General features: G+C 57.2%; 437 protein-coding genes, 19 pseudogenes, 1 riboswitch and 1 other annotated feature (2 of these 458 running past the window's edge). Of the genes and pseudogenes, 260 read left to right on the plus strand and 196 right to left on the minus strand.

What is annotated here, in order from left to right:
• Positions 1-1311, minus strand: the 5' portion of a protein-coding gene (locus LGL98_RS11920) for an MFS transporter (protein ID WP_136034471.1). 96 nt of this gene lie to the left of the window's left edge; only the first 1311 of its 1407 coding nucleotides appear in the window; its start codon is at positions 1309-1311; the stop codon falls past the left edge of the window.
• Positions 1312-1573: 262 nt separating this feature from the next.
• On the opposite strand from LGL98_RS11920, the gene zapE reads away from it, so the two are divergent.
• Complete coding sequence (zapE, locus tag LGL98_RS11925; protein ID WP_136034469.1) at positions 1574-2635, plus strand: cell division protein ZapE; 1062 nt, start codon at positions 1574-1576, stop codon at positions 2633-2635.
• Between the two features lie 34 nt (positions 2636-2669).
• Here zapE and katG read toward each other — a convergent pair whose 3' ends face one another.
• Together katG and LGL98_RS11935 are read right to left on the minus strand one after the other, a co-directional pair.
• On the minus strand, positions 2670-4847 hold the full coding sequence (gene katG / locus LGL98_RS11930) for a catalase/peroxidase HPI (protein WP_136034467.1): 2178 nt from the start codon (positions 4845-4847) through the stop codon (positions 2670-2672).
• Between the two features lie 268 nt (positions 4848-5115).
• Positions 5116-6048 carry a LysR family transcriptional regulator gene (locus tag LGL98_RS11935; RefSeq protein ID WP_023287675.1) on the minus strand — a complete coding sequence of 311 codons (933 nt, stop codon included), beginning with the start codon at positions 6046-6048 and terminating at the stop codon, positions 5116-5118.
• Between the two features lie 99 nt (positions 6049-6147).
• Between LGL98_RS11935 and LGL98_RS11940 the strand changes: the two genes are divergently transcribed.
• From LGL98_RS11940 to LGL98_RS11955, 4 genes are all read left to right on the plus strand, one after another.
• Positions 6148-6582: a DMT family transporter gene (locus tag LGL98_RS11940; protein ID WP_117091410.1), complete on the plus strand. Its 435-nt coding sequence runs from the start codon at positions 6148-6150 to the stop codon at positions 6580-6582.
• 9 nt (positions 6583-6591) lie between these two features.
• The gene (locus LGL98_RS11945) at positions 6592-7068 is read left to right on the plus strand and encodes a DMT family transporter (RefSeq protein ID WP_025711512.1); all 477 of its coding nucleotides are present in this window, start codon (positions 6592-6594) and stop codon (positions 7066-7068) included.
• Positions 7069-7266: 198 nt separating this feature from the next.
• The gene (gene mrdA, locus LGL98_RS11950; RefSeq protein WP_168435413.1) at positions 7267-9177 is read left to right on the plus strand and encodes a penicillin-binding protein 2; all 1911 of its coding nucleotides are present in this window, start codon (positions 7267-7269) and stop codon (positions 9175-9177) included.
• 111 nt (positions 9178-9288) lie between these two features.
• Positions 9289-10026, plus strand: coding sequence for a glutamine amidotransferase (locus tag LGL98_RS11955; RefSeq protein WP_136034465.1), 738 nt, complete (start codon positions 9289-9291; stop codon positions 10024-10026).
• Here LGL98_RS11955 and pqqF read toward each other — a convergent pair.
• From pqqF to LGL98_RS11990, 7 genes are all read right to left on the minus strand, one after another.
• Positions 9989-12307, minus strand: a complete 2319-nt coding sequence (pqqF, locus tag LGL98_RS11960) for a pyrroloquinoline quinone biosynthesis protein PqqF (RefSeq protein ID WP_136034463.1) — start codon at positions 12305-12307, stop codon at positions 9989-9991. The two genes, LGL98_RS11955 and pqqF, sit on opposite strands and share 38 nt — an antisense overlap.
• Positions 12307-13449: a pyrroloquinoline quinone biosynthesis protein PqqE gene (gene pqqE, locus LGL98_RS11965; RefSeq protein WP_136034461.1), complete on the minus strand. Its 1143-nt coding sequence runs from the start codon at positions 13447-13449 to the stop codon at positions 12307-12309. The genes pqqF and pqqE overlap by 1 nt, the downstream gene beginning before the upstream one ends.
• Positions 13436-13714 carry a pyrroloquinoline quinone biosynthesis peptide chaperone PqqD gene (gene pqqD / locus LGL98_RS11970; protein ID WP_136034459.1) on the minus strand — a complete coding sequence of 93 codons (279 nt, stop codon included), beginning with the start codon at positions 13712-13714 and terminating at the stop codon, positions 13436-13438. Before pqqD ends, pqqE begins: the two co-directional genes overlap by 14 nt.
• A gap of 2 nt (positions 13715-13716) precedes the next feature.
• Positions 13717-14472 carry a pyrroloquinoline-quinone synthase PqqC gene (gene pqqC / locus LGL98_RS11975; RefSeq protein WP_004143685.1) on the minus strand — a complete coding sequence of 252 codons (756 nt, stop codon included), beginning with the start codon at positions 14470-14472 and terminating at the stop codon, positions 13717-13719.
• A complete protein-coding gene (pqqB, locus tag LGL98_RS11980) occupies positions 14466-15392 on the minus strand; it encodes a pyrroloquinoline quinone biosynthesis protein PqqB (RefSeq protein ID WP_136034457.1) in 927 nt (308 codons plus the stop codon). Before pqqB ends, pqqC begins: the two co-directional genes overlap by 7 nt.
• Before the next feature lie 54 nt (positions 15393-15446).
• A complete protein-coding gene (gene pqqA, locus LGL98_RS11985) occupies positions 15447-15518 on the minus strand; it encodes a pyrroloquinoline quinone precursor peptide PqqA (protein WP_002905689.1) in 72 nt (23 codons plus the stop codon).
• 136 nt (positions 15519-15654) lie between these two features.
• Positions 15655-16674 carry a dipeptidase gene (locus LGL98_RS11990; protein WP_136034455.1) on the minus strand — a complete coding sequence of 340 codons (1020 nt, stop codon included), beginning with the start codon at positions 16672-16674 and terminating at the stop codon, positions 15655-15657.
• A 243-nt stretch (positions 16675-16917) separates the two neighbouring features.
• On the opposite strand from LGL98_RS11990, the gene LGL98_RS11995 reads away from it, so the two are divergent.
• From LGL98_RS11995 to LGL98_RS12010, 4 genes are all read left to right on the plus strand, one after another.
• Positions 16918-17910 (plus strand): alpha/beta fold hydrolase, encoded by a 993-nt coding sequence (locus tag LGL98_RS11995; protein ID WP_136034453.1) that lies wholly within the window; start codon positions 16918-16920, stop codon positions 17908-17910.
• Between the two features lie 86 nt (positions 17911-17996).
• A complete protein-coding gene (locus tag LGL98_RS12000) occupies positions 17997-18737 on the plus strand; it encodes a response regulator (RefSeq protein WP_136034452.1) in 741 nt (246 codons plus the stop codon).
• Positions 18734-20077, plus strand: coding sequence for a sensor histidine kinase (locus LGL98_RS12005; RefSeq protein WP_136034450.1), 1344 nt, complete (start codon positions 18734-18736; stop codon positions 20075-20077). Before LGL98_RS12000 ends, LGL98_RS12005 begins: the two co-directional genes overlap by 4 nt.
• 102 nt (positions 20078-20179) lie before the next feature.
• Entirely contained in the window at positions 20180-21370 is a 1191-nt protein-coding gene (locus LGL98_RS12010) for a cytochrome c biogenesis protein/redoxin (RefSeq protein WP_136034448.1), read from the plus strand.
• Positions 21371-22580: 1210 nt separating this feature from the next.
• Here LGL98_RS12010 and LGL98_RS12015 read toward each other — a convergent pair.
• From LGL98_RS12015 to tenA, 7 genes are all read right to left on the minus strand, one after another.
• Entirely contained in the window at positions 22581-23474 is an 894-nt protein-coding gene (locus LGL98_RS12015) for a LysR substrate-binding domain-containing protein (RefSeq protein ID WP_136034509.1), read from the minus strand.
• A gap of 193 nt (positions 23475-23667) precedes the next feature.
• Positions 23668-25149: a pyridoxal phosphate-dependent decarboxylase family protein gene (locus tag LGL98_RS12020; protein WP_168435412.1), complete on the minus strand. Its 1482-nt coding sequence runs from the start codon at positions 25147-25149 to the stop codon at positions 23668-23670.
• 9 nt (positions 25150-25158) lie between these two features.
• The gene (locus tag LGL98_RS12025; RefSeq protein ID WP_117125208.1) at positions 25159-26544 is read right to left on the minus strand and encodes a diaminobutyrate--2-oxoglutarate transaminase; all 1386 of its coding nucleotides are present in this window, start codon (positions 26542-26544) and stop codon (positions 25159-25161) included.
• Positions 26545-26850: 306 nt separating this feature from the next.
• A complete protein-coding gene (locus LGL98_RS12030; protein ID WP_136034444.1) occupies positions 26851-27786 on the minus strand; it encodes an ABC transporter substrate-binding protein in 936 nt (311 codons plus the stop codon).
• A 24-nt stretch (positions 27787-27810) separates the two neighbouring features.
• Positions 27811-28551 (minus strand): ABC transporter permease, encoded by a 741-nt coding sequence (locus LGL98_RS12035; protein ID WP_136034443.1) that lies wholly within the window; start codon positions 28549-28551, stop codon positions 27811-27813.
• On the minus strand, positions 28548-29276 hold the full coding sequence (locus LGL98_RS12040; RefSeq protein WP_136034441.1) for an ABC transporter ATP-binding protein: 729 nt from the start codon (positions 29274-29276) through the stop codon (positions 28548-28550). The genes LGL98_RS12035 and LGL98_RS12040 overlap by 4 nt, the downstream gene beginning before the upstream one ends.
• Positions 29273-29968: a thiaminase II gene (gene tenA / locus LGL98_RS12045; RefSeq protein ID WP_136034439.1), complete on the minus strand. Its 696-nt coding sequence runs from the start codon at positions 29966-29968 to the stop codon at positions 29273-29275. Before tenA ends, LGL98_RS12040 begins: the two co-directional genes overlap by 4 nt.
• 68 nt (positions 29969-30036) lie before the next feature.
• Positions 30037-30138, minus strand: a riboswitch (TPP riboswitch).
• Between the two features lie 220 nt (positions 30139-30358).
• Between tenA and LGL98_RS12050 the strand changes: the two are divergent.
• The 3 genes and pseudogenes from LGL98_RS12050 to LGL98_RS12060 all read left to right on the plus strand — a co-directional run bounded on the left by LGL98_RS12050 (position 30359) and on the right by LGL98_RS12060 (position 33598).
• Positions 30359-31463 (plus strand): annotated as a pseudogene (locus LGL98_RS12050) (BamA/TamA family outer membrane protein).
• A gap of 18 nt (positions 31464-31481) precedes the next feature.
• A complete protein-coding gene (locus LGL98_RS12055; RefSeq protein WP_136034437.1) occupies positions 31482-32426 on the plus strand; it encodes a putative outer membrane beta-barrel protein in 945 nt (314 codons plus the stop codon).
• 65 nt (positions 32427-32491) lie between these two features.
• Positions 32492-33598 (plus strand): DUF4056 domain-containing protein, encoded by a 1107-nt coding sequence (locus tag LGL98_RS12060; RefSeq protein ID WP_136034508.1) that lies wholly within the window; start codon positions 32492-32494, stop codon positions 33596-33598.
• Positions 33599-33635: 37 nt separating this feature from the next.
• Here the strand turns inward: LGL98_RS12060 and LGL98_RS12065 are convergent, their stop codons facing one another.
• The 3 genes from LGL98_RS12065 to LGL98_RS12075 form a co-directional block, all read right to left on the minus strand.
• Positions 33636-34808 carry a Gfo/Idh/MocA family protein gene (locus LGL98_RS12065; RefSeq protein ID WP_136034435.1) on the minus strand — a complete coding sequence of 391 codons (1173 nt, stop codon included), beginning with the start codon at positions 34806-34808 and terminating at the stop codon, positions 33636-33638.
• Between the two features lie 13 nt (positions 34809-34821).
• Positions 34822-35745 carry a TIM barrel protein gene (locus LGL98_RS12070; protein ID WP_136034433.1) on the minus strand — a complete coding sequence of 308 codons (924 nt, stop codon included), beginning with the start codon at positions 35743-35745 and terminating at the stop codon, positions 34822-34824.
• Between the two features lie 191 nt (positions 35746-35936).
• On the minus strand, positions 35937-36977 hold the full coding sequence (locus tag LGL98_RS12075; protein WP_136034431.1) for a LacI family DNA-binding transcriptional regulator: 1041 nt from the start codon (positions 36975-36977) through the stop codon (positions 35937-35939).
• Positions 36978-37372: 395 nt separating this feature from the next.
• On the opposite strand from LGL98_RS12075, the gene LGL98_RS12080 reads away from it, so the two are divergent.
• Entirely contained in the window at positions 37373-38629 is a 1257-nt protein-coding gene (locus LGL98_RS12080) for a sensor domain-containing diguanylate cyclase (protein ID WP_136034429.1), read from the plus strand.
• 122 nt (positions 38630-38751) lie between these two features.
• On the plus strand, positions 38752-39693 hold the full coding sequence (locus tag LGL98_RS12085; protein ID WP_136034427.1) for a hypothetical protein: 942 nt from the start codon (positions 38752-38754) through the stop codon (positions 39691-39693).
• Positions 39694-39753: 60 nt separating this feature from the next.
• Here LGL98_RS12085 and guaD read toward each other — a convergent pair whose 3' ends face one another.
• Positions 39754-41064, minus strand: coding sequence for a guanine deaminase (guaD, locus tag LGL98_RS12090; protein WP_136034425.1), 1311 nt, complete (start codon positions 41062-41064; stop codon positions 39754-39756).
• Positions 41065-41164: 100 nt separating this feature from the next.
• A complete protein-coding gene (locus tag LGL98_RS12095; protein WP_136034423.1) occupies positions 41165-42661 on the minus strand; it encodes an NCS1 family nucleobase:cation symporter-1 in 1497 nt (498 codons plus the stop codon).
• Positions 42662-42805: 144 nt separating this feature from the next.
• Between LGL98_RS12095 and LGL98_RS12100 the strand changes: the two genes are divergently transcribed.
• From LGL98_RS12100 to puuE, 3 genes and pseudogenes are all read left to right on the plus strand, one after another.
• Entirely contained in the window at positions 42806-43522 is a 717-nt protein-coding gene (locus tag LGL98_RS12100; RefSeq protein WP_136034421.1) for a GntR family transcriptional regulator, read from the plus strand.
• Positions 43522-44393, plus strand: a pseudogene (gene hpxA, locus LGL98_RS12105) (allantoin racemase). Before LGL98_RS12100 ends, hpxA begins: the two are co-directional and overlap by 1 nt.
• Positions 44278-45210 (plus strand): allantoinase PuuE, encoded by a 933-nt coding sequence (puuE, locus tag LGL98_RS12110; protein ID WP_136034417.1) that lies wholly within the window; start codon positions 44278-44280, stop codon positions 45208-45210. The pseudogene hpxA and the gene puuE overlap by 116 nt, the downstream one beginning before the upstream one ends.
• Positions 45211-45287: 77 nt before the next feature.
• Here puuE and LGL98_RS12115 read toward each other — a convergent pair whose 3' ends face one another.
• Entirely contained in the window at positions 45288-46079 is a 792-nt protein-coding gene (locus tag LGL98_RS12115; protein WP_136034415.1) for a sulfite exporter TauE/SafE family protein, read from the minus strand.
• Positions 46080-46188: 109 nt separating this feature from the next.
• On the opposite strand from LGL98_RS12115, the gene LGL98_RS12120 reads away from it, so the two are divergent.
• From LGL98_RS12120 to LGL98_RS12135, 4 genes and pseudogenes are all read left to right on the plus strand, one after another.
• Positions 46189-46956: an AraC family transcriptional regulator gene (locus tag LGL98_RS12120; RefSeq protein WP_136034413.1), complete on the plus strand. Its 768-nt coding sequence runs from the start codon at positions 46189-46191 to the stop codon at positions 46954-46956.
• Positions 46957-47148: 192 nt separating this feature from the next.
• Complete coding sequence (locus tag LGL98_RS12125) at positions 47149-47373, plus strand: hypothetical protein (RefSeq protein WP_080897823.1); 225 nt, start codon at positions 47149-47151, stop codon at positions 47371-47373.
• A gap of 219 nt (positions 47374-47592) precedes the next feature.
• Positions 47593-48213: a histidine phosphatase family protein gene (locus LGL98_RS12130; RefSeq protein WP_136034411.1), complete on the plus strand. Its 621-nt coding sequence runs from the start codon at positions 47593-47595 to the stop codon at positions 48211-48213.
• A gap of 110 nt (positions 48214-48323) precedes the next feature.
• Positions 48324-48428: pseudogene (locus tag LGL98_RS12135) on the plus strand (LysE family translocator); the annotation flags it as partial.
• A gap of 45 nt (positions 48429-48473) precedes the next feature.
• On the opposite strand, the pseudogene LGL98_RS12140 reads toward LGL98_RS12135, so the two are convergent.
• Positions 48474-49080 (minus strand): annotated as a pseudogene (locus LGL98_RS12140) (cysteine hydrolase family protein).
• A 40-nt stretch (positions 49081-49120) separates the two neighbouring features.
• On the minus strand, positions 49121-50323 hold the full coding sequence (locus tag LGL98_RS12145) for an MFS transporter (protein WP_136034408.1): 1203 nt from the start codon (positions 50321-50323) through the stop codon (positions 49121-49123).
• An 84-nt stretch (positions 50324-50407) separates the two neighbouring features.
• On the opposite strand from LGL98_RS12145, the gene LGL98_RS12150 reads away from it, so the two are divergent.
• From LGL98_RS12150 to LGL98_RS12160, 4 genes and pseudogenes are all read left to right on the plus strand, one after another.
• Positions 50408-51058: a GntR family transcriptional regulator gene (locus tag LGL98_RS12150; RefSeq protein ID WP_136034406.1), complete on the plus strand. Its 651-nt coding sequence runs from the start codon at positions 50408-50410 to the stop codon at positions 51056-51058.
• A 268-nt stretch (positions 51059-51326) separates the two neighbouring features.
• A pseudogene (locus tag LGL98_RS12155) lies at positions 51327-51851 on the plus strand (SDR family NAD(P)-dependent oxidoreductase); the annotation flags it as partial.
• A 15-nt stretch (positions 51852-51866) separates the two neighbouring features.
• Positions 51867-52064 (plus strand): hypothetical protein, encoded by a 198-nt coding sequence (locus LGL98_RS26225; protein WP_244609891.1) that lies wholly within the window; start codon positions 51867-51869, stop codon positions 52062-52064.
• Between the two features lie 165 nt (positions 52065-52229).
• Entirely contained in the window at positions 52230-52883 is a 654-nt protein-coding gene (locus LGL98_RS12160; RefSeq protein WP_136034402.1) for a LysE family translocator, read from the plus strand.
• A gap of 117 nt (positions 52884-53000) precedes the next feature.
• Here LGL98_RS12160 and LGL98_RS12165 read toward each other — a convergent pair whose 3' ends face one another.
• Positions 53001-53741 carry a type 1 glutamine amidotransferase gene (locus tag LGL98_RS12165; protein ID WP_136034400.1) on the minus strand — a complete coding sequence of 247 codons (741 nt, stop codon included), beginning with the start codon at positions 53739-53741 and terminating at the stop codon, positions 53001-53003.
• A gap of 119 nt (positions 53742-53860) precedes the next feature.
• On the opposite strand from LGL98_RS12165, the gene LGL98_RS12170 reads away from it, so the two are divergent.
• Together LGL98_RS12170 and LGL98_RS12175 are read left to right on the plus strand one after the other, a co-directional pair.
• On the plus strand, positions 53861-54634 hold the full coding sequence (locus tag LGL98_RS12170) for an AraC family transcriptional regulator (RefSeq protein ID WP_136034398.1): 774 nt from the start codon (positions 53861-53863) through the stop codon (positions 54632-54634).
• Positions 54635-54937: 303 nt separating this feature from the next.
• Positions 54938-55417, plus strand: a complete 480-nt coding sequence (locus LGL98_RS12175; RefSeq protein ID WP_136034396.1) for a hypothetical protein — start codon at positions 54938-54940, stop codon at positions 55415-55417.
• Positions 55418-55606: 189 nt separating this feature from the next.
• Here the strand turns inward: LGL98_RS12175 and LGL98_RS12180 are convergent, their stop codons facing one another.
• Positions 55607-55963: an ASCH domain-containing protein gene (locus tag LGL98_RS12180; protein ID WP_168435411.1), complete on the minus strand. Its 357-nt coding sequence runs from the start codon at positions 55961-55963 to the stop codon at positions 55607-55609.
• 177 nt (positions 55964-56140) lie between these two features.
• On the opposite strand from LGL98_RS12180, the pseudogene LGL98_RS12185 reads away from it, so the two are divergent.
• Positions 56141-56347: pseudogene (locus LGL98_RS12185) on the plus strand (DMT family transporter); the annotation flags it as partial.
• On the opposite strand, the pseudogene fabF reads toward LGL98_RS12185, so the two are convergent.
• The 4 genes and pseudogenes from fabF to LGL98_RS12205 form a co-directional block, all read right to left on the minus strand.
• Positions 56313-57587: pseudogene (gene fabF / locus LGL98_RS12190) on the minus strand (beta-ketoacyl-ACP synthase II). The pseudogenes LGL98_RS12185 and fabF sit on opposite strands and share 35 nt — an antisense overlap.
• 19 nt (positions 57588-57606) lie before the next feature.
• Positions 57607-59169, minus strand: a complete 1563-nt coding sequence (locus LGL98_RS12195) for a DHA2 family efflux MFS transporter permease subunit (protein ID WP_136034391.1) — start codon at positions 59167-59169, stop codon at positions 57607-57609.
• A complete protein-coding gene (locus tag LGL98_RS12200) occupies positions 59166-60206 on the minus strand; it encodes an HlyD family secretion protein (protein ID WP_136034506.1) in 1041 nt (346 codons plus the stop codon). The genes LGL98_RS12195 and LGL98_RS12200 overlap by 4 nt, the downstream gene beginning before the upstream one ends.
• On the minus strand, positions 60190-60747 hold the full coding sequence (locus tag LGL98_RS12205; protein ID WP_136034389.1) for a winged helix-turn-helix transcriptional regulator: 558 nt from the start codon (positions 60745-60747) through the stop codon (positions 60190-60192). Before LGL98_RS12205 ends, LGL98_RS12200 begins: the two co-directional genes overlap by 17 nt.
• 318 nt (positions 60748-61065) lie before the next feature.
• Here LGL98_RS12205 and asd point away from each other — a divergent pair, with 318 nt between their 5' ends.
• Positions 61066-62184 (plus strand): aspartate-semialdehyde dehydrogenase, encoded by a 1119-nt coding sequence (gene asd / locus LGL98_RS12210; protein WP_136034385.1) that lies wholly within the window; start codon positions 61066-61068, stop codon positions 62182-62184.
• Positions 62185-62220: 36 nt separating this feature from the next.
• On the opposite strand, the gene LGL98_RS12215 is transcribed toward asd, so the two are convergent.
• From LGL98_RS12215 to hpxW, 5 genes are all read right to left on the minus strand, one after another.
• Positions 62221-62643, minus strand: coding sequence for a GNAT family N-acetyltransferase (locus tag LGL98_RS12215; RefSeq protein WP_136034504.1), 423 nt, complete (start codon positions 62641-62643; stop codon positions 62221-62223).
• Between the two features lie 71 nt (positions 62644-62714).
• Positions 62715-63101: an oxalurate catabolism protein HpxZ gene (gene hpxZ, locus LGL98_RS12220; protein ID WP_136034384.1), complete on the minus strand. Its 387-nt coding sequence runs from the start codon at positions 63099-63101 to the stop codon at positions 62715-62717.
• A complete protein-coding gene (locus tag LGL98_RS12225) occupies positions 63098-64495 on the minus strand; it encodes an AtzE family amidohydrolase (protein ID WP_136034382.1) in 1398 nt (465 codons plus the stop codon). The genes hpxZ and LGL98_RS12225 overlap by 4 nt, the downstream gene beginning before the upstream one ends.
• The gene (hpxX, locus tag LGL98_RS12230) at positions 64492-64677 is read right to left on the minus strand and encodes an oxalurate catabolism protein HpxX (RefSeq protein WP_136034380.1); all 186 of its coding nucleotides are present in this window, start codon (positions 64675-64677) and stop codon (positions 64492-64494) included. The genes LGL98_RS12225 and hpxX overlap by 4 nt, the downstream gene beginning before the upstream one ends.
• Before the next feature lie 10 nt (positions 64678-64687).
• Entirely contained in the window at positions 64688-66274 is a 1587-nt protein-coding gene (gene hpxW, locus LGL98_RS12235) for an oxamate amidohydrolase (RefSeq protein WP_136034378.1), read from the minus strand.
• 179 nt (positions 66275-66453) lie between these two features.
• On the opposite strand from hpxW, the gene hpxU reads away from it, so the two are divergent.
• From hpxU to hpxK, 7 genes are all read left to right on the plus strand, one after another.
• Positions 66454-67293, plus strand: coding sequence for a MurR/RpiR family transcriptional regulator HpxU (gene hpxU, locus LGL98_RS12240; protein ID WP_004176115.1), 840 nt, complete (start codon positions 66454-66456; stop codon positions 67291-67293).
• Positions 67294-67507: 214 nt separating this feature from the next.
• Positions 67508-68293 (plus strand): transporter substrate-binding domain-containing protein, encoded by a 786-nt coding sequence (locus LGL98_RS12245; protein ID WP_136034376.1) that lies wholly within the window; start codon positions 67508-67510, stop codon positions 68291-68293.
• Between the two features lie 9 nt (positions 68294-68302).
• A complete protein-coding gene (locus tag LGL98_RS12250; RefSeq protein WP_004176117.1) occupies positions 68303-68968 on the plus strand; it encodes an amino acid ABC transporter permease in 666 nt (221 codons plus the stop codon).
• Complete coding sequence (locus tag LGL98_RS12255; protein ID WP_004176118.1) at positions 68968-69624, plus strand: amino acid ABC transporter permease; 657 nt, start codon at positions 68968-68970, stop codon at positions 69622-69624. The genes LGL98_RS12250 and LGL98_RS12255 overlap by 1 nt, the downstream gene beginning before the upstream one ends.
• Positions 69605-70342: an amino acid ABC transporter ATP-binding protein gene (locus LGL98_RS12260; RefSeq protein ID WP_136034374.1), complete on the plus strand. Its 738-nt coding sequence runs from the start codon at positions 69605-69607 to the stop codon at positions 70340-70342. Before LGL98_RS12255 ends, LGL98_RS12260 begins: the two co-directional genes overlap by 20 nt.
• Positions 70343-70357: 15 nt before the next feature.
• The gene (locus LGL98_RS12265; RefSeq protein ID WP_136034372.1) at positions 70358-71599 is read left to right on the plus strand and encodes a pyridoxal-phosphate-dependent aminotransferase family protein; all 1242 of its coding nucleotides are present in this window, start codon (positions 70358-70360) and stop codon (positions 71597-71599) included.
• The gene (gene hpxK / locus LGL98_RS12270; RefSeq protein ID WP_136034370.1) at positions 71596-72855 is read left to right on the plus strand and encodes an allantoate amidohydrolase; all 1260 of its coding nucleotides are present in this window, start codon (positions 71596-71598) and stop codon (positions 72853-72855) included. The genes LGL98_RS12265 and hpxK overlap by 4 nt, the downstream gene beginning before the upstream one ends.
• Before the next feature lie 32 nt (positions 72856-72887).
• On the opposite strand, the pseudogene LGL98_RS12275 reads toward hpxK, so the two are convergent.
• Together LGL98_RS12275 and LGL98_RS12280 are read right to left on the minus strand one after the other, a co-directional pair.
• Positions 72888-72968, minus strand: a pseudogene (locus LGL98_RS12275) (NAD(P)H-dependent flavin oxidoreductase); the annotation flags it as partial.
• 306 nt (positions 72969-73274) lie between these two features.
• Complete coding sequence (locus LGL98_RS12280; protein WP_029602123.1) at positions 73275-74192, minus strand: MBL fold metallo-hydrolase; 918 nt, start codon at positions 74190-74192, stop codon at positions 73275-73277.
• A 373-nt stretch (positions 74193-74565) separates the two neighbouring features.
• On the opposite strand from LGL98_RS12280, the gene LGL98_RS12285 reads away from it, so the two are divergent.
• From LGL98_RS12285 to LGL98_RS12330, 10 genes and pseudogenes are all read left to right on the plus strand, one after another.
• The gene (locus LGL98_RS12285; RefSeq protein WP_136034368.1) at positions 74566-75474 is read left to right on the plus strand and encodes a LysR family transcriptional regulator; all 909 of its coding nucleotides are present in this window, start codon (positions 74566-74568) and stop codon (positions 75472-75474) included.
• A gap of 429 nt (positions 75475-75903) precedes the next feature.
• A complete protein-coding gene (locus tag LGL98_RS12290) occupies positions 75904-76836 on the plus strand; it encodes a nucleoside recognition domain-containing protein (RefSeq protein ID WP_136034366.1) in 933 nt (310 codons plus the stop codon).
• 111 nt (positions 76837-76947) lie between these two features.
• Positions 76948-78093: an NADH-dependent flavin oxidoreductase gene (locus LGL98_RS12295; RefSeq protein WP_136034365.1), complete on the plus strand. Its 1146-nt coding sequence runs from the start codon at positions 76948-76950 to the stop codon at positions 78091-78093.
• A gap of 87 nt (positions 78094-78180) precedes the next feature.
• Positions 78181-79053 carry an alpha/beta hydrolase gene (locus LGL98_RS12300; protein ID WP_136034363.1) on the plus strand — a complete coding sequence of 291 codons (873 nt, stop codon included), beginning with the start codon at positions 78181-78183 and terminating at the stop codon, positions 79051-79053.
• A 4-nt stretch (positions 79054-79057) separates the two neighbouring features.
• Positions 79058-79426, plus strand: a complete 369-nt coding sequence (locus tag LGL98_RS12305) for a phenylpyruvate tautomerase MIF-related protein (RefSeq protein WP_136034361.1) — start codon at positions 79058-79060, stop codon at positions 79424-79426.
• Complete coding sequence (locus tag LGL98_RS12310) at positions 79423-80298, plus strand: DsbA family protein (RefSeq protein WP_136034359.1); 876 nt, start codon at positions 79423-79425, stop codon at positions 80296-80298. The genes LGL98_RS12305 and LGL98_RS12310 overlap by 4 nt, the downstream gene beginning before the upstream one ends.
• A gap of 216 nt (positions 80299-80514) precedes the next feature.
• On the plus strand, positions 80515-81495 hold the full coding sequence (locus LGL98_RS12315) for an NAD(P)H-dependent flavin oxidoreductase (RefSeq protein ID WP_136034357.1): 981 nt from the start codon (positions 80515-80517) through the stop codon (positions 81493-81495).
• 23 nt (positions 81496-81518) lie between these two features.
• Positions 81519-81683: pseudogene (locus LGL98_RS12320) on the plus strand (Tn3 family transposase); the annotation flags it as partial.
• Positions 81684-81687: 4 nt separating this feature from the next.
• A pseudogene (locus LGL98_RS12325) lies at positions 81688-81801 on the plus strand (LysR family transcriptional regulator); the annotation flags it as partial.
• 88 nt (positions 81802-81889) lie between these two features.
• Entirely contained in the window at positions 81890-82378 is a 489-nt protein-coding gene (locus LGL98_RS12330; RefSeq protein WP_168435409.1) for an E3 ubiquitin--protein ligase, read from the plus strand.
• 225 nt (positions 82379-82603) lie between these two features.
• Here the strand turns inward: LGL98_RS12330 and LGL98_RS12335 are convergent, their stop codons facing one another.
• Both LGL98_RS12335 and LGL98_RS12340 read right to left on the minus strand, forming a co-directional pair.
• Positions 82604-83704 carry an NADH:flavin oxidoreductase/NADH oxidase gene (locus LGL98_RS12335; RefSeq protein WP_136034354.1) on the minus strand — a complete coding sequence of 367 codons (1101 nt, stop codon included), beginning with the start codon at positions 83702-83704 and terminating at the stop codon, positions 82604-82606.
• Positions 83705-83812: 108 nt separating this feature from the next.
• Entirely contained in the window at positions 83813-85420 is a 1608-nt protein-coding gene (locus tag LGL98_RS12340) for an FAD-NAD(P)-binding protein (RefSeq protein WP_136034352.1), read from the minus strand.
• A 274-nt stretch (positions 85421-85694) separates the two neighbouring features.
• Here LGL98_RS12340 and LGL98_RS12345 point away from each other — a divergent pair, with 274 nt between their 5' ends.
• Positions 85695-86927, plus strand: coding sequence for an MFS transporter (locus LGL98_RS12345; RefSeq protein ID WP_136034350.1), 1233 nt, complete (start codon positions 85695-85697; stop codon positions 86925-86927).
• Between the two features lie 40 nt (positions 86928-86967).
• Here the strand turns inward: LGL98_RS12345 and LGL98_RS12350 are convergent, their stop codons facing one another.
• The gene (locus LGL98_RS12350) at positions 86968-87882 is read right to left on the minus strand and encodes a DMT family transporter (RefSeq protein ID WP_136034348.1); all 915 of its coding nucleotides are present in this window, start codon (positions 87880-87882) and stop codon (positions 86968-86970) included.
• 201 nt (positions 87883-88083) lie between these two features.
• Here LGL98_RS12350 and LGL98_RS12355 point away from each other — a divergent pair, with 201 nt between their 5' ends.
• Entirely contained in the window at positions 88084-89184 is a 1101-nt protein-coding gene (locus LGL98_RS12355) for an iron-containing redox enzyme family protein (protein ID WP_136034346.1), read from the plus strand.
• On the opposite strand, the gene LGL98_RS12360 is transcribed toward LGL98_RS12355, so the two are convergent.
• On the minus strand, positions 89160-89738 hold the full coding sequence (locus tag LGL98_RS12360; RefSeq protein WP_136034344.1) for a TetR/AcrR family transcriptional regulator: 579 nt from the start codon (positions 89736-89738) through the stop codon (positions 89160-89162). The genes LGL98_RS12355 and LGL98_RS12360 overlap by 25 nt on opposite strands.
• A 340-nt stretch (positions 89739-90078) precedes the next feature.
• Here LGL98_RS12360 and LGL98_RS12365 point away from each other — a divergent pair, with 340 nt between their 5' ends.
• The 5 genes from LGL98_RS12365 to LGL98_RS12385 are packed head-to-tail and all read left to right on the plus strand — an operon-like array spanning position 90079 to position 92209.
• On the plus strand, positions 90079-90771 hold the full coding sequence (locus LGL98_RS12365) for a hypothetical protein (RefSeq protein ID WP_136034342.1): 693 nt from the start codon (positions 90079-90081) through the stop codon (positions 90769-90771).
• 2 nt (positions 90772-90773) lie between these two features.
• Positions 90774-90962: a hypothetical protein gene (locus LGL98_RS12370; protein ID WP_032411087.1), complete on the plus strand. Its 189-nt coding sequence runs from the start codon at positions 90774-90776 to the stop codon at positions 90960-90962.
• A gap of 42 nt (positions 90963-91004) precedes the next feature.
• A complete protein-coding gene (locus LGL98_RS12375) occupies positions 91005-91484 on the plus strand; it encodes an Hcp family type VI secretion system effector (protein ID WP_136034340.1) in 480 nt (159 codons plus the stop codon).
• The gene (locus LGL98_RS12380; protein ID WP_136034338.1) at positions 91472-91600 is read left to right on the plus strand and encodes a phosphoserine phosphatase; all 129 of its coding nucleotides are present in this window, start codon (positions 91472-91474) and stop codon (positions 91598-91600) included. Before LGL98_RS12375 ends, LGL98_RS12380 begins: the two co-directional genes overlap by 13 nt.
• Positions 91601-91630: 30 nt before the next feature.
• Positions 91631-92209, plus strand: a complete 579-nt coding sequence (locus LGL98_RS12385) for a GNAT family N-acetyltransferase (protein ID WP_168435408.1) — start codon at positions 91631-91633, stop codon at positions 92207-92209.
• Positions 92210-92246: 37 nt separating this feature from the next.
• Here LGL98_RS12385 and oxlT read toward each other — a convergent pair whose 3' ends face one another.
• A complete protein-coding gene (oxlT, locus tag LGL98_RS12390; RefSeq protein WP_136034334.1) occupies positions 92247-93545 on the minus strand; it encodes an oxalate/formate MFS antiporter in 1299 nt (432 codons plus the stop codon).
• Between the two features lie 506 nt (positions 93546-94051).
• Positions 94052-95104, minus strand: coding sequence for a LacI family DNA-binding transcriptional regulator (locus tag LGL98_RS12395; protein ID WP_136034332.1), 1053 nt, complete (start codon positions 95102-95104; stop codon positions 94052-94054).
• A 217-nt stretch (positions 95105-95321) separates the two neighbouring features.
• On the opposite strand from LGL98_RS12395, the gene LGL98_RS12400 reads away from it, so the two are divergent.
• The 9 genes from LGL98_RS12400 (at position 95322) to lysM (ending at position 101675) form a co-directional block, all read left to right on the plus strand.
• Positions 95322-95759 carry a PTS sugar transporter subunit IIA gene (locus LGL98_RS12400; protein WP_136034330.1) on the plus strand — a complete coding sequence of 146 codons (438 nt, stop codon included), beginning with the start codon at positions 95322-95324 and terminating at the stop codon, positions 95757-95759.
• Positions 95760-95770: 11 nt separating this feature from the next.
• Positions 95771-96037: a PTS sugar transporter subunit IIB gene (locus tag LGL98_RS12405; RefSeq protein ID WP_136034328.1), complete on the plus strand. Its 267-nt coding sequence runs from the start codon at positions 95771-95773 to the stop codon at positions 96035-96037.
• 30 nt (positions 96038-96067) lie between these two features.
• A complete protein-coding gene (gene ulaA / locus LGL98_RS12410; protein ID WP_136034326.1) occupies positions 96068-97330 on the plus strand; it encodes a PTS ascorbate transporter subunit IIC in 1263 nt (420 codons plus the stop codon).
• Positions 97331-97353: 23 nt separating this feature from the next.
• Positions 97354-98034 (plus strand): D-allulose 6-phosphate 3-epimerase, encoded by a 681-nt coding sequence (gene alsE / locus LGL98_RS12415; protein ID WP_136034324.1) that lies wholly within the window; start codon positions 97354-97356, stop codon positions 98032-98034.
• Between the two features lie 128 nt (positions 98035-98162).
• Complete coding sequence (locus tag LGL98_RS12420; protein ID WP_136034322.1) at positions 98163-98633, plus strand: PTS sugar transporter subunit IIA; 471 nt, start codon at positions 98163-98165, stop codon at positions 98631-98633.
• A gap of 56 nt (positions 98634-98689) precedes the next feature.
• Complete coding sequence (locus LGL98_RS12425) at positions 98690-99001, plus strand: PTS fructose transporter subunit IIB (protein ID WP_136034320.1); 312 nt, start codon at positions 98690-98692, stop codon at positions 98999-99001.
• Between the two features lie 42 nt (positions 99002-99043).
• On the plus strand, positions 99044-100150 hold the full coding sequence (locus LGL98_RS12430) for a PTS fructose transporter subunit IIC (protein WP_136034318.1): 1107 nt from the start codon (positions 99044-99046) through the stop codon (positions 100148-100150).
• A gap of 206 nt (positions 100151-100356) precedes the next feature.
• A complete protein-coding gene (locus LGL98_RS12435) occupies positions 100357-100977 on the plus strand; it encodes a LysE family translocator (protein ID WP_136034316.1) in 621 nt (206 codons plus the stop codon).
• 248 nt (positions 100978-101225) lie between these two features.
• Complete coding sequence (gene lysM / locus LGL98_RS12440; RefSeq protein WP_136034314.1) at positions 101226-101675, plus strand: peptidoglycan-binding protein LysM; 450 nt, start codon at positions 101226-101228, stop codon at positions 101673-101675.
• Positions 101676-101816: 141 nt separating this feature from the next.
• Here the strand turns inward: lysM and pgtP are convergent, their stop codons facing one another.
• Positions 101817-103208, minus strand: a complete 1392-nt coding sequence (pgtP, locus tag LGL98_RS12445; RefSeq protein WP_136034312.1) for a phosphoglycerate transporter PgtP — start codon at positions 103206-103208, stop codon at positions 101817-101819.
• Between the two features lie 405 nt (positions 103209-103613).
• On the opposite strand from pgtP, the gene pgtC reads away from it, so the two are divergent.
• Genes pgtC through pgtA form a run of 3 tightly spaced genes read left to right on the plus strand, consistent with a single transcriptional unit; the run spans position 103614 to position 108080 of the window.
• A complete protein-coding gene (pgtC, locus tag LGL98_RS12450; RefSeq protein ID WP_136034502.1) occupies positions 103614-104834 on the plus strand; it encodes a phosphoglycerate transport regulator PgtC in 1221 nt (406 codons plus the stop codon).
• Between the two features lie 11 nt (positions 104835-104845).
• Positions 104846-106840 carry a two-component system sensor histidine kinase PgtB gene (pgtB, locus tag LGL98_RS12455; RefSeq protein ID WP_168435415.1) on the plus strand — a complete coding sequence of 665 codons (1995 nt, stop codon included), beginning with the start codon at positions 104846-104848 and terminating at the stop codon, positions 106838-106840.
• Positions 106830-108080: a two-component system response regulator PgtA gene (gene pgtA / locus LGL98_RS12460; protein ID WP_136034307.1), complete on the plus strand. Its 1251-nt coding sequence runs from the start codon at positions 106830-106832 to the stop codon at positions 108078-108080. Before pgtB ends, pgtA begins: the two co-directional genes overlap by 11 nt.
• 126 nt (positions 108081-108206) lie before the next feature.
• Here pgtA and LGL98_RS12465 read toward each other — a convergent pair whose 3' ends face one another.
• Positions 108207-109115, minus strand: a complete 909-nt coding sequence (locus tag LGL98_RS12465; protein WP_136034501.1) for a LysR family transcriptional regulator — start codon at positions 109113-109115, stop codon at positions 108207-108209.
• A 211-nt stretch (positions 109116-109326) separates the two neighbouring features.
• On the opposite strand from LGL98_RS12465, the gene LGL98_RS12470 reads away from it, so the two are divergent.
• On the plus strand, positions 109327-110313 hold the full coding sequence (locus LGL98_RS12470) for an aldo/keto reductase (RefSeq protein ID WP_136034306.1): 987 nt from the start codon (positions 109327-109329) through the stop codon (positions 110311-110313).
• Between the two features lie 46 nt (positions 110314-110359).
• Positions 110360-110518, plus strand: a pseudogene (locus tag LGL98_RS26270) (aldo/keto reductase); the annotation flags it as partial.
• Positions 110519-110687: 169 nt separating this feature from the next.
• Here LGL98_RS26270 and LGL98_RS12475 read toward each other — a convergent pair.
• From LGL98_RS12475 to trpB, 8 genes are all read right to left on the minus strand, one after another.
• Complete coding sequence (locus LGL98_RS12475; protein WP_136034304.1) at positions 110688-111719, minus strand: phosphotriesterase family protein; 1032 nt, start codon at positions 111717-111719, stop codon at positions 110688-110690.
• Positions 111719-112684, minus strand: coding sequence for a DMT family transporter (locus LGL98_RS12480; protein WP_125345755.1), 966 nt, complete (start codon positions 112682-112684; stop codon positions 111719-111721). The genes LGL98_RS12475 and LGL98_RS12480 overlap by 1 nt, the downstream gene beginning before the upstream one ends.
• 66 nt (positions 112685-112750) lie before the next feature.
• A complete protein-coding gene (locus LGL98_RS12485; protein ID WP_136034302.1) occupies positions 112751-113512 on the minus strand; it encodes a glutamine amidotransferase in 762 nt (253 codons plus the stop codon).
• A gap of 22 nt (positions 113513-113534) precedes the next feature.
• The gene (locus tag LGL98_RS12490) at positions 113535-114743 is read right to left on the minus strand and encodes a PfkB family carbohydrate kinase (protein WP_136034299.1); all 1209 of its coding nucleotides are present in this window, start codon (positions 114741-114743) and stop codon (positions 113535-113537) included.
• A 395-nt stretch (positions 114744-115138) separates the two neighbouring features.
• On the minus strand, positions 115139-115957 hold the full coding sequence (locus LGL98_RS12495) for a GNAT family N-acetyltransferase (protein WP_136034297.1): 819 nt from the start codon (positions 115955-115957) through the stop codon (positions 115139-115141).
• Positions 115958-116004: 47 nt separating this feature from the next.
• Positions 116005-116439 carry a VOC family protein gene (locus tag LGL98_RS12500; RefSeq protein ID WP_136034295.1) on the minus strand — a complete coding sequence of 145 codons (435 nt, stop codon included), beginning with the start codon at positions 116437-116439 and terminating at the stop codon, positions 116005-116007.
• Positions 116440-117406: 967 nt separating this feature from the next.
• Complete coding sequence (trpA, locus tag LGL98_RS12505) at positions 117407-118216, minus strand: tryptophan synthase subunit alpha (RefSeq protein WP_136034293.1); 810 nt, start codon at positions 118214-118216, stop codon at positions 117407-117409.
• Positions 118216-119409, minus strand: a complete 1194-nt coding sequence (gene trpB, locus LGL98_RS12510; protein WP_136034291.1) for a tryptophan synthase subunit beta — start codon at positions 119407-119409, stop codon at positions 118216-118218. Before trpB ends, trpA begins: the two co-directional genes overlap by 1 nt.
• Positions 119410-119557: 148 nt before the next feature.
• Positions 119558-119651: a sequence feature (Trp leader region), on the minus strand.
• 278 nt (positions 119652-119929) lie between these two features.
• Here trpB and LGL98_RS12515 point away from each other — a divergent pair.
• From LGL98_RS12515 to LGL98_RS12605, 19 genes are all read left to right on the plus strand, one after another.
• Positions 119930-120739: a MerR family transcriptional regulator gene (locus LGL98_RS12515; RefSeq protein WP_136034289.1), complete on the plus strand. Its 810-nt coding sequence runs from the start codon at positions 119930-119932 to the stop codon at positions 120737-120739.
• 353 nt (positions 120740-121092) lie between these two features.
• The gene (locus LGL98_RS12520) at positions 121093-121899 is read left to right on the plus strand and encodes a SphA family protein (protein ID WP_168435407.1); all 807 of its coding nucleotides are present in this window, start codon (positions 121093-121095) and stop codon (positions 121897-121899) included.
• A gap of 181 nt (positions 121900-122080) precedes the next feature.
• On the plus strand, positions 122081-122764 hold the full coding sequence (locus LGL98_RS12525) for a Crp/Fnr family transcriptional regulator (RefSeq protein ID WP_125345772.1): 684 nt from the start codon (positions 122081-122083) through the stop codon (positions 122762-122764).
• Positions 122765-122864: 100 nt separating this feature from the next.
• Positions 122865-123863: a LysR family transcriptional regulator gene (locus LGL98_RS12530; RefSeq protein WP_136034287.1), complete on the plus strand. Its 999-nt coding sequence runs from the start codon at positions 122865-122867 to the stop codon at positions 123861-123863.
• A gap of 206 nt (positions 123864-124069) precedes the next feature.
• Positions 124070-125380, plus strand: a complete 1311-nt coding sequence (locus tag LGL98_RS12535) for an MFS transporter (protein ID WP_136034286.1) — start codon at positions 124070-124072, stop codon at positions 125378-125380.
• A 90-nt stretch (positions 125381-125470) separates the two neighbouring features.
• On the plus strand, positions 125471-126136 hold the full coding sequence (locus LGL98_RS12540; RefSeq protein WP_269808342.1) for a CoA transferase subunit A: 666 nt from the start codon (positions 125471-125473) through the stop codon (positions 126134-126136).
• Complete coding sequence (locus LGL98_RS12545) at positions 126129-126785, plus strand: 3-oxoacid CoA-transferase subunit B (protein ID WP_125345780.1); 657 nt, start codon at positions 126129-126131, stop codon at positions 126783-126785. The genes LGL98_RS12540 and LGL98_RS12545 overlap by 8 nt, the downstream gene beginning before the upstream one ends.
• 15 nt (positions 126786-126800) lie before the next feature.
• The gene (locus LGL98_RS12550) at positions 126801-127142 is read left to right on the plus strand and encodes a cupin domain-containing protein (RefSeq protein ID WP_125345782.1); all 342 of its coding nucleotides are present in this window, start codon (positions 126801-126803) and stop codon (positions 127140-127142) included.
• Between the two features lie 16 nt (positions 127143-127158).
• A complete protein-coding gene (locus LGL98_RS12555) occupies positions 127159-127947 on the plus strand; it encodes an SDR family NAD(P)-dependent oxidoreductase (RefSeq protein WP_136034284.1) in 789 nt (262 codons plus the stop codon).
• A 10-nt stretch (positions 127948-127957) separates the two neighbouring features.
• A complete protein-coding gene (locus LGL98_RS12560; RefSeq protein WP_136034282.1) occupies positions 127958-128884 on the plus strand; it encodes a 3-hydroxyacyl-CoA dehydrogenase family protein in 927 nt (308 codons plus the stop codon).
• A 4-nt stretch (positions 128885-128888) separates the two neighbouring features.
• Entirely contained in the window at positions 128889-129827 is a 939-nt protein-coding gene (locus LGL98_RS12565; RefSeq protein WP_131077041.1) for a cyclase family protein, read from the plus strand.
• 196 nt (positions 129828-130023) lie between these two features.
• Complete coding sequence (locus LGL98_RS12570) at positions 130024-131208, plus strand: acetyl-CoA C-acetyltransferase (RefSeq protein WP_136034280.1); 1185 nt, start codon at positions 130024-130026, stop codon at positions 131206-131208.
• A gap of 17 nt (positions 131209-131225) precedes the next feature.
• Positions 131226-132086: a beta-keto acid cleavage family enzyme gene (locus LGL98_RS12575; RefSeq protein ID WP_208431241.1), complete on the plus strand. Its 861-nt coding sequence runs from the start codon at positions 131226-131228 to the stop codon at positions 132084-132086.
• 85 nt (positions 132087-132171) lie between these two features.
• Positions 132172-133698, plus strand: a complete 1527-nt coding sequence (gene pntA, locus LGL98_RS12580) for a Re/Si-specific NAD(P)(+) transhydrogenase subunit alpha (RefSeq protein WP_136034278.1) — start codon at positions 132172-132174, stop codon at positions 133696-133698.
• Between the two features lie 9 nt (positions 133699-133707).
• The gene (gene pntB / locus LGL98_RS12585) at positions 133708-135096 is read left to right on the plus strand and encodes a Re/Si-specific NAD(P)(+) transhydrogenase subunit beta (protein ID WP_136034276.1); all 1389 of its coding nucleotides are present in this window, start codon (positions 133708-133710) and stop codon (positions 135094-135096) included.
• Between the two features lie 427 nt (positions 135097-135523).
• Complete coding sequence (locus tag LGL98_RS12590; protein WP_136034274.1) at positions 135524-136087, plus strand: DUF2975 domain-containing protein; 564 nt, start codon at positions 135524-135526, stop codon at positions 136085-136087.
• Between the two features lie 13 nt (positions 136088-136100).
• Positions 136101-136319 (plus strand): helix-turn-helix domain-containing protein, encoded by a 219-nt coding sequence (locus LGL98_RS12595; RefSeq protein ID WP_025712469.1) that lies wholly within the window; start codon positions 136101-136103, stop codon positions 136317-136319.
• Positions 136320-136441: 122 nt separating this feature from the next.
• On the plus strand, positions 136442-136852 hold the full coding sequence (locus LGL98_RS12600) for a hypothetical protein (RefSeq protein WP_136034272.1): 411 nt from the start codon (positions 136442-136444) through the stop codon (positions 136850-136852).
• A 135-nt stretch (positions 136853-136987) separates the two neighbouring features.
• On the plus strand, positions 136988-138418 hold the full coding sequence (locus LGL98_RS12605; RefSeq protein WP_136034270.1) for an aspartyl protease family protein: 1431 nt from the start codon (positions 136988-136990) through the stop codon (positions 138416-138418).
• 172 nt (positions 138419-138590) lie between these two features.
• Here LGL98_RS12605 and LGL98_RS12610 read toward each other — a convergent pair whose 3' ends face one another.
• Complete coding sequence (locus tag LGL98_RS12610) at positions 138591-138800, minus strand: zinc ribbon domain-containing protein (RefSeq protein ID WP_230362612.1); 210 nt, start codon at positions 138798-138800, stop codon at positions 138591-138593.
• A gap of 731 nt (positions 138801-139531) precedes the next feature.
• Between LGL98_RS12610 and LGL98_RS12615 the strand changes: the two genes are divergently transcribed.
• Both LGL98_RS12615 and LGL98_RS12620 read left to right on the plus strand, forming a co-directional pair.
• Positions 139532-140902, plus strand: coding sequence for a tyrosine phenol-lyase (locus tag LGL98_RS12615; RefSeq protein WP_136034269.1), 1371 nt, complete (start codon positions 139532-139534; stop codon positions 140900-140902).
• 185 nt (positions 140903-141087) lie between these two features.
• The gene (locus LGL98_RS12620; RefSeq protein ID WP_136034267.1) at positions 141088-142353 is read left to right on the plus strand and encodes an aromatic amino acid transporter; all 1266 of its coding nucleotides are present in this window, start codon (positions 141088-141090) and stop codon (positions 142351-142353) included.
• A gap of 565 nt (positions 142354-142918) precedes the next feature.
• On the opposite strand, the pseudogene LGL98_RS12625 reads toward LGL98_RS12620, so the two are convergent.
• Positions 142919-143533: pseudogene (locus LGL98_RS12625) on the minus strand (helix-turn-helix domain-containing protein); the annotation flags it as partial.
• A gap of 189 nt (positions 143534-143722) precedes the next feature.
• Between LGL98_RS12625 and LGL98_RS12630 the strand changes: the two are divergent.
• Positions 143723-143888 (plus strand): annotated as a pseudogene (locus LGL98_RS12630) (hypothetical protein).
• 420 nt (positions 143889-144308) lie between these two features.
• Here LGL98_RS12630 and gap (LGL98_RS12635) read toward each other — a convergent pair.
• The 7 genes and pseudogenes from gap (LGL98_RS12635) to deoC form a co-directional block, all read right to left on the minus strand.
• Positions 144309-145319: a type I glyceraldehyde-3-phosphate dehydrogenase gene (gap, locus tag LGL98_RS12635; protein WP_023313181.1), complete on the minus strand. Its 1011-nt coding sequence runs from the start codon at positions 145317-145319 to the stop codon at positions 144309-144311.
• 78 nt (positions 145320-145397) lie between these two features.
• Positions 145398-146378, minus strand: coding sequence for a GlxA family transcriptional regulator (locus tag LGL98_RS12640; protein ID WP_136034265.1), 981 nt, complete (start codon positions 146376-146378; stop codon positions 145398-145400).
• A gap of 208 nt (positions 146379-146586) precedes the next feature.
• Complete coding sequence (locus tag LGL98_RS12645) at positions 146587-146958, minus strand: DUF2255 family protein (protein ID WP_023313179.1); 372 nt, start codon at positions 146956-146958, stop codon at positions 146587-146589.
• Positions 146959-147157: 199 nt separating this feature from the next.
• Positions 147158-147547, minus strand: a pseudogene (locus tag LGL98_RS12650) (alpha/beta hydrolase); the annotation flags it as partial.
• Between the two features lie 229 nt (positions 147548-147776).
• Entirely contained in the window at positions 147777-148550 is a 774-nt protein-coding gene (locus LGL98_RS12655; protein WP_032423508.1) for a DeoR/GlpR family DNA-binding transcription regulator, read from the minus strand.
• A gap of 61 nt (positions 148551-148611) precedes the next feature.
• The gene (locus LGL98_RS12660) at positions 148612-150117 is read right to left on the minus strand and encodes a xylulokinase (RefSeq protein ID WP_136034263.1); all 1506 of its coding nucleotides are present in this window, start codon (positions 150115-150117) and stop codon (positions 148612-148614) included.
• A 53-nt stretch (positions 150118-150170) separates the two neighbouring features.
• Positions 150171-150920: a deoxyribose-phosphate aldolase gene (gene deoC, locus LGL98_RS12665; RefSeq protein WP_136034261.1), complete on the minus strand. Its 750-nt coding sequence runs from the start codon at positions 150918-150920 to the stop codon at positions 150171-150173.
• 363 nt (positions 150921-151283) lie between these two features.
• On the opposite strand from deoC, the gene LGL98_RS12670 reads away from it, so the two are divergent.
• The 14 genes from LGL98_RS12670 (at position 151284) to LGL98_RS12735 (ending at position 167068) form a co-directional block, all read left to right on the plus strand.
• Positions 151284-152084: a DeoR/GlpR family DNA-binding transcription regulator gene (locus LGL98_RS12670; protein WP_136034259.1), complete on the plus strand. Its 801-nt coding sequence runs from the start codon at positions 151284-151286 to the stop codon at positions 152082-152084.
• A gap of 109 nt (positions 152085-152193) precedes the next feature.
• Entirely contained in the window at positions 152194-152883 is a 690-nt protein-coding gene (gene alsE / locus LGL98_RS12675; protein ID WP_136034257.1) for a D-allulose 6-phosphate 3-epimerase, read from the plus strand.
• A gap of 11 nt (positions 152884-152894) precedes the next feature.
• A complete protein-coding gene (locus LGL98_RS12680) occupies positions 152895-153836 on the plus strand; it encodes a ribokinase (protein WP_136034495.1) in 942 nt (313 codons plus the stop codon).
• A 36-nt stretch (positions 153837-153872) separates the two neighbouring features.
• Complete coding sequence (fucP, locus tag LGL98_RS12685) at positions 153873-155207, plus strand: L-fucose:H+ symporter permease (RefSeq protein ID WP_136034256.1); 1335 nt, start codon at positions 153873-153875, stop codon at positions 155205-155207.
• 1 nt (position 155208) lies between these two features.
• Positions 155209-155598 carry a VOC family protein gene (locus LGL98_RS12690; protein ID WP_023313173.1) on the plus strand — a complete coding sequence of 130 codons (390 nt, stop codon included), beginning with the start codon at positions 155209-155211 and terminating at the stop codon, positions 155596-155598.
• A 222-nt stretch (positions 155599-155820) separates the two neighbouring features.
• Positions 155821-157377: a class I adenylate-forming enzyme family protein gene (locus tag LGL98_RS12695; protein ID WP_023313172.1), complete on the plus strand. Its 1557-nt coding sequence runs from the start codon at positions 155821-155823 to the stop codon at positions 157375-157377.
• Complete coding sequence (locus LGL98_RS12700) at positions 157374-158966, plus strand: acyl CoA:acetate/3-ketoacid CoA transferase (protein ID WP_136034254.1); 1593 nt, start codon at positions 157374-157376, stop codon at positions 158964-158966. Before LGL98_RS12695 ends, LGL98_RS12700 begins: the two co-directional genes overlap by 4 nt.
• A gap of 11 nt (positions 158967-158977) precedes the next feature.
• On the plus strand, positions 158978-159712 hold the full coding sequence (gene fabG, locus LGL98_RS12705; RefSeq protein WP_136034252.1) for a 3-oxoacyl-ACP reductase FabG: 735 nt from the start codon (positions 158978-158980) through the stop codon (positions 159710-159712).
• 11 nt (positions 159713-159723) lie between these two features.
• The gene (locus LGL98_RS12710; protein ID WP_136034250.1) at positions 159724-160914 is read left to right on the plus strand and encodes a thiolase family protein; all 1191 of its coding nucleotides are present in this window, start codon (positions 159724-159726) and stop codon (positions 160912-160914) included.
• A gap of 135 nt (positions 160915-161049) precedes the next feature.
• Positions 161050-162387 (plus strand): MFS transporter, encoded by a 1338-nt coding sequence (locus tag LGL98_RS12715; RefSeq protein ID WP_136034248.1) that lies wholly within the window; start codon positions 161050-161052, stop codon positions 162385-162387.
• A gap of 13 nt (positions 162388-162400) precedes the next feature.
• On the plus strand, positions 162401-163279 hold the full coding sequence (locus LGL98_RS12720) for an SMP-30/gluconolactonase/LRE family protein (protein WP_136034246.1): 879 nt from the start codon (positions 162401-162403) through the stop codon (positions 163277-163279).
• 75 nt (positions 163280-163354) lie between these two features.
• Positions 163355-164725, plus strand: a complete 1371-nt coding sequence (locus LGL98_RS12725; protein WP_168435406.1) for an MFS transporter — start codon at positions 163355-163357, stop codon at positions 164723-164725.
• A 13-nt stretch (positions 164726-164738) separates the two neighbouring features.
• A complete protein-coding gene (locus LGL98_RS12730) occupies positions 164739-165914 on the plus strand; it encodes a glycerate kinase (protein WP_136034242.1) in 1176 nt (391 codons plus the stop codon).
• The gene (locus tag LGL98_RS12735; RefSeq protein ID WP_136034241.1) at positions 165911-167068 is read left to right on the plus strand and encodes a CdaR family transcriptional regulator; all 1158 of its coding nucleotides are present in this window, start codon (positions 165911-165913) and stop codon (positions 167066-167068) included. The genes LGL98_RS12730 and LGL98_RS12735 overlap by 4 nt, the downstream gene beginning before the upstream one ends.
• A gap of 80 nt (positions 167069-167148) precedes the next feature.
• Here the strand turns inward: LGL98_RS12735 and LGL98_RS12740 are convergent, their stop codons facing one another.
• Together LGL98_RS12740 and LGL98_RS12745 are read right to left on the minus strand one after the other, a co-directional pair.
• Positions 167149-168024, minus strand: coding sequence for an NAD(P)-dependent oxidoreductase (locus tag LGL98_RS12740; protein WP_136034239.1), 876 nt, complete (start codon positions 168022-168024; stop codon positions 167149-167151).
• 111 nt (positions 168025-168135) lie between these two features.
• Positions 168136-169020: a LysR family transcriptional regulator gene (locus LGL98_RS12745; protein WP_136034493.1), complete on the minus strand. Its 885-nt coding sequence runs from the start codon at positions 169018-169020 to the stop codon at positions 168136-168138.
• Between the two features lie 112 nt (positions 169021-169132).
• Here LGL98_RS12745 and LGL98_RS12750 point away from each other — a divergent pair, with 112 nt between their 5' ends.
• Positions 169133-169876 carry a sulfite exporter TauE/SafE family protein gene (locus LGL98_RS12750; protein WP_136034237.1) on the plus strand — a complete coding sequence of 248 codons (744 nt, stop codon included), beginning with the start codon at positions 169133-169135 and terminating at the stop codon, positions 169874-169876.
• A gap of 5 nt (positions 169877-169881) precedes the next feature.
• Here LGL98_RS12750 and LGL98_RS12755 read toward each other — a convergent pair whose 3' ends face one another.
• A complete protein-coding gene (locus LGL98_RS12755; RefSeq protein WP_136034235.1) occupies positions 169882-170580 on the minus strand; it encodes a GntR family transcriptional regulator in 699 nt (232 codons plus the stop codon).
• 255 nt (positions 170581-170835) lie between these two features.
• Here LGL98_RS12755 and LGL98_RS12760 point away from each other — a divergent pair, with 255 nt between their 5' ends.
• The 7 genes from LGL98_RS12760 (at position 170836) to LGL98_RS12790 (ending at position 178276) form a co-directional block, all read left to right on the plus strand.
• Positions 170836-172368: a PTS transporter subunit EIIC gene (locus LGL98_RS12760; protein ID WP_136034233.1), complete on the plus strand. Its 1533-nt coding sequence runs from the start codon at positions 170836-170838 to the stop codon at positions 172366-172368.
• A gap of 11 nt (positions 172369-172379) precedes the next feature.
• Positions 172380-173708: a 6-phospho-alpha-glucosidase gene (locus LGL98_RS12765; protein ID WP_136034231.1), complete on the plus strand. Its 1329-nt coding sequence runs from the start codon at positions 172380-172382 to the stop codon at positions 173706-173708.
• Positions 173709-174439: 731 nt separating this feature from the next.
• On the plus strand, positions 174440-175885 hold the full coding sequence (locus LGL98_RS12770) for a sugar porter family MFS transporter (RefSeq protein WP_004143440.1): 1446 nt from the start codon (positions 174440-174442) through the stop codon (positions 175883-175885).
• Positions 175875-176318 carry a PTS mannitol transporter subunit IIA gene (locus LGL98_RS12775; protein ID WP_136034229.1) on the plus strand — a complete coding sequence of 148 codons (444 nt, stop codon included), beginning with the start codon at positions 175875-175877 and terminating at the stop codon, positions 176316-176318. Before LGL98_RS12770 ends, LGL98_RS12775 begins: the two co-directional genes overlap by 11 nt.
• Before the next feature lie 430 nt (positions 176319-176748).
• The gene (locus LGL98_RS12780) at positions 176749-176988 is read left to right on the plus strand and encodes a hypothetical protein (protein WP_136034225.1); all 240 of its coding nucleotides are present in this window, start codon (positions 176749-176751) and stop codon (positions 176986-176988) included.
• A 24-nt stretch (positions 176989-177012) separates the two neighbouring features.
• On the plus strand, positions 177013-177153 hold the full coding sequence (locus LGL98_RS12785; RefSeq protein WP_168435405.1) for a hypothetical protein: 141 nt from the start codon (positions 177013-177015) through the stop codon (positions 177151-177153).
• A gap of 187 nt (positions 177154-177340) precedes the next feature.
• Complete coding sequence (locus LGL98_RS12790; protein ID WP_136034223.1) at positions 177341-178276, plus strand: alpha/beta hydrolase; 936 nt, start codon at positions 177341-177343, stop codon at positions 178274-178276.
• A gap of 33 nt (positions 178277-178309) precedes the next feature.
• Here LGL98_RS12790 and LGL98_RS12795 read toward each other — a convergent pair whose 3' ends face one another.
• Positions 178310-179965: a putative bifunctional diguanylate cyclase/phosphodiesterase gene (locus LGL98_RS12795; protein ID WP_136034222.1), complete on the minus strand. Its 1656-nt coding sequence runs from the start codon at positions 179963-179965 to the stop codon at positions 178310-178312.
• Between the two features lie 298 nt (positions 179966-180263).
• Between LGL98_RS12795 and LGL98_RS12800 the strand changes: the two genes are divergently transcribed.
• From LGL98_RS12800 to map, 3 genes are all read left to right on the plus strand, one after another.
• On the plus strand, positions 180264-180512 hold the full coding sequence (locus LGL98_RS12800) for a hypothetical protein (protein WP_008804908.1): 249 nt from the start codon (positions 180264-180266) through the stop codon (positions 180510-180512).
• Positions 180513-180801: 289 nt separating this feature from the next.
• Positions 180802-181020 carry a ParD-like family protein gene (locus LGL98_RS12805; RefSeq protein ID WP_002904808.1) on the plus strand — a complete coding sequence of 73 codons (219 nt, stop codon included), beginning with the start codon at positions 180802-180804 and terminating at the stop codon, positions 181018-181020.
• The gene (gene map / locus LGL98_RS12810) at positions 181001-181783 is read left to right on the plus strand and encodes a type I methionyl aminopeptidase (RefSeq protein ID WP_136034219.1); all 783 of its coding nucleotides are present in this window, start codon (positions 181001-181003) and stop codon (positions 181781-181783) included. The genes LGL98_RS12805 and map overlap by 20 nt, the downstream gene beginning before the upstream one ends.
• Positions 181784-182008: 225 nt before the next feature.
• Here the strand turns inward: map and LGL98_RS12815 are convergent, their stop codons facing one another.
• Entirely contained in the window at positions 182009-182296 is a 288-nt protein-coding gene (locus tag LGL98_RS12815) for a YmdA family protein (RefSeq protein ID WP_136034217.1), read from the minus strand.
• A 445-nt stretch (positions 182297-182741) separates the two neighbouring features.
• On the opposite strand from LGL98_RS12815, the gene LGL98_RS12820 reads away from it, so the two are divergent.
• The 5 genes from LGL98_RS12820 to LGL98_RS12840 all read left to right on the plus strand — a co-directional run bounded on the left by LGL98_RS12820 (position 182742) and on the right by LGL98_RS12840 (position 189021).
• Positions 182742-183305 carry a fimbrial protein gene (locus LGL98_RS12820; RefSeq protein ID WP_136034215.1) on the plus strand — a complete coding sequence of 188 codons (564 nt, stop codon included), beginning with the start codon at positions 182742-182744 and terminating at the stop codon, positions 183303-183305.
• Between the two features lie 77 nt (positions 183306-183382).
• A complete protein-coding gene (locus LGL98_RS12825; protein WP_136034213.1) occupies positions 183383-184078 on the plus strand; it encodes a fimbrial biogenesis chaperone in 696 nt (231 codons plus the stop codon).
• Between the two features lie 15 nt (positions 184079-184093).
• A complete protein-coding gene (locus tag LGL98_RS12830; protein WP_136034212.1) occupies positions 184094-186595 on the plus strand; it encodes a fimbria/pilus outer membrane usher protein in 2502 nt (833 codons plus the stop codon).
• Positions 186583-187587 carry a fimbrial protein gene (locus tag LGL98_RS12835; protein ID WP_136034210.1) on the plus strand — a complete coding sequence of 335 codons (1005 nt, stop codon included), beginning with the start codon at positions 186583-186585 and terminating at the stop codon, positions 187585-187587. Before LGL98_RS12830 ends, LGL98_RS12835 begins: the two co-directional genes overlap by 13 nt.
• A gap of 141 nt (positions 187588-187728) precedes the next feature.
• On the plus strand, positions 187729-189021 hold the full coding sequence (locus tag LGL98_RS12840) for a glycoside hydrolase family 10-like protein (protein WP_136034206.1): 1293 nt from the start codon (positions 187729-187731) through the stop codon (positions 189019-189021).
• 16 nt (positions 189022-189037) lie between these two features.
• Here LGL98_RS12840 and LGL98_RS12845 read toward each other — a convergent pair whose 3' ends face one another.
• The 5 genes from LGL98_RS12845 to LGL98_RS12865 all read right to left on the minus strand — a co-directional run bounded on the left by LGL98_RS12845 (position 189038) and on the right by LGL98_RS12865 (position 193072).
• Positions 189038-190360, minus strand: a complete 1323-nt coding sequence (locus tag LGL98_RS12845) for a type II toxin-antitoxin system HipA family toxin (RefSeq protein WP_136034204.1) — start codon at positions 190358-190360, stop codon at positions 189038-189040.
• On the minus strand, positions 190360-190626 hold the full coding sequence (hipB, locus tag LGL98_RS12850) for a type II toxin-antitoxin system antitoxin HipB (protein ID WP_136034491.1): 267 nt from the start codon (positions 190624-190626) through the stop codon (positions 190360-190362). The genes LGL98_RS12845 and hipB overlap by 1 nt, the downstream gene beginning before the upstream one ends.
• 265 nt (positions 190627-190891) lie before the next feature.
• Positions 190892-191218, minus strand: a complete 327-nt coding sequence (gene uraH / locus LGL98_RS12855) for a hydroxyisourate hydrolase (RefSeq protein ID WP_136034202.1) — start codon at positions 191216-191218, stop codon at positions 190892-190894.
• A complete protein-coding gene (gene uraD, locus LGL98_RS12860; RefSeq protein WP_136034200.1) occupies positions 191215-191715 on the minus strand; it encodes a 2-oxo-4-hydroxy-4-carboxy-5-ureidoimidazoline decarboxylase in 501 nt (166 codons plus the stop codon). Before uraD ends, uraH begins: the two co-directional genes overlap by 4 nt.
• Positions 191693-193072, minus strand: coding sequence for a nucleobase:cation symporter-2 family protein (locus LGL98_RS12865; RefSeq protein ID WP_136034198.1), 1380 nt, complete (start codon positions 193070-193072; stop codon positions 191693-191695). The genes uraD and LGL98_RS12865 overlap by 23 nt, the downstream gene beginning before the upstream one ends.
• 345 nt (positions 193073-193417) lie before the next feature.
• Between LGL98_RS12865 and hpxO the strand changes: the two genes are divergently transcribed.
• Positions 193418-194572: an FAD-dependent urate hydroxylase HpxO gene (hpxO, locus tag LGL98_RS12870; RefSeq protein WP_136034196.1), complete on the plus strand. Its 1155-nt coding sequence runs from the start codon at positions 193418-193420 to the stop codon at positions 194570-194572.
• On the opposite strand, the gene hpxR is transcribed toward hpxO, so the two are convergent.
• Positions 194553-195476 (minus strand): LysR family hpxDE operon transcriptional regulator HpxR, encoded by a 924-nt coding sequence (gene hpxR / locus LGL98_RS12875; protein WP_136034194.1) that lies wholly within the window; start codon positions 195474-195476, stop codon positions 194553-194555. The genes hpxO and hpxR overlap by 20 nt on opposite strands.
• Before the next feature lie 125 nt (positions 195477-195601).
• Between hpxR and hpxD the strand changes: the two genes are divergently transcribed.
• The gene (gene hpxD, locus LGL98_RS12880; protein ID WP_032103218.1) at positions 195602-196639 is read left to right on the plus strand and encodes a molybdenum cofactor-independent xanthine hydroxylase subunit HpxD; all 1038 of its coding nucleotides are present in this window, start codon (positions 195602-195604) and stop codon (positions 196637-196639) included.
• A gap of 11 nt (positions 196640-196650) precedes the next feature.
• Positions 196651-197625, plus strand: coding sequence for a molybdenum cofactor-independent xanthine hydroxylase subunit HpxE (gene hpxE / locus LGL98_RS12885; protein WP_168435404.1), 975 nt, complete (start codon positions 196651-196653; stop codon positions 197623-197625).
• On the opposite strand, the gene LGL98_RS12890 is transcribed toward hpxE, so the two are convergent.
• Positions 197602-198840 (minus strand): MFS transporter, encoded by a 1239-nt coding sequence (locus LGL98_RS12890; protein WP_136034189.1) that lies wholly within the window; start codon positions 198838-198840, stop codon positions 197602-197604. The genes hpxE and LGL98_RS12890 overlap by 24 nt on opposite strands.
• 105 nt (positions 198841-198945) lie before the next feature.
• Between LGL98_RS12890 and LGL98_RS12895 the strand changes: the two genes are divergently transcribed.
• Positions 198946-199890, plus strand: a complete 945-nt coding sequence (locus LGL98_RS12895) for an AraC family transcriptional regulator (protein ID WP_136034187.1) — start codon at positions 198946-198948, stop codon at positions 199888-199890.
• A gap of 9 nt (positions 199891-199899) precedes the next feature.
• Here the strand turns inward: LGL98_RS12895 and LGL98_RS12900 are convergent, their stop codons facing one another.
• The 3 genes from LGL98_RS12900 to LGL98_RS12910 form a co-directional block, all read right to left on the minus strand.
• The gene (locus LGL98_RS12900; RefSeq protein WP_136034185.1) at positions 199900-200655 is read right to left on the minus strand and encodes a VOC family protein; all 756 of its coding nucleotides are present in this window, start codon (positions 200653-200655) and stop codon (positions 199900-199902) included.
• A gap of 177 nt (positions 200656-200832) precedes the next feature.
• Positions 200833-201144, minus strand: coding sequence for a cupin domain-containing protein (locus LGL98_RS12905; protein WP_004205936.1), 312 nt, complete (start codon positions 201142-201144; stop codon positions 200833-200835).
• Between the two features lie 21 nt (positions 201145-201165).
• The gene (locus LGL98_RS12910; protein ID WP_002904643.1) at positions 201166-201429 is read right to left on the minus strand and encodes a VF530 family protein; all 264 of its coding nucleotides are present in this window, start codon (positions 201427-201429) and stop codon (positions 201166-201168) included.
• A gap of 283 nt (positions 201430-201712) precedes the next feature.
• Here LGL98_RS12910 and LGL98_RS12915 point away from each other — a divergent pair, with 283 nt between their 5' ends.
• Genes LGL98_RS12915 through LGL98_RS12930 form a run of 4 tightly spaced genes read left to right on the plus strand, consistent with a single transcriptional unit; the run spans position 201713 to position 205015 of the window.
• Positions 201713-202741 (plus strand): isopenicillin N synthase family dioxygenase, encoded by a 1029-nt coding sequence (locus LGL98_RS12915; protein ID WP_049014130.1) that lies wholly within the window; start codon positions 201713-201715, stop codon positions 202739-202741.
• Between the two features lie 23 nt (positions 202742-202764).
• Positions 202765-203571, plus strand: a complete 807-nt coding sequence (locus LGL98_RS12920; protein ID WP_002904638.1) for a MetQ/NlpA family ABC transporter substrate-binding protein — start codon at positions 202765-202767, stop codon at positions 203569-203571.
• Positions 203568-204359 (plus strand): methionine ABC transporter ATP-binding protein, encoded by a 792-nt coding sequence (locus LGL98_RS12925; protein WP_136034183.1) that lies wholly within the window; start codon positions 203568-203570, stop codon positions 204357-204359. The genes LGL98_RS12920 and LGL98_RS12925 overlap by 4 nt, the downstream gene beginning before the upstream one ends.
• A complete protein-coding gene (locus LGL98_RS12930; RefSeq protein WP_168435414.1) occupies positions 204356-205015 on the plus strand; it encodes a methionine ABC transporter permease in 660 nt (219 codons plus the stop codon). Before LGL98_RS12925 ends, LGL98_RS12930 begins: the two co-directional genes overlap by 4 nt.
• A 10-nt stretch (positions 205016-205025) precedes the next feature.
• Here LGL98_RS12930 and LGL98_RS12935 read toward each other — a convergent pair whose 3' ends face one another.
• Complete coding sequence (locus tag LGL98_RS12935) at positions 205026-206084, minus strand: NAD(P)H-dependent flavin oxidoreductase (protein ID WP_226651741.1); 1059 nt, start codon at positions 206082-206084, stop codon at positions 205026-205028.
• 89 nt (positions 206085-206173) lie between these two features.
• On the opposite strand from LGL98_RS12935, the gene LGL98_RS12940 reads away from it, so the two are divergent.
• The 7 genes from LGL98_RS12940 to LGL98_RS12970 all read left to right on the plus strand — a co-directional run bounded on the left by LGL98_RS12940 (position 206174) and on the right by LGL98_RS12970 (position 211452).
• The gene (locus tag LGL98_RS12940; protein WP_136034178.1) at positions 206174-207019 is read left to right on the plus strand and encodes a LysR family transcriptional regulator; all 846 of its coding nucleotides are present in this window, start codon (positions 206174-206176) and stop codon (positions 207017-207019) included.
• Positions 207020-207363: 344 nt separating this feature from the next.
• On the plus strand, positions 207364-207786 hold the full coding sequence (locus tag LGL98_RS12945; protein WP_136034177.1) for a VOC family protein: 423 nt from the start codon (positions 207364-207366) through the stop codon (positions 207784-207786).
• A 155-nt stretch (positions 207787-207941) separates the two neighbouring features.
• On the plus strand, positions 207942-209129 hold the full coding sequence (locus tag LGL98_RS12950) for an MFS transporter (protein ID WP_136034175.1): 1188 nt from the start codon (positions 207942-207944) through the stop codon (positions 209127-209129).
• Positions 209130-209339: 210 nt separating this feature from the next.
• The gene (locus LGL98_RS12955) at positions 209340-209630 is read left to right on the plus strand and encodes a hypothetical protein (RefSeq protein ID WP_004205945.1); all 291 of its coding nucleotides are present in this window, start codon (positions 209340-209342) and stop codon (positions 209628-209630) included.
• A 208-nt stretch (positions 209631-209838) separates the two neighbouring features.
• Entirely contained in the window at positions 209839-210600 is a 762-nt protein-coding gene (gene tam, locus LGL98_RS12960; RefSeq protein WP_136034173.1) for a trans-aconitate 2-methyltransferase, read from the plus strand.
• Positions 210601-210760: 160 nt separating this feature from the next.
• Positions 210761-211081 carry a carboxymuconolactone decarboxylase family protein gene (locus LGL98_RS12965; RefSeq protein WP_136034171.1) on the plus strand — a complete coding sequence of 107 codons (321 nt, stop codon included), beginning with the start codon at positions 210761-210763 and terminating at the stop codon, positions 211079-211081.
• Positions 211072-211452 (plus strand): tautomerase family protein, encoded by a 381-nt coding sequence (locus LGL98_RS12970; RefSeq protein ID WP_136034169.1) that lies wholly within the window; start codon positions 211072-211074, stop codon positions 211450-211452. Before LGL98_RS12965 ends, LGL98_RS12970 begins: the two co-directional genes overlap by 10 nt.
• A 211-nt stretch (positions 211453-211663) precedes the next feature.
• Here the strand turns inward: LGL98_RS12970 and LGL98_RS12975 are convergent, their stop codons facing one another.
• From LGL98_RS12975 to sad, 7 genes are all read right to left on the minus strand, one after another.
• The gene (locus tag LGL98_RS12975; protein WP_136034167.1) at positions 211664-212110 is read right to left on the minus strand and encodes a GNAT family N-acetyltransferase; all 447 of its coding nucleotides are present in this window, start codon (positions 212108-212110) and stop codon (positions 211664-211666) included.
• Between the two features lie 253 nt (positions 212111-212363).
• The gene (locus LGL98_RS12980) at positions 212364-213815 is read right to left on the minus strand and encodes a tagaturonate reductase (RefSeq protein WP_136034166.1); all 1452 of its coding nucleotides are present in this window, start codon (positions 213813-213815) and stop codon (positions 212364-212366) included.
• Positions 213816-213928: 113 nt separating this feature from the next.
• Positions 213929-214459 (minus strand): GNAT family N-acetyltransferase, encoded by a 531-nt coding sequence (locus LGL98_RS12985; RefSeq protein WP_136034164.1) that lies wholly within the window; start codon positions 214457-214459, stop codon positions 213929-213931.
• Between the two features lie 77 nt (positions 214460-214536).
• Positions 214537-215961 (minus strand): GGDEF domain-containing protein, encoded by a 1425-nt coding sequence (locus LGL98_RS12990; protein ID WP_168435401.1) that lies wholly within the window; start codon positions 215959-215961, stop codon positions 214537-214539.
• A gap of 114 nt (positions 215962-216075) precedes the next feature.
• Positions 216076-216444, minus strand: coding sequence for a DUF4186 domain-containing protein (locus LGL98_RS12995; RefSeq protein ID WP_136034162.1), 369 nt, complete (start codon positions 216442-216444; stop codon positions 216076-216078).
• Complete coding sequence (gene glsB / locus LGL98_RS13000; protein ID WP_227673413.1) at positions 216444-217346, minus strand: glutaminase B; 903 nt, start codon at positions 217344-217346, stop codon at positions 216444-216446. The genes LGL98_RS12995 and glsB overlap by 1 nt, the downstream gene beginning before the upstream one ends.
• Before the next feature lie 106 nt (positions 217347-217452).
• On the minus strand, positions 217453-218838 hold the full coding sequence (sad, locus tag LGL98_RS13005; RefSeq protein WP_136034161.1) for a succinate-semialdehyde dehydrogenase: 1386 nt from the start codon (positions 218836-218838) through the stop codon (positions 217453-217455).
• A gap of 106 nt (positions 218839-218944) precedes the next feature.
• On the opposite strand from sad, the gene ptrR reads away from it, so the two are divergent.
• Complete coding sequence (gene ptrR / locus LGL98_RS13010; RefSeq protein WP_136034159.1) at positions 218945-219823, plus strand: putrescine utilization regulator PtrR; 879 nt, start codon at positions 218945-218947, stop codon at positions 219821-219823.
• Here ptrR and LGL98_RS13015 read toward each other — a convergent pair.
• Complete coding sequence (locus LGL98_RS13015; RefSeq protein ID WP_136034157.1) at positions 219777-220259, minus strand: GNAT family N-acetyltransferase; 483 nt, start codon at positions 220257-220259, stop codon at positions 219777-219779. The genes ptrR and LGL98_RS13015 overlap by 47 nt on opposite strands.
• Before the next feature lie 145 nt (positions 220260-220404).
• On the opposite strand from LGL98_RS13015, the gene LGL98_RS13020 reads away from it, so the two are divergent.
• Positions 220405-221349 (plus strand): L-lactate dehydrogenase, encoded by a 945-nt coding sequence (locus LGL98_RS13020; protein WP_136034155.1) that lies wholly within the window; start codon positions 220405-220407, stop codon positions 221347-221349.
• A 14-nt stretch (positions 221350-221363) separates the two neighbouring features.
• On the opposite strand, the gene LGL98_RS13025 is transcribed toward LGL98_RS13020, so the two are convergent.
• From LGL98_RS13025 to dtnK, 3 genes are read right to left on the minus strand one after another with little or no spacing between them, the layout of a single operon-like run.
• A complete protein-coding gene (locus LGL98_RS13025; protein WP_136034153.1) occupies positions 221364-222125 on the minus strand; it encodes a DeoR/GlpR family DNA-binding transcription regulator in 762 nt (253 codons plus the stop codon).
• Position 222126: 1 nt separating this feature from the next.
• Entirely contained in the window at positions 222127-223113 is a 987-nt protein-coding gene (locus tag LGL98_RS13030; RefSeq protein WP_136034151.1) for a D-threonate 4-phosphate dehydrogenase, read from the minus strand.
• Entirely contained in the window at positions 223106-224341 is a 1236-nt protein-coding gene (gene dtnK, locus LGL98_RS13035) for a D-threonate kinase (protein ID WP_136034149.1), read from the minus strand. Before dtnK ends, LGL98_RS13030 begins: the two co-directional genes overlap by 8 nt.
• 174 nt (positions 224342-224515) lie before the next feature.
• Between dtnK and LGL98_RS13040 the strand changes: the two genes are divergently transcribed.
• The 4 genes from LGL98_RS13040 to LGL98_RS13055 all read left to right on the plus strand — a co-directional run bounded on the left by LGL98_RS13040 (position 224516) and on the right by LGL98_RS13055 (position 228982).
• Positions 224516-225664 carry an iron-containing alcohol dehydrogenase gene (locus LGL98_RS13040; RefSeq protein WP_136034147.1) on the plus strand — a complete coding sequence of 383 codons (1149 nt, stop codon included), beginning with the start codon at positions 224516-224518 and terminating at the stop codon, positions 225662-225664.
• A 14-nt stretch (positions 225665-225678) separates the two neighbouring features.
• Positions 225679-226563 carry a dihydrodipicolinate synthase family protein gene (locus LGL98_RS13045; RefSeq protein WP_136034145.1) on the plus strand — a complete coding sequence of 295 codons (885 nt, stop codon included), beginning with the start codon at positions 225679-225681 and terminating at the stop codon, positions 226561-226563.
• An 85-nt stretch (positions 226564-226648) separates the two neighbouring features.
• Complete coding sequence (locus LGL98_RS13050; RefSeq protein ID WP_136034143.1) at positions 226649-227599, plus strand: phosphoglycerate dehydrogenase; 951 nt, start codon at positions 226649-226651, stop codon at positions 227597-227599.
• A 63-nt stretch (positions 227600-227662) separates the two neighbouring features.
• A complete protein-coding gene (locus tag LGL98_RS13055) occupies positions 227663-228982 on the plus strand; it encodes an MFS transporter (RefSeq protein ID WP_099441791.1) in 1320 nt (439 codons plus the stop codon).
• Between the two features lie 45 nt (positions 228983-229027).
• Here LGL98_RS13055 and LGL98_RS13060 read toward each other — a convergent pair whose 3' ends face one another.
• Complete coding sequence (locus LGL98_RS13060) at positions 229028-229822, minus strand: PhzF family phenazine biosynthesis protein (RefSeq protein WP_136034140.1); 795 nt, start codon at positions 229820-229822, stop codon at positions 229028-229030.
• Positions 229823-230023: 201 nt separating this feature from the next.
• Here LGL98_RS13060 and LGL98_RS13065 point away from each other — a divergent pair, with 201 nt between their 5' ends.
• Entirely contained in the window at positions 230024-231223 is a 1200-nt protein-coding gene (locus LGL98_RS13065) for a sugar transporter (RefSeq protein ID WP_136034138.1), read from the plus strand.
• A gap of 68 nt (positions 231224-231291) precedes the next feature.
• On the opposite strand, the gene LGL98_RS13070 is transcribed toward LGL98_RS13065, so the two are convergent.
• A complete protein-coding gene (locus tag LGL98_RS13070; RefSeq protein ID WP_002904403.1) occupies positions 231292-231960 on the minus strand; it encodes a MarC family NAAT transporter in 669 nt (222 codons plus the stop codon).
• Between the two features lie 262 nt (positions 231961-232222).
• On the opposite strand from LGL98_RS13070, the gene marR reads away from it, so the two are divergent.
• The 3 genes from marR to marB are packed head-to-tail and all read left to right on the plus strand — an operon-like array spanning position 232223 to position 233311.
• Positions 232223-232657 carry a multiple antibiotic resistance transcriptional regulator MarR gene (gene marR / locus LGL98_RS13075; protein WP_004143563.1) on the plus strand — a complete coding sequence of 145 codons (435 nt, stop codon included), beginning with the start codon at positions 232223-232225 and terminating at the stop codon, positions 232655-232657.
• Positions 232658-232677: 20 nt separating this feature from the next.
• Positions 232678-233052, plus strand: a complete 375-nt coding sequence (gene marA, locus LGL98_RS13080) for an MDR efflux pump AcrAB transcriptional activator MarA (RefSeq protein ID WP_002904397.1) — start codon at positions 232678-232680, stop codon at positions 233050-233052.
• Positions 233053-233092: 40 nt separating this feature from the next.
• Positions 233093-233311: a multiple antibiotic resistance protein MarB gene (gene marB / locus LGL98_RS13085; RefSeq protein WP_002904394.1), complete on the plus strand. Its 219-nt coding sequence runs from the start codon at positions 233093-233095 to the stop codon at positions 233309-233311.
• Between the two features lie 48 nt (positions 233312-233359).
• On the opposite strand, the gene eamA is transcribed toward marB, so the two are convergent.
• Positions 233360-234259 carry an O-acetylserine/cysteine exporter gene (gene eamA / locus LGL98_RS13090; protein ID WP_136034137.1) on the minus strand — a complete coding sequence of 300 codons (900 nt, stop codon included), beginning with the start codon at positions 234257-234259 and terminating at the stop codon, positions 233360-233362.
• 194 nt (positions 234260-234453) lie between these two features.
• On the opposite strand from eamA, the gene ydeE reads away from it, so the two are divergent.
• Both ydeE and LGL98_RS13100 read left to right on the plus strand, forming a co-directional pair.
• Positions 234454-235650 (plus strand): efflux MFS transporter YdeE, encoded by a 1197-nt coding sequence (ydeE, locus tag LGL98_RS13095; RefSeq protein WP_136034135.1) that lies wholly within the window; start codon positions 234454-234456, stop codon positions 235648-235650.
• A 129-nt stretch (positions 235651-235779) separates the two neighbouring features.
• Complete coding sequence (locus LGL98_RS13100) at positions 235780-236262, plus strand: helix-turn-helix domain-containing protein (RefSeq protein ID WP_080924585.1); 483 nt, start codon at positions 235780-235782, stop codon at positions 236260-236262.
• Between the two features lie 35 nt (positions 236263-236297).
• On the opposite strand, the gene urtE is transcribed toward LGL98_RS13100, so the two are convergent.
• From urtE to LGL98_RS13135, 7 genes are all read right to left on the minus strand, one after another.
• Complete coding sequence (gene urtE, locus LGL98_RS13105; protein WP_136034133.1) at positions 236298-236996, minus strand: urea ABC transporter ATP-binding subunit UrtE; 699 nt, start codon at positions 236994-236996, stop codon at positions 236298-236300.
• Between the two features lie 9 nt (positions 236997-237005).
• Positions 237006-237803: an urea ABC transporter ATP-binding protein UrtD gene (gene urtD, locus LGL98_RS13110; protein ID WP_136034131.1), complete on the minus strand. Its 798-nt coding sequence runs from the start codon at positions 237801-237803 to the stop codon at positions 237006-237008.
• Complete coding sequence (gene urtC, locus LGL98_RS13115; RefSeq protein WP_136034129.1) at positions 237803-238876, minus strand: urea ABC transporter permease subunit UrtC; 1074 nt, start codon at positions 238874-238876, stop codon at positions 237803-237805. Before urtC ends, urtD begins: the two co-directional genes overlap by 1 nt.
• Positions 238876-240450 (minus strand): urea ABC transporter permease subunit UrtB, encoded by a 1575-nt coding sequence (gene urtB / locus LGL98_RS13120; RefSeq protein WP_136034127.1) that lies wholly within the window; start codon positions 240448-240450, stop codon positions 238876-238878. The genes urtC and urtB overlap by 1 nt, the downstream gene beginning before the upstream one ends.
• A gap of 61 nt (positions 240451-240511) precedes the next feature.
• Positions 240512-241783, minus strand: a complete 1272-nt coding sequence (gene urtA / locus LGL98_RS13125; RefSeq protein WP_136034125.1) for an urea ABC transporter substrate-binding protein — start codon at positions 241781-241783, stop codon at positions 240512-240514.
• 171 nt (positions 241784-241954) lie between these two features.
• Complete coding sequence (locus tag LGL98_RS13130) at positions 241955-243058, minus strand: cobalamin-independent methionine synthase II family protein (protein ID WP_136034124.1); 1104 nt, start codon at positions 243056-243058, stop codon at positions 241955-241957.
• Between the two features lie 148 nt (positions 243059-243206).
• A complete protein-coding gene (locus LGL98_RS13135) occupies positions 243207-243605 on the minus strand; it encodes a rhodanese-like domain-containing protein (protein WP_136034122.1) in 399 nt (132 codons plus the stop codon).
• Between the two features lie 67 nt (positions 243606-243672).
• Between LGL98_RS13135 and ftrA the strand changes: the two genes are divergently transcribed.
• Positions 243673-244770, plus strand: a complete 1098-nt coding sequence (gene ftrA / locus LGL98_RS13140) for a transcriptional regulator FtrA (RefSeq protein WP_136034120.1) — start codon at positions 243673-243675, stop codon at positions 244768-244770.
• A complete protein-coding gene (locus tag LGL98_RS13145) occupies positions 244739-244954 on the plus strand; it encodes a DUF4177 domain-containing protein (protein ID WP_136034487.1) in 216 nt (71 codons plus the stop codon). Before ftrA ends, LGL98_RS13145 begins: the two co-directional genes overlap by 32 nt.
• A 52-nt stretch (positions 244955-245006) precedes the next feature.
• Here the strand turns inward: LGL98_RS13145 and LGL98_RS13150 are convergent, their stop codons facing one another.
• Together LGL98_RS13150 and LGL98_RS13155 are read right to left on the minus strand one after the other, a co-directional pair.
• Positions 245007-245447, minus strand: coding sequence for a GNAT family N-acetyltransferase (locus tag LGL98_RS13150; protein WP_136034118.1), 441 nt, complete (start codon positions 245445-245447; stop codon positions 245007-245009).
• A gap of 252 nt (positions 245448-245699) precedes the next feature.
• Positions 245700-246764, minus strand: coding sequence for a LacI family DNA-binding transcriptional regulator (locus LGL98_RS13155; protein WP_136034113.1), 1065 nt, complete (start codon positions 246762-246764; stop codon positions 245700-245702).
• A 198-nt stretch (positions 246765-246962) separates the two neighbouring features.
• Here LGL98_RS13155 and LGL98_RS13160 point away from each other — a divergent pair, with 198 nt between their 5' ends.
• Together LGL98_RS13160 and LGL98_RS13165 are read left to right on the plus strand one after the other, a co-directional pair.
• Positions 246963-250070, plus strand: a complete 3108-nt coding sequence (locus LGL98_RS13160; protein ID WP_136034112.1) for a beta-galactosidase — start codon at positions 246963-246965, stop codon at positions 250068-250070.
• Between the two features lie 55 nt (positions 250071-250125).
• Entirely contained in the window at positions 250126-251391 is a 1266-nt protein-coding gene (locus LGL98_RS13165) for an MFS transporter (protein ID WP_117044036.1), read from the plus strand.
• A gap of 30 nt (positions 251392-251421) precedes the next feature.
• Here the strand turns inward: LGL98_RS13165 and LGL98_RS13170 are convergent, their stop codons facing one another.
• Entirely contained in the window at positions 251422-252510 is a 1089-nt protein-coding gene (locus tag LGL98_RS13170) for an AAA family ATPase (protein WP_136034110.1), read from the minus strand.
• 86 nt (positions 252511-252596) lie between these two features.
• Positions 252597-252857 carry a hypothetical protein gene (locus tag LGL98_RS13175; RefSeq protein WP_136034108.1) on the minus strand — a complete coding sequence of 87 codons (261 nt, stop codon included), beginning with the start codon at positions 252855-252857 and terminating at the stop codon, positions 252597-252599.
• A gap of 294 nt (positions 252858-253151) precedes the next feature.
• On the opposite strand from LGL98_RS13175, the gene LGL98_RS13180 reads away from it, so the two are divergent.
• Entirely contained in the window at positions 253152-254012 is an 861-nt protein-coding gene (locus tag LGL98_RS13180) for a broad-spectrum class A beta-lactamase OKP-C-1 (protein WP_136034107.1), read from the plus strand.
• 17 nt (positions 254013-254029) lie between these two features.
• Here LGL98_RS13180 and LGL98_RS13185 read toward each other — a convergent pair whose 3' ends face one another.
• Positions 254030-254791, minus strand: a complete 762-nt coding sequence (locus tag LGL98_RS13185; RefSeq protein WP_136034105.1) for a DeoR/GlpR family DNA-binding transcription regulator — start codon at positions 254789-254791, stop codon at positions 254030-254032.
• Positions 254792-255051: 260 nt separating this feature from the next.
• Here LGL98_RS13185 and ltnD point away from each other — a divergent pair, with 260 nt between their 5' ends.
• Genes ltnD through LGL98_RS13210 form a run of 5 tightly spaced genes read left to right on the plus strand, consistent with a single transcriptional unit; the run spans position 255052 to position 260053 of the window.
• On the plus strand, positions 255052-255954 hold the full coding sequence (ltnD, locus tag LGL98_RS13190; protein ID WP_136034101.1) for an L-threonate dehydrogenase: 903 nt from the start codon (positions 255052-255054) through the stop codon (positions 255952-255954).
• A gap of 11 nt (positions 255955-255965) precedes the next feature.
• On the plus strand, positions 255966-257231 hold the full coding sequence (gene otnK / locus LGL98_RS13195) for a 3-oxo-tetronate kinase (protein ID WP_136034099.1): 1266 nt from the start codon (positions 255966-255968) through the stop codon (positions 257229-257231).
• Positions 257224-257844, plus strand: coding sequence for a 3-oxo-tetronate 4-phosphate decarboxylase (gene otnC / locus LGL98_RS13200; protein WP_136034097.1), 621 nt, complete (start codon positions 257224-257226; stop codon positions 257842-257844). The genes otnK and otnC overlap by 8 nt, the downstream gene beginning before the upstream one ends.
• Positions 257845-257848: 4 nt before the next feature.
• Complete coding sequence (locus LGL98_RS13205; protein ID WP_136034095.1) at positions 257849-258631, plus strand: HPr family phosphocarrier protein; 783 nt, start codon at positions 257849-257851, stop codon at positions 258629-258631.
• Between the two features lie 57 nt (positions 258632-258688).
• A complete protein-coding gene (locus tag LGL98_RS13210; protein ID WP_136034093.1) occupies positions 258689-260053 on the plus strand; it encodes a GntP family transporter in 1365 nt (454 codons plus the stop codon).
• A 29-nt stretch (positions 260054-260082) separates the two neighbouring features.
• Here LGL98_RS13210 and LGL98_RS13215 read toward each other — a convergent pair whose 3' ends face one another.
• Positions 260083-260997, minus strand: a complete 915-nt coding sequence (locus tag LGL98_RS13215; protein ID WP_136034091.1) for a helix-turn-helix domain-containing protein — start codon at positions 260995-260997, stop codon at positions 260083-260085.
• A 310-nt stretch (positions 260998-261307) separates the two neighbouring features.
• On the opposite strand from LGL98_RS13215, the gene kbvR reads away from it, so the two are divergent.
• Positions 261308-261919 carry a LuxR family transcriptional regulator KbvR gene (gene kbvR, locus LGL98_RS13220; protein ID WP_136034089.1) on the plus strand — a complete coding sequence of 204 codons (612 nt, stop codon included), beginning with the start codon at positions 261308-261310 and terminating at the stop codon, positions 261917-261919.
• 30 nt (positions 261920-261949) lie between these two features.
• Here the strand turns inward: kbvR and LGL98_RS26325 are convergent, their stop codons facing one another.
• Positions 261950-262069 (minus strand): small membrane protein, encoded by a 120-nt coding sequence (locus LGL98_RS26325; protein WP_168435400.1) that lies wholly within the window; start codon positions 262067-262069, stop codon positions 261950-261952.
• A 398-nt stretch (positions 262070-262467) separates the two neighbouring features.
• On the opposite strand from LGL98_RS26325, the gene LGL98_RS13230 reads away from it, so the two are divergent.
• A complete protein-coding gene (locus tag LGL98_RS13230; protein WP_136034086.1) occupies positions 262468-263685 on the plus strand; it encodes a diguanylate phosphodiesterase in 1218 nt (405 codons plus the stop codon).
• A 20-nt stretch (positions 263686-263705) separates the two neighbouring features.
• Here the strand turns inward: LGL98_RS13230 and LGL98_RS13235 are convergent, their stop codons facing one another.
• Positions 263706-264218, minus strand: coding sequence for a 2-oxo-tetronate isomerase (locus tag LGL98_RS13235; RefSeq protein ID WP_136034084.1), 513 nt, complete (start codon positions 264216-264218; stop codon positions 263706-263708).
• A gap of 168 nt (positions 264219-264386) precedes the next feature.
• On the minus strand, positions 264387-264860 hold the full coding sequence (locus tag LGL98_RS13240; protein ID WP_136034082.1) for an Hsp20 family protein: 474 nt from the start codon (positions 264858-264860) through the stop codon (positions 264387-264389).
• A 536-nt stretch (positions 264861-265396) separates the two neighbouring features.
• On the opposite strand from LGL98_RS13240, the gene LGL98_RS26330 reads away from it, so the two are divergent.
• Both LGL98_RS26330 and LGL98_RS13245 read left to right on the plus strand, forming a co-directional pair.
• A complete protein-coding gene (locus LGL98_RS26330; RefSeq protein WP_376787352.1) occupies positions 265397-265453 on the plus strand; it encodes a YnaM/YnfT family protein in 57 nt (18 codons plus the stop codon).
• 422 nt (positions 265454-265875) lie between these two features.
• On the plus strand, positions 265876-266505 hold the full coding sequence (locus LGL98_RS13245) for a helix-turn-helix transcriptional regulator (protein ID WP_136034080.1): 630 nt from the start codon (positions 265876-265878) through the stop codon (positions 266503-266505).
• Here LGL98_RS13245 and LGL98_RS26275 read toward each other — a convergent pair.
• Positions 266502-266624 (minus strand): small membrane protein, encoded by a 123-nt coding sequence (locus LGL98_RS26275; protein ID WP_168435399.1) that lies wholly within the window; start codon positions 266622-266624, stop codon positions 266502-266504. The two genes, LGL98_RS13245 and LGL98_RS26275, sit on opposite strands and share 4 nt — an antisense overlap.
• Positions 266625-266952: 328 nt before the next feature.
• Positions 266953-268998: a peptidyl-dipeptidase Dcp gene (gene dcp, locus LGL98_RS13255; protein WP_136034078.1), complete on the minus strand. Its 2046-nt coding sequence runs from the start codon at positions 268996-268998 to the stop codon at positions 266953-266955.
• A gap of 130 nt (positions 268999-269128) precedes the next feature.
• Here dcp and ydfG point away from each other — a divergent pair, with 130 nt between their 5' ends.
• A complete protein-coding gene (gene ydfG, locus LGL98_RS13260) occupies positions 269129-269878 on the plus strand; it encodes a bifunctional NADP-dependent 3-hydroxy acid dehydrogenase/3-hydroxypropionate dehydrogenase YdfG (RefSeq protein WP_136034076.1) in 750 nt (249 codons plus the stop codon).
• A gap of 91 nt (positions 269879-269969) precedes the next feature.
• A complete protein-coding gene (locus LGL98_RS13265; protein ID WP_136034074.1) occupies positions 269970-270656 on the plus strand; it encodes a GntR family transcriptional regulator in 687 nt (228 codons plus the stop codon).
• Positions 270657-270707: 51 nt separating this feature from the next.
• Here LGL98_RS13265 and LGL98_RS13270 read toward each other — a convergent pair whose 3' ends face one another.
• The 4 genes and pseudogenes from LGL98_RS13270 to LGL98_RS13285 form a co-directional block, all read right to left on the minus strand.
• On the minus strand, positions 270708-271139 hold the full coding sequence (locus tag LGL98_RS13270; RefSeq protein ID WP_136034073.1) for a universal stress protein: 432 nt from the start codon (positions 271137-271139) through the stop codon (positions 270708-270710).
• Between the two features lie 267 nt (positions 271140-271406).
• Positions 271407-272870 carry a mannitol dehydrogenase family protein gene (locus tag LGL98_RS13275; RefSeq protein WP_136034071.1) on the minus strand — a complete coding sequence of 488 codons (1464 nt, stop codon included), beginning with the start codon at positions 272868-272870 and terminating at the stop codon, positions 271407-271409.
• A 265-nt stretch (positions 272871-273135) separates the two neighbouring features.
• Positions 273136-274419: an MFS transporter gene (locus tag LGL98_RS13280; RefSeq protein ID WP_136034069.1), complete on the minus strand. Its 1284-nt coding sequence runs from the start codon at positions 274417-274419 to the stop codon at positions 273136-273138.
• A 114-nt stretch (positions 274420-274533) separates the two neighbouring features.
• Positions 274534-274897: pseudogene (locus LGL98_RS13285) on the minus strand (YnfA family protein).
• A 109-nt stretch (positions 274898-275006) separates the two neighbouring features.
• On the opposite strand from LGL98_RS13285, the gene LGL98_RS13290 reads away from it, so the two are divergent.
• Positions 275007-275348: a DUF1283 family protein gene (locus tag LGL98_RS13290; RefSeq protein WP_004206035.1), complete on the plus strand. Its 342-nt coding sequence runs from the start codon at positions 275007-275009 to the stop codon at positions 275346-275348.
• Positions 275349-275427: 79 nt separating this feature from the next.
• Entirely contained in the window at positions 275428-275988 is a 561-nt protein-coding gene (speG, locus tag LGL98_RS13295; RefSeq protein WP_136034065.1) for a spermidine N1-acetyltransferase, read from the plus strand.
• On the opposite strand, the gene LGL98_RS13300 is transcribed toward speG, so the two are convergent.
• Positions 275982-276692, minus strand: coding sequence for a YnfC family lipoprotein (locus LGL98_RS13300; RefSeq protein WP_136034063.1), 711 nt, complete (start codon positions 276690-276692; stop codon positions 275982-275984). The two genes, speG and LGL98_RS13300, sit on opposite strands and share 7 nt — an antisense overlap.
• A gap of 101 nt (positions 276693-276793) precedes the next feature.
• On the opposite strand from LGL98_RS13300, the gene LGL98_RS13305 reads away from it, so the two are divergent.
• From LGL98_RS13305 to clcB, 6 genes are all read left to right on the plus strand, one after another.
• The gene (locus LGL98_RS13305) at positions 276794-277063 is read left to right on the plus strand and encodes a DUF1161 domain-containing protein (RefSeq protein WP_136034061.1); all 270 of its coding nucleotides are present in this window, start codon (positions 276794-276796) and stop codon (positions 277061-277063) included.
• Between the two features lie 150 nt (positions 277064-277213).
• Positions 277214-279649 (plus strand): selenate/tellurate reductase subunit YnfE, encoded by a 2436-nt coding sequence (gene ynfE, locus LGL98_RS13310; protein ID WP_136034059.1) that lies wholly within the window; start codon positions 277214-277216, stop codon positions 279647-279649.
• A gap of 10 nt (positions 279650-279659) precedes the next feature.
• The gene (locus tag LGL98_RS13315) at positions 279660-280277 is read left to right on the plus strand and encodes a DMSO/selenate family reductase complex B subunit (RefSeq protein ID WP_080897404.1); all 618 of its coding nucleotides are present in this window, start codon (positions 279660-279662) and stop codon (positions 280275-280277) included.
• Between the two features lies 1 nt (position 280278).
• Positions 280279-281136 carry a DmsC/YnfH family molybdoenzyme membrane anchor subunit gene (locus tag LGL98_RS13320; RefSeq protein ID WP_136034056.1) on the plus strand — a complete coding sequence of 286 codons (858 nt, stop codon included), beginning with the start codon at positions 280279-280281 and terminating at the stop codon, positions 281134-281136.
• Between the two features lie 42 nt (positions 281137-281178).
• On the plus strand, positions 281179-281787 hold the full coding sequence (gene dmsD / locus LGL98_RS13325) for a Tat proofreading chaperone DmsD (RefSeq protein ID WP_136034054.1): 609 nt from the start codon (positions 281179-281181) through the stop codon (positions 281785-281787).
• A 134-nt stretch (positions 281788-281921) separates the two neighbouring features.
• Positions 281922-283217, plus strand: coding sequence for a voltage-gated ClC-type chloride channel ClcB (gene clcB, locus LGL98_RS13330; protein ID WP_136034052.1), 1296 nt, complete (start codon positions 281922-281924; stop codon positions 283215-283217).
• Here clcB and bioD read toward each other — a convergent pair.
• From bioD to LGL98_RS13345, 3 genes are all read right to left on the minus strand, one after another.
• Positions 283170-283865 carry a dethiobiotin synthase gene (gene bioD, locus LGL98_RS13335; RefSeq protein ID WP_136034050.1) on the minus strand — a complete coding sequence of 232 codons (696 nt, stop codon included), beginning with the start codon at positions 283863-283865 and terminating at the stop codon, positions 283170-283172. The two genes, clcB and bioD, sit on opposite strands and share 48 nt — an antisense overlap.
• Before the next feature lie 127 nt (positions 283866-283992).
• Positions 283993-285213: a sugar metabolism global transcriptional regulator Mlc gene (mlc, locus tag LGL98_RS13340; RefSeq protein WP_136034485.1), complete on the minus strand. Its 1221-nt coding sequence runs from the start codon at positions 285211-285213 to the stop codon at positions 283993-283995.
• A gap of 123 nt (positions 285214-285336) precedes the next feature.
• Positions 285337-286239, minus strand: a complete 903-nt coding sequence (locus LGL98_RS13345) for a multidrug efflux transcriptional activator YnfL/SxtR(Kp) (RefSeq protein WP_136034048.1) — start codon at positions 286237-286239, stop codon at positions 285337-285339.
• Positions 286240-286369: 130 nt separating this feature from the next.
• Here LGL98_RS13345 and LGL98_RS13350 point away from each other — a divergent pair, with 130 nt between their 5' ends.
• Positions 286370-287620 (plus strand): multidrug efflux MFS transporter YnfM/SxtP(Kp), encoded by a 1251-nt coding sequence (locus tag LGL98_RS13350; RefSeq protein ID WP_136034046.1) that lies wholly within the window; start codon positions 286370-286372, stop codon positions 287618-287620.
• A gap of 30 nt (positions 287621-287650) precedes the next feature.
• On the opposite strand, the gene LGL98_RS13355 is transcribed toward LGL98_RS13350, so the two are convergent.
• Entirely contained in the window at positions 287651-287743 is a 93-nt protein-coding gene (locus LGL98_RS13355; RefSeq protein ID WP_210235180.1) for a KPN_01571 family protein, read from the minus strand.
• Positions 287744-287959: 216 nt separating this feature from the next.
• On the opposite strand from LGL98_RS13355, the gene LGL98_RS13360 reads away from it, so the two are divergent.
• From LGL98_RS13360 to LGL98_RS13370, 4 genes are all read left to right on the plus strand, one after another.
• Positions 287960-289447, plus strand: coding sequence for a carboxypeptidase M32 (locus LGL98_RS13360; protein WP_136034044.1), 1488 nt, complete (start codon positions 287960-287962; stop codon positions 289445-289447).
• A gap of 163 nt (positions 289448-289610) precedes the next feature.
• Positions 289611-290030, plus strand: a complete 420-nt coding sequence (asr, locus tag LGL98_RS13365) for an acid resistance repetitive basic protein Asr (RefSeq protein ID WP_226651861.1) — start codon at positions 289611-289613, stop codon at positions 290028-290030.
• 69 nt (positions 290031-290099) lie between these two features.
• The gene (gene ydgU / locus LGL98_RS26405) at positions 290100-290183 is read left to right on the plus strand and encodes a small membrane protein YdgU (protein WP_049245797.1); all 84 of its coding nucleotides are present in this window, start codon (positions 290100-290102) and stop codon (positions 290181-290183) included.
• Between the two features lie 783 nt (positions 290184-290966).
• Positions 290967-291779 carry a trypsin-like serine peptidase gene (locus tag LGL98_RS13370; protein ID WP_168435398.1) on the plus strand — a complete coding sequence of 271 codons (813 nt, stop codon included), beginning with the start codon at positions 290967-290969 and terminating at the stop codon, positions 291777-291779.
• A gap of 179 nt (positions 291780-291958) precedes the next feature.
• Here LGL98_RS13370 and kpnF read toward each other — a convergent pair whose 3' ends face one another.
• The 3 genes from kpnF to LGL98_RS26445 all read right to left on the minus strand — a co-directional run bounded on the left by kpnF (position 291959) and on the right by LGL98_RS26445 (position 292855).
• Positions 291959-292288: a multidrug efflux SMR transporter subunit KpnF gene (gene kpnF, locus LGL98_RS13380; RefSeq protein ID WP_136034040.1), complete on the minus strand. Its 330-nt coding sequence runs from the start codon at positions 292286-292288 to the stop codon at positions 291959-291961.
• Entirely contained in the window at positions 292275-292637 is a 363-nt protein-coding gene (gene kpnE / locus LGL98_RS13385; protein WP_136034038.1) for a multidrug efflux SMR transporter subunit KpnE, read from the minus strand. The genes kpnF and kpnE overlap by 14 nt, the downstream gene beginning before the upstream one ends.
• Before the next feature lie 119 nt (positions 292638-292756).
• Positions 292757-292855, minus strand: coding sequence for a protein YdgV (locus tag LGL98_RS26445; RefSeq protein WP_475702803.1), 99 nt, complete (start codon positions 292853-292855; stop codon positions 292757-292759).
• A 225-nt stretch (positions 292856-293080) separates the two neighbouring features.
• Between LGL98_RS26445 and LGL98_RS13390 the strand changes: the two genes are divergently transcribed.
• From LGL98_RS13390 to mdcH, 9 genes are all read left to right on the plus strand, one after another.
• Positions 293081-294115 carry an AI-2E family transporter gene (locus LGL98_RS13390; protein WP_136034036.1) on the plus strand — a complete coding sequence of 345 codons (1035 nt, stop codon included), beginning with the start codon at positions 293081-293083 and terminating at the stop codon, positions 294113-294115.
• 223 nt (positions 294116-294338) lie between these two features.
• Positions 294339-295994 carry a malonate decarboxylase subunit alpha gene (gene mdcA, locus LGL98_RS13395; protein ID WP_136034034.1) on the plus strand — a complete coding sequence of 552 codons (1656 nt, stop codon included), beginning with the start codon at positions 294339-294341 and terminating at the stop codon, positions 295992-295994.
• Positions 295994-296836 carry a triphosphoribosyl-dephospho-CoA synthase gene (locus tag LGL98_RS13400; RefSeq protein ID WP_136034033.1) on the plus strand — a complete coding sequence of 281 codons (843 nt, stop codon included), beginning with the start codon at positions 295994-295996 and terminating at the stop codon, positions 296834-296836. Before mdcA ends, LGL98_RS13400 begins: the two co-directional genes overlap by 1 nt.
• A 17-nt stretch (positions 296837-296853) precedes the next feature.
• Positions 296854-297153: a malonate decarboxylase acyl carrier protein gene (gene mdcC, locus LGL98_RS13405; protein ID WP_136034031.1), complete on the plus strand. Its 300-nt coding sequence runs from the start codon at positions 296854-296856 to the stop codon at positions 297151-297153.
• Positions 297146-297979, plus strand: coding sequence for a biotin-independent malonate decarboxylase subunit beta (locus LGL98_RS13410; protein WP_012541866.1), 834 nt, complete (start codon positions 297146-297148; stop codon positions 297977-297979). Before mdcC ends, LGL98_RS13410 begins: the two co-directional genes overlap by 8 nt.
• Complete coding sequence (gene mdcE, locus LGL98_RS13415) at positions 297979-298779, plus strand: biotin-independent malonate decarboxylase subunit gamma (protein WP_136034029.1); 801 nt, start codon at positions 297979-297981, stop codon at positions 298777-298779. The genes LGL98_RS13410 and mdcE overlap by 1 nt, the downstream gene beginning before the upstream one ends.
• A 135-nt stretch (positions 298780-298914) precedes the next feature.
• The gene (locus tag LGL98_RS13420) at positions 298915-299874 is read left to right on the plus strand and encodes an AEC family transporter (protein ID WP_080897414.1); all 960 of its coding nucleotides are present in this window, start codon (positions 298915-298917) and stop codon (positions 299872-299874) included.
• Positions 299875-299877: 3 nt separating this feature from the next.
• The gene (locus tag LGL98_RS13425) at positions 299878-300495 is read left to right on the plus strand and encodes a malonate decarboxylase holo-ACP synthase (protein WP_136034027.1); all 618 of its coding nucleotides are present in this window, start codon (positions 299878-299880) and stop codon (positions 300493-300495) included.
• Complete coding sequence (mdcH, locus tag LGL98_RS13430) at positions 300495-301397, plus strand: malonate decarboxylase subunit epsilon (protein WP_136034479.1); 903 nt, start codon at positions 300495-300497, stop codon at positions 301395-301397. Before LGL98_RS13425 ends, mdcH begins: the two co-directional genes overlap by 1 nt.
• On the opposite strand, the gene LGL98_RS13435 is transcribed toward mdcH, so the two are convergent.
• The 5 genes from LGL98_RS13435 to LGL98_RS13455 form a co-directional block, all read right to left on the minus strand.
• Positions 301387-302313, minus strand: a complete 927-nt coding sequence (locus LGL98_RS13435) for a LysR family transcriptional regulator (RefSeq protein ID WP_136034026.1) — start codon at positions 302311-302313, stop codon at positions 301387-301389. The two genes, mdcH and LGL98_RS13435, sit on opposite strands and share 11 nt — an antisense overlap.
• An 87-nt stretch (positions 302314-302400) precedes the next feature.
• Positions 302401-303594: a multidrug effflux MFS transporter gene (locus LGL98_RS13440; protein ID WP_136034024.1), complete on the minus strand. Its 1194-nt coding sequence runs from the start codon at positions 303592-303594 to the stop codon at positions 302401-302403.
• A gap of 264 nt (positions 303595-303858) precedes the next feature.
• Positions 303859-305469 carry a malate dehydrogenase (quinone) gene (gene mqo / locus LGL98_RS13445; RefSeq protein ID WP_244609889.1) on the minus strand — a complete coding sequence of 537 codons (1611 nt, stop codon included), beginning with the start codon at positions 305467-305469 and terminating at the stop codon, positions 303859-303861.
• 310 nt (positions 305470-305779) lie between these two features.
• Complete coding sequence (locus tag LGL98_RS13450; protein WP_136034020.1) at positions 305780-306700, minus strand: N-acetylmuramic acid 6-phosphate etherase; 921 nt, start codon at positions 306698-306700, stop codon at positions 305780-305782.
• A gap of 163 nt (positions 306701-306863) precedes the next feature.
• Entirely contained in the window at positions 306864-307220 is a 357-nt protein-coding gene (locus tag LGL98_RS13455; RefSeq protein ID WP_136034018.1) for a hypothetical protein, read from the minus strand.
• Between the two features lie 155 nt (positions 307221-307375).
• Here LGL98_RS13455 and LGL98_RS13460 point away from each other — a divergent pair, with 155 nt between their 5' ends.
• Both LGL98_RS13460 and dcuR read left to right on the plus strand, forming a co-directional pair.
• Positions 307376-308992, plus strand: a complete 1617-nt coding sequence (locus tag LGL98_RS13460; protein WP_136034016.1) for a sensor histidine kinase — start codon at positions 307376-307378, stop codon at positions 308990-308992.
• The gene (gene dcuR / locus LGL98_RS13465) at positions 308989-309708 is read left to right on the plus strand and encodes a two-component system response regulator DcuR (protein ID WP_004176303.1); all 720 of its coding nucleotides are present in this window, start codon (positions 308989-308991) and stop codon (positions 309706-309708) included. The genes LGL98_RS13460 and dcuR overlap by 4 nt, the downstream gene beginning before the upstream one ends.
• On the opposite strand, the gene LGL98_RS13470 is transcribed toward dcuR, so the two are convergent.
• Entirely contained in the window at positions 309689-310639 is a 951-nt protein-coding gene (locus LGL98_RS13470; RefSeq protein ID WP_136034014.1) for an FAD:protein FMN transferase, read from the minus strand. The two genes, dcuR and LGL98_RS13470, sit on opposite strands and share 20 nt — an antisense overlap.
• A gap of 67 nt (positions 310640-310706) precedes the next feature.
• Complete coding sequence (locus tag LGL98_RS13475; protein WP_136034012.1) at positions 310707-313484, minus strand: flavocytochrome c; 2778 nt, start codon at positions 313482-313484, stop codon at positions 310707-310709.
• Positions 313485-314124: 640 nt separating this feature from the next.
• On the opposite strand from LGL98_RS13475, the gene LGL98_RS13480 reads away from it, so the two are divergent.
• The 3 genes from LGL98_RS13480 (at position 314125) to LGL98_RS13490 (ending at position 319120) form a co-directional block, all read left to right on the plus strand.
• Positions 314125-315636, plus strand: coding sequence for an anion permease (locus LGL98_RS13480; protein WP_136033095.1), 1512 nt, complete (start codon positions 314125-314127; stop codon positions 315634-315636).
• Between the two features lie 54 nt (positions 315637-315690).
• A complete protein-coding gene (gene fumA, locus LGL98_RS13485; protein ID WP_136033096.1) occupies positions 315691-317343 on the plus strand; it encodes a class I fumarate hydratase FumA in 1653 nt (550 codons plus the stop codon).
• A 160-nt stretch (positions 317344-317503) separates the two neighbouring features.
• On the plus strand, positions 317504-319120 hold the full coding sequence (locus LGL98_RS13490) for a mechanosensitive ion channel family protein (RefSeq protein ID WP_136033098.1): 1617 nt from the start codon (positions 317504-317506) through the stop codon (positions 319118-319120).
• Positions 319121-320574: 1454 nt separating this feature from the next.
• Here the strand turns inward: LGL98_RS13490 and pcaC are convergent.
• The 6 genes from pcaC to LGL98_RS13520 are packed head-to-tail and all read right to left on the minus strand — an operon-like array spanning position 320575 to position 325639.
• Positions 320575-320964: a 4-carboxymuconolactone decarboxylase gene (gene pcaC, locus LGL98_RS13495; RefSeq protein WP_136033115.1), complete on the minus strand. Its 390-nt coding sequence runs from the start codon at positions 320962-320964 to the stop codon at positions 320575-320577.
• Positions 320957-321721 (minus strand): 3-oxoadipate enol-lactonase, encoded by a 765-nt coding sequence (gene pcaD, locus LGL98_RS13500; RefSeq protein WP_136033117.1) that lies wholly within the window; start codon positions 321719-321721, stop codon positions 320957-320959. Before pcaD ends, pcaC begins: the two co-directional genes overlap by 8 nt.
• Positions 321711-323063: a 3-carboxy-cis,cis-muconate cycloisomerase gene (locus tag LGL98_RS13505; protein WP_136033119.1), complete on the minus strand. Its 1353-nt coding sequence runs from the start codon at positions 323061-323063 to the stop codon at positions 321711-321713. The genes pcaD and LGL98_RS13505 overlap by 11 nt, the downstream gene beginning before the upstream one ends.
• A 9-nt stretch (positions 323064-323072) precedes the next feature.
• Positions 323073-324275, minus strand: a complete 1203-nt coding sequence (gene pcaF, locus LGL98_RS13510; RefSeq protein ID WP_136033145.1) for a 3-oxoadipyl-CoA thiolase — start codon at positions 324273-324275, stop codon at positions 323073-323075.
• 10 nt (positions 324276-324285) lie between these two features.
• On the minus strand, positions 324286-324942 hold the full coding sequence (locus tag LGL98_RS13515; protein WP_012541879.1) for a 3-oxoacid CoA-transferase subunit B: 657 nt from the start codon (positions 324940-324942) through the stop codon (positions 324286-324288).
• 10 nt (positions 324943-324952) lie between these two features.
• Complete coding sequence (locus LGL98_RS13520; RefSeq protein ID WP_002903522.1) at positions 324953-325639, minus strand: 3-oxoacid CoA-transferase subunit A; 687 nt, start codon at positions 325637-325639, stop codon at positions 324953-324955.
• Between the two features lie 169 nt (positions 325640-325808).
• Here LGL98_RS13520 and LGL98_RS13525 point away from each other — a divergent pair, with 169 nt between their 5' ends.
• Positions 325809-326615: an IclR family transcriptional regulator domain-containing protein gene (locus LGL98_RS13525; protein ID WP_004151560.1), complete on the plus strand. Its 807-nt coding sequence runs from the start codon at positions 325809-325811 to the stop codon at positions 326613-326615.
• Here LGL98_RS13525 and smrA read toward each other — a convergent pair.
• Together smrA and LGL98_RS13535 are read right to left on the minus strand one after the other, a co-directional pair.
• Complete coding sequence (gene smrA, locus LGL98_RS13530) at positions 326612-327175, minus strand: DNA endonuclease SmrA (RefSeq protein ID WP_117126212.1); 564 nt, start codon at positions 327173-327175, stop codon at positions 326612-326614. The genes LGL98_RS13525 and smrA overlap by 4 nt on opposite strands.
• Positions 327176-327276: 101 nt before the next feature.
• Positions 327277-328185 carry a LysR family transcriptional regulator gene (locus tag LGL98_RS13535; protein ID WP_136033121.1) on the minus strand — a complete coding sequence of 303 codons (909 nt, stop codon included), beginning with the start codon at positions 328183-328185 and terminating at the stop codon, positions 327277-327279.
• A 166-nt stretch (positions 328186-328351) separates the two neighbouring features.
• Between LGL98_RS13535 and LGL98_RS13540 the strand changes: the two genes are divergently transcribed.
• From LGL98_RS13540 to abgT, 3 genes and pseudogenes are all read left to right on the plus strand, one after another.
• Positions 328352-329662, plus strand: coding sequence for a M20 family metallo-hydrolase (locus LGL98_RS13540; protein WP_136033123.1), 1311 nt, complete (start codon positions 328352-328354; stop codon positions 329660-329662).
• Positions 329662-331106 (plus strand): annotated as a pseudogene (locus LGL98_RS13545) (M20 family metallopeptidase). Before LGL98_RS13540 ends, LGL98_RS13545 begins: the two are co-directional and overlap by 1 nt.
• Positions 331107-331229: 123 nt before the next feature.
• Positions 331230-332756, plus strand: coding sequence for a p-aminobenzoyl-glutamate transporter (gene abgT / locus LGL98_RS13550; protein ID WP_136033125.1), 1527 nt, complete (start codon positions 331230-331232; stop codon positions 332754-332756).
• Positions 332757-332788: 32 nt separating this feature from the next.
• Here the strand turns inward: abgT and LGL98_RS13555 are convergent, their stop codons facing one another.
• Positions 332789-332941, minus strand: coding sequence for a phosphatidate cytidylyltransferase (locus tag LGL98_RS13555; RefSeq protein ID WP_136033127.1), 153 nt, complete (start codon positions 332939-332941; stop codon positions 332789-332791).
• 245 nt (positions 332942-333186) lie between these two features.
• Here LGL98_RS13555 and ogt point away from each other — a divergent pair, with 245 nt between their 5' ends.
• The 18 genes from ogt (at position 333187) to uspE (ending at position 345859) form a co-directional block, all read left to right on the plus strand.
• Positions 333187-333702 (plus strand): methylated-DNA--[protein]-cysteine S-methyltransferase, encoded by a 516-nt coding sequence (ogt, locus tag LGL98_RS13560; protein ID WP_136033146.1) that lies wholly within the window; start codon positions 333187-333189, stop codon positions 333700-333702.
• Positions 333703-333896: 194 nt separating this feature from the next.
• The gene (fnr, locus tag LGL98_RS13565) at positions 333897-334649 is read left to right on the plus strand and encodes a fumarate/nitrate reduction transcriptional regulator Fnr (protein WP_002903394.1); all 753 of its coding nucleotides are present in this window, start codon (positions 333897-333899) and stop codon (positions 334647-334649) included.
• Positions 334650-334882: 233 nt separating this feature from the next.
• Positions 334883-335257, plus strand: coding sequence for a hypothetical protein (locus LGL98_RS13570; protein ID WP_136033129.1), 375 nt, complete (start codon positions 334883-334885; stop codon positions 335255-335257).
• Positions 335258-336199: 942 nt separating this feature from the next.
• Positions 336200-336781 carry a hypothetical protein gene (locus LGL98_RS13575; RefSeq protein WP_136033131.1) on the plus strand — a complete coding sequence of 194 codons (582 nt, stop codon included), beginning with the start codon at positions 336200-336202 and terminating at the stop codon, positions 336779-336781.
• Positions 336782-336841: 60 nt separating this feature from the next.
• Positions 336842-337762 carry a hypothetical protein gene (locus LGL98_RS13580; RefSeq protein WP_136033133.1) on the plus strand — a complete coding sequence of 307 codons (921 nt, stop codon included), beginning with the start codon at positions 336842-336844 and terminating at the stop codon, positions 337760-337762.
• A 388-nt stretch (positions 337763-338150) separates the two neighbouring features.
• On the plus strand, positions 338151-338792 hold the full coding sequence (locus tag LGL98_RS13585) for a hypothetical protein (RefSeq protein WP_136033135.1): 642 nt from the start codon (positions 338151-338153) through the stop codon (positions 338790-338792).
• The gene (locus LGL98_RS13590; RefSeq protein ID WP_136033137.1) at positions 338792-339322 is read left to right on the plus strand and encodes a hypothetical protein; all 531 of its coding nucleotides are present in this window, start codon (positions 338792-338794) and stop codon (positions 339320-339322) included. Before LGL98_RS13585 ends, LGL98_RS13590 begins: the two co-directional genes overlap by 1 nt.
• 2 nt (positions 339323-339324) lie before the next feature.
• Positions 339325-339888 (plus strand): hypothetical protein, encoded by a 564-nt coding sequence (locus tag LGL98_RS13595; protein ID WP_136033139.1) that lies wholly within the window; start codon positions 339325-339327, stop codon positions 339886-339888.
• 563 nt (positions 339889-340451) lie between these two features.
• Positions 340452-340844 carry a hypothetical protein gene (locus LGL98_RS13600; RefSeq protein ID WP_136033141.1) on the plus strand — a complete coding sequence of 131 codons (393 nt, stop codon included), beginning with the start codon at positions 340452-340454 and terminating at the stop codon, positions 340842-340844.
• On the plus strand, positions 340823-341158 hold the full coding sequence (locus LGL98_RS13605) for a hypothetical protein (protein ID WP_136033143.1): 336 nt from the start codon (positions 340823-340825) through the stop codon (positions 341156-341158). Before LGL98_RS13600 ends, LGL98_RS13605 begins: the two co-directional genes overlap by 22 nt.
• Before the next feature lie 318 nt (positions 341159-341476).
• The gene (locus LGL98_RS13610; protein ID WP_226651744.1) at positions 341477-341743 is read left to right on the plus strand and encodes a MarR family transcriptional regulator; all 267 of its coding nucleotides are present in this window, start codon (positions 341477-341479) and stop codon (positions 341741-341743) included.
• On the plus strand, positions 341743-342498 hold the full coding sequence (locus LGL98_RS13615) for a hypothetical protein (protein WP_136031700.1): 756 nt from the start codon (positions 341743-341745) through the stop codon (positions 342496-342498). Before LGL98_RS13610 ends, LGL98_RS13615 begins: the two co-directional genes overlap by 1 nt.
• 3 nt (positions 342499-342501) lie before the next feature.
• Entirely contained in the window at positions 342502-342795 is a 294-nt protein-coding gene (locus tag LGL98_RS13620; RefSeq protein WP_136031702.1) for a hypothetical protein, read from the plus strand.
• A 173-nt stretch (positions 342796-342968) separates the two neighbouring features.
• Complete coding sequence (locus tag LGL98_RS13625; RefSeq protein WP_136031704.1) at positions 342969-343325, plus strand: hypothetical protein; 357 nt, start codon at positions 342969-342971, stop codon at positions 343323-343325.
• On the plus strand, positions 343291-343752 hold the full coding sequence (locus LGL98_RS13630; RefSeq protein ID WP_136031706.1) for a hypothetical protein: 462 nt from the start codon (positions 343291-343293) through the stop codon (positions 343750-343752). Before LGL98_RS13625 ends, LGL98_RS13630 begins: the two co-directional genes overlap by 35 nt.
• Positions 343694-344167, plus strand: coding sequence for a hypothetical protein (locus tag LGL98_RS13635; protein WP_136031708.1), 474 nt, complete (start codon positions 343694-343696; stop codon positions 344165-344167). The genes LGL98_RS13630 and LGL98_RS13635 overlap by 59 nt, the downstream gene beginning before the upstream one ends.
• 312 nt (positions 344168-344479) lie before the next feature.
• A complete protein-coding gene (locus LGL98_RS13640) occupies positions 344480-344722 on the plus strand; it encodes a helix-turn-helix domain-containing protein (protein WP_407660528.1) in 243 nt (80 codons plus the stop codon).
• Between the two features lie 186 nt (positions 344723-344908).
• Entirely contained in the window at positions 344909-345859 is a 951-nt protein-coding gene (gene uspE, locus LGL98_RS13645) for a universal stress protein UspE (protein ID WP_136031710.1), read from the plus strand.
• A gap of 116 nt (positions 345860-345975) precedes the next feature.
• Here the strand turns inward: uspE and LGL98_RS13650 are convergent, their stop codons facing one another.
• The 3 genes from LGL98_RS13650 to pntA (LGL98_RS13660) form a co-directional block, all read right to left on the minus strand.
• Entirely contained in the window at positions 345976-346164 is a 189-nt protein-coding gene (locus tag LGL98_RS13650) for a YdiH family protein (RefSeq protein WP_061156371.1), read from the minus strand.
• Positions 346165-346312: 148 nt separating this feature from the next.
• Positions 346313-347701, minus strand: coding sequence for a Re/Si-specific NAD(P)(+) transhydrogenase subunit beta (gene pntB, locus LGL98_RS13655; protein ID WP_136031712.1), 1389 nt, complete (start codon positions 347699-347701; stop codon positions 346313-346315).
• Positions 347702-347711: 10 nt separating this feature from the next.
• The gene (gene pntA / locus LGL98_RS13660) at positions 347712-349241 is read right to left on the minus strand and encodes a Re/Si-specific NAD(P)(+) transhydrogenase subunit alpha (RefSeq protein WP_136031714.1); all 1530 of its coding nucleotides are present in this window, start codon (positions 349239-349241) and stop codon (positions 347712-347714) included.
• A 521-nt stretch (positions 349242-349762) separates the two neighbouring features.
• Here pntA (LGL98_RS13660) and ydgH point away from each other — a divergent pair.
• From ydgH to folM, 3 genes are all read left to right on the plus strand, one after another.
• Complete coding sequence (gene ydgH / locus LGL98_RS13670) at positions 349763-350713, plus strand: DUF1471 family protein YdgH (RefSeq protein ID WP_136031718.1); 951 nt, start codon at positions 349763-349765, stop codon at positions 350711-350713.
• Positions 350714-350890: 177 nt separating this feature from the next.
• Positions 350891-352273, plus strand: a complete 1383-nt coding sequence (locus LGL98_RS13675) for an amino acid permease (protein ID WP_136031722.1) — start codon at positions 350891-350893, stop codon at positions 352271-352273.
• A gap of 36 nt (positions 352274-352309) precedes the next feature.
• On the plus strand, positions 352310-353032 hold the full coding sequence (folM, locus tag LGL98_RS13680) for a dihydromonapterin reductase (RefSeq protein ID WP_136031724.1): 723 nt from the start codon (positions 352310-352312) through the stop codon (positions 353030-353032).
• Here the strand turns inward: folM and LGL98_RS13685 are convergent.
• Positions 353029-353364: a GlpM family protein gene (locus LGL98_RS13685; RefSeq protein ID WP_136031726.1), complete on the minus strand. Its 336-nt coding sequence runs from the start codon at positions 353362-353364 to the stop codon at positions 353029-353031. The genes folM and LGL98_RS13685 overlap by 4 nt on opposite strands.
• A gap of 128 nt (positions 353365-353492) precedes the next feature.
• On the opposite strand from LGL98_RS13685, the gene rstA reads away from it, so the two are divergent.
• The 4 genes from rstA to tus all read left to right on the plus strand — a co-directional run bounded on the left by rstA (position 353493) and on the right by tus (position 357386).
• Complete coding sequence (gene rstA / locus LGL98_RS13690; protein WP_136031728.1) at positions 353493-354212, plus strand: two-component system response regulator RstA; 720 nt, start codon at positions 353493-353495, stop codon at positions 354210-354212.
• Positions 354213-354455: 243 nt separating this feature from the next.
• A complete protein-coding gene (locus tag LGL98_RS13695) occupies positions 354456-354818 on the plus strand; it encodes a hypothetical protein (RefSeq protein ID WP_002903374.1) in 363 nt (120 codons plus the stop codon).
• 258 nt (positions 354819-355076) lie between these two features.
• Positions 355077-356378, plus strand: coding sequence for a two-component system sensor histidine kinase RstB (gene rstB / locus LGL98_RS13700; protein ID WP_136031730.1), 1302 nt, complete (start codon positions 355077-355079; stop codon positions 356376-356378).
• 75 nt (positions 356379-356453) lie between these two features.
• The gene (tus, locus tag LGL98_RS13705) at positions 356454-357386 is read left to right on the plus strand and encodes a DNA replication terminus site-binding protein (RefSeq protein WP_136031831.1); all 933 of its coding nucleotides are present in this window, start codon (positions 356454-356456) and stop codon (positions 357384-357386) included.
• Here the strand turns inward: tus and fumC are convergent.
• Positions 357376-358776, minus strand: coding sequence for a class II fumarate hydratase (fumC, locus tag LGL98_RS13710; RefSeq protein WP_136031732.1), 1401 nt, complete (start codon positions 358774-358776; stop codon positions 357376-357378). The two genes, tus and fumC, sit on opposite strands and share 11 nt — an antisense overlap.
• A gap of 338 nt (positions 358777-359114) precedes the next feature.
• Positions 359115-360761, minus strand: coding sequence for a class I fumarate hydratase FumA (fumA, locus tag LGL98_RS13715; RefSeq protein ID WP_025713052.1), 1647 nt, complete (start codon positions 360759-360761; stop codon positions 359115-359117).
• A 201-nt stretch (positions 360762-360962) separates the two neighbouring features.
• Between fumA (LGL98_RS13715) and manA the strand changes: the two genes are divergently transcribed.
• Both manA and LGL98_RS13725 read left to right on the plus strand, forming a co-directional pair.
• Positions 360963-362141 carry a mannose-6-phosphate isomerase gene (gene manA / locus LGL98_RS13720; protein ID WP_136031734.1) on the plus strand — a complete coding sequence of 393 codons (1179 nt, stop codon included), beginning with the start codon at positions 360963-360965 and terminating at the stop codon, positions 362139-362141.
• An 86-nt stretch (positions 362142-362227) separates the two neighbouring features.
• Positions 362228-363787, plus strand: a complete 1560-nt coding sequence (locus LGL98_RS13725) for a YdgA family protein (RefSeq protein WP_136031736.1) — start codon at positions 362228-362230, stop codon at positions 363785-363787.
• Between the two features lie 39 nt (positions 363788-363826).
• Here the strand turns inward: LGL98_RS13725 and LGL98_RS13730 are convergent, their stop codons facing one another.
• Entirely contained in the window at positions 363827-364855 is a 1029-nt protein-coding gene (locus LGL98_RS13730) for a Mal regulon transcriptional regulator MalI (RefSeq protein WP_136031738.1), read from the minus strand.
• A gap of 174 nt (positions 364856-365029) precedes the next feature.
• Here LGL98_RS13730 and malX point away from each other — a divergent pair, with 174 nt between their 5' ends.
• Both malX and LGL98_RS13740 read left to right on the plus strand, forming a co-directional pair.
• Positions 365030-366622 (plus strand): maltose/glucose-specific PTS transporter subunit IIBC, encoded by a 1593-nt coding sequence (gene malX / locus LGL98_RS13735; RefSeq protein WP_136031740.1) that lies wholly within the window; start codon positions 365030-365032, stop codon positions 366620-366622.
• A 52-nt stretch (positions 366623-366674) separates the two neighbouring features.
• Positions 366675-367847: a MalY/PatB family protein gene (locus LGL98_RS13740; protein WP_136031741.1), complete on the plus strand. Its 1173-nt coding sequence runs from the start codon at positions 366675-366677 to the stop codon at positions 367845-367847.
• 13 nt (positions 367848-367860) lie between these two features.
• On the opposite strand, the gene LGL98_RS13745 is transcribed toward LGL98_RS13740, so the two are convergent.
• Positions 367861-368889, minus strand: coding sequence for a CorA family divalent cation transporter (locus LGL98_RS13745; protein WP_136031743.1), 1029 nt, complete (start codon positions 368887-368889; stop codon positions 367861-367863).
• Between the two features lie 279 nt (positions 368890-369168).
• Here LGL98_RS13745 and ydfZ point away from each other — a divergent pair, with 279 nt between their 5' ends.
• Positions 369169-369372, plus strand: a complete 204-nt coding sequence (gene ydfZ, locus LGL98_RS13750; RefSeq protein WP_025713046.1) for a putative selenium delivery protein YdfZ — start codon at positions 369169-369171, stop codon at positions 369370-369372.
• A 99-nt stretch (positions 369373-369471) separates the two neighbouring features.
• Here the strand turns inward: ydfZ and LGL98_RS13755 are convergent, their stop codons facing one another.
• Positions 369472-369951 (minus strand): hypothetical protein, encoded by a 480-nt coding sequence (locus LGL98_RS13755; RefSeq protein WP_168435304.1) that lies wholly within the window; start codon positions 369949-369951, stop codon positions 369472-369474.
• Positions 369952-370220: 269 nt separating this feature from the next.
• Here LGL98_RS13755 and yedE point away from each other — a divergent pair, with 269 nt between their 5' ends.
• The 3 genes from yedE to LGL98_RS13770 all read left to right on the plus strand — a co-directional run bounded on the left by yedE (position 370221) and on the right by LGL98_RS13770 (position 372315).
• Positions 370221-371432, plus strand: coding sequence for a selenium metabolism membrane protein YedE/FdhT (gene yedE / locus LGL98_RS13760; RefSeq protein WP_136031747.1), 1212 nt, complete (start codon positions 370221-370223; stop codon positions 371430-371432).
• Entirely contained in the window at positions 371429-371662 is a 234-nt protein-coding gene (gene yedF, locus LGL98_RS13765; protein WP_136031749.1) for a sulfurtransferase-like selenium metabolism protein YedF, read from the plus strand. The genes yedE and yedF overlap by 4 nt, the downstream gene beginning before the upstream one ends.
• A 260-nt stretch (positions 371663-371922) precedes the next feature.
• A complete protein-coding gene (locus tag LGL98_RS13770; RefSeq protein ID WP_136031751.1) occupies positions 371923-372315 on the plus strand; it encodes a DUF1398 domain-containing protein in 393 nt (130 codons plus the stop codon).
• A gap of 35 nt (positions 372316-372350) precedes the next feature.
• On the opposite strand, the gene LGL98_RS13775 is transcribed toward LGL98_RS13770, so the two are convergent.
• Complete coding sequence (locus LGL98_RS13775; protein ID WP_002903230.1) at positions 372351-372509, minus strand: YqaE/Pmp3 family membrane protein; 159 nt, start codon at positions 372507-372509, stop codon at positions 372351-372353.
• A gap of 282 nt (positions 372510-372791) precedes the next feature.
• Between LGL98_RS13775 and gap (LGL98_RS13780) the strand changes: the two genes are divergently transcribed.
• Positions 372792-373790, plus strand: a complete 999-nt coding sequence (gap, locus tag LGL98_RS13780; protein ID WP_136031753.1) for a type I glyceraldehyde-3-phosphate dehydrogenase — start codon at positions 372792-372794, stop codon at positions 373788-373790.
• Positions 373791-373838: 48 nt separating this feature from the next.
• On the opposite strand, the gene aldA is transcribed toward gap (LGL98_RS13780), so the two are convergent.
• Complete coding sequence (gene aldA, locus LGL98_RS13785) at positions 373839-375278, minus strand: aldehyde dehydrogenase (protein ID WP_136031755.1); 1440 nt, start codon at positions 375276-375278, stop codon at positions 373839-373841.
• Between aldA and LGL98_RS13790 the strand changes: the two genes are divergently transcribed.
• Positions 375277-375414 carry a hypothetical protein gene (locus LGL98_RS13790; protein WP_168435299.1) on the plus strand — a complete coding sequence of 46 codons (138 nt, stop codon included), beginning with the start codon at positions 375277-375279 and terminating at the stop codon, positions 375412-375414. The two genes, aldA and LGL98_RS13790, sit on opposite strands and share 2 nt — an antisense overlap.
• 61 nt (positions 375415-375475) lie before the next feature.
• Here the strand turns inward: LGL98_RS13790 and LGL98_RS13795 are convergent, their stop codons facing one another.
• Positions 375476-376276, minus strand: a complete 801-nt coding sequence (locus tag LGL98_RS13795; protein WP_136031757.1) for a YdcF family protein — start codon at positions 376274-376276, stop codon at positions 375476-375478.
• 20 nt (positions 376277-376296) lie between these two features.
• Positions 376297-376677 carry a hypothetical protein gene (locus LGL98_RS13800; RefSeq protein WP_136031759.1) on the minus strand — a complete coding sequence of 127 codons (381 nt, stop codon included), beginning with the start codon at positions 376675-376677 and terminating at the stop codon, positions 376297-376299.
• On the opposite strand from LGL98_RS13800, the gene LGL98_RS13805 reads away from it, so the two are divergent.
• Positions 376658-377983: an MFS transporter gene (locus LGL98_RS13805; RefSeq protein WP_136031760.1), complete on the plus strand. Its 1326-nt coding sequence runs from the start codon at positions 376658-376660 to the stop codon at positions 377981-377983. The genes LGL98_RS13800 and LGL98_RS13805 overlap by 20 nt on opposite strands.
• 329 nt (positions 377984-378312) lie before the next feature.
• Here the strand turns inward: LGL98_RS13805 and LGL98_RS13810 are convergent, their stop codons facing one another.
• From LGL98_RS13810 to LGL98_RS13835, 6 genes are read right to left on the minus strand one after another with little or no spacing between them, the layout of a single operon-like run.
• On the minus strand, positions 378313-379743 hold the full coding sequence (locus LGL98_RS13810) for an amino acid permease (RefSeq protein ID WP_136031763.1): 1431 nt from the start codon (positions 379741-379743) through the stop codon (positions 378313-378315).
• 9 nt (positions 379744-379752) lie between these two features.
• Positions 379753-380748 (minus strand): succinylglutamate desuccinylase, encoded by a 996-nt coding sequence (gene astE / locus LGL98_RS13815; RefSeq protein WP_136031765.1) that lies wholly within the window; start codon positions 380746-380748, stop codon positions 379753-379755.
• Positions 380749-380758: 10 nt separating this feature from the next.
• A complete protein-coding gene (gene astB / locus LGL98_RS13820) occupies positions 380759-382099 on the minus strand; it encodes an N-succinylarginine dihydrolase (protein WP_136031767.1) in 1341 nt (446 codons plus the stop codon).
• Between the two features lie 21 nt (positions 382100-382120).
• Positions 382121-383587 carry a succinylglutamate-semialdehyde dehydrogenase gene (astD, locus tag LGL98_RS13825; RefSeq protein WP_136031768.1) on the minus strand — a complete coding sequence of 489 codons (1467 nt, stop codon included), beginning with the start codon at positions 383585-383587 and terminating at the stop codon, positions 382121-382123.
• Entirely contained in the window at positions 383578-384600 is a 1023-nt protein-coding gene (astA, locus tag LGL98_RS13830) for an arginine N-succinyltransferase (protein WP_168435300.1), read from the minus strand. Before astA ends, astD begins: the two co-directional genes overlap by 10 nt.
• 18 nt (positions 384601-384618) lie before the next feature.
• Positions 384619-385824, minus strand: a complete 1206-nt coding sequence (locus LGL98_RS13835; protein WP_136031771.1) for an aspartate aminotransferase family protein — start codon at positions 385822-385824, stop codon at positions 384619-384621.
• A 169-nt stretch (positions 385825-385993) separates the two neighbouring features.
• Between LGL98_RS13835 and LGL98_RS13840 the strand changes: the two genes are divergently transcribed.
• Both LGL98_RS13840 and LGL98_RS13845 read left to right on the plus strand, forming a co-directional pair.
• Complete coding sequence (locus LGL98_RS13840; protein ID WP_168435301.1) at positions 385994-386140, plus strand: hypothetical protein; 147 nt, start codon at positions 385994-385996, stop codon at positions 386138-386140.
• Between the two features lie 212 nt (positions 386141-386352).
• Complete coding sequence (locus LGL98_RS13845) at positions 386353-387627, plus strand: Glu/Leu/Phe/Val family dehydrogenase (RefSeq protein WP_136031773.1); 1275 nt, start codon at positions 386353-386355, stop codon at positions 387625-387627.
• Between the two features lie 155 nt (positions 387628-387782).
• On the opposite strand, the gene LGL98_RS13850 is transcribed toward LGL98_RS13845, so the two are convergent.
• Positions 387783-388781 carry an aldo/keto reductase gene (locus tag LGL98_RS13850; RefSeq protein ID WP_136031775.1) on the minus strand — a complete coding sequence of 333 codons (999 nt, stop codon included), beginning with the start codon at positions 388779-388781 and terminating at the stop codon, positions 387783-387785.
• Positions 388782-388881: 100 nt separating this feature from the next.
• Between LGL98_RS13850 and LGL98_RS13855 the strand changes: the two genes are divergently transcribed.
• The 6 genes and pseudogenes from LGL98_RS13855 (at position 388882) to LGL98_RS13880 (ending at position 395253) form a co-directional block, all read left to right on the plus strand.
• Positions 388882-389796 carry a LysR family transcriptional regulator gene (locus LGL98_RS13855; RefSeq protein ID WP_136031777.1) on the plus strand — a complete coding sequence of 305 codons (915 nt, stop codon included), beginning with the start codon at positions 388882-388884 and terminating at the stop codon, positions 389794-389796.
• 134 nt (positions 389797-389930) lie between these two features.
• Complete coding sequence (locus LGL98_RS13860) at positions 389931-390362, plus strand: MarR family winged helix-turn-helix transcriptional regulator (RefSeq protein WP_136031779.1); 432 nt, start codon at positions 389931-389933, stop codon at positions 390360-390362.
• Positions 390362-392014: pseudogene (locus tag LGL98_RS13865) on the plus strand (efflux MFS transporter permease). The gene LGL98_RS13860 and the pseudogene LGL98_RS13865 overlap by 1 nt, the downstream one beginning before the upstream one ends.
• Positions 392015-392042: 28 nt before the next feature.
• Complete coding sequence (locus LGL98_RS13870; RefSeq protein WP_136031782.1) at positions 392043-393128, plus strand: HlyD family secretion protein; 1086 nt, start codon at positions 392043-392045, stop codon at positions 393126-393128.
• Entirely contained in the window at positions 393125-394495 is a 1371-nt protein-coding gene (locus tag LGL98_RS13875) for an efflux transporter outer membrane subunit (RefSeq protein ID WP_136031784.1), read from the plus strand. Before LGL98_RS13870 ends, LGL98_RS13875 begins: the two co-directional genes overlap by 4 nt.
• A 98-nt stretch (positions 394496-394593) precedes the next feature.
• Complete coding sequence (locus tag LGL98_RS13880; RefSeq protein ID WP_136031786.1) at positions 394594-395253, plus strand: O-methyltransferase; 660 nt, start codon at positions 394594-394596, stop codon at positions 395251-395253.
• Between the two features lie 103 nt (positions 395254-395356).
• On the opposite strand, the gene LGL98_RS13885 is transcribed toward LGL98_RS13880, so the two are convergent.
• Complete coding sequence (locus tag LGL98_RS13885; protein WP_226651746.1) at positions 395357-396145, minus strand: hypothetical protein; 789 nt, start codon at positions 396143-396145, stop codon at positions 395357-395359.
• 250 nt (positions 396146-396395) lie between these two features.
• Positions 396396-400241 carry an ATP-dependent RNA helicase HrpA gene (gene hrpA, locus LGL98_RS13890; RefSeq protein ID WP_244609884.1) on the minus strand — a complete coding sequence of 1282 codons (3846 nt, stop codon included), beginning with the start codon at positions 400239-400241 and terminating at the stop codon, positions 396396-396398.
• 261 nt (positions 400242-400502) lie between these two features.
• Here hrpA and azoR point away from each other — a divergent pair, with 261 nt between their 5' ends.
• Positions 400503-401108, plus strand: a complete 606-nt coding sequence (azoR, locus tag LGL98_RS13895) for an FMN-dependent NADH-azoreductase (RefSeq protein WP_136031790.1) — start codon at positions 400503-400505, stop codon at positions 401106-401108.
• Positions 401109-401145: 37 nt separating this feature from the next.
• Here azoR and LGL98_RS13900 read toward each other — a convergent pair whose 3' ends face one another.
• From LGL98_RS13900 to paaA, 14 genes are all read right to left on the minus strand, one after another.
• Positions 401146-401556 (minus strand): GFA family protein, encoded by a 411-nt coding sequence (locus LGL98_RS13900; protein ID WP_136031791.1) that lies wholly within the window; start codon positions 401554-401556, stop codon positions 401146-401148.
• A gap of 8 nt (positions 401557-401564) precedes the next feature.
• The gene (paaY, locus tag LGL98_RS13905; protein WP_136031792.1) at positions 401565-402161 is read right to left on the minus strand and encodes a phenylacetic acid degradation protein PaaY; all 597 of its coding nucleotides are present in this window, start codon (positions 402159-402161) and stop codon (positions 401565-401567) included.
• 9 nt (positions 402162-402170) lie between these two features.
• Positions 402171-403097, minus strand: coding sequence for a phenylacetic acid degradation operon negative regulatory protein PaaX (paaX, locus tag LGL98_RS13910; protein ID WP_168435302.1), 927 nt, complete (start codon positions 403095-403097; stop codon positions 402171-402173).
• 99 nt (positions 403098-403196) lie between these two features.
• A complete protein-coding gene (gene paaK, locus LGL98_RS13915) occupies positions 403197-404513 on the minus strand; it encodes a phenylacetate--CoA ligase PaaK (protein ID WP_004148224.1) in 1317 nt (438 codons plus the stop codon).
• Between the two features lie 26 nt (positions 404514-404539).
• A complete protein-coding gene (gene pcaF, locus LGL98_RS13920; protein ID WP_136031794.1) occupies positions 404540-405745 on the minus strand; it encodes a 3-oxoadipyl-CoA thiolase in 1206 nt (401 codons plus the stop codon).
• On the minus strand, positions 405745-406167 hold the full coding sequence (paaI, locus tag LGL98_RS13925; RefSeq protein WP_136031795.1) for a hydroxyphenylacetyl-CoA thioesterase PaaI: 423 nt from the start codon (positions 406165-406167) through the stop codon (positions 405745-405747). Before paaI ends, pcaF (LGL98_RS13920) begins: the two co-directional genes overlap by 1 nt.
• On the minus strand, positions 406157-407578 hold the full coding sequence (locus tag LGL98_RS13930; RefSeq protein WP_136031796.1) for a 3-hydroxyacyl-CoA dehydrogenase: 1422 nt from the start codon (positions 407576-407578) through the stop codon (positions 406157-406159). The genes paaI and LGL98_RS13930 overlap by 11 nt, the downstream gene beginning before the upstream one ends.
• A 3-nt stretch (positions 407579-407581) precedes the next feature.
• Positions 407582-408370 (minus strand): 2-(1,2-epoxy-1,2-dihydrophenyl)acetyl-CoA isomerase PaaG, encoded by a 789-nt coding sequence (gene paaG, locus LGL98_RS13935; RefSeq protein ID WP_023322516.1) that lies wholly within the window; start codon positions 408368-408370, stop codon positions 407582-407584.
• Between the two features lie 2 nt (positions 408371-408372).
• On the minus strand, positions 408373-409140 hold the full coding sequence (paaF, locus tag LGL98_RS13940; RefSeq protein WP_136031797.1) for a 2,3-dehydroadipyl-CoA hydratase PaaF: 768 nt from the start codon (positions 409138-409140) through the stop codon (positions 408373-408375).
• Complete coding sequence (gene paaE / locus LGL98_RS13945; protein ID WP_136031798.1) at positions 409137-410207, minus strand: 1,2-phenylacetyl-CoA epoxidase subunit PaaE; 1071 nt, start codon at positions 410205-410207, stop codon at positions 409137-409139. Before paaE ends, paaF begins: the two co-directional genes overlap by 4 nt.
• A 7-nt stretch (positions 410208-410214) precedes the next feature.
• Positions 410215-410712, minus strand: a complete 498-nt coding sequence (gene paaD, locus LGL98_RS13950; protein WP_100630862.1) for a 1,2-phenylacetyl-CoA epoxidase subunit PaaD — start codon at positions 410710-410712, stop codon at positions 410215-410217.
• A gap of 11 nt (positions 410713-410723) precedes the next feature.
• A complete protein-coding gene (gene paaC, locus LGL98_RS13955) occupies positions 410724-411479 on the minus strand; it encodes a 1,2-phenylacetyl-CoA epoxidase subunit PaaC (protein WP_136031799.1) in 756 nt (251 codons plus the stop codon).
• A gap of 7 nt (positions 411480-411486) precedes the next feature.
• Complete coding sequence (gene paaB / locus LGL98_RS13960) at positions 411487-411774, minus strand: 1,2-phenylacetyl-CoA epoxidase subunit PaaB (protein WP_004224492.1); 288 nt, start codon at positions 411772-411774, stop codon at positions 411487-411489.
• Positions 411775-411785: 11 nt separating this feature from the next.
• Entirely contained in the window at positions 411786-412715 is a 930-nt protein-coding gene (gene paaA / locus LGL98_RS13965) for a 1,2-phenylacetyl-CoA epoxidase subunit PaaA (protein ID WP_136031801.1), read from the minus strand.
• Positions 412716-413002: 287 nt separating this feature from the next.
• On the opposite strand from paaA, the gene paaZ reads away from it, so the two are divergent.
• On the plus strand, positions 413003-415048 hold the full coding sequence (gene paaZ / locus LGL98_RS13970) for a phenylacetic acid degradation bifunctional protein PaaZ (protein ID WP_136031803.1): 2046 nt from the start codon (positions 413003-413005) through the stop codon (positions 415046-415048).
• A 279-nt stretch (positions 415049-415327) separates the two neighbouring features.
• The gene (tynA, locus tag LGL98_RS13975; protein WP_136031805.1) at positions 415328-417595 is read left to right on the plus strand and encodes a primary-amine oxidase; all 2268 of its coding nucleotides are present in this window, start codon (positions 415328-415330) and stop codon (positions 417593-417595) included.
• Between the two features lie 2 nt (positions 417596-417597).
• Here the strand turns inward: tynA and LGL98_RS13980 are convergent, their stop codons facing one another.
• From LGL98_RS13980 to LGL98_RS13990, 3 genes are all read right to left on the minus strand, one after another.
• Positions 417598-418581, minus strand: coding sequence for a zinc-dependent alcohol dehydrogenase family protein (locus LGL98_RS13980; protein WP_226651747.1), 984 nt, complete (start codon positions 418579-418581; stop codon positions 417598-417600).
• Positions 418582-418746: 165 nt separating this feature from the next.
• A complete protein-coding gene (locus tag LGL98_RS13985; protein ID WP_136031811.1) occupies positions 418747-419637 on the minus strand; it encodes an oxidoreductase in 891 nt (296 codons plus the stop codon).
• Positions 419638-419761: 124 nt separating this feature from the next.
• Positions 419762-421261: an aldehyde dehydrogenase family protein gene (locus tag LGL98_RS13990; RefSeq protein ID WP_136031813.1), complete on the minus strand. Its 1500-nt coding sequence runs from the start codon at positions 421259-421261 to the stop codon at positions 419762-419764.
• Positions 421262-421496: 235 nt separating this feature from the next.
• On the opposite strand from LGL98_RS13990, the gene feaR reads away from it, so the two are divergent.
• The gene (gene feaR / locus LGL98_RS13995; protein ID WP_136031815.1) at positions 421497-422399 is read left to right on the plus strand and encodes a transcriptional regulator FeaR; all 903 of its coding nucleotides are present in this window, start codon (positions 421497-421499) and stop codon (positions 422397-422399) included.
• Here feaR and LGL98_RS14000 read toward each other — a convergent pair whose 3' ends face one another.
• Genes LGL98_RS14000 through LGL98_RS14010 form a run of 3 tightly spaced genes read right to left on the minus strand, consistent with a single transcriptional unit; the run spans position 422400 to position 425552 of the window.
• Positions 422400-422723: a YdbL family probable chaperone protein gene (locus LGL98_RS14000; RefSeq protein ID WP_002902522.1), complete on the minus strand. Its 324-nt coding sequence runs from the start codon at positions 422721-422723 to the stop codon at positions 422400-422402.
• A gap of 7 nt (positions 422724-422730) precedes the next feature.
• Positions 422731-422916, minus strand: a complete 186-nt coding sequence (locus LGL98_RS14005) for a YnbE family lipoprotein (RefSeq protein ID WP_004140145.1) — start codon at positions 422914-422916, stop codon at positions 422731-422733.
• Positions 422913-425552 carry a YdbH family protein gene (locus LGL98_RS14010; RefSeq protein WP_136031816.1) on the minus strand — a complete coding sequence of 880 codons (2640 nt, stop codon included), beginning with the start codon at positions 425550-425552 and terminating at the stop codon, positions 422913-422915. The genes LGL98_RS14005 and LGL98_RS14010 overlap by 4 nt, the downstream gene beginning before the upstream one ends.
• Before the next feature lie 206 nt (positions 425553-425758).
• Here LGL98_RS14010 and LGL98_RS14015 point away from each other — a divergent pair, with 206 nt between their 5' ends.
• The 3 genes from LGL98_RS14015 to hslJ all read left to right on the plus strand — a co-directional run bounded on the left by LGL98_RS14015 (position 425759) and on the right by hslJ (position 427959).
• Positions 425759-426259 (plus strand): DedA family protein, encoded by a 501-nt coding sequence (locus LGL98_RS14015; RefSeq protein ID WP_136031820.1) that lies wholly within the window; start codon positions 425759-425761, stop codon positions 426257-426259.
• Between the two features lie 147 nt (positions 426260-426406).
• A complete protein-coding gene (locus LGL98_RS14020; RefSeq protein ID WP_136031822.1) occupies positions 426407-427396 on the plus strand; it encodes a 2-hydroxyacid dehydrogenase in 990 nt (329 codons plus the stop codon).
• 122 nt (positions 427397-427518) lie between these two features.
• Positions 427519-427959, plus strand: a complete 441-nt coding sequence (gene hslJ / locus LGL98_RS14025) for a heat shock protein HslJ (protein WP_136031824.1) — start codon at positions 427519-427521, stop codon at positions 427957-427959.
• A 45-nt stretch (positions 427960-428004) separates the two neighbouring features.
• Here hslJ and LGL98_RS14030 read toward each other — a convergent pair whose 3' ends face one another.
• Together LGL98_RS14030 and LGL98_RS14035 are read right to left on the minus strand one after the other, a co-directional pair.
• On the minus strand, positions 428005-428268 hold the full coding sequence (locus LGL98_RS14030) for a putative hemolysin (protein WP_004140155.1): 264 nt from the start codon (positions 428266-428268) through the stop codon (positions 428005-428007).
• A gap of 11 nt (positions 428269-428279) precedes the next feature.
• Entirely contained in the window at positions 428280-428495 is a 216-nt protein-coding gene (locus LGL98_RS14035) for a hypothetical protein (protein WP_136031826.1), read from the minus strand.
• 135 nt (positions 428496-428630) lie between these two features.
• On the opposite strand from LGL98_RS14035, the gene nifJ reads away from it, so the two are divergent.
• The 5 genes from nifJ to LGL98_RS14060 all read left to right on the plus strand — a co-directional run bounded on the left by nifJ (position 428631) and on the right by LGL98_RS14060 (position 435724).
• Positions 428631-432158 (plus strand): pyruvate:ferredoxin (flavodoxin) oxidoreductase, encoded by a 3528-nt coding sequence (gene nifJ / locus LGL98_RS14040; protein WP_136031827.1) that lies wholly within the window; start codon positions 428631-428633, stop codon positions 432156-432158.
• Positions 432159-432514: 356 nt separating this feature from the next.
• Complete coding sequence (gene ompC / locus LGL98_RS14045) at positions 432515-433669, plus strand: porin OmpC (RefSeq protein WP_136032999.1); 1155 nt, start codon at positions 432515-432517, stop codon at positions 433667-433669.
• Positions 433670-433812: 143 nt separating this feature from the next.
• Entirely contained in the window at positions 433813-434025 is a 213-nt protein-coding gene (locus LGL98_RS14050) for a KTSC domain-containing protein (RefSeq protein WP_136033004.1), read from the plus strand.
• A gap of 81 nt (positions 434026-434106) precedes the next feature.
• A complete protein-coding gene (gene uspF, locus LGL98_RS14055) occupies positions 434107-434541 on the plus strand; it encodes a universal stress protein UspF (protein ID WP_168435354.1) in 435 nt (144 codons plus the stop codon).
• A 514-nt stretch (positions 434542-435055) separates the two neighbouring features.
• Positions 435056-435724, plus strand: coding sequence for an SOS response-associated peptidase (locus LGL98_RS14060; RefSeq protein ID WP_136032997.1), 669 nt, complete (start codon positions 435056-435058; stop codon positions 435722-435724).
• Positions 435725-436029: 305 nt separating this feature from the next.
• On the opposite strand, the gene LGL98_RS14065 is transcribed toward LGL98_RS14060, so the two are convergent.
• Complete coding sequence (locus LGL98_RS14065; protein ID WP_168435353.1) at positions 436030-436293, minus strand: bacteriocin immunity protein; 264 nt, start codon at positions 436291-436293, stop codon at positions 436030-436032.
• 306 nt (positions 436294-436599) lie between these two features.
• Here LGL98_RS14065 and LGL98_RS14070 point away from each other — a divergent pair.
• Positions 436600-437033 (plus strand): annotated as a pseudogene (locus LGL98_RS14070) (tyrosine-type recombinase/integrase); the annotation flags it as partial.
• Between the two features lie 48 nt (positions 437034-437081).
• Positions 437082-438017: a tRNA 2-thiocytidine(32) synthetase TtcA gene (gene ttcA / locus LGL98_RS14075; protein WP_023282471.1), complete on the plus strand. Its 936-nt coding sequence runs from the start codon at positions 437082-437084 to the stop codon at positions 438015-438017.
• 45 nt (positions 438018-438062) lie between these two features.
• Here the strand turns inward: ttcA and dbpA are convergent, their stop codons facing one another.
• From dbpA to zntB, 3 genes are all read right to left on the minus strand, one after another.
• Positions 438063-439436 (minus strand): ATP-dependent RNA helicase DbpA, encoded by a 1374-nt coding sequence (gene dbpA / locus LGL98_RS14080; RefSeq protein ID WP_136032995.1) that lies wholly within the window; start codon positions 439434-439436, stop codon positions 438063-438065.
• A gap of 14 nt (positions 439437-439450) precedes the next feature.
• Positions 439451-439645, minus strand: coding sequence for a proline-rich small protein YnaL (ynaL, locus tag LGL98_RS26280; RefSeq protein ID WP_080897168.1), 195 nt, complete (start codon positions 439643-439645; stop codon positions 439451-439453).
• A 317-nt stretch (positions 439646-439962) separates the two neighbouring features.
• On the minus strand, positions 439963-440946 hold the full coding sequence (gene zntB / locus LGL98_RS14085) for a zinc transporter ZntB (RefSeq protein WP_136032994.1): 984 nt from the start codon (positions 440944-440946) through the stop codon (positions 439963-439965).
• Between the two features lie 278 nt (positions 440947-441224).
• Between zntB and LGL98_RS14090 the strand changes: the two genes are divergently transcribed.
• The 3 genes from LGL98_RS14090 to LGL98_RS14100 all read left to right on the plus strand — a co-directional run bounded on the left by LGL98_RS14090 (position 441225) and on the right by LGL98_RS14100 (position 443482).
• Positions 441225-441968, plus strand: a complete 744-nt coding sequence (locus LGL98_RS14090) for a DeoR/GlpR family DNA-binding transcription regulator (RefSeq protein WP_025713229.1) — start codon at positions 441225-441227, stop codon at positions 441966-441968.
• Positions 441931-443049, plus strand: coding sequence for an oxidoreductase (locus LGL98_RS14095; RefSeq protein ID WP_136032992.1), 1119 nt, complete (start codon positions 441931-441933; stop codon positions 443047-443049). The genes LGL98_RS14090 and LGL98_RS14095 overlap by 38 nt, the downstream gene beginning before the upstream one ends.
• A gap of 238 nt (positions 443050-443287) precedes the next feature.
• On the plus strand, positions 443288-443482 hold the full coding sequence (locus LGL98_RS14100) for a hypothetical protein (protein ID WP_004176404.1): 195 nt from the start codon (positions 443288-443290) through the stop codon (positions 443480-443482).
• A gap of 112 nt (positions 443483-443594) precedes the next feature.
• On the opposite strand, the gene LGL98_RS14105 is transcribed toward LGL98_RS14100, so the two are convergent.
• From LGL98_RS14105 to LGL98_RS14120, 4 genes are all read right to left on the minus strand, one after another.
• Complete coding sequence (locus LGL98_RS14105; protein ID WP_136032990.1) at positions 443595-444338, minus strand: hypothetical protein; 744 nt, start codon at positions 444336-444338, stop codon at positions 443595-443597.
• A 290-nt stretch (positions 444339-444628) separates the two neighbouring features.
• The gene (locus LGL98_RS14110; protein WP_064159577.1) at positions 444629-445297 is read right to left on the minus strand and encodes a methionine ABC transporter permease; all 669 of its coding nucleotides are present in this window, start codon (positions 445295-445297) and stop codon (positions 444629-444631) included.
• Positions 445290-446303, minus strand: a complete 1014-nt coding sequence (locus tag LGL98_RS14115; protein WP_136032988.1) for a methionine ABC transporter ATP-binding protein — start codon at positions 446301-446303, stop codon at positions 445290-445292. The genes LGL98_RS14110 and LGL98_RS14115 overlap by 8 nt, the downstream gene beginning before the upstream one ends.
• Positions 446304-446311: 8 nt before the next feature.
• Positions 446312-447118, minus strand: coding sequence for a MetQ/NlpA family ABC transporter substrate-binding protein (locus tag LGL98_RS14120; protein ID WP_136032987.1), 807 nt, complete (start codon positions 447116-447118; stop codon positions 446312-446314).
• A gap of 220 nt (positions 447119-447338) precedes the next feature.
• Between LGL98_RS14120 and LGL98_RS14125 the strand changes: the two are divergent.
• Positions 447339-448513, plus strand: a pseudogene (locus LGL98_RS14125) (aminotransferase class I/II-fold pyridoxal phosphate-dependent enzyme).
• A 45-nt stretch (positions 448514-448558) separates the two neighbouring features.
• Here the strand turns inward: LGL98_RS14125 and LGL98_RS14130 are convergent.
• Complete coding sequence (locus LGL98_RS14130) at positions 448559-449593, minus strand: NADP-dependent oxidoreductase (protein ID WP_136032985.1); 1035 nt, start codon at positions 449591-449593, stop codon at positions 448559-448561.
• 88 nt (positions 449594-449681) lie between these two features.
• Here LGL98_RS14130 and LGL98_RS14135 point away from each other — a divergent pair, with 88 nt between their 5' ends.
• Positions 449682-450230, plus strand: coding sequence for a TetR/AcrR family transcriptional regulator (locus tag LGL98_RS14135; RefSeq protein ID WP_136032983.1), 549 nt, complete (start codon positions 449682-449684; stop codon positions 450228-450230).
• Positions 450231-450284: 54 nt separating this feature from the next.
• Here the strand turns inward: LGL98_RS14135 and LGL98_RS14140 are convergent, their stop codons facing one another.
• Both LGL98_RS14140 and LGL98_RS14145 read right to left on the minus strand, forming a co-directional pair.
• On the minus strand, positions 450285-451196 hold the full coding sequence (locus LGL98_RS14140; protein WP_136032981.1) for an NmrA/HSCARG family protein: 912 nt from the start codon (positions 451194-451196) through the stop codon (positions 450285-450287).
• Positions 451196-452059 carry an MBL fold metallo-hydrolase gene (locus tag LGL98_RS14145; protein ID WP_168435352.1) on the minus strand — a complete coding sequence of 288 codons (864 nt, stop codon included), beginning with the start codon at positions 452057-452059 and terminating at the stop codon, positions 451196-451198. Before LGL98_RS14145 ends, LGL98_RS14140 begins: the two co-directional genes overlap by 1 nt.
• Positions 452060-452146: 87 nt before the next feature.
• Here LGL98_RS14145 and LGL98_RS14150 point away from each other — a divergent pair, with 87 nt between their 5' ends.
• Complete coding sequence (locus tag LGL98_RS14150; RefSeq protein WP_136032977.1) at positions 452147-453070, plus strand: LysR family transcriptional regulator; 924 nt, start codon at positions 452147-452149, stop codon at positions 453068-453070.
• A 19-nt stretch (positions 453071-453089) separates the two neighbouring features.
• Here the strand turns inward: LGL98_RS14150 and LGL98_RS14155 are convergent, their stop codons facing one another.
• Positions 453090-453995: a LysR family transcriptional regulator gene (locus LGL98_RS14155; protein ID WP_136032975.1), complete on the minus strand. Its 906-nt coding sequence runs from the start codon at positions 453993-453995 to the stop codon at positions 453090-453092.
• A 138-nt stretch (positions 453996-454133) separates the two neighbouring features.
• On the opposite strand from LGL98_RS14155, the gene LGL98_RS14160 reads away from it, so the two are divergent.
• Both LGL98_RS14160 and LGL98_RS14165 read left to right on the plus strand, forming a co-directional pair.
• Positions 454134-455063, plus strand: a complete 930-nt coding sequence (locus LGL98_RS14160; protein ID WP_136032973.1) for an aromatic alcohol reductase — start codon at positions 454134-454136, stop codon at positions 455061-455063.
• A 25-nt stretch (positions 455064-455088) separates the two neighbouring features.
• Positions 455089-455295, plus strand: a complete 207-nt coding sequence (locus LGL98_RS14165) for a YdgH/BhsA/McbA family protein (RefSeq protein ID WP_012968391.1) — start codon at positions 455089-455091, stop codon at positions 455293-455295.
• 50 nt (positions 455296-455345) lie between these two features.
• Here LGL98_RS14165 and LGL98_RS14170 read toward each other — a convergent pair whose 3' ends face one another.
• Positions 455346-456224 (minus strand): AraC family transcriptional regulator, encoded by an 879-nt coding sequence (locus LGL98_RS14170; RefSeq protein ID WP_136032971.1) that lies wholly within the window; start codon positions 456222-456224, stop codon positions 455346-455348.
• A 158-nt stretch (positions 456225-456382) separates the two neighbouring features.
• On the opposite strand from LGL98_RS14170, the gene LGL98_RS14175 reads away from it, so the two are divergent.
• Positions 456383-456952, plus strand: the 5' portion of a protein-coding gene (locus LGL98_RS14175; RefSeq protein WP_136032969.1) for an SDR family NAD(P)-dependent oxidoreductase. Its footprint extends 186 nt past the window's final position; the window shows 570 of its 756 coding nt (coding positions 1-570); its start codon is at positions 456383-456385; its stop codon lies beyond the right edge, outside the window.

Genomic DNA, 456952 nt, shown 5'->3' on the forward strand with positions numbered 1-456952 from the left:
GCCCGGCGTGCCGGCGTATTGCAGAATAATGCCGATCAGGATGCTGGTCACCGCCGTGGAAAGCCGGCTGAAGGAGTAGCAGAAGCCAACGGCGCGGGCGCGAATGTGGGTCGGGAAGACCTCGGCCTGGTAGGCGTGGTAGCTGATGGTCAGCCAGGCGTTGGACCAGGTGATCATAAATCCGCAGATCACCAACAGGATCGGACTGTTTTGCAGAGCGAACAGGGTGCCGAAGATAACGGTCATCAGCGCGGAGAGGACAATCTGCCACTTGTTTTCAAAGCGATGCACGAAGCGGGTGCAGAACAGACAGCCCAGCGGATAGGCGAGGGTGATAAAGAAGGCGTACAGCAGGCTATGGGTGATGCTGGCGCCCTGACCGGAGAGCAGTGCCGGCAGCCAGTTGCCGAAGCCGAAGAAACCGATCGCCTGGAAGAAATTCATCACCATCAGCATCAGGGTGCGCTGCCGATACTGCGGCGCCCAGATCTCGCGAAAGGTGCCGCGTTTGACGACGCTCTGTGCCGCCTGCGCATGCTTCGGCGACGGCGTCAGGCCGCAGCGGGCTTCCATCTCACACATCACCGTATGCGCTTCATCATGCCGCCCTTTGGTTTCCAGCCAGCGGGCTGACTCCGGTAGCTTTTTACGGATAAACCAGATCGCCAGCGAAAACAGTGCGCCAAAGATGATCACCCAGCGCCAGCCGCTGAGGCCGAACAGGGTGGTCGGCACCAGCATCCAGGACATCAGCGCCACCGCCGGAACCGAAAGGAACTGGATGAAGAAGGCAAAGGCAAAGGCTTTATTGCGCAGATGGGTTGGCACCCATTCGCTGAGGTAGGTATCAATGGTCACCAGCTCAATGCCGAGACCGATCCCCACCAGAAAGCGGAAGAAGATCACCCCTTCTGCGCTACTTTGCGTCGCCATCAACAGCGAAAAAAGACCGTACCAGGCGAGCGCCACCATAAAGGTCAGGCGGCGGCCCAGTTTGTCCGCCAGTGGCGCCAGCAGACTGGCGCCGATAAACAGCCCCATAAAGGTGGCGGAGGCGAAGGCCGCCTGGTCGGCGATGCCGAAGATGCCCGCCTGCCCGGTGTGGAAAATGCCCTCCGCCAGCAGGCCCGCGCTGATATACCCGGTCTGGAAGAGATCGTAGAGCTCAAAGAAGCCGCCAAGGGAGAGCAGGGTAATAAACGACCATAACCCAAATGAGGCGGGCAGCGCATCAATGCGTCCGGTTAAGCTGGCGTGCGGTTGTCCTGGCGAAGCATAGGGCGTTTCGCCGAGAACCTGGGTGGTAGACATGGTGTTGTGTTCCTCAGGAAGAATGGTTTGCCTGCTAATGTTAATTGATTGTTAATAGTTTTAAATTTTTAATCCTTAGCCTTAGCGACATTCTTTAGCGCAAGATCGCGCTGGGGAGACATAAAGATGATATTCATGCTGGTTTTCGCCGCATCCCAGCGACGGAATTGAAGTAAATCACCGCTGACGGCATTTCCGGTTGTGCGAGTCGCCAACCTGTGGGAAAGCGGCTAGAATGGCCTCCTCGCAGGAGGTTATAAGAATGTTAAAAGATGGATGTGCGCCGTCGGGGTCTGGCTCGTCCGAGGCGACGGCCGATTTTTATTTTAGCCACGTGATGGCCGAACAGGCGGCGCGGGCGCGCCTGACGCTGGACGACGATCAGCTGTCGCTTATCGCCCGCCTTGACGCCCTGGGCCAGCAGCTGATGTCCGCGTCCGGCACGCCGCAGGGGCTGTACGTCTGGGGACGTACCGGGCGAGGGAAAAGCTTTATCCTCGACCACTTTTTCGCCAGCCTGCCGCTCGCCGCCAGGCGGCGGGTTCATTTTCATCACTTCTTCCGCGAACTGCACCAGCGGCTGAATGCCCCTGGGGCGCCCGGCCTGCAGACGGTGATGAGGCAGATGACCTCCGGATGCCGCCTGCTATGCTTTGACGAATTTCATCTGCACGACCCCGGCGATGCCATGCTGATCAAAGCCTTGCTGGAACACCTCTTTCAACGCGGTATCGTGTTGCTGGCCACCTCAAACTATCCGCCGGAGATGCTGCTGCCCAACCCGCTGTATCACGATCGCTTTTTACCGTCGATCGCGCTGATCCGCGCCCATCTAACGGTGGTGGCGCTGAACGGCGAGGAGGATTATCGCGAGCGGCATCTGAGCCAGGATAACGCCTTCTGTAGCGGGCGGCGGTGGGTGAACCCAAGCGTGCAACAGCGCCAGCTGTACGATCTACCGTCGCTGCCTGGCGAACCCATCTCGCTGGAGGTTGGTTACCGCACCCTCCAGGCGGTCGCGGCGTCACCTGACTTGCTGCACTTCACCTTTACCCAGCTCTGTCAGGCCGCCACGGCGGTGATGGACTATCTGACGCTCTGCGAAAACTATGCCGTCTGGTTACTGGATGAGGTGCCGCCGTTGTCTACGGTGGGGCCGGCGGCCCAGCAGCGCTTTATCAACGTGATTGATGTGCTGTATGAAAAGCAGATCCGCCTGCTGCTGGTGACCCGCTGCGATCTGCAGACGCTGGTGGCCGGGGTGGAACTAGAGGATATTCAACGAACGCGGAGTCGCCTGCAACAGCTACCGCTGGCGGTGTGAGAAAAACGCCCCGGCGGGAGCCGGGGCGATGGGATTACAGATCGAAACGGTCGAGGTTCATCACCTTGGTCCAGGCGGCGACGAAGTCATGCACCAGCTTCTGCTGCCCGTCGGCGCAGGCGTACACTTCCGCCAGGGCACGCAGTACCGAGTTGGAGCCAAACACCAGATCCACGCGGGTGGCGCTGTACTTCGCTTCGCCGGTTTTACGGTCGCTGCCGGTAAACAGCTCCGCGTTATCATCGGCCGCTTTCCAGACGGTGGCCATATCCAGCAGATTGACGAAGAAGTCATTGCTGAGCACGCCGACGCGGTCGGTAAATACCCCGTGTTTGCTGCCGTCGTAGTTCGCGCCCAGTACGCGCAAGCCACCGACCAGCACGGTCATTTCCGGGGCGGTTAACGTCAGCTGCTGCGCTTTATCGATCAGCAGGGTTTCCGTCGACACTCCGCCTTCGATACGGCGATAGTTGCGGAAGCCATCCGCCAGCGGCTGCAGCAGGTCAAACGACTCGACGTCGGTCTGCTCAGGCAGGGCGTCGACGCGGCCTGGGGTAAACGGCACATTGACGCTGACGCCGGCGGCAGCGGCAGCCTGCTCAACGCCGACCACGCCGGCCAGCACGATAATATCGGCCAGCGACGCTTTGCCGGAGGCGCGCTGGATCGCCTGCAGGGTCGGCAGCACCCGGCTGGCGATGGCGTTAACCGGCCAGTCTTTCTGCGGGGCCAGCGCCAGACGCGCGCCGTTGGCGCCACCGCGCTTATCGCCGCCGCGGAAGGTGGAGGCAGACGCCCAGGCGACCGAGACCAGCTCACTGACCGACAGGCCGGCGCCGGCGATGGCGGTTTTCAGGCTGGCGATATCTTCCGCGCTCGGCTGGTGGGTCGCTGCCGGCAGCGGATCCTGCCAAATCAGATCTTCTTTCGGCACTTCCGGCCCGAGGTAACGGGATTTTGGCCCCATATCACGGTGGGTCAGCTTGAACCACGCCCGGGCGAACGCCTCGTTAAAGGCCTGCGGATCGTTGAGGAAGCGGCGAGAGATTTTTTCAAACTCCGGGTCGAAGCGCAGGGTCAGATCGGTGACCAGCATGGTCGGTTTGCGCTTTTTCTCCGAGTTAAACGGATCCGGGATAATCTCCGGCGCGTCTTTGGCTTCGAACTGGATCGCGCCAGCCGGGCTGCGGGTCTGCACCCATTCGTATTTGAACAGGTTTTCGAAAAAGTAGTTGCTCCACTGGGTCGGCGTCTGCGTCCAGACCACTTCCAGACCGGAGGTAATGGCGTCTGCGCCTGCGCCGCTGCCGTAGCTGGAGTGCCAGCCCAGACCTTGCGCTTCCAGCGGTGCGGCCTCGGGCTCGGCGCCGACGTGGCTGGTTTCGGCAGCGCCGTGGGTTTTACCCAGCGTATGGCCGCCGGCGATCAGCGCGACAATCTCTTCATCATCCATCGCCATATTGCCGAAGGTGGCGCGAATGGCCGCCGCGGCGGACAGCGGCTCGCCGCTGGCGTTTGGTCCCTCCGGGTTGACGTAAATCAGACCCATCTCGGTGGCGCCGATGGCCTGTTTCGCCAGGCTTTCCGGGTGACGGTGGGCCAGCCACTCTTTCTCATCGCCCCAGTCGACGTCGAGATCCGGTTCCCAGACGTCTTCACGACCGGCGCCAAAGCCAAAGGTGCGGAAGCCGGCGTTTTCCAGGGCGACGTTACCCGCCAGCATGTAAAGGTCAGCCCAGGAGATTTTCTGGCCATATTTCTGTTTCACTGGCCACAGCAGACGGCGGGCTTTATCGAGGCTGACGTTGTCAGGCCAGGAGTTCAGGGGGGCAAAGCGCTGTTGTCCACGACCTGCGCCGCCGCGACCGTCAACGGTGCGGTAGGTGCCGGCGCCGTGCCAGGCCATACGAATAAACAAGCCAATATAGCTACCCCAGTCTGCCGGCCACCACTCTTGCGAATCGGTCAGCAGCGCTCTGAGATCAGCCTTCAGCGCGGAGTAATCGAGCTTTTTAAACTCTTCCCTGTAGTTAAAATCCTCACCCAACGGGTTGGAACGATTGGAGTGCTGGTTTAGCAGATCGACACGCAGCTGGTTTGGCCACCAGTCGCGGTTGGCGGTGCCGCTGCCGGCGCTCTGTTTTGGCGTCTCGGCGTGGAAAGGGCACTTTCCGGCGGATGCGTTGTTGGATGGGTCGTTAGACGTGCTCATATCAGGCTCCGTTTGCTTTTGTGAATGCCGTTACGATATACACTGCTACCAATAAGCGATATTTGAATGAGTCTACGGATTTAATAGCTAATTCCGTTCAACGAAGGGTTAGGCAACCCCCTGGTGGGACCGCAACGGTCCGGAGATTGAGATTAACCTCATTAGTAACCATAGCCGTAACGAGACGGCAAAGGAAACGATCTCGGAGAATCCTGTTGGCGGAATGCTAATTATTTGAGATATGACAATTTTTACTACGAATTACGCATTAGCGCTGCCAGTAGGGCGGCGAGCCATACACCGCGGAAAAATAGTCAATGACCGTCCGCACGTTGAGAGAGGGATGGCGGGTATAAGGATAAATCGCCGCGATATACGATGGCGTGTGGCTGATGGCCGCCGAGAAGCGATCCATCAGCGTGACTAATGTCCCGTTGTGCAGCGCTTCGCTAACCATCCAGTCGGGAAATAACACCACTCCCATACCGCCAATCGCCGCAGTGAGCAGGGCATCGGCATTGTTCGAGGTCATGAGCGGCGTTTGCGGAAAATGCACCCATGCCTCTTCACCCTGGCGAAACAGCCAGCGGTTGGCTCCCTGCGAACCGCCATACACCAGCGTGCGATGTTGACGCAATGCCTCCGGTGAGGCCGGGCTGCCGTACCGTGAGACATACTCCGGGGAGGCGGTCAGGTAATAGCGCTGGCTGCCAAACACCCTGGCGTGATAGCCCGCGTCCGGCAGGCTGCTGATGCGAAACAGGATATCCGTCGCGTCGCGATGGGGATCGATAAAATCGTCGGTCAGCGTCAGATCAAACTGCAGTTTGGGATGCCGGGCCGCCAGTTCCGCAAGCCAGGGGGCGATATGCCGCTGACCAAAATAGACCGGCGCATTGATCCGCACCAGCCCGCCGGGGGCCTGTGCCCGATCCTGTAACGCCCGTTGCGCGTCGGCGTACTGTCCCAGCAGTTCCCGAGCGGACGCTGCAAAAAGGCGTCCTGCCTCGGTCGGTACTACGGCACGGGTGTTGCGGTAGAACAACTGCTGCCCAAGGGCATCTTCCAGCTGCTGGATGGTCCGCGAGATCAGCGAAGGAGAGACCCCTTCGCGGCGGGCCACTACGGAAAAACTCTGGTTATCGTAAACCGCGATGAAAAGCTGAAGGGCGCGAAAATCGACGCTGCTGGCATCGGCCATCTGTGCAATTCCTGCAAAAGTGTTTCCTTCATTATACCGTTTATTACATCGCCACGCTGCTTTATGCTCTGCCGCCTGTTGTTCAGAGGAGGCGCAGTAATGGCGTTATTATTCATTTTATTAGTGATAGCCGGCGGCATGGGATTATCGGTCGAGGCGGGCCTGCTGGGGCCGCTGGCGAGCCAGGTAGGGGATCTGTGGGCAACCATGAGCATCTTTGGGATTGGCGCAGTGTTAACCTTTTTTCTGATGCTGTTTTTCAGCCCACGCAGCAGCCCGTCCTTCTTTTCGCTGCCCGGCTGGCAACTCACCGGCGGCCTGCTGGGCGCGGGGTACGTGGTGATCTTGACCGTGGCGACGCCGGTGATTGGTATTGCCATGACCATGATCGGCATTCTGGCGGGTCAGGTGGCGAAAAGCCTGGCGATCGACCATTTCGGGCTGTTCGGCAGCCCACGGCGCAAAATCGATCCGCGACGCGCCGTAGCGCTGGGGTTGATTATGGCGGCGTTACTGCTGGTGGCCCTGGGTTAAGGAGTAAAAATGAGTACGCTGATAATTATTCTGGCGCTGTGCGGCGGCGCATTGCTTAGCATTCAGGCGGCGATAAACGGCCGTCTTGGCAGCCAGGTGGGGGTGTTTCGCAGCGCCTTTTTAACCTTTGCCACCGGCGCGCTGGTGACCGGATTACTGATCCTGTTTTTTGCTCCGGCGACGTCGGTAACGCTACTACAGGTGCCTAAGTGGCAGCTGCTGGGCGCTTTTTGCGGTGTGCCCTACATCGTCATTATGGTGCTGGCGGTGCAGCGGATAGGCACCGCGACGGCCACCGTGGCGGTGATCTTTGGCCAGCTGACGATGAGCTTGCTAATCGACAACTTTGGCTGGCTGGGCAACAGCACGATGGCGTTCTCGCCTGCGCGACTGGCGGCGGTGATATGCCTGGCCCTGGCGCTGTACTTAATCTATACCTCAGGGAAGTCGGCTGCCTCCGACAAGGCGGCCCGCGCAGAACAGTGAGCCGCGCCGACGCGTCGGGCAACGTGAATACAGTCTGACGCGTCACGGGCAAGGTTAAGAATAACGATCCCTCTAACATGCTGAAACATTTCTGCCAGATCATTAGCAACCTTTCAGTAGGGCTGACGCTGCGATAAGGCTATGCTTCCCGGCCGTTACGCCGTTGGCTTTTCCAGTGATTCAGGTGATGTACCGCTAATGCCCCTTTTGAGAGATGAAATTCGCGACCACTCCGCGGAAGAGATGCTGTTTATCCGCCGGGCCGCAATTGCTTTTCTGCTGGTGGTGGTCTGCTTTGGCGTGCTGATCGTTAACCTCTACCATCTGCAGGTGGAGCAGCATGATTTCTACCAGACCCGGTCAAACCAGAACGACATCAAAATGCTGCCTATCGCCCCCAGCCGCGGGCTGATATTCGATCGCAACGGCATTCCGCTGGTGCAGAATATTACCCTGTATCGCCTGCAGGTGATCCCGAGCAAAATTCCCGATATGGCCGCGCTGTTGCAGCAGCTGACGCCTATCGTCGACCTGACGCCGGACGACATCGCCAGCTTTCGCGACGATATGCACCACACCAGCCGCTATAAAGCGGTCACCCTTAAGTCAGACCTCAGCGATGTGGAGGTGGCCCGCTTCGCGGTCAACGAATTCCGTTTTCCCGGCGTGACGGTGGAGAGCTATCAGCAACGGGAATACCCCTATGGCGCAGAGCTGGCGCACGTGGTGGGTTATGTGTCGAAAATTAACGACAGCGATCTGCAGCGGCTGGCGAAAAACGGCGAAGAGGAGAACTATGCCGCCGACCGCAACATCGGTAAGCAGGGCATCGAGGGCTATTACGAAAAAGCGCTGCACGGCACCACCGGCTATCAGGAAGTGGAGGTGGATAACCACGGCCGGGTAGTGCGTCTGCTGAAAGAGGTGCCGCCGGTGGCCGGAAAAAACCTCTATCTGACTCTCGACCTTCATCTCCAGCAGTACATTGAGTCGGTGCTGAAGGGACAGCGGGCGGCAGTAGTGGTGGTCGACCCGCGGGATGGCGGCGTGCTGGCAATGGTCTCCAGTCCCAGCTACGATCCTAATCCGTTCGTCAAAGGTATCGGTTATCAGGCCTATAAATCGCTGCTGGAGAATCCGGACCGGCCGCTGATCAACCGCGTCACCCAGGGGCTGTATCCCCCGGCCTCGACGGTCAAACCCTATATGGCGCTGTCGGCGCTGTCTGCAGGTGTGATCACGCCGAACACCACCTTCTTCGGGGCGCCGACGTGGACGCTGCCGGGTACGCAACGCCGCTACCGCGACTGGCTGAAAACCGGCCACGGCATGCTCAACGTGACTAAAGCCATCGAAGAGTCAGCTGACACCTTTTTCTATCAGGTCGCCTTCGAGATGGGCATTGACCGGATCCATGAGTGGCTGAGCAAATTCGGTTACGGTCAGTCCACCGGTATCGACCTTAATGAGGAGTACGCCGGGGTACTGCCGAGCCGGGAGTGGAAACAGCGGGTGCATAAAAAGCCATGGTATCAGGGGGACACCATCTCGGTCGGCATCGGCCAGGGGTACTGGATCGCGACCCCGATCCAGATGGTGAAGGCGCTTACCACCCTGCTGAACAACGGTAAGGTGCAGGATCCGCACCTACTCTATTCGATGAAGCAGGGCAACCATGTGGAACGCTATCAGCAGCCGGCGGACCTGCCGCAGGTGGGCGATCCGAAATCCCCGTACTGGGGCATTGTGCGCAACGGCATGTACGGCATGGCGAATCTGCCCAACGGCACTGGCTATAAGCTGTTCCATACCGCGCCGTATCAGATTGCGGCGAAGTCCGGGACCTCGCAGGTCTTCAGCCTGAAGCAAAACCAGACCTATAACGCCAAAATGATCCCGGTACGTTTGCGCGACCATATCTTCTACACCCTGTTTGCCCCTTACCAGCATCCGAAGGTGGCGATGGCGCTGATTCTGGAGAACGGCGGCGGGGATGGGGTGGTGGCCGGACCGACGGCGCGCGCCATCCTGGATCATATTTTCGTCCCGCAGCAGGCATCGTCGGCGGCAGCTGATGTACCGCAGCGTGACAGCGCGGACGCCCAGTAAGCGGCTGGACTTATTCCGGACGCGCATCGTTCATAGATATTGGTTATTTGTCCCGCGGCTTTCCGGGCGGCATAGTGATGGCAGGAACATGACCCGGAGTGAGGAGGAAGAGTGACACGTAACCGATTACTGCTGGTCCAGACCGGCACGCCGCCGACGGCCATTCGCCAGGCGCATGGCGATCTGCCGCACTGGTTCCGTACGCTGCTGGCGCCGTGGCAGACACAGCTCACCGCGGTGCGGGTATTTGAAGATGAACCGCTGCCGGTGCCGGATAACCAGACCATAGCGGTGCTGACCGGCTCGTGGGCGATGGTGACCGATCGTCTGGCGTGGAGCGAACGGACCGCCGACTGGATCCGTCAGGCAGTGGCTATCGATATGCCGCTGTTTGGCGTGTGCTATGGCCATCAACTGATGGCCCATGCTCTGGGGGGCGAGGTGGCGTATCATCCTGCCGGGCGGGAAAGCGGCAGCCAAACCATTACGCTGTCGCCATGGGGTGTCGATGACCCGCTGCTGAGCGGCCTGCCGGCCACATTTCCTGCGCATCTGAGCCATTTGCAAACCGTGACCCGTTTGCCGGAAGGGGCCACGGTGCTGGCCGCGTCCTCCCACGATCCGCATCAGATTGTGCGCTACGGGCCGCACGCGGTCTCCACGCAGTTTCACCCGGAGTTCACCGCGCCGATAGCCCGCTCGCTGATCCGCCACCGGGAGGCGGTACTGAAGACAGAGGGCATTGACGCGCAGCGGTTACACGACGAGGTGCAGGAGAGCCCGCAGGGCGCGGCGATCCTTACGCGCTTCGTCAGCGCTTTTCTGACCCCGGATGCCCCCGGCCATTAATCCCTGTCGTGAACAGCACCTGCCAGCGGCGACGCCGGCGGGCCATTTCGCGGGCCAGGTCGGCCATCTCTTCCACGCGCAGCGCGTCAACCGCCTGCGGCGTTAGCTCTGGTAAACCATACTCCTGACGCAGGGCGGCCAACGCCCGCGCCTCTGGCGGCCTCCTGGCGCGGATCTGAGCGGCCAGGCGCTGCTGTAGCGGTCTGAAGGTCGCCTCATCCATGGGGGCCAGCTGGCGCAGAAAGTCTTTACCACAGCGCAGCAATTCCCCGGCGCGGCGATCCGGGGACTGGAGCGCCATCAGCAGCCCGTCGCGATCGGCGACCCGCTGATAGCGGCAGCTCACCACATAGCCAATCTGCTGCTCCACCCGCAGGCGCTGGAAAAATAGCGGCTCACAATGCTGCGCCAGCAGCCGCAGGGCCGCCAGCGAGGCGCCATCCGGCAGCGGAATAAAGACCAGCAGCGCCGTATCGCCTCCTGGATAAACCAACCGTTCGACGCCATGGCGGCAGGACGCCGCGGGATTGGGGGAGGGATTTACCGGGCCGCTAAGCAGGCTCAGCTGGCGCGCTACCCACTGCGCATCTTCCGTGCTGCCGCCGGCCAGGGCCGCCAGCCAACCTTTCTGATGTCCGGTGGCACCCAGCCGTTCGGGGAGTTGAGCCATGAGATGACGAATAGCGATACTTTCCGGCGGTGGGGTCAGCGAGGCGACCGGGAGTGCGAGCTGATGCAGGATGGCCTGCAGGATTGCGTTCGGCCGTCGGCCGGGCTCTGGCAGCTGGAGGGTCAACTGCCAGCTGCCGTCGAACAGATGCCACTCGCCGTGTCCCCCGGCGTGGCGCAGGGCGGCAAGCAGTGGGCGCAGCGGTTCCCCACGCGCCAGCCCCTCGGCCTGAGCGGGCGAGCAGTAGAAGGGCGGTCGCAGCAGGAGCGTCGGCGGTTCTCCTGGTGACGGGAGGTGGAGCAGCGGCGCGGCTTTCTCCGGGCATTCGGCAACGAGGTCGCCAGCGGCCTGCGGATAAAAAGCGAACGCCAGTGCCGGGTCAGACACCGGGTGGCGGCGCCAGCGGCTAAGCGGCAGGCTAAAGCCTTGGGTGGCAACAGGCTCCCCTGGGGAAACGGTCTGACAGGCCAGGCTAACCGACGGGGCGGCCAGCAGGGCGGCGCAAAAATTGGCGAACCCGGCGGGCGACGCGCCGGGGGCAAAGCCGAATGCCCGCTGGCGCAGCTGGTCGAGGGGCGACAGCGCCTGAAAACGGCGCCGGGATAGCTGATAGTAGTGTTGCTGCTGCTCAGGCGTCGTTTGCTGTAGCGCCTGCAGCCAGTGGGTTATCTGCCGGTCGACCTCTTCCTGGCGGTCGCTGGTGAAAATCAGCGCCAGCCAGCCGAGGTGCCGATCCTGATACAGCCAGTTCAGCGCCACGTCCTCGGCCAGCCGGCGCTGGCGCAGGCCGGCCATCAGGCTGCCGGGGGCTTCATCGAGCAAAAACTCGCGTAATAAAGTGACGTTGTCACTTAAGGCGATCAGCGGACAGCGCCACAGGGCGGGGCGAGAGGCGACCGCCAGCTGCAGTTCAGTGGTCTCGCCCAGGTGTAGCGGCGGCGCCGACTGCGGCGCCTCGCCCGTGGCAAGGCCGGCGGCGAAACGGGCCGCCAGCTCGCCGAGCGCCTCCAGCGACTGCGGCCCCTGCAGCCAGAGCTGCATCCGGCGGGCGACGTAATGGGTGCGGTGAAAATCGCCTAAGGCAGCCTGCAACGCAGAGAGATCGCCCGTCAGCGCGTCGGCGCTGCCTACCTGAAAGCGGCGAAAGGCCGTGGGCGCGCTGGCGACATGACGCACCGCGGCTTCCCGGCGCGACGGCTCATGCTGCTGGATCAGGCGGTACTCGGCGTCAATCACCGCCACTTCGCGCTGAATATCTTCCCTGAGCAGCCGCGGCGCCTGCAGCATCTCCTGCAGACGCGCAACACCCTCCGCCAGCTCCCCGGCGGCGACCTCGAAAAAGAACGCGCTGTGGCGGGCCAGGGTGGTGGCATTCACGCTTCCGCCCTGGCGCTGCACCCAGCCCATCAGCCGGTCATCATCCTTGTAGCGCTCACCGCCGTAAAACAGCAGGTGTTCCAGCAGGTGCGCCAGCCCAGGGAAGCGCGACGGTTCGTGGTGGCTGCCGGCGGCGACCCGCGCCAGGGCAGCCGCGCGATCCGCTTGCGGGTGATGCACCAGGGTGGCCTGCAGGCCGCCCGGCAAAGTGACGGTGCGGGTCGCCAGCGTCATTACAAGTCCCGGGTTTGGTAGATCAGCTGCGAGCGGGTACGGTTGCGGAACTGCAGCTGGCTGACTTTTATGTCGCTGCAGGCCGCTTCGCGCCGGGCCTCGAGGATTTTGTGATGATGCGGGGATTTGCTGCACACCGGGTCGGCGTTATCGGCGCTGCCGGTCAGCATAAAGGCCTGGCAGCGGCAGCCGCCGAAGTCCTTCTCTTTTTCATCACAGGAGCGGCACGGCTCCGGCATCCAGTCATACCCGCGGTAGCGGTTGAAGCCGAACGAGTCATACCAGATCGATTCCAGACTCTGCTCCAGCACCGACGGGAACGCCACCGGCAGCTGGCGCGCGCTATGGCACGGTAGGGCGGTGCCTTCCGGGGTGACGCTGAGGAAAATCGATCCCCAGCCGCCCATACAGCCTTTCGGGCGTTCCTCGTAATAGTCCGGGGTGACGAACAGCAGGTTGGTGAGGTTGCCGCTGGCGGCCATTTTCTGCCGGTAGTCGGCGACCACCTGCTCGGCACGAGCGATCTGTTCCCGGGTCGGCAGCAGCCCTTCGCGATTAAGAAACGCCCAGCCGTAGAACTGGCAGGTGGCCAGCTCGACATCATCGGCTTCCAGCTCAATGCACAACTCGATAATTTTATCGAGCTGGTCGATGTTGTGCCGGTGAAGAACGAAGTTGAGCACCATCGGGTAGTCGCGCGCTTTTACCGCTTTGGCCATCGCCAGCTTCTGCTGGAAGGCTTTTTGGTTGCCGGCCAGCGCGGCGTTGAGCACTTCATCGCTGGCCTGGAAGCTAATCTGGATATGGTCCAGCCCGGCCTCGCTGAAGGCATCCAGTTTGCTCTCCGTCAGCCCTATCCCGGAGGTGATCAGGTTGGTATAGAACCCGAGGTCGCGCGCGGCGCGGATCAGCTCCGGCAGATCTTTACGGGTCAGCGGCTCGCCGCCGGAAAAGCCCAGCTGTACGCTGCCCATCGCCCGCGCCTGGCGAAAGACCTCGATCCATTGTTCGGTGGTCAGCTCCTTATCCTGCCGGGCGAAGTCCAGCGGATTGGAACAATAGGGACACTGCAGCGGGCAGCGATAGGTCAGCTCCGCCAGCAGCCACAGCGGCGGATTGACGGTGGGTTTACTCTGGCTCACGGCAGGTGATCCACTTCTGTTGATAGGCGATCTGCAGGAACTCGATGACGTCGTCATCGACGCCACCGGCTTCCGGGAAGCGTTCGTTGAGCACGGCGATAATTGCCGCGACGTCGCGCCGGCCGTCAACCAGCTCGAGGATCGCCGCGGCGGTCTCATTGAGTTTGGCCATTCCTTCCGGATAGAGGATCACATGGCTCTCCTGGGCAGCTTCCCACTGCAGGCGGTAGCCGCGACGAAAGGCAACGATGGAGGTTTCTTGCATGATTACACCAGTCGGGTCGTGTGCCAGGCCGCCTTGTCGGTGACCGTATGATAGGGCGGGCGCTGCAGGGCATAGGCCATGGTCATGGCGTCGAGCATCGACCATAAAATGTCGAGCTTAAACTGCAGGATCTCCAGCATCCGGTTCTGTTTTTCAGCGCTGTCGCAGTAGGCCTTCGCCAGCGCCAGACCATGCTCAACGTCGCGGTTGGCCTGGCTCAAACGGCTGCGGAAGTAAAAATAGCCTTCCTCTTTGATCCACGGATAGTGCTGCGGCCAGCTGTCGAGACGCGACTGATGGATCTGCGGAGCGAACAGCTCGGTCAGGGAGCTGCAGGCCGCCTCCTGCCAGCAGGCGCGACGGGCGAAATTAAGATAGGCATCCACCGCGAAGCGCACGCCGGGCAGCACGTGACGCTCGCTGAGCAGATCGTCGCGGCTCAGACCGACCGCTTCCCCCAGCCGCAGCCAGGCTTCTATCCCACCGTCCTCGCCGTGGCTGCCGTCGTGGTCGAGGATCCGCTGCACCCATTTGCGCCGGGTCTGTGCGTCCGGGCAGTTGGCCATAATCGCTGCGTCTTTCAGCGGAATGGTGGTCTGGTAATAAAACCGGTTCGCCACCCAGCCCTGAATTTGCTCGCGGGTCGCGTCGCCGTTATGCATGGCGATGTGGTAAGGGTGGTGAATATGGTAGAAGGCGCCTTTGGCCCGCAGAGCCTCTTCAAAGGCCTGCGGCGACAGCGTGTCGGTGATCAGCATGCGGTATCCTGAAGGGTGATTGCCATCCCGTCCCAGCTCACTTCAATCCCCTGTTGCGTTAGCGCCTGGCGCTGGGGAGAGTGCTCGTTAAGGATCGGGTTGGTGTTATTGATATGAATGAGAATTTTGCGTTTTGCCGGCAGGGAGGCCAGCAGGGCCATCATCCCGTGCTCATCGCCGAGCGCCAGGTGGCCCATATCGCGCCCGGTATTGCGTCCGACGCCGGCGGCCTGCAGCTCGTCATCCTGCCAGACGGTGCCGTCGATCAGCAGACCGTCCGCTTTTTGCAGCCACGGCAGAAGGGTTTCATCCGGCTCACCCAGCCCCGGGGCATAGAACAGCGTCTGCCCGTTGCGGCGGTTTTCGATAAACAGCGCCACGTTATGGCCCGGCAGCGGCCGGTCGCGATACGGCGAATAGGGCGGCGCGTTGCTGGCGATAGGCACCGCGGTAAACTGCAAATCAGGACAGGCGTCAACGGTAAAAGGCTGCTGCGGGGCGATAGGGTGATGCACCAGGCCGCCGTTCCAGTGTCGCAGCATGGTAAACACCGGGAAGCCGGTGGAGAGATCCTCATGCACCTCCGGCGTGCACCACACCTGGTGCGGGCAGCCTTCGCGCAGGCTCAACAGTCCGGTGGTGTGGTCGATCTGGCTGTCGGTGAGAATAATGCCGCCGATATGCGTCCCGCGCAGCACGCCGGGGTTATTTAACTCGGGGGTATGGGCAATCTGCTGGCTGATATCCGGCGAGGCGTTGCACAGCACCCACTCTTTGCCGTTATCGCTGACGATAATCGACGACTGGGTGCGGGCGGTTGCCTGAATGGTGCCATCGCGCAGACCCTGACAGTTGGCGCAGTTGCAGTTCCATTGCGGGAAACCGCCGCCGGCGGCGGAGCCGAGGACTTTAATGAACATGAAGACGGACCGGGTAATGAATGAAGGTGCCCGCGCGAACGGCGGGCGGGGCGATTAACGGTTAGAAATGTACAGCGTCACTTCCAGACCGAGACGTAAATCGATAAAAGCAGGTTTCTTCCACATGTTTTGTTCCTCTTAAAAATGACGACAACCCTCACGGATAAGGGTGAATCTGTGACGGCCGCCGCATATTGCGCTTCACCGGGAGAGAGATCAACCCGGAATATGTAAGGAATTAACTTTATGTTTACAATATAACCTATTGTTGCCAAACATTTTTTAATACCCGCAGCCAGTTACGCCACAGCAGCTTATCCAGCACCAATTGATCATAGCCATTGTCCCGCAAGGTGTTGATAAGCCGCGGTAAGCCGGCCACATCGCCCAGCTCGTCCGGCAGGGTGATGCCGTCAAAATCCGAGCCGAGGGCCACATGATCCTCACCCATTATGTTAATAAGATAGTCGATATGCCGGACAATGGTGGTTAAGGGCGTGTCGCTATCGCGTCGGCCGTCGGCGCGCAGGAAAGCATTGCCGAAATTGACGCCCACCACGCCGCCGGTGTCGCGGATCGCCCGCAGTTGCTGGTCGGTCAGATTGCGCGGCTGCGGGCACAGGGCGTGGGCATTGGAGTGGGTGGCCACCAGCGGGGCGGTGGAGTGGCGGGCGGTATCCCAGAACGCTTTTTCATTCATATGAGATACGTCAATCTGCATCTTCAAGGCATTGGCCTGCTTAATCAGATCGATACCTGCCGCTGTCAGTCCAGGCCCAGTGTCCGGGCTACCGGGAAACGAACCGTTAACGCCGCTGCCGAAGCGGTTCGCAATATTCCAGAACGGACCGATGCTGCGCACTCCGGCGCAATAAAAAGCCTGCAGATCTTCGCCTTGCGCGTCGAACCCGCCGGCGCCTTCAATGTGCGCCACCATCGCCAGTACCTTATCCTGCCGGCAGCGTTCGATATCCGCCGCGCTCAGGCACAGGCGTGCGCGGTCGCTATCGTGGGCGCATATTTCCTTGAGAATAGCCAGCTGCTGCCAGAGGATCGCCAGCGGATCCCATGCCTGACTGGCGTGCTGCGGCGCCACGCGGGCAATATACTCCTGCGGCGGCACAAAGAGGGCGAACAGGCCGCCGGCCAGCCCGCCCTGGCAGATACGCGGATAGTCAAGATGACCGTTCTCTATCCCGGTAAAGAAGGCGCTCACCGGATCCTCACGATGGTGAAGCCAGAGATTTAGCAGCAGGTCATTGTGACCATCAAAAATCGCCATAGCGGGTTCCTGCGTTCTTAAATGGTGAAAAATGCCTAGCACGGTAACGGATTTATGCCCCGGGGCAAGCAGAAATTCACATGTCCGCAACAATTGCCAACCTCGACTTTGTATCACACTGTATCTCGCGGCGCAGCGCTGACATTAAGAGATAAAAACGGCCCCAGTCGGGCACATGGCGGATACAAATTTCCGCTTTACTGGTCACGTACTCTCTTGATGACGATAAAAGGTGAGAAAGTGATGAACAGATTATCCCTGATCCGCTATACCAGCGCCGTGGCGCTGGGGTTATCCACCCTGTGGTCCGCCGCTGTTTGCGCCGCTGAAGACGCGGGGGCGTTCAACAAGATCCAGCAGATCCGCGCCGGCGACCTGAATATTGGCTACGTGGATATCGGCCCGCGCGACGGCCAGCCGGTGATCCTGTTGCACGGCTGGCCCTATGATATTCAGAGCTATGCCCAGGTGGCGCCGGCTCTAGCGCAGAAGGGTTACCGGGTGATCGTGCCGTATCTGCGCGGCTACGGCACGACGCGTTTCCTTTCCGCCAGCACGCCGCGTAACGGTCAACCGTCGGCGATGGCGGCCGATATTGTCCATCTGATGGACGCCCTGCACATCAGGCAGGCGGATCTGGCCGGTTTTGACTGGGGCGCGCGCACGGCGGATATCGTCGCCGCGCTGTGGCCACAGCGGGTGAAATCCCTGGTCTCGGTGAGCGGATATCTGATCAGCAGTCAGCAGATTGGCGAAAAACCGCTGCCGCCGCAGGCGGAGCTGTCGTGGTGGTATCAGTTCTATTTTGCCACCCCGCGCGGTGAAGCCGGTTACCGGCAGAATACCCACGACTTTGCGAAATTTATCTGGCATCAGGCATCGCCGCAGTGGCAATTCAGCGACGCGACCTTTGCCAAAACCGCCCGGGCGCTGGATAACCCGGACCACGTGGCGATCACCATCAGCAACTACCGCTGGCGCCTGGGGCTGGAGAAGGGGGAAGCAAAGTATGCCAGCTATGAACAACGGCTGGCGGCACTGCCGCCGATAACCGTGCCGACCATCACCCTTGAAGGGGCGAATAACGGCGCGCCGCATCCAGCTCCCGCCAGCTACCGGGCTAAATTTACCGGGAAATATGAACACCGGGATCTGCAGGGGGCGGTGGGCCATAATCCACCCCAGGAGGACCCGGCAGACTTTGTCCAGGCGGTGGTGGACGCCGATCGTTTGTGACCCGCGCCTTGCCGGCGGCGCGACGTTGCGCTTCCGGCAACACAGCTTATGCTTGTGAAGAGTTTATTTTGCCGCAGGAGCAGCCTTTGGAGCGTATTGACCACATCTTGGTTGTCGATGACGACCGCGATATTCGGGAACTGATTGTCGACTATCTGGAAAAATCGGGATATCGCGCCAGCGGCGCGGCGAACGGCAAAGCCATGTGGTCGGTGCTCAAAAATCATCAAATTGATCTGATTGTGTTGGATATCATGATGCCGGGCGAGGATGGCTTAACGCTCTGTCGCCAGCTGCGCGCCAATCCGCAGCAGGATATTCCGGTGCTGATGCTCACCGCCCGCACCGATGACAGCGACCGGATCCTCGGCCTGGAAATGGGGGCTGACGATTATCTGATAAAGCCCTTTGTGGCCCGCGAACTGCTGGCCCGCATCAAAGCCATTTTACGCCGCACCCGGGCGCTGCCGCCCAACCTGCAGATCACCGAGGCGGGCAGGCTGATCGCCTTTGGCGACTGGCTGCTCGATACCGCCGCTCGTCATCTGCTGGACGGCAGCGGGGCCATCGTCGCCCTCAGCGGGGCGGAGTATCGGCTGCTGCGGGTATTTCTCGACCATCCCCAGCGGGTGCTGAACCGCGATCAGCTGCTCAATCTGACGCAGGGACGCGACGCGGAACTGTTTGAGCGGTCGATTGACCTGCTGGTGAGCCGACTGCGCCAGCGGCTGCGGGAGGATGCCCGCGAGCCGGCCTACATTAAAACGGTGCGCAGCGAAGGCTATGTGCTGTCGGTCCCGGTCTCCATTCGCGAGAGGCATGAATGAGGTTCTGGCCCACCTCGCTGCAGTCGAGGCTGATGGCGCTGCTGTTTCTGGCGCTGCTGCTGGCGAATACCTTAACCCTGTCGCTGCTGTTTTATGAGCGTATGAGCAGCGCCCGCAGCGTGATGCTGGGCAATCTGGCTTCCGATGTCGCCACCAGCGTGGCGATCCTTGACCGTCTGCCGGCCGCTGAGCGCCCGCAGTGGCTGCCGAAGCTGGCGCGCGGCAATTATCGCTATCTGCTGGACGCCGGGGAGCGCGGCGATTACCCGGACAGCTGGCGCGCCCGGGACGCGGCTCGCTCCCTGCAGGAGGCGCTGAGCGCGCAGTATCCGGTAAGTATTGTGACGATCCCCGGCCCGCGGCAGCATATTCAGGCCCATATTACCCTGCACGACGGCGCGCCGTTGACGCTCGATCTGTGGCCGAAGCTACCGGCCATCGCCCGCTGGCTGCCGGTGGTGCTGATCGCTCAGTTTGTTCTCCTGCTGGCCTGCGCCTGGTATGCCGTTCGCCAGGTGTTGCTGCCCATCACCCGCTTTACCCGGGCAGTGGATGCCCTTGAACCGGCCAGCGACACGGCGGGAACTATGGCCGAGCAGGGGCCGGAGGAGGTCCGCCGTGCTGCTCGCGCGTTTAACGCGATGCAGGCGCGCATCCACGACCATCTGCAGGAGCGAGCGCGGATCCTTGCCGCCATCTCCCACGATCTGCAAACCCCGATTACCCGAATGAAGCTGCGGGTGGAGATGGCCGACCAGCCAGAATTGCGCGATAAGCTACTGCAGGATCTCGACAATATGACCCGTCTGGTGCGGGAGGGCATCGCCTTCGCCCGCACCTCGCAGCCGCTGGAGGAGGCGCGACAGCGGCTGAACCTCGACGCCTTTCTTGACACCATCGTCTGCGATTATGCCGATGTTGGCCGGCCGGTGCGCTTTTGCCCCGAGGAGAGCGCCGGGGTGGTGTGGATCCCGCCGCAGGCTCTGCGCCGGGTGATGACTAACCTTATCGATAACGGGCTGAAATTCGGTACGACGGTCACGGTAACCCTGACCCGCGACGCCGCCGGGGATATCACTCTCCATGTGCTGGATGAGGGGCCGGGGATCCCTGAGGCCTCGCTGCAGGCGGTGCTGCAGCCGTTTTATCGCCTGGAGGACTCGCGCAATCGCGATACCGGCGGCACCGGTCTGGGGCTGGCGATCGCCGCGCAGCTGGTCAGCCAGATGAACGGCACGCTGCGCCTGGCCAACCGCCCGCAGGGCGGCCTGGACGCCAGCGTTCGCCTTGCCGCGGCGGGATTGTATCCTGCTGTATCTCCGGGGAAGACGGATAACTAAACCGACAATTCTCCCCCTTTCCCGACACATTCGCCTTACATGGCCTTGCTGTAATGTCGTGGCTGCCACTCTCGGCAGCGACGGCATAATGAGGAGAAGGCGATGTCGATATTAATTGCATTTTTGGGCGGGATGTTAACTCTGCTGAGCCCCTGTACGCTGCCGGTGATCCCGCTGCTGTTCGCCAGCGTCCGGGGCCGCCGGGGGCAACTGGCGATCATGCTGGCAGGAATGGCGCTGATGTTCGGCGCTGTCTCCTGGCTGGTGACGGTCGCCAGCGGCTGGGTGGTGAATCTGACCCTCGCAGGCCGCGGTCTGGCGCTGGCGTTCTTCGCCCTGGTCGGGCTGAGCCTGCTTTCGCAGCGCGTCGCGCAGCGGCTAACCTCACCCCTGGTAGCGTTGGGGAATCAGCTTAACGACGCCAGCTCACGCCAGCGCGGCTGGATCGGTTCGCTGCTGGCCGGGCTGGCGGTGGGCCTGCTGTGGGCCCCGTGCGCCGGGCCGGTATTGGGGGCGATACTCAGCCTGGGCTTTGTTCATCCGGGCCAGGCGACCACTGGCGGGTTACTGCTGGCCTACGGCAGTGGCGGGGCGCTGATGTTATTCCTGCTCGGGTGGTGCGGGGCGGCGTTGATTGCCCGCCTGCGTCGCGGACTGGCGTTCGGCGAACGGCTGCGCCGGCTGGCGGGGGTGGCGATGCTGGCCTCGGTGGCGCTGATCGCCAGCGGCGGCGACCGCTATCTGCAGAGCGCGGGAGGATGGAGCCAGACGCTGGAGCAGCGGCTGGCCGCCCGTCTGCCGCAGCCGGAGCAAAAGACCATCCTCCAGCCCATCGCCGCGCCGCAGCCCAGCAGCGCGATGCCCCCTCTGACGGGGGGCAGCGCATGGATCAACAGCCCGTCATTAACTCCGCAGAGTCTGAAGGGCAAAGTGGTGCTGGTGGATTTCTGGACCCGGGAGTGTATCAACTGTCAGCATACCTTGCCTTACGTGCGCGACTGGGCAAACAAATACCGCGCGGCGGGCCTGGTGGTGATTGGCGTTCATACCCCGGAATATCCCTGGGAGCGTTCGTTGCCCCTGCTGCGCCAGGCGGTGAAGGACTGGCGAATAACCTACCCGGTGGTGGCGGATAATGAGTACGCCATCTGGAACGCCTTCGGCAATCAATACTGGCCAGCGCATTACATTTTCGACGCTCGTGGGCAACTGCGCTATACCGCATTCGGCGAAGGGGATTATGCCCGTCAGGAGCAGGTGATCCAGCAGCTGCTGCAGGAGAGCAAAGCCTGACCCGCGGCGTAGGCGTCGGGCGGACGGATCCCTTCATCCCTTGTGCCCATTGCCGGGCGGCGCTGCGCTTGCCCGGCCTACACGAGCGCGCAGGAAGAATATAGGCCCGGTAAGGCGCCGCCGCCACCGGGCATGGAAGCGGGAACGGTGCAGAATGCCCATCGCCGGTGACTGGCGGACGGACCCCTTCATCCCTTGTGCCCATTGCCGGGCGGTGCTGCGCTTGCCCGGCCTACATGAGCGCGCAGGGAGAATGTAGGCCCGGTAAGGCGCCGCCGCCACCGGGCATGGAAGCGGGAACGGTGCAGAATGCCCATTACCGGTGACTGGCGGACGGACCCCTTCATCCCTTGTGCCCATTGCCGGGCGGTGCTGCGCTTGCCCGGCCTACATGAGCGCGCAGGGAGAATGTAGGCCCGGTAAGGCGCCGCCGCCACCGGGCATGGAAGCGGGAACGGTGCAGAATGCCCATTACCGGTGACTGGCGGACGGACCCCTTCATCCCTTGTGCCCATTGCCGGGCGGTGCTGCGCTTGCCCGGCCTACATGAGCGCGCAGGGAGAATGTAGGCCCGGTAAGGCGCCGCCGCCACCGGGCATGGAAGCGGGAACGGTGCAGAATGCCCATTACCGGTGACTGGCGGACGGTTCCCTTCATCCCTTGAGCCCATTGCCGGGCGGCGCTGCGCTTGCCCGGCCTACATGAGCGCGCAGGGAGAATGTCGGCCCGGTAAGGCGCCGCCGCCACCGGGCATGGAAGCGGGAACGGTGCAGAATGCCCATCGCTGGTGACTGGCGGACGGACCCCTTCATCCCTTGTGCCCATTGCCGGGCGGTGCTGCGCTTGCCCGGCCTACATGAGCGCGCAGGGAGAATGTAGGCCCGGTAAGGCGCCACCGCCACCGGGCATGGAAGCGGGAACGGTGCAGAATGCCCATTACCGGTGACTGGCGGACGGTTCCCTTCATCCCTTGAGCCCATTGCCGGGCGGCGCTGCGCTTGCCCGGCCTACATGAGCGCGCAGGAAGAATGTCGGCCCGGTAAGGCGAAGCCGCCACCGGGCATGGAAGCGGGAGAGGCGCTGGGCGGCTGGAGGGTTACGGAACGGGTGGAGACAGAATGTTGACCGAGGTGACAGGCGCTGCCGAACGGTTCCCTCTCCCTGTAGGGAGAGGGTTAGGGTGAGGGTAAATGGAAGTGGCGTGACACTGTCACCTGCTGAACCACCCCTGCAGGGCCTCGGTCATCAGTTCGCCGAGCAGCGCCACGGCGGCGGAATGGTGCTCTTCACGCGGGGTTTGTCGCAGGCTGACGGCCAGGCTACCTGGCGCTGGCAGCAGCCCGCCGGCGGTGCGCAGGTTGCCGGGCATGCCGATGCGGGTGCGTATCGTCAGCCCCAGGCCAGCTTGCACCGCCGCCCAGATGCCGCTCAGGCTGTGGCTGACAAACACCACCTGCCAGGGGATCCCCGCGGCATCGAGACAGGCGATAGCGCGGGATCGCATCAGACAGGGGCTATCGAACATCACCAGCGGCAGCGGCTCGCCGGAGGCCAGCAGAGCGCGAATATCCAGGTCAGGATGCGCAATCCACGCCAGCGGGCAGTGACCCAGCGCGGGACTCTGATCTTCGGTTTGCCACAGCAGCGCCAGGTCAAGTGTCTCCTCCGCCAGCGCCTGGCGCAGCGGACCATTGCGATCCACTCTGGCCACTATCCGCACCTGCGGATGGTGGCGGGTAAACTGCCCAAGGATCCCCGGCATTAGCGATTCGCCAAAATCTTCCTGCATGCCAAGGTGAATTTCGCCGGTGAGCCGCTCGCCCTGCAGCGCGCGCAGGGTTTCATCATTGAGCGCCAGCAGCCGTCTGGCGTAGCTCATTAGCTTTTCGCCTTCTGCCGTCAGCGCAAGATGTCGGCCTTGCTTAACCACCAGCGCGGCTCCGCACTGGATCTCCAGCTTTTTTAGCTGGGCGCTGACGGCGGAGGTGGAACGCGACAGGCGCAGCGCTGCCTGGGCGAAGCTGCCGCACTCCATGCCGGTCACAAAGCTGCGCAGCGCGTCGAGATCCAGCCCTGGTAAGCGTTTCTCCATCATCATCCTCATTTTCAGGATATTTATCCTGAACATTGTTATTTTCGGGATAGTACTGTGGCATCGCGAGAGGCAGGGGTCAACGGGCCTTGCGAAGTGAGCGTCTGTGGCGCGAAAAGAAATAAAAAAAGCCGATAAGGATATTATCGGCTTGTTGCAGGCATAGCTGGCAGCAGGGCGGCAGGCGCCGCCTCGCTAAGGCAGATTATTGCGCCAGCAGCTCCTGAGCGGTGCGATCCACCAGGTTCAGCAGAACCTTCACGTCATCCAGGGTTACCACTGGGTTCAGCAGGGTCAGCTTCAGGCAGGTGACACCGTTGTGCTCGGTCACGCCAACGTTAGCGCGACCGGACGCCAGCAGGGCGTCGCCAACGCGCTGGTTGAGCAGGGCGATAGCCGCCGCGTCGCTCCCGGCCATCTGTGCCGGACGGGAACGGAACAGCACGCTCGCCAGCTGCGGCTGCATGACCAGCTCCAGCGTCGGCTGCGACTTCACGTACTCCGCCACGTTTTTCGCCATCGTGACGCCGTGATCGATGATCGCCGCATACTGTTTCTGGCCCAGCGCTTCCAGACCCATCCACAGCTTCAGCGCATCGAAGCGGCGGGTGGTCTGCAGCGACTTAGACACCAGGTTCGGTACGCCGTGCTCTTCATCGAACTCGGAGTTCAGATAGGCCGCCTGATAACGCATCAGCTCGTAATGGCGCGCGTCCTTCAGCAGGAAGGCGCCGCAGCTGATGGTCTGGAAGAACTGCTTGTGGAAGTCCAGGGTGACGGAATCCACCAGCTCCAGACCGTCAAGGTAGCCGCGATACTGCTCAGACAGCAGCAGTGCGCCACCCCAGGCCGCGTCAACGTGCAGCCAGATCTGATGTTCCTTGGCGATACCGGCGATGTCACGCAGCGGGTCGATAGCGCCCGCGTCGGTGGTGCCGGCGGTGGCGACGATCGCCATGATCTGCTCGCCGTTAGCCTGGGCTTGCGCAATCTTCGCTTTCAGATCGGAGACGTCCATCCGCGCGAATTCGTCGGTTTTCACCAGCGTGACTGAGCGGTAGCCGAGGCCCATCAGCGCCATGTTCTTCTGCACCGAGAAGTGGGCGTTTTCCGAGCACAACACTTTGTACTTGCGGATATCTCCCGGCAGCCCATCCTGCTGGATGGAGTGTCCCTGACGGGCGAAGAAGGCGTCGCGCGCCAGCATCAGTCCCATCAGGTTGCTCTGGGTGCCGCCGCTGGTGAAGACGCCGGCGTCGCCAGCCGGATAACCGACCCGGGCGCGCAGCCATTCGATCAGCTTCATCTCAATGATGGTTGCCGATGGGCTCTGATCCCAGGAGTCCATGCTCTGGTTGGTGGCGTTGATCAACACTTCCGCCGCCTGGCTAATCACCAGGCTCGGACAGTGCAGGTGCGCCACGCACTGCGGGTGATGCACCGACAGGCTGTCTTTCAGAAAGTACTCAATCGCACGGTCAATCGCCGCCTGGTTACCCAGACCCTGTTCGTTAAATTCAAGGGAGATACGTTCACGCAGCTCGTCAACGCTTTTCCCCTGATACATTTCAGGCTGCTTCAACCACTGCACAACGGCCTGGCTGGTCTGGTCGATAACCTGCTGATAGGCCTCAACGCTCTGCGCCGAACCAGCAAGAATCGGATTTAATGTGGACATGGCGGTCACTTACTCCACTCAGACCGGTTTTACGCCGGCGGCCAGCAGGGCCTGTTCAAATTTGTCGAGGAACACGTCCAGTTCCGCGTTGCTGATCAGCAGGGACGGCAGCAGGCGCAGCACGCAGCCGTGACGACCACCGCGCTCCAGAATCAGGCCCGCTTCGAAGCATTTCTTCTGCAGCAGGGCAGAGAGTTCGCCATCAGCCGGGTAGCAGCCCATGTGATCCTGCGCTTCGTTCGGCTTGACGATTTCGATACCGATCATCAGACCAAGACCGCGAACGTGGCCAATTACCGGGTAACGCTTCTGCAGCTCGGCCAGTTTGCCTTTCAGCCACTCACCCTGGGCAGCGACTTTGTCAGCAATCTTGTTGTCGCGCAGATGACGCAGGGTGGTCAGGCCGGTAGCCATCGCCAGCTGGTTGCCGCGGAAGGTGCCGGTGTGGTGACCCGGTTCCCAGGCGTCGAACTGCTTTTTAATGCCCAGCACGGCCATCGGCAGACCGCCGCCAACCGCTTTCGACATCACGATGATATCCGGCTGAATGCCGGCGTGTTCGAAGGCGAAGAATTTACCGGTACGGGCAAAGCCGGCCTGCACTTCATCAACGATCAGCAGAATGCCATGCTCTTCGGTCACTTTGCGGATGCGCTGCAGCCACTCGACCGGCGCCGGGTTCACGCCGCCTTCACCCTGCACGGCTTCGAGGATCACCGCCGCCGGTTTACGGACGCCGCTTTCCACGTCGTTGATCAGGTTTTCGAAGTAGTAGGTCAGGGCTTTCACGCCGGCTTCGCCGCCGATGCCCAGCGGGCAACGATACAGGTGCGGGTAAGGCATGAACTGGACTTCCGGCATCATGCCGTTAACCGCTGCTTTCGGCGACAGGTTGCCGGTGACGGACAGCGCGCCGTGGGTCATCCCGTGATAGCCGCCGGAGAAGCTGATCACCGCAGTACGGCCGGTGTATTTTTTCGCCAGTTTCAGCGCAGCTTCCACGGCGTCAGCGCCGGACGGGCCGGTGAACTGCAGGCAATACTCTTTCCCTTCGCCCGGCAGGCAAGAGAGCAGGTATTCGGAGAAGCGATCTTTTAACGGGGTAGTCAGATCGAGGGTATGTAACGGCAAGCCGCTGGTAATGACACTTTGGATGCTCTGCAATACATCAGGGTGGTTGTGGCCCAGAGCGAGAGTACCGGCGCCCGCGAGGCAGTCCAGGTACTGTTTGTTATCCGCATCCGTCAGCCACACGCCTTCGGCTTTAGTGATAGCCAGCGGCAGCTTACGCGGGTAACTCCTGACATTCGATTCGAATTCGGCCTGACGGGCCAAAAAGGTTTCGTTGTTTGCGTCTAATAAATCGGCACGTAAAGTATCAATACGGACTTTATCCGTCATCATATCACTCCCACAACCAGCATTGCGGTTGAACGCTGGTTGAATAATTGGTGTAAGAAATTGAATTGGCATTCATAAAGCGCGCACAATATATGGCTTTTTAAATCTGCATTCAACGTTTTATTGATTGCGCTATTTTGACGTTATTCTTACTGGGGTAATAATTAACGTAACCTGCTGAATTATAATAGAACAACTCCGCGTCACGATAACCCTTAAAAGTGTAATTATTAGTGAGAAAGTCTCTATATTTTTATTGCCGTTGGGTTAAAGCGCTGACGGAATGCCTTCCGTCAGCGATAGCAAGACTCAATGCAGTTCCACCGCATAATTTGTTAAAGGTGTAACTTTTTTCACCAACTTATTGTTATATAAAAACTGTTCGTAAGCGTCGTAGCGCGCTTTATCCAGCGCCGCCGGATCGGTGGCGAACAGCGGCACGGTTTGCAGCCACGCCTGGTGGTTAAGCTCGGTCTTCAGCTCCGGGTGGGCGGCGGCAAACGCCTCCCAGCTCTCCTGCGGATGGGCGCGCAGATAGCTCACTCCCGCCTGCAGGGCGATGAGGAACTTACGGATCTTCGCCTCATGAATCGCGTCGCGATGGGCGACAATCACCAGTTCGTCATAGGCCGGCACGCCGTAATCTTCGACGTTCATCACCACCGGCGTTTTGCCCTGCAGCTTCAGCTCCTGCGCTTCTATATTACGATAGCCGCCAATGACTGCGTCCACCTGGCCCGCCAGCAGGGCGCTGGTCAGCTGGAAATTGACGTTAACCAGTTTGATACTGGCCGGATCGATACCGGCATGTTGCGCCATGGTCGCCAGAGTGGCCTGCTCAATGCCGCTGACCGAGTAGCCCACCTTCTTACCTTGTAGATCTGCCGGAGTTTTGATCTGCTTATTGAGAGCGATCACCGTGTTCAGCGGCGAGCTAATCAGCGTTCCGACACGCACCAGCGGTAACCCTTCGTCAGCGAAGAAGTGCACCTGAGGCTGGTAGGTGATGGCCAGATCCGCCTGACGGGCGGCCACCATGCGGGGAGGCAGCGCGGGATCGGACGGAGGAACAATCTTGACGTCCAGCCCCTGGGCCTTAAAGGCGCCGATCTGCTCAGCCACCATAATCGGCGCATGGTCAGGGTTAATGTACCAGTCCAGCACCAGCGTCAGCGGTTCATTGGCCAGCGCGTGGCCGCTGAACAGGGCCGTCAGGGTTACCCCGGCGAATAGCGACTTGTTCATTTGTTTTCCTTTATTACTTCATTTTTATTCCGGCGACCAGTCGATCAGCCGGTGCAGCAGGATATCTACCGCCAGCCATAGCAGGAGGGTCAGTAGTACTAAAATAAACAGCGCAGCGAAGCAGATATCGGTTTGCAGCCGCGCGTTGGCATTAAGCATGACGTAGCCCAGGCCCTCGGCTGAGCCGACCCATTCGCCGATAATCGCGCCGATGGGTGCCACCGCCGCCGCCATGCGCAGACCGGAGCCCAGCGCCGGCAGGGCGGCCATCAGCCGGACATGGCGCAGCTGAGCGCCGAAGGAGGCGTTCATGCTGCGCGCCAGATCGAGATACTCCTGGTTGACCCGTCGCAAGCCATCAAAGAAGGCAGATGTCACTGGAAAGAAAATCACCAGCACCGCCATCGCCACTTTGGCGCTCATACCAAACCCCAACCACAGCACCAGCAGCGGGGCGAGGGCAAAGACCGGGATCGCCTGGCTGGTGAGCACCAGCGGCATCAGCCAGCGCTGTAGGCGGGGGGAGAGGATCATGCCCAGCGCCAGGGTGACGCCGAGCGTTACGCCCAGCGCCAGGCCGCTCAGGATCTCACTGAGCGTGATAAGCGTATGCCAGCCGAGATAGGCGCGATTAACCCACAGCGCCTCAGCGACCGCCATCGGGGAGGGTAAAAGAAAGTGAGGAATGCCGCTGCGGCTGGCCAGCTCCCAGAGGATCATCAGCCCGCAGAACACCATACCCCCGCGCCAGAGACGTCCGGTCATGGATGGGCCCTCATCAGTTGCTGCAGCAGGGCGGCCTGGCTGATCAAGAGATCGGGCGCGTCTGGCGCGCGCGGAGGCGTGCCGGCAAGGTGATGGCTGTCATCGATGTCGCCGTGAGCCGTCGACAGCACCAGTAGGCGGTGGCTTAGCCGGCAGGCCTCCAGCGGATCGTGGGTGATCAGCACCACCGTGCGACCAGCCAGCAGGGTGGCTGCCAGGGTCTGAATGCGCGTGCGGGTGAGGGTGTCCAGCGCCGAGAACGGTTCATCCATCAGCACGATGGGGCGATCCTCATACAGGGTGCGCGCCAGCGCGGCGCGCTGACGCATACCGCCGGAAAGGGTTGCCGGTCGGGCGTCGGCGCAGGATGAAAGCTCAACCTGTTCAAGCAGGGCGGCGACCCGGTCATGGTCCACTTTTTCACCGCGCAGCCGCGCGCCGAGGGCGACGTTGTCCCGGACGCTCAGCCAGGGATAGAGCAGATCCTTCTGCCCCATCCACGCCAGACGGCCCTGAATCGGCTGCCCATCGCTGGCGACCACTGCTCCGCGGGTGGCGGGCGCCAGGCCAGCTATCACCCGCAGTAGACTGGTTTTTCCCGCTCCGCTGGCACCGAGCAGCGACACCCACTGCCCGCCGGGGATCGTCAATGACAGGTTATCGAACAGCCGACGGTCGCCGAAATGCAGGCTCAGGCCGCGAACCTCGATACCCGGCGCCGTCACGCCCGGGCCTCCGCCGCCGCGTTCAGGCCCATCTGCCAGAACTGCGCCTCAAGGCGGGTGGCGGTGGTGAAAATCTCGCTCAGCGCAGTGATCCGGGCCTCGCTCCCGCGCTGCTGCCACACCGTTTCCAGCAGCGCCAGCGCGGCGTTGACGCCCTGCAGATAACCTTCATCACCATAGTTGTGGATCCATGAGGCGTAGGGGTTATCGGTCAGCCGGGTGGCGGGATGATGCAGCAGGCCGAGACCGATCTCCGCATAACCGGCCACGCAGGGCATCAGGGCAACCAGCAGATCCAGGGCGTCACCTGAATGGCCAATATCCAGTACATAGCGGGTGTAGTTCAGGGTTTCCGGCGCTTCAGGCTCAGCGGCCATCTCCTGCTCGCTAATCCCCCACTGGGCGCAATAGCCGACATGCAGCGGCAGTTCGTTGAGGATGGCCGTCATTGAGGCTGCCGCGGCCCGCATTTCCGGCAGCGTGCGCAGTTTACTTACCAGCAGCGCGTAGCTGCGGGCAAAGTGAATTAGAAACAGATAATCCTGGGTCAGGTAGCGACGAAACGCGCTTTTCGCCAGCGTCCCATCGGCGAGCTGTTGGACAAAAGGATGCGCCACATAGTGCTGCCAGTCAGTGGCGGCCAACTGGCGTAAACGGCCATATAGGCCATGGCTAAAAGCGGGAACGATCACAGGACCTCCATTTATTCAGGGGAGATCCGGGCGTGCAGGGGTGTGAACAGGCAATGGCGGTAATGCTGGCAAAATTGCCGACCCGTCCCTTCGCTGGCATGACCCAGATCAGGTTCAAAGGGTTCGGCTTGCGCCATCTCAGCCCTCACGGGACACCCCTCGGTAGCGTTATGTTATACGACATTCACCTTTTGAATACAATCACCGCGCCAGCCGGCAAAGCGAAAGCGGTTTTCTGTGATAGCCAGCACTTTTTCATTTAAAAATAGCTGAAAAACAGGCGGCTACGCGTTGGTGGCTATTATCCGGTTACGTTATATTTTCACTATCCTGTTGCGTTAATCCTGTTCGCCACGCGTGTCGTGCGTGCCCCAAAGCCCCGGAGTGAGCATGAAATTCCCGCTGTCCACGCTGGCGCTTGTGTTCCTGTTGTGCCCGCCAGGCGATGCCGCCGGTCTCTTCGATGTGGAAGATGGCATGCTCGATATGAGTCAGTATCTGGCTGAGAACCGTTACGGTTTTCTGCCGGTGCCGCTGGCGATAACCGAGCCGGCCATCGGCTATGGCGGCGGACTGTTTGGCCTGTTTTTACACGGGAAAGGCAGCCGGGAGGGCGGGCAGTTTATTCCTCCACCGCTCACCGCTTTTGGCGGGGCCGCCACGCAGAACGGGACCTGGTTTATTGGCGGCGGCCATCGCCACACCTGGCAGCATGACCATATTCGTTACCTGGCAGGAGCCGGCTACGCTAACGTGAATCTGGATATTTATTCCGGCGACACGGGCGTATTCAGCCATGCTAAACCGGTGCAGACGCAGACCAAAGGCGTCGCCGCGCTGCAAAAACTGCTGTTCCGCGTGGGCGACACGCCGGTATTCCTTGGGGCCTCCCAGGTGTATACCCGGGCGGATGTCTCAAGCAACAACCCGGTGGTCAACCGGGTGTGGCAACACGTTCTCGGTCAGAACAGCAGCTCTTCGGCGCTGGGGGTGGTGGCGGAATATGACACTACCGATAATATTTTCTATCCTCAGAAGGGGTTAGCGCTGAAGGGAGAATATCGCTTTTTCCGTTCGCTGCTTGGGGGCGATTATCACTACAACACATTCTCGCTGGATGGGAAGGTGTTTATTCCGCTCAGTCACACGCTGACCCTGGCGGTCGCGGGCAATTATCAGTCATTAACCCATCATGATAGCCATCTGATGCCGATGGCCCGTCCCTCTATCGCGCTATCGCTACCAGGGCGACTACGTGGCCACGGCGCAAACCCAGCTGGCCTGGGCAGTCACTCCGCGCTGGATCCTGCAGGGATTTGTGGGGGCGGGGAGCGCCGCGGAGGCGGCGGATACCCTATGGGAACAGTCAGAGGTGGCGTGGGGGGCCGGTTTTCGCTACCTGATTGCCCGGCAGTACGGTTTACGTACCGGGATTGACGTGGCGTTCAGTGAGCATGAGCAGGCGGTCTATTTCAATGTCGGTTCGGGTTTATAACTACCTATGAGAATAAAAATGAGAGCATCCGGCGCGGTGTTAACGCTGTTGTTAGCGGCCTGGGGCACGTCGGCTGCGGAGCCGGACGAGAACGACAGTTATTTTCCGATATGGGGCGATGAGGCACGCGCCAGGGGATATTCCCTTCCGTTACCCTACGGCGTCAACCTCAGCTATATGAATATCCGTCAGGATATCATGGTCGACAGTATTACCTTTTCCGGGCTTAAGCTCGGTAACCATCCTATCCCCAGCGATATGTTCGCCATCGATGCCGGACATACCCGTGAGAAGAGCAAAACGGAAAACCTGCGTCTCGACATGTGGGTCTTTCCGTTTCTCAACGTTTACGGGCTGGTGGGGCATACCCGCGGATCGTCCGTCTCTCAGGTCTCTGTGGATTCAGATCCCTCGCAGTTTCGTGGCCTGGACCGGGCGATCGCCGGCGCGGTTCATCAGCTTTATCAGAGCGGAAAACTGCAGGACATTGATTTCACGCTTGATTTTAAAGGCACCACCTGGGGTACCGGCTTTACCCTTGCCGGGGGATACGGCAACTGGTTTGGGTTAGTAGACACTAACTACACCCGTACCGATTTCGATATTCTCGACGGCAGTATCTCGGCGGTCACCGTTTCGCCGCGCGTCGGCTATCGTTTCAGTTTTCAGGGGATCGACGGGCCATCCCACCTCAGCCTGTGGGTCGGAAGCATGTATCAGGACGTGCAGCAGGAGTTCAAAGGCGATCTCGCCGATCTACACATGCCGCCAGAACTTCAGCCGCTTATCGCCGCAGTCAACAAAGACGGCGAGGGCAAATTTGACGTTAAGCAAAAGCTGACCTCGCCGTGGAATATGCTGATTGGCGCCCAGTATGAAGTCACCAAAAACTTTAACGTGCTGACAGAATTTGGTTTTAACGAGCGCAATAGCTTCTTTGTCTCCGGTGAATACCGTTTTTAACTAAAACCGCAGGCGCCATCTGCCGGTAAGATGCGCGCTCTTTTCTTGCTGTGGAGAGGCTGTTGATGCGTAAAGCCTTCTGGCTGTTATTCGCGCTGGCGCTGCCGGCGCTGGCACAGGACCCGGTGCTGCCCGCCGTGACGACGATCCATCCGGCGCCTACCCTGAGTGAGCTGCCGCCGCCTGAGTCGCTGCGGCCGTGCTGCGCGTTTGGTTATGACCTGCACGTGCGCGCGGTGGGCATCCCCATCCCGGTGTACCAGATCGGTAATGTGCTGACCCTGGACACCCTGGGCAAGCATCATTACAACGACAGCGCGCTCGGGGCGGTGAAAAACTTGCTGGGGCTGAGCGAAGAACAGAACGGGCTTATCTATACCCGGCGCGGCGGGTTTATTGATATTGCCCATGTGCGCGATACAGCGGACTACACCTTCTATCTGTTTAATCGTATTGCGCCGACGCTGGGTCAGGCGGGGCGGATCTTCTACAGTGAAGAACTTGGCGTGCGCCGCGTGCAGTTGAATGCTTTTACCCCGCCGGCGGGCGTCAGGCAGCGCTATCAACTGGCGGCCTGGCTCGCCGGGCATCTGGCCTTCCAAATCGCGCAATGGCACGAGATCGCCCAGTGGTATGGTTTCCAGTCGGTCCCCGGGTTTTCTGAGGAGATCTCCGCTTTTTCGCCGGAAGATCTCTACTCCAATTTATTGGGCGCCAGGCTGGCAATAAACGTGGTCCTTAGCGGCCACGGTGGTTCAGTGGAAGAGTATAACCAGGCCATGGATGTGGCGCTGAAACAGGCGTTAACCCGGCTGCTGGTGGCCACGCGCGGGGAGACAGAAGCGATGTTTCAGCGGATCGATGGCGACTGGTGGAACAGCCACCGGCGGGTGCCGGATAAGTTTCTGGTGCTGAAGCGTAACTATGATCTGCAGGAAAATCGGCTGCCGACGCCGATCCCGTTCGAAACCCTGCCGCCGTATCGCCTGACCATGCCGGCGCAGGTGGGGGGATTCCGCTTACGCGATCTCGGCGAACTGCAGATCTACCCAGGGCACGATATGCAGGCGCTGCCGGTTCCGGCGCAATACTATGGCGCTGCCGCGTTTCAGGGGCTGGCGGATCGCGCCCGCGAGGCGGATAAGACCCAGCTGTCACGCATTGAAAAGTAGCGAGAAAGGCTCAGGGCGAGCGCCCTGAGCCGACGAGTTAGCGGAAGTCGACCCAGCAGGCGCCGTTGTCGGCAGACCGTACGCAGTTTTCCACCCAGCGCACGCCGTACGCGCCGGCGCGGGCGTCCGGGTACCAGAAGTCGGCCAGCAGCGCCTCGTCGCGACGGTCAATGGCGTCCATGGCGATAGCGAAGCGGCGATAGAGATTTGACCAGGCCTCAAATAGCCCCTCCGGATGGCCGCCGCCGATGCGGTCATCCTGACGCGCCAGCGGATCAAGATAGTCCATGCCGCGCTCCAGAATACGCACCGGTTCGCCCTGAACCTCGTAGCGCAGCTGGTTGGGTTGCTCATCCCACCATTCGAGACTGGCTTTTTCACCCACGATACGCACCTTTTGCCCGTGCATGGAGCCGCAGTTAACGGCGGAGCTCCACAGCGAGCCGACGGCTCCGTTGTCATATTCCATCAGCACATAGGCGTTGTCTTCCAGCGGGGCGCGGCTTTTGACAAAGCTTTGTCTGGCGCACATCAGCCGGGCAATGTTCAGCTGTGGGGCCATGGTTTCGACCAGAAACAGCGGGTGAGTGGCCAGGTCGCCCAATACATAGCTAGGGCCGACGAAGCGGGGGTCGACCCGCCAGCGGGTACTGGCGTTTTCCAGCTCCACCGGCTGGGCGTGAAAACCGTGGGCAAACTGCATATTGACGATACGAATATCGCCCAGCAGCCCGTCGGCGATCATCTGCCTGGCCTGCAGGATCAACTGGTGCCCGGCATAGCCGTAGGTCACCCCGATGATCTTGCGCTGCCGCTGGCTGAGCGCCACCAGCTCGTCAGCTTCTTCGCTGCTGAAGCACAGCGGCTTTTCGCACACCACGTGCAGCCCGGCCTCCAGCGCCGCCCGGCAGATGGCATAGTGGGTATTATTTGGCGTGGCAATCGAGACCGCCTGAATGCCGTCCGGCCGGGCGGCTTCACCGCGGAACAGGCTTTGATAGTCGGTGTAACAGCGGTCGGGATCCACCCCCAGCTGTTGGCCGAACTGGCGTCCGCGCTCGGCATCAATATCAAAAGCGCCAGCCAGCAGCGCAAACGTGTTGTCACGCAGGGCCGCTGAGCGGTGAATATAGCCGATCTGGCTGCTGCCGCCGCCGCCAACCATGCCCCAGCGCAGGGTGCGGTCGAGAGGTTTTAAACCGTTAATCATCTCGTGTCTCCTGTCAGAATCCAACGCCGCGCAGATAGCGCAGGCTCTCCGTGACTGCCTGCAGACTGCCTGCGGCATGGCGCGGGTCACGCTCTTGTTCAATGGTTATCCAGCCCTGATAGCCCCGGCGGGCAAGAAAGTCTTTGATGGCCGGATAGTCAATGGCGCCTGTGCCGAGCGGGCACATTACCCCTTCGGCACAGGCGGTGAAGAAGTCGATCCCCTCGTGGATGGCGCGCTGATAAACCTGCGGGTCGACATCCTTAAAGTGCAAATAGTCCAGGCGGTCGTAATAACGATCCAGCCAGTTAAGCGGATCCATTCCGGCGTAATAGAGATGCCCGGTGTCGAGACACAACCCGGCGACATCGTGCGGGATATCGTTGGCCAGCCGCGCGATCTCATCGGCAAACTCAATGCAGCCCCCGGCGTGGGGATGGATAACCGCGCGCACACCGTACTCCTGCCAGGCGAGGGTACTGAGGGCGGTAATGTGCTCTATCATGCGTTGCCAGTCGTTGTCATTGAGGCGCGGGGCCAGCGCGCCGCGCCCGGCGAAGCGCGCCCGCTCGGGGTTGCCGAAGTCGATAATCACCAGATAGGGCGGTTGGTAAGTGTGGCCCGGGATCGGTTCGGCGGCCGGTACCTGCGCCAGATTACGGCAGATTTGATGGGTCAGCGCCACCAGCATGGGGAAATGGCTCTCGCTCACCAGATCGTCAAAGATCGTCCCGGCAACCAGCGACAGCTGATGCTGTTCCAGCGCCGCGCGCAGGCTCGGCGGATCGGTGGGGAGATAGCCCCACGGGCCGAGCTCAATGCTGCGATAGCCAGCCTGCGCTGCCTCCTTCAGCACGGTGCGCCAGGCGGGCAGATTAGGGTTTTTGGGGTCATCGACGCCCCAGCTGCAGGGGGCGTTGGCGATAGGATGTATCATGTCGGCTTCCTTTTTCTCACAAGGGATGCCGCTGAGTATTGAATGAAAATTTCATTATCAACAACGATGGAATATTGATTTTATGATAATCGTCATGGTTTTATTTGATGGCTTTTTTGATAGTTTTTTATCAAAACAAGCAGGCGCGCGGCCCGGACGCCAACAGGCCCCCGCGGCCGCGGAGCGGGGATTCACATATTTTCTTTGGTGATGATATCGAAAGGCTGAGGCAGAGAAATCACTTCACTGCGCGGACGCGCAACGGCCTCGGTCATCGCGCGTAGCGTTGCCGCGGCAAACCCATCCAGCCGGTGGTTGAGAATGATATCAATGGTGCCGTCGATCAGAGCCAGCTCACTGTCGCTGAGCGGGCCGTGACAGACGAGGGTGACTTCCTGCTGACGGCCGCTGTCGCGCAGCGCGTCGACGATGCCTTCGACGCCGCCGCAGGGGGCGTAGATCGCCTGCAGGGTCGGGTATTGACTCAGCATCTGTTCTGTCACGGTCCTGGCGATATCCGCCCGTTCATGGCTGCGAACCGGCTCAAGGATTTGCTGCCCCATGCCTTGTTCTCGCAGGCAGGAACGGAAGCTGATCTCACAGCTTTCCTGACAGCTAAAACGATTATCGCCAATGATAATGCCAATTTCGCCATCTCCGCGGCATAAGCGCTCGATAAACCAGGCAGCGGTGCGCCCGGCTTTTTGATTATCGAGGCCGATATACCCGCTGCGCTGGGGGACTGCCAGATCGGAAAGCAGGGTGAACACGCGAACGCCGCGGGCGACGGCCCGGGCCACGGCGTGGCGAATCAGCGGGTGGTCCAGCGCCACCAGGCCTAATACTTCCACCTCGTCGCTGAGCCGGTGAATAGCCTGGGCCATCGCTTCCACCGCATCAATGGCAAAATGTAGTATCACCGGGCGCTGATCCGCCGGCAGCCACGGGGCGGCCTGCTGGGTCAACGCCCGGGCCAGCGGCAGGTAAAAAGAATGGCTCTCCTGCAGCAGAATAAAACCCATTCTGACCGTGACCGGCGCCTTGCCGGCGGCCAGGCGATAGTGGGGCTGCTCGAGGCTGAACCCCAGACGTTGGGCGGCCTCCCGCACGCGGTATGCTGTGGATTCCTTCACCGCAGCGCGCTTGTTGAGCACCCGGTCAACGGTGGCAATACCGACGTTGGCTTCGCGCGCAATGTCGGCAAGGGTAATTTTGCTGGCAGATTTTTTCACCGTGATGGCCACTGAAAATGAGAGGGATGATAGAAACTATCACGATTATTCTGCATGCAACAGCGATAGCCGCTGCGGCAGCGATAAAACGCAGGCGCAGCCAGCCTGAAATAGGTTGGGATCACAATCTGTGATCAAAAGCGACTACCAGTTCTGGCATTGCAGCTATGCTGTTGAAATAAAATTAATATTAAAGAGATTATCGTACCCGGGTGGTTAAAGCGCGTGCAAAGTCACCCTCACGGGCCTCCGCTGGGCGTATAACCGACTATACTTGCCGCGCAAGTGTGTGATGAAAGTTATTCGGTTTCTTTTTGTTTTCACTTTATGCCAGCGTCAGGGGGAGCACAGGGAAGGTGTTGTTCCGGCGGGGGATTGGTCGGTTTGGGGCCCGTATGTTATTCAAAGAGCTGGCTGTTTTTGATGTATTAAGTACTCCGATATGGGTAGTCCATCCTTTTAACGAAAGTGTGGTCTATGCCAATCAGGCTTCGCGGGCGTTGAGCGGCGAGATGTCGCTCACTGAGATGCGTAACGGTATCTATTCCACCTGCCCGGAAACACAGCTACAGCATTATCTTCGCTATCTTGACACCATGACCGAGATATTTGAAGTTTGGACGCTACCCACCGCCAATGGATTGCAATCGGTATATTGCAAAACCACCCTGATTGATACCGAGGACTGTGGTTGCTTGTTGCTGTTTGAGGCGGTGAAGCTGCTTGCGCAAAATCAGTCTATTCATACTGGCTCTCGCCGCTACCAGCGGCGCAATAATGGCTTTTTTGCCCGCTTTTTTATGACCAACACCGCGCCGATGCTGTTAATCGATCCGCAGAAAGATGGCCGGATTGTTGATGCTAATATTGCGGCACTGCGTTTTTATCATTATTCCGATGAGGAAATGCGCAATAAACATACCTGGCAAATTAATACCCTGGGCCGGGACGTTATTCCCATTATGAATAATATTGCCAATATGCCCGGCGGACATAAGCCGCTTAATTTTACTCATATTCTGGCTGACGGCTCACTGCGTCATGTCCAGACCTATGCTGGACCGGTGGTGTTGTATAATATTCGTCTGATGCTATGCATTATTCACGATATCACCGAAGAAGTGCATCTTAAAAAAGAGCTGGAATTTTCCGCCGCCCACGATCCGTTAACGGGGTTGCTTAATCGCCGGGAGTTTTATCGTCTGGTTGAGGCGCCAACCTTTATAGCCCGGGGTTACTGTTTGCTGTTAATCGATATCGATCATTTCAAGAATATTAATGATATTCATGGTCATCAAAAAGGCGATGAAGTCCTGCTGGTGCTCTCTCGTATTCTTGAAACGTCGGTCGACCGCGAAGATAAAATTTATCGCTGGGGTGGAGAAGAGTTTCTGCTCTTTTTACCCCATTCACCGATCGCCCGCGCGCTGATACTGGCGGAGGGGATCCGTCAGGCGGTCAGCGAATATCAAACGCTGTCGGTGACTGTCAGTATCGGCGTGGCTGAGCATCATGACGGCGAAACGGTTGATCAACTGTTTTCCCGCGTCGATAAAGCGCTGTATGCGGCAAAAAATGACGGGCGTAATCGGGTGACGCGTATGCCGTTTGAAAGCGTGGAGCTGCTGCACAGTCGAGGCGGCGCGGCCTGACCAGCCCAATGCTGTTTCTCCCGCCGGACGCGCAGGCTGACCACCGACTATACTAGGTGAACACCAGCCAGCTGACTTGGGTGGTTATCGTGTTAGCCTGTCGCTGAGGTGGCAAACGACTTATGGTGCGTCTTCTCGTTCTCCTGTCGGTACTTTCGCTTTCCGCACCAGCGACGCTGGCGGCGAACGGTCACGCCATCAAGCAGCGTGCCGATGCTGTGTTGACCCTGATGAGCTATACCGTCGTCCCCGACGTAACGGCCAGCGATCTCAACATCGGTTCGGGGAGCAATGACAAACATAACCTGACCATGACCCAGTTTGGTGGCGGGGCAACGCTGAGCGATGCTTTTCCACTCTATCTCGAAGGCACCCTGGGCTACAGCCGTTACGACCCGCGCTTTGTGGTCAGCAATGGCGAACAGACGCGGAATGTGCCGACCAAATGGAACAGTCTGACCACCACCGGCGGCGTCGGTTGGGATTTTTCGCTGCACCGGGACAGCCTCGGCGGTAATCTGGTGCTGCGGCCGATTGTCAATGTGATGCTGGGCACCCTGGCCAGTGATGCGCGACTCGGCAGCTGGGCGATTGAGCGAAAAACCAACGCCGATCTGCAATTCCTCGACGGCGGACGGTTTAACGCCTGGGGGCTCGGCGGGGCGTTGATGCTGGATTACGAACGTTTCTCCGCCACCCAGGATATTGATGCCGAACTGCGTTACTCCTATATGCATTTGCAAAGTTTCGGCAGTAGCGCTGAGGTGGTGCAGGGAGAGGCCAGCGCGGAGAATCTCGGCCTGTATCTGCGTCGTCGCGCGCCCATAGCCGACTGGACGCTGCTGGGCAACCCGCTGCGCTATGTCCTGGAGGGGGCGCATACCGAATTTCTCGGCGACCAGCGAGGGGCGCTGGGCTTTACCGGGTTGACCTCCCTGGGGATTGGCCTCGAGCTGGACAGCAGTAAATACCCGGTCTTTATCACCCGCACCCGGCTGGTGGCGCGCTATATGTTCGGCAATAACACCACAGGCTATGGCGTAGGCCTGGCAATGAGTTTTTGATTACTCAAATTCTGCTGCCGGACGGTTCCCTCTCCCTTTGGGAGAGGGCCGGGGTGGGGGTCAATCCTGACACCACACCCGCTCGCCGTTCACCCACGTCTCGCTGATATTGCGTTCATCACCCAGGGTCATCAGCACGAACAGCTGCTCATAGATGTCATGGCAGCGGCCCATGCGCAGGCGCTGCAACGGGGTGACCGCCGGATCGATCACCACAAAATCCGCCTCTTTGCCCGGCTGAAAATTGCCAATGTTCTCCTCCAGGCGCAGGGCGCGTGCGCCACCAAGGGTGGCGTGATAGAAGGCCTCGCTGGCGCGCAGGCGATAGCTTTGCAGTTGACCTACCTTGTAGGCCTCGCCCAGCGTCCGCAGCATGCTGAAGGTGGTGCCAGCCCCAACATCGCTGCCGATGCCCATCCGTACCTGGTGCTGCCAGCAGGCGGGCAGGCGGAACAGTCCGCTGCCGAGGAACAGATTCGACGTCGGACAGAAGGCAACGGCGGACCCGGTGTCATGCAGGCACTGCCACTCGGCATCATCGAGATGGATCCCGTGAGCAAATACGCTGCGTTCGCCGGTGAGCTGATAGTGATGATAGACATCCAGATAGTGCGCATGCTCAGGCCACAGCTGTTTAACCCAGGCGATTTCCTCGCGGTTTTCACTGAGATGTGTCTGCAGCCAGGTGTCGGGAAACTCAGTGCGCAGACGCTGCACGGCCTCCAGCAACGCCGGGGTTGAGGTGGGGGCAAAGCGCGGGGTGATAGCATAGCCCAGCCTCCCGCGCTGATGCCAGCGGCGGATTAACTCCCGGGTCTGCTCGTAGCTCTCCCCGGCGGTTTCGCACAGATAATCCGGCACATGGCGATCCATCATTACTTTCCCGGCGATCAGCCGCATATTCAGGCGCAGCGCCTCGCTGAACAGCGCCTCCACCGAGGCCGGATGCAGGGTACAAAACACCAGCGCGGTGGTGGTGCCATGGCTAATCAACTGGTTAACAAAAAACTGCGCGATCTCCTGCGCGTAATCCGCATCGGCAAACTGGCTCTCCACCGGGAAGGTGTAGGTGGTGAGCCACTCCAGCAGTTGTTCGCCAAAGGCGCCGATCATCTCGGTCTGCGGATAATGAACGTGAGCATCGACAAAGCCCGGCAGCAGCAGCTTGCCTCGTTGGTCAACATAGCCCTTCAGCGGATGCAGAAAGGCTTCGCCCTCCTGCCATGGCAGCAGCGCGATAATTTTCCCGTCCCGCAAGAACAACAGGCCATCATCGAGATAACGGGCCTGAGCGGCCACCTCATCCGGGGTCTCTGCTACGCCGGCAATATCAAAAAATGCACCGCGCACCGCGGTCTGGTAATCCATCATCGAACCTGCCTTCTCTTAACGCCTGGGAATAGTGATAAACAGCAAGATTGGTGCCAGTTTGCAGACTGCCGCGGCCAGACGCCGCGGCAGGTGGGGAGGGTTACTCTTTTTGCGCTACCGCGCCGGAATGAAAGGCTGCGGTCGCCTGTACTTCGCGCTCATCGCGAGCCAGCCAGCGGTAGGTCGTCGCGCCAAGGAATACCCCGATAAACCAGCTAAAGTTCGCCACTTCATGCAGGGACGGAATAAAGCTGATGATCAGCCCCAGGCCCACCGACGGCAGCAGGGCGGCAATGGCTTTAGGGTTAAAGCCGTTACGGTACCAGTATTTACCCTTTGGCGTATCGTCAAACAGATCGTCCACCGACACCCGGCCGCGTTTGATCAGGTAGAAGTCGGCGATCAGGATGCCAAACAACGGGCCAATAAAGGCGCCCAGTACGTCGAGGGTATAGTGGATCAGCTCCGGCGAGTTAAACAGGTTCCACGGCGTCAGGAGTATCGAGCCCACCGCGGCAATCATCCCGCCGGTACGGAAGCTGATTTTCTGCGGCGCGCAGTTGGAAAAATCGAAGGCCGGAGAGACGAAGTTAGCCACGATATTAATGCCGATGGTAGCGGTAATCATGGTCAGCAGGCCAATGGCCACCGCCAGATCGTTACCCACGCGGCTGACGGTTTCGATCGGGTCAGTGATCATTTTGCCGAACAGCGACTGGGTGCCGGAGACAATCACCACGGTCACCACCGAGAACAGCAGGAAGTTAAACGGCAGACCCCAGCGGTTACCGCGGCGGATCTCGCCCATGCTTTTGCCGTAGCGGGAAAAATCACCGAAGTTAAGCAGCGGCCCGGAGAAGTAGGAGACCACCAGCGCCGTGGCGGTGATCATCTGCCAGGTCTGCTCTCCAGCGCTCAGGGATTTGCTGGCGAGGGTAAAGGAGATCCCATCCAGACCGGTCTTGTATACAATCCAGCCGGCCAGTGCCAGCATCACCACATAAACCGCCGGACCGGCGATATCGATAAAGCGTTTGATGGCGTTCATGCCATGCCAGAACACCATCGCCTGCAGCAGCCACATGGTGGCGAAGCACAGCCAGCCGAGCGTCGACAGTCCGAGAAAGTTGCTGCTGGTCAGCGAGGCAAGGGAGGGCCAGAACTTGAGCAGAACCAGCATCAGGGCATTCGCCGCCAGATAGGTCTGAATACCGTACCAGGCGAACGCGATCAGCCCGCGGATCACCGCCGGGATATTGGCGCCGAAGACGCCAAACGCCTGACGGCAGATAACGGCGTATGGCACCCCGGCCATCTGGCTCGGCTTCGCCACCAGGTTAGCGCACAGCTGCACAATACAGATGCCGACCAGCAGGCAGAGCAGAACCTGCCAGCTGGCCAGTCCAAGCGTAAAGAAGCTCGCCGCCACAACATAGCCGCCCATGCTGTGCACGTCCGACATCCAGAATGAAAAGATATTGTACCAGCTCCAGTTCTGGTCGCGGGTCGGTGCCAGATCGTCATTACATAGCCGCGGACTGTAGCCGGCGGCTGCCTCGTGAGTCTTCTTCTGCTGCGTGTGGGATGAATGTGGCATGAAACCTGCTCCTCTGAATGAAAACCCTTTGATATGGATTGCTGAGGCTATTGCAGGATCCAGGCCAGAATGATGAATCTTGTATACAAAAAATAAAAATTATGTATACGATCTGCTATCGATAAGTGAAACCGGAGTGGGTTAATGAATAATGAACATCGTCTCCAGGCCGCGCCAGCGCTGCAGGACAAGGACGAAAGCATTTACCAGGCGCTGATGACGGCTATCGTCGAACATCAGCTACCGCCGGGCAGCAAACTGCCGGAAGAGGCACTGGCGGAGGTCTTCGCCGTGAGCCGCACCGGCATCAGAAAGGTGCTGCAACGACTCGCCGCTGTGCAACTGGTCACGTTGACGCCCAAACGTGGTGCACACGTTACCAGCCCGAGTGTGGAAGAGTCCCAGGCGATCTTTCGCACCCGGGCGCTGCTTGAGGTCGCCAATCTGCCGGATGTGATCGCGCGCTGTCAGCCGCCGCATCTGGCGGCGCTGGAGAATATTATTCAGCGTGAACAGCAGGCCCATGAGGCGCACGACGGCCCGGCGGCGATCCGCCACTCCGCTGACTTTCATATTCAGCTGCAGGCTATCTCCGGCAACCCGGTGCTCACCGAGATGGTGACCCGCCTCAGCCAGCGATCTTCGTTAGTGATTGCCGCCTGGGGGGCCCCCTGGCGTCAGGGCTGCCGCTGCGACGATCACCAGCAGCTGGTCGGTTTGCTGCGCGATAAAGCCCTGCAGCCGCTCAGCGAGGCGCTGATGCACCATTTTGATCATATTGTCGCCAGCCTGTGCTTCGAGCGCGATGGCGTCAGTCTGCCCGATTTTTCCCGGCTGTTCGCCAGCCACAAGGAGTCGTGATGTCTTCCGTTTGTATACAAGTGATTAACCCCAACACCAGCCTGGCGATGACAGAAACGATAGGCGCCGCCGCGCGTGCGGTCGCCGCGCCGGGCACCGAGATCCTTGCGGTCTGTCCCCGCGCCGGGGTGCCGTCTATTGAGGGCCACTTTGATGAAGCCATCGCGGCGGTCGGCGTGCTGGAACAGATTAGGGCCGGACGCGAGCAGGGGGTGGATGGGCATGTGATCGCCTGCTTCGGCGACCCGGGGCTGCTGGCGGCGCGGGAACTGGCCCAGGGGCCGGTGATCGGCATTGCGGAGGCGGCGATGCATATGGCAACGATGGTCGCCACCCGTTTCTCCATTGTGACCACGCTGCCGCGCACGCTGATCATCGCCCGTCATTTGCTGCACCAGTACGGATTTCATCAACACTGCGCGGCGCTGCACGCCATAGATTTGCCGGTGCTGGCGCTGGAAGATGGCAGCGGTCTGGCGCAGGAGAAAGTGCGTGAGCGCTGCATTCGCGCGCTGAAAGAGGATGGCAGCGGGGCGATTGTCCTTGGCTGCGGCGGGATGGCGACCCTGGCGCAGGAGCTGACCCGTGAGCTGCAGGTGCCGGTGATCGATGGCGTCAGCGCGGCGGTGAAGATAGTGGAGTCGCTGGTCGCGCTGGGCCTGGCGACCAGCAAGCATGGGGACTTAGCGTTCCCGGAGAAAAAAGCGTTAAGCGGACAGTTTCAGTCGTTAAATCCATTTTAAAAGGGGCAGGAGATGGGAGAGAACCAGGAACACTATCCTCGCGATCTGCGAGGTTATGCAGGGCAGCCGCCGCACGCGCGCTGGCCGGGTGGGGCGAGGATCGCGGTGCAGTTCGTCCTCAACTATGAGGAAGGCGCGGAGAATCACGTCCTGCATGGCGATGAGGGTTCGGAACAGTTCCTGTCCGATATTATCGGCGCCGCCAGCTACCCGGCACGCCATATGTCGATGGATTCACTCTATGAGTACGGCAGCCGGGCAGGTTTCTGGCGCATCCATCGCGAGTTCAGCCAGCGCGGGCTGCCGCTGACCGTTTTCGGCGTGGCGATGGCGCTGGCGCGGCATCCGGAGATTGTGGCGGCGATCAAAGCCGCGGATTACGATGTGGTCAGCCACGGCTGGCGCTGGATCCACTATCAGCACATGGATATCGCCGAGGAGCGCGAGCATCTGCACAAAGCGGTGCAGGTGCTGACCGACCTGTTCGGCAAGCCACCCACCGGCTGGTATACCGGTCGCGACAGCCCCAACACCCGCCAGCTGGTGGTGGAGCACGGCGGCTTTGACTACGACAGTGATTATTACGGTGATGATTTACCTTTCTGGAGCGAAGTAACCTGCAGCGACGGCAGCCAGCGACCGCACCTGATCGTGCCTTATACTCTTGACGCCAACGACATGCGCTTTGCCACTGCTCAAGGGTTCAATACCGCGGAACAGTTTTATACCTATCTGAAAGACAGCTTTGACGTGCTGTACGCCGAGGGAGAAACCGCGCCGAAGATGATGTCCGTGGGGATGCACTGCCGGCTGCTGGGGCGCCCGGGGCGTTTCCGCGCGCTGCAGCGTTTTCTTGACTATATCCAGCAGCACGACAAGGTGTGGGTCTGCACCCGGCAGCAGATCGCCGACCACTGGCGCGATGTTCATCCGTATCGCGGGTAGCTTACCTGGCCCTTTCCCCAGGGAGAGGGCTCCGCCCGGTCGCGTCTCTTGCACCAGTTCACCATGATGTATTGTGATTACGGGATGAGCATGGCGAGGAGCACCAGGCACAGCAGCAGCACATAGATGCGCGCATACCATACATCAGGTACCGCAGGGATAGCCCGGCGGCTAAACACTATCCCGGCCCAGCCGGTCAGGACAAGCAGGCCTAAAATTTTCAGGCTGATAAACCCCAGAAACCCACTCAACGGAATGCTGTGCCAGCCAATGACGGCATAGGTCACAGCGCCACATAGCGCCACGGGTAAAGAAAGCGGGTTGGATGCGCTAACGCACTCCTGCATCGCATAGCCATGCCGCCGTAGCAGGGGCACCGTCATGACGCTGCCGCCCACGCCTAACAATGCGGCGATCGTACCGATAATCACACCGCCGCCGGTGACCACAGGCAGGGACAGCCGACGTCGAGCGCTGCCGGTGAAAAAACCCTTACGCAACAAACAATCGCTGATGGTTGCCAGCATATAGAAAATAAACAGCGCGCGAACGATATTCTCGCTCAATATCCCCGCCAGACAGGAGCCCACCACCGCCCCAATGGCAATAAACCATAACAACGGAAACAGTGTCTGTGCGGCAAGCTTGCCCGCCCGCCAGTTGCGATAGCTGACCCAGCCGGCGTTAAATATCATCACCGCCGTTGAGGTGGCCACCGCGATATGCATGGCGTTGCCCGCGATCGCCGGCTGCCGGAGTATCAGTTGATAAACAAAGGGCACCACCACAAAGCCGCCCCCGAAGCCGAACAGCACCGTGGTAATGCCGGTAGTAAAGCCTGCCAGCGCAATAATAACGATATCATTCAAGAGAGTATCCCCGACCTGAAAATGAGCGAGCAGCTTATACCGGTCGCGTACGGCTTCCCATTTGCGCAGCGCTCGATTACCTTTGTAAATCGGTCAGAGGGAGGCAGGTGTGCGCAACGTAAAAATTGACGAGGTCGATCGACTCGATCGTGAAGTGGTGGCGTTAGGTAATGACTATGCGCAGGGATTTATCCTGCCACCGCACCGGCATCGTCGCGCACAGCTGCTGTATGGCGCGACCGGATTAATGTATGTCACTACGCAGGACGGAGAATGGGTGGTTCCTCCGCAACACGCTGTCTGGATCCCCCCTGAAACCGTGCACGCTGTCAGATTTGCGGGGGTGACCACGCGCAGCTTGTATATTGAGCCAGATTGTGTCGCCGCTTTAATTAAACATCGTCGTTGCGAAGTGATCAGCGTTTCGCCGCTGTTGCGCCAGTTACTGCTTGACGCTGTGGATTTGCCACCGTTGTACGACAGTCCACGCGATCGTATGCTGATCCAGTTGATGTTGCTGGAGCTGGCCGCTATGCCGGTCCGCGAATTTGACATTCCGTTGCCGCAGCATCCGGCACTGCTGGCGCTTTGTCAGGCTTTTTTGCTTAACCCGTCTATCCATGATCCTGCGGCGCGTTGGGCCAGGGCGCTGTTTATGAGTCCTAGTACTTTTCGCCGTCATTTCCTGAAGCAGCTGGGCCTGTCATTTTCCGCCTGGCGTCAGCGAGCCTGCGTGGTGCGCGCCCTGGCATGGTTGATAGCCGGCAAACCGGTGAATGACGTGGCTTTATCTCTTGGATACGACAATGCGTCCTCTTTCGCCACCATGTTTCGTCGCGTGACCGGGCAGCCGCCGTCGTTTTATCATCCAGCCTGATGCCTCGGAGAAGGGGACCTACCGGAAATGAATGTCGTTTTTATGGCGTTGCTTTGCGTTAACGCAGTCATAAGACAGACAATCCTGGAATGCCTGGCTTGCGTTTTCAGGTCCCCCTACATTTAGTGGTGGCTACCTCAAGGCGGTTTATCTATTCTGCCTGTAACCGTGAGAAGACTGGAGTCTCTCTTTGTGAACCATCTTATCGTTGAAAAAATTATCATCATCTTTCTTCTCGTCCTGTGGGGATTCGATACATTCAGGACCAGGAAAAGAAAACGTTCCGAGCCCGCTATTGAAGCAGCTGATGCCAGAGAACGTTATCAATGGCGCTATCTGAGATGGGGGTTCCGGGTCATACAGGTGGTAGCGGCAGTGTATATCGTCGTGCAACTGATACAGGTATTACTGAGATAGAGGCTTGGGCAGAGTTGCTTTTCGCGTCGACAAGGGGAAGCGTTCGCTCTGTGCCAGAGCAGACGTTAACGTCGATAACTGCGTCACTTCTGAAGCTGAACATAACCATTATCAGCTACACTTGTTCCTGTTTTTCGTCGAGAGCTGAGAACTTGCCTGCATATCAAAGGGGGGTTTTTAGATGATAACATTTCAAATAACGGCTTATGTGACCCTGCAATGATGCAAGTGATACTGGTTCGACACGCGGAAACAGAATGGAATGTAAAAGGTATTATTCAGGGACACAGTGATAGCGCATTGACGCTTCGTGGGGAGCGTCAAACATCAGCTTTATTGGCAGCGTTTGCAGAGAGTGATTACCGGGTAGAATGTGTTTACGCGTCTCCACTTGGCCGGGCCTGGCAAATGGGACAGCGCCTGGCTGAGCGTTTTTATTGTTCACTGATAGCTGAACCGGCTCTGAAAGAACAGGCTTTTGGTCAGTTTGAAGGCATGACAACCGTAGCGCTGCTGCAAAATAATCCGGACGCCGCAGAAGCATTATTCACCCTGGATGCAGAGTATTGTCCGCCAGGGGGTGAGTCTCTCTCAGATGCTTCGCAGCGAATGATACATTTTTTATCCAGTCTGGAAAAAAAACATCATCATCGAACAATATGTATTGTGTCTCATGGGCAGGTCATTCAGGGCGTGCTTGCGACGTTAAAAAGTGGATCTGTGGATGATTTTCAACGCTATGCACAACCCAATGCGAGTTACGCCGTTTTCGAGCTGATTAATGGAAGCTGTACCGTTCTAAGCTGGGGGATCGCGACACATTTACGCCACCTGGATTAGCCGTTACCTTGCTGTCATTCAAATCGATGATGATTGAAGTACAACGTCCGCTTCTTGCCCGCATCGAACGGAGGTAACGTAGCGGAAATATGTTTTCGGGCTCTACCAGGATGCCTTCCATCGAAACGTTTATGACTTTCCTTCTCGCACTGACGCTTCTGGAGATTTCTCCTGGGCCAGACATGATGCTGACTATCGCCACCAGGAGCGGACGTTCAGATGACTGGGGATCCCCGGTTATATCCTCCCGTTTTTTGACGTCAGAAATTCATAGTTTTATGCCCAGGCTTTTGATATTTCAGAGGAACTGGTAACAAAAGCATGTTGAGGTAGCACTTTTTCAAGTAAAAATATATTGGTGTCAGGGTCTGGGTCTGCGCAACAATCATTCACAACGATAAGGCGGTAATCCAGATCAAAAGCTTGCCCGACTGTGGAAAGCACCACACCACTGGTAGTCACACCCGTAAGGATCAGGTTTTCGATGCCTTGAGCACGAAGGATCATCTCAAGTTCAGTAAACGAGAAAGCTCCAACTCTGCGTTTGACGATGACGACTTCATTTTCTGCCGGAGCAACATCAGGATGAATTGCCGTGCTCTCGTTATCAGCCATAAAAATTCCATTCTCCTTAATCGAAGCGAAGATAGTGTTGTTCTTGCTGACCTCTGGATACTCCTTGCGGAATCCGACGCTGACATAAATGACCGGTACGCCTGCCGTGCGCGCAGCGGCAATCAGCGATGCGGTATTGCGGATAACGTTTCCAGCGCTTTCGTGCGGGAGGAAATTGTTCAGGATGATCGTCTGAAAATCCATAACCAACAGCGCGCTGTTTTTACTGATGTTACTGAGTTGATTTGGCATAAAATTTCCCAAATTTGCAGATGAAAAGTAATGAAGTCAGTCAGCGTGTTGCTGACTGGCGATGTATTTTAAAGTTCCAGGCAGCGCCGGCTAGCAGGATGCCGCTGGTTGCCAGGAAGACGGCTCGCATACCGATATGCCCTCCGACAAAGCCGCCCATCAGTGGCCCGATGAACTGGCCAGCGAACTGCGCTGCGACGGAATAGCCAAGAATGCTGCCCACCATCCCTTCTGGTACACGATGACGTATCACTGCTGCAATACAAGGCAATAAGCCGCCGAGCGCCAGTCCCATAAGGAAACGCAGGGCAATCAGTTGCCACCCGGAAGTGACAAATGCCTGAGGGATCAGCAGTAAACCGGCCGTAGTCAGCGCCAGCGTGATAATGCGTAAATGTCCTATCCTGTCCGCCAGTTTTCCAAGCCATGAGGCGGAAATAATGCTGCCCAGCGCCGCTGCTGCCATCACATATCCCGCCACTTTCGTTATCTGAGAAGCCTCGCTGACGAGAGTGCGCACATAGACTGTGATAATGGGCTCTATCGACATATTGGCCAGCATCAGTAGCAGACCGGTGCAAAGCATGCAGATAATTACAGTACGGGCAGGCAACTGCGACCAGCTCACTCCTGCTTTTGCCACTGTATCCGCAGGCTTTTGCACTTCTTCGCGAATGAGAGTAAGGGTCATGAGAAATGACAGAAATATCAGTACGCCTGCACAGAAAAACGTGGTTCGAATACCGATCAAACCAGGGAGCCATCCTCCGGCAAGTGGACCGACAAGATTGCCAGCCATTACACCCGATGAAACAATCCCCAGCGCCCAGGCTGCACGCTCTCTGGGAGCCTGAACTGCGATAAGAATTGTCGCGCCGGATGAGTATCCTCCCGCCAGGCCAACTAACAACCTGAGTCCGACCAGCTGCCATATATTTGTCACCAGCCCCATAAGCGAAACAGTAACCGCCATGCCAAGGCTGGCTCTCACGAGCATCGATTTGCGTCCATATCTGTCACCGAGTTTTCCCCAGACTGGGGCGATCAAACCGGCAGTGATAAACGTTGCGCTGAATGCCACGCCAGACCATTGAACGACCGCTGTATGCCCGCTAACACCCAGTTCTTCGACATACAAAGGCAGAAAGGGCAGCATCAGGGTCATTGCAAAGACGGTTGAGAACGAGCCAATGAAGCAAACAATCAGGTTTCGCCGCCAGAAGCTGTTATAGAATTGGGTCATAGAACACTCTTTCTTGGTATACCAAATTGGGATACCATATCGATTACGCATCTTACTGTCAATTTGCGGGAGAACATTGTCGTTATGAGCCAGGCATCAGAAGTTGAAAACCAATTAAGAAAACTGATACTTAACATGGAGCTGGGGCCGGGAGAACGGTTAACGGAGCGCTGGGCCGAAGCAACGTTTAACGCGTCACGTACGCCTGTGCGTGCCGCATTACAAAAGCTGGAGTCAGAAGGGCTGGTCTGTCGTGATGGGCTACGCTGGTTAGTGGCACCGATCGATGTCAGTGAAGTTGAACAGCTGTGTATTTACCGGGAAGTACTGGAAGTGGCGGCATTAAAACTTTCTGCCAGCCAGATGACAGAAGAACAACTTAACGTTCTGGAAAACCTGCTGAAAACGAATACCGTGGATGCGTCAGAAGATGTGATGGACGATGTTGGGACACAATTTCATCTCCAGTTGGCCGGTCTTTGTCAGAATGCGTTTATTTTCCAGGGGGTAAGCGATGCCCTGCGCCGGCTTTCACGGGCACGATGGCTCGACAAAGCACCGTCAAATCCCGCGTGGGATGATCATCGAGAAATAATTGCTGCGCTTCGGTCGCGGGATACTGATAAGGCAGCAGAATTACTCGCCATTCATCTGTGCGAAAGCCGCCTCCGCCTTCTTGAGGCAATCAATTCAAGCAGACGTAGCCTGAGGGCGAGGGGTATTGCGGTATCCTGATATAAGTCGCCAGTTTTGATGACAGAACGACAAAAATCCGCTTTTCGCTCACCGCGGATCTTCACCTTCGTTAGCTCGTCCGCTCCTCGCTGCCCTTTACGGCAGACTAGTGCCAGGAGCGGATGTTGCTTGCCCACAGGAGCGCGATGGAAATATAGCAGTACAACTTATCCCTACCGTCAAAAAATGGCACTAACTGAAAGATGTCAATCTGCTTCCTCATATATATCTACATTCCCCCCTATTCATTAATAAAGGATGGATGAAGATGCTGAGAGGTAAAAGAGCTGTAATTACCGGTGGTGGCACGGGATTTGGTCAGGCGCTGAGCGTATGGTTAGCGCGAGAAGGCGTCGAGGTGGATTTTTGCGCGAGGCGCGCTGATGATATTCAAAAAACCTGCAGTATCATCACGGCTGAAGGCGGAATGGCGAAAGGGCATCTCTGTGATTTAACCCTACCTGAATCCCTTTCTCAGTTTTCTTCACAGTTGTTAACTTTAGACAAGCCCATAGACATTTTAATCCTCAATGCTGCTCAGTGGCTTTCAGGAACGTTAGACGATCAATCAGACACAGAAATTATCAATACCATCAGTTCAGGACTGACAGGTTCTATTCTGCTGACTCAGGCATTGCTACCTGGGTTAAGACGTTCAGAAAGTGCTGATATCGTCTCAATTATATCTTCATGTGGGATTCCTAATTTTACAGATTCAATTGCGCACCCCGCTTTTTTTGCCAGTAAACACGGGCTTAGCGGGTTTACAACTAAACTCTCGCACCAGTTGTCCGAAGAAAATATACGTGTGACCGGTTTGTATCCACCGGATTTCGAGCTGACAGGGTTAGACTCTTTTGCCGATAGCCAGACCAAAATGGGGGAACGGCTGATGAATGGGCGTTCAGTCTGGGAAACAATTCGCTTTGTGCTGACCCAACCGCGTAGTTGCCATATCAAGAGCATCTACTTTGAAGGCCCAACGCGCGAGAAACTGGGAGCCTGAAGCTGAATCTGGCGACCTTTAACAGTGTAGCCGACGTCCGCTCCTCGCTCACTGCATACCTTCAGCCCCCTGAACCAGCAGGAGCGGATGTTGCAGTACATTCCGCTATCGACTCCAATCGAACTGAGGTAATGTAGCGGAAATATGTTTTCGGACGCTACCTGAATGCCTCCCATCGAAACGTTTATGACTTTCCTTCTCGCCCTGACGCTTCTGGAGATTTCTCCGGGGCCAGACATGTTGCTGACCATTGCCAGAGGAGTGGGGCAGGGAAGACGTATTGCCTTGCTTACGGTACTGGGTAATGTATTTGTAGCTGGTTTTGTGCAAGTTTCTTTTCTTGTCCTGGGGCTGGTGACCATTGTTCATGCGTGGCCGGTGGCGCTGGATCTGCTTAGGTGGGTCGGTGCGGCTTATCTGATGTGGTTGGGTATAAAAATGATTGCGACTTCAGGCACAGATACGCGGCTGCGGAAAACGGCAAAAATTTCTGACTGGAATGCCGTTAAGGAAGGTGCCCTGAACAGCCTGACTAACCCAAAATCCCTGCTGTTCATGTTTGCTTTTCTTCCTCAGTTTGTCGATCCTGCCGCCGGTCCTGTCTGGCTGCAATTACTTGTCCTGGGCAGTATCCAAAAGCTGGCTGGAATCGTTTCCCTGGGGTCAGTTGCGATGGCATCAGGAACATTTGGAAACTGGCTAGGTAAACACCCAGGTATTATCAAATGGCAGGAACGATTCACAGGCGTTGTCATGATAGGCCTCGGTATCCGCATGTTGTTTAGCGGGTCTGGCATAGTATCGAAAACTGCCCGTTAAGTTATACCGAACCGGTAAACCCGGTATCCGCTTCTCGCTCAGCCTGGCTCTTAACCACAGTTGATTCGTCCGCTCTGCGTCAGGAGCGGACATTAAAATCTAAACCCGTTGGCAAGTTCATCGAGCATGACAATATGCTTGTGCTACTTTGTAATGCGCCTCCAGCTTATCCAGGAAAGTAAAGAGCTTCTGATTCATCTCGCTGTAATCGTGGGCCCGAAGCGCTTCAGGCCTGTCAACGAAACGGTAGTCTGCTGCATGGCTGAAGTCTTTCTCAGAATGAGCGATCAGCCGTTCTACAACGTCCAATGTGAGCTCCATGTGGCACTGGAAACCAAAGACGCGGTCTGAATAGGCAACGATCTGCCGCGGACACCCTTCGCTGTAAGCAATAATTTTGGCCTCTGGCGTCAAACCTGGCATATCGTTATGCCAGTGACCCACTTCCAGTGTTTTCCCAAAGTGAGAGAACATCTCATCCTTCCTGCCGTCTTCGGTCAATGTGATCGGGAATTTACCAATCTCTTTTTCCGGGCTATGAGAGAACGGCGCTCCCAGCGCTTCACCAATGAGCTGTGAACCCAGGCAGATACCGATCACCGCCTTACCGGTTTTAACCGCGGAAGCAATCAGCGCCTGTTCCGCTTTAGCATTAAAGTGCGGGCACTCTTCAAGCGTGGTGTCCGGATCTTGCGGACCGCCCATAACGATAAGAAAATCGATGCCTACGGCGTCATCAGGTAGCCGATCGCCAGCATAGACGCGTGAGTAAGTTACATCATGACCCTGGTTTATTGCCCAGGTTTCATATGCGCCCGGGGCTTCAAAACTTTCATGTACGATAAAGTGTACACGCATGAGGTTAAGCTCCTGTAATATCTTTGATGATCAGGATGATAAGTCACGCACCCATTGCCTAAGGCTCTACTCCGGGTGGTTCCAGTTTCGATATGATAATGGCAGGGGCTAAATCTGAAATGCCAGGTAGTATAGATAAAGCGCCAAGACATGATGAAGCCACAGGCTGGTCCAGTACTGCGATAAGCTATCAACGTGGTGAGGTAGATCCTCCCCATCATCATGTTGAGGGGCAGCTACTCTTCGCCACCAGAGGGGTTATGCTGGTGCAAACAGAGAGTGACCGTTGGGTGATCCCTCCTCAGCGGGCATTATGGCTACCGCCTTTGCATATCCATAGTTATCATCTGCTTTCACAAACCGATCTCAGGGCGATCTATTTCAGCAGTAGCCTTATCGCAGAATGTACGAGCTTTACGAAGAGTCAACAGGTGCATGTGATCACGGCTACGCCCTTAGTCAAAGAGCTTATCGCAGGGCTGTTCAGTGAGGACTACGCCAGACCGAGTCAACGGAAGATAGCTTTGTTGCTTCTGGAAATTCTCAGCGAGGCTCCACCTTTAACGATCGCGCTACCCATGCCGAATGATGAGCGATTATTTAGCGCGGCCAGATCGCTACTGGTCAATCAGCGCTGGGAAGCATCGCTGAGCGAGCTGGCTTTTATGTCGGCCATGTCGGAACGGACCTTTTCCCGATTGTTTATGAAGGATACAGGCTTTAGTTTTAGAACATGGAAGCAGCGAGCCAGAATTTGCGCTTCGTTGGATCTTCTCGCGAACGGCGTTCCAATCAAACAGGTCGCTTACCAGCTTGGTTTCTCATGCCCGGCGGCCTTTACCGCTGCTTTTCGCTGCATTCTGGGGTCAACGCCACGCGATTTTGTGCCTTAAACCGGGAAACCATGTCCGCTTTTTGCTCATCGCTGCTGATCGGATATTTTGCGCGACAAAGAGGGTATGGCAGGGGAGCCATCTGCAAGGAACAGAATCTCCGTAAAATCCCTGGGGAAGATAATGATATTTACCCCAGTATTTAGTGATAGTTATGGGAAGGCGGTTCAACTATGCTGACATTATATGAGCAGAATGAGACAGCCTTTAAGCATGGCTGCTTTTTATACAACCACACGTTATTGAATCCAGGTCCGAAAATGGCTACTAACCCACAAAAGAAAGGATGCACGAGATCGCGCTATGCGTATTCATCAACAGAATAAGTCCAGTAAACTATATCGCAGCATCAACACGACGACGCGTCACTCTTCTAATAATCCAGGTGCTGAGTATCGCTGGGAACGCAATCGCAAAAAAGTCGGCGATGAGCTACTGGCAAAGCGCGAGACAATGCATGGCCGACAGAAACGTGGGCGAGACTACACGCCATTGTTTTATTTTCTGATCAAACAGATTGGCAAACCGTGGAATGAAATATTCAGCGAAGTATGTGGACGTCTTGATACCACCGAGCCGGTATTCTGGTTGGTCGCGCTACATGAGCATCAGCGAAGGGATTTAGTCTGCATTGGCGAAAGCAGTTTTTACCCGGGTCTGTTTGTTGATGAGAATGGAATTCTTCAACAGGTCAACCCTTCAATTACGAGAAATGACGTCAAGGTGACTTGCCGTTGCTGCACACACACTTATATTGGTGAACCTGTACCTTGGATAGATTGAGTGACAATGCCTACTTTCCTGCCACGGATGCGACTGTCATCGGCAATGAGTCATCAGCAATGAGAGCGATTGCAAACTTCCGCTTTTCGCTCAATGCGGACCTTTAGCTCGATAGCTTGTCCGCTCCGCGCCAGAAGCGAACAGTGTTATGAGTGGCCAGTGATAAAACGTCAGCCCGTTGACCTTGCCTTACAGCACCTCAACCACTTCAAATTCTTCTGCGATCAACTCCATATCTTCAGAAAAATGACCTTCAGAGCTGAAAAATCTCTGATGCTCTTTCTTCCAGTATTGAAGGCTTAAATCGCCTTCACCTTCTTTGCGGGCGAACGCTTCAGTGACATCACAAAAACGAACCAGCTGCATCGAAATCAGTCTGATCACGCAAACTGGAACATTCTGACCATCAAGAATAATGTTATAACTCCCAACTCTCGGGGCGGATTTTTCCTGCTGGTAAGAGGCATAAGATCCACAAGAGGCCGTTTTGATCCCTTTTTTGATCAGGTCAGCAAGCTCGTTAGCCAGTTCCGCACTGTCACCCATTTGCCAGGCATCTGCGCCGGGATACTTCTTTTTTATTTCCTCAACCTCAACCATGAAAATTCCTTCGTTATCGTCAATGAAAAGAAAAGCTATCCCTTTTTTAACATGAGCGGTCCCAACATAATAGGCGATATCATTCTTTAGATAGCGTGGTCCGTTCTTCGCTCAAAACTGACCTTGATCGATAACTTCGGCTGGCTGAACAATGCGTCGATCCCATTCTCGATGAGCCGAATCGGCGCCATTGTCTCCCTGGGTATCGCGCTGTACTTGATTTACTCCAGCAGCAGGGTAAAAGCCGCAACGGTGGAAATCCCCCGCCGGCCAGTGCCCGCGGGGGTGCGAACGATTATTGCCAACGTTTCAGCAGCAGGCTGGCGTTAACGCCGCCAAAGCCAAAACCGTTCGACAGCGCATAGCGCATCTTCTGTGGGCGGGCTTGCAGCGCCACCAGGTTCATGCCTGCCGCCTCTTCATCGGGGTGGTGCAGGTTCAGCGTCGGCGGCACTACCTGGTCACGTAGCGCCTGAATGGTGAAGATGGCCTCGATCCCGCCGGCTGCGCCTAGCAGATGGCCGGTGGCGGATTTCGTCGAGGTAATGGCGACCGGATGTGAGCCAAATAGCGTTTTAATCGCCGCCAGTTCACCTTTATCACCGACTTGCGTTGAAGTGGCGTGGGCATTGATATGGTCAATCTCGTCGACGGTCACCCCGGCCTGGCGAATTGCGGTCTCCATGGCCCGACGTGCGCCGTTCCCGTCTTCCGGGCCCGCGGTCAGGTGATAAGCATCTGCGCTGGTGCCGTAGCCGACCAGCTCGGCCAGCGGCGTGGCGCCGCGCGCCAGCGCGTGCTCCAGCGACTCGATCACGATAAGCCCGGCGCCTTCTCCCATCACAAATCCATCGCGGTCGCGGTCAAAGGGACGGGAAGCGGCTTCCGGCTGGTCGCTGTAGGCGCTGGACAGTGCCCTTGCCGCGGCAAACCCGGCCAGGCTAACGCGATGAATTGCCGCTTCCGCGCCGCCGCAGAGGGCTATATCCGCCTCGCCGCTGCGGATCATCCGCGCTGCATCGCCGATGGCCTGGGCGCCTGCTGCGCAGGCGGTGACCGGTGCGCCGATGGGGCCCCGGAAACCGTGGGCGATAGACACATGCCCGGCGGCCAGGTTGGCCAGAAAAGAGGGAATGGTGAACGGCGAGAGGCGACGTGGCCCGCGCTCATCGGTGGTATGTACCGCATTGGCGATCTCGCTGAAGCCACCGATCCCGGTGGCGATCACCGTGGCGGTACGTTCCTGTTCGGCCGCGGATGCCGGCGCCCAACCGGCCTGGGTCAGTGCTTCGCGCGCGGCGACCAGCGCAAACTCGATAAAGCGATCCATCTTTTTGCGCTCTTTCGCCGGGATCGTCGCCAGCGGGTCGAAGCCGTGCAGCGGATCGCTGTCAATGGACGGCACCTGGCCGGCCACTTTGCAGGGAATATCCGCGACCAGCTGCTCGCTGAGCCGGGTGATCCCTGACTTTCCTGCCAGCAGCGACTACCAGACGTGCGGTACGCCGCAGCCCAGCGGGCTGACAATCCCCATCCCGGTGACGACAATGCGTTTAACGGAAACGCCCATAGTTAACTCTCCTGTAGTATCAGTGTGCTGGTGGCTTTTTCATCAAGGGAACCAGCAGCGCGGCAAGTAAAAAACCTATCATGATGAGGTAGAAAGCATCGGAAAATGCCTGGGTTCGCGCCTCCCGTAGCGCCAGCGCGGAAAGATTTTTCAGCGCCGCCGTCTGCGCGACATCCGGCGAGATCCCCAGCACGGTGAAGTTTGCTGCGCTGCGCTGAACAAAATCGCTCATTGCCAGGTTGGCGTTATTCAGATGGTCTGCCAGGCGGCTGTAGTGCAGATTGGTTCTGTCGTTAAGCACCGTGCCGCACAGGGCGATGCCGATGGCGCCCCCGAGGTTGCGCATGAGATTAAACAGCCCGGAGGCCAGCTTCAGGCGCGCGGGTGGCAGGCTGCCCAGCGTCAGGGTCACCGTTGGCGCGACGGCAAACTGCTGCGCCAGTCCGCGAAACGCCTGTGGGAGCAGCAGCTGATCCGCCCCCCATTCGTGGGTTATTGGAACAAAGCTGTACATCGACACTGCGAAGCCGATCAGCCCGGCCATCAGCAGCCAGCGCAGATCGACGCGGTTGGCGAGCCACGAATAAAAGGGAATCGACATCACCTGGAACAGGCCGGTGGAAAATACCGCCAGGCCAATTTCCAGCGCGCTGAAACCGCGCACGCTGCCGAGATACAGCGGGGTCAAATAGATAGTGGCGAAAATGCCGACACCGGCCATAAACGAGAAATAGCAGCCGAGGCTGAAGGTGCGATCTTGCAGGGCCCGGAGATCCATCACCGGCTGCGGATGGCGCAGGGTGCGGATAACAAAGGCCACGCCGCAGAGCAGGGCGACCCAGGCGGTGGTCGTCAGGGTCGCGTCATCAAACCAGCCCCAGCGCGGACCTTCTTCGAGGGTATATTCCAGGCAGCCGAGGGACAAGGCCAGCAGCAGAATACTCAGATAGTCGGCGCCGCGCAGCAGCGAAGGGTCGGCGCTATCGACTTTCACCAGCAGCGGCACTGCCACCGCGATGTAAATCCCCGGAATAACGTTGATAAAGAACAGCCAGTGCCAGTTGTAGTTTTCGGTGATCCAGCCGCCCACTGTTGGACCCAGCGTAGGGGCGAGGGAGGCCAGGCCGCCGATCGTCGCCGCGGCAATAACCCGCTGTTTGCCCTGGAAAAAGGCGAAAGCGGTGGTGAACACCAGGGGGATCATCGACCCGCCCGCCAGTCCCTGCAGGGCGCGAAAGGCGATCATACTCTGGATGTTCCACGCCCAGCCGCACAACAGGCTCATCAGCGTGAAGCCCGCCGCGGAAGCGGCGAACAGCCAGCGGGTCGACATGACCCGGGCCAGCCAGCCGGAAAGCGGAATAATAATGATCTCGGCGATCAGGTAGCTGGTTTGTACCCAGACGGTTTCATCGTCGCCCGCCGACAGGCCGCCGCCAATATCCCGCAGCGAGGCGGAGACGATCTGGATATCGATAAGGGCGATAAACATCCCCACGCACATGCTGGCGAACGCGAGGATCTTCTTCGCCGTCGGCATCGACAGACCCTGCGGGGGGGACAGCGCCTGAGCGGTGCTCATCGCTGGCTCTTTTCATTGACGGTGACGATCACCGACAGTCCCGGGCGCAGGACGTCAAGCTTTGCCCCGTCACCTTCCAGCGCGATGCGGACCGGCACGCGCTGCACGATTTTAGTGAAATTACCCGTCGCGTTCTCCGCCGGCAGAATGCTGAAGCGTGAGCCGGTCGCCGGCGCCAGGCTGGCGACATGGCCCTTAAAGGTATGGTTCGGCAGCACATCGGCGACGATGGTCACCGGCTGGCCGGCACGCATATGCGCCAGCTGGTTTTCCTTGAAGTTGGCGTCAATCCACAGGCCGTGCGCGGGCACCAGGGAGAGCAGCTGCGTACCGCTGCTGACGAAGGAGCCGGACCACGCGCGGCGGTTGCCAATCACCCCATCAAACGGCGCGCGAATGTCGGTATAGCTGAGGTTCAGCCTGGCCATCTCGAGGTTAGCCTGCGCCTGCGCCAGGGCGGCCAGGGTTTGTTGCTGGCGGGCATCCAGCACCGCCAGCTGACGTTCGGCCACGGTTTTATCCGCTTTGGCTTTCTCCTGCTCGGCGTGTGCCCGACGGTAATCAGCGGCGGCGTTATCGCGGATCTGTGCGGAAATCGCGCTCGACGCGGCCAGGGCGCTATAGCGTCGGTTGTCGTTAGCCAGTTTTTCGGTGGCCGCCGTGGCGGCCAGCAACGAGGCCGTAGAGCCGGCAATGGTCGCCTGCTGTAGCTGGCGGGTAGCCTGGATATCGGCCAGCGCGGCCTGTTGCGCCGCCACTTCTCCGGCCGCTTTAGCGAGGGCGGCGCGATAATCGCGGTCGTCAATGCGGATCAACAGGTCGCCTTTTTTCACCGCCATATTGTCCTGCACCGCCAGCTGCTGGATATAGCCGGAGACTTTGCTGGAAATGGCGCTAATGTCGCCGCCAACATACGCATCATCGGTGGTCTGCATAAAGCGCCCGGTATGCCACCAGTAAGCGCCGTAGCTCGCTGCCGCCAGGGCGGCGGCGAGGGCCGCCAGGGTGAAGAGGCTTTTCTTACTGGTCGGATTCATTGCTGGCATCTCTGTAAGGTTCCGGCTGGAATTTTTGCCCGTTATCGCCTTCGCGTTTGCGCAGCAGATATTGATGACGATATTTCATTAGCGGTGAGGCGGCGGGGCCCGGCACCATGGCGTATTTACCCGGGATAATCTCTTCCCCGGTCGCTTTATCCACCATGACTGGCTCCACGTGGCGCTGGGTTGCCATTTCCACCAGCTGCATCTGACGGCCTTCGGGGGCGAAGTGGCGATTACCCCATTCCGCCAGCGCCAGCAGCACCATGCGGAAATCGCGGCCGCGCGGCGTGAGGTGGTATTCGTAGCGCGGCGGGGTGCTGCTATAGCAAACCTTCTCCAGCAGTCCGTCATCGACCAGTTCCTTCAGGCGACGTGACAGAATATTGGGCGCGACGTTGCTGCTTTTCTGGAACTCGTCAAAGCGGGTAAAGCCCGCGAAGGCGTCGCGCAGGATCATGATGCTCCAGCTGTCACCTATGCGGCCAAGGCTGCGGGCGATGGGGCAGGGAGCGTGGCAAAGCGGTTCATTTTTCATGGGCTGTCCAGTAATCAGATGGCTCTTGTCAGCAAATTGACATAGTCACTATCAAAATGCAAGTTACTCTTTATGGTACTCAGGCAAGAAGCCGCTCCCGTTTCGATACGCCGTTTCTCCTTTGAATGCCGAAAGCGGGACAGTCGCCGCCGCCTTATTCCTGCTTTACCGTAATAAGAGATAAAAATCGCTGATGGCGGATGAAACATTTTAATAATGATAGAAATCGATGTGGTGGGTAATGACCTTTATTGGGGGATGCGATATAAGTATGAGGAATGCAAATTAACATTCTCATAACTTATAAAGGTTAAATAAATGAAGCAGGTGGGTATTGTTGGCTGGCGGGGAATGGTAGGCTCTGTACTACTGCAAAGAATGATCGAAGAAAATGATTTCGACGATATTTCAGCGCATTTTTTTAGCACTTCCAGTGTGGGTGGTGTGGGCCCGGTTATTAATGGTAAAAGCGACATCCTTAAAGATGCGAATTCCCTTAGCGCCCTCGCCGAAATGGATATCATCATCACCTGTCAGGGCGGGGATTATACCAAAGCCATCTATCCGGCGTTAATTAACCATGGCTGGCAAGGTTACTGGATTGATGCGGCTTCGGCGCTGCGGATGGATGAAAAAGCCTGCATTATTCTCGACCCCGTCAACCGCGAAAATATTGATCGGGCGGTAAAAGCGGGAATTAAACTGTTTGTCGGCGGCAACTGCTCCATTACGCTGAGCCTGATGGGGTTGGCCGGGCTGATAAAAGCCGATCTTATCGAATGGATGAGCGTGATGACCTATCAGTCTGCCTCCGGGGCGGGCGCTAAACAGGTGCGGGAATTAATCGCGCAAAGCGCTTATATCAGCCAGCACTTATCCGCTGATGAACTGACGTCATCAGGTTCCGTGCTGCCATTGGTGAATAAAGTGAGTGCGCTGATTAACAGCGCGGGTATGCCGGCGGAGAATTTTGGCGTGCCATTAATGGGTAGCATCATTCCGTGGATCGACAGCGATTTAGGCGATGGAAACAGCCGCGAAGAATGGAAGGGCGAGGCGGAAACTAACAAAATTCTTGGCCTTGCGCCGGGTACCATCCCGGTCAATGGTTTATGCATCCGCGTCGGGGTGATCCGCTGTCACAGCGCGGCGATTACGCTGAAACTTAAACGTGAGGTCAGCGAAGCAGAATTTGCTGAGTTAGTCACCCATTCCCATCCGTGGGTAAGCTATGTCCGCAATAATAAGCAAGAGAGTGTCAGTAAATTGACCCCGGCGGCTATTAGTGGTTCGCTGCAGGTAGGTATTGGCCGCTATAAGAAAATGGCGCTAAATAATGAACCCATCTACTCGGTGTTAACGGTTGGCGATCAGCTATTGTGGGGCGCGGCGGAACCCCTGCGCCGCATGTTAAATATCCTGCTGGGCAAAATATAATTACAGTTATCCGGGGACGCCTTCGCGCGCTGGCGGTTAAGACAAATGTTTAACGAAGCGCTTGCGGACCTCCTTGTAGCCGTTACTTTCATAAAATTGATGCGCTCTGATTCTTTTTTCACTGCTTGAAAGCTCGATCTGAGCGCATTGTTTATCGCGGGCGAGGCGCTCTGCGGCATTGAGAAGTTGCTGGCCTATACCTGAACCCCGTGACGATTCCTCGATGACCAGCGCTGAAATTAATGCCCACAACCTGGTTTCATGTACCGGTAAAATAAAATTGATAACGAGCACGCCACACATAGCGTTTTCTTTTTCCGCCACCAGCGCACTCATCATACTTTGCGGGGCAGTGATGCGTTGTTCTAAGATCGCCGTCTCCGTCTGATAGCCCAGCTGCAGAAATAGCGTTTGCAGCGAGGGGATATCTTTTGATTCCGCTGTTCTGATTAACACCATGATCATCGACTCCAAACAGAGTATTACCGGACCGGAGACTTTATTCTCCGGTCCGCTCCCGTATACGCCACTCAGTCCATCAAACTGACCTGGGCGGCAACGATCCGCCAGCCGTAGGGGAAGCGTACCCAGGTCTGCTGCTGGCGGCCCAGGCGGGTACTGCCCTCGCGGGTGAACTCGGTGCTGCACACCGCCATATCCGCGCCAAAGGTGGTGATGGTAGTCTGGTGCAGATCGCGGGCCAGACCGGCGGCGGGACGGGCGGCACGAAAGGCGCGGATCGCTTCGATGCCATACAGATTCTCGCCGGCTCCCAGCCGTACGGTGCGCGGGTCGTGCCAGAACAGCGCGTCCAGCGCCTCGATGTTATTGCTGACCAGCGCCTCTTCATACTGATAAAACGCCGCCGTCACCTCGGCGAGGATCGCCGGGCGGTCTACATTATCCAGATTGATCATGCTGCACTCTCCGCCACTCGGGCATCGGTAATGCCCATCGCTTCCAGCGCCTGCGCGGCGCGAAGACAGGCTTGTTCGTTAAACGGCGCGGCAATCAGCTGCAGGCCAATCGGCGTGCCGCTGGCGGTACGCAGGGGGACAGTTACTACCGGCAGCCCGAGGAAGGAGATCGGCTGCGTCAGCATGCCCATGCTGGCGCGCACCGGCAGTGGCTGGCCGTTAATCACCATCTCCTCCGCGCCTATTGGCGTGGCGCTGCATGGGGTAGCCGGGGCGATCAGCACGTCGGCCTGGCTGAACAGGGATTTCATCGCCTGGCGAGCATGACGACGAAAACGCTGGGCCTGCAGATACCATGCGGAGGGGATCATCGCTCCGGCCAGCAGCCGCTCGCGGGAGTGGGGTTCAAAACGCTCGGGCGAGTGGCGCAGATCCGCCAGGTACTGATTGCCGCCTTCGCTGGCGCTAATGATAAAGGCCGCCGAGCGGGCCAGCGCGGCATCCGCGAACTGCAGCTCGTTGTCGGCGCCCAGCGCGTGGGCGACCCGATCCACGGCCGCCCGGGCGTCGTCATCGCACCAGGTGGTGAAATAGCCCCCCAGCCGCGCGCAGCGCAGCCCCTCCAGTCCTCGCTCCAGCAGATTGCCGGTGTGCTCGCTGGCTTTATCAGCCTGAAAGTCATCGGCCGGGTCGCGCCCCTGCAGGGCGTCATACACCGCGGCGAGGTCGGCCACCCGGCGGGCAAAAGGACCAATATGATCCAGACTGGCGACAAACGGATGGCTGCCAGAGCGCGAAAGGCGGCCAAAGGTAGGCTTCAGGCCAAAGATCCCGCACAGCGACGCGGGGACGCGGATCGAGCCGTTGGTGTCGCTGCCGAGGCTGAAATGAACCAGCCCGGCCGCCACCGCCGCGGCCGAACCGCCGGAAGAACCGCCGGCGATCCGCGACAGATCGTGCGGGTTGCGCGTCGCGCCATAGTGGCTGTTTTCGGTGGTGAAGCCGTAGGCGTAGGCGTCCATATTGAGCATCCCGCTGAGCAGGGCGCCGGCGCTGTGCAGCTGGCGCACCGCCCAGCTGTCGCTGGCTGCCGGCGGTCGGTCGCTCAGCAGCTCCGCCCCGGCGAGGGTGGTGTGCCCGGCGACATCAAACAGATTTTTCACCGCGTAAGGAATGCCTGCCAGCGGCGGCAGGGGGCGCTTTTCCCGGCGCAGGGCGTCGATGCTGTCGGCCTCCGCCAGCATGCGCTGGGCGGTGACCTCGGTCCAGGCGTTGATCTGCGGATTCACGCGGGCGATATCGTCCAGCGTCTGGCGGGCGATCTCCCGGGCGCTCAGTTCGCCCTCGTGCAGCGCACGCTGGAGATCGGCAATGGTGAAGTGTTGAAGAGTCATGCTTTATACACCCCCGCAATCTCCTCGCGCGGCCCGAGGGGATAGTCCATCAGCGGCTGCGCCATGGCGGCGATGCGGGCAAACTGGCGCTCCAGCTCCTCACGGCGCGGCGCATCCAGCTCCATATTCAGCAGGTGAGTCATCTGCGTCAGATACTCGCTCCAGTCTGGCTGTGTGGTCATGGTCTGCTCCTTAGTAGCCGGCGGCGGCGCCGTTGCTGCGTGGATCGGTCGCCCCTTCAAGCAAGCCGTTGGGATGGCGGACAATGGCCCCGGCGTGGCCCATCGCTTCACTGAAATCGGCCAGCACTTCTACGTCATGCCCCAGCTCGCGCAGGCGAGCGATACAGGCGGGGGCAAAACGTCCCTCCAGCTTCAGTGAGTCGGAGGACTGGCCCCAGGTGCGGCCCAGCAGCCAGCGTGGACGGGAGATGCTCTCCTGCAACGGCACCCCCTGCAGGATATAGCGGGTAAACAGCGCCGCCTGCGTTTGCGGCTGACCGTCGCCGCCCATCGAGCCATAGACCATCACCCGGCCATCCTTCAGGCGCGAGGCGGCAGGGTTGAGGGTGTGGAATGGCTGTTTGCCAGGGGCCAGCGCCAGGAGATGCTGCGGGTCGAGGCTGAAGGCCGCCCCGCGGTTTTGCCAGACGATCCCGGTGTCCGGAAGCACCACGCCGCTGCCGAACTCGTGATAAATACTCTGAATAAACGACACTGCCAGTCCGCTGTTATCCACGACGCCCATCCAGACGGTATCGCCCGGGCCTTTACCACCGCCCCAGGGTGAAGCGCAGGCGTCGTCGATGCTGTCGGCCAGCGGTTGCAGGGCTTCCGGGATGAGCAACGCCTGAACATCGACATCCAGATGGCGTGGATCGGTGATATGCGCATCGCGCAGGGCGAATGCCCGTTTGGTGGCTTCGACGATACGGTGCACCGTTTGCGCGTCGTCGGCATCGGCCATCTTCAGACGGTCGGTGATGCCAAGGATCGCCAGCGATACCAGCCCCTGCGTCGGCGGGGCAAGGTTCCACAGCGTGCCCTGCTGGTGCTGGAGCGTCAGCGGCGCCGGACGCCGGGCGCGGTGGGCCTGCAGGTCGCCGAGGGTGATCGGCATCCCCAGCGCGGCCATGCCCTGCGCCAGACGCTCGGCCAGTGGCCCGCGATAGAAACTGTCGAGACCGTCGCTGGCCAGCATACGCAGGGTACCGGCGAGGGCGGGCTGGCAGAAGCGGCTGCCGGGCCGCGGGGCCTCGCCCGACACCAGCCAGGTTTCGCTGAATCCCGGCTGATGGCGCAGCTCTTCCAGTTTGCTGGCGGTAGCGTGGGCCTGCGAGGCGGTGACCGGAATGCCGTCTTCGGCATAGCCGATCGCATCGGCCAGCAGGCGGGCCACCGGCAGCGCGCTGCCGGTTAAGTCCCGAGAAATACGCAGCGCCTCGTCCCAGCCGCTGACGGTGCCGGCGACGGTCAGCGCGGCCTGCGGTCCCCGGTGGGGAATATGCCGCTGGCCAGCGTAGGCCTCGAGGGTCGCCAGCGACCCGGCCACCCCGCTGGCGTCAATGGCGATGGGGTCTCCCTCAGGCGGTACGATCAGCCAGAAGCCATCGCCGCCGAGGCCATTCATATGGGGATAAACGACGGCGATGGCCGCGGCGGCAGCCACCATCGCTTCAATGGCGCTGCCGCCCTCGCGCAGGATCGCCAGCGCGCTCTGACTGGCGAGGTGGTGGGGGGCCACCGCCATCCCGTGGGTCGAAACGTTGCTACTGTGCATAAATTATCCTTTCTGAACGAATCACCCGCAGAACACTGCAAAAGCTGTTCCATCTCTGAACGTTTCGTTTCATTGATAAAAACGATGACCAGAATTTTCCCACTGGCACACTATGTGTAAGGCATAGCAGATACAGTATGATGAGGAATGGATGATGAAACGAAAGTTACAGGGGCGCTATGCAACAACTCGATGAACGACTGAAAGGGCAATACGCCTCGCTGTCCCCGCAGGAGCAGCGGGTGGCGGATTTCATCTTTGACCACTTTGACGACCTGATAAGCTACAACAGCGCCGAGCTGGCGCAACTGAGCGGCGTGTCGAAAGCCACCGTCAGCCGGCTGTTTAAGCGCCTCGGTTACGACAAATATAAGGATATGCGCGATGAACTGCGCACCCTGCGCCAGAGCGGGATGCCGCTCACCGACCAGCGCGACGCGGTGCAGGGTAACACGCTGCTGGCGCGCCATTATAAGCAGGAGATGGCAAACCTCACCCAGTGGGTCAACGCCCTCGACGCCCGTCAGTTCGCTGAGGCGCTGACGGCGATGGTGGCCGCACGCCGCATTGTGGTGATTGGCATGCGTAACGCCTATCCGGCGGCGCTGCACCTGCGCCAGCAGCTGCTGCAGGCCCGCGGACAGGTGCTGGTGCTGCCCCAGCCGGGTCAAAGCCTCAGCGAAGAGCTGGTCGATCTGACCGCCGATGATCTGGTGGTAATGATGGCGTTTCGCCGCCGGCCGCGAATAGTACGCCCGCTGCTGCAGCAGCTGCAGCGCGACGGGGTGCCGGTCCTGTTAATGTGCGAGCCGCAGGCCCACAGCCTGTTTCCGCTCTCCCGCTGGCAGCTCTGCGCGCCGCTGGACAGCGTCTCGGCCTACGACAGCTATGCCTCAGTCAACAGCCTGATTAATCTGCTGGCTAATGCCTTTCTCCATGAAACGCTCGACAGCGGTCGTCCGCGCATCCACGATATCGCCACGCTTTATCAGCAACTGGACGAGCTGGAACAACGCTAATGGGGCGCCAGCGTGGTGCTGTGCATTATAATGGTGCATGAAATACCACGTCATGGCGCCACCGCTCTCTGAACACTTTCCCGTTAACGCTTGTCCTTTCACACTTTTTGTTTTAATTCCTCGCCAACCCTCGCCTCGTCTGTATCTGGCACATTAGTTGCAAAAACAGATTCAAAGAATCTTTTGTTTCATGCTAACGTAACGGGTAAACATCATGAAGAAACTGTTGATCGCGCTGGCCGGGGCCGCTTGTCTCCTTTCGTCTGTTTCTGCCGCGCAGGCTGACCAGCTCCAGGATATTGAAAAACGCGGCGTCATTCGTATTGCCGTACCGCAGGATTTTCCGCCGTTCGGCTCGGTGGGCACCGACCTGCAGCCGCAGGGATATGACATCGATATGGCGCGCTATCTGGCGAAATCGATGAAGCTCAAGCTGCAGCTGGTTCCGGTGACCAGCGCCAACCGCGTGCCGTATCTGCAGACCGATAAGGTGGACCTGGTGATCTCCAGCCTTGGCAAGAACGCCGAGCGCGAGAAGGTGATCGACTTCAGCCGCGCCTACGCCCCGTTCTTCCTCGGCGTGTTTGGCCCGAAAGGGGCGGAGCTGAAGGACGCGGCCGCGCTGAGCGGCAAAAGCATCGGTGTAACCCGCGGGGCGGTGGAGGATATGGTGCTGACCAGCGTGGCGCCGCAGGCGGCGCAGATTAAGCGCTACGAGGACAATAACACCACGTTGTCGGCTTACCTGTCCGGTCAGGTGCAGTATGTCGCGACCGGCAATCTGGTGGTGGCAGCCATCTCCCGGCAGAACGCCGACAAAGCGCCGGTCCCGAGCTTTATGCTGAAAGATTCGCCGTGCTTTATCGGTCTGAAAAAGAACGAACCGGCGCTGAAGGCGAAAGTGGATACCCTGATCGAGCAAGGCATTAAGGACGGCACCCTCAACGGTCTGTCTGAGAAGTGGCTGAAAGCGCCGCTGCCTGCCAGCCTCAGCGCGTAAGGTCTGTGGATGACGGAGCAACTTCATTTCTCTGAGCTCTGGCCGCACTGGCCGGAGCTGCTGGCCGGCCTGTGGGTGACGGTGCAGTTGACGGTGCTGGCGACGATAGGCGGCCTGGCGATCGGCATCCTCGGGGCGGCGATCCGCAGCGGGCGCCCGGGAATGCTCAGCCGGGTATGGGGCGGATATGTGGAAATCATCCGTAACACGCCGTTTGTGGTGCAGCTCTTTTTTATCGTCTTTGGTTTACCGAACCTGGGACTGAAGATGACCGCCGGTGAAGCGGCGCTGCTCGCGATGGTGGTTAACCTCGGCGCCTATAGTACTGAGATCGTCCGCGCCGGCATCCAGGTGACGCCGAAGGGCCAGTGGGAAGCCGGTCGCGTGCTCGGGCTCAGCCGGACGCAAACCTTCGTTCGCGTCGTATTGCCCCCGGCGCTGCAGCGGATTTACCCGGCGCTGGTCAGCCAGTGCATCATCGTGATGCTCGGCTCGTCAGTGGTGTCGCAGGTCTCCTATGAGGAGCTGACCTTCGCCGCCAACCTGATCCAGTCGCGGACATTTTTGAGCTTTGAGGTCTATCTGGTAACCACCGGGATCTACTTAGCGTTATCGATAGCGATGCGCCAGCTGCTGATGGCGGCGGGGCGTAAATGGCTGGGGGTACAGGCCTGATGACCACTTTTACTGACTGGGACATTATCCGCAACCTGCTGCTGGCCGGTCGCTGGACGGTGCTGCTGTCGCTGGTCGCGTTCACCGGCGGGGCGCTGGTGACCTTACCGTTACTGCTGCTGCGCCTCACCGGCGGACGCCAGGTGAAACGGCTGATCCGCGGGTACATTGAGCTGTTCCAGGGCACGCCGCTGCTGATGCAGCTGTTTCTGGCATTCTTTGGCGTGGCGCTGTTCGGCGTCGACGTCTCGGCGTGGACCGCCGCCTCGGTCGCCCTGACGCTCTACACCAGCGCCTTTCTGCTGGATATCTGGTTCGGCAGCATTCGCGCGCTGCCGAAAGGCCAGTGGGAGGCCTCGCGCTGTCTCGGGCTGAGCTTCGGCCAGACCCTGTACCGGGTGGTGGCGCCGCAGGCGCTGCGCATTGCCATCGCGCCGACGGTGGGCTTTGCCGTACAGGTGATCAAAGGCACGGCGCTGGCATCGATTATCGGCTTTGTGGAGCTGACCAAGGCCGGGACGATGCTGACCAACGTCACTTATCAGCCGTTTAAAGTGTTTGCCCTGGTGGCGCTGGGCTATTTCATTCTGTGCTATCCGCTGTCCCGCTACAGCCGCTATCTGGAGAACAAATTCAATGCCTCTCATCACCATTAATCAGATGCAGAAGTACTACGGCGACAACCATGTGTTGAAGGGCGTCGATCTGGATATCGACATGGGGGAAGTGATCTCGATCATCGGCCGCAGCGGCTCGGGCAAAAGCACCCTGCTGCGCTGCATCAATGGTCTGGAGGGCTACCAGGAGGGGAGCATCAAGCTCGGGGGCATGACTATCACCGACCGCGATTCCCAGGCGCGGGAGATCAGCCGCTCTATCGGTATGGTGTTCCAGAACTTCAATCTCTTTCCGCATATGACGGCGCTGGAGAACGTCATGCTGGCCCCGCGGCGGGTGCTGAAGAAGTCTCAGGCCGAATGCCGGGAGCTGGCGCGGCGGATGCTGGAGAAGGTCGGTCTTGGCGACCGTCTGGATTACTACCCGGCCAACCTCTCCGGTGGCCAGCAGCAGCGTGTGGCCATTGCCCGGGCGCTGGCCATGTCGCCGAAAGTTTTACTCTGTGACGAAATCACTTCGGCGCTCGACCCGGAACTGGTGGGCGAAGTGCTGAAGGTGCTGGAGCAGCTGGCGGCGGAAGGTATGACGCTGATCCTCGTCACCCATGAAATGAATTTTGCCCGCGAAGTGGGCGACCGCGTGGTGTTTATGCATCAGGGACGCGTCTGGGAGCAGGGCGACAGCAAAACGCTGTTTGCCAGTCCGCAGACCAGCGAACTGAAACAGTTTATCTCCTCGGTGCGCGGTCTTAACTAACGTAAGGAATGGCAGATGGATATCACTCAGTTTTCACAAATTAACCCGCCGCAGCGCCTGCTGATGGGCCCGGGGCCGATCAATGCCGACCCGCGCGTGCTGCGCGCCATGTCGAGCCAGCTGGTTGGCCAGTACGATCCGGCGATGACCCACTACATGAATGAAGTCATGGCGCTCTACCGCGGCGTGTTTCGCACCGAAAATCGCTGGACGATGCTGGTCGACGGCACCTCGCGCGCCGGAATCGAAGCGATTCTGGTGTCGGCGATCCGTCCCGGTGACAAGGTGCTGGTACCGGTGTTCGGCCGGTTTGGTCATCTGCTGTGCGAGATTGCGCGCCGCTGCCGGGCAGAGGTGCACACCATCGAAGTGCCGTGGGGCGAGGTCTTTACGCCGGATCAGGTTGAGGACGCGATCAAGCGCGTGCGCCCGCGCCTGCTGCTCACCGTGCAGGGCGATACCTCGACCACCATGCTGCAGCCGCTGGCGGAGCTGGGGGAGATTTGCCGTCGTCACGATGTGCTGTTCTATACCGACGCCACCGCGTCGCTCGGCGGCAACCCGCTGGAAACCGACGCCTGGCAGCTGGACGCGGTGTCCGCCGGGATGCAGAAGTGCCTGGGCGGCCCCTCCGGCACGTCGCCCATCACCCTCAGCCCGCGGATGGAAGACGTCATCCGCCGCCGCCGCTGCATTGAGCAGGGGATCCGCACCGATGCGCATCACGACGGCGTCGACGAGATGATCTACTCCAACTATTTCGATCTCGGCATGGTGATGGATTACTGGGGGCCGGAGCGCCTTAACCACCATACCGAAGCGACCTCGGCGCTGTTCGCCGCCCGGGAGTGCGCGCGCCTGATCCTCCAGGAGGGACTCGACAACGGCATCGCCCGCCACAAACTGCACGGCGATGCGCTGCTGAAGGGCGTCCAGGCGATGGGGCTCGAGACCTTTGGCGACCTGCGGCATAAAATGAATAACGTGCTGGGGGTGGTGATCCCCAACGGGGTCAACGGCGATCAGGTACGCAAACTGATGCTGGACGATTTCGGCATTGAAATTGGCACCTCGTTTGGGCCGTTGCACGGTAAAGTCTGGCGCATTGGCACCATGGGCTATAACGCGCGTAAAGACTGCGTGATGCAGACGCTCAGTGCGCTGGAAGCGGTCCTGAACTACCTCAAGTTCACCACCACTCAGGGTGCGGCGATGCAGGCAGCCTGGGATCACTACCGCACCGAGGCCACCCTATGAGTGACACCGCCCGCCAGCAGGCGGAGAGAGAGGCGGCCGCCAGCCGGGTGATGGCGCGTGCCGATCGGCTGGCCGCCCTCAGCGAAAGCGCTGATGCCCTGACCCGGGTCTATCTGTCGCCCGAGCATCTGCAGGCCAACCAGCTGGTGGGCCAGTGGATGCAGGCTGCCGGCATGATGGTGTGGCAGGACAGCGTCGGCAACATCTGCGGACGTTATGAAGGACAGCAGGAGGGGGCGCCAGCGGTGCTGCTGGGCTCTCATCTTGACACCGTGCGCAACGCCGGGCGCTACGACGGCATGCTCGGCGTGCTGACGGCGATTGAGGTGGTCCAGCGTCTGCACCAGCAGGGGCGACGGCTGGCGAAGGCAATCGAGATCGTCGGCTTTGGCGATGAAGAGGGCACCCGCTTCGGCATCACCCTGCTCGGCAGCCGCGGCGTTACCGGCACCTGGCCTGAAAGCTGGCTGTCACAGTGCGATGCTGACGGGGTGAGCGTCGCCCAGGCGCTGGTGAATGCCGGACTCGATCCGGCGCGCATCGGCGACGCGGCCCGTCACTCGCAGGATATCGCTGCCTATCTGGAACTGCATATCGAGCAGGGGCCGTGCCTGGAGCAGGCGGGGCTGGCGCTGGGCGTGGTGGAGGCGATTAACGGCGCCCGCCGCCTGACCTGCCGTTTTACCGGCGAAGCTGGCCATGCCGGCACGGTGCCGATGCTTCATCGCAAGGACGCCCTCGCCGCGGCGGCAGAATGGATGGTGCAGGTGGAATACCTGACCCGGCAGCGCGGCGGTAACCTGGTGGCGACGGTCGGCACCCTGCGCTGTGCGCCGGGCGCGGTGAACGTGATACCGGGCGAGGTGCAGTTGACGCTGGATATTCGCGGCCCGCAGGATGCGCCGCTGACGGCGCTGCTGGATGAGCTGCTGGGCGAGGCGCAGGCCATTGCCGGGCGTCGCCAGCTGAGTTTCGCCGCCGAGGAGTATTATCGCATCGCCGCCACCGCCTGCGACAGTCACCTGCAGGCGGTGCTGAGCGAGGCGGTGGCGGCGGTACAGGGGCGTTCGCTGACGCTGCCGAGCGGCGCAGGGCATGACGCCATTGCCATCGCCGAGCGCTGGCCATCGGCCATGCTGTTTGTGCGCTGCCTGGGGGGCGTCAGCCATCACCCGGCGGAGTCGGTTACCGCCGCCGACGTCGGGCTGGCTATCGACGCTTTCTCCCGGGCGGTAGAGAAGGTAGCTGACGCCTGACCGCGCCGGTTACCGTGCCCCGGCTGGCGGCTTCATACCGCCAGCTGGTTGACCACCTCGGCCACAGAGGTGATGGCACGGATGTTGCCGATCCCCGCGCCCACCGAGATATACCTCTTATATTGTGTGCTCGTTAATTTTTCCTGAAGCGAAGCTATGTAAGCTGACATTTATACAGCGCATATTCAGATATTGAAAGTTGAACATCATATCAATGTCTTTTCAAAAAGTTGTCGGGTTTATTATCGGTAGGTATATATAATAAATAATAACGCCAGACACGTTGAATCTGGCGTTATTATTACATCTCAATAAGGGACATTTTACAGAAAGAATTTATCTGCTTTTAACAGTAAATTGATGTGTAAAAACTTCAATGCAAAAGTATGGGATTTGCTTACTTTCTACATTACTAGCACTCAAAGTGCTGGCAGCGCAGCGTACTCAACTGATACCCATGCATAACCGGTAGCGGTATCTTTACGTACGCGACCAATGCCCGGGAACGGTAAATGAGCGGCACCAATGACATAACCTTCCTCTGCTGACGCAGCCAGCACGCGTTCACGTGAAGCAATCGCCATTTCCGGATACACATCCAGTTCAATCGTTGCCCCCGGATGCGGTAGTTGAATGGATGGCAGGTGAGAAATATCACCCCAAAACAGCATTTTGTCACCCGCAGATGTCACCATAAAAGCAGTGTGACCCGGAGTATGGCCTCGAGCGTCAACAACGCTGACCAGATCAGGAATAAGGTCATCGCCTTGAATAAAAGTTTTAAAGCGATCGCTTGCGATATAAGGTGCTGCTGCGTCCTGAGCAATGGTAAAGAAAGGACGCTGATCTTCTGCAAGCGTGGCTGCGAGGTCGTTATCCAGCCAGAAATCAGCATCATCTTTATGTGCCCAGACGGTTGCGTTCACAAATAAAGCCTCACCTTTATCATTGGTGATGCCACCGATATGATCAGGATGCATATGCGTCAGCAGAATGGTGTCTACATCTTCTGGCTTGTAACCGGCAGCAGCAATGTTGTCCAGTAAGCGCCCCATACTTGGCCCTGCGAAGTGGGCTGAACCTGCATCAATAAGGATGAGGCGCTCACCATTATGAATGAGGAAAGCATTCACTGAGGTATCCAGCGCACCGCTGGTTGGCAATAGTTGCCTTGCCAGATCGGATTTACGTTCTTCGTCAGTAATCCCGGATAGTGACATGGGGTCCAGAGTAACGTATCCGTCATAGAGGGCAGTAACCACCAGGTTACCTAAAGCATAGCGGAAAAAGCCTGGAGCCTGGTTGCGAAGAATGGGTAGCGATTTTAAAGATGACATATCTTACCTCGATTAATAAACTTTCATGATGTTTGTGCTGCGATCTGTAACAATAAAATGAGATGTTATTAATGTTTTCTTTCACAGAGTGTTTCGTGAATTACTGGCAATAATAAGTGTTGTAATGGGGAGTAACTTACTCACCGCATAAAACCAACATGTTTCCCCTTAATGCTGTAACAAGTGCGGCAAGCATAAAGACCGGAACCACCACGAAAAAGCCACAGATTGATAGCAGAGTGTTACTACAGATGAAACAATCAGGGCAGAAAGAGATATTATCCGTGTGAAAGGAATGCTATAAGGGGGCATATCGTAACGGAGAACCCCGTTTTCTCCTTCAAAACCAATAACGGTTGAGGTCAGAGAACAGATGCAGTTGAATATGCTGGAAGCCATGAATATTTACGTAAATGTGGTAGAGCAAGGGAGCTTTACCCGCGCGGCAGATGCGCTTGAGTTGCATCGTCCTGCAGTTACCCGCGCCATTCAGAACCTGGAGCATGATCTGGGCGTTAAGCTTCTGCATCGCACCACACGGCAGGTCAGCATGACAGATGAAGGGGAAGAGTTTTACCAACGCTGCCTCTCTCTGTTGAGCGAGCTGGATGACGTCCGTCGATTATTTTCGAGCACGCAACCTCCGAAAGGACGCCTGCGTCTTGACATTCCTATCGCCCTCGCTCGGGCGGTAATCATCCCGGCTCTAAGAGATTTTCAAAACCGTTATCCGGATATCGAGATTATTCTTGGTACGTCGGATCGCAAGATTGATTTAATTGCCGAGCGCGTAGACTGCGTTATCCGTCTTGGTGAGCTTGATGACTCCAGCTTCGTTGCCAAACGACTGGGAACAGCAGGCATGGTGACCTGTGCTGCGCCGTCTTATCTGGCGAAGTTCGGCACACCACAGACGATCGAAGAGCTGATGACGTCCCACCGCGCGGTGAATTTTTTCAGTAACCATAGTCTGCAGATAATGGAGTGGAAGTTCACCGTAGACGGTAATATCACGTCAATAAAAATACCTTCCAGCATACTGGTGGACAATTCAGAGGCGTTTCTATCATGCGGGCTGGCGGGACTCGGCATTCTGCATGGATTGCGGCCCTCTCTGGCACCCTTTATTGCGAGCGGCGAGCTGACAGAAATCCTCACAGATTTTCCTCCTCCACCAAAACCAGTCTCACTGCTTTATCCGGATCGCCGCTATCTGGCCCCAAAGGTTCGCGTATTCATCGACTGGCTGTCCGAAGTGTTTGGCCCGGATGTACAACTCTGACGCATCTCTTTTTTGTCAGAATCCCTTCCTGTAACACTCCTTCGCGATGCTATTTCTGGATATAAGGCAGACAGGACGCCGATCCTGCCTGCCGTGACACTGTATGTATTTGCCAGCATTGTTACTGATTATGAAACTGTGAAGTAAGGAAAGAACCGTTTATTCCTCCTGACATAACTGGTTTAATTTACGTCGTAAGGAAACGAAGTAAATATTATTTAACGAGTACGCAATAAATGAAATTTCATAAGGCGTAAGCGATGCCGAGCAGATATGAAATTCCTGCTGCTAAAGTTTTCTGTCATTTTTTAAATAAGTCAACACAGACATTTTAAAAACGCAATAAAGCGTCACTGGTACGGGGTCGTTAACCCGTAATGCCAGCGTTCTGAATAACATAATAGCTATGCATAAGTCTGGAATATTAATGTGAATATAATCGAGATAATTATGTCCGCCGGACGTTCGTCAGTGGATATTGCGCTTTACACCCTGATACCCGTCATGGTCGTGATGATGGTGATGATGAAGTATCTCGAATCAGTGGGCGCGCTGGCGAAGCTCGTAAATGTGGTGGCACCGGTATTGAAGCCATTTGGCCTCACCGGGCTCAGTCTTTTTGCCCTGATACAGCTCAACTTTGTGAGTTTCGCCGCCCCCGTTGCGACGCTTGCCATGATGGAAAAAAAAGGCGCGTCAGATCGACATCTGGCCGCAACGCTGGCCATGTTGTTTGCCATGGGGCAGGCCAACGCGCTTTATCCGCTGGCCCCATTGGGACTGCACTGGCTTACAACGGTCCTGCTGTCCATCGTGGGGGGCTTGGCCGCTGGGGCGGTAACGTGGTATCTGCCTGGCCGCCGTCTTGCTTCGAAAGAGGTGATTTCCACAGAAGATGCGCAGGTGCACGCCCCGCAAAAAGCCGGTTTGCTCAGCATCATCAGCGGCGCAGGGGGGGAATCCATCCGTCTGTCGCTGGGAGCCGTGCCCATGTTGATTCTCTCATTGACCATAGTGGGCATTATCAAATCAGTGGGGGGTATTTCGCTGCTGGAACAGGCCCTGTCTCCCGTAATGCAAACGCTGAACATTCCGGCCGTGCTGATTATGCCAGCACTGGTCAAATGTCTGGCAGGAGGCACGGCCTATCTGGGTGTGACGACTGAACTGCTTAAGAACGGCCACATGAGCGTGGAAACGCTGAATGCGTCAGCTGGCTGGCTGCTGCAGACCTTTGACCTGCCGGGTGTGGGAATAATGCTCGGCGCCGGTTTTCGCGTGGCTCGGATTGCCCACTTTGCTATTCCCGGCGCGCTGCTTGGCATTGCGCTGAGAGGGATTTTACACGCGATTGTTTACTGATGAGTCCGGTGGACGCCGCCATTTATTCAACACACGCTGACCTGATTAAACGTCCTGACAGCAGGTGGGTGTGCAGAGACTGACATTTTTGTACTGATTAAGGAGCCAGCAATGATGAATCCTAAATATGCACCTCTTTTTGAACCCTACACGCTGAATAACGGCGTTGAAATTAAAAACCGCCTGACGGTCGCGCCGCTGACGATTTATGACTCAGGTCCGGAAGGCGAGATGACAGAAACCGGACGTCGCTTCTGGAAAGACCGATTTAAAGGCTTTGGCCTGTTTATTATGCCGTTTACCAACGTTCATCCCAGCGCAATTGGCTTTGAATCGCCTCAGGCCATCACCGACGCGGATCTGCCAACGCTGACTGAATACGCAGAGATCGCGCATGAACAGGGAGCGAAAGCCGTTGTCCAGCTTGCGCATTCCGGTTATCGCGCCGATAAGTCAATGACCAAAGGCCATGACGTGATTGCACCTACCGGCGACTTATACGGCCGCTTTCGAGCGATGACTGATGCAGAAGTGCGCGAGATGATCGCCTGCTTCGCAAACGCGGCAGAGCTGGTGATGCGTGCAGGTTTTGATGGTGTTGAAATTCATGGGGCCAACGGCTGGCTTATTCAGCAGTTCGTTTCGGCGGCCAGCAATCTGCGAGATGATCACTGGGGCGGAACATTGGAGAAACGGTTTAACTTTTCGCTCGGAATTGTTGATGCCATTGATGCGGTGCGCCGCAAGCATAATCGCCCGGACTTTATTATTGGCTACCGTTTCTCGCCAGAAGAACCGGGTGAAAACGGCATTACCATGAAAGAAACGCTGGCCCTGGTGGATGCGTTGCTTACGCGTCCGCTCCAGTATCTGCATATCTCCCTGTGGGATTTTTATAAGAAAGCCCGCCGTGGCGCTGACAGCAACCTGACGCGCATGCAGATCGTTCACGACCATATCAATGGCCGGGTGCCATTCATTGGCGCAGGTAACTTATATACCGCCGATGACATGCTGGAGGCCTATAAGACGGGCTGGGCGGAGTCTGTCGCCATCGGTAAGAGCGTAATGCTGAATCCAAACCTGGTAGAGCTTATCCGCACAGGTCGCGAATCAGAAATTGAAACCACATTTGACTGGGATAAAGCCGACTATTACCGCTACACCCCTGCCATGCTGCAGGGCACGATGGCTGGTACAGATTTTTATCCACCATCAAAGCAGAAAGGTGTGCGCTACAAGACTAACCATTACTGATACCTGATAAACAAAGCTTAAATACCTGCACACGGCCACGTCATTTTGCCGTGTGCAGGTAGCGGACTTTCAGAGAAATAAAAGATCATGAAACCACTCAATGTTGCCACTAAAAGCGGAACGGTTTTGAACGGCGTAATTTTTCCGGCACCTGATTCCGATACCGTTGTCATTGCCATTACTGGTGTTCACGGCAATTTCTATTCGAACCCCTTTTATTACACTCTCGGGGATACGCTGAGTACCGCTGGTATTGATTTTATTTATGCCCAGACGCGTGATGCTTTTGGGCAGATGGAAATCGTCAACGCAAAAACCGGAAAGACCGAAGTCATCGGTTCATGGAATGAAGATTTGACGAAGTCTGACGACGATGTCGGTGCCTGGATCGATTATGCGGCTCAGGCTGGTTACAAAAATATCATTCTGGCGGGCCATTCTCTTGGCGCTAATAAGGTCATCTACTATCTGTCTAAGCATGCCGATCCGAGGGTAAGTAAGTTTATTCTGCTCAGCCCGGCAAATATCCGCCATCTGACCTCTCAGGTGTCAGAAAAAGAAAAAAACCTCATCGCGGAATTCAGAGAGAGCGGTCGCGGCCAGACGCTGCTGCCATTCGACTTTATTGGCTGGCTTCCCTGCGTCGCGGATACCGCCTGGCAGTGGCTGTATACCGATACGCTCAATAACGTACATGTTGAAGCGAACGGCGATTTCTCGCAGGTAGAAAAGATAAGGCACAGCGGTGCCCTGATTATCGGTACCTATGATCGCTTTACCTACGGCAATCCGTGCGGTTTTCTCTGCAATATCAACGATCATTTTCCAACGCCGGCTGACAATGCGTTAATTTTCATTGATCGCACGGGACATACCTACCAACAGAAAGAAAAAGAACTGGCAGAAGCCATGCTGAAACTGGCCAGTGGCTGGCGTACTGAAAGCACAGTAAGAGGATAAAACGATGCCATTTATTATATCCCGGGTAAACATCCCGCTTTCACACGAACAGGAAATGGCACTTAAGGCCGGGCTGGGCCAGGCCATTTCGCTTGTGCCGGGTAAATCTGAAGCATCACTGATGCTGGGGTTTGAAGACGCGTATCACCTGTATCTTAACGGTGACAATGCTCAACCTATGGCTTATATCACTGTGGCTGTCTTCAGCAATCGTTGCCACCGTGGTTATGAGCAACTGAGTATGGCCATTTGCCAGATTTTCCACCGGGTTCTGGAGATAGACCCTGACAGGATCTTTATCAATTATGAGGATATACCTGCGTGGAGCGTGGCAGGCAGGGCATTCATTGACAAGCGGAGCAGTGCTGAATGACTGCAGAAAAAAAGCTGACTCTCACCATCTTTACGGACCCAATGATGGGCTTATCTTACGAAAGTGAGCCCTTTTTCCGTAAACTGGAAACGCACTTTCAACAGCAGATTCAGTTCAGGTACGTCATGTCCGGGCTGGTGCGAAATGTCTATGATTTTGTCGATCCTGAAGACTTGAAGGTGAGTCAGGAATACGCTCTTGAAAAATACATGTTGCAACTGGCAGCGATATATAAAAGCGAAGAAAACATTACCGGCATGCCTATAAATATGACGGATTTTCAGCTTTTTACGACGGAATTTAACTCCTCCATCCCGCTGAATCTGGCCTATAAGGCGGCGCAATTAGCGGACAGCAATAAAGCCGACCATTTTTTATATCGCCTGCGCTTCGCCACCGTTGCTGAATGCAGACCGACAACGCGTCTGAAGGAAATACTGGCAGTAGTGGCTGATACCGGTATCAACGTTAATGAATTCCTTAAGCACTATCAGGACGGCAGTGCACAAGCGGCGCTGGATGATGATTTCAACCTGCGCCAGTCGCTGGATGTGAGGGGGCTACCGGCTTACCTTTTTGAATATGACGGCAAACAAGTCATGATTAACGGCGTGATAGGGTATGAACAGTTTTATAACATCATTAAAAATCTGTCCGATGGAAAAGTCTCTGCACATCAGCCAGAAGTCTCTACGAATAGCATTCGGGATTTAATTAATCTGCATCCGTTAATATCGTCAATTGAAATTAAAGACGCTTTTTCCCTGCGAGATCTCTCGGCAGTTAAGGCACTGATCCAGCCCCTACTGGATTCAGACGAGATATCGATAAAGCCGGTTCATAACGGGTGGTTCATTCAGCAGAAAAAATAAACCGTGCAGGTATTCAGTCTCTTCAATATTTGCAGAGGAGCAGACAATGCGCACGATCATTAAAATACTCGTTATTATTACTAAATAAGTAATTCTGTTTTAAAGATCGGGTGCTTTTTCGTAACAATAATGACGTTTAGGATCTTCTCCAGAGCAATTTACTACTGTACCCGCTTAAACAGCTTGGCTGAACAACACTTTTGAGGAGATCTTGACATGAAAAACAATCGTATCTGTCAAATATTAGGGATCGAAAAACCCGTTATTCAGGGGCCATTATCGTGGCTTACCGACGCGCGTCTGGTTGCCGCCGTGAGTAACGCTGGTGGTCTGGGTGTACTCGGGCCAAACGCAGGTTTAACGGCAGAAACCGCTGTTTCGACACCCGAAGAAACTGCCGAAAAGATGCGTGAAGAAATCCGTAAAACCAAGCGACTGACAGAAAAGCCATTCGGGGTAAACCTTATTCCTACCCCGGAAAATGATATTTGGACACCGCCTATCATGCAGGTGATCAAGGAAGAGGGCGTCAGGGCTGTGGTTTATACCGGTTACGGTGAAGGTGCCGTTATTCCGGGCCTCTTTAACGAATTAAAGGAAGCGGGCATTGCAATCATTTACCGCGATATCAACCCGACACCTGAAAACACCCGTCTGGCGGAAGAGGCTGGTGCCGATATTATCGTCGCAACCGGTTTTGACGAGGGGGGGACTTTACCTGCAACCGCGCTGGGAACCTTTTCGATCGTGCCGTTGATTGCTGATTCCGTAAAAAACATTCCGATCATGGCTGCAGGAGGTATTACTGACAATCGCACTGCAAAAGCGGCACACGCACTTGGTGCTGAAGGTGTGTTTGCCGGTTCGGTCTTCATCGGTACGGAAGAAAGCCGCGTGCCGCAGTCTGTCAAAGATAAAATCATTGAAGCCAATGGTCTTGATTTGCTCCTTTTCCGTACCCTGCCTGATTACTATCGCTCACTCCCGGGTAAACTTGCCGAGAAGCTTGTTGCGATGGACAAAGCAGGCGCAAGTAATGAAGAGTTGGGTAAAACAATGGGGGGGTTACGTGGCTTGCGTATCGGCATGCTTGAGGGAAATACAGATGAAGGCTACATCGCGCTCGGTACGGGAATAGGGAACATTCGCTGCATTAAAAGCGTCGCTGAGGTTGTGAATGAGTTAACCGTGAGCTAATCGTAAGTCATGGCCGCTAGGCGGGTCAGGTCAATCTGAAATACGGTCTTGAGCCAGGCGTGCAGATTTACACGCATATTTCGGATCAGTACAGCCCTTTTTACGCTAAAGTCATCAGCCGCGTACGGGACTCAACGTACGTACTTGATGGTCTGTTGTACCACGAATACGATCTGGAAGTTACAGAGCAGGCAGCGACCGTTGTCGCTGCTCTATCCGCACCGGCATCTCTCGCATAAGGTTCGAGTCTTTGCCGACTGGCTGCAGCGGCTGGTAACGAATCTGGATCGAACGGTATCGCCTTGACTCTGCTGGCTGAGCGTTTATATATAAAATGTGAATGCTATTAAGGCAATGAATCACATAGCTGGATAATGACTTAACCTGTAAGGGAATGCTGATGAAACTCTGGAATAAAACACTGCTTGCTTCCGCCCTGTGCCTGACCCTGTTTGGCTGCGACGATGCGTCGAAAGTCGATAACAAACTGGATAAAGCCAAAGATAATGCGGAGCAGATGAAGGATGCGGCGGCGGATAAAGCGCAGGCGATTAAGCAGGATGCGGATAAGCAAATTGATACGCTGAAAAGCCAGGCCGACGCCGAGGCCGATCGCCTGAAGGATCAGGCCAGCGCCATCAAGGCGGAGGCGGACAAGAAAGCGGATGCCATCGCCCAGCAGGCGAAAGCCCAGGCCGATGCCGTGAAGCAGAACGCGCAGCAGGAAAGTGATCGCATTGTCAAAGAGGCGGGTCAGATCAAAGACAACGCTATCGGCGATGCCAATCAGCTCTCGGCGGAGGCAGCGAGCAAAACCAAGGCCATTCAGGACAGTATCGCCAAGGATAAACAAAACACTGCGCCGCCGGCGGCCCAGCAGTAACTTGCGGTGTTTGCCAGGCCGCCGCCCGGCGCAAAAGCGGCTTAGCCCCCGCAGCCTTGCCTGGCGGCGCTGCGCTTGCACAGGCCTACGGAGGGTGCCAGTTGGGTGCCAAATCACCTGATATTCCAGACCGGGCAAGGCGTCGCCACCGCCCGGCACGTGGGTCGAAAGCACATCATGCTCAGGGGTATCTTACGATACCCCTTTTTTATGCCTGGCGCGGGATCAGCGGTTCGGGATCAGGGTGCCTTTCAGGCCGTGCGGCTCTGAGCGCAAATACTGCGACGGCACGCGGACCTGGGCGCCAAGGCTGGCGGCAGCGTGCCATGGCCAGTGCGGATCGTAGAGCACCGCGCGGGCAAGAGCGATCAGGTCGGCATCACCTTCTTCCAGCGCCATTTCCGCCTGCTGCGGTTCGGTGATCAGCCCCACGCCAATCACCGGGATAGCTACCTGCTCGCGAATATCGCGGGCGAAAGGCAACTGATACCCCGGCCCAACGGCGATCGACTGCTGCGGCGACAAACCGCCGCTGGAGACGTGAATATAGTCACTGCCCAGCGCTTCTAGCTGCTGGCTAAACTGAATGGACTGCTCGCAGTCCCAGCCGCCTTCGACCCAGTCGGTCGCCGACAACCTGACCCCCACCGCCATGGTGTTGCCCACCGCTTCGCGGATCGCTTTAAAGACTTCCAGTGGATAGCGCATCCGGTTCTCCAGCGAACCGCCGTACTCGTCGCGACGGTGATTACTGAGCGGGGAGAGAAACTGGTGCAGCAGATAGCCGTGGGCGGCGTGCAGTTCAATCAGCTCAAAGCCCAATCGCTGGGCGCGCAGCGCGCTGGCGACGAAGGCCGCTTTGATGCGCGCCAGATCGGCATGGCTCAGCTCAACGGGGGCGCGATCGCCATCGTGAAACGCCACGGCGGAAGGGGCGACGGTCTGCCAGCCACCATCGTTGAGCGCCAGCTGATGGCCTCCCTGCCACGGCGCTGCGCAGGAAGCCTTGCGCCCCGCGTGCCCTAGCTGGATCCCAAGGCGGATCGGCGACCAGGCCCGGACATCCTCTACCACCGCGCGCAGGGCGTTTTCGGTTTCATCATCCCACAACCCCAGATCCCCTGGGGAAATACGTCCCGCAGGCTCTACCGCCGTGGCTTCGAGAATTAACAGGCCAGCGCCGGAGAAGGCCAGCTGTCCGAGGTGGATCCGATGCCAGGAGGACGCTTTTCCCTCGTCGGCAGAGTACTGACACATTGGGGCGATAACGATACGGTTATCCAACGTCAACTGACCAATACGCGTCGCGCTAAAAAGATGACTCATGAGTACCTCGTAAATGTTAAGCGTGGTCTTGCAGAGGGGCAGACAGTCACTGTTTATAGCATGCCTGCCTGCGTCTCCCGTATTCGGTTATTGCGCTTAAGCGCTCCGTTATTCAATAAACCAGAGGCGACGCCGACGACCGGTTGCCTGCTGCGACACGGCGCGAGCCATTGCGCTGCCAATCTCGGCGCTGGCGGTCAGCCCCTGCACAAAGGGACGATCGTGCATCAGCCAGGGAAGGGCGCCGAAGGCGATCCGACCGCGCAACGTCTCCGGGGCCTGCAGAGTGTAGTCCTCGCCCACATCCGGAATGTCATCGCCACAGGCCAGCAGTTGCTGGCGCAGTGAAGGGAAGGGCAGATCCCGGGTTTTCAGCGCTTTTTGTCCGCGAGCATCGATAAAGACATCAAATTCTCTGCGTCTCTGGTGATGAACAATGACGGTCCGGCTGGCCTCACGCTGCAAATCATAATCCTCGCCGAGCGCCACAATACGCAGAATGCCCGCCTGGTGCAGGGCCAGCAGCCGACGAATGGATTCCGGCGGAATGGCGGCGTAGTTATCGATAAATACCCGGGCGAGACCCTGGCGGAAGCGTCGGCTGTCCTCGTCGTTGAGCTGAGGCACCACAGTTTCAATCGCCTCATGCAGGCGCAAAATGGCATAGCGCCAGGGCACCGTGTGGTGTTCGCGCTTATTGCGCTCTACCTCCTGCAGATTGCGCTGCGCCCACTGGAACGGGTCATGGGTGAGGCGGTCGGCAAACCAGGCGTCGGCGATACTGTCAGCCGTCAGCTGACGAAGCCCGATCGCCGCGCACCAGTCCGGGGCGGCATATTCCAGCTCCTGGACGATCAGCTCGAACACGCGTTCCAGCAGACCGTCTCTACCCTGAGCAACGGCCGCTTCGAGGGCGGCGGGTGTGGCAATTTCCAGCGGCTCCCACGGGATCGGGCAGTAAAAATCGGCTTCCGGCAGCACGCCGTGGCGTGACATCAGAGTGATCTCCAGCGCCTCGCTGCCGGGATGGCGGGAAAAATGGGTCGTTTTGTCGTGTTTGGTATGGAAAACACCGTGGCGGGCCACTACCGCCACGGCGGCATCAATCGCGCTTAAGGAGGTTCCCAGGATCCCCACCCGGCAGGGGGCAATGCGGGCCTCCATCAGGCCGGTCCACGGACTGGGGAAGTACTGTCGGCTGGCGCGCTCTTCTTCAGGCCACAGATGGCCGGTGGCAATCGCCACCAGGTCGACAATGACCGGATCTGCTGCACTATCGGTGTGGATGACGATCCCGGTGGGCTGAACCGCAATATCCGTGACTTCACAGGATTCACAGACCCTAATCACAAAGCCGACGTCCCGGGCCCGCTCAACGAGGTACAGAAAACGGTCGCGATAGTACTCGCCGAGGATCACCCGCGGCAAAAACTGGCGCTCATGCAGAGCGTGCCGTTCAAGCCCACGCGCCGTCAGCCAGTCATCGCTGTGCTGCTGCAACCATTGCAGGTAGGTCAGGTCGATGGGGGGGATCTCAATACTGGCGATATTGGCCAGCATCTGTGCCGCGGTATTATCGTCGCTGTAGGGCATACCGACCCCGGCCTGCGCCTCTTTTTCAAACAGGGTGATGGCCAGCGGCTCACCACGCTTCACCAGTTCATACAAGGTGTAAATTCCCGTCGGCCCCACGCCGACAATGGCAATTCTCTTCATGATTCTCTCCCTTCCTGTGGGCAGATACGGCATTGATGACGCTTCGCTTCAGCGAACCTGATTTTAATTCTGGTCGAAAATTGCCGATCCGGTGGACCGCTGCACGCAATTTGAAACAAATTAGCATGCTAATAAACTTGCCGACTGCCGTAAAAGGGGTGTAATTAACAAAAGAGCAACTTTCTATACAAACAATTTACAAAGCGGTGACACCAGCTTGCTCTGCCGGACGCCGCGCAAGCTTCCGGCAATGCGCCGGAATAGGGATGACAACATGCACGGCTGGACTTCACGACAGCGCAATGCGGCGATTGCCAGTTTTTTAAGCTGGACGCTCGACGCTTTCGACTTTTTCCTGTTGGTTTTTTTACTGAGCGATATCGCCCATTCATTTCACGTCGACCTCGAAGAGGTCACCCTGGCGATTCTCCTGACGCTGGCCGTGCGGCCGGTAGGCGCACTGATTTTCGGCAGAGCGGCGGAGAAGTTTGGTCGCAAACCCATCCTGATGCTGAACATTGTGTTCTTCTCGGCTTTTGAGCTGCTCTCCGCCGCCGCGCCGTCGTTGATGCTGTTCTTCCTGCTGCGAGTGCTGTATGGCGTGGCGATGGGGGGGATCTGGGGTGTGGCCTCGTCATTGGCCATGGAGACGATCCCCGACCGTTCGCGCGGCCTGATGTCCGGCCTGTTTCAGGCGGGATATCCCTTCGGCTATCTGCTGGCGGCAGTGGCTTATGGGCTGTTGTTTGAGCAGCTCGGCTGGCGCGGGATGTTTGTGATTGGCGCGGCCCCGGTACTGCTACTGCCATTTATCTATTTCTGTGTCGAAGAGTCACCGGTTTGGCTGGCGGCCCGGCAGAATAAAGAGAGTACAGCCCTGTTGCCGGTACTACGTAGTCACTGGAAGCTGTGCCTGTATCTGGTGGTGTTGATGGCCGCCTTTAACTTTTTTTCCCATGGGACGCAGGATCTTTACCCGGTCTTTTTGAAAGTTCAGCACGGCTTTGAGCCTAAAACGGTCAGCATCATCGCGGTTTGCTATAACATCGCCTCGATCATTGGCGGGGTGTTTTTCGGCTCGCTGTCGGAGAAAATAGGCCGGCGCAAAGCGATTATGATCGCTGCCCTGCTGGCGCTGCCAGTTATCCCGTTGTGGGCTTTCGCCAGCGGCTCGCTGGCGCTGGGGGCGGGGGCATTTTTGATGCAGTTTATGGTGCAGGGGGCCTGGGGGGTGATCCCCACCTGGCTCAACGAGCTGGTGCCGGCCAATACCCGGGCGGTGCTGCCCGGCTTTGTCTATCAGTTGGGTAATCTGCTGGCTTCGGTGAATGCCACACTGCAGGCCGCCATTGCTCAACATCACGGGCATAACTATGGCCTGGCGATGGCGCTGGTGGCCGGGACGGTGGCCATTGTCATTACCGTGCTGACCTTCTTTGGTCGCGAGGGACGGGTGTCTCAGCCTGCAGGGGCGGTGCGCCACCAGCCGCTCTCCACCAGCCGTTAACTTCTGTGAACGGGCGTGGCCATGCGCCCGGTCACGTACATTAGCCACGCAAACGAATAGACGCCGCCTGGCGTTTTTCCAGGGAGCAGATCCCAATCCCCACCATGATGAACAGCGCACTGAACAGATGCCAGGCCTGCGGTTGGGTATGCAGGAACAGGATACTCAACACCCCGCCGGAGAGGGGGATGATGTGGGTGTAAATTTCGCCCCGGGTAGCGCCAATCGCGGCGATACCTTTGTTCCAGAACAGATAGGCCAGCCACGAGGGAAAAATCACCAGATACGCCAGGCCGATGAGGAAAAGCGGCTCGCGCCAGGCCATCCAGTCCTGCGCCGGGTGGCGCATCAGCCAGAAGATGACGATTGGCAGCAGGATCAGGGCGCCGAGCAGCGAGCTGACGGCGACAAAGCCATTCGCCGGGATCCGGCGGTCCTTCAGACGTAACAGCGAACAGTAGAGCGCCCAGCTCAGCGCCGAGCCCATGGCCCACAGATCGCCGACGGAAAAGCGATGCAGCGATGTGGCATGCAGTGGGTTTCCCTGGAATAACAGGATCATCACGCCAAGGGTGCTGAAGATGACCCCCAGCCAGTTGCGGGCCGAAACCGGGTCGCGAAAAATTAGCCGGTTAATCAGCAGCACCATGCTTGGCGTGGCGGACATATAGATGGCGGCGTTAAGGGCGGAGGTGGTTTGCAGGCCAATATAGAGCGTGAGCGGGAAACTGACCTGGCCGCAAAGGGTTAGCACCAGCACCGCTGGCGCGTTTTCCCGTAACAGGTGGCGACTGGCGGCGATTTGCCGACGGTAAAGCAGGCCCAGCAGCAGCGCCGTCAGCGTCCAGCGCGCTTCGGTCATCAGGATCGGATCTACGCCCTGAACCAGCACGTGACCGACCACGTAATTTCCCCCCCAGAACAGGGCGGCCAGCGTCAGTAACAGATAGGGCATGGTGATTCCTTGCGTCGCTAATCATTGTACTGAATGGTAACTTTATCAATTTTATAATATCAACAATTTTTCAATGGTTTTTGTTTAATTCATTAAATATTTTTTATATACAATAAGATAGGGTATGTTGTGAAATTTTCATTGCCGCCATTTAAACGGTACTATACCGTATAGTCGCCATGTATTTCATAGGGATAAATCATGCGTAACATAGATAATGGGGTGATTGGAAGCGACCAGACCGCGGTGATGGCCAGGCTGGCGCTGGATGAGTTAATCGACCAGCTTCTGCACAGCAACGCGCTGTCGCTGAAGCTCACGGCTAACCCGCTGGTGGCCGACAGAGCCTGGCATCTCACTGAGAATACCTGCATCCGCGCCTTCTCCGCTGACGATCCACAGGCCAAAAAACGTGCGCACCACGCGCTGTTCATTCTCTATCAGTCCTGGCTTGCCGACCCGCTCTCGCCAGCGGCAGCCAATCAGTTTCATCCGCTGCTCTCCGGGATCAGAAATTATATTGAGTCTGAGTGGCTGCGGGCGGAAAGCAAACGTTTCCATCGCCAGAGACCGGTGCTTAACGCCGGCAATATCGTCGACGAACTGCGCGCCTTATGCCAGCAGCACCCGGCGTCTCATCATCCGCTGTTCGATTTCCTTGCCAGCGAGGCCTCTGCGGCGCAGATCGACTATTTCTTCAAAAGCGACAGCGCGCTGAATCTGCTGTTCTTCGATCTTGTGGCAATGGGGCTGGTCGGTTCGCTGCCGGAAACCCGCGCTGAGATTGCGCAAAATCTGTGGGATGAGATAGGTCAGGGCAGCACTGAGATCACCCACGTCAATCTGTATAAGGATTTACTGAAGCGGCGGAATATCGCGTTGCCGGATAATCATTTTGCCCACCTGTACGACTGGCAGGGCCTGGCCGGGTATAACGCCTTTATGCTGGGCGGCGTAAACCGTCAGCATTACTATAAATCACTGGGTGTGATGGCGATGACCGAGCTGCTCGACCCACCACAGTATGAAAAACTGGTGGCGGGCTGTCGGCGAATTGGCCTTTCCGAGCGTGACGTGCATTACTATGCCGAACACATCACCGTCGATATCGGTCATGCGGATGGCTGGCTGAACAATGTGATTGTGCCGATTGGCAAAAAACATCCGGCGGCGATGGAGGAGGTCTACTTTGGCGCCGCGCTGCGTCTGCAAACCTGCAACGATTATTATGATGGTCTGCTGGCGGCTCTGCAGTCGCTGGACGGCAGCTCACCATCTCACAGCGTACCGCCTTCTGAGTAAATAAGCGCTTTGGCCGCACTCCAGGCGGTGACCCCCGGCGGGATCTCCCGGCATTCCACGGATTCGGCCTGCTGGGCGGCGATAGCGCCATCGATGAGCATCACCATCATCATGGCGACCCGCTCGGCAGGCTCTGGTTTTAACACCAGCAGGAGAATATCGCGGAAGAACTGCCAGAGGAGCGACTTGAAGCGGGAACACTGCTCCCGGATCGCCGGCGATGACGCACCATATTCAAACAGCGCGCGGGTAAACATGCAGCCGTGGAACGTTTCGCAGGTAAACCAGCAATGATAGTAGTCGAACACGGCAAACAGCCTCTCCCGCGCGGTGGTTTTATCCGCGGTGATCTGCGCCAGATCCTGCATAAACTCACTCTCTTTCTGCCTGAGAATATCCAGAATAAGCGCCTCTTTATCGGCGTAGTAGCGATAGAAAGTCATTTTGGAGATGCCGGCATGTTCAGCAATCCGCTCGATGCTGGGCGACTGATATCCTTCGCGATTAAACAACGCGCTGGCGTGGCGGAGAATGTCCGCTTGTTTTGGCTTCATGCGTTTTCCTGTCGAATGGTTTGCTGTCACGACTGCCGGTGACATGGACGTCCTGCAGCAGCGGTGCATTATGCCGGATCTTGCCGCCAGACGGGTAAAAAGTAAATCAGCCGCGGTTTATACGCCGTCAGTTCCCTCAATAAAACAAGATTGCGTTGACATGCACAAGTCACCATACTTGTCTGCGATAAATCGCTTTGCATAAGTACGGAGGAGTCGCGTTAATAATCAGTATTCTGACCAGGAAATACCATCTTTCATAGTCAGCGATTGACTCAGGGCTTGCTCATGAAGAGCGATGACAACACCTGGGAAAATAAATAATTAACAAGGAATGGTTATGTACTACAAGAATGAAATTGTCCGTTATTTACAGGCTAACAATATTCTTGCGTTAAAACTCGAACATGCCGTAGCGGGAGCAGAAAAGGCCGTAGCAAACCAAATTGAAACCATAGGCGCAGGTGCAAAGCGTGCGCTTTATTATTCGTCCTGTTTTACCGATGAGTACCAGGATGTGTGCCTGCAACAAAAAACCGAAGACATACGATTTAAAAACGGTGTGATTTATCTCCTTAAACATGGAAATATTGCATACGATATGCTCAAGCTATATTTTGAACAAATATTCAAAGACAAAACTTCAGAGGAACTGGAGCGTATAAAGCGAATACTTATGGCTGTTAACATTCATATTGCCGCAAGCTCACTGACCAACGCTGGATTTGCTTTGGCAACAGCCTCATTTGTCGCTACAGGTATAAACCTCAATCTTGAACTTAGTGCATTGGCTGGACGCCGGGCAGGGGGAGTGGTAGGCGCTATCGGAATATATGGTATTGTGCAGAAAGCAGCAGAGAGTGCGCATCGTCTTTGCGTTTCCGAACCTGCGTATTATTCGGTACTTTACGCACATGAGCTGGAAATGATGTACTTTCTGATAGAACCATTGTTTCTAAAATCTGAGGCGTTTACAGCACAACAGGCATCGAATGAGGGGATTGCAAACATCATTACCAGGATGATCCGATAGCTATGATGAATCTTATTAAAAGATTGCTGCGAAGAATATTCAGATCGTTAATTTCATATTATGGCCCTGCTGTATTGACAATCCTCTTCGCCATGGCACAAGGGCTCTTTTTTCCAGAGACGCCTCTCTGGCTTGTTCCCCTGTTTTTCGTATTTGTAATTGTAATGTTTTATCGATTTGTAAAATTTTGACATTGAAAACTTAACTTTATATTAAATTTATAAGGAAATAATATGTCTACACCCGCACACTTATGGCTGGAAGATGAAAATGGTTCCCCAATTCTCGGCAGTTGTTTGATGCCACTGCGCCTGGGTTCTATCGAGTTAAAATCCTTTTCTCATGGGGTAACTATTCCGGTAGATCAACACTGGGGAAAACTAACCGGTACGCGGATCCATCAACCTGTAACGATCGTAAAGGAGTTCGATCAAACAACACCGCTGTTGTACAGAGCAGTCTGCGAAGGCCGAACCATGAAGAAGGCGACAATCAAGATGTACCGCATTCTGGAAACAGGTATCGAAGCCGAATATTTCAATATCATTCTGGAAAACGTCAAATTTACCACGGTTGCACCATTTCTTTCTCCGGGTGGGATGAGTAGTACCCATCTCGAAACACTCGAATTGCGTTATGAGGCGATCACCTGGAAGTATACCGAAGGGAATATTATCTATCGTGGCTCATGGAATGACCGGTGTTGCGCCTGAACTCCCCGCTGACCGATTACGATGAGATCTTAGCCTACGGCGGTACTCCGGAAGAATCCGCCATGCTGGTGCTGGCCACTACCAAAATCTATCGCTGGGATGAGGCTCCGCCATGAGCCTGGCAGCGCCAGGCTGCGCAGGTTAAGATGGCCCTGCGATTGCCAGTCTCATTAAGAAGAAGAGAAGAGATGATGTTACCCCTGACCACGCCCCGGCTGCTGCTGCGCCGGTTCAGAACGGAAGATCTACCGTCTTTCAGCCATTATCGCAATCTGCCGGAGGTGGCCCGCTTTCAGAGCTGGACCCACTACAGCATGACAGAGGCGACAGCCTTCTATGAACAACAGCGTTCGCTGGCCTTTGCTGAGGATGAGAGCTGGTTCCAGCTTGCCGTAGAGATCCAGGCCAACGGTGCGCTGGCGGGAGACGTGGGGATCCACTTTTTCGATCAGGGCAGACAGGCCGAGCTGGGCATGACCTTTTCCCCGGCATATCAGCACCAGGGGTATGCCCGGGAAGCGATGCGGGCGGTGATGGCCTTACTCTTTGAGCAATTAGCCCATCACCGGCTGATGGCGGTGGTTGATACCCGCAATGCCGGCGCGATCAAACTCCTGGAAGGGCTGGGCTTTCGTCGCGAGGCGCATTACCGGCAGAATATCTTTTTTAAAGGCGAGTGGGGCGACGAGTACCTGTATGCGCTGCTACGTAGCGAATATCAGTGAAGTGACGGGCGAGCCGTCACTTCTGTCAGGACTGCAGTTAGCTGTGCTGACGGATAAAGCGCGCGCGCCACGGTTTTAGCACCCACAGCGCGAGGGCGGCGGTGACAAAATCAAGGCTAATCGCGCAGCTGAAGACCATATGCCAGCCGTGGGTGTACTGATAGAGCAGGGCCGCCAGCGGGCCGCCGAAGATTGACCCAATCCCCTGCGAAATATACAGCCAGCCATAGTTGGTGGCGGCATATTCGCTGCCGAACGTATCGGTGAGCGTCGACGGGAAGAGGGAGAAGATCTCTCCCCAGCCAAAGAACACCACCCCGGAGAGCAGGACAAACAGCAGCGGATCTTCCCGGCATGCCAGCCAGAGCATCATCGCCACGCCTTCCAGCGCAAAGGCGATAAACATGGTTTGTTCGCGGCCGAAGCGGTCGGAAATAAAACCAAACAGCGGCCGGGTTAAGCCGTTGGTGAAGCGGTCTATCGTGAGCGCCAGCGGCAGCGCCGCCATGCCAAACACTACCGCCTGGCTAATGCCGAAATCTTCGGCGAACACCGCCATTTGCGAAGTGACCATCAGCCCGGAAGTCGACATCATCGCCATCATGGCAAACATCAGCCAGAACAGCGGCTGGCGCAGCATTTCCCGGGAAGTAAACGATCTGCTGCTCTGCACCACCGTCTGGCTGACGGGCTGGGAGACCGCGGGTGGCGGCAGCTTCAGCCCCTGACTGGCGAAGAAGCCGACGAGAGCGAAAAGGATGCCGAAAGTCGTCATCGTGTGTTCAAGGCCGTTAGTGGCCAGCGACAGGGAGACAGGGAAGGTGGTTATAATTGCCCCCATCCCGTAGCCCGCCGCCACCGCGCCGGCGGCAAATCCGCGCTGCTGCGGGAACCATTTGACCATCAGGCCGACAACGCCGATGTAGACAATCCCGGTCCCGAGGCCGCCCATGCAGCCATATACCAGCCAGAGCGTTGCCAGGCCGTTTACCTGCGCGGAAAGCACCCAGCTCATTCCCGCCATCACCGTGCCAATAGCGATCAGCCGCCGTGGACCAAATTTTTCCACTAACCGCCCCTGAAAAGGTGAAAAGAAGGTCTGCAGGATGATCAGCAGCGAGAAGGTGACCTGCAACTCTGGCAGACCGACGCCAAGTTTAGCGGCCAGGGGTTTTGTCAACAGCGTCCAGACATATTGCGGACTGGAAATGGCGGCCATGCAGATCAAGCCCAGCACCAGCTGGCGCCATTTGCCATATTTCGGGGTAACCAACGGTTCGCTGAGTGTCGTCATGTTGTTCTCCGTTTTCAGTAAACTGGCTTCCGTGAAACGCATCCACCCTGGATGCTTCACAGAAAGGGGAAGGTGGCGACCGCAGAGTGACGACTTGTTGTGGCCATACGGCATACCATCTTGTCCACATCGCGGTATACAAGCGCACAGCATTAAACGTGCCATATAAAATAATTTTTTATATTCAGGTGGTTAATGTAATGAGGGCATGTCTGATGGGGGGCGGCATGGTGAATGTGCGGCACCAGAGCGGTGCAAATGGGTTATCGCGGTGCGCTTCGCGTGCTAACTGGCGTAAGACACATCATGTATCCTTGACTGGCGTGAGACAGACTTCCGGGCAAAGCCGCCAAGGTAAACCGGAAATAAGGATGGCGGTTTACCTGCTTAGCACCAAATAAACGCTGCTGTCCCCACTGTTTTTTCTTTATGAGCTGGGCATGTATTGTATGGACTTTCGCAGAGAAACATTCTTCCTGGTAGAAATACTGGCTACCACACTCGATATGGGAAGCCGCCCGCTGACGCCTTATCGCCCCACATTAAGCTCACGCAGCGGTACTGGCCCGGACTTTGAGCACTGACGGAATTTCAATAAACTTTTCACACGGATTATCGTTAAGCAGATCGAGAAGGGCTTTACCGGCTTTCACCCCAATGTCATGCCAGGGAAACTCAACGGTTGTCAGGGCAGGGGAACAGACTGTCGATAACACCCCGCCGCCTAAACTCGCAATCGAAACGGTATTAGGCACTTTTATGCCGGCACTGTGGCAGGCCATCATGCATCCGCAGGCCATTTCATCCGATGTGCAAATTAACGCATCGAGATCGCCCCAGGTAATCATCATATCCTTAAATATATTGACGCCTGTGGCGATGGTGGATGGCAAATGCGTGGTCACCACCCGGTGTGGGGAGCGGTTCAGGGAAAGCATCGCAGTATTCCAGCCGCTGAGTAACTGGCGAAACATTGTGTTATTGGCTGGGGTACAGAGCAGCGCGATGTTTTTTAATGAGGCGTCGGCCAGATGAGTGACGATCTGTTTTACGGCCTTACCGTAATCCACGCCGATGCACATGCCCACGGGGTGGGTATTTAGCGCGCCAATTTCCAGGATAGGGACATCCACATTGGCCAGCAGCTGGGTGCAGCTCTCAATGGTATCGATATTGAACTGAATAATGGCCGCCGGGTTATAGGCGAGCATTTTTTCAAACGTCTTTTGTTCACTTTGACCGTCATGCCCGGACTCCATAAACATCATGGTATATCCGCGTTCAGTCAGCACTTTTTGCAGCGCTTCAGAGACCGGCAAAAAACCCGGCGAAGAGAAGGTGGGGACGACGGCGAGAATAAGATCGGAATGGACTGACGCCAGATTACGTGCCTGCAGATTTGGGACATAACCGAGTTGACTGACGGCCGCATCGATGCGATCGCGAAGCTCAGGGTTCACTTTTTCCGGCATTCTCAGCGCACGCGAGACGGTCATGGCGCTCACACCGACAAACTCAGCCACTTCAGTCAGGGTTATCTTACCCGTTCCTTTACGTCGTTTTTCTTTCGGGCTACCGTCCGCGTCTAAGCTCTTCACCAAAATCACCAACCGTTTGAAAAATAAAATATATCGAAAGTATATCTGCGAGTTGCATTATAACTTACCACAGCGAAGGGGAAAGCACATTATAGGCGGTGTTAGCGGTAACGCACTTTTTAACATTTTTACTTGTTAGCGCTAACTTTGGGAGGTGTATCACAGTTGCATTTTAGTTAGCTGTTTATAGTGCAGCACATAAACCCTCTCGGGAGAGCATATGATCAGAGACTGGTTAACGCCGGATAAAATTAAAGTCATTAACTCAATAGATAGCTGGAAAAATGCCGTTCGTCTTGCGGCAGAACCCTTGCTAACGCAAGGGTATATGACCGAGCAATATATTGAGGCGATTTTAAAAAACCATGAACAACTTGGGCCCTATTATGTATTAGCTCCGGGGTTGGCGATGCCTCATGCCCGTCCTGAACAGGGTGTGTTAAGAAATGGATTATCGCTTCTTCATATTAAAGAAGGGGTGTCATTCGGTTCGGCAGAGAATGATCCAGTGTACGTGGTTATAATGCTTTGTGCGCGTTCCGGAGATGAACATATTACGATGATCGGTGAACTGGCTGAAATCTTTAGCGATCCGCAAAAGTTAGACCGATTGTTAAATGCCGATGATGTCAAAGCCATTCAGGCCGTTATTGACTGAAGGAAGAGAGAATGAAAAAAGTGCTTATCGTGTGCGGTAATGGTTTAGGCAGCAGCTTCATCGTTGAAATGAATGTCAAAAAAATCCTTGCCGAAATGAATAAAGAAGCTGAAGTCGCGCATACCGATCTGACGTCGGCGAAAAGCGAAACTGCCGATCTTATTCTCAGCGCCAAAGACATTGCAGAACATCTTAGCAATCACTCTGCAAAGGTAGTTGGATTAAGTAATTTACTGGATAACAATAAAATTAAAGAAATTTTAGCAGAAAACATTTAAGCAACGGCTATCTGATTCGTGGAGTTTAATATGCTTCATTTTCTTATTTATGATGTGCTAGGGACCCCGGCGATTCTGGTTGGTTTATTTTCACTGATCGGTCTCCTGTTGCAAAAAAAAGGAATTTCAGACGTTATTTCAGGTACCCTGAAAACCATTATGGGTTTTGTCATTTTAACCGCTGGCGCTGGTATTATTGCTTATACGTTAACGATTTTTAGCCAGTTATTTGAGCATTCTTTCCATATTCAGGGCGTGGTACCCAACACTGATGCTATGGCTGCTCTGGCGCAGAAGAATTATGGCACGGAAACCGCCACCATTATGGTATTGGGTATGCTGATCAATATCGCGCTGGCACGCCTCACGCCATTGAAGTACATCTTTCTGACCGGACACCATACGCTTTATATGGCAGCGATGCTGGCGGTGATTTTGTCAGTAGGGGGGTTGTCAGGAATTTGGGTTGTGACTATTGGCGCGATTATCCTCGGTGCCATGATGGTGATCTCCCCGGCCATCTTGCAGCCATTTACCCGCAAAATTACCAACACCGACGATCTGGCGCTCGGGCATTTTGGCTCTATCGGCTATCTGCTGTCCGCGCTGGTGGGCAAAGTTGTTGGTAAAGATAGTCCCTCGATAGAAGAGATCAAAGTACCTAAGTCGCTTAATTTCCTTCGCGACTCCTCGGTAGCCATCTCTCTTACTATGATGATTCTGTTCCTTGTGCTGGTGGTCGTCGCAGGCAAATCCTTTGTCGAGGAGACCCTGAGCGCCGGTCAGAACTTTATTATCTTCGCCATTATCCAGTCCCTCACTTTCGCCGCGGGGGTTTATATCATCCTTGCCGGAGTGCGGATGGTGATTGCTGAGATCGTCCCGGCGTTTAAAGGGATTGCGGACAAGCTCGTTAAAGACGCTAAGCCGGCGCTGGACTGTCCGACGGTGTTTCCCTTTGCTCCGAATGCCGTCATCGTCGGCTTTCTCGCAAGCTTTGTCGCGGGGCTGGTCAGTATGTTCCTCTGCCCACTGTTCGGCTTAAGTGTCATTGTCCCGGGTCTGGTTCCTCACTTTTTCTGCGGGGCCACGGCGGGGGTTTACGGCAACATAACCGGCGGACGTCGCGGGGCGGTGGTAGGGGCTTTTGCCCACGGCCTGCTCATTTCGTTCCTGCCTGCCATTCTGTTGCCCATGATGGGAAATATGGGGCTGGGCTCCACGACCTTTGGAGACGCCGACTTTGGCGTTGTCGGGATCGTGCTGGGGCATATCATCGCAATTTTTAACTAACTATTGACTCTCGGAGGTGGTTTATGAGCGCTAAATTTTCACCCTCATTAATGTGCATGGATTTAACACAGTTCAAAGAGCAGATCACGGCATTGAATAAAAAGGCGGATTTTTACCATGTTGATATAATGGATGGCAACTATGTCCGCAATATCACACTGTCTCCTTTTTTTATTGCGAATCTGAAAAAAATTACTACTGTCCCCATTGATGTTCATCTGATGGTGAATCATCCGGAAGATATCATTCCCATGTGTCTCGATGCCGGCGCCGATATCATCAGCTTTCATCCCGAAACGGCGAATAACAAAATTTTCCGCCTGCTCAATCAGATCAGGGATGCGGGTAAAAAGTGCGGGGTGGTGCTGAACCCGGCGACACCCGCAGAAAGCATTGCCGAATATGCGCATCTGCTGGATAAAGTGACGGTCATGTCGGTTGACCCTGGTTTTGCCGGACAAAAGTTTATTCCTGAATCGCTGAACAAGATAAGAAAACTCATCAGTATGCGCAAAAATAATGGCTATCATTATCTAACGGAAATTGATGGTTCTTGCAATGAAAAAACCTTTAGCCAGATTGCTGAATCCGGGGTGGATGTGTTTATCGTTGGCACATCGGGTCTGTTTTCACTCCATGAGGATGTTGGCCAGGCTTGGGACAGAATGATCGAGATCTTCCAGCGGGAAACCGTCGCTGCATAACAGGTCATTACTGTATTATTTTTCTTTGAACCACAGCATTTATTTAAATAAGGCTTAAAAGATCTGCATCACACCAGCGATGCCAGCTCTGTTATTCAACGACCACTTTATATTAATGCGGATGAATTATGGATATTTCTACAGTACTTAATGTGAATAACATCAAGTTAAATATGACCGCCAGAACCAAAGAAGAGGTAATAGAAGAACTCACCGATTTACTGATCCAGGATGGCGCCGTAACCAATAAGGAAGACTTTATTCGTGATGTCTGGTTACGCGAGGAGCTAGGCTCTACGGGCTTTGAAAACCATATCGCTATTCCACATGGCAAATCTTCCGGTGTTTCCCGTACCGCATTAGCCATCGGACGCACGCAACATGCCATTCCCTGGGAGACCATGGATGGCAGCGATGTTCGTTGTGTTATTTTATTTGCGGTTTGCCTGGTGGACCAAAATGCCACTCATATTCGCCTGTTAGCACAAGTGTCCGGGTCACTGGCAGACGAAGACATTATCGCTAAATTACTGGTTGAATCTGATCCACATAAAATCATTGCGCTTTTCAATTCAGAAACTGAAAACGCCGATGCTTAATACTAACTTACTAATATCGTTTTATAATTTATTAAATTAATTAACGGAGAAACATCATGAATATTGTCGGCGTTACCGCCTGCACGGTGGGGATTGCACACACCTATATTGCGCAAAAGAAAATTGAAACGGCGGCTAAAAAAGCCGGACATAACGTTAAAATCGAGACGCAAGGAACCATCGGCATTGAAAACCCGTTAACCGCTGATGAGATTGCCGCGGCAGATATTGTCCTGCTTGCTGCTGATGTCAAAGTGACGGGCGAAGAAAGATTTTCCGGCAAGAAAGTCGTTAAAGTCGCGACGGAAACGGCAGTCAAATCCCCCAATAAGTTGATTGAAAAACTCAGTGAAATAGTCAATTCATAATTTTATTTCGGCCTGGCGACTCTACATTAAAGGGCGTGACTTATGTCTCTAAAACAAATATGGCAAGCAGCAAACCCTAAAGGACATCTGCTGACCGCTATCTCGTTTCTGATCCCCATTGTCTGTGGTTCTGGGTTTATTATCGCCATCGGCATGGGGCTTGGCGGGACGGTGCAGGACACGTTAACTGCGGGACAATTTGATGTATGGCAGGCGATGGCCACCCTGGGCGCCAAGGCGCTTGGGCTGTTGCCGGTGGTGATTGCCGTGGGAATATCTGGCTCGATAGCCGGCAAGCCAGGCATCGCGCCAGGATTTGTCGTCGGGCTGGCGGCGAATACCATAAGCGCAGGCTTTATCGGTGGGATGATTGGTGGCTATATTGCGGGGTATATTGCGCTGGCGATCATTAAAAACGTCAAGGTCCCTGACTGGGCCCGCGGGTTGATGCCGACGCTGATCGTACCGTTTTTTGCCTCCATTATCAGCTGTCTGATTATGGTCTATATCATCGGTACGCCTATCGGGATCTTCACGGATGCGCTTACATCTTTCCTGAGAAGCATGGGCACGTCGTCGAATTTGGTGTTAGGCGCAGTCATTGGCGCATTGTGTATCGTTGACTTTGGCGGCCCGCTGAATAAGACATGCTTTGCTTTCGTGCTGACCCTGCAGGCACAGGGGATAAATGAACCCATTACCGCACTTCAGTTAGTAAACACCGCTACGCCTATCGGATTTGGCCTGGCTTTCTTTATGGCCAAACTGCTGCGTAAAAATATCTATAACCGTGAAGAAGTGGAAACCTTAAAATCAGCGGTTCCGATGGGGATTGTGAATATCGTTGAAGGTTCTATCCCGATCGTCATGAATGATATTGTGCGTGGTATTGCGGCGGCGGCTATCGGCGGGGCATGCGGCGGGGCGGTCACCATGGTCTATGGTGCGGATGCGACGGTTCCTTTTGGCGGAGTACTGATGATCCCCACGATGTCACATCCGATGGCAGGCATCATGGCCTTGCTGGTAAATATCGTTGTTACCGCGACGGTCTATGCCGTCATCAAAAAAGATATCCCTCGCGACGTGATTGTTGATAATGATTACGAAGAAGAGGATATCGACCTGGATGATATTAAAGTGAGCTAACGTATCCCAGGGGTATTTTAAATCAACATTAAGCTGTTCCTGTAAGAACATCAGCCCATGACTAAGCGTTCCTGAGTCATGGGCTACTCTTTGCACCTGTCATCCCAGAAGAAAAGTGGCGCAGGGGGAAGCCGAGGATCTGGGGAAATAATCTTGTTGCAAAAATGTGATCATTTCAGTAGCGTTATCTCTTTCGGAGACTGGAAATGCTCGTCACTGATTCACTTCTTGCATACACCCTCGCTGCCACACTGCTTACTCTTACACCAGGTCTCGATACCGCGCTCATCCTGCGCACGGCGACCGCTGAAGGTGGACGCAAAGCCTTGCATGCCGCGTTAGGCATTGATCTCGGATGCTTTATTTGGGGCGCCGTGGTGGCCTTTGGCTTAGGGGCGCTGCTGGCGGTTTCTGAGTTTGCTTATACCGTGTTGAAATGGTGCGGAGCGGGCTACCTTTGCTGGCTGGGCATCCAGTTGCTTCTGCGCCCGCGCCAGCAGTTTAACACCACTCCGACAGAATCTACTACCACGAGTAACTGGTTCCTGCGTGGGATGTTGGGGAATGTGCTTAACCCCAAAATGGGCGTCTTCTACGTTTCATTTTTGCCCCAGTTTATCCCCGCCGGGCATTCACCCGTGAGCTGGACTTTTCTCCTGGTCGCTATCCATGTATTGATTGGTACGCTGTGGTCGTTAACGCTGATTACCGCCACTCGCTATGCCGCGGGTATCCTGAAAAAACCAGCCGTGGTGAAATGGATGGATCGGACAACCGGCTGCCTGTTTCTGTTATTTGCCGCAAAACTGGCAATGAGCCGCCGGTAATCTCCGGTTTCGTCCTCCGGGGGGGCAATACCCGCTTTCATCAGGTGTCGCCTTGCCGGAATACAGACATTCCTGCCGTGTCGGGGCAAATTTCCTGCACTTTGACGCTTATTGATTATACTTTGATGGCAGCTTGTGCTGCCTCAAGCCGTTGTCGCGATGGTGGATATCAAAACCAATATCGGCGGACATTGGGTCAACGGGGCCGATGAATATGTGTTCATGTAACAGTTGTGAGGTATGGAAAGATGGGATTATTGAATTTTGTGAAAGAAGCGGGCGAGAAAATATGGGACGCTGTCTCCGGCGACAGTAAAGAAGATCGGGCCGATAAGCTGAAAAAGCATATCGATGGACTTAATCTGCCTGGCGCCGAAAAGGTCAATATTGATGTTGCGGACGATGGCACCGCAACGGTCACTGGCGATGTTGCGTCGCAGGAAGATAAAGAAAAAATTCTGGTCGCAGTGGGTAATGTCACTGGCGTAGGCCAGGTCAGTGACGGCGTTAAAGTGACGCAAAGCGGGGCGGAAAGTCGTTTTTACACGGTCAAATCCGGTGACACCTTGAGCGCTATCTCAAAAGCGATGTATGGCTCGGCCAATGATTATCAACGTATTTTTGAAGCCAATAAACCGATGCTGACCCATCCCGACAAAATCTATCCGGGGCAGGTGCTGATTATCCCGGCGAAGTAGGCAGTTTATTCCTCTCAGCAGCAACATCAGCGATGACAGGAATACTACCTTTATACCGCCGTCGGGAGCAATCACAGACATCAGCTCCTCTCTCAACGGTAAAAGAGCCAGCTTGCTGGCTCTTTTACCAGGGTCTGGCGCTTACTGTGCGTCAGCCAGTGCCAGCCGGGCCTCTTCCTGCTCGGTGATTTTACGCTGTTGCTCAAGTTCCAGCGCGCCGCGATGAGAGAGGTAGCAGAACAGGATGCAGCAGACGATCCCGCCCATCAGCAGATAGAACCCGCCGTGCCAGCCCATTTTATCGACCATTACGCCGAACAGGCTCGTGCCTAACGATGCGCCAAAGATATAGCTCATAAATCCGCGCAGACCCACGGCTGAACCGACGGCAAAACTGGGGACGATTTCCATGGTCTGGACCGAGGCCAGAAACTGCGGGACGTAAATAAGACAGCCCACAATCGCCGCGAATACCGTGACCATCAGCAGAGATTCGCTTTTCCAGTAACCAATCAGACAGATGAAGATTAGCGTCATGCAGATTATGGCTAACGGCATCCGGCGCCCTTTAAACAGCTTGTCTGAGAGCCAGCCGGCCAGCAGGGTAGACGGAATTGCGGCCCACTCAAAAAACAGGAAAGCGACGCTCATTTGTTCTTTGGAAAAATGTTTCACCGTCAGCAGATAAATTGGCAGCCAGCTGATCATGCCGAAACGCACCATGTAGACAAACACATCCACAAAGGAGACATACCAGGCGTTTTTGTTACGCAGTACGTAGGTGCAGAAGATCTGAAATGCGCTCATATTCTCCGGCGCTTTCTGGCCGTGTTTGGTCTTCAGCACCACTTTCTCTTCCGGCATCATCTCTGCCAGCGAAGGCAGACCTTCCTCGCGCGGCGAACCCTTACCCAGCACCAGTACGCTAATGGCGAATACCACCGCCACACAGGCCGGCACAATGTAGCTGGCGCTCTGCCAGTGCTCGGTGCCGAGAATGGCGAACGCGGCGCCGACGATCGGGGCGACAATTCCGCCGCCGACGTTATGGGAAATGTTCCAGAACGCCCCTACGCGGCCACGCTCCCGACGCGGGAACCAGTTCGCAATAGTAATAAAAGAGGGGCCGACCCCCATACCCTGAAACAGGCCGTTCAGGACAACCAGCGCAGCGAAGATCCAGAATGCGGTACTGAAACCTAACCCGACGTTGACGATGGCGCAGAGTACCAGGCCACAGGCCATAAAGACTTTCGGGCTGGCTTTATCCGCGAGGCTGCTCATTACGCCTTTACTGATCCCGTAGGCGATGAGCATACAGCTGCTGAGTAAACCGATCTGCGTGGCGCTGAGGTCTAACTGTTCTTTCAGATAGGGCGTGGATAAGGTGAAGTTATTGCGCACGATATAGTACGCCAGATATCCCAGAAATACGCTTAGCAGCGCCTGCATACGGTATCGACCATAGGTTGCCTGAATTTTCTCAGCAGGAACTTTATTCGCCGACGGGCCTTTTTTTAATAATGATAACATGTCGTCACCTGTATTTATGTTGATACGAACATCAGGAGTAATCGTTCCGAAGGGTGAAATAAGCGGCTAAAAAATTCAAATCGTCGAAATGAGTCAAAATTGACTCAAAATAATAAAAGGAAGGGGTATTTTTGACCCATAGAGCATGGGTGAGATTCTGCGCAATTAATTTTGCGCTAATTTTATGTCTGGCTTGTGCGGACACTAACAAATTCCCCAGTCATTATCTGGTAATCTTTCCCGATATTCCCGAACGCTCGTTTGACTATTTTTTCGCTCGCGGCGATTAATTCACCAGATGTCATAAACGGGTAAGTTTTGTCTCAATGCGATTTTTACGGTATTTCAATATTTATGAACGGGATCACAAACATATTTCTTCGTGGGGTCGGGATAGTGAGCAAAATGCTCGCGCTGGTGCTGCTGACCGCATGGCTGAGACCCTGTGTGGCGCAAAGCAATGAGCTGGTGATGGCGACGACATTTTCTCCCAGCGCCACCGTGTGGATTATCGATCGCTGGCAGAAAGAGCCGGGGTCGGTGATGATAAGGACGCTCAACCGCACCAGCGCCTCGCTGGAACAACTGCTTGATACGGCAAATGCCGAAAATGTCGATCTGATCCTGACCTCGTCGCCGATGCTGCTGCAGCATCTTCAGGAGCATCAAAAACTGGCGCCGTTCAGCGGTGCGCCGGCAGTTAGCCAACATCTGGTGCCAGAATCCATTCGCTCCACCTCCGTGGCCGTGGCGATTTCCGGGTTCGGTTTGCTGATGAATCGCTCGGCGCTGATGACCCGGCATCTGCCTGCGCCAACGGACTGGGATGGCCTGACCGATCCCCGTTATCAGGGGGCGCTGCTGATGAGCAGTCCGTCGCGTTCGGATACCAACCATCTGATGGTGGAGTCGCTGCTGCAACAAAAAGGCTGGATTAAGGGATGGGAAACGCTGTTGACGACGGCGGGAAACCTCGTGACCATTTCATCCCGCAGCTTTGGGGTAGCAGATAAGATTAAAAGCGGCCTGGGCGTGGCTGGTCCGGTGATTGATAATTACGCCAATCTGCTGTTGAACGATCCGCACCTGGCTTTTACCTATTTCCCGCAGTCGGCGGTTTCGCCGACCTATGTCGCAGTGCTTAAAAACAGCCAGCACGCCAGCGAAGCGCGGCGGTTTATTCGCTATCTGTTAAGTCCGGAGGGCCAGACGATCCTCGCCGACGCTAATACCGGGAAGTACCCGGTAACACCGCTGGCGCCAGGCAATCCACGGGCGGCGCAGCAGGCGATGCTGATGAATCAACCGCCATTAAACTATCGACTGATCCTCAAACGTCAGCGTTTGGTTCAGCGGATGTTTGATACGGCGATTAGCTTTCGTCTTGCCCAACTCAAAGATGCCTGGCGAGCGCTGCATAGCGCGGAGGTCCGTCTCAAGCGTCCGCTGCCCGAGATACGCGCGCTGCTGACCCGTGTCCCGGTGGATCCGGCTAGCAGCGAGGATGAAGCCTGGCTGGCTCAGTTCGACAACAAGAGTTTTGCGGAACAGCAGATGATGGAGTGGCAGCTCTGGTTTCTCAATAATCAGCGGCAGGCGATTACTAAACTGGAAGAACTGAAATGATGGGCAGGTCCATGCTGCAACGTCTGCGGCAAATCAGTATCAGTAGTAGCCTACGCGGGGCTTTTCTGATGGGGGCGCTGCTGACGCTGATTGTCAGCAGCGTCAGCCTCTATTCCTGGCATGAACAAAGTTCGCAGATCCGCTATTCGCTGGATGAGTACTTTCCGCGCATCCACTCGGCTTTTCTGATTGAAGGGAATCTTAACCTGGTGGTCGATCAGCTCAATGAATTTCTACTGGCGCCGAATACCATGGTACGACTGCAGCTGCGCAACCAGATTATCCAGCATCTGGACAAAATAGAACGGCTAAGTCAGGGGTTGTCGCCAGCGGAACGCCAGCAGCTGGGGGTGATATTGCAGGACAGCCGCGCGCTGTTGGCGGAACTGGATCGCGTGCTCTACAACATGTTTCTGGTTCGTGAAAAGGTGGGGGAGCTTTCGGCGCGGATCGATTGGTTGCACGACGATTTCACTACCGAGCTGAATTCGCTGGTGCAGGATTTTACCTGGCAACAGGGAACGCTGCTCGATCAGATTGAAGCCCGACAGGGAGATGCGGCGCAGTACCTGAAACGCGCCCGGGAAGTGCAGAATGAACAGCAGCAGGTCTATACCCTGGCTCGTATTGAAAATCAGATCGTTGACGACCTGCGCGACAGGCTCAATGAACTCAAATCCGGGAATGATGACGGCATGCTGGTGGAGACGCATATCCGCTATCTTGAAAATCTGAAAAAAACGGCGGATGAAAATATCCGTACGCTGGATGACTGGCCGAGCACCATTACCCTGCGACAAACAATTGATGAGCTGCTGGAAATTGGCATGATGAAAAATAAGATGCCGGATACCATGCGCGACTATGTTAGCGCGCAAAAAGCGCTCGTGGAAGCCAGCCGGTCCAGAGAAGCGACGCTGGGGCGCTTCAGAACGCTGCTGGAAGCCCAGCTTGGCAGCAGTCACCAGCAGATGCAGATGTTTAATCAGCGTATGGCGCAGATTGTCCGGGTCAGCGGCGGGTTAATCCTGGTGGCGACGTTGCTGGCGCTGCTGCTGGCATGGGGGCTGAACCATTATTTTATTCGCTCGCGGCTGGTGAAACGCTTTACCGCACTGAATCAGGCGGTGGTGCAGATTGGTTTAGGCCAGACCGGGGCGACCATTCCGGTTTACGGGCGCGACGAGCTGGGACGTATTGCCGGTTTGCTTCGTCATACCCTGGGTCAGCTTAATGCGCAAAAACAGCAGCTGGAACAGGAGATTGGCGAGCGAAAAGCGATTGAGGCCGATCTGCGCGCCACACAGGACGAGCTGATCCAGACCGCTAAACTGGCAGTGGTGGGGCAGACGATGACCACTCTGGCGCATGAGATTAATCAGCCGCTGAACGCGCTGTCGATGTATCTTTTTACGGCGGGAAGGGCGATCGAACAGGGACAGGCGGAACAGGCGCGGACGACGTTAAGCAAAGCGGAAGGGCTGATCAACCGCATTGACGCGATTATCCGCTCCCTGCGCCAGTTTACCCGCCGTGCAGAATTGGAAACACCGCTGCATCCGGTCGATTTGCGTCAGACATTTACCGTGGCGTGGGAACTGCTGGCGATGCGTCATAAGCCTCAGCAGGGGACGCTGGTGATACCGGATGACACCGTCTGGATCCGGGGGGACGAAGTGCGTGTCCATCAGGTGCTGGTGAACGTGCTGTCCAATGCCCTCGATGCCTGCCCGCACGCCGCGCAAATCACCGTGAGCTGGCAAATCCACGGCGACAGGCTGTGTGTGTTGATTGCCGATAACGGCCCTGGCTGGCCTGCGGCCTTACTCCCTTCGCTGTTAAAGCCGTTCACTACCAGTAAAACTGTGGGACTGGGAATAGGGCTTTCGATATGTGTTTCGCTGATGACGCAAATGGAAGGGGCGTTGCGCCTGGCGTCGACGTGTACGTGCAGTGCCTGCGTGGTGCTGGAATTCAATGTGACGGATGTAAAAGATGTTGAGTAATAACTGTTCGATTCTGCTGATTGACGATGATGCCGATGTGCTGGATGCCTATACGCAGCTGCTTGAGCAAGCGGGGTATCATGTCAGTGCCTGTAATAATCCGTTTGATGCGCGGGAGCAGGTGCCGAAGGACTGGCCCGGCATCGTTTTAAGCGATGTCTGCATGCCCGGCTGCTCCGGTATCGATTTAATGACGTTGTTTCATCAGGAGGACGATCTGCTGCCGATTCTGCTTATCACCGGTCACGGCGATGTGCCGATGGCGGTGGAGGCGGTGAAAAAAGGGGCCTGGGATTTCCTGCAAAAGCCGATCGACCCGGGCAAGCTGCTCACGCTGGTGGACGCCGCGCTGCGTCAGAGGCAATCGGTGATCGCCCGTCGCCAGTATTGTCAGCAAAAATTACAGGTTGAGCTTATTGGCCGCAGCCAGTGGACGGTTCGGTATCGCCAGCGCCTTCAGCAGCTGGCAGAAACGGATATTGCGGTATGGCTTTACGGCGAACCGGGAACTGGTCGCATGACCGGCGCGCGTTACCTGCACCAGTTAGGACGTCACGCTGAAGGTCCGTTTATCGCCTGCGAGCTGACTCCGGCTAACGCCCACACGCTTAATGAACTGATCGCCCAGGCCCAGGGTGGAACGCTGATCTTAAGTCACCTGGAGCATCTGACTTACGAACAACAGCATCAGCTGGTACAGCTGCAGAGTCATGAAAAGCGGCCTTTTCGCCTGATTGCTATCGGTAGCGCTTCGCTGGTGGAGTTGGCCGCCAGCAGCCAGATAGTGGCGGAACTCTATTACTGCTTCGCGATGACGCAAATTGGCTGCCAGCCTCTGTCAAAGCGACCGGATGATATCGAGCCGCTGTTTCATCACTATTTGCAAAAAACCTGTCAACGGCTGAATCATCCCGTCCCGGAGGTGGATGCGGGTCTGTTGAAGGGGATGATGCGCCGGGTGTGGCCAAATAACGTTCGCGAACTGGCGAACGCCGCCGAGCTGTTTGCTGTGGGCGTATTACCGCTCGCAGAAACGGTTAATCCGCTGATGCACGTTGGCGAGCCGACGCCGCTGGATCAGCGGGTTGAGGACGTTGAGCGGCAGATCATCACCGAAGCGCTGAATATCCACCAGGGACGTATTAATGAGGTGGCGGAGTATCTGCTGATACCGCGTAAAAAACTTTATCTCAGAATGAAGAAGTATGGCCTGAATAAAGATCACTACAAAGGGGTTTAGGCCATATTGTCAGGTTTCCTCAGCATTAGCAAATGTCACGCCTTCCTGACTCCCTGCGGTTTCCTGCAACTGAGTATTCTGAATAAGCGACGGCGCGATAAACGCGACAATACAGCGTTCAGTATTTCATAACCCCAGCGGCCTGACTTCCCGTATGAACTCAATCAGAAGGCGAAGACCGGTAGGAAGTTGCCGGCGGCTTGAATAATAGATATGAAAACCTTCCTCCAGCGGGGACCATTCCGTAAGCACCAGACGGAGCCGTCCATCCTTGACATAGGGAGTAACAAGAGGCTCCGGAAAATACATCAGGCCAGCCCCGCCCAGTACGGCCACCAGGCCCGTTTCGGCATGATTGACCGTCACTGAGCCTGGCACTGTCATTTCGTATGTTTCGCCGTCTCGCTCAAGTTCCCAGCGATAAACCCGATCGTCGCCGAGACGATTGCTGATGCAGCGATGGTGTAATAAATCATCCGGATGTTCAGGTGTTCCGTAGCGTTTCAGGTAGTCGGGGGAGGCGGCGATGACCCAGCGAATATCGGCAGATAAACGTCGGGCAACCATGTCCTCCGGAACGGTGCCGCCATAGCGGATGCCGGCATCGAAACCTGCATCAGTGACGTCAACCATACGGTTGCTGGCCACAATATCGATTTCAATATCGGGATAGCGATCCATAAAAGCGGGCATAACCGGCGCAAGCAGAAGATTTGCCGCTTCAACGGCAGCATTGATGCGAATACGTCCGCTAGGGGTATTGCGATAGCGGTTAAGCGATTCAAGCGCGCTTTCTATGGTGCCGAAAGGCTGAAGAACAGACTGAACCAGTTCCTCACCAGCCGCCGTCGGGGTGACGCTCTTGGTCGTGCGATTAAGCAGGCGAACCCCAAGCCGGGTTTCCAGCCCCTTCAGGGCATGGCTGAGCGCTGATGCACTGACGCCTAACTCAATCGCCGCGCGGCTGAAGCTGCGATGACGTGCAATCGCCATGAAATAAATGAGATCGGCAATATCAGCTCTGTTTATTTGCATACAGAATAGTTTTCCTTGTGCGGCGTTAAGACCCGAATGCGTTGATAAAGAAATGATATACACCTTAGACCGATTAGGGCTCATCCATTGCTGAATTTTTTTCACAAGTCCATCCACTCACGTCCTCTCACTGAACACGTTGTGCTTCGTTATTCTTGAAAATCATGCGCTCTGCCGGTCAGGGCGGAACATTCACCTAACGGAGCCGTTTATGAACTATACGCATCTTGGCCGCACCGGCCTGAAAGTCAGCCGCCTTTGCCTCGGAACCATGAATTTTGGTGACGTCACCGACGAGAAAACCAGCGCCCGCATTCTGGATGAGGCGCTTGAGGCGGGTATCAATTTCATTGATACAGCAGACGTGTATGGCACTGAACAATCTCCCGATATCCAGCAAGGCTCGGGGCTGTCCGAGGAAATTATTGGTCGCTGGCTTCAGCAGGGTGGCCGCCGTGACCGCATCGTTCTGGCGACAAAAGTCTATCAGCCTATGGGACCTGGCCCGAACGATCGCCGGCTTTCTGCGTATCATATTCGCAAGGCCTGCGAGGATAGTTTGCGACGGCTTAAGACCGACCATATTGACGTCTATCAGATGCATCACATCGATCGCCATACGCCGTGGGAAGAGATCTGGCAGGCCATGGAACTACTTGTTCAGCAGGGCAAAGTGCTTTATATCGGTAGCAGCAATTTCGCGGGGTGGGACATTGCGACTGCGCAGTCAGTCGCCACAGCCCGTCATTTGCTGGGCCTGGTCGCCGAGCAAAGTCTCTATAATCTGACAGCCCGCACCATTGAGCTGGAGGTCATTCCCGCATGCCGCCATTTTGGCCTGGGGTTGATCCCCTGGAGCCCGCTTGCCGGAGGGTTGCTTGGCGGCGTACTGAAAAAGGTGGCAAGCGGGCGCCGTGCCAGGCCCGCGTTTGCCCGCCAAATTGAACAGTATCGTCCGCAGCTGGAAGCCTATGAAGGATTATGTGATGACCTCGGCGAAACCCCTTCCGATGTGGCGCTGGCCTGGCTCCTGCAGAACCCTGTCGTTACCGCTCCACTGATTGGGCCTCGTACGGTCGCACAACTCCAGCAGGCGCTTCACGCAACGACCATCACGCTATCAGACGACACCATGAGCTGTCTCGACGAAATCTGGCCCGGCCCCGGGGGAGAAGCGCCTCAGGCTTATGCCTGGTAATGACCAAATTGATGAATCCTTTTTGCGTTAGGGGGAGTTCCAGTTTATGAGCAAGATGATGCATGACCAGCCTTCTGCTGCCGTACCTACTTCCCGGGACCGGCGCAATTTTCTGATCACCGGCGCCGGTCTGGCGTTGGCTGCAACCACTCTTGGCAGGAGCGGCGCCGTGATGGCGAAACCGGCTGGTCAGGACACGCCTAACCGATGCGGCGCTTGCCAAAATTCCATTGCAGGGCGGTCGCGCAGATCCGTTTACCGAAAGTCAGTTGGATAAAAGTTAATACCTACTGTCACAGGAGGGTACGGTTTTATGGCTTACGTATCCGTTAGGGAGATGCAGCCCGTACGTCGTTCGGGCTGCCGGATTATTGTCAGGCCAGGAGATTTGCCGGGTTATCAATACATAGTTTTTTAATTGACTTCTCATCGACCCCGCGGCTCGACAGGTATCCCAGGAAGATGTTAGGCACAAATCCCCATCCGTTCCCTCCGTTTTTAGCCCACATTTGTTTCAGGAAAACATCGTGACTTAATACGAGCTGATCTCCATACCCTAGCTCAATGAGCTTGCTGACGGCATCGGCTGTCTCCTGTACCCCAGGAGCCACGCCTTCTTTCGGAAACGTAATGTCGAGCCCGATCATATCAAACTCCAGCCAGACACCCCTGTCGAGCATACGACGTTGATAATCAAGATCCTTTCCGGATGGATCTGAATGAGCCAGGGAAACTTTCTTCGGAGAGACACCCATTTCTCGCAGAACGATATCCAGAACGTCATCCCCAAGCCTTAGCCAACCAGGCATGTGGATATTGATTGAAACGTCAGGATTGTCTTTCCAGGCAAGTGAGGCGGCTCGCAGGCCGTTTTTCTCCGCGTCAGTGAATTCCGGAGAAACCCCGATTTCGCCAATCATTCCTGCCCGAATATCTGTTCCATCAATTCCGATGTTCAACTCACGATCAATGTCCCTGGCAAGGGTCTCTACTTGTTGATGAAGTTTGTCTCCTTCAAATTTTTCAAGGTACGGGCCAGAGGAGGCGACAATATTGATGCCTGTACGGCGGGCGACTTCACGTAACGATATAGGGTCGCGGCCAATCGACGCAGAGCCTGTGGCGTCAACGATGGTTTTTCCGCCCAGCGCCATGAAGTTTTTTATCTCCTGAATGACATCTTCAATTTCCTTTTTACCCATGTTGTCAGCACAGCAATAAGGATCGTGTTTAAGCCCCCATTGCTTCTCAGCGCACACGTGGCAGCTGACAAGCTGCTCAGACCAGTTATAAAAGGGCTTATCAACCACAGAAGACAGGTCATTAAAAAGGTGTTCATGCGGTAAAGTTAAGCCCATGTCTTCTTTACGTATCGGGCCAGTAACGGTCTGAAGATAACCTTTCATTATTGTGCCTCCGCCTTAGCCAGCTTTGCGCTCTTAAAATCAGGAATGGTGGTGACAATTGCTCCCACAAGAGCAAATACCGTACCGACCAGTGTGACAAAATAAACGGTGTTGCCCAGAGACGGAATCAGCACATCGATTAGCACTGAACCCAGTAGCTGTCCGGCAGTGGATGCCACGCCCAGCATCAATAATCCCAGTCCACGAACCAGGATCGCCATCAACCCTATGGACATGAGACCCAGCGGGCCACCAAGGTACATCCACCATGTATCAGGTAACTGGAAGCTGACGTGCCCAAGTGAGATTCTAACGAGAAGGGCGATACCCAGGACGGTAAAACCGACGATGAAATTCCAGGTGATTGATACCAGCATCGATCCAGTAGCTTCCGCGACTTTCGCGTTACCTGCAGGTTGCCATCCTGCGAGTAAACCCGCCATAAAGGGCAGAATGGCCAGAAGGATGAATGAGGTGGAACGCCACTGAGGAGAAACCACAAATATCGTGGCGACAATGGCGAAAATGGCGCCGATAATTCTATAAGAGGTGAAATATTTTTTCTCACTGACACCAATACCAAATCGATCACACAGTAAACCAGAAAGAATGAGTGCCGAGATTAACGCTGTTTGAAAAGTTGCTACGCCGAGCGCACTGGCGGATGCACCTTCAGAAAAGACTACCATTGCCCCACACAGACCAGCAAACCAGTTCCATAGCGGTATTTTCCGCTGTGTTATCAGCGAAGGAATAGAGGCAAATTGTTGACGTGTCTCTTTTTTAGCCATAATTATAAAGAACATAACGACTAAACCACTGGCGAAAGAAATAACTGCGCAGGCATTTCCATCGTTGAGCCAGTGACCGAGTTCGCCATTAACAGCAGACTGCATTGGAGATAGTGTACCTGCAAGAATTGTTGCAAGCATCAGCAAAGGAACAGAATATTTGCTTTTTTTCATAAATCCATCCTGTATATTAATCAGTCAGGAATGGGTCCGAAGATTTAAACTTCTGACCCGTTATTATTAACTGCTGGCGATATAACGCAGAATGTTTAACCACATCGGGGTATAATATTTCCAGTTTAGAAACTCATGACTACCCCAGTGCGGTGAACAGTCACTCATAAAACAGGCTGTCCTGCCTTTTTCATAACGTCCATAAACAAGGAGTGGGTCATTATTGATAGTTAATGCAATGGTTGCGTTTTCTTTTGCCACTGCTTTGTTATAGCCCAGAAACATGGGCCAGTCGGAGAAACCTAAGACTGTTTCATGCTCATGCTCAACCGGAGAGGCATACACACCAGCGGGTTTTTCGATACGATCATCGCCATCTGGCATAATTACCGGAAGAACTTCAGCTAATACAGTATTTTTATAATTAGCTTTGGCTTCAATCCCCATAAACGAAAGGTATCCACCTATCATTAATAATCCTCCGCCATTTTTGACATATTCTTTTATCATGGCCAGCGCGTCAGGTTTGATTCTGGAATGATAAAAAGTATCATTTTGCAGAAGGAACGTGTTACTGCCGATGTCGCTAATGACGATGGCATCATATTGCTCCAGTTCTGCCTGCTCTTGCGGAAAAGAAATCTGTACCTGATGAGCTGGCATATAAGTAACGGAGACGTTATTTTGGCGTAAGTTTTCCAGTAAAAATTTAGCGCCTTCTTCATATTTACTTGATGTAAAACTGTCGTATCCTTTTGAGTGAATCATATGGATATGCCATGATTCACCGATAAAAAGGATTTTTAAGGAGGAAGTATCAGCGTTCATAATCGATTCCTTTTCTGCTTGTTTAAGAAATTATCTGCCGGTACTGCGTTGTTTTTATTCTATGCAGTACTGCCTGGTTATCAGGCATATCCGAGGCATTAGCAGTTTCAACGGCCAGTGATGAAAATGCGGTAGCGTAGATTAATGCATTCGCCAGAGAGCAGCCTCTTGCAAGCTCTGATGCAAGAGCTCCATTGAATGCATCACCGGCGCCAGCTGTGTTCTTTACCACAGCAGGAAAAGCCGGAGACACAATGAACCTTTTTCCGTCATAGGCCACGGAACCCTTTTTGCCAAGAGTAATAACGACATTTTTAACTCCTTTTTTATTAATTGCTCTTGCTGCTTCCATTGCCGATTTATCATCAATTACAGAAATGCCTGTGAGTAAACCCGCTTCAGTTTCATTGGGAGTCAGGTAGTCAAGGTCATCAAGAAAATAATTAATGCATGAATCATAAGGTGCCGGATTTATAATGACAGGTATGTTATTTTTCTTTGCTAATTCAACAGCTCTGGCTAATGCCTCTGGATTAGTCTCGAGCTGTAATAGCAAAATGTTTGATTCAGCTATAGCGTCTTGCTGAAGGGAAACCTCATCATCTGAAAATGTCATGTTGGCCCCAGGGAAAATAGCTATTATGTTTTCGCCTGTAGTCTCATCGACAAGAATGGAGGCGGTGCCGGTCTGAACCTCTTCTGATTTATAAATGACAGGTTTTTTAATGACTGATGCATTTATAAACGAACTAGCATACTCACTAAAATGATCGGAGCCTATTTTAGTGATAAAGGTTACATTAGCATCTGCATAGCTAGCTGCAAGCGCCTGGTTACACCCTTTCCCTCCCGGAGAGAAGATTAATTTACCAGAAAGTAATGATTCACCTGTATCTGGAAGCCTGGGAAGATAATTGATAATATCAACATTAAATGAACCCAAAACACAAACGTTATTTATCATGACAGGAGGGCCCTTTGTTATTGTGTCCAGTGAATCAACTGATTCAAGGACATGTATGATTTCGTTTTTGGTGACGCTATCAAGAGAACTAATATCGATATAAGCACCACCATGACAGCGATTTAATAATCCTCTCTGGGAAAGCTCATTCAGATCTGCACGAATTGTTTCTTTCGTCACTTTTAAGTGTTCAGAAAGGGCACTAACACGAACAAATCCTGCTGAGCTGATCAGCTTAATTATTTTATGATGGCGTTCTGTTTTCATACGTCACCTCACTGAGATCAAATATAATGCACCTGTTATTTAGGGTTGTGATAGTATTCGTAAATTTGTTCGTAAAACCAAAAAAAAGCAAAAAAAAGTAAAGGTTATTCACCTTATCTTGGTGGTTATAGAAATCTTGACTTGATTTGTTAGTTACGGCGGGTTGGCTGGCGTATATTGTTGCAATTGTGAAAATAAACAGATGGCGTTGTTAGAGATTGCCCCAGGTTTTAGCAACGCTTAGCAATCGCGGTATGTTTTGCTCTCTGGCAGTGGTATTTCAGCGAAGGGCTCATAAGCAATCATAGATTGAAATTTTCAGGTAGAGCGTGAAACATATTCAAATGCTAATCATCATTATTCTCTAGTCATCCGGAACGCAGCATAACGATATTTTAAAATGTCAGTGCCATCTCAAACTGGCCTAACGGTTCAGCCTGATAACCCGCTGCAGTAAATAATGGCGCCAGCGTTTCTGGGACCGCGGCTGATGTACCTATGCCAGGCCATCTGGCATTGATTTTCTTCAACATTGTTTTAGCCCGCCCCTGGTAACGATACGCCGGTTCCACAAACAGACCGCGGAGCTGAGGTTGTCCCATGCACTCAGCGACAGCACACCATGCATGTTCGTTATCCCTGAGGATATGGCAGGGAATGGTGAGGAGCGGCAGGGGACTGGCCAGCCAGGGAAGATCATCTTCTGATGCAGACGAGACGGTACGCAGGAAATCATCTGTAGTCATGTACTCCATATCCCCCGAACTTTTTTCAGGGTGGGATTGTGGATTTCCCCGGTATTTGCGCAGGTGTCGGCGAACCTGAAAGCCGAGTGCGTGATAGAGAGCGACGGCGCGGGTGTTTTCGCGCAACACTTCCAGCCTCACGCTGGATAATTTTTTATTTTTTAAAGAGATAAACAGAGGAGTAAGCATCTGTTTTGCCAGTCCCTGGCTCCGGTACTCGGGCAGCACACCAAATGCGGCCAGACGCGCTTTGTCCATTCTGCGGGTTACGATGGCTATTGCCGCCGGATTACCATTGACCAGCCAGACACACGAGTCTTCAAGGCTGAGTCCTTCGGAGATGAAACGTGAGGCAAACATGTCCGATGGCAACGCAAACGGGGTCGATGATTCATTAAAGCTGTCTGCAAGAATACGGCACAGTTCCGCCATGCTGTATTCAAGGGCTGATACCGGAATAACGGTCATAGATAAAGCTCTCCATTGCGGTTCCCGGGAGTGACAGGGGTGTTTTCTCAGACAGTGAAGCTGATTTCTACAGAGCGGGCGCTGCGGTCGCCTTCACCATGGTAAACAGCCTCAATGTTGTTACCGTCCGGATCCAGAACAAAAGCGGCATAGTATCCGGGATGGTAGGTTCGTTCGGCAGGTGCGCCGTTATCACGTCCGCCATGATTGAGGGCTGCGCGGTAAAACGCGTCTACCGATTCACGATCTGTGGCCTGAAAGGCCAGATGGTGCCGTCCTGTAGGCACCCCTCCAGATCCGGAACTTTTTACCGACGAAATGACCAGTTCGTCAGCCCAGATATATTCGTCATCGGTGATAACCACGGGGATCTTAAGTTCCGCCAGCACAGCAGTGTAAAACGCTTTGCTGGCGTCAAAGTTGTTTACCACGAGCTGGATATGGTCGATAAGTCTGCCACGATGTAGCGTAAATTTTTCCATGGTTCATTTCCTTATTCAGATTCTGTCAGTCAGGTTGACACCTGCGAAATTCAACAGACGCACAACTCCAGGTAATGCTTGTGTTGTTGAAAAATAATACATTAAGTTTTGTGCGTTGTAGCCGCCTGGTATCAGAAAATCATTCCCGATTTGGTCTTTGAACAGAAACTGCTATTGCGCTATTCGCTTATGATCAGGCTCTCAATGACCAGTTGTAAAAAAAAGAGCAGGGATGAGATGAGAGCAAGCCATTTTACGGGGCGCAGTTTACGTTCAGGTATAGAGAGGGTGTGGAGTATGGCATGACGTTTTATTTTATTTAGTGGCATGCAGCCTCCTGAAAAAGAGCCGCCTGCACCGGCGGCTAAGCAATGAAAAAAGAATCATTCCACAAACAAGGCACGTATGAGCAAGGTTAGTTGCCCTGGAGCTAACATAACGATCATGCCGGTAAGAACCAGCCACGAATGGCTAAACGTTTATCAGCCGGGTTGACAGTGTCCTCATGGAGATCTGTTCGTTTGTTAGCCAGGACAGGTTAACGGATAAAATAAGTATATCCACATTAAATAAAAGGGTCGTTTAGCATTTGTTTAGATAATGCCGCTCAAATAATACGCACTCAAATAATAAACGTGGCATAACTATCCAGACCTGCTAATTAATATGTGCTCTCGAGAACGGGAGAGATAATTACTTCTCAGGCGCCATCAATGCAATTATATTACGGGTTTAAATAACTTGATTAAACGGTATTGTATTCGCAGGTTATCATTTAACGAATGACGGCGATTTTTTTAAGCCATGGCGATAGCTATTTATTGTTTGAGAGTAAAAAGCAGTCTGGTCGCCGGATGTTAGCGGGCTAGATGGATAAGTTCAGGCAGCACAGATATGCTCTGAAATAAGAATGCCTGGCATCTGTCCTCATAAGAGATTGCCTGTCGATACAGGCAATCTCATAGCATTACACCCGACGCGTTGCCGCCTTCATGCTTATCACAAACGCCCTCAGCTCATTCAGCATTGCAACATCATCCTCACGATGTTTCTCAATGATTTTGACGATGGCAGAACCTGAAATGGCGCCTATTGCACCAGCCTGAATAGCATCCGCAACCTGATCGGGAGTGGAAATACCAAATCCCTGAAGTGCAGGAGGGGCCTGAAGATTTGCCAGTGTTTCAACCAAATGTTGCAGCGGCTTTGATGCTCCCTGTTCGGTCCCCGTGACCCCTGCGCGGGACAGCAGATAGGTATAGCCCTCACCGTGACGGGCTATCTCCATAAGCAATTTATTTTCCGCATTCGGAGGGCAGATAAAAATGGGCGCAATATGATAACGCCTTGCTGCCTGACGGAACGGCTGGGATTCTTCGAAGGGGACATCCGCTACCAGCACCGAATCTATCCCGACCCGCGCGCATTCGGCGTAAAATGCATCAATGCCTCGGTTGAATACAAGGTTGGCATATACCAGCAGGCCAATGGGAATGTTCGGGTGTTTTTGTCGAACATTGGCCAGCATCTCAAAGCACAGCGTTGGTGTGACGTTTGCGGCGAAGGCTCGTAGTGCGGCAGTCTGAATGGTCGGGCCATCTGCCAGCGGATCCGAAAACGGGATCCCCAGTTCCAGCGCGTCTGCGCCTGCTGCGATCAGGGTATCAATAATTCGCAGCGACTGTACCGGGCCTGGATCGCCAGTCATCACGAAAGGAACAAAAGCACCTTCTCTGCGGGCTTTTAGCGCAGTAAACCTATTTTTATAGCGTTCCATCAGATTTCTCCTCGTGCCTGCAGAATGTCGTGTACGGTAAAAATGTCCTTATCCCCTCGACCAGAAAGGTTAACCACCAGCAACTGCTCCCTGTCGGGATGTTCACGCATCATTCTCAGGGCATGCGCCAGCGCATGAGAGGACTCCAGGGCGGGAATGATGCCTTCTTCGCGGCTGAGGGTTTTAAAGGCGTCCAGCGCTTCATCATCGGTCGCGGAGACATAGTCGGCACGTCCGATGCTGTTCAGGTACGCATGCTGTGGCCCAACAGAGGGGAAGTCCAGGCCGGCGGAAATGGAACAGGACTCAATGATCTGCCCCTCATCGGTCTGCATCATCGGCGATTTCATACCGAAATAGATGCCCGTGCGACCGTGCTTGAGTGGTGCGCCATGCTCGCCGGTTGCAATGCCGTGACCAGCGGGCTCCACGCCGATCAGACCGACACGTGGTTCATCAATAAAATCGGCAAACATTCCAATCGCGTTGGATCCCCCGCCCACGCAGGCGATAACCGCATCCGGCAGACGGCCTTCTCTTTCCAGAATCTGCTCCCGGGTCTCTTCTCCAATCATGCGCTGGAATTCACGAACAAGGGTCGGGAAGGGATGTGGACCCGCGGCTGTCCCGAGCATGAAATGCGCCTTTTCATAGCTACCGGACCAGTCGCGAAGCGCCTCGTTGGAGGCATCTTTCAGGGTCGCGGAACCGCTGTGTACCGGGATCACCTCCGCCCCCATCAGGCGCATCCTGAAGACGTTCGGCGACTGACGCTCGATATCCTTTGCGCCCATATAAATGCGGCATTTCAGGCCAAGCAGTGCGCTGGCGAGCGCCGAGGCGACGCCGTGCTGCCCGGCCCCGGTTTCGGCAATGATTTCAGTTTTCCCCATGCGCTTTGCCAGCAGCGCCTGCCCCAGAACCTGGTTGGTTTTGTGCGCCCCGCCGTGGAGCAGATCTTCACGTTTGAGGTATAAGGTGGTACGGGTTCCTCTGGTGAGGTTGCGACACAGGGTTAACGCTGTTGGACGCCCGGCATAGTTTTTCAGCAGCCCGGTAAATTCGGTATGAAATGCCGGATCTTTCTGTGCGTTAACAAAGGCCTCTTCCAGTTGAAGCAGGGCGGGCATAAGGATTTGCGGGACGTACATTCCGCCGTATTCGCCGAAGCGTGGATTAAGTAGGGTGCTCATTATTGCTCCTTAAGGTCTGCGCAGTGCCTGGAAACCGTGCCTGGTGCGGCGGTCTGGACTCTGCACGTGAAGTGAAATCAGTGACTACGCAGTGCTTCCTGGCTGCGTTAATACGCGATGGACTTATCGCGTATGACAAAATTTGGGCAATAAAAAGCCCGCTCATGGCGGGCAGGGTATCGGTGTGCGGATTGCAGACGTGACGATACTGCCCGTTAACGGGAAGTGCGCCACCAGCCATGCAACGTCATCATTGAGAATGTCATCGTTCGATACCTGTCTATTTAAAGTTTGTATCAGTAAACTAGTTCAATGGTGTGGTGTCAATCTTTTTTGCTTAAAAAAAGTACTGGTTACTTTTCTGCTTTATCCCTCCAGGCGGGCATTACTGTCAGATAGTCCCCTGTAATTCACTTTCTTGAAGCCTTTGCTCGTGGTGATTAAGAGGCGTCAGTTTGTTGTTGACTCTCCTGTAAGGTAAGACTGTAAGGTCCGCATACTCATTCAGGGAGAGGGTTGCATGTATCAAATAGGGCTGTTTTCAAAGATCTGTCGTGTGACGATAAAAACGCTTCATTACTATAATGAAATCGGTTTGCTTGTTCCTGCCTATATTAACCCTGAGAATGGTTATCGTTTCTATACTTCTGACCAGTTAATGAAATTTCATCAGATAGCGAGTTTACGCCAGCTTGGTTTTACAATAACTGAAATAGTTACGCTGACTCAGGATGAAAATTCCTGCCACATAATTGAACAGCGACGCCTTGAAATACAGCAACAAATTCAAGACATGGAGGATATGCTCTCCCGAATTAACCACTATCTGCAACATAAAAAAAAGGAAAGAATTATGCCATATCAAGCTGTTTTGAAAAAAATCCCGGAATGTATTGTTTACTCCAGGCGTTTCAATGTTCCTGATTTCTCCTCATATATCAACTTAATTCCGCCAACAGGGCAAGAGGTTATGAAGGCAAATCCAGGTTTAACGTTAGCGACCCCGGCTTATTGCTTCACTCTTTATCATGATAAAGAATACAAAGAGAAAAATATGGACGTGGAGTTCTGTGAAGCTGTTGATCATTTTGGTAAAAACGAAGGGGATATTATTTTCCAGGTTATCCCCGCCGTTACCGCTGTAACGGTCCTACACAAGGGACCCTATGATTCATTAAGAAATGCGTACATCTATCTTATGCAATGGGTCGAAGATAATGGTTACCTGTTAACAAATCCCCCCAGGGAAAGCTACATCGACGGCATCTGGAACAAAAAAGACGCCACGGAGTGGATGACGGAAATACAGTTCCCTGTAGAGAAAGTTTAACCGGGATGCAGGCTGGCCCGTTTAAGGGCCGCCTGCTGAGCGCTGATAAAATGCAGAGAGGGGGGAAGGCAGGGCAGATTTACGGCGTTACGATGAAGATGCTCAATACGTTTGCATATTCCGAAAAGACGTTCTTATTTATGCTATTCCGGATAGTCCCATTTTTGATTTTAATCGTTCTGGCACTGGTCATAAAACGGACGATTAAAATGAAAATCAGAACGCTACCTCTTACCCTTATCTCTTCTCTGGCTTTTTGTTACCCACTCTTTGCTGCCGAAGGACTGACGCCGTTACAGCCTGGAGCGACAACAGGTACCCATACCGGCGCGCTTCCGCCCGACGGAATTTATATGGCGATGACATCCACCTATGAAACCGGTGTCGTACGAAACGGCAGTGGTGATACGGCGAAAATCGCCGGGGGAAAAAATAAGCTTTCTAATGTCGGGCTGGTGATGGCTGCCACATGGGTTCCCGGCGTAGAATTCCTCGGTGCCCGCTATGCGGCGATGATCGTACAGCCCTATAAATTTATTCAGGTAAAAAACACCGGCCAACATACCACCGACCACACAAACGGATTGCTGGGGACCAGCATTACGCCGCTCGCGCTTTCCTGGGATTTACACAATAACTTCCACATTGGCGCCGGGTTAGCCATCTATTTACCGGATGGCAAAACGGCCTATACCCGCAATGCGGCAACCGGGCGTAAAGAGATCTCCGGGGATAACGTCTCGTGGGATTATTGGTCGTTTGAACCCAATATCGCCGTCAGCTATCTGACCGACGACTGGGGGATTACGTTTAATAATATTTTTGACTTCAATACGAAAAATAGCGAAACCGACTACCGCTCCGGTAGCACCTGGTATCTGGATGTGACTGCCACCCATCGTATCAACAATAGCCTTACCGCAGGGCTTATCGGTAACTGGACTAAGCAGGTGACTGACGACAAGATTAACGGTAGAACGGTGCAGGGGGTAGAGGGTATTTATTCTACCGGTAAACGCGTTGAACATATCAAAGCTGGTCCGATGATGAGCTATAGCGTCAGCGGAGCTACCGTTACCGGCCGACTATTGTTTAATTTGCACAGCGAAAATGATGCCGGAATGACCTTTTTCCATGTTGGGGTATCGATGCCGCTGTAGTCATGCAATACCTCTTTTATTACCCGGGCGTAATACGTCACGTTATCAGGAGCAGGAAGAAGCCACGTTTTCTGCTCCTGACGGTTCTCTTTGATAGTTATCACATGTTGGGGATTCCCGGCTTAAAAACGCCATCCCATTTGCTGACAATAACGCCTCCCCCTCACGGACAGGAGCGTGTATGTTCGCCGAAGAAGCTATCATGATGATCCCCGGCTGGAACGCATTTCCACAGGCACTTCAGCAGGCTTTACTGCGTCAGTCGCGCGTTCGCAGCGAAAAAGCCGGCAGTATTGTCTTTCATCAGGGCGCCGAAGTTGAGGCAATTGCCTGGACGCTGAAAGGCCATCTCTTTGCTAATGTTCATCATGCAAACGGTAATCAGACGCTGCTCACTCACGTGCCCGTCGGACGTATGATCTTGTTTAACTTTGTCTGGAAGCGCACCCCCTTAGACCGCAACTTCATCGCCATGACCGATGTCGAATTACTTATTCTCCCCCGGGGCAGTGCGACGCAGCTGTTGGCCCAGTTTGATGAATTCAAAATGCAGGTAATAGATTCACTCACCGAGAGGCTTAACGATCTGGATCGGGTGCTCTACACCCATAAAGTGTCCTCAAGGGAAGCCTGCGTGGCGGCTTTTCTGGTGGATTGTGAAGAAGGCCAAAAAGGATCGCGTCGCGAGCGCCACATTCCCTTTACGATGCAGTTTATGGCCGAATGCCTGCGGCTCTCGCGTCCTTTTGTTGCCAAAACGCTCAGGCATTTCGCCGATCGCCAGATGGTGGCGCTCAACTACGGCAATATCGAAGTGCTCGATCTTGATGGACTGAGGCAGGTCGCCAGCCGTGAGATGATGTGAATTGTGAACTACGGCGCGCGGCAAATGTTAATTCTTTCCATTTGCTAATCAGGTTACCTGCCAGGATAAATACAGGCAAATCTGAAGCGAGACACCGACCATGTACTGTGAAGATTATCGTTATGAGGAGTCAGTTCCCACCTTGTCGCAGGATGTCGCTCTTTCCGATCCGCATATCATGACCAGAATGATGTTCTTCGTAAACCTGGTCACGACTGGTTCAATATCATCTGCGGCGGAGCGTATGGGAATATCCATTTCATCAGGCTCACGCTGGCTGTCCGACCTGGAAAAAGAGATCGGCTGTCCTCTTTATCGACGCAACAATAAAGCCATGCCGCTGACCGATGCAGGTGATTATCTGTATCGCAATTTTTGTTTAATCGGCGAGAAGGTCGGCCAGTTAAAAAATGAGCTGACCCATTTTTCCACCGAGCGTCGGGGAACAATCCGCATATGCTGTACGCCGGTGTATGCCGAACACTATCTGATGCCCATCGTCGCCAACTACCTGGCCGGTAACCGCCAGGTGAATATCGCCGTCCACGTCTCAGCCTTCGGTATTCAAAGCTGGAAAGATCACGATATCATCATCGGGGCTGTTAATGCTTTAAGCCACCAGCAGGATCAGGAACTCCCGCTGGTGAAACGTAATCTGATCGCTGAACCTTTCGTGACCGTTGCCTCGCCCCAGTATCTGTTGATGAACGGCACGCCGCAGCACCCGTCCGAACTGGTGCATCATCGCTGCCTGTTTGCCAGCTCTCTAACCGGCAGCAACGACTGGGCCTATGAGATTAATAGCGAAAGTCATTTTTTCAAAATTGCCAAATCTCTTGAGGTGTGCGACAGCACCCTGTTGCGAAAATCGGTGCTTTCAGGGGCCGGAATAGCCTACCTGCCGGAATATGTTGTTAGACGAGATATTCGCAATGGCAAACTGACCTGCTTGTTTAAAGAGATGAAAACATCGGAATGGTTATTAAATCTCTATTATCCAGCACGGAGCCAGATAACCGAATGCGTATCCTCCTTTAAACATTTTTTGATTGAGCAACACACCAGCACCTATGGGCAAATACGTGCGGAGAATCATTAAAAATACGCAAACAAGCCTTTTCATATTTGCAAATGCACTTTTTATTTTTAGTCTTCAATCTCTTTAGTTGTATTGTTAATCTTATTTCAGTTAGTTTTCTTCACAATAAAAATATTCCCCGTCGCAGATGTTTTATGACGCATCACCCCTTATGACGTATATCGGTTGGTGAGGGGGTAATTAATTTTATTAACTGGGTGAGAGTTATGCAAAATACCAATAATATTACCGATAAAACGGCTAATCATTCCAGCACCCGGAGTAATTTCGGTGGCTGGGGCTGGAGTATGGTTGGCTTCAGCATGCTGATGTACTACAACTTCGCCGCCTGGACTGCCGACGGGCTGAACGTTATTGTCCAAAGCTTTGTCGATCTCCACGGCTGGGATTTCGCCACGCTTCTCTCTTTCTCCACTCCCGCCGGCTGGATTGGCGTTATCGGCGCGCTGGTGATCGCTGAAATGATCAAGCGCAAAGGGGCGAAAATCGTTGCTATTTTTGGTCTGCTGGCACTGGGATTAACGATGATCTGGTTTGGCCGGGTGACCTCCTACGCCGAATACGCAATCGGCCTGGCTCTGATGAATTTGTTGGCCACCGGGTGCTGTTTCAACGTTCCCGCCACACTACTTAATAGCTGGTTTCCAAGAAAAAAAGGGCTGGCGCTCGGCTGGGCAACCATGGGGATGTCGTTCTGTACCGCGACGCTGATCCCAATTATGTTCTTCCTCTTTGACCGCTTCGGCGTGCCTGGCGCTTATGCGGTTGTCGGTGGGACGTTAATTACCCTCGGCATCATCTCCATACTCTGGATCCGTAATACGCCGGAAGAACTGGGCTTGTACCCGGACAATGAACCGATTTCTCGTGAACAGCAGGCGGCAAATCTCGCAGCCCAGACTGATTACCAGAGCCCCTTTACCTACCGCGTACTGTTCCGCGACCGCGAAATGTGGCTGATCTCCGTCGGCTTCGGCCTGCTGTGGCTGGTGGATATTGGCGTCGTCAGCCAGTTGATCCCGCGGCTGATATCGGTTGGCTATGATAAAGAAACCGCCGTCTGGATGTTCACCTCCGCCGCGCTAATTTGCGCTATTTTCAGTTACTTCTGGGGCTGGGTCGATGTGAAAGTCGGCACCCGAAAAGCCAGTATCGCTTACGCCTTTTTCTTTGCTGTGACCCATGCCTGCCTGCTGGTTCGCGGTAACGACTACTTCACCTACTTCACGCTGTTAATGGTTGGCGCCAGTATCGCCGGTATTAAAGAGCTATGTACCTCAATGGTTGGGACCGTGTATGGCCGCTACGACTTTTCCGCCGCTAACCGCCTGGTTTCAACTATTGCCTGTTTATTCCGGGTTAGCTGTTTTGCAGTTGTTGCCGTCAGTCTGAAATATACCGGTGATTATGATGGCGCTTATATCTCTTTTATCATCCTGGATATTATTGCGGCCCTGTTAATTTTCATGATTAACGATAAATGCAAAGGCAAAACAGATTCGGTGGTCACCGGGTAAATATTTTTCAGTGCCACATCAGGATTTAACGTCTTCGTAAACTGCCGGTTTACGAGTATTAACGTCACTTATTCAGGAAGTTATACCATGCTGGAAAAAGAGATTATTTCGCCGCAACGCGCTGCCGCCATGGTGGAAGAAGGAATGACCATTATGATTGGCGGATTTATGGCAGTCGGCACGCCAGAAAAAATTATCGATGCGCTGGTAGAAAAGGGCGTGGGTAATTTAACGATTATCGCCAATGACACCGGTTTTATCGACCGGGGGATCGGCAAGCTGGTGGTCAATAAACAGGTCCGCAAGATCATCGCCTCGCATATTGGCCTTAACCCGGAAACCGGACGCCAGATGTCCACTGGCGAGCTTGAAGCAGAGCTGGTTCCTCAGGGAACGCTGGTTGAGCGTATCCGCGCCGGTGGCGCCGGACTGGGTGGTGTACTCACCCGCACCGGGCTTGGCACGGTCGTGGAAGAGGGTAAACAGCAGGTGATAATTGAAGGCCAGCCCTGGCTGCTGGAACACCCCCTGCAGGCCGATATCGCCTTGATTCACTGCTCCATTGCCGATACCGCTGGTAACGCAATGTTCAATAAAACCACCAAAAACTTTAACCCGGTGATGGCTACCGCCGCACGCCTGGTCATCGCCGAGTGTGAATCCATTGTGCCGATGGATTGTGCCGCCGCCGACCGTTACAACACGCCCGGCATTTTTATCGACTACCTGGTTAAGGGGGAAGATCACCATGGATAAAAACGCCGTAAGAGAACGCATTGCACGCCGGGTTGCCAAAGAGCTTCGCAAAGGGGATCTGGTGAACCTGGGGATTGGTCTGCCGACGCAGGTCGCCAACTACGTCGCCGACGATCTTGGCGTCATTTTCCAGTCTGAAAATGGTCTGGTGGGGCTCGGTCCGATGCCGGATAGCGACAGCATCGATGCCGATTTAACTAACGCCGGCGGTCAACCAGTCACTGCCGTACCCGGAGCGGCGTTCTTCGACAGCGCACTGTCGTTCGCCATTATACGCGGTGGTCACGTCGATGTGACCGTTCTGGGGGCGCTGGAGGTGGATCAGGAGGGCAACCTCGCCAACTGGATCATCCCGGGCAAGATGGTTCCCGGAATGGGCGGGGCTATGGACCTGGTGAACGGTGCCCGCCGCGTCATCATCGCCATGGAGCACTGCGATAAAAAAGGCCAGTCAAAAATTTTGCCTCGCTGCCAGCTGCCGCTGACCGCCGTCGGCCAGGTCAATCTGATCGTGACGGAAAAAGCGGTCATTGAAGTCAATAACGGTCTGATTTTGCGCGAAATCGCCGCGGATACCCGCGTGGAGGACGTGGTTGCGCAGACCGCTGCGCCGCTACGCATCTCTGAATCATTAATCCAGTTTGCCTAAAAAAGGACGCCATCAATGAAAGTGATACCGATTAGTGAAGCTAGTCCCTACAACCCACCACTGCATCACGCCATGGTGGCGCTGAAGCTGTGTGATGGTGCGTTATGCGACGCCCGCCAGTTCTGGTGCGGACTGTCGCATTTTTTACCCGGAGGCGGCGCCGAGTGGGCTTACGACGATTCGCCGACGGAAAAACTCTACGTGGTACTGGAGGGCGCTATCACCATCCGTACCAGAGAGGAAACGCGTGTAGTCAGCAAAGGGGAAGCGGTTTTCCTCGCACCGTTTGAGGGGCGTGAAGTGGTTAACCACACCAATTATCCGACCAGCATGCTGGTCATCGCCAGCAATACGTAACCAGTAAGGGATCATTATGGACACAACATGGGATAACAAAGTCAAAGCGCTGTTCAACCTTGAAGGCAAAGTTGCGGTTATCACCGGCGGTGCAGGTGCGCTCGGTGAAGGTGTAGCCCGTGGCCTGGCGAACTACGGTGTTAAAGTCGCGGTAACCGGCCGTACCATCGCCACCCTGGAAAAAACGGTTCAGCAGGTGCAGGAGGCGGGCGGCGAGGCCCTCGCTATCGCTGGCGACATGACCGACGAAGCGGCGGTAAAAGCCCTGGCCGATCGCGTGGTCGCCGCCTGGGGGAAAGTTGATTTTCTGATCAATATTGCCGGCATTGCTATCCGCCATCCAGCGGAGGCCTTTGACATTAATGATTTCCGCAAAGTAATGGACGTCAACATCACGGGTACCTTTCTTCCCTGCAAAGTATTTGGCCAACTGTTTATCCAGCAGGGATTCGGGAAAATCGTCAATACCTCATCGGTACGCGCTTTTGCCGGACACCCGGGCGGCTACGCGGCTTACGGCACATCGAAAGGGGCTATCAACTTATTAACCAAACAGCTGGCTACTGAATGGGCGAAATACAATATCAACGTTAACGCCGTCGCGCCGACTATCTTCTGGACGCCGCTGACCCAGGAAGTTCTGGAAGACGAAAAACTGAAAAAGATCTTCCTCGATCGCATCCCGATGGGCCGGGCTGCCGTTGTGGAAGATATGGTCGGCACCGTCGTATACCTTTGCTCACCTGCTGCAAATTTTATCACCGGCCAGGTCATTTACATCGACGGCGGCTGTACGGCGGGTTAAGGAGATGGCAATGAACAATCCGGTCACACGTATCACGATCCTCGGCGGCGGCCTGATGGGCAGCGGTATCGCGCAGATCTTCGCCGCCCGCGGAGTGGACGTCACGATTTATGATATCGATGCTGGCGCCTGGACCGCACCTGACATCATCCGCAGCAATCTGCAACGTATGCAGGCGGACGAGGCCACCATCGATGACGTTGTACGCCGCGTCGTTTTTTGCGACCGGCTGGCGGAGAGCGTGAAGGGGGCGCAAATCGTCTTCGAATGCGTACCTGAAAAGCTGGACCTCAAGCAGCGGCTGTTTCACGAACTGGACGCGCTTTGTCCACCAGAAACCATTCTCGCCTCCAATACGTCGGTCATCAGCATCAGCGAGATCGCCCGCGACGTGACCCACAAACAGCGCGTACTGGGCACCCATTTCTGGAATCCGGCCTTCCTGATCCCGCTGGTGGAGGTCATTCGCACGCCCTGGACCAACGATGGGCTATTCGAACGCACATTCGACATCCTCGCCTGGGCAGGAAAACGCCCGGTGCGGGTCAATAAAGATGTGCCGGGGTTCCTTGTAAACCGGCTACAGCACGCCCTGTGGCGCGAAGCGATTTATCTTGTGGAGCAGGGCATCGCCGACGCGCGCACCGTGGACGAAGGCATCCGCTATGGTTTTGGTATCCGACTGCCGGCCCTCGGCCCGCTGGAAAACGCCGATATGGTGGGGACGGACCTGACCCTGGCGATTCATGAATATATTTTCCCGCATCTGAATAACGCGACAACGCCCTCACCGCTGCTGCGCCAGCTGGTGAGCGAAGGCAAGCTGGGCTTCAAATCCGGTGGCGGATTTCAGACCTGGAACGAGACATCAATTAACGAAAGCCGTGAGCGCCTGCTGAACTATCTGCAGCGTGTCACTCAGCAACCTGAGGAGTAACACTATGGGTAAGAAAGTTTTTGTCGATTTAACGCATCCCTTTAGCGCCGACACGCCGCGCTGGCCCTATTTCGATAAGCCGCTGATCGACAGTGCGCATACCATGGCAAAAGGCGGCGTGTTAACCCAGCGTATTTCCTGCACCATGCACACCGGCACCCACTGCGATGCCCCGCGTCATGTGATGGAAATAGAATTCGACGGTAAAAGAGCGCGCTATACGCATGAAATGCCGGTCGATGCTTATACTGGTGAGGCGGTATGCCTGGAAATTAATGTCGGGCGCTGGGAATTAATTCAGCCACATCATCTGGAAGATGCCTGCCGCCGTGCAAATATCAAACCGGAGGAGTTAGCCGGAATGGTGGTATGCCTGAATACCGGCATGCATCGTAAATTTGATGACTCAAAAGAGTATTATCACTACTCCTGCGGTACGGGCGTGGAAGCCGGGAAATGGTTTGTTAAAAATAAAGTCAAATGCGTCGCCATGGATATGCAGGCATTAGACCATCCGCTACATACGGCGATGGGGAATAATGGTGCCACGCGTATGAATTTACTCGGTGCATCCGGACGCCCGCTCACCGAAGAATATATTGAACAGTTTGGTGAAGACGCCTATGCCGAGTTTGATAAAGAGCTGTATATCAAACTTCACGGCCAGGCCGCCTATGATGAAAAGTTCGGCGATCTGGAGGCTATTGGCTGCTGGGGGACCTGGGAACCCTGCCATAAGCAGATGCTCGGCCACGGGATTGTCGGCGTTGAAAACCTCGGCGGTAATCTGGATAAAGTTTCCGGCAAGCGCTTTCGTTTCTTCTGTTTCCCACTGCGCTGGTATTTAGGCGATGGCTCAATGGTGCGCTGCGTGGCGGAAATTGATGAAGATGATATGAATAATGTTCCGGAAAGAACTTATAGCTATGGAGGCTGCATTTAATTAAACAATAAATTCCTGAGCGAACAAATATCAATAACACAGCGGATTAACTCGCTATTTAGCGAAAGGTTACCTGCGCCCGAAATAATAGTTTCATTCATTTCGGGCGTATCGCACCGTTACGCCAAAATAATCTTATAGCGATATTTTTACATTATTAACTATCACTGCCGCTCTGCATTGGAGGAGCAACCATATGAGTACAAAAGATGTTGTCATTGTCAGCGCCGCCCGTACGCCCATCGGCTGCTTTGGCGGCGCGCTCAAGGATCTCTCGGCTATCCAACTGGGTGAATATGCAACTAGCGCCGCTATCGCCCGCGCCGCTATCAAACCGGACGATGTTGACGAAGTGATCATGGGCAACGTGCTGGGGGCCGGGCTGGGTCAGAACGTCGCCCGTCAGGTCGCTATCGCCGCCGGGATCCCGGTCGAGAAAAGCGCCTTTAACGTCAGCAAAGTATGCGGTTCCGGGCTCAAGGCGACCATTCTTGGCGCCCAGGCCATCGCGCTGGGCGATGCGGAAATCGTGGTGGCTGGCGGCACGGAAAGCATGAGCAACGCCATGTACTTATCCGCCGCGGCCCGCTGGGGACAGCGCATGGGCGACAGCGCGCTGATTGACAGCCTGATTAGCGACGGTCTGACCGATGCCTTTTCCGGCGAGCATATGGGGATCACCGCTGAAAACCTGGCACAAAAATACCAGCTCACACGGGAAGCGCTGGACGCCTATGCGGCGGAAAGCCAGCAACGCACTGAATGGGCACAGAAAAACGGTCGTTTCGACAATGAAATTGTGCCGATAAAAATCGTCACGCGTAAAGAAGAGCGTTACATCAAGGTCGATGAATTCCCCCGCCACGGCACCACGCGTGAAACCCTCGCCAGGCTACGCCCGGCGTTCCGGCCTGACGGTGTGGTCACGGCAGGGAACGCTTCTGGCATTAACGACGGCGCTGCCGCGCTGGTGCTGATGAGCCGCGAAAAAGCCGCCGCCCTCCAGCTTCAGCCGCTGGCAACGATCCGCGCCTGGGGCAGCGGCGGCGTCGATCCCAACATTATGGGTTACGGGCCGGTACCCGCAACGCGCAGGGCCTTATCCCGCGCGGGCTTACAGGTGGAAGACCTCGACGTCATCGAGGCCAACGAAGCCTTTGCCTCCCAGTGCCTGAGCGTCATGAAAGGGTTGGGGCTGGATCCGCAGAAAACCAACGTCAACGGCGGCGCAATTGCTCTCGGTCACCCGATCGGCGCGTCCGGCGCACGCATTCTGGTCTCGCTGGTTCATGAAATGCATCGCCGCCACGCTCGTTACGGCCTCGCGACGCTGTGCATCGGCGGTGGGATGGGATTGGCCATGGTGGTCGAAAAAGAATAAGGAACAAGGAGCTAATTATGTCAGCACAAAACCACGTTATTCTCACCGTCGCCTGCACCGGGGCCTGGCCGCAGAAGAGCGACACCCCCTATATTCCGCTTACTCCGCAGGAGCAGGCCGACGAAATCGTCCGCTGCTGCGAGGCCGGCGCCTCCATTGCCCACATTCACGTGCGTGATGAGGAGAGTCAGGCGTCGATGGATTTTGAACAATTCGCCGAGACCGTGCGCCTGGTGCGGGCGCGCTGCGATATTGTCATTAATCTGACGACCTCCGGCGGACTTGGCCTGAGCGACGAAATTCGCATGAAACCATTCCAGTTATTGCGACCCGAAATGGCCTCTTTCGATGCCGGAACTATGAACTGGGCCCACACAACAATCTTCGAAAATAGCCCGCGCTTTCTGGAGAAACTCGCCGTCAGCATGAACGAGTGCCAGGTGAAGCCGGAGTTTGAAATCTTCGATGCCGGGATGATTTACAACGTCCTGTACTACATGAAGAAAGGACTGATCGTGGGAAATCCACACTTTCAGTTTGTCCTCGGTGCGCCGGGCGGAATGACGGCGGAGGTGCGTAACCTGATGTTCTTGCTCGATACCTGTAAACAGCATCTGGGAGATAATTTCACCTGGTCGGCGTTGGGCATTGGTCGCGGTCACCTGCCGATTGTCCTCGCCGCGCTGGCGCTGGGGGGCAACGTTCGGGTTGGCATGGAAGACAACATTCTCTATCGCAAAGGTGAACTGGCGCAATCCAATACCTGGTTCGTTGAGCGCGTTAAGCGGCTGGCTGCAGAGGTGGATAAAAGCATCGCTACCCCTGATGAAACTCGCGCCATCCTTGGTCTGATACGCCAGCAGCCGGTTCGCGCCTGATTGTGAGCTTCCTTCCTGAATGCCGATCGCCTCTCTGTATGGGCGGGCGATCGCTGTCGATCGATATCTGAACGAGAACCGTTATATGAACATTTCTATTCCCCGGGAATCGCTGGCGGGTGAGACGCGGGTCGCCGCCACGCCCGCGACCGTTGAACAGATGCTGAAGCTGGGCTTTACGATCTCCGTCGCCCGCGGTGCGGGCGCAGCGGCCAATATTACTGATGACGCATGGCAGACCGCAGGTGCAACGCTGTGTTCGCAGGATGAGGTCTGGCAGAGCGATATTATCCTGAAAGTTAATGCGCCTCTTGCGGATGAAATCCCGCTTTTGCGCCCAGGCTGCACATTAATCAGTTTCATCTGGCCGGCACAGAACGCCGAGCTAATGGCGGAACTCGCCGCCCGCGGCGTGACGGTGTTGGCAATGGATGCCGTACCGCGCATTTCTCGCGCCCAGTCGCTGGACGCCTTAAGCTCAATGGCTAATATTGCCGGGTACAGGGCAGTGGTGGAAGCTGCCCACCAGTTTGGCCGTTTCTTTACCGGGCAGATCACCGCCGCCGGTAAAGTTCCACCGGCGAAAGTGCTGGTGATTGGCGCAGGTGTTGCCGGGCTGGCGGCAATTGGCGCCGCCAGCAGCCTCGGCGCCATTGTGCGCGCCTTCGACACCCGCCCGGAAGTCAAAGAACAGATCCAAAGCATGGGCGCGGAGTTTCTGGAACTTAATTTTGCAGAACAGAGCGGCAGCGGAGATGGTTATGCCCGTCAGATGTCTGCTGAGTTTATTGAGGCGGAAATGGCCCTGTTCGCCGCTCAGGCCAGAGAGGTCGATATTATTATCACAACCGCGCTCATTCCCGGGAAGCCTGCGCCGCGGCTTATTACCCGCGACATGGTCGCCTGCATGAAACCCGGCAGCGTTATCGTCGACCTGGCCGCCCAGACCGGCGGCAACTGCGAACTGACGGCGCCGGGCACATGCATCATCAGCGATAATGGCGTCAAAATCATTGGCTATACCGACCTGCCTGGCCGGCTGGCGGCCCAGGCATCCCAGCTTTACGGCACCAATCTGGTCAATCTGCTGAAGCTTTTGTGTAAAGAAAAAGACGGTAATATCGTCATCGATTTTGATGATGTCGTTATCCGCGGCGTTACCGTGGTGCGCGAGGGGGATATCACCTGGCCCGCGCCGCCAATTCAGGTTTCGGCTCAGCCGCAGCAGCCAAAGCCTGTACCAACCGGGACGGTAAAAAGCGCACCCGCTTCACCATGGCGTCCATACCTCTTTCTGGCGCTGCTGATTGCACTATTTGGCTGGCTTGCGCATTACGCACCGGCGGACTTTCTTGCCCATTTTACCGTCTTTTCCCTCTCGTGCGTTGTGGGCTATTACGTGGTGTGGAACGTCAATCATGCTCTGCATACGCCGTTGATGTCGGTCACCAATGCGGTATCGGGGATCATTATCGTCGGCGCAGTCCTGCAAATCGGCCTTGGGGGGTGGATCTCCGTACTGGCTTTTATCGCCGTTTTTATCGCCAGCATTAATATCTTCGGCGGTTTTTACGTCACCCGTCGCATGCTGAAAATGTTCCGCAGAAACTAAGGAGTTGTTATGTCTGGAGGTCTTGTTACTGCGGCTTACATTATTGCCGCGCTGTTGTTTATTTTTAGCCTGGCTGGCTTATCGAAGCATGAGACGTCGCGAGCAGGGATCGTATTCGGCATCGCCGGGATGGCGATTGCGCTGGCGGCGACTGTTCTTGGTCACCAGGCGGCCAATCTCGCATGGATCCTGGTAGCGATGATGGCAGGGGGTGGCATCGGTATCTTTCTCGCGCAGCGGGTGGAGATGACCGAAATGCCGGAGCTGGTGGCGATTCTGCACAGCTTTGTCGGCCTTGCGGCTGTGCTGGTGGGGATTAATAGTTACCTTGACCACGCGCCGCTCGATGACACGGCCATGACGGCTATCCATCTGGTGGAGGTCTTTCTGGGGATCTTTATTGGCGCCATAACCTTTACCGGTTCGGTAGTGGCGTTCGGTAAGTTGCGCGGGATCTTCGCGTCAAAACCGTTAATGTTGCCAGGCCGACACGGTATGAACCTCGCGGCTCTGCTGGTCTCTTTTGCCTTAATGATCGTATTTGTGCGCAGCGATAACCTGCTGTGGCAGAGTCTGGCATTAATTGTTATGACGCTGATTGCACTGGCGTTTGGCTGGCATCTTGTTGCTTCAATCGGCGGCGCAGATATGCCGGTGGTGGTCTCAATGCTCAACTCCTATTCTGGCTGGGCAGCGGCGGCGGCCGGTTTTATGCTCAGTAACGACCTGCTAATCGTGACCGGCGCGCTGGTTGGCTCTTCCGGAGCCATCCTTTCTTACATTATGTGTAAGGCCATGAATCGCGCGTTCATCAGCGTCATTGCCGGCGGCTTCGGCAGCGAAGGAATGGCACCTGACGGTAGCGCCCTGCAGGGCGAACATCGCGAATGCAGCGCGGTGGAGGTAGCGGAAGCGCTGAAAAACGCCCGTTCAGTCATTATTACCCCCGGCTACGGTCTGGCGGTAGCCCAGGCGCAATATCCGGTACAGGAATTGACCAGCCGGCTGATGGCGCGAGGCGTGAAGGTACGATTCGGTATCCATCCCGTTGCCGGGCGTTTACCAGGACATATGAACGTACTGCTGGCGGAAGCCAAAGTCTCCTACGATCTCGTGCTGGAGATGGAAGAGATTAATGACGACTTCAGTGATACCGACGTGGTGCTGGTCATCGGCGCCAACGACACCGTTAACCCTGCTGCACAGGAAGATCCCGGGAGCCCCATCGCAGGCATGCCAGTACTGGAAGTGTGGAAAGCACAGCAGGTGGTGGTGTTCAAACGTTCGATGAATACTGGCTACGCAGGCGTACAGAACCCGCTGTTCTTTAAAGAAAACACCACCATGCTGTTTGGTGATGCAAAAGCGAGCGTAGAGGCGATACTTGCGCAGCTCTGATTAATTGATTAGATGCACTGGATGCATTGCAGAGGGTGATGGAAAAGTACGTCACCCCCTGAAATTTTGCCGCCGCAGAATCAGAGAATTACATTAAGTATCAATACTGTTCGCTCAGCGCAGGAACGTTTTGACACATTGTTAAAAAATATGAAGCTCACCGCTGTATGACAGAATAATGGCCAGGGCAGAAGATAATGTTCACTAGTATTTCAGCGACGTGTGCTATTGACCAAAACGTCATCGCTGATTTCTGAACAGAGAAAGGGATACGTGCGTAAAAAACTTAATCAATAACCAACTGAAATATAACAATAAATTTCTATTTTTTTGATTTTTATTAAAGCAAAACGATAAAAAATTATCGTTTTATTTTAATTTTGTGTATTCTTTGAACTGTACCCTAATGCAGACTTACTGAGGTTTTATGTCCACTGATGCACTGGCGCAACTCAGCCAAAGAATGGTCTCATTCACCATGATGCTGTTGATTGCTGTTGTTCTATTGAATTCGCTTGTTCTGTTTTTCCCTACATTATCCTTTTCGGATGAGTTGTACGGGATAAGACTGTCGCTTGATGATCGGCGGCTTTCTGCTCTCGATGTCAATCTGCGCGCGTTGCCATGGGGGCAGGCCGCAGGAGTCGGCGTGATAAGTCTGCTGGTTATGGCTCCTCTCTGTTACAGCCTGTATCAGCTACGCTCTTTGTTTAAAGCTTATGCTCGCCGGAACTATTTTTCTGCCCGTTCGGCACAGCATATGAGCAGAGTTGGAGCCTCACTGGGTCTCTGGACGGTGATGGATCTGCTTGCCGGTCCTGTTCTCAGTTACTGGTTGTCTCTGCTTAACCCCACTGGCGAGCGTGAAATAGTATTTGGATTTGAGCTACATCATATCGTCTGGATTTTTATTTCGCTGTGCGTGATGGCAGTGGCGAAAATACTGGAAAAGGCAAGCGTTCTGTACGAAGAAAATAAACTCTTCCTGTAAGGCGGGAACATTTATGGCAATCATTGTAAAACTGGATGTATTACTCGCCGCAAGGAAAGTGAAGTCAAAGGAGCTTGCTGATGCTATTGGTATTACCGAGCAGAATCTTTCGTTAATAAAACAAGGTAAAATTAAAGGTTTTCGATTTTCAACCCTTGATGCACTGTGCAAATATCTTGATTGTCAGCCTGGCGATCTCTTTAGTTATATTCCATCGAAAGAGGATGAGTGAGATAAACAGGTTGTATTAACCCAGCCGCCATAGCTCATTTCTTTCCTAAACACACCGCTGTTTGCAGCGGTGTTGCCTGGAGTCATGCTCCTTATGACGTTATACGTAAAAGGTAAATATTTATGAAAGGAGAAGTACTGAGTATATTGTTTTTTATTTTTTTCCTAAACAGCGTTGGCATAGCAGCACCACGAGAAGACCGTTCGGGAAAACTTAATCAACATTCTGACATTCAGAAAGAGCGTAAAGGCTCTTCCCGACCGGGACATAAGAACGACAAAAATAAATCGACTCACAGACCGACGGCTGTCAAACGGAAGCCCAGCGATCGCTCTCCTGTTTACTATTCTGTATCAGAACCGCCTGGAGGCAAACGCATTTACATGTTACCTGGTGGCACCAGAAAAATGAAGTCAGGAGAGGAGGGCGTGTATATTGTCGATGATACTTACATTCGCCGCTATAACGACGGATATGACCAGATCTTATCTCCTTTTGATGGCATTGAGATACTGGACTATAAGGGACGATGAAGTTTAGTCCGGGCTGGTGCCAGTCTTGATAATAAATATATTGAGATCCCATAATCTTTTTTCTGATAACACTTAAAAAATCTTCTTTGTTCTCATCTACAGTGTGACTAGATTTTTCCGAAGGGAGTTTCAACCATGTTTAAAAGGCTATTGGCGTTATCATTTGTTTTCTCTTTCATTCCTTTAATCACCGTTGCTGCTGAGAAGGGTACCAATACGGAACTGACTGCAAGCACCTCGATGAAAAGTCACGATGAGAGGCTAGATCGTGGTGAATATTTAAATCGTATCGCTTTAAAGGAGAGACGTCTTTCCGCGGATCCTTCTAATAAGGCCCTGATCTGGGATATTATGCAAGATGAACTAATAGCAGGCAATTTAGATAAAGCAGAAAAATATCTCAAACCATTATTAAGCGACCCGCATTATGCGAACAATGCACTTTATACGCAGGGAGTGGTTCATTATTTAAAGGGGGATTACGTCCAGGCGGAGGCTCTTTTTCGAAAGGGCGCCAGAGACCTGAAAAGTCGCATCAAGTTGCTCTATATCTATTATCAGACCGGTCAGTATTCGAAGGCGAGAGAATTGTTCGATGATGATCAACTGAAATCTCTCAGTAAAAATGACATAGCCCTGTTGACTTTAATGAGTTCCTTCGGCACTGCCCAGCCTTACAGACTGGACTGGAAAGCTGATAAGGCTGTTCTTCCGTTCATCTCGATGAATAATCTACCCGTAGTCTCCGTCATGGTGAACGGACAACCCGTCAATGTCTTCATAGATACTGGAGCCGATTTGTTTGTTATCAAATCTGAAATGGCGAAGACGCTGGGACTTACATCACAGGCAAGTTTCACGGGGACATATGCCGGCGGAAAGACAGCAGAAATCAATCATTCCAGGCTGCAGACATTGGGTCTGGGAGACGTCACATTACATGATGTTCCTGTTGATATTGCAGATTTTCCTGAGTCATGGGTTTTCACCGATGAAAGAACGGGTAAAAAAATAGATATCGACGGTATTTTATCCACGGGTGTATTTCATCAGTTTCTCACCACGATGGATTATCCAGAGCGGCAGTTGGTGCTGATGCCCAGAAGGAAAATCAGTCAGCGTGAGGTTTCCGAACGGGATGGCTCGCATATACCCTTCATTCTTGAAGGAACGCATTTTATGATAGTCAAAGGTGCAGTCAACGGTAAGGAGGGTATGACGTTCTTCCTTGATTCAGGCCTTGACGATTCAGACGCTTCAATTTTGTTGCAGAAAGAAGCACTAAATTATGCTGGGTTGAAACTGCAGGAAGGGGAGCGCTATGCGCCGGATGACAACAAAGGAGGGCTTGGCGGAGGCGGTTTTGCTGTAACCCGGCTGCCCATCGACAGTGTTTCTGTCGGCGCTTTACATCAGAAGGGGTTAACCGGCCTTTATGGCGTGTTACCGGAACAACTCTATTTCACTGAATCCGGTATGATTCTGGATGGTTTTCTCAGTCACCAGTTTTTAAGGCACTACAAATGGACCATTGATTTTGACGCAATGATGATGACATTTCAGTAACCGAATACGTAACGTTTCGTGCCTGCGTTTGTGCGCCTGTAACACGTGTCAGATAAAAAAAGCCCGCTTGTTGCGGGCTGTTGCACGGTATGCCGATTTCAGAAATCTCGATACAAAGCAAACACGTTCAGGGGAGGGGATCCGCCTTCAGCAAAGATAAAGAAGAAACGGCTTACTCGTCTGCTTTATGTGCCCAGGCGGGCATTGCTGTCAGATAGCGTATTGCCCGCTTGCGCGATTCTTCTTTGCCAACTTTTTGCCATGAATCGAGAAACCCCGCCAGGCTGGATACCGCCTCTTCCCAGGACTTCAGATTACCGTCGCTGTCGCTGCAGTAGGCGCAATATTTTTCGCTGGCACCCTGCGCATCAGGTGCGGACATCGGTATTCCGCAGGCCTGACAAAACTGTTCGTGCTGTGTCATAAAGCGCTCCTTCTTTTAATTGATTATTAGCTAAACATACCGTGTTTCAGCTCAGCATATAGCGTTCCCGATCAAAACATTCTGCAGCACAAGTTCGTCGCACAACGCTGCCGGGCCGGCATGTTTATCGCAGATTTGTAGGGCGGGAGTGGCTGACAATAAATGCTATTTCCAAAAACAGTCCAGAATTTGTAATGAAATTCACGGAAGCAAATCACAATCTGTGAAACAACGCTTAAGTGTACACTTTTCTTTACGATGCTAGTGATTTCAGTCACAAAAATAAGCCCATAGAGTGATCATTCTCGCACAAACTGTATGGGTACTCATTTGCCAGGGCATGAGTTACTTAGGCTGGAAAGTAAAGTTTTCAGAGCGGCGACACATCAATTGTCGAGAACCTCAAACTCTAAATAAAAGTGAAAAAAATAACTCATTGAATATGAATGGTTAAAAAGAAACCATGTGATTTATATCACTCACTTTTACAGCTTATTAAATTAAGACCGTCATTGAATGTCGCTCTAAGTATTCCCTTCATCAATAAATTCTTGCATAGTGCCCTTAAATTACATCCGCCCCCGGCTACCGGAGACGGTAAATAATATTTCATCAGCGTTCACTGATGAAACGGGCATGTTTTACCTCACATTAATACGAACATAAACACTGTTAACTGGAGAAATAACATGAATTATCCGGCAGAACCCTTCCGTATTAAAAGCGTTGAAACTGTATCGATGATTTCTCGTGATGCACGCATTCAGAAAATGCAGGAAGCGGGTTACAATACTTTCCTGTTAAATTCCAAAGATATTTATATTGATCTGCTGACAGATAGCGGCACCAACGCGATGAGCGATAAGCAGTGGGCCGGGATGATGATCGGTGACGAGGCTTATGCTGGCAGCGAAAACTTTTATCATCTGGAAAAAACCGTTCAGGAACTTTTTGGCTTTAAGCATATTGTTCCTACTCACCAGGGACGTGGTGCAGAAAACTTGTTGTCTCAGTTGGCTATTAAACCTGGACAATATGTTGCTGGTAATATGTACTTTACTACGACGCGTTATCATCAGGAAAAGAATGGTGCGACGTTTGTCGATATCGTTCGTGACGAAGCGCACGATGCGGGTTTAAATATCCCTTTTAAAGGTGACATTGATCTTAAAAAATTACAGAAGTTGATTGACGAAAAGGGTGCTGAAAATATTGCCTATATCTGTCTGGCCGTCACCGTGAACCTGGCAGGGGGGCAACCCGTTTCCATGGCCAACATGCGTGCAGTCCGTGAAATCACTCACGCACACGGTATTAAAATTTTCTATGATGCGACCCGCTGCGTTGAAAACGCGTACTTCATTAAAGAGCAGGAAGAAGGGTACGAAAACAAGAGCATCAAAGATATCGTTCATGAGATGTTTAGCTATGCTGATGGTTGCACCATGAGCGGCAAAAAAGATTGCCTGGTTAACATCGGCGGATTCCTGTGCATGAACGATGATGAGATGTTCTCTGCGGCAAAAGAACTGGTGGTCGTTTACGAAGGGATGCCGTCTTATGGCGGTCTGGCTGGGCGTGATATGGAAGCTATGGCGATCGGTTTGCGCGAAGCGATGCAGTTTGAGTACATTGAGCATCGTGTGAAGCAGGTTCGCTACCTGGGCGATAAATTGAAAGCGGCTGGCGTGCCGATCGTTGAACCGATTGGCGGCCATGCTGTATTCCTGGATGCCCGACGCTTCTGCGCACATCTGACACAGGACCAGTTCCCGGCGCAGAGTCTTGCGGCAAGTATCTACATGGAAACCGGCGTTCGTAGCATGGAGCGCGGCATTATCTCTGCGGGTCGAAACAAAGAGACGGGCGATCACCACCGTCCGAAACTGGAAACGGTCCGGCTGACCATCCCACGTCGTGTCTATACTTATGCGCATATGGATATAGTGGCGGACGGTATTATTAAACTCTACCAGCACAAAGAAGATATCCGTGGGCTGAAGTTTATTTATGAACCTAAGCAGCTTCGTTTCTTTACTGCTCGTTTTGATTATATCTAAATGTTCTGACTGGCCCCATCAATAGATGGGGCTTTTTGGTCTTTATTCTCCGCTACAGAAAGTCATTTCACTTTCTGTAATCGTGGTATATATAAAAAATACAAACCTGACTTCAATATCTTATTATCCGAAGATGTATACATGACAGCCGTAACTATAAATATTAGTCAACAGGAACATTTATTATGGATATTAATACCATTGAACGACAGAGTGGTACTCCCGGTCTAACCAGCGGTACGATGCTCGTCATTGCTACCGTGGTTGGTGGTGGGATGTTCTCTCTACCGATTGCCATGTCTGGGGTATGGTTCCCCGGTGCCACTGTTATTCTTTTTGCTGTTGCCGTTATGATGTTATTAACTGGACTGATGCTGGTTGAAGTGAATCTTCACTACGGCGCGGGTGCCAGTTTCAATACTTTTACTCAGGATTTGCTGGGTCAAAAATGGAACGTGGTTGTCGGTATCGCTTTTGGTTTCGTTCTATATATATTGACCTATGCCTATATTTCCGGATCGTCCGCGGTAATGGCTCAAACGGTGTTTAAATACAGCAATTTTCGTTTGCCTGCCAGTATTTCCGTGATTGTTGTAAGTATCCTGGTCGGCGCGATCGCGTGGTATAGCTCACTGTTAGTCGGTCGGATCACCACTATTCTCATTATTGGTAAGTTTGTTGCTTTTTTTGCCACCTTTTCTGGACTGGTTGGGCACATTGAAGTGGCGAAGTTGGTGGACAGCGTGGCGTTTGCATTACCCAATGCGCAATATGCGCCGTATATCCTGATGACGTTACCATTTTGCATCATTTCATTTGGTTTTCACGGCAATGTACCCAGCTTGGTTAAACTATATGGCACGGACGGCATTCAAAATATTACGCGGTCTATTATTATAGGAACACTGTTCGCCGTCCTGCTATATGTCTTCTGGCTGGCGGTGACCATGGGCAATATCAGTCGCGCAGAATTTCCGCCGATCATTGCTAAAGGGGGTAATATTGATGTTTTTGTCGAGGCGATCAGCGGCCTGTTTTCCAGCCGTTATATGGATCTGATCCTCACTTTTTTCGGTAACTTCGCCGTGGCCAGCTCTCTACTGGCGGCAACGCTTGGCCTGTTTGATTACATTGCCGATTTATTCCACTTCCAGGATAACGGCATGGGGCGCTTGAAAACCGCACTAGTGACTTACTTTCCACCGGCCGCCGTCTGTGTCTTTTTCCCGAATGGCTTTGTCCATGCGATTGGCTACGCTGGACTGGCGTTTACTATCTGGAGCGTGATCCTGCCGCCGTTCCTGGTGAAGGCCGCGCGTCGACGTTTCGCCACTGCGATATATACCGCGCCATGCAGTAATGTCGTTCTCAATCTGATTATCGTCTGTGGAGGCATTGTTTACTTGACGGTGGTGCTGGATGTTTTTGGTTTACTGCCAACGTTTCGTTAGCATTGGCCTGAGATATACAAGACAGGAGGCCCTATGTTTCTGACCTTACTCCGCTGGCAATCTCCTCTGGTTCACCGGTTTACCTTGCTGCGCATGTGGGGGGAAATATTACATATATGCAGGTTGCGCCGAAAAAGATCCTGCCAACGTTAAGCTGGTATCTGTGCCCGATAGCGCCGTACTTATCGGGCTCATTAGGTTTACACCCGGAAGTAGCGTGGTGCGAGCAACGCAGCAAAAACGTCGATTCTCTGCACCATCTTTTTCCAGAACAACATACTATTTTCCTCTGTTAAGACCGTAGCGCTATTGTAAAACGTTGAGTTTTTCCTTAAAAGGGCCGGCGCGTTTTCACCTTTCTTCTGCGGTGTAAATCTTTTTGGTCATCTGACAGCTTACCGGTATACAGCATTTATAAAGCAGATTTCATTCTATGGCACTTATGCTCTTTGGTCGACTTCCGACAGCGATCATAAGTGGAGTAGGGAAGAGCAACGCCGTTAAGCCTGAGTTAGTACTTTTCGTCCATCCGGATAGTGCCAGACCTCTATGTATTTCCCGATGGCCTTGCAACTCTCAAATAGGTGAATGATGATTCCGATTTCACAAATCGAAGCTGCATCAGGCGGCTCGTCGCATCGTCGATATAGACCAGTGCGGTACAGGCGGGCGCAAGTTTTTCGAACCAGTGATGGTCGCAGCCAACAATCTGGATCAGTTCGCCACAGCAAGCCCGGCGATAACGTGGCTACTGAATTTTCGGCGCACGTTGTTTGCGAGGGAGCCAGGGACCGGCTTTGTCCATGAGTGAACGGACAATCTCTTTGGACAGGTGAACATCATGCAGTTCTGCGAGTTTCTCACACGCCAGCGTCGGCCCGAAGTCGGTATAGCGTTCTCGTATAATATTGAGCGCGTACTGTGCAAGGCCATCAGGCAGCTGGTTATTGCTGGGTTTTTCACGACGGCGGTTAGCCATACCAGGCGGGCCAGATTCACGGTAACGCAACAGAAGGCGTCGGCACTGGCGGTCGGAAATACCCTGAAGCTGCGCGGCCATCTGAGTAGTCAGCCGCCGGTCAACAACGTCTTGAATGATTTTGAGTCGGTTGACTTCATCTAAAGTAAAAATGCCGCTGCATGATCCGTCATCAGAATCCTTTGATGGGGACTTATCCATGCCCAGACGTCACAACTTAACTAGTACGACATTAGTGCGCATAATGTATATTATGTTAAATGGAATGTCGTACTCAATAACGTCATCTTTGATAGCTGCCTCTTCCCACATCAACACTATGACCGTCATTCCTTTCATGCACGTGAATGCTGCGCTATAAGGCAAAATGTTCGAGGTGATAAATCAAGCATGGCTTTTAACAATCACTTCGCCCACTACAGCCTGTTCTCCTACAGTAACAGCCAGGGAAATTCATTCAGCCACACCTGCTGCTTGTACTGTCCGGCATATCTTACTGCCTGTTGCATTTTCTAACCGAACGCGTCACGGGATGCCAGATGAAATACTCATTTGATAGCGCGCCGCCTGCAGTGTGTATCAACCGGGCTTGATCAGCCACAGACGTGATTCTCAAAAAGACGCCAGCTTCGTTTCCGCACTCAAATGGCGAGTGCCATCGCGACCATAAACAGAACCGCCAGCTGAAGTTGAATAGTGTACTGAAGCCCTACGCAGCCGGCTTCTATGTTGACAGGCTCTGCCTCACCTCCCCCTTTCCTTGTATCTGGTGATTAGCTACCACCAGGAAGTACCTGGCCACAACATATCGCAATTCCGTTCATCGCCGAAAAAGCATAAATGCTCTCTCGGACATTTATGCTTTTATATCGCGGTCAGAAAGATTTGTTATGTTTCATCTATGAATGATACTCGAGCCACTTTTCATCCAGCTGAACTGCTTATACTTTTACAGATGAATACAACACACAGTGGATTAGCTTTCACGCTTTGCCATCATCAATGCCAGATCAACGAGACGATTAGAGAATCCCCATTCATTGTCGTACCACGCCAGAATTTTGACCATATTACCGCCAATCACCAGCGTTGATAGGCCGTCGATAATCGACGAGCGTGGGTCTCCCTGGTAATCGCTGGAGACGAGCGGTTCATCGCTATAACCCAGGATCCCTTTCAGCGGTCCTGTTGCGGCGGCTTCGCGAAAAGCATTGTTCACCTCTTCGACCGTCACATCTCGCTCAAGCGTGACGGTCAGGTCAACAATGGACACTACTGGCACAGGGACGCGTAGTGAGTATCCCGTTAAACGGCCATCCAGCTCAGGAATAACTTTACCCAGAGCCTTTGCTGCACCGCTGGAATAAGGAACAATCGACAATGCGGCGGCGCGAGCCCCGCGCAGATCTTTTTCCGGCTGATCGTGCAGCGCCTGGCTGTTGGTATAGGCATGGGTGGTGTTCATCAGACCATGTTTAATACCGAAATGCTGGTGCAGAACCTGCGCAGCAGGTGCAAGACCATTGGTGGTGCAGCTTCCGTTGCTTATCACGTAGTGTTTATCCGGTGAGTAGAGGCTCTCATTAACGCCCATTACAATGGTTAAATCTTCGTTTTTACCAGGAGCAGAGATAATCACGCGCTTCGCGCCACCGCTGTGGATATGTACAGCTGCCTTTTCACGGTCAGTGAATAATCCTGTAGCCTCAATAACGATGTCGACTTCACACTGACGCCACGGAATACTGGCCGGGTTGCGTTCACTGAATACGGTAATGGGTTTACCATCAACAACAAGCCCCCCTTCATCAGCGGTGACCTCTGCATCCAGTTTACCGAGCAGTGAGTCATATTTCAGCAGATGCGCCAGCGTTTTGCTGTCCGTCAAATCGTTGATTGCCACAATTTGAATATCCGGATTATCCAGTGCTGCGCGCAGTACATTGCGTCCGATCCGGCCAAAACCGTTAATACCGACCTTTACCATAATTAACTCCTTATCGATTATCGCTGGAGTCAGAGTAGGACGGACGGGTTATGGCGTAAATGACAAAAAAGGATCACTTTACGCCATTTTGCGACAGTGAAATCGTTGACGATATTCACCTGGAGTGAGGTTAAGCTGTTTCTCAAACAAGCGTCGCAGGTTAATACTGCTGCCAAATCCCGTTTGCTCGGCGATACGATCCAGCGTCTCGTGAGTCTGCTCCAAACGCTGCCGCGCGGCGGCCAGGCGGGCTTCCGCGACGTACCGCGCTGGCGAAGCGCCGGTTTCCCGGGTAAAGACGCGGGTGAAATTTCGCGGACTCATGGCGACTTTTTCCGCCAGCTTATCTACGCTGAGGTCGGCGGTGAGATTTTCGAGCAACCACGCCAGCAGATCGTTAATCGGGCCCTGGGAGGTGGTTTGCTGAAGGTTATAGCGGCTAAACTGTAGCTGGCCTCCGGGGCGACGCAGATACATGACGAAGTCCTGGGAGATATCGCGCGCCAGGCTGAAGCCGTAATCTTCTTCAACCATCGCCAGCGTAAGATCAAAGCCGGAACTGACCCCGCCAGAGGTCCAGATATGTTCGTCCTGAATATAGAGCGGCCCGCCCTCGACGCGGATCTGCGGGAATTCCGCCTGCATGGTTTCCAGCAGCTTCCAGTGGGTAGTGGCCCGTCTGCCGTCAAGCAGTCCAGTTTGCGCCAGCAGCATCGCACCGCCGCAAATGGAGGCTATGCGGCGGGCATGGGGAGCGGCAAGGCGCAACCAGTCAACCACCGCCATACCCTCCTGCGGGTTTTGACCTCTGCCGGTAATCATGATGGTATCGAGGGGCTCGCGAGGGTCAATCTCATGCAGACGATGGTCGGCCAGCAGATTTAAACCGGACTGACCATGGATAACCTGATGCGGTTGAGTTGTCGCTAGCTTGACCTGGTAGCAGATTTCCCGGGTACCTTCCGGGTGCAGGCGGTTGGCCTGCATCAGAATGTCAGCAATACCGGCGGATTCAAACAGCATGCCGCCATCGGGTACAATAATAAGTATCTTTTTCATGTCCTGAAAAGTAATCTTTTTACAGAATAAGTCAACAAAACACACTCAAAGAATAAATATTTACTGTCGAAAGCACTGGATTCTGATGGATGTAAAAACCTGAAGGCTCGGAAAGAGTGGTTTCATACGTGCCTTCAGTTTCAGGGAGATGAACGTTAAACAGGTAGATTTTGCCTCACAGTACAGGCAGCATCACTTTGACAGGACATCACGAAGGTAGAATCTCAATCGTGGCTGCCCTGGCGCGTATCCCTGTCATTGCGGAAACATAGCTGCTGCCGGAGTACTTTTTCAGGTAAGCCTGATCAATTTTACTTTCAAGCTCAGGGTCCGAGGGTTTTGCGAACAGTACGTCGAATTCCTGTCCGATAGCCAGTATCTTACCTGCCTGCTGGGACAATGCAGCCTGATACCATTTTGAACGGGTACCACTATAGGCTCGGACGAAAAGTCGGTTGTCCACCTTCACTTCCCAAATCCATGTCGGCGTACCGGTCGTATTCATATCGGGATGATACGGAGCGATTTTCAGGTCGTCGGCCGCATCTATTCTTGTTAATACTTCAGGACTCCAGTACATCTACCTCTCCTCTTTCATATGCGGTTGCTTTTTTCTGTCGCAGGATTAACTCGATAATATTCGGAAATTAACATCGCATCAGAAGTTATTGCCCGGTTTACCAGTAACAATAGAATACTTCACACCCTATGCTCAGAGAGCAGTATCTGTCGTTTGTCGCACAGATACTGCATCTGAAAACACCGGATGGTGCTATGGCTTACTTATTAAGATTTTTGTTGAAAAATGCAGTGATGTTATCGAACGGGATCTTGTCCATACGATCATATAAATCGACATGGGTAGCATTATTTACAATCAGCAGCTCTTTTGGCTGATTTGCCGCTTCATAAGCCGTTTTGGAGAAGTAAAGCGAATGCGCCTTTTCACCATGGATGAACAGGATCGGGCGCGGAGAAATTTCCTTAATATAGGTCATGAGCGGGAAATTCATAAAGGCCATCGGCGTTGTCACGGACCATGAATTGCCAGAGTTGACGGCTCGGGGATGATAGCCGCGTTTAGTCATGTAGTAGTCCGCATAGTCCACGAGGAACTGTGCTTCACCGCCCTTCAGTTTATTATAGGCTGGCTGGTATGCCGGTATGCCGGTATGCCGGTTTGCCGGTTTGCCGCAGCTTCCCTGCGCTGAAGACTCTTCTTCTCCTACGCCTGCTCGCGTTGTTCCGATGATACGGCCTTTTAACATTACGCGGCTCATACCATGCATGATCTTTGCTATCCTCCCGCTACGAGAGTGGAATAGCCGAACCTTTATCCAAGCCCTGAACCACGAGGTTTTACGGCGCGCTGGTTAGTGACAACGTCACAGCAGCGCACTAAAGATGCTCCTCTTCATCCAGAGAAATCACCTGAATGCCAGCATTACGATACGCCTGAACGTCATCAGGCAGACGATCCACCACTACGGTGTCAATGCGATCTGCTGCGGTAAATTGGGCAAGCGAGGTGTTATTCAGCTTGCTGTAGTCGCAGACAATAATCACCTGACTGGCGTGTTCCACCATGCCGCGTTTCGTTTCTGCCAGCATGATATCGGCCACGCAGGCGCCGTGTTTCAGCGACAGCGAATTGGTGCCCATAAATGCTTTATCGACGTTTAGTGTGTCGAGAATGGAACGTCCGTTGATCGCCACCACGCAGTGGTATCCCTTCTTAACGATCCCCCCCAGCAGAATCGTTTGAATCGAGGCACTGGCCTCAAGCTCCCGGGCGATTTGGTAATCATTGGTAACCACCGTGACGTTCTGTCTGTCACGAATATTGCGCGCAATATGCAGCGTCGTGGTACCGGTATCCAGCACGATAATATCGCCATCCTCAACCAGCGCCGCCGCGCGCTGGCCGATCCGTTCTTTCGCGCTGAGGTTAACAATTTCGCGGGCGTCCGACGCCTGTTCGAAGCTCGCCCGGGTACGAAGAACGGCTCCGCCGTGGGTTCGGGTCAGCAACCCCTCCTCTTCCAGCTGGCGGAGATCGGCACGAATGGTAGCACCAGATACATTAAAGACGTCACACATCTCAGAAACAGCAACTTTGCGTTTTTCCCTGAGAATACCGAGTAACTTCTCCTGTCTTTCTTCTGCAAACATTCTGCCTCTCTCTTGTTTACTACACGTTACGCGCGTCGCGGCGCTGGCTTACCTTTGCGTATCAATCGGGTCCTACGCTGAGCGCATCCAGCCTGTCGTATAAGGCGGCGGATTGCCGGTACAGCGTATCAAAAAGCTCGCAGCAGGCCTGGTAATAATCCCGCAGACAGGGATCCGGCGAGATCAGTTTGTCGAACTGCACCGTTTGCCGCACGCCGCTGGCAAAATCGGCGTACAACCCTACGCCAACCCCGGCGATAATACCGCATCCGGTGACGCCATTCTCCTGATTACGCGTAGATAATATTGGGAGATTGTACGCTGCGGCTTTGATTTCAAGCCACAACGGGCTGCGCGCGCCGCCGCCGGAAGCGATCATTTGTTGCGGATACTGCCCGCACTTCTGCAACTGTCGAAGATTGCGCCAGGACGCGAAGGCCACCCCTTCCAGAACGGCGCGGAATAAATGACCGCGGCAATGCTTGCGCTGCAGGCCAAAAAACTGTGCCCGCGAGTTCGTGTGTTCGGCCAGACGTTCTCCCGTCAGATAGGGAAGAAACAGCAGCCCTTCTGCCCCCGCCGGCACCGCCGCCGCTTCCTGTAAAAGCTGTGGATGCGTAATCTGGTTATCGGCAAGCGCCAGCCGCGCCCAGCGGACGGCATCGCCGCCGGCATCGAGGATGGTAAATCCGCCCCAGGCGGCGTTGGCAAGATGAAGATTATTAACCAGCGGATGGTGTAACGGCCGCGGCGACACCACCGTTATCAGCGTCGACGTGCCGGTTGAATCAGACGCCATCCCCGGTTCATACACACCCGAGCCCAGCAGAGAGGCCGCCATATCCGACGTCCCGGCAACCACCGGGATACCCGCCGGCAGGCCCGTCAGGTCGGCTGCACGCGGCGTCACCTGGCCGATTACGTCGCTGGAAAGTTTAATCTCCGGGAGCTGGTCGACCCGTAGACCAAACGTTTCGCAGGCTTGCGAAGACCAGCTACGGGTTTCGCTGTCCATCAGGAAATAGCACGACGCTTCGCTATAATCGGTCGCCATGGCACCGGTCAGCATGAAATTAATATAGTCCTTCGGCATTAATACGTTGGCGAGCTGTGACCAGCGTTCCGGATAATGTTCGCGCCACCAGGCTAACTTGAAAGCGGGCCAGGCTGCCGCGGGCGGATTATTCAAATGCGCCAGCCACTTTTCCCAACCTTCGCGCGCGTTAAAGGCGTCAACCTGCGGCTGGCTGCGCTTATCATTCCACAGCAGCGCCCTATCCTCCACCAGCTCGCCACGGTCGTCCAGCAGGACGGTGCCGTGCATCTGTCCGCAGGCACCAATAACCGCAATCTGCGCTGCCGTTTCAGGATAGCGGTAAAGCACTTCGCGTATACAGTCGCAGGCGGCCTGCCACCATAAAGACGGGGCCTGTTCTGACCAACCCGCACGCGGCGTGGTTTGCTCATACTCTCTTTGCGCAAAGCCGATCATCGCGCCGTCAATGCGCACAATAGCGGCGCGGGTACTGCCAGTGCCAACATCAATCGTGAGTATTTTATCTTTCATCACTAACTCCGGTGACGTCTTAAGGCGGGCCATCAGGCCCGCGGTCTCTCAGTTTAATCGGCGTTCAGCTCGGGAAAACGTTCCGGGTGCTGCTCCAGTTCAGCCAGCACCTTGGTTACCGCGCCATGGCTCATACCAAAGCGGCGCACGCCAAGCTGGTACAGCGCGCGCACCGTGGCCAAATCGCGAATGCCTCCGGCGCCTTTGATATCGATTCGGCCTTTAAGCTGGTCGGCGATGATGCTGACTTTTTCCACCGTAGCGCCGGTGGGCGCCCAGCCGGTAGAGGTTTTGACCCACTTCATCCCCACCTCTACGGCAATTTCACACACGCGGCGAATCTGCTCCTCATTGAGATAGTGCGTTTCAAGTATCACTTTGGCCGGTACCGGGGCAGCGGCTTCCACCACGCGGCGCAAATCTTCGCGGACATAGTCATAATCGCCAGAGAGCACTTTGCCGATATTCACGACCATATCCACTTCACGGGCGCCGTCGGCAATCAGCTGCCGCACTTCCTGAACCTTGGTATCGGTGGCATGCCCGCCGCCGGGAAAGCCGACCGGCCCGCCAATCATCACCTCTCCCGTCCCCTGCTGCGGCAGCAACGTACTCAGAAAACGCGTCCAGCAAGGTAGAACGTGGACGGAAATAATGTTGTAGCGGGTAGCCAGCTCGGCGCAGGCGCGAACGTCCGCTTCGGTACTGGTGGCCTGGACTGCGCTCAGATCAACTAAACGTGCAAAACGACGGGTTGTTTCATTCATGGTTTTATCCTGCTCTTTGTTTTTAATTGCTTTCATTTAATGCTCTTATCTGGCCTTAATCCATTTAAAAACGCATCAAATGAAAATAACGTGATCAAATTAGCATTTTTTTATTTTCATTTGTTTTTAATTAGCAGGCATGAAATGAACGCTACCCTTGCAGAGTGGGCGTAATCGGGCATAAACGGGCGCAAAGACACTATTGCATTTATTTTTGTTTGTTTTTGTTTATGCCTGAATAACGGACGAAATAGCGAAAACCGCTGGCGAAAGTGATGCGAAATGCGGGCGCTATCACAGTGTTCGGCTGCGGAAAGCTTGCCTTCGTGGGACATTCCCGAGGTCTCAACGCCCTGCGTAAGGGAACGTTAATCTGATTATGTACTTCAGGAGAGAGCTATGTTGCCGCTGGAACGTCATCGTTTGATTGTTGAACTGCTGGGCCAACGCGGCGTCATGCGCGTGAATGAGATTGCGCAAGCGACTCGGGTCTCCAGGGAAACGATTCGCCGAGATCTGAGCGAGCTGGAACGCAAAGGCATCTTAACCCGGAGCCACGGCGGAGCGCTGGCGGCGGAAAATCCGCTGCCGGCGTCCCGGGCGGCGGCATCCGCCCTGCCAGTCGAAGATAGCCAGGGCAGCTTTCAGCACAGAACGCTGCTGCACAGCGAAGGCAAAATGCGCGTGGCCCGTAAAGCACTGCAGTTTCTCCAGCCGGGACAGACCATTGTCCTGGACGGCAGCAGCACCAGCTGGTTTTTGGCCCGGCAGATGCCGGAGATGGCGTTAACGGTGATTACGCCCTCCATTCGCATCTTACAGACCCTGATGAGCCGACGCTCGTTGCATCTCATCGGGCTGGGGGGCGATTTCTCCCCGACCGAAGAGTCGTTCTTCGGGGAAACCGCCTCACGAACGCTGCGCGAGTATGCCATCGATACGCTCTTTTTCTCCTGCCAGGGGCTGGAGCGCGATAGCGGCTTGTATGCGGGTACGCAAGCCCATGCCGCCCTGCTGAAACAGATGCTGCTCGCCGCCCGTCAGACCGTGGCATTGGTCGACGGCAGCAAGCTGGGGCGAACAGGCGTCGCGCGCGTCGGCGGGCTGGGCGAGCTGGACTGTCTGGTGACCGAAAAGTTTGTTGACCCGCTGCTGGAAAAAGAGATGACCTGGCATAACGTCAGCCTGCACATCGCCTGAGTACACCGTCATGACGTGACGGTTAATACGCGCAATGTCGAAACGCTGCTTACCGCGGCAGGGCCAGACTTTGCCTGAAATCAGCCACTACCGGAATAAATGAGGCCTTATGCGTTATTACCTTTCTCCCTCGCTGATGTGTATGGACATGATGAAGCTAACGGAACAGCTGCACTTTTTAAACAGCAAAGCCGACAGGCTGCATGTCGACATCATGGACGGGCACTATGTCAAAAATCTGGCGCTGTCGGCCAGCTTTGTAGCGCAGATCCGTCCCTACACCTCGCTTCCCATCGATGTCCACCTGATGGTCGAAGAGCCCGCCTCGTTTATCCCGGCGCTGATAGACGCCGGCGCAGACGCCATTTCACTGCATCCGGAAACCATCTGCCGCGAAGCCTTCCGGATCATCAATCTGCTTCGTCAGGCAGGGAAAAAGGTGGGCATGGTGCTTAATCCCGCCACGCCGGTTGAGAGCATCCAGCACTATCTGCATCTGCTCGATAAGGTCACGGTGATGACCGTCGACCCAGGCTATGCCGGTCAGCCGTTTATTCCTGAAATGCTCGCCAAAATCACGCAGCTTCATCAGCTCAAAGAGACCGGCAGCCTCCGCTTCTTGCTGGAAGTCGACGGCTCCTGTAACCGCAACACCTACCGCGCGCTGCTGAGCGCCGGGGCGCAGATATTGGTGATGGGCAGTAGCGGTTTATTCCGCCCGGACATGCCCATCGAGCAGGCCTGGGAAACCATGTCCCGCGATCTGTCCGCCGCGCTGCGCGCCCCCGAACTGGTATAGAGGAGCGAATGATGTCAGGAAAAGTCTGTGTTTTTGGGTCATTCAATTTCGACATGGTCGCCCGGGTGGATCGCTTTCCGGTACCCGGCGAGTCGTTAGTGGCCTGCGGAAGTATAACCAGCGCCGGGGGTAAAGGGGCGAACCAGGCCACCGCCGCGCTGAAAGCGGGGGCAAACGTCCACTATATCGGCAAGATCGGCAATGACACCTTCGGCCATTTTGCCCGCCGTCATCTGAAAGGCGTGGGCTTCAATGCCGTGACGCTGCTGGTTGCCGAAGAGGTCCCCACCGGCAATGCGCTGATTTATGTTGCCGGCAACGATGCCGAAAACATGATTGCTGTCGATCCCGGCGCGAATATGACGGTGACCGAGGATGAAATCGCCAGCTGTATTCCCGCTATCGGCTGCGCGGATGTGGTTCTGGTTCAGCTGGAGAACAATCTTTCCGCCATTGAACAGGTCGTAGACGCCGGCAAACAAGCCGGGGCCCTGGTGATGCTCAATCCCGCGCCCTGGCAGCCCGTTGAGCGCGCCCTTCTTAGCAAAGTGGATTTACTTACACCGAACGCCACGGAGGCCGGGTTAATGACCGGACGCCGGGTTGACAGTCTGGCGGCCGCGGCTGAGGCCGCCGACGTGTTGCATGCTCAGGGCGCGCGCAACGTCATTATCACTCTCGGCGCCAGCGGCGCCCTGCTGAGCGAGCAGGGGGTGAAATCCCCTATTCCCTGCTTTCCTTCTCACCCCCGAGACACTACCGGTGCGGGCGATGCCTTCAACGGCGCCCTGGCGGCGCGGCTGGCCTGCGGGGAACCGCTGCAGGCCGCAGCTCGATTCGCCGCGGCCTATGCCGCCGTCAGTGTCGAAAAGCAAGGCGCTTCATCTTTACCTGAGTACCTGGAGGCACAGGAACGGCTTCTCCGTGCCACCGCTGATTATGAAATGGCATAAACCCTACTGTATAAAAACCATTAAGAGGATAGCTCAATGAGTACGCTAATTACGGATAAGGTTGATACCGCAGCGGTCCAGAAAGAAAAACTGGACACCAGTGCGTATTTACCCCATACCCCCTGGCTGCAATTTTTACTGGTCTGTTGCCTGTTTGCGCTATGGGGGATGGCGGGCAACCTGAATGATATTTTGATCGCCCAGTTTAAAAAGGGCTTCGATTTAACGGATACCCAGACGGCGCTGGTGCAGTCGATATTTTTCCTCGGCTACTTTTTTGTCGCCCTGCCTGCGGCGGCGCTGATTAAGCGTTATTCCTATAAAGCGGCGATTATTATCGGGTTGTGCCTGTACGCCCTCGGCTGCTTCCTGTTCGTTCCCGCCGCACAGATCATGACCTACGGCGCGTTCCTCGCCTGCCTGGGGGTGATCGCCTGCGGACTCTCTTTTCTGGAAACGTCGGCAAATACCTACTCCAGCCTGCTGGGCCCGATTCAGTCCTCCACCCAGCGCATTAACTTTTCGCAGATCTTCAACTCGCTGGGCGTGATTTCCGGCGTGCTGATTGGCCAGGTGATGGTCTTTGGCGAAAACGATCCGAGCCATGAACAACTGCTGGCGATGCCCGCCGCCGCCGCAGATGTGGCACGCCATCAGATGGTCGGTCAGGTGGTCGGGCCCTATCTAATTATCGGCTCCGTACTGGTGGTGCTGGCGCTGGTGTTCGTGTTTATTAAATTTCCGTCGTGCAAGGGCACGCTCTCTCAACAACAGCAACTCCCGACGGAAAGCATGGGGCCGACGCTGAAACGCCTGTTTGCTATCCCGCGCTTTCGCCTCGGGATCCTATCGCAGTTTTTGTACGTCGGCGCCCAGGTTGGCGTATGGAGCTTCACGATTCGCTTTGTGCAGCTCGTGCAGCAGGGCACCAGCGAGCATTCCGCGACTTACTGGCTGCTGGCTTCGCTGGTGATTTATGCCGTGGGTAAAACCGTAGCCACCTGGTTGATGAACCGCCTGAATCCGGCAATGCTGCTCGGTACCTTTGCCCTGGCCGCCACCGCCCTTTTACTGATTGCCGTATTCAGCAGTTCAATGCTGGCGGTCTATGCGCTCATTCTGGTCAGCTTCTGTATGGCGCCATGCTGGCCGACGAACTTTGGTCTGGTGATCAAAGGAATGGGGAAAGATACCCAGACCGCAGGCTCGATCGTGGTGATGTCGATTATCGGCGGGGCCGTTATTCCGCTGGTGATGGGCATTATTTCGGATATGAATGGCGGCAATATGCAAATCGCCTTTGTCGCTCCGCTTCTGTGCTTTGTGTATGTCGCTTTCTACGGCTTCTGGTGCGTGCGTAAGGGGGTATAACATGCGCGAACTTATCAACACGATTGCTCATATTGGCTATCAGGTCAGTGACTTAACGCGTTCGCTTGCCTTCTATGAACCGCTGGGATTTCAGCGCCAGCAGCGGTTCAGCAAACCCTCACCGCAGGGCACAATAGAAGTCGCGTTCCTGGAAATGGCGGGCGCCGTGCTCGAGCTGTACCAGCTTCCCGCTGGAACGCCCTTTGATGCCCCTCGCTGCGGTATCGATCATCTGGCGCTGGAAGTCAGCGATCTGGATGCGGTGCAACAGCGGCTGGCAGAGCTCGGTTATCCGATCGACGAAGGGCCAACAGAAGAAGACAACGTGCGCTTTCTGCTTATTCGCGGCCCCGATGGCGAACGGCTTGAGTTCGATGCCTGTCAACACTAAGCGGCAGAGCTGATCCCCCTTCTCTCTTTTAGACCCGGTTACCACGGGTCTAAAAGATAACTTCCTATGACTATATCGCCGCCGCCGGCCTCTCCAGCCCATTGTGCAATGTTACAAAATTGCTTCTGTTTTGTTGATTTTCTATTGTGAGCCATTCGGCAATTTCCTCTCCTGAATTTCCCCAGACTACTCCTACTCAATACGCGTTATCAGGAGAGACACATGAACAGCACCTCCGCCGACTTCCAGAATCTGTACCAGGCCCTGAGCCACAGCGCCGCCCGCAGCCCGGATGCCCTGGCGCTGGCGTTTGAGGATCAGCGCTATCTGTACCGCGATTTTCATCTGCGGGTTCAGCGGGCGATGGCGCAGCTTGATCGCGGCTGGTCGCTGCGCAAAGGCGACCGTATTCTGCTGGCCTGGGGGAATCATCCCGCTTTTTGCGAAGTCCTTTTTGCCGCGCTGGGTCTGGGCATCGAAGTCGTGCCTTTCAGCACCAAGCTTAAGCAGGCCGAAAGCGAGGCGCTGGTAGGTCATATCGCTCCCCGGGTTGTTCTGTTCGATGGGACCGTGCAGGACTGGCTGAAACACACCCCCGACGCGCGCGCGGTTTCACTCAGCGAATGGCAGGCGCTCTGTCTTCCCGAACCGCTGACCCACCCGCCGGTCCCGGTGAATCGTGACGATACAGCGGTGATGATGTTCACCTCCGGCACCACCGGAGAGCCTAAAGGGGCGATTATCACGCACAATAACCTGCTCTGCGCGATTGACGCCTATACGCAAAAACTGAATCTCAGCGCCGCGGATAGCACCATTCTGGCGGTGCCTATCTACCACATCACCGGCCTGTCGGCGCTGCTGGCGCTGTTTATTAGCCTCGGCGCGAGCATCTGGCTACAGCATCGGTTCAACGCCCCGCAGGTGATCACCACCCTGCGCGAGCAAAACATTACCTTTCTGCACGGCTCGCCCACCATTTTTATCCTCCTTTGCCAGGCTGCTCGCGAGCAGAGCGCCAGCCATCCCGGCGATTTTCCAGCATTGCGCACGATTGCCTGCGGCGCGGGCCACCTGAGCGATGGACTGATCAAGGAGTTAAAAACCCTGTTCCCGCATACCGCGATTCAGCCAATCTACGGCCTCACTGAAACGACCTCGCCTGCGACGATTTTTCCGGGCGACGTCTGGGGCAGCGATAAATGCGGCAGTTCAGGTCAGGCGATCCCGGGTCTCGCCATTACCATCCGCAACGATCGTCAGGAGCCCCTGCCCGCCGGGCAAATCGGACATATCTGGTTAAAAGGCGATGTGGTGATCCGCGAATACTGGCAGCACAGCGAACGACGCCCGAGCTGCGATGCGCAGGGCTGGTTTTGTACCGGCGATCTGGGCTATCTCGACGACGAAGGCTGGCTGTACATCAAAGACCGCAGCAAGGACATGATCAATCGCGGCGGCGAGAAAATTTATTCGCTGGAGCTGGAAAACATTCTTTCTACCTACCGGGGAGTACGGGAAGTGGCCGTCATCCCGACCCCCAGCCCGGTCTACGGCGAAGAGCCCGTGGCGTTTATCGTGCCGGACGGCCAGCATCACCTGACCAGCGAAGAGATCCTCGACTGGCTGAAGGTCAAAATCGCCCGCTTTAAGCTGCCGGCGCGGATTATTTTCACCCGTGTTTTACCGCGTACCCACAACGGCAAAGTAAGTAAACAGCAGCTCAAAACGCGTCTCGCAGAATCCATCATCACGCTATCAACGGAGGATAAAAAGTGAGCAGCAAATTTATCGACGCCCATGAGGCGGCGCGGTGGGTCGCCAGCGGCGACACCGTCTGTACCGTCGGGATGACGCTTATCGGCGCGGCGGAGTCCATTTTAAGCGCCATCGAAGCGCGCTTTCTAACCGCAGGCGAACCGCGTGACCTGACGCTGCTGCATGCCGCGGGGCAAAGCGATCGCCAGCGCGGCATCCAGCACTTCGCCCATCCGGGTATGGTGACCCGCCTTATCGGTTCGCACTGGGGGCTGGCGCCGCGCTGGATGGCGATGATCAACAACAACGAAGTGGAAGCCTGGTGTCTGCCGCAGGGACAGATCGTCCATCTCTATAGCGCGATGGCCGCCGGACTGCCGGGGCGGCTTTCCCCCGTCGGTCTCGGTACCTTTGTCGATCCGCGCATAGAGGGCGGAAGGATGAACGCCCGCACCCGCGAACAGCCCAATCTGATCGAGCATGTCACGTTTCGCGGCGACGAATATCTGTTTTATCCAGCCCTTCCTCTGGACGTGGTCATTGTGCGCGGCACCCATGCTGATGAAGACGGCAACCTCACGACCGATGAAGAGGTGATGAAGCTGGAAGTGTTGCACGCCGTTCTCGCCGCCAGACGCTATGGGGCGAAGGTGCTGGCGCAGGTGAAATATCGCGTAGCGAAAGGCTCGCTGCATCCGAAAAGCATCACCGTTCCCGGCAACCTGATCGACGCCATTGTGGTGTGCGAAGATCCGCAGACGGATCACCGCCAGACTTCAAGCTGGGCCTTCGACCCCGCGCTGTGCGGCGATATCCAGCTGCCCGCCGCGCAGAATGCACCGCTGCCGCTGGACCTGCGCAAGCTTATCGGGCGGATTGCCTGCCGCTATCTGACCCCCGGCTGCGTCATCAATCTCGGCACCGGTATTCCCAATGACGTGATTGGCGCCATCATTCACGAGGAACAGCTCGGCGAGCAGGTCACCATCACCGTCGAGTCAGGGATCTACGGCGGGCAGCAGGCGGGTGGCGTGGATTTCGGTATCGGCCGTAATCTGAGCGCGATGATTAGCCACCAGGATCAAATGCTCTACTACAACGGCGCAGGGGTCGATATCACCTTTATGGGCGCTGGCGAGATGGACCCGCACGGGCACGTCAATGCCACACGGCTCGGCGCATCCTGCCCCGGCGCGGGCGGTTTTATCGATATCACCCAGAATGCCCGCCACGTCGTGTTCTGCTCCTCGTTTACCGCCAAAGGGCTGGAGATCGCCTGTGAACACGGGGCGCTGCACATCCGCCGCGAAGGCGAGGTGCGTAAATTCGTCGCCGGGGTAAACCAGATTTCTTACAACGGCGAACTGGCCCGCGCCAAAGGACAAACCATGCATTACGTCACCGAACGGGCGGTTTTCGAACTGCGCCCGGAAGGACCGGTGCTGACGGAAATCGCCCCTGGTATCGATCTTGAGCGCGACATCCTGGCGCATATGGATTTTCGTCCGGCGATCGCCGCAGATCTTCAGGTTTTGGACAGTCGTTTGTTCGCCCCGCCGCCCTGCGGCCTCGCGCAACATCTGTCCCGAAATTCATCCTCTGACTCATAAGGAACGTTGCTATGAAACTTGCCAGTAAAACCGCCATTGTCACCGGCGCCGCACGCGGCATCGGCTTTGGCATTGCCCAGGTACTTGCGCGGGAAGGCGCGCGAGTGATTATCGCCGATCGTGATGCGCATGGCGAAGCCGCCGCCGCTTCCCTGCGCGAATCGGGCGCAAAGGCGCAGTTTATCAGCTGCAATATCGCAGAAAAAACGCAGGTCGAAGCGCTGTTTTCCCAGGCCGAAGAGGCGTTTGGCCCGGTAGATATTCTGGTGAATAACGCCGGAATTAACCGCGACGCCATGCTGCATAAACTCACCGAAGCGGACTGGGACACGGTAATTGACGTCAATCTGAAAGGCACTTTTCTTTGTATGCAGCAGGCCGCTATCCGCATGCGCGAGCGTGGTGCGGGCCGCATTATCAATATCGCTTCCGCCAGCTGGCTTGGCAACGTCGGGCAAACCAACTATTCGGCGTCAAAAGCCGGCGTGGTGGGAATGACCAAAACCGCCTGCCGCGAACTGGCGAAAAAAGGTGTCACGGTGAATGCCATCTGCCCGGGCTTTATCGATACCGACATGACGCGCGGCGTTCCGGAAAACGTCTGGCAAATCATGATCGGTAAAATCCCTGCGGGTTTCGCCGGCGAGGCGAAAGACGTCGGCGAGTGCGTGGCGTTTCTGGCGTCCGATGGCGCGCGCTATATCAATGGTGAAGTGATTAACGTCGGCGGCGGCATGGTGCTGTAAGGAGAAAAACAATGACCCAGGCTAATGATATTGTAATTGTCAGCGGCGTCCGTACCGCTATTGGCACATTTAACGGCAGTCTTAAACATACCCATCAGCATGACCTTGGGGCCGCCGTCATTCGCGAAGCCATTGCCCGCGCCGGGATTGCGCCGCAGGATATCGACGAAACTATCGTCGGTAACGTCGGGCAAATCGCCGAAAGCGGTTTTATCGCGCGCATCTGTCAGCTGCGCGCGGGGATCCCGCAGGAGAGCACTGCCTATTCCGTTAACCGCCAGTGCGGCTCCGGACTTCAGGCCCTGGCGGACGGCATGATGCAGCTGCAAAGCGGCCAGGCCGAGGTGGTCGTCGCCTGCGGCACTGAAAATATGACCCAGTTGCCCTACTACCTGCGTAAAGCGCGCGATGGCTATCGCATGGGCCATGGCGAGCTGGAAGATGGCCTGATCTCCATTCTTACCTGGCCGGAAGGCCCTTATCACAACGGCATCACCGCGGAAAACGTCGCGCAACGCTTCGGTATTACCCGCGAAGCGATGGACGATTTTGCCTGGTCGAGCCAGCAGAAGGCACTAAAGGCGATCGCGGAGGGTCGCTTTCGCGAGCAGATCCTGGCCCTTGAGGTGCCGGACGGCAAAAAAGCGACCCGCCTGTTTGCGACCGATGAACATCCGCGCGATACCCCGCGCGAAAAGCTCGCCACGCTGCGTCCGGCGTTTAAAGCCGACGGCGTAGTGACGGCGGCCAATTCATCGGGCATTAACGACGGCGCAGCGGCGCTGGTGATGATGACCCGCCAGCAGGCGGAAAAACGCGGCTTAACCCCGCGCATGCGCATTCGCGGCTGGGCTGTCGCCGGCTGCGGGGCAGAGATTATGGGGTTTGGCCCCGCTCCCGCGACCCGACGCCTGATGGACCGTCTCAATATAGACGTGCAGTCCATCGATTTAATAGAACTCAATGAAGCTTTCGCCGCTCAGGCGCTGGCGGTGATGAACGATCTGCGTCTCGACCCGGCCCGCGTTAACGTCAACGGCGGCGCGATCGCCCTCGGCCACCCGGTAGGTGCCAGCGGTGCGATCCTGCCGGTCAAACTGATGTATGAAATGGCGCGCAGCGGCGCACGCACTGGTCTGGTCACCATGTGCATCGGCGGTGGCCAGGGGATTTCTATGCTGTTCGAGCGCGAAGGCGCTTAGGGAAAGACGGCCCGAAGTGGGGCTTCGGGCCGGGCGTCGTTCGGGTCAGCACCCGGCGACAACCTGTGAGCTGACGAACGGGATCGACGCGATCCCGGCAAGGCTTCTGACCACGAATACGGGGAAATAATAACCATGTCCGCAATAAATGAAAAGGCGGTAAACGGGACGCAGCTGCAACGCACCCATAAAAAAATCTACCGCCATTTGATGCCACTGCTTATCGTGGCGTACATCATCAGCTTTATTGATCGTACCAATATTGGCATGGCGAAAGCGACCATGTCGGTGGATATTGGCCTTTCCGCAACCGCATTCGGCCTCGGGGCCGGGTTGTTCTTTCTCACCTATGCGGTGCTGGAGATCCCCAGCAATCTGTTTTTAACCCGCGTTGGCGCACGGCGCTGGATAGCGCGCATTATGATTACCTGGGGGATCATCTCCTGCGGTATGGCGTTTGTCACCGGGCCTACCTCCTTTTACGTGATGCGCCTTTTGCTCGGCGCCGCCGAAGCAGGGCTCTATCCGGGCATTATTTACTACCTGACCCTCTGGTTTGGCCGCGAAGAGCGCGCAAAAGCCACCGGCCTGTTCCTGCTGGGGGTCTGCCTGGCCAATATTATCGGCGCGCCGCTGGGCGGATTGTTATTAAGCCTTGATGGCATGTCCGGCTGGCACGGCTGGCAGTGGATGTTCTTTATCGAAGGGCTGCCTGCGATAGCGCTGGCGTTCGTCGTCTGGCGCAGGCTGCCGGATAAACCTGCCGACGCCCGCTGGCTGAACCGCGACGACGTACAGGCCATCACTGCGGTGCTGGAGAAAGAAGCCGAGGAGACGCGCCATACGCCGAGCCGTTTTTCCCTGAAAACCGCGCTGACCACCCGGGTGTTTTTGTTGCTGGTGCTGATTTACTTTACCCACCAGTTTTCGGTTTACGGCCTGAGTTATTTCCTGCCGGGGATCATCGGTAGCTGGGGCCAGCTTACCCCGCTGCAGATCGGTCTGCTGACCGCCATTCCGTGGATTGCCGCCGCCGCCGGCGGGATACTGCTGCCGCGATTCGCCCGCACGGAACAGCGTTCCCGCAGCATGCTGATGGCCGGATATCTGGTCATGGCGACCGGTATGGCGATTGGCGCCATTGCCGGCCACGGCGTGGCGCTGCTTGGCTTCTCGCTGGCCGCTTTCATGTTCTTCGCTATGCAATCCATCATCTTTAACTGGCTCCCGTCCATCATGAGCGGGCATATGCTGGCGGGCAGCTTCGGCCTGCTCAACTGCCTCGGGCTGTGCGGGGGCTTTCTCGGGCCGTTTATTCTCGGCGCGTTTGAGGACCGCACCGGTGCGGCAACGTCCGGCTTATGGTTCGCTGTCGCGCTACTGATTATCGGCGCGCTGGTGTCCCTGTTTCTCAAAAGTTCCTCATCCCCAGGCGCCGTATCGGTGAAACAGGCCCACGGCGAAAAAGTGTAATCAGGAGGCCATTATGCGCATTGAAGTGTTACTGGATTTAAAAACCCGACTCGGCGAAAGCCCGGTCTGGGATGTCGAACAGCAGCGTCTTTGGTGGGTGGACAGCCTCGACGGGCGCCTGTTCGCCTGCAACGCACAGGGCGGCGCGATCAAGAGCTGGGACGTGCGACAGAAAATTGGCTCTTTCGCCCTGCGCCAGAACGGCGAAGGCGCGGTGGTGGCGCTGCAGAATGGCGTTCATCTGCTCGACTTCGCCAGCGGCGAGCTGACGCTGTTGCACCATCCGGAAGCGGACCGACCCTTTAACCGGCTCAACGACGGCAAAGTCGATCGTCAGGGACGCTTTCTGTTCGGGTCAATGGATATGCGCGAAGAGGAACCGAGCGGCGCGCTATATCGCCTGGACGCCGATCTGTCCCTGCACGTGCTGAAGAAAGACATTATCGTCTCTAACGCCCCCTGCTGGAGCCCCTCCGGCGAGACGTTCTATTTTGCCGATACCTGGACGGGCGAAATCTGCGCCTGGGACTACAACACCGCGACCGGCGAGCTTTCCGGCGAACGGATCTTTTGCCATGTCGATCGCAGCGAAGGCGGCGCGGCGGATGGCGCCACCGTGGACAGCGAAGGCTATCTGTGGAACGCGCTGGTCTACGCGGGCAAGCTGGTGCGCTATACCCCGGAAGGCAAGGTTGATCGCATCATTGAGATGCCGGTGAAAAAAGTGACCAGCGTGATGTTCGGCGGCGAAAACCTTGATGTGCTGTACGTCACCTCCATGGCGCAGCCGCCCCTCCCGCGCTTCCCGGAAGATAATCAGCTGCGCGGCAGCCTGTTCGCCATTTACGACCTGGGCGTGACCGGCGTAGCGGAACGGCGCTTTGCCGGCTAAGCAAACCTCCGGCTCGCCGCGATAACAATAATACCCGGCGAATAACTCTGACCCTGACATCAGGCGGCGCGCATCATGCTGTCGCGACGCCGCGGAGTAAACACGACTATGACAACAATCAATCACACACCTGCCGGCGAACAACGTGGCAAGAAACGGCTGATACATCGTTTCTCCTGGGTTTCGCTACTGGTTTGCTGGCTAATCTGGGTGCTCAACGCCTACGATCGCGAGATGATCCTGCGCCTTGGCCCGGTCATCTCTAAGGAGTTCTCACTCTCGCCGGAACAGTGGGGCAACATCGTCGCCCTGATCATGGTTGCTCTTGCGGTGCTGGATATTCCCGGCTCCATCTGGAGCGATCGCTACGGGTCTGGCTGGAAGCGAGCACGCTTTCAGGTTCCGCTGGTGCTGGGCTATACCGCCCTGTCGTTTATTTCCGGGATTAAAGCGATCAGCCATGGACTGACGGCCTTCGTACTGCTGCGCGTGGGCGTTAACCTCGGGGCCGGCTGGGGCGAGCCCGTCGGCGTCAGCAACACCGCGGAGTGGTGGCCGAAAGAGAAGCGCGGCTTCGCGCTGGGAGTGCATCATACCGGCTATCCGATTGGCGCCCTGCTGAGCGGCGTGGTGGCAAGCCTGGTGCTTGCCACGTTTGGCGAAGGCAGCTGGCGCTACTGCTTCCTGCTGGCGCTGATCGTTGCCATCCCGCTGATGATCTTCTGGGCGAAATATTCCACCGCCGATCGCATCAATACGCTGTATCAGCATATCGACAGCCAGGGGATGACGCGCCCGGCGACGCAGGAAAGCAGCCATGTCGCCAAAGGCGAAGGGATGAAAACCTTTTTACGCACCCTGCGCAACCGCAATATTTCGCTGACAGCGGGCAATACCCTGCTGACGCAAATCGTCTATATGGGCATTAACGTTGTCCTGCCCCCGTACCTTTATCACGTCTCCGGCCTGTCGCTGGCGGCCTCCGCCGGGCTGAGTATTATCTTCACACTTACCGGTACCCTGGGTCAGATAATCTGGCCCTGGCTGTCGGACAGCTTTGGCCGCAAACGAACCCTGATCGTCTGCGGTCTGTGGATGAGTATCGGCATTGCGCTGTTCTATTTCGCCACCAATATGCCGCGCCTTATCGCCATTCAGCTATTTTTTGGCCTGGTAGCCAACGCCGTGTGGCCTATCTACTACGCCATGGCATCGGACTCCGCCGAAGAACGCGCCACCTCTACCGCTAACGGAATCATCACCACGGCGATGTTTATCGGCGGCGGCATTTCGCCATTGCTGATGGGCTGGCTCATTCAGTTTGGCGGCGGCTGGGAAAATCCAGCGGGTTATATCTACGCCTTCTTTACCATGGCGGGATGTGCGCTGCTGGGGATGTTATTACAGCTCATGACCACCGATAAAACGCCGCGCAAAGCGCATTAACACAGGAGAACGTATGAAGATTGTTATCGCGCTGGATTCGTTTAAAGGTAGCTGTAGCGCGCAGGCCGCTTGCGCAGCGGTAGCCCAGGGATTGCGCCGGGTTGACCAGGCGCTGGAGCTGGTCGAAATGCCCGTGTCCGACGGCGGAGAGGGACTGCTGTCGACTCTGGCGGATAGTCCGTTGCTTAAGGGGGCGGTGTGGCAACAGCAGCGCTGTACCTCGCCTTATGGCCTCTTCGTGCAGGCGGATTTCCTGATCCTGCCCGGCGAGCGGGCCATTATCGAGATGGCGCAAAGCTGTGGGCTCGAACTCACGCCGCCAGCGCAGCGGGATGTGCGTCAGGCCAGCAGCTACGGGCTGGGTGAACAGGTAAAAGCGGCGCTGGATGCCGGGTGTCGGCATTTGATTATCGGCCTGGGCGGCAGCGCGACCAACGATGGCGGCATCGGTTTTGCCCAGGCGCTCGGCGCACGATTCTGGCGTAAGGACGGCACCCTGCTGCCGGCGCCCGCGGCAGGCCAGGACCTGGCGCATATTCAGCGCATCGATTTGAGCGGTCTGGACCCCCGTCTACAGCAAAGCGAAATACAGGCCTCCTGCGATGTCACTAACCCTCTGCTTGGTGAGCATGGCGCCACCTGGGTGTATGGCGCGCAGAAAGGCGCGGACGAGGCGGCGCTCAGCGAGCTGGAGGCGGGAATGGCGCATTATAGCCAGCTGCTTACGCAAACCCTCGGATTCGACGTCAGCGGACGGCCCGGCGCCGGGGCCGCGGGCGGTATGGGGGCTGCGCTTATCGCCTACACCGGCGCCACGCTGCGGCCGGGCATTGACCTGGTGCTGGAACTGCTTAACGCCGACGGCCATCTTCGCGATGCCGCGCTGACGATCGTGGGTGAAGGCTGGCTTGACAGGCAGAGCGCCTTTGGTAAAGCCCCGGTGGGCGTGGCAGGCAAAGCCGCACGCCATGGCGTGCCGGTTGTGGCCCTTTGCGGCGGGCGCGATGAGAGCAGCCGGCAATTATATCAACACCATATTGACGCAATGTGGTCTATTTGTCAGCGCCCTATGGCGCTCGCAGAGTCGATGAACACATGCGAACAGCTCCTCGCCGACGCCGCGGAGAATGTTCTACGAACCTTTCTGAGCGGGTGGCGCGGAGAGGCACATAAGCGGATAACTGTATGATTATTACAACAGCGCTGGCTAATGAAATTGTCGCCCGGGCAATGGCGATAATTCATCATAACGTGAATGTGATTGACCATCATGGACAGATCATTGCCTCAGGTGAACGGCATCGTATCGGCGAACAGCATGAAGTCGCCCGAGAGGTAATACGCACCGGTAAACGCATTTGTATTAACAACGCCGTGGAAGCCGCGCGTTTTCACAACGTGCATCCTGGTATTAATCATCCCATTATCTATGACGATCGCGTGGTGATGGTGGTAGGCATCAGCGGCGATCCCGCGGCGATAAGCCGCTATGCTGAACTGGCGGTGCTCACCGCCGAACTGCTGGTCCGCCAGGCCATAGAGATGCGGGAAACCAACTGGCGGCAACGTCTGCGCGACACCTTGTTTTGCCAGTATCTGGAACAGGGATCTGCGCCCGCCGGGCAAGAAGCGCTTCATCGCCTGCTGGAACTTGGCTTCGATTTTGATACACCGCGGGTTCCGATCGTGGTGACCGTGCAGGTCGAACAGCATCAGTTAAGCGACATACTGAGTACGCTGTTGCGGGAATTCTCGCAGCTCTCCGGCGTAACAGACGTTATTTTGCTGGGCAGCCATGAAATATTGATCCTCAATGCGCTAAGCGAAGCCCAGGAAACTCTGTTGCGGGGCATCGAGTTTGTACTGAGTAATCAGATAAGCCATTACCATATCGGGATTGGCGTGCAGGCGGACAGCGCCCCGGACATTCGCGAGGCCATTCGGTTCGCCCGCTCGGTGATCGAAGTGGGCAGCAAAGTGCAGCCGCAGCGGCAGATCTACTACTTTCGCGAAATGGCGATGCTCTGCCTGTTCCGGGTGCTGGAAGACAGCTATATGGTCAATTTTTTTATCAATAATGTACGCCAGCTGCTGGAGCATGATTCCGGCGAAGTGCTGCTGGATACCCTGAGCAGCTTTATTGCCAATAACGCCGAACCGGGCAAAACGTCGCTGCTGTTGGGGATTCATCGTAATACGCTCACCTACCGGCTGCAGCAGATTAAAAAGCATATTCAGCTCGATCCGATGGTCTTCACCGACCTGACGCAGCTGGCGGTGTCGGTACACTGCTATCGTCGGCAGAACCCGCGCCAGAGCGAATGGATTGATAGCTTAAGCTAACGTACTCCAGAAGTGAATGATGCCCTATCCGCCAGGAAAAGTGGCCGCCATGGCCACTTTTTCCAGCCGTGGGTAGGAAACTACGCTTTTGACGACGGCGATAGCCACTGATATACCGCTGACAAATCCTCTCCCGCATATCCCGCGTCCTCCGCCTGCTGCCACAGTTCGGCGATGTTTTCCAGCCCCGGCATGGTGTGCGGCTCGGCCAGGGAAAGCGCCAGCCGGGCATCTTTCAGGGCATGCGCCAGCTGCATCTGCGGGGTGAATTGCTCACTGGCGATGGCGTCCAGTTTCACTTTGACATAGGGCGCCGCCAGCGGGCCGCCTTCCAGGGCGCTCCACAACTGGTCGGGGGTGAAGCCCAGCGTCTTCGCCAGCTGGGCGCTTTCCGCGATGCCCTGCATCATCGAAATCAGCCAGGCATTGAGAACCAGCTTCATTTTCTGGCTGTTGCCCGCCTCGCCAAACCACTGCGTCCCGCGGGAGATGGCCGCAAACACCGGCTCGACGGCGGCGCCCTTTTCACGATCTCCGCTGGCGAGTACCAGGATCTGCGCTTTCTCCGCCGGGGCTTTGGTCCCCGACACCGGGGCATCGATATAGGTCATCGCCGGCTGACGTTCCCGCAACAACGCCATGGCCTGCTGCGTCTCCGCCAGACCGATGGTGCCCATCTGGCAGTAAATCGCCTGCGGCTGGCAGGCGGGTGCGATTTGCGCCAGTACCTCGAGGGTAGCCTCGCCGTCGGCGAGCATACTGATGACCACCTCGGCATCGGCCACCGCCTGCTGCGGCGTGGCATGCAGAGATAACCCCTGCACCTGTAAATCCTCGCCGCGGGCTGGCGAACGGTTCCAGCCGGCAACGGTAAAGCCGTTTTTCAGCAGGTTACTGGCAAAAGCGTGTCCCATGGCGCCTAGTCCCAGCACCGCGACCTTTGGTAATGTACTCATCTTGTCTGTCCTGATTAGCGTCTTAAAAAATGGCGGACCTCTACTATCGCATCTCTGGCGCGCATGTCAGTAGCAATAGCGGGCATAAAAAGTGACACTGTCACATAAACCTTAAGGCTGCCGGAGCCATTCCAGCAGCCGGCGCATCGCTGGCGACAGGCTGGCGTCATCCTGATAGCACAGGCACAAACGGCGCTGCGCCCAGCGGTCCTGTAACCCGATGACGGCAAACGAATAGCGCTGTCGATATCGTTCGGCAATAACGCGCGGCAGGATCGCCCCGCCGGCGCCGTGGGCGACCATCTCGCAAAGCCCTGCAAAATCGCTCATTCGTACCCGGATATTCAGTGTCTGACCGAACCCTACGGCCTGCTGTTCAATATGCTGCTGTAGCGCGCTGGTCTGATAAAGGGCGACCAGCGGTTCATTGATGACCGCCGCAAACGCCACTTCCTGTTTTTCGGCCAGAGGGTGAGCTGGCGGCACGATCAGCACCAGCGGGTCGTCAGCGACGGGGTCGAGGCGCAGCGGCCCCGGGTCGACCGCATCGGACACCACTCCGGCCTGCGCCACGCCCGCCAGGATACAGCTGACGATATCCGCGCTGGTGCGTTCTTCGGTGTCGATCTGCACCGCCGGGTGCGCTGCCATCCAGGCGGCGAGCTTCCCCGGCAGAAAGGCCGACATCGCCGAGGTGTTGGCGAACAGACGCAGCGTCCCCCGCTGACCGCGGGCGAAGGCGTGCATCGCCTGGCGCAGACGCTGGTGCTGTTCAAGAAGCGGGCGGGCATGGCGCGCCAGTACCTCCCCGGCCTCTGTCATCGTCACCCCGCGGGCATGACGCTGCAACAGGGGAACACCGACCTCTGCCTCCAGCTTGCGCACTCTTTCGCTGGCGGAGGCCAGGGCCAGATGGGCCATGGCCGCTCCGCCGGTAATACTACCGGTATCCACGATGGCGATAAACAGCCGCAGATCGGCCAGATCCAGTCGCATCATGCCCTCCTTTCCCTTCGGATTTTCCGTAGTCTTTGGCCAACATACCGCATTGTGCCCCCTCCCGACCAGCTGTTTCAATGCCCCTTTCAACTCTGAAAAGTGAGCCATAATGTTTGATTTACACACGATCTCTTTCCTGTTGATCTTTATTGCCGCCGGGCTGGTCAAAGGGGTGACCGGCATGGGATTGCCCACCGTGGCGATGGGCCTGCTTGGCCTGTTGATGCCGCCGCAGGCCGCAGCGGCGCTGCTGGTGCTCCCCTCGCTACTCACCAATCTCTGGCAGTTACTGGCAGGCCCGGCGCTGGGGCAGATTGTGCGCCGCCTCTGGCTTATGATGACCGGGATTATTATTGGCACGCTGGCGGGGTCTTCACTGCTGATCGGCCTTAATCCTCGCTGGTCAGCGCTGGCGCTTGGCGCCGCATTGATAGTCTATGCCGCTTATGCGCTCTGCAGTCCGGTGTTTCAGGTTTCCGCCCGCGTGGAGAAGTGGCTGTCGCCGCTCATGGGCGGGCTGACCGGCGTGATCACCGGGGCGACCGGGGTATTTGTTATTCCGGCCGTTCCCTGGCTGCAGGCGCTGGGCTTTCGTCGCGACGAGCTGGTGCAGGCCCTGGGGTTGTCGTTCACCCTTTCCACCCTGGCGTTGGCGGCTGGCCTCGCCCTGCACGATGGCTGGCATGTTGATGCATGGCTAATGTCGGGGCTGGCGCTGTTACCGGCGCTGCTCGGCATGTGGCTGGGACAACGGATCCGCACCCGTCTCAGCCCGCAACGCTTTCGGCAGGGCTTTCTGCTGTTCCTGCTGGCGCTGGGAGTGGAGCTGATCTGCCGGGGATGGCTGGTCTGAATCCACTAGCGGCGGGTAATGTGTTTCACATTGTATTTACTGGTGTTCTGGTAGATCTCTGAGAAATCGACGATCGCCCGGTTCTGGGCGTAACTGATCGACTGTACCCGCAGCAGGAGGCTGTTTGGCGCCACCTGCAGCAGCTCCGACTGCTCACGGGTCGCCAGCACCGGGGTATAGCTGCGGTGGCTCTCGATGATGGTGATATGGCACTCTTTTTTGAAATAGTTGAACTTAGACTGCTCGAGGTTACCCACGCTGAGCCAGGGAAAAGTGGCGAATGGGATATAGCTGTTCTCCACCAGGATCGGCACCTCATCGATCAGCCGCAGCCGTCTGACGTAATACACTTTCTCCCCCGGCTGGATCTTTAACTGCTGGGCAATGGCTGGCGGGGCATCGAGCAGCGTAAATTCAATGACTTTATTACGGTAGTTGGTGACGCCTACCACCTGCATCTGGTAGTTAAAGCCCTCCAGTTCTCCGCCATGATAGTTACTTTTACGCACAATGCAGGTTCCGCTGCCGTGCCGCCGCGCAATCAATTTTTCCTCCTCCAGGAGCGCCAACGCTTTGCGCAGCGTCATCACCGAGACCTGCAGCTCCGCGGCGAGCGCTTTTTCGCTGGGCAGCATATCGCCCACGGCATAGTCGTCGCTGTTGATGCGGGCCTTCAGTTCAGTGGCAATCTTTTTATATATCACTTTTAGATGTCTCACTAAGGTGGCGCTCGTCAAACAGGAAAGCAAATATCTAAATGTAAATAAAGGATTATTTTTACGTTACAGCGAAAATTTCAACACTGACTCATCTATAAATTGCGCCATATTTATATATCTGTCCAATAACAATATATATGACTTTCGTCACAGTTGGCCCTTTTCCTGCTCGGGATACCGATAGTCAGCTCCTAGTCTGTTAAGCCTATTCATCAGGTCTGCGAGGACGAGAGGACAACCATGATTGGGGTGAAAAAGCTTCAGGACTTTTCCAAGGCGATGATCGGGCCGGTGCTGTATCTGCCAGCTATCGGCCTGTTGATCGCCCTGTTCAGCATGACGACCAACCGACTGTGGGTGGATGAAAGCAGCGGGATCTACCTGGTGGGGAAATTTGTCTCCAGCATGCTCTGGGCGCTGATGAACCATCTCGGGTTTCTGTTCTGCCTGGGGCTGGCCAGCGGTCTGGCGAAAACCCGCAAGGCTGAAGCGACCTTCGTGGCGGCGATGACCTGGCTTATCTACCTGGCGGCGAACAACAGCTGGCTGACCCTAACCCATCGCCTGGCGGCCGGGGCCACTAACGCGCAACTGTACGGCAGCGGACAAACCTTTATCTTCGGTTTTCAGGTTATCGATATGGGCGTGTTCCTCGGTATCATCCTTGGCTGCGCTGTCGCCTTTGTCCATAATCGCGTGGTTGGGATTGAGTTTCGCGGCGCGCTGTCGATCTACGGCAACAGTAAGCTGGTGCTGCTCGTGATGCTGCCGCTGGTTGGCCTGTTCGCCATCGCCACCGTCTATCTCTGGCCGGTGGTGGAGCTGGGCATCTCGGCGTTGACCGGCTTTATGAAATCCTTTGGCGCCATCGGGGTCTTTCTGTACGGCTTTCTCAACCGGTTCCTGATCCCGACCGGGCTGCATCACCTGATCTGGTCGCCGTTTGTCTTTACCTCTATCGGCGGCCAGCTGCTGATTGATGGTCAGACGGTAATGGGCGCCAAGCCCATTTTTCTTGCCGAAATCGCCCGCCATCCCATTGGCGCGCTGAGTGATTCCGCCCGTTTCCTCACCTATGGGATGGTGAAGATTTTCGGCACCGCCGGTATGGCGCTCGCCTTCTACCGTACAGCGAAACCGGAGAATAAGCAGCGGCTGAAAGTCACGCTGATCCCCTTGATTGTTACCTCCGTCCTGGTGGGGATCACCGAACCTTTTGAGTTTCTCTTTATCTTCACTGCCCCATTGCTGTGGCTTATCTACTCCCTGCTGGACGGTTTTTTCCAGATGCTGGCCTGGCTGCTTCACGTCAGGGTCTGCGCCACCAACGGCCTTATCGATTTTGTCGTCTATAACCTCCCGGCGGGAGTCAGCGCGACACGCTGGCCGGTGTTTGTCGTCCTCGGTCTTCTGGAAACCGCGACCATGTACCTGGTCGGCACCTTCTGTATTACCCGTCTGCGGCTGCTCACCCCGGGGCGCGAAACCGCAGCCGACGATGAACATTCGCAACAGGCTAATCGCGAGCATCCGGATAAAGGCGCGCTGGTGATTGCCGGGCTGGGAGGGAAAGAGAATGTCTGTGCGGTGGAAAACTGCTTTACCCGTCTGCGGGTTGATGTGCGGGACCCCGCCCTTATCCAGCAGACGCTGTTGAAAGAGAGCGGCGGGAGCAACGTGCTGATCAAAGGAAACCATGTTCAGGTGATCTATGGCCTGGGGGTTAACAAAATTCGAACGGCGGTCAACGCCAGTCTGGGTGTTACTGAATAACGAGGTGGTAAATGAAAGATAATTTTGTGGTCACTATTGCCGGCGGCGGCAGTACTTATACCCCTGGGATTGTGATGATGTTACTGGAAAATATGTCGCGCTTTCCCCTGCGGGAGATCCGTCTGTACGACAACCATCACCAGCGTCAGAAGACTATCGGCGACGCCTGCGCCATCCTGGTGGCTGAACGCTTCCCGCAGGTAAAGTTCAGCTATACCACCGATCCGCAGGCGGCCTTTACCGACGTCGATTTCGTGATGGCGCATATTCGCGTTGGCCTGTATGAGATGCGGGAAAAAGATGAAAAGATCCCGCTGAAATATGGCGTGCCGGGCCAGGAGACCTGTGGTCCGGGGGGCATCGCCTACGGTATGCGCTCCATTGCCGGGGTGCTGGAGCTGGTCGATTATATGCAGCAGTACGCGCCAGGGGCCTGGATGCTCAACTACTCCAACCCGGCGGCTATCGTCGCGGAAGCGACGCGTCGTCTGCGGCCCGATGCGCGCATCATCAACATCTGCGATATGCCGGTGGCTATCGAGGGGCTGTTTGCCGACATTCTCGGCCTGCCGTCGCGCAAGGCGTTGAACGTTCGTTACTATGGCCTCAACCACTTCGGCTGGTGGACCAGCATCACCGATAAAGCTGGTAACGATTTGATGCCGGCGCTGAAGCATCACGTGGCGGAGCAGGGATACAGCAGCCCAAAAGAAGACTTTCAGCATAAGGCGCCGAGCTGGATCGAGACCTTTAAAAAGGTGAAGGATGTGTTTGCCCTCGATCCGTCGACGCTGCCTAACACCTATCTGAAATACTATCTCTACCCGGACTATGAGGTGGCGCACGCCGATCCAGACTTTACCCGGGCCAACGAGGTGATGGCCGGGCGTGAAAAAGAGGTGTTTGATATGGCCCGGGAGATCACCCGTCGCGGCACCGCTGAAGGCGCGCATTTCCATGCCGGGGCCCATGCCACTTTTATTGTCGACCTCGCCTGCGCCATCGCCTTTAACACCCAGGAGCGGATGCTGCTGATCGTCGAGAACAACGGAGCCATCGCCAACTTTGATGAAACGGCGATGGTGGAAGTTCCCTGTCTGGTGGGCGTCAACGGTCCGGAACCGCTGGCGATGGGGAAAATCCCGTCGTTCCAGAAAGGATTGATGGAGCAGCAGGTGGCGGTCGAGAAGCTGGTGGTTGACGCCTGGATTGAGGGCAGTTACCAGAAACTGTGGCAGGCTATCGCCCTGTCAAAAACGGTGCCCAGCGCCGCGGTGGCGAAAGCCATCCTCGATGAACTGATCGTCGCCAACGCAGGCTACTGGCCCGAACTGCACTGATCTTTTTCGTGATGGGTAAAATGCAGAGGATCCCCCTTCTCTGCATTTTTACCCAGCGTTCCCGCTGGCCACACATTCATCCTATAACCTCCTCCACGGACTTTCTTCCCCGGCAGACCGCTGCCAGAAGGCCGCCATCCTCGTTTTACCCCGATCACAGTAATGAAATATAAATTCTATTCCTTGTTTTTTTGGCGTAAAAATGTGATCTGCGTAGTATTCTTTGATTTACATTAACCCACTGAAAACAACATCGTTATTACCTCACCGTAAATTCAACCTGCTTTTCATGGGGATATATCCTCTGCGGCCTTTGTGATTGGCTTCATGCATTTACCATTCTGTAACACTGATTTGAAATTAAATTTTCATAATGTGATCTTGTTGCATGTTCATTCCATTTTTTTTGTGCCATATTCTTATCACGATAAATCGTCGAAGCGACAGCAACGTGCCACACCAGAGCGCGGTTCATCGGCAAATGTCGTCGCGACCTACGCACCGAAGACCGCTAACCCAAAAAGGAGAACGGATATCGACTACATCCATGTCAACACCAAGCCGTAAACCTCTTTGACCGCCATTGCTTAGCGTACCCTGCCTTGTGCTGAGCAATTACACAAAGAAGAAAATCATTTAATTCAGTTAGATACGACAACACAGGCGTGATAAATCCTGACTGGGGAGATGTATTTTTATCTTGTGTCGTTCAACAAAATAAAGGGACTACCATGTCATTTATAACAAACCTGAACCAGCAACAGAGAAAACGACTTCATCAGATCACCTTAGTGGCCACCTTCGGCGGCCTGCTTTTCGGTTACGACACCGGCGTAATTAACGGCGCCTTTTCCTCACTGAAGCAGTACATGGCGCTGACCCCGACCACCGAAGGGCTGGTAATGAGCGTTCTGCTGGTCGGCGCCGCGCTGGGCAGTGTGTTTGGCGGCAAATTTGCCGATTACTTCGGCCGGCGAAAATACTTACTCTTCCTCTCCTTTGTTTTTCTCATCGGCGCGTTGCTCTCCGCCGCGGCCCCCGATATCACGACTCTGCTGATTGCCCGCGCCCTGCTGGGCTATGCCGTCGGCGGCGCTTCGGTTACCGCCCCCACATTTATTTCAGAAGTAGCGCCTACCGAGATGCGCGGCAAGCTCACCGGCCTGAATGAAGTCGCCATCGTCATTGGCCAGCTGGCGGCGTTTGCCATCAACGCGATCATCGGCATCATCTGGGGCCACCTGCCGGACGTCTGGCGCTATATGCTGTTGGTGCAAGCGATTCCGGCCATCTGTCTGTTCGTTGGCATGTGGCGCGCGCCGGAAAGCCCGCGCTGGCTGATTAGCAAAAATCGTCATGATGAAGCGCTGCATATTCTTAAACAGATTCGCCCGGCGGAACGCGCGCAGAAAGAGTACGATGACATCTCTACCTTAATCAAAATTGAAGCTGGTAATAAGTACAGCGCCCAGAGCACCTTTGCGACGATCGTCAAAACACCCTGGATCCTCAAAATTTTACTGGTCGGCATTACCTGGGCCGCACTGCAGCAAACCACCGGCGTTAACGTCATTATGTATTACGGTACGGAAATCCTGAGTGCCGCCGGTTTCTCCGAACGAACCTCGCTGATCTGCAACGTACTGAACGGTGTTTTCTCCGTGGGCGGTATGCTGATTGGGGTACTGTTCCTTGTCGACCGCTTCAAACGTAAGACGATCATCATCTATGGCTTCGCCATTATGGCCACCCTGCACCTGATTATCGCCGCTGTTGATTACACTCTGGTGGGTGACCTGAAAGCTACCGCCATCTGGCTGCTGGGCGCGCTGTTCGTCGGCGTGATGCAGGGCTCGATGGGCTTTATTACCTGGGTGGTATTAGCCGAGCTGTTCCCGCTGAAATTCCGTGGGCTGTCGATGGGGATCTCGGTATTTTTCATGTGGATCATGAACGCGGTGGTCAGCTATCTGTTCCCGCTGCTGCAGGCAAAACTGGGGCTTGGGCCGGTCTTCTTTATCTTCGCCGCCATTAACTATTTAGCCATTCTTTTCGTGGTCTTCGCCCTGCCCGAAACGTCCAATAAGTCGCTTGAGCAGTTAGAAGCGGAACTGTCAGCGAACCATGAGGATAAAAAATCCACTCGTCTCACCAGGGAGGTTGGTTATGATCGATAACATCACGCTCGATAATCTGCACATCGGCTGCAAGGCCAGTAACAAAGCGGAAGTCATCGCCATGATTGGCGCGGAGTTTAAAGCCAAAGGTTATGTCAATCAGGAGTGTGTTCACTTTCTGCTGGAGCGCGAAGATCAGGTCTCGACCTTTTTGGGCAATGGCATCACCCTGCCGCATTTGCCGAAATCCGCGACGGATATCATCCTTAAAACCGGGATTGAGATCTATCAGTTTCCTGATGGTGTTATCTGGGATCGCAGCAACGTGATGTTTATTGCCATCGGCGTGATCGCGAAAGAGAAAGAGCATATTGATGTACTCAAAGAAATTGCCTCGATATTTAGCGATGAGCTAATTGCTAATGCACTGTCATTAATTTCAGACAAGAATGACTTCCTGAAAATTCTGCAGCATAACGCACTGCCCCATTAAGTGCGTCCCCGTCCGGGGCAGTAGTCCCGGGCGGCTTCTTTACCACCTCTCCTGCCAGCACGAAGGCCCTACGAATCATCTAATTTTCTCCGTTATAGCGTTAATGCCAATAATCACAGTGGAAATTAACGCACATTAAATGGCTTAAAAATTTAACGGTTATAGCGATCGCCATAACAAACATAAATTTAACCATAAAAACAAAAAGTTAGATATTAAATTTGCATTTAAATCGCTCTCTTTTATTGGGGATTCTTGACGCGTCTCGCCAGGAATAATCTCGTCATCCCATTAATTTTGATTTACATCAATACCTTTTCAACATTTAAACTGCATTTTACTGCGCGATTATTATGGCGAGGTGTATACGACATTGGTTTTACGACTTGGGTATTTTTTTCGCCGTCCTGCCAGTTTGTGGGGATGGTTGATGTGCAACGCACTTAATGGCATTGCGATTGTGCTCTGCTTTCGCGGGATAAGCCGCGTCACTGGTTACAGCGAAGCGGTCTGGCAGACTATCATCACGCTGGCTATTATTATATCAACCTGGTATAGCGCGAATTATTTCGCTGCGCTGGAATCACGACATGACAGACGACGCTTTTTGCTGCTGGCCTGGGTGGTAATGACTATTTTATTGAATTTCATTCACCTCAATGACGGTTAACGCAGTCATAAAAGGAACCTGTTAATGACGCTGGCGATGTTGTGGGTGCTTATCAGTCACCATAAAGGGCTCGCGCTCTTGCTGGTCGTGATTATTGCGCTGGTCTTTATCGCGCTCGCCCCGCTGATAAAGAGGCTGTTGCACAACATCCATCGCGACCCCTGATCGTTCTTAGCAGGTCGCCGACAGGCGGCCTGTTCTCTTATCTGTACCGTTTCCGCCACCCGCCGCCCAGGCATTCTGCCTGAATGTTCGCGCCCAAAAAGAAATGAGAACCATTATCAATGTAGCTGTGCTAACGTGTCTGCCCAACAAAAACGTCAGAAGATAAAAAACAGGGGGAACAGACGACGTGAAGCAGAGTTCAGGGAGCATCACCACAGGCCGGACCGGCGGGCTACTGACGCTGGCGGTTGGGGCACTCTTCTATAGCAGCGGCAGCTGCGCCCGGCCCGATCTTCAGCCGCTGGGGCCGAACATCGCGGATAAAGGATCAGCTTTCTACCACTTTACGCAGCGCCAGTATGATTCTGTCGATGGCGAACGCCACTATCGGGTGTGGACCGCAGTGCCCAATAAAGCGCCACCCGCCACGGGTTATCCGGTGCTGTATATGCTGGACGGTAACGCGGTGATGGATAAGCTCAGCGACGCATTTTTGCAGCAGCTTTCCGCCGGCTCCCCGCCGGTGATCGTCGCTATCGGCTACCAGACCGCGCTGCCCTTCGACACCGCCGCCCGGGCCTGGGATTACACCCCACCGCTAAAGGCGCATGCACTTCGCGCGGGTAAACCCGCGCTACCGCCGCGTAAAACCGGCGGCAATGATGTTTTTCGCCAGCTACTGACCGAAACGATGGTGCCCCAGGCGGAAGCTAACCTGAAAATAGATCCGCGCCAGCGAGCCCTCTGGGGCCACTCCTACGGCGGACTGTTTGTACTCGACGCGTGGCGCAACCACTCCCTGTTCAGGATCTACTATTCTGCCAGCCCGTCGCTTGGTCAGGCGCAGACGTCTCCCCTGCAGGACAGCCAGGCCCTTGATGGCACCGCGTTTACCGGTACGTCATTGTATCTGCTGGAAGGCGACGGCAAAGCCGCTGGCGAACCCTCCGGACATGAAGCCTCCCTGGGCGTACTGCGTCAGACCCAGCAGCAGCTGGCCAGTAACGGTCTGACGGTGCAATTCTGGCGCTACCCCGGCCTGACGCATGGGCAGATGTTCGATGTCTCGTTGCGCTCCGCGCTGCTCCATCTTTCCGGGCAGCCTACGTTAGCGCATCAGTAACGATCCCGCGCCCACCAGCCAACGGCGGGCGCGTTAATTCTGCTGTGGCAGATGTTTAACATCGACCGGCTCGCCGAACAGAAAGCCCTGCATTTCGTCGCATCCCTCTTCTTCGAGGATCTGCCGTTGCCCCTCGGTTTCCACCCCTTCGGCGATAAGCGGGGTATTGATTGAGTTACCCAGCGAGATAATCGCCCGCACGAACGAGCGAACCTGAGGATTGCTTTCCACATCCTGCATAAAGCTACGGTCGAGTTTGATGACGTCGAAATGAAAATCGCGCAGCATGCTCAGGGAGGAGTAACCGGTGCCGAAGTCATCCAGCGCAATACTGATGCCCATTTTTTGCAGATGATGCAGCACGCTGAACGCCAGCTGTTTATTGATGATAAACGCCGTCTCCGTCACTTCAAATTCCAGCAGACTAACCGGATAAGCGGTTCGCATCAGGATCTCGCGAACTTTTTCGATAAAGCTGCGGTGACGCAACTGTACCGGTGAGATATTGACTGAGATTTTTTTATTCAGCCGATTATCCAGCGATTCGCTGCACACCTGCTCCAGTACCCAGTAGCCTAATGGCACAATAGCGCCACTCTCCTCAGCGATGGGAATAAACACCTCTGGCGGGATCGCCCCCAGCTGCGGATGCTGCCAGCGCAGCAGCGCTTCATAGCCAGTGATCCGCCGATCTTTAATATTGCGGATCGCCTGATAGTGAAGCGAAAACTCGCCGGCGTGAATTCCACGGCGGATGTCGGCGGCCATCATATTTCGCTGCCGCGTTTTGTCATCCATTTCACGCTCGTACCAGCATATTTTGGTATCGTGACTGCTTTTCGCCCGGTACATGGCCAGGTCGGAATTACTCAGTACGGTGTTAATGTCCGTACCGTCCACGGGATAGACCGAAATGCCAATGCTGGCGGAAAGGATCACTTCCGTGGCGGCGAAGGTCTGTTTGCCGCTAAAACAGTGCCACAGGCGGGCGGCAAAGGCATTCACTTCGCTCTCATCCTCGAAAGGCTTGAGCGCAACAAACTCATCGCCGCCAAAGCGCGCCACCACCTCTTCTTTCTGCAGCGTTTTCAGCACCGCCCCCGCCACGCGCTGCAGCAGTTGATCGCCAATAAGATGGCCTTCCAGATCGTTAATCTCTTTAAACTTATCCAGGTCGATCGTGAAAACAGCAAAGCGGCGGGCATCATTAGTGGTGATCAGTTTTTCCGCCCGCTCAAAGAATTCCACGCGGTTAGGTAACCCGGTCAGCGCATCGTATCGCGCCATCCACGCGATACGATCGTTAATCGCCTTTTGTTCACTGATGTCGCGGGTAATTTTGGCAAAGCCCAGCAGCGTATTCTGCTCATCGCGGATAGTATCGATCATCACGTGCGCCCAGAATCGGGAGCCGTCTTTGCGATAGCGCCATCCCTCGCCCTCAAACTGCCCGGTACGGACCGCAACCTCCAGATTTTTCGCTGGCACGCCGGAACGCTGCTCGGCCTCGCTATAGAAGAGACCAAAATAGCGACCGATAATCTCTTCGCTCAGATACCCCTTTGCCCGGCGGGCGCCTTCATTCCAGCTGATGACCGCGCCGTCGGTGCTCAGTATATATATGGCATAATCTTTAACACTTTCAATAAAGTGGCGATAGGCAATGTCAGTCAGATGATCGTTACTCATGTTACAGTGCTCTCTGTGGCTCGGTCGTGGCAAAACGCACTAGATATAGCAGAACAACGCCCATGAAGAATACAAGGTTAACGCGTTATGTTGCCGTCTCTTCGGCTCTGGCAGCCGCAGGCCGTGCAGCGAACAGCCTGGTTAAAGCGTAGTGGAATCCCCTGTCCATAATGGTGATCGCTTCACCCTTTTTGACGCTTAGCTCGTCCACTAATAGTCACTTTTATTGATTAAAAAGTTTGATTGAAAGAATAAATAAAAGGAGTAATGTTAATAATACTTTCTATGGAGGTTAAATATGTTGCGTGATTATTTAAAAGTGGAAAAAGAAGACCAGCTTGTTGAACAACAAAGTCGTCATGACAATAGCCAGCATTATTCGGCAGTCACTGAATGGGTTATTCTGAGTAAAGACGGTCAGCGCAAAGGCCGGGTGTCGCTTTTCGACCGCTTTACGACCCGCCGCTCCTGGAGCGACAGCTTCCGCATTACGCAGTTCGATAATGCGGGTAAAGTGGTGGTGGATAAACTCACTGACGCGCTGTAAATCCCCTGGATTCCCGGCCTGACGGGAGAATATTAATACGCAAAATTAACACCTGCATAAAATATATTGATGCGTTGCCATCATGTTATTTTCTTTCTGCATACCGATAATTTAATGGGTAATTTTCGCCATGGTGAACAGCGCGAATTTCTAACCCGAAAAAATGCTGAATATAAGCCCGCTGGTCGGGCTTTTTTGCATACTGCTCGCCTTCCACGCCACAAAATGCCAAGGACATCCCGCGCTGGATTGTATACGATACATATACGAATCATTACGGTATATATCTATGGGAATCGTTAAAATCTCCGATCTGCTGCACGATGATATTCGTGATGCCAGCAAAGCCATGTCCCGCTCCGTCAATGCGCAGGCGGAATACTGGATCCGTCTGGGCATGATGAGCGAACTCTACCCCGAGCTTAACCACCAGCAGATTAAACTGCTGATGCTGAAATCCGGCTCTGACCGTCTGCTGGAGGTGATCAATGCCATCAATAATCATTAAAACCGCCGATGAACTCGCGCGGCAACGCCATGCCGGCCAGCTGCTGGCGTCGGTGTTTACTATGCTGGATACTTTTATTGCTCCCGGCGTAACGACGATGGCGATTAACGATCGAGTGGAAGATTTTATCGTCAACCAGCTGCACGCCCGCCCGGCCAGCAAGGGACAATATGATTTTCCCTATGTGTTGAACACCTCCATTAACGATGTGGTGTGCCACGGGATCCCCAAAGCGACCGAACATCTGCGGTCCGGGATGATTGTTAACGTCGATATCACCCTCGAGAAAGCGGGCATGATCGCTGACTCCAGTAAGATGTACCTGATAGGCGATGTCTCCCCGCTGGCCCGCCGGCTGGTCAAGACTACCTACGAAGCGATGTGGAAAGGCATTGAGGTAGTGAAACCTGGCGCAACGCTGGGCGACATTGGCCACGCTATTCAGCGCTGGGTCGAGGACCATGGTTACAGCGTGGTCAGAGAATATTGCGGTCATGGCGTCGGTCAGGAAATGCATGAGGAGCCGCAGGTGCTGCATTACGGCAGGCCCGGGGAAGGCGCCGTGCTGCGGGAAGGCATGGTGTTCACCATTGAGCCGATGGTCAACCAGGGCGACAGCCGCATTAAGACCAAAAAAGATGGCTGGACGGTGGTTACCCGCGATAAAAAACTCTCCGCGCAATGGGAGCACACCGTGGCCGTCACTGCCAACGGCTTTGAGGTGCTGACATTACGCGACGATGAGCAATCGCGGATCCGCTGAGTTTCTTCCCTTTCTGGATGACAGTGGGCCGCTTTCCGATCCCGGTGATCCCCGGGAGCCAGACAACACCTGATTCTGCCGTCGGATGACGGCAATAATTGTTTTCATGAATGATTTTCTGCGCGCGCGTCTTCCTGCTGGTTACGGCTGATGCGCGCATAAACCACACAACGGTTTATCCTTTACCTTCTGCATCCGCTTATCCTTCATTGCCTTTATCCCGCCTCAGCGATAGCGAATAATGACATCCGCTTCACTATGCTGTGCATTTCGCCAGTGAATACTGACCTCGCCGCGATTATCCGGCATGGCATAACGAGGGGGGGAGTCGGTCAAGGCAACCTGTTCAGGTGAACGGTGCTGGCACGAAACATCGATACGATCGCGCTGCGGCGCGATCAAACAGGCCGGATTGATGACACGTCCCGAAAAATGAACCTGACCGGAGAGTGCCGCAGACGACGCCAGCGGCGCCAGACATAGACATAACAGAGCGAGACGGAGCGGAGACATAGCAATCTTCCTTGATAACGGGTGACACTGCGCGGCACAGCATCGTTACTGTGCCCTACAACCTGCGGCTTCCTGCCGTCGTTCCACGCTACTGCAAAATAGCGGCAGCGTAAATAATTATTCCGGGCTGTCCGTTCAACTGCCGGGAATAACAGCAACTTTTCACCCAAAATATGCCGGAATAGTTATTTACTGGAAATAATGCATTATATGTATGGAACCATTTTTAATATCAAATGAGATTATACTTACACTAAAAAATAAATAATGTTACAGCTTAACACATCTTATCATTGGGCCTTTACGATGTTCTCCGTATAATCCCGCCCCCGACGGCAGTATACATTAGCGATGCTTACCGTTCTTTTGTGAACAGAAATAAAAAACATGCTTTAAAAATGTTAAACGCTTTTATTAACTTGTGATTATTTAATAAGGTTTGAGTATGAAAGAAAAAGGCACCCTGCTGGTTGTTGGTTCACTGCTGGCCTTAAGTCTGGCTACTGTGACCACCGCCCGCGCAGCGGGAACACTGAATTTCACCGGTAAAATTATTAACGAGTCCTGCCAGATCGCTAACAATGGTGGCGATGTGAATGTCGATTTTGGCAACGTCGATATGTCGGCGCTGAAATCACATGAAGCGAAAACCGCAGAAACACCGTTTACCATTAACCTGACCGGCTGTCCGCTGGCACAGAACATCAGTATCAGCCTGGAAGGTACCCCGGACACCAACGCTAACGGTACCAGCGCCGCCGTGCTGGCGCTCTCCGATGCCGCGGATACCGCCAAAGGCGTGGGCATTGAAGTCTTCTCTTCCCCTGACGGCTCAACGGAAGGCACTCAGTTAACCTTTGACAAGCAGCGCAAAACGGCGGTTTCGCAAGCCGACGAAAACGGTGATATTGCATTTAACTTTATTGCCGATCTGAAAAGCGATTCCTCACAGGATGTGACTGCCGGCAATATTAATGCCACAGCCAATATTGATATTGTTTATGAATAGAATGTTCTGATTTCCGTCGTTATCAAGGGCAGATCCCCCTGCCCTTATTTTCATTCCTCGTGACCGGATCCTCAATTATGCAGTGTTATAAAGTGGCTTTTATCCTGAGCCTTCTCTTTTGCCCGTTCCTGGCGTCTGCCGCCGGGGTTGCCATTGCCGGCACACGTGTTATTTATAATGAACAAAGTCATGAGGCCGACATCACGGTTAAAAACACCAATCCTCACGATCCGGTGCTTATTCAGAGCTGGGTGGACGATCTGGCTGATAATAATAAATCACCCTTTATCGTCACCCCGCCATTGTTCCGTCTGGATGCCGGGGACAGCAACGATCTGCGCGTACTATTAACCTCGCCGCAGCTGCCCCATGACCGGGAGAGTTTGTTCACCCTGAACATCAAAGAGATCCCTGCCAATACCGCACCGGCTGGCGAGAACATTCTGCAATTTGCCATTAAGAATCAACTTAAGTTAATTTATCGCCCGGCAGGGCTCCCCGGCTCGGCGCTCGACGCGGCGCAGCACCTGCGCTGGCACGTCAGTGGCAACCACCTGCAGGCGGAAAACGCCTCTCCCTATTATGTGACTATCACCACGCTCACCTGCGCGGGCCAGAACCAGAAAACGCCGCTTGAGCACAGCGTAATTGCGCCTCACAGCCGTGAAGAGTATGCACTCCCCGGCGAGGCCTGCGCCCGCGAGGTGAGCTGGCGCATTCTGGATGACTTTGGCGCTGTGCAGACGTTTAGCGCCTCCGTTTCGGCGCACTAAGCGTCTGATGTCGCGATGCGCCACGGCCCGGTTCATACCGTTACCGTCGTTAGCCTCTCCATCCTGCTGGGCGGACAGAGCGCGCCCTTGCACGCCCAGGCGACCTTTAATATGGATCTGCTGGAAAAAAACGACCATTTGCCTGCCGTGGATCTGCAACGCTTCAATCAGCAAACGAGTCAGCCACCTGGCGACTATCCGGTGAACTGGCGGGTCAACGGCGTCACGCTGGACACCCGTAAGATCATCACATTTCGCCAGAACGATCGTGGGCAGTTGACGCCCTGCCTTAAGCCGGCAGATCTGGTGCAGGCGGGGGTGAATCCGGCCGTGCTGGCACAGGCGCCCGGCGCAACGCCCCGCTCATGCCTCGAACTCACCACGCTGCTGCCGGGCAGTACGGTTAATTTCGATTTTGCCCATCAACGGCTGTTAATGACCATTCCCCAGGCGCTGATGACGCACCAGGCGAGGGATAATGTTCCTTCTGCGCTGTGGGATGAAGGTATCAGCGCCTTTCAGAGCAATTACCGCTATTCAGGCGCCAGCCAGCGCACCCTCGAGGGCAACACCGAGCGCGATAACTATCTGATGTTGAAAAGTGGCGTGAACGCCGGCGCCTGGCGCCTGCGCGCCAGCAACAGCCTGACCGCCAACAGCGACGATAAGCCCCACTGGACCACCAGCGGCGCCTGGCTTGAGCGCGATCTGACGCGCTGGCGGAGTGAACTGACGCTCGGGGATACCTTCACGTCGGGCGATGTGTTCGACGCGGTCCAGTTTCAGGGAATTGCCCTCGCCTCCAGTGATGCGATGCTCCCGGACTCGCAGAAAGGTTTTGCCCCGACCATCCGCGGGATAGCCAGAACCAACGCCCAGGTCACGGTTCGGCAAAATGGCTACGTGCTGTATCAAACCTACGTCACCCCCGGGGCGTTCGTGATTGACGATCTTTATCCCACCGCCAGCAGCGGCAATCTTGAGGTTGCCGTCAAAGAGTCGGATGGCGAAATCCGCCGTTTCACCCAGCCGTATGCTTCGGTGACCAGCATGCAACGCGAAGGCAACCTGAAATACAACCTGGTCGCCGGGCGCTATCATAGCGACGATGCCAGCCAGCAGCCGTTGATGATGCAGCTGTCGCTGATGCGCGGGTTCGCCCACAACCTGACGCTGTTTGGCGGACTGCAGAGCGCGGCGCAATACCATAACCTCTCGCTCGGCGCGGGACAGGGGCTGGGAGAAGCCGGGGCGCTCTCGCTGCAGCTGTTAAACGCCCGCGACCGGCACCTGCAAGATCGGATCGATGGCCGGGCCTGGCAGCTCCAGTACAGCAAAGGTTTTGACCGTCTTGGCACACAGTTCACCTTCACCGGCTGGCGTTATTCGCATCAGCGCTATGCCACGCTGAGCGAGGCGTATTCCAGCCCGGATCCCGACGCCGACTCGCAGGATAACGACAACAAAAAAGCAACCCTGCAAATCACCGCCAGCCAGAGCTTGCCGTACGATATCACCCTCTATCTGAGCCTCGACCAGGACAGCTACTGGTCAGGGGGCGCCACACAGCGTACCGCCAATATGGGGATCAGCAGCCAGTTTCACGGTATCGCGTGGTCGCTCAGCTACAGCGATTCTCACAGTAGCGACAGTAACGAGGATGACGACGAGCCACAGTCCGATAAAATAGTGACATTGTCACTTTCTGTGCCGTTGAGCCATCTGCTGCCAGGCAGCTATGCCGGCTATACCCTAACCTCCTCCCGCCACAGTGCCGACAGTCAGATGGTCAGTCTCAACGGCACCGTGCTGGATAATCATGCGCTTAGCTACGCCGTCAGCCAAACGCTTGACCAGCAAAACGGACACAGCGGCAGCCTGACGGCCGGCTACAGCAGTGGAATGGGCGACCTGAATATCGGCTACAGCCGCGACTCGCAGGCCACTCGCCTGAACTACGGCGCCAGCGGGGGTATCCTGATTCACCGCCACGGGGTGGTCTTTACGCCGGAAATGAATGGTTCGGTTGTACTGATTGACGCCGGTGGTGCCAGCGGTGTGACCCTCGCCAACCAGAAAACCATCACCACCAATGGAGACGGGTACGCCGTGTTGCCCTTCGCCACCGCCTATCACCGCAACGACGTCTCCCTCGACAGCCACTCGCTGCCGGAGAATGTGGATCTGGCCAACAGCACCGTGACGCTGGTGCCTACCAAAGACGCGGTGGTGCTGGCACGCTTTCACACCCACGTTGGTTATAAAGCGCTGTTTACACTGCAGTCGCAGGGACAACCGCTGCCCTTTGGCAGCGAAGTGCGCGCCAAAGACACCAGCAGCATCGTTGCCAGCGAGGGTCAGGTGTACCTCGCCGGCCTGGCGCCGAAAGGCACCCTGTATGCGCAATGGGGGCCAGGCCCTCAGCAGCACTGTACTGCCCGCTACGATCTCACCCCGACGCTGGCGCAGACACCCCATCCACTCATTTTACAGCAGACGTTAACATGTCATTTTTAACTCTCCTGCGTCGGGCCGCTCTGACGCTGTTACTCGCCCTGTTACCGGCCGTCAGCGGATGGGCCTGCACGCCAGTGTTTGTCCGCGGCCAGGCCTCCACCCTTCGGCTGAACGTGGGGCAGCTCACGGTTCCGGCTGATGCCAGACCGGGCACCCCGCTGTATCACAAAAGTTTCGCCTGGAACCGCCTTAGCGACGGCGGCGAACAGTGGATCCGCTGCGCGGACGACCCGCATGGGCTGTCGCCGCTGCTGCTGGATAGTCTGCTGTCCGGCGGGGCGACGCGACCGACGGTTTATCAAACCAACCTCGCCGGCATTGGCGTTCGCGTATCGCTGCGCGCTATCGGCGGCTATGGCGGCTTTCCTGACCGGCCGACGCCCTCGCCGTTTAGCCAACGGGTGAACAATCCCGCTACCTTGCCTGATGCAGTGTGGAAACTGGGCTATTTCCGCTTGACGATTGAGCTCATTAAAACCGGCCCCGCGGCGACACCGGGCGAGCTTGAGTATCACAGCGAGCGCTTTTTAATGGCGGATCATACCTCGCTGGCCGCGTTAGACTTAACCGGCAGGGTCAACACCGCAGGGTGTTCAGTGAATGACGCCACGCCCGCGCTGATTAAGCTCCCTGCGGCGATGCTTGACCACTTCGGCGGCGTCGGCAAAACCACCGGCGACACGCCTTTCGCGCTGCAACTGGATTGCAACAGCGCGGTCACGGTTTCTCTGCGTGTTGACGGCGCGGAGCCCCTTACCACCCGGGGGCATGGCGTTCTGCGCAATGACGCCACCGACGATCGGGCGCAGGGTATTGGCGTGCAGTTGCTTTACCATCGTCAGCCGGTCGCACTAAATCATGAGATGACGCTGGGCAGCGCGAGCGCGGGCCGGTTTACCCTGCCGCTCACTGCCCGCTACTACCAGACTCGTTCCCGGATCACCGCCGGCCAGGTGTCGGCCGTCGCGACCTATACCTTGCATTATGACTAGGCGATGGCGAACCGACGGACGAAGAGGACGAAGGAATTGCTCTGACCGGCGAATCGTAAGAGAATAGCTCTTACACGCGACGATCTGAGTACACGGGAGTTCATCATCAGCCATTCTCGTCGATTCCCCTTAGCCAGCAAAGTGGCGCTGGCCGGTGCGGCGCTCATCGCCGCTGGCATGCTGTTTAGCTGCACCAGTAAAGCCCCTAAATCCCTTGTCACGCCGCCGAACACTGCTGCCGTCAAAGCCGGTCAGACGCACCGGGAGCCTGTGCGCGGCGTGTGGCTCACCACCGTTTCGCGCCTTGACTGGCCGCCGGTCGGGTCGATTATCGCCAGTACGCCGGAAAGCCGCATCACCCAGCAAAAGCTGGCGCTGATCGCCAAACTCGATAACCTGCAGCGTCTGGGGATCAACACCGTCTTTTTCCAGGTGAAACCGGACGGTACCGCGCTCTGGCGGTCGGACATCCTGCCGTGGTCAGATATGCTGACCGGCAAAATCGGCGAATACCCCGGCTACGATCCGCTGCAGTTTATGCTGGATGAAGCGCACAAACGCGGTATGAAGGTTCACGCATGGTTTAACCCCTATCGTGTCTCGGTCAACACCAAACCGTCGACCGTTGCCGAGCTGAATAACACCCTCACGCAGGTGCCGGCCAGCGTGTTCGTCCTGCACCGTAACTGGATCCGCACCGCCAGCGATCGCTTTGTTCTCGACCCGGGCATTCCCGAAGTGCGTGACTGGATCACCAGCATCGTCGCTGAAGTGGTGCAGAACTACCCGATTGACGGCGTGCAGTTCGATGACTATTTCTACACCGAAACCGCCGCTTCCCCGCTTAACGACAATGAAACCTTCCGCCGTTACGGGCAGGGTTACGCTTCGAAGGGCGACTGGCGCCGGCATAACACCCAGCAGCTCATAGCCCAGGTCTCCACCACCATCAAAAAGCTCAATCCGAACGTCGAGTTTGGCGTGAGCCCGGCTGGGGTGTGGCGCAACCGCTCGCACGATCCGGCGGGGTCCGATACCCGGGGCGCCGCCGCCTATGATGAGTCCTATGCCGATACCCGCAGCTGGGTGCAGCAGGGACTGCTCGACTACATCGCCCCGCAGATCTACTGGCCGTTTGCCCGCGATGCCGCGCGCTACGATGTGCTGGCCAACTGGTGGGCCGAGGTGGTTAAGCCGACGCATACCCGGCTGTATATCGGCGTGGCGCTGTACAAAGTGGGTGAGCCGTCCAAAAATGAGCCTGACTGGACGGTGGATGGCGGCGTGCCGGAGCTGAAAAAGCAGCTCGACCTTAATGAAACCCTGCCGCAGATCCATGGCACGATCCTGTTCCGCGAAAATAACCTCAATCAGCCGCAAACCCGACAGGCGGTCAACTATCTGCGCAGCCGCTGGGGGCAACCGCAGAGCTAACCACCAGCCGGCTTCGCTATAACGCCTGCAGCCCTTGCTGCAGGCGGGCGTGCAGCTTCAGCACATTCTCTGTAATGGCCTGCCAGACGTGGGTGGAAAAGTCCGCCGGCAGCGTCCGGCGAGCGCTTTCAATAGTCTGCGGCACGCGCTCAGCAAACTCCTGGAGGATGGCCAGCATCTGCTCCCGAGGAAAATTCACCGCTTTGGCGGTCGCCATAAAATGACGCGGATAGATGGCGTTAATCTCTGTTTTCCGCCCTTTTGTGGCATTGAGCCCCATCGACAGCTTCAGATCGCGCAGATGCAGTCCCGTGCCGCCCAGCACCGGAAACGCCGAAATAATGTCGTAGAACGGTGTTAAGCGGTAGCTGCCGCCGGGCAACAGGTAAATTGAGAAGTTTTTTGCGTGACCGTCCGTCGCCCCCGTCAGCCACTGGAAGACCATGAACTTCATAAAGTCATTGCGGTCTTTCAGGGCTTCACTGGAGCCCAGCAGAAAAGACATCATCGCGGCGATCCCCGGCCCGCCGTCAGATTCATATTTCATCGCTGAAGGAAGACCAAAGGCCTGACACAGATCCTCCTGCGGCAGACGCAGCAGCACCCGCCCCTCCTGCGCCCAGCGCCGGTCGAAGCGGGTCACCGCCAGCGCGCGGATCCGCGGGGTGGTGATGATCTCCGCCTCCGGCACCGCCAGGCCAAGTTCTCTGGCCAGCGTCAGGCACAGATACTCGTTATCCACGCTTTCACGCAGATCCAGCGTCGCATTCGGCTGCTTTATCTCGCCGATCGGCAGCTTAATGATATGCGTGGTCGGCGTGGTGCCCTGCGGAATACACCAGTGATCGCCCATTCGCAGCAGCGCCGTTTTCTCCTGGGCGCCAGCCACCGAGATACGGAAATCATCCTGGCCGGTAATCATCCCGAGGGGAATATCCGACTGGTAGGCGGTCAGCAGAGAGGTGAGCTGCGCCTCGTCCAGCGTCTGCCAGCGCAACGCCTCCAGATGCGCCTCTTCCCCCGGCGGCAGGAGGGTTACCGCCCCTACGCTATCGCGCCCAACTTCGGCCAGTAGATCGAACGGCTGCTTTGAGCGCGCCTGATAGCGCCTGACGATCCGGTCGCGGACCTGCGGGCTGTCGGGCAGCAGGTTATCAAAATAGTGATACACCGCATCGGCAGTGATATTGCCATACTGCAGCGGCAGCGAGAGCGAGAGCGGTCTGGCGCGCGGGCTGCGCAGCCACTCTTCGTCATAGCGAAAACTGTGCGCCCCGTTAGCCTGGCGGGTTAAGGTTCCCACGCGCACATTGTTCATCCAGGTGGTAAGCGTCGCCATTACCAGTCAAGGTCCGTGTTGTTATCAGGAGCCGGGGCCGTCTCTGTGGCTTTGGCGTTCAGCGTCATCACCACCCCCAGCGACTGGAGGATCTTAAACAGCGTGGTTAAGGTGGTTTTGTCGGGGTGATTTTCAAAATTGGACAGCGTGGCCTGCTTAATGCCGATCCGCCTGGCCAGCGCATCCTGGGTCCAGTGATTCTGCTGGCGCAGCAGCTTCAGGTAGCTGGCCAGCTGCACGGGACTGTATATCTGCGGGGAATTCATCGCCTTGTTCCTCACCATCATTTATCCCCCTGTCGGGATAAACTTGGTTTTATACCCTGATGGGGATAATGTCAAGATTATCCCCTGGTGGGGATAGGAGAATAATTATCCTTGTGTGGGGATAAAACAGGAAGGATGGTGGCCGGAGACACCTGTACATGCCCGGTGGCGGCTGCGCCTTACCGGGCCTACGAGCTGTCTCTGCCTGCTCCGTAACGATCCAGGCCGGGCAAGCGCAGCGCCGCCCGGCAACGGGCAGCCGGATTTAGCTGCCGCGGTAGGTCGACCACCCGCCCGGGGCGATGAGAAACGGCAGATGGAAATGGTCATCTGCCGCCTCGCCGATAACAAAATCAATCTGCGCCCGGGTAAAGACGCTCTCGCGCCCGGCGTGGGCAAACCACGCCCCGGTTTCCGCCGTTAAGCAATAGCGCCCCGCCGGCAGCGGCGCGGCGCTAAAGGTGGCGATACGCCCCTGGGCGTTGGTCACCAGGGTCACCAGCGTCTCGCCCTCTCGACTCAGGCTGACCGTCACGCCTTCCGCCGGCGTGCCGGTGGAAATATCCAGAATATGGGTGCTCAGGGTACTCATTCGCCAATCACTCCTTCCAGTCTTAACATCGTAATTTCCCGCAGCTGAACAAGCGTCTCAGCCACTTCTTCATCGGCGGTATGCTGCAGCCGACGCGTCAGCGCCTGCAAAATCGCTTCGCCGCTGCGCCCTTTGGCACGGATTAAAAACACCCGGCCAAAACGGGCCTCGTAGCGGGCATTGCCCTCCCGCAGGGCCTGCGCGAGCCGCTCATTCTCGCTGTCCACCGCCGACTGTTCCTGGCGCGACAGCGCCGCATGCGCCTGGTCGCCGGTCGGCTTTTCACCGATCCGCGGATGGGCGCTGAGCGCTGCGTTCAGCTCATCCTCTCTCCAGTTATCCATCGCCTCACGGGCGGCCTGCAGCAGCGAGTGACGGCTGGCGAAAGGTCGCAAGCTCACCAGCGTCTCGCCCCAGGCCGGGATCGCCACGCAGGGGGCCAGCAGCCCCACTGCCTCATTTTTACTCAGGCTGTTAAACTGACTCAGCGCGATCATCCTGACTCCTTATCGTTTTCGTCGCCGCCTGCTCCTGCGGCAGAATAAGGTTCAGCGCTATCGCTACCAGCCCACCGCTGGTGGCTGCTGAACCGAACAGATCGCCGACCATCGGCGGAAAATGGCTTAGAAACGCCGGCACTGACTCCACGCCAAGGCCAGCGCCAAACGCCAGACCCACAATCAGCACATCGCGACGAGTCAGCGGAGTCTGGGTAATAATTCGGATCCCGGCCGCCACCACGCAGCCAAACATCACCATCGTGGCGCCCCCCAGCACCGGCGCCGGGATCTGCCGCAGCAGTTCGCCTACCGGGGGAAACAGTCCAAGCAGGATCAGAATCACGCCAATGTAGCGCCCGACATAGCGACTGGCCACCCCGGTCATCTGGATCACGCCGTTGTTCTGCGCGAAGGTGGTGTTCGGAAAAGCACAGAGCATGGCCGCCACCATACAGCTGACGCCGTCCGCCAGGATACCGCCCTTCAGCCGGTTACGAAAAGCGCGATCGTCAATAGACTGTTGCGAAATCAGCGAGTTGGCCGTCAGATCCCCTACCGCCTCCAGAATACAGACCAGCGACACCAGGGCGACCGGCAGAAATATCGCGCTGTTAAACTGAAAGCCGAACGGAAACAGCGTCGGCAGGCGAAACAGAGTGTCGCCAAGGCTGTGAAGATGGAACTGACCGCTCAGCCCTGCCGCCACACAGCCCACGGCAATGCCCACCACCACCGAGGAGAGCCGCAGCCAGCGGTTTTTGGCGCAGCTCAGCAGGACGATAACCCCAAGAGTACCCGCCCCGAGCGCGATGTTGCTCATGCTGGCGAAATCCTCTGCCTTTTCCCCACCGCACCAGTTGATGACGCTGACCTTGATCAGACTGATGCCGATCAGCGCAATCACGCTGCCGGTAATGATGGGAGTAAAGATTTTCTTCAGCGGTTCGATAAAGCGGCTGACAATCACCGGCACCAGAGCGGCGACAAAGTTAACGCCAAACAGCATCGCCATCATATCCTGCGGCCCGCCGCCCTGCGCTTTTACCCACATCCCTCCGGCCACCGTCACGCCGAGGAAGGCGAAGCTGGTGCCCTGCATGCAGATCATCCCGGCGCCAACGCCCCATACCCGATTGGACTGCAGAAAGGTGCCAATGCCCGAGGCCAGCAACGACATACTGATAAGATACGGCAGCCAGTCGCCAAGCCCGAGGGTAGCGCCGATGATCAGCGGCGGCGTGATGATCCCCACCAGGCCCGCCAGCACATGCTGGAGGGCGCTGAAAAAGGCCGGAAGCGGTGGGATCCGCTGTTCAAGGCCGTAAAGCAGGCCGCTGTGATGTTCGTCAGACATGGTGTTATCCCGTAGCAAAGAGAAGTGCATGGGCTAGTGCACAAAGCAGGCCAGAGGCGACAAAAACGATCGGAAAATTTTATTAACCCTTCATAATCATTAACTTAAATCACTCTCTTTACCTATATCTTCCCGCCGCTGCTGAACCAGACCGTTGAAACAATAGATTCTTAACGCAACATTGAGAAACTTTTGATTCATAAAAAGGCAACCAATTCGTCACATTGCACCGATGCGGTGCGTCACGACCTCTCTCTGTGTCTAGAGCAGGCGGTTTTCCTCCCTCCGGCGAACTGGTACGCAAATTGCTGTAGTCAGTCACAACATCGGGAGAAGGAGAAAAAAATGAAAGCAATCGTGATTGGCGCCGGCATCGGCGGCTTAAGTGCGGCAGTGGCGCTCAAACAGTCGGGGATCGACTGCGATGTCTATGAAGCGGTGAAAGAGATCAAGCCGGTCGGCGCGGCGATTTCCGTGTGGCCCAACGGCGTGAAGTGCATGACCCACCTCGGCATGGGCGACATCATGGAGACCTTCGGCGGGCCGCTGCGTCGGATGGCGTATCGCGATTTCCGCAGCGGCGAGAACATGACCCAGTTCAGCCTCACGCCATTGATCGAACGCACCGGCAGCCGCCCCTGCCCGGTCTCCCGGGCAGAGCTGCAGCGAGAAATGCTGGATTACTGGGGACGGGACAGCGTGCAGTTCGGCAAACGCGTCACCCGCTGTGAAGAAGACGCCGACGGCGTGACGGTGTGGTTTACCGATGGCAGCCGCGCCAGCGGCGATCTACTGATTGCCGCCGACGGCAGCCATTCCGCACTGCGTCCGTGGGTGCTGGGCTTTACCCCGCAGCGCCGCTACGCCGGCTACGTCAACTGGAACGGTCTGGTGGAGATAGATGAAGCGCTGGCTCCCGGCGACCAGTGGACGACCTTTGTCGGCGAAGGCAAGCGTGTCTCGCTGATGCCGGTCTCCGCCGGCCGGTTCTATTTTTTCTTTGATGTGCCGCTGCCGGCGGGTCTGGCGGAGGATCGCGACACTCTGCGCGCCGACCTCAGCCGCTATTTTGCCGGCTGGGCGCCGCCGGTGCAGCAGCTTATCGCCACCCTCGACCCGCAGACCACCAACCGTATTGAAATTCACGATATCGAACCGTTCAGCCGCCTGGTGCGCGGCCGCGTCGCGCTGCTCGGCGACGCCGGACACAGCACCACCCCGGATATTGGCCAGGGGGGCTGCGCGGCGATGGAAGATGCGGTGGTGCTGGGCGCCGTTTTCCGCCAGACCCACGATATTGCGGCCGCCCTGCGCGAGTACGAGACCCAGCGCTGCGACCGGGTTCGTGACCTGGTGCTGAAGGCGCGCAAGCGCTGCGATATCACCCACGGGAAGGATATGCAGCTCACCGAAGCCTGGTACCAGGAGCTGCGCGAGGAGACCGGGGAGCGCATTATCAACGGCATGTGCGACACCATCCTCAGCGGGCCGCTGGGCTGACCGTCGCCATGGATTCAATCACCGCACTCAGCGTCTGAATGGCCATTTGCGCGGGCCGCGAAAGCTGACGCGAGGGCGCAGTACACAGCGCCAGGGTCAGCGGTCGCAGCAGCGTACTGCGCAGCGGGATAAAGGCCAGCTGTCCGCGCTGGACCTCGTCCAGCACGTCGAGCAGACTGAGGAGCGTCACGCCGCTGCCGCGCAGCACCAGCGACTTGATGAGCCGGATATCATTGCAGCTGATGGTATTCTCCGGCGCAAAGTCATGGTGGCGATAGAGGAGCGCCACCCGCTCATGGACGATCAGCGGCGCGCCGGGCACGATATGCCGCTCGAGGCTGAGCTCGCCCAACGACAGCGCTTTCGCCCCCGCCAGGGGATGGTCCGGACGCATTACAATCCCCACCTCCAGTTCGGCGAAGGCCAACACGCTGAGTCCGGCCTGGCCCTGCGGATCGAGGATCAGGCCGACGTCCAGGTCCGCCTGACGCACTTTCTGGCTGACGGTGTGGCTGTCGGCCACCTGCAGATCCAGCTCCAGCCACGGCCAGCTGGTGATGATCTCCGCCAGCGCGGCGGCGAAGCCCCCTTCCGCCAGCGCCTGCACCATGCCAACGCTGACGCTTCCGCGCTTCATCCCCTGCAGCTCATCAAATTTCTGCCGGGTCTGGCGAAACTCCTTTTGCCAGCGCAGCAGATTGTCATACAGCAGTTCACCGGCGGTGGTCATCCGCAGTCCCTCCGGCAGACGCTCGAACAACGGGGTGCCGAAGGCCTCCTCGGCCTGCAGGATCTGACGGTTAATTGCCGAGGCGGAGATATGCAGCTGCTCGGCGGCCCGGCGCAAGCTGCCGCAGCGGGCTACGGCGATAAAATAGTGCGCGAAACGGGAAAATGGACTCATGGCACCCCTGTACTCTTTTTTGCAACAGCAGAGTGAATTAATGGTGATGGATGTGAACACCCTAATATGACAACAATAATCTCACAACAATAAAACAATCACCGATGTGAGCAGGAAGAGAAATCATGAAGACAACCACCCCCACGCCCCCCGCCCATTGCACCTTTGACCCGGAAGACTGGCTGCGGCTGGCCCGCTGCTGGCACCCGGTGGCCCGCGCCTGCGATATTGCCGGCGCCCCGGTGAAAGCTACCCTGCTGGACGAGCAGCTGGTTATCTATCGTATTAAAGGCCAGGTGGTAGTCGCCCGCGACGTCTGCCCGCACCGCGGGGTGCCGCTGACCCTGGGGTTTCATGAAGAGGAAGGCATCGTCTGCCCCTATCATGGCCTGCGCTTTGGCGAGGATGGCCGCTGCAACCGCATCCCCTCCAGTCCGGGGCAACCCATTCCGGCCAAACTGCATCTCACCAGCTTCGCCGTGGAGGAGCGCTACGGGCTGATCTGGACCTGCCTGGCCTGCGATCCGGACAATCCGCCGCCGTTACCGACCATGCCGCACTGGGACGACGCCGGCTTTCAGCAAATCAACTGCCCGGCCTTCGAGGTAAAGGGCTTTGCCGGCCGCCAGGTCGAAGGCTTTCTCGATGTCGCCCACTTCGCATGGATCCACACCGATACGTTTGCCGACCCGGACAACCAGCAGGTGCCGGACTACACCCCGCAGGAGACGCCGTTCGGCTTTGTTGCCGACTACTGGAGCTCGGTGGGCAATTACCCGGCCAGCTCCGATTTCCGCGCGCCGGATGGGTTCCAGTGGCTGCGTCACTTTGAAATGCATCTGCCGTTCACCGCCACGCTGACCATCCATTTCCCTGCCGATGCGAAGCTGGTGATCATGAACGCCGCCTCGCCGGTGTCGTCCCGGGTGACGCGGATGTTTGCCCCTATTGCCCGCAATTTCGACCTGCACGTGCCGGTGGAAGACGTACATGCGTTCAACCTGCGGGTGTTTGAAGAGGACCGCCTGATGGTCGAGACCCAGCGTCCGGAGCGGCTGCCGCTGGATCTGACCCTGGAGGCGCATATTCCGGCAGACCGCAGCTCCATCGCCTACCGGCGCGGGCTGAAGAAGATGGGTTTTGGCGATTTCTTTCTGGTATGAGTGGAGGTCATATGCGCGACATATTCCCCGTAGTGGTCGATGGCCTGTGGCGCCAGGGCGCGAAAAACCTGGCCGTTCGTCTGGTGAGCGCCGAGGGGCAACCGCTGCCGGCGTGGACACCCGGCGCCCATATCGATCTCCATCTTCCCTGCGGGCTGATCCGTCAGTACTCCCTGACCGGCAGCCCGGCCGAACGGGATCGCTATCTGCTCTGCATCGCCCGCGAGTCGCAGTCTCGCGGTGGCTCCCGTTATATTCACGACACCCTGCGCCCTGGACAACCGCTGATGATCTCTGCCCCGCGCAACCACTTTCCGCTGCACGAGGGCGGCCATGTGGTGCTTCTCGCCGCCGGGATCGGCATTACGCCGCTGCTGGCGATGGCCCACGCCCGGGCGGCGTCCGGCGCCAGCTTTACGCTGCACTATTACGTTAGCCGTGCGCAGGAGGCCGCCTTCGCCACCGAGATCGCCCGCCAGCTAACCGGTGGAATCTGCCAGATCCACTGCTCAGACGAGGGGCAGAGTCCGCGCCAGCGGCTGGCGCAGGATCTGGGGGCGCCGGACGCCGACACCCGGGTCTACTTCTGCGGTCCGGCCGGATTTATGGCCCGGGTACGCGATACCGCGCGGGCGGCCGGATGGGGAGAGGAACAATTGCACAGCGAAGCGTTCCAGCTGACCGCCCCAACGGTAGCCTCGGCGGCGGACGGTACCTTCACCATCACCCTCGCCTCAACCGGGGAGCGCTGGCCGGTGCCAGGGGACAAAACCATCGCCCAGGTGCTACAGGAGCATGGCGTCGATGTGCCGCTCTCCTGTGAGATGGGGATCTGCGGCGCCTGCCTGACGCCGGTGCGCGAGGGAACCGTCGACCACCGGGATACCGTGCAGTCGGCGGCGGAAAAACAGGCCGCGGAGCAGCATATTGCGCTGTGCTGCTCCCGCAGCCTGTCGGCCAATTTAGTTATCGATCTCGCGGGATAATCGGCCCGTCACCGGCTGGTCAGCGCTGGCGACCGGTTTCACCCGCACGGCGGTGAAGACAATCACCATCGCGCTCAATAGCAGCAGACCGCTGCCGGTGAAGACGCCGCTGGCGCCGTGCAAATCAAACACCGCCCCGCCGCCGGCAGCCCCGGCGCTGATGGCCAGCTGAATAGAGGCGACCAGCAGACCCCCCGCGCTTTCTGCTTCATCCGGCACGGTGGTAGCCAGCCAGGTGGACCAGGCCACCGGCACCAGACCGAAGGCAAATCCCCACAGGGCGACCAGCAGCCCGTCCAGCACGGTCAGATGGCCGAACGTCACCATCAGCAGCGCCAGAACGCTCATCATCAACGGCACCAGCGCCAGGGTCAGACGCAGGCTACGGCTCAGCAGATAGCTCGCCACCGAGGTGCCGATAAAGTTAGCGATACCGAAGCCGAGCAATATCAGCGAAACCCCTTCGACACTGGCCTGCGCCACGGTCTCAAGGAACGGCCGCAGGTAGGTAAAGAAGGCGAAATGGCCGCTAAAAATGAGGATTGTCGCCAGCATGCCGCCCAGCATACCGGGACGGCGCAGCACCCTGAACAGCGTGGAGAAGGTCCCGACGCTCTCCGGGCGCATGGAGGGCAGCACCCACAGCTGCCAGAGCAGCGCCAGCAGGCTGGGTATCGCACAGAGAATAAACACGTTGCGCCAGCCGATCAGCTCCCCGAGGTAGCTGCCGAGCGGCGCGGCCACCACCGTGGCGACAGACACCGCGGAAAAGATGATCGCCAGCGCCTTCGGCACATGGGCCGCCGGCACCAGACGCATCGCCGTGGCAGTGGACATCGCCCAGAAGCCGCCGATGGCGACCCCCAGCAGCAGACGGCCCAGCAGGAGAAACGCCAGCGAACCGGCAAAAGCGACCATCAGGCTGGAGACTATCTGCAGCACGGAAAAGAACATCAGCACCCAGCGGCGATCGATATTGCGGGTGGCGGTGGCGATCAGCAGGCCGGTGACTAACGCCACCAGCGCCGTCGCGGTGACCGCCTGCCCGGCCATCCCTTCGCTGACGCCGAGGCTGCTGGCCATCGGCGTTAACAGGCTGGCGGGCAGAAACTCGGCCACGATCAGGCCGAACACCCCGAGGGCCAGGGCATAGACGGCGCGCCAGGCCGGTTTGGCGGGAGACAGGCTCGCGTCAGCAGCTATGCAGGAACTCATATACATCTCTCCAGTTTTATTAACATCCCGGTCATCTTAGGGACTTACCTTTGGACGATATATGATGCATACTCTCCAGTTATTGATTATTCGTCCGGAATTGCTATGAGCCAGCCGACCATCGACCTGACAAGCGAACTGTTACGCGGGATGCGCCTCTCCGGCGTTAACTACCGACGCATCGAAACCGCCCGCCCGTTCGGCGTCGGCTTTAGCGCCGTGGCGGGTAAAGCCCAGTTCCATTTCATCAGCCGCGGGCCGGTGCTGCTGCGCATGGCCAGCGGAGAACAGTTCACCCTCGAGAGCGGCGATGCGCTGTTTATTCCCAACGGCGACGGGCACGCCTTGCTCTCAGATCCGCAGGCCACGGTGGTCAATGTGGCGCAGCTGCCCAGCGAAACGGTGTGCAGCACGGTAAGCTGTATCAACGCCGGCGGCCGCCCGGACTGCCCGGAGCGCGCCGTCATTTTCAGCGGTTGTATGGATTTTGAGCTCGGCGGTATGCAGCCGCTGGTGAAGGCCATGCCCGAGGTGATGCGGGTCAGCAGCCTGCTTAACACCTGGCCGGAGATCCAGCCGTTGCTCTCGGCGATGGAACGGGAATCCCTCACCCGTCAGGCAGGCTATGCCGGGATCCTCGCCCGGCTGGCAGACGTGGTGGCCGCGCTGATTGTCCGTGGCTGGGTCGCGTGCGGATGTGGCAACGCCACCGGTTGGGTACAGGTCCTGCGCGATCCCCGGCTGGCAAAAGCCATCTATGCCATGCATCAGCGCCCGGGGGTCAACTGGAAAGTGGAAGATCTGGCGCGGGAGGCGGGGCTGTCGCGCTCGCTGTTCGCCGAGCGTTTTCTCGCCGCCACCGGCACCACCCCCGCCCGCTATCTCACCGAGCTGCGCATGCGGCTGGCGGTGCAGTACATCACCCACGAAGGCCAGGCGCTGGAAAAAGTCGCCTTCAGCCTCGGGTATCAGTCGCTGGCGGCCTTCAGCCGGGCTTTCAAACGCATCACCGGCCAGCCGCCGGGGGCCCTGCGCGCCACGGCACGCTAAAGTCAACCTTTATGTAAAGCGATACACGCCGTTGCCGACACGAAAGCGCTGCCCCTTAAGCGCCGGGTTGGCGACGCGAAACACCAGCTCGGTCAACTGGTTGGCGGGTCCTTCACGGAAAGTAAACCACTGGCCGCCCACGTCCAGCCCCTGCTCACCCTGTGGCGGGAAGCCCAGCAGCGCCTGCCAGCGGTCGCGCACCGCCTGCGGATTGACCACCTCGAATACCGCCTGCTCAAGCACAATGTCGCCCAGCGGGTGCGGCACGTCCAGCGCCTGGGCGCGCAGCCGCGCCAGCCGGGTGGCATCGTCTTCTCCCCACTGCAGCACAAAGGGATAGACCAGCCCGTCAGTGTCGCCATCGATGGTGAAGATCCGCCAGCGGATGATATTGCCCTGCGGATCGTTGCGCTGGCCATCGACAATCGGTGACACTGTCACCCCTGTGCGACGCAACTGGTCGTGAGTGGCGTCGATGTCGTCGCTGCGCAGCGCCACCCGAAACAGCGCTTCGTTCTCCGGCAGCAACCGCTCGGCATCCCGCGAAAGCAGGAACCTGTCCGTCGCGGCGCGCAGTTCGTCCGGGTCAGAAATGGCGAGAAATTCGATATAGGTCAGGCCAAAATAGCTCAGCGCATTACGGGTTCCCCACCCCGGATGTCGCCCTCCGGCCACCGCCCGCAGCTGCTGGTCGGCAAAGATTTCAATCGCTGCTTCCGGCTGATTCACAAACTGTACTGCGTGGTCCCACTGCAAAGTGGCCATAATCTCTCCCGCGATTGTGCCTGGTCAGGCGCCTGCGATAAAAGATAGTGCTGGGATGAAGGGAATGGCAAACAAGAATTAAATATATCGAAAGCTGGATAAGTGATTTATATCAACGCGGTATGTTGAGTCTGACCGGTCATGAAAGGGCGGGCTAAGAATCGCCCGCCGGAGGGATCAGACTGACCCTTCTTTCTCGATCACCAGAATACGCGCCGCCCCCTGCGGATGAGCGACATGCTCGCATCCCACCTCGGCGTAAAAGATATCGCCGGCGTTCAGCATGATCACCTGCTCCTCGCCGTCGACCTTCACATGCATCGCCACCTGACCATCCATCACGGCAAACACCTCCTGACCGTCGTTGATGTGCCAGATATAGGGTTGGTCGGTCCAGTGCAGACGCACGGTGGTGCCGGAAAAATTGGCAATATCCAGCGCGCCCCACGCGCGGTCGGCGGTGAAATCTTTACTGCTCCAGCTCTGCATGATGGTGTCCTGTGGTAAGGGTTATTTTTTCTGCCAGTTTGCCCAGGGATCCGCTTTCTCCACCGGCGCGTCATCATCAAGGGAGGCGAGATACATAGCCTCCACCTCTTTGCGCGCCCACGGCGTCCGGCGGAGGAATTTCAGGCTGGACTTAATGCTGGGATCACTTTTAAAGCAGTTAATGTTGACCTGGCGGGCCATTTCCGCCCAACCATAGCGCGCCACCAGGGCATTGAGCAGCGCTTCCAGCGTCACGCCGTGCAGGGGATCTTTCGAGCTGTGCATTACGATACGTCCGTTCCGCATTTAAAAAGTGCGCCTACCTTACTGGCTCTAAACGACGGGCGCAACTGGCTTCATTACGCGCTTCGCGCCTATATCTATTTAACGCAAAAGCACTGAACCCCGCGCGGTCATAAATTAGAAAATAACGTTATTGGTTGCTTATTTGGCCTTGAGGCAAGCTGTGTTCAGCCCCGGACAGAGGAAATCACCATGCGCTGCTGTTGTGCCCGAACCCTGAACCTGAATCAACCCATAACTTATTACCCCGTTTTCGGAGAACACAATGAACGCGACCACCCTGCCGATTCTCGACCTGGCCCGCTACGCGGACCCCGCGGATAAAGCGGCCTTCCTGGCCGACCTGCGTCATGCCGCCCGCGACATCGGCTTCTTCTATTTGATCAACCACGGCGTCGACGACGCGCTTCAATATGAAGTTCAGCGCCAGTCCCAGCGCTTTTTTGCCCTCGATGAGGCGCAAAAACAGCAGGTGGCGATGATCCACTCCCCCCATTTTCGCGGCTATAACCGCGCGGCCTCAGAGCTGACGCGCGGCCAGCCTGACTGGCGAGAGCAGTTTGATATCGGCGCCGAACGTCCGGCGCTGACCCTCAGCGACGACGCCCCGCGCTGGCAGCGCCTGCAGGGTCCGAATCTGTGGCCTGCCGCCCTGCCGTCGCTTAAACCGGTATTACTTCACTGGCAACAGCAAATGACCCAGGTGGGCATCCGCCTGCTGCGCGCCTTTGCCGAAGCCCTGCAGCTCCCGGAGAATGCCTTTGACCGGCTCTATGGCGACAAACCCAACGAGCATATCAAACTGATCCGCTATCCCGGCCAGCAGGAAACCCAAAGCAGCCAGGGCGTCGGCGCCCATAAAGATTCGGGTTTTCTCAGCTTCCTGCTGCAGGACGAGCAGAAAGGACTGCAGGTAGAGGTCGCGCCAGGACAATGGATCGACGCCGTGCCGCTGGCCGGCAGCTTTGTGGTCAATATTGGCGAACTGCTGGAGCTGGCGACCAACGGGTATTTGCGCGCCACCGTCCATCGCGTGGTGTCGCCACCGGCGCAGCAGCAGCGCCTCTCCATCGCTTTCTTCCTCGGCGCCCAGCTTGACGCGGTGGTGCCGGTTTACACCCTGCCGCCCGAGCTGGCGCGTGAAGCGCGAGGTCCGGACAGCGACCCGCACAATCCGCTGCTGCGCGATGTCGGCTGGAATTATCTCAAGGGCCGTCTGCGTTCCCATCCGGACGTGGCGGAACGCTACTATCAGGACGTGTTTCGCGAACGCGCCGAGCAATTGATCGTTTAACCATAACTAAAAAGGAACACACCATGAAATATGCCGCTTTTAAACTGGCAGGGGTCGCACTGTCTCTTTCTCTGGCATGGACGTCTGCCCAGGCTGCCGCGCTGCGCGTTGCCGCGGACCCGGTTCCCCACGCGGAGATCCTCAACTACATCAAAAAAATCGATCCCAGCCTCGATCTGAAGGTGGTGGAACTGACCAGCGGGGTCAACGCCAATGAACTGCTGGCCAGTGGCGATGTGGATGCCAACTACTTCCAGCATGTGCCCTATCTGAAGGATCAGGAGAAAGCGCTGGGTAAAACCTTCGCCGTCGCGGCCACCGTGCATATTGAGCCGCTGGGGATCTATTCGCATAAACATAAAGATTTCTCATCACTGCCGGAAAACGCCACCGTGGCGGTGCCGAATAACACCACCAACCTGAGCCGGGCGCTGTTCCTGCTGCAGGCGCAGAAGCTTATTAAGCTGGACCCCAAATTTACCGACCCGGCCACCACCCTGGCGACGCCGAAGGATATTGTCGAGAACCCGAAACACCTGAAGATTCTGGAGATTGAATCACCGCAGATCCCGCGTTCCCTCGACGATGTCGACCTGGCGGTGATTAATGGTAACTACGCGCTGGAAGCCGGCCTGGTGCCAGCGAAAGACGCCCTGGGACTGGAAAGCGCCGAGCATAACCCGTACGCCAATATTCTGGTAACCACCCCAGCCCTGGCGAATGACCCGCGCATTAAGGCGCTGGCGAAAGATCTGACCTCGCCGCAGGTGGCGGAGTTTATCCGTAAAACCTACAACGGCTCGGTGATCCCGGTGGCCCCTCAGTCATGATAACCATCGAAGGGCTGAGCAAAACCTACGCCGGAACCGGCCGACCGGCGCTGAACGATATCGCGTTGCAGATACCGAAAGGGGCAATATACGGCATTCTCGGGCGCAGTGGCGCCGGCAAAAGTACGCTCATCCGCTGTCTCAATTTACTGGAGCGGCCCACCTCGGGCCGCATTCTGGTGAACGGACAGGATATTACCCAGTTGAACAAGGCGGCGCTGCGGGATTATCGCCTGCGCACCGGGATGATTTTCCAGCACTTCAATCTGCTGCATGCCCGCACCGTCGCCGACAACATCGCGGTGCCGCTGGAGATTGCCGGGGTGCCGAGGGCCGCTCGCGAGGCCCGGGTGCGCGAACTGCTGGAACTGGTGGATCTCAGCGAAAAGGCCGCCGCTTTCCCGTCGCAGCTTTCCGGCGGGCAAAAGCAGCGCGTCGGCATCGCCCGGGCGCTGGCCGCCCGGCCGGAGGTGCTGCTCTGCGATGAGGCGACCAGTGCGCTGGATCCCGAGACCACCTCCTCGGTGCTGGCCCTGCTGGCGGATATTAACCAGCGCCTTAATCTGACCATTGTGCTGATTACGCACCAGCTTGAGGTGGTGAAAACCATTTGTGACCACGCGGCGCTGCTGGAACAGGGCGAGATTGTCGAGAGCGGAAAACTCGCCGACCTGCTGGTGACCCCATGGTCGCGGCTGCGCCAGTCGCTGCTGCACGACCCGCAGGCTGAACAGGATTTTCTTACCCGTCACGGCGTTCAGGGGAGGCCATTATGCGGAGTAGCATGAGCTGGGAAGATTTGTGGCCGTTATTACTCGACGGCACGCTGGATACGCTTTATATGGTGGGCCTGGCGGCCCTGTTTACCGTGCCGATCGGGCTGCCCACCGGCGTGCTGTTGTTTATTTCCCGCGCCAACGGGCTGGCGCCAATGCCGAAACTGAACGCGCTGTTAGGCGCAGTGATCAACATCGGCAGGTCGCTGCCGTTTATCGTGCTGCTGATCGCCCTGATCCCCTTTACCCGCCTGATCGTCGGCACCACGCTGGGCAGCACCGCCGCCATCGTACCGGTGACCATCGGCGCCTTTCCGTTCTTTGCCCGTCTGACGGAAAACGCGCTCGACGAGGTGGACTACGGGAGAATCGAAGCCATTCTGTCGATGGGCGGCAACGTCTGGCACGTGATTTTTAAATCTCTGCTGCCGGAGGCCCTGCCAACGCTGCTGGCCGGGATCACGCTGACCATCGTGATGCTGATTGGTTTCTCCTCCATGGCCGGCGTGATCGGCGGCGGCGGACTCGGCGACCTCGCCATCCGCTACGGCTATCAGCGGTTTAATAATGAAGTGATGTTTGGCACGGTGCTGATCCTGGTGGCGATGGTCCAGGGCGTGCAAATGGCCGGCGATCGGCTGGTGCGCAGCCTCGCCCACCGTCGCTAAACGTCAGACATTAATTCCAGCCGCACTCTGCCGCCAGCTGACGAACCAGGCTGGCGGCGTCGCACTCGCGGATCAACCCCACCCCCTGCCCGGCCCAGTGGGCGCCATACTCATGGACGCCCTGGGCTTTCGCGGCGGCGGCCAGCGCTTTGCCGATATCATACGCCAGCGGATAATCCGGCACGGCGCTCGCCGGACAGGCTTCCCCCAGCGCACAGAAGGCATTCGCCAGACAGCGTGCCGGACGCCCGGATATCGCGGAGGTCAGCACCGTACGTCCATCGATGCTGTTGGCGATCGCCGCGCGATAACCGGCGTCGGCCGCCGATTCCGGACAGAGTAAAAATGCCGTGCCAAGCTGAACGCCCTGCGCACCTAACTGCATCATGCTGGTGATCCCCGCCCCGTCCATAATACCCCCGGCGGCCACCACCGGGATGGTCAGCCGTTGCCGCAGAAGTTGCACCAGGGTGAAGGTGCTCAGCTGCGCGTCAGGCTCCTGCGGGGCAAAGATCCCCCGGTGTCCGCCCGCCTCATAGCCCTGAGCGACCACCACGTCAATTCCCTCGCGCTCGATGACCAGCGCCTCCTGCAGCGAGGTTGCTGTCGCCAGGGTGACGATCCCCTGCTGTTGCAGGCGCTGGATCGTCTCGCGCGCAGGCAGGCCAAAATGAAAGCTCACCACCGCCGGCGACAGGTCGAGAAGCAGCTCCAGCATCGGCGTATGACCGATGAATGTCTGATAGATTTCTTTTAACGAATCCGGGGGCGTACTGCCATAGCGGGCAAAATGGGGGCGTAATGTTGTTGCCCAGTCGGCTTCCCGCCGGGCGTCGCGCCGGGGCGGCGCATGACAGAACAGATTGACATTGAACGGACGGTCCGTCAGCTGGCGGGTAGCCGCTATCATCGTTTCCGCCTGGGCAACGGTTGAAGCGCCTAGCCCCAGCGAGCCCAGCGCGCCGGCATTACTTACCGCGGCAGCCAGCGCGGGGGTGGAGACGCCCGCCATCGGGGCCTGAATCAGGGGATAATCAATATCAAGAAGCGAAAGCAGCGGGTTGCTCATGGTTTCCTCATGCATTAACGATGCCGGAGGCTTACCATCTCCTTTAAAGATGATAAGATCAACATCATTATCATATTGAGAAGAAAAATATGAACCACAGCACACTCGAGATCTTCATTCAGGTGGCAGAAACGCAGAGCGTCACCCAGGCAGCAAAACGGCTGGGCCGCGTACAGTCCAATATCACGACCCGCATTCAGCAGCTGGAAGAAGAGCTTGCCGTTGAGCTCTTCGTTCGCGGCAACAAAAAAATGGTGTTGTCCCCGGCAGGCGTGCAGTTTCTCAGCTATGCCCGGCGGATCCTGAGCCTGGCGGAAGAGGCAAAGCAGGCTCTGCATCCAACAACCCCAGGCGGCAGCCTGCGTCTGGGCGCGATGGAGGCGACCGCCGCCAGCCGGCTGCCGCCGCTGCTTACTCGCTTCCAACAGCAGTGCCCGCAGGTGGATATCACCCTCATCACCCAACCGACCCGCCAGTTAACCGAGGGGGTGTTAACCGCCGCCCTCGATGCCGCACTGGTCTGCCTGCCGCCTGGGGCCGATGGTCAACCGGCCTGTCCTGCCGAGCTGGCATTTATCCCGGTGTTTCATGAAACCCTGATGCTGGTCCGTCCGCAGACCCCGGGTCCGCTGCGGTTCGCGGCATTTGCCAATGGATGCAGCTACCGCGCGCTGGGAGAACGCTGGCTGGCGGAACAGCAGGCAGCCGTCGAGGTGCATGAGGTCAACTCCTATCACAGCATGCTCGCCTGCATGGCGTCCGGGCGCTACGCCGGCCTGCTGCCGCAGAGCGTGCTGTCGCTGATGACGCTTCCCGCAAACTGCCTTAGCGAACCGCTGTGCGAGGCGACCACCCAGCTCATCTGGCGCAGTGGCTTGAGCGCCCCCGCCCTGAGCGAGTGGCGCAAGCTGTTGCAAAGTGTGGCGAACGACTAAGCTGAAAAAGGAAACCGCGATGCACTGGCATGAGGCACACCAGAGCTCTTCCCGACAAACGCAGCGGCGTTTTGCCGCTACAGTATCAAACCGAGTGACAAAATCGCTTTTCGCCATGTCGCGCCATGACGTCGCTTTTTTGCCGGGTGGCGGCTGCGCCTGACCCGGCCTACAGAGCTGCGCTTTCAGGCTAATGGGATCCTGCGGTCCGTAGGCCCGCGCAAGCGCAGCGCCGCCGGGCGCCAGGTCGGCAGGTTGGCAGGTTGGCAGGTCGCGGCTATGATGCCGCTTTTTTGCCGGGTGGGGGCTGCGCCTGACCCGGCCTACGCCTTACAGGAGTCATTATGTCGTTCTGTCATCTGCGCATTGCCAGACCGGTCAGCGAACTGGGCACCACCGCCAGCATGTACTGCGCCGGGCTGGGACTCGAGCAGCTCGGTAGCTTTACCGATCATGAAGGATTCAGCGGGATAATGCTCGGCGCGCCCGACGCGGGCTGGCATCTGGAATTCACCCACTGCCGCCACCATCCCGTCACTCCCTCGCCAGGAGATGAAGATTTGCTGGTGCTGTATTACCCACAGCAGGCGGAATGGCAAGCACAGTGCGCCGCCATGGACGCCGCCGGGTTTCTGCGGGTCACGGCGTTTAACCCTTACTGGGAGATGAATGGCGTCACTTTCGTCGACCGCGACGGCTATCGCACCGTGTTGCAAAACCGCGCCTGGGGGATGGTGCGCGATTCGTCGCAGGTGGCGGCGAACTAACGATGATCGGGACGGGCATCATCCGCTGTAAAAGCAGTTATTTACATTCGGACAGACATCGTTCCCGTCGGTTACCGATAAAACGCGGTCGCGACTCGCCAGCGTCCTCGCGGCGCGCTATGCTACACATCCCGTTGTATTAACCCCTTATCCCTATGAGCACTTCCGTCAGCACTACACAACTCAATTTGCGCATTATTTCGATCGTTGTTTTTACCTGTATCTGCTATCTCTCCATTGGTCTGCCGCTGGCCGTTCTGCCGGGTTATATTCACTATCAGCTGGGCTACAGCACCTTTGTGGCCGGAATTGTGATCAGTCTGCAGTACATCTCAACACTGATAAGCCGGCCCCACGCCGGGCGCTATACCGATATCTGGGGGCCGAAAAAAGTGGTCAGCCTCGGGATCGTCTGCTGTCTGCTCAGTGGCGCCTTCACGCTACTGGCCGTCGTCCTGCAGGCAACGCCGATGCTGGCCATTGCCGCACTGCTTGCGGGGCGGGTGTTTCTCGGCGTCGGCGAGAGCTTTACCGCCACCGGCGCCACCCTGTGGGGGATCAAAACCGTCGGCGCGATCCACACGTCACGGGTTATCTCCTGGAACGGCGTGGCGACCTATGTGGCGATGGCGGTCGGGGCGCCGCTGGGAGTTACCCTTAATCACTATTTTGGCATCAGCGGCTTTGCTACGGTGGTAGTGCTGGTTGCGGCCATCGGTCTGCTGTTCGCTCGTACCCGCCAGGACGTCAGGGTGACCGCCGGCGCCAGAGCGCCCTTTCACGCGGTGGTGCGAAAAATCTGGCCTTATGGTCTGGGTTTGGCCTTTGGCACCGTTGGTTTCGGCGTTATCGCCACCTTTATCACCCTCTACTTCGCCGCGCACAGCTGGCAGGGCGCCGCGTTTACCCTTTCGCTGTTCAGCGTCGGCTTTATCTGCGTTCGCCTGGTGCTGGGAAATACCATTACCCGCTTTGGCGGAGTCCCGGTCTCCCTGGCCTGCTTCATCATCGAAAGTCTCGGCCTGCTGCTTATCTGGCTGGCGCCGTCAGCCTGGATGGCCGGCGTCGGCGCTTTTCTCACCGGTTCGGGTTTCTCGCTGGTCTTTCCGGCCTTAGGGGTTGAGGCGGTAAAACAGGTTGAAGAGCAAAATCAGGGAACCGCCCTCGGCACCTACTCGGCGTTTCTTGATCTGGCGCTGGGGCTGACCGGGCCGCTGGCCGGCTGGGTCGCCGGGTTCTACGATCTCGCCACGCTGTATCTGCTGGCGGCGATCGTGGTGGCGTTCGCATTCCTGCTAATTTTCCGCATACATCGGCAACAGCGGATGATGTCACAAGCCTAGTTTGACCAGGCCCCGCTCCTGGTCAAAAAATGAATCGGTAATTGACGACGATTCGGCTTCCATGCCAACATTCCTTCAGCGTCTGGCAACAGATGCATGGACGGTACCGGTAGACAACAGAGTTCGCGCAACGATCCAGCCCGGTACCGTAGTCCAATCCGAATCACTGACCCACACGGTGAATTCCTGATTCTGGCGGGAAACACAGACATGCACCAAAGTTTTAATCAGCGCGTTCATTTCTATTACTGCGTCCTGGTCGCGCTGAAGATGCACGGAAAATCGAAAAAATCGGGCGGTATCAGAGGAAAGAATAACTTTCTGCTGAAATGGCTGCGCCGGGCGCAGGATAACAACATTTTTCATCCCGATATCACCAGTGAAATCGAATGGCTGCGAGGCAAAATTATTCAGGCTGGCTATGACACCGATCTCGAGCCGATGCTGGATTTTGTCTACGCCACCGCCAGCCGCGCCGAAGCGCTTAAGAACGCTGAATAGGCGTCTGCGCCCGCCACGGGCGCAGAAGCATTGCCTGCAACGTCTCAATCCCAGGATCCGCTAACAGCTCAGATGCAATCCAGCCACGCTCTATTTTGTGACACTGTCACGTACAAAAGTGACCGCTGAGGTTCATTAATCGCTGACATGCCGCCTGACGCGTTCTATGCTTTTCCCTGTCTCCCTCCTCATACAGGAACTGCACCCGATGGCCGACTGGAATCCTTCGTTGTATCTGCAATTTGATGCTGAACGTACCCGCCCCGCGGCCGATCTGCTCTCGCGTATCGCCCATCTGCAGGTCGAGCACGCCGTCGACCTCGGCTGCGGGCCGGGAAACAGTACCCGCCTGCTGCGCGCCGCCTGGCCGTTGGCGACGATTGTCGGTATCGATAACTCCCCGGCCATGTTAATCCAGGCGGCGCAGGCTTTACCCGACTGCGAGTTTATTAACGCCGATATTGCCCGCTGGCAGCCCGCGCAACCGGTAGACGTGATCTATGCCAACGCCTCGCTGCAGTGGCTTACGGATCATGAGACGCTCTTTCCCCATCTGGTGAACCAGCTGGCGGACAACGGGACGCTTGCCGTGCAAATGCCCGATAACTGGCAGGAACCCTCCCATACCCTGATGCGTCAGGTTGCCAGCGAAATGGGGTTGCCGGACCGCGGCCGCCAGCCCTTACTCCCGCCGGACGCCTGGTACGATATGCTGACCCGCCAGGGTTGTGAAGTTGATATCTGGCGCACCACCTATTTCCATCCTCTCGCTTCTCATCAGGCGATTGTCGACTGGCTGCAGGGTACCGGGTTACGCCCCTATCTGGCAGGCCTGGACGAGCAGGCCAGACGCGCCTTTCTGACACGTTATCTCGAATTGCTGGCCGCACACTATCCGTTACAGTGTAACGGAAAGGTGCTCCTGCGGTTCCCACGGCTGTTTATCGTGGCGCGAAAGATCGCCGCCTGACCGTTGCCCTGGGTGTGTAGAAAAACCTGGCGATGAACGGTGTAAAGGATCTGCTATACTATCCTGATTTTCAGGATTGATAATCCTGAATGTTGCGATATTCAATATGTTAGTCAGCGTGCGACAGTGATGACTCCTTCAACCTGCAAAGAGAATCATTATGAGTACTCCTCCTGTCGATCGCCGAACGCTGGCTGCTATCGCGCCAAAGCTAGCCGAGCTGACCGAAACGGTGTTGTTTGGTGATATCTGGGCACGCAGCGAGCTGTCGCCCCGCGAACGCAGCCTGATTACGCTATCCACCCTGACGGCGCTGGGCAAAACTGAACAGCTGCCGTGGCACATCGCGCTCGGCTATCAAAATGGCCTGAGCCGGGAAGAAATTGTCGAATTATTTACCCATCTGGCGTTCTATGCCGGTTGGCCGGCGGCAGCCAGCGCACTAACCTGCCTGAACGCACAGGAGGCGCCATGCCCCTGACCCGAATTTCACTTGGTACCGCCTGGCGTCCCGCGGAGTGTGCTCAGCTGTCGGCGCTCTTTCATGAGTGTCTGGTGGCGGAGTTTGACGTGCCGTCAGCAGATAAATTTCAGTTTATCGAACAGACCGCTGACGAACAGCGTATTTTTGACCCGCACTACCTCAGCGCCGGACGCAGCGCCCGCTTCGTGCTGTTTCATATATTTGCCGGAAAACCGCGCAGCCGGGCGCAGAAACAGAGTCTTTATCGTCGGCTTTGTGCGCGATTAAGCAATGAGATGGCGGTCAGCCCGCAGGACGTGATGGTGGTTGTCCAGTTTAACCAACTGGAGGACTGGAGTTTTAGTGCAGGGAAAATGGCGGATGAATAAGACAGGCGGCGCCGCAAAAGGCGCCGCGTTTCAGCACTATATCATTTGCTACCAGGCGAGATGATGCACCAGCGAGAGATCCCAGGCCGTAGCCAATAGCGAAAGAAACATAATCAGATTGACCACTGTTTCCAGACGTTTTTCCATCGTTGCTTCTCCTGAGCCTGTTTCCCCTGTTATAGCGGGAAAAGCTTAACAACCTCTTACCGCTTCAGGACGTAAGCGTGATCCTGTAGCGTACGTAATCGTCAGCCGGGGTAAACTCATCATACAGATGACGGGCGGGATTATCACGACGCGTATGCCAGTACAGGCGCGACCAGCCTTTGTCCGTCCCTTCGCTTTGTAGTGCCTTAATCATGGTTCTGGCGATGCCTTGTCCCCGGAAAACGGGATCGACGAACAAATCTTCAAGATAACAGATCGGTGCGGTGACCCAGGTTCCCTCGTGAAGAACGCAGATAGCAAACCCTACTACCGCATCATCTACCACCGCGACCCTTCCCAATACAGGCGAGTTAACATCCAGCATCCGCTGCCAGGTGTATTCGGTCACCTCTTCCGGCTGCGGGCTGCCGTAGAAACGGGTATAGCCTTCCCAAAGCTGAAGCCACCCGGCTTTGTCGTGCGGCCGTATTTCCCGGATATCGATGACCATGCGAGTTTCCTTACAGATGAATGAATTAGCCTGCGAACATTGGCAGGAAATATGTGTTCAGGCCATTATTTTCCTGCGCTGATATTTGTTCAAGCGACTTAACGGCAATTCTCCCCTTAGGAAGCGCGATATGGCACTAAAAAGCCCTTTGTAGAGGAGTTACCGACCGGCGGTAACGGGTTAATATAAAAGTATGTTGTAACTAAAGAAGATCCTGCAAAACCCGGCCGCAGCCGGGTGTATAGATGGACTATCAGCACAGAGGTTTGACGGCGTCGCGCATACCGTGGGTCAGGATAGCGTCAAGATCGGCGGTGACGTGTTCCACCAGACCTGGGATCTGGCTCAGATCCTGCTGCCAGTGATCCGCCACGCTGAGCACGGTGGTGACCAGCTCGCGGGTACTCATCTGGCCATCGCGATGGCGGGTCCACAGCGTTTGATAGCGCGTCATCCAGTCGGCATCATCTTGTACCGGATAGCTTTCACCCTGCCGCTCTCCCCGATAAAAGGCGATCAGCGCCGCCAGGGCAAACGTCAGGCGCGGCGGCAGTGTGCCATGCGCTTTCTGCCCTGCCAGCAGTTGCGGCAGAATACGGGTGCGGTACTTGGTCATGCCGTTGAGGGCGATAGAGAGCAACTGATGTTTAATATAGGGATTACGGAAGCGCCCGGTCACGGCACTGGCGAAGGATGCCAGCTCATCGCGCGGCAGATCCAGCACCGGAATAATCTCCTCATAAATCGCCTTTTCGACAAACGCGCAAATCTCCGCATCGTTCATCGCCTCACCGACAGTGTCGATCCCGGCCTGGAAGGCCACCGGCACCAGGGCGGTGTGCGCCCCGTTAAGGATCGCCACTTTGCGTTCCTTATACGGCTTGATATCGTCCACGATGCGCACATTGAGCGCCAGTTTATCGAGACGCAGCTCGCTGGCCAGCGAAGCAGGCCCCTGGATTACAAACAGATAGAAATGCTCGGCGGTATCAAGGAAGGCATCTTTATAGCCGGTCTGTGCCTCGATAGCCGCCACTTCATCGCGCGGGTACCCGGTTACTATGCGATCCACAAGCGTCGAACAGAAGGTGTTCGCTGAGGTCAGCCAGGCGATAAATGCCTGTGGCAGTTCCCATTCGGTGGCATAGCGCAGAACCAGCGCCTGCAGCGCCTCGCCGTTATAATCGATCAGCTCGCAGGGAATAATCACCCATCCCTTGTCGGCCGCACCGGCGAAATGCTGGTAACGCTCAAACAGCAGGCGGGTCAGTTTCGCCGGATAACTGACCGGCGGCGCGTCGTCAAAACGATCCCCGGCATGGTAGCTGATGCCCGCCTCGGTGGTGTTGGAGAAGACAAACCGCATCTCCGGGTTATGCGCCAGGCGTAGAAAAGCGTCGAAGTCTGCGTAAGCGCTGATCTCCCGGTTGACCGAGCGGATCAGACGCGCATCGCTGACCGCTTCGCCCTTCTCGTTCAGACCGCGAATAATGGTGGTGTAAAGGCCGTCCTGGGTGTTCAGCGACGGCGGAAAATCTGTGGCGATAGGCCGCACGACCACGATGCCCGCATTAAGGTCGGTATGCTCGTTGAGCAGATCAATCTGCCAGTCAACGAATGCGCGCAGGAAGTTACCTTCTCCAAACTGAATGATACGGTCAGGGTACTGCGCGCCGGGGAAATCACGACGGTTTAAAGTTTTCACAATGGGTTCCCTCTAATAGTAGTCATACAACCTGAGTAATTGGTCCAATAAGTTATCAGGTTTTGCTACCAGTGAAACCCTGTTTTGATCAAAGCAATCTGCAAAAGTGGCCGTCAGGGAAGAAACTTATAAAATAGTGAGGTGGCGGTCATCTCGCCGTCAGGCATCAAAGCATAGCGCGGAATTTCCCCTGCTTTTTCCCAGCCGCAGCGGACGTAGAACTGTTCTGCCCCGCTGCCGGTCGCCGTGTCCAGCACCAGCACCGTCTTCCCTTCGTGCCGGGCAATACGCTCCAGCTCGCTCATCAACGCCTGGGCAATTCCCTGTCGGCGGACATTTTGGTGAACCAATAATTTGGCGACATCCGCTCGATGGGGCTGGTTTTCCGGTTGGCTGGTGATAAGTTGCACAGTGCCGACGGGACATTCATCAGCGTCAAGGGCGGCCAGCACGATGCGCTCCCCGGCTGCCACGCTGTCGGCCGTGCGTTGCCAGAACGTTATCGCCGTTTGCGGCGCGAAAGGCAGCATAAAGCTCACCGAGGCACCGCCGTTGACGCAGCTTGCCAGGATCTCGCTTAGTGCCGGGAGGTGATGGAGAATATCGTCACGCGAGAGCGTGCGCAGTGAAAAGGATGTGGTCATAAAAGCTCCCTGTTATCGACCACATCACTATGTTTTTAACCAATAATTAACACAAGCAGAATGCGTATAGGATTTTCTTATGGCGCGCTTTCCGTCAGTGCTGGCATACAGATACGGTTGCGACCGGTCTGTTTGGCTTTCACCATCTCGTCGTCCGCCGCCAGCAGCAACTGATTAAACAGCTCGGTGATGCGGGTATGCCCCACCTCGCGCGTCTCCAGTCCCATACTGATGGTCAAGTGGATCGGATTCTGGCCCAGACCGAAAGGCTGCGTTTCCACTCCTTGACGGATCTTCTCCGCCAGTAAATAGCCCTGCTGGGTGCTGTCGACGACGGTGGCGACCGCAAACTCTTCGCCGCCAATACGGGCCACCATCCCCTGCTCACCCACCAGCTGCCGAACCTGCTGGGCAAACTGGGTCAGCACGCAGTCGCCGCCCTCGTGGCCCAGAGCGTCATTCACCCGCTTAAAGCCATCGATATCCAGGACCATCACCGTCAGCAGCTTATCGGCTGGCAACGCGTGACGCTTCAGCGCTTCGCTCAGCCCGGAACGGGAATAGACGCGGGTCTGGAAATCAAAATCGGCGCGCAGAGCCAGCTGTTTGACCAGCATGTTAATCGCCTCGACGCTGGAAGCGACAATCACCGGGCTAATCAGCATGGCCGCAATTCCCAGCCGAGTGGAAAACAGCTGCCACGGCTGCATTCGCGCATCTGGCGAAAAATGAATTAACGAGTTAGCGACCAGCAGTATTTCGCCGATGCCGGTGAGAAAAGTCAGCAGGCAGGTCAGTGGCAGCGGATAGCGAACGGCGCACCAGATCAGCGCCGGTAACGGGAAGGTAATGCTGCCCGCGCCGCCCACCGCCACGCCAAGCGCAATTGACAGGACCAGCGCCAGCACCGGCAACAGCTGGCGAAAGCGAAAACCGCTTAATGCCGAAGGCAAGGTCAGCGTCAGAATAAACGGCAGGATCAGCACCGCTGTCGAGAACTGTTCGCTGAACCAGTCCGCCAGCTGGGGAATAAACATTGCGCGCTCGACATCTACCGACCCCAGTGCGCCAACAGCCGCACACAACAAAGCGGCCAGCAGGCAGAAACAGAATAAATTAAGCGCATTTATCGGTCCGGGCATGGAATCGGCGCGGCGTTTATCCCACAGCACCAGCTGCGCCAGCGTCACAATAAAAACAATATTGGAGAAGTTAATCAGCAATGAGGCAAAGCCCATCCCCCAGCGCGAGGTTAATCCGTCATAAACCAGCATTGCCGCAAAACAGACGGCATAAAAATAACTGCGGTTAAGCCATACATAGCGCGCAAAAATCCCGGCCATCACAGCATTGAGCGGCCAGAAGAAAGAGAGCTCCTGCACCAGACGCAGCATGGCGCCCAGAAAATGCAGCAGTAGCGTTAACGTAAATAAGACCAGTGCGTCGCGCACGGGTTGTTCTTCACGAAACAGCGTAAATGACCGAATCGACAGTGAAGACATTCAGTAATTATCCGTCTAATTGTTTCAGGCAATTATTATGTTAATAGTAAGTTAGCGGATTATCATAACATGAGATTATTTATCAGGCATACTCTGGCGCCGATCAAATGCAGATTACCGCACAGACGGGCCGTTCATTTGCAGTACCAGCCAGTGGTGGATCACCTGCACAATATAGTGTTGTTCTTCTTCGCTTAGCGCACGGCCCTGGGGAATGGCGTGCCATTTTTCCAGACAGCCGCGACAGCAGGTGGCGGTCGCATGCTGGGCGATAAACACCGGATGGCCGCGCATCGGCGTTTGCTTGCCATCATTGGCCGGCATTGCAGGCGCCAGCCGCTGGCGGATAAAATCGCCCGCATGCCGATCAATCACTTCTGGCCCCTTATCGAGACAGTATTGCCGCTCTTTTGTGCCCAGCCGAAAACGTGAACGAAACGTCGAGCGCGCGAGGCGGGCAAACAAGCGATCCTGATCGTTCATCAGAACACTGACCTCCCCATGCGCTGGGTTAGTTTCTCCAGCAGCGCCACGCCGGCCAGCGAGTTCCCGGCGTCGTCAAGTTCCGGACTCCACACCGCGATCGCCATCTCCTGCGGCACAATCGCCACAATCCCGCCGCCAACGCCTGATTTCGCCGGCAGGCCAACGCGCCAGGCGAATTCCCCGGCGTTCTGGTACATGCCGCTGGTCATCATCAGGGCATTCACCTGGCGGGACTGAATGGGCGCAATAACCGGCGCGTCGAGATGCGGGGCAATGCCGCGGTCGGCAAGGAACAGAAAAGTGCGTGCCAGCTCAACGCAGCTCATCTCCAGCGAACAGTAGTGGAAATAATTCTGCAGCACGGTGGCGACGTCATTATGGAAATTGCCGAAGGATTTCATCAGCCAGGCAATGGCGGCGTTGCGTGCCGAATGCTCAAACTCAGAGCGAGCCACCACCGGATCGTAGGCGATATCAGCCACACCGCTCAGACGGCGGACAATCTCCAGCATCCGCTGGCGCGGCGCGCTGAGCCGGCTCTGCAGCATGTCGCAAACCACCAGCGCCCCGGCGTTAATAAACGGGTTGCGCGGTTTGCCCTGCTCGATCTCCAGCTGCAAAAGGGAGTTAAAGGGCTGCCCGGAAGGATCTTTTCCCACCCGCTGCCAGATCTCCTCTTCCTGATAGTGGTTCATGGCCACCACCAGGCTCAATACCTTGGAGATAGACTGGATGGAAAAACGCTCATGGGCATCGCCAGCGGCAAAGTGCTGACCGTCCACCGTACTGATCGCGATACCAAGCTTGTCGCCGCTGACGCTGGCCAGCGCCGGAATATAATCCGCCACTTTTCCGCGGCCAATCAGCGGCCTGATTTCTGCCAGAATGGCTTCCAGCATTGCATTATTGATCACCGTCGCCACACGCGGCTCCTTGCCCACCATCTAAATTCGGTGGGCGAGTATAGCAGACGAGAACGACGGTCGTCAGGGGGCGAACGATGTATTAGTGACGGTCTTTCCAGACGGTCTGCGCATTACAGAACTCGTGCAAACCAAAATGCGACAGTTCGCGACCAAACCCGCTCTTCTTCACGCCGCCGAAGGCCACGCGGGCGTCACTGGCGCAGTAGCCGTTGAGGAAGACGCCGCCGCACTCCAGCTCGCGGGCAAAGCGCTGGGCTTGCGTTTCGTCGGTGGTATAGACCGTAGCGGACAGGCCAAACTCGCTGTCGTTGGCGAGCGCCAGCGCGTGGTCAGCGTCGCGAGCGGTGGTCAGGGTCGCTACCGGGCCAAACAGCTCCTGGCGAAAGCCGGTCATTCCGGCGGTGACGTTGCCCAGCACCGTTGGCGCATAGTAGTTGCCTGCCCCTTCGATTTTTTCCGCGCCCAGCAGCAGCGTCGCCCCTTCATCAAGGGTCGCCGTTACCTGCTGGTGCAGTTCGTCGCGTAGATCGAACCGCGCCATCGGTCCGACGTAGTTTTGCTCATCGCGCGGGTCGCCCATCTTCAGCGCCGCGACAGCGTCGACAAATTTGCGGGTGAAGGCGTCGGCAATGCCGGCTTCGAGAATAAAGCGTTTCGACGCCGCACATACCTGGCCGCTGTTTTGATAGCGGCCGGTGACGGCAGCTTTCACCGCCTCATCCAGGTCGGCATCGTTGAGCACGATAAAGGGATCGGAGCCACCCAGCTCAAGTACGCATTTCTTCAGCGCTGCGCCCGCCTGGGCGCCAATCGCTTTCCCGGCGCGGACGCTGCCGGTGACGGTCACCGCCGCAATGCGGTCATCGTTAATGATCTGCGAGACGCCGTCATTGGTGGCGTTCACCCAGCCGAACACCCCCTCCGGCAGACCGGCGGCGGCAAAAATCTCGCCCAGCAGTTGGGCGCTGCCCATCACGTTCGGGGCGTGCTTCAGCAAGTAGCTGTTGCCGGCCAGCAGGATCGGTACCGCGCCGCGCAGCACCTGCCAGACCGGGAAGTTCCACGGCATGACCGCCAGAATGGCGCCCAGCGGACGATACTCAATCACCGCCTGATTATTTTCCACCAGGGTGGCTTCCGTCGCCAGCATCGCCGGGCCGTGTTCAGCGTACCAGTCGCAGAGGTTGGCCGATTTCGCCACCTCGCCGCGCGCCTGAGCGATCGGTTTGCCCATCTCAAGAGTGATCATCTGGGCCACCTCTTCACCGCGGGCGCGCAGCGCGGCACCAATGCGGCGCAGGGCGTCGGCGCGGTCGACGAGCGGCGTTTGACGCCACTGGCGATAGCCTGCGGCGGCGAGCGCTATCGCCGCATCGACCTCACTTTCGCTGGCCCAGGGCAGCGAGGAGACCACCTCACCGGTAGTCGGATTGACGGAGACGGCGTGCGTTGCAGATAAATTCATCGTGATTCTCTCTCTCGTTGCTTGCGAAGTAACCATATTCTGGCTTACCTTTCCATTCATTGAAAATGAATAATATTAAGCAACGCATTCACAAAAGAAGAATACCATGGACCTGACTCAGCTAGAGATGTTTAACGCTGTCGCCAGCACCGGCAGCATTACCCAGGCGGCGCAGAAAGTGCATCGCGTGCCGTCCAACCTCACCACCCGCATCCGCCAGCTGGAGGCCGACCTCGGCGTTGAGCTGTTTATCCGCGAGAACCAGCGCCTGCGCCTGTCGCCTGCGGGACACAGCTTTTTGCGTTACAGTCAGCAGATCCTCGCCCTGGTGGACGAGGCGCGAATGGTGGTGGCGGGCGACGAACCCCAGGGGCTGTTTTCTCTTGGTTCGCTGGAGAGCACCGCGGCGGTACGGATCCCCAGCACTCTGGCCCACTTTAACCAGCGCTACCCGAAAATTCATCTGGCGCTCTCCACTGGCCCTTCCGGGACGATGATCGACGGCGTACTGGAAGGCGCCCTGAGCGCCGCGTTTGTTGACGGCCCTCTGGTGCATCCGGGCCTGGAGGGGCTGCCGGTGTTCCCTGAAGAGATGATGATCGTCGCACCCTACGGCCACGCACCCATCGCCCGCGCCAGCGAAGTGAACGGGGCCAACGTCTACGCCTTTCGCGCCAACTGTTCCTATCGCCGGCATTTTGAGAGCTGGTTTCATGCCGACAGAGCGACCCCGGGCAGGATCCACGAGATGGAGTCTTACCACGGGATGCTGGCCTGCGTCATCGCCGGCGCTGGCCTGGCGTTGATCCCGCGCAGCATGCTGGAGAGCATGCCCGGCCATCAGCAGGTTTCCGCCTGGCCGCTGGCCGAAGAGTGGCGCTGGCTCACCACCTGGCTGGTGTGGCGCCGGGGCGCCAAAACCCGCCAGCTGGAGGCGTTTATAGCGCTGCTGAACGAAGATCGGCAAATAGCGGTTTCTCCATAAACACGCTGAGCGGATCGGGCTGATACGGCGCAAACGCGCAGCGGGTCTGGTAGCCGTTGCGCGTATAGAGGGCGATCGCCGCATGCTGATGGATACCAGTCTCCAGGCGCAGCGTATGGCAGTCGCGCTGACGCGCTTTCGCTTCCAGCGCCGCCAGCAGCTTTTCTCCCAGCTGCTGGCCACGGTGCTGCGGATCGATATAGACCCGCTTCATCTCGCCAAAACCTTCCTCACTAAGGACGATAGCCCCGCAGCCAACCGCCTCGCCCTGCGGGCTGCGGATCGCCAGGGCGATCACCGTCTGCGGCGGCAGCTGGCTAAGGTCCAGCAGGTGGTTGCTCTCTGCCGGATAGAGTGTCTCCTGCCAGGCGTCGAGGGCGGCAATCAGGGCGGTAAATTCCGCGTCGTTGGCGGCGATGTCGGTGATGGTGTACATAGGCGGGCTCCTTTTTTTACACCACTGTAGCGCGGCCGGCGGCTTTTCCCGGCATAGCATTAACTTATATTGCCGCCCGCCTCTTGCGCTAACTTGCTGAAACACAGTAATTTTATTGTCTGTCGTTCGTTTTTGAGACCTCAATATGCACACCAAAGCCCGTAAAGTAATGATTATTGGCGCCGGCAACGTCGGCGCGTCGGCGGCCTACGCCCTGCTCAACCAGAGCATTTGCGAGGAGCTGATCCTCGTCGACCTTAACAAACAGCGCGCTGAGGCCCACGCTCAGGACCTGAGCGATGCCGCGGCCTACCTGCCAGGGATGATGACCATCTACACCCGCGAGGCCAGCGACTGCGCCGATGTCGATATCGCGGTGATCACTGTCTCCGGCGGCGCGCTGCGCCCAGGCCAGAGCCGGCTGGATGAACTAACCGCCACCGCGAAGATTGTGAAGAGCATTGTGCCGACGATGATGGCCAACGGGTTTAACGGCATCTTTCTGGTGGCCACCAACCCGTGCGACATCATCACCTGGCAGGTATGGCAGCTGTCCGGCCTGCCGCGCAGCCAGGTGCTGGGCACCGGCGTGTGGCTGGATACCACTCGCCTGCGTCGCCTGCTGGCGCAGGAACTGGAGATTGGCGCCCAGAGCATCGACGCCTTTATCCTCGGCGAGCATGGCGATACCCAGTTTCCGGTGTGGTCGCACTCCTCGGTGTACGGCTCGCCGATCGCCGACCTCTACCAGCAGCGCACCGGGCTGCCGCTCGATCGCGAGGCGATGGCTGACAAAGTGCGCAAGCTGGGATTTGAGATCTACGCCGGAAAAGGCTGCACCGAATATGGCGTCGCAGGCACCATCGCCGAGATCTGCCGCAATATCTTCACCGGCAGTCACCGCGCGCTGGCGGTCTCCTGTATTCTTGACGGCGAGTACGGGGTCAGCGGCGCAGCGGCTGGGGTGCCGGCGGTGTTGGCCCAGGGCGGCGTGGAGCAGATTATTGAACTGCAGCTGGCCGGCGAGGAGCAGGCGAAGTTCAGCCAGTCGATAGAGGTGATCAAAGCCAATATCGCCCGTCTGCCCTGACGGCAGCCTGCGAGTCAGTCGGCAATGATCAGCTGCGGGGACAGGGTCTCCAGCGCCTCGCGAGTCTTTTCCGGAAGATGGGCGTCGGTGACGATATCGGTCAACGACGCCAGCGGAGCGATATTGAACAGTGACCAGGCACCGTATTTCGAGCTGTCCGCCAGCAGGATGCGCCGCCGGGCATTGGCCATCAGATCGCGCTTCAGGGCAGCCTTCTCCTCCGTCGGGGCGGTGATCCCCTTCTCAAGGTCCCAGCCGTTGCAGCTGACGAAGGCGAGATCGGGCCAGATAGTCTGTAGCAGGCGGCGGCCGTGATCGCCGATGCACGACTGGCTGCTGTCGTCGATGCGCCCGCCGATAATCGTCACTTCAATCTGCTTAAATTCCGACAAAAACAGCGCGATATGTAAATCGCTGGTGATCACCCGCAGCGGCAGATGGGTGATCTGCCGCGCCAGCTCAATCATGGTGGTGCCAGCATCAAGCACGATAGCGTCGCCGGCTTTCACCAGCGCTGCCGCCGCACTGGCGATCGCCTGCTTCTCCAGCGGGCTGCGCTGGGCTTTCTCCAGCGTCGTCGGCTGGGAAGGAATAAACCGGTTTAGCGTCACCCCGCCGTGCGTGCGGCTGATTACCCCTTCCTGATCGAGTTTGATCAGGTCGCGGCGAATGGTGGCCGGTGAGGCGTTGGTCGCCGCCACCAGTTGGTCGACTGTCACCAGATTATGGCTTTTCAGGAAGTCCATAATCTGCTCTAACCGGTTATATCCCTTCATGTTATTCCTGCGCGATGTGCATGGCGAGCTCAATGGAGGTTGCCATGCTCTCAGACTTCGCTTTACCTGTCCAGGCAATATCAAACGCGGTGCCGTGATCCGCTGAGGTGCGGATGAACGGCAGTCCGGCGGTGATATTCACTCCATCATAGAACCCGAGCAACTTCAGCGGGATATGCCCCTGATCGTGGTACATCGCCACCACCATGTCGTACATCCCTTCATGACACTGCATAAACACGGTGTCCGGCGGGCAGGGTCCGGTGACCGCTATCCCCTGCGCCTGCATGGCGGCGACCGCCGGGGCGACGATGCGGATCTCTTCATCGCCAAACAGGCCGTTCTCCCCGGCGTGCGGGTTGACGCCGGCGACCGCAATACGCGGACGCGGATAGCCGACGCGGCGCAAAAACCGATCCGCCACGCCAATCACCGTCTCAATCCGCGGCTGGTTGAGGGTATCGAGGAACTGGCGCAAGGAAATATGGGTAGTGATATGGATAACTTTAAGTTTCTCGGTATACAGCACCATGGCGTAATCGGTAGTCTGCGTCAGGTGGGCCAGCAGTTCGGTATGGCCGGGATAAGCGTGCCCGGCGAGATGCAGCGCCTCTTTATTCAGCGGTGCGGTAGCGATGGCCGCGACCGCGCCCTCCAGTGCGAGGGCGGTCGCCCGTCTGATGCAACGAAATGCCAGATCGCCCGCCTGAGCCTGGACTTCGCCAGGACGCAGCCCCAGCGGATCGCTGAGCGGTTCATCGATAACGTTAATCGTCGCCGGGGTAAATACTGCTTCGGCGGGATGGTCGATGATGCGCAGCTCTACCCGCGGCGTGATATTCAGCGCCAGGATCCGCCGCAGCGTCTGCGCGCAGCCCACCACCACCACCGGCGCGCCGCTCAGCGCCCCCTCGGCGAGGGATTTAATAATAATCTCCGGACCAATACCTGCCGGGTCGCCCATTGTGACTGCAATCATTTTAGACACTCAGTTTCTCCTCAATAAAATTCACAACATGTAACAGCGTGGTGTCGGTGCCGAATCCTCCGGCTTTGGTCATCACCGGCCGCGACCAGCGGCAACCGAGAAAATGCCCGTAAGGAACGCAGGCCGCCACCCGGCCACGGATCTGGAAACCGCTGGCACCCAGCGCGTGCGCGACGGCGATGGCTACATCGCCACCGGAAAGATACAGCGCGCCCGGAGGGCACTGCGCCACCGCCTGCGCCGTGACGTCGGCAAGCCAGGCGCAGATGTGCTCGCCGTATGCGGCACGGCTAAGGCCCTGTTCACGGCACCGGGCTTCTATCCCCTGCCGGGCAGCGCTGTCCGGGCGGGTAGTCACCACGCAGTGCTGCCCCTCACGCAGCACCCCGGCGATCCGCCGGGCCTCATCCTCAGGCGAGCCGCTAAAGACCCGCGCCACGTCAATCTCAATCTGCCTCACCCGGGGGTGGGCCTGCAGCGCAGCGACCTGGCGCTGCGCCATCTCGCTCATCGAACCAACCACCGCCAGCAGCGGCCCCTGCTCGCTGCGGCGAAGGCGGCGGGCCAGCGCCTCGCAAAGTCCCGCCGAGCCGACCAGCAGCGTCTCCCGCGCATGGGGCGCGACCGCGTCGATCACCTGATCCAGGTGGCCGTCTTCCCAGGCGTCGACAATCAATACTCGCTTCTCCTCGCCCGCCATCGCTAATGCCGCCGGGAGTTGGGTAGCGTTCAAGGTCAGACAGGGAAGACGGCTCTGCATGGCGATAATTTCGCTAATCTCCGCCCGGCTCACCGGCGTTTTCGGGTCGCTGGCAAATTCGGTCTGATCGAGGGCCACCCCGTACACATAGCAGCGTCCGTCACGGGTATGCCGCCCGGCCGCCGGATACGCCGGGGCCACCACCGCCACCCGGCAGTTCTGCACCGCCATCATGGCCTCCAGCTCGGCACCGGGGTTCCCGCGCAGCGTGGAGTCGATCTTCTTTACCTGCCAGTGTGGGACGAATGTCGCTGCGTCGCGCAGCAGAGCGGTGACCTTATCCGCCGCCTCGGCGGCGGTCATCGCCCGGCTGTCGCTGTTGAGAATTAATGCCCGCACGGATGACGTCTGCCCGGCGGTGAATGCCACTTCCACCGCCATTCCCGCCTCTGCGAGGCTGACCCCGGCGTCATTGGCCCCGGTAAAGTCATCCGCCAACACCAGCACGTTGTTATTGCCGTCGTTCATTGTCCTGCCTTGTGGTCGATGAAATCATGAATTGATTATATTCAATCATATTTGATTAAATGTGAGCAAGCTCAAGTTATTAACCCGCCGTATAAATTATAACTTTTCCCCACCAGACGAGTTCCATAACTCACGAATGATTGAAAATAATCAATTGCTACCAAGGAGAAACGCGTGGCGACGATACACAGCACGATTATTAGCGGGGCGGGTGCCTCATCGGCTCTGCTCCCGTTATTGGCCGGTAAAACCTCTATCCTGCTGGTGACCGACAAGAACGTCGGGGCGCTGGAAGCAACCCAGGCGATCCATCGCCTGCTGGCGGCTGAGGGACGTGAAGTTGAGGTCATTGACACGGTACCGGCCGAGCCCAGCCATCACGATGTGGCGCAGATCGTCAGCCAGCTGGGCGCCAGCCAGCCACAGTTGGTTGTTGGCATCGGCGGGGGGAGCGTGCTGGATGTAGCAAAATTGCTGTCCGTACTTCTGCACCCTGAGGCGCCCGCTCTGACGGCCCTGCTGGCAGGCGAGCAGCCGCAACGGCGGATCGGCTCATTGTTGATCCCGGCCACCGCCGGGACCGGCTCCGAAGCGACGCCGAACGCCATTCTGGCAATCCCCGAGCAGCAGACCAAAGTGGGGGTCATCTCCCCGGTGCTCCTGCCGGACTATGTCGCCCTGCTACCGGAGCTGACCACCAGCATGCCGGCCAGCATCGCGGCGTCGACCGGCATCGATGCCCTGTGCCATCTGCTGGAGTGCTTTACCTCCACCGTCGCCAACCCGGTAAGCGATAACGCCGCGTTAATCGGTTTGCACAAGCTGGTGCGCCATATCGAACGCTCGGTGAATCAGCCGCAGGATCTGACGGCGAAGCTGGAGATGCTCTGGGCCTCGTGGTACGGCGGCGCGGCGATTAACCATGCGGGCACCCACCTGGTGCATGCGCTCTCCTATCCGCTCGGCGGCACCTGGTACCTGCCGCACGGAGTGGCCAACGCCATTCTTCTGGCGCCCTGTATGCGGGTGATCCGCCCCCACGCGGTGGCGAAATTTGCTCAGGTCTGGGATCTGATCCCCGACGCGGATCGCACGCTCAGCGAGGAAGAGAAATCCCATGCGCTGGTCGCGTGGCTGGCGGCGCTGGTAAAACGACTGCCCCTGCCGGACAACCTGGCCGCGCTCGGCGTGCCGCAGGAGAGCATTCCCGCCCTCAGCGCGGCGGCGCAAAACGTTAAACGCCTGATGAACAATGCCCCCTGCAGCGTCAGCCGCGAAGAGATCGCGGCCATCTACCAGACGCTGTTTCCAGAACATGCCTAACAGGAGAAAGTAAAATGAGGAAAGCTATCAGCGGCGTACTGACCGCCATCGTCACCCCCTTTACCGCCGAGGGCGCGCTTAACCTGCCAGCGCTACGCCAGCAGGTGCAGCGCCAGATCGCCGCGGGCAACGGTATTTTCTGCGGCGGCACCAACGGCGAGTTTTTTGTCCTCAATGAGGAAGAGAAGATCGCCGTCGCCAGAACCTGTGTGGAAGAAGCGGCCGGTCGCGTCCCGGTGGTGGCCCATATCGGGGAGGTTTCCACCCGCGAGACTCTCCGGCTGGGCCAGCAGATCGCCCGCCTCGGGGTTGACGCGGTATCGGCCATTACCCCGTGGTTCGTGCCCTTGAAGCAGGAAGAGCTGATTAACCACTATACGGCGATCGCCGACGCGCTGAGCGTCCCGCTTTTTCTTTACAACATTCCCGCCCGCACCGGGAACACCATTGCCCCGGAGACCGCGCGTCAGCTGGCCAGGCACGAGAATATTGTCGGCATTAAGGATAGCGCCGGCAGCTACGACAGCCTGAAAGGTTTTCTCGACGCGGTGCGCGATATCGACGGTTTCGACGTTCTGAACGGACCGGACTCGCTAATCCATCAGGGATTTGTCGACGGCTGTTCGGCGTGCATCTCGGGGCTTGCCAACGTCGCGCCCGCGGAAATTAACGCCATCTGGTCGCGCTTTCACGCCGGGGATATCGTCGGATCGCGCCAGGCCCAGGAGCAGGTAACGGGCCTGCGCACCGATCTGTATAAAGTGGCGTTCTCGCCTGCGGCGGTGAAGAAAGCTCTGCAGCTAATGGGTCATGAGGTGGGCGACAGCCGCTACGCGGTGCAGTTCAGTGACCAACAGCTGCAGCAGATTAAAAATATCATTAACACCTACCTTCACTAATTTACGTATCCGCCCCGGCCTTCACTGGCTGGGGCAAGACCTTGTATTTGCGACGCTACGCGTCGCCAGTAAACAGGAAACGGTTATGAAAGTAATTTGCACCTCGCCCTCATTCGCCAAATACAACGATGCGCCCATTTCAGCGCTGAAAGAGGCCGATCTGGAACTGGTCATGTTGCCTGCCGATGCCTCGACAGAAATGCTGGCTCAGCATCTGCCTGATGCCATAGCGATGATTGTCGCCTTTACCGACATCAATGAATCTCTGCTGGAAAAAGCTCCCAGGCTTAAAATTGTCTGCAAACATGGCGTTGGTGTGGATAACATCGATCTTAACGCTACGCGTCAGCGCAAAATTTTTGTCACTAACGTTCCTGATGCCAACAAGCATGCGGTGGCCGATTTTGCTTTTGGCTTAATTCTCAATACTGCCCGCCAGATTTCTCAGGCCATCAGTGAAACGAAAGCAGGCAACTGGCCTCGTATTTTTGCCACTGATGTGTATGGCAAAACGCTGGGGATCGTCGGTTTAGGCCATATTGGTAAGGAAGTGGCGCGACGTGCGCGCGGATTCAATATGCGAGTGCTCGCCACCGACGCCTGGCCAGACAGAGAATTTGCACAAGAACACCAGATTGAATATGTCTCACTGGATACTCTGACGGCGCAAAGTGATTTTATTAGCCTGCATACCCCTTTAACCCCGGAAACTGAAAATATGTTTAATGCCGCCCGGCTGCAACAGATGAAATCAGGGGCATTCCTGATTAATGTTTCCAGAGGCGGCATTGTTGATGAACACGCTTTGTATGAAGCACTGAAATCAGGACACCTCGCCGGAGCCGCAGCTGACGTTTTTCTCGAGGAGCCTTGCGCTACGCACCCTTTATTTACGCTTGCGAATTTTGCGCCAACATCTCATATTGCTGGATATACGGATGGCGCAATTAGCAATATTAGCGCGCGCTGCGTCAACAATATTATTAGCTGCGTCTGTCGCGGTGAACGACCTGAAAACATTATGAATTCGCTGTAAATAACGAGGTGGGAAGCATGCCATTCCCACCAATATAACGAACATCTACTCAGAGCCGAATATATGAACACGACAGCTAACACTACTCGTATTCGCTGGTGGATAGCCGGATTAATGTGGTTGGCTATTGCCATTAACTATATCGACCGGACAGTATTATCTGCCGCAGCCCCACATCTAATAGATGAACTGAAACTCGACCCCGAAATGATGGGGTTTATCATGGCGGCTTTTTTTTGGTCATACTCGTTATTACAGATCCCCGCAGGATGGTTCGCCGATCGTTTTGGTCAGAAAAAAGGTCTTGGTTTAGCCGTCGCCTGGTGGTCAATTGCCACCTCAATGATGGGCGTTGCCACGGGTTTTAAATCACTTCTGGCATTGCGACTGGCTTTAGGTGTTGGCGAGGCCGCCGCCTACCCCAGCAACGCCGGGATCGCCGCACGCTGGTTTCCGGATAAAGAGCGCGCCACCGTATCCGGACTCTTCGATAGTGCGTCAAAATTTGGCGGGGCGATTGCCATGCCGCTTATCGTCTGGATGATCTACACCTTTGACTGGCGACTGACCTTTTTGATCATCGGCAGTGTGGGCATTTTATGGGTTATCGCCTGGTATTTTATCTATGCTGAAAACCCAGAAGAACACAAACGCATCAGTCCTTCAGAAGTGCGTATTATTCGCGATGGCCAAAAACAACATCACGGCGACAAAACCGTATTGCCAATGAAATGGTATAAGCTCTTGCGTTATCGTAACATTTGGGCAATGTGCATCGGTTTTTTTACCATCAATTATACGTCCTATTTTTTCATTACCTGGCTTCCCACTTACCTGGTAAAAGAGAAAGGTATGGATTTTATTAAAATGGGAATGGTAGCCGCTCTGCCTTTATTATGCGGGATGGTGATTGAGGTTTTTGCTGGCTGGGCCTCAGATCGTCTGGTACATAAGAAAATACTGTCTCTCACAGCGACCCGTAAACTGTTTTTGACTATCGGCTTGCTTATGGCACTTTGTATCGGCTTTGCACCATTTACCGACTCTGTGTTTATGACCGTCTTTCTCTTGTGTGTCGCCAAATCAGGCACGACGGTCGCCGCATCACAGGTTTGGGCCTTACCGGGTGATGTTGCCCCCAAAAATAGCGTCTCAATTGTCGCTGGGCTGCAAAATACGGTTTCGAATATGGGAGGCGCAGTCGGTCCTATCATTACGGGTGCGATCGTTGCTGCGACAGGCTCATTCAACTGGGCACTGATTTTCTCGGCCATTCTGGTCGTTATCGGGATAATCAACTACCTGTTCCTGATGGGTAAAATTGAACCTATCAATGACAAGGGTGAAAAATCACCCGTCCTTAATGCTGCTGAACAACATTAAGTCCAATCCGCCCGGTAGGGGATGCCACCGGGCGTAAACACATTGTTACCCTCGCAGGTAAATCGTTCCGCGCAGATAGGTGGTCGCCTGGCCGCCGATCAGCACCCGGTCGCCCTGCCACTGGCAGCGCAGGTCGCCGCCGCGGGTGGAACCCTGGCGCGCCATCATGGTGGTTTTCCCTAGTTTTTCGCCCCACCAGGGGATCAGCATGCTATGGGCGGAACCGGTGACCGGATCTTCCGGCACCCCTTCCCCCGGGCAGAAGAAGCGGCTGACAAAGTCATACTCCTCATCCGCCGCGCTGACGCAGATCATTTTGCCCAGCGTTCGCAGCCGCGCCATATCCGGTTGCACCGCTTCAACCTGCTGGCGATCCGCCAGCACCACCAGATAATCGCGCCCTTCCCGCACTTCAACGGCGGCCTCGAGTCCCAGCCCGGCCAGCAAATCTGCCGGTGGGTTATCCACCGGGGTTGTCGACCACGCCGGAAAATCGAGCGTCAGCCAGTCGCCGTTCCGGGTGACCCGCAGTTCACCAACAAAGCGGGTGCTAAAGAGAATCGTCGCCGAAGGATGGTCGAGATATTCGAAAATAACGTGCGCTGCGGCGAGGGTCGCGTGGCCGCAGAGGTTGATCTCGGCGAGTGTGGTAAACCAGCGTAGCTCATAACCCTCGTCGGTACGGACAAAGAAAGCCGTTTCGGACTGGTTATGCTGTTGGGCCATTTTCAGCAGCACATCGTCGGCTAACCACTCGCTGAGGGGGCATACGGCAGCGGCATTGCCACCGAAGTTTTTATCGCTGAAAGCATCGACCAGATAAAATTGAATTTCCTGCATACACTGTCCTTACTTTTTTTACTTTCCTTCAACATGACATAAAAGCGTCTTCCTGACACTATCCATAGCAAAATTAATTGCTTAACCGCAGCCAGCCCCTTGCGATGAAATGAGACTCAGATCACAAAATGATTGTCTTTTCGCCAGCAATCGTTTTAAGATCAGCGTCACATCTTCCCCTGAATCACCAGTCCAGAGCTTATGACTACGAATACGGTCTCACGCAAGGTAGCGTGGCTACGTGTCGTGACGTTGGCCATTGCCGCGTTTATTTTTAACACTACAGAATTTGCCCCTGTCGGGCTGCTGTCGGATATTGCCGACAGCTTCGGCATGGAAACCGCGCAGGTGGGCATGATGCTGACCATCTACGCATGGGTGGTGGCGCTGATGTCGCTGCCGTTTATGCTGCTAACCAGCAAAGTGGAGCGCCGGCGCCTGCTTATCGGCCTGTTTATTCTGTTTATCGCCAGCCACGTCCTGTCGTTTTTTGCCTGGAGTTTTGACGTGCTGGTGATCAGCCGCATTGGCATCGCTTTTGCGCATGCGGTGTTCTGGTCGATAACCTCGGCGCTGGCTATCCGCATGGCGCCGCCGGGTAAACGGGCGCAGGCGCTGAGCCTGATCGCCACCGGTACCGCGCTGGCGATGGTATTTGGTATTCCGATTGGCCGCATTATCGGCCAGTACTTTGGCTGGCGAATGACTTTCCTGGCGATCGGCCTCGGCGCGTTAGCCACCCTGGCCTGTCTGGTGAAACTGCTGCCGACCCTGCCGAGCGAACATTCTGGCTCGCTGAAAAGCCTGCCGGTGCTGTTCCGCCGCCCGGCGCTGGTCAGCGTATATATTCTGACCGTGGTGGTGGTGACCGCCCATTATACCGCCTACAGCTATATCGAGCCCTTTGTCCAGACCGTGGCAGGCCTGAGCGGCAACTTTGCCACCGTGCTGCTGCTGATCCTTGGCGGGGCCGGTATTATCGGCAGTATTCTGTTCGGCAAGCTCGGTAACCAGCATGCGTCAGGGCTGATAAGCCTGGCAATCGGCCTGCTGCTGGCCTGCCTGCTGCTGCTTCTGCCGGCCTCGCATAACCCGCACCACCTGATGCTGCTTAGCATCTTCTGGGGGGTGGCAATCATGATTATTGGCCTCGGTATGCAGGTGAAAGTGCTGGCCTCCGCGCCGGATGCCACCGACGTCGCCATGTCCCTGTTCTCGGGCATCTTTAATATCGGCATTGGCGCCGGGGCGCTGGTCGGCAGCCAGGTGAGTCTGCATCTGTCGATGGCCTCTGTCGGCTATGTCGGCGCCATTCCGGCACTGGTGGCGCTGGTCTGGTCGCTGATGATTTTCCGCCGCTGGCCGGTATCGCTGGAAGACCATCAGCCGCACCACTCCTGAATCCGTCGCACAAAAAAGCCCGCCGGTATCGCGCCGGCGGGCTTTGTCTCTCTGCGCATCGCGGGCGGTCAGGGATGCCAGGTCGAAATGATCTCCAGCACACCGTTAATAATAAACTGCACGCCCATGCAGACCAGCAGGAAGCCCATCAGTCGGGAAATCGCTTCGATCCCACCCTTGCCAACCAGACGCATAATCGCGCCGGAACTGCGCAGACAAGCCCACAGAATCACCCCTAACAGTAAAAAGATGATCGGCGGTGCCGCCAGCACCACCCACTCCGGGAAGTCCACGCCGTGTTTAACGGTCGAGGCGGAGCTAATAATCATCGCGATGGTACCCGGGCCGGCGGTACTGGGCATTGCCAGCGGCACAAAGGCGATATTGGCGGTCGGTTCATCCTGCAATTCTTCCGATTTGATCTTCGCTTCCATCGAATCGTGGGCTTTTTGCTGGGGGAACAGCATGCGGAAACCGATAAAGGCCACAATCAATCCCCCGGCGATACGCAGCCCAGGTATTGATATGCCGAATGTATTCATCACCACCTGACCGGCATACCACGACACCATCAGAATGGCGAAGACATACACCGATGCCATTAACGCCTGCTTGTTACGCTCGGCGTTGTTCATATTGCCCGCCAGGCCGAGGAACAGCGCCACGGTTGTAAGTGGGTTAGCCAGCGGCAAAAGCACCGCCAGGCCGAGCCCTATTGCTTTAAACAAATCGAACATAGTTAATTAAAGTCCCATTTAAATTCATTTTTTCAGGATGATTTCGTTCCGTGAGTATACCGGCTTCGTTGGATTCGACACCAGCTCGGGTGATAAACCATTTCCGCTAAAAATTAACAAGCGTTAGAAAAACCGCAAACAGTGACCCACGTCAGATATTTTTCTTTTAGCAAATCGTGGCATCGGCGAATTCATAATGTTGACTTATGATTGCCTGGGCAATAGTATCACCTGCAACTAATTACTTGCCTGGGCAACCATCATGAAAAGTACCAGCGACCTGTTTAATGAAATGATCCCGCTGGGTCGCTTGATCCAGATGGTTAACCAGAAAAAAGATCGCCTGCTCAACGACTACCTCTCACCTATGGATATTACCGCGACCCAGTTTCGCGTGCTCTGCTCCATTCGTTGCGAAGTATGTATTACCCCCGTTGAGCTGAAAACCGTGCTTTCCGTCGACCCGGGCGCGATGACGCGTATGCTTGACCGCCTGGCGTGCAAAGGCTGGATTGAACGGTTACCCAACCCCGCTGACAAGCGCGGCGTGCTGGTGCAGTTGACGCCGGACGGTGCAGCCCTTTGCGAGCAGTGTCATCAGGTTGTGGGTCAGAAGTTACACCAGGAGTTAACGAAAAATCTGTCGGCGGACGAAGTCGCCATGCTTGAGCAACTGCTCAAGAAGGTCCTGCCGTAAAAATAAGAAGAGGTAAGATGATGTCCAGACGTAATAATGACGCCATCACTATCCATAGTATTTTGTCGTGGATCGAGGATAACCTGGAATCGCCCCTGTCGCTGGAAAAAGTGTCTGAGCGCTCAGGTTACTCCAAGTGGCACCTGCAACGTATGTTTAAGAAAGAGACCGGCCATTCTCTCGGCCAGTACATCCGCAGCCGCAAGCTGACGGAGATTGCGCAAAAGCTCAAGCAGAGCAATGAGCCAATCCTGTACCTGGCGGAGCGCTACGGTTTCGAGTCGCAGCAGACCCTGACGCGAACGTTCAAGAACTATTTCGATGTTCCGCCCCACAAGTATCGCATAACGAATGTACCTGGCGAGTCCCGCTATCTACATCCGCTAAATAACTGATGTTAATCGCCTGCACTATAAAAGACGTATTGAGGAAATCATGAAACTATTCGCTGCCGCAGCTATCGTACTCCTGTCGCTGGCCTCCAGCCTCAGCTATGCGGAGCAAAACACCACGCCGGTGCGTCAAAACCAGCGTGATACAATGATTATCCCTTCCGAACATAATGATTCGCCATTTGATTTCAATCATATGGCGGCTGGTAATGATAAATCTGACGAACTTGGCGTGCCGTACTACCAGCAGCACGACCTGTGATGCCATTACACGCATAATTGTGTATAGCCCCGTCTCCGGGGCTTTTTTTTATCCGCGGGCCATACCCGGCCGCACCAGACGTAAGCCGAAGACGTTAATGTAGAGCCCGGCCATAATCAGCACCGCCCCGGTGAGCTGCAGTCCGCTGAGCGTCTCCCCCAACAGCAGTGCGGCGCTGGCCATTCCCACCACCGGCACCAGCAGCGACAGCGGCGCCACCCGCCAGGTTTCATAGCGCCCCAGCAGCGATCCCCAGATGCCATAGCCGACGATAGTGGCGATAAACGCCAGATAGAGCAGCGACAGTATCGTCAGCAGATCGATGTGTTGCAGACTCGCCAGCATGGTCTGCGGGCCATCAATCAACCATGAGGCCAGCATAAACGGCAGCACCGGGATCAACGCGCTCCACACTACCAGCGACATAATGGGCGGCCGGGCGGTATGCGACATGATTTTCTTGTTGAAGATATTACCGCAGGCCCAGCTGAGCGCCGCCGCCAGGGTCAGCATAAAGCCCACCAGCGGCACGTGCTCCCCGCCAAGGCTGCCCTCCACCAGCACCAGCACGCCAAAGATCGCCAGGGCGATCCCCGCCAGCTGCTTGCCCTGCAGCCGTTCGCCAAAGACGAAGGCGCCGAGGATGATGGTGAAGAAGGCTTGCGCCTGCAGCACCAGCGAAGCCAGACCGGCCGGCATCCCCAGGCCGATAGCGCAGAACAGAAAGGCAAACTGACCAAAGCTAATGGTCAGGCCATAGCCCAGCAGCAGACGCAGCGGAATGGCCGGGCGGGACACAAACAGCAGCGCCGGGAAGGCCACCAGCATAAAGCGCAACCCCGCCAGCATCAGCGGCGGCATATTGTGCAATCCCAGCTTAATCACCACAAAGTTAAGCCCCCACACCACCACTACCAGCAGCGCCAGCAGTCCATCTTTCCTCGTCATACCCTGCCTCTGTCGTTATTGGAATTTTTGTGAACAAAATCAAAGTAGCGAAAAAGCGGCCGCCGGGATAGATCATTATTTTTGGCAGGCCCGGAAGTGCGCCCGGCGGCCGGGGCGACCTGTACAAGGCGTAATGGCCGTGTTATTTGTGATCGAAGACATAAAATGATAACAACATGACAGGCAAGGAAATCATGATCACCACTCTCCGGCGCTCCACCATTGCGCTGCTGGCATCGTCGTTGCTATTAACTATTGGCCGCGGCGCCACACTGCCGTTTATGACTATCTACCTCACCCGACGCTTTCAGCTGGAGGTGGATGTGATTGGCTACGCCCTGTCGTTGGCGCTGGTGGTCGGCGTGTTGTTCAGCATGGGCTTTGGCATCCTCGCGGACAAGTTCGACAAAAAGCGCTATATGGTATGGTCAGTGCTGGTGTTCATTCTCGGCTTCAGCGCAATACCCCTGGTCAATAACGCCCCCCTGGTGGTGATCTTCTTTGCGCTGATCAACTGCGCCTACTCGGTGTTTTCCACCGTGCTAAAAGCCTGGTTTGCCGACCGGCTGACGGCAGAGAAAAAAGCGCGCATCTTCTCGCTGAACTACACCATCCTCAATATCGGCTGGACCGTCGGGCCGCCCATCGGCACCCTGCTGGTGATGCACAGCATCAATTTGCCGTTCTGGCTGGCGGCCGCCTGCGCCGCTTTTCCTCTGGTGTTTATTCAGCTGTTTCTCCAGCGGGATGGTGCCGCCGCGGTCCAGCAGGGCGCCGTGCCCTGGTCACCGTCGGTGTTGCTGCGCGACCGGGCGCTGCTGTGGTTTACCTGTTCCGGGTTGTTGGCCTCCTTCGTCGGCGGCGCCTTCGCCTCCTGCCTCTCGCAATATGTGCTGGTGGTCGCCAGCAGCGACTTCGCCGAGAAAGTGGTGGCCGTGGTGCTGCCGGTCAACGCCGCGGTGGTGGTCGCTCTGCAGTACGCGGTTGGCCGACGGCTGAGCGCGAGAAATATCCGCCCGCTGATGACCTTCGGCACCGTCTGCTTTGTGATCGGCCTTGTGGGCTTTATGTTCTCTGGCGCCAGCCTGTGGGCGTGGGGGATCTCGGCGGCGATCTTCACCCTCGGGGAAGTGATTTATGCCCCCGGGGAGTATATGCTGATTGACCATATTGCCCCGCCGGGGATGAAGGCCAGCTACTTCTCCGCCCAGTCGCTGGGGTGGCTGGGGGCGGCATTCAACCCGATGCTGACGGGGTTGATCCTCACTCATCTGCCGCACTGGTCGCTTTTTGCCATTCTTATCGTGGCGATTGTCGCCGCCTGGCTGATGATTTTCCGCGGGATCAATGCCCGCCCCTGGCAACCGGATTCTCCGATGGCCAACGCCTGACGCCAGCTGGCATGCGGCTGTCGGGTTGATGTCGGGCCGTTGTCGGGTCGCTGTCGTGGTGGCTGGCGGCCCGGTTCACCATACTCCATCACAGGTTTACATCCGCAGAACGTTATGGAGCATACGAATATGAACAGCACCAATCAGGTCAAACAATTACGGCTGCAGCGCGCCTGGTCCCAGGAGCAGCTGGCCGAAATGGCGGGTCTCAGCGTCCGCACCATCCAGCGTATTGAGAATGGCGAACGCCCGGGGCTGGAGACCCTCAGCGCCCTCGCCGCGGTCTTTGAGGTGACGGTGGCCGAGATCGGCGGCGAATCCAGGCGGGAAGACGCGCCGGGCCCGGAAGCCTCGCTCGATCTGCGCATCGAGGAAGCCAAAGCGCGGGTGCATCAGGAGAGCCGCTTTTTCCGTTCGTTGTCGGTAGCGCTGGTGGTCTGCGTGCTGCTGGCGGTGCTCAACCACTTCACAAACCCGCAGTACGCCTGGTCCGGCTGGGTGGCCCTGATCTGGGGCGCCCTGCTGGTGGTGAGAGGATTACGCCTGTTCGTGTTCGGGGAATGGATCAAAAACTGGCGCCAGGCGCGCCTGCAGCGGCTGCTGCGCAAATAGCCTGCAAACCGGCGGCGCGACCGCCGCCGGCCTGGTCAGATGGTCACCATAGCGCGCACGCCGTCGCGCTCCATATCACCACCCTTGCCCTGCTGGACGATGGCGCCGCGCGACATCACCAGGTAGTGGTCCGCCAGCCCGGCGGCAAAGTCATAGAACTGTTCCACCAGCAGGATCGCCATATCTCCGCGGCTCGCCAGCTGGCGGATCACCTCGCCAATCTCTTTGATGACCGAGGGCTGGATCCCCTCGGTGGGTTCATCAAGGATCAGCAGCTGCGGACGGCTGGCCAGCGCGCGGCCGATCGCCAGCTGCTGCTGTTGACCGCCGGACAAGTCACCGCCCCGCCGCTGCTTCATGGTCCTGAGCACCGGAAAAAGCTGGTAGATCTCCTCCGGCACCTGCTGCGCTTCGCGAGCGGAAAAGCGCGACAGCCCCATCAGCAGGTTTTCTTCCACCGTCAGGCGCGGAAAAATCTCGCGTCCCTGCGGGACGTAGGCGACCCCGGCCTGCACCCGCTGGTGCGGTTTGCGATGGGTAATGTTCTGATCCTGCCAGCGCACTTCACCGCTGCGCGCCGGGATCAGCCCCATCAGACATTTCAGCAGCGTGGTCTTACCGACGCCATTGCGCCCCAGCAGGCAGGTGACTTCGCCCTGGCGGGCGGAAAAATCCACCCCGCGTAAAATATGGCTGCCGCCGTAGTATTGATGTAACTGACTCACCTGTAACATTGGCGCTCCTTAACGTCCCAGATAGACTTCAATGACCTGCTCATTGGCCTGCACCTCGCGCAGCGATCCCTCCGCCAGCACCTGGCCCTGATGCAGGACCGTCACCCGGTCGGCGATGGTCTCGACAAATCCCATGTCGTGCTCCACCACCATCAGGGAGTGCTGTCCGGCCAGGGTACGAAATAGCTCCGCCGTATACTCCGTTTCCGCATCGGTCATGCCGGCCGCCGGCTCGTCAAGCAGCAGCAGATGCGGCTCCTGCACCAGCAGCATGCCGATCTCAAGAAACTGTTTCTGACCATGGGACAGCAGACCGGCCTGGCGGTAGCGCTCGCCGTCAAGACGCAACAGGCGCAGCACCTCATTCAGCCGATCGTCCTGTTCGCTGCTCAGCCGGGCGCGCAGGCTGGCCCACACCGATTTATCCCCCTTCATCGCCAGGGCGAGATTTTCCGCCACCGTCAGCGCTTCGAAGACCGTCGGCTTCTGAAACTTGCGCCCGATGCCGTGACGCGCGATGGCCACCGGGTCGAGTGTGGTCAGATCCACCGACTGGTCATAGAGCGCTTTGCCGCTTTGTGGCCGGGTCTTGCCGGTGATCACGTCCATCAGGGTGGTCTTGCCCGCCCCGTTGGGGCCGATCACACAGCGCAGTTCGCCGACGCCTATCGCCAGCGACAGATCCGTCAGCGCCCGGAAACCGTCAAAGCTGACATTGATGTTCTCCAGCTGCAGCACCGGATCGGTTTGTTCGCGAAAGCGATCGCCGGGTAGCTGGCGGGTAAACAGTCCTTCATCCGGTTGCATTAGCGGTCTCCTCGACGCAGCAGACCCATCACCCCACGGGGTAAAAACAGGGTCACGATAATGAAGATGAGGCCCAGAAACAGCTGCCAGTACTCTGGCATCGCCACGGTGAAAATGCTTTTCGCGCCGTTGACCAGCCCGGCGCCAAGCACCGGGCCGATCAGGGTGCCGCGGCCGCCAAGCGCCACCCAGATGGCGGCCTCGATGGAGTTGGTCGGCGACATTTCGCTGGGGTTGATGATCCCCACCTGCGGGACATATAACGCCCCCGCCAGACCGCAGAGCACCGCCGACAGCGTCCATACCAGCAGCTTGAAGCCGCGCGGGTCGTACCCGCAGAACATCAGCCGGTTTTCGGCGTCACGTACCGCGGTGAGGATCCGGCCAAACTTACTCTGCGCCAGCGCCGCGCCCAGCCACAGGGTCAGCAACAGCAGCAGGACGGTCGCCATAAACAGAGCGGCGCGGGTGGCGGTGGCGGTGACCGGAAAGCCCAGGAGCGTGGTAAAACCGGTGAAGCCGTTATTGCCGCCAAACCCGGTCTCATTGCGAAAGAACAGCAGCATACCGGCATAGGTCAGGGCCTGGGTCATGATCGAGAAATAGACCCCTTTGATCTTCGAGCGAAAGGCAAACCAGCCGAAAACCAGGGCCAGCAGACCGGGAACCAGCACCACCAGCGCCATCGCCCAGGCGAAATGCTGCGTGCCCCACCAGAACCAGGGCAGCTCGCTCCAGGAGAGAAAAGACATAAACGCCGGCAGACCATCGCCCGCCGCCTGGCGCATCAGGTACATCCCCATGGCGTACCCGCCGAGGGCAAAGAAAATCCCATGCCCCAGCGACAGCATGCCCGCATAGCCCCAGACCAGATCCAGCGCCACCGCCACGATGGCGTAGCAGAGGATTTTGCCGCTCAGCGTCAGCAGCCAGCTCGGCACCGCCAGCGGATGCGAGGCCGGCAGCAGCGCCAGGAATGGCATACACAGCAGCCCCAGCACCAGCAGGATCCCCAGCCAGCGCAGAGGCCGCGGCGCGCGCTGCGCCAGCGTTAAGGTGATTGGTTGGCTCATCAGTCAATAACCCTCCCTTTCAGCGCGAACAGACCCTGTGGGCGTTTCTGAATAAACAGAATAATCATCACCAGGATCAGGATTTTGCCCAGCACCGCGCCCATTTGGGGTTCGAGAATTTTGTTGAATATGCCCAGCCCAAAGGCCGCCGCCACGCTGCCGGCCAGCTGGCCGACGCCGCCGAGCACCACCACCAGAAACGAGTCAATGATGTAGCCCTGACCCAGCTCCGGCCCGACGTTGCCAAGCTGCGACAGCGCCACGCCGCCCAGCCCGGCAATACCGGAGCCGAGGCCAAAAGCCAGCATATCCACCCGCCCGGTTGGCACGCCGCAGCAGGCGGCCATCGCCCGGTTCTGCGTCACGGCGCGGACGTTCATCCCCAGACGGGTGCGGTTCAGGATGAGCCAGGTAAAACACAGCACCAGCAGGACGAACGCCAGCACCGCCAGCCGGTTCCATGGCAGGATCAGGTTCGGGAGAACCTGCACGCCGCCGGAGAGCCAGGCGGGATTCGCCACCTCGACGTTCTGTGCGCCAAACAGCATCCGCACCAGCTGGATAAGCATCAGGCTGATCCCCCAGGTGGCGAGCAGCGTTTCCAGCGGTCGACCATACAGATGGCGAATAATGGTGCGCTCCAGCGCCATACCGATCCCGGCGGTCACCAGAAACGCCACCGGCAGCGCGATCAGCGGATAAAAGGACAGCCACTGCGGCGCGAGCTGCGCCAGCGCCTGCTGGACCAGCCAGCAGCTGTAGGCGCCGATCATTAACATCTCGCCGTGGGCCATGTTAATCACCCCCAGCAGGCCGTAGGTGATCGCCAGCCCCAGCGCCGCCAGCAGCAGCACCGAGCCCAGCGACAGCCCCATAAAGGCCTGGCCCAGCAGATCGCCGAGCAGCAGACGATGTTTGATCTTCTGCAAGCTGTCGCTGGCCGCCTCGCGCACCGTCGCATCCGGCTCATGCTGGGCATCGGTAAAGGGGATCAGCAGCGCCTGGGTCTCCGGATCCGCCGAATGACCGAGCAGCGTCACGGCGGCCAGCCGCGCGCTGGCCTCAGGCTGAGTGAGCTGCAGGCGCGCCAGCGCCACCTCCAGCAGGCCCCGCACATTATCATCGGTTTCCGCCTGCAGCCGCTGTTGCAGCAGCGCGGCCATGGCCGGGGTCGCTTCCCGCTGTAGCGTACGCGCGGCGGAAGTTCGCTCTGTGACGTTGTCACTTAAAATAAGGTGGCTGGCCAACGCGCCGGCAGCCAGATTACGCAGCCGGTTGGTCAGACGGACCGGCCGGGTTTCGCCCTGCGGCGCGGCGGCAGCGCCCAATGGCTGTAATCCGCCCTGCCGGGTACGGAAAGCATGTTTTCCGTCATCCATCACCAGGCTTTCGGTGGTTAACGCCCGCAGCAATGGCAGGCGATTCGCCTGCGGCGCTGCCGCCCACTGGATCAACAGCTGCGCCTGCTGGCTGCGGCTGGCGGCAACGAAGTCGTCCGCCTCCGCGGCCTGCGCCCGCCATGGCAGCAAGGTCAGCAGTAGCGCCAACACACTCATGAGACGCAATGCGTTCATGTCGTTCTCCTCTGGTCAGCGGCCGACGGTCCCTATGCTTCAGCCCCGCCGGCCCTGGCGCTTACTGGCTGACGGTTTTCACCGGATGGTCAGGTTTCTTATCATTACCAGGGATCCACGGGCTCCACGGCTGCGCGCGGACGGGTTTATCGGTCTGCCAGACCACGTTGAACTGACCGTTACCTTCAATTTCACCGATCATCACCGGCTTATGCAGATGATGGTTAGTCGCGTCCATGGTCAGGGTAAAGCCGGACGGCGCGTTGAAGGTCTGCCCGGCCATCGCCTCGCGCACTTTGTCGACATCGGTGGTGCCCGCTTTGGTCACCGCCTGCGCCCACATATGCAGACCCACCCAGGTCGCCTCCATCGGATCGTTGGTCACCACCGTATCGGCATTCGGCAGCTTGTGCGCTTTGGCATACGCGCGATAGTCGGCGACGAAGGCTTGGTTGGTCGGATTATCGACAGACTCAAAGTAGTTCCATGCCGCGAGGTTGCCGACCAGCGGTTTGGTATCGATGCCGCGCAGCTCCTCTTCCCCCACCGAGAAGGCCACCACCGGCACATCGGTCGCTTTCAGACCCTGGTTAGCCAGCTCTTTGTAGAACGGTACGTTGGAATCGCCATTAATGGTGGAGACCACTGCCGTTTTGCCACCGGCGGCGAATTTTTTGATATTGGCGACGATGGTCTGGTAATCGCTGTAGCCGAACGGGGTGTAGACCTCCTCGATATCTTTGTCCTGGATCCCTTTGGCATGCAGGAAGGCGCGGAGGATCTTATTGGTGGTGCGCGGATAGACGTAGTCCGTCCCCAACAGGAAGAAACGTTTAGCGCCGCCGCCGTCCTCACTCAGCAGGTATTCCACCGCCGGGATAGCCTGCTGGTTAGGCGCCGCGCCGGTATAGAAGACGTTGGGGGACATCTCTTCCCCTTCGTATTGCACCGGGTAGAACAGCAGACCGTTCAGCTCCTCAAACACCGGAAGGACCGATTTACGCGAGACCGAGGTCCAGCAGCCAAACACCACCGCCACTTTATCCTGGGCCAGCAGCTGGCGCGCCTTCTCGGCAAACAGCGGCCAGTTGGAGGCCGGGTCGACCACCACCGGCTCCAGCTTTTTGCCCAGCACCCCGCCTTTGGCGTTGATGTCGTCGATGGCCATCAACGCGACGTCCTTCAGCGGCGTTTCGGAAATCGCCATCGTCCCGGAGAGCGAATGCATGATCCCGACTTTGATGGTGTCGGCGGCATAGGCCTGGAATGAGAGACCCATAGCCATCACAGAGGCGGAGAGTGCAAAAGCTTTTAATAACGTTCTACGTTGCATGATTCACTCCTGAGTAGCGCAAAAAATAAAGAATTAACAGCTAACCAGAGGTGATAAGGCAAAAACGGTGCCAGGTTGTGAAAACCGCAGGATGCGGAACAGGAGGGCGATGGAGGCGAAGAAGATGGCAGCGTTGCTTCATTACGGTGCAACGCTGCGCTAAGAAAGCAATTACCAGATGTCGGCGGCGATGGCGGTCACCAGACGGACTTTTTGCCACTGCTGGTCTTCGCTGAGGGCATTGCCCTCTTCGGTGGAGGCGAAACCGCACTGCGGGCTCAGGCAGATCTGCTCGAGCGGCACGTACTGCGCGGCCTCGACGAGACGCGCTTTCACCCCCTGCGGGTTCTCCAGCTCACCGTTTTTGGTGGTGATCAGCCCAAGGACCACCTGCTGATGGCCGGGACGAATAAAGCGCAGCGGCGCGAAATCCCCGGAGCGGTCGTTGTCGTACTCCAGGAAGAAGGCATCGACATTGACGCCGCCAAACAGCACCTCGGCAACCGGCTCGTAACCACCTTCCGAGATCCAGGTTGAACGGAAGTTACCCCGGCAGACGTGCAGGCCCACCGTCAGATCGGCCGGCTTACCCTCCAGCGCCTGGTTCAGCACCCGGGCATAAATACGCGCCAGCGCATCCGGATCCTCGCCGCGCTCACGTACCTGCTGGCGCTGGGCATCGGAGCACAGATAGGCCCACACGGTATCGTCCAGCTGCAGATAGCGGCAGCCAGCGTCATAAAACGCGCGGATGGCGTCGCGCCAGGTAGTGGCCAGATCGTCAAAGTAGTCGCTAAGATCCGGGTAAACAGTGGCATCAATATCTTTCCGCCCGCCGCGGAAGTGCAGCACGCTCGGGCTGGGAATGGTCATCTTCGGCTGCGCGTCGCCGCTGATGCTTTTCAGATAGCGGAAGTCCTCCAGCATCGGGTGGTCGCCAAACGCCAGCTTGCCGGTGACGCGAACGCCGTGCGCTTTGGTCTGTACGCCGTTGAACTGGATCCCCTGCTCGGCATCGTAACGCTCAACGCCCTGCAGGCCATCGAAGAAATCGAAATGCCACCATGCGCGACGAAACTCACCGTCGGTGACCACGTGCAGGCCGCAGTCGCATTGCTGCTGGACCAGATGACGAATGGCGTTATTCTCAATCTCACGTAACTGACCGGCGTCGATAATCCCCTCAGCCAACTGCTGACGCGCCTGTTTAATGCTGTCCGGGCGCAAAAAACTGCCGACGATGTCTGCGCGGAACGGGGCCTGTTGACGTTGCATGCTGTCTCCTTAGCGGTGGGCGTGTTAGTTGCCCACCGTGATAGTTCATTATTTGAATTTTTAGACTTCTGGATGGCTATATGTCCAGATACTGGCATGCAGACTGGCGGGTCGCAAACGAGAATATTTCATGGTACATGAAAAATTTTCATTCACCGGAAGCAAACGCATAGCCCTCATCTTCCCAGCCGGTGAGTCCGCCGAGCATCATTTTCACCGGCCGCCCCAGCTCGGCCAGCTTCAGCGCGGCAACGTCGGCGCCGTTGCAGTGCGGCCCGGCGCAGTAGACCACAAAGAGGGTATCCGCCGGCCAGGCCGCCATTCGCTTGGCGGTGATCTGGCTGTGCGGGAGATGCTGCGCACCGGGCAGGTGACGTCTGGCGAAAGCTTCCTCGCTGCCGACCACGTGCAGCAGGACAAAGTCGACCTCGCCGACACGCTGGGCGCTGTGCACATCGGCGCAGTCGGTCTCCAGATGCAGCTTGTGGCGGAACCAGCGAATAGCCTCAGCGGAAGTGGCGGGGGTAAATTGGGTTACTACACTCATGGCGTCTTCTCCTTGTCTGTGATAACACTACTTTACTGACGCCCATCACCCTTATCTGCCGGCTACCATGACAGAAAACGTTAACATTCTGACAACCCCTTCTGTGACACCGTCACGTCATCAGGTGGTCGCCCTCGCCTACGATGGCCTGTGCACCTTTGAGTTTGGCGTAGCGGTGGAGATCTTCGGCCTGTCGCGCCCGGAAATGGGCGACAACTGGTACCAGTTCGCTGTCGCCGCCGTCGATGAAGGCCCTCTGCGAGCCACCGGCGGCATCCGCCTGATGACCGATGGCGGCCCAGAACTTCTCGCCCAGGCAGATACGATTGTAGTCCCCGGCTGGCGCGGCATCGACGCCCCGGTCCCCGAGGCGCTGTGCGCCGCGCTGGCCGCCGCCCACGCCCGCGGATGCCGGATTATTTCCATCTGTTCCGGGGTGTTCGTTCTCGCCGCCGCCGGGCTGCTCAATGGCCGCCAGGCGACCACCCACTGGCGCTACACCGCTGCGCTGCAGTCGCGTTTTCCGCAGATCCAGGTGGTGGAAGATGTGCTTTACGTGGGCGATGCTTTGCTGATGACTTCCGCCGGCAGCGCGGCGGGAATTGACCTTTGTCTGTACCTGGTGCGCGAAGATTTCGGCAGCGAAGCGGCCAACGTCGTCGCCCGCCGCCTGGTGGTCTCTCCCCATCGCGACGGCGGTCAGGCGCAGCAGGTCCTGCGCCCGGTAGCCCGCAGCCGGGAGAGCCTGCGCCTCGGTCAGTTGTTTGACTATCTGCACCAGCATCTTGCCGCCAGCCATACCGTCGCTTCCCTCGCGCAGCGCGCCGGCATGGGGACGCGCACCTTTTTGCGCCGCTTTGAGGAGGCCACCGGTAAAACGCCCGCCCGCTGGCTGCTGGAGGAACGACTGCTGCGCGCCCGCCAGCATCTGACAGAGAGCACGATGGGCGTCGATCAGATCGCTGAGCGCTGCGGGTTTGCCAGCGCCGGCACCCTGCGCCACCATTTTCGCCAGCACTTCGCGCTCAGCCCGCTGCAGTACCGTAAACAGTTTACGCCTTCTCCGATTGCAAAATCGTCGCGGCCACGGACAATAGACGGCCACGGTAAACCGGTCGCCAGGAGGGTCGATGATGAAGAAAGAGTGTCGGGTAGTGATCTATAAAGAGGGGCTGCTGGGCAGCCTGTTTTTTGGCGAAGCCAAGGCTGACCCTGACAAGATGAGCCAGTTTCTCAGCAGCTATACCCGTGAGGAATGGGAAGTGAAAACCATGTCGGTGGAGCGCCGCCGTACCGCCCTGTTCTGGTCGCGGGAAGCGTATCTGTTCGTACTCGAACGCCCCCTCTGACAGCCTGCGCCTGGTTTACACGTTTAAGCCAGGCGTTCCTGAGCGTCAGCTTTCAGAGCTGGCGGATATAGCCCTGCTCCTGCATTTTCTGCATGCTTTCCTCGCTGGCGCAGACCATCCCGGTAGTCAACATGGCAAAGCCAAAGCGCTGATAGAATGGGATTTTATCGGCCACCGCATAGATAAAAATTTTGCCAAAGGGTAGCAGCTGCTCCCGGATGGCCAGCATCAGCTGTTGCCCGTAACCCTGCCCCTGACGATCGGGGACGATCGCCACATCCGCCAGATAGCTGCTCCAGGTGCAGTCGCTGATGGCTCGCGCCACGGCAATCAACTGCCCGTTGTCATAGCCAAACCAGCAGAAGGTGCTCTGGCGGAACGCCTGCTCTAGTTGCTGAACATCGCGCTCATTCAACCCGGCCTCGGCGATAATGGTTCGCACCCGCTGCCAGTCCACCCGCGCGATCGCCTCTTTACCCGCTATCACCATCATAACCTTGCCTTCCGTCGTCTCCCGAAAGCAAGATCTAGCATGCCGCGGCAGGATATGCCAGACGGAAAGCCGGGCTGAAGCAGTCGGTACAGGGTGGAAGCGGCAAAAAAAACCGCCATATGACTGGCGGTAAATCAATGCTTGCATGGATAGATTGTGTTTTGCATTTTTCGCAGAGAGATAATCCTGACCTCTCTACGTTTAGTGACGACGTTAACATGGTCAACCTCAATAAAGCCTCAACGGCCAGCGCTAAAGCCTCTCCACCAGCGCTTTCAGATGCGCGAGGGTCTCCTGCCGGTCCTCCGCAGCGGCGACAGGCCAGGCGGACTGGCGCACAATGAGCCGGGTCGGCAACAGCTCGCGGATCCGCAGCTGCGGGGCCGCCATCAGGGCAATCAGCCGCTCCACCGCTCGCTTGCCCAGCAGATCGAAGTCCTGTGCCACGGTGGTGAGCGGCGGCTGGAAGTAGAGACTATCGGCGGTATCATCGTATCCAGTCACCGATACCGCCTGGCTGCCGCTGCGATGGAGCTGGGCCAGCGCGCTGAGCACGCCGAGCGCCATCTGATCGTTCGCCACCACTATGGCGCTGATCCGCGGCTGCAGGTGCAGCAGTTCAAAGGTTTTCTGCCAGCCGCTGGCGGCGCTCCAGTCGCCAAACACCGTGGTAGAGCGGGCAATATTCAGACTGTGCAGCGCCTCGCGCCAGCTGGCGAGACGCAGACGGGCGGAAACCGAACTTTCCGGGCCCGCCAGCAGGCCAAATTCGCGATGCCCCAGCTCCCACAGGTGGCGCACGCAGGCCCCACAGCCGTCACGGTGGTCGAAACGCACGCAGCAAACATCGGCCTCCGGAGAGACATCAAGAAACAGGCAGGCCATATCCGGGTTCTCTTGCACCAGCCGCTCGGCGGTGGCGCTCTCCAGTGGCAGACTGACGATCACCCCGCGAATATGCTGGGCGCGCAGCTCATCCAGCCGCGCCTGCAGCGCGGCAAAATCGGCCTGCGCCGGCATCGCTATCGCCACTTCCAACTGATGCAGGCTGGCATGGCTCTTTATCGCGGCGGCGATCTGCGAGGGGGCATGCAGCGTCAGCGAGGCGGTAATCAGCCCGATGGAGGGCGCCGCTTTGCCGGCGAGCAGCTGCGCCGAGCGGTTAGGCACATAGTGCAGCGTCTGCATCGCGCGGATCACCTGCTCGCGGGTGCGAGCTGACACCACCTCAGGACGGTTCAGCACTCTGGATACCGTCTGTTGGGACACGCCCGCCGCGCGGGCGACGTCCTCCAGGGTTGCGGTACGACGCGGCATATTTTCTCCTCAGTAATAACAATGTCGTGCGCTAACATTTTATGTTTAATATGCGACAAAAAAACAGCGCTTTGCCCCCGCTTTCGTGATCGTCTGTTAATTTCAATTTCCCCGTGATTGCTGGATAAACCAAATTACCCGATAACGTTAATCATCCTGTTTAGCGAATGACATTTTTCTGATTTATTGGGTATTCACATGCAAATCCACAATACCGAGCACCGCCAGGCCCCCGACTTTCACGCCGTCCTCGCCCGTGAGGACTGGCAGAACCAGACCATTACCCACCTTAACCGCCTGCCCGCGCATCCCGCTTTCGCCAGCTGGCGCGATGAGCTTGCCGCCCGCGATAACCTGCCTTCATCCCACCGCCGTCAACTGGATGGCGAGTGGCAGTTTGCTTACGCCCGCAGCCCGTTTGCCGTCGATGCTCAGTGGCTGACGCAGGATCTGCCGGGCAGTCGCGGCACGCCGGTGCCTTCCAACTGGCAAATGGAGGGCTATGACGCGCCGATCTACACCAACGTCCGCTATCCTATCGATACCACGCCACCGCGGGTGCCGGAGGATAACCCGACCGGCTGCTACTCGCTGCACTTTAAGGTTGAGGATACATGGCGCGAGAACGGGCAAACGCAGATTATTTTCGATGGCGTCAACTCGGCGTTTCATCTGTGGTGCAATGGCGTGTGGGTCGGCTATTCGCAGGACAGTCGCCTGCCGGCGGCGTTCGATCTTAGCCCCTTCCTGCGCCCGGGCGACAACCGCCTGTGCGTAATGGTCATGCGCTGGAGCGCCGGCAGCTGGCTGGAAGACCAGGATATGTGGCGGATGAGCGGCATTTTCCGCTCGGTGTGGCTGCTGAATAAGCCGCAGCAACGGCTATGCGACGTGCAGTTGACGCCAGCCCTTGACGCCCTCTACCGCGACGGCACTGTGCAGGTCCAGGCGACCGTCGAAGCAACAGAGTCGGCGCTTGCCGGGCTCAGCGTCAGGGTTAGCCTGTGGCGCGGCGAGGAGCAGATCGCCGCCGGGCGGCAGCCGTTAGGCACTCCGACGGTGGATGAGCGCGGTCACTACGCGGAACGGGTCGATTTCTCCCTGGCGGTGGCGACGCCAGCGCACTGGAGCGCGGAAACCCCGAACTGTTATCGCGCCGTGGTCACCCTGTGGCGCGGCAACGAACTGCTGGAGGCCGAAGCGTGGGACATCGGTTTTCGCCGCATCGAGATTGTCGATGGCCTGCTGCGTCTTAATGGCAAACCGCTGCTGATCCGCGGTGTTAACCGCCATGAGCATCATCATTTGCGCGGTCAGGTGGTCACCGAGGCGGATATGGTGCAGGACATTCTGTTGATGAAGCAGAACAACTTTAACGCCGTGCGCTGCTCGCACTACCCCAACGCCCCGCGCTGGTATGAACTCTGCAACCGCTACGGTCTGTACGTGGTCGATGAAGCCAATATTGAAACCCACGGCATGGTGCCGATGAATCGGCTGTCCGACGATCCGGCGTGGCTGCCAGCCTTCAGCGCCCGCGTCACCCGGATGGTACAGAGCAACCGCAACCATCCGTGCATTATCATCTGGTCGCTGGGCAATGAATCCGGCGGCGGCGGCAACCACGAAGCGCTGTACCATTGGCTGAAACGCAACGACCCGAGCCGTCCGGTGCAGTACGAGGGCGGCGGCGCAGATACCACCGCCACCGATATTATCTGTCCGATGTACGCCCGCGTCGAACGCGACCAGCCGATCCCGGCGGTACCCAAATGGGGCATCAAAAAATGGATCAGCCTGCCCGGTGAGCAGCGGCCGCTGATCCTTTGCGAGTACGCCCATGCGATGGGCAACAGCCTCGGCAACTTCGCCGATTACTGGCAGGCCTTCCGCGAGTATCCTCGGTTGCAGGGCGGTTTTATCTGGGACTGGGCCGACCAGGCGATCCGCAAAATCTTTGACGACGGCAGCGTCGGCTGGGCCTACGGCGGTGATTTTGGCGATAAGCCTAACGACCGCCAGTTCTGTATGAATGGACTGGTGTTCCCCGATCGCACACCGCATCCGTCACTGGTAGAGGCGAAGCACGCCCAGCAGTATTTTCAGTTCACGCTGCTGTCGACCTCACCGCTGCGGGTGCGCATTACCAGCGAATACCTGTTCCGCCCAACCGATAACGAAGTGCTGCGCTGGCAGGTGCAGTCGGCCGGTGAAACCTTACACCACGGCAACCTGACCCTGGCGCTGCCCCCTGAGGGCAGCGACGAGATAACGCTGCTCGACAGCCTGAGCCTGCCGGAAGGCGCCCGCGCGGTGTGGCTGACGCTGGAGGTGGCCCAGCCGCGGGCGACCGCCTGGTCAGAAGCGGAGCACCGCGTGGCCTGGCAACAGTTTCTCCTGCCCGCTCCGCTGGCGCTGCCGGCGCCCACGGTGTCTGCCGGCGCTCCGGATCTTATCGTCAGCGATGAAGCCTGGCAGATCCGTGCCGGTTCGCAATGCTGGACCATCGACCGCCGGACGGGTCTGCTGAGCCGCTGGTCAGTTGGCGGTCAGGAGCAGCTGTTAACCCCGCTGCGTGACCAGTTTATTCGCGCGCCGCTCGACAACGACATCGGGGTCAGCGAAGTGGAGCGCATCGACCCCAACGCCTGGGTGGAGCGCTGGAAAAGCGCCGGTCTGTACGATCTTGAGGCGCACTGCGTCCAGTGCGATGCGCAGCGCCTGGCAAATGAAACCCTCGTCGACTGCCGCTGGCACTATCTGCGCGGCGAAGAAGTAGTGATTGTCAGCCACTGGCGCATGCGCTTCACCGCGGACGGTACGCTGCAGCTGGCGGTGGACGGCGAACGGGCGGAAACCCTGCCGCCGCTGCCGCGGATCGGGCTGCACTTCCAGGTGGTGGATCAGCAGGCGCCGGTAAGCTGGCTGGGGCTGGGGCCGCATGAGAACTATCCCGACCGGCGGAGCAGCGCCTGCTTCGCCCGCTGGGAGCAGCCGCTGGCGGCGATGACCACCCCCTACATCTTCCCGACGGAAAACGGCCTGCGCTGTGATACCCAGGCGCTGGACTGGGGACGCTGGCATGTTAGCGGTCATTTCCACTTCTCCGTTCAGCCATGGAGCACCCGTCAGCTGATGGAGACCGACCACTGGCACAAGATGCAGGCCGAAGACGGCGTGTGGATCACCCTCGACGGCCTGCATATGGGGGTGGGAGGCGATGACTCCTGGACCCCAAGCGTGCTGCCGCAGTGGCTGTTGACCCAAACACGCTGGCAGTACGAGGTCTCATTGCGTTGCCTTTAAATCCGTGGGGGCGACAGCCCCCACCCTACAAACAGAATAACAAGGGATCATGGTGATGAAATTCTCAGAACTGGCGCCTCGAGAACGGCATAATTTTGTCTATTTCCTGCTGTTCTTTTTCTTTTACTATTTCATTATGTCGGCCTACTTCCCGTTTTTTCCGGTGTGGCTGGCGGACGTTAACCATTTAACTAAAACGGAAACCGGGATCGTTTTCTCGTCTATCTCGTTATTCGCCATTATTTTTCAGCCGGTGTTTGGCCTGATGTCGGATAAGCTCGGCCTGCGCAAACATCTGCTGTGGACCATTACGGTGCTGTTAATTCTGTTCGCTCCGTTCTTTATTTTCGTTTTCTCCCCACTGCTGCAGATGAATATTATCGCTGGTTCGCTGGTAGGCGGGATCTACCTGGGGATTGTTTTCTCCAGCGGCTCCGGGGCGGTGGAAGCCTATATCGAACGCGTCAGCCGGGCCAACCGCTTTGAATATGGCAAAGTGCGGGTTGCCGGCTGCGTCGGCTGGGCGCTATGCGCCTCGATAACCGGCGTACTGTTCGGCATCGATCCCAATATCACCTTCTGGATCGCCTCCGGCTTTGCGCTGGTACTCGGTCTGCTGCTCTGGCTGTCGCGGCCGGAAAGCAGCAACAGCGCCCAGGTTATCGAGGCGCTGGGCGCCAACCACCAGGCCTTTTCGCTGCGCACGGCGGCAGAGCTGCTGCGTATGCCGCGCTTCTGGGGCTTTATCGTCTATGTGGTGGGTGTCGCCAGCGTCTACGATGTGTTTGACCAGCAGTTCGCGAACTTTTTCAAAAGCTTTTTCGCCAGCCCGCAGCGCGGTACCGAAGTGTTTGGCTTTGTTACCACCGGCGGCGAGCTGCTCAACGCGCTAATTATGTTCTGTGCCCCGGCCATCGTGAACCGCATCGGCGCCAAAAACGCCCTGCTGACCGCGGGGATGATCATGTCGGTGCGTATTCTCGGGTCGTCCTTCGCCTCATCGGCAGTGGAGGTGGTGATCCTCAAGATGCTGCATATGTTTGAGATCCCCTTCCTGCTGGTGGGAACCTTTAAATATATCTCTTCCGCCTTTAACCCGCGCCTCTCGGCCACCTTGTTCCTGATCGGTTTTAATCTGTCAAAACAGCTGTCCGGGGTGGTGCTTTCCGCCTGGGTGGGCCGGATGTACGACACCGTCGGCTTCCATCAGGCCTATCTGATCCTCGGGTGTATCACCCTGAGCTTCACTCTGCTCTCGTTCGTCACCCTACGCGGTGGCAACCGTCTGCTGCCGACTGCAGAGACGCAGAGCCCCGCCTGACTCCAGCGCCCCCGTCAGGGATGACGGGGCTCACTCGACAATCCGCGTCTCCCCGCCGCGATTCTCCAGCGCATAGCGCTGACAGGGCGCCCCGGCGGCAATCAGTTCCGCCAGCTCTGCCGAGTGGCTGGTCAGCCAGATCTGGCTGTAGCGCGAGGCCTCGATAATCAGCCGGGCCAGCGCGGGCAACATGTCGCGATGCAGGCTGTTCTCCGGTTCATTGATCGCCAGAAAGGCCGGCGGGCGTGGGCTGAGCAGCGCAACGGCGAGACACAAAAAGCGCAGCGTGCCATCGGACATCTCCGCCGCCAGCAGCGGGCGGCGGATCCCTTCGCGGCGCATTTTCAGAGCGAAACGCGAGTGCTCGTTTTCACAATAAAACTGGCAGCCGGGAAAGGCGTCGGCAAGGATCTCGTGCAAAATCTCCTCCGCGCCGATCTCGACAATGGTCTGAAAGGCGGCGGCGAGATTCTGGCCGTCGCTGTCGAGGACTGGCGAACGGTACCCCACGGCCGGCTGGCGCAGCGGCGAGTGGCGGCCGATGGCGAACTCATGATAAAAACGCCAGCGGCGCAGAGTCTCCCGCACCCGCGACACTTCGGGAAAACGGTGCGGCTCGCCAAGCTGACCGAACACCGACTCGTTTTCATAGATGCTCTCGGTGAAAGTACTTTTCTCCCCGGTGACATCGACGAGGAACGCCGCCTGATTCTTGCGCTGCAGTACGCGGGAGGAAGGCCGGCGGGAGTAGCCGGCCAGCCAGATGTTCTCTTCTTTAACGATGGGATCGAGCATGAACTGCGTCGGATAGGGCAATTTTTCCGGGAAGCCTATCTGCAGCTCATAATCGAAGCTGTCGGTCCGGCAGGCGATCTGCAGCCGCCGGGGATGACGATCGAGGGGCGAACGCTCCCCGGACCACATCATATTCTCCAGACCGCCCTCTTCACTGATAAACCCCGACAATCTGCCGTCAGCGGCAGCCGTCAGCAGGTGGATAGCGTTGTAGATATTGGATTTGCCGCAGCCGTTAGGGCCGAAAACGATGTTCAACGGCCCAAGCTCCAGCGCGATATCCTTCACTGAGCGAAAATTTTGAATACGAATGTACTGAATCATTATGCGTCCGGCCCCGGAAATAGAAGGCTGCCACAGTAGCACAGCGGCGCCCGGCATACCCTCTTACGCCCTCTTTCGGGCAGGGTTTAACAGAACATTTTTTTCATTCCACGAGTCAGAGCGACCCGCGTCAGCTTATCGCTATCCTGATGGGCGTCGCTGAAAACGCCAAAAAAATAGCGTTCATCGTCAATGGTTTGGCTTACAATACGGTAGCTCAGCGGTTGCCCGGACAGCGCACCGTACTGCGCAGGCGTCACCGAGATCTCGGTCGCGTCACCAGCGACGCTGACCAACAGCCCGTCCGCTTTACCCCCCACCAGCATGACCTTAATTATCGGGTGCACCAGTTCCTCCCGGGATGGCATATAGCGTTGGCGAACCGCAGGGACCGGCGGGCGTGGTCGTCAACACACGGCGCCAGCCAGAGTGCGGCATTACGTACTTTCTTATCGTTCATTACGGCCTTGAGTCAAAAAATAGCGTGCTTAGGCAGGACTAGATATTGATTATTCGAAATAAAAGATGACAAATGATGAAGGAAAAAAGAGGAATTGTGAATCAGCAAAACGCCGGGTTATTCTTATTTGTCGCTCCTTTACGCGCCTTTATCAGCCCTCACTCAAGGAAGTATTGCAATTATGCGTTATGTTCGCCTGTGTGTTATCTCCCTGTTAGCCTCCCTGCCGCTGGCGGTACACGCCAGCCCGCAGCCGCTTGAGCAAATTAAACTAAGCGAAAGCCAGCTGTCGGGCCGCGTGGGCATGATAGAAATGGATCTGGCCAGCGGCCGCACGCTGACCGCCTGGCGCGCCGATGAACGCTTTCCCATGATGAGCACCTTTAAAGTACTGCTCTGCGGCGCGGTGCTGGCGCGGGTGGATGCCGGTGACGAACAGCTGGAGCGACGGATCCATTACCGCCAGCAGGATCTGGTGGCTTACTCGCCGGTCAGCGAAAAACACCTTGCCGACGGGATGACGGTCGGCGAACTCTGCACCGCCGCCATCACTATGAGCGATAATAGCGCCGCCAATCTGCTGCTGGGCACCGTCGGCGGCCCTGCGGGATTGACTGCCTTTCTGCGCCAGATCGGTGACAACGTCACGCGCCTTGACCGCTGGGAAACAGAACTGAATGAGGCGCTTCCCGGCGACGCGCGCGACACCACCACCCCGGCCAGCATGGCCGCCACGCTGCGTAAACTACTGACCGCACAACATCTGAGCGCCCGTTCGCAACAGCAGCTTCTGCAGTGGATGGTAGACGATCGGGTTGCCGGCCCGCTGATCCGCGCCGTAGTGCCGCCGGGCTGGTTTATCGCCGATAAGACCGGGGCTGGCGAACGGGGTGCGCGCGGCATTGTCGCCCTGCTCGGCCCGGACGGCAAACCGGAGCGCATTGTGGTGATCTATCTGCGGGATACCCCGGCGAGTATGGCCGAGCGTAACCAGCAGATCGCCGGGATAGGTGCCGCGCTGATCGAGCACTGGCAACGCTAACCCGGCGGTGCCGCGCGTTATCCGGCCCGCAGCACTTCGCAGGCGTGCCGGGCGATATGACTGGCGGCAGCATCGGAGAGATGCCGGTCGGTAATGATGGTGCTGAATCGGGTCAAGGGTAACGCCATAAAGGTGGCCACCTGATTGTATTTCGAACTGTCGCACAGCAGGATGCTTCTCGCGCTGACCTGGCTGACGGTCTCCTTGACGGTAACCTTGTTCTCATCAGGGGTGAATATTCCGCGACTGTCCCAGCCGCTGGCGGAGATAAAAGCCGTATCGATAGCCAGGTGGCGTAACGTACGCGCCGCCGATTCGCCCACACAAGATCGGTTCTCCCGGCACAGCGTGCCGCCGGTGTGGATCACACCGCACTGGCTGGCATCGATCAGCAGTTGGGTTATCTCAAAATCATTGGTGACCACCTGGAGATCATCCCGGTCAAGGATCGCCCGCGCCAGCGCCAGGGTGGTGGTCCCGGCATCCAGATAGATACAGCTGTTTTTGGCGATATGACTCGCCGCCAGCGCGCCAATCGCCTGTTTCTCCTCGCTCTGCAGCGTGCTTTTCACCAGATGGCTGGGTTCCGTGGCCAGCCGGCTGACGGCGCGTACGCCGCCCGAGACGCTGACCAGAAGCCCCTGTTCCTCCAGTTTACTGACGTCCCGACGGATGGTCATATGGGACACGCCGAGGATCTCCGTCAGCTCATTAATGCTTACCGCCCCACGCTGCTCCACGAGGGCTAAAATACGCTGATGTCGTTCTACTGGAATCACCACTCTCCCCTTACCATTTTTTCACACCCGACGTCACAACTTGCGCTGTGCATCTGGCGACACCCTATGTTGTTATCGCGCTTTACCGCTGTTTTTACGCTATTTTAGGGCAAGAATCGCCGTTGCGCAGCCTCTTTCCGCCTGTGAATTTTTTATATTCATGTGGGTTATTCGTGATAGTTCTCACATAAATTCACATTATAACGCTTTATTCTATCATTAAATCACATTAATTAACGAATATTCACAAGGAGACCATCATGGCTGTACACACTAACGTCTGCGTGATTGGACTGGGTTCAATGGGCATGGGCGCCGCCCGCGCCTGCCTGCAGGCGGGCCTGAACACCTGGGGCGTTGACATCAACCCCGACAACTGTCGCGCACTGCTGGCGGCAGGCGCCAAAGACGCGGGCCCCAGCGCGGTGCCTTTCGCCACTGAACTGGATGCGGTCGTGCTGCTGGTGGTCAATGCCGCCCAGGTGCGAGGGATCCTGTTCGGCGAGAACGGCCTCGCCGCCCACCTGAAGCCGGGCACCGTCGTCATGGTGTCGTCCACTATCGCCTCCGCCGATGCCCAGGCCATTGCCACGGCGCTGGCGGAGTACCAGCTATTGATGCTCGATGCGCCGGTATCGGGCGGCGCAGTGAAAGCAGCCGCCGGCGACATGACGGTGATGGCTTCCGGGAGCGATGCCGCCTTTGACCGCCTGGCGCCGGTGCTGGACGCGGTGGCCGGCAAAGTCTATCGCATCGGCAGCGACATTGGCCTTGGCTCAACGGTAAAAATTATCCACCAGCTGCTGGCCGGGGTGCATATCGCCGTTGCCGCCGAAGCGATGGCGCTTGCCGCCCGCGCCGGGATCCCGCTGGAGACGATGTACGACGTGGTAACGCACGCGGCGGGTAATTCCTGGATGTTTGAGAATCGCATGCAGCACGTCCTGGATGGCGATTACTCGCCAAAATCCGCCGTGGATATTTTTGTCAAAGATCTCGGTTTGGTGAATGACACCGCCCGGGCGCTGACCTTCCCGCTGCCGCTCGCCACCACCGCGCTGAATATGTTCACCTCCGCCAGCAATGCCGGATTCGGCCGGGAAGATGACAGCGCGGTGATCAAGATTTTCAACGGCATCACCCTGCCGGGCCACAAACAGTGAGGAGAGACAACATGCAGCTTGGTGTCATTGCCGATGACTTCACCGGCGCCACGGATATTGCCAGCTTCCTCGTGCGCAACGGCATGCCGACGGTGCAACTGAATGGCGTGCCGACCCGCGATCTTCCGCTGACCAGCGAGGCAGTGGTCATCAGCCTGAAAACCCGCTCCTGCCCGGCGGAAATGGCCGTCAGCCAGTCGCTGGCGGCCCTGCGCTGGCTGCAGGCCCAGGGCTGTCAGCAGTTTTATTTCAAGTACTGTTCCACGTTCGACAGCACCGCGCAGGGCAACATTGGTCCGGTGCTGGATGCCCTGCTGGCCGAGCTGGGTGAGATGCGGACGGTGATTTCCCCGGCGCTGCCGGTGAACGGCCGCACGGTCTATCAGGGATACCTGTTCGTCGGCGAGCAACTGCTGAATGAGTCCGGGATGCGCCACCATCCGGTGACGCCGATGGAGGATGCGCACCTGGGGCGCTTAGTTGAGCGCCAGGGGCGCGGAAAAGCCGCGCTGATTGCCTGGCCAATTGTCGCCCGGGGGCCGGAGGCGGTCGCCGCCGCGCTGGCGGTAGTCAACGATCCGGCGGTGCGCTATGTGGTGCTCGACGCCCTCAGTGAACAGGATCTGCTCACCCAGGGCGTGGCGCTGCGCGAGATGAAGCTGGTCTCCGGCGGTTCCGGGCTCGCCATCGGCCTCGCCCGCGACTGGGCGCAGCGCCATGGTGCCCGCGGTGAAAGCGCTCAGGCGGGCATGCCGCTGGCCGGCCCGGCGGTGGTGCTCTCAGGCTCCTGCTCGGTGATGACCAACAGCCAGGTGGCGGCGTATCGTGAACAGGCCCCCGCCCGCGCCGTCGACTTAAGCGCCTGCTTTACCGATCTGGAGAGCTACGTCAGGACGCTGACTGACTGGGTGGACGCGCAGCGCGATGCGCCACTGGCGCCGATGATCTATGCCACCACCGAGCCGCAAACGCTGCAGCAGATCCAGGCGCAGTATGGCGACAAAGCCAGCAGCGAACGGGTGGAACAGCTGTTTGCCGCTCTTGCCGCCGCCTTGAAGGCGAAAGGATTTACCCGCTTTATTGTTGCCGGAGGGGAAACGTCGAGCATTGTGGCGCAGACGCTGGGGGTCGAGGCGTTCCATATTGGGCCGACCATCTCCCCCGGCGTTCCCTGGGTGCGTGACACCCGCCAGCCGCTCTCCCTGGCGCTGAAATCAGGTAATTTCGGCGATATCCAGTTCTTTTCCCGTGCCCAGCAGGAGTTTCGTCATGACTGAGCAACAACTGCGAGAGGAAATGGTGCAGATTGGCGCCTCGCTGTTTAGCCGCGGCTATGCCACCGGCTCCGCCGGTAATCTGTCGCTGCTGCTGCCGGATGGCAACCTGCTGGCGACGCCGACCGGCTCCTGCCTCGGGGAACTGCAGGCTCAGCAGTTGTCGGTGGTGACGTTGCAAGGGGAATGGATCTCCGGCGACAAACCATCGAAAGAGGTCACGTTTCACCGGGCGGTCTATTTGCACAACCCGGCCTGCAAGGCGATTGTCCACTTGCACAGCCACTACCTGACCGCGCTCTCCTGCCTGCAGGGGCTCGATCCGCACAACTGTATCCGCCCCTTTACCCCCTACGTGGTGATGCGCGTCGGCGACGTCCCGGTGGTTCCCTACTACCGACCGGGCGATGACCGTATTGCCGAGGCGCTGGCCGGGTTGGCGCCGCGCTATAACGCCTTTTTGCTGGCCAACCACGGTCCTGTGGTCACCGGCTCATCGCTGCGCGAAGCCACCAACAATACCGAAGAGCTGGAAGAAACCGCGCGGCTGATGTTTACCCTCGGCAATCGCGAGATCCGCTACCTGACCGCTGACGAAGTGAATGAACTGAGATAAAACCATGCCAAAATTCGCTGCAAATTTATCCATGCTGTTTACCGAACTGCCGTTCCTGGACCGCTTTGCCGCCGCTGCCCAGGCGGGATTTGAGGCCGTGGAGTTTCTGTTTCCCTATGAGTATGCCGCCGGGGAAATCAGACAGCGCCTGCAGGAGAACCAGCTGCAGCTGGTGCTGTTCAATACCCCGCCCGGCGACGTCAACGCCGGAGAATGGGGTCTCGCCGCCGTCCCCGGGAGACGCGCGGAGGCCCGGCGCAATATTGAGCTGGCGCTGGAGTATGCCTGCCAGCTCGGTTGCCCGCAGGTGCATATCATGGCCGGCGTGGTGCCGCCAGGAGCGGATCGCGCAGCCTGCGAGTCCGTACTGATCGATAACCTGCGCTACGCCGCAGAGAGCTTTGCCCGTCACGACAAGCGGATACTCATCGAAGCGCTGAATCCGCAGACCAAACCGGGCTATTTCTACCACAGCCAATATCAAACGCTGGCGATGGTGAAACGGGTCGACAGGCCAAACCTGGCGGTGCAGTTAGATCTGTTTCACGCGCAGAAAGTGGACGGTAATTTAAGCCATCTTATTACCGAATACGCCGGCCAATATCGCCATATTCAGATTGCCTCTCTGCCCGACCGTCATGAACCGGATGAAGGCGAAATAAACTATCCGTGGCTTTACGCGCTTCTGGATAAAACCGGTTATGACGGCTGGATCGGCTGCGAATATATCCCCCGGGCAGACACGCTTTCCGGGCTGGGGTGGTTCTCGCCCTACCGAAAAAAATAAACACCGTTTTCTAAAAAAAAAACTCTCTGTACACCTGTTAATACCCGAGGCAAACCTATGTCGACATCGGCGCTGTTACTTATTGCGTTAGCCAGCGTAGTGCTGTTGCTCTTGCTGGTGATCAAAGCGAAAGCGCATCCTTTTGTGGCGCTCCTGATCGTCAGTCTGCTGGTGGCATTCGCCACCGGCATTCCGGCAGATAAAATTATTACGACCATCGAAAAAGGCATGGGCGGCCTGCTCGGCCACATCGCCAGCATTATTATTCTGGGCTCAATGCTGGGGGTGCTGATTGAAATATCCGGCGGCGCCGAATCGCTGGCGAAAACGTTGACCGGCGTGCTGGGTTCTAAACGGACTATTGCCGCCTTAACCATCGTGGCTTTTATTCTCGGCACCCCGGTCTTTTTTGAAGTCGGCTTTATCATCATCATTCCGTTAATCTACGGTTTCAGCAAAGTCGCCCACGTGTCGCCGCTGAAGTTTGGCCTGCCGATGGCCGGCGTGATGCTAACCGTCCACGTGGCGCTGCCCACCCACCCTGGCGCAGCGGCCGCGGCAGGCATTCTGCATAGCGATGTCGGCTGGCTGATGCTGGCGGGAATTGGGGTGTCGGTGGTCGTCGGTATCGTGGGCTATTTTGTCGCCCGCTTTATCAATCGACGCCATTATCATCTGTCGATTAACGTGCTGGAGCAGCAGCAAACGGCGGAAGTACCGGACCTCTCCGTTAACGCGCAACAGACTCGTCTGCCGCCGCCGAATGCGCTGGTTATCGGTGGGCTGATCGTGGTGCCCATCATGCTGATTGTGTCCGGGACGCTGTGTCAGGCGCTGCTGCTACCGGAAAGCGCGGTTCGCCAGCTGATGACCGTCATTGGTACCCCGCCGGTCGCCCTGCTGATCTCCCTGGGGCTGGCCAGCTGGACGCTGGGCATCCGTCGGCGCATGAGCCTGAAAAAGCTGGGCGAAGTCACTGGCAGCGCGATCCCCTCTTCGGCGGACGTGATCCTCGTCGCCGGGGCTGGCGGTGCCTTTGGCGGCGTACTGGTCGCCTCCGGCATCGGCAATGCCTTAGCCGAGGCGCTGGAGACCATTCATCTGCCGCTGATGCCCGCCGCTTTTCTGCTGTCGCTGGTGCTCAGGGCCTCGCAGGGTTCGGCCACTGTGGCGATCCTCACCACCTCCGGTCTGCTGTCTCAGGCGGTTATCGGGCTGGATCCGATTCAACTGGTGCTGGTGACGCTGGCGACCTGCTTCGGCTCGCTCGGGTTGTCGCACGTCAATGACGCCGGATTCTGGGTCGTCACCCGCTACCTCGGGCTCTCAGTGCCGGACGGGTTAAAAACCTGGACCGTGCTGACGACCATTATGGGAGTAACGGGCTTTCTCATCACCTGGCTGCTGTGGTTTGTGCTGTGATATTCGCGAAGGTGGCCCCTGGGCCACCTTTATCTATTTTGGTAGTTACCGGGGCGCTGACAGGCAGTCACCTCGCCAGAAAGCGTTACCGGAATGAAATAGCGTACGTGATAGCGCCTTTCCGCCGCTGGCCCACCTTCCGTATGACGCTCCACAAAACATTCAATATCGACCCCCTCTCGTCGGCTTGCTCCCAGCGCTGGCAACAACTCCATATACAGATCGCTGGATAAACGAGCGTAGCGCGCCCAACTACCGTAGAATTCGACGCCAACATATAGCCCGGGCCTTGTCGTCAGCGTGCTGTTCATCTTCAGCGCGGGCAGTGCCGCTCGCTGCAGATGACAACCGACAAAGGCGTTAACCTCGACGTTAAGCTCATTGTTTCTCGCCGCATAATAATCGGATAACACAGAGAGGCTGTCGCCGCCGGCGGTGAAAAAGCGGTCTACCTTTTGTCTGATAGCCGTCTTCGCGGGGCTTTGCAATACCATATCCGACAGGCACAGTTCATACTTCATTGAAGAGCCACGATAGACCCTTTCAGGCAGCGAACAGAAACGGGCCAGAGGCAGGCTCTCTCCCTCGGGGTCAAATTTCTTTAACAGCAAAGCCGTGTCCCAATGCACAGCGCATCGGTATTCCCGAGGCGAGAGCGAGAAGCGCTTCTTAAACTCCCGGGAAAAGGTTTGCGGCGAGTCATAGCTTAACTGCCAGGCAATAGCGGCGATCGGCTGCCGGGTTAATCGCAAACTTACCGCCGCGATAGTCAACCGCCGCAGTCGGATATACTGTCCGATGGGTAACTGGCCATACTGATAAAACACTTCATAGACAAACCGACGCGAATAGCCCATATACTGCGCCAGGTCATCGATAGCTGGGTTGCAGTAGATATTATCCTCCAGCCACGCCAGCATTTTTAAATAGAGCATCTGCTTCATAAGTACCGCATACTTCCTGTATTCTTGTCCTCCGCTAATTTTAGCAACAAGTAATGGCCCTCACTAAGCTTTTTATGCATCGCAAAAATAAAAAAACAAGAAACCACTTAAGATACCGGCATATATATACTTAACGTTTTGTTTATTAGGAACTTTCGCATAACAATATACCGTTATCTCACTTTTCTTACCAGATATTGCATTAATGAAAAACATCCCTTAGATTACCTCGGCTAAAAATAGTCTTTGCATCATCATTATATTCTTTAATTTATCCTGACATGTTATTTAATGCCCACAGGGAAGTTATATGACTCATTTTTTGTTCAATATAAAAAATCACTATTTGCGGGTCGCTATTGCGGAACTAATTGATGAAGCGATGAAGGCCGCCGGGCGGCAAGACTATCAGTTTTCTCAACAATGGGATGCAGGATCGATGGCGCAAGCTGATGTGGTATTCACGGAAATGGTCGCGGGTGAATGGTACCTGTGTCATGATCTTTTTCAGCATGCCCCAGAACAATACTCGCTTTTTATTTTCCCGGACAATGACCACACTACCGTCGAAGAGGGTTTACCCAACTGTCTACGGCATGCGGTTTTTATGCCCCCTCACGCTTGCGTTCAGCGTCTAAAAGATGAGATAGCTCACGCCATTGAGCGTCCTCTGCTATCGCGGCAAGACCAGCCGTTCAATCGCCTGCGGCGTTGCATTAATTGCGCATGTAAGTCGGTCAGCGATGCGCAAACCAAAGTTATTTACGCGTTTAGTATTGGCCTAAGTCCGCATGAAGTCGCCGCTGCGCTAAAAATTAGTCACAAAACGATTCATTCGCATAAAAAAAATATTATGAGTAAGTTTAAGTTGAATAGCCGCCAGCAATTTAACAATCTTGTACAATTACTCGCCAGACGCTGATGTGAATCGTTAGTTCACCCCATTCACAGGTCATCGTCTGGAACGGAAGACGTATCGTCTTTTGCGTCTTTCCTTTATATAAGAAATACCACTCCATAAAGAAATAATGGGACATAAAACAAGGCACAAAATAATAAACAGATCGCTCATATCAATCCTGATAAAATAATTTAATTTAGACTGATAATATTCACTCAATTTTATTCAGGCAAGACCAACACCACTTTTTGAGAGCGAGAAATACTATGGTAGGATAATTCCTGGTGGCGAATTTTAAGTAGTAAATTTAAACGCTGCACCAGTACCTCAGAAGGGGAATGAGAGGCCTGTGAGGGCCTTTTTCCATTGAGGATGAGAAAAAGATAGCTAAATATATAATTCCCTGTAGAGTGAGGGGAATCACAAAGTGAAGCTCCCGTTCCGCGTAGCGGACATCACGGTTGGTTGAATGTCGGAAAATACAGGCTTCCCTCTCCGAGGTCAGGCCATACCTCCCTGTTTACGCGCTGCGCAGACCATCTCACTCTGCCACAGCGACTGGAATGACTATGTTAACCACCCTGATTTACCGCAGCCAAGTCGATCCTGCTCACCCGCATATCGATCTTAACGCCCTTCGCTATCATGCCAGCGACAAAAACTTACCCCTTGGGATCACCGGCATTTTACTGTTTAACGGCTTGCAGTTCTTCCAGGTACTGGAAGGGCACGAGGAGAGCCTTGAGGCGTTATTCAGTGAAATACAAAACGACCCCCGCCATCGTGACGTGGTGGAGCTCATGCGCGACTACTCGGCCTACCGCCGTTTCCTGAACGTTGGGATGCATATGCTGGATCTTCGCGATTACGCAAACGACGCGGCGCTGGAGGAAATCCTGCTCTTTAGCTCGTTCGGTGAATCCGAGCCGATCAATGACCGAATGTTCAGGCTGATAAGTGCCTTCATCGTTGACGGCGGACGTTATTGTCTGCCCGACGCTTTGCAGCCCTCTCGCTGGACGATGGTGCCCTCCTCTGCTACCGTGCCGCCGCGCAATCTGCCGGGTCAACCCTGCCAGTTTGCTCTGCAGGCGATTGTCGAGCCGGCTAAAAAGCGGGTCTCTTCCTTTGAGGCACTGATCCGCAGCCCAACCGGCGGTTCTCCTGTAGAAATGTTTGCCGCCATCCCTGCCGAGGATCGTTACCGATTTGATCTGGAAAGCAAAGCCTTTGCTTTTTCTCTCGCCGGCCAGTTGCCGCTTGGCAAACAGCAGCTGGCGATCAACCTGCTGCCCGGGTCGCTATATAACCATCCTGACGCAGTAGGGTGGCTAATGGAGAGTCTGCAGGTGGCAGGTCTCAGACCGAATCAGGTGCTGATTGAGGTTACCGAGACAGAGGTTATCTCCTGCTTCGACCAGTTCAGTAAGGTGCTTAAAGCGCTGCGCGTTGCTGGCATGAGAGTCGCCATCGATGACTTTGGCGCCGGCTATTCCGGATTGTCGCTACTGACCCGCTTTCAGCCTGATAAAATCAAAGTAGATGCAGAGCTGGTGCGCAATATTCATATCAGTGGCACTAAACAGGCGATTGTCGCCTCGGTGGTCCGCTGCTGCGAGGATCTGGGCATTACGGTCGTCGCCGAGGGCGTCGAAACCCTCGAAGAGTGGTGCTGGCTGCAGTCGGTAGGCATTCGCCTGTTTCAGGGGTTTCTCTTTTCGCGACCCTGTCTTAACGGGATCGGTGACATCCACTGGCCGGTGGTGCGCCAGACAACAGACCTGTAAGGTCGCGGTGCGTGGAAGCCTCACAGCCAGTGGGAAAGTTTTTCACCCAGTGCCTCCAGGGCGTAACGCACCGCTTTCGCCACCACCGCCTCACAATCGCCGCTAAAACGCATCCGCTGGGTTTCAATCTCGCCGCGGAAATTCCAGGCAAACCATACCGTGCCGGCAGGGGTGCCGTCTTCCCCGCCCTCTGGTCCCGCATAGCCGCTGATGGCGATGGCAATATCGGCACCGGCTAGCGCCAGAATACCAGTGGACATCTCCTTAACGCAGGCCTCGCTGACCGCGCTGTGTACTGCCAGGGTTTCCGCGCGAACCCGCAGTATGTTGCGCTTGGCCTCATCGCTAAAGGTAACTACGCCGGTATCATAAAAGGCCGCCGTATCCGCCTGTGCACAGAGCGCTGCCGCCAGATTCCCCCCGGTGCAGGATTCCGCCGTAGTCAGTCGCCAACCGCGCGCGATCAGTACCCGAGCCACATCAGCGGTCAATTCATGGGTATTTTGTGCGTCTTTATCGATTTCGTCAGTCATTCTGACTCCTCGTCGAATTTAAAAGGATCACAGCCTCGCAGGCCCTGTTTACAGGATAGCATATCGATTTATCTGGTTGCCGGGAGGCCCTTAACACCGCCTCGAGCGGATAAAATAAAGGCCCGCTGCGCGGGCCTTGAAATGAACAACCTTAGGGCAGAGGCGAAATCAAACTTTGTGTTCGATAACCCGGCCTTGATTCTCAATAGCAATTTTGCGCGGTTTTTCGCTCTCGGGTATTTCCTGATGGATAGCAATTTTTAAGATCCCGCTATCCAGCTGCGCCTGATTAATCTGGGCGTGTTCAGGAAGCGAGAAACTGAGCTGGAAATCAGCCCGGCGAATGCCTTTATAAATCCAGCCCTGGCTGCTGTCGGACTGATTTTCGCTTTGCGCGCGTTTACCAGTAATATGTAAATTACCGCCCACGGTTTCTATTTCCAGCTCCTCATCTTTCCAGCCAGGCACGCTGACGCTGAGCAGAAAATTACTGTCATCCACTTTCTGTAAATCGTAGGCCGGTAATGTGCCCACCGGCGTATCGCCAGTTAACTGGCTGAAAAGACGGTCAATACGATTAAAGCGATCGGCAAAAAGGGAATCAGCAAATACCGGGAGTGCTGACAAGGTTTTGAGTGCCATAATTAACCTCCTGAATATCCATTCAAAAGCTCAACATAAAGGCAAGCATTGCTTGTCCGCTATATAAAATAATATCCATTGGGCGTTTTTCAAGGGGGGGGGTAAAAATTTTTCTTTCTGTGGGCCGCACTATATATATGCCCCGCCCTGATAATTACCCCCGCCGGACGGCGGGGGCGATAGCGCTTCTGCATCCCATAACTGATGCTGTTTAACATTCAATAAACAGAAGCGACATGTATATATAACCTACCGGGGGCATTGTCAACACCCCGAGCGCCACACTCTACAGGCGCTCTAGCGCCACGGTGTCATTTCCTGAGCCGGGTCGTGCAAATGCCGGCCACCCGCGTCGCCGCTCAGAGTCGCAGCGAACCTGGTGACCAGGGAGCGGGCCAGTGACGGAAATATACCCGCGAGAGGAAGGAACCTTTCGTGCGAGCCCATGCCTAACAGAATGCATACGCATCTTTTGAGGCATCATCATGATCGGCATTTATATCTCCACCAGCCTTTTCACCCTCCTCCTCGCGTCGATGCTAATCGGCCTGGGAATGGTGTGGAAAGGCGTCTCGAACAACCCTGATAACTGATCTTTTAGCCCGCCGTTGCCACCTTCTTCTGCAGCGGCGAAACATCCTCTCTTCCCGCGATCACCACCGTACGCCTCGTTCTGGCTTTGTTGACGCAGAAAGCGCGAGGCTGTGCCCTCTTATTTTGAAAAACCTATTCACATAGTGAATGCATAACTTAAATTAATATATCATGACTCGAAATAAATGTTCGCTGGATAAACAATTTAAGCAGTTTGTGCCAAATCGTTGTAAACCCACGAAATAACATAATGCACAACTCCTTGATATAAAAGAAATAATACAGAACTCAGAACATCAAGTCCAAAATTGGACTTATTGATTTTATTGTTTATTAGAAATATCCTAATCCCATATCTATAAAGCAACCCTGCTTTACAAATGATTCATTAACATTTATCAACTTTGTGTTTAACATCACTATGCCTGATTTTTTAATTAACACTGAGAATATTTTCCTGCAGCGCGGGATTTGCGAACTTCTTATCGAAATCGCGAATGAAGAGAATATCTTTACCCCCTTTTTACTGCACACCTGTAGCCCCGACACCATTAATCTGGCGGATATATTTTTTACTGAAATGGAAACCGGCGAGCATTACCTATGCCATCCATTATTCAAGAAAACCCCTCGTCAGTGTCGTATTTTCGTGTTCGTTGCCAAAACCGAGCTTATACGCACTGACCGGCTACCGCTTTGCCTGCAGGAGGCGATGTTCATCAGTAAAAATAGCGATCTGCAGAGCATTAAAAAGCTAATAGCTCATCGTCTGAAGGAGTTATGCAGGCCAGGAGTTGTCAAACCGGAGCAAGACAGCCGTCGCTGTCTTAAATGCCCGAGATTAACATTGACAAAGTCACAGTTATTTATTATCGATGCGATAAATGCGGGAATGAACAACCAGCAGATAGCGCAAGAGCTGGGTATCAGCCACAAGACGGTCTTTTCACATAAAATAAATATAATGAAAAAATTCCAAATTGATACAAAGCAAGAGCTGGCGATATTTTCATCCGTAGCCCATGCGCTATCCTCCGGTATAACCCGTTAACGACGCGGTTTGTTAAAGCGCATTTTGACTTTCCTTCGGTCCTTAACATATGAAAGACCAAAAAATAATGACATTAATAACAAGCCCACTGCGAGAACTAATAATAAAAAATTACTCATATACGACCTTTCCAAAGATAAAGATGTTGAGCAGATAATACGGGTTATAACTTTTCAAAGACAACCCAACATCAACCCTTTCAGATAAAGGTAAAGCCTTATGCGATAATTCCGAAAAGCAACCAAAAAGCTGACATTATTATGATTTATTGGTGGATGATTGAGGTTTTAAAAATTAATCGTAAAAAGGGTTAAACCAGGCATAACAATAAACGATAAAGCCATCGTCACATGACTGATATCACCACATTAGCGCAAATACCGCTGCCGATGATGAACCTCTCGGCGAGCGGTTTTGCCGCAGAATATATTTAAGGCGAAAAACCCGCTACGCACTCAAGCCGCGATTTTTCAGCATCGGCTCAATCTGTGGATCGTGCCCGCGCCACTGGCGATAAAGTTCCGCTAAATCAGTGCTGTTCCCGCGTGACAAAATCGCGTCGCGGAAGCGCTGCCCGTTCTCGCGGGTCAAGCCCCCCTGCTCCACGAACCACTGATAGCCGTCATCAGCCAGCATCTGCGTCCACAGATAGGCGTAATAGCCTGCCGCATAGCCGCCGCCGAAGATGTGAGAGAAATAACTGCTGCGATAGCGCGGGGGCACTGCCGCCAGATCCAGCTGTTCATCCCGCAATATCGTCTGCTCAAATGTATCGACGTTTTCCGGTAACGCCGAGGTCGACAGGCTATGCCAGTGCATATCAAGCAGCGCGGCGGCCAACAGCTCGCTCATGTCGTAACCCTTATTAAATGTAGCGGCACGCAACATATTATCGCGTAGCGCCTCCGGCATCGGCTCACCGGACTGATAGTGCTTCGCATAATGAGCAAACACCTGCGGCTGGCTGGCCCAGTGCTCGAAAATCTGTGACGGGAACTCGACAAAATCCCGCGGGGTATTGGTTCCGGAAAGGCTGGCGTAACGCTGGCTGGCGAACAGCCCATGCAGGGTATGGCCAAACTCATGGAACAGCGTGATCACCTCATCCCACGACAACAGTGCGCTCTGCCCTGCCTGCGGCCGGGCGTAATTGCACACATTATAGATCACCGGGCGCTGCTCACGCAGGGTCGACTGCTCGACAAACACATCCATCCAGGCGCCGCCGCTCTTTGAGTCGCGTGAGTAGTAGTCACCGTAAAACAGCGCCATCCCTTCGCCGTTGTCATCAAAGATTTCCCAGACCCGAACATCCGGGTGATAGACGGGGATATCGAAGCGCTCGACAAAGCGCAGGCCAAAGAGCTGTGTGGCCGTCCAGAATACGCCGTCGTGCAGCACCCGCTCGAGGGAAAAATAGGGTTTAAGCTGCGCGTCGTCGATGGCGTAGGCGGCCCGCCGTACCTGCTCGCTGTAATAGAGCCAGTCCCATGCCGTCGCGCGAAAATCCCCACCTTCGTTATCGATAACCTGCTGAATGTCCGCCAGCTCTCGTTCTGCCCGCGCCCGCGCTGCCGGCGCGATCCGGCGCATGAAGGTCAAGGCCTCCGCTGGGGAAGCCGCCATTTGATCGGTCAGCGCCCAGCTGGCGTAATCGGCCGCGCCCAGCAGCTCCGCCTGGCGCGCGCGGATCGCCGCCAGCCGCAGCACCAGGTCACACGTATCATGCTCATCGCCCTGCTGATTGCGGGTCCAGGCGGCGGCAAAGAGATTCTCCCGCGTCTGTCGGTCACGCAAAGAGAGCAGCGGCGGCTGCTGGGTGGTGTTGGTCAGCGTCAGCAACCAACGGTCGCTGAGCCCTCTGTCACGCGCTGCGTCTGCCGCCGCCGCAATCTCCTCATCGGTCAGACCATCCAGTTGATGCCGGTAATCAACCACCAGGCCGCCGCTTTTAGCCGCTCCCAGCAGTCGCTGCTGGAACTGACTTTGCAGCGTGGCCGCTTCGGTGTTCAGTGTGCGCAGCACCGCTTGCTGCTCGGGAGCCAGCGTCGCCCCGGCGTGAACAAAACGTTGCCACGTCAGGGTCAGGAGACGATGGGACTCGCCGTCCAGCGCCAACGCGTCACGCTGCTGGTAGACGGTATTTACCCGTTGAAATAAAGCCTCGTTGAGCCAAATGTCATTACCCAGCTCAGCAAGCTCGGCGGAAAATTGTTCATCCAGTGATTGAATATAAGGATTGGTATGGGCGCCGGCCATGGCGAAAAATACCCGCGTGACCCGCGCCAGCAGCTGTCCACTTTGCTCCAGGGCCTCAAGAGTGTTGGTAAAATTCGCCGGCTGCGGGTTGTCGATTATCGCGCGGATCTCCGCACGCTGCTGCTGGACGCCCTCATCAAATGCCGGGCGATAGTGGTGTTCCTGAATGAGATCAAACGGCGGGGCCTGGTAAGGCAACAAACTGACGCTAAAAAAGGGATTTTGTTCAGACATCTTTCTCTCCTGCACAGGCTTATCCTGTAAGATTAGGCTTCTCCTTACGGGGTCGCAATGATTTCCGTTACCGGTCACCGTCTGTGCGTGCTATGGTATGAAAACACAAAAAGCGTTGAGGAACAGTAAGATGATTATCATGGTCACCGGCGCCACCGCCGGTTTTGGTGAAAGTATTACTCGCCGTTTCGTCGCCAACGGCCATAAAGTGATTGCTACCGGACGTCGTGAAGAGCGCCTGAAGACGCTGAAAGACGAGCTCGGGGATAACCTTTATATCGCCCAGCTTGATGTCCGCAATCGCGCCGCCATTGAGACGCTGATTGCCGACCTGCCCGCTGAGTGGCAGGCTATTGACGTGCTGGTGAACAACGCCGGCCTGGCGCTTGGTCTGGAGCCGGCGCACCGCGCCAGCGTGGAAGACTGGGAAGATATGATCGACACCAATAATAAAGGGTTGGTGTATATGACCCGCGCGGTCCTGCCGGGTATGGTGGAGCGCAATCGCGGCCATATCATTAACATTGGCTCCACGGCAGGCAGTTGGCCTTACGCTGGCGGCAACGTCTATGGCGCGACCAAAGCCTTCGTCCGTCAGTTCAGCCTCAATCTTCGTACCGACCTGCACGGCACCGCGGTGCGCGTGACCGACATTGAGCCAGGTCTGGTTGGGGGCACCGAGTTTTCAAATGTTCGCTTTAAAGGTGATGATGCCAAAGCCGGAAAAACCTACGAGAATACCGAAGCGCTGACCCCGGAAGATGTGACTGAAGCGGTCTGGTGGGTCGCCACCCTGCCAAAACACGTGAACATCAACACTCTGGAAATGATGCCGGTCAGCCAGAGCTTTGCCGGACTCAGCGTCCACCGCCAGGGCTAATCGCCTGCCACCCGGCCTGCGGGCCGGGTATGGGCGGAACCGCAAAAAACGCGTAAAATAGTGCGCATAATCCCTTAAAAAGTAACCATCAATGGCCGCAGAATCGCAACTGAATCCGACACAACCCGTCAATCAGCAAATCTATCGCATCCTTCGTCGGGATATCGTTCACTGCCTGATCCCGCCAGGCACGCCGCTGTCGGAGAAAGAAGTCTCCGTGCGTTTTGATGTGTCACGTCAGCCAGTACGCGAGGCCTTCATCAAGCTGGCGGAAAACGGACTTATCCAGATACGTCCCCAGCGCGGCAGCTACGTCAACAAAATTTCGTTGTCGCAGGTACGTAATGGTTGCTTTATACGCCAGGCGATTGAGTGCGCGGTGGTTCGCCGTGCCGCCGGCATGATTAACGATGAACAACTTTATCAGCTGGAACAGAATCTCCATCAGCAGCGGATTGCCGTCGACCGGCAGCAACTAAACGATTTTTTTCTGCTCGATGACGAATTTCACCAGAAGCTGTCCATCATTGCCGACTGCCAGCTGGCGTGGGACACGGTGGAAAATATTAAAGCCGCCATTGACCGTGTGCGCTACATGAGCCTGGACCATATCACCTCCCCGGAGATGCTTTTGCGTCAGCATCATGAGATTTTCAGCGCGCTGGAAAAACGCGACGCGGTAACTGTTGAACAGGCGATGAATGTCCATTTGCATGAAATCAGCGAATCCGTACTGCTGATCCGCCAGGAAAACCGCGACTGGTTTAGCGAAGAGTAATGGTCAGACGGCTGCCAGGTAAGATTCGCGCAGCCGTCGTGACTGAGAGGATTATCTGACCACCAACACCGGCGTTTTGGCGTAGCGCAGAATGGATTCGGCGTTGGAGCCTAAGAGATGAGTGGAAATGCCCGGTTTGCGCGAGCCAATCACAATCACATCGAAGTCTTCGTTGTTACTGATGGCCAGAATCTCATCACGCACGTTACCAAACACCACTCGGGTATGGATCCGCGACATGGGAATAGCGAACAGTCGCGCCACCTCACGCATCTTTTTCTCCGATTCTTCTTTCATATACGCTTCAAATTTACGGATATCCGCCGCAAAGCCGCGTAATAGCGAACGACTACTGTTCGGCAGGACGTTAAGCAAGGTAATTTCGCCATTTTCTGCGGAGGCAAGAAATTCGGCGTGACGCACAGCTTTGTCACTTAAATCCATTTCAAAGACATCAACAGGCAATAAAATTTTTTTATACATGGCCCGTACTCCTTTTCCAGAGAAAGTTCTTTTTCAATGACTTAACTATGCCATTCTGAGGGCTAAATACCAGCCATTACTCGGAAAAATAATAACTAATTATCTCTAGTAAATCAGGGAAATATAGAGTTATGTATAGACATTGCGCTCGATCATATTTTTCTCACACCAAAAACGATCGATAGCAAAAAAAAGGAAATATCAGCGGAAAGGGTTAGAAATAACCGAAGAGTCGGTGCCGCCCCCCTGGCCGGCACCGGACAATAATTATTGTGCCTCAGCCCAGGCGGCAACAGTGGCTTTGGCCCCCTGCTGCTGCAGCGCGAGGTAGGCGCGGGTTACCGCCGCGACAAAGCGTGACTCCTGCGGCAGTTCCACGCCGAAAATCGCCTCAATACCCAGCAGCGCTTTGACTCGCGCTTCGCCATCGGCGCTGGCAGCCACCGCTTGCTGGATAACCGGCAACAACGGGTCGCATATCTCGATTGCCTGGCCCGCATCGTCAACGCCGCCAACGTAGCGCATCCACCCTGCCACGCCCAGCGCCAGCAGTGTAAAATCACGCTGGTGCACCAGATGCCAGCGCACCGAGTCAAGCATCCTTTGCGGTAGTTTCTGGCTACCGTCCATGGCAATCTGCCAGGTGCGGTGCTTCAGCGCCGGATTGCTGTAACGGTCAATCAGCAAACTGGCATAGCGTGACAGATCCACCCCTTGCACCTTCAGCGTTGGCGCCTGTTCGTCCAGCATCAGCGACAGCGCCGCACGGCGGTAGTTATCGTCCTGCATACAGTCGTTGATATGCTGATAACCGGCCAGATAGCCGAGATAAGCGAGGAACGAATGGCTACCATTGAGCATTCTCAGCTTCATCTCTTCGAAAGGCACCACGTCGGCGACCAGTTCCGCCCCCGCTTTTTCCCACTGTGGGCGTCCGGCAACGAAGTTATCCTCAATGACCCACTGACGGAAAGGTTCGCAGGCCACCCCGGCCGGGTCGCGCACGCCGGTCAGTTGTGCAATTTTATCGAGGGTTTCCGGTGTAACGGCCGGGACAATCCGGTCCACCATCGTCGACGGAAAGGTCACGTTCTGTTCAATCCACGCGGCGAGGTCCTCGTCTAATGCCCGGGCGTAGGCGCAGACGACGTTGCGCATCACGTGGCCATTTTCCGGCATGTTATCGCAGGACATCACGGTAAAAGCAGGCAGCCCCGCCTTTTTGCGGCGAGATAAAGCCTCCACCACCACGCCCGGCGCCGATTTCGGCTGGTGCGGGTTTTGCAGATCGGTGACAATCAGCGGGTGATCGAGCTGTAGCTGACCGCTGGCCGGAGAGTGGCAATAACCTTTCTCGGTAATGGTCAGGGAGACAATGGCCACCTGCGGCTCACACATCGCCGCCAGCACCGTTTCAAGGCCGTCGACATGTGCATGCAGCGCCTGTTTCACGACCCCGACCACGCGTGCCGTCCACGCGTCGGCAGACATTTCAGCCACGGTATACAGCAGGTCCTGCTGTTGAAGATCGGCGATCTGTTGTTCGCCGCCAATCAAATTCACTTCGGTGTAGCCCCAGTCGCTACCGTGGTCGTTGGCCAGCATATCGGCGTAGACTGCCTGGTGGGCACGATGAAACGCGCCGAAGCCAAGGTGGACAATACGGGGGATCAGTGCGCTGCGATCGTAGCCAGGCAGCGTGGCGTGGGCGGTTAAGAGGGTGTTTTCCATGATGACTCTCATTGTTATGTGTCTCATCAACCATTCTCGGGGAGAACTCTCGAGGAGAATGCCTTTGCGCCACCCACCTTCTCACGCAATTGGTATAACATCTTTGATTTCTGTCAACTACCATACAAGAAGATCTCAACGGGTAATATCAGCGTATGGTTGGTTGCCATTACCGCAGTGAGGGATAGCGCAGGGCAACGAGAAGAGAAGAACATGGCGGCCGCGCGTCCCTGCGGGCCTGCTGTTGATGGCTCGACGAGTGTCGTTAATCAATGCGGGTTTTGACGATAAAGAAGTAGCACAGTGCCCCGGCAAAGGTCACCCCGGCGGCGATGACCAACGCCAGGTTGAAAGAATGGGTGGTATCCACTACCCATCCGGTGACGATCGGCGCGAACGAGGCAAACACAAAACTGCCAAAGTTCTGAATAGCCGCCACCGAAGCTACTTTATGTTCCGCCACCAGCACTTGTACCAGCCCCCAGGCCGAAGTCCCGGCGAAATGAACGCAGAATAGCGCCATGGAGATGAAAGCGACCGCCTGGGTCGGCGTGGAGGATTGAACCACCAGCAGAGTGCCCAGGGCCGACAGCACCAGACCGATAACGATCGCCGTTTTGCGGGTTTTTGCCAGATCGTAACCTCTGCGCGCCAGGGCATCGACCACCAGGCCGTTGACCCACATCCCCACCGCCGCGGCAAGAAACGGGATCGCCGCCACCCAGCCGGTCCGGGCCAGACTTAACCCCTGCTGCGCCTGCAAATAGCCGGGAAGCCAGGCGATATACAGCCAGCCGGTGTAGTTCACACCGGAGAAGCCCAGGATCATCCCCCAGGTGGTGCGCCGTTTGAACAACGCCAGCCATTCGCTAAACTTCAGCGCCGGGCGGGCCAGCTCCTCGCTGGCCAGATAGCGCTGCTCCTCTTCCTGCAAAGTAAATTGCCGACGGTTACGATAGCCTATATACCAGCACAGGCCGACCGCGATCCCGGCTAAGCCAATGACCACAAACATCGTCCGCCAGCCCCAGGCCAGCTGCATGATGACCAGGGCCGGCGGCGCAATGGCCTGCCCCAGCACCGTCGAGGAGTTAAATATCCCGACCGCCGTGCCGCGCTCTCTTTGCGCATACCAGTCATTGATCGATTTCACGCCTGCGGGCATAAAGGGTGCTTCGCCGATCCCAAGCCCAATGCGCAGCAAAATGAAATGTGAGAACGAATTAACCATCCCGGTCAGGGCCTGCATCGCGGACCAGAAAATCAGTCCGGCGCCCAGCACAATCCGCGGCCCAACGCGATCGAGCAATATACCGGACGGCAGTTGCGCAAAGCCGTAGGAGAGCGAGAAGGCGGAGAGCAGTACTCCGAACTCGGTAGCATTCAGCCCCAGGTCGGCGCGTATCGCCTCCCCGGCGACACTGAGCGAAGAGCGATCAAGAAAGTTAACGATACCGGCGATAAATAACAGCGTTAATGTGATCTTCTGCACCCGACGGATGCGCACAGGCGTCGCGCCCGGATGGGCGGCAAGTGTTTCGATGGCCATCATTGTTCCTTACAGAGTCATAACCAAATATGATGTCTGATAAGTAAGGCAACAGGTCGACTACCATACAAGAATCAGGGTTAAAAAAGGTGGCCGGGATCACATAGGGTTGGTTCAAGCCCTTCCCCAGCCCGCCACAATGATTAGCATGCCGCACAGGGCAATGGCCGCACCCGCCCAGTCGTAATGGCTGAGCTTGACGCCATCCACCACCCGCAGCCAGAGCAACGCGGTACAGACATATACCCCACCATAAGCGGCATACACCCGTCCGCTGGCGGCAGGATGGAGCGTCAGGAGCCAAACAAACAGCGCCAGGGCCAGAGCGGTGGGGATCAGCAAGAGCGGCGTGGCCCCGCGTTTTAACCATAACCATGGCAGATAACAGCCGATGATTTCACACAGGGCGGTGGCAAAGAACAGCAGCGTTGTTTTGAGCATTAAAAGATTCGTAAATAGAGACCGGCCGTTGAACTATTGTACGCGATAATAGCCTCTGCCCCACGCTGTTTTGTCGGCTATGCCCGGTAAAAGAGCTGTAGTAAACTTAACCTGAGGGGTTTACCCATCACTTAAAGGAAATCGTGATGAACATGACACTGAATAAACGCTGGTGCCTGACCGCCATTCTGGCGTTAAGCGCCGTGGTCTATACCTCCAGCTCATTCGCCGCCACCGACCGGCTGGTGATTGAATCTGGCGACAGCGCGCAAAGCCGTCAGCAGGCGTCGATGGAAAAAGAGCAATGGAACGACACCCGCAGCCTGCGCCAGAAGGTCAATAAACGGGCGGAAAAAGAGTGGGACAAAACCGATGTCGCTTTCGACGCGCAGGATAACTGCCAGAAGAGTGCCAACGTCAATGCCTACTGGGAGCCGAACACCCTGCGCTGCCTTGATCGTCGCACCGGCCGGGCTATCAATCCCTGAATCAGCCTCCTGACAACGCTGGCGCCTGCGGGCGCCGCCTTTCATATCGTTTTTTTCAGCGTTAACCACAGGATCACTCATGAACGACGCGCTACACGTCAGACTCCGCCCCCTTGAGCGCGAAGATTTGCGCTTTGTCCATCAGCTCGATAACAACGCCAGCGTAATGCGCTACTGGTTTGAAGAGCCGTACGAAGCCTTCGTTGAGCTTTCCGATCTCTACGACAAACATATTCACGATCAAAGCGAGCGCCGCTTTGTCATCGAATGCAATGGTGATAAAGCCGGACTGGTGGAGCTGGTTGAAATCAACCATGTGCACCGCCGGGCCGAGTTCCAGATCATCATCTCCCCCGACTTCCAGGGAAAAGGCCTCGCCACACGCGCCGCGCGGCTGGCTATGGACTATGGCTTTACCGTGCTCAATCTGTATAAGCTGTATCTGATCGTCGATAAAGAGAATGAAAAAGCGATCCACATTTACCGTAAGCTCGGCTTTATGGTCGAGGGTGAATTGATCCATGAATTTTTCATTAACGGCGAGTACCGTAATACCATCCGCATGTGCCTGTTCCAGCATCAGTATCTGGCGGAGCACAAAACGCCCGGACCATCCCTGCTGAAGCCGACAGCTCAGTAATAGTTGATGCGGTTTTTAATCGTGTAGTGGCGGGTCAGCGGCGGCTGCACGCTTTCATCAATAACCTGCAATTCACAGCTCAGCGGATTATCATGGCGATCATAGTCGCAGGTCTGGCGCACCGTGCCCAGCGTGCGATCGTTGAAGGTACTGATAGCGGTATAGTCCATTTTCTTGCGCGGATCCTTTGACGGCGTAGAGGCGACAGTAAATCGCTCCTCTTTGGCGGTGGTGGTTTTGCCCAACGGATAGCCATCACTGTCGTAGCGGTAAGTAGCCGTGGTTTCTTTGCCCCGAGCGCTAATGATAAAGCCGTTATCATCGGTTTCCCAGCTGACCCCGGTGGCGGGCATCTCTGCCAGCTGACACTTGCCCTGCAGGCGCAGTCGCTTCTCGTGGGTGCGCCCGTCGACGTAATAGTTGGCATCCAGCAGCAGCGTGGCGCCGGTTTTGTTCTCCACATCTTCCAGGGTCAGCAGATCGAAACACCCTTCCCTGGAGAGCTGAGCGCTCACCTTCTTGACCACCACATCGTGTTCATCCAGTAGCGTCTGGCTAAAATCTTTCACTGGCCCACGAAGCGGATCGAACTCAAATTCATTGGAAAAACTCGCCATCTCGGGGGTGAAGGCTTCCGGGGCGCTTTTACCGTCGCACGCCGTCAGCAGCAGCGCTACCGGGATAAGCCAATACAATCTTTTCACAGGCGATTCCTTTTGTGTACATCCGATCATATTAGCAAATACAATTGTTTACACCAGTTCTGCTATGCTTAAATCTGGATAACATCGATAAGGAGCGTAAGATGAAACTATCCCTCTGGACCGGCGCCGCACTGCTGCTGTGCTCCACTGCCGTGCTGGCCGCGCCCGATTCCTGTGAACGGGTAAAGAACGACATTCAGCAAAAGATCATTAACAATGGCGTACCAGAATCGGCATTTAGCCTGGCCATTGTGCCCAACGACCAGGCAGACCAGCCCGGCGTTCAGGTGGTCGGTCATTGCGCCAACGACACCTTCAAAATCACCTATACGCGTAACAGCGATACCCCTGCCGAAAGCGACGCGCAGTAAACCGCTTGTGACTTTCAAATGAAAGATCTTATCTCTGGTTGACCAGGGATAAGATCTGCCAATTACCCATAACGTATTATCGCTCACCCCTGCGTCTGTTAATGGCACAGAGGCCCTTCTCCGTACAACATAACGATCATGGAGTGAGCAATGTCGAATCAGGAATCTCCCGGCGGCGTCACCCGACGCGCGCTACTCAAATCCACAGCCCTCGGTTCCCTCGCGCTGGCCGCCGGCGGGCTTACCCTGCCCTTTACGCTGCACCGCGCCGCGGCGGCGGTACAACAGGCTACCGGCGACAACACCCGCATTGTCTGGGGCGCCTGTTCGGTCAACTGTGGTAGCCGCTGCGCCCTGCGGCTGCACGTGCGTGATGATGAAGTGGTCTACGTCGAAACGGATAACACCGGCGATGACCGCTACGGCGATCATCAGGTGCGCGCGTGCCTGCGCGGGCGTTCGATTCGCCGACGCATCAATCACCCGGATCGCCTTAACTATCCCATGAAGCGCGTTGGCAAGCGCGGAGAAGGCAAATTCGAGCGTATCAGCTGGCAGGAAGCGCTGGATACTCTCGCCGACCGACTGAAAAGCGTGGTAGCGCAGTATGGCAATGAAGCCGTCTACATTAACTACTCTTCAGGGATTGTCGGCGGCAACATCACCCGCTCGTCGCCATCCGCTTCGCCGGTGGCGCGGCTGATGAACTGCTACGGCGGCTCGCTTAACCAGTACGGTACCTACAGCACCGCCCAGATTGCCTGCGCCATGCCCTACACCTACGGCAGTAACGACGGCAACAGCACCTCGGATATTGAAAATAGCAAGCTGGTGGTGATGTTCGGCAACAACCCGGCGGAGACCCGGATGAGCGGCGGCGGCATTACCTGGTATCTGGAACAGGCCCGCGAGCGCTCCAACGCGCGGATGATCGTTATCGACCCACGCTACACCGATACCGCCGCCGGTCGGGAAGATGAGTGGATCCCCATTCGCCCCGGCACCGACGCCGCGCTGGTGGCCGGTATCGCCTGGGTGTTGATTAACGAAAATCTGGTTGACCAGCCTTTCCTTGATAAATACTGCGTTGGCTACGACGAGAAAACGCTGCCGGAAGGCGCCCCGGCCAACGGCCATTATAAGGCCTATATTCTCGGCGAAGGTGATGACGGGGTCGCCAAAACGCCACAGTGGGCAGCGCGTATTACCGGCATCCCCGCCGATCGCATCATCAAACTGGCGCGCGAAATCGGTATGACCAAACCGGCCTACATCTGCCAGGGCTGGGGACCGCAGCGCCAGGCCAACGGTGAGCTTTCCGCCCGGGCGATCGCCATGCTGCCAATCTTAACCGGCAATGTCGGCATCAACGGCGGCAACAGCGGCGCCCGCGAGTCAACCTACACCATCACCATTGAGCGCCTGCCGGTGTTGGAAAACCCGGTCAAGACCGCCATCTCCTGCTTCACCTGGACCGATGCCATCGCCCGTGGCCCGGAGATGACCGCCACCCGCGACGGCGTGCGCGGCAAAGAGAAACTGGATGTGCCGATCAAGTTCCTGTGGAACTACGCGGGCAACACCATTATTAACCAGCACTCCGACATCAATAAGACTCACGATATCTTGCAGGATGAGAGTAAATGCGAAACCATCGTGGTTATCGACAACTTTATGACCTCCTCGGCGAAATACGCCGACCTGCTGCTGCCTGATCTGATGACCGTCGAGCAGGAAGATATCATCCCCAATGATTACGCTGGCAATATGGGCTATCTGATTTTTATCCAGCCCGCCACCTCGGCGAAGTTCGAACGCAAACCTATTTACTGGATCTTAAGTGAAGTCGCGAAACGACTCGGCGATGACGTATACCAGCGCTTTACCGAGGGGCGCACCCAGGAACAGTGGTTGCAATATCTGTATGCCAAAATGGTGGCGAAAGATCCGGCGCTGCCGGCCTACGACGATCTGAAGCAGATGGGCATCTACAAGCGTAAAGATCCGAACGGCCACTTCGTCGCTTATCAGGACTTCCGCCGCGATCCGGACGCACATCCGCTCAAAACGCCGTCCGGCAAAATTGAGATTTACTCCAGTCGGCTCGCCGAGATTGCCGCCCGCTGGCAGCTGGAGAAAGACGAAGTCATCAGCCCGCTGCCGGTCTACGCCTCCACATTTGAAGGCTGGGACGATCCGCTGCGCAGCCAGTACCCGCTGCAGCTGTTTGGTTTTCATTATAAAGCACGCACCCATTCCAGCTACGGCAATGTAGACGTGTTGCAGGCCGCCTGCCGTCAGGAGGTGTGGATCAACCCGCTTGACGCGGAAAAACGCGGGATTAAAAACGGTGATCTGGTGCGAGTGTTCAACCAGCGCGGCGAAGTCCGTCTTCCGGCAAAAGTAACACCACGCATCATGCCGGGGGTCTCGGCGATGGGCCAGGGCGCCTGGCACGACGCTAATATGGCCGGAGACCGGGTCGACCATGGCGCCTGCATGAATACCCTGACTACCCACCGCCCGTCGCCGCTGGCGAAAGGGAATCCGCAGCACACCAACCTGGTCGACATCGAGAAGGTGTAAGGAGTAAACCATGAGCACGCAATATGGATTCTTTATCGACTCCGCTCGCTGTACCGGGTGCAAGACCTGCGAGCTGGCCTGTAAGGACTACAAGAATCTTACCCCCGAGGTCAGCTTTCGCCGCATCTATGAGTATGCCGGCGGCGACTGGCAGGAGGACAACGGTGTCTGGCAGCAAAACGTGTTTGCTTATTACCTCTCTATCGCCTGTAACCACTGCGAAGATCCGGCCTGTACCAAGGTCTGTCCGAGCGGCGCAATGCATAAGCGCGAAGATGGGTTTGTGGTGGTCAACGAAGATGTCTGTATTGGCTGCCGCTACTGCCATATGGCCTGCCCGTACGGCGCGCCGCAGTACAACGCCGACAAAGGCCATATGACCAAGTGCGACGGCTGTCACGAGCGCGTCGCCGAGGGGAAAAAACCGATCTGCGTCGAGTCCTGCCCGCTGCGGGCGCTCGATTTCGGGCCGATTGCCGAGCTGCGCGCAAAGCACGGCCAGCTGGCCGCGGTGGCCCCGCTGCCGTCGGCGCACTTCACCCGGCCGAGCATAGTGATCAAACCTAACGCCAATGCCCGGCCGTGTGGCGATACCACCGGTTACCTGGCGAACCCAAAGGAGGTGTGAGATGGGAAGCGGATGGCATGAATGGCCACTGGTGCTGTTTACGGTACTGGGGCAATGCGTGGTCGGCGCGATCATCGTTAGCGGCCTCGGCTGGCTGTCACTGGCGGATCAGCACGCCGCAAGACAGCGACTGGTACGCTGCATGTTTTTTATCTGGCTGCTGATGGGCATCGGGTTTCTTGCTTCGGTGATGCATCTCGGTTCGCCACTGCGCGCGTTCAACTCGCTGAACCGCGTCGGCGCCTCGGCGCTGAGCAACGAAATCGCCAGCGGCGCTCTGTTCTTCGCCGTGGGCGGACTCTGGTGGTTGCTGGCGGTGCTGGGGAAAATGCCGGTGGTACTGGGAAAAGTCTGGCTGATCGTCACTCTGCTGTTGGGTCTGCTGTTTGTGCTGGCGATGACCCGGGTTTACCAAATCGATACCGTGCCAACATGGTACAATGGCTATACCACCAGCGCCTTTTTCCTGACGGTGCTGCTCAGCGGGCCGCTGTTCGCCGCCCTGCTGCTGCGGCTGGCGAAAGTGCAGTTTAACGGTTGGTTTTTTGCCGGACTGAGCGTGGCCGCGCTGGTCATCAGCGCCGCAGTTATCGTTATGCAAAGCGCCGGGCTCGGCGCCATTCATAGCTCAGTCCAGCAGGCCGCCGCTCTGCTGCCAGATTACGGCAAGCTGCAGGCGCTACGCCTGATACTGCTGGCCCTGGGTCTTGGCTGTTGGCTATGCCCGCTGATCCGTCGCCAGTCGCCGCGCGCCATGGGGCTGCTGGTTGGTCTGCTGCTGGTGTTGATCGCCGAATGTATTGGCCGCGGCCTGTTTTATGGTCTGCATATGACCGTTGGTATGGCGGTTGCCGGTTAATGAGACGGCGCGCCCGAGCGCGCCGCAGTAAGGAATAAAGTGATGATGCCGATCCCAAACCGCGACGCCGTCGCGTTAAGCGCCCGCACCCTGGGCGCGCTGTTCTCTTATGCGCCGAATAGCGCGGAAATTGCGCCGCTGGTCGCCGCCTTCCAGGACGGGAGCTGGCAGCAGCAGTGGCCCTTCCCGGTAGCGGCCCCGCTGGCGTCAGGATTTACCGCTTCAGCTGAAGAGACGTTGCCTGAAGCCTGGCAGCGCCTGTTTATCGGGCCGTGGGCCTTGCCGGCGCCGCCGTGGGGCTCTGTTTGGCTGGATAAGGAGTCGGTACTGTTTGGCGATTCCACGCTGGCTCTGCGCCAGTGGATGCGCGAGAACGGCATCGCGCTGGCGGCCGATGACAACGAACCGGAAGATCATTTCGGCACCTTGCTACTCCTGGCGGCATGGCTGTGCGAAACAGAGCAGGATGCGTTATTCGCTCAGCTGCTGGCCTGGCATCTGTTGCCGTGGTCGGGGCGCTTCCTGCGCGTTTTTGTCGACCACGCCGCCCACCCCTTTTACCAGGCGCTGGGTCAGCTGGCGCAGGCGACCCTGGCGCAGTGGCAGGAGAATCTGCCGATCGCCGTGGCGGAGAAACCGCTTTATCGTTAATCCTGTCACCGCGCCGGTATCCGGCGCGGTGTTAAAGTGCCCCTTTTCGGTCGCTCACCCGCACTTATCGCTTTTGCATCTAAGGTTATTCCCTATCACAATAAGGCCATGTTTTCCGAACCTTGCCGTGACTGATGCACCGTCTCCATCCCTATCCTGATGTGCAGGTGATGTTTCGCCGCCTGCTGATCGCCACCCTGATTGGTCTTCTCGCCGCGCTGGCGGTGGCGCTGTTTCGCCACGCCATGGTCGTGCTGGAAACGCTGTTTCTCAGTAACAACAGCGGGAGTCTGGTCAACGCCGCACAGTCGCTGCCGGCATGGCGCCGACTGATTACCCCGGCGCTGGGCGGCCTGGCGGCAGGAACGTTACTCTGGCTCTGGCAAAGGCGCAGCGTCGCCCGTCCGCATGCCGCCACCGATTATATGGAAGCCCTGGAGACCGGCGATGGCTGTTTCGATACGCCAGCAAGCCTGGTGAAATCGCTGGCGTCATTGCTGGTCGTGGTGACCGGCAGCGCCATTGGCCGGGAAGGCGCCATGATCCTACTGGCCGCGCTGGCGGCCTCGCTGTTTGCCCGCCGCTTCACGCCGCAGAGTGAATGGAAGCTATGGGTCGCCTGCGGCGCTGCCGCCGGGATGGCCAGCGCCTATCATGCCCCGCTGGCCGGTAGCCTGTTTATCGCTGAAATTCTCTTTGGCACGCTGATGCTGGCCTCGCTTGGGCCGGTGGTGATCTCGGCGGTGATCGCCCTGCTGTTGACGCAGTTTCTCAATGGCGGCGCCGCGCCGCTGTATCACGTCGTGTTGCAGCAGAATCTCAGCGCCCTGCACTATGGCTTAATGCTGGCGACTGGCCTGCTGGCCGGGCTGTGCGGGCCGCTGTTTATCTGGCTGATGGACTACAGCCATCGCGGATTCGTTAAACTGAAACTGGCGCCGCCGTGGCAGCTGGCGCTGGGAGGGCTGATTGTCGGTGGCTTATCGCTCATCACCCCGGCTGTGTGGGGCAACGGCTACAGCGTAGTGCAAAGCTATTTGCTGCTGCCGCCGTCCGGTGCGCTACTGGTGGGCATCTTCATCTGCAAACTGCTGGCGGTGCTGGCCAGCAGCGGCTCCGGCGCGCCTGGCGGGGTCTTTACCCCCACGCTGTTTGTCGGCCTGGCGATGGGCATGCTGTTTGCCTGCTTCAGCAGGCTGTGGCTACCGGGGAGTGAAGAGATGACCATCATGATGGGTCTGACCGGCATGGCGGCGTTTCTGGCTGCCACGACTCATGCGCCAATCATGTCTACTTTGATGATTTGTGAGATGACCGGGCAGTATACGCTGCTGCCCGGCCTGCTGATAACCTGCGTCGTGTCGTCTGTGCTGTCGCGGACGTTACGCCGGGATTCGATCTATCGCCATCACGTTGCCGAGCATGTCTAAATCGACGTAGCGGCTTAGCTCGCGCTGTTCGGCGCGCGGCAGGTACGGCAGTTCGCCAACCAGCGGTGCCGGCAGCTTTTTGCTGAGCACATCGATGATTTCAGCGTAGTGCGCCAGACCGGGGTTGATCCGGTTGGCCACCCAGCCGATCAGCGGCAGCCCGTCATTGGCGATTGCCTGGGCGGTAAGCAGCGCATGGTTGATGCACCCTTCCTGGATCCCCACCACCATCAGTACCGGGAGCTGCTCCTGCACCACCCACTCGGAAAGGGGCCGCAGGTCGTTCATCAGGCTGCGCCAGCCGCCGGTGCCTTCAACCACCACGTGTTCGACCTGCCCGCTAAGCCGCTGCAAACCATCCGACAGCAGACCATAGTTAATCGGACAGCTGTGCGCCACGCTGCTTTCGTCTTCACTTAAGGCGATGGGATTGACCGCCTCATAGGGTAACGCCAGCGTTGAGACGCTCTGCAGTACCAGCGCGTCTTTATTGCGTAAACCGTCCGGCGTCTCTTTGCTGCCCTTCGCCACAGGCTTGTACCCGGCCACGCTTTTGCCTCTGGCAGCAAGTGCCTGCAACAGCGCACGGGAAACCACTGTCTTCCCGACAGAGGTGTCTGTACCTGTAATAAAGAAACGCTTAAACATCACTAACCCCACAGTTTTGTCGATGAAATATACGGGAAAGAAATAATCAACAGTGGGCAAAGTCTACGTGATGCCGTTGGGGGTCGGCTTGAGATAGCGCAATTTTTGGTGCGACTATGAAAAAATGTTAACCCTGTAACAGTCGTATGAGTAAGGATCCGTTATAGAGCGCATCCTTGACCAGCGCCGCACCAGCCATCGTTCCACGGTTGGAGAACTGGGTGCTTTCGACAGCAATATGCTGGCTGTAGGCGGGCAACGATTGTTGCCGAATGCAGCTGGAAATTGCCGGAAAAAGGATGTCTGCCGCCAGATTAAACGGCGAGCCAATGAGGATTTTCTGTGGGTTAAACAGGTTGACCATGATCGCCAGAATGCGACCGACGTGGTTACCCACGCCGCTAATAATGTCTCTGGCCAGCAGATCGCCCTGCAGCGCCGCCTGGCACAGCCACTCAACGCTCAGCGGACGCTGGTGCAGCAGCGAGCTCATCGACTGCGCCATGCGCATCTGCGCCAGCTCCAGCACGCTCTCCACGCTGGCGATGGTTTCCAGACAGCCATGGTTGCCGCAGTAGCAGCGTTTGCCGTAGGGATCGACCTGAGTATGGCCGATCTCCACCAGGCTGCTGCTGCCAGCATGCAGCAGGCGACCATCGGTGATAACCCCGGCGCCCACGTTATGGTCGATCACCACCTGAATGACGTCCCGCGCGCCGCGCGAGGCGCCAAACAACGATTCCGCCATGGTCCAGGCGCTGATGTCATGCTGAATATAGACCGGCACGCCGGTATGATTAGCCAGTGCTTCGCCCAGCGGAACGTCTTTGACATCCTCATAAAACGGCATGCGATGAATAATGCCATTTTCGGTATCGATAATTCCTGGCATCGTCATGGCGATGGAGGTAAGGCGTTCCAGCTTCTTTTGATGGCGAATAAAGAACCGATCAATGTGGTCGATAACGCGGGTGAGAAACGGCGTACTGTCGGTGAGCGCCAGCTCCAGCTGATCTTCAACCACCAGCTGGCTGCTTAAATCCCGCAGCGAAAGGTGGATCTCGCCGCGGCTGATGCGCACCGCCAGATAGTGCCAGGCTTCGGTTTCCACCATCAGTCCTACCGCCGGGCGGCCACGGCTACCGGGCTCCTGGATCTCCGTCTCCTGCACCAGATGCGCTTCCAGCATTTCGCGGACGATTTTGGTGATACTGGCAGGCGCCAGTTGCGCAAATCGGGAGAGGTCGATACGCGAAACCGGGCCGAGCTGATCAATCAGGCGATATACAGCGCCCGCATTGGTCTGCTTAATTTGATCGATATGGCCTGGTTGACTATCCGCTACCACCATTGACTCCCTTATTTTCGCGCTTCGAAATAAACTTTCGGCTATGGTGAAGCACTTCGATGGTGAACGTCAAATTTTTACTTAGCCTTGTGATTTACTGCACATTTCCAGCCCGTTTTCGTCTCAATTCTGCTCGGTTTTCCAGGCCAGCAGCGCATCGCGAAAGCGTTTTGCCAGCGCCCCCTGTTCATGATGCTTCGACCACACCAGCCACATCTCCGACACCGCATCCTGTTCGTCAATCGGCAGCCAACGCATTTCACTGAGCTGCACGCGCTGAAAGGAGGCCGGCAGAATCGACACTCCCAGCCCGGCCGCCACCAGGCCGATAATGGTCATCGCCTCCCCCACCTCCTGGGCAATCACCGGCGTATGCCCGTAGCGGCGCAGCAAGCCGAGGATATCGTCATACAGGCCGGTGCCGACATGTGGGTCGAAAAAGACGAAAGGTTCACGCGCCAGCGCCGCCAGGCTGACCGAGGGCTGACGGGCCAGCGGATGGTTGGCCGGCACCATCGCCAGCAGCGGTTCGCGCAGCACCCGCTCCCATGCCAGGGTGTCCGGTAACTGAGTATTGCGCAACAGTCCCAGGTCGAGGGCTCCCTCGCTTAAGGGCACGATCTGTTCGCGAGTGTTGGTCTCCCGCGTCAGAATATGCACATCCGGATAGCGCTGGCGAAACATCGACAGCGTATCCGACACCGCCTTAATAAAAGGCGCCGACGAAGTAAAACCAATACGCAGCTCGCCAGTTTCCCCATGATGCAAACGCGCGGCGCGGGCGGCCGCGTCATCCACCTGGGCGAGGATTTGACGGCTGTCAGCGAGAAACTGCTTTCCGGCCGCCGTCAGGCTAACGCTACGGTTGGTACGGGCGAACAGGCGCGCCCCGGTCTGCTGCTCGAGGATCTGAATTTGCTGGCTTAACGGCGGTTGCGAGATGTTCAGTCGCGCTGCGGCGCGGCCAAAATGCAGCTCTTCGGCGACAGCGATAAAGTAGCGCAGATGACGCAACTCGATATTCATATTTAAAACGTCTTATTTGAGATTATTAATATATTAGACAGAATATTTACATTTTCATACCCTAAAAATGTGAGCTGAATGGTCACAACACTCTGTTGGTAAGCAGCAACTTCTACGCAAGGAATTCTCTGTGAGTCGTACAACAACCGTTGACACCGTGCCGGCGGGCGAGGTCAGCGTCGCTGGTGCATCCCGCCCGGATCAGTTTATTAAACGCGGCACCCCGCAGTTTATGCGCGTCACCCTCGCGCTGTTCTCCGCCGGGCTGGCCACCTTCGCCCTGCTCTACTGCGTGCAGCCGATCCTGCCAGTACTGTCGAACGAGTTCGGCGTATCGCCGGCCAGCAGCAGTATCTCACTCTCCATTGCCACGGCGATGCTGGCGGTAGGCCTGTTGTTTACCGGCCCGCTCTCCGATGCCATTGGCCGCAAACCGGTGATGGTCACCGCCCTGCTGCTGGCCGCCTGCTGCTCGCTGCTGTCGACGATGATGTCCAGCTGGCACGGCATTCTGATTATGCGCGCGCTGATTGGCCTGTCGCTGAGCGGCGTAGCGGCGGTCGGCATGACCTACCTGAGCGAGGAGATTCATCCCAGCTTTGTCGCCTTTTCCATGGGGCTCTATATCAGCGGCAACTCCATCGGCGGCATGAGCGGCCGCTTGCTCACTGGGGTATTCACCGATTTCTTCGGCTGGCGCGTGGCGCTGGCGGTAATCAGCGGCTTCGCGCTGGCTGCAGCCGTTATGTTCTGGCGCATCCTGCCTGAGTCTCGGCATTTCCGTCCCACCTCGCTGCGACCAAAAACATTACTGATTAACTTTCGCCTGCACTGGCGCGACCGCGGCCTGCCGCTGCTGTTCGTCGAGGGTTTTCTGCTGATGGGGGCCTTTGTCACCCTGTTTAACTACATTGGCTACCGGCTGATGATGTCGCCATGGTCGTTAAGCCAGGCTGTGGTGGGACTACTGTCGGTGGCCTATCTCACCGGTACCTGGAGTTCACCGAAGGCGGGCGCCATGACGGTACGCTATGGCCGCGGGCCGGTAATGCTCGGCTTTACGACGGTGATGCTCTGCGGTCTGCTGCTGACGCTCTTTTCTTCACTGTGGCTCATTTTCATCGGCATGCTGTTGTTTTCGGCGGGATTTTTCGCCGCGCACTCGGTTGCCAGCAGCTGGATTGGCCCCCGCGCCCGCCGCGCCCGCGGCCAGGCGTCATCGCTGTATTTGTTCAGCTATTATTTAGGCTCCAGTCTGGCGGGGACGTTAGGCGGGGTGTTCTGGCACCACTACGGTTGGAACGGCGTCGGAGGCTTTATCGCGCTACTGCTCCTTGCCGCGCTTCTGACCGGCACGTGCTTGCATCGGCGACTGAAATAGTCGTTTGTTACGTGGCCTGCGGGCCACGTTTCACCACATGCCCATGATGGATGACAAACCCATCAACTCTCTCAAGGCATCAATGGACAATAAAGCAATAAACAGCCAGGTGAACGGATTCATAAACCACCCCCGAACCTCCAGACCTGTGTAATCGATCACAGTTTAGTACCGATATGTTACCGTTTTCTGTCACACCGATCACAGAGGTGAGCTTATTCTCCCGCCATGTGTCTTTCCCTTCCCCTGTGCGCAACGCTCGACCCGCGGGGCGTATCAGGATAGTGTAGAACCAGACCGATAATCTCTTTATTCACCTGTCACGGACCGCACGCTACTATGACTGAAAATACGCCTTATCAGCAGCTTACCCGCACCTTTCAGCGCCTGTCGCGCTTTTCACATCTCTCCGCCATCGCCGGCTGGGATATGTTCGCGATGATGCCCCCGGGCGGGAGCGTCGCCCGCAGCGAAGCGCTGGCCGAACTCGGCGTGCTGCAGCATCAGATCCTGACCGATAAAAAAGTGGGACAATGGCTACAGGAGGCCCGCCAGCAGGATCTTAATGATGTTGAACAGGCCAACCTGCGCGAAATGCAGCGTCAGTACGATCAGGCGGCGCTGCTGCCGGAGAGCCTGGTGGAAGCAAAATCGCTGGCCGGCAGCCGCTGCGAGCATGCCTGGCGCAGCCAGCGTCCCGCCAATGACTGGACGGGCTTTGCCGACAATCTTCGCGAGGTGGTCAAACTGAGCCGTCAGGAAGCGCAGATCCGCGCCGATGCCAGGGGAGGCTCACGCTACGACGCGTTGCTGGATATTTTCGAACCGGATATGACCAGCGCCCGGCTGGACAGCCTGTTCGCCGATCTCAAATCGTGGCTACCTTCCCTGCTTAGTCAGGCGGTGGAGAAGCAGGCGAAGCGGACGCTGATCGCCCCGCAGGGGCCTTTCCCGATTGCTGAACAACGGGAGTTGGGCCTGCAGGCAATGCGTATCCTCGGCTTTGACTTCGACGGCGGCCGCCTCGATATCAGCGCCCACCCGTTCTGCGGTGGCGTCCCCCAGGACGTGCGCATTACCACTCGCTACAATGAAAACGATCTGCTCAGCGCCCTGTTCGGCGTGATCCACGAAACCGGCCACGCCCGCTATGAACAGAACCTGCCCCGGCCATGGATCGACCAGCCGGTTGGACTCGCCCGCTCCACCGCCATTCACGAATCGCAGAGCCTGTTCTTTGAAATGCAGCTGGGGCGCAACGAGCGCTTCCTCAACCGCCTGTTGCCGGCGGTGCGCGAGCGCTTTGGCGACCAGCCGGCCTTCAGCCCGGATAATTTTGTCGCCTGGAATCAGCGAGTGAAACCGGGCTTTATTCGCGTCGATGCCGACGAGGTCAGCTACCCGGCACATGTGATCCTGCGCTATGAAATTGAACGCGCGCTGATCGACGGCGACATTGAGGTGGAAGATATCCCATCGCTGTGGGATGAGAAAATGCAGCACTGGCTGGGGCTGTCGACCACCGGCAATTATCGCGATGGCTGCATGCAGGATATTCACTGGACCGACGGCGGCTTTGGCTACTTCCCTTCCTACACCCTGGGCGCAATGTATGCCGCGCAGCTGATGGCCGCCGCCCGCCGCGCACTGCCGACCTTAGACCGCGATATCGCCGAAGGGGATTTCAGCGCCCTGTTCGACTGGCTGCGGCAGAATATCTGGCAGCATGGCAGCCGCTTCACCACCTCGCAGCTGATCCAGCAGGCCACCGGCGAAGAACTTAGCAGCCGCTATTTCCGCGACCATCTTACCGCCCGTTATCTATGATCGTGCGCGCCGGGCTGCCCGGCGCGTCCTTCCCTTCTGGCTTGTACATTCGGTTACACGCCGATACCAAACACTCACGGAAAGCCCGAAAAGACAAGCATATAGTGATTTCACCGGCCCCGCAGTGGGGTTGAAATTAAGAAAACTTTTCGAGGATATCAGAATGAAAAAAGTATTAGCTCTGGTCGTTGCCGCTGCTATGGGTCTCTCTTCCGCCGCTTTCGCTGCTGATGCAGCAAGCACCACTCAGGCGCTAGCTGCTACCCACAGCACGGCTGCCAAGACCACCCATCACAAAAAACAGCACAAAGCTGCGGCAAAACCGGCTGCAGAGCAGAAAGCGCAGGCTGCCAAAAAACACAAAAAAGCAGACGCTAAACCCGCTGCAGCCCAGAAAGCCCAGGCCGCTAAAAAACACAAAAAAGCAGAAGCTAAACCAGCCGCTGCGCAGAAAGCCCAGGCCGCGAAAAAGCACCACAAAGCTGCGGCTAAACCGGTAGCTCAGAAAGCCCAGGCGGCGAAAAAACACCACAAAACCACTAAACACCAGGCCGCTAAACCGGCTGCACAGCCGGCAGCATAATTCTTCCCGGTGAACCAACCTTCTTAAATAATCGGCGCTGTTTCAGCGCCGTTTTTTCTGGAGAGCACTATGCTGCGGCGCTATCGTTTTGAGCTCATCCTGATCCTGCTAATCATTTGCGCAGTGGTTGCTACCCGCTTTTTCCTCTATTAATCCTATCCATCCCGCTCTAATTTTGCTGCATCTGCAGGCCTTGCAGAAAATGAATGCCGTGCAGCTGTCACCGTACGCCTTCCCACGTCTGCTTACCCTGAAAATTTCCACAGCGCAAAAATATGCCCGGCGCCCGAAGACGCCCGACATTTAAGTCATGAACTATCGCGCGCCAGCCATCTCACGGTGACCAGACGCTTATAGTGCGCGCACCGCTTCCATCACCAGATAGCCAGTCGCGCCCCAGATAGCGACCGAGACCAGGGAAACATAAACCAATGCGCGAATACCTTTTTTAGACATATACCCTCCGAACCACGGGGAAATAGAATTGAGGTATCATCGCCGGTATTACCTCTCTATTTACTCAACGGCAGGTTGACCGTAACAACGTTTTCGGTGAGAAAATGTTTCGCATTGAAAATAATTGCGAGAGGCGTAAAGAAGTGCGAATTCCGGTGAAGTTTTAGCGGTTAAGCACTTTATTTTTCAGCTAACCACCGGCATTTCAGGAATAATCTCAGTACACGATTGATGAATTATTCGCCGGATTCAGTACGTTCTGATACACGAATTCAGTTGCGCCGCACGCCGCTTTCTGCGGAAATAATCAGTGAAGCCTGTTAGCATTAACTGTTTGAAATCAGACGGTTTAGCCGGCAGTCTTCCTGGTCGCGCTCCGGTAAAGATTGCCGTTTGGGCTGACTGGAATTAGTGTTTACTTTCAAAAACTTAAATCTCCTGCTACTGTCAATAGACATCATAGCCTCCCCAGAGAGTGATATGCGTAGAGACGTTCTGTTATTACTGTGTGCATTTTATCTGTTGCCTCTGGGCGCCCATGCCGATGAGAGCGGTTTGAGCGCCAAAGATATTAAAACGCTCTTTTTCGGCCACGATGACCGTAAAGCCGTCAGCCATCCTGAAGAGAGCCCATGGGATGCGATTGGCCAACTGGAAACCGCCAGCGGCAATCTGTGTACGGCCACCCTCATCTCTCCGCATCTGGCGCTGACCGCGGGGCACTGTCTGTTAACCCCCCCGCGCGGCAAGCCGGACAAAGCGGTTGCTCTGCGCTTTATTTCTCGCAACGGCAACTGGGTGTATGAGATTCACGGTATTGATGGGCGGGTGGAGCCGGGTTTAGGCAAGCGTCTGAAGGCCGATGGCGATGGCTGGATTGTCCCGTCCGCCGCGGCGCCGTCAGATTTTGGCTTGATCGTACTGCGCTATGCCCCTTCGGGTATCACCCCGATCCCACTTTTCCCGGGCAGTAAGGCCGATTTAACCGCCGCGTTGAAAGCGGCAGACCGTAAAGTGACCCAGTCAGGTTATCCTGAAGATCATCTGGATAATCTTTACAGCCATCAGGATTGCATTGTCACTGGCTGGGCGCAAAGCAGCGTGCTGTCGCACCAGTGCGACACCCTGCCTGGCGACAGCGGCTCGCCGCTGCTCCTGAAGACCGAGGATGGCTGGCAGGTGATCGCCGTGCAAAGCTCCGCTCCTGGTCCGCAGGATCGCTGGCGGGCCGACAACCGCGCCATTTCCGTCACCGGCTTTCGTGATAAGCTCGAGGCGCTGGCCGGGGAGTAATGGACCGAGGTCGGCGAAGAATAGCAGTATTGACCACGTCCTGGCGGAAGATATTGTCCGAAAGCCGTGAACCTGCGCTGCCCTCATCGTCACCTGACGCAATAACAGCGGGGCCGGGCGTGAGGGCAGCTTACAGCATAGAGTCTGTGTTGCCGCCTGGCTTTGCAGGCGGCAAGACGTCAGGCGAGCTTAATGAGCACCATGCCGGCCACCAGCAGGATGACTCCCGCCCAGCCTTTGTTGTTCAGGCGCTGGCCAAACAATACCCAACCGGCGGCGATGGTCGCTGCGATACCGAAGCCGCCCCACAGCGCATAGGCGACTGAGAGATCGATCCCTTTGACCGCCTGTGACAGGGCGCTGAACGCCCCCAACACCGCCGCCAGGGACAGGATGCCGTAAATCTTGCGGCGGAAACCGTCGGAAAATTTCAAAAAAACGTTGGCGATGATTTCAAGCACAATGGCGATCGCCAGCCAGGCGGCATGAACCCACTCAAACTGCTGCATGGGTCACCTCCTGCGGTTTCGACGCCTTTTTCTGCGTGCCTGACTTAATTAAAACGATCCCCACCACCAGGGTGGTCAGGCCGGCTATTTTCAGCAGCGACAGACTCTCATCAAACAACAGCACGCTAAACAGGGTAATCAGCAAAATGCCAATCCCTTCCCACAGTGCATAGGCCACGCCAAGGGCAATTTTTTTAACTGCAAAGGCAAGAAAAATATATGACAGGGCTATCATCGCCAGCATTAAAATATAGCCGGTGTGGCCGCCACTCACGCTTGCCCATTTCATAGACAAGGTGCCGGTAATTTCAGCGACAATCGCTAAAGCTAATAAAATCCAATAAAACATGTTCCCTTCTCCTGCTTGAGAATATAATCCATTACCGTTTACGCAAGGCGTAAACAGGAAAATTTCTGACGTAGATTTCGCTGTGCGCTTGGCGCCAGCTCAGGCAGTAAGAAAGGTGACTATAGCGCCGAATGCCAGTGCTGCTCGCCGGCGAAACGGGAAAAAGAAAGGGATACTGCGGGGTGATTTAAAATATACATCCTGAACTGATTGTCCATAGAATTACAATTATCCGCGGTGTTGCTTCTCGTCCAGTGCGGATGAAAATTGTCCTCAGTAGTTATACACAGCTAAATTTGTAGCACAGTGCTACATTTAATTCAAAGACTTTGCAATTCTTTACGCCACCGTTTTGCTTCAATGCGTTTATTCTGCAAAAAAGCGTCATTATGCTAATGTAACGCAACCTGTTAATAGGCAAGGAAGATTGAGGTCGGGACCCTATGGCTAAACCCATTATTACACTTAACGGATTAAAGATGGTCATCATGCTGGGCATGCTGGTGATCATCCTTACCGGCATTCGCTTTGCGGCGGACATTATTGTGCCTTTTATTCTTGCCCTCTTTCTGGCGGTGATCATCAATCCGCTGGTACAACTACTGGTCCGCTGCCGGGTGCCGCGCGTACTGGCGATTTCGCTGCTGATTGGTCTCATTGTCATGCTGGCCGTGGTGCTGCTGGCCTCGCTGGGGACCTCGCTGAACGAGCTGGCGCGCACCCTGCCGCAGTATCGCAACTATCTCTATGAGCCGATGCAAACCATCGCCCCGTGGCTGCAGCGCATGGGGTTCACCGTTTCGGTGGTGGAGTTGAATAAATACATTGACCCTAACGCGGTGATGACCCTGGTGACCAGCCTGCTCACGCAGTTGTCGAACGCCATGTCCTCGATTTTTCTGTTACTGCTGACGGTGGTATTTATGCTGCTGGAAGTTCCCCAGCTTCCTGCCAAGCTGCAGCAGTTGATGTCCCGCCCGGTTGAAGGCATGGGCGCCATCCAGCGGGCCATCGACAGCGTGTCGCATTATCTGGTGCTGAAAACCGCGATTAGCCTGGTCACCGGCCTGGTGGTCTGGGGCATGCTGGTGCTGCTGGATGTACGCTTCGCCTTTATGTGGGGACTGCTGGCATTCGCGCTTAACTATATTCCCAATATCGGTTCCGTGCTGGCGGCTATCCCGCCTATTCTGCAAGTCCTGGTGTTTGGCGGCCTGTACGAGTCGCTGGTGGTGCTGGCTGGCTACCTGATCGTTAACCTGGTGTTCGGTAATATTCTGGAGCCGCGGATTATGGGACGCGGCCTGGGACTCTCGACGCTGGTGGTGTTCCTGTCCTTGATCTTCTGGGGCTGGCTGCTGGGTCCGGTCGGCATGTTGCTGTCGGTGCCATTGACAATCATCGTCAAAATTGCCCTGGAGCAGACCAGCGGCGGACAGAGTATTGCCTTCTTACTCAGTGATGTAAGTAAAGAATAATCTTTCTCCGGGCTGGCATCAGGCCGGCCCACGCCCTCACCTTTATGCCCGCAGTAGACCACTACACCTTTTGTATTAGTGATCCTCATCACAAAGGGCGACTCGAAATTATTACTCTCAAGCTAACGATCTTCCTCTACGCTTAATTGATGCCCAGCGCCACGCGACGCACACTAACTACCACCAGGACAAACAAACGATTTGTCGAATCAGGAGGTTAATAATGAATGCCGAACAAACGACGGGGCGGGTCTGGAACCGTCGCCGGACGGAAAAACAACGGCGACTGGCCGAAGTGAAGATCGCCGGCAAGGTCATCCCCACTGACCAGCTGGTCAGCGTACTGGAAAATCTGATCGCCCCCGGCGACCGGGTAGTACTGGAAGGCAACAACCAGAAACAAGCTGATTTCCTCTCCCGCATGCTGGCGGAAGTCAATCCGCAAAAAATCCACGACCTGCATATGATTATGCCCAGCGTCGGGCGCAGCGAGCACCTCGACCTGTTTGAAAAAGGCATTGCCCGTAAGCTGGATTTCTCCTTTTCCGGCACGCAGAGCCTGCGTATTTCACAACTGCTGGAAGATGGCCTGCTGGAAATCGGCGCCATTCACACCTATATCGAACTCTATTCCCGCCTGTACGTTGACCTGTCGCCGAATGTGGCGCTGATCGCCGGCTACAAAGCTGACCGTAAAGGTAATCTGTATACCGGGCCCAGTACTGAAGATACCCCGGCACTGGTGGAAGCCGCTGCGTTCCATGATGGGATTGTTATCGCCCAGGTTAACGAACTGGTGGACGACGAATGCGACCTGCCGCGCGTTGATATTCCCGGCTCGTGGATCGATTACGTGGTGGTTGCCGACAAACCGTTCTTTATTGAGCCGCTGTTCACCCGCGATCCGCGCCTGATTAAGCAAGAACACATTCTGATGGCGATGATGGCGATCAAAGGCATCTACGCAGAACATCAGGTGCAGTCGCTTAACCACGGTATCGGCTTTAATACCGCCGCCATTGAACTGCTGCTGCCCACTTACGGCGAACAGCTCGGACTGAAAGGAAAAATCTGTAAACACTGGACGCTGAACCCGCATCCGACCTTAATCCCGGCGATTGAAAGCGGCTGGGTGGAGAGTGTGCACTGTTTCGGCGGCGAACTGGGGATGGAAGAGTATATCCGCGCCCGACCGGATATCTTCTTTACCGGCCCGGATGGTTCGATGCGCTCTAACCGCGCCTTCTGCCAGCTGGCAGGCCAGTACGCGGTAGATATGTTTATCGGTTCGACCCTGCAGGTGGATGGTCTGGCTAACTCCTCAACCGTCACCCGCGGCCGGCTTTCCGGCTTCGGCGGCGCGCCGAACATGGGCCACGACCCGCACGGGCGCCGCCACGCCACCCCAGCCTGGCTCAATATGATCACCGAGCCAGATCCAATGCAGCGCGGTAAAAAACTGGTGGTGCAGATGGTCGAAACATTCCAGGCCGGCGTGAAACCGACCTTCGTTGAAACGCTCGATGCGGTCGACGTCGCCAAAACCTCCGGCATGCCGCTGGCGCCGGTGATGATTTACGGCGATGACGTCACCCACGTGCTGACCGAAGAAGGTATCGCCTACCTGTATCGCGCGGAAAGCCTTGAAGAGCGCCGGGCAATGGTCGCCGCGGTGGCCGGGATCACCGATATCGGTCTTGGGGTGGACGCCAAACGCGTCGCCGCGCTGCGCCAGAGTGGCAAAGTGGTCTACCCGGAAGATCTCGGGATCCGCCGCAGCGATGCTACCCGCTCCCTGCTGGCCGCTGGCAGCGTCGCCGACCTGGTGGAATGGTCCGACGGACTGTACAACCCACCGGCTAAATTCCGGAGCTGGTAATGAAAATACTCTCCCCCCAACTCGCCGAAAGTCGCGTCAGCTGGCTGGCCGATACCGCCAGCGCCTGTCTGATTGACGAAGCGCGTCTGAGCCCGAAACCGGGTCTGGTGGATAGCCGCGGCAACGGCGCGCATCAGGACCTGAATCTGGCGCTGATGGAGCGATCCGCCCGCAGCCTGCAGCCGACCTTTCACGCGCTGGCCGAGCAAAGCTGGCGTCGCCCGGCGGACATCGCGCTGCGCGAAACCGTCGGCCGCCTTGGCCGCGAAGGCGAAGCGCAGATGATGCTGGCGACGGGTGGGGTTAACACCCACCGTGGCGCTATCTGGGCGCTGGGCCTGCTGGTCAGCGCGGTGGCGATGTTGGGTGGAGAGGGTCAGTCACAGGCGATCGCCGACACCGCCGCCGCCCTCGCCCGCCTGCCCGATGGACAGGCGCCGAAAAGCTTCAGTAAAGGGCTACGCGCCAGCCGCCGCTGGCAGGTGCCAGGCGCCCGCGAAGAGGCGCAGCGCGGTTTTCCACATATCACCACCCTGGCGCTGCCGCAGTTACTAAAAAGCCGTGCGCAGGGCGCCAGCGAGCCGCAGGCGCGGCTTGATGCGCTGATGGCCATCATGACCTCGCTGAGCGATACCTGCGTGCTGTCGCGCGCCGGCATGTCCGGCCTGCACACCATGCAGCAAGGTGCCCGCGACGTGCTGGCCGCTGGCGGTTGCGCCAGCGTCGCTGGTCGCGCCGCGCTGGCGCGTCTTGATACGCAAATGCTGGCGCACAACGCCTCGCCGGGTGGCGCGGCCGATCTCCTTGCCGCCACCCTGTTTCTCGACCGGGTTGCCGGCTAACGCATTCAGAGGATGTTATGGAACAGATTACATTGTCATTTCCTGCCAACCGCGCCCTCAGCGGCAAAGCATTGGCAGGGGTTGTAGGTTCAGGCGATATGGAAGTGCTTTATACCGCCGCACAGAGCGACACGCTCAACGTACAAATCACCACCTCAGTAGATAACAGCCAGGCGCGCTGGCAGGCGCTGTTCGACAGGCTGAATCTGATCAACGGCCTGCCTGCCGGACAACTGATTATTCACGACTTCGGCGCTACGCCGGGCGTCGCCCGCATTCGTATTGAACAAGTCTTTGAGGAGGCCGCTCATGCGTAACGATCGCAGCTTTATCGAACTGCGCGCTCGCGAACGCGCCCACGCCCTGCTGGACGACGGCAGCTACCGCGAACTGCTGGATCCGTTTGAAGGCATTATGTCTCCGTGGCTCGGCGCACAGGGCATCGTCCCGCAGTCCGACGACGGAATGGTAGTCGCCAAAGGCACTATCAACGGTCAACCTGCGGTGGTGATCGCCATCGAAGGCACCTTCCAGGGCGGCAGTATGGGCGAAGTCTCCGGCGCCAAAATGGCCGCCGCGCTGGAGCTGGCGGCGGAAGATAACCGCAACGGTATCCCGACCCAGGCGGTACTGTGTCTCGAAACCGGCGGCGTCCGTCTGCAGGAGGCCAACCTCGGTCTGGCCGCCATCGCCGATATTCACGCCGCGATTGTCGACCTGCGCCGCTACACCCCGGTAGTCGGCATTATTACCGGTACCGTCGGCTGCTTCGGCGGCATGTCCATCGCCGCGGCGCTGTGCAGCTACCTTATCGTCACCCGTGAAGCCCGTCTCGGCCTCAACGGCCCGCAGGTTATCGAACAGGAAGCCGGCATTGAAGAGTACGACTCCCGCAACCGGCCGTTTATCTGGAGCATGACCGGCGGGGAAATTCGCGCCGCCAGCGGCCTGGTCGACGCGCTGGTTAACGATGGCGTTAACGCTGTTAAAACCGCAATGAACGAGGCGATAGCCAAAGGCGTACCGGCACAGCACCGCAGCGATAATTATGACGATTATCTGCGTCGCTTGAGCCAGTTCGATACCCGCCAGCAGGCGGATACCGCGCAGATTAAACAGCTTTTTGCCCGGGAGGATAAATAATGAGTCAGTTCCCAAACCGCGCCGCGCTATGGCTGAACAAACTGGCGCCCGACGCGCCGCTGATGAGTGGTCTGTGCCCTTCGGTGCAGGTCGCCGATGGCCAGATTGATGGCGAAAGCGTGCGTTTTATCGCCGTGGTGCCTGACGCTAACAACCACTACCCACGCGCCGCCGGCGGCGAAGTCGGCCTACTGGAAGGCTGGACGCTGGCGAAAGTGGTCAACGAAACCATTGCCGCCGACGCCGACCAGCCTGTCAAACGGCCAATCGTCGCGGTCATTGATGTCCCGAGCCAGGCCTATGGCCGCCGCGAAGAAGCCTTCGGCATCCACCAGGCGCTGGCCGGGGCGGCAGGCGCTTACGCTAAAGCCCGTCTGGCCGGCCACCCGGTAATTGGTCTAATCGTCGGCAAAGCCATGTCCGGCGCGTTTCTGGCCCATGGCTACCAGGCCAACCGCCTGATCGCTTTTAACGATAGCGGCGTGCTGGTCCACGCCATGGGTAAAGAATCGGCAGCGCGCATTACGCTGCGCAGCGTGGAAGCGCTGGAGAAACTGGCGGCGACGATCCCGCCGATGGCCTACGACGTCAGCAACTACGCGACCCTTGGCCTGCTCTCCGCCCTGCTCGATATCAGCAATCCGGATGCGCCAGACGAAGGCGATCTGTCGCTGGTCAGCCGCACCCTGCGCGACGCCATCGCTGACGCCCGCCAGGATCCTTCGTTGAAATGCCGCCTGGGCGCCGAAAATCGCCGCAGCTCACAGCTGGTTCGCGATCGCATGCGCGCCAGCTGGTAAGACGTTCGTACGTAATTAGTAGAAGAAAACCTGCCGGAAGCCGTCCCCGGAGCGCGTAATAAACGCTCCGGGCAAGGGCGGCTTTTAGAAAAAATAACAATCGCGCCAGTACTCTATCTTATTTACAGGTGATTTATGACTTATGTGATTATTCATGCCCTCGCGCCCATTTTCGTGATTATGCTGCTGGGCTTCTGGGCCGGTAAGGCCGGGATGGTAGATAACAAAAACGTCTCGCTGCTCAATATTTTTGTAATGGATTTTGCGTTACCCGCCACGCTGTTCAGCGCCACGGTACAAACCCCATGGGCCGGTATCGTCGCCCAGTCGCCGCTGGTGCTGGTCCTGACCGGCGCGATGTGGATCACTTATGCCGCGATCTACTTCCTCGCCACCAGCGTGTTCAAGCGCACGCCGCAGGATGCCGCAGTGCTGACTCTCACCGTCGCCCTGCCAAACTATGCCGCGCTGGGTCTGCCGATCCTCGGCAGCGTGCTGGGTGAAGGCGCGTCAACCTCGCTGTCGGTGGCGGTTTCTATCGCCTGCGGCTCGGTACTGATGACCCCGTTCTGCCTGCTGATTCTGGAACGTGAAAAAGCCCGCGCCGCCGGTGAAAACACCGGTTCCACGCTGGCGATGCTGCCGGTGCTGATGTGGCGTTCGGTGAAAAAGCCGATCGTCTGGGGCCCGCTGCTCGGGGTGGTGCTATCCGCTATCGGCATTAAAATGCCGGATCTGCTGCTGGCCTCCATTAAACCGCTGGGCCTGGCCGCCACCGCCGCCGCGCTGTTCCTCACCGGGGTGATCCTGTCGGCGCGTAAACTGCAGCTCAATGCGCTGATCGCCACCTCCACTATCGTCAAACTGCTGGTGCAGCCGTTTATTGCCTGGGGTCTGGTGATGGTGCTGGGCCTGCACGGCTCTATCGCCATTACCGCGATCCTGATGATTGCCCTCGCCGCCGGCTTCTTCGGCGTGGTCTTCGGCAACCGCTTTGGCGTACAGTCTCCGGATGCTGAAGCCGTGCTGCTGTTGAGCTCGGTTCTGTGTATCCTGTCGCTACCGCTGTTTATCTCTTTGACTTCAGGACTGTAAACCATGTCAGCAACGCCGCGTCCCCACGATTTAATCTGGTTAAACCACGCCAGCGCCCTGGAAGCTATTGCCGAGCCGTGGGTGGCTCAGCAGTGGCGAGCCACGCTGCCGGTGGTGGTAAGGCGCGACGTTGACGACCAGGCCCGCATCCCGGTGGGGGTGCGAGGCATGAAGCGCGAGCAGCGCGCCGCCGGCTGGGTCCAGGCGCAGCATATCGTGCGCTGCGTGACGCCGGAAATGCTGGTGGAGCGCGAGCGTCTGCTGGGCTCCCCTTTTGTTTCACAGCCGCCGGTTCAGGCGGCTATCTCCCTTACCTTACACCCCTGGTCCTGGCGCTGGGGCGTCACCGGCAGCACCGGCTATGCGCTGGCCACTGAGATCCCGGTACTCCATGCGGCAAGCGATCTGGATCTGCTGATCCGCGCACCGCAGCCACTGGATGACGAGGCGCTACGGGAGTGGCAGGCCCGTGTGGCCCAACTCCCATGCCGCGCCGATACCCAGGTCGAAACACCGTACGGCGCTTTTGCCCTTAATGAATGGCTGCGCGATGGCCGCGCGCTATTGAAAACATCCCGCGGCGCGCGCGTAACCGCGACGCCGTGGCACAGGGAGGAATGATGAAGATTTTGTTTACCTTTCCCGGCCAGGGCGGCCAGCGTCCCGGCATGCTGGCGGCGATCCCCGATCGCGAAGCGATCCTCACCCAGGCGCGCGCCGTACTGGGGGATGAAGTCAATACTCTCGATAGCGCCGACGCGCTACAACACACCCGTGCGGTCCAGCTCTGTCTGCTGATCGCCGGGGTGGCCTGGGCGCGTGAACTACAGCGCCAGGGCGTCAATCCGCAGATGGTCAGCGGCCTGTCCATCGGCGCGTTTCCCGCCGCGGTGATTGCCGGCGCGCTCGATTTCGCCTGCGCGCTGCGTCTGGTGGCCCTGCGTGGGGACTTAATGGAGCAGGCCTATCCCGATGGTTACGGGCTGACGGCGATTATGGGTCTGACCCGCTCGCGGATTGAGGCTCTGCTGCAGGGCCACGAGGTTTATCTCGCCAACCTGAACGCCGAAACGCAGTTCGTGATCGCGGGCCGTGATGAGGCCATGGCCGAGGTGGCGCAGCAGGCGCTGCAGGCGGGGGCCAGTAAGGCCCAGCGGCTGGCGGTCAGCGTTCCGTCGCACTGCGCGCTGCTGGATAAACCCGCCGCTGAGCTGGCAAAAGCCTTTGCCGGCGTCAGCTTAAAGCGCCCACGGTGCGCCTATTTAAGCGGCTCAACCGCGCGCGTACTGTGGGACCCACAGCGGATCGCTGACGATCTGGCGATGAATATGGCGCGCCCGGTCCACTGGCAGGAGGCGATGATTGCCGCCGATGAGCGCGACGCGCGCTTAGCCATTGAAATGCCCCCCGGCGGGGTACTCACTTGCCTGACGCGCCAGGCGGGCTGGCGCGGTGAGACACTTTCGCTGGAACGCAGCGGTGTGGACGTCGCCCGCCATCTGGCGCAGCGACTTAGTGACTAAGACTGCGGGCGTACATTCGCCCCTCCGCGGCCAGCGCCAGCAGATCGGCGTCGCGCTCACGGTGGTGAGAATAAACAATCGAGATCAGCTGGCGCATCTGGTACGGCTCCGCCAGCTTCAACAGCTGCACATCCTTCTCGTAGACTTTCTTCATCCGTCCCGGCAGTAGCGCAAAACCGACGCCCGCCTGCACCAGGCTAATCATCGAGAAAATATCATTTACCCGAGTGACAATTTCTGGCTCAAAACCGGCAATATGAAACGCCTCCCGAAACCCGGCATAGGTGGCAAACCCTTCCGCCAGCGAGACAAATTTCCGGTCGGCGTAATCACGCAGGTCGGCAAGCTGAGTGGCATCCAGCCGCTCTGTCGCCGGCGCGGCGAGAAAGATATCATCTTCAAACAGCGGCACCACGTCGAAAGCGGTCTGGTTGAACTCCCCTTCATTGGTGGCGATTAAGATAGCGTCCAGCGCATCGTCTTCCAGCATATCGAGCAGCATCTGGTTGGAACCCATGGTCAGATCCAGCTCCAGTTCCGGACGACGCAGCTTCATTCCCATGATGATGCGCGGAACAGTTTCCAGCGTCAGGGAATAGAGGGTACCGATACGCAACCGTCCCTGACCGACGCCGGCGACCTTGCGCGTCGCCTCAAGGCCGCGGCTCATCAGGCTCATCACATCCTGACAGTATTCCAGCAGCGTCCACGCCGCCTGCAGCGGCAGCAGATTACGCCCTTTGTGAACGAACAGGGGGCAACCGACGCCCTCTTCGAGCGTATGCAGCGCGCGGTGGACGCTGACACTGCTGAGCTTCATCGCTTCGGCGGTTCTGGCGATATTGCCCTTCGCCATAAACGTCATAAAGACCGACAGCTTGCGGAAGGTGATCTCCTGGTTAATATCGTCTTGCATGGCCCTTCCACACTCCTGGTTAGCGTTTTCTTATACAAATTCGGGCCAGTATAACAATAACCACTCAAACTGTGTTGATGGCGACCGCTATTGTCTGCCGCTGCCACGGCGATGAATCCATGCCAGAAACAGGCTGGCAAGAGTAAACGCCGCCATAATCCATGCCATGGTCCAGGGCGTACCGTCATGCAGCCATGCCAGCAGCAGCGAGGAGACAATACCACTACCGTACTGCAGCGATCCAATTAGCGCCGAAGCAGAACCGGCATATTCCCCGGCCTCATCCAGTGCTGCGGCGGTGGAGGTGGCAGCAATCACCCCATTCATTGAGAAATAGAGGAATATACTCACCACGATCAGCGGCAGGCCGCCGACCTGAAAACGCACGCCGGCAGCCAGTACGCTAACGGCAATTGCCGATACCGCCAGCGCCGCTTTCAGCAAAGTGCCCAGCGCATGACGCTGAACCAGCCGGCGGTTCACCACGCTCATCAGCATGACGCCGACAATATTGACCGCGAACAGCCAGCCGTAATGCTGCGGGGCGACGCCAAAATAGCGAATATAGACATCCGGCGAACCGGTGATAAACGCGTAAGCAGCCACGTAAAAACAGGTCAGACTGAGGGTATAGCGCATGAACGTGCGGTTTCTCACCAGCGCGGCGTAGTTGCGAAAAGCGCCCAGCGGCGACCCTTGCTGACGCCGCGCCGGCGGCAGGGTTTCCGGCAGCCAGCACAGCGCAACCAGCATCAGCCCGCCAATCGCCACCAGCAACCAAAAAATCGCGTGCCAGCTGGTGAATTTAATCAGCTGTCCGCCGATGAGCGGGCCGGCAATCGGCGCAATCGCCATCACGATAGTCAGCGTCGAAAGCATCTGCGCCGCGCGGGTACGGGCAAAAAGATCGCGGACCATCGCCCGCGCCAGCATCGGCCCGGTACAGGCGCCCAGGGCCTGAAATACGCGCCAGAAAACAATCTGATCGATAGTGGTCGATAGCGCACAGCCTGCGGAGCCGATAATAAATAGCACCATGCCGATAAACAGCGGTATGCGACGCCCGAGTCGATCGCTTATCGGCCCCCATACCAGTTGCGCCAGCGCAAAGCCAATCAGAAAGCCAGTGATGGTCAGTTCCGCGTCGCCCTGCAACTGTGCGGCCATCATTGGCATGGCCGGCAGGTAAATGTCGGTGGAGAGTGAGGTGAAGGCCATCAGGCCGCTCAGAATCAAAATAAAAAGCGCCCCACTGGTGGCGCGCTGATGCGATGACGTCATTTAGGCTATCCGTTAAGGAGAGAAAGGCGGAAAAACGGCCCGCAATGGTAGCTGTTTCAGGGACACGGACAATCCCCGCCAGGCCAATCAAGGCTATGAATAAAATTCATAAATGGGCTCGATACACCGGGGACACAACATGCAAAATCGTCAGGTTGCGAGGCCATCCACCAGGGCTGCTAAGCGAAACGTCATCAGACACTGATTTTAATCATCAGGGAAAGACCGTGGTCTTCCCCTGATGTTCACCGCACGAATGTGGCGTTACAGCGCCATATCATGCTGCGGCGAGGCCTCGCGCTGCGGCTCAGCCGGTTTGGCGGTCGCCATGGGCGCCGCCGCTGGCATCTGGATCACCGGCGGCTTCGTCAGCTGCAGCGCCGCAGCGGTGTCATCCCATACCTGCTGGGTCAGCGCCACGTTGCCGTTCAGCTTCTGGCCGTAGCTCGGCACAATAGCGTGAATGCGGCTCTGCCACTCCGGCGAGTTAAACTGCTGCGGGAACATCTGCTTGAGCACGTTCAGGGTGATCGGCGCGGCGGTGGAAGCCCCCGGCGACGCGCCGAGCAGCGCGGAAATGGTTTTCTGCTGATCGACCACCACTTCGGTACCGAGCTTCAGTACGCCACCCTTCTCTGCGTCTTTCTTGATGATCTGTACGCGCTGGCCGGCCTGGATCAGTTTCCAGTCTTCTTTACGCGCGTCCGGGTAGTACTCTTTCAGCGCAGCGAAACGGTCATCATCGCTGAGCATCACCTGGCTAACCAGGTATTTCACCAGATCGAAGTTGTCGAGACCGACGTGGGTCATCGGCAACACGTTATCGGTAGTGGTGGTGCTGAGCAGATCAAAGAACGAACCATTTTTCAGGAACTTGGTCGAGAAAGTGGCGAATGGTCCAAACAGTACCACGCGCTTACCGTCAAGATAACGAGCGTCAAGGTGCGGCACCGACATCGGCGGTGCGCCGACCGAAGCCTGACCGTAGACTTTCTCCAGATGCTGCGCAGTAACCGCCGGGTTCTCGGTCATCAGGAACGAGCCGCCCACCGGGAAGCCAGCATAGTTGTCCGCTTCCGGAATACCGGTTTTTTGCAGTAGCTTCAGCGCGCCGCCGCCGGCGCCGATAAAGACGTACTTGGCGTCAATAGTCTGCGCTTCCCCGCTCTGCACGTTCTTAATCGTCACGTGCCAGGAGTTATCGGCATTGCGTTTGAAATCCGTTACCTCAGAGGAGGTCTGCAGGCTGAAATGGCTGTTTTTCTTCAGGCTGCCGATCAGCTGGCGGGTGATTTCGCCGTAGTTAACATCGGTGCCCACCGGCGTCCAGGTGGCAGCCACTTTCTGCTGCGGATCGCGCCCTTCCATCACCAGCGGCGCCCACTGTTTAATTTGCGCGTGATCGGTGGAGAATTTCATTCCCTGGAATAAGGTGGTCTGCTGCAGCGCGTTATAACGCTTCTGCAGATAATCGACATTATCGCCCCACACAAAACTCATATGCGGTGTGGAATTAATAAAGGAATGCGGATCGTGCAAAATACCGCGCTTCACCTGGGCCGACCAGAACTGACGGGAAATCATAAACTGTTCGTTAATATCCAGCGCTTTACTGACGTCAATCGAACCATCGGCCCGCTCCGGCGTATAGTTCAGCTCCATATTCGCCGAGTGACCAGTACCGGCATTATTCCAGCCGTTGGAAGATTCCAGGGCCACGCCGTCCAGTTTCTCCACCATGGTCAGATCCCAGTCCGGCTGCAGCGCTTGCAGCCAGGTGCCGAGCGAGGCGCTCATGATCCCGCCGCCAATCAGCAGGAAGTCGGTTTTTTTAGAGGTATCCGCTTCAGCGTGCGTCGCCGCGCTGACAAACATGGCTAATGCGGTAAAGGAAATAATCGTTTTTTTCATTGCAGGCATAATAGAATTATCACGTAGCACACGGTCATAAGAGGTAGCATATTAACGCACTTTTACTTTATTTTAAAATATCACTTACACTCTCACACTTTTAATCAAACGATTATTTAACTTAAAAAAGTAAATTTAAAAATAAAATAGCACGGCATAAAACAATAACGTTGAAAATTCAGCGCCATTGCTCGATAAAATAAAAGATAAGCATTTCTTTAATTACTAAAGTCCAGGCGCGCATGTTCATTGCGCGCGCCTGGCAGAGGAGGGATTACTGGGCGGAGGTGACAGCGCTGCGCTGGGCTTCGCGCAGGGCGAGACGCAGATGATCGTGGTGTTTCGTCAGCAATTCACGCGCGTGCCAGGCGTCCAGCCCGCTGAGCAGCATCAGGATCGCGGTGCGGCAGTGCTGATGACAGCTGGCCAGCGCGGCTTTGGCTTCGCTGCGGGTGCAGTCAGTAGCCGCCATCACAATCGCTATCTGCCGCTCTGCCCAGTGCGGGCCGTTAGCCTGCAGATCGACCCGCAGATTGCTGTACACCCTGCCATCACGGATCGCGAGTCCGGTCGTCAGCATATTGACAATCTGCCGCTGGGCCAGCTGAGCCTTCGGATTGGCTAACCCCGCTACCGCCTCCGGCCCGGTCTGTGGAGCAATAATGATATCCGCCAGCTGCGCTGCCTCGCTGGTCGGCTGCTGGGTGACGACCGCAATCGGGGCGCCCAGCGACCAGGCGTGGCGCATCGCCCCCCACACCCACGGCGTTTTGCCGCTAACGGTCAGCGCCAGCAGCATATCGCGGTTGCTAAAATCCAACGACTGCAGTTCAAAGGCGCCAAGATCATAATTATGTGCTGCGGTTTCCATCTCGGCCATCGCCGCTGCCGGCCCGCCGGCAATGAGCCCGACCAGCGCGTGTTTACCTTCCGGCGAATAGTCGCTGACCGCCTCGATGGCCGTCCGGCCCGAGGCGCCCGCGCCGATAACGATCAGACGCCCTCCCCGGCCCATCGTCGCGGTGGCGATATCAATCAGCCGGGCGATCTCCGGCAGGCAGGCGCCGACCGCCTCCGATATCTGCTTATCATCCTGATGCAGCATCGCCAGCATGTCAGCCGTGGCGAGACGATCGATGTGGGTGGTATCGGGGTGACGGCGTGCCTGCATTGACGCGGTTAGCGAACTGCTCATAACAACCTCCATTTACGACAGAAAAAGCGCATCTCGGCAAAATCAGCGGCCTGATGCATATCCTTATATTCATCAGGACTATTTAACCTCTGTCGCCACTATACGGGGAATGTTCTGCGCTTTACCGCCGTCGGGGTCACAGTTTACCGTCCCCAACGCCCGTTCACGGGTGATTGTCGGTTATCTGAGCAATGCTGTCTGAAGTCTCATCTTCACCACCCGCCTGCATGGCCAACCAAAAGGATTGCTGGCAAAGGTTATAAAACTGTTTGCGCATCGGGTTGACCTCCTCGCCGGCAGCGTCGATAACCTGCCAGTCAATCCAGCATTCCGGGCAGGATGCGCTATCCTGCTGCGCGATCTCAAGCTCATAGCGGTGCTGGATCACCACCCCGCTGCGGTGCCGCCAGCGGGCGATCTCCCACTCGGCTTCCGCTTCGTAATCCCGTTCACGATGCTGCGCCAAGCGTTCAACGTGCTGCTGCCGGAGAATATCCCGGACCAGAGAAGCCAGTTCCATAGTGTCTGCCTTAAGCCTGTGGCGAAAAGCGCCAGTTTACCCTGCGCAGGCGGCGTCTGCCGTAGCAAAAGCGGCCTTTTGCTTTGATTACACGGCTTTATGAATGCCGCGCTATCGGCGATAATACTCTTTCACTGAATCTATCCGGGGTTGTCATGAAGGCATCTGAGCACCCGCCTCGCGTGCGCCAACGCACCTTACCGTTAAAGCTGAGCACCGCCGTGTCCTTGATGATCGGCAGCGTCATCGGCGCCGTGCTGCTGTTGGTGTATGCCCTGTGGTATATGCAGATCAGCAATGCCACGCGCGATGGCCTAAAAGAGACCGCGCTGGCGGTAGCGCGTACCATGGCCGATATGCCGCAGGTGAAGCGCGGGCTGGAGGCGCCCCCGCAGCAGCAGATCATCCAGCCGCTGGCCCAGACCATTACCCGGCGCAACGACCTGCTGTATGCGATCGTCACCGATATGCAAGGCATTCGCTATTCGCATCCGGATAGCTCGATCATCGGGAAGCCGTTCATCGGCCAGGATATTCTGCCGACGCTGCAGGGCAAAGAGAACGTTGCTATTAACCACGGCGTGCTGGCCCCGGCGCTGCGGGTATTTACCCCGGTATTCAATGACCAGCATCAGCAAATCGGCGTGGTGGTGGTCGGCATTTCGCTGAGTAAAGTGGACGAACAGATCGCCAACAGCCGCTGGGACGTGCTGCTGACCATCCTGTTCAGCGCGCTGGTGTGCGCGCTGGGCACCTGGAGCCTGGTGCGCGGCCTCAAGCGCGTGCTGCTGGGGCTGGAGCCGCAGGAGATTTCCACCCAGTTTCAACAGCGTCAGGCCATGCTTCACGCTCTCAAGGAGGGGGTGGTGGCCGTCGATGCCCATGGCCAGGTAAATCTCATCAACCCCGCGGCGCAGGAGATCCTTTTTTCCGGCCCGGACAAGACCCTCGCCTCAAGCCCACTGCTCGCCGACCTGCTGACCGTTTTGCAAAGTGGCGAGCCGATGTATGACCGCGAACTGGGGTGCAATGGCCTGCTGCTGATTAGCAATACGGTGCCCATCCGCAGCCAGGAGGCGGTGGTCGGCGCGATCTGTACCTTCCGCGATAAGACCGAGGTTAGCCAGCTGCTGCAACGGCTGGACGGCATGATGAGCTATGTGGATGCCCTGCGCACCACCTCCCATGAATTTATGAATAAACTGCACGTGATCCTCGGCCTGCTGAATATGAAAAGCTATGGCAAACTTGAGGAATACGTGCTGCAAACCGCCCACCGCTACCAGGCGGATATCGGTGATATTCAGCACCGCATTAAATCCCCGGTGGTGGCCGGCTTTCTGATAAGTAAAATTCAGCGCGCCACCGAGTGCGGCTTTACCCTGACGCTGGCGGAAGAGAGCCTGGTACCGGATTGTCCGAATGAGAAGCAGGTCACCGTGCTGGTAACGGTGCTGGGCAATCTTATCGAGAATGCGCTGGACGCCATGGCCGGCCAGGCGGAGGGAGAGATCGGCCTGCTGCTGCACTACCAGGACGGTTGGCTGAGCGGTGAAGTGAGCGACGACGGGCCGGGGATCCCGGAAAACAACATCGACGCTATCTTTAACAAAGGCTTCTCCACCAAAGGCGAGAATCGGGGCGTCGGGCTGTTTCTCGCCAACCAGCAGCTGCGCGAACTGGGCGGCACCCTTGCCGTCGAATCGGAACCTGGCGTATTTACCCAATTTTTTGTTCATCTCCCCTGGGATAGTAAAAGGAAACGTGCGTGATAAATGTGTTGATTGTTGACGATGATGCGATGGTGGCCGAACTCAATCGCCTGTATGTGGCAAGGGTTCCCGGTTTTCGTTGCAGCGGGAGCGCTTCGACGCTCAGTCAGGCTCAGGAGATGATTAACGATCCGCAGCAGGAGATCGATCTGGTGCTACTGGATGTCTACATGCAGCAGGACAGCGGGCTCGATCTGCTGCCGACCATCCGCGAGTCGGGGCGCGCTATCGATGTCATCATGATCACCTCGGCAGCGGATGCCGCCACGGTGCAGACAGCCATGCATTACGGGGTGGTCGATTACCTGATCAAACCTTTCCAGTTTCCGCGCTTTGAAGAGGCGCTCACCACCTGGCGGGAGAAGCGCAAGCTGATAACCGGCCAGCCCTATTACGAACAGGCCGACGTTGACCGCCTGCTGCACGGCGGCGCGCCAGAGGCCAGCGACGCGCGCAAGCTGCCTAAGGGATTAACCGCGCAAACCCTGCGCACACTCTGCCAGTGGATTGACGCCCATCCGGATGTCGAATTCTCTACCGATGAGCTGGCGGCGGCGGTGAATATCTCCCGCGTTTCATGCCGCAAGTATCTGATTTGGCTGGCGCAGATCAATATTCTCTATACCACTATTCACTACGGCGCTACCGGGCGGCCGGTCTATCGCTACCGCCTGGTCGCTGAGCAGTACAGTTTGCTTAAGCAGTACAGTCAGTAACACGATAGCCGCTGTCCAGCGGCGAAAAACGCAGCCGCTGCCGCGATGAGAGAATGATGTCGCGATTTTTGGTGACGAAAATCGCGTCGATATCCTCACGCTGACGCAGCGCTGCGCAGCCCTTCTCTACGCCGAGGCCGAACAGCAGCGTAGTCCAGATATCGCCGTCTAAAGAATCCGCGGAAATAACCGTCACGCTATCGAGTTCGTTATCCAGCGGATAACCGCTGCGCGGGTCGAGAATATGGTGCCAACGTTTGCCATCCTGTTCGAAATAGCGCTCGTAGGTCCCCGAGGTGACCACCGATTGCCCGTTGATCGTCAGGGAACCGATCAGCGCCTGCGCGTCGGCAAATGGTTTTTTCAGGCCAATGGCCCATTCGCCGAGGGTATGCACATTGCCGCCGAGGTTAATCAGCGCCTTCTCGACCTGCTGCTGACGGAGATAATCGCGCACGCGGTCAGCGATATAACCTTTGGCAATCGCCCCGAGATCCAGCTCCATCCCCGGCTGCTGGAGAAACACGCTGCAGGTCGCCTCATCAAGGATCACCTCCTGTGGGCGGGTCAGCGCCAGTCGGGCTTTGATATCAGCCGCGACAGGCACGCTGTGCCCGTGAAAACCAATTCGCCACAGCTTCACCAGCGGGCCGATGGCGAGGTTAAAGGCGCTGTCGCGCACCATGCTGGCGGCTTTGGCGCACTGGATCAGCTGAAAGACCGGCCGGCTGACGGTGACCGGATGACGCCCGGCGGCGTGGTTGATGTCCATCACCTGCGACTCGGCGCGGTTAACGGTGAGCAGGTCTTCGTAGCGCTTGATAAGCTGGAAAACGCGGGAGGCCATCGCCTCATCGTGGGAACAGAGTTTGAGCAGGATGGGCGAGCCCATCAACACGGCGGAGTAGCTATAGACGCGGTTATCGGACATCGGGCTCTCCTTAGAAGGGGCAAGCCGGGCGGCGAAAGCGCCAGCCCGGCAGGAGCAAGGTTACAGGTTATCCTCTGGCACGTTTCGCCGCCTGATGGCCCGCGAGGGTACCGAAGATGATGATATCCGCGACCGCGTTACCGCCGATACGGTTGCCGCCGTGGATCCCGCCCACCACTTCACCGGCGGCGTAGGCGCCGCGGATCGGCTGCTGCGCCACATTCAGCACTTCGCCATCGGTATTAATGGTCACGCCACCCATGGTGTGGTGCACCCCGGGGGCGATACGAATAGCGTGGAACGGACCTTCGTTGATCGGCGCGCGCAGCGCGGTGGTGCGGCCAAACTGTTCATCATGCTGTTTTTCCACCGCCCCGTTGTAGCACTCGAGGGTGGCGAGGAAAGCATGGTAATCCATCCCCAGTTTCTCCGCCAGTTCCCGCGGTGAGCTGGCGCTGGTGACGAAGCCTTTGGCGATGTACTCGTCGGCAGCTTTGTTTTTCGCCCGTACATGCTCGTCAAAGACGATGTACGCATAGTGTTCCGGCAGAGCGATAATCGCCGCCGAGACTTTATCGCGGGTCTCCATCTCATTGAAGAAGCGGTTACCCTGCTGGTTGACGAGGATCGCCCCGCCGCCGCGAATCGACTCGGAAATCAGGTACGAGGTCTGCTGCTCAACGGTCGGGTGAATCTGAATTTCGCCCATGTCCACGGTGCCGGCGCCGATGCGCTCCAGCAGCGCGATACCGCTCCCGGTAGCCCCTTTGTGGTTAGTGGTGACAAAGCCTTCGAGGTCCGGACGATACTTCACGACCATCGCGCTGTTGGCGCTGAAGCCGCCGGTGGCCACTACGATGCTTTTGGTCTGTACTTCAATAACTTCTTTCTCGTCGTTGACCAGACGTACACCGCTAACCTCATTCCCGCTCATCAGGATCTCTTCCACCGAGGTATCCAGCAGGACGTCAATACCGCGTTTGGTGATGTTGCGCACCAGGCCGCTAATCAGATAGCCGCCGACCGCTGACCCGTCGCGCGGACGGTGGGTACGGTCAATGCTCATCCCACCGGTGGTGGTGATATCGTTGAGCATAATGCCGCGGTCCGCCAGCCACTCAATGGCTTGCGGCGCATTCTCCACAAAGCGACGCAGTAGCTGCGGGTTGTTTTTGTTGTGGCCGCCTTTCAGGGTTTCCTGATAGAACAGCTCTTTACTGTCCTGAATCCCTTTCACGCGCTGGAAGCGAGTTTCCGCGGCGTTCATCCCGGCAGAAGCCTTAATGGTGTTCCCGCCGATGGTCGGCATTTTTTCGACGATCAGCACGCTGGCCCCTTCGTCGTGAGCCTGAATGGCTGCCGCCAGACCGGCGCCGCCGCTCCCTACCACCACCACATCATAGCTTTTCGGCGCGGCGTCATTGCCGCCCTCTTCCGCCGCCAGCGCTTTGCTGGATTTCAGCATCGCTTTGGCGACCGCTTTTTTCACCGCTTCGCTCTGGCTGGTGGCGCCGGAAATCGCGTCTACGTGCGGGGTATTAGCGGTGAGGATACGTTCACGGATCTCTTCGAAGCTGGTGGTGAACTCCACGGTCTGCACCGGGCTCGCCGCCAGTTCGATATCGGCAATATGGTCATTTTCGAGGCTGACGTTGATCACCAGCTCATTGGCGTCATCGTGGACGGTCTCAACAAACATCCCCGGTTTAAATTTGGCATCACCCATGCTCATGTCGCGGATCATCGCTTCCACCAGCGAGAAGCGCCACAGCGGTTCCGGAATGTGCAGCGCTTCACGCTGGGTGCTGTCGATAAACAGCTCCAGCTCTTCGCCGGCGGCGATACGTGACGCCCAGTCCGGATAGGCGATGCAGGCGCGGCCTACCGCAATCAGGTCATAGCCGTGATTGAGGCCCTGCTCGGCATCAGCGGCGTTGACTACCCCGCCGACCCCCATCACCGGCACCTGGGCCAGGGTTTCAGAGCGCATAGCGCAGTATTTCTCAATCAGCGGCGTCGGATCGCTGGTATCGACGATAGACGGGCGCAGGGTGGCCCCCACCGAGAAGTGGAGATAATCGACACCGCGGGCGGCCAGTTTTTCCAGCAGGTACATGGTGTCGTCGAAGCGGATCCCCGGGACCTCCATCTCCTCCGGCGAGAAGCGATAGCCGATGATAAAGGCATCGTCAGCATACTGGCGGGCCATTTTGTGGGTAATATCCAGCACCGCCAGTGGGAAACGGGCGCGGTTGTCGCGGCTACCGCCCCACTGGTCGTCACGCTGGTTGGAGTTCGGCGAATAGAACTGCTGGATGAGATAGGTGTTGGCGCCGTGAATTTCGACGCCGTCAAAACCGGCGAGGATCGCGCGACGGACGCCGTCGCCAAACTTGGCGATCATCCCTTCCACTTCTTCACCACTGAGCGCTCGCGGCATGGCGGCGCCCTCACGCGGAGCGGCGATGGCGCTCGGCGCCACCGGCTGGCGCCCCCCGATCAGCTGCGGGTCGACCATACGGCCGCCGTGGTAGATCTGCAGAATCGCTTTTGAACCTTGCGCTTTGATCGCCTCGGCGATTTTCGCCAGGCCGGCAATTTTTTCATCATTATCAATGCCGATCGCACCCGGGAAGGCCAGACCGTAGTCATCAATAAAGCAGCACTCGACAATAATGGTGCCGATGCTGCCGGCGCGCGCGCGGTAGTACTCCACCAGCTCGCTGGTGACGGTGCCATCGAAATAACCGGTGCAGGTGGTCATCGGCGCCATGAGCAAACGGTTTTTCAGCTCGGTACCATTTGGTAAAGTAAATGGCTGCAAAATACGTTCGTTACTGGTCATAAGTTACGCTCCAGATTTTAAAATATTAAAAGCTCAGAATGGGGTGACGGAATCATTATTGGTTGTGGTTTTTAATTCCTGCTGTCATGCCAATAATATAGCGCGTTTTTTAGTTACTAAACTAATTACGTTAGTTATAAAACTATTTAACCCCAACAATAACATCACTACCTCTATTGTATTATTAAAATAATAAATTACATTTACATAATACAAATGTGCGATAACATTTATGATACTTTTGTTAACATAATTAATGACAAAGAAAAACAATAAAAAACAGCAAAATCAGACACATACAAAAACAAAAAATAATTTTAGCATTTATTGTTCATTTATATTTTAACATCTATCGATATTTTAGCCAAATTAACACCTCACCATATAGGGTTATGCTGATAATAAAAAAATAGTGAAATCACCGGCTTTTCTTGATCTTGATCAATTGCAACGGCCATTGAAAGCGCAATATATAAATAACCAACAAATTTAATTTAACGCCTCATAAAACGCGTTAAATAAGCGCCCTGTCGATACTCAGAAACGCAAAATAAAAACTAAAGTAACTTTTGTAATTAAAGAAACCACTGAGCATGTCGCTGGCGTAAACGTTATTTTCAACAACTTGCAGATACTCATTATGAAAGAGAAAAAGACAACCATACCGCCTGCCGGTGCAGTCAAGCCAACGACTGCGAATAAAAAACGTCTCCTGATGATGGCGCTGCCGATTATCGTTGCCGTGCTGTTATTGTTCGTCCCGGTCCCGGACGGCCTACCGCCGTACGCCTGGCACTACTTCGCTATCTTTGTCGGGGTGATCGTCGGGTTGATTTTTGAACCGCTGCCCGGCGCCGTTATCGGCATCACCGGCGTGGTAGTTATTGCCCTGTGCAGCCAATGGCTGCTGTTCAGCCCGGATCAGATGGCCGCGCCAGGCTTCAAAATGGCCGGCGCCTCCTTTAAGTGGGCGGTGAGCGGCTTCGGCAACTCCACCGTGTGGCTTATCTTCGGCGCGTTCATGTTCGCCGCCGGCTACGATAAAACGCAGTTCGGCCGCCGCCTGGCGCTGATTCTGGTGAAATATCTTGGCCGTCGCAGCCTGACGCTCGGCTACGCCATCACCTTCGCGGATCTGCTGCTGGCGCCGTTTACACCGTCTAACACCGCACGCAGCGGGGGGACTATCTACCCGATTATCGCTAACCTGCCGCCGCTGTACGGTTCAAAGCCAAACGATCCGAGCGCACGTAAAATCGGTTCCTATCTGATGTGGGTAGCGATCACCGCCGCCTGTATCACCAGCTCGATGTTCCTGTCGGCGCTGGCCCCGAACCTGCTGGCCCTGGCGCTGGTCAAAAGCATTGTTGGCATCAATATCTCCTGGGGCACCTGGTTCATCGCCTTCCTGCCGCTGGGTATCCTGCTGATTCTGGCCATGCCGCTGCTGGCCTACTGGTTCTACCCGCCGGAAGTGAAAGTCAATAACGAAGTGCCACTGTGGGCCGCGCGTGAACTGGAAAAACTGGGCAAGCTGTCACGCAATGAAATTCTGCTGCTGGTCTTCGTCTGCTTCGCGCTGATGATGTGGATCTTCGCCGCCGACTGGATCGAACCGGCGCTGGCTGCCCTGCTGGTTATCGTGCTGATGCTGTGGACCGGCGTGCTCTCGTGGAGCGATATCACCAACAACAAAGCGGCATGGAACACCTTTGTCTGGTTCGCCACCCTGGTGGCACTGGCCGACGGCCTCTCCTCCACCGGCTTTATCGCCTGGCTGGGTAAAGAGGGCGGCGCGCTGATGAGCGGCATCTCGCCGGGGATGGCGACCATCGTCCTGCTGCTGGCGTTCTACTTGCTGCACTATCTGTTTGCCAGCACCACCGCGCACACCACCGCGCTGCTGCCGGCCATGCTGACCATTGCCTCGACTATCCCGGGAATGAATATGGAAGTGTTTGTCCTGCTGATGGTCACCTCGCTGGGCGTGATGGGGATCATCACCCCGTACGGTACTGGCCCAAGCCCAATCTACTACGGCAGCGGCTACCTGCCGACTAAAGATTACTGGCGCCTCGGCACCATCTTTGGCGCCATCTTCCTGGCCGCCCTGCTGCTGATTGGCTATCCGTGGATGTCCATGATGTTCTGATTCATAACCGCCGGGACTACCCCGGCGGTTTTTATCTTTATGGAGTAAGTGACTATGTCGACTAAACCGTTTGTTTATCAGGATCCGTTTCCGCTGGCGCACGACGATACGGAATACTATCTGCTCAGCAAAGAGCACGTCTCCGTCGCCGAATTTGATGGCCAGGAGGTCCTGAAAGTAGAGCCACAGGCGCTGACCCTGCTCGCTCAGCAGGCCTTCCACGACGCCGCCTTTATGCTGCGCGTCTCCCATCAGCAACAGGTCGCCTCGATTTTGCTCGACCCGGAAGCCAGCGATAACGATAAATATGTCGCCCTGCAGTTCCTGCGCAACTCGGAAATTGCCGCCAAGGGCGTGCTGCCAACCTGCCAGGATACCGGCACCGCGATTATCATGGGGAAAAAAGGCCAGCGTGTCTGGACCGGCGGCGGCGATGAAGCCGCCCTGGCGCAGGGCGTTTACAACACCTATACCGAAGATAACCTGCGTTACTCGCAGAACGCGCCGCTGGATATGTATAAAGAGGTTAACACCGGTACCAACCTACCTGCGCAGATCGATCTCTACAGCGTCGACGGTGAAGAATATAAATTCCTGTGCATGGCGAAAGGTGGCGGTTCCGCCAATAAAACCTATCTCTATCAGGAAACCAAAGCGCTGATCACTCCGGCGAAGCTGAAAAACTATCTTGTTGAGAAGATGCGCACCCTCGGTACCGCCGCCTGCCCGCCGTACCACATCGCGTTTGTGATCGGCGGCACCTCGGCGGAAGCGACGCTGAAGACCGTGAAACTGGCTTCGACCCGCTATTACGACGGTCTGCCGACCGAAGGCAACGAACACGGTCAGGCGTTCCGCGACGTGCAGCTGGAGCAGGAATTGTTGCAGGAAGCGCAGAACCTCGGCCTCGGCGCGCAGTTCGGCGGGAAATACTTCGCCCACGATATCCGGGTGATCCGTCTACCGCGCCACGGCGCCTCCTGCCCGATCGGCATGGGCGTCTCCTGCTCCGCCGACCGCAATATCAAAGCCAAAATCAACCGCGATGGCATCTGGATCGAGAAGCTGGAGAGCAATCCGGGGAAATATATTCCTGAGCATCTGCGTCAGGCCGGCGAAGGCGAGGTGGTAAGCATCAACCTGAATCAGCCGATGAGCGAGATCCTGGCGCAGTTGTCGGCACATCCGGTCTCCACCCGCCTGAGCCTCAACGGCACCATTATCGTGGCCCGCGACATCGCCCACGCCAAGCTGAAAGAGCTTATCGATAATGGCGAAGCGCTGCCGCAGTACGTCAAAGATCATCCGATCTATTACGCGGGCCCGGCAAAAACGCCTGCCGGTTACGCTTCCGGCTCCCTCGGCCCGACCACCGCGGGACGTATGGATTCCTATGTCGATCTGCTGCAATCGCACGGCGCCAGCATGGTGATGCTGGCCAAGGGCAACCGCAGCCAGCAGGTGACCGATGCCTGCCACAAACACGGCGGCTTCTACCTCGGCAGCATCGGCGGCCCGGCGGCAGTGCTCGCCCAGCAAAGCATTAAGAGCCTCGAGTGCGTGGCTTATCCGGAGTTGGGGATGGAAGCTATCTGGAAAATCGAAGTCGAAGACTTTCCGGCGTTTATCCTCGTCGATGATAAAGGTAACGACTTCTTCCAGCAGATCCAGAATAAGCAGTGCGCCGGCTGTAAACAGCACGGTTAACGCTTTCCTCTGACGTTGATTCAGGCCATCGCCGTTTGGGCGATGGCTTTTTTTATGTCCGCGCCCCCAGCTTGAATTCACTTCGCGCCAGGCTATGCTCAACTACAAGCCCTCCGTTTTTTGCTGAAAAATAACAATAATTCTTATCTCAGGTGCCGCTATGAACAGGATGAGCATCGTTATCCTCTGGGCGCTGGCGCTGCTGGTGCTCCAGCCGGCGCTGGCCGCCGAACCGCGACAGCAGCCAACCGCACGCGAGCAGGCACGCACGGTGTACATTTTCCATCAGCCGATGGTGATGCTGCAGGCCACCTTTGGCCAGACGACACCTGAAGAACGCGTTTTGCGCACCCGCAGCGCCCTGCGCGCCTTTACCGAAGATGATATTCGCCAGCCGCTGCGGGTCGTACCGGTTATCCGCTATGGTCAGCCAGGACGGTTGTTCCTGATGAACAGCAAACCGGTGTTGCTGCTGAGCCAGGCGGATCTCGACGAGGGGGATGACTTAACCCTCGACCAGGCGGCCCAGCGGGTGCTGGCGCGTATGGAAGCCCAGCGCACCGGTCTGCGAGAACAGTTCAACACTCGCTATCTGCTGCTCTCCACAGGCAAAGCGCTGGCCGGGGGGCTGCTGCTGGCGCTGTTTTACTACGGCGCCTTCCGCGCCTGGCGGCGGGTGCGACGTTTTTTCCTGTTGCGGATCCTCGAAAAACGCAGCGCCATTCCGCAGCACTGGCGGCGCTACCTCGGCAATATTGAAGTTCGACTCTATGCTGTGCTGGCGATCCTTGTCGGTGTACTGGCCTGTTATCTCTGGCTGAGCTGGGCCTTCAGCCTGTTTCCGTGGACACGCGTGTGGAGCGAATCACTGGGCGACTGGTCGCTCGGGGTGATCCGCGACCTCTCTCTGTCGATTGTTGCCTCCCTGCCGGGGCTGATGATCGTGGTGCTTATTTTCCTTCTCACCTGGCTTATCATTCGCCTGGTGAAGGTGGTTCTCGACCAGGTCGCCGCCGGGCGCATCCAGGTGCCAGGCATCCATCCGGAAACCGTCAGCGCCACCCGCCGGTTGATCTCGGTGGTCATCTGGTTGTTTGCCCTCTCCGCCGCCTATCCGTTCCTTCCCGGCGCCAACTCCCTCGCCTTCAAAGGCATTAGCGTGTTCTTCGGCCTGATGCTGACCCTCGGGTCGACCGGGGTGATGACCCATGCCATGAGCGGCCTGGTGCTGATTTACTCTCGGGCGCTGCGCAAAGGCGACTGGATCCGCCTCGCCGATAATGAGGGTCAGGTCAGCGAGATTGGCGTGCTGGCGACCAAAATTCTCACCCGCGAAAATTACATCGTTACCGTCCCGAACGCGGTGGTGGTGAGCGGGAAAATTATTAATCTCAGCGCCGAAAGCGCCGACGGCGGGATCAACCTCACCACCAGCGTCACCATTGGCTACGATACGCCGTGGCGTCAGGTTCATGCGTTGCTGGAGCTGGCGGCGAGACGCACCCCCGGGGTCGATCAGCAAATTGCGCCGGTGGTGCGTAAGCTGGGATTGCTCGACTGGTATACCTCGTATGAGCTGCAGGTGCGCTTATTACCCACTACGAAGCTGCCGGAAGGTCGCAACGCGTTGCATAGCAGCATTATTGACGTGTTCAACGAATTCGGCGTGCAGATTATGTCACCGAACTTTGTAATGCAGCCAAAGGCGGCGGTAGTGGTGCCGCAGGATGCGTGGTTCGCCGCCCCGGCCGTCGCGCCGCAGGAGCCTGAGAAATAAATAAGGGATAATATAGCGGCATTTCCGCCGGGTGGCGGCTGCGCCTTACCCGGCCTACGTACGTACGACCTGTCGTTAATTTATTCACCATTGTTGCTGAAACTGCCGGTGCTGGCGGCCTCAAAATCGCTGAGACGTTCCCGGCAGGCCGGGGTACAGGGGGCTGCGGCGACTGGCCGCCCCCTGTGCGCTCCCTGTGCCATAAGAGACATGACGCAGAAGATCTACCGGGAGCGCAATCTGCCCGGAATTAACATAGAAGTTGTAGCCCTGCCAAACGTTGTGGCCCTGCCAAACATAGTGCGAACAGGGACATTTCCGGTTGTGCCGTTATTTCGCCGGGTGGCGGCTGCGCCTTACCCGGCCTACGTACGTACGACCTGTCGTTAATTTATTCACCATTGTTGCTGAAACTGCCGGTGCTGGCGGCCTCAAAATCGCTGAGACGTTCCCGGCAGGCCGGGGCAGCCCGCATGGATGCGGGCTGAGGGCCGTGTTTTGCACGGACGCTGCCTCGGCCCGACCCGAAGCCTGCCGGGATAAGTCGAAGGGACCGCGCAGCGGCGATTTTGCTGGCCGGAGCCCGGGGGTACAGGGGGCTGCGGCGACTGGCCGCCCCCTGTGCGCTCCCTGTGCCATAAGAGACATGACGCAGAAGATCTACCGGGAGCGCAATCTGCCCGGAATTAGCATAGAAGTTGTAGCCCTGCCAAACGTTGTGGCCCTGCCAAACATAGTGCGAACAGGGACATTTCCGCTTGTGCCGTTATTTCGCCGGGTGGCGGCTGCGCCTTACCCGGCCTACGTACGTACGACCTGTCGTTAATTTATCCACCATTGTTGCTGAAACTGCCGGTGCTGGAGGCCTCAAAATCGCTGAGACGTTCCCGGCAGGCCGGGGCAGCCCGCATGGATGCGGGCTGAGGGCCGTGTTTTGCACGGACGCTGCCTCGGCCCGACCCGAAGCCTGCCGGGATAAGTCGAAGGGACCGCGCAGCGGCGATTTTGCTGGCCGGAGCCCGGGGGTACAGGGGGCGGCGGCGACTGGCCGCCCCCTGTGCGCTCCCTGCGCCATAAGAGACATAACGCAGAAGATCAACCGGGAGCGCAATCTGCCCGGAATTAGCATAGAAGTTGTAGCCCTGCCAAACATAGTACGAACAGGGACATTTCCGCTTGTGCCGTTATTTCGCCGGGTGGCGGCTGCGCCTTACCCGGCCTACGGGGTCAACAGGCGATTTTCGCTTCCCAGGCCCGGCAAGCGCTGCGCCGGAGGGCAATCTATCGGCGCCATACCCGCCATTTCGCCGGATGACGGCTGCGCCTTACCCGGCCTACGGGGTCTACAGGCGATCTTCGCTTCCCAGGCCCGACAAGCGCTGCGCCGGAAGGCAATCTATCGGCGCCTTACCCGGCCTACAACGACTGCCGGGCAATCCGACTCGGACGACGACTCAACCCTGCGCGGCGTCGATGTCGTCAAACACCTGCTGCGCCAGATGCATCGTGGCATTGGCCGCCGGCAGCCCACAGTACAGGGCAGCGTGCATGATCAACTCTTTCAGCTCATCGCGGGTCACCCCATTGTTAAACGACGCGCGCAGATGCATCTTCAGCTCCGCCTCACGATTGAGAGCGATCAGCATAGCAATGGTGATCATGCTGCGGGTATGGTGATCGAGCCCCGGACGCGTCCAGGTCTCGCCCCAGGCATAGCGGGTAATAAAGTCCTGAAACTCATCATTCAACGGCGTCAGATGCTGCAGCGTACGGTCGACGTGGGCGTCGCCCAATACTTTGCGCCGTACCGCCATCCCGTCCTGATAGCGCTGTTTATCATCCATGGCGTTCCCCCTGGAAAAAGCTCAACAGCGCCGAGGTAAAGCTTTTCGGCGCCTCAATGTTAGACAGATGCGATGCCGCCAGCACCACCACCTCGGAGGCGGGGATCTGCTGCTGCAGGAAATGAGCGTCACCGACCGTAGTGACAGGGTCACTTTCCCCGGCGATGATTAACGTCGGCAGCGGGATCTGCCCCACTTCGCCCCGCAGGTCGGCGGCGGCCAGCGCCTCGCAGCAGGCGGCATAGCCTTCAGCATCGGTATGGGTCAGCTGATGACAAAGCGCCTCGACTACCTCCGGCGCCTTCTGGCGAAACGCGTGGGTGAACCAGCGGTCTGCCGCTCCGGCGGCCACCACCGCCATCCCCTCCTGGCGTACCGCCCGCGCCCGCGACAGCCAGCTGGCCTGATCGCCAATGCGCGCCGCGGTGTTGGCGACGGCCAGACCATGAAAACGCTCCGGCGCAAAGCGGCCCAGCCACAGGCCGGTCAGACCGCCCATCGAGATCCCGCAAAACCAGACGCGGTCGATATTCAGGTGATCGAGCAGCGCAATCACATCCTCACCCAGCTGGGCGAGGGTCACTTTGCCATTTTTCGTCGTTTTACCGTGGCCGTGCGTGTCGTAGCGCAGCACCCGGAAATGGGCGGTTAACGCCTCGATCTGCGGCTGCCACATCGCCCGGGTGGTGCCCAGCGAGTTGGAGAGGACGATAACCGGCGCGCCATCCGGCCCGTCAAGTTGATAATCAAGATTCATCACGTTGCTCCTGATAACGCGCCAGTACCTGGCGCACAAAGCGTTCGGCGCTGCCGGTCGCCGTTGCCGGATCCAGCAGCGTGGTTAAGCGTTCACGAGAGAGATACTGACTGACCTGTGGGTCAGCCGCGAGCAGATCGACCAGCGGAGAGTGACGGTCCAGCGCCTGACGGCACAGCGCCTCGATATGATGATGCGCCTCGGCTTTGCCGATGAATTCCGCCAGCGCCAGGGTCACCGCCTCGGCCATGATCAGCCCGTGGGTGATATCGAGATCGGCGCGCATTTTCTGCGGGAAGACCAGCATATCGCGCACCAGCGCTTCGCTTTGCGCCAGCGCCCCGCCCACCAGCGTAATCAGATCCGGCAGCGTCTCCCACTCCGCCTGCCAGCCGCCCAGCGCCCGCTCGTGCTGCTGGAGTTGGCTGGCGTAGAGGGTCGCCATCAGTCCCGGCGTGCGCTGGGCGGCGGTCAGGATCGCCGCGCAGGCCACCGGATTGCGCTTATGCGGCATTGTCGACGAGCCACCGCGGCCTTCCGCCACCGGCTCGCCGACCTCAGCCACTTCGGTCTGCATCAGCAGGGAAAAGTCGTTAGCGAATTTCCCCAGCGTGCCGCAGACGCCGGCAAACCAGGCGCCCGCCTCCAGCAGCCGATCGCGCTGACTGTGCCATGGAGTATCCGGCAGCGACAGACCGAGGATCTGCGCCAGCGCCTGACCAACCGCCGGCCCTTTCTCTTTTAGCGCGTCCAGAGTGCCCGCGGCGCCGCCAAACTGCAGCACCAGCAGCCGCGGACGCATCTCGCGCAGCCGCTGCTGCCAGCGCAGGAGCGCGTCGAGGGTGCCCGCCAGCTTCAGGCCAAAGGTCACCGGCAGCGCATGCTGCATCCAGGTCCGCCCCGGCATCACGGTATCGCGATAACGATCCGACTGAAGAGCCAGGGCCGCCAACAGCTGCTCAAGCAGGGTCTCAGCGGCATCCAGCGCCCCGCGCAGCTGGAGCACCAGTCCGGTGTCGATGGCGTCCTGGCTGGTGGCGCCCCAGTGAACGTAGCGCGCAGCCTCGGGATCTCGCGCTTTTACCTGCGCCGTCAGCTGTTTCACCAGCGGGATCGCCAGGTTACCGGCCCCCACCGCCGCCTCGCCGAGGGCGGCAAAATCGATCGCCTCGTGGCGGCAGGCCGCGACAATCGGTCCGACCGCTTCCGGCGGCACTATCCCGCAGGCGGCCTGTGCTTGCGCCAGCGCCGCTTCAAAATCCAGCATGCCCTGCACCCGCTGCGCGTCGCTGAACCAGTCGGTCAGCGGACTGCTGCGCAGCATTGGGGTCAACAAACTCATTCTGGCTCCTTAAACACGTTCAATAATCAGGGCGATCCCCTGTCCAACGCCGATGCACATGGTGCACAGAGCGTAGCGGCCGCCGGTCCGTTTCAGCTGATAAGCTGCGGTCATCGCCAGCCGGCCGCCGGAGGCGCCGAGCGGGTGGCCCAGCGCAATCGCCCCGCCGTTAGGATTCACATGGGCGGCATCGTCCGGTAAGCCCAAATCGCGGGTCACCGCCAGCGCCTGCGCGGCGAAGGCTTCATTCAGCTCGATGACATCCATCTGGCCTAATGTCAGGCCGGTCTGCGCCAGCACCTTGCGCACAGCGGGCGCCGGGCCAAAGCCCATGATCCGCGGCGCGACGCCCGCCGTCGCCACGCCGACCACCCGGGCCAGCGGCTGAAGATCGTGAGCCGCCAGCGCCGTCTCGCTGGCCAGCAGCAGCGCACAGGCGCCGTCGTTAACGCCGGAGGCGTTTCCGGCGGTGACGCTGCCGTCGGCGCGCACCACGCCGCGCAGTTTAGCCAGCGCCTCCAGCGAGGTACTGCGCGGGTGCTCATCGCGGCTAAACAGCAGTGGCTCGCCTTTGCGCTGCGGCACCTGGACGGCGATCAGCTCATCGGCGAAACGCCCCGCCTCTTGCGCCGCGGCGGTGCGCAACTGACTGCGTAAGGCGAACGCGTCCTGATCGGCACGGGCGATGGCAAACTCATCGGCGACGTTTTCCGCCGTCTCCGGCATGGAATGAACACCGTACAGGGCTTTCATCTGCGGGTTAATAAAGCGCCAGCCGATGGTGGTATCTTCCATCTGCATGCTGCGGCTAAAGGCGCTCTCCGCTTTCCCCATCACAAACGGCGCGCGGGACATGCTTTCCACGCCGCCGGCGATCATCAGCTGTGTTTCCCCGCTTTTAATGGCTCGCGCCGCAACGCCGATCGCATCGAGGCTGGAACCGCACAGGCGGTTGATGGTGCTCCCGGGCACGCTCTCCGGCAGACCGGCCAGCAGCAGCGCCATCCGCGCCACGTTGCGGTTATCTTCCCCGGCCTGGTTAGCGCAGCCAAAGATCACATCGTCAATGCGCGAGGGATCCAGTCCCGGGTTACGCGCCAGCAGCGCTTTCAGCGGCAGCGCCGCGAGGTCGTCGGCGCGCATCGTCGCCAGGGCACCGCCAAAACGGCCAAAGGGTGTACGCACCGCATCACAGATAAATGCCTGATTCATCATAGGTTCCTTACGCGCTTTCCGCCAGTTGTTCAAAGGTAAGCGCCACCGGAGTGATGCGCTGCAGCTCCTCAAAAGAGAGGCCGTTAAAGATTTCCCGTACCACCGGGCCACGGTCGGTGATGTCGATCACCGCCAGGTCGGTATAGATCCGGCTGACGCAGCCGACGCCGGTCAGCGGGTAGCTGCACTGCGCCACCAGCTTGCACTCGCCGTCACGGGTCAGGTGGTCCATCATCACGAATACCTGGCGGGCGCCGATGGCCAGATCCATCGCCCCGCCAACGGCCGGGATCGCATCCGGCGCACCGGTGCTCCAGTTGGCGAGGTCGCCGCTGGCGGAGACCTGATAGGCCCCCAGCACGCAGATATCGAGATGGCCGCCGCGCATCATGGCGAAGGAGTCGCCGTGGTGGAAATAGCAGCCCCCCTGCAGGAGGGTGACATACTCTTTACCGGCATTGATCAGCTCGGGATCTTCTTCCCCGGGCTGCGGTTTCGGCCCCATGCCCAGCAGGCCGTTTTCGCTGTGCAGGAACACCTCTTTGTCAGCGGGCAGGTAATTGGCTATGCGGGTCGGCAGGCCGATGCCGAGGTTGACGTAAGCGCCTTCGGGAATATCGCGGGCCACGCGCTGGGCCATTTCATCACGGGTCAGTTTTTGCATGTCGGGCTCCTCAGGCGCGTTGCGCGGCAGTCAGGTTTTCCAGCGAGAAGACGCGCTGGACGAAAATGCCGGGAGTGATGATGTTTTCCGGGTCGAGGTCGCCCAGCGCCACCAGCTGCGAGACCTCCACGATGGTGGTTTTCGCCGCTGTCGCCATGATCGGGCCAAAGTTGCGCGCCGCCTTGCGATAGACCAGGTTGCCCCAGCGGTCGCCCTGATGGGCTTTAATCAGCGCGAAATCGGCTTTGATCGGGTACTCCAGCACGTAGTGGCGACCGTCGATTTCCCGTGTCTCCTTGCCTTCCGCCAGCGGCGTGCCGTAGCCGGTGGGGGTAAACACCGCCCCCAGCCCGGCGCCGGCGGCCTGGATCCGCGCCGCGAGGTTGCCCTGCGGCACCAGCTCCAGCTCCACTTTACCGCGACGGTAGAGGTCATCGAAAATCTGCGAATCCACCTGGCGCGGGAAGGAGCAGATCATTTTGCGCACCCGGCCCGCCTTGAGCAGCGCCGCGAGACCCACTTCCCCGTTGCCGGCGTTGTTATTAATGATGGTCAGGTCGCGGGCGCCCTGGTCAATCAGGGCGTCAATCAGAAAGGTCGGCTGGCCGGCGGGGCCAAAGCCGCCGATCATAATAGTCGCCCCGTCGTGGATCCCGGCGATGGCTTCGCTCAGCGTTGATACGCTTTTATCAATCATCAGGTCGCTCCAGTGATGTGCGGTAATCGCACTTTTATTCGTTGTTCGCACAAAATGTGACCCGCTTAACGATGTCGGTCAAGGGCGATAATCGAAATATGGTGCGATAATCGAACATCGGTTATCTTTAGCGAAAGAATGTGATCGATGGCAAATATGGGGAACAAACATGGACAAGCATCCAGACGATTTACTGACCGGCGACGGCGATCCGTTTAAGGGCGATCCGAACTTTATGGCCTCCCTGGCGCGGGGTCTGGAGGTGATTCAGGCGTTCACGCCGCAGCGGCCCCTGCTGTCTATCTCGCAGATTAGCCAGAAGACCGGCATCCCGCGCGCCGCGGTGCGCCGCTGTCTGTATACCCTGAGCAAGCTGGGGTTCGTCTATGCCGAAGACGGTAAGAATTTCCAGCTGCGACCGCGGATCCTGGCGCTGGGCCACGCCTGGCTGGCCTCGACGCCGCTGGCGCGTTCGGCGCAGCCGGTGCTGCGGCATCTGAGCGAAATGCTCAATGAGTCCTGCTCCATCGCCACCCTCGACGGCGACGATATCCTGTATATCGCCCGCGCCTCCAGCTCGCGGATTATGACCATCGACCTGGATATCGGCAGCCGCCTTCCGGCGTGGGCGACCTCGATGGGCCGGGTGTTGCTTAGCCATCAACCGGAGGAGAAGCTCAACGATATGCTGGCCCGGGTGACCATGATCCGCTACACCCCGCAGACGGTGGATTCGGTGGCGAAGCTGCGCGCCGAACTGAAACGGGTGCATCAGCAGGGGTATGCCCTCAACGATCAGGAGCTGGAGATGGGGCTGCGCTCCCTCGCGGTCCCGCTGTTTAACGCTCAGGGACAGGTGCAGGCGGCGCTCAACGTCGGGGTGCATGCGGGCCAGATGACGGCCCGCGAGATGATCGAGCGCGTGCTGCCGGAGCTGCAGAAAGCCGCCCGCGAGCTAACGCTGCTTCTGCGCTAACGGCTGCGCTTGGCGTGCTGCTCCCAGGTCTCCTGCTTCGCCTCGGCCGATTTACGCAACGCGACATAGCAGGCGCCGCTGCCGCCGTGATGTGGAAGCGCGGCGCAGAAGGCCTGCACCTCCGGCAGCTCTTCCAGCCAGCGCGCCAGATAGCTACGGATGATATTGGCGTGGGACCGATCGTCGCGGCCTTTGCCGTGAACGATCAGCACATTGCGTAATCCCTCTTTTTGCGCCTGCACCATAAAGGCGAAGAGCATCTGTCGACACTGTTCCACCGGCTGGCGCAGCAGGGAGAGGCTCGCCTGCTGGCTGTATTTCCCCCGCCGCAGCTTATCCAGCACACCGCTTTGCAAACCTTCGCGCTTAAACTCCAGCGGCGCGGCGAGCGGCACGATATCCAGATAGCCGGTAGTGAGGAAATTATCCAGCTGCAGGGTATCGACGCGCTGCGGGGCGCGGCTGTTGCGCCCGGGATGCCAGTGCACGTCATTGTTACGTTTCAGAGGCTGGACATCTTCCATGGCGTCAAGAAACAGGGATTTGTCATCAAGGTTCATGGGCTCTCCTCCAGCGGCTGTCGCCAGCTACTATAGCCGCCTCGCGCCGCCCCCTCAACGCGTTTAGCCGCGTTTGCTGGCAAAGTGAGCGCGACGGACGATTAAGGAAACAATTGTCGGCTCTGGCGGCGAAACAGGGTGATTAACGACGCCGTGAGCGGCGTTTGCCGGGTATCGCGCCGCTGGATCAGATAATAGGTGGCGGTGGGTAACACTTCACGGATGGGGATCATCACCAGTTTGTCGGCCATCAGCGGGTCGTTGCCCAGCTCCACCGGCAGGATGCTGAGAAAATCACTTTTCACCACCAGGCTGATGCAGGATGAGAACGTTTCGCAGACGATCCCCACCTTGGGCTCCCGCCCCAGCTGTTCGAAGCGCTCCTGCAGCTGCTTAAAGTAGCTGCCCCGCGGCGTCGGCATGGTCCAGTGGTGCTCCATCAGCTCCCCCAGCGAGGTGGCCTGCGCCGCCGGATGGCCCGCGCGGGCGAACACCGCGAACGGTTTCTCAAACAGTTTTTCAAAGCTGAACTCATGGTCGTACGGCCCGGGGTAATAGGTATTAATGGTGAAATCCAGCTCCCCCTGGCGCAGCTCGTTAATCATCGCCAGCAGCTGGCCCTCCATGATCCTCACCTTCACCTGCGGATGCTGCTGATGAAAGCGGCAGATCACCGACGGCATCAGCGACCGGGCGACGCTGGCGCCAAGGCCTATATTAATTTGCCCGGCCTGTTCCCCCTGGCGCTGCAGCAGTTCATCCTGCGCCGCCCGCAGCTCCTCGAGGATCAGGCTCGCATGTTGATAAAAACTTTCGCCACTTTCGGTCAGCGCCACCCCCTGGCTGCGGCGGACAAATAGCTGGGCGGAAAGCCCCTCCTCCAGCTCTTTAATCGCTTTGGTCAGCGCCGGCTGCGAAACAGCCAGCGAGCGGCTGGCGCCGCGAATACTGCCTTCCCGGGCCACTTCGACAAAGGCGCGAATTTGATGAAATTTGATCTGAAATGCCATGCTTTTGGTGATAACCATTGTCTATCAGACAGAAGAAAATGACATCTACTGTAATCCATCAGGCTGTGGCAGGTTAAGGGTGTTAAGGCCTGTAGCGCGTTAGCGATAAACAAAAGCTATCACATCGTGAACGCCGTCACATTTTTTACTTATGACAGGATAAGCTATGCCGCAACTTGATGAATACCTGCGCCAGCTGGCGCCCTCTATGACCCAATGGCGCCGTGATTTTCACCTGCACGCGGAATCCGGCTGGCTGGAGTTCCGCACCGCCAGCAAGGTCGCGGAGATCCTCCACGGACTCGGCTACCAGCTGGCGCTAGGCCGCGATGTTATCGATGCCGACAGCCGGATGGGGCTGCCGGACGAGGAGACCCTGGCGAGGGCTTTCGAGCGAGCCCGCGAACAGGGCGCGCCGGAGCGCTGGTTACCGGCGTTTGAAGGTGGTTTCGCTGGCGTGGTCGCCACGCTTGACACCGGACGTCCCGGCCCAACCCTGGCCTTTCGCGTCGATATGGATGCCCTCGATCTCAATGAACAGCACGACGACAGTCACCGCCCCCATCGCGACCATTTCGCCTCCTGCAATACCGGCATGATGCACGCCTGCGGCCATGACGGCCATACCGCCATCGGACTGGGGCTCGCGCACCTCCTGAAGCACTACGCTGACCAGCTAAACGGGGTGATCAAACTGATTTTCCAGCCTGCTGAAGAAGGCACCCGCGGCGCCCGCGCGATGGTGGCCGCCGGCGTGGTGGACGACGTGGATTATTTCACGGCGATCCATATCGGCACCGGCGTCCCGGCGGGCACCGTCGTCTGCGGTGGGGACAACTTTATGGCCACCACCAAATTCGACGTGCAGTTCAGCGGCGTGGCCGCCCACGCCGGCGGCAAGCCCGAGGACGGGCGCAACGCGCTGCTGGCCGCCGCCCAGGCTGCTCTTGGCCTGCACGCCATCCCGCCACACAGCGCCGGCGCCTCGCGGGTCAACGTCGGGGTGATGCAGGCCGGTACCGGGCGCAACGTGGTGCCCTCTTCCGCGCTGTTAAAAGTGGAAACCCGCGGCGAAAGCGAAGCCATTAACCAGTACGTGTTCGAGCGGGCGCAGCACGTCGTCGCTGGGGCGGCGGCGATGTACGAAGCCCGCTACGAACTGCGCATGATGGGCGCGGCGACCGCCAGCGCGCCGTCGCCGGCGTGGGTGAACTATCTACGCGAACAGGCCGCTCAGGTACCCGGTGTGCAACAGGCGGTGGATCGCATCGCCGCCCCGGCGGGATCGGAAGACGCCACCCTGATGATGGCCCGGGTCCAGGCGCGCGGCGGCCTCGCCTCGTACATGATTTTCGGCACTGAACTGAGTGCCGGTCACCACAACGAGAAATTTGATTTCGACGAGAGCGTGATGGCGGTAGCAGTCGAAACCCTGGCGCGCGTCGCGCTTAACTTTCCCTGGCAGCAGGGGGTGTGATGGAAGCCATTTTTCAGTTTGTGGACGAGGTGGTTGAGGCACAACGCGACACCTGCTGCGCCATCGCCGACGACATCTGGGACCACCCGGAGACCCGCTTTGAGGAGTTCTGGTCCGCCCAACGGCTGGCCGACGCCCTGGAGGCGGAAGGTTTTCAGCTCACCCGCGATGCCGGCGGGATCCCGAATGCCTTTATCGCCAGCGTCGGCAAGGGCAAACCGGTCATTGCCCTGCTCGGCGAATTTGACGCTCTGGCGGGACTCAGCCAGCAGGCCCACTGCGCAGAACCGACGTCCTCGACACCGGGAGCCAACGGCCACGGCTGTGGGCACAATCTGCTCGGTACTGCGGCTTTCGCCGCAGCGGTCGCGGCTAAACACTGGCTGCAGCAGCACGGCGACAGCGGCACCCTGCGCTTTACGGTTGTCCCGGCGAGGAAGGCGGTTCGGGAAAAACCTTTATGGTGCGCGAAGGGTTGTTTGATGATGTCGATGCGGCGCTGACCTGGCATCCGGAAGCCTGGGCCGGGATGTTCAGCACCCGCACCCTCGCCAATATTCAGGCGGCATGGCGATTTACCGGCACCGCGGCCCACGCCGCTAATTCGCCGCACCTGGGCCGGAGCGCGCTGGATGCCGTCACCCTGATGACCACCGGCAGCAACTTCCTCAATGAACATATTATCGAGAAGGCACGGGTTCATTACGCCATTACCGATACTGGCGGCGTCTCGCCCAACGTGGTGCAGGCGCAGGCGGAAGTGCTGTATCTGATCCGCGCGCCAGAGATGGCCGACGCTGAGCAAATCTTCGCCCGCATCGAGAAGATTGCCCAGGGGGCCGCGCTGATGACCGAGACCCACGTCAGTTGCCGCTTTGAAAAGGCCTGCTCCAGCTATCTGCCCAACCGCACGCTTGAGGCGGCGATGTATCAGGCGGTCTGTCATTACGGTACCCCTGACTGGAGCGACGAGGAACGCGCCTTTGCCGCGGCGATCCGCGCCACTCTCAGCGCCAACGATATTAACAACAGCCTGCACAATATTGCCGGCACCAGTGGCGAGGAAGGCAAAGCGTTTGCCCGCCGCCACCGCGACACCTTGCTGATTGATGAGGTGGCGCCCTGGGCGGCCACGGATAACGTCCTCGCCGGCTCCACCGACGTCGGCGATGTTAGCTGGAAAGCGCCGGTGGCCCAGTGCTTCAGCCCGTGCTTCGCGGTGGGTACCCCGCTGCATAGCTGGCAGCTGGTGAGCCAGGGCCGCACTTCCATCGCCCATAAGGGCATGTTGCTGGCGGGGAAAGTCCTCGGCGCGACCGCCATCCGTTTATTCAGCGACAGTGCCCTGCTGGAGGCCAGCCAGCAAGAGCTCAGGCAGGTACTGGCCGAACGCCCCTATCGTTGCCCGATCCCGGCGGAGGTGAGACCGTCCGTTTTACGATAACCACTTAAGAGAGGCCACTCCTGGCCAACGCTGACCGGCATCGCGGCACGCACCGCCCATAATAACCGCCGGCAGTACGGGAGCTGGCCTGCCCAACACAACAACGACAACAGAGGAACGCCCATGAGTATGTCATCCATACCGTCATCTTCCCCCGGCGGAAAGCGCTATGGCTGGGTAGAGAAGATCGGTAACAAGGTCCCGCACCCGTTTTTGCTGTTTATCTATCTTATCGCGGTGCTTATCGCCGCCACGGCAATCCTCTCCGCCCTCAACGTTGGGGTACAAAACCCAACTGACGGTTCGCGGGTGGTGGTCAAAAATCTGCTCAGCGTGGAAGGATTGCACTGGTTTTTGCCAAACGTGATTAAAAACTTCAGCGGTTTCGCGCCGCTGGGGGCGATCCTCGCCCTGGTGCTGGGCGCCGGCTTTGCCGAGCGCGTGGGTCTGCTGCCGGCGCTGATGGTGAAAATGGCCTCGCACGTCAGCGCCCGCTATGCCAGCTATATGGTGCTGTTTATCGCCTTTTTCAGCCATATCTCTTCTGATGCGGCGCTGGTAATTATGCCGCCGCTGGGCGCGCTGATGTTTCTTGCCGTCGGCCGGCATCCTGTCGCTGGCTTGCTGGCGGCGATAGCCGGCGTAGGCTGTGGCTTTACCGCTAATTTACTGATTGTCACCACCGACGTGCTGCTCTCGGGGATCAGCACCGAGGCGGCAAAATCCATCGATGCCTCTTTGCACGTCAGCGTAATCGACAACTGGTACTTTATGGCGACCTCGGTGATCGTTCTGACACTCGTCGGCGGCCTGATCACCGATAAGCTGGTGGAGCCGCGGCTGGGCCAGTGGCAAGGCAGTCGCGAGGAAAAGCTGCAGACACTGACCCCCGAGGAGCGGTTCGGCCTGCGCATCGCCGGCGTGGCGACGCTAGCGTTCGTGGCGGTCATCGCCCTGATGGTGGTTCCCGAGAACGGTATTCTTCGCGATCCGGTTCAGCATACGGTCATGCCCTCGCCGTTTATCAAAGGCATCGTGCCGCTAATTATCTTTTTCTTCTTTGTTGTTTCGCTGGCCTATGGCATCGCCACCGGCAAAATTCGCCGCCAGGCCGACCTGCCGCAGTTAATGATTGAGCCGATGAAAGAGATGGCCGGGTTTATCGTGATGGTCTTCCCGCTGGCGCAGTTCGTGGCGATGTTTAACTGGAGCAATATGGGCAAATTTATGGCCGTTGGGCTGACGGATCTGCTCGAGAGTTCAGGCATGAACGGTGTTCCGGCGTTTGTCGGCCTTGCGCTGCTGTCGGCTTTTCTGTGTATGTTTATCGCCAGCGGCTCGGCCATCTGGTCGATCCTGGCGCCGATTTTCGTGCCGATGTTTATGCTGCTGGGCTTTCATCCGGCGTTTGCGCAGATCCTGTTTCGCATCGCCGATTCATCGGTGCTGCCGCTGGCGCCGGTATCGCCGTTTGTGCCGCTGTTTCTCGGTTTTCTACAGCGCTACCGGCCGGATGCCCGGCTTGGCACCTACTACTCACTGGTGCTCCCTTACCCGATGATCTTTCTCGCCGTCTGGCTGCTGTTGCTGGTAGGCTGGTATCTGGTGGGACTGCCTATCGGCCCTGGCATCTATCCGCGGCTGCCTTAACCCGCTGATGCGCCAGGGACGGCCGCGTCACCCTAACGGAAAATCTTCACTTTGCGGCTGGCCTGTTCAATGCTGGCGAATTTATACCACAACGCTTTATATCCCCTCTCAATCACCAGCGTCAGCGCGTGGATCCCTAAGCCGCTGACGATCAATACCAGTACGCCGGTCAGTATATATTGCATAGCCCCACCTCAGAGTTGTTAACCGCGCCGCGGCAACGCAGCAAGCTCTGCGCAGGCGCGGCGTCTTCTGTTAAACGTAACAAAAACCATGCCCGATAACCTGCCAGGATCGATCCAAAAATAAATCATCATGGCGGTCGCTGAATGCAGCCCATGATCGGGATTTATCTTTTGGGAGTATAGTTGACCGCTGTCAGCACGTGGTATCGTGTGCTCCACAGGTACGATGGTGGATGACAGAAACGATGTTGACCTTGCTGCAGGATAAAATGGATACCCCGCTGGGGCCGTTGTGGGTGCTTTGCGACGAACAGTTTAATTTGCGCGCCGTCGAGTGGGATGAGCATCGCAATCGGATGGAAACGCTGCTCGACGTACACTATCGCCGGGAAGGCTATCAGCGCGTCGACTGTCGTAATCCCGGCGGTCTCAGTAGTAAGCTGAGCGACTATTTTGCCGGCGATCTGGCGATTATCGAGACCTTGCCAACCGCTACCGCCGGCACCCCTTTTCAGCGCCAGGTCTGGCAGGCGTTACGCGATATACCCTGTGGCCAGGTGATGCACTACGGCCAACTGGCCGAGGCGCTCGGACGCCCCGGCGCCGCGCGCGCGGTGGGCGCCGCCAATGGCGCCAATCCGGTGAGTATCGTGGTGCCCTGTCATCGGGTCATCGGGCGCAACGGCACCATGACCGGCTATGCCGGGGGTGTGCAGCGAAAAGAGTGGTTATTGCGCCATGAAGGGTATCTTTTACTTTGACTGAAAATGCCTTTTCTGGAATCTTCAGGTAATTTTACAATCAAATGTCGCTGAATAATCTATTATTAATCAAACAGATATATGCCCGCTTTGATTTACCCTGCTGATATTACGTGTTTCAGAGCCTGAAGACTTACCTGCTGATCAAAAAGATGTTAAAATTGACCAATATCAATTAAGGCCTGAGCAGACATATGATCCCTGAGAAGCGAATTATTCGACGCATTCAGTCTGGCGGTTGTGCAATCCATTGTCAGGATTGCAGCATTAGCCAGCTCTGCATCCCCTTTACTCTGAACGAGCATGAGCTTGATCAGCTGGATAATATTATCGAGCGGAAAAAGCCTATCCAGAAAGGTCAAACCTTGTTCAAAGCCGGTGATGAGCTGAAATCGTTGTACGCTATTCGCTCCGGGACCATCAAAAGCTACACCATCACCGAGCAAGGTGATGAGCAGATCACCGGCTTCCATCTGGCGGGCGATCTGGTGGGCTTTGACGCCATCGGTACCGGTCTGCACCCGAGCTTTGCGCAGGCGCTGGAAACCTCAATGGTCTGCGAGATCCCCTTCGAAACCCTTGACGATCTTTCCGGAAAAATGCCCAATCTGCGGCAGCAGATGATGCGCCTGATGAGCGGTGAGATTAAAGGCGACCAGGATATGATCCTGTTGCTTTCCAAAAAGAATGCCGAAGAGCGTCTGGCCGCGTTTATCTATAACCTTTCTCGTCGGTTCGCCCAGCGCGGCTTCTCACCTCGTGAATTCCGGCTGACCATGACCCGCGGCGATATCGGCAACTATCTCGGCCTCACCGTCGAAACCATTAGCCGTCTGCTGGGTCGTTTTCAGAAAAGCGGCATGCTGGCGGTGAAAGGCAAATACATCACCATTGAAAACAGCGATCTGCTGGCCCAGCTGGCCGGACAGGCGCGCAACGTGGCTTAATCTCTGCGCAATACCTGGTCAGGATCGGCAATTTTTTCAGATTTGTTGATCTGACCAGGCTCCTCCCCTGTTTCAATTCATCCATATAGGTTATCTTTTTAATAACTGACGGTAGCTGCAGTTGTAAGGAATCTAACCCCCCTCACTCAGTCACTTAGCATCCTCGCCTAAGAAGCCCGTAATACAAGGGTTTAAGATATTTCTCAGAAAATTTCCTTACAGGTGATGATGTTATGAATACCGCTAAAATCCCTCACGTTTCACTAACTACCAAAGATGGCTATGTGTTCCGTAAACGCTATCAGACTGGAACCCTCTACCTTGCCTTACGTACCAAAGAAGCAGCCATTGCTTCACAACGTGGTGCAGCTGTCTCTATCCGGTATCTGGAACTAGAACCACTGAACCTACCCTATGAGGCTGTCTATCTGTCTCTGAAACAGTACCGTGATGAAGTGATTAGACAAGAGCAGATAGCCATGCTCAAACGGGTAGCTAACTTTCACATATCCAGTTTTAGCTATTGTTCCAGCTATTTTATTGCTACCTTTCCACAGCAGCAATCCAGTATTGCCATCATAATTAAATTTATTTTTCAGGGAATTTAACTCAATCCCAGTAAGCATATATTTTATCTCCAAAGGATTTAGACAATGGAAATAAACTAGCGATGGTCTAAATAATTCTGATTTTTTAAATTTTGCGCTCTTGGTCTAAAGCGCTAAATAAAAACTCTCAAAGGGGGTGCGTGGGGGTATATTGCCTGAATGTTATAGGTTGTGATTGATTGTGTTCAAAGCTCCTGTATCGCTCTGTACTGCGTTGCAAGCACGTAGGTATGCAATGTATTACCTGCCCTTTGATAGAGCCTCACAGAGCGTCCTGTGAAGCCTGAGCTGCACCTATCAGATACAGAGTTCTACACAGACTATGGCAATGCCCGCTATTGCTGGGTTAAGCCTGAATGCATTGCTATCAGTGTGAGGGGTAAGTGAAGCACACCAACTGTATCATTTAGCTATTCGTGCTATTTCTGGCTAACGGCTGGTGACTATTACGCGCTTTAGACTTTCAAAGACTTTCAAAGACTTTCAAAGACTTTCAACCTATCAACTATGACTAGCCCTGTGCGCGTGCAATGAGTCTTAGTGTGGCTGTATCAGTAAGTGTATGGTGTTGTTCTTTGGTCTTTTGTTTCCTTCAGTGTACTGTAAATAACTGACGCGTAAGGGTTTTTGTTCATATTCATGCTAATTATAATCCTTATGAATGTAGCCTCTACGCGTCAAGATGGAGAATAAACCACTGATACAGATCGATAATTCTCTGATAAGACATGATGCAAAGGCATATAAATAGTTTATTAATCACGCCGTATTTTCACCCGTATATTCACCGTATGAATTTAATCGGTTATTCATCATTCAGAGCTAAGCTATTAGTGCTTATCTGCAGCAATATCTACAGATATCAATTGTAGGTAATCATGTATAAGAGCATTATTGCCCTCCCCGTTAAGGGGGCAACGAAAACATATTAAGGAAGTGAAAGTGAATATTACCAACCTGAATGCACATGCACTTATGAATACTGCTAAGAGCTTAATTGAAGTGCTGCGCAACAATAAGAAAGCAAGTATTGGCAAGGTTGTAACAGAGTGGAACATTTGCGTAGAACAATCAGGTTACACAACCACTTTTGATTTCCCGGTTGAAGGCTGGACACGTAAAGCACAGGTAATTGCAGATTTAGAACGCTGTGCTGCTCAGCTTGAAGAATTGGCTTTTGCTACTGAAACATCAACTGTGAGGGCTTCAAATGATGAAGTTCAAACAACTGATGTTTTAACTAATGAGGAAGTAAACGTGATTAATAACCGTATCCAGCGAGTACAGATGCAGGTAAATCAATTAGAAAACATATTCAGAGATAGCTACCTGAATGGTAGAGCTTCTATGAATGCAGCACTTACTGAATGTAAAAGCCTTTTAGCATGTGAAGGTATAACCCCTGAGCAACGGGATGTGGTGAGAGATATTGCCTCTCAATGTGCATTTATTGGTTTAGAGGCTGAAAGCGAGCCTGTAGCCGTTCAGGGTGGATTTAGAAATGATATCTACCCTTACGCTTAACTAATTAACTATGGGCGGTGTATGCCGCCCTTCTATATCTTATTAATGAGGATTTATAAAATGGCTAAACCAACTGTAGACGTAAACAAAATTATGCAGCCTCTTTTCAAAAAGTATGCTGTGAATGTAGACCTGCTAGAAAGTGATGCACATCGTAAATCTGAAGTGCTTAAGTTGCGTCCTGCATTCAATGTGGACTTCAACGCCAACAACCTTATGAAGTGGTGTAAAGATAATGACATTAGTTTATCAGCCGTAACCATTAAGAACTGGATGGACAAGGAAAACACCACGGTAAGCCCTAAAGCCACCAAAACCACCAGTGTTAACCAGTGGGCCAGTCAGCTTGCAGGAGCCAGCACAGAGCCACAGGAGCAAATGCACAGCATTACCCATGCTGAATGGCTGTTCATTGATGTGGCTAAAAACCTCATGACAGAGGAACAATTAGAGGCGGCTTATAACCGTGTAGCTGAACTGATTGATTTGGAGTTTGAAAAAGAGCGACAAGCCCGCTTAGCAATCAGAATGCAGGCGTTAACTGGTCGTTTGCCTGACCATGTGTTCCTTAGAGAGATGAAACAATTCATTGGGAGTGATGAGTACGACCAAAAGGGCTGGGGCATATTCAAGCGAGCTGACAAGCGACGCCTGATTGATATGGCTGAAGCTGGTAACGAGGATGCTAAAGAGATGGTGAGAGATATCGATGAGGACACCAGACACGAAGCACCTAACACCAGTCCGTTTGAGCCTGCTGAGACTGAAGCAGAGGCAGAGGATGTGTTTAAGCAGCGTATGAATGAAACCATCATTACTGGCTCTTTGGATGTTTCCGAGGATGAAGAGAAGCGGTTAGAGGGAATGGCTAAGACTGACAAGACAGCTAAAGAACTTCTTGCCATCTTGCACGAAGGACGTGAGAAGGAAGCAGCTGCACAGGAAGCTTCCAGTGAGCCTGAGAGCGACGATAAAGCATAAGGCAAGGCAGATGGCTTGCTGTGGGGCAAACTGCCTCACAGAGCCGTTGAAGTGGCTTAATGAGGGCGTACAGGTAAATGGCTAAATCTGAGGTTGTAGTACATCACGTACACTTCCAGCTTAATGGCATTACTGGCTGGGTTGTGGTGGCTTCTAAGCTGCCTATGTGGGTTTTCTTTATGGGTGAGCATATTGCATACACAGCGATGCAGGGAGCACTGAAGAAGCACGTGCATAGCGTAATGGTTCAGCGCTCTTTGGTTAGTAGCTGGCGGGGATAATCCAACTGCTCATTTTCGAGCAGTTAAAAATGAAAAGGCTATGCACTACTAATCAGGGTGCAGTGTAGAGCCTTTTTATTATCTGAACATTGAATGAGAATTTAAAAATGAATATTGCATTTCGTGCTGCTGGTTATGGTTTATTAGTTGCCGTGGTATCTGCTGGCATTATGTATCAGGCTAATGAGTTTAGGTATTCTGATGAAGGGCACATGGTAGAGCTAAAAACCCTGAACGATAATATGAATAAAAACGGCTCTGACTGGTACGACCGTTTCCCGGTTAAAAATGGCGTGATGAATGTTACAGACGGTTCAGGCACTGTGTTTTTTAATGTTCCTGCTGGAACTAAGCAAGCGGATATCATTAAGCATTTCTCAGCTAAGCCACAGTATAAAAATCACAATTTCTTTAACCAGAAGTATCAATACTTCGATGATACTTCGGGCTGCATGCCGTGGAGCGTGTATTTAACCAATCATCAATCAGGCATTAACTATGATAACTTTGCCACAGAGTTTAATGATTATGTTAGCTCTTGCGCGTGGGCTACTACTTCAGATATGAGTTTTAATATTAAATCCTCAACTGAGCTTAAACATGAATTCTTTAGTAAAACTGAAGATTTAACGCCGTGGGGAATTGGTTTAGGTATTTTGGCAATGCTGCCGGGTCTGTGGGTTGGCTTCTGGCGTCTTTTGGGTATGGCTTATCGTTCAGCCAAAAAATCAGCTAAAGGTGATTACTAATGAAACGTTTATTTTTAGCTGTAGTTTTAGCTTCCATTTCTGCAAGTGCAATGGCTGATGAAAATTATCAGTGTCATAGCGCAGCAGGTGATGCCGTTTCCGTTCAGATTAACAGTGTGGGTGTGCAAATAGATGGAAATTGGACTGAGCAATCAAACTATTTTCCATCTAAATATGACTCTAGCACCGGGACTACATCTAAGACGTATAAATCTTTAATTGATGGTGCTTACTATATTCTGTGGTTTAACTCTTCAGATGATTTGATTACGGCTATCAATCTTAGCCCTTATATGAACTCGCATGATTATGGTTCTTCAATTCCGGGTAATTGGATTGGTGAACACAGGGGCGTATGTCGGGATAGAGAGGCTGAGGCAAGAGAAGCACGTGAAGCACAGGCAGCACGTGAAGCCAAAGCCAGAGCAGCACAGAGAGCAGCAGAAACTAAACGCCTGGATGCTTATTATCAGCAGCAGGAAGCAGCACAGGCTAAAGCGGCTGCTGATGCAGCGGCTAAGGAGTGGTAAGAATGAAAAAGTTAACCCTAATAGCGCTAATGCTACTTAGCGGCTCTGTATCCGCTTCTCAGTGGATTTGTCCAACATCCACGACGGATGGTAGCGGTAATGAATATCGCACGTTAGAGACGCTTGCAGATGGCTCTGCACGTATCGACGGCAAACTTTACAATAAGGCTAAGATGCAATACCCGATTACTGAGGATGAAGCATATTATGGTGAGCCAGATGCTGAAGGTAGAGAGGAGGAAGTACATTATTTATACTACACCGATATAAAAGATGGGGTGCCGTATTCAATCCTTCAGGCTGGATATTTTGGAAACGGTACGCAAACTTTTCCATGTGTAAAACCGGGAACTAAAGAATCTGCCGCTTTAGAAAGAAATGGTAAGCCTTATTCCCCTGTAGTGGAAAAGACTGTCAATGAGTGGGAACAGAAACTAAATCCCTCTAACTGGAATGGTGAATCCGATAGTGATTCTGAAAACACCCTTCAAAATGCATTTAATAAACCTGTGAGAACTTTAGATGAAGTTCTTTCTAATCAGGGTGAGGTAGGAAATAGACAATGAAAACTTTACTAGGCGTTATCCTGCTGTGTGTGGCTGTAGGTGCCTTTGCTTGTCCAAGGGGTGAACATATTCATGGTGGCTACGGTAAGCACCACACAGGCGGCTTTTGCTACTAGTGGCGTTAATGAAGGGGAACAAGCTTCCCTTTCCTTAAATTCACTCAAGCAAGGAAAAACACTTTGGATATTTTAGTTATCCCCGTTATTTTTTGGGTGTTGGCGGTTGTTGTTGTCTCTGCCATTTGCTCACATAAAATCTGTGGAGAGGAACCCGCCACTGTAGCCTTTTATCGCTACTTCTGGTTAGGGCTATTTTGTTCACCTGCTGCTATTTTGATTAGCTATTGCACTTCAGCAAACTCACGGGATTTTAAGTGAATGATAAAGCTCACACGTGCAGAATACGATGAAGTATATAAACATTTCTGTGGAATAAAGAAAATATTAGGAGATACACATTTTCCATGTGCAAACCTTCATAAACGCAGGAAGCAGAGAAGAAACCGGGTAGATTTTCTCATCGAGTTTATGGAATTATTTAACCGTATTGATTAAAGGCGAAAAATGAAACGTTTACTTATTGCAGGGGCATTTGCTCTTTGCAGCTGTACGGCCTTTGCTCACGATATCGTGTGTGGTGGAGGATATGCCATTGATAGGAACGTGACAGGCTCTATGAGCACCGGGCATGCTCTGTTTGAGATTGATACGGGAAGCATTGCCCTGTACCGGGGTGATAAAGAACTATTCCGTGGTGCCCTTCAGAACACAATGCTGTATGCATACGGCTTGAGCGGTCAGACCATCATTAACTATGAATTTGATTCTGATAATGGTCAGTCATATATGCTGGTGATGGATATGAGCTTTATTGGTGCAGACGGTCATGATTCTGGCGATGCAACTAAACTGATTACAATGCAAGGCGATTACACATGCAAATTAAATTCTCTGTAGCCCTTCTGGCTTTGGCTCTGTCTGCTCCCTGCTTTGCTGGGACAGTTAAATGCACTGACGGGAGTAGCTCATCAAACTACAAAACCATTTCGATTAAGCCGGGTAGCGGTGATTGGCTGGATATTACATACAAGGCTGAAACGCTTTCCCTTCCTCTGGAAACATCTACCAGCTCATTCGCCCTGTTTCACGGAATGGCGGATAATGGCAGTAATGGATTCTTTGAGCTAACGCCTTCAGGGGCTAAGGGTAGTCTATACTTCGCCCACTACAAGCAGCGCATACAATGTGATGCGCATGCAATGAAACGCTGAGTCAATACGCTGAGAGAATCATGAAGGGCTTCCCATAGTGGAGGCCTTTTTTGTTAGGGCTAACTGTAATAATAATATCTATTATTAATACTCTTGTTTTCTTCAGCGTTTTCTTTCAACTGCTAGTTAACTGTTAGTATGGGGGGGGGAATTATCCCTACCCCCCCTACCCAAAATTCCCCTACCCCCCCAGGGAAAATTTACCCTACCCCCAAACGGTAACTAATTAGACTCATAATTACCTCATCCCAAAAACGGAATAATTCTCATTTGTTTTAGTACTATATAGATACAGACTAACAATTTAGGAGAGTATCTATGTTTTTATATGTACCCAAAAGAGAATATTTTAACATCCCCGTATTCATCAATACTTCAGATTTATGTGTGTACGCCTACCTGTCAGAAGTGGCATATGATAATGCTGTACAATGTAGCCTGAAAGATATTGCTAATCACTTTCGTAAATCTAAACACTTTGCATCCGATGCTGTTCAGCGTCTGGTACGAGCCAATATGATTAAGAAAGAAAAAGGCCGTGGTAACTATACCGTGATTGCCCTTTCCCGCAAGGAGGCTAACTAATGTCTAAAGTATATCGGACCGCTGAGCTGTGGAAAGATGAAGAATATACAATTATTCCCTCAGCTTTATATCAGCGGTGTGAAGCGATTGATTGTAATCTGGCTGTGTTCTATTGCAGACTTATGGATGATTTCCTGAATGAAACGGTTAACTATGGTAAGCAATATTTCCCACGTCAAAAAGAATTAGCTATTAAATTTCGTGTTGACCTAAAGACAGTTAAAAACTATCTCAAAAAACTGGAGGCATTAGGTCTTGTCCAGTCAGAAGAGAATCCCGGATATGCAAACTTCCTCACGGTGATTAACTTCCAAGAGCTGGAGATTCTTAACGATACAAACGTGAAGGAGCTTATCAAAGAACATCGTGGACAACGCAAGGCTGAACGTGCTGAACAGCAGCAAGCGTACATCGAACAAAAGAGCGGCAATCTCTACGATGAAGCTGATTTTGACAATGAGCCAGTAGTGAGCTTGTGTAAGACGCCACAGGAAGCCCCACAGGAGCCTGAAGCACCTGAACCAGTGCAGCACCAGCCTGAACCAGAGAAAGCAGCTCCTGAGTCGATAGAGGACGTTACAGCGGCTATCGAGGAACACGCAAGACTCATTAACTATGAATACTCGCTTGAGCCAGTGATTGAACAGGCTAAGTGCTGGGGTATTGAGTCAGCCATTGAACTAATGAATCAACGTCTTGAAAAAGAGAAAGAAACAGCTGATTCACACACACCTAAATTTTACCGGAGAGGATAAAACATGTTTCCTGTTATCACTGTAAACAACTGGCACACGCAAGATGGGAATATCTACATACTTTATGAGGATGGTTTCTGGTATCAGAACGTTAACTATCTTGCAGCTGTTCCCACTCAATATAATTGCACCACTTATGAAGAACAATTTAACAAGCTTATCAATCGTATTGAGAGTGGTGCTCTACGCACCTGCAAACAGAGCGGTAAGCCTTACAAGATGTTAGGCGATACATTATACCTTTTGAGCAATAAAACGTCTCAGAATGCGTTATCCAAACGATTTGAAGGAGAATAAGACAATGGGTCATGGAATGAAATATTTCCCTGAAGATATTGAAGGGAAACAGTTTGGAAGATTGAAAGCACTGAAGGTGTTTAAAGACCCACAGGACAAATATTATTGGAGGCATGTAGTTTGCCTGTGCTCTTGTGGGAATGTATCTAAGCCACGTCTACAGGATTTGATACGTGGTAAAACTATTAGCTGTGGATGTAAACGGAATGAAGAACTTGAAAAGGGGCGTAGATATGACAGAAATAGATAATTTGCCGTGGGATGAAAATTACACCTTTGAATTTGACACTGGCTATAGCGATGAAGAATACCGAAAGGGAAAGCGGGAGATTGTAGACTATACCCGCCCCATTAACACCCTAGCCAATGAGATAGCCAAACGAAATAATGCAGCTCTGTTAGCTGACATTAAAGACCGTTCACCGGGTAGATTCTATGCAGGTACTTTCCCCTATCGTTGGGGAGATATTTACATTGATACAGGAGCCAGACTCAATGACTACGATAACTTACAAGCGCTCAATATCTAAATATCTTCCAAAGAAAGAGCCAGAGAAACAGCCAGAGATACGCAAGCCAAAAGTAAGAACGAACAGAGAAGAAAAAATAATTGCAATCCCTCCTGCTCGTCGAAGTAATCCACGGCTAACATTAGATGAAAAGAATGCTTTAAGGCTGAAGAGATACAAACAGTTTATTGGCGTTAAAATAAATATGCTCACTGCTCTGGAGTTTTCATATTTAGGTATAAATACCACAACCACTAAATTAAAGTGTCTCTGTGATTGTGGACTGGTTAAAGATGTTAACTTTTCTAACTTCAAATCGGGACAATTAAAAAGCTGTGGCTGCTTAGGCGGTCGTGGGAAAGCATGGGAAACAAGGCGAAAGAATCAAAATGTTCAACAAGGAAGTGAATGCAGCAAAGAAAGCTGCGAAACAATTACAAATGGCTAAAGCTATTGCAGGTGAACAGGCACGGCGTAATGCTGTGCTGTCCAATCCTGACAGATTCAAAAAGGATGAAGCAGAACTGGCTACTACTCATGCAGCCCTTTATAAAGAAAAGGCACATGCTGAAGCATTTGCTAAACGTAAATACATTGGTAATTTGACAAGCTACGTTAAGAAGCAGCCAAACAGCTATAAATGGTCGTGGCAAATTAAGCGGGAATTAGAGAATCAACTGAAGGGGATGATGCAAGGTGAATCACGTACTGTTAATCTTATGGCTCTGTCAGCTACTGCCAGTTTTGTTTGGTCTACTAATAACAGTTCAGTGGCTACTGTTAGCAAGACGAAATTAGCCACGATTGGACAGCTAAACACTACAAAGCTATTGAAGATAAGAAAGCTATCACAGCTTGTTTAGAGAGTGGCTCTCTGAAAGAAATGCACTACCCTGTTATCACTCGTAAGCCTTCAAAATCCAAGCTCTTTAACAAGAGTCTGAGAGCTATCTAGTTCTTTGATAGTGTTCCCTTTCGGTTAACATTAACTTGCTTTGCTAAATCGTAGAGCCAGGGATTTGCAGCCCTAATCATAGACTACCTGAATGTTCATCAACATTTGGGGCGCTGTCGTTCATCCTAATTATGGTGAGCGTAGCGGGGAAGCCTAACGGCTTGCCGTGTCTATGCGGTCTGCAAACCCTGTTATGTTCACCACCAAAAGGATTGTTGGTATGGATTGGCACAAAGCAGACATCATTGCAGCACTTCACAAGAAAGGCATTTCACTAGCCGCCCTAAGCAGAGAGAACGGCTTAGCAGATTCAACACTGGCTAATGCTCTAACAAAGCACTGGCCTAAAGGTGAAAGAATCATTGCTGAGGCTTTAGGCAGAACACCACAAGAGATTCGGCATAGCCGATACTATGATGAAGATGGTAAACCCATCATCAAAGCCTTTCAGAAACAAATGTGATTCACTAGCCCCTTCCTATGGGGCTATGTTCCCCGCTTCCCTTCCTTTAGCGTATAATGCTATCAGCCTTATGATGTGTGGGGGTGCTCCTTGACTTACCACACACAAAACCCCACACTAAACCCCTAAGCGAATTGCTAAGTAGCTGATTTTGCTGTTGGGGGAAATGTTGTAAGGAGACCCTGTATGGCGAAGTATCAGAGCATGCTGGTAGTAATCGATCCTAATCAGGACGACCAGCCGGCGCTTAGGCGAGCGGTGTACCTGCACCAACGGATTGGTGGACGCATCAAAGCTTTTTTGCCGATCTATGATTTTTCCTATGAAATGACCACCCTGCTGTCGCCGGACGAGCGGACGGCAATGCGCCAGGGCGTCATTGCCCAACGTACCGCCTGGATCCGCGAGCAGGCGAAATTCTATATTGAATCGGGCGTGCCGATTGACGTGAAAGTGGTGTGGCACAACCGTCCCTTCGAGGCCATTATTCAGGAAGTGGTCAGTGAAAAACACGATCTTCTGCTGAAGATGGCCCACCAGCACGACAAGCTGGAAGCGGTGATCTTTACCCCGACGGACTGGCATCTGCTGCGTAAATGCCCCTGCCCGGTGTGGATGGTCAAAGACCAGCCATGGCCGGAAGGCGGAAAAGCGCTGGTGGCTGTCAATCTCGCCAGCGAGGAGAATTACCACAACACCCTCAACGAGAAGCTGGTTCGCGAAACCCTGTCGCTGGCGGAAGAAGTCAACCACACTGAAGTGCACCTGATCGGCGCCTACCCGGTCACCCCAATCAATATCGCAATTGAATTGCCGGATTTCGATCCCAGCGTCTACAACGACGCGATCCGCGGCCAGCATCTGCTGGCGATGAAAGCGCTGCGGCAGAAGTTTGGCATCGATGAAAAATTCACTCACGTCGAAAAAGGGTTGCCTGAAGAGGTGATCCCGGACCTCGCCGAGCATCTGCAGGCGGGGATCGTGGTGCTGGGGACCGTTGGACGGACCGGGCTGTCGGCGGCGTTCCTCGGCAATACCGCGGAACAGGTTGTCGACCACCTGCGCTGCGACCTGCTGGTGCTTAAACCGGAGGCCTACCAGACGCCGGTGGAACTGGACGACGACGACGACGATTAGCAGTCCCTGTTATGCTCTTCCTCCCCCGCCTCGCGGGGGATTTTTTTACCCGCCATCCGTCAGGCATAAAAAAGGGCCGCTCGCGGCCCCGTCATTGTCCAGTGAGAATGAATGACTTAGTGGATACCCAGACGCCAGGCCAGATCGATCTCTTCTTTCAGCTCCAGCGAGGAGAGCGCCATCAGGTCAGCAAACTCCAGCTCCAGCAGTTTGAGCTTTTTCAGATACTGCGCTGGGGTCATGGCGGTGGTGTCGCGGCGTAAGAATTCGATAGCCATCTGCGTTGGGGTTAACTCGGTATCCATAATATCCTCTGTCTGATGTAAGAACCGGGACATTATATCATCTCTCGCCGCTTATTTTATGAACAATTCCAGGCATCCTCCTACATATAAAAAAGCCGTCTCACAGGAGACGGCTTATAAACAAACGTTGTAAAACAATAATGTTACATTACAGCGCTTTCAGGATCGCATCGACGCTGGCTTTGGCATCGCCGAACAGCATATGGGTATTCTCTTTAAAGAACAGCGGGTTCTGTACGCCGGCGTAACCGGTGTTCATCGAACGCTTAAAGACCACTACGTTCTGCGCTTTCCACACCTCAAGCACCGGCATGCCGGCGATAGGACTCTTCGGATCGTCCTGCGCCGCCGGGTTGACGGTGTCGTTGGCGCCGATCACCAGCACGGTGTCGGTGTCGCTGAAATCGTCATTGATCTCATCCATCTCCAGCACGATGTCGTAAGGCACTTTGGCTTCCGCCAGCAGGACGTTCATATGCCCTGGCAGACGCCCGGCCACCGGATGGATGCCAAAGCGTACCTTGATGCCACGCGCCCGCAGCTTCTCGGTAATTTCTGCCACCGGATACTGCGCCTGAGCCACCGCCATACCGTAGCCCGGGGTGATGATGACCGAGTGCGAATTTTTCAGCATCTCCGCCGTCTCTTCGGCACTAATCTCGCGATGCTCGCCCACTTCTTCATCGCCGCCGCTGGAGGAACCATCGGTGCCGAAGCCGCCAGCGATCACGCTGATAAAGGAGCGGTTCATCGCCTTACACATAATGTAAGAGAGGATGGCGCCGGAAGAGCCTACCAGGGCGCCGGTGACGATCAGCAGGTCATTGCTCAGCATAAAGCCCGCCGCCGCTGCCGCCCAGCCCGAGTAGGAGTTGAGCATGGACACCACCACCGGCATGTCCGCACCGCCGATAGAGGCTACCAGGTGCCAGCCAAAGGCCAGCGCGATCGCGGTCATGACCAGCAGGCACAGAACCTGGGTGCCGGTGCTGCCAGAGCGAACGAAAATCACCATCAGAATGAAGGAGACCACCAGCGCCGCCAGATTCAGCTTATGACGATTGGGCAGCATCAGCGGCTTGGAGGAGATCTTGCCGCGCAGTTTACCAAACGCCACCACCGAACCGGTGAAGGTGACGGCACCGATGAAGATGCCGAGGAACACTTCGGTCAAATGGATATTGACCAGAATTTGCTCCATACCGGTTTCATGCTGCAGGTAACTGTTGAAACCTACCAGCACCGCCGCCAGACCCACGAAGCTGTGCAGGATAGCCACCAGCTCCGGCATCTCGGTCATCTCGACCTTCTTCGCCAGACGAATACCGATCGCCCCGCCGATCACCATCGCGAGGATGATCCAGCCGACGTTGCCGGCGTCCGGCCCCAGAATGGTGGCGATCAGGGCAATGGCCATCCCGGCGATGCCGAAATAGTTGCCCTGCTGTGACGTTTCGTGTTTCGACAGTCCCGCCAGGCTGAAAATAAACAGGATTGCAGCAACAATGTATGCAGCTGTAACTAATCCACCAGACATGTGCTACCCCTTATCCTTTGCGAAACATTTTCAGCATGCGCTGAGTCACGGTAAAACCACCGAAAATATTAATGCTGGCGATCAGCACCGCGATAAAGCTCAGGAAGCTTACCCAGCCGCCGTGGCCTATCTGCAACAACGCGCCAACCACGATAATGCCAGAAATGGCGTTCGTCACCGACATCAGCGGTGTATGCAGCGCATGAGAGACGTTCCACACCACGTAGTAACCCACCACGCAGGCCAGCGCGAAGACGGTGAAATGGCCAAGGAACTCTTTTGGCGCCACGTTGGCCAGCCAGCCGAAGAGGATAATCGCCAGCGCTATCAGCGCATACTTGCGCCACGGCGACGCCGGTTTCACCTCTTCTTTCGGCGCGTCGACTTTTTTCGCCGCAGCCTGCGGCTGAGCGGAGACCTGAATCGGCGGCGCCGGCCAGGTGATTTCGCCTTCGCGCACCACGGTCACGCCGCGCACCACCACGTCATCGAAATCGATAACAATGTTGCCGTCTTTCTCTTTGCACAGCAGCTTCAGCAGGTTCACCAGGTTGGTGCCGTAGAGCTGGGAGGACTGGGTCGGCAGACGGCCCGGCAGATCGGTATAACCGATAATTTTTACGCCGTTGGCGGTGGTTACCACTTCACCGGGCACGGTGTACTCACAGTTACCGCCGTTTTGCGAGGCGAGATCGACCACCACGCTGCCCGATTTCATGGAGTCGACCATTTCACGGGTGATCAGCTTCGGCGCCGGTTTGCCCGGGATTAACGCCGTGGTGACGATGATATCAACCTCTTTCGCCTGGGCGGCGAACAGCGCCATTTCGGCCTTGATAAAGGCCTCTGACATCACTTTCGCATAGCCATCGCCGCTGCCCGCTTCCTCTTTGAAGTCCAGCTCAAGGAACTCGGCGCCCATACTCTGCACCTGCTCCTTCACTTCCGGACGGGTATCGAAGGCGCGAACGATAGCGCCCAGGCTGTTGGCGGCGCCAATCGCCGCCAGACCGGCCACCCCGGCGCCAATGACCATCACCTTGGCGGGCGGAACCTTGCCTGCCGCCGTAATCTGCCCGGTAAAGAAACGACCAAATTCATGCGCCGCTTCAACGATAGCGCGGTACCCGGCGATGTTGGCCATTGAGCTGAGCGCATCCAGCGACTGGGCGCGGGAAATACGCGGCACGGAATCCATCGCCATTACGTTGATATTGCGGGCCGCCAGTTTTTCCATCAGCTGCGGGTTTTGCGCCGGCCAGATAAAACTTATCAGCGTGGTCCCCGGATTCAGCAAAGCAATTTCATCGTCATTCGGGGCATTGACCTTGAGGATGACATCAGACTGCCACACCTCGTTGCCGGTCACGATTTCAGCCCCAGCCTGGACAAAGGCCTCGTCGTCAAAGCTGGCCAGTTTCCCGGCGCCGCTTTCGACCGCAACGCTAAAGCCGAGTTTGAGCAGTTGCTCAACGGTCTTCGGCGTGGCGGCGGCCCGGGTCTCCTGGGCTAGCCTCTCTTGTGGTACACCAATACGCATAGTTTTCCCTTCCATCGGTTTTTGATGATGGTTTACTTTTCTGACCAACAACGACAAGACCGCGACAACTTTCTCGCCGTCTTTCGCTGACTGCAAAATGAAACAGTAACAAACTTTTTATAACCTACTGAAAATAGCGATTGTGATCTACAACGATAAAACACAATTTTTGATTTTATTGCTTATTGTCAGCACAGATGGTTCCGGGCAGCAATATTTACCTGAATATGCCTTTCAGGCCTGATAATCCGCTTATCCGGCGGCATAACACGCCATTTATCGCCATTAGGATCATTGTATTAACATTACATTAACTAATAAAAGTGGTATTGATTATCGTTTTTGCTGGTCAAGCGGCTGTTTTTTCAACATATCGAAAAATGTTATCTTTCCGGAGTATACGATTTGGGCGGCATGCAAAAAATGACGCAGACAGTCACGGCGATTAAATGCAATAATCAAATGTTTTCAGTCAACAACAACACCAGTATATGGTTTGCGCAAGGCAAAGGATTATTTTTATGAAGCTTAAAAACACCCTCCTGGCGTCTGCTCTCCTGACAACCGCCACGTTGTCTGCCCATGCAGCGACCGAGCTGACCCCGGAGCAGGCGGCTGCGCTGAAGCCCTACGATCGCGTTGTCGTCACCGGCCGCTTTAATGCCATTGGCGATGCGGTACAGGCAGTATCGCGCAAAGCTGACAAAGACGGCGCGGCCTCATTCTATGTTGTCGATACGTCGGACTACGGCAATGGCGGCAACTGGCGCGTCACGGCAGACCTCTATAAAGAGGATGCACCGAAAGCGGAGGCGCCAAAAAATCGTATTATCAACGGTGTGATGGAGTTACCGAAGGATCAAGCCGTTGAGCTGATGCCGTACGACACCGTCACCGTTCAGGGCTTCTATCGCAGCCAGCCGGAAGTGAACGACGCCATCACCAAAGCGGCAAAAGCGAAAGGCGCCTATGCGTTCTTTATCGTGCGTCAGGTGGACGCCAACCAGGGTGGCAACCAGCGCATTACCGCTTATATCTACAAAAAAGATGCTGAAAAACGCGTGCTGCAGAGCCCGGACGCTATCCCGGCTGACTCTGACGCTGGCCGCGCAGCGCTGGCCAAAGGCGGCGAAGCGGCGAAGAACGTTGAAATTCCAGGCGTCGCTACCACCGCCGCGGTGGGGTCAGGTACCGGCGTCGGTCGTTTCTTTGAGACTCAGTCTTCGAAAGGTGGACGTTACACTGTCACCTTGCCGAACGGCACTAAAGTCGAAGAAGTGAACAAAGTGACTGCGGCGCAAATGGTGCCGTTCGATAACATTCAGTTCACCGGCAACTACGGCAATATGACCGAAATCTCCTATCAGACGGCGAAACGCGCGGCGAAGAAAGGGGCGAAGTACTACCACATCACCCGCCAGTGGCAGGAACGCGGCGGCAACATCACCATCAGCGCCGATCTGTACAAATAATCGCTGCTGACTGGCTAAAAAGGCGGCGCAATGCCGCCTTTTCATATTTTTTCATTCCCCGCCATTGCATGGCCCCCGGACACTCCGTAAAATCCCGCGCCTTAGCGCAATCCTCCATTTTTATGCGATTTCGCAAAATAAATATTCTGGAACAGCCATTTTCACCTCGGGAATGCAATGGAAAAGAAACTGGGCCTGAGCGCCCTGACCGCCCTGGTCCTTAGCTCAATGCTCGGCGCTGGCGTATTCAGTTTGCCGCAAAATATGGCTGCCGTGGCCAGCCCCTCCGCTCTGCTCATTGGCTGGGCGATCACTGGCGTCGGGATCCTGTTTCTCGCTTTCGCCATGCTGCTGTTGACCCGTATTCGCCCCGACCTCGACGGCGGGATCTTCACCTACGCTCGCGAAGGGTTCGGCGAGCTGATCGGCTTCTGTTCCGCCTGGGGATACTGGCTGTGCGCGGTGGTCGCCAACGTCTCCTATCTGGTCATCGTCTTTTCGGCGCTCAGTTTTTTCACCGATACCCCTGAACTACGCCTGTTTGGCGATGGTAATACCTGGCAGTCCATCGTCGGCGCGTCGGGTCTGCTGTGGGTCGTCCACTTTCTGGTCCTGCGCGGTGTCCAGACGGCTGCGGGGATTAACCTGGTCGCCACCCTCGCCAAACTTCTGCCGCTGGGTGCGTTTATCGCGCTCGCCGCCCTGGCCTTTCAGTTGGATACGTTCCGCCTCGATTTCAGCGGCCTGGCGCTGGGCGTCCCGGTATGGGAGCAGGTCAAAAACACCATGCTGATCACCCTGTGGGTGTTTATCGGCGTGGAGGGGGCGGTAGTCGTGTCCGCGCGGGCGCGACACAAGCGCGACGTTGGCCGTGCGACGCTGCTGGCGGTGCTGTCGGCCCTCGCGGTGTACCTGTTAGTCACCCTGCTGTCGCTGGGCGTTGTGCCGCGTAGCGAACTGGCCGAAATGCGTAACCCATCGATGGCGGGACTAATGGTCAGGCTGATGGGGTCGTGGGGGGAGATCGTGATTGCCGCCGGACTTATTGTGTCGGTGTGTGGCGCCTATCTCAGCTGGACTATTATGGCCGCTGAAGTGCCTTACCTCGCCGCCACCCACAAAGCCTTCCCGCGCCTGTTTGCCCGTCAGAATAGCAACAACGCCCCCTCCGCCTCATTGTGGTTGACCAATATCAGCGTTCAAATATCGCTGGTGCTGATCTGGCTGACCGGTTCGGACTACGGCACGCTGCTGACTATTGCGTCAGAAATGATCCTCGTGCCTTATTTGCTGGTCGGCGCCTTTCTGCTGAAAATCGCCACACGCCCGCTGCACAAAGCGGTGGCTATCGGCGCCTGCATTTATGGCTTATGGTTATTATACGCGTCGGGACCTGTGCATTTGCTGTTGTCGGTGGTACTTTACGCTCCGGGTCTTCTGGTCTTTTTGTACGCCCGACGTACGCACCAGCACGATCGTTCGCTCAAACGCCGCGAAGTGGCGCTAATTGGTTTATTGCTGGTTGCCGCTGTGCCGGCAACGTGGATGCTGGTGGGGTAAGCGGTCGCCCTGCCGCAGAACGCATAGGAGATACCCATGGCTGAACAACAGCCCCGCCCGATTCTGATCACCGGAGCAGGCCGCCGCATCGGCCTCGCTCTGGCACACCATTTTCTGCAACAGCACCAGCCGGTCATCGTCAGCTATCGTACGCCTTATCCGGCGATTGACGGCCTGCGCGAAGCGGGCGCGCTCTGCCTGCAGGCCGATTTTAGCAGCGATGACGGCATTCTGACCTTCGCTGAAGCAGTCAAATCACACACCAACGGTCTGCGCGCTATCATCCACAACGCCAGCGACTGGATGGCGGAAAAGCCGGGCGTCCCGCTGAGCACCGTCATCAACCGCATGATGCAGATCCACGTCCACGCCCCCTATCTGCTCAACCATGCGCTGGAGGCGTTGCTGCGCGGCCACGGCCATGCCGCCAGCGACATTATCCATATCACCGATTACGTGGTGGAGCGCGGGAGCGATAAACATATCGCCTACGCCGCCAGCAAAGCCGCCCTGGATAACATGACCCGCTCCTTCGCTCGCAAGCTGGCGCCAGAGGTTAAGGTCAACGCCATCGCGCCGTCGCTAATCATGTTTAATGAGGGTGACGACGAGGCCTATCGTCAGCAGGCGCTGGATAAATCGCTGATGAAAATCGCCCCTGGCGAAAAAGAGATTAGCGAGCTGATCGATTACCTGTTTAGCAGCCGCTACGTCACCGGCCGCTCATTCGCCGTCGACGGCGGCCGCCCACTGCGTTAGTGGAAGCGGCTCCAGCCGAGGATTAACAGCCAGGCGCACAGCCCCCAGCATCCCACCGCGCCTGCCAGCGCCAACGGCAGGCGCATGATCCCGGTGAAGTACCACAGCGATACCAAATAGACAAAATAGGGAAGAATCGACCACATGCCGAACACGATGGTCGCGCGAAGGGCTTCGACGCCCCGCTCGCTGGCAACAATATAATGGGCGATGAGCGCAAAGGTGGGAAACAGCGGGATCAGACCAGCGATAGCGTAGTTCTTGGTTTTCGCCAGCACGCCAATCAGCACCACCACCAACGCCCCCAGCAGCCCTTTGATTAACAGCCCCATGTCCGTTTGCCTTAACAATGAATCAAGAAGTTAGGGCAGCATAGCGGATTTAGCGCTGTTTATAAAAGAGTAATGGCGGGTAAAATAAGCGCGGTGTATGTTACTTCTTTTACTGATGTGCGATAGACATGAATAAAATCGTTTTCGTTGAGGATGACCCTGAGGTAGGCGCGCTGATCGCCGCCTATCTCGGCAAGCATGATATGGATGTGGTGGTCGAGCCTCGTGGCGACCGCGCAGAGGAGGTTATCGCGCGGGAGAAACCAGACCTCGTGCTGCTGGACATCATGCTGCCCGGCAAAGACGGGATGACGCTGTGTCGCGATCTTCGGGGACAATGGACAGGGCCGATTGTCCTGCTGACGTCGCTCGACAGCGATATGAACCATATCCTCTCCCTGGAGATGGGGGCCAGCGATTATATCCTGAAAACCACGCCGCCAGCGGTGCTTCTCGCGCGACTGCGTCTGCATTTGCGCCAGCATATTGCCCCGACAGGCGCCGGATCCGCCCCCTCAACGCTCACGCCACACAAAACCATCTCCTTCGGCTCGCTGACCATTGATCCGGTCAACCGCCAGGTGCTGCTTGGCGGAGAAAACGTCGCCCTGTCGACCGCCGATTTCGACCTGCTGTGGGAGCTGGCCACCCACGCCGGGCAGATTATGGATCGCGATGCACTGCTGAAAAACCTACGCGGCGTGACCTATGACGGAATGGATCGCAGCGTCGACGTGGCTATCTCGCGCCTGCGCAAAAAACTGCTCGACAACGCCACGGAGCCCTATCGTATTAAGACCGTTCGCAACAAAGGCTACCTGTTCGCCCCTCACGCCTGGGATAACTAAGCGGTCCTTCTGCGGCCCTGCGAGGGGCCCGCTCATTGCGCGCCCGCCAGCGGCAAAGGCATCACGTTGTGCTGCCTGCTGCGATCGTCCCTGGCGCGCAGATTCATTACCGAAATTTGTCATATTGATTAAATCAATAGAATTAGCCGTACAGAACCCCATCACATAACTCCTCAATATGATTGTGCTCAAGGACTTAGCGTGTTCAGAATGGCATAAAGCCTGAAAACACAGGACTTTTGCATGATGAAATACGTTGTACTTTTGGCACTCTCACTGTTCACTTCTCTCTCTGGCTGGGCATTTTCCCTCGACAACGCCGATATTCGTCTCCTCTGTCCGCAGCGCGGGCAAATCGAGGTGATCCTTCACCGTTATGAACATACCCAGCAATCCTGGGGGCAGCATCACTTTGAAACCGGCGGCGGCCACGTTCGCCAGGGGCCGCTGCTGGTGATCCCCTTTGCCAACCTCGATCAGATGATTTACCACCAGACCACCGGTGAGTTTGCTTACTGGTATGCCGAAACGGAAAAGCTGGTGCGCTGTCGGTTGCTGAGTCTGACGACCACCTATCCGGTCGATATTCCCTACTATCGCGAGTAGCGTATCCATCGGCGCGCGGAATACGATCGCCTCGGCCACCGCCGAGGGTAGATAAATCATTGCAAAAGTGACGTTGTCACTTTTAAACCGTATCGTTCCCGTGGCTGACTATTGTCAGGGGGCATAAACCCTGCTTTGATAGCTTATCCGTTTTTCCTGCACGCCTGGCGCAGGGATAGCGATGACGTTACGCCCCGTCGTGCAGGAATGGCCCCTGGGGCGCCAGACAGGTTTCTCTTTTGAATACGCGGTAATGTAATGAAAAAGCTGTTCGTGCAGTTCTATCTTCTGCTCTTCGTCTGCTTTCTGGTGATGACCATGCTGGTCGGTCTGGTCTATAAATTTACCGCGGAGCGCGCCGGACGGCAGTCGCTTGACGATTTGATGAAAAGCTCGCTGTATCTGATGCGCAGCGAGCTGCGAGAAATCCCGCCGCGCGACTGGAGCAAGACCCTTAAAGAGCTGGACCTGAATTTATCGTTTGATCTGCACATCGAGCCGATGAGCAAATTTAAGCTCTCAGAGAGTTCTCTGCAACACCTGCGCGCCGGCGATATTGTCGCCCTCGACGATCAGTACACCTTTATTCAACGTATTCCCCGCAGCCACTATGTGCTGTCGGTGGGCCCGGTGCCCTATCTCTATTTTCTGCATGAAATGCGCCTGCTGGACGTGGCGCTGATGGCATTTATCGCCATCTCGCTGGCCTTTCCGGTGTTTATCTGGATGCGTCCGCACTGGCAGGACATGCTGCGCATTGAGACCGCAGCTCAGCGCTTTGGCGAAGGCCATCTCACAGAGCGCATTCACTTCGACAGTATGTCCAGTTTCGAGCGACTCGGGGTGGCCTTTAACCAAATGGCCGATAACATTAATGCGCTTATTGCCAGCAAGAAGCAGCTAATTGACGGTATCGCCCATGAGCTGAGAACGCCGCTGGTTCGTCTGCGCTACCGTCTGGAGATGAGCGAAAACCTCGCCGAGGCGGAATCGCAGGCGCTGAACCGCGATATCGGCCAGCTGGAGGCACTGATTGAAGAACTCCTGACCTACGCTCGCCTTGACCGCCCGCAGACGGAGCTCAGTCTAACCACGCCCGATTTTCCCGCCTGGATCAGTGACCATGTCGAGGATATCCAGATGGTCAACCCTCAGCGCGATGTCTGCCTGGCGACGCTGACCCACGGTAACTACGGCGCGCTGGATATGCGACTGATGGAGCGCGTGCTGGATAATCTGGTCAATAACGCCCTGCGCTACAGCAGCCAGCGGGTGGCGGTCAGCCTGACGCTGCAGGGATCGCGTGCCTCGTTGCAGGTTGAGGATGACGGTCCGGGAATCGCCCCCGAAGAACGCGAGCGGGTGTTTGAGCCCTTTGTTCGCCTTGACCCCAGCCGGGACCGGGCGACAGGAGGTTGTGGCCTCGGCCTGGCGATTGTCCACAGTATCGCCCAGGCGATGGGCGGCGAGGTACGCTGCGAGGCCAGCCCTCTCGGCGGCGCCCGCTTCTGCTTTAGCTGGCCGGTCTATCATCAGCTGCCTGATTTTACCTCTGCCTGAATAAAACTTGCGCAGAAGCCGCGGGCTGGGTATGCTGCAAAAATCCAATAGTATGTTGTAACTAAGGTGGTAATGATGGCCAGCTACGACCTCGTTGAACGTCTGAATAATACCTTTCGCCAGATCGAGCTGGAGCTGCAGGCGCTCCAGCAGGCGTTAAGTGACTGCCGTCTGCTGGCGGGCCGGGTATTTGAACTGCCGGCGATCGGTAAGGATGCCGAGCACGATCCGCTGGCCACCATTCCGGTGGTGCAGCATATCGGCAAAGCAGCCCTGGCGCGCGCCCTGCGCCACTACAGCCATCTGTTTATCCAGCAGCAGTCGGAAAACCGCAGCAGCAAAGCCGCCGTCCGCCTGCCGGGGGCTATCTGCCTGCAGGTCACCGCCGCAAAGCAGCAGGATCTGCTGGCGCGTATTCAGCATATCAATGCCCTGAAGGCCACCTTCGAGAAGATCGTCACCGTCGACTCCGGTCTCCCCCCCACCGCCCGTTTTGAGTGGGTACACCGTCATTTGCCGGGGTTGATCACCCTTAGCGCCTACCGCACGTTGACGCCCCTCGTCGACCCGAGCACCATCCGCTTCGGCTGGGCCAATAAGCACGTTATCAAGAATCTGACCCGCGACCAGGTGTTGATGATGCTGGAGAAAAGCCTGCAGTCGCCGCGGGCGGTGCCGCCGTGGACCCGGGAGCAGTGGCAGAGCAAACTGGAAAGGGAGTATCAGGATATCGCCGCCTTGCCGCAGCGGGCGCGGCTGAAAATCAAACGGCCTGTGAAGGTGCAGCCGATTGCCCGCGTCTGGTATGCCAGCGAGCAGAAACAGATACAGTATGCCTGCCCCAGCCCGCTGATTGCCCTGATTTCCGGCAGCCAGGGGGTCAGCGTGCCGGATATTGGCGAGCTGCTGAACTACGATGCCGACAATGTACAGTATCGCTACAAACCGGAGGCGCAGTCGCTGAGATTACTGATCCCGCGCCTGCACCTCTGGCTGGCTAGCGAATAGCCAGACTGCCGACCATCTCTTCCGGGCGCACCCAGCTGTCGAATTCGGCTTCCGTCAGGTAGCCCAGCGCCAGCGCTGAGGCTTTGAGGGTCAGCCCCTCATGGTGCGCTTTTTTAGCGATTTCCGCCGCCTTGTCGTAGCCGATATGGGTATTCAGCGCAGTGACCAGCATCAGCGACTCATTGAGCAGCTGGCTGATCCGCTCGCGATTCGGTTCAATACCCACCGCACAGTGCTCGTTAAAGCTCGCCATACCGTCTGCCAGCAGACGCACCGACTGCAGGAAATTATGAATGACCATCGGGCGATAGACGTTAAGCTCAAAGTTGCCGGAAGCACCGCCGATATTCACCGCCACGTCGTTGCCCATCACCTGGCAGCAGACCATGGTCAGGGCTTCACACTGGGTGGGGTTAACCTTGCCGGGCATAATCGACGACCCTGGCTCGTTTTCCGGGATCGCGATTTCACCAATGCCGCAGCGCGGACCGGAGGCCAGCCAGCGGACATCGTTGGCAATTTTCATCAGCGAGGCCGCCAGGCCTTTCAGCGCACCGTGGGCATGGACCAGGGCATCGACAGTGGCCAGCGCTTCGAATTTGTTCGGCGCGGTGACAAACGGCTGTCCGCTGAGCGACGCCAGCTCGGCCGCCACCCGCACGGCATACTCCGGATGGGTATTCAGCCCGGTTCCTACCGCCGTCCCGCCCAGCGCCAGCTCGGCAAGATGCGGCTGACTGGCTTCAATGTGCTTAAGGCTATGGTCCAGCATCGCCACCCAGCCGGAGATCTCCTGGCCTAAGGTGAGCGGCGTGGCGTCCTGCAGATGGGTGCGGCCGATCTTGACGATATCCCTGAAGGCCACCGCTTTTTCGTTGAGCGTCGCCCGCAGCGCCTGCAGCGACGGGATCACTTTTTCCCGCAGGGCAATCAGCGCCGCGACGTGCATGGCGGTGGGAAACACGTCATTCGAGCTCTGGCTTTTATTCACATCGTCATTGGGATGAATTTTTCGCGCCATCCCCCGTTCACCGCCCAGCAGTTCACTGGCGCGGTTGGCCAGCACCTCGTTCATATTCATATTGCTTTGGGTGCCGGAGCCGGTCTGCCAGATAGCCAGCGGAAACTCCTGCGAGTGCTTTCCGGCCAGCACTTCGTCAGCGGCAGCGACGATCGCCCCGGCTTTCTCCGCCGTCAACAGCCCAAGGTCCTGGTTAACCTTCGCCGCGGCCCGCTTGGTCAGCGCCAGGGCGTAGATCAGCTCCCCGGGCATTTTTTCAGTCGAGATGCGGAAATGCTCCAGCGAGCGCTGGGTCTGGGCGCCCCAGAGTTTATCGGCCGGGACGTCGATGGCGCCCATCGAGTCTTTTTCACTGCGATGCGTTGTCATTACTTTCTCCTTGGATTCAAAGTACGTCATAGCGACAAAGCTCACCTGCTTAAAAGACTAAGTATTGGCCAGATTTATAAGTTGTTTTGGTGGTTCGTGCCGCGAAGCGACATAAAAAAGCCGCCCCGGAGGGCGGCCCAGACCGCTGACAAAATGCAATCGTCGGGATTGCCCGGCGGCGCTGCGCTTGCGCGGGCCTACAAAGAACTGCATAACTTATTGATATTGCTGTTTTTCGTAGGCCGGGTAAGGCGAAAGCCGCCACCCGGCAGAAAGGCGCTCACCATAACGAAAACAGGTTTGTCATCGACCAGCGCCGCCCCGGAGGGCGGCGTGGGTTACTTCACGCAGCGCGAGCACTGCGAGGTCTGGATCTGCTGAAAGAAATCATTGCCTTTATCATCGACGAGGATAAACGCCGGGAAATCTTCCACTTCAATTTTCCAGATGGCTTCCATACCCAGCTCCGGATACGCCACGCACTCGAGGCTGCGGATGCTCTGCTGGGCGAGCACCGCCGCCGGGCCGCCAATGCTGCCGAGGTAGAAGCCGCCGTGTTTATGGCAGGCATCGGTCACCTGCTGGCTACGGTTACCTTTCGCCAGCATGATCTTGCTGGCGCCGTGGGACTGCAGCAGATCGACGTAAGAGTCCATGCGGCCTGCGGTGGTCGGCCCCAGAGAGCCGGAGGCGTAACCGTCCGGCGTTTTTGCCGGGCCTGCGTAATAGATTGGGTGATCTTTCACGTACTGGGGCAGCGCTTCGCCATTATCGATAAGCTCTTTCAGCTTGGCGTGGGCGATATCGCGGGCGACGATGATAGTCCCGCTCAACGACAGGCGGGTGGACACCGGATATTGCGACAGCAGCGCCAGGATCTCGCTCATCGGCTGGTTAAGATTCACCTTCACCGCTTCGCCTTCCCCGGCCTGACGCAGATGCTCAGGGATATATTTCCCCGGATTGCTCTCCAGCTTCTCGATCCAGATGCCGTCGCGGTTAATCTTGGCTTTGATGTTGCGGTCGGCGGAACAGGAAACCCCCATCCCTACCGGGCAGGACGCGCCGTGACGCGGCAGACGGATCACGCGGATATCGTGGGCAAAGTATTTGCCGCCGAACTGCGCGCCGAGACCAAGGTTCTGCGCCTCCAGCAACAGCTCCTGCTCCAGCTGCACGTCGCGGAACGCCTGACCATGCTCGTTACCTTCGGTGGGCAGGCCATCATAATATTTGGTGGACGCCAGCTTCACGGTCTTCAGCGTCGCTTCCGCCGAGGTGCCGCCGATCACAAACGCGATGTGGTACGGCGGACAGGCGGCGGTACCGAGGGTGCGCATCTTCTCGACGAGGTAGTTTTTCAGCTTCGCCGGGGTGATTAGCGCTTTAGTTTCCTGGTACAGATAGGTTTTGTTCGCCGAACCGCCGCCCTTGGCGATGCAGAGGAATTTGTACTCATCGCCATCGGTAGCATAAAGATCGATCTGCGCCGGCAGGTTGGTACCGGTGTTAACTTCTTTATACATATCCAGCGGCGCGTTCTGCGAGTAGCGCAGGTTGTCCTGGATATAAGTGTTGTACACCCCCTGCGCCAGGGCGGCTTCATCGCCGCCGCCGGTCCACACGCGCTGGCCTTTTTTACCCATGATGATCGCGGTGCCGGTGTCCTGGCAGGTAGGCAGAATGCCTTTGGCGGCGATATCCGAGTTGCGCAGGAACTGCAGCGCGACGTATTTGTCGTTTTCGCTGGCTTCCGGGTCGTTAAGGATATCCGCCACCTGCTGCTGATGCGCCGGGCGAAGCATAAAAGAGGCGTCGTGGAAAGCATGCTGCGCCAGAAGGGTCAGCGCCTGAGGGTCAACTTTTAGCACTTCCTGGCCGGCGAATTCGGCGACGGAGACGTAATCACTGCTGAGGAGATAATACTCGGTGTCATCCTTTTTGAGGGGAAAAGGATCCTGGTAAACAAACGGTTTATTCGACATTGTACTCTCACTTACTGCTTTGGCTGATTATGTTTCAGGCAGGGACTCCATGTGCCTGTAGAAAAGCGAGTCGCTCAATCTTACACAATTTTTTAACAAAAACTGAGACAGGGACGACTTTTTCTTTCAGCAGTTGCTTCTCCACCGTTTGCTGGTTTAATAGAGCGATAATTTTTACTTTGATTGATACAGGGAATGAGAATGCAAAAGCTGATCAACGCCGTACAGAACTACGCATGGGGAAGCCACACCGCTTTAACTGAACTGTATGGCATTGCCAACCCGGACAATCTGCCGATGGCAGAGCTGTGGATGGGGGCGCATCCGAAGAGCAGCTCGCAGATCATGGCGGCCGACGGCCAGCCGCGTTCGCTGCGCGAGGTGATTGACGCGGATAAAACCGCCCTGCTCGGCGACAAGGTTGCCGCCCGTTTTGGTGAGCTGCCGTTCCTGTTTAAAGTGCTGTGCGCCGCTCAGCCGCTCTCTATTCAGGTGCATCCCAACAAGCAGGCATCGGAAGAAGGTTTTGCCCGCGAGAACGCCGCCGGCATCCCGCTCTCCGCCGCCGAGCGTAACTACAAAGATCCGAACCACAAGCCGGAGCTGGTTTTTGCCCTGACGCCATTCCTGGCGATGAATGCATTTCGCGAGTTCAGCGAGATTGTCACCCTGCTGCAGCCGGTGGCTAGCGCACATCCGGCGATCGACGCCTTCCTGCAGCAGCCGGACGCGACTCACCTGAGCCAGCTGTTTGCCAGCCTGCTAAATATGCAGGGTGAGGAAAAAGCCAAAGCGCTGCAGGTGCTGCGCGAGGTACTGGATCGTGAACAGAGCGAACCGTGGCAGACTATCCGCCTGATCGCGGAATTCTATCCAGACGACAGCGGCCTCTTCTCCCCGCTGCTGCTGAACGTGGTGAAGCTGAACCCAGGCGAAGCGATGTTCCTGTTTGCTGAAACGCCGCACGCCTATCTGCAGGGGGTGGCGCTGGAGGTGATGGCCAACTCGGATAACGTACTGCGCGCCGGCCTGACGCCGAAATACATTGATATTCCTGAGCTGGTGGCTAACGTCAAGTTCGAGGCTAAACCGGCGGGTGAGCTGTTGACCCAGCCGCAGCGTCACGGCGCAGAGCTGGACTTCCCGATCCCGGTGGAAGATTTTGCCTTCTCCCTGCACGATCTCTCCGCTGAAGCCAGCGATCTGGCCCAGGCAAGCGCGGCGATCGTGTTCTGTATCGATGGCGAAGCCGTGCTGCACAAAGGTGAGCAAAACCTGACCCTCAAGCCGGGCGAGTCAGCTTTCGTGGCCGCCAGTGAATCACCGGTACAGGTCAGCGGCCGCGGCCGTGTGGCGCGCGTGTTCAATAAGCTCCAGTAAGTGACTGACCTTTCAGGTCGCGCTTACTGATGGTGACAACTCAGCCAGGCGGTCTCTCCGCCTGGCTTCATTTATGGATAAATGCTATGAAAAAATCGCTGGTCGCAGCAGGAATCATCGTGGCGCTGGGCGTGGTATGGACAGGCGGCGCCTGGTTCACTGGCAAACAGCTGGAAGGCCGGATTGCCGATATGGTGCAGCAGGCCAACGCCCAGCTGCGCAGCAGCGCGCCGGAGTCAGGTCTGGAGCTGAGCTATCAGGACTACCAGCGCGGGCTGTTCAGCAGCCATCTGCAGCTGGTGGTCAAGCCGATCGCCGGTCAGGCTAACGGCTGGCTGGCCGCCGGGCAGAGCGTGGTGCTTGACGAAGTGGTCGATCATGGCCCCTTCCCGCTGGCCTCGTTAAAAGCCTTTAATCTGGCGCCGGCAATGGCTTCCGTCCACACCACGCTGGTGAAAAACGACGCCAGCCAGGCGCTGTTCGAGATAGCCAAAGGCGACACCCCCTTTACTGTCGATACGCGCATCGCCTACAGCGGTGACAGCCAGTCGGCTATCGTCCTTAACGCCCTCGACTATGCCAAAGGCGATGAGAAAGTCACCTTCAGTGGCGGCCAGTTCCAGCTCGACGCCGACCGCGACGGCAAAAACATCAGTCTGAAGGGCCAGGCCGGCAGCGGGCAGATCGATGCGCTCAACGAATATAACCAGAAGGTACAGCTGCGCTTCGTCAACCTGACCACCGATGGCGCCACCGAGCTGGCCAGCTTCAACGAACGCATCGGCCAGCAAAAAATGACCCTCGATAAACTGGCCATCAGCGTCGAAGGCAAAGAGCTGGCGCTGATCGACGGTATGGCGCTGGACGGCGGTTCCACGCTGACCCAGGACGGCAAAGGCGTGAACAGCCAGGTAAACTACACCGTTAACAGCCTCAAACTTCAGGGGCAGGATATGGGCAGCGGCAAACTAACGTTGAAAGTGGATAACGTCGATGGTCAGGCGTGGCACCAGTTCAGTCAGCAATACAGCGCGCAGTCTCAGGCGCTGCTGGCGAAACCGGAGCTGGCGCAGAATCCGGAGCTGTATCAGCAGGCCCTCACCGAAACGCTGTTCAATGCGCTGCCGATCCTGCTCAAAGGCAACCCGTCGGTAACTATCTCTCCGCTGAGCTGGCGCAATGCCAAAGGGGAAAGCACGTTGAATCTGTCGGTTCTGCTAAAAGATCCGGCCCAGGTGACCGCCCCACCGCAGACGCTGGCAGACAGCCTGGATCGCGTGGTGCAGTCCCTGGACGGCAAAGTGGTGATCCCGGTGGATATGGCGACGGAGTTTATGACTAAGATCGCCGGTCTGGAAGGCTATCAGCCGGCCGATGCCGCCAAGCTTGCCGATCAGCAGGTCAAAGGCCTGGCGGCGATGGGCCAGATGTTCCGCATTACCACCATGGAAGATAACGCCATCAGCAGCAGTCTGCAGTACGCGAACGGCCAGGTGACGCTGAACGGCCAGAAAATGCCGCTGCAAGATTTCGCTGCGATGTTTGGTCTGGAAGCACCTTCACTGCCGGACAGCGCCCCGCAGGAAGGCCAGCCCCAGCAGGATGACGCCGCTCCTCAGCAGGGCGACGCGGCCCCGCAGCCGTAACTTAGCGGTACAGGAGACGGCCATCGCGCGCCGTCTCCGTCATTTTCGCGTCACCAGCCGCGGGGGCATTATCTGATTTCGCGCCTCGCCAGTACCCTCTTCCAGGCGCCGCAGCATTGAATCCGCCAGGCTTTTCCCCATCTCGCGCGCCGGGGTGGTCACCCAGGTGAGGGGCAGATCATCGAGCGCGGCCTCCGGCACGTCGGCAAACGCCGCCAGCGCCACCCGCTGTTCAAAGTAGCTCTCGACCCCATCTTCCCCGCTCTGTCTTCCAGCCCGTAACAGACCGAACCACGCGCCGGTAGCTACCACGTTGTTGTAGCACAGCACGGCGGTGATGGTCGGATTCTGGCGCAGCAGGCTGGTCATCGCCTCCGCCGCCTGCTTCTGGCTGGTCTCGCACTCCAGCACCCATTCGCTGTGAAACGGCAGGCCGTATTTCAGCAAGGTGGCGCAATAGCCGCCGACCCGCTCGGCGCGCGTCAGCGAAGCACTCTGCCCGCCGAGCCAGGCGATCCGCTGATGGCCGCGGCGGATAAGATGCTCGGTCACCAGCTGCGCCGCCTGCATGTTGTCCGGGCGGATCAGGTCGACATCGTCAAGGTAGCTGGCGCGAGAAGCGAACACCAGCGGCACCCCCGCCTCCGCCGCCCGCTCGCGCAGCTCGCTCCCGCGGTCGATCGCCCCGGCGATAATCACCCCGTCCACCCCCTGCGCCGCGAGGGTATCAAACCGCTGGGCCATCTTCTCGCCGCTGCGGCCTCCCTGGGTAAGAAATACCATTTTCCCCTGCCTCTCCAGGGCATCGGTGAGGCCGGCAGTTAATTCAGCATAAAACGGTTTTGACAGGTCGCTGACGATAAGGCCAATCACCCCGCTTTGCCCACCGCGCAACGAGGCCGCCTGACGGTTGCGCACAAATCCCAGCTGTTCGATAGCCCGATTAACCCGCTCGCCGGTGGCGCTGGAGATGCGCCCTTTGCCGCTCAGGACCAGTGAAACGGTACTCACGGAGACGCCGGCGGCCAGCGCCACATCATTGATGGTGATCTTTTTTGCGATTGCCATAACCTGCTGGCTGACTCCCTTGCCTGTCGATAAAACGTTTTATCATTGTGCGATCTTTATAAACGTTATTATCGCTTGAATATGTGATTTTTATCGCACTAAAAAGTGGTAAAACGTTTTATCTTGCCGTGGCGTTAGTTCTTCCCGACCACTTTATGAATCAGGAACCGTGCTATGACGGCGAAAACAGCACCAAAAATCACTTTATGGGAATTTTTCCAGCAGCTGGGAAAAACCTTCATGCTGCCCGTAGCGTTGCTCTCGTTTTGCGGGATCATGCTGGGGATCGGCAGCTCGTTAAGCAGCCACGATGTGCTGACTTTGCTGCCGTGGCTGGATATGCCGCTGCTGCAGGCCATCTTTATCTGGATGAGCAAGGTCGGCTCGTTTGCCTTCAGCTTCCTGCCGGTCATGTTCTGTATCGCCATCCCGCTGGGACTGGCGCGAGAAAACAAAGGCGTCGCCGCCTTCGCCGGCTTCGTTGGCTACGCGGTCATGAATCTGGCGGTCAACTTCTGGCTGACCGCGAAAGGCATTCTGCCCACCACCGACGCCGCGATCCTGAAGGCCAACAATATCCAGAATATTATCGGCATTCCGTCGATCGATACCGGGATCCTCGGGGCGGTTATCGCCGGGATTATCGTCTGGCTGCTGCATGAACGCTTCCATAACATTCGCCTGCCGGACGCCCTGGCCTTCTTCGGCGGCACCCGCTTCGTGCCGATCGTTACCACCGTGGTGCTGGGGCTGGTCGGGCTGGCGATCCCGCTGGTGTGGCCAGTCTTCGCCATGGGGATCAACGCCCTCGGGAAGATGATCAACAGCGCCGGGGATTTTGGCCCGATGATCTTCGGCACCGGCGAGCGTCTGCTACTGCCGTTTGGCCTGCACCACATCCTGGTGGCGCTGATCCGCTTTACCGAAGCCGGCGGTACCCTCGACGTCTGCGGCCACAGCGTCAGCGGCGCGCTGACCATCTTCCAGGCGCAACTGAGCTGCCCGACCACCCACGGCTTCGCCGAAAGCGCCACTCGCTTCCTGTCGCAGGGTAAAATGCCGGCTTTCCTTGGCGGCCTGCCGGGCGCCGCGCTGGCGATGTACCACTGCGCCCGCCCGGAAAACCGGCATAAAATTAAAGGGCTGCTGATCTCCGGGGTGATCGCCTGTGTGGTCGGCGGCACCACCGAGCCGCTGGAGTTCCTGTTCCTGTTCGTCGCGCCGGTGCTGTATGTCATCCACGCGCTGCTGACCGGTCTCGGCTTTACCATCATGGCGGTGCTCGGCGTCACCATCGGCAACACCGACGGCAATATCATCGACTTCGTGGTGTTTGGCATCCTGCATGGCCTGGCGACCAAGTGGTATCTGGTGCCGGTGGTGGCGGCTATCTGGTTCGCGGTCTACTATGCCATCTTCCGCTTCGCCATCACCCGCTTCAATCTGAAAACGCCGGGTCGAGATATCGACACCGCCGCCAGCGTGGAGAAAGCCGTCGCTGGCACCATCGGCAAATCCGGGTATAACGTGCCGGCAATTCTGGCGGCGCTCGGCGGCGCAGAGAACATTGTTTCGCTGGATAACTGCATTACTCGTCTGCGTCTGTCGGTACACGATATGAGCAAAGTGGACGCCGCCGCGCTGAAAGCCCATCGCGCCATCGGGGTGGTTCAGCTCAATCAGCATAACCTGCAGGTAGTCATTGGCCCGCAGGTGCAGTCGGTAAAAGATGAAATGGCCGTACTGATGAATACCGTGCAGGCCTGACCCCACTGATCCCCCTTCTACGCGGAGGGGGACATTCGCTAAGGAAGTTTCGATGTTTGATTTTGCTACCCCCATCGACCGCCATGGTACCTGGTGCACGCAGTGGGACTATGTCGCCGACCGGTTTGGGGCCGCCGATCTGCTACCGTTTACCATCTCCGATATGGACTTTGCCACCGCTCCGTGCATTTTCGATGCCCTCAGCCAGCGACTGGCTCACGGGGTGTTCGGCTATAGCCGCTGGCAGAACGAGGCGTTTCTCGGGGCGATTGCCCACTGGTACGCCAGCCGGTTTAACAGCGTCATCGATCCGCATACGGTGGTCTACGGGCCGTCGGTTATCTACATGGTGGCGGAAACCATCCGCCAGTGGTCGAGCGAAGGCGACGGCGTCGTCGTCCATACCCCTGCCTACGATGCATTCTATAAGACCATCACCGCGAACCATCGGCAGATTGCCCCGGTGCCATTGACCCTGACGGAAAACCAGTGGCACTGCGATATGGCCCGACTCGAAGCGGTGCTGGCGGATCCAAAGAATACCCTGCTGCTGCTGTGCAGCCCGCACAATCCAACGGGGAAAGTCTGGCGGCGCGAGGAGCTCCAGACCATGGCGGCCCTGTGTCAAAAACATGGCGTCAGGGTGATTAGCGACGAAATTCATATGGATATGACCTGGGGCGAACACCGCCATATCCCGTGGAGCGAGGTCGCTCAGGGGCCATGGGCGCTGTTCACCTCCGGTTCGAAGAGCTTCAATATTCCGGCACTAACCGGGGCCTACGGCTTTATCCCCGAGGCGAACGCGCGCGACAGCTACCTGCAGGCGCTGAAGGGGCGCGACGGGCTCTCGTCACCCTCGGTGCCGGCGCTGGTTGCCCATATCGCTGCCTACCGCGACGGGGCTCCCTGGCTCGACGCCTTGCGTGACTATCTGCAGGCGAATATGCGCTATGTGGCCGACACGCTCAACAATGCCTTCCCTGCACTACGCTGGCAGCCGCCGGAGGCCACCTACCTGGCATGGCTCGACCTGCGCCCCCTGAACATTGACGATCGCGCGCTACAGCAGGCGCTGATCGACGAACAGAAGGTGGCGATTATGCCGGGTTATACCTATGGTTCTGAGGGCAACGGCTTTCTGCGCCTCAACGTCGGCTGCCCGCGCGAGAAGCTGGAACGCGGTGTCGAAGGACTGATTGCCGCCCTGCGCAGCCTCAGCTGATTCGACGCGCTATCTACAGATCATCGCGCCGGCGGAACGCCAGGTAACCGGCGCCGAGAGTAAAGACGGCGACAATCATCACCAGCAGGATAAACCCGTGGTGGTTGCTCGCCAGCGGGATCCCTCCGACGTTCATGCCGAAGAAACCGGCGACGATGTTAATCGGCAGCGCGAGGACGGTGATCACCGTCAGGGTGTAGAGGGTGCGGTTGCTCTGCTCCAGCTGGCGGGCGCCAATCTCCTCCTGCAGCAGACTGATGCGCTCGATCAGCCCGGACAGGTCGTTAAGCACCACGCTAAACTCTTCGGTAAACTGACGAAACGCCTGCACCACCGCGCGATCCATCCACGCCGGCGGCCGGTTAAGCAGCCGGAACATCGCCGCCGGCTCCGGCGCCAGCAGCCGCTGGAAGCGTAAAAGCATCCGCCGCAGCCGCGCCAGATCGGCCCGGTTGCGTTGCACGTGATTGCTCAGAAGACGCTCTTCGATAAGGTCGACATGGCGGCTGGCCTGACGGACGACCTGCTCCAGGACCTCCTCCTGCTCCTCCAGCAGAAAAGCCAGCAGCTCGGTAGACGTGTTTACCCTGAGCGTCTGCAAGCGCGGCAGCATCCATTCGATAAACCGCAACGGTTTGAAGCGCGCCGTCACCACCAGCCTGGGACTACAGTAGAGCCACAGGGTGGCGGTTTCCGCGCTGGTATCCTGCGGACGAAACAGCACATCGTTGAGCACAGCGAACAGATTTTCCCCCTGTCGCTCAATGCGGGTGGTGTGCGAGCCGCTGCGGATCTCTTCGAAGAAAAAGTCCGCCACCGGAAAGTGGCTGGTTAACCATTTCTCGGCGGTGGCGTGATTGAGATTAAGATGCAACCAGATAAAGGCTTTATCGTCGGCCAGCGCCTGATAACGGGCGCATACCTCACCAGAGAGAATAGGCTGCGGGGGGCGCTGTTCATGAAACAGATAACCATGCACCAGACCGGAAACTTCACTATCAAAATCGGGCTTTAACATCTTCGCGGTGACGTCTTGACTCATGGCTCCCTCAGGACAGGCTCTGGCACCGTTGATGCCCAAACAGCGCCATCTTTCGCTATTTTCCGCGGGCTGGCAAGGTTAATAATTTCGTCATAAAACAGTAACCTGGCAGACATATTGCCTGCATCTGCGGCAGATTAGACTGACGTGAACCCCAGCCTTGTTGCCTCTGCTTGTTTAAAAATTTTTTGATTATCCTCAAAACTTTTTTAAGAAAAAAAGCGTATTACTTTAGGCGCTTAATCATTGCTTCCACACAGGTTTATTGAGGAGGAGACCATGAAAACCTATGACCGTAATCGTAACGCTATTGCTACCGGCAGTATGGTAATGATCGCTGGCAATGGGGGAACCGGGGTGATTAAAGCTATCCATGGCGAGGGGAAAACCGCTGAACAGCTGCGCCGGGCAGACTGCGTTGAAATCGACGGCCGCGAAGGTCGTTTCTGCCCGATAGATCTGATTCGCCTCGGCTTCCATTAATCCCTGCGGCCCTGCACTGATGGCCTGAGACGACCGCCAGGTCATCAGTCTCAGGCTATCTGAGACGATTTCCTGTGCTGCCCCCGGTCTGCCAGGCGCTTAGCGAAAGCTCCACTGCACACTCATCACCAAGATCGCCGGCACAATAATCCCACCTTCGACGCCGAAGTAATCGGTGAAGTTATACTGCAGACCATGATAGAGATAGGGCGAAAAACCGACGCCAGTGATTTTTTTGGCGGTGCGGTAGGTCCCGGAGTCACCGCAGTGGCTGAAGGCGTCAAAGAAAAATTCCCCGGTATAGGCATACACCCCTTTCAGCACCCAGCCGGTATCGTTTTTTAGCCAGTCGCGGCGCACGCCGAGTGTCAGACAGCGATCGTCGAAGCTGTTTTTCATGGTACCGACCAGCACGCTGTATTTTGAATTCGGGGAAAACTTGCGTTCCACCGAGAAAAAGTTGTTATTGAAATGCTCGTTATATTGTCCGTGGTTACCGGTCATATGATAAACATAAGAGCCGGTGTTCATCGAATAGAGGTTTATTTCTCCGGCCTGCGCCGACGGCATGGCAACTATCAGCAGTCCTGATAACAAAAGCAATAATTTATTTAACATTCAGCAACCTACGCCATAACCGAAAAAAAGAACCCGGCATACTAGCACCGCGAAGCTAAACCAAAGGGCAATCAGACAGACCGCGGCTGGTCGCGGCGGCTAAACATGACGCTGTCGCCACAGGTAGAGCCTTGATCCAAAACAGAGAAAGTGGGAGCTAAGACGCGTACTATCGGCTCCCTTCGGTCGGTTATCGACCTTTAATACCTTCTGAGTTCAGAGGCATTTTTATGACATGGCAATCCTTCAAACAGGCCTGGCTTATCCGGTTCTGGTCCCCTGTTCCAGCGGTCATCGCCGCGGGCATTCTCTCTACCTACTATTTTGGCATCACCGGCACCTTCTGGGCGGTGACCGGCGAATTCACCCGCTGGGGTGGCCAGCTGCTGCAGCTGCTGGGCGTCCACAGCGAACAGTGGGGCTATTACCAGCTGATCCATCTCGACGGGACACCGCTGACCCGCATCGATGGCAGGATGATCATCGGCATGTTCGGCGGCTGCCTGGCCGCCGCGCTATGGGCGAATAACGTCAAACTGCGCTTGCCACGCAGCCGGATCCGCATTGTGCAGGCCGTGGCCGGGGGCATCATTGCCGGGTTCGGCGCACGACTGGCGATGGGTTGCAACCTGGCGGCCTTTTTCACCGGCATTCCGCAGTTCTCCCTGCACGCCTGGCTGTTTGCCATCGCCACCGCCATCGGCTCCTGGTTTGGCGCCCGCTTCACGCTGCTGCCCCTTTTTCGCATCCCGGTAAAAATGCAAAAGGTGTCTGCCGCCTCGCCGTTAACCCAAAAACCTCAGCAGGCGCGTCGCCGCTTCCGCCTGGGGATGGTGGTCTTTTTCGCCATGATCGGCTGGGGCCTCCTCACCGCCGCAGACCACCCGGCGCTCGGCCTGGCGATGCTGTTCGGCATCGGCTTCGGTCTGCTTATCGAGCGCGCCCAGATCTGCTTTACCTCCGCCTTTCGCGATATGTGGATCACCGGCCGGACGGTGATGGCGAAGGCGATTATCTTCGGCATGGCGGCGAGCGCCATTGGTATCTTCAGCTATGTGCAACTGGGGATGGCACCGAAAATTATGTGGGCCGGTCCCAACGCGGCGATTGGCGGCTTGCTGTTTGGCTTTGGTATCGTGCTGGCCGGCGGCTGTGAAACCGGCTGGATGTACCGGGCGGTAGAGGGCCAGGTTCACTACTGGTGGGTGGGGCTGGGCAACGTCATCGGCTCAACGCTGCTCGCCTGGTGTTGGGACGATATCGCCGCCCCGCTCGCCACCCACTGGCAGAAAATCAACCTGCTGAACGCCTTCGGCCCCTTTGGCGGGCTGCTGGCGACCTATCTGCTGCTGCTGATCGCCCTGCTGCTGGTGATCGCGTGGGAAAGACATTTTTTCCGCCGCCAGTCGTCGGCGGTCCGGACCGTGAAGGAAAGCGCATGAAAAACATCGTCCCTGATTATCGCCTGGATATGGTCGGCGAGCCCTGCCCCTATCCGGCCGTTGCCACCCTGGAGGCAATGCCCTCCCTGAAAAAAGGCGAGATCCTCGAAGTAGTCAGCGATTGCCCACAGTCGATCAACAATATCCCGCTCGATGCCCAAAATCATGGCTATACGGTGTTGGATATTCAGCAGGATGGCCCGACCATTCGCTATCTGATCCAGAAATAATCTCAGCTGGCCAGCCCTTACCCCGCCGGCGTTCCTCATCGCCGGCGCTTATCGCTTTTGTTCACATCTCGCCCCTCCATTTTCACTAGCCCAGGCTGGCAAACGATTGCAATAGCTTGTAACACTTGAAACGATGTTCCAGTTACCTAATAACCATTAATATAACGCGCCTATATTATTTAAAAATGAATAAGTGATTTCGTGAATGGTTTCTGCCCGTACGCGCAGCCGCCCGACACGGCAACACCGTAAGGATAGGAATGGAACTGCTGGCAAGGCTGGGTCATTTTTTTGAACAAGTTTGCGCTGATGCTGATTTTGCCACCTTCGCCGGTGAACTTCGGCGGCATCAGGTTTCCTACTACATCTACTTTGTCACTACCGGCAATGTGAATTTCGTGATGGCGAACGATGATGTTATTTCGATAAAAAGCGCTCGTGGCCTGCTCCGCGTGTGCACTGAGGTCAGCCACTGTCTGACCAGAGCCGCGGTTATCCGCCACTTCGCCGGGGCCATCAATTTTGAACAGTACTGCCGGGATTTGGCCAGCGCCGGGGTATTTAAGTGGACCGTCGATCTTGAAGACAATTCCCGCCATTACTGGTCGAAGGATAATACCCTGCTGTTTAAGGAGCGTTTGCTGCCCCCCTGAACGGGTCGCCGGGGGGCGTCGCTAGCGGTTCATCTTCAATCGCGGGTTTGCACCCAAAAGGCATGGATCAGACCAGGAATATAGCCCAACAGGGTCAGAATAATGTTGAGGATAAACGCCCAGCCGAAGCCTTTCCCCAGCAGTACCCCCAGCGGCGGCAGAATGATAGTGAAAACAATTCTCCAGAATCCCATAACCTCTCCCTTCGTCTAACGTCAATATTTTACTAAGCTATTCAATAGTTAAGCATAGACGCTTTTCGCCGCTTCGCCAGCAAGCGGCGCCCTCATCGCCAGTAACAAAAATTATTCCCGGCTGTCAGCGCTAAAAAAGACCGGGAAAACATTCACTTTTTCTCTCTTCGGCCCGCAAGCCCTGGCATACCGCACAGATTGTCATTTGACCAATTCGGGAGGCAGGACTAAGCCTGGAGGAGCTTTATCGCATCGAGTCGTTTTACCAACCGGAGAATATCCATGAGTAAACTTGGGATTAATGGATTTGGTCGTATCGGACGTTTGGTGTTACGCCGTTTATTAGAGGTCGACAGCAGCCTGGAAGTGGTGGCTATCAACGACCTCACCTCGCCAAAGGTGCTGGCCTACCTGTTAAAGCATGATTCAAACTACGGCCCCTTCCCGTGGAGCGTCGACTTTACGGAAGATGCGCTGATCGTTAACGGCAAGACCATCACCGTGTATGCCGAAAAAGAGGCGCAGCATATTCCCTGGCAGGCGGCAGGCGCCGAGGTGATTGTGGAGTGTACCGGGTTCTACACCTCGGCAGAGAAATCGCAAGCCCATCTCCAGGCTGGCGCGCGCAAAGTGCTGATTTCCGCCCCCGCTGGCGAGATGAAAACCATCGTCTACAACGTCAACGATGACACTCTAACGCCGGATGACACCATCATCTCCGTGGCCTCCTGCACCACCAACTGCCTGGCGCCGATGGCCAAAGTCCTGCAGGATGCCTTCGGCATCACTGTGGGTACCATGACCACCATCCATGCCTATACCGGCACCCAGTCGCTGGTGGACGGGCCGCGCGGCAAAGATCTGCGCGCCTCCCGTGCGGCAGCAGAAAACGTCATCCCGCACACGACCGGCGCGGCCAAAGCCATCGGCCTGGTGATCCCCGCCCTGAGCGGTAAACTGAAGGGCCATGCCCAGCGCGTACCAACCAAAACCGGCTCAGTGACGGAGCTGGTATCAGTGTTGGAGAAAAAGGTGACTGCGGATGAAGTGAACCAGGCGATGAAGCTGGCGGCCGAGGGTAACGAATCCTTCGGCTACACCGAAGAGGAGATCGTCTCTTCCGACATCATCGGCAGCCATTTCGGCTCGATCTACGATGCCACCCAGCTGGAGATTGTCGAAGCCGGCGGCGTACAGCTGGTGAAAACCGTCGCCTGGTACGATAACGAATATGGCTTCGTCACCCAGCTGATCCGCGTGCTGGAGAAATTTGCCCGCTAAGCGAACGGCGGGCAGCCTGAGCTGTCCGCCGGTTCTGTGTTGAGTGCCTCAGGCCTGCAGATAGACCACCTGGGTCTGCAGGTACTCATTCAGCCCGTGGCGGCCATCAGCGCCGCCGATCCCCGATTTGCGCCAGCCGGCGTGGAAACCCTGCATCGCCTCAAAGTTTTCCCGGTTGATATAGGTTTCGCCGAACTTCAGTCCTTTAATTGCCTTCATCGCTACGTTCAGATCGCGGGTATAGATCGAGGAGGTCAGGCCATAGTCGCTGTCATTGGCCATCGCCAGCGCCTCATCGAGGGTCGAAAATGCCACCACCGGCAGCACCGGCCCGAAGGTTTCCTCGTGGATAATGTCCATCTCCTGGCGCACATCCAGCAGCAGGGTCGGCGGATAAAAATAGCCTTTGCCCTCCAGCGGCTGGCCGCCAAGCGCCACTCGCGCCCCCTGCGCCACCGCCTTCGCCACTTTGTCCGCCACCTGATCCCGCGCCGCTGCGTTGATCAGCGGCCCCATCGCGATGTCATCCCGCGCCGCCGGATCGCCAAACTGCACGGCCTTCATCGCCTCGCCGAGGCGGTTGACGAAGCGGTCGTAAATGCCCTGCTGAACATAGACCCGCTCGACGCAGTTACACACCTGCCCGCTGTTAATCACCCGCGAGTCCACTACCGCTTTCACCGCCAGCTCCAGATCTGCATCGTCCATCACAATGGCAGGCGCTTTGCCGCCGAGTTCGAGGCACACTTTGGTGATATTTTTCGCCGCAGCGGCCATGATTTTCTCTCCCGCCGCCACGCTGCCGGTCATGCTGACCATCGCCACCTTCGGATTGCCGGCCAGCTCCTGACCAACGGTTTCTCCGCGGCCCAGCACCAGGTTAAAGACCCCTTTCGGCAACCCAACCTGATGGACAATCTCGGCAAAGGCGATGGCATTATTAGGCGTAAATTCGCTGGGCTTAATGACGATGGTATTCCCGGTGATCAGGGCCGGGGCCAGCTTGCGGGCGATAAGAAAGAACGGGAAGTTCCACGGCAGGATCCCGGTGGTCACCCCCAGCGCGCGTTTAAAGACGAGGATATTCTCCCCGGGGCGATCGCTCTGCACGATCTCGCCTTCGTAACGGCGCGCCCATTCGGCCATATAGTCGAGATAGTCGGCGGTGAACGCAACCTCCACCGCCGCCAGCTGCTGGATCTTGCCGCCTTCAGCCACGATCAGCCCGGCAATCTCTTCTGCACGCTGGCGAATACCCGCGGCAATTTTGCGCAGCCAGCCTGCGCGCTCAATGGCCGGTAGTGCTTCCCAGGCGGGCTGGGCGCGCTCGGCGGCGTCAATTGCCAGCCGCGCCTCTTCGGCAGTCCCGTCCGGGATCCGCGACAGCAGCGCTTCGGTCGCCGGGTTAAGCACGTCGATCCAGCCGTCGCCGCGACCGGAAACGAACTGGCCATCAATATACATCGGGTGTTGAACGGGTGCTGTCATGGCTGCTCCTGTGGTGCATTTGTATTTAACAGGTGATTTTTTTGTTAAATATCGAGCGGATAAGCCGCTGTTCGGCAGCACATTGACGCAATTCTGTGAACTGACTCATAAAAGCGGGCCAAAAGCCCCCGCTTGAAGTTACATTTCAATAACACAAATTGCCCGTTTGCGATAAATCTGCCGCAAACGGGCAGTTTTCAGCCGAGGGTGCGGGCCTGCAGCGCCCCGGCAAGCTGGGTGTCCTCCCGCAGCTGTCGCCAGGCAGCGAGGATCTCCGGCGGAAAGGTCACGTGGCTGATGAAGTCTTTCCCCCGCGGACCGTATCCTTCAGGGGTATCCTGCAGACGCGGCAGCTCGCCCAGCAGCAGCGCCAGGTAGCGGGTAACCGGCCAGAGCCCAGTCCCGCCGCCGGCGAACCCCAGCTGGTCATCGGTCTGCTCCAGCACCGGCGAGCAGCCGGGAAAGCTCAGCCACTGTGGCGGCGGCGTCGCCCCCTGCCAGACGCGGGCGAAGGTAGCCATGGTTCGCCGCTGCATGGTGGGGTCCTGAATGACGATCCCGCGACTATGGGGGATCCCCCGGCTCTCCAGCGTGGTCCGGGTAAAACGGGCATTCTCGCCGCAGTTGGTCGACTGGTCCTCCACCACCAGCCGCGAGCGCGGGATATGCCAGAAGTGATGCGCGATATCCGCCAGAATATGCGCTTCCGGGCGTCCGTCCACCGGCAACGTACGGTAACGAGGATCCTGGCGCACCGCCTCGTAAAGATAGCCCGTTGAATGTCCGACGCCGCCGCTGATCAGCAGCGGGACCACCTGCGCCGCCGCCAGCCGGCAGGCGGCGTCGATGGTCGGGATCACGGCGTTGCCGGCCAGCACCACCACGTCCACCTCCGGCAGCGCGGGCAGCGTCGCCAGATCGTCCTGCGCCAGCCAGGCGCCGACCTGGTTAGCCGCCGCCAGCGTCGCCGCCGATAGCGAAGGAAATTGTTCTGCCATTCTGTCTCCTTAATCCTCTCTCAGCCGATCGGAGAGGAAGCTTGCGCCATCATAAACGCCGCCTGGCGGGACGCAAAGCGGCCTCGATTTGTAACGATTTTGAAATAACAAGAAACATCTAAAAACAGGCGGGTTGCACCTGAACAACTCACTATGAAAATAACAAAAAACAGCAAAATCAGGTGGAAAATAAAAAATAGCTTCGCGGTTACACCAGTCAAAACCGCGCCATAACGCCCAGTTTGCCAGCGATGAACTTGCCAATTGTAACCTTCAACCCTAAGTTGCTTAACAATTACACAACCTTTTTCATACCAGGTTGCACCCTGCTCACCCAGAGTGACACCTGACCTATTTACCGTGGCGGGAGAACGTTTCGTAATGAGCAATCCACAAGACAACACTGCATCCATTCTGCAGAAAAACAAGAAGGTACTGATAGCGAGCCTGACAGGCAGCGCCATCGAATGGTTCGATTATTTTCTCTATGGCACCGCCGCCGCACTGGTGTTTAACAAAATTTTCTTTCCGATGGTCGACCCGGTCATCGGCCTGATCCTCTCCTGGCTCTCCTTCTCGCTGACGTTTTTTATCCGTCCCATTGGCGGCGTCATTTTCGCCCATATCGGCGATCGCATCGGCCGCAAAAAGACGCTGGTGCTGACCCTGTCGCTGATGGGCAGCGCCACGGTGGCGATCGGCTTGCTGCCCACCTACGAGATGGTGGGCCTCTGGGCGCCGGCCCTGCTGATTACCCTGCGCATTATTCAGGGCATGGGTATCGGCGGCGAATGGGGCGGCGCGCTGCTGCTGGCCTACGAATACGCGCCGGAAAAGCGAAAAGGTTTTTTCGGCAGCATTCCTCAGGCCGGCGTGACCATCGGCATGCTGATGGCGACCTTCATCGTCTCGCTGATGACCCTGTTTGATGAGGCGCAGTTTCTCGCCTGGGGCTGGCGCATACCGTTCCTGCTCAGCTCCGTCCTCGTTTTTCTCGGCCTGTGGATCCGCAAAGATATCGACGAAACGCCCGCCTTTAAGCAGGTGAAAAAATCCGGCCAGGTGGCAAAAGCACCGCTGCGCGAAACGATCAAACACCACTGGCGCGAAGTGCTGATTGCCGCTGGTCTGAAGGTGGTGGAGACCGCGCCCTTCTATATTTTCTCCACCTTTGTGGTCAGCTATGCCACCACCACCCTGAGTTACCAGAAGTCACAGGCACTGGAATCCGTGACCCTGGGCGCGCTGGTGGCCACCGTGATGATCCCGCTGATGGGGCTACTGTCAGACAAGGTGGGGCGGCAAAAGATGTACACCCTGAGCGTGGTGCTGCTGGGGCTGTTTATTATCCCGTGGTTCCTGCTGCTCGACACCGGCACCGGCTGGGGCATCATGTTGGCGACGATCGTGGCCTTCGGCATCCTGTGGGCGCCGGTAACCGCGGTGCTTGGCACCCTGTGCTCTGAGATTTTCAGCGCCAATGTGCGCTATACCGGGATCACCCTCGGCTACCAGCTTGGCGCCGCGCTGGCCGGGGGCACCGCGCCGCTTATCGCCACCGGCCTGCTGGCGAAATATGACGGCGACTGGCGGCCGGTGGCTATTTATCTGGGCATTACGGTGGCGATTTCGCTGCTGGCAATTTTCTGCGCCAGCCGGATGAAGTCCGCGCCGGGTGCGGCCCCTTCCCGGGCGGAAAGCGCCTAACCGCCGCCGTCTGGGCAGGTAGCGTCGCCCGGCGGCGCTGCGCTTGCGCGGGCCTACGGGGGGGATCACACCGCGGGGGAAACCGCTCATCCCAGGTCCGGCCCGGGAAGGCGCCAGCCGCCACCGGGCAGAAAAGCCGCTACGGAGCCGACTATCCCGCCCGGCGGCGGTGCGCGTGCGCGGGCCTGGGGAGGGATCACGCCGCGGGGGAAACCGCTCCTCCCAGGTCCGGTAAGCACGTAGGCCCGGTAAGGCGCCAGCCGCCACCGGGCACAAACAGACGTAACGTCTTCACCTCCCGCTTAGCCGGCCATGTTGGCCGATGGCTGTCAGGCGCTCTGGTTGTCCAGTTGAAGCTGCCCCTCGCGCCGCTGCTTCAGCTTCCAGAAGCCCCACAGTGCAATAAACCACAGCGGGGAAGCCAACAGCGCCAGCAGCGTATCCGGATCAAAGATCATGATGAAGATAGCGAACGCGAAGAACAGCAGGCTCACCCAGCTCATCACCACCCCGGCGGGCATCTTAAAGATCGACCCGGCGTGCAGGTCCGGACGCTGACGGCGATAGACCAGATAGGCCACGAGGATCATTCCCCAGCTGAACACCACCATAATCGCCGCCAGGGTCGAGACGATGGTGAACAGGGTCATCACGTTCGGCACCAGGAACAGCAACAGCGTGCCAATCAGCATGCAGAAGCAGGAGAACAGCAGGCTGCGCACCGGAATGCGGGTACTGCGCGACAGGATGCGAAACTGCCAGTGCGCATGCTTCTCCACCGACAGGCCGTAAAGCATGCGGGTACTGGAGAAGACGCCGCTGTTGGCCGAGGACATCGCCGAGGTCAGCGCCACAAAGTTAATCACCGCCGCCGCCGCGGGCAGCCCGGCTTTGGCAAACAGCGTCACGAAGGGGCTGGTCTCTGCCGACACCCCCGGCCACGAGGCGACCGCGATGATCACCACCATCGACAGCAGATAGAAGATGATAATCCGCAGCGGCAGGGCATTGATCGCCTTGGGCAAAATGCGCTGCGGATCGCGGGTCTCCGCCGTCATCGTCCCCAGCAGCTCAATGCCGGTAAAGGAGAAGATCGCTATCTGGAAACCGGCGAAAAAGCCGGTGATACCGTGAGGCATAAAGGCCGTCGGGTCGGTGAGATGGCTGAGGGAGGCCGTCACGCCGTCCGGGGAGGTCCAGCCGGTGGCAATCATCCAGCCGCCGGTGCCAATCAAGGCGATAATGGTGATCACCTTGATCAGGGCGAACCAGAACTCCGCCTCGCCAAACATTTTCACCGACAGCAGGTTAAGCAGGAACAGAATCGCCAGCATGCTGAGGGCCGGCATCCACGCCGACAGTTCCGGGAACCAGTACTGCATATAGCTCCCGCACACCACCACGTCAGCGATACAGGTCACCACCCAGCTTAACCAGTAGGTCCAGCCGAGGTAAAAGCTGGCCTGCGGCCCGAGATACTCGCCGACAAAGTCGGCAAATGAGCGGTAGTCATGGCGGGTGAGCAGCAGCTCCCCCATCGCCCGCATCACCATATAGGTAAAGAACCCGACCAGCACATAGATCACCAGAATCGAGGTGCCGGCGACGGCGATGTTGCGCCCCGCCCCCATAAACAGCCCGGTGCCAATGGCGCCGCCGAGGGCAATCATCTGGATATGGCGGGCGCTGAGCCCGCGCTTTAGCTGTGACGCGCCCTCACCGCCGGCGGCAGGCGGCGCCTGATGTTGATGTTCAGTCATGGTGTTTCCTCAGGCTGGTTGCGGGAGGCGAAGGGCCGCGACGCGGAGCAGCAGCCCGGCGCGCTGGCCGGTGGCGACCCCGGCGTTCGGAAAGAGGATATAGGGGGCCCGGGCCTGCACCACCCACCGTTTCTCTGCCTGGCGGGCGATCTCATACCCTGCCGGGAGCGCGGTGAAGTTCTCAACATCTGCCGCGAGATTAAGCGTAAATTCCCGCTCGCGCTTGATGATGCTCTCCTCGACCAGAAAGTAGTCCACCGGCGCTTTGTCGCGCGGCGGCAGCGGCGCGTCAGCGATCCAGGCCCGGATCGCCGCGTCGGTAGCGGCGAACAGGCTGAGATCGTTGGCGCCGAACGGCATCACTTTCCCCAGCTCCAGGGTAGCGCTTTGCGCGGCGAACTTTTCGCAGGTGAAATGGGTGAAGGTGCCGCCCGCTTCGGTATGGCGCACGATGGCATCCATCCCGCTGGCCTGCAGCAGCTGGTAGAAATCGGGCGAAAAATCCCCCGCGTGGGCCGGGAGCAGCGCAAACTGGCGATACAGCGACCCGCGAATGGCGGTATGCATATCGAGATGACTACGGCTGACCGGCCCCGCCGCATCGGCGGCGCGATAGAAGGTCTGCACCGCCTGCTCCAGCGCAAAAGCCCGCCGCGACTCATTTCCCGGGGTGACCGCCAGATGGCGGCCACCGAACAGGCGATTCAGGTCGTTATGCAGATAGCGACGCGCGGCGCGGATCGCCGGCAGGTTACCAAAGACGATCAGCAGCGCCTGGGTGAGCGGCTGCCGCCCCTGACTCAGATCGTGGGTCAACTGCAGCAGCAGTTCAATCGGCGCGGTCTCATTGCCATGCACGCCGGCGGAGAGGATCGTCGCCTGGCGCCATGGCGCCGTCGGCAGCAGCTGCAGGATGCCCTCGCCCAGCCAGCGGGCCTCGATGCCCGCCGGGAAGGTCCACTCCTGCAGGCGGCAGTGCAGTAAATCGTTAACCAGGTGCTCCATCTGCCGCTCCTTAACGCTGGAAATCATAGACCGCGCCCAGACGCAGGATCTGCGTCAGCTCATCCAGCGCCTGATAAACCTCGCGCAGCAGCTGCGGGTCCGCCAGATCGCGGGCATGCAGCCGGTCGCGATAGTGTTTTTCCACCCATGCCGTCAGCTGTTGATAACGTTCGTCGTTCATCAGGCTATGGGCGTTGACCGCCTGGCATTCAGCCTCGTTGAGCACCACCCGCAGCCGCAGACAGGCCGGGCCGCCGCCGTTGCGCATGCTTTCCCGCAGGTCAAAGACCGCCACTTCATCGATCGGCGATGCGCTGTCGGCGGCCAGGTCGCTGAGATAGTGCCAGACGTTTTCCCGCTGGCGGCACTCCTCCGGGACCACGATCAGCATCTTGCCGTCAGGTTTGCTCAGCAGCTGGCTGTTGAACAGGTATGAGGCCACGGCGTCATCAAGCGATACCCGCTCGTCCGGCACTTCCACGCTGGTGAACGGGATATCCAGACTGTCGCTTTTAGCCCGCAGCGTGGCCAGCACCGTCGCCTGATCGACAAACGCCTGCTGATGGTGGAACAGCACATGGCGATTACTGACCGCGATGACGTCGTTATGAAACACGCCGCGATCGATAGCCTGCGGCGCCTGCTGGGCGAATACCGTGTAGCGCGGATCCAGCTGATGCAGGCGAGCCACCGCCTCGCTGGCCTCAAGGGTCTGCCGCGCCGGATACTTCACCGGGGCGATGCCGCCGCTGGCGCGTCGGCCATAGACGAAAAACTGTACCCCCTGTCGGTCATACTCCCGGCAGAAGCGGTTATGGTTGGCCGCCCCTTCATCGCCGAGGTCGCCATGCTGCGGCAGCGCCGCATGGTGGGCAAAGTAGCGCGGATCGGCGAACGTGGCCCCCAGGATCGCCGAGGTGGTGGGTGCCTCCTGCATACGGTGCAGCTTATTGTTGAGGTTGGCGACGGTGAAATGGACTTTGCCATCAGCGCTGTCCGCCGACGGTGAGACGGTCGCCGCGTTGGCGGTCCACATCGACGAGGCGGAGCTGAAGGCAGAGAGCAGCTGCGGCGCCGCGTGGGCCGCCTGCCGGATAACCTGCTCATCGCTGCCCTGGAAACCGACTTCGCGCAGCAAACGGAGATTCGGCCGCGGCTGCGGCGGCAGAATGCCCTGCACGAAGCCGCGATCGGCCAGGGCTTTCATTTTATACAGCCCCTGCAGCGCCGCCTTCTTAGGGTTAGAGAGACCATCGCGGTTATTTTGCGAGGCTTCATTGCCGACGGAGAGTCCGGCGTAGTGGTGCGTCGGGCCGACCAGGCCATCAAAGTTTGCTTCAAAACCAGACATATGTCCTCACAGGATCCGTTATCAGAATGGCAGGCCCGGCGATACGTTCGCCGGAAGCGTCAGCGTATCGCTGACCAGAGAGGCCATCGGCCAGGCACAGTAGTCAGCGGCGTACCACGCTGCCGCGCGATGGTTGCCGGAGGCGCCCACCCCGCCAAACGGCGCTTTACTGGAGGCGCCGGTCAGCGGCTTGTTCCAGTTGACGATCCCGGCCCGCGCCTCGTCCGCCAGCTGTTCAAACTGCGCCGCATCGCTGGAGATCAGCCCGACGGCCAGGCCATAGCGGGTCTGGTTGGCAAGGCGAATGGCCTCCGGGAAGCCGTCGTAACGGATAACCGTCAGCAGCGGGCCAAAGTATTCTTCGTCCGGCACCTCGACCCCGGTGACGTCGACGATCCCCGGCGTCAGCACCGTGGAGTGCGGGTCTGGCTGGCGCATGCGCAGCAGCACCTTGCCGCCGAGCCCCTCCAGTTTTTGCTGCGCCGCCAGCATGTTCTGCGCAGCGTCGAGAGAGATCACCCCGCCCATAAACGGCGCCGGCTGATCATCCCACTTGCCGGCGCGGATCTGCGCGCTGGCCTCTACCAGCCGCTGCAGCAGCGCATCCCCCTGCTCGCCGCACGGCACGATCAGCCGGCGCGCGCAGGTGCAGCGCTGCCCAGCAGAGATAAACGCCGACTGGATAATCACATGCAGCGCCGCATCGACATCGGCCACGTCGGCGACGATCAGCGCGTTGTTGCCGCCCATCTCCAGGGCCAGCATCTTCTCCGGCTGGCCGCCGAAGTAGCGATGGAAGTGGAAACCGGCCGCCGCGCTGCCAGTGAACAGCACGCCATCGATATCACGATTTTCCAACAGCGCCTGCCCGGTGGCTTTTCCGCCCTGCAGCAGGTTAATCACCCCGTCGGGGACGCCCGCCTGCTGCCACAGCTGGACGGTCATTTCGGCGGTAGCCGGCGTCAGCTCGCTGGGTTTAAACACAATGGTGTTTCCGGCGATCAGCGCCGGAATGATATGCCCATTGGGCAGATGGCCCGGGAAGTTGTAGGGGCCAAAGACCGCCATCACGCCGTGCGGTTTGTGGCGCAGCTGTGCTTTTCCGTCCGGCAGCGTCGACTCGTGAAAGCCCGTCCGCTGGTGATAGGCTTCGATAGAGATCGCGGCCTTGCCGATCATCGCCTGCACTTCGGTGCGGGTCTCCCACAACGGCTTGCTGGTCTCCCGGGAAATCAGGGTCGCCAGCGCCTCTTTATGTGTCTCCAGCAGCGCGGCAAAACGCTCCACCACGGCAATACGCTCGGCCAGCGGGCGATGCGACCAGGGATAAAACGCCGCGCGCGCCGCGGCGCAGGCCGCCTGGACGTCGTCGGCCCCCGCGCTGGCCGCCTGCCACAGTAGCGACTGATCCTCCGGGGCCAGTTTGCTCATCGTTGCGCCACTGCCCGGCTGCCATTGCCCGGCTATAAACTGTGCTTTTACCGCCATGATCTGTTGTCCTCTGGATTCAGGGTTACCGTATAAACGCGGTCGGTGTCACTGACCTGCAGCGCGTCCAGCGCGGCGGCGTCAAGTGAGACCTGCTCTTCGTGGGCTACCAGCAGCGCCCGGAAATTGTCGAACTGGCCGTTGGCGACGAGAGTCGGCGCCGGCAGGTCGCCCATCAGCTGCCGGGCCGGCAGGCACTGGCTGTCGCGAACGGCGCGGATCTGATCGGTGTCCGCCTCCAGCACCGGACCGGCATCGAAAATATCCACCGAGCCGCGCCAGCTAAATCCCTCTTTTTCGAGGATCGCCCGCGCCGGGGCGGTATTGGGATGTACCTGACCGATGACCCCGCGGGCCGCTTCCGGCAGCAGTGAGATATAGATCGGGTAAGCCGGCATCAGTTCGGCAATAAAGGTTTTCATGCCGGTGCCGGTCAGCCGGTCAGCATCGGCGAACGGGATGTCGAAGAAGTGATGGCCCAGCGCATCCCAGAACGGCGACTGCCCCTGCTCATCGCTGCAGCCGCGCAGTTCGGCAAACAGGTGCGGGGAAAACCACTCGCGAAAGGCGGCGATAAATAAAAAGCGCGCCTTGGAGAGCAGCAGACCATTGCGGTTGCGCTGATACGCCGGATCGAGAAACAGCGTACACAGCTCGCTGTGCCCGGTGTGGTCATAGCTAAGATTGAGCAGCTCCTGAGGTTTATAGACTCCCAGCGCCTTCGAGGCGCGCACCGTTTTCTGAATGCGAAAATTGTAAAATGGCTCGTCCAGGCCCACTGCGACTTCAATGGCGCTGACCCCCACTACCCGCGCCAGCGCGGTGTCCTCCAGCACAAACAGGAAACCCTGCTGGCCGCGCGGCAGTTCGCCGGCGAAGGTCTGGATACTGCGCCGGATCCGGGCCGCCAGGCGCCCGGCATCATGCGGTAAGGAGGTCATACCGACTCCCGCCCGCGCGGCAAGGCGGACGATGTCGTCGAGATCGTTTTCCCGTACGGGACGAAATAGCATCACAGGCCGTCCTCCCGGTTAGCGGGTTAAGCGGGCAACGGCGCGATCAAGGCGCACGAAGGCTTCCACAATATCCGCCTGCGGGATATTGAGCGCCGGCGCGAAGCGCAGCACGTCCGGGCCAGCAATCAGGGCGATCAGCCCCTCTTCCGCCGCCAGGTTGGTCAACATTTTGGCCTTGCCGCGCAGCGGCCCCGCCAGCTCAGCGCCGATCAGCAGACCGGTACCGCGCACGGCGCTGAACGCATCGTAACGGGCAGAGAGGGCATTCAACTGGTCGACGATCAGCGCATGGCGCTCGCCAACGCCCGCCAGCAGCGGCGCATCGAGATGGGCCAGCACGGCGTTAGCGACGGTTGCCGCCAGCGGGTTGCCGCCGAAGGTGGTGCCATGGGTGCCGGGCTGGAAGACCTGCGCCCAGGCCTCTTTCGCCAGCATCGCGCCGATCGGGAAGCCGCCCCCCAGCCCTTTGGCGCTGGTGAGAATGTCCGGGACGACGTTGTAGTGCTGGTAGGCGTAGAGATGGCCGGTACGGCCCGCCCCGGTCTGCACCTCATCGAATATCAGAGTGGCATGATGGCGATCGCAGAGGGTGCGCAGCGCCTGGAGGAACGCCGGGTCAGCGGGTATCACACCGCCTTCGCCGATGATCGGCTCGACGATCACCGCACAGGTGCGGGAAGAGATAACCGCGGAGACCGCCTCGATATCGTTATAGGGCAGATGGGTAATGCCCTGCGGCAACGGCGCATAATCGCTGGAATATTTCGGCTGGCCGCCAACGGATACAGTGAACAGCGTACGGCCATGGAAGGCGTGGTTGAAGGCGATGATTTCGCTTTTTTCACCGCCAAACTTATCGTGAGCGTATTTCCGCGCCAGCTTAAGGGCCGCCTCGTTGGCTTCGGCGCCGGAGTTGCAGAAGAACACCTTGTCGGCAAAGGTAGACTGTACCAGAGTTTTCGCCAGCTGCAGCACCGGCTCGTTGGTATAGCCATTGCCGATATGCCACAGTTTCGCCAGTTGATCCTGCAGGGCCTCAGCCAGCGCCGGGTGGGCATGGCCCAGGGCGTTCACTGCGATGCCGCCCGCCATATCGATATACTCTTTCCCCTGCTGGTCCCAGACCCGGGAGCCCGCCGCCCTCACCGGAATAAACGGCGCGGGGGCAAAACAGGGAACCAGGTAAGCGTCAAAATCTTCGCGAGTCATACTGCCTGACATAATTTATCTCCGGAACGTAAGACGACGGAAAACGCTCCCGTCGCGTTGGACAATCGACATTAACCCTGCCCCTCGGCTTATTTTTGGCACGAGCGCGCCCGCTGCGATGGTAAAAATATTCACCACAGAAAAATTAAGCCCTATTCTTTTTACGGGTAATTGTTAATTCATGGTTAATGCCATGTTGTTGTGTGGGCTAATGCTGGCCTGTGAACAACAAGATTGTCAATATAGGGGAACGCAATTTATTCACTTTTTGAAGATCATCAAGATAATGAAAAACATAGAAAAAATATTTTCTTATTCACTTAAGTGAATAAAAAGTGAATTAAAATGCACAGCTTGCGGGTGGTTGACGTGCGTAGTTATTCACTTAAAAAATAAAAAATCTAACAAAAATTTAAAAATCGGAATTGCCGTCAAATACCGCTTTATAAAATTGGTGATACCATTCATTGCACAGAGTTTACTGCTGTAGCTATTCCACGGTTTTACACGACATAAATAACACTGAGAAACAGGACTCTTATGGAAAAGTTATCTTACGCATCTGAAAGTAGTACATCTCCATGGACCACCTACCTGCGCCAGATCGACCGTGTCGCGCCTTATCTCGGCGATCTTGCCTACTGGGTGGAAACCCTGCGCCATCCGAAGCGCGCGCTGATCGTCGACATCCCTGTGCAAATGGACGACGGCACCATCCGCCACTTCGAGGGCTATCGCGTTCAGCACAATCTGTCGCGTGGACCGGGTAAAGGTGGTGTTCGCTACCATCCGGATGTCGATCTTAACGAAGTCATGGCACTTTCTGCCTGGATGACTATTAAGTGCGCCGCGGTCAATATTCCTTACGGCGGGGCCAAAGGCGGCATTCGCGTCGACCCCTTCTCCCTGTCGGAAGGTGAACTGGAGCGTCTGACCCGCCGCTATACCAGCGAAATCGGCATTATTATCGGACCGCAGAAAGATATTCCGGCGCCGGACGTCGGCACCAATGGCAAAGTAATGGCATGGATGATGGACACCTACTCCATGAACCATGGGACGACTATCACCGGCGTGGTCACCGGCAAACCGATCCACCTCGGCGGCTCCCTCGGTCGTGAAAAAGCCACCGGACGCGGCGTGTTTGTCACCGGTCGGGAAGTTGCTCGTCGCGCCGGTATCGAAATTGAAGGCGCCAAAGTGGCGCTGCAGGGCTTTGGTAACGTCGGTAGCGAAGCGGCCCGCCTGTTCGCCGGCGTCGGCGCTCGTATCGTGGTTATTCAGGATCATACCGCGACCCTGTATAACGAAGGCGGAATCGATATGGCCGCCCTCACCGCCTGGCAGGCAGAGAAAAAACAGATTGCCGGTTTCCCGGGCGCCGAGGAGATCGATAAAGACGCCTTCTGGACCACGCCGATGGACATCCTGATCCCGGCGGCGCTGGAAGGGCAAATCACCCGCGAGCGCGCTGAGAAGCTGACCTGCAAACTGGTGCTGGAAGGGGCCAACGGCCCAACCTATCCGGAAGCGGACGACGTGCTGGCCGAGCGCGGTGTGATCGTGGTGCCGGACGTTATCTGCAACGCCGGCGGGGTGACCGTCAGCTACTTTGAGTGGGTGCAGGACATGGCCAGCTTCTTCTGGAGCGAAGAGGAGATCAACGCCAAGATGGACCGCATCATGACCGACGCTATCGTGCACGTCTGCGATAAAGCCGCCGAGAAAGCGTGTACCCTGCGTACCGCCGCCTATATCGTGGCCTGCGAGCGCATTCTGATGGCGCGTAAAGACCGCGGCATCTATCCGGGCTGATCCCCATCAGCAACCGCATCAGGGGTGGCCTTGCGCCGCCCCTTTTTTATGCTGCCGCACCGTTAACCGCCGAGGAGGTGCGCTATCTGACGGAGAATTGGCCAAAAAATGTGACAACGTCACGTAAATGATAAAAATCCTCTGCCCGAAGGGGATTATTTTTCAATTAAATCAAAGTCGCCCTGGGTATAGCGTAAGCCAGTGACATTATCGGCAGCGAAAATATGTTCGATGGTAAGAATGTCCTCCGGCGCAAGGGTAATATTCGCGGCGCCGGCATTGTCGCGCAAGTGAGCAATTTTCCTCGCCCCCGGGATAGGCACGATATCCTCGCCCTTGCTCATCACCCAGGCAAGTGCAATCTGCGCAAGCGTCGCGTCATAGCGAATGGCTACCTGTTGCAGGCGCGCCAGCAGCCGCTGGTTTTTGCGCAGGGTATCAGCCTGGAAGCGCGGCAGATGGCGGCGGAAATCATCCGCTGCCAAAACGCCGGGATCGGTAATTGTCCCCGTCAGAAAGCCGCGGCCAAGCGGGCTGTAGGGCACAAAGCCGACTCCCAGTTCGCGGCAGGTGTGGAGAATCCCGGCCTCCGGCTCGCGGCTCCACAGCGAGTATTCCGTCTGCACGGCGGTAATCGGATGCACCTTGCAGGCCCGGCGCAGCGTCTGAGCAGAGACTTCCGACAGTCCAATATGGCGAATTTTACCCTCTTTAACCAGGTCAGCCATTGTGCCCACCACCTCTTCCACCGGTACCGCCGGATCGACGCGGTGCTGATAGAGCAGATCGATGGTCTCGATATTCAGTCGCTTCAGCGACCCTTCCACTGACTCGCGAATATGTGCCGGACGGCTGTCAACGCCGGCCATCCGCTCCAGACCCTGGCCGGTGGGCAGAATACGAAATCCAAATTTGGTGGCAATCTGCACCTTATCACGACAACCTTTAATCGCTTTTCCCACCAGAATTTCATTATCGAAAGGGCCATATACCTCGGCGGAATCCAGAAAGGTCACGCCCATGTCCATGGCGGCATGGATCGTATTTATCGCCTGCGACGTGTCAGCGCCACCATAGGCAAAACTCATCCCCATACATCCGAGACCTAATGCGGAAACCTGAAATTTCTCTTTTCCAAGATAACGTGTTTTCATTTTATTTTCCTTAACTGCTGAACGGTATTAAATATATACTTCCCTTTCATATTGATAACAATTAATCTATTCCTAATGCGGTGTTAGCTGGAAATTAACAATGAAAACTTTGCCCGATCTGCAACAAATTGAAATATTGATGCTTATAGTGAAACATGGTAGTTTTCGCCAGGCCGCTAAGGCGTTAAATCTTTCACCGCCGGCCCTTACCGCTGCTATTAATCATCTGGAAGAAAAGTTAGGCGTACGCCTGCTAAATCGCTCAACGCGCAGTTTGTCTTTAACCGCGGTGGGTGAGGAATTTCTTAAAAACATCACGCCAGTGGTCAATGATTATCGCCGGGTGGTCGATAGCCTGAATTATCATCGCCAAACGCCGGAAGGCGTGGTTAAAATCAATTTACCACGGATTGTTGTTGACCTCTTTTTTCACCACTATTTTATTGCTTTTAAAAATCTCTGTCCTGACGTGACCCTCGAACTGTTTACCACCGATCGGAAAATCAATATTATTGAGTCTGGTTTTGACGCCGGCATTCGTTATTCTCAGGATGTACCTAAAGATATGATTGCCATTCCCTTTGGCGAGAAGCTGTCGCTAATCCCGGTGGCCAGCCCGGACTATATTCGCAAAGCCGGTGAGCCCGATACCCCGCAGTCGCTGGTTAATTTCCGTTGCATTAACCGCTGTTTTCCCAGTGGTGAGACGTACCGCTGGGAGTTTATTAGCCCCAACGGCGAGCTCAGCGAGATTGCGGTCGAAGGCGATCTGGTGGTCGATTCCGATAGCGCAATGATCCAGGCGGCGGAGAGCGGATTAGGCATCGCCTTCGTCTACCAGTCGCTGGTGACGCAGCAGCTCAGGGCTGGCACGCTAGTCCATCTGCTGGCGGACTACCGCTACCCGGCGGATCATTTCTGCCTCTACTATCCGAGCCGCAAACATATTCCCGCGCCCCTGCGCGCCTTTATCTCCTGGGTGATGGCGCAGAACAAGAGCATCCTCCATGAGTAACAGGTGTGAGGGGAATTCTCCTGTTCACTACAATAAACGCACATACCGTTAACCTCTTTTTATCCTTCACCTTGAATTCCGCCGGTCGTCAGGCATAAACTCGTTAGAGCTCTAACGATATTGACAGACGACCTATGGACAATCGACAGCTTAACTTCTCCCATCTCTTATACCTCACCGCCCATCACTGGCGGCTGGCGGTTAATCGCCGGCTGAAAGACCTCGGCCTGAGCCAGGCCAGCTGGGTGGCCGTCGCCGCCATTGCCCGCCAGCCGCAGCCGCTGTCGCAAAGCGAACTGGCGCAGGAGCTGGGGGTGGAGAGCCCAACCATTGTGCCGTTGATCAACCGCCTGGTCGCCCTCGGACTGGTGGAGCGCGTCACCACCGCACGTGATAAACGTAAGCGGCTGCTGGTCGCCACCGACCAGGGAATGGCGCTGTATGAGCAGGTCAAAACGGTAGCAGACGATCTGCGTGAAGAGATCCTGACGGCGATTACCCCGCAGGAGCGGGAGCAAACTCAACGGGTGCTGGAAAAACTGTTGCGCGAAGTGGAGAAGAAATAATGCCCCGTCGCCAGGATAACCCCTATGCCCCGCATGACTGGGCACCGCATGAAAAACCGGCCCTGCTTGGCTCGCCCTCTACGCCGCTGCATAGTCCGCAGAAACGCCTCGCTTACGGCGTGGTCGGCCTGCTGGTGTGCCTCACCGGCGCGCTAGGCAACGCGGTGGTCACCGCCAACTTACAGCTGCTGCAAGGCACTTTCGCCGCCTGGTCGACCGAGATCGCCTGGCTGCCAGCGGTATATGTGATGACCAACGTCTCGATCAACCTGCTGCTGGTGAAATTTCGTCAGCAGTTCGGACTGCGCGCTTTCACCGAAGGCTTTCTGGTGCTCTATGTGCTGGTCACCTTTTTCCACCTGTTCGTCAACGACCTCAGCTCGGCAATGATGGTTCGCGCCGCCCACGGCATGGTGGCCGCAGCGCTCAGCTCGCTGGGGATCTACTATCAGGTGCAGGCCTGGCCCGCACGCCACCGCCTGAAAGGACTGACCATCGGCATTACCGGCTCGTCGCTGGCCATTCCCCTGGCGCGCCTCTTTTCCACCGAGCTGCTGCAGATAGATGAATGGCGCGGGCTTTACTTTTTTGAACTAGGGCTGGCGCTGGTGTCGCTGGCCTGCGTCATCGCGCTGAAACTGCCGCCGAGCGATCGTAAAAAGGTGTTCGAGAAGAAGGATTTTATTACCTTCTTTCTGCTGGCGCCCGGCATGGCGCTGGTGTGCGCCGTGCTGTCACTGGGGCGGCTCGAGTGGTGGTTTGAAGCGCCGTGGATCGGCTGGGCGCTGGCGGCAGCGGTGGTCCTGATCGTCTCTGCGATTACCTTCGAGCATAACCGCAGCAACCCGCTGCTCAATACCAAATGGCTCTCCAGCGGCAGCATCGTACGCCTCGGCCTGATTATGCTGCTGATCCGCATCGTGCTGGCGGAGCAGAACACCGGGGTCATCGGCTGGCTGCAGTACGTTGGCCTGCAAAACGAACAGATGACTAACCTCGCGTGGTCGATTTTCGCCGGTATTCTGTGCGGGATCATTGCCAGCTGTCTGACGCTCAACCCGCAAAAGCTCTACTGGCCGACCGCCACCGCCCTGGCGCTGATCATGATAGCCTCGCTGCTCGACAGCCAGTCCAACGCCCTCACCCGTCCGGAACAATTAATGTTCAGCCAGTTTTTACTCGGCTTCGGCAGCGCCTTCTTTCTGGCCCCGGCGATGCTCGCCGGTATTGGCGGCGTGTTTGCCGACCCGCGCAACCTGGTCAGCTTCTCGGTGCTGTTCGGCATGAGCCAGAACATCGGCGGGCTGCTCGGCTCGGCGATCCTCGGCACCTTCCAGACCTGGCGGGAGAAATTCCACTCCAGCCAGCTGGCGGACCAGATAACCACCCTCAACCCGCTGATCGTCGAGCGGCTGCAGCAGTACAGCCAGATGTATCAGAACCAGATTGGCGACAGCACCCTGCTCAACGTTCAGGCCACCACCCTGCTGCAAAACGCTGCGACGCTGCAGGCCAATATTCTCGCCTGGAATGACACCTATCTGCTGACGGCGGCGATCTCCGCCGGCACATTAGTGTGGGTGTTCTGGCGCTTAATTCGCTTACGACTGACCGCCCGTATCGCCTTAAAACGCGCCACCGGCAGCAAATAATTACCATCATTTCATCTCTGGAGTCGTTATGAGTCAGCAGGATGCGGCCAAACAACAGGCCAACACCCGGAATAACATTCGCGTGGTCTCCATTTTCACCGCCGCGGCGATAGGCCTCATCGGCGTGCTGGTGATCCTTTATGCCTGGCAACTGCCGCCGTTCACCCGGCATAGCCAGTTTACCGATAACGCCTATGTGCGCGGGCAGACCACCTTTATCAGCCCCCAGGTCAACGGCTACATCACCGCCGTCAACGTCAAAGATTTCGCGATTGTCCAGCCGGGCGAGGTGCTGTTCCAGATAGACGATCGCATCTATAAGCAGCGGGTGCATCAGGCCCAGGCGACTCTGGCGATGAAGGAGGCCGCGCTGCGCAACAACCTCCAGCAGCGCAAAAGCGCCGAGGCGACGATCGCCAAAAATGAAGCCGCGCTGCAAAACGCCCGCGCGCAGAATCTGAAAATCCAGGCCGATTTAAAACGGGTACAGGAGCTGACTGCCGATGGTTCGCTGTCGATCCGCGAGCGTGATTCTGCGCGGGCCAGCGCGGCACAAGGGGTTGCGGATATTGAACAGGCGAAAGCGGCGCTGGAGATGTCGCGCCAGGACCGTGAATCGACCATCGTCAATCGCGATTCGCTGGAGGCCGACGTGGCCAGCGCCAAAGCGGCGCTTGAGCTGGCGCAGATCGACCTGCAAAATACCCAGATCATCGCCCCCACCGGCGGCCAGCTGGGGCAGATCTCGGTGCGTCTTGGCGCCTATGTCAGCGCCGGAACCCATCTGACCTCGCTGGTTCCGCCGCAGCACTGGGTGATTGCCAACCTCAAAGAGACCCAACTGGCCGATGTGCGTGTCGGCCAGCCGGTCACTTTCACCGTTGACGCGCTCAACGGCGAGACTTTCCACGGCAAGGTGCAGAGCATCTCCCCGGCGACCGGGGTGGAATTCAGCGCCATCTCTCCGGACAATGCCACCGGCAACTTCGTCAAGATCGCCCAGCGCATCCCGGTGCGCATTACGGTCAACGATGGGCAGAACAACAGCGAACGCCTGCGACCTGGGATGTCGGTGCAGGTAACCATCGATACCCGAGCGGAGAAACAACCATGATCCGTCCGGTCACCCTTGCTATCGTTCTGGTGCTGGTCGGCTGTCAATCTGCCGATGTGCAGCGCGCGCAGCCGACCCTGACAATACCTACCGCCTGGCGGGCCGACGTTGGCCCGGCGAGCCCGGTGGAAGGCGTATGGTGGCGTAATTTTCATGACAGCACGCTCAATCAGTATGTCGACCAGGCGCTGCGCTATAACAGCGATGTGCTGATCGCCCGTGAGCGAGTGAATGAGTATCAGGCGCGGGCATATGCCGCCGACAGCAGCCTGTTTCCGTCACTGGACGCCAGCCTGACCGGCACCCGCGCCCGCGCGCAGTCCGCCGCCACCGGCCTGCCTATCCACAGCACGCTGTACAAAGGCGGTCTAACCGCCAGCTATGATGTCGATATCTGGGGAGCGAACCGCAGCGCGGCCAGCGCCGCCGGGGCCAGCCTTGAGGCGCAGAAAGCCGCCGCCGCCGCGGCCAACTTGAGCGTCGCCAGCTCGGTGGCCGTTGGCTACGTCACGCTGCTGTCGCTGGATGAGCAGTTGCGGGTGACCCAGCAGACGCTGAAATCACGGGAAGACGCGTGGCACCTGGCCAAACGTCAGTTTGAAACCGGGTATACTTCACGCCTTGAGCTGATGCAGGCGGATTCGGAGCTGCGGTCAACGCGGGCGCAGATCCCGCCGCTGCAGCACCAGATTGCGCAGCAGGAAAATGCGCTCAGCGTGCTGCTCGGTGATAACCCCGGCGCGGTAAAACGCGGCGAGTTCGCCCAGCTTACCCCGCTGCGTCTGCCGTCGCAGCTGCCGTCCACCTTGCTCAACCGCCGTCCGGACATCGCTCAGGCCCAGCGCCAGCTGGTGGCTGCCGACGCTACGCTGGCCTCGTCGCAGGCGCAGCTGCTGCCCTCTATTAACCTGACCGCTACTGGCAGCCTGCAGGACCGGACGCTGCCGGATCTGCTGGACAACCCGCTGCGGCTGTGGAGTCTTGGCGGCAGTATTCTGGCGCCGCTGCTAAACCGCCAGGCGTTAAATGCCCAGGTGGATATCTCCATGGCCCAGCGCAACCAGGCGCTCTATAGCTATGAGAAAACGGTGCGCAGCGCGTTCAAAGAGGTCAATGACAGCCTGGATGCCATCAGTCGCTACAGCGAACAGTTAACCGAGCTTCAGGAACAAGAGACCGTTGCCCAGGAAACCTTACGTATTGCACAAAATCGCTACCGTAACGGCTACTCTTCTTATCTGGATGTGCTTGATGCCCAGCGAACGCTGTTCTCCACCCAGCTTAGCGTGGTGCAGGTGAAGAACAACCTGCTGCTGGCGCAGATCGATCTGTATCGGGCGCTGGGAGGCGGCTGGTTGAACGCGTGACGCACGCGAAACCTCAACCAGGGAGAGAGCGGAAACCCATATTCAGGCCGGGACAGCCTCGCGCCACCCGGCCACTACTACCACCAGGGAGTCAACCAATGCAACACCAGTGGTCTGCTGTCGATAATTTCATGATTTCTTCGCTGATTCCTGATGATGACGTACTGAGTCAGGTATTGGAAAACAACAAACGCGCCGGGCTACCTGAACATGATGTCGCGGCCAATCAGGGGCAACTTCTGGCGCTATTGGTGCGCATGACCCAGGCGCGGCGGATCCTGGAAATTGGCACCCTCGGCGCCTATAGCACCATCTGGATGGCGCGTGCGCTGCCCGCCGACGGAAAGCTGATTACCCTCGAGGCCGACCCGACGCATGCGGGGGTGGCGCGCCAGAATATCCGCCTCGCGGGGCTAAACGATCGTATTGAACTCATTGAAGGGCCAGCGCTGAACACGCTGGAAAATTTCGCGGATGTGCAGCCGTTCGACCTGATCTTTATTGATGCCGATAAACCTAATAATCCTCACTATCTGGAGTGGGCGCTGCACTATTCCCGCCCCGGGACGCTGATCGTGGGCGATAATGTGGTGCGCGATGGCGAGGTGATTAATGGGCAAAGCGATGATGCGCGGGTGCAGGGCGTACGTCGGTTTATCGAAATGATCGGGGATAACCCGCGGCTCACCGCCACCGCGCTGCAAACGGTGGGCATCAAGGGATGGGATGGGTTTACGCTAGCACGGGTGAATGGGTGAGATTCGGGCGGCCTGATGCCCTCACCCCGGCCCTCTCCCCCAGGGAGAGGGAGAAAGCCGGCGTCTGGACGCGTCAACCGCGGCAGTCTTCCGCTGACGATCATTAGGGATAATAGGTATATTTATAGTGAAGAGACTCTTCTCTTTTTCCGCCGTATCCGTCATGTTCACTATATTCTCCGCTACAGTTCCCCTCGGGGTCCCAGCCTAAACAGCGCGACTGGTTTTTTGTACTATACGTGGTGGTTCTTTCCTCGGATAACCATCGCCCTTTTTCATCCCAACGCAGCGTTGTGGTGGAGTCCGAGTCGGAAAGGCGGCTTAAGTGCCCCTCTGTATAGCTATAATTGACTGTCAACATGGCCATCATGCCGCCATTGACCGTTTTACGTACCAGACGGTGGCGATCGTCATACTGATAGGTGGTCGTGCTCAGGACGTTGGGCGGTTGCTGCGTCACAGACATGTTTTCAGCGCGCACAATGCGCCCAAGATTATCGGTATAAAACTGTGTGCGTATAATCATCTTGCTGATATTTCCCGTCGCGCTCCGGGTCTGTCGGATATATTCCCGCATCCATCCTTTATCATTTCTCCAGTGAACATTATCTCTGACTATCGTTGAGTCCGTCGTGGTATTAAAGTTTTTTGCTCGCTCATAACTTGCCAGCCGGCGGCACTGGGCAAAACGAAGAGTACCAGATTCGTTATTTTGACTACCGACGATTTGCACGCTCTGCACCTCGCCCTTCAGCGGCGTAAGATAGGTCAAAATAAAAAAATTGGCATCGTTGATCGCCCGCTGAGTTTCATCACAGGAGAAAGCGTCAACGAAGGGTTTACACGCCGTAATAACAAGAATTGCCAGCATCAGCGTAAGTTGTCTGTACATAGCCATCATCGCAAAAATCGACTCCGTGTCCTGTTTATCCTGCAAAGCGAGGCTAAAAATAGGTGAATAAAGCAGGTTCCCCAAGCCACCGGGGCGATTTTCAGAATTCGTTAATTTTACCTCCGGGAGAACCGGGGTGGGTCACATCAGGGGCGGGAAGATTATCGGGTGCGGCATATTGATTCGCGTCAGCCGCGGAATACGCCCCGCCCGGCAAGCAGAGCGCCGCCGGGCGGGGTAAAGGAGGAGATTACGGCGTGATCTGTTCCATCGCCTGCAACACTCGCTTGTCCGAGATAGGATATGGGGTGCCCAGCTGCTGGGCGAAGAAGCTGACCCGCAGCTCCTCGATCATCCAGCGGATCTCGCGGACATCGTCGTCCTCACGGCGGTTCGGCGGCAGCTTATTCAGCCACTGCTGCCATGCCTGCTGCACGCTCTCTACCTTAAGCATCTGCGCGCGATCGCGGTGCGGATCGATAGCCATCTTCTCCAGACGCTTTTCAATCGCCTGCAGATAGCGCAGCGTATCGCCAAGACGGCGGAAACCGTTGCCAGTGACAAAGCCGCGATACACCAGGCCCGCCATCTGCGCTTTGATATCCGACAGCCCCAGCGCCATGGTCATATCCACGCGGCCTTTCAGCCGTTTGTTGATATTGAACACCGCGGTGAGGATCTGCTCGACCTGTTTGGCGATCTCCACCACCGTGTCGTTGAGCTCGGCGCGCACTTTATCGTGCAGCTGACTAAAGCCCTCTTCCGTCCACACTGGACCACCCGCCTCATCGATAAGCTTATCAACGCCGCAGGAGATGCAATCGTCAATCAGATCCAGCACTTTGCCGTACGGGTTAAAGTAGAGCCCGAGCTTGGCTTTGTTCGGTAGCTTCTCGTGCAGATACTTAATCGGCGACGGGATGTTGAGCAGCAGCAGGCGACGCAGACCACGCCACATGGCCTGCCGCTGTTCCTGCGGATTATCAAACAGCTTGATGGCTACGCTGTCGCGCTCGTCCACCAGCGCCGGCCAGGCTTTCACTTTATAATTGCCGCGCTTCTGCTCGTAACTTTCCGCCAGGGTGCCAAAGCTCCAGATATGCAGCCCGCTCTGCTCAATACCGTCATCAGCGACCGCCGACAGCGTCTCCTGCACTTTGCCCTTCAGGGCGTCTTTCAACGCCTGCAGCGAACGCCCTTCCTGCAGCTTCTTGTTTTTATCATCCACCACCCGGAAAGTGATTTTCAGATGATCGGGCACCTGATCCCACTGCCAGGCTTCGCGGTCGATGGTCACGCCGGTCATCTTACGCAGCTCGCGCTCCAGCGAATCAAGCAGCGGCAGCTCAAGCGGCGTCGCCCGGCCAAGAAACGCTTCCGCATAGTTCGGCGCCGGGACGAAATTGCGCCGTACCGGCTTCGGCAGCGATTTTATCAGCGCGATAATCAGCTCGCGACGCAGACCAGGGATCTGCCATTCAAATCCGGCCTCCTCCACCTGGTTGAGCAGCGGCAGCGGAATATGCACCGTCACGCCGTCGGCGTCAGCGCCCGGTTCAAACTGGTAGCTAAGCCGCAGCTTGAGGTTGCCCTGATGCCAGAAGTTCGGGTAGTCCAGTTTACTGACCTGCTCCGCCCCCTCTTTAATCAGCATGCTCTTTTCAAAATTGAGCAAGTCTGGCGTTTCGCGGCTGGCCTGCTTCCACCAGCTATCGAAGTGGCGGGCGGAGATGACGTCGTGGCTGATGCGCTGGTCGTAGAACTCAAACAGCGTCTCGTCATCCACCAGGATGTCGCGACGGCGCGACTTATGCTCCAGCTCTTCGATTTCCGCGCGCAGCTTCAGGTTTTCGCGGAAGAAGGCGTGACGCGTTTGCCAGTCGCCCTCCACCAGCGCATGGCGGATAAACAGCTCCCGGCACAGCGCGGGGTCGATCTGGCTGTAGTTGACCTTACGCGCCCCAACGATCGGCAGGCCGTAGACGGTGACCTTTTCCGTCGCCATCACCGCGCCCTGCGCCCGCTCCCAGTGCGGCTCGCTGTATGAGCGCTTGATCAGGTGCTGCGCTACCGGCTCCACCCACTCCGGCTCAATACGCGCGGCAATGCGGCCCCACAGCCGGCTGGTCTCCACCAGCTCGGCCACCATCGTCCACTTCGGCGGCTTTTTAAACAGACCGGACCCTGGGAAAATGGAGAAGCGGGCGTTACGCGCCCCGGTAAACTCCTGTTTATCGGCATCCTTCATGCCGATGTGCGACAGCAGACCGGTCAGCAACGCAGTATGGATCTCGCGGTATTCCGCCGGCTCGCTGTTGACTGGCAGACCAAGCTCTTTCACCACCTGGCGCAGCTGGGTGTAGATGTCCTGCCACTCGCGCACACGCAGATAGTTAAGAAAATCGACCCGACACTGGCGGCGGAACTGATTCGACGACAAGGCCTTCTGCTGCTCGCCGAGGTAGTTCCACAGATTGACGAAAGCGAGGAAATCGGACTCTTTATCGTGGAAGCGGCGGTGCTTCTCATCGGAGGCCTGCTGCTTGTCCATCGGCCGCTCACGCGGGTCCTGAATCGACAGCGCGGAGGTGATGATCATCGCTTCCCGCACGCAGCCGTGCTTCTGCGCCTCCAGCACCATGCGTGCCAGACGCGGATCCACCGGCAGCTGGCTGAGCTGGCGGCCCATCGGCGTTAGCTTATAGGCGGTGGCCTGCTCATCGGTGGTGATGGCGCCCAGCTCTTCCAGCAGGCGCACGCCGTCCTGAATATTGCGCTTATCTGGCGCTTCGACAAACGGAAACGCGGCGATATCGCCTAAGCCCAGGGCGGTCATCTGCAGGATGACCGACGCCAGGTTGGTGCGCAGAATTTCCGGGTCGGTAAATTCCGGGCGCGACAGGAAATCGTCTTCCGAATAAAGACGAATACAGATCCCTTCCGAGACGCGGCCGCAGCGGCCCTTACGCTGGTTGGCGGACGCCTGGGAAACCGGCTCGATCGGCAGGCGCTGCACCTTGGTGCGATAGCTGTAGCGGCTGATACGCGCCGTACCGGGATCGATAACGTATTTAATGCCCGGCACGGTCAGCGAGGTTTCTGCCACGTTGGTCGCCAGCACGATGCGTCGTCCGCTGTGCGGCTGGAAGACGCGGTTCTGCTCGCTGTTGGACAGACGGGCGTACAGCGGCAGCACTTCGGTATGGCGCAGATCCAGCTTGTTCAGCGCATCGGCGGTATCGCGAATTTCCCGCTCACCGCTCATAAAGATCAGAATATCGCCGGGCCCTTCGCGCCCCAGTTCGTCAACCGCATCAAAAATCGCTTGTAACTGATCGCGTTCGGTATCGTCAGCCTCTTCCACTATCGGCCGATAGCGCACTTCCACCGGGTAAGTCCGCCCGGAGACTTCGATAATCGGCGCATTATTGAAATGCTTTGAGAAACGTTCCGGGTCGATGGTCGCCGAGGTAATGATGATTTTCAGGTCCGGACGGCGCGGCAGGAGCTCTTTCAGATAGCCGAGCAGAAAATCAATGTTGAGACTGCGCTCGTGCGCCTCATCGATAATGATGGTGTCATACTGCATCAACAGGCGATCCTGCTGTATCTCCGCCAGCAGGATACCGTCGGTCATCAGCTTGACCATGGTGTTGTCGCTGACGTGATCGCTAAAGCGGACTTTATAGCCGATGCAACCGCCCGGCTCCGTTTGCAGTTCTTCGGCAATACGGTTGGCGACGGTCCGCGCTGCCAGGCGACGCGGCTGGGTATGGCCGATGAGTCCTTTCAGCCCGCGGCCCAGCTCCATACAGATTTTGGGCAGCTGGGTGGTTTTACCCGAACCGGTCTCCCCGGCGACGATCACCACCTGGTGGTCGCGTACCGCCTCGAGAATCTCTTGTTTTTTCTGGCTAACCGGCAGATTTTCCGGATAGGTGATGGCCGGACGCGCCGCTTCGCGCAGCAGGACTTTACCGGCTGCCTGGCTTATCTCCTGCGCCATCTCCTGCAGAATGGCCTGTTGCGATTCAGGATTTTTAACCTTCTTCACGCCGTGCAGACGGCGGGCAAAGCGCGTTTTGTCGCGCAGCATCAGGCCGTCGAGCTGTTGATAAAGCTGGGGGAAGGTGATTTTTTGTTGTTCTGTCATAGCGTTATCGGGCAGAGCTCTGCCGGGAAAATCTCTTTTGAAGTATTGCCTTAGAGTACCACATCTGTGTCATTCGTGCCTTTTTCAAAAAATCTGAACATAGGATTCGATATATTGCGCTATCTCTGTGGCGCGATTGTGAATACAGTGTCAACAAGCACCAGGGCATTGACCCGTCAATCACATTAAAAAAAGGAAACACCCATGAGCAAAGTATTAGTTCTGAAATCCAGTATTCTGGCAGGGTACTCACAATCTGGTCAGCTTTCCGACTATTTTGTTGAACAATGGCAGGAAAAACACCCTGGCGATGCGATCACCGTGCGTGACCTGGCCGCTAATCCGATCCCGGTTCTGGATGGCGAACTGGTTGGCGCCCTGCGTCCGAGCGACGCGCCGCTGACTCCGCGTCAGCAGGAAGCGCTGGCCCTTTCCGACGAGCTGATCGCCGAGCTGAAAAGCAACGATGTGATTGTTATCGCTGCGCCGATGTACAACTTCAACATCCCGACACAGCTGAAAAACTATTTTGACCTGGTGGCTCGCGCCGGCGTTACCTTCCGCTACACCGAGAAAGGGCCGGAAGGTCTGGTGACCGGTAAACGCGCGGTCGTCGTTACCAGCCGCGGCGGTATCCATAAAGATACCCCGACTGACCTGGTCACCCCGTACCTGTCCACCTTCCTCGGCTTCATCGGCATCACCGACGTGAACTTCGTGTTCGCCGAAGGTATCGCTTACGGCCCGGAAGTCGCGGCCAAAGCGCAGTCTGACGCGAAAGCGGCCATCGACAGCGTGGTTGCAGCCTAAGATTTCCACTCCTCTCGCTTCCTGCGGGAGGAGAGTTTTACTTTTTCTCGTAGCGTAAATACCCCACCACGCCTCCGCCGCCATCTTTTGGATGATTCACGCCGTCGTTGACCTCCACGCAAGGGAAATCGAAAGGCGAAACGCCGTCAATGCAGGCCACATTCACCCCATACTGCTGTGGGTTTGATCGCCGTTGATGAAAGGTGTAGATCCCGCATACCGAGCAGAAAAAGTGCACGGCTTCCCCTGTATTAAAGCGATACTCTGTGAGCTTATCCCCTCCACGTACCACCTCTATTCCTGAACGCGGCGAAGAGACCGCGACCGCCCCACGCATGCGACAACATGAGCAGTTACAGCGCCGAACGGTGTTGAAGCCGTCGCTGAGCTCCACGGTAAACGCCACCGCACCGCAGTGACAGTGAGCGGATAATTTCTCTGCCATAATTTTACCCCTCAGGTTGCGGCTTTTGGCCGCAGGTTTTCATCAAATTCCAGCCGCTTACGCCCCTCTTCCACTTCCCGCAACGGCTCCACCTGGTGCAGCGTCTGCTTACAGCGTTCCACCAGCGCCTGGTATTCACCGGTACCCTGTTTTTTCCACGCCAGCTCCTGTTCGCTCAGGGTGCGAATCGCTTTGGCCGGGCTGCCGATAATCAGATGGTTGGCGGGCATTTCGGCGTTGGCTTTGACAAAGGCCGAAGCGCCGACAATGCTGTTTTCGCCAATGACCGCCCCGTCGATAATCACCGCGCTCATCCCCACCAGCGCGTTGCGGCCAATCACGCAGCCGTGCAGGATTGCGCCGTGGCCGATGTGGCCCTCCTCTTCCACCACCGTGTCCTGACCGGGGAAGCCGTGCATGACGCAGTTATCCTGGATATTGGCGCCGTCTTTGACCACGATGCGGCCGAAGTCGCCGCGCAGGCTGGCATTAGGCCCAACATAGACCCCTTTGCCGAGGATCACGTCGCCAATCAGCACCGCCGTCGGATGCACATAGCTCTCCTCCGGCACCACCGGCGTCAGTCCATCAATCTGATAAATCGGCATGCAATCTCCTTATGCGCCCGGCAAACCGCCAAAGCGCTGATAATAGAGCGGCCCCGGCGCCGGAAGCTCGCCCACCGAGCTTTCCCCTTTCTCGCTGACGAACGCCAGCGCGCCGGGATTCACACGTTGATAAATATTGATACACAGCTGGCGGGCGGTTTGCCCCGCCCAGTGCGCCGGCAGCAGTTCTTCCGGCAGCAGCGGATCTTTGAGTACCACCCGGCGATAAAAATGGATCAGCAGCAACTGAATTTGGAAACAGCGCTCAGGCGTCAGCTCGGCCGGATCGCAGTCGCGCAGCAGCGGCAGTAGAGGTCGGAACAAGGCGATAAACGCCTCGTACATCTCATTTTGTTCGGTGAGATGCCAGCACTCCTCTACGCGGTCGCGCAGCGCTGCCCTTGAGAGCGCCAGCGGCGAATGGGCTTCAAAACAGATAACGTTTTCGGCGACGCCCGCTTCGTGGAGCAGCGACTGGACATCCGCCAGTTTTTGCGACGGCGAGGCCAGCAGGCTGGGCGCCAGCGCGCCAAAGCCCTGCCACAGCAGCTGTTTTTTGACGTCGGCCAGCACATTTTTATCCAGGCCTTCCGAGAGCAGCAGCAGCCAGGTACCGTCCCATTCCGGGGCGCTCGCCCGATAGATTTTATGTTCCGCGCGCCGGGTCAGACGTAGTCCTTTATCGCTCAGGCGATAGAAGCTGCGCCGGCCGATACGCACGACATCGAGCCACTCTTCTTTATTGAGGCGAAACAGCGCGGTGCGGACAAAGCGCTCGCCGAAGCCTAATCCTTCCAGCAGCGCCGCGACGCTGCCCAGCCACACTTCCCCACCGCGTTGTAATAAGGCGTCGCCATACAGCGAGGCAATTAATGACGTGCCGCTGATCGGCGTCGCCGTCACGGCTTGTTGAATAAAGGCGTCGAGTTTACTCATCTGATTCATGCTGTTGTTATATTTTTCCTTTATGAATCATAGCACAGGAAATTCCCGGCTTACGGCGTAAAGGCCTCAGCCGGGCTACCGGGGAGAGAATTAACCGCTGACCACCGCTTTACGCAGGTCAAATACCCGACAAGCTTTCCCTTCCGAGCGCGGAATGCTGCCGCAGTTGACGATAGTAATGTCGGTAGAGATCCCAACCATCGACTTAATGCGGTGACGCAGCTGATGGCAAATCTGGCAGCGCTGCTCGTGACTCAGCGCCAGCCCGCTCTCTTTCAGCTCAACGCGCACCGCCAGCGAATCAAGATGGCCGCGGCGATTGACCTCTAACTGGTAGTGCGGCGCCAGATGTTCAAACTTGAGGATCTCCTCTTCCAGCTGTGAGGGGAAGACGTTCACTCCACGGATGATCAGCATATCGTCGCTGCGTCCGCTGATGCGGTCCATACGGCGCATGGTGCGGGCGGTGCCCGGCAGCAGGCGCGTCAGATCGCGGGTACGATAGCGGATCACCGGCAGCGCTTCTTTGGTCAAGGTGGTGAACAGCAATTCGCCATGCTCGCCATCTTCCAGCGGCGTACCGTCGTCCGGGTTGACGATTTCCGGGAAGAAGTGGTCTTCCCAGATGGTCGGGCCGTCAACGGTTTCCAGACACTCCATTGCCACCCCCGGCCCCATGACTTCCGACAAACCGTAAATATCCAGGGCGGTGATCCCCAGGCGGCGCTCGATCTCCGCGCGCATCGCCAGCGTCCACGGCTCAGCGCCAAAGACGCCGACCCGCAATGAACAGCCGCGGGCATCGCCGCCCATCTGGCGTTCCAGCTCTTCAATCAGATTCAGACAGTAGGACGGCGTCACCATGATCATATCCGGCTGGAAATCGCGGATCAGCTGCGCCTGTTTCTCGGTCTGTCCGCCGGACATCGGGATCACCGTCGCGCCCAGGCGTTCCGCGCCGTAGTGCGCGCCAAGGCCGCCGGTAAACAGGCCATAGCCGTAGGCGACGTGAATTTTATCTTTTGCTGAACCACCGGCCGCGCGCAGCGAACGGGCGACAATATTGGCCCAGTTATCAATATCGTTTTGCGTATATCCCACCACCGTCGGTTTGCCGGTGGTGCCGGATGAGGCGTGAATGCGCACCACCTGCTCCATCGGCACCGCGAAGGTATCGAAGGGATAGTTGTCGCGCAGATCTTGTTTAGTGGTACAGGGGAATTTTTGCAGATCGTTTAATTCCCGAAAGTCGTCAGGGTGCACGCCGGCGGCGTCGAATTTGCGGCGATACATCGGCACATTTTCATACGCATGCTTCAGCGTCCATTTCAGGCGCTGGGTTTGCAGGGCCTGCAGTTCGTCACGCGATGCGGTTTCAATCGGATCTAATTTTGTAGTAGTTATCATTGTAGGGTACTCGCAGGTAAATTAGCTCACACTCGCTCGAAGATCATGGCAATGCCCTGACCCACGCCAATACACATCGTACACAGCGCATAGCGCCCGCCCCGGCGTTGCAGCTCAAGGCTGGCGCTCAGCGCTAACCGCGCGCCGCTCATGCCCAGCGGATGGCCTAACGCGATGGCGCCGCCGTTGGGATTCACATGCGCCGCATCATCCGGCACGCCGAGCTGTCTGAGTACCCCCAGCGCCTGCGCGGCGAAGGCCTCATTCAGCTCAATCAGATCCATATCGTTAATATTGAGTCCGGCCCGCTCCAGCACTTTACGCACCGCCGGTACCGGCCCCAGCCCCATCAGGCGCGGTTCAACACCCGCCGTCGCCATCGCCACGATACGCGCCCGCGGCGTGAGCCCCTGGATAGCGGCCTGCTGTTCGCTGGCGATGATCAGCGCCGCGGCGCCATCGTTGACGCCGGAAGCATTGCCCGCAGTAATGACGCCGCCCTGGCGGAACGGCGCTTTCAGTTTCGCCAGCTGCTCAAGCGTGGTTTCCGGGCGCGGATGCTCGTCCTCGCGCACGTCGCTGACCGCTCCTTTCTTGCCGACAATCTGCACCGGCACGATCTCCTGCGCCAGAATGCCGTCGCGCTGGGCCTGCGCCGTGCGCTGCTGGCTGCGCCAGGCGAAAGCGTCCTGATCGGCCCGGCTGATATTTAACAATTCAGCTACATTCTCGGCCGTTTCCGGCATGCTGTCAGTTCCGAAGTGTTGCGCCATGAGCGGGTTCACAAAACGCCAGCCAATGGTGGTATCAAAGAGTTCCGCCTGACGCTGGTACGGCGCGCTGGCTTTTCCCATCACGAACGGCGCGCGCGACATCGATTCCACGCCGCCGGCAATTAGCAGATCGGCCTCGCCGGCTTTGATCGCCCTGGCGGCAAAGCCGATCGCATCCAGCCCCGATCCGCACAGGCGGTTAATCGTGGTGCCCGGCACGGTATGCGGGTAACCGGCCAACAACGTCGCCATGTGCGCCACGTTGCGGTTATCTTCCCCGGCCTGATTCGCACAGCCGAAAATCACATCATCAATTGCTGCCGGGTCGAGCCCGGGATTACGACTCAGGAGCTCACGCAGCGGGATCGCCGCCAGGTCGTCGGCGCGGACGCTGGCCAGCGCGCCGCCGTAGCGGCCAATCGGCGTACGGATCCCGTCACAAATAAAGGCGTCGCGCATTACACGTCTCCCGTGATTGTGCCGCCGATACGGTGCGATTTGCCACGGAACAGGGCCACAATCTTTTGCTTTTGATTAACAATTTCGATGTCGTAAACACCGGTCAGCTTGCCCTGCTGTTTGACTCTGGCGGTGGCGACCAGCCTGTCGCCGGCAAACGCCGGACGAAGAAAATCAATATTTGCCGCCGAAGCCACCGCCGCCAGCCCCTGGCTGTTACAGGCGTAAGCGAAAGCGGTATCGGCGAGCGTAAATAGCTGACCGCCGTGACAGGTTTGATGGCCGTTAAGCATGTCCGCCGAGACGGTCATGCTCATCTGCGCAAAACCGTCGTCCATTTCGATAAGTTCGATCCCCATCTTTCTGGCGCAGGTATCTTTTTCGTACATCACGCGCGCGTTGCGCCACGGATCATTGCTCATGGTGCTTCTCCATCAGCGCCTTCTGGCGCAACAGGGAACTGGGGCGATAGCGCTCCTCGCCATAATGGTGTTGCAGGTTCTCCAGCAGTTGCAGCACCCGCCGCCAGCCAAGGCGTTCTCCCCATGCCAGCGGGCCGTGCGGATAGTTGACGCCAAGGCGCATCGCGGTATCAATATCATGCGGGCTGGCGATCCCTTTTTGCACCGCATCCAGCGCTTCGTTAATCAGCATCGCCACCGTGCGCCACACCAGCAGGCCGGGATAATCGGCAATACGCAGCACTTTCTTGCCCTGCTGTTGGAAGTAATGCACGGCCTTATCAGTGGCCGCAGGCGCGTTGGTCGCCGCTGCGGCCAGCACCACCGTATCGCTGGCGCACAGGTCATACACCACCACCGGGCGGTGATGCTTCACACTCAGCGCCAGCGCCGTCTCGCCTGCGGTCTCCAGCAACAAGAGATCATCTAATTCAGTGACGTTGTCACTTATAACGGTGACGGATTTCGCGCCAGTGGATGCCGGCGGCAGCGTCGCGTCCGGCTGCGTCTCCGCAGGCCAGCGATAGACGCCGTGACCGCTCTTTTTACCCAGCCGCCCGGCCTGCGCCAGCTCTTGCTGCAGGAGCGACGGCAGATAGCGGCGGTCCTGCCAGAAGGCGTTAAATACCGAACAGGTCACGGCGAAGTTGACGTCCTGGCCAATCAGGTCAGTCAATGCCAGCGGCCCCATCGGAAAACCGCCGCCGTCACGCAAAGCGGCATCGATAACCTCCGGGGCGGCAACCTGCTCTTCCAGCGCGCGCCAGGCCTCAGCGTAGAATGGACGCGCTACGCGGTTAACGATAAAACCGGGCGTTGAGCGGCAGCGCACCGGCTGTTTCCCCCAGCCGCTTACGCACTGGCACAGCTGCTCCACAACTTCTGCGGAGGTCGCAAGACCACTCACCACCTCGACCAGCTTCATCACCGGCGCCGGATTAAAAAAGTGCAGCCCGGCCACCCGCTCCGGGTTTTTGACCCCGGCGGCGAGGGCGGTAATCGAAATAGACGAAGTGTTACTGGTCAACAACGTTGACGGCGCGCAGATCGCCGCCAGCTGCGCGAACAGCGCCGTTTTGACCTCCAGCCGTTCAGAGGCCGCTTCAATTACTAAATCCGCGTCGGCAAGCGCGGCTAAATCGTGAGCCGGATGCAGGCGCGCCAGCAGCGCGTCGGCCTGCTCTGACGCCAGTTTGCCGCGCTCGACCCGTGATGCCAGACGCATAGCAATGCCGTCGATCGCCTGGGCAATCGCGGTTTGATTAATATCGAAAATACGCACCGGATGTCCGGCGGCAGCGGCTACTTCGGCAATACCGGCGCCCATGGTGCCGCTGCCGATCACCGCCACGGTGGCAAAGGATGTTGTCATGGCCTATTTCCCGCTGAACTGTGGTGGTCGTTTGGCCAGAAACGCGCTGACCCCTTCGCGGTAATCATCGCTGCGCCCGGCCAGACGCTGATAATCGCGCTCCAGATCCAGCTGCGCATCGAGGCTATTGGTTTCCGCCGCCAGCAGCGCCTTTTTAATCAACCCAAGACCAAACGTCGGTTGCGCCGCCAGATGACGCGCCAGTTGCAGACTGGTATCCGCCAGTTCTGAATCATCCACCAGTTGCCAAATCATTCCCCACTGCGCGGCCTGTTCCGCGCTGAGGCTATCGCCCAGCAGCGCCAGCCCCATCGCGCGAGCGCGGCCGGCCACCCGCGGCAGGAACCAGCTGCCGCCGCAGTCCGGCACCAGGCCGAGCTTGCTGAACGCCATCACAAATTTGGCCGAACGCGCGGCCAGCACGATATCGCAGCCCAGCGCCAGGGTCGCGCCCGCGCCGGCGGCCACGCCGTTGACCGCGCAGATAACCGGCTTCGGCAGCGCCGCCAGACGGCGCACTAACGGGTTGTAAAAGCGTTCTACCGACAGGCCGAGATCCGGCGGCGGGCCGCTGGGGTCGACATTGCGATCGTTCAAATCCTGGCCGGCGCAAAAGCCGCGACCGGCGCCGGTGATCAGCAAGCAGCGTACGCCGTCATCGCGCTCGGCCTGCTTCAGACATTCCGCCAGCTGGTGATGCATCAGGTCGTTAAAACTGTTAAGGCGGTCCGGGCGATTGAGGGTAATGGTCATGACGCCCTGTTCCACTGCGCTGAGAATGAAAGCTTCCACGATTAGCGTCCTTTAAATTCCGGTGTACGTTTTTGTAAGAAGGCGTCGATGCCTTCGCGGCGGTCCTCGGTGGCGCTCAGCAGGCTAAACAGCTGGCGCTCCTGTTGCAGACCGGCCTGAAGGCTGACTTCCTGCGACAGGCGCAGCGACTGTTTTGCCGCTCGTAGCGCCAGCGGCGAGTGGCGGGCAATGGTGGTTGCCAGCTGCAAGGCATACTCATCGGTTAACGCCGCCGGATGGATATCGCTGACCAGCCCGGCCTGCTGCGCCTGGCGGGCGTCAATACTCTCGCCGCTCAGCACCATCCGGCTGGCCAGCGCCTTGCCCACGCTGCGGATCAGCCGCTGGGTGCCGCCCGCGCCCGGCATAATGCCGAGGGTAATTTCCGGCAGGCCAAAACGGGCGTTGTCGCCGGCGACAATCAGGTCGCACAGCAGGGCCAGCTCGCAGCCGGCGCCAAGCGCGTAGCCGTTGACCGAAGCGATGAGCGGTTTAGTAAAGGCATCGATTCGCCCCCACAACCGTGGGCGAATATCATCCAGGGTGGCAGGCAGATCTTTTTCAGCCATTTCATTGAGGTCAGCCCCGGCGGCAAAGAACCGCGGATTGCCGCTGATAACGCAGACGCTGACGCTGCCATCGACTGCCGCCGCCTCCAGCGTCTCGGCAATCTGGGTTAAGAGGGCATTATTTAGCGCGTTGCGGGCCTGCGGGCGGTTTAGCGTCAGCTGCAGCACCCGATCATGACGGTGGATCAGCAGGTCACTCATGCCATCCCCCGCGCGTCAAAGTCGACCACCACATCGCCGCTGGTCGGTAACGACTGGCAGCTCAGCACGTAGCCCGCCGCCAGCTCATCCGCTTCCAGACTGTAATTGGCGGCCATCGCCACTTCCCCACGCAGCACTTTGCATTTACAGGTGGCACAAACCCCGCCCTTACAGGCAAATGGTAGATCCGCGCCCTGACGCAATGCGGCATCCAGGATGCTGTCGTCTTCGGCGCTGAGGGCGATCAGCCGATCGCGCCCGTCCTGGCGGATGGTTACCGTGCGCCCTTCCGCCTGCACGCCGGCGGCGCGCTTCACATTGCCGCCGGGGGTATTAAAGCGTTCGAGATGAATCGATTTCTCCGCTACGCCAAGTTCACGTAACGTCGTTTCCGCCTCATCCATCATCACCGCAGGCCCGCAGATAAAGGCCTCGTCGAAACGGCTAAAATCCAGCAGATGGTCAGCGAGCTGGCGCAGTTTGTCGCCGTCAATGCGCCCCTGTAGCAGATCGCTGTCCATCGACTCCTGGCTAAACAGATGTATCACCTGCAGGCGCTGCGGATAGCGGTCTTTTAAATCGGCCAGCGCCTGGCGGAACATCATGCTATGGCTGCTGCGGTTGCCGTAGATCAGCGTGAAGCGGCTTTGCGGCTCGGTCGCCAGCGTCGCACTAACGATCGCCATCATCGGCGTGATCCCGGAACCGGCGGCAATCGCCAGATACTCACCCTGCCGTTCGGCCTGCGGTTGATAACCGAAATGCCCCTGCGGCACCATCACTTCCAGCTCCATACCCTGCTGGATATCGTGCTGGGCGTAGCGCGAAAAGCGCCCGCCGTCGATAGCTTTGACCGCGACGCTAATTTCGCCGGGCGTGCGGCTGCGACAAATGGAGTAACAGCGGCGCAGTTCTTCGCCGCCCAGACGGGCTTTTAGCGTCAGATGCTGGCCCGGACGAAAGCAGTATTCCGCCTGCAGGGCTTGCGGGATCGCAAAAGTGATGGTCACCGCATCGCGGGTTTCCGGCTCGACTCTCGCCACCTTAAGCGAATGGAACGTCGTCATGGCAACCTCAAATACATTTAAAGTAATCAAAAGGTTCGCGGCAGCTGTCGCAGCGATAGAGCGCTTTACAGGCCGTGGAACCGAATTCGCTAATCAGCGAGGTATGGGTGCTGCCGCAGCGCGGGCAGCTCACCTCGGTGGGCATGTCCGCATGGCAGGCGTGCCCCTGGGGCGGGCTGATGCCGTACTGGCGCAGGCGCTCGCGGGCATCCTGGCTCATCCAGTCGGTGGTCCACGGCGGATCCAGCTGCAGAACGATATGCACCGGCAGAAAGCCATGCTCGCTCATGACCGTGCGGATCTCGCCCAGCAGATGCTCCGTCGCCGGACAGCCCGAATAGGTCGGGGTAAAGCCAATCACCCAGCCGTCGCCATGGCGCGCGACGCTGCGTACCATACCGAGGTCGGTGATGGTGAGTACCGGCACTTCCGGATCCGGGATCGCGCTTAATAACCCCCAGATGGTGCGAACCTCTGCAGGAGCGATATCGGCAAGACGTTGCATAGTCACCTCACTTACCACTGCAGTCCGGGATGCGAACGCTGCAGATATTGCATCTCCGCCAGCAGCGGGCCGAGATGTTCACTGTGCAGCCCCTGTTTGCCGCCGCTGCGGAAGGCCGCTTCCTGCGGGATCTTTAAACCGGCGTCGAGCAGCGCGGTGTGTACCGCGCTTTGCCATTCGGCCTGCAACTCGCGCGGATCAACCGCAATACCCTGCTCAACCAGGCGGAGATCCACTTCATCAGCCAGGAACAGTTCGCCGGTGAAGCGCCACAGATTGTCGACCGCCTGCTGCATTTTGCGATTTGATAACTCGGTGCCGTTACCCAGACGCTCCAGCCAGCCGCGGCTAAAGCGCTGGTGGTAACGCACCTCTTTCAGCCCTTTAGCGGCAATGGCCGCCAGCTGCGCGTCGCGGCTGTTCACCAGTCGGCCGAACAGGGCGACGTGCCAGACGTCGATAAAGAACTGACGGGCGATAGTGTCGGCAAAATTACCGTTGGGCTGCTCCACCAGCAGCAGGTTGCTGAACTGGCGTTCATCGCGGCCAAAGGCCAGCGTATCTTCGTCGCCGCAGCCGTTAAGTTCGGCGGCATAGCTTAAAAAATTGCGCGCCTGGCCGAGCAGGTCGAGGCCGATGTTGGCCAGCGCAAGATCGATCTCCAGCTCGGGAGCATGGCCGCACCAGGCGCCTAAACGCTGGGCCAGAACCAGACCATTGTCGCCAAGCCGCAGGGCGTAGGTGGCTACGGGGTTAGGGGTATTCATCGCCGCCTCACATATGTTCCATGCCGTCCGGCACGGTATAGAAAGTCGGATGACGGTAGACTTTGCTTTCCGCCGGGTCGAAGAATTCGCCGCGCTCTTCCGGCTGCGAAGCAACGATTTCGCTGGCCTTCACCACCCAAATTGAGCAGCCTTCGCTGCGGCGGGTATAGGCATCGCGGGCGTTCTCCAGCGCCATTTGATCATCGGCGGCGTGCAGGCTGCCGACGTGACGATGGGATAACCCCTGTTTGCTGCGAACGAACACTTCATATAACGGCCAGTAAACTTTGCTCATGTTGTCTCTCCTCATGCCGCGCTGCGGGCCTGCTGTTTTTGCGCATGGGCCAGCGCGGCTTCGCGCACCCATTCGCCCTCTTCCCAGGCCTTACGCTTGGCGGCCAGCCGCTCGTGATTGCAAATGCCACGGCCGCTAATCACCTCGTTGAATTCCTGCCAGTCGATTTCGCCGAAGCGGTAGTGGCCGCTGGCTTCATCAAAGCGCAAATCCGGGTCCGGGACGGTCATACCGAGGATCTCTACCTGCGGCACGGTGTTATCGACGAAGCGCTGACGTAGCTCGTCGTTGGAGTGCAGTTTGATTTTCCACGCCATGCTGCGGGCGCTGTTCGGCGAGTTGTCATCGTTAGGGCCAAACATCATCAGCGCCGGCCACCAGAAGCGGTTAATGGCATCCTGCAGCATCTGCCGCTGTGCGTCATTGCCCTGCGCCAGCGCCATGCAGGCTTCAAATCCCTGGCGCTGGTGAAAACTCTCTTCTTTGCAGATTTTGACCATCGCCCGGGCATAGGGGCCGTAGGAGGTCCGGCACAGTGCCACCTGGTTGACGATGGCCGCGCCATCGACCAGCCAGCCGATCACGCCGATATCGGCCCAGCTCAGGGTCGGGTAATTAAAAATGGAGGAGTATTTCATCTGCCCGTCGAGCATTTTCTGATACAGGTCTTCCCGGGCGCAGCCCAGCGTTTCCGCGGCGCTATAGAGGTACAGCCCGTGTCCGGCCTCGTCCTGTACCTTAGCCAGCAGGATCGCTTTGCGGCGCAGCGTCGGCGCGCGGGTGATCCAGTTGCCTTCCGGCAGCATGCCGACGATTTCCGAGTGCGCGTGCTGGCCTATCTGCCGAATCAGGGACTTACGATAGGCGTCCGGCATCCAGTCCTGCGGTTCGATGGCCGTTTCCTGCGCGATGCGCTGGTCAAAGCGTTGTTCTTCTGTCACGTCATCACCTTTTATGATTCCGATATTCACAATAAAAACATTTATGTGAATCACTTTGTTCATTGAAGGTTACATATTGGTTAAAGAAAACCACAAATTTTGTTTGCTCCTTTTGTGATGATCTCCGCAAAACCTTTTGTAAACCACAATAAATACAGCCAGTTAAACCTAAAACGTAACTCCATCGCGATCACAATGTTAATAATTTATTAAATATAGGCTTGCATTTTATGATTCATAAAAGAACTATTTATAGATATCACACGTAACACATTTGGAGATTTGCGATGCAGCAGTTAGCCAGCTACTTATCCGGCGCCTGGCAGACCGGCCGGGGCCGCGCCCGTACTATCCATCACGCCATCACCGGCGCGGCGCTATGGGAGGTGACCAGTGAAGGTCTGGATATGGCGCAGGCGCGCCGCTTCGCGATTGAGCGCGGCGGTAAGGCTCTGCAGGCGATGACCTTTATTGAACGTAGCGCGATGCTGAAAGCGGTGGCGAAACACCTGCTGGAGCAGAAAGATCAGTTCTACGCCATCTCCGCGCAAACCGGCGCGACCCGCGCCGACAGTTGGGTAGATATTGAAGGCGGTATCGGTACTTTATTCACTTATGCTGGACTGGGTAGCCGCGAAATGCCGGACGATATCCTGTGGCCGGAAGACGAGCTCATCCCGCTCTCCAAACAGGGCGGTTTTGCCGCACGTCACGTGCTGACCTCGAAGTCAGGCGTCGCCGTCCATATCAACGCCTTCAACTTCCCCTGCTGGGGAATGCTGGAAAAACTGGCGCCCACGTGGCTTGCCGGCATGCCGGCTATCATTAAACCGGCCACCGCTACCGCCCAGCTCACCCAGGCGATGGTGAAAGCGATTGTTGACAGCGGCCTGGTGCCGGAAGGCGCCATCAGCCTGATTTGCGGCGGCGCCGGCGATCTTCTCGACCATCTCGATAGCCAGGACGTGGTGACCTTTACCGGCTCAGCCGCCACCGGTCAGCAGCTGCGGGCGCACCCTAACCTGGTGGCTAAATCCATTCCCTTTACCATGGAAGCGGATTCGCTCAACTGCTGCGTATTAGGTGAAGACGTCACGCCGGAGCATCCGGAATTCGCGCTGTTTATTCGGGAAGTGGTCCGCGAGATGACGGCGAAAGCCGGGCAAAAATGTACCGCTATCCGCAGAATCATCGTGCCACTGGCGCAGATTAATGCGGTTAGCGATGCACTGATCGCCCGCCTGCATAAAGTAACCGTCGGTGACCCTGCGCAGGAAGGCATAAAAATGGGAGCGCTGGTCAATAGCGAGCAGCGTCAGGACGTACAAGAGAGCGTCAATAAGCTAATAGCCGCTGGCTGCGAAGTACTGCTCGGTGGAGAGGCGGACCTCAGCGCGGCCGGCGCGTTTTTCCCGCCGACCCTGTTGTACTGCTCACAGCCGGATGAAACGCCGGCGGTTCACGCGATTGAAGCTTTTGGTCCGGTGGCGACGTTAATGCCGTATCGCGATCGCCAGCATGCGCTGACGCTGGCGCGCGCCGGCGGCGGCAGTCTGGCCGGTACGCTGGTCACCGCCAGCGGCGAGCTGGCGCGCGAGTTTATCCTCGGCGCCGCCCGCGCGCATGGTCGTATTCAGATCCTTAACGAGGCGTCCTCGGTCGAGTCCACCGGCCACGGCTCGCCGCTGCCGCAGCTGGTACACGGCGGCCCTGGCCGCGCGGGCGGCGGAGAAGAACTCGGCGGGCTGCGTTCGGTGAAACACTATATGCAGCGTACCGCCGTCCAGGGCAGCCCAACGATGCTGGCGACCATCGGCCAGCAGTGGGTGCGCGGCGCTCAGGTGAATGAAGACCGCATTCACCCGTTCCGTAAATACTTCGAAGAGATCCAGCCTGGCGATAGCTTATTAACCCCGCGCCGAACGCTGACCGAAGCGGATATCGTTAACTTCGCCTGCCTGAGCGGCGATCATTTCTACGCGCACATGGACAAAATCGCCGCCGCCGAGTCGATTTTTGGCGAGCGGGTGGTCCACGGTTATTTCCTGATCTCCGCTGCGGCCGGGCTGTTCGTCGATGCCGGCGTCGGGCCGGTTATCGCCAACTACGGCATGGAAAACCTGCGCTTTATTGAGCCGGTCAAACCGGGAGACACCATTCAGGTTCGCCTGACCTGTAAGCGGAAAACGGTTAAGCGGCAGCGCAGCGCCGATGAGAAAGCCACCGGCGTCGTTGAATGGGCGGTGGAGATTTTCAACCAGCACCAGCAGGCGGTGGCGCTGTATTCCATTCTTACCCTGGTGGCGCGCCAGCAGGGAGACTTCCCGGCGTGATGCGCTGAAAATCGCCCGGCGGCGCTGCGCTTGCGCGGGCCTACAGACAGTCAGACCCGGTTGGGTAGGCCGGGTAAGGCGTCAGCCGCCACCCGGCAAAAAAATCGGCTCACGTTCTCAATGCCTCTGCGGAGGCATTTTTTACGTCCGTCTGGCAAAACTGACAAACAAGCTGGCAAAAGCAAACAAACGCCCCGGCGCCGCTGGCTGGTAGCTTAAGGGTGACAAAGCCGACATTCGCAGCGGCAAGAGACAACACAACAATAAGATGAGGTCACAATGGCAAACGGCTTGAAATTTTCTCCTCGTAAAACCGCGCTGGCGCTGGCCGTGGCAGTGGTTTGCGCCTGGCAATCACCGGTCTTCGCTCACGGTAGCGAAGCGCACATGGTGCCGTTGGATAAAACGCTGCAGGAATTCGGCGCCGATGTGCAGTGGGATGACTACGCGCAAATGTTTACCCTGATAAAAGACGGCGCTTACGTCAAAGTCAAGCCCGGCGCCAAAACGGCGATCGTCAACGGTAAATCCCTTGATCTACCGGTGCCGGTGGTAATGAAGGAGGGTAAAGCCTGGGTCTCCGATACCTTTATCAACGATGTGTTCCAGTCCGGTCTCGATCAGACCTTCCAGGTAGAAAAGCGCCCTCACCCGCTAAACTCGCTCTCGGCGGCGGAAATCGGTGAAGCGGTGACCATTGTTAAAGCCGCGCCGGAATTCCAGCCGAATACCCGCTTTACGGAGATTTCCTTACACGAGCCGGACAAGGCGGCGGTATGGGCCTTTGCCCTGCAGGGAACGCCCGTTGATGCCCCGCGCACCGCCGATGTGGTGATGCTCGATGGCAAACACGTGATTGAAGCCGTCGTCGATCTGCAAAACAAAAAAATCCTCTCCTGGAAGCCAGTTAAAAACGCCCACGGAATGGTGCTGCTCGATGATTTTGTCAGCGTGCAGAACATTATCAATGCCAGCAGCGAATTCGCTGAGGTGCTGAAAAAGCACGGTATCACCGATCCTGGCAAAGTGGTTACCACCCCGCTCACCGTTGGCTACTTTGATGGCAAAGATGGCCTGCAGCAGGATGCGCGTCTGCTGAAGGTCGTCAGTTATCTGGATACCGGCGACGGCAACTACTGGGCGCACCCGATTGAAAACCTGGTGGCGGTGGTCGACCTTGAAGCGAAGAAAATTATCAAAATTGAAGAAGGCCCGGTGATCCCGGTGCCAATGGAACCCCGCCCTTATGATGGCCGCGACCGCAACGCCCCGGCGGTGAAACCGCTGGATATTACAGAACCAGAGGGCAAAAACTACACCATTACCGGGGATACCATTCACTGGCAGAACTGGGATTTCCACCTGCGTCTTAACTCCCGCGTCGGACCCATTCTTTCAACGGTGACCTACAACGATAACGGCACAAAACGCCAGGTGATGTATGAAGGTTCCCTCGGCGGGATGATCGTTCCCTACGGCGACCCGGACGTCGGCTGGTATTTCAAAGCCTACCTCGACTCCGGCGATTACGGCATGGGCACTCTGACATCGCCGATTGTCCGCGGCAAGGATGCCCCGTCAAATGCGGTACTGCTGGACGAAACTATCGCCGATTACACCGGCAAACCGACCATGATTCCAGGCGCGGTGGCCATATTCGAACGCTATGCCGGACCGGAATATAAGCACCTGGAGATGGGCAAACCCAACGTCAGCACCGAACGCCGGGAGCTGGTGGTGCGCTGGATCAGCACCGTCGGCAACTACGACTATATCTTTGACTGGGTGTTCCACGACAACGGCACCATCGGTATCGACGCCGGTGCCACCGGCATTGAAGCTGTTAAAGGTGTGAAGGCGAAGACCATGCATGACCCCAGCGCCAAAGAGGATACCCGCTACGGAACGCTGATCGACCATAATATTGTCGGCACCACCCACCAGCACATCTATAACTTCCGCCTCGACCTCGACGTGGACGGCGAGAACAACACCCTGGTGGCGATGGACCCGGAAGTGAAGCCCAACACCGCCGGTGGCCCGCGCACCAGTACCATGCAGGTGAATCAGTACACGATTGACAGCGAGCAAAAAGCGGCGCAGAAATTTGACCCGGGCACTATCCGCCTGCTGAGCAACACCAGCAAAGAGAACCGCATGGGCAACCCGGTCTCTTATCAAATTATCCCGTATGCCGGCGGTACGCATCCGGCGGCGACCGGCGCCAAATTCGCCCCGGACGAGTGGATCTACCATCGTCTGAGCTTTATGGATAAACAGCTGTGGGTGACGCGCTACCACCCGACAGAGCGATATCCGGAAGGGAAATACCCGAACCGTTCCGCCCACGATACCGGCCTGGGCCAGTACGCGAAGGATGATGAGTCGCTAACTAACCACGATGACGTCGTGTGGATCACCACCGGCACCACTCACGTGGCGCGCGCCGAAGAGTGGCCGATCATGCCGACCGAATGGGCGCACGCGCTGCTCAAGCCGTGGAACTTTTTTGACGAAACCCCAACCCTTGGCGAGAAGAAAAAGTAATCTTAACCCGCGGTAAAATCGAGCAGGATTTTACCGCCTCTTCCCGGCTGGTCGGCGGCGGCAATCGCCGCCCGCCAGTCGTTCAACGCTATGCGCTGGGCCGGCGGCTGCGTAGTCGTTGGCAAGCGCTGCCAAATCTCGTCAAACGCTGCCCGCCACGCCGCCACGCTGAGTGTCGGCAACGCCTCCCGCAGATGAAACTTGCGCACCGTCGCGCTACCGCGCGTCTGGGTCAGCGGCCGCCCGGATAACAGCCCATAGGAGATTAGGGTCGACGAGGCGGGCAGCACCGACAGCAGCGTATTCGCCAGTTCGCCGCCCACCGCGTCAAACACCAGATCGCTGTGCTGGCTGACCTTCTCCATCAGCGCCCGGTCGGTATCGAGGATCGGATAGATCCCGGCCTGTTCCAGGCGCGCCCGGTGCTGGGGCGAGCGAATAATCCCGCTCACCGAGTGGGCCCCCATGGCCAGCGCCCACTGTCCCAGCAGACTGGCGCAGGAGGATGATGCCGCGGTCAGCACAAGGTGTTTTCCGGCAACCGGCCAGCGCTTGAGCATCAGCATCGCGGTCAGCGGATTGATATACCCGCGGGCGGCCAGCAGATCGTCAACCGCTGGCGGCACCGGCACCAGCCAGGTCTCATCCAGATCGATAAACCGCTGCCAGGTGCCGTCCCCGCGCAGAGGTAGCACCCGCTGTCCCGCGGACAGCCGGCTGCCGTATGGCGCGGCGACCACCTCGCCAAGGCCTTCATAGCCAGCGACGGCCGGCAGTCGGGTGCGGTGGCGATAGGCACCGGTCACGGGGATCAGATCCGAAGGATTCACCGGGGCAAAGCGCATCCTGACCCGCACCCGCCCCCCCGCCAGCGGCGCCAGCGGCAGGCGTTTCAGGGTCAGCACGTCGGCCGGCGGCCCGTAGCGGTCATAAACAATGGCGTCGTTGAACATCGACAGGCTCCAGACAGCGAAAGGCGGGATCATAGCAGATCCCGCCTCCAGTGGCTCACACCTGCGCGTCGGGGTTACTGCGGGCGCCCTGGACCGGGAGAGGATTGCCGATTTCTCGCGGCGGCACTTTGCCGAAATGAAGCAGTTGATGATCGACCTCGATCCCTCCCTGGTCGATTAACCCTGCGCCTGCCCGGGTCAACCCGGCCCGTCGCTGGCTGCGGCCAGCAGCGGGACGATGATATCGCTGAGCGGCGTCGGAATGCCGTGCTGACGCCCGCGACGCTGCACCACGCCGTTACGAATATCCCACTCCAGCGGTCGGCCATTCAGGCGATCGATCAGAATAGAGGTGCTTAAGTCGGCAGGGGCGCGGTGAAAGCCAGCGATAATCTCCTCCGGCACGCTGTCGCTCAGGGCGGCCCCTTCCGCCCGCGCCACCTGCAGGCATTCGCGCAGATAAGCCAGCCCGAGGGCAGTGATGTCCTCCCGGGCGAACATCCCGGCGCGTCGTCCGGTCAGCACCATCAGTCCGGCAACCGCGTTCTGCAACAGTTTGCGCCAGGCCACGGTGGTAAAATCCGCCGCCAGCTCCACCGCGCAGCGGGTGCCTGCCAGCGCCTGCTGTACCCGCTCTGCCCCCGGCAGATCCGGGAGGGTCAGGCGCGGCGTGGCGCGCAGCCAGACAGAGGCATCGGCATCGCGCTGCGCCGGGAACCAGACCACCGACGGCAGCACCGTCGCGCCGCCAGACAAGGGGGCAAACTGCTGGCGCTGCTCAACGCCGTTTTGCAGCACGCACACCACGGTGTCAGCGGAACACAGGGCCGTCAGCCAGGGGGCGATGGCCTCCGTCTGGGTAGTTTTCACCGCGACAAACACCAGGTCGAAGGGGGCGGCTATCGCCGTTGGGTCGGTATGCACCGGGCCGGGCACCACGATCTCGCCCTCGTCAGTGCGCAGTACCAGCGCCGAATGGGCGGTGCGCCCGCAGACCATCGGCGCCCTTCCCCTCTCAAACAGGGCGGCGGCAATCGTGGTGCCGATGGCGCCGGGACCAATTAGTGCAACCTTAGGAAATGCTGTCATGCCGAAGACCTCCTGATGATTCACCGCCCAGATTAGGCAAAGATTGCCCTCCACAGTAGCGAGAAAGACCGGAGGTCGGCAAGCGGAGCGTCGGGAAAAGCCTTTCGCCTTCCCCGACGGAGGGCTAGTAACGCACGCAGACGGATTTGGTTTCGCACCAGCCGTCGAGCCAGTCAGGGCCGAAATCGCGGCCGGTACCAGACTGCTTCATACCGCCGAAAGGCAGGTTGGCGTCAATCAGGGTATGGCTGTTGACCCATACCGTCCCCGCCTGCAGACGGTCGGTGTAGTTCAGGGCCTGGGTTAGATCGCGGGTCCAGACGCTGGCGGTCAGACCAAAATCGCTGTCGTTGGCCAGGCGCAGCGCCTCCTCGCCGTCGGCCACTCGCACCAGGTTCACCACCGGGCCAAACACCTCCTCACGGCTGAGGCGCAGCCCGGCGTCCGGGTTTACCACCAGCGTCGGCGGAATATAGTACCCTCCCGCATCTGGTCCGCCGCTGCCGCTGATAAGCTCTGCCTTCTGCTGGCGAGCCTCTTCGAGGTAGGCCGCCACTTTGTCGCAGTGGGCCCGGGAGACCACCGGGTTGATCTGCGCCGTCTCCTGCATCCCCGGCCCCACCTGCAGTGATTTCACCGCCTGCTCGAACCCGCTGACCAGGGTATCAAACAGCGGCGCTTCGATGTAGATCCGCGAGCTGGCGGCGCAGACCTGCCCCTGATTGAGGAAGCTTCCGGTCATCAGCCCCTCAATAACCCACTGGGGGTCGGCGTCTTTGAGCACAATCGCCGGATTCTTGCCGCCCAGCTCCAGCGTCACGCGGGTCAGGCGGTCGGCGGCCACGCGGGCAATCTGTTTCCCGGTCGCCGTCGAGCCGGTAAAGCTGACCTTCGCCACCTGCGGATGGGCGGTCAGCGCCGCGCCGCAGCCGGCGCCGCTGCCGGTCACCACGTTGAATACCCCGTCAGGAATGCCCGCCTGGGTCGCCAGCTCCGCCACCCGCAGCAGGGTCAGCGGGGTGGTTTCTGAGGGCTTGATGACGATCGAACAGCCCGCCGCCAGGGCCGGCATGACCTTCCACATGCCGATCATCAGCGGGAAATTCCACGGGACGATGCCCGCCACCACCCCGACCGGCTCTTTTTTGGTCCACGCCTGGTAACGCGCCCCTTGCGGGAAAGGGATCGAAACGTCCAGCGTCCGGCCGCTAATCTTGGTGGACAGCCCCGCGGTGTAGCGCATCCAGTTCAGGGTGCAGCCGACCTCAAAAGCGCGAGAGATCGCAATGGATTTGCCCTGCTCGAGGGTTTCCAGTTGCGCCAGCTCTTCGCCGTGCTGCTCCACCAGATCGGCAAAACGCAGCAGGATGCGTTCACGGTCGGCCGGGGTGCGCCCGACCCAGCGGCGATCGACAAAAGCGCGCCAGGCGGACATCACCGCCCGGTCAACATCCGCCGGGCTGGCGTCGGCGGTGGTGGCAATCACCTGCCCGGTGGCCGGATCCCAGACGGTTAACCGGTTTTCGCTCTGCGCGGCGCAGGGGGCGCCGTCGATATACAGGCCATGCTGACGGTCTAAAAACTGCTGGACGCTGGCAAGCAGCGCTATCTGAGAGGTGGACATACCCTTTCCTTATTCTTCGCGGATCGTGCTTTCAGTCTATGTCCGGTTGGCAGTTGGCGCTTTTTTCTCTGTGACATTCGTTTGCGCCGCTGTGACAGTCGCCGCAATTCCGTCGTCTGCCCTCGCAGAAATGTGCCACGGGTAATAGTTCTTTCATATACCCGTCATCGCGCCCTTGCCTGAGGCGACATAAATGCAACAATGCAGAAACATTGTTATTACAGGAGAAGGGCGAATGATGACCACGGCAGAGGGGGGGCTGGCGTATCAGCGCTGGTTGGCGACGATCAATCAGGTCTGCGGCCATTTCGCCGCCCGGCCGCTGGAGGAGAGATTCCACGGTGAGATTGACGCCCGCTACGCCGGCAGCCTCAAGGTCAGCACGGTCACCGCCGCCGGCGTTAATCTCTACCGCACGCGCAATGAGATAAAACGTGATAACGACGCCTGGTTCTATACCGTGTTTCAGCTCACCGGCGAAGCGGTGATCGAACAGGACGATCGCCAGGTGACGCTCGCGGCGGGCGATATCACGTTAATCGACGCCGCCCGCCCCTGCTCCATCGTCTGGCAGCAGACCTCGCGACAGGCCTCGCTGCTGCTGCCGCGCCAGCGGGTGGCACCGACAGGCGACATCGCCACCGCCTGCCGGCTGGACAAATCTCTGCCAATGGTCCAGCTCAGCCAGCGACTGCTGCTGGAAAGCATGGCCGGCACGACGCTCTCCGCCAGCGAGAGCGAAGCCGCGCTGGAGGCGATCGCCTGCCTGTTGCGCCCGGTGCTGCATCAGCGCGAGCCTGCCCCCTCCCGGCGGGAAAAGCAGTTTCAGAAGATTATTGCGTTAATCGATGCGTCCATTCAGTCGGAACATCTGCGCCCGGAGTGGCTGGCCAGCGAGACGGGCATGTCGGTACGCAGCCTGTACCGGCTGTTTGCCGACCAAGGGCTGGTGGTGGCGCAGTATATTAAGAACCGACGGCTGGATCTGTGCGCCCAGGCGTTACAGAACGTCCATGACGATGAAAAGCTGGCGGGGATCGGCTACCGCTGGGGCTTCAGTGACCATAGCCATTTCTCCACCGCCTTTAAGCAGCGCTTTGGCGTCACCCCGGGGGAATACCGCAAGCGCTGTCGCTAATTATTTGCGCAGCCACTGGCCGTTCAATCCCTGGACGTACTCGCCGGGCTGCGCGCGGGCCACCAGCTTCTGCCCGGCCATTTTCGCCACTTCATCCACCGGCAGATTGTTGTCATCCGCCAGCTGCTGGTAGCTTTCGCTGCGCGCGGCGTTGATCTGCTTCACCAGCGCTAAGGTCTCTTTATCCTGGCGCAGCGGCGCCAGATAGCCGTTCAGCGTCTCCCCTACCCGCCCCTGCTGGCGCGCTTCGCTCAGGGTCAACGCCAGCGCGGGCGCGCTGAGTAAAGCCAGCGTCAGCGCCGCGGTTAACAGTCGTTTTCTCATCGTCGCCTCAGAACAAATCGCTGCGGGATTTGAGCAGGTTTTCCACATCCTTATCGACCTTGATATGGATCTCATGCTCAATTTTGACATTCATATTGATGGTGATGGGCTCTTTCGATGCCGCGATTTCGATGCGCGGCGTACAGCCGGCGAGCAGCATCGACGCCACCATGGCCAGTAACAGCTTCTTCATTTAGGTTCCTTACACGTCTTACCGTCCGTACAGCGCCGCACGGGCAGCATGGCATTCTGTTCGAGCCACGCCTGTAAATTGTCGCCAAAGCGTAAACTGCGCCACAGATCGAAAATATTCTCTTCATGAGCGTAGTTTAGCTGCACGGTACTGCTTTTCCCTTCCACCCGGCTGGTGCCGTTAATGGTAGCCTTTAGCGTCAGCACGCCCAGATTATCGAGATTAATCCGCGTCGAAGAGCGGGAGATCTCCATATAGCGCAGCCAGTTGATCGCCGCCCCGGCGGAGACGTTGTCCGCCACCAGCGCATCGGCGGTGTCTTTATCCAGTCGCAGGGTCATCGGCCCGTCATTGCGTAGCCAGCCGTCGTGGATAATCCATTGATTATTCTCCAGCCACAGCGGCAGCGCGCCGCTCACCGCGCCGGACATGGCGAACTGTTTCACCTTGACGGCGCTGGTCAGTTCGCTGCTGGAGATATGCTGCAGGCGGATCAACGCCGGGTCGCGCTGCGGCATACGCAGCTGCAGCAGCGTCAACTTACCGCCTAACAGATCGACGCTGACGTCGCTGAGCTGCAGCGGATTGGCCTCGCTCCACGGCCAGGTGCCCTGCAGATCCGCCGTCAGGTTGCGCGCGGTGACCTGGTTGACGATTTCGCCAATGCGCAGGGAGACCGGGCGGCGGGTGCCCAGCTGCCAGTGGCCGTCGCTGAAGCGGAACGGCAGGACGAAGTCGACGCCGTTGATCTGGTTATCCGGCATCCAGGCGCTGCCGCCCTTCAGGACGCCATGGCCGCCTGCCTCAAATCCCTGCCCGGCTGCCGCCGAGAAGGCCACCTGTGCATAGAGGCTGCCTTCCCGCAGGTTCATCTTCCAGTCCGGCGGCACCAGCGGCTGGAACACCGTCAGCGATTGTTTTGGCCACCATGCCTGGCCGCGCAGCCGTTCGCCATCCCAGCGCCCGGTCAACCGCACCGGGCCAATCTTCTCGGCATGCAGGGCGCCGGTGAACTGGAATCTTGTCGGGTCACGGCCGTCGAGGGCAAATTTCAGCGTCGACGCCGGGAGATAGCTGCCGCCGGTGAAGGTGGTTTTTGCCGCATCCAGCGACAGCGCGCCGGTCAGCCGCGGATGCTCAGCATCGCGCAGCCAGCGGATCGGCTGCTCGAGGGTCAGACGCGGCGTGCTGACCCGCATCGTGCCGTACTCGAGCTTGTCGAAGCCAGTGGAGAGGCTGCTCAGGGTAATGGCATTGTCGCGCCACTCCCCGCTGCCCTTCACATCCCAGCGCGCCTGCATGGGTGTGAAATGTCCCTCGCCCCAGTAGCGCCACTGCCAGCGGCCGCTGTCGGGCAGAAAATCGCTCGCCTGACCGTCCAGGTGCAGCGTAAAGTCGCCCATCTGCTGCTCATGGGCGCGAAGGATGGCCTGCAGGCGGCCATCGACGCCCTGCTGAGTGACCTTTACCCCGGCCAGCGGCCAGCGGATTTCGTCAATATTCAGCGCGTCGATCACCCGTCCGCGCGAGCGCAGCAGCGCCCCGGGATGAAACGCCAGCTGTGGGCTGACCAGCGGCCCGCTGAGCTGGGCCGGCAGCGCCGCGTAGAAGATCATCTCCCCCAGCTTGGCCTCGCCGGTGAGCCGCAGCGGCAGGTCGCTGTTATCCATGCTCAGTTTGCCAGGGCCGATATTCAGCACCGCATTACCCTTCCCGGCATGCCCCTCGGTGAGAACATTCAGGCGGCCGCTGACGATCATCTGTTCGGTGCCCTGCTGCCAGTTGCCCACCGACAGCGCCACCCGCCCGCGCAGCGGATACGCCTCGTAACGGGTGCGCCAGCGGCCGTCGCTGATGGTGATCCGTTCGGGGGTGATCTCCCACGGCAGGTCCAGAATGGGCTCTACCTCGCCGCGCGGCGTTACCAGCAGCTGGCCGCGATTGTGCTGCCACTCGAGCTCAGCATCGATCCATTCCGCGGTCTGCGGGAATTCGAAGGTGCCTTGCATCTGGCCGTCAACCGGCAGACCATCCGGTACCAGCGGCAGATGGAAGGTCCCTACCAGCTTCACCGGCGGCTGATCTTCATTCAGCCGGGCGCTGAACTGGCTGACGGTGAGGGCCTGGCCGCGCAGGCGCGCCTGCAGACTCAGTTCCTTACCGGCAAAGCCGATATCCTGCTGCGCAGGCGTCAATGACATCACCAACCGCCCCTGCCATTTCTCCCACGGCGCCAGCCGCAGGTTGTCAATGGTTAACCAGCTATAGGGCAACATCGATTGCCATTCGGCGAGGGTGCGCGGCGACCCCGGCGTAGGATCGCTGGCCGGTAGTTTATTCAGACAGGCGCTATTAATATTCAGCTGGCCAATGTGCAGCCGCCAGCGGCTGGGACGCGAGAGACGGGCATCGGTCACGCGGGCGATTTCACAGTCGCCCACCAGATAACGCAGATCGGGGATCAGCAGGGCCGACCGCGTCAGGCGCGGACTCTCCTGCAGCGAGATACGTGTGCCCACGGGCAGCCAGATGCCCGCCAGCGTCGGCACCCAGTGGGTCAGCGTCAACAACAGCGTTAGCGGCAATAACACCAGCGCTAACACCAGCGCGATGGCGGCTTTATATTTACCCTTCATGGGCAGTTAATATCCTGATTCAACATAAGTAAAAGCCGAAAGGCGCTCATTGTGACACGTTCGACCAGTGAGTGAAAGTTTGCGACCTGTTAAAGCATAGTTGCCAGCCGCACTCGCGGCGCGACGATCGCTCGTCACCATTTAGCTTTTGTTTAAGCACTCCCTGCCACACTCCAGCCAGACAGGAATGGCTTGCGGGAGAAGCGGTGTCGTTAATTATCTCGCTCATAGAGAGCGCACAGGACCACTATCCATGGGTTTTGCTGATTGTTTTTCTGCTTACCTTCACTAAATCCTGCGCATTGGTCTCGCTGGCAATCCCCGGCACCTCCGGCCTGCTGCTGCTGGGGACATTCGCTTCCGCCAGTCTCGGGCATTTCCTGCTAATGTGGGCCAGCGCCAGCCTCGGCGCCATCGGCGGATTCTGGCTCTCGTGGCGGCTGGGCATTCGCTACCGTCACCGCCTCACACATCTACGCTGGCTGACCGCCGAGCGGCTGGCACGCAGCCGACTCTTTTTTCAGCGCTATGGCCTGTGGGCTATCTTCTTCAGCCGTTTTCTCTCTCCCCTGCGCGCCAGCCTGCCCTTCGTCAGCGGCGCCAGCGGTCTGCCGCTATGGTCGTTCCAGCTGGCCAACGTCAGCTCCGGTCTGCTATGGCCGCTGCTACTGCTCTCCCCCGGCGCTTTCAGCCTGAGTTTATGGTGAAAAAACTTTGTCTTTCAAGGAGATTCCGCAAGTCCACGATATGCTCTAGAATTAGGATTAGCACCTTCTCATTAAACTATTTTTTAATAATTGTACGATTATTTTAAATATGCTACCGTGACGGTATAATCACTGGAGAAAAGTCTTATGAAAATCGCGGTTTATAGTACGAAGCAGTACGATAAAAAGTACCTGCAGCACGTTAATGATACATACGGCTTTGAACTGGAATTCTTCGACTTCCTGCTGACAGCGAAGACCGCTAAAACCGCCAACGGTTGTGAAGCAGTGTGTATCTTCGTTAATGACGACGGCAGCCGCCCGGTGCTGGAAGAGCTAAAAGCCCACGGCGTGAAGTATATCGCCCTGCGCTGCGCCGGATTTAACAACGTCGACCTCGAGGCGGCGAAAGAGCTTGGCCTGCGGGTGGTCCGCGTGCCGGCGTACTCGCCCGAAGCGGTCGCTGAACATGCGATCGGCATGATGATGTCGCTCAACCGCCGCATCCACCGCGCCTACCAGCGTACCCGTGATGCCAACTTCTCCCTCGAAGGCCTCACCGGTTTCACCATGTATGGCAAAACCGCTGGGGTGATCGGCACCGGGAAAATTGGCGTGGCAATGCTGCGGATCCTCAAAGGCTTCGGCATGCGCCTGCTGGCGTTCGACCCGTACCCAAGCGCCGCCGCGCTGGAGTTGGGGGTGGAATATGTTGATCTCGCCACGCTGTATAAGGAATCGGACGTGATCTCCCTGCACTGCCCGCTGACCGACGAAAACTATCACTTGCTGAATCGCCAGGCGTTTGATCAGATGAAAGACGGGGTGATGGTGATCAACACCAGCCGTGGCGCGCTGATCGACTCCCAGGCGGCCATTGACGCTCTGAAGCACCAGAAAATTGGCGCGCTGGGGCTGGACGTTTATGAAAACGAACGCGATCTGTTCTTTGAAGACAAATCCAACGACGTTATCCAGGACGACGTCTTCCGCCGCCTCTCCGCCTGCCATAACGTGCTGTTCACCGGCCATCAGGCGTTCCTTACCGCCGAGGCGCTGATCAGCATTTCGGAGACCACGCTGGGCAATCTGCAGCAGGTCGCCAACGGCGAAACCTGCCCGAACGCCATCGTCTGACGCCTTTCCCTTTTGTGCTCCTCTCCCGGGGGGAGCACATTCAGATAATCCCCACAGATCCCCGCTGCGATACCGTTACACTGGCTTGGTTTTATTAGTTATGTGAATGTTTTGGAGTAAAAATGAACAAATTTGCGGCGCTTCTGGTGGCAGGTATGCTGCTGTCCGGCTGTGTCTATAACAGTAAAGTGTCCACCGGTGCGGAACAGCTGCAGCATCATCGCTTCGTGCTGACCAGCGTCAACGGCCAGGCGGTTAACGCCAGCGACCGGCCGCTGGAGCTAAGCTTCGGCGAGAAGATGGCTATTACGGGCAAGATGTATGTATCTGGCAATATGTGCAACGGCTTTAGCGGAGAAGGCAAAGTGTCAGACGGCGAGCTAAAGGTCAAATCGCTGGCGATGACCCGGATGCTGTGCAACGACGCCCAGCTCAATACCCTGGATGCGACGATCGGTAAGATGCTGCGCGAGGGCGCGCAGGTCGATCTGACGGAAAGCCAGTTGACGCTGGCGACCGCCGACCAGACGCTGGTCTATAAGCTCGCCGACCTGATGCACTAGCCGGCGTTGAGGTGCCGCTGACGCTGCCCCGCGACGGGGCCGCTGTTAGTAGCCGCAGCTGCCGCCCGCCAGCGCCTGCTCGCTGCAGCGTTTGCCGTTCGGCAGCGCGCACATGCCAATCGCCGAACCATCGAGCTGACGAGCCACCGATAACGAGCCGCCTATCATGGCGCAGTTGGCCTGACCGGCGTCGCTCATCGCCGCCCGCATTCCCGGCGTGACGTGCGCCGCCGTGGCCTGCTGAACGGGTTCACTACTGCACGCCGACAGCAACAGCGCCGCACATCCTACTAACATCGCAGCTCGCATTCTCTCTCCCCTCAGAAACGTCTTAAAAAAGCAAACCCAAGAATAATAGGCAGCGTGCTGCGCGGCGTCGAGAGGGTAAACACGTATTTATGCGTCTCATTAACATTTTCTAGCAAATTTTTGCCTAAAGCTTGATCTGCCTCGGCCATGCCGCCCGGCGCATGTGGTTCATCTCCCGGCAGGCAGCCATTTTCTCTGCGAACCACGCAAAATATTGATCTGGTCACGGATACCCGGCGCATTGAGGACACAAATGCAAAAATGGCGGCGCCAACGGTTTGCTAAACTACCCCTTATATAATTACAGGGCGCGTCGCGGTTTCACGCGTCCATTCTTTTGCGCAATGTAAGGGTGTCTTCATATGATTACGATTGATGGTAATGGCGCGGTCGCTTCCGTCGCGTTTCGCACCAGTGAAGTTATCGCCATCTACCCGATCACGCCCAGTTCAACGATGGCGGAACAGGCTGACGCCTGGGCCGGCAATGGGCTGAAAAACGTCTGGGGCGATGTCCCCCGCGTGGTCGAAATGCAGTCAGAGGCGGGTGCCATTGGCGCCGTACATGGCGCGCTGCAGACCGGCGCCCTCTCCACCTCTTTTACCTCATCGCAGGGCCTGCTGCTGATGATCCCCACGCTGTACAAACTGGCCGGCCAGCTGATGCCGTTTGTCCTGCACGTCGCCGCCCGCACCGTCGCCACCCACGCGCTGTCGATCTTCGGCGACCATTCCGATGTCATGGCCGTCCGTCAGACCGGGTGTGCGATGCTGTGCGCCAGCAGCGTCCAGGAAGCGCAGGATTTCGCGCTGATCTCGCATATCGCCACCCTGCAAAGCCGGGTGCCGTTTATTCATTTCTTTGATGGTTTCCGCACCTCGCACGAAATCAACAAAATCGCCCCGCTGGCGGATGACACCATTCGCGCCCTGCTGCCACAGGATAAGATCGCCGAGCATCGTCAGCGCGCGCTTAATCCGGAACACCCGGTGATCCGCGGGACCTCGGCTAACCCCGACACCTACTTCCAGTCGCGGGAGGCCACCAACCCGTGGTACGACGCGGTCTATGATCATGTCGAAAAAGCGATGGATGACTTCGCCGCCGCCACCGGCCGCCAGTACAAACCGTTTGAGTTTTACGGCCACCCGCAGGCAGAGCGTGTGATCGTCATTATGGGCTCGGCCATCGGCACCTGCGAAGAGGTGGTTGATGAACTGCTGAGCCGCGGCGAGAAAGTCGGCGTGCTGAAAGTGCGTCTCTATCGCCCGTTCTCTGCCGCCCACCTGCTGGCAGCGCTGCCGGAAAGCGCCCGGGCAGTAGCGGTGCTCGATCGCACCAAAGAGCCCGGCGCCCATGCGGAGCCCCTGTATCTCGACGTAATGACCGCCCTGGCGGAAGCTTTTAATCGCGGCGAGCGCGAGACGCTGCCGCGCACTATCGGCGGCCGCTATGGCCTCTCCTCCAAGGAGTTCGGCCCGGAATGCGTGCTGGCAGTATTCAGTGAACTGCAGTCCGCTCAGCCTAAGCCGCGCTTTACCGTCGGGATCTATGATGACGTGACCAACCTGTCGCTGCCGCTGGGTGAAAATACCCTGCCAGCAGAGGCGAAGCTCGAGGCCCTGTTCTACGGTCTGGGCAGCGACGGCAGCGTGTCGGCCACCAAAAACAACATTAAAATCATCGGCAACTCGACCCCGTGGTTCTCCCAGGGCTATTTTGTCTATGATTCCAAGAAGGCCGGCGGCCTCACCGTCTCGCATCTGCGGGTCAGTGAAAAACCGATCCGTTCATCGTATCTGATTTCGCAGGCTGATTTCGTCGGCTGCCACCAGCTGCAGTTTATCGATAAATACCAGATGGCCGAGCGGCTAAAGCCCGGCGGTATTTTCCTGCTCAACACGCCGTACAGCGCCGATGAGGTCTGGTCCCGCCTGCCACAGGAAGTCCAGGCCACCCTGAATCAGAAAAAAGCGCATTTTTACGTGGTCAACGCGGCAAAAATTGCCCGTGAATGCAACCTCGGGGCGCGCATCAATACCGTCATGCAGATGGCCTTTTTCCATTTGACCCAGATCCTGCCGGGGGATAGCGCGCTGGCAGAACTGCAGGCAGCGATCGCCAAAAGCTACAGCAGCAAAGGCCAGGAGCTGGTGGAGCGCAACTGGCAGGCGCTGGCCCTGGCCCGAGAATCACTGGCGGAAGTGCCGCTCCAGCCGGTGAACGCCAGCAGTCCCAACCGCCCGCCGGTGGTTTCCGACGCCGCGCCGGATTTCGTCAAAACGGTCACCGCCGCAATGCTGGCCGGCCTCGGCGATGCGCTGCCGGTTTCCGCGCTGCCGCCGGACGGCACCTGGCCCATGGGCACCACCCGCTGGGAGAAACGCAACATCGCCGAAGAGATCCCCATCTGGAAGGAAGCGCTGTGTACTCAGTGCAACCACTGCGTCGCCGCCTGCCCGCACTCGGCGATCCGCGCCAAAGTGGTCGCGCCGGAAGAGATGGAGCACGCCCCTGCCAGTCTGCATTCGCTGGACGTTAAATCCCGCGATATGCGCGGACAGAAATACGTTCTGCAGGTCGCCCCGGAAGACTGCACCGGCTGTAACCTGTGCGTCGAAGTGTGCCCGGCAAAAGATCGCCAGAACCCGGAGATCAAGGCCATCAATATGATGTCGCGCCTGGAGCATGTGGAAGAGGAGAAGGTCAATTACGAGTACTTCCTCAACCTGCCGGAAATCGACCGCACTAAACTGGAGCGGATTGATATTCGCACCTCGCAGCTGATTAGCCCGCTGTTTGAATACTCCGGTGCCTGCTCGGGCTGTGGCGAAACGCCGTATATCAAACTACTTACTCAGCTGTACGGCGACCGGATGTTGATTGCTAACGCCACCGGCTGCTCTTCCATTTATGGCGGTAACCTGCCCTCAACGCCCTATACCACCGACGCCAACGGCCGCGGCCCGGCGTGGGCCAACTCGCTGTTTGAGGATAACGCCGAATTTGGGCTCGGCTTCCGCTTGACCGTCGACCAGCATCGCCAGCGCGTGATGCGCCTGCTGAGCGAATTTGCCGACAAACTGCCGGCAGAGCTGAACGCAGCGCTGCATGCCGAGGCGACGCCGGAAGTTCGCCGCGAACAGGTGGCAGCCCTGCGTCAGGCGCTGGCCGGCGTGGCGGGAGCTGAAGAGCTGTTGACCGATGCCGACGCGCTGGTGGAGAAATCCGTCTGGCTGATCGGCGGCGACGGCTGGGCCTACGATATCGGCTTCGGCGGCCTGGACCATGTGCTGAGCCTGACGGAAAACGTCAACATTCTGGTGCTGGATACCCAGTGTTACTCCAACACCGGCGGACAGGCGTCAAAAGCCACGCCGCTGGGGGCAGTCACCAAGTTTGGCGAGCATGGCAAACGCAAGGCGCGTAAAGATCTGGGCGTCAGCATGATGATGTACGGTCATGTCTATGTCGCGCAGATTTCGCTGGGCGCCCAGTTGAACCAGACGGTGAAAGCGATTCAGGAAGCGGAAGCGTATCCGGGGCCATCGCTGATCATCGCCTACAGCCCTTGCGAAGAGCACGGCTACGATCTGGCGCTCAGTCACGACCAGATGCGTCAACTGACCGCCACCGGCTTCTGGCCGCTCTACCGCTTCGACCCGCGTCGGGCAGACGAAGGCAAGATCCCGCTGGTGCTGGATTCCCGACCGCCGTCAGACGCGCTGGCCGAGACGCTGCTTAATGAGCAACGTTTCCGCCGCCTGAACGCCCAGCAGCCTGAAGTGGCAGAGCAGCTATGGAAAGACGCCGCCGCCGATCTGCAGAAGCGCTATGACTTCCTCGCCCAGCTGGCTGGCAAAGCGGAGAAATCGCCAAGCGAAGGTTAACCGCCCCGTCACCTTTGGCCATAAAAAAAGCCCGAACATAACGTTCGGGCTTGTCGTTTTACCGATAAACAAAATCATTCCGCAGAATGAGACGGCAACAATAAATTATTGGCATGACAATAAAGGCATATAACGCGCAAATAATACGTGATTAGCGCGGACATGTATAATTTTTATTTTGTATATTATCTATAAATGTATTCAGCATAATTATCACCATTTCATTGGTATTATTTATTTTAGATTTTACTTATATCGTAACAATTGAGTCTTACCGGATCTCAGACCGCTCCTTTAGCATGAGTTCACTTCCTTTCCGGAAGCTAAAACATAAAAACAGTTAAAGGAATTTCTTCATGAAAAGAAAAGTACTGGCCCTCGTCATTCCGGCTTTATTAGCTGCCGGTGCTGCTCATGCAGCGGAAATTTATAATAAAGATGGAAATAAATTAGATCTCTATGGCAAGGTAGATGGTCTGCATTATTTCTCCAGCGACTCGAAAAAAGACGGCGATCAAACTTATTTGCGTTTTGGCTTTAAAGGCGAAACTCAGATCAACGATATGCTGACCGGCTATGGCCAGTGGGAATATAACGTTCAGGCCAACAACACCGAGAGCGCCAGCGATCAGGCGTGGACCCGTCTGGCATTCGCCGGGATCAAAGTGGGCGATTACGGCTCTTTCGATTACGGTCGTAACTACGGCGTGCTGTACGACGTTGAAGGCTGGACCGATATGCTGCCGGAGTTCGGCGGTGACTCCTACACCTATGCGGATAACTTTATGGCAGGCCGCGCCAATGGCGTCGCAACCTACCGCAACACCGATTTCTTCGGCCTGGTGGAGGGTCTGAACTTCGCCCTGCAGTATCAGGGTAAAAACGAAGGCCAGAACGCGCAGGATATCAACGTCGGCACCAATAACCGCAGCAGCGACAGCGATGTTCGTTTCGACAATGGCGATGGTTTCGGCCTCTCCACTTCCTACGACTTCGGCATGGGCATCAGCGCGGCGGCAGCCTACACCTCGTCTGACCGTACAGCCGACCAGCAACACTATACTCACACCGAACGATACGCCAAAGGCGACAAAGCGGACGCCTGGACCGCCGGCCTGAAGTACGACGCCAACGATATCTACCTGGCGACCATGTACTCTGAAACCCGCAATATGACGCCATACGGCTCTACCAGCAGTACCAACGGTGGCGGTATCGCCAACAAAACGCAAAACTTCGAAGTCACCGCGCAGTATCAGTTCGACTTCGGCCTGCGTCCGGCCATCTCCTACCTGCAGTCCAAAGGCAAAGATCTGTACAATAACGGCCGCTATGCCGATAAAGATCTGGTCAAATATATGGACGTTGGCGCGACCTATTACTTCAACCGTAATATGTCCACCTATGTTGATTACAAAATCAACCTGCTGGATGGTAACGACAAATTCTACGAAGACAACGGTATCTCTACCGATAACATCGTCGCTCTGGGCCTGGTTTACCAGTTCTGATGCGCCTGCCCGCCGGTTCCGGCGGGCTTTCCCCCACCCGCCTCGCTGCAGATAAAACAAAACGCTATATCTCGCAGGCTAAAATAGCCGTCCGTTTAATGATATAGTCATGGCCAGTCAGTGCTTGCCCAAGGACGTCCATGATGCACCACCATCCGGTAAAATCTTCCCGAATTATCTCCGTCGCCTACGATGACGTCTCCGCCACACTGGAAATCTATTTTTATCACCAGCCGCCATTACAATATATCGGGGTCCCACCGCGTATTTTTCGTGACTTTTTACAGGTGGTATCAAAAGGACGATTTTATGACGGCGTGATTAAAGGAAAATTTCCCGAACGCAAGCTACGTTAATGTCAAAATGTGACCGTGGTCATGATACAAAATGTGCCATATTGCCTTACAATATGAGGGGATACTTAAACAGGAGGTTTTATGAGCAGAATGATTCTTGTCCCTATCGATATCTCTGATAAGGAATTTACTGAACGCATTATCAGTCACGTTGAATCGGAAGCGCGGATTGACGACGCCGAGGTACATTTCCTCACCGTGATCCCTTCTCTGCCCTATTATGCCTCACTGGGAATGGCCTATACCGCTGAGCTTCCCGGCATGGATGAGCTGCGTGAGGGTTCTGAAACGCAATTGAAAGAGATTGCCAGGCAGTTCTCCATCCCGGAAGACCGGATGCATTTTCACGTCGCGGAAGGATCGCCAAAAGATAAAATCCTTGCGCTGGCCAAGTCGCTGCCAGCCGACCTGGTGATCATCGCTTCGCATCGGCCGGATATCACAACTTATCTGCTGGGCTCCAACGCCGCCGCGGTGGTTCGTCACGCCGAGTGTTCGGTCCTGGTGGTCCGCTAACGCCACAGCCCGCCGCCCGGCGGGCTTTTACTTTCCGCATCACTTACCCCCGCCTGGCTGCTCGCTGCCAAAAGTGTCGGAAAGATGCTGACATTCCGCCCCTGAATCCGTGCCATACACCCCACGGTTGCCTGTCAAACCTCAATAATTGCTACGCGCCAGCGCCACGTTGTTCAGCGGCTGGCAGAATGCGTGCTCTTCTGATGCCACACTGCGAATTAAGCCACTATTCCATGCTGCAAAATCAAGAAATCAGAAAAAAGTACAACATCAATAAGTTGCGAACGACACCAACCAACTGAATTTCTTGATTTTATATTTGAATACAACCCCCACACGGACTACGTCCCGCAACCCCAATCTACATCTCTTATGCCCTTAATTGCCTCTATTTATCATTTAATACCCCCTGTATGCTCCTCTTTTGCGAGGTACTTCCAGAACGAAAACTTACCCACTCGGTCAGTGTCCATACTCGACGTCTATACTTTCAGTCTAAAGACCGGAGGTAACCATGTGTGGACGCTTTGCTCAATCACAGACACGTGAAGAATATCTGGCTTATCTTGCCGAAGAAGCTGAGCGCGATATCGCCTTTGACCCAGAACCAATCGGCCGATACAACGTGGCGCCAGGGACAAAGGTTTTGCTCCTGAGCGAACGTGATGAGCAACTGCAACTCGACCCCGTTCACTGGGGTTATGCCCCGGGATGGTGGGATAAATCGCCGCTGATTAATGCCCGGGTTGAGACCGCAGCCAGCAGCAGGATGTTTAAACCGCTGTGGCAGCGCGGTCGGGCGATCTGCTTTGCCGATGGCTGGTTTGAATGGAAACGTCAAGGTGACAAGAAACAGCCTTATTTCATTCATCGTACTGATGGCCAACCGATATTCATGGCTGCTATCGGAAGTACACCATTTGAACGCGGAGACGAAGCTGAAGGATTTTTGATAGTGACAGCTGCTGCTGACCAAGGGCTGGTCGATATTCATGACCGTCGGCCGCTGGTTCTGGCGCCTGAAGCCGCCCGGGAATGGATGAGGCAGGATATTCGAGGAAACGAGGTGAATGAGATAATTGCAGATGGTGCTGTACCTGCAGATCATTTCACATGGCACCCCGTTTCCCGAGCGGTGGGCAACGTTAAGAATCAGGGGGCGGAATTGATTGAGGCTATTTAAATCCTATAACGTGATAATAGCCGCACTATGCTAAAAGCCGACATTGCTGACATCATAATGTATTAATCAATAAGGAGCAGACCATGGTGTTCTTATTGTCTTTTGCATCGGGAATTTCCTCAATGCGCATAAGTTAAGGAAGTTGCTCAGGCTCCGAAGGCATCATTAGGGCTGGTTGATAAAAAAATTGTGAGCTACTTTCCTCGATAATTAACTCAACGTAATAAAAAAACCGCCGGCGCGGGTTTAAATAAGAAGTCATCTATTATTACGTTAGGATAGGTAAGATAACGTATCGGTCCCGATTAGCTCCCCTTGAAACCAGGCTTGCCATTCTTGGCCCGCCATTCTTTCACTTCCTTAACAACCCCTTGCGGACTATCCTCTCGACCCTTTGGAGGATAGAAAATCACATCAGAACCATCAGGGTGTTCAGAGATACTTTCAAACTCTAATACATTTTGTATATCTTCATCTTCGGTTGTATTATCTGGATTAAATATCTTTACTACAAGAGCTAAAAACTCAGCTTCGGTATAATCAGAAATGCTTTTTTTATTGTTCATCATTTACCCCCATGCTGTGTGAACTTCAATATGGCTTTTTCGGCATCATAACTCGTAAGTATCAACATCATACATATCACCGGTATTTTTTACCGCTTTTACGTGTTCTACTTCATGTTTAAGCCCCCCTCGACATGCTCATTTTACGAATGAACGTTCATTTTTCTAACTTAATACTCCCTAAGCTAGCGTCATCAAACCGTTCACTTAGCTCAGAGGTATCAGAATCAGCCTTCCAGAAAGCTCTCCCGAATGAATTAAGTAGCTCTCACTAGCGCCTCAGCAAAAAGCGGCGGTATGGCATTAGCAGCAGGAAACCGGACGATTCAGCTGCCCGGCCCTGCCCTGGAAGCGCTGAAAGCGCAGCACGAACTGACGGCTGGCCATCCGGTATCCACCACCACGTTTCACCGCAGGGAATACGGCTCAAGCGAGGAACAGAAATTGCGATTTGTTTTCATGTCGCGAAGACGGAAAGTCGAGCATGAACCCGGCTACTCGCCAGGCCGCACAAGCAGCAGATGGGAAGCTGCAGTAAAACGCGCTGGCATTCGCCGCAGGAATCCGTACCATACGCGGCATACTTTTGCCTGCTGGCTCCTGACGGCTGGCGCAAACCCGTCTTTTATAGCCAATCAGATGGGGCATGAAACGCGCAAATGGTGTACGACGTTTATAGTACATGGATAGAAGAGATGAACGGCGACCAGGTTTCTATGTTGAGTTCCCGGCTTGGGCTTTAACACATGTTGCCCTCTATATGCCCCTTTTAGCTTTTGAGAATGTTAATAATGCAAGAAAATCAAGAACTTACAAAGAAAGAGAAATACAACATCGATAAGCTGCAGAAACGTCTGCGCCGCAACGTCGGTGAGGCGATCGCCGACTTCAACATGATTGAAGAGGGCGACCGCATTATGGTTTGTCTTTCAGGCGGCAAGGACAGCTATACCATGCTGGAGATCCTGCGTAATCTGCAGAAAAGCGCGCCCATCTCCTTCTCGCTGGTGGCGGTGAACCTCGACCAGAAACAGCCCGGATTCCCGGAACATATTCTGCCAGCGTATCTTGAGCAGCTGGGCGTTGAATACAAAATTGTCGAAGAGAACACCTACGGCATCGTAAAAGAGAAGATCCCGGAAGGAAAAACCACCTGCTCGCTGTGCTCTCGCCTGCGCCGCGGCATCCTCTATCGTACCGCCACCGAGCTCGGGGCGACCAAGATTGCCCTCGGCCATCATCGCGACGACATCCTGCAGACGCTGTTTTTGAATATGTTCTACGGCGGCAAAATGAAAGGGATGCCGCCGAAGCTGATGAGCGACGACGGCAAACACATCGTCATCCGCCCGCTGGCCTACTGCCGCGAAAAAGACATCGAGCGCTTCTCCCAGGCCAAAGGCTTCCCGATTATTCCCTGCAACCTGTGCGGCTCGCAGCCAAACCTGCAGCGCCAGGTGATCGCCGATATGCTCCGCGACTGGGATAAGCGTTATCCCGGACGCATCGAAACCATGTTCAGCGCAATGCAGAACGTGGTGCCTTCGCACCTGAGCGACGTCAATCTGTTTGATTTTAAAAGTATCACCCACGGCTCCGAGGTGGTGGACGGTGGCGATCTGGCGTTTGACCGGGAAGATATTCCCCTGCAGCCCGCCGGCTGGCAGCCGGAAGAAGAAGACGCCCGCCTCGATGAACTGCGTCTGAACGTGGTGGAAGTGAAGTAACCCTCACGCGTCTCAGGCCGCCGCCTGAGACGCACTAACCGGCCCTTACTTCAGCAGTCGAACGCGGCAGGCTTTGCCTTTAATCTTGCCGTTTTGTAACTGCTTATAGGCCTTCTGCGCCATATTCTGGCGGATCGCCACATAGACATGAGCCGGATGGACGGTAATTTTGCCAATATCGGCACCGTCAAAACCCATATCCCCTGTCAGGGCGCCCAGCACATCTCCCGGGCGCATTTTCGCCTTTTTCCCGCCGTCGATACACAGCGTCGCCATCTCCGCCGTCAGCGGCGCGATGGTGTTGCCCGTCGGCGCCGGCAGCCAGTTCAGGGAAAGCTGCAGCATGTCGGCCAGAATAGTGGCGCGCTGCGCCTCTTCCGGCGCGCAAAAGCTGATGGCCAACCCTTGTTCGCCGGCGCGGGCGGTACGGCCGATACGGTGAACATGTACCTCCGGATCCCAGGCCAGTTCGAAGTTCACCACCAGCGCCAGGGATTTGATGTCCAGGCCGCGGGCGGCGACGTCAGTCGCCACCAGAACCCGGACGCTGCCGTTGGCGAAGCGCACCAGCGTCTGATCGCGATCGCGCTGCTCAAGGTCACCATGCAGCGACAAGGCGCTCTGCCCGGCGGCGTTGAGCGCATCGCAGACCGCCTGGCAATCGCGTTTGGTGTTGCAAAACACCACGCAGGATGCGGGCTGATGCTGACTGAGCAGGCGCTGCAGCAGGGCAATCTTACCGTGGCGGGATACTTCAAAGAACTGCTGTTCAATCGCCGGGAGCGCATCGACAGTATCGATCTCAATGGTCTGCGGTTGACGCTGCACTCGGCCGCTGATCTCCGCAATTGCCGCGGGCCAGGTGGCAGAAAACAGCAGCGTCTGCCGGTCAGCCGGTGCGAAGCGGATCACCTCATCAATGGCGTCGCTGAAACCCATATCGAGCATGCGGTCCGCTTCGTCCATCACCAGGGTCTGCAGCGCGTCAAGGGAGACCGTGCCCTTCTGCAGATGATCGAGCAGACGGCCCGGCGTGGCGACGATAATATGCGGGGCATGCTGGAGGGAATCTCGCTGGGCGCCAAAGGGCTGCCCGCCGCAGAGCATCAGAATCTTGATGTTCGGCAGGCAGCGCGCCAGGCGGCGCAGCTCACCGGCGACCTGATCGGCCAGCTCGCGGGTCGGGCACAACACCAGCGACTGGGTCTCGAAGCGCGCCGGATCGATATGCTGCAGCAGACCCAGCCCAAATGCGGCCGTTTTTCCGCTGCCGGTTTTTGCCTGCACGCGCACATCTTTCCCCGCGAGGATCGCCGGCAGGGCGGCGGCCTGAACCGGGGTCATCGACAGATAACCCAGCTCGTTAAGGTTGGCTAATTGGGCGGCAGGTAAAACAGTCAGGGTAGAAAAAGCGGTCACAATGTATTCTCGTATTAAAAGGCAGACAATCTGCAGGCGCGTATCCTCGCAGATCTCCGCGCCTGATGCGACAATTTAATCGGCTCTTCGTCAGGCGGCGGATCGGGCTGGGGCTGCGGACGCGGTCGTGGGTCGGGTAAAGGAACCGGATCGTTCGGCTCGGGCGAGATGGGAATAGACTGGGCTGTCAGCCCTGAAGCGTAATGCATAGAGGCCTCCCGGAATGTGAGACGGGCGTACCCGCTGGCGTCAACGGCCTGATAACCGTCGGGTGTCTTAGTAAGGGTAGAAGCTGGTCCGGAGAGCGCAAAAAAAAAGCCGACTCAACAAAGTCGGCGTCGTACGAATCAATTGTGCTATGCAGTAATTCAAAAAAGGAAGTAAGACAATATGGAGCGCAACGCCCATCGCTTGACGTTGCATTCACCTGCGAGAGAGATATTGCCCTGAATGGGTAGATGGTTTATTGATTTCGCTCAAACATTGCCGGGTTTTCCCGGCAATGCGGCCGCTAAAAGGCGATTCTTTACAACCATTTACTACGATGTAACCACCATGCAACACCACCAATGACAACGACTAACATCAGGCAGAAGAGGCTAAATCCCAGATGCCAGCTGTTGCCCGGGATCCCGCCGAGGTTGACGCCGAACAGGCCGGTTAAAAAGGTGCTGGGCAGAAACACCATCGCCATCAACGACATGGTATAGGTCCGCCGCGCCAGCGACTCCTGCATAATCTGGGCTATCTCGTCGCTCATAATCGCCGTCCGGGCGATACAGCTGTCGATCTCATCCAGACCGCGCCCCAGCCGCTCGGCGATGTCCTGCATCCGCCGCCGCTGATCGTCACTCATCCACGGCAGCCGCTCGCTGGCCAGACGGGCGTATACGTCGCGCTGCGGCGCCATATAGCGGCGCATCACGATCAGTTGCTTGCGCAGCAGCGCGAGGAAACCGCGCGGCGGCACCTGCTGGTCAAGCAGATCATCTTCGAGGTCGATAATGCGGTCGTGCAGCTGTTCGATAAACTCGCTGGCATGATCGGTCAGGGCATCGCAAACTTCAACCAGCCAGCTACCGCCATCCGTGGGGCCATTGCCCTCCTTCAGGTCGCCCAGCACATCGTCCAGCGCCAGCACTTTGCGCTGACGCGTGGAGACGATCAGCCGTTCATCCATATACAGGCGCATCGCCACCAGCTGGTCGGGCCGCTCATCGGTGCTGCCGTTGATACAGCGCAGAGTGATCAGCGCCCCGTCACCGATCCGCGTCACCCGCGGCCGGGTGCTCTCCCCCGCCAGGGCATCGCGTACGTTATTGGGCAGCAACGGGGTAGCCGCCAGCCAGTCGGCGCTGTCGCTATGGGTATAGTTGAGATGTAGCCAGCAAGGCTTGTCTTTGTTGATAATATCGTCATCGGCGAGCGGCTTCACGCCCCCTTGCCCGTCGAGCACCCATGCGAAGATCGCGTCCGGTATCTGCAACTCCGAGCCTTTTATCGCGTCCACTCTACCTCCGTTAATCCATGCCTGTCAGATAGCGCACACTCTCTATAAGGTATGCGATAGCGCGCATTTTCGCTTTTTATTGCCCAGGAAGATTAGCTAACGGCTTCATTAAAAAGCGCTTTCGCCCCGGGTCGCACCGCTCTCCTCATTTAACGTTAAAGTGTTGTGAAATCAAGTTCTTCACGCATCGGCCCTCTTTGTGCAATGTTTTGCAGTTTATTTTGCGTTTTATTGCTGTATTATGCTTTTTATTGCGTTATTTTGCGGAATCTCTTGCCATGCATAAGCTTGCCAGACAAAAACACATCCTCGACAGGCTGAGTGAAAACGGCCAGCTGAGCATTAGTGAACTGGTCGACGCCTTGCAGGTGTCGGCCGATACTATTCGCCGCGATCTGAGCGACCTGGAAAAACAGGGCGTGCTGCAGAAAAGCCACGGCGGCGCCATCGCCCTTAACGTGCCGGCGATGACGCGCCAGGGAAGAAATGCCCTGCTCACCCAGACGAAGCAGCGTCTCGGCGAGCTGGTCGCCGCCCATATCCCCCAGGGCTCGACGCTGTTTCTCGACGCCGGAAGCACGCTGCTGGCGGTCGCCGCGCAGCTTAAAGGGCCGTTGACCGTGATCACCGCTTCTCTGGATATCGCCCAGCTGTTCAGCGATCGCGCCGACATTCAGCTGATCCTGCTTGGCGGCCAGTGGGACAGCGAACAGCGGCTCTTCGCCGGCAGCGCCACCCTGTCGCTGGTCGCCCGCTACCGGGCCGATATCGCGATCCTCGGCGCCTGCGCCCTGCATGCCGGGCTGGGCCTGAGCGCCAGCCACGAAGCCGATGCCGATGTTAAACGCGCCATGCTGGCCGCCAGCGCCGAGCGCTGGCTGGTAGCAGATCATACCAAAGTGAACCACTGTGAGCCGTGGCTGGTGGCCGGGCTCAGCGACATTCACCATCTTTTTCTTGATCGTCCCTGGGCTGAGCTGGGGGATGATCCCGCCCTCTCTGTACATATTGCTGACGCTTAACAACGTGGAGAACCTAATGAGTAACAACACGATAAATATCGCCCTGATTGGCTATGGCTTTGTCGGTAAGACCTTCCACGCGCCGCTTATCCGTTCGGTGCCGGGGCTGAACCTGGCGTTCGTCGCTTCCCGCGATGAAGAGAAGGTCAAACGCGACCTGCCGGACGTCACAGTGATAGCCTCCCCGGAAGCAGCGGTTCAGCATCCGGATGTCGACCTGGTGGTCATCGCCTCCCCCAACGCCACCCACGCACCGCTGGCCCGTCTGGCGCTGAACGCCGGCAAACATGTGGTGGTGGATAAACCTTTCACTCTCGATATGCAGGAAGCCCGGGAGCTGATCGCCCTGGCGGAGGAAAAACAACGCCTGCTTTCCGTCTTCCATAACCGCCGCTGGGACAGCGACTATCTCGGGATCCGTCAGGTGATTGAGCAAGGCACCCTCGGCGCGGTGAAACACTTCGAGTCGCATTTCGACCGCTTCCGCCCGGAAGTCCGCGTCCGCTGGCGCGAGCAGAACGTCCCGGGCAGCGGCTTATGGTTCGACCTGGGGCCGCACCTGATTGACCAGGCGCTGCAGCTGTTTGGTTTGCCGCAGTCGGTGCAAGGCAACATCGCGACCCTACGCGACGGCGCGGAGATCAACGACTGGGCGCATGTGGTACTAAACTACCCAGCGCATAAAGTGATCCTGCACTGCAGCATGCTGGTCGCGGGCGGCTCATCGCGCTTTACCGTGCACGGTGATAAAGGCAGCGTTTTCAAAGCGCGGGCCGACCAGCAGGAGAGCCAACTGCTGGCAGGCGTGGCGCCGGGAAGCGCCGGCTGGGGTGAAGATGATGACCCGCTGGTTATCTATGATGCCGCGCTGCAGGCCCGCACTCAGACCACTCCGCAGGGCGATCAGCGCCAGTACTATATGCAGATCCGCGACGCGCTGAACGGTCAGATTGCCAATCCGGTACCGCCGGTAGAAGCGCTGGCGGTGATGGCCGTGCTGGAAGCGGCGGTGCGCTCCGCGGAAAGCGGCGTGGTACAGTCCCTGGACCTGACCGAGGACGAGCGCAACGCGCTGCGCTAATCCTGCCTGTTTCCCCCGGTTACCTGCGCAACTGCCGGTAATCGGGTCGCCTTCGCCATTGTCAGCAAAAATCACTACCTGTCCGTATATTAGCCCTTCATTATCCTGCCATCAGGGGCAAACCTCCGCTGGAAATTTCAGCCATTTGGGAGGAGGATAGAGAACAGATCGATCGTGATGAGAACAAGGTTGCTGACGCTGTGGACGCGGCAACCGCATTACTGGACAGGAGAAGCTCATGTATTACACGTTAGGAGATACCACTCTCCATTTTTATCGCTATCAGTGCAAATTCTACGTCGCCCACTGGGAAGGGGGTAACGTGATGAGCGAAAAATTTAAATCGTTTATCGAACAGATCACTGAGAAGACCGGGCTGGATGCGAAACGCGTCGAGACCGCCGCGCGCGATTATTTTACTAACGTGGATTAACAGGCAGTGCTGTTCGTGCGAGACAGGCTGATGCGGTAGCCGCGCAGGCTAACCCCATCTTTAACCGCCAGGACGCCTCGCGCCGCCTGGCGGCTTCTCTATCCTGCCAGCATTAAACGGTAGTCAGTTTTGCCAGAATGGCGGCAAAGGCGTCATTAACGTTATCGCCAGCCAACATTTTTTTGCGCAGTATAAAACTCCTGCCGCTGGACGGGATCAGCAGCCGAACTTTCGCATCATTATTGCTGCGTTCAACCACAGCAACATCCCGCAAGGGAATAACGTAAGTATCGGCATAGAGCCCTGGGGTAAATATCATCGACTCGCCGCTCACGCCAATCACCACCCGATTTTGCAGACGATAGCCATTGCACAGCGCAACAATACCGGCGGCAATAAATACTCCGCCGATACCCATGCCAATCATTAAAATAATGATCCCGGCGATGAGCGCCAGCGCCCCTTGTGGATAAAAGCCTGAGGCGTTAAAGGTTAATAGCTGGTTGTCATCCGCGGCCACTGCTGTGGTTGATCGCCAGGGCGTAAATCCGGCGTTAATCCGCGTTTGCAAGCTGAACAGACTACCCACCAGAAAGATCACGCTGGCGGGCACCATCACGATACCGCCAACAAACGCCAGGACGATGGCCAGATAAGGGTAGCGGCCTGACAGCATTATGCTGACCGCCTGAACCACCACGGCAATAAACAGGGCCAGCACCAGCCAGGACCACATGCTATCCACTCCACGATGGAAGTTCAGTTGTCCCTCCTCTAATAATAAGTTTCGCGCGACAAAACAGATAATAATATTGACGAACAGGCCAATCCAGGCCAGCTTATGTACATGCTTCATGCCATACTCCATGATGTATTTTACTATTCCATTCTCAGACATTATTAAATAAAAGCGAATGCCGCCTGGATAGTAGCAAAGCCGTTGGCAAGATCAATCAAAAAGCGTGCAGTCTCCTCCCCTTTATTTATTTTCAGATTGATATAAGCAGTTAGCATTTATCTTAATTATATAATCCTTTATATATATTCTCAGAATTGCTTTACGCCGCAATAATATCGCCCTGCCATTCAGGAGGACGTTGAAGATCATCATATCTTTTTTGCGCGGATCCCGGTGCGAATTGGCAGTTATTCGCGGCGCAGTCGGCGAGCCAGACGGGTGCCCAGCGTCTGGATAAGCTGGACAATCACAATCAGCACCAGAGCGGTGGTTAGGGTGGCAAAGGCGTCGAAGCGCTGATAGCCATAGGTAATAGCCAGATCCCCGATTCCGCCGCCGCCCACGGTACCCGCCATGGCGGTGGCGCCGAGCAGACCGATGGTCGCCGTGGTGAGGGCCAGAATCAGTGATGCCGCCGCCTCCGGCAGCATAAAGTGCCAGACCGTCTGCAAGGGGGTAGCGCCCATGGCGTCCGCGGCTTCGAGGATCCCCTCATCCACCTCCAGCAGCGAGCTCTCCACCAGCCGGGCAATGTAGGGGGCGACAAAAACGATCAGCGGCACGATGGCCCCCGCGGTGCCGATCGTGGTGCCCACCAGCAGTCGGGTGAAGGGCAGGATCACAATCAGCAAAATGATAAACGGCAGCGAGCGCAGCACGTTAATCAGCGGATTCAGCGCCTGATGCACCACCGGGTTGGCCACGATGCCGCCGGGACGGCAAACCACCAGCACAATCCCCAGCGGGACGCCGATCAGCGCGCCAAAGCCCAGCGAGACGGCGACCATAATCAGGGTGTCATGCAGCGCCAGCAGAAACTGCTCGCCGGTGATGGCGGTATCAATAAGATCAAACATGGGTGATTTTCACTCCTGCATCGGCCAGATGGGTGATGGCGCGTTCGGTTTCGTCAGGCTCGCCGAGGAGCTGCACAATCATAAATCCCAGAATCCGGCCCTGAACTTCGGACATGCTGGCAAACAGGATATTTACCTCGACAGCATACTCGCGGATCAAGTGGTTAATGATCGGCTGCTGCGCCGTCGCGCCGATAAATTCAAGACGTAAAGCCCGGGCGCCGTTATCGCGCTGCAGGAGCGACGCCACCCGCTGCGGCAGGCGGTCGTGCACCACCGACTGCACGAAACTGGCCGTGACCGAATGCTGCGGCTGAGCAAAGAGGTCGAAAACCGTCCCCTGCTCAACGATACGGCCCGCCTGCATCACCGCCACCTTGTGACAGATTTTCTGGATCACCGACATTTCATGGGTGATCAGCACGATGGTGATGCCATACCGGCGATTAATCTCGTGCAAGAGCAGTAAGATCTGCACCGTAGTGTGGGGGTCAAGCGCCGAGGTGGCTTCATCGCACAGCAGCACCGACGGGTTGGTGGCCAGCGCCCGGGCAATACCGACCCGCTGCTTTTGTCCGCCCGACAGCTCATTAGGGTAACTGTGGATTTTGTCGCTCAGATCGACGAACGCCAGCAGTTCCGCAACCCGCGCCTGGATAAAGGCCTTGTCGCGCCCCTGCAAAATAAGCGGGATGGCGATGTTATGGAAAACGGTTTTCGAATTCAGCAGATTAAAATTCTGAAAGATCATGCCGATATCTTTTTTGATCGCCTGCAGGCGCTGGCCGCTACAGGCCTGTAGCGGCTCGCCGTTTAACAGTACCTCGCCCTCGCCAGGCGTTTCCAGACGATTAATCAGCCGTAATAAGGTGCTTTTTCCTGCCCCGCTGTAGCCAATAATGCCGAAAATATCGCCTCGCTCAATGCTGAGATTAATATCCTGCAAGGCCAGAACCGGATGTCCTTTCCTGGAAAAGCTTTTACTGACGTGGCGAAATTCTATCATCGCGTTATTCATTTTAAATAGCCAGGCAGCAGGTAACCATCATACTGCGGATGGCTGAGAATATATTTTTTGAACTCGGCCGAGTGGTAGCCATCGATAATATCTTTGGCAAACTGCGCCTTCTGGTTTTTACCGGCGACGGTCACGACATTAATAAAATGGCTGGTGGCTGTTTCCAGTTTTAATGCCGAGGTCAGGGACATACCGCTGGAGACGGCAAAATTGCCCTGAATCAGGCCATAGTCGACGTCCGGCAGAGCGCGAACCTGCTGGGCATTATCCATCTCTTTTAGGACGATTTTGTAAGGATTATCCACGATGTTACGCTGCGAAAAAGTGGCCGGATCGCTGTCTGGTTTAATTTTCACCCAGCCCAGGCTCTCCAGCACCAGTACCGCGCGATATTCATTCGACGGCTGGTTTGGTACCGACACGACGGTGCCTGCCGCCGGGGTACCCAGGGTGGTCAGTTTCCCACCATACAGCCCCATCGGCGGCGTGGGGACCTGCACAATACCCACGTTATCGATCCCCAGCCGCTCATTAATTGCTTTCAGATATACCGGATGTTGCATAATATTCGCTTCGATATCGCCGCGGGCTACTGCATCATTCACCTGAATACCGTCGCTGAAATCCTTATATTCGATTTTATATCCTTTGCTCAATAAATAGGGCGCGACGCCTTTCTCAAATTGCTCTTTATACGGCCCGGGGTTAAAGCCGACGCGAATAAGATGATCATCGGCGGCGGCATAAAAAGAGGTGACCGACAACAGGGCGAGAGTCATCCCGAGCGCAACTGACTTGTTCATAAGGTATTTTCCTGGAAGGTTGGCGATATTGAGCGATTAAATCACAGCCGACTGTGGGTTGTAAGCCAGAACGCCGGATTTCCTTTTGCTAATTCCTCATTAACTTTTGCTATATCGACATATCCTAAAAACAAGAATCCTTTGCGTATTTTGTTATTTAGCCAGCCGCAATAAATCCCTTAAAGATGGTTAATTATTCGTGATTTAAACCGGGAATATTATGCCTGATTTTACTGCTTCGCCGCTGGTGGACGCCCTGGAAGAGAATCTGTTCAGCCTGCTGGAAAAACTGGCCGCGGAGGTCAACACCGAAGCGCTGCCGCTGATCGATCTTTCCAGCGGCAGTCCGGATCAACCCACGCCACCGGAAGTCATTGACTCACTGCAGCGCGCCATTCATCGTCGTGAAAACCATGGCTACCCGTCGTTCTGGGGCAAACCGCAGGTCCGCGAGGCGATCGCCCGGTTCTATCGCCGGCAGTATGATGTGGAAATCGATCCGCATAGCGAAGTCGCCGTGTTTCAGGGTTCGCATATCGGTATTGGCGGCATCCCGCGGGCGCTGCTCAGACCCGGGCAATTCCTCATCTCCACCGATCCCTGCTATCCGATTTACCGCTCGGCGGCGCTGCAGTCCCAGGCGGCGTTTTATGGCCTGCCGCTCAGGGCTGAGAATCAATTCCTGCCGGATTTTGACGATATCCCCCGGGAGGTCGCTGACAAAGCCGGTTTGGTGGTGCTTAACTACCCGCATAATCCAACCGGCGCCCTTGCCACGCCGGCGCTGTTCGCCAGCGCGCTGCAGTTTGCTCGTCGTCACCAGGTGCCGATCCTGCACGATTTTGCCTATGCGGCCATCGGCAGCGCGGCCAGCGATGCGCCGCTGAGCCTCTTCTCCCAGCCCGACGCCAAAGCGTGGGGAGTGGAAACCTACACTTTTTCCAAGACCTTTAATATGGCCGGCTGGCGCTTCGGCTTCGCGGTCGGCAACGCCTCGATTATCCGGGCGTTTAAAAAGCTGCACACCCATAGCTACAGCACGGTGTTTGGCGCGATTCAGGATGCGGCGATCGCCGCGCTCAACCTGCCGGCCGAACGGATTGCGCAGCTGACGGCGGTCTATCATCACCGTCGGGAGTGGGTTCTGCGTCGACTGGCCGCACTGCGCTGGCCGGCGCGTACCGCACAAGGCACGTTCTTTCTCTGGCTCGGCGTGCCGCCCGGCTACCGTTCGCAGGAGTTTGCCCGCCTGCTGCTACAGGAAGCGCATATTCTGGTGGCGCCGGGCACTGGTTTTGGCGAAGGGGGGAAGGATTTATTCGCATCAGCCTGACCGCAGGGGACGAGGCGCTGAGCAACGCGCTCGACCGTCTTGCCCGGCTGGCGCTGTTTTAGTCCGCCGCCGGGAGAAGCAAAAAACGCAACCCTGGCTGGCGGGGATTACTCGGCTGACGAGTCCATCACCGACAGTACGATTTTGCCCTCAAGATGGCCCTGCGCTGCTCGCTCGTGGGCCCTGCGCGCCTGTGCAAGCGGGAAAACGCTGTCTATAGCAACCCGGATGACCCCGGCGTCCATCAGGTCGGCAAGCAGGGCGAGCTGCGCGCCGCTGGAGCGTACCTGGGTGGTGGAGACCGTCACTCCGCACTGTCGTGCCTCTTCCGCCCCGGCAAAGCCGAGCGGAAAGATCGGGTACAGCGCGCCGCCGTGCCGCAGGGTACGCAGAAAACGGCCGCTGTCCGCCCCGCCTGGCGCATCGATGACCAGATCCAGGTCACGTACCGCCTCCTCAACCGCGGTGGTCGTATAGTCGATAAAAGCATCGGCGCCGATCTGACGCAAAAAGGCTTCATGACAGCCCGCGGCGACGGCAATCACCTCGGCGCCCTGCCACTTAGCCAGCTGCACGGCGAAATGACCAACGCCGCCCGCCGCGCCGTTGACCAGGACGCGTTTACCCGCCAGCGGCACCGGCCGATGCGGCCCCGGCTGCAGCGGATTCGCCACCTCATGCCCGGGATCGATCATGAACTGCCAGGCGGTCAGGAGCGACATCGGCACCGCGGCGGCCTGCTGATGGCTCAGGGTTAGGGGTTTGCGGGCCAGGTCGCTGACCGGCACGCTAACGTACTCGGCGTAAGCACGGCTGCCCCCTGCCGCCCCTTCGGGAAAACGCGCCATGGCGTACACGTCGTCGCCGACCGCCACCTCCCGGACGTCATCCGCCCGCGCCACCACCACCCCGGAGAGATCGGTCCCGAGGATCAAGGGAAAGCGGACCTCGGGCCGCCACTCCGGGGGCAGCTGTTGATAACCATCGCGCAGATAGCTATCCGGGGGGTTCACGCCCACCGCGTGCACCTGCACCAGCACCTCGCCGGCCTGCAGCATCGGTAGTGGCGCATCCTCATAGCTCAGGACTTCCGGCCCGCCAAAGGCGTGCTGTTGAACGGCCTTCATCATCTGCGTCGACATCGCTTTCTCCTCATATGGAAATGCGTTATATTTAACGGAGCACTGTTCCGAATATATGGAGCAGTGCTCCGATTGTCAAGGAACGCCAATGAGAGCTGATGCCAGAAAAAATTATGATCTGTTAATCGAGGTGGCCCGGGACGTCTTCGTGGAGCAAGGCGCCGAGGTCTCGCTGCGCGATATCGCCCGCCGGGCGGGCGTCGGAATGGGAACCCTCTATCGCCACTTTCCCAACCGCGACAGTCTGCTGGAAGCCCTGCTCCGCAGCCGCTTTGCGGCGCTAACCGCCCGGGCTGAGTCGCTTCTGCTCGCCGCCGATCCTGCCACGGCGCTGCTGGAGTGGCTGGCTGAGAGCGTGGCGTTTACCCATCAGCATCGCGGGATCATCGCTCCGCTGATGAGCGCCATCGACGATCCTGAATCCGCCCTGCACAGCGCCTGCGTTGCCCTGCGCGCCGCCGGTACGTCGCTGCTGACCCGCGCGCAGCAGGCCGGGCAGGCACGGCCAGATCTCAGCGGAGACGAACTGTTCGATCTGATCGCCGCGCTTGCCTGGCTGCGGGAGCAGCCGTCCCATGCCCCGCGCGCAGAGCGGATTTTCGCGGTGCTGGCCGATGCGATCCTGACTGCCGGCTAGCGGCAGTCGGTCACCGACGAGACAGCACGCCTGGCGCTAACGAAACGCCCGCCTTTAACGATCAAACGCCCAGCTGGCCGCAGTGGTCAGCGCTCGCTCGAAGGCGGGACGGCCGGGGCCGGCCAGCCAGCCGGCGAAGGTGTACAGCTGCGGGTGCAGCTGACGCATGGCGTCGAGGTCGGCGTGCCCGGCCAGCCGTCCGTCGTCCACCAGCCCTGTCAGCTTATGCAGAAACGGACTGGCGGCCAGCACCTCGTCGGAGAAACGCGAATAGGGGATCGGCCGTCCCGCCGCCGCGGAGAATAACCCCTCCAGCTGACGACCGGTCACGCTGTCGCTGGCGATCTCGAACGTCTTGCCGGCAAACCGCGCCGGCGCGGCAAAAACCGCCGCGACAAGATGGCCGATATCCTCCACCGCCAGCACCTGCATTCTCCCCTCCGGCAACATAAAAAAGTGAAAACGACCTTCATCAAGGCCAAAACCGGGCATCACCAGCAGCTCCATAAAAGTGGCGGGCCGCACGATGGTCGCCGCCAGCGGCAGACTGCGGATATGCCGTTCAATTTCCGCTTTAGTGTCATAATGCGCTACGCCAGTCGGCGTCTCCCCCGCTGCGCTGCCGGAGCTGTACACCAGATGCTTCACCCCGCACTCGACGGCGAGATCGGCAATGGTTATCCCGTAGCGTACCTCCTGCTCATCGGTCACCGTCCCTCCCGGCGAACTGGGCTGGACGCTGAAGACACCGTCGACCCCGGCCATCGCCGACCGCATTGCCGCCCGGTCTTCAAAGGTACCTACCACCAGCTCGGCTCCCCGCGCCGCCAGTGCGACGGCCCCGGCGGAGAAAGGATCCCTGACCAGCGCCCGAACCTGCCAGCCGCGGTGCAGCAGCGCCCGCGCCACCGAGCCGCCCTGCTGACCGGTGGCGCCAAAAACCAACACGCTTTGCGCATTATTCATCACTCTTCCCCTTTATCTGCAGCCTGTTGCCCGGCCTCTCGCCAGCGATATTCACCTTGCTTATCCTCCTCCAGCCAGCCGCAGGAAGGCCCGGCAAAATGCCCGGTGAACCATTGAGCATGATGGCTTGCCCCCCACGCCATCATCTTCCGTCGCGAAGCTTCCGCCTGTCGGGGATCGCCGCAGAACGCTGAGTTCCACTGCGGATGGGCAAACTGGATCGGGGAATGCAGAAGATCGCCGGAGAAACAGGCGTAGTCATCTCCGGCGGCGAGGATCAGCGCGGCATGGTCGGGACTGTGGCCGGGGGTGGGGATAAAGTCGATCCGTCCGCCGACCCGCGGCCGGGTCGCCACATCGACGGTTTCCAGCTGGCCGGCCTCAATCACCGGCAGCAGGCTGTCAAGCCACAGCGCCCGGTAGCGTTCGCTATTTTTCACCCGCGACAGCTCTTTTGCCGAGCACAGATAGCGGGCGTTGGGAAACAGCGGCACCCAGCGATCGTCCTGCCAGACGGTATTCCATCCGACATGGTCGGTATGCAGGTGAGTCAGTAGTACCAGGGTCACGTCCTCCGGGTTCACTCCCGCGGCGCAGAGATTCTCCAGATACGGCGTGTTAAGTTGATGATAGAGCGGATTGCCGCCGCGCTCCCGACCGTTGCCGGTGGCGGTATCAATAACAATCAGATCGTAGGGGGTCTGCACCACCCAGCTGTGGATTGACAGCGCAATCGGCTGAATAACCTTGTCCGCCTCCGCTACCGGGAACGCCTGTGGAAAGAGCGCCGCCGGCTGCAGAGTAATCTCGCGCTCCGGTACTTTGAAAATCAGGCTATCGCCTGTCTGGTAAGTTTGCATCACTCCCTCCGCGCGCATTGCGCTGGTTGATTTATCGGGGTGATATTCACTATGCTGCCGGGATAACCCACATTCAAATTGATTATCATAATGAAGAAAATCATTGAAAATGATTTTAGTCGTATCGATCTGAATCTGTTGACAGTCTTGATGGTGCTGTACCGCGAAGAGAGCGTCACCCGTACCGCAGAGGTGCTGCATCTTGGCCAGCCGGCTATCAGCGGGGCGCTGAAACGCCTGCGCGAGATGTTTGACGACCCGCTGTTCGTGCGCAGCGCCAGAGGCATGCTGCCGACGCCGCGGGCGCAAGCGCTGATGACCGACCTGCAGCCGCTGATGGAAAACCTGCATTCGGCGATGTTTGGCGCCGGGGAGTTCGTCCCGGCGCGCGCGCAGCAGCTTTTTCGCATCGGCCTCAGCGACTGGAGCGAACACTGGCTGATGCCCCCGCTGTTACCCGGGCTGATGCAGGAGGCGCCCGGGGTTTCACTGCAGTCGATAGCCGCCGACCCCTTCCAGGTTCGCCAGTTGCTGGAGGAAGAGCGCATTGATGTCGCGGTGTCTGTCAACAAACAGAGCCGGGGGGAGATCGTCAGCGAGCCGGTGATGACCATGGGAGTCACCACCTTGTGGTCGCCGCAGCAGATCCCTTGCCGCGGCCCGCTGTCGGTGAGCGACTTTGTCGCCTGGGAACACGTAATGGTGGCCTATCGCGAAACCGGCCACGGTGAAATTGACCGCCAGCTCGCCAGCCAGGGGCTCGCGCGGCGCGTGCGCTTTGCCACGCAGAATTTCTCCACCTTTCCCCTGCTGCTGACCACCCTGCCGCTGTTCGCCACCGTCCCGCAGGGGCTGGCGCAGCGCTGGCAGGCGCAGTATGCGCTGCGCACGGACGCCCCGCCGGTAGCGTATCCGGAATTTACGCTGTGCATTTTGCGTCATAAACGGCGGGCGCAGGATCCGGCGCTGAACTGGCTGGTGGCGAGGTTAAAACAGGCCATGCGCGGCCAATAACCGGGCCGATGCCCCGGCATCAGGCCTCGCTGAGCGGGGGTTGCAAAATGCGCCTGCTCCAGTCATAAAACGCGCGCACCGCCGGCGGCAGATAGCGGTTTTGCGGATAGACCAGCGACAAAGGAAGATCAGAAGCGGCCTGCTCCAGACAGGCGACCAGCGCCCCGCTCTGCAGATAAGGTTGCACCAGATAGCTGGCGACGCGGATCAGGCCCAGCCCCTGAATGCCGGCCTGAATGTAGGCATCGGTGTCGTCAACCACCAGCGTCTCCCGCATGCGGATCGCGCAGTCGCCATCATCGAGGGAGAAAAGCCAGTCGATGGTCCGCCCGGTACGGTGATTCAGGTAGCCCACCGCCCGGTGCTGGTGCAGTTCGTCGATGCTCTGCGGCCGGCCGTGGGCTGCGAGCCAGGCCGGCGAGGCGAGGACTATCCAGCGGTAGCGGGCCAGAGGCCGCGCCACCAGGGTGGTGGAATCTTCGATCCGTCCGGTACGGATCACGCAGTCGAATCCCTCCTGAATAATATCTTCCACGTTGTCGCTTGAGCAGAGGATCAGCTCCAGGTCGGGATACTGCTGCAAAAACTCGCCGATCCTCGGCAGAATACAGTGGCGGGCAAGGGATTGCGGCATCCCTACCTTGAACCGCCCGGCGGGCTGAGCCGAGCGCCCGGGGAATGAGGCTTCCATCGCCGCCATCTCGGCCAGCAGCCTTTTACACTCCTCATAGTACCGGCGCCCCTCCGCCGTCACGCTGAGCTTGCGGGTGGTGCGCTGGAGAAGCTGCGCCCCGAGCCAGGCTTCCAGCTCCTTCACCACCCGCGATACCGTGGAGCGCGGCTGCCCGAGCACCTCCGCCGCGCGGGCGAAGCTGTGGGCATCCACAACCGCAACATAGACCTGCATGGCATCCAGTTTATCCATTTCGTTACCCCCCGGCGCTCATTATCCCATTATTACGAACAGTCTAACCCGAAATGCTGCCCTTATCGAATGTCGTCCGCCCCCCTACACTGAGCCCGTAGCCAGCCAACACAGGGCTTAACTGAGCAAGGAGTCAAAATGAAAACTGATAATCTTAATCATGAGGAAAAGGTATTGGTGCTGGGAGCGGGACAACTGGGCGCTGCCGTTCTCGATGCGCTGGTGCCGGCGGTGATCCAGCGCCAGGGCACGGTCTCGGTTATCGTCTCGCCGGGGGCCTGGGATGAAGCCGGCCAGCTGCGGTCAGCAAACCATCAGGCGCTGGCCGACGCCGGAGCCACCTTCCTCGCCGTCGACATCGCCGGTAGCGCCATGGAGACACTGGCCGGTGAGTTTCGCGGATTCACCACCGTGATTAACTGCATGGGGTTTGTCGCCGGTCCGGGGACACAGCTGAAAATCACCCGCGCGGTGCTGGCGGCCGGGGTACCCCGCTATTTTCCCTGGCAGTTTGGCGTCAATTACGATGTGGTCGGCAAAGGCAGCGGCCAGCCGGTCTGGGACGAGCAGTACGATGTCCGGACCCTGCTGCGCGCGCAGCAGGCCACGGAGTGGGTCATTGTCTCCACCGGGATGTTTACCAGCTTTCTCTTCGAACCAGACTTCGATGTGGTGAATTTATCCAACCGAACCCTTCACGCCCTTGGCAGCTGGGATACCCAGGTGACCGTCACCTCACCGGCGGATATTGGCCGCCTGACCACGGCGATTTATCTGCATCAGCCGCGGATCGTCAACGAAGTGGTGTTTGTTGCCGGCGAAACGACCTCTTACCGCCAGCTGGCGGATACCGTGGAGCGCGTAACGCAGCAGACGTTCAGCAAAGCCGTCCACACCCTGCCCGCCCTGCTGGAGCAGCTGCGGACAGACCCGGATGACGCCATGCTGCGCTATCGCGCCGCCTTCGCCCGGGGGGATGGCGTGTGGTGGCCGATGGGCGACACCTGGAATGCCCGCCACCAGCTGCCGACCCAGGACATTGCCGGCTGGCTGCAGGCCGCGCGCTGATTTTCTCTCACAGGACAGAATGACGATGAACAAGTTGATTCCACTGATCGTATTGAGTTGTCTGCTGCCCCTGGCGGCAAATGCCAGAACCATCACCGCCACCGGCGATACCCTGGACCATGCGGAGAGCAAAATCCGCCAGCAGGCCGCCCGCGAGGGCGCAACCGCCTATCGCATTACTGAAGCGCGAATGGGCAACAAAGTGCATATCACGGCGAAAATCGCGGACTAAACCACCGGCGCCAGGCTCAGGGATGAGCTGCCGCCTGCCCGCGCGGCAGGTCAGGCGCTCATTTTTTCCCGCCGACGATCGCGGCCCGGCGGCGCGCCATACAGGCGAGCATACTCCCGGGTAAACTGCGACACACTGATATAGCCCACCTCCCCGGCAGCCTGCGCGATACTCATGCCTTCCGCCAGCATCAGGCGGCGGGCGTGGATCAGGCGCAACTGCTTCTGAAACTGCAGCGGTGACAGCGTGGTCATGGCGCGAAAATGACGGTGAAAGACAGAGACGCTCATCCCGGCGGCATCGGCCAGCGCGTCGACGCTGACTGGCTGCATAAAATCCCGGCGCAGCATCGCCACCGCCCGGCGGATCCGCGCCGAATGGCTGTCCACGGCGCCCAGCGCCCGGATGGCCGGCCCATGGACACTCTGCAACAGCCAGTAATGCAGCTCCCGCCGCAGACCTTCCCCCAGCACCGCCAGCGCCCCCGGTTGTTCAAACAGCCTTGCCAGCCGGTACGCGGCGTCCGTCACATCGGCATTCATCGGTTCGATACCAACGCGGGGCGCTTCCTCCGGCCCTGACGGCCCGGCCTCCTGCAGCTCGCGCAGGATAGCCAGGTCCAGCTCCAGCACCAGCGCGTAATAGGGAAAACGCTGACTGGCCTCGGTGATCTGGCTGGTGGTGGGGACATCCGCGGCAATCACCATCGCCTCGCCCGGACCATAGTCAAAGCTTGCCAGGCCGGTGGTCACGCTCTTGCGCCCCTGGAGCAGCATAGCCACCAGCGGCCTGGCGATAGCCGCCTGCAGGTCACCAGGATGCAGGGCCCGCACCAGAGTAATACCGGGAACCGGGGTAGCCGCCACCCCGCTGCTATCGACATGAGCATCGGCAAACCGGCGGCAGAGATCGAACAGGGCGTCGCGCATACGTTCCTTTCAGGCAAGTTTTAAAGCCTGAGTATGCGCTATTTCCCGGGAAAAGGGAGTGAACGGAGAGAAATGGGCAAAAAATAACAAGGATTGGGCAACCCGGCCTGACGCGCGGCCCCTATTGTAGAGCCTCAACATACCAGAGAGGACCGAACATGACTAAGATTGCACTTATTACCGGCGCCAACCGCGGCCTTGGCCGTCAGACCGCACTGGATATCGCCCGCCAGGGTGGGGATGTCATCGTCACCTACCGCGGCAGTCTCGAACAGGCGGAAGCGGTGGTCGCCGACATCCGCGCCCTGGGGCGCAAGGCCATCGCCCTGCAGCTGGATATGGCGCAAACCGCCAGCTTCCCGGCCTTCGCCGACAGCCTCGGCAGCGCGCTGGCCAGCGTCTGGGGGCGGGCCACTTTCGACCATCTGATCAATAACGCAGGGCACGGCGAATTCGCCCCGCTGGCCGAAACGCGCGAAGCGCAGTTCGACGGGCTGTTTAACGTCCACGTTAAGGGGGTATTTTTCCTCGTACAAACCCTGCTGCCGCTGCTGGCAGACGGCGGACGGATTGTTAACTTTTCCTCCGGGCTGACCCGCGTCTCCTATCCTGGCTTCTCCGCCTACGCCGCCGCCAAAGCGGCCGTGGAGATGCTGAGCGTGTATATGGCCCGCGAGCTGGGCGGGCGCGGTATCACCGTCAATACCATCGCCCCCGGCGCTATCGCC

The organism is Klebsiella africana, assembly GCF_020526085.1.
Classification (GTDB): Bacteria; Pseudomonadota; Gammaproteobacteria; order Enterobacterales; family Enterobacteriaceae; genus Klebsiella; species Klebsiella africana.

Coding starts and splice junctions, on each gene's coding strand:
- zapE (WP_136034469.1), top strand. CDS start 1,574: ATGTTAAAAGATGGATGTGCGCCGTCGGGGTCTGGCTCGTCCGAGGCG.
- katG (WP_136034467.1), bottom strand. CDS start 4,847: ATGAGCACGTCTAACGACCCATCCAACAACGCATCCGCCGGAAAGTGC.
- LGL98_RS11935 (WP_023287675.1), bottom strand. CDS start 6,048: ATGGCCGATGCCAGCAGCGTCGATTTTCGCGCCCTTCAGCTTTTCATC.
- LGL98_RS11940 (WP_117091410.1), top strand. CDS start 6,148: ATGGCGTTATTATTCATTTTATTAGTGATAGCCGGCGGCATGGGATTA.
- LGL98_RS11945 (WP_025711512.1), top strand. CDS start 6,592: ATGAGTACGCTGATAATTATTCTGGCGCTGTGCGGCGGCGCATTGCTT.
- mrdA (WP_168435413.1), top strand. CDS start 7,267: ATGCCCCTTTTGAGAGATGAAATTCGCGACCACTCCGCGGAAGAGATG.
- pqqF (WP_136034463.1), bottom strand. CDS start 12,307: ATGACGCTGGCGACCCGCACCGTCACTTTGCCGGGCGGCCTGCAGGCC.
- pqqD (WP_136034459.1), bottom strand. CDS start 13,714: ATGCAAGAAACCTCCATCGTTGCCTTTCGTCGCGGCTACCGCCTGCAG.
- pqqC (WP_004143685.1), bottom strand. CDS start 14,472: ATGCTGATCACCGACACGCTGTCGCCGCAGGCCTTTGAAGAGGCTCTG.
- pqqB (WP_136034457.1), bottom strand. CDS start 15,392: ATGTTCATTAAAGTCCTCGGCTCCGCCGCCGGCGGCGGTTTCCCGCAA.
- LGL98_RS11990 (WP_136034455.1), bottom strand. CDS start 16,674: ATGGCGATTTTTGATGGTCACAATGACCTGCTGCTAAATCTCTGGCTT.
- LGL98_RS11995 (WP_136034453.1), top strand. CDS start 16,918: ATGAACAGATTATCCCTGATCCGCTATACCAGCGCCGTGGCGCTGGGG.
- LGL98_RS12005 (WP_136034450.1), top strand. CDS start 18,734: ATGAGGTTCTGGCCCACCTCGCTGCAGTCGAGGCTGATGGCGCTGCTG.
- LGL98_RS12010 (WP_136034448.1), top strand. CDS start 20,180: ATGTCGATATTAATTGCATTTTTGGGCGGGATGTTAACTCTGCTGAGC.
- LGL98_RS12015 (WP_136034509.1), bottom strand. CDS start 23,474: ATGAGGATGATGATGGAGAAACGCTTACCAGGGCTGGATCTCGACGCG.
- LGL98_RS12025 (WP_117125208.1), bottom strand. CDS start 26,544: ATGATGACGGATAAAGTCCGTATTGATACTTTACGTGCCGATTTATTA.
- LGL98_RS12030 (WP_136034444.1), bottom strand. CDS start 27,786: ATGAACAAGTCGCTATTCGCCGGGGTAACCCTGACGGCCCTGTTCAGC.
- LGL98_RS12035 (WP_136034443.1), bottom strand. CDS start 28,551: ATGACCGGACGTCTCTGGCGCGGGGGTATGGTGTTCTGCGGGCTGATG.
- LGL98_RS12055 (WP_136034437.1), top strand. CDS start 31,482: ATGAGAGCATCCGGCGCGGTGTTAACGCTGTTGTTAGCGGCCTGGGGC.
- LGL98_RS12060 (WP_136034508.1), top strand. CDS start 32,492: ATGCGTAAAGCCTTCTGGCTGTTATTCGCGCTGGCGCTGCCGGCGCTG.
- LGL98_RS12065 (WP_136034435.1), bottom strand. CDS start 34,808: ATGATTAACGGTTTAAAACCTCTCGACCGCACCCTGCGCTGGGGCATG.
- LGL98_RS12070 (WP_136034433.1), bottom strand. CDS start 35,745: ATGATACATCCTATCGCCAACGCCCCCTGCAGCTGGGGCGTCGATGAC.
- LGL98_RS12080 (WP_136034429.1), top strand. CDS start 37,373: ATGTTATTCAAAGAGCTGGCTGTTTTTGATGTATTAAGTACTCCGATA.
- LGL98_RS12085 (WP_136034427.1), top strand. CDS start 38,752: ATGGTGCGTCTTCTCGTTCTCCTGTCGGTACTTTCGCTTTCCGCACCA.
- guaD (WP_136034425.1), bottom strand. CDS start 41,064: ATGATGGATTACCAGACCGCGGTGCGCGGTGCATTTTTTGATATTGCC.
- LGL98_RS12095 (WP_136034423.1), bottom strand. CDS start 42,661: ATGCCACATTCATCCCACACGCAGCAGAAGAAGACTCACGAGGCAGCC.
- LGL98_RS12100 (WP_136034421.1), top strand. CDS start 42,806: ATGAATAATGAACATCGTCTCCAGGCCGCGCCAGCGCTGCAGGACAAG.
- puuE (WP_136034417.1), top strand. CDS start 44,278: ATGGGAGAGAACCAGGAACACTATCCTCGCGATCTGCGAGGTTATGCA.
- LGL98_RS12130 (WP_136034411.1), top strand. CDS start 47,593: ATGATGCAAGTGATACTGGTTCGACACGCGGAAACAGAATGGAATGTA.
- LGL98_RS12145 (WP_136034408.1), bottom strand. CDS start 50,323: ATGACCCAATTCTATAACAGCTTCTGGCGGCGAAACCTGATTGTTTGC.
- LGL98_RS12150 (WP_136034406.1), top strand. CDS start 50,408: ATGAGCCAGGCATCAGAAGTTGAAAACCAATTAAGAAAACTGATACTT.
- LGL98_RS12160 (WP_136034402.1), top strand. CDS start 52,230: ATGCCTCCCATCGAAACGTTTATGACTTTCCTTCTCGCCCTGACGCTT.
- LGL98_RS12165 (WP_136034400.1), bottom strand. CDS start 53,741: ATGCGTGTACACTTTATCGTACATGAAAGTTTTGAAGCCCCGGGCGCA.
- LGL98_RS12170 (WP_136034398.1), top strand. CDS start 53,861: ATGCCAGGTAGTATAGATAAAGCGCCAAGACATGATGAAGCCACAGGC.
- LGL98_RS12175 (WP_136034396.1), top strand. CDS start 54,938: ATGCGTATTCATCAACAGAATAAGTCCAGTAAACTATATCGCAGCATC.
- LGL98_RS12180 (WP_168435411.1), bottom strand. CDS start 55,963: ATGGGTGACAGTGCGGAACTGGCTAACGAGCTTGCTGACCTGATCAAA.
- LGL98_RS12195 (WP_136034391.1), bottom strand. CDS start 59,169: ATGAGCACCGCTCAGGCGCTGTCCCCCCCGCAGGGTCTGTCGATGCCG.
- LGL98_RS12200 (WP_136034506.1), bottom strand. CDS start 60,206: ATGAATCCGACCAGTAAGAAAAGCCTCTTCACCCTGGCGGCCCTCGCC.
- LGL98_RS12205 (WP_136034389.1), bottom strand. CDS start 60,747: ATGAAAAATGAACCGCTTTGCCACGCTCCCTGCCCCATCGCCCGCAGC.
- asd (WP_136034385.1), top strand. CDS start 61,066: ATGAAGCAGGTGGGTATTGTTGGCTGGCGGGGAATGGTAGGCTCTGTA.
- LGL98_RS12215 (WP_136034504.1), bottom strand. CDS start 62,643: ATGGTGTTAATCAGAACAGCGGAATCAAAAGATATCCCCTCGCTGCAA.
- hpxZ (WP_136034384.1), bottom strand. CDS start 63,101: ATGATCAATCTGGATAATGTAGACCGCCCGGCGATCCTCGCCGAGGTG.
- LGL98_RS12225 (WP_136034382.1), bottom strand. CDS start 64,495: ATGACTCTTCAACACTTCACCATTGCCGATCTCCAGCGTGCGCTGCAC.
- hpxX (WP_136034380.1), bottom strand. CDS start 64,677: ATGACCACACAGCCAGACTGGAGCGAGTATCTGACGCAGATGACTCAC.
- hpxW (WP_136034378.1), bottom strand. CDS start 66,274: ATGCACAGTAGCAACGTTTCGACCCACGGGATGGCGGTGGCCCCCCAC.
- hpxU (WP_004176115.1), top strand. CDS start 66,454: ATGCAACAACTCGATGAACGACTGAAAGGGCAATACGCCTCGCTGTCC.
- LGL98_RS12245 (WP_136034376.1), top strand. CDS start 67,508: ATGAAGAAACTGTTGATCGCGCTGGCCGGGGCCGCTTGTCTCCTTTCG.
- LGL98_RS12250 (WP_004176117.1), top strand. CDS start 68,303: ATGACGGAGCAACTTCATTTCTCTGAGCTCTGGCCGCACTGGCCGGAG.
- LGL98_RS12255 (WP_004176118.1), top strand. CDS start 68,968: ATGACCACTTTTACTGACTGGGACATTATCCGCAACCTGCTGCTGGCC.
- LGL98_RS12260 (WP_136034374.1), top strand. CDS start 69,605: ATGCCTCTCATCACCATTAATCAGATGCAGAAGTACTACGGCGACAAC.
- LGL98_RS12265 (WP_136034372.1), top strand. CDS start 70,358: ATGGATATCACTCAGTTTTCACAAATTAACCCGCCGCAGCGCCTGCTG.
- hpxK (WP_136034370.1), top strand. CDS start 71,596: ATGAGTGACACCGCCCGCCAGCAGGCGGAGAGAGAGGCGGCCGCCAGC.
- LGL98_RS12280 (WP_029602123.1), bottom strand. CDS start 74,192: ATGTCATCTTTAAAATCGCTACCCATTCTTCGCAACCAGGCTCCAGGC.
- LGL98_RS12285 (WP_136034368.1), top strand. CDS start 74,566: ATGCAGTTGAATATGCTGGAAGCCATGAATATTTACGTAAATGTGGTA.
- LGL98_RS12295 (WP_136034365.1), top strand. CDS start 76,948: ATGATGAATCCTAAATATGCACCTCTTTTTGAACCCTACACGCTGAAT.
- LGL98_RS12300 (WP_136034363.1), top strand. CDS start 78,181: ATGAAACCACTCAATGTTGCCACTAAAAGCGGAACGGTTTTGAACGGC.
- LGL98_RS12305 (WP_136034361.1), top strand. CDS start 79,058: ATGCCATTTATTATATCCCGGGTAAACATCCCGCTTTCACACGAACAG.
- LGL98_RS12310 (WP_136034359.1), top strand. CDS start 79,423: ATGACTGCAGAAAAAAAGCTGACTCTCACCATCTTTACGGACCCAATG.
- LGL98_RS12315 (WP_136034357.1), top strand. CDS start 80,515: ATGAAAAACAATCGTATCTGTCAAATATTAGGGATCGAAAAACCCGTT.
- LGL98_RS12330 (WP_168435409.1), top strand. CDS start 81,890: ATGCTGATGAAACTCTGGAATAAAACACTGCTTGCTTCCGCCCTGTGC.
- LGL98_RS12335 (WP_136034354.1), bottom strand. CDS start 83,704: ATGAGTCATCTTTTTAGCGCGACGCGTATTGGTCAGTTGACGTTGGAT.
- LGL98_RS12340 (WP_136034352.1), bottom strand. CDS start 85,420: ATGAAGAGAATTGCCATTGTCGGCGTGGGGCCGACGGGAATTTACACC.
- LGL98_RS12345 (WP_136034350.1), top strand. CDS start 85,695: ATGCACGGCTGGACTTCACGACAGCGCAATGCGGCGATTGCCAGTTTT.
- LGL98_RS12350 (WP_136034348.1), bottom strand. CDS start 87,882: ATGCCCTATCTGTTACTGACGCTGGCCGCCCTGTTCTGGGGGGGAAAT.
- LGL98_RS12355 (WP_136034346.1), top strand. CDS start 88,084: ATGCGTAACATAGATAATGGGGTGATTGGAAGCGACCAGACCGCGGTG.
- LGL98_RS12360 (WP_136034344.1), bottom strand. CDS start 89,738: ATGAAGCCAAAACAAGCGGACATTCTCCGCCACGCCAGCGCGTTGTTT.
- LGL98_RS12365 (WP_136034342.1), top strand. CDS start 90,079: ATGTACTACAAGAATGAAATTGTCCGTTATTTACAGGCTAACAATATT.
- LGL98_RS12370 (WP_032411087.1), top strand. CDS start 90,774: ATGATGAATCTTATTAAAAGATTGCTGCGAAGAATATTCAGATCGTTA.
- LGL98_RS12375 (WP_136034340.1), top strand. CDS start 91,005: ATGTCTACACCCGCACACTTATGGCTGGAAGATGAAAATGGTTCCCCA.
- LGL98_RS12385 (WP_168435408.1), top strand. CDS start 91,631: ATGGCCCTGCGATTGCCAGTCTCATTAAGAAGAAGAGAAGAGATGATG.
- oxlT (WP_136034334.1), bottom strand. CDS start 93,545: ATGCGTTTCACGGAAGCCAGTTTACTGAAAACGGAGAACAACATGACG.
- LGL98_RS12400 (WP_136034330.1), top strand. CDS start 95,322: ATGATCAGAGACTGGTTAACGCCGGATAAAATTAAAGTCATTAACTCA.
- LGL98_RS12405 (WP_136034328.1), top strand. CDS start 95,771: ATGAAAAAAGTGCTTATCGTGTGCGGTAATGGTTTAGGCAGCAGCTTC.
- ulaA (WP_136034326.1), top strand. CDS start 96,068: ATGCTTCATTTTCTTATTTATGATGTGCTAGGGACCCCGGCGATTCTG.
- alsE (WP_136034324.1), top strand. CDS start 97,354: ATGAGCGCTAAATTTTCACCCTCATTAATGTGCATGGATTTAACACAG.
- LGL98_RS12420 (WP_136034322.1), top strand. CDS start 98,163: ATGGATATTTCTACAGTACTTAATGTGAATAACATCAAGTTAAATATG.
- LGL98_RS12425 (WP_136034320.1), top strand. CDS start 98,690: ATGAATATTGTCGGCGTTACCGCCTGCACGGTGGGGATTGCACACACC.
- LGL98_RS12430 (WP_136034318.1), top strand. CDS start 99,044: ATGTCTCTAAAACAAATATGGCAAGCAGCAAACCCTAAAGGACATCTG.
- LGL98_RS12435 (WP_136034316.1), top strand. CDS start 100,357: ATGCTCGTCACTGATTCACTTCTTGCATACACCCTCGCTGCCACACTG.
- lysM (WP_136034314.1), top strand. CDS start 101,226: ATGGGATTATTGAATTTTGTGAAAGAAGCGGGCGAGAAAATATGGGAC.
- pgtP (WP_136034312.1), bottom strand. CDS start 103,208: ATGTTATCATTATTAAAAAAAGGCCCGTCGGCGAATAAAGTTCCTGCT.
- pgtC (WP_136034502.1), top strand. CDS start 103,614: ATGCTCGCGCTGGTGCTGCTGACCGCATGGCTGAGACCCTGTGTGGCG.
- pgtB (WP_168435415.1), top strand. CDS start 104,846: ATGCTGCAACGTCTGCGGCAAATCAGTATCAGTAGTAGCCTACGCGGG.
- pgtA (WP_136034307.1), top strand. CDS start 106,830: ATGTTGAGTAATAACTGTTCGATTCTGCTGATTGACGATGATGCCGAT.
- LGL98_RS12465 (WP_136034501.1), bottom strand. CDS start 109,115: ATGCAAATAAACAGAGCTGATATTGCCGATCTCATTTATTTCATGGCG.
- LGL98_RS12470 (WP_136034306.1), top strand. CDS start 109,327: ATGAACTATACGCATCTTGGCCGCACCGGCCTGAAAGTCAGCCGCCTT.
- LGL98_RS12475 (WP_136034304.1), bottom strand. CDS start 111,719: ATGAAAGGTTATCTTCAGACCGTTACTGGCCCGATACGTAAAGAAGAC.
- LGL98_RS12480 (WP_125345755.1), bottom strand. CDS start 112,684: ATGAAAAAAAGCAAATATTCTGTTCCTTTGCTGATGCTTGCAACAATT.
- LGL98_RS12485 (WP_136034302.1), bottom strand. CDS start 113,512: ATGAACGCTGATACTTCCTCCTTAAAAATCCTTTTTATCGGTGAATCA.
- LGL98_RS12490 (WP_136034299.1), bottom strand. CDS start 114,743: ATGAAAACAGAACGCCATCATAAAATAATTAAGCTGATCAGCTCAGCA.
- LGL98_RS12495 (WP_136034297.1), bottom strand. CDS start 115,957: ATGACCGTTATTCCGGTATCAGCCCTTGAATACAGCATGGCGGAACTG.
- LGL98_RS12500 (WP_136034295.1), bottom strand. CDS start 116,439: ATGGAAAAATTTACGCTACATCGTGGCAGACTTATCGACCATATCCAG.
- trpA (WP_136034293.1), bottom strand. CDS start 118,216: ATGGAACGCTATAAAAATAGGTTTACTGCGCTAAAAGCCCGCAGAGAA.
- trpB (WP_136034291.1), bottom strand. CDS start 119,409: ATGAGCACCCTACTTAATCCACGCTTCGGCGAATACGGCGGAATGTAC.
- LGL98_RS12515 (WP_136034289.1), top strand. CDS start 119,930: ATGTATCAAATAGGGCTGTTTTCAAAGATCTGTCGTGTGACGATAAAA.
- LGL98_RS12520 (WP_168435407.1), top strand. CDS start 121,093: ATGGCGATGACATCCACCTATGAAACCGGTGTCGTACGAAACGGCAGT.
- LGL98_RS12525 (WP_125345772.1), top strand. CDS start 122,081: ATGTTCGCCGAAGAAGCTATCATGATGATCCCCGGCTGGAACGCATTT.
- LGL98_RS12530 (WP_136034287.1), top strand. CDS start 122,865: ATGTACTGTGAAGATTATCGTTATGAGGAGTCAGTTCCCACCTTGTCG.
- LGL98_RS12535 (WP_136034286.1), top strand. CDS start 124,070: ATGCAAAATACCAATAATATTACCGATAAAACGGCTAATCATTCCAGC.
- LGL98_RS12545 (WP_125345780.1), top strand. CDS start 126,129: ATGGATAAAAACGCCGTAAGAGAACGCATTGCACGCCGGGTTGCCAAA.
- LGL98_RS12550 (WP_125345782.1), top strand. CDS start 126,801: ATGAAAGTGATACCGATTAGTGAAGCTAGTCCCTACAACCCACCACTG.
- LGL98_RS12555 (WP_136034284.1), top strand. CDS start 127,159: ATGGACACAACATGGGATAACAAAGTCAAAGCGCTGTTCAACCTTGAA.
- LGL98_RS12560 (WP_136034282.1), top strand. CDS start 127,958: ATGAACAATCCGGTCACACGTATCACGATCCTCGGCGGCGGCCTGATG.
- LGL98_RS12565 (WP_131077041.1), top strand. CDS start 128,889: ATGGGTAAGAAAGTTTTTGTCGATTTAACGCATCCCTTTAGCGCCGAC.
- LGL98_RS12570 (WP_136034280.1), top strand. CDS start 130,024: ATGAGTACAAAAGATGTTGTCATTGTCAGCGCCGCCCGTACGCCCATC.
- LGL98_RS12575 (WP_208431241.1), top strand. CDS start 131,226: ATGTCAGCACAAAACCACGTTATTCTCACCGTCGCCTGCACCGGGGCC.
- pntA (WP_136034278.1), top strand. CDS start 132,172: ATGAACATTTCTATTCCCCGGGAATCGCTGGCGGGTGAGACGCGGGTC.
- pntB (WP_136034276.1), top strand. CDS start 133,708: ATGTCTGGAGGTCTTGTTACTGCGGCTTACATTATTGCCGCGCTGTTG.
- LGL98_RS12590 (WP_136034274.1), top strand. CDS start 135,524: ATGTCCACTGATGCACTGGCGCAACTCAGCCAAAGAATGGTCTCATTC.
- LGL98_RS12595 (WP_025712469.1), top strand. CDS start 136,101: ATGGCAATCATTGTAAAACTGGATGTATTACTCGCCGCAAGGAAAGTG.
- LGL98_RS12600 (WP_136034272.1), top strand. CDS start 136,442: ATGAAAGGAGAAGTACTGAGTATATTGTTTTTTATTTTTTTCCTAAAC.
- LGL98_RS12605 (WP_136034270.1), top strand. CDS start 136,988: ATGTTTAAAAGGCTATTGGCGTTATCATTTGTTTTCTCTTTCATTCCT.
- LGL98_RS12610 (WP_230362612.1), bottom strand. CDS start 138,800: ATGTCCGCACCTGATGCGCAGGGTGCCAGCGAAAAATATTGCGCCTAC.
- LGL98_RS12615 (WP_136034269.1), top strand. CDS start 139,532: ATGAATTATCCGGCAGAACCCTTCCGTATTAAAAGCGTTGAAACTGTA.
- LGL98_RS12620 (WP_136034267.1), top strand. CDS start 141,088: ATGGATATTAATACCATTGAACGACAGAGTGGTACTCCCGGTCTAACC.
- gap (WP_023313181.1), bottom strand. CDS start 145,319: ATGGTAAAGGTCGGTATTAACGGTTTTGGCCGGATCGGACGCAATGTA.
- LGL98_RS12640 (WP_136034265.1), bottom strand. CDS start 146,378: ATGAAAAAGATACTTATTATTGTACCCGATGGCGGCATGCTGTTTGAA.
- LGL98_RS12645 (WP_023313179.1), bottom strand. CDS start 146,958: ATGTACTGGAGTCCTGAAGTATTAACAAGAATAGATGCGGCCGACGAC.
- LGL98_RS12655 (WP_032423508.1), bottom strand. CDS start 148,550: ATGTTTGCAGAAGAAAGACAGGAGAAGTTACTCGGTATTCTCAGGGAA.
- LGL98_RS12660 (WP_136034263.1), bottom strand. CDS start 150,117: ATGAAAGATAAAATACTCACGATTGATGTTGGCACTGGCAGTACCCGC.
- deoC (WP_136034261.1), bottom strand. CDS start 150,920: ATGAAAGCAATTAAAAACAAAGAGCAGGATAAAACCATGAATGAAACA.
- LGL98_RS12670 (WP_136034259.1), top strand. CDS start 151,284: ATGTTGCCGCTGGAACGTCATCGTTTGATTGTTGAACTGCTGGGCCAA.
- alsE (WP_136034257.1), top strand. CDS start 152,194: ATGCGTTATTACCTTTCTCCCTCGCTGATGTGTATGGACATGATGAAG.
- LGL98_RS12680 (WP_136034495.1), top strand. CDS start 152,895: ATGTCAGGAAAAGTCTGTGTTTTTGGGTCATTCAATTTCGACATGGTC.
- fucP (WP_136034256.1), top strand. CDS start 153,873: ATGAGTACGCTAATTACGGATAAGGTTGATACCGCAGCGGTCCAGAAA.
- LGL98_RS12690 (WP_023313173.1), top strand. CDS start 155,209: ATGCGCGAACTTATCAACACGATTGCTCATATTGGCTATCAGGTCAGT.
- LGL98_RS12695 (WP_023313172.1), top strand. CDS start 155,821: ATGAACAGCACCTCCGCCGACTTCCAGAATCTGTACCAGGCCCTGAGC.
- fabG (WP_136034252.1), top strand. CDS start 158,978: ATGAAACTTGCCAGTAAAACCGCCATTGTCACCGGCGCCGCACGCGGC.
- LGL98_RS12710 (WP_136034250.1), top strand. CDS start 159,724: ATGACCCAGGCTAATGATATTGTAATTGTCAGCGGCGTCCGTACCGCT.
- LGL98_RS12715 (WP_136034248.1), top strand. CDS start 161,050: ATGTCCGCAATAAATGAAAAGGCGGTAAACGGGACGCAGCTGCAACGC.
- LGL98_RS12720 (WP_136034246.1), top strand. CDS start 162,401: ATGCGCATTGAAGTGTTACTGGATTTAAAAACCCGACTCGGCGAAAGC.
- LGL98_RS12725 (WP_168435406.1), top strand. CDS start 163,355: ATGCTGTCGCGACGCCGCGGAGTAAACACGACTATGACAACAATCAAT.
- LGL98_RS12730 (WP_136034242.1), top strand. CDS start 164,739: ATGAAGATTGTTATCGCGCTGGATTCGTTTAAAGGTAGCTGTAGCGCG.
- LGL98_RS12735 (WP_136034241.1), top strand. CDS start 165,911: ATGATTATTACAACAGCGCTGGCTAATGAAATTGTCGCCCGGGCAATG.
- LGL98_RS12740 (WP_136034239.1), bottom strand. CDS start 168,024: ATGAGTACATTACCAAAGGTCGCGGTGCTGGGACTAGGCGCCATGGGA.
- LGL98_RS12745 (WP_136034493.1), bottom strand. CDS start 169,020: ATGCGACTGGATCTGGCCGATCTGCGGCTGTTTATCGCCATCGTGGAT.
- LGL98_RS12750 (WP_136034237.1), top strand. CDS start 169,133: ATGTTTGATTTACACACGATCTCTTTCCTGTTGATCTTTATTGCCGCC.
- LGL98_RS12760 (WP_136034233.1), top strand. CDS start 170,836: ATGATTGGGGTGAAAAAGCTTCAGGACTTTTCCAAGGCGATGATCGGG.
- LGL98_RS12765 (WP_136034231.1), top strand. CDS start 172,380: ATGAAAGATAATTTTGTGGTCACTATTGCCGGCGGCGGCAGTACTTAT.
- LGL98_RS12770 (WP_004143440.1), top strand. CDS start 174,440: ATGTCATTTATAACAAACCTGAACCAGCAACAGAGAAAACGACTTCAT.
- LGL98_RS12775 (WP_136034229.1), top strand. CDS start 175,875: ATGATCGATAACATCACGCTCGATAATCTGCACATCGGCTGCAAGGCC.
- LGL98_RS12780 (WP_136034225.1), top strand. CDS start 176,749: ATGTGCAACGCACTTAATGGCATTGCGATTGTGCTCTGCTTTCGCGGG.
- LGL98_RS12785 (WP_168435405.1), top strand. CDS start 177,013: ATGACGCTGGCGATGTTGTGGGTGCTTATCAGTCACCATAAAGGGCTC.
- LGL98_RS12795 (WP_136034222.1), bottom strand. CDS start 179,965: ATGAGTAACGATCATCTGACTGACATTGCCTATCGCCACTTTATTGAA.
- LGL98_RS12800 (WP_008804908.1), top strand. CDS start 180,264: ATGTTGCGTGATTATTTAAAAGTGGAAAAAGAAGACCAGCTTGTTGAA.
- LGL98_RS12805 (WP_002904808.1), top strand. CDS start 180,802: ATGGGAATCGTTAAAATCTCCGATCTGCTGCACGATGATATTCGTGAT.
- map (WP_136034219.1), top strand. CDS start 181,001: ATGCCATCAATAATCATTAAAACCGCCGATGAACTCGCGCGGCAACGC.
- LGL98_RS12815 (WP_136034217.1), bottom strand. CDS start 182,296: ATGTCTCCGCTCCGTCTCGCTCTGTTATGTCTATGTCTGGCGCCGCTG.
- LGL98_RS12820 (WP_136034215.1), top strand. CDS start 182,742: ATGAAAGAAAAAGGCACCCTGCTGGTTGTTGGTTCACTGCTGGCCTTA.
- LGL98_RS12825 (WP_136034213.1), top strand. CDS start 183,383: ATGCAGTGTTATAAAGTGGCTTTTATCCTGAGCCTTCTCTTTTGCCCG.
- LGL98_RS12830 (WP_136034212.1), top strand. CDS start 184,094: ATGCGCCACGGCCCGGTTCATACCGTTACCGTCGTTAGCCTCTCCATC.
- LGL98_RS12835 (WP_136034210.1), top strand. CDS start 186,583: ATGTCATTTTTAACTCTCCTGCGTCGGGCCGCTCTGACGCTGTTACTC.
- LGL98_RS12845 (WP_136034204.1), bottom strand. CDS start 190,360: ATGGCGACGCTTACCACCTGGATGAACAATGTGCGCGTGGGAACCTTA.
- hipB (WP_136034491.1), bottom strand. CDS start 190,626: ATGAATTCCCCGCAGATATACAGTCCCGTGCAGCTGGCCAGCTACCTG.
- uraH (WP_136034202.1), bottom strand. CDS start 191,218: ATGAGTACCCTGAGCACCCATATTCTGGATATTTCCACCGGCACGCCG.
- uraD (WP_136034200.1), bottom strand. CDS start 191,715: ATGATCGCGCTGAGTCAGTTTAACAGCCTGAGTAAAAATGAGGCAGTG.
- LGL98_RS12865 (WP_136034198.1), bottom strand. CDS start 193,072: ATGTCTGACGAACATCACAGCGGCCTGCTTTACGGCCTTGAACAGCGG.
- hpxO (WP_136034196.1), top strand. CDS start 193,418: ATGAAAGCAATCGTGATTGGCGCCGGCATCGGCGGCTTAAGTGCGGCA.
- hpxR (WP_136034194.1), bottom strand. CDS start 195,476: ATGAGTCCATTTTCCCGTTTCGCGCACTATTTTATCGCCGTAGCCCGC.
- hpxD (WP_032103218.1), top strand. CDS start 195,602: ATGAAGACAACCACCCCCACGCCCCCCGCCCATTGCACCTTTGACCCG.
- hpxE (WP_168435404.1), top strand. CDS start 196,651: ATGCGCGACATATTCCCCGTAGTGGTCGATGGCCTGTGGCGCCAGGGC.
- LGL98_RS12890 (WP_136034189.1), bottom strand. CDS start 198,840: ATGAGTTCCTGCATAGCTGCTGACGCGAGCCTGTCTCCCGCCAAACCG.
- LGL98_RS12895 (WP_136034187.1), top strand. CDS start 198,946: ATGAGCCAGCCGACCATCGACCTGACAAGCGAACTGTTACGCGGGATG.
- LGL98_RS12900 (WP_136034185.1), bottom strand. CDS start 200,655: ATGGCCACTTTGCAGTGGGACCACGCAGTACAGTTTGTGAATCAGCCG.
- LGL98_RS12905 (WP_004205936.1), bottom strand. CDS start 201,144: ATGCAGAGCTGGAGCAGTAAAGATTTCACCGCCGACCGCGCGTGGGGC.
- LGL98_RS12910 (WP_002904643.1), bottom strand. CDS start 201,429: ATGCACAGCTCGAAAGATCCCCTGCACGGCGTGACGCTGGAAGCGCTG.
- LGL98_RS12915 (WP_049014130.1), top strand. CDS start 201,713: ATGAACGCGACCACCCTGCCGATTCTCGACCTGGCCCGCTACGCGGAC.
- LGL98_RS12920 (WP_002904638.1), top strand. CDS start 202,765: ATGAAATATGCCGCTTTTAAACTGGCAGGGGTCGCACTGTCTCTTTCT.
- LGL98_RS12925 (WP_136034183.1), top strand. CDS start 203,568: ATGATAACCATCGAAGGGCTGAGCAAAACCTACGCCGGAACCGGCCGA.
- LGL98_RS12930 (WP_168435414.1), top strand. CDS start 204,356: ATGAGCTGGGAAGATTTGTGGCCGTTATTACTCGACGGCACGCTGGAT.
- LGL98_RS12935 (WP_226651741.1), bottom strand. CDS start 206,084: ATGAGCAACCCGCTGCTTTCGCTTCTTGATATTGATTATCCCCTGATT.
- LGL98_RS12940 (WP_136034178.1), top strand. CDS start 206,174: ATGAACCACAGCACACTCGAGATCTTCATTCAGGTGGCAGAAACGCAG.
- LGL98_RS12945 (WP_136034177.1), top strand. CDS start 207,364: ATGTCGTTCTGTCATCTGCGCATTGCCAGACCGGTCAGCGAACTGGGC.
- LGL98_RS12950 (WP_136034175.1), top strand. CDS start 207,942: ATGAGCACTTCCGTCAGCACTACACAACTCAATTTGCGCATTATTTCG.
- LGL98_RS12955 (WP_004205945.1), top strand. CDS start 209,340: ATGCACCAAAGTTTTAATCAGCGCGTTCATTTCTATTACTGCGTCCTG.
- tam (WP_136034173.1), top strand. CDS start 209,839: ATGGCCGACTGGAATCCTTCGTTGTATCTGCAATTTGATGCTGAACGT.
- LGL98_RS12965 (WP_136034171.1), top strand. CDS start 210,761: ATGAGTACTCCTCCTGTCGATCGCCGAACGCTGGCTGCTATCGCGCCA.
- LGL98_RS12970 (WP_136034169.1), top strand. CDS start 211,072: ATGCCCCTGACCCGAATTTCACTTGGTACCGCCTGGCGTCCCGCGGAG.
- LGL98_RS12975 (WP_136034167.1), bottom strand. CDS start 212,110: ATGGTCATCGATATCCGGGAAATACGGCCGCACGACAAAGCCGGGTGG.
- LGL98_RS12985 (WP_136034164.1), bottom strand. CDS start 214,459: ATGACCACATCCTTTTCACTGCGCACGCTCTCGCGTGACGATATTCTC.
- LGL98_RS12990 (WP_168435401.1), bottom strand. CDS start 215,961: ATGTCTTCACTGTCGATTCGGTCATTTACGCTGTTTCGTGAAGAACAA.
- LGL98_RS12995 (WP_136034162.1), bottom strand. CDS start 216,444: ATGAACGATCAGGATCGCTTGTTTGCCCGCCTCGCGCGCTCGACGTTT.
- glsB (WP_227673413.1), bottom strand. CDS start 217,346: ATGCTGGAAGCCATTCTGGCAGAAATCAGGCCGCTGATTGGCCGCGGA.
- sad (WP_136034161.1), bottom strand. CDS start 218,838: ATGAATTTATCTGCAACGCACGCCGTCTCCGTCAATCCGACTACCGGT.
- ptrR (WP_136034159.1), top strand. CDS start 218,945: ATGGACCTGACTCAGCTAGAGATGTTTAACGCTGTCGCCAGCACCGGC.
- LGL98_RS13015 (WP_136034157.1), bottom strand. CDS start 220,259: ATGTACACCATCACCGACATCGCCGCCAACGACGCGGAATTTACCGCC.
- LGL98_RS13020 (WP_136034155.1), top strand. CDS start 220,405: ATGCACACCAAAGCCCGTAAAGTAATGATTATTGGCGCCGGCAACGTC.
- LGL98_RS13025 (WP_136034153.1), bottom strand. CDS start 222,125: ATGAAGGGATATAACCGGTTAGAGCAGATTATGGACTTCCTGAAAAGC.
- dtnK (WP_136034149.1), bottom strand. CDS start 224,341: ATGAACGACGGCAATAACAACGTGCTGGTGTTGGCGGATGACTTTACC.
- LGL98_RS13045 (WP_136034145.1), top strand. CDS start 225,679: ATGAGGAAAGCTATCAGCGGCGTACTGACCGCCATCGTCACCCCCTTT.
- LGL98_RS13050 (WP_136034143.1), top strand. CDS start 226,649: ATGAAAGTAATTTGCACCTCGCCCTCATTCGCCAAATACAACGATGCG.
- LGL98_RS13055 (WP_099441791.1), top strand. CDS start 227,663: ATGAACACGACAGCTAACACTACTCGTATTCGCTGGTGGATAGCCGGA.
- LGL98_RS13060 (WP_136034140.1), bottom strand. CDS start 229,822: ATGCAGGAAATTCAATTTTATCTGGTCGATGCTTTCAGCGATAAAAAC.
- LGL98_RS13065 (WP_136034138.1), top strand. CDS start 230,024: ATGACTACGAATACGGTCTCACGCAAGGTAGCGTGGCTACGTGTCGTG.
- LGL98_RS13070 (WP_002904403.1), bottom strand. CDS start 231,960: ATGTTCGATTTGTTTAAAGCAATAGGGCTCGGCCTGGCGGTGCTTTTG.
- marR (WP_004143563.1), top strand. CDS start 232,223: ATGAAAAGTACCAGCGACCTGTTTAATGAAATGATCCCGCTGGGTCGC.
- marA (WP_002904397.1), top strand. CDS start 232,678: ATGTCCAGACGTAATAATGACGCCATCACTATCCATAGTATTTTGTCG.
- marB (WP_002904394.1), top strand. CDS start 233,093: ATGAAACTATTCGCTGCCGCAGCTATCGTACTCCTGTCGCTGGCCTCC.
- eamA (WP_136034137.1), bottom strand. CDS start 234,259: ATGACGAGGAAAGATGGACTGCTGGCGCTGCTGGTAGTGGTGGTGTGG.
- ydeE (WP_136034135.1), top strand. CDS start 234,454: ATGATCACCACTCTCCGGCGCTCCACCATTGCGCTGCTGGCATCGTCG.
- LGL98_RS13100 (WP_080924585.1), top strand. CDS start 235,780: ATGAACAGCACCAATCAGGTCAAACAATTACGGCTGCAGCGCGCCTGG.
- urtE (WP_136034133.1), bottom strand. CDS start 236,996: ATGTTACAGGTGAGTCAGTTACATCAATACTACGGCGGCAGCCATATT.
- urtD (WP_136034131.1), bottom strand. CDS start 237,803: ATGCAACCGGATGAAGGACTGTTTACCCGCCAGCTACCCGGCGATCGC.
- urtC (WP_136034129.1), bottom strand. CDS start 238,876: ATGAGCCAACCAATCACCTTAACGCTGGCGCAGCGCGCGCCGCGGCCT.
- urtB (WP_136034127.1), bottom strand. CDS start 240,450: ATGAACGCATTGCGTCTCATGAGTGTGTTGGCGCTACTGCTGACCTTG.
- urtA (WP_136034125.1), bottom strand. CDS start 241,783: ATGCAACGTAGAACGTTATTAAAAGCTTTTGCACTCTCCGCCTCTGTG.
- LGL98_RS13130 (WP_136034124.1), bottom strand. CDS start 243,058: ATGCAACGTCAACAGGCCCCGTTCCGCGCAGACATCGTCGGCAGTTTT.
- LGL98_RS13135 (WP_136034122.1), bottom strand. CDS start 243,605: ATGAGTGTAGTAACCCAATTTACCCCCGCCACTTCCGCTGAGGCTATT.
- ftrA (WP_136034120.1), top strand. CDS start 243,673: ATGACAGAAAACGTTAACATTCTGACAACCCCTTCTGTGACACCGTCA.
- LGL98_RS13145 (WP_136034487.1), top strand. CDS start 244,739: ATGAAGAAAGAGTGTCGGGTAGTGATCTATAAAGAGGGGCTGCTGGGC.
- LGL98_RS13150 (WP_136034118.1), bottom strand. CDS start 245,447: ATGATGGTGATAGCGGGTAAAGAGGCGATCGCGCGGGTGGACTGGCAG.
- LGL98_RS13155 (WP_136034113.1), bottom strand. CDS start 246,764: ATGCCGCGTCGTACCGCAACCCTGGAGGACGTCGCCCGCGCGGCGGGC.
- LGL98_RS13160 (WP_136034112.1), top strand. CDS start 246,963: ATGCAAATCCACAATACCGAGCACCGCCAGGCCCCCGACTTTCACGCC.
- LGL98_RS13165 (WP_117044036.1), top strand. CDS start 250,126: ATGAAATTCTCAGAACTGGCGCCTCGAGAACGGCATAATTTTGTCTAT.
- LGL98_RS13170 (WP_136034110.1), bottom strand. CDS start 252,510: ATGATTCAGTACATTCGTATTCAAAATTTTCGCTCAGTGAAGGATATC.
- LGL98_RS13180 (WP_136034107.1), top strand. CDS start 253,152: ATGCGTTATGTTCGCCTGTGTGTTATCTCCCTGTTAGCCTCCCTGCCG.
- ltnD (WP_136034101.1), top strand. CDS start 255,052: ATGGCTGTACACACTAACGTCTGCGTGATTGGACTGGGTTCAATGGGC.
- otnK (WP_136034099.1), top strand. CDS start 255,966: ATGCAGCTTGGTGTCATTGCCGATGACTTCACCGGCGCCACGGATATT.
- otnC (WP_136034097.1), top strand. CDS start 257,224: ATGACTGAGCAACAACTGCGAGAGGAAATGGTGCAGATTGGCGCCTCG.
- LGL98_RS13205 (WP_136034095.1), top strand. CDS start 257,849: ATGCCAAAATTCGCTGCAAATTTATCCATGCTGTTTACCGAACTGCCG.
- LGL98_RS13210 (WP_136034093.1), top strand. CDS start 258,689: ATGTCGACATCGGCGCTGTTACTTATTGCGTTAGCCAGCGTAGTGCTG.
- LGL98_RS13215 (WP_136034091.1), bottom strand. CDS start 260,997: ATGAAGCAGATGCTCTATTTAAAAATGCTGGCGTGGCTGGAGGATAAT.
- kbvR (WP_136034089.1), top strand. CDS start 261,308: ATGACTCATTTTTTGTTCAATATAAAAAATCACTATTTGCGGGTCGCT.
- LGL98_RS26325 (WP_168435400.1), bottom strand. CDS start 262,069: ATGAGCGATCTGTTTATTATTTTGTGCCTTGTTTTATGTCCCATTATT.
- LGL98_RS13230 (WP_136034086.1), top strand. CDS start 262,468: ATGTTAACCACCCTGATTTACCGCAGCCAAGTCGATCCTGCTCACCCG.
- LGL98_RS13235 (WP_136034084.1), bottom strand. CDS start 264,218: ATGACTGACGAAATCGATAAAGACGCACAAAATACCCATGAATTGACC.
- LGL98_RS13240 (WP_136034082.1), bottom strand. CDS start 264,860: ATGGCACTCAAAACCTTGTCAGCACTCCCGGTATTTGCTGATTCCCTT.
- LGL98_RS13245 (WP_136034080.1), top strand. CDS start 265,876: ATGCCTGATTTTTTAATTAACACTGAGAATATTTTCCTGCAGCGCGGG.
- LGL98_RS26275 (WP_168435399.1), bottom strand. CDS start 266,624: ATGAGTAATTTTTTATTATTAGTTCTCGCAGTGGGCTTGTTATTAATG.
- dcp (WP_136034078.1), bottom strand. CDS start 268,998: ATGTCTGAACAAAATCCCTTTTTTAGCGTCAGTTTGTTGCCTTACCAG.
- ydfG (WP_136034076.1), top strand. CDS start 269,129: ATGATTATCATGGTCACCGGCGCCACCGCCGGTTTTGGTGAAAGTATT.
- LGL98_RS13265 (WP_136034074.1), top strand. CDS start 269,970: ATGGCCGCAGAATCGCAACTGAATCCGACACAACCCGTCAATCAGCAA.
- LGL98_RS13270 (WP_136034073.1), bottom strand. CDS start 271,139: ATGTATAAAAAAATTTTATTGCCTGTTGATGTCTTTGAAATGGATTTA.
- LGL98_RS13275 (WP_136034071.1), bottom strand. CDS start 272,870: ATGGAAAACACCCTCTTAACCGCCCACGCCACGCTGCCTGGCTACGAT.
- LGL98_RS13280 (WP_136034069.1), bottom strand. CDS start 274,419: ATGGCCATCGAAACACTTGCCGCCCATCCGGGCGCGACGCCTGTGCGC.
- LGL98_RS13290 (WP_004206035.1), top strand. CDS start 275,007: ATGAACATGACACTGAATAAACGCTGGTGCCTGACCGCCATTCTGGCG.
- speG (WP_136034065.1), top strand. CDS start 275,428: ATGAACGACGCGCTACACGTCAGACTCCGCCCCCTTGAGCGCGAAGAT.
- LGL98_RS13305 (WP_136034061.1), top strand. CDS start 276,794: ATGAAACTATCCCTCTGGACCGGCGCCGCACTGCTGCTGTGCTCCACT.
- ynfE (WP_136034059.1), top strand. CDS start 277,214: ATGTCGAATCAGGAATCTCCCGGCGGCGTCACCCGACGCGCGCTACTC.
- LGL98_RS13315 (WP_080897404.1), top strand. CDS start 279,660: ATGAGCACGCAATATGGATTCTTTATCGACTCCGCTCGCTGTACCGGG.
- LGL98_RS13320 (WP_136034056.1), top strand. CDS start 280,279: ATGGGAAGCGGATGGCATGAATGGCCACTGGTGCTGTTTACGGTACTG.
- dmsD (WP_136034054.1), top strand. CDS start 281,179: ATGATGCCGATCCCAAACCGCGACGCCGTCGCGTTAAGCGCCCGCACC.
- clcB (WP_136034052.1), top strand. CDS start 281,922: ATGCACCGTCTCCATCCCTATCCTGATGTGCAGGTGATGTTTCGCCGC.
- bioD (WP_136034050.1), bottom strand. CDS start 283,865: ATGTTTAAGCGTTTCTTTATTACAGGTACAGACACCTCTGTCGGGAAG.
- LGL98_RS13345 (WP_136034048.1), bottom strand. CDS start 286,239: ATGAATATCGAGTTGCGTCATCTGCGCTACTTTATCGCTGTCGCCGAA.
- LGL98_RS13355 (WP_210235180.1), bottom strand. CDS start 287,743: ATGAATCCGTTCACCTGGCTGTTTATTGCTTTATTGTCCATTGATGCC.
- LGL98_RS13360 (WP_136034044.1), top strand. CDS start 287,960: ATGACTGAAAATACGCCTTATCAGCAGCTTACCCGCACCTTTCAGCGC.
- asr (WP_226651861.1), top strand. CDS start 289,611: ATGAAAAAAGTATTAGCTCTGGTCGTTGCCGCTGCTATGGGTCTCTCT.
- ydgU (WP_049245797.1), top strand. CDS start 290,100: ATGCTGCGGCGCTATCGTTTTGAGCTCATCCTGATCCTGCTAATCATT.
- LGL98_RS13370 (WP_168435398.1), top strand. CDS start 290,967: ATGCGTAGAGACGTTCTGTTATTACTGTGTGCATTTTATCTGTTGCCT.
- kpnF (WP_136034040.1), bottom strand. CDS start 292,288: ATGCAGCAGTTTGAGTGGGTTCATGCCGCCTGGCTGGCGATCGCCATT.
- kpnE (WP_136034038.1), bottom strand. CDS start 292,637: ATGTTTTATTGGATTTTATTAGCTTTAGCGATTGTCGCTGAAATTACC.
- LGL98_RS26445 (WP_475702803.1), bottom strand. CDS start 292,855: ATGGACAATCAGTTCAGGATGTATATTTTAAATCACCCCGCAGTATCC.
- LGL98_RS13390 (WP_136034036.1), top strand. CDS start 293,081: ATGGCTAAACCCATTATTACACTTAACGGATTAAAGATGGTCATCATG.
- mdcA (WP_136034034.1), top strand. CDS start 294,339: ATGAATGCCGAACAAACGACGGGGCGGGTCTGGAACCGTCGCCGGACG.
- LGL98_RS13400 (WP_136034033.1), top strand. CDS start 295,994: ATGAAAATACTCTCCCCCCAACTCGCCGAAAGTCGCGTCAGCTGGCTG.
- mdcC (WP_136034031.1), top strand. CDS start 296,854: ATGGAACAGATTACATTGTCATTTCCTGCCAACCGCGCCCTCAGCGGC.
- LGL98_RS13410 (WP_012541866.1), top strand. CDS start 297,146: ATGCGTAACGATCGCAGCTTTATCGAACTGCGCGCTCGCGAACGCGCC.
- mdcE (WP_136034029.1), top strand. CDS start 297,979: ATGAGTCAGTTCCCAAACCGCGCCGCGCTATGGCTGAACAAACTGGCG.
- LGL98_RS13420 (WP_080897414.1), top strand. CDS start 298,915: ATGACTTATGTGATTATTCATGCCCTCGCGCCCATTTTCGTGATTATG.
- LGL98_RS13425 (WP_136034027.1), top strand. CDS start 299,878: ATGTCAGCAACGCCGCGTCCCCACGATTTAATCTGGTTAAACCACGCC.
- mdcH (WP_136034479.1), top strand. CDS start 300,495: ATGAAGATTTTGTTTACCTTTCCCGGCCAGGGCGGCCAGCGTCCCGGC.
- LGL98_RS13435 (WP_136034026.1), bottom strand. CDS start 302,313: ATGCAAGACGATATTAACCAGGAGATCACCTTCCGCAAGCTGTCGGTC.
- LGL98_RS13440 (WP_136034024.1), bottom strand. CDS start 303,594: ATGACGTCATCGCATCAGCGCGCCACCAGTGGGGCGCTTTTTATTTTG.
- mqo (WP_244609889.1), bottom strand. CDS start 305,469: ATGTTTGTCAGCGCGGCGACGCACGCTGAAGCGGATACCTCTAAAAAA.
- LGL98_RS13450 (WP_136034020.1), bottom strand. CDS start 306,700: ATGAGCAGTTCGCTAACCGCGTCAATGCAGGCACGCCGTCACCCCGAT.
- LGL98_RS13455 (WP_136034018.1), bottom strand. CDS start 307,220: ATGGAACTGGCTTCTCTGGTCCGGGATATTCTCCGGCAGCAGCACGTT.
- LGL98_RS13460 (WP_136034016.1), top strand. CDS start 307,376: ATGAAGGCATCTGAGCACCCGCCTCGCGTGCGCCAACGCACCTTACCG.
- LGL98_RS13470 (WP_136034014.1), bottom strand. CDS start 310,639: ATGTCCGATAACCGCGTCTATAGCTACTCCGCCGTGTTGATGGGCTCG.
- LGL98_RS13475 (WP_136034012.1), bottom strand. CDS start 313,484: ATGACCAGTAACGAACGTATTTTGCAGCCATTTACTTTACCAAATGGT.
- LGL98_RS13480 (WP_136033095.1), top strand. CDS start 314,125: ATGAAAGAGAAAAAGACAACCATACCGCCTGCCGGTGCAGTCAAGCCA.
- fumA (WP_136033096.1), top strand. CDS start 315,691: ATGTCGACTAAACCGTTTGTTTATCAGGATCCGTTTCCGCTGGCGCAC.
- LGL98_RS13490 (WP_136033098.1), top strand. CDS start 317,504: ATGAACAGGATGAGCATCGTTATCCTCTGGGCGCTGGCGCTGCTGGTG.
- pcaC (WP_136033115.1), bottom strand. CDS start 320,964: ATGGATGATAAACAGCGCTATCAGGACGGGATGGCGGTACGGCGCAAA.
- pcaD (WP_136033117.1), bottom strand. CDS start 321,721: ATGAATCTTGATTATCAACTTGACGGGCCGGATGGCGCGCCGGTTATC.
- LGL98_RS13505 (WP_136033119.1), bottom strand. CDS start 323,063: ATGAGTTTGTTGACCCCAATGCTGCGCAGCAGTCCGCTGACCGACTGG.
- pcaF (WP_136033145.1), bottom strand. CDS start 324,275: ATGAATCAGGCATTTATCTGTGATGCGGTGCGTACACCCTTTGGCCGT.
- LGL98_RS13515 (WP_012541879.1), bottom strand. CDS start 324,942: ATGCAAAAACTGACCCGTGATGAAATGGCCCAGCGCGTGGCCCGCGAT.
- LGL98_RS13520 (WP_002903522.1), bottom strand. CDS start 325,639: ATGATTGATAAAAGCGTATCAACGCTGAGCGAAGCCATCGCCGGGATC.
- LGL98_RS13525 (WP_004151560.1), top strand. CDS start 325,809: ATGGACAAGCATCCAGACGATTTACTGACCGGCGACGGCGATCCGTTT.
- smrA (WP_117126212.1), bottom strand. CDS start 327,175: ATGAACCTTGATGACAAATCCCTGTTTCTTGACGCCATGGAAGATGTC.
- LGL98_RS13535 (WP_136033121.1), bottom strand. CDS start 328,185: ATGGCATTTCAGATCAAATTTCATCAAATTCGCGCCTTTGTCGAAGTG.
- LGL98_RS13540 (WP_136033123.1), top strand. CDS start 328,352: ATGCCGCAACTTGATGAATACCTGCGCCAGCTGGCGCCCTCTATGACC.
- abgT (WP_136033125.1), top strand. CDS start 331,230: ATGAGTATGTCATCCATACCGTCATCTTCCCCCGGCGGAAAGCGCTAT.
- LGL98_RS13555 (WP_136033127.1), bottom strand. CDS start 332,941: ATGCAATATATACTGACCGGCGTACTGGTATTGATCGTCAGCGGCTTA.
- ogt (WP_136033146.1), top strand. CDS start 333,187: ATGTTGACCTTGCTGCAGGATAAAATGGATACCCCGCTGGGGCCGTTG.
- fnr (WP_002903394.1), top strand. CDS start 333,897: ATGATCCCTGAGAAGCGAATTATTCGACGCATTCAGTCTGGCGGTTGT.
- LGL98_RS13570 (WP_136033129.1), top strand. CDS start 334,883: ATGAATACCGCTAAAATCCCTCACGTTTCACTAACTACCAAAGATGGC.
- LGL98_RS13580 (WP_136033133.1), top strand. CDS start 336,842: ATGGCTAAACCAACTGTAGACGTAAACAAAATTATGCAGCCTCTTTTC.
- LGL98_RS13585 (WP_136033135.1), top strand. CDS start 338,151: ATGAATATTGCATTTCGTGCTGCTGGTTATGGTTTATTAGTTGCCGTG.
- LGL98_RS13590 (WP_136033137.1), top strand. CDS start 338,792: ATGAAACGTTTATTTTTAGCTGTAGTTTTAGCTTCCATTTCTGCAAGT.
- LGL98_RS13595 (WP_136033139.1), top strand. CDS start 339,325: ATGAAAAAGTTAACCCTAATAGCGCTAATGCTACTTAGCGGCTCTGTA.
- LGL98_RS13600 (WP_136033141.1), top strand. CDS start 340,452: ATGAAACGTTTACTTATTGCAGGGGCATTTGCTCTTTGCAGCTGTACG.
- LGL98_RS13605 (WP_136033143.1), top strand. CDS start 340,823: ATGCAAATTAAATTCTCTGTAGCCCTTCTGGCTTTGGCTCTGTCTGCT.
- LGL98_RS13610 (WP_226651744.1), top strand. CDS start 341,477: ATGTTTTTATATGTACCCAAAAGAGAATATTTTAACATCCCCGTATTC.
- LGL98_RS13615 (WP_136031700.1), top strand. CDS start 341,743: ATGTCTAAAGTATATCGGACCGCTGAGCTGTGGAAAGATGAAGAATAT.
- LGL98_RS13620 (WP_136031702.1), top strand. CDS start 342,502: ATGTTTCCTGTTATCACTGTAAACAACTGGCACACGCAAGATGGGAAT.
- LGL98_RS13630 (WP_136031706.1), top strand. CDS start 343,291: ATGACTACGATAACTTACAAGCGCTCAATATCTAAATATCTTCCAAAG.
- LGL98_RS13635 (WP_136031708.1), top strand. CDS start 343,694: ATGTTCAACAAGGAAGTGAATGCAGCAAAGAAAGCTGCGAAACAATTA.
- LGL98_RS13640 (WP_407660528.1), top strand. CDS start 344,480: ATGGATTGGCACAAAGCAGACATCATTGCAGCACTTCACAAGAAAGGC.
- uspE (WP_136031710.1), top strand. CDS start 344,909: ATGGCGAAGTATCAGAGCATGCTGGTAGTAATCGATCCTAATCAGGAC.
- LGL98_RS13650 (WP_061156371.1), bottom strand. CDS start 346,164: ATGGATACCGAGTTAACCCCAACGCAGATGGCTATCGAATTCTTACGC.
- pntB (WP_136031712.1), bottom strand. CDS start 347,701: ATGTCTGGTGGATTAGTTACAGCTGCATACATTGTTGCTGCAATCCTG.
- pntA (WP_136031714.1), bottom strand. CDS start 349,241: ATGCGTATTGGTGTACCACAAGAGAGGCTAGCCCAGGAGACCCGGGCC.
- ydgH (WP_136031718.1), top strand. CDS start 349,763: ATGAAGCTTAAAAACACCCTCCTGGCGTCTGCTCTCCTGACAACCGCC.
- LGL98_RS13675 (WP_136031722.1), top strand. CDS start 350,891: ATGGAAAAGAAACTGGGCCTGAGCGCCCTGACCGCCCTGGTCCTTAGC.
- folM (WP_136031724.1), top strand. CDS start 352,310: ATGGCTGAACAACAGCCCCGCCCGATTCTGATCACCGGAGCAGGCCGC.
- LGL98_RS13685 (WP_136031726.1), bottom strand. CDS start 353,364: ATGGGGCTGTTAATCAAAGGGCTGCTGGGGGCGTTGGTGGTGGTGCTG.
- rstA (WP_136031728.1), top strand. CDS start 353,493: ATGAATAAAATCGTTTTCGTTGAGGATGACCCTGAGGTAGGCGCGCTG.
- LGL98_RS13695 (WP_002903374.1), top strand. CDS start 354,456: ATGATGAAATACGTTGTACTTTTGGCACTCTCACTGTTCACTTCTCTC.
- rstB (WP_136031730.1), top strand. CDS start 355,077: ATGAAAAAGCTGTTCGTGCAGTTCTATCTTCTGCTCTTCGTCTGCTTT.
- tus (WP_136031831.1), top strand. CDS start 356,454: ATGGCCAGCTACGACCTCGTTGAACGTCTGAATAATACCTTTCGCCAG.
- fumC (WP_136031732.1), bottom strand. CDS start 358,776: ATGACAACGCATCGCAGTGAAAAAGACTCGATGGGCGCCATCGACGTC.
- fumA (WP_025713052.1), bottom strand. CDS start 360,761: ATGTCGAATAAACCGTTTGTTTACCAGGATCCTTTTCCCCTCAAAAAG.
- manA (WP_136031734.1), top strand. CDS start 360,963: ATGCAAAAGCTGATCAACGCCGTACAGAACTACGCATGGGGAAGCCAC.
- LGL98_RS13725 (WP_136031736.1), top strand. CDS start 362,228: ATGAAAAAATCGCTGGTCGCAGCAGGAATCATCGTGGCGCTGGGCGTG.
- LGL98_RS13730 (WP_136031738.1), bottom strand. CDS start 364,855: ATGGCAATCGCAAAAAAGATCACCATCAATGATGTGGCGCTGGCCGCC.
- malX (WP_136031740.1), top strand. CDS start 365,030: ATGACGGCGAAAACAGCACCAAAAATCACTTTATGGGAATTTTTCCAG.
- LGL98_RS13740 (WP_136031741.1), top strand. CDS start 366,675: ATGTTTGATTTTGCTACCCCCATCGACCGCCATGGTACCTGGTGCACG.
- LGL98_RS13745 (WP_136031743.1), bottom strand. CDS start 368,889: ATGAGTCAAGACGTCACCGCGAAGATGTTAAAGCCCGATTTTGATAGT.
- ydfZ (WP_025713046.1), top strand. CDS start 369,169: ATGAAAACCTATGACCGTAATCGTAACGCTATTGCTACCGGCAGTATG.
- yedE (WP_136031747.1), top strand. CDS start 370,221: ATGACATGGCAATCCTTCAAACAGGCCTGGCTTATCCGGTTCTGGTCC.
- yedF (WP_136031749.1), top strand. CDS start 371,429: ATGAAAAACATCGTCCCTGATTATCGCCTGGATATGGTCGGCGAGCCC.
- LGL98_RS13770 (WP_136031751.1), top strand. CDS start 371,923: ATGGAACTGCTGGCAAGGCTGGGTCATTTTTTTGAACAAGTTTGCGCT.
- LGL98_RS13775 (WP_002903230.1), bottom strand. CDS start 372,509: ATGGGATTCTGGAGAATTGTTTTCACTATCATTCTGCCGCCGCTGGGG.
- gap (WP_136031753.1), top strand. CDS start 372,792: ATGAGTAAACTTGGGATTAATGGATTTGGTCGTATCGGACGTTTGGTG.
- LGL98_RS13790 (WP_168435299.1), top strand. CDS start 375,277: ATGGCTGCTCCTGTGGTGCATTTGTATTTAACAGGTGATTTTTTTGTT.
- aldA (WP_136031755.1), bottom strand. CDS start 375,278: ATGACAGCACCCGTTCAACACCCGATGTATATTGATGGCCAGTTCGTT.
- LGL98_RS13795 (WP_136031757.1), bottom strand. CDS start 376,276: ATGGCAGAACAATTTCCTTCGCTATCGGCGGCGACGCTGGCGGCGGCT.
- LGL98_RS13805 (WP_136031760.1), top strand. CDS start 376,658: ATGAGCAATCCACAAGACAACACTGCATCCATTCTGCAGAAAAACAAG.
- LGL98_RS13810 (WP_136031763.1), bottom strand. CDS start 379,743: ATGACTGAACATCAACATCAGGCGCCGCCTGCCGCCGGCGGTGAGGGC.
- astE (WP_136031765.1), bottom strand. CDS start 380,748: ATGGAGCACCTGGTTAACGATTTACTGCACTGCCGCCTGCAGGAGTGG.
- astB (WP_136031767.1), bottom strand. CDS start 382,099: ATGTCTGGTTTTGAAGCAAACTTTGATGGCCTGGTCGGCCCGACGCAC.
- astD (WP_136031768.1), bottom strand. CDS start 383,587: ATGGCGGTAAAAGCACAGTTTATAGCCGGGCAATGGCAGCCGGGCAGT.
- astA (WP_168435300.1), bottom strand. CDS start 384,600: ATGCTATTTCGTCCCGTACGGGAAAACGATCTCGACGACATCGTCCGC.
- LGL98_RS13835 (WP_136031771.1), bottom strand. CDS start 385,824: ATGTCAGGCAGTATGACTCGCGAAGATTTTGACGCTTACCTGGTTCCC.
- LGL98_RS13840 (WP_168435301.1), top strand. CDS start 385,994: ATGGTTAATGCCATGTTGTTGTGTGGGCTAATGCTGGCCTGTGAACAA.
- LGL98_RS13845 (WP_136031773.1), top strand. CDS start 386,353: ATGGAAAAGTTATCTTACGCATCTGAAAGTAGTACATCTCCATGGACC.
- LGL98_RS13850 (WP_136031775.1), bottom strand. CDS start 388,781: ATGAAAACACGTTATCTTGGAAAAGAGAAATTTCAGGTTTCCGCATTA.
- LGL98_RS13855 (WP_136031777.1), top strand. CDS start 388,882: ATGAAAACTTTGCCCGATCTGCAACAAATTGAAATATTGATGCTTATA.
- LGL98_RS13860 (WP_136031779.1), top strand. CDS start 389,931: ATGGACAATCGACAGCTTAACTTCTCCCATCTCTTATACCTCACCGCC.
- LGL98_RS13870 (WP_136031782.1), top strand. CDS start 392,043: ATGAGTCAGCAGGATGCGGCCAAACAACAGGCCAACACCCGGAATAAC.
- LGL98_RS13875 (WP_136031784.1), top strand. CDS start 393,125: ATGATCCGTCCGGTCACCCTTGCTATCGTTCTGGTGCTGGTCGGCTGT.
- LGL98_RS13880 (WP_136031786.1), top strand. CDS start 394,594: ATGCAACACCAGTGGTCTGCTGTCGATAATTTCATGATTTCTTCGCTG.
- LGL98_RS13885 (WP_226651746.1), bottom strand. CDS start 396,145: ATGTACAGACAACTTACGCTGATGCTGGCAATTCTTGTTATTACGGCG.
- hrpA (WP_244609884.1), bottom strand. CDS start 400,241: ATGCTGCGCGACAAAACGCGCTTTGCCCGCCGTCTGCACGGCGTGAAG.
- azoR (WP_136031790.1), top strand. CDS start 400,503: ATGAGCAAAGTATTAGTTCTGAAATCCAGTATTCTGGCAGGGTACTCA.
- paaY (WP_136031792.1), bottom strand. CDS start 402,161: ATGCCGATTTATCAGATTGATGGACTGACGCCGGTGGTGCCGGAGGAG.
- paaX (WP_168435302.1), bottom strand. CDS start 403,097: ATGAGTAAACTCGACGCCTTTATTCAACAAGCCGTGACGGCGACGCCG.
- paaK (WP_004148224.1), bottom strand. CDS start 404,513: ATGATAACTACTACAAAATTAGATCCGATTGAAACCGCATCGCGTGAC.
- pcaF (WP_136031794.1), bottom strand. CDS start 405,745: ATGCGCGACGCCTTTATTTGTGACGGGATCCGTACGCCGATTGGCCGC.
- paaI (WP_136031795.1), bottom strand. CDS start 406,167: ATGAGCAATGATCCGTGGCGCAACGCGCGCGTGATGTACGAAAAAGAT.
- LGL98_RS13930 (WP_136031796.1), bottom strand. CDS start 407,578: ATGACAACATCCTTTGCCACCGTGGCGGTGATCGGCAGCGGCACCATG.
- paaF (WP_136031797.1), bottom strand. CDS start 409,140: ATGAGTGACCTGCTGATCCACCGTCATGATCGGGTGCTGCAGCTGACG.
- paaE (WP_136031798.1), bottom strand. CDS start 410,207: ATGACGACGTTCCATTCGCTTAAGGTGGCGAGAGTCGAGCCGGAAACC.
- paaD (WP_100630862.1), bottom strand. CDS start 410,712: ATGCAACGTCTTGCCGATATCGCTCCTGCAGAGGTTCGCACCATCTGG.
- paaC (WP_136031799.1), bottom strand. CDS start 411,479: ATGAATACCCCTAACCCCGTAGCCACCTACGCCCTGCGGCTTGGCGAC.
- paaB (WP_004224492.1), bottom strand. CDS start 411,774: ATGAGCAAAGTTTACTGGCCGTTATATGAAGTGTTCGTTCGCAGCAAA.
- paaZ (WP_136031803.1), top strand. CDS start 413,003: ATGCAGCAGTTAGCCAGCTACTTATCCGGCGCCTGGCAGACCGGCCGG.
- tynA (WP_136031805.1), top strand. CDS start 415,328: ATGGCAAACGGCTTGAAATTTTCTCCTCGTAAAACCGCGCTGGCGCTG.
- LGL98_RS13980 (WP_226651747.1), bottom strand. CDS start 418,581: ATGATCCCGCCTTTCGCTGTCTGGAGCCTGTCGATGTTCAACGACGCC.
- LGL98_RS13985 (WP_136031811.1), bottom strand. CDS start 419,637: ATGACAGCATTTCCTAAGGTTGCACTAATTGGTCCCGGCGCCATCGGC.
- LGL98_RS13990 (WP_136031813.1), bottom strand. CDS start 421,261: ATGTCCACCTCTCAGATAGCGCTGCTTGCCAGCGTCCAGCAGTTTTTA.
- feaR (WP_136031815.1), top strand. CDS start 421,497: ATGATGACCACGGCAGAGGGGGGGCTGGCGTATCAGCGCTGGTTGGCG.
- LGL98_RS14000 (WP_002902522.1), bottom strand. CDS start 422,723: ATGAGAAAACGACTGTTAACCGCGGCGCTGACGCTGGCTTTACTCAGC.
- LGL98_RS14005 (WP_004140145.1), bottom strand. CDS start 422,916: ATGAAGAAGCTGTTACTGGCCATGGTGGCGTCGATGCTGCTCGCCGGC.
- LGL98_RS14010 (WP_136031816.1), bottom strand. CDS start 425,552: ATGAAGGGTAAATATAAAGCCGCCATCGCGCTGGTGTTAGCGCTGGTG.
- LGL98_RS14020 (WP_136031822.1), top strand. CDS start 426,407: ATGAAAATCGCGGTTTATAGTACGAAGCAGTACGATAAAAAGTACCTG.
- hslJ (WP_136031824.1), top strand. CDS start 427,519: ATGAACAAATTTGCGGCGCTTCTGGTGGCAGGTATGCTGCTGTCCGGC.
- LGL98_RS14030 (WP_004140155.1), bottom strand. CDS start 428,268: ATGCGAGCTGCGATGTTAGTAGGATGTGCGGCGCTGTTGCTGTCGGCG.
- nifJ (WP_136031827.1), top strand. CDS start 428,631: ATGATTACGATTGATGGTAATGGCGCGGTCGCTTCCGTCGCGTTTCGC.
- ompC (WP_136032999.1), top strand. CDS start 432,515: ATGAAAAGAAAAGTACTGGCCCTCGTCATTCCGGCTTTATTAGCTGCC.
- LGL98_RS14050 (WP_136033004.1), top strand. CDS start 433,813: ATGCACCACCATCCGGTAAAATCTTCCCGAATTATCTCCGTCGCCTAC.
- uspF (WP_168435354.1), top strand. CDS start 434,107: ATGAGCAGAATGATTCTTGTCCCTATCGATATCTCTGATAAGGAATTT.
- LGL98_RS14060 (WP_136032997.1), top strand. CDS start 435,056: ATGTGTGGACGCTTTGCTCAATCACAGACACGTGAAGAATATCTGGCT.
- LGL98_RS14065 (WP_168435353.1), bottom strand. CDS start 436,293: ATGATGAACAATAAAAAAAGCATTTCTGATTATACCGAAGCTGAGTTT.
- ttcA (WP_023282471.1), top strand. CDS start 437,082: ATGCAAGAAAATCAAGAACTTACAAAGAAAGAGAAATACAACATCGAT.
- ynaL (WP_080897168.1), bottom strand. CDS start 439,645: ATGCATTACGCTTCAGGGCTGACAGCCCAGTCTATTCCCATCTCGCCC.
- LGL98_RS14090 (WP_025713229.1), top strand. CDS start 441,225: ATGCATAAGCTTGCCAGACAAAAACACATCCTCGACAGGCTGAGTGAA.
- LGL98_RS14095 (WP_136032992.1), top strand. CDS start 441,931: ATGATCCCGCCCTCTCTGTACATATTGCTGACGCTTAACAACGTGGAG.
- LGL98_RS14100 (WP_004176404.1), top strand. CDS start 443,288: ATGTATTACACGTTAGGAGATACCACTCTCCATTTTTATCGCTATCAG.
- LGL98_RS14105 (WP_136032990.1), bottom strand. CDS start 444,338: ATGAAGCATGTACATAAGCTGGCCTGGATTGGCCTGTTCGTCAATATT.
- LGL98_RS14110 (WP_064159577.1), bottom strand. CDS start 445,297: ATGTTTGATCTTATTGATACCGCCATCACCGGCGAGCAGTTTCTGCTG.
- LGL98_RS14115 (WP_136032988.1), bottom strand. CDS start 446,303: ATGATAGAATTTCGCCACGTCAGTAAAAGCTTTTCCAGGAAAGGACAT.
- LGL98_RS14120 (WP_136032987.1), bottom strand. CDS start 447,118: ATGAACAAGTCAGTTGCGCTCGGGATGACTCTCGCCCTGTTGTCGGTC.
- LGL98_RS14130 (WP_136032985.1), bottom strand. CDS start 449,593: ATGTCGACGCAGATGATGAAGGCCGTTCAACAGCACGCCTTTGGCGGG.
- LGL98_RS14135 (WP_136032983.1), top strand. CDS start 449,682: ATGAGAGCTGATGCCAGAAAAAATTATGATCTGTTAATCGAGGTGGCC.
- LGL98_RS14140 (WP_136032981.1), bottom strand. CDS start 451,196: ATGAATAATGCGCAAAGCGTGTTGGTTTTTGGCGCCACCGGTCAGCAG.
- LGL98_RS14150 (WP_136032977.1), top strand. CDS start 452,147: ATGAAGAAAATCATTGAAAATGATTTTAGTCGTATCGATCTGAATCTG.
- LGL98_RS14155 (WP_136032975.1), bottom strand. CDS start 453,995: ATGGATAAACTGGATGCCATGCAGGTCTATGTTGCGGTTGTGGATGCC.
- LGL98_RS14160 (WP_136032973.1), top strand. CDS start 454,134: ATGAAAACTGATAATCTTAATCATGAGGAAAAGGTATTGGTGCTGGGA.
- LGL98_RS14165 (WP_012968391.1), top strand. CDS start 455,089: ATGAACAAGTTGATTCCACTGATCGTATTGAGTTGTCTGCTGCCCCTG.
- LGL98_RS14170 (WP_136032971.1), bottom strand. CDS start 456,224: ATGCGCGACGCCCTGTTCGATCTCTGCCGCCGGTTTGCCGATGCTCAT.